We start from the raw sequence: 355,714 nt of genomic DNA, 5'->3' as shown, positions 1-355,714 counted from the left end.
TTCATGAGCACCATTTCCTCTAATATTCTCTCTTTTTGGGCTTCATGAACCTTTCATGAGCACCATTTCCTCTAATATTCTCTCTTTTTGGGCTTCATGAACCTTTCATGAGGACCATTTCCTCTAATATTCTCTCTTTTTGGGCTTCATGAACCTTTCATGAGGACCATTTCCTCTAATATTCTCTCTTTTTGGGCTTCATGAACCTTCATGGGCACCATTTTCTCTTATCCTCATTCTCTTTGGGCTTCATGAAATCCTAAAAAAAGTCTGACTCCGAAATCAGCCAGACTTTTTCTTTTACTCTGTTTTAAAGCTGATCAGCTTAAGTTCAGTCATTTCTTCTACTGCATATTTGATTCCTTCCCTGCCCATTCCGCTCATTTTCACTCCGCCATATGGCATTTGGTCAACGCGGAAGGTCGGGATCTCGTTAATCATAACACCGCCAACATGTAGCTTTTTGGCTGCTTTGAGTGCTTTATGGATATCATTCGTAAAGATTCCTGCCTGCAAACCATATTTAGAATCGTTGACAAAATGGATGGCATCATCAAAATTTTGGAAGCTGTTAATATGCACGACGGGTGCAAATACCTCTTCACAACTAACCTTTTCGCTAGAAGGGACATTTACTAAAACGGTTGGCTGGAAAATCCCTTCTTCAGAGTTTCCGCCAGCCTTTAATTCTGCACCACTGGCAATCGCTTCATCTACCCAATTCTTCGTTCGCTGAACGTCACCACGTGTAATCATTGCTGAAATATCAATATCTTCCTCAAGGGGATTACCTGCTCTTAATTTTTTGGTTTCACTAACAAATTTCTCCACGAAAGCTTCAAAAACCTTTTCATGAACATAAATTCTTTGTATAGAAATACAAACCTGCCCCTGATAAGCAAAGGCACCATTTACAATTCGCGGGATAACCTTCTCTAGTTGAATACCATCATCGACAATTAATGCTGAATTTGAGCCTAATTCCAAGGTAATCTTCTTTAGTCCAGAGTTCTCTCTAATATAGCGGCCAACCTCTGGACTGCCTGTAAAAGTAATCATTTTGATCCGGTCGTCTTTCATTAGTATATCCCCGATTTTACTGCCGCTGCCGGTGATGACATTCAGCGCACCAGCTGGTAAGCCTGCAGAGTGAAAATATTCAGCCAGCTTAAAAGCCGATAATGGAGTTTGACTCGCTGGTTTCAGAACAACACTATTCCCTGCCGCAATGGCTGGGCCTACCTTATGTGCAACCAGGTTCATAGGGAAATTGAATGGGGTAATCGCCGCAATGACACCTAATGGTTCTCGAATCGTAAAGGCAAGCCTGCCCTCTCCTCCAGGAGCTGCGTCCATGGGAACTGTTTCTCCATGTATTCTCCTCGCTTCTTGAGCTGAAAAAGTATAAGTCATAATTGTCCGGTCCACTTCTGTTCTTGCTGCCTTTAGTGGCTTTGCAGCTTCGCTCGCTATTAATCTCGCACATTCCTCGCGGTCATCCTTTAAATATTGTGCAACTTTTTCAAGGATTTCCGCCCGTTCAAATGCAGGCATTTCTGCCATTATTTGTGCAGCTTCTTGTGCGGCCTGAATGGCTGACAGCACATCCTCCTGATGTGCTATTCCAATTTGGGCAATAATTTCTAAATTAAATGGATTCTTTAACTCCATATAAGAAGATGTACTTCGATATTCCCCGCCGATCCACAAATCCTTTTTCATTACAATCCCTCCCATGCCAAAAATTACTTAATCCTATTGTAGCAAACTTTGCTAATTCTAACTTAGGAGGGAATCTAATCACTGACTTCACACCACTTTAATAGTGTAAGAGCAATAATCTTACTTGCGGCAAACAGGTCTTCTAACAGGATATGTTCATTGGCATCATGTGCCGTAGCTGTTATTCCCGGCCCGAATACAACCACAGGTATATCTCCTACGTTTGATAGTATTCCGCCATCAGTCCCCCATGGACTTGCTTCAATAACTGGTTGTTCTCCCTTAATTTCTACAAAACTCTCAGTGATTGTTTTCATTAAGGGATGTTCGACTTCAAGGTTACCTGGAAGCCATCTGCCCCCAAACCATTCAATTTCAAGAGGATTCTCTTGAAACCACTCATCGTGTTCATTGAGTTCATTCAACACCGAAGCCATTTCTCCTTGTGCCGCTGTTATCGTTTCTTCAGGAGATACACCCATTCTTCCTTCAATAACCGCTAAATCAGGAACAGAGGATGGCCATTCACCGCTCGTTATTTTTCCAATATTTATTGGAATGGGGATTGGAATTTTGTTAAAAAGCGGATCGGTGATTTTTACATTTCGATTTTTTTCTAATTGTTGGAGCTTCTGGATGACCAATACTGCTTTTTCGATAGCACTTACTCCTTCATATCTTGTGCCGCCATGTGCCGCCCTGCCCTTAACTGTTACTCTAAACCACATGGAACCCTGCTGCTTCGGAAAAATCTTCATCCCTGTTGGTTCGGGTATAATCGCGCCGTCTGCACGGTACCCCCTCAGAACGGCAGCCAGTGTACCAGCACCGCCGCTTTCTTCCTCTATTACACTTTGAAAAATAACGTCTCCTTTCAGTTTAATTCCGGTAGAAATGATGGCCTCAATCGCCATGATTAAAGCTGCCGTACCGCCTTTCATATCCGTACTTCCGCGTCCATAAAGCTTTCCGCATTCAATATGGCCGCTAAACGGGTCATGTTCCCAGTTCTTTTCATCCCCAACCGGAACCACATCAATATGTCCATTTAGAATAATAGATTTTCCGCCGCCGGTCCCTTTTAACACACCAACTACATTTGGATTTCCTTCAAAGCTTTGCCGATCACAGCAGAAAGCCTCGTGCTGCAATAGTTCATTTCTGTCAATTTCCCAGATATCCAGATTCAATCCTAACTGCCGGCACTTTTCAATAATGACAGCCTGAGCACTGCTTTCGTTTCCTCTTGTACTATTTTCTTGGACAAGTATTTGTAAGAACCTCGTTCCTCTAGCACGATTGTCCTTCAGCCATTGTTTGATAGATTCTTCATGAGTGGTCAACACTTTCACTCCTTCTTTTTAGGGATGGGTGAGACTAGTAGGATATCTTTCTGACCATATCACTAATGGTAAATTCACACTCTGTCTTATTGCTGACATCTTTTAAGTCATAGGGCGGAAACAATTCAGTCAGCAGCAACCCATTGGCAGTCACCCTAAATACAGCTAACTCTGTGATAATCAAATCAACGCAGGCTTTAGAGGTGAGTGGCAATGTACATGATGTAACAATCTTCGGATTTCCTGCTTTATCACAATGATTCATTAATACAATCACTTTTCTTGCCTTTTGTGCTAATTCCATTGCGCCGCCCATGCCTGGAACTTTTTTCCCTGGAACTATCCAGTTGGCCAAATCTCCCTTTTTGCTGACTTGAAGGGAACCCAAAATTGTGATATCCACCCGTCCTCTGCGGATCATTCCAAAAGCTGTCGCACTATCACAGTAAGAACCACCTTGGTTCAAAGTTACCGGAAAACCACCGGCATTACATAAATTTTCATCTTCCATTCCTTTTTCTGGGCTTGGCCCCATCCCCGTAATTCCATTTTCGGCATGGAACATCACCAGCATATCTTCTGGCAGGTGGTTAGGAACCAAGGATGGGATGCCGATTCCCAGGTTAACCACCATTCCATTTTGGATTTCTTCTGCTGCTCTTCTCGCAATTGTATTGCGAAAGTCTATTCCCAGGCCCATTTCCAGTTCACTCCCTTCGAAGGGATAATGTGGTCGACAAACACACCCGGAGTAATGATTTCATCCGGCTGGAGGCTTCCTAGCGGAACAATCTCTTCCACCTCAGCAATGGTGATATCACCGGCCATTGCAACAAGCGGATTGGTATTTCGGGCGCTTTTGTCATAAATTAGATTTCCATAGGGGTCTGCTTTTTTGGCATAAACAATGGATATTTCTGCTGTTAAAGCTGTTTCAATTAAGTAGTCCTTTCCATTTAGGAGAAAATGAGGTTTGTTCTTGGATACGAGTTCATTATCCATTCCAATATCACTTAGAATCGCCGGAAGTCCAACTCCTCCCGCACGAATCCTTTCCGCTAGAATTCCCTGCGGTGAAAACTCCACTTCAAGCTTTCCTTCATGCATGAGTTTGCCAGCAATTGGATTTGAACCAATATGGGAGGCAATTACCTTTATTACCCTTTCCTGACTAACTAATTTTCCAATACCAATGTGAGGAAATCCTGTATCATTTCCAATTAACGTTAGCTTGGAAATTCCCTTTTCAAGAATTCCATCGATGAGAGCCGGCGGAGATCCGACACCGCCAAAACCGCCGAACATAACTGTCATCCCGTTAAAAAAGAGCTTCATGACCTCCTCTAAGGTTGTAATTTTGCCAAATGGATTTTCCATTTAAACACCACCCGATTTCAAATGCTGAGCAAAAGCCTCAATGGCTGCCTCTAAGAGTGAAACTAATTCTTCTATTTCTCTTTTGGTAATAGTTAATGGAGGCGAGATGATGATGGCATCCCCATTAACACCATCAATACCCGAACCTGCCGGATACACAAGCAGCCCTTTTTCCTTTGCAAAGGATATTATCTTTTGTGTTACAAGAATCTCCCGAGGAAACGGTGCTTTGGTGTCAGCATCCTGTACAAATTCAATTCCGAGCAATAAGCCTTTCCCGCGAATGTCACCAATAAAAGAATACTGATTTTTTAATTTTAAGAGTATGGCTTTTAAATAATCTCCCTTTGACTCTACTTCACTAACAATCTTGTTCTTTTCCAGATACTCTAATACAGCTAGAGATACGGCACAGGATTGCGGATTGGCACTTAAGGTATGGCCGCTCATCACCACTTTTGTCCCCGCTAAAATGGGCTCAATTACCTTTTCACTTGCCACAGCAGCTGCAATCGGAGCGTAGCCTGCTCCCATTCCTTTTCCAAAAGCCACAATATCAGGAATAACCCCATATTGTTCCATGGCAAGCATCGAACCTGTTCGCCCAAAGCCAGTCATTACCTCATCAGCAATAAATAGGATGTCATGTTCATCGCATATTTTTTTGATTGTCTTAAAATAATCCTTTGGCGGGGCAATCGCTCCGCCAGCAGCACCAATAACAGGTTCCGCGATAAAGGCCGCAATCTGATTAGCACCAATTCGTTTAATCGCGAGTTCTAATTCATGAGCACAAAGATATCCGCACTGAGGGGCTTCAAGGTTGTAGGGACAACGATAACAATAAGGAGGATTTATGACTGGAAAATCTTCGAGCAGCGGCACAAACCGTGCTCTTCTGCCTGTGTGGCCGGATAATGAAAGTGCCCCCATCGTGATTCCATGGTAACTCACCCATCTTGACAGCACCTTCGTTTTCGTTTGTATTCCTTTCTCCTGCCAATATTGGATTGCCATTTTCATTGCAGTTTCTACCGCTTCAGAACCACTATTAACAAAGAAGCACCAATTTAAGTCACCAGGTGTTAATGCTGCGATTTTCTCAGCAAGGTTCTCAGCACTTTCACTTGTAAATTGCGAGCGATACACAAATGAAACCTTTTTCGCCTGTTCCTTCATGGCTTCCATAATTTCAGTGACCCCATGTCCAATGTTGGCTGTTACTGCACCAGATGCACCATCAAGATATTTTTTTCCTTCCTTATCATACAAATAGATTCCTTTGCCATAATCAATCATTGGCAAGGATTCATCGAGTAATGGTTTAATTAGATACGTACGTTCCACCACACCACTTCCCCTTTTAGTTCATTGTATGAGTAAGGTTTTTAATACTTTCTTCTAATATGAATATAAAGAAAAAAACAGACACATATTGCGTATCTGTTTTAGTTCGTTTGTAGTATTGATTTTTCTAAATGGTGCTTTGTCACGAGAAGCTCTTTCCTGATCTCAGTGTCGTATGGATGGTATTCCATTCCTTTTTCTAGGACATCCTTAGCCCCTAAATGTCTGCCTTGTGCATTGAGCAGACAGCCTAACCGGAAATGGACGTTAGGTTCAAACGGATTTTCCTCGATAATGCTAATTAGCATTTCTTCAGCTATACGTACTTCTCCGATTTCACCATGACACAAGGCAGCTAAATAGCGAAGATGATAATCGTCGGGATCACTGTTTAATTGTCTTTCAAACAATGGCAGTGCTGCTTGGTATGCCTCCATATCCAAATAATTCATTCCTAACTGATAGGCAAGTCTGTCATCCCATTGTTTCTTAAGGGCCTTTTGTAAAATTTTTACCGCTTCATCACCTAATTCAAATTCTTCATAAAATCTAGCGAAATGACTTACAGCCGCCAGATTATTTTTATCTAATTTCATCGCCATCTCATATAGCTCGATGATTGTACCAAAGAGGTTAATTTGTTTCGTACGATTTTTTAGTTTCGCAACAAAACGTCCAAATGCATTCCCCTCTTTTTTCCCACTCCAATTCATTTCTGCAATAAACTGTTTCCCCGCTTCAGCAGCTAATAAAAACCTTCTACTTTTTCCCTCCACATTCCCCTCTAGTTTTGTAAGGATATTAGGGAGTCGTGACCACTTATTCGCAGCAGCACTATAAATAATGAGTGTTCGATATACCTCCACATTATCTGGGTTCTTATTTAGCAGCAATGTAAGGAGGGTACGCGCGTCCTTCCACTTTTTAGCTTTAATAAAGATCTTGGCCTGGTGATTCAGCAGTTCTGAAAACTCTGGATTCATTTGAAGAGCCGCACTGACCTTCTCTTGTTCAAGCTGGATTTCACCTAGTGCGCCAAATACATAGCCCTCGGCATCAAGTCTCCATATTTCATTAAACCCTTTAGGTAATGACTGAAGAAAAGCAAGTAGTTGCTGCTTTCTATCTTCATCTAATATCGATACTAAATATTCAATATTTACACTTAATGGCTCAATATCCAGTACTCTCAAAAGAAATTCCGCTTCTTCCTCATGATTTTCATTGAATGCGGCGATTTCAGCCAGACGCAGCAGGGCAGACTCATTGGCAGGGTCAATATTTATGCACGTTTTGTATGCATTTGCTGCAAGCTCATACATCCTTAGTTTAAAATAAACTTCCCCTATACGATAATATGGAAAAGCATCTTCTCTAACCTGTAAGGCAGTGTTATAACATTTCAAAGCAGAGGAGTATTGCTGTTTTTCTTCGTATAGCGTTCCCTCATAGCATTTAAACTCAATTACACTTGAATGATTTGTGAACTTTTGCTGTAGAAAATCGATTGCACTGTTTATGAAAGGTGTATCTCCAGCTATTTTTACATAGATCTCTAAAGCTTCATTGTAGTTAGAGTGAATATGATTAATTCCACTTTCTATTAGCGCTAAGGATTCTTCTGCCAGCTGAAGGTTATCTTCTTCCAAAGCCCATTCAGCCATCATACTTCCGCTATTAATCAAATATTCACTATCCTTTTTAAATCTGGCTGCTTGTTTTTTAAGAAATGCCACTGCCATTTCCTTATTTTCTTTATGGGCTATAATTTCTGCCAAACCAATATAGGCAAAGCCTTCATCCGGAAATAACTCAATACACTGTTGAAAACAGTCCATACACTTATCACTTTCTTCATGTTCACGATAAAAATCTCCAAGACGTATTAAAAGCTGGGCTGAAACAGAAGTATGAATAGCGGATAGCAAAATTTCTTCTGCCTTTTCAGGCTCCTCGAGCTCATAATCGTATAAGTCAGCAGCCGCAAGTACAGCAAAAGGAACATGGTTTTCCAATTTTATACTCATTAAAAACCCGCGCAGCGCCTTTCTGATGTTCCCTAGCTTCTGATCAAGACGTGCACGTTCATACCATGCATGACCATCCCTCGGTAATTCTCTAATCAATTTATTATAAATTTCACGTGCTCGAGCGTACTCCTGCTTTTCAATTAACACAGCTGCATGATTGATTCGGACAAATCTTTCCTTCGGTGCAAGCTCCATACTAATGGCAGAGAAATATTCTGCCTTCTTTACATTCTTTGAATATAAATAGGACAGTGCGAGATAGCTCCAGGTATAGTACTGATCTGGGTCAAGCTGCAGTGAGGTTCGAAAATAACCAACAGCCTCTCTCGTTTCATCAAAGTAAAGAGCGATTCTCCCATTTAGGAAATGATAGAGTGGAGAAAAAGTTTTCCGTTGTGTAAGTTTGAGCTGCTCTCTTGCCTCCTCCATCCTATGGAGACGCATATAGGCTTGGGATACATGGAGATTCATAAAGTCATTATTTGGGTAAGTCAAAAGCAGCCTTTTGGCACACTGAAGAATGAAATCATCATATTCCTCAAAGGAAAAATGCTTGACCACATAAATGGGTGAGTAAGGGACATCAATTGTATTCTTTAAGAATTCTAAAAAAGCCTCTTTATACTTTTCTTCATCTTCTTCCAGCTTTTCACCTAAATCCTGCAATTGCCGGAAATAATCATCCTCTTCTTTTGACAAAAAGGATAGTTCGCGGGCTCGGTCCTTTGGAACACACACAATCGACATATAACTCGTTGATACATTCGCATTTTCCAGATCGTTTGCAGAAACATACATTGTTTCCAGCAGGTTCGGTTCTTGGATATGATAAAAATCAAATACACCATCATAGCCTGTCATCACTTGAACATGAGACGAATGTTCAAAATCAACACTTAACAAAATTGGAATTTGCTTCCTCAATAATTCCTGATAAAGTTCTTTCCTGCCTACAAAATATCGACATTCGTATCCATTGGTTTCTAGATAGTCAACCGTCGTGGACAGCTTCGAACCAGTAAAATCAAAAATATGATTGGCAATCTCATCCTGGGTAATCTCTTCTCCAAAAAAGGTGAGAATCATTTCTAAGCTGGCTGGGACACAATAATTGCTTTTTTGAATAATGGGCTTAATTGTAAGTTTAATACATTCACCCTGCTCATTTTTAACTGTAAAAAGGGATTTCTCTCCTTTCACTTCTTCCTTTAACCGCTGATAGTCCCCTAATTGGTAATAGGCGGTTTTGGTTAAATGGTGAAAATACTTCCGATAGGCATGGTCTGTTATTCTTTCGTTTAATTCCTCTATCAATGCAAGCATTTCAGCCATTTTGCCGAGATCACGGTATCGTCTTATTTTTTCTAAGATGAAGGAAGGTGTTTCAGGATACAGCGATTCGCCTTTTTCAATAAGCGCAAGAGCCTCTTCGATTTGTCCATTTGATGCTTTTAAATCAGCAAGCAGCAAATAACAAATCTGTCCTTTTTCAGCATCCTTTAGACCTTGTTGAAAATATTTCTCCGCACTCTCTCTATCCCCCGTATGCATATAGACAAACCCAATCTTGTCATAGTGAGGTCGTGGAGACTCCTTCAGCTTTTCTAGAAGTTCTTCTGCCTCCTTAAATAGCTTCATTTCTAACAAACAACGAATCTTGCAAAAATAAAGCCGTTCGCATTCTTCACCATCCTGAATGTTATCCTGGATTTCGGCGATGGCGGAGGAGATCAGCTCATCTGCTTCTAGCAGCTTCCCATTATCAAGAAGCTCCTCACAATACCACGAAAGCGTTAAGAAACAAGGAAATCGCCGGTAAGCGTAACGAGCTAAAAATGAACTATATTGATACATCAAAAAATGATCTGTCAGCCTAATCAATACTTGAAAGTCCTCGGCAGAATTAATTTTCGTAACCTCGTGTTTAAATTCGGAGTAGCGCAGTGATTTAAATACCTGTATTTCTTGATTTATTATTTCTAACGCTTGATCGTATTGTTTCTGGTCATATAAGGATTTCAGTTTTGTGATCATATCCATAGTCCCCCAGACATCCTAATCCTAATAACTCTAGCATATATAAAAATGTCAGAAAATTCTAGAGGAAAACTATCTTTTACTTTTAAGGGCGGTTAATATAGAATAACATTTAGATTTACATAAGGATGGATGAAATGAACAAATCGAATAAACCATTATCGAAAAGAAGAGAATTATCAGCCATACAATTAATTGTTATTTTTTATTTATCTGCCTTAATCATTTCAACATTACTTTTGTTAATACCACTGGCACATCGTGAAAATGTTTCTCTTAGTCTAATTGATGCCTTGTTTACTTCTGCCAGCGCTGTCAGCGTAACAGGTCTAAGTGTCATTTCGATAAAAGATGTCTTTAATAACTTTGGAATATTTCTTTTATGCATCATCCTCCAAATAGGCGGATTAGGTGTAATGTCTCTAAGTACCTTTCTATGGATTATGATTGGAAAAAAAGTAGGCCTAAAGGAACGCCAATTAATTATGGTAGACCAAAATCAATCTAACTTATCAGGGTTGGTGCAGCTGGCAAAACGGATTTTTATTACCATCATTTCATTTGAAATTATCGGCGGGATTATCCTAGGACTTCGTTTCTTGAAATACTTTGACAGCCCCTTATCGGCTTTTAAGCATGGATTCTTCGGCTCCATTAGTGCTACGACAAATGCAGGTTTTGATATTACCGGCGGGTCATTAATCCCTTTTAGTAATGACTACTTTGTTCAAAGTGTAATCATTATATTGATGATTATCGGTGCCATTGGGTTCCCGGTTATTGTGGAGGTTTATGAATATCTTCTTAGCTTAAAAAGCAAGAAACGATACCATTTTACTCTCTTTACCAAATTAACGACCGCAACCTTCGTCTTTCTCACGATTGCAGGCGCCATAATGATTTATCTTCTCGATAGTTATCATTATTTTGCTGAGAAATCTTGGCATGAAACGTTCTTCTATTCCTTGTTTAACTCGGTTACCACCAAAAGTGCAGGGTTAGCAACGATGGATTTGAATGAATTCACACCAAGTAATCAGCTCTTTATGTCGGTATTAATGTTTATCGGCGGTTCGCCTAGCAGTGCCAGCGGCGGGATCCGGACAACGACGTTTGCAATTGTTTTGCTAGCGATTTTCTTTTATGCACGAGGAAAAGGTTCCATTAAAGTTTTTAGAAGAGAGCTTCATACTGAGGATGTGATTAAATCCTTTATTGTGATTTCCACAGCTGCCATCCTTTGCTTAGTCTCGATATTAATCCTATCCATTACGGAGAAGGGAACCTTGATCCAAGTAGTCTTTGAAGTAACATCTGCATTTGGAACGAATGGATTGTCGATGGGCCTGACACCTATCTTAACGACATTTGGGAAAATACTGATTATCCTTTTAATGTTTATCGGACGATTGGGGATTGTAACCTTTTTACTGATATTAAGAGGGAAAGATACGAGCCAGGAGAAAATTCATTATCCGAAAGAAAAAGTTACGATTGGTTAACAGCGGGGGACTCCGAGTTTGGAGTCCCTCTTTTGTTTTGCATCATTTATGTAGAACCTGTACGGTTTTGTGTAGAACCTGTATGCTTTTCCGTAGAACCTGTACGGTTTTTTGTAGAACCTGTATACTTTTCCGTAGAACCTGTACGGTTTTGTGTAGAAACTGTATACTTTTCCGTAGAACCTGTACGGGTTTTATGTAGAAACTGTATACTTTTCCGTAGAACCAGTACGGTTTTGTGTAGAAACTGTATGCTTTTGCGTAGAACCTGTACGGTTTTATGTAGAAACTGTATACTTTTCCGTAGAACCTATACGGTTCGCAATTCCACATATAGACTTTAACAAATAAAAAACAAACCCGCTAATTCAGCGGGTTTAGTTTAGGCCATGACTACTTCTTTTTTACGTTCAGTTGATGCTTTTTTGATGATATCTCTTGCAATCCAGACGCCGCAAGCACTTGCTTGGGCAAGACCGCGGGTAATACCAGCGCCATCGCCGCCTACATACAAACCACTGATCTCTGATTCAAAACGGTCATTGAGCTTTGGCCGTGCAGAATAGAATTTCGCTTCGACTCCATAGAACAATGTGTGTTCTGATGCTAGTCCTGGTGTAACTTGGTTTAATGCTTCGGTCATCTCAATCAAACTCTTAAGGGTATTATAAGGAAGAACTAAGCCAAGGTCTCCAGGAACAGCCTCTTTGAGGGTCGGCTCAATGAATCCCTCTTTAATTCTTTTTTCTGTTGAACGTCGTCCCTTTAGAATATCGCCATACTTTTGTACAATTAAACCGCCATTGGATAGTGCGTTCGCAAGACGTGATACTTCATGCGCGTATTCAGTCGGCTTATCAAAAGGCTCAGAGAATGTATGAGATACAAGCAATGCAAAGTTGGTATTTGGACTTCCAAGCTTCGGATCTTTATAAGCATGACCATTTGCAAGCATGATACCGGAGTGATTTTCAACAACCACATGGCCGGAAGGATTGCTGCAAAACGTCCGGACCCTTGTTCCAACGGATGTATTGAAAACAAACTTTCCTTCATACAAATGCTCATTAATTTCTTGCATAACGATGTCAGATGTCTCAACTCGTACACCGATATCTACTTGGTTACTAGACATTTTTAGCCGGCGTGCCTTCAATACTTCTGTCAGCCATTTTGAACCATCGCGCCCAGGCGTAATGACAACTTTGTCTGCATAAACATCCTTATTGCCTTTCAGTTTGATCCCCTTCACGACGTGCCCGTCAGGTGATTTTTCCGTAATCAAATCTTCAACTTCTGTTTTAAAGGACATTTCAACTTTATCATTTAAGTATTCAAAGATGCTTTTCATAATTTCTAAGTTTTGCTCTGTTCCAAGGTGACGAACTTGAGCACGTAATAGTTTTAAACCAGCTGCAAATCCACGACGCTCGATATCCTTCACTTGATCAGTAAGTGGATCGGTTATACTGTCTGTTGCACCGTGCTTTAAATTAATTTCATCCACGTATTTTATTAGATCGACTACTTGAGAGTCTGGAAGATAATCCGTCATCCATCCGCCGAATTCACTGGTGATATTAAACTTTCCATCAGAGTATGCACCAGCCCCGCCGAAACCGCTTGTAATCGAACATGCTGGCAAACATCCTGCAAACTCTTTTTTCCCCGCTGCTGGAGGACACTTCTCAATTTTATTTTGTAAAATTGGACAATTTCTACGGTAAATATCATGCCCCTTATCCACTAACAGCACCTTTGCGTTCGGCATTTTTAGTGTAAGTTCATAACAGGTAAATATCCCCGCTGGGCCTGCCCCTACTACTATAACATCATATTTATTTTCCATTGTCCAAAACCTCCAAGACGTATTTACTTAACCCTTGGTAAATATATCAGAGATTTCCCTACCCGTCAACAGTAAAAACGAACTATCAATAAAAATAAATTACCATTGTTCGTGTTTGGACTTTTTTTAGAAAATAACAAAAAAGACTCAGGCTTTTCACCTGAGTCTTTTTAGGTTCAGCAGTAGCTAGCGCCGATGATGATTAATAGTATGAACAACACTACAATTAATACGAAAGTGCCATAACCCCATCCGCACCCTCCTGCTACTGGTGCTGCATAACCAAATCCACAGCAATCTTGACCAAATCCATGTCCGTACATACCTATCCACTCCTTGATTTTTTGTCTGTTTACACTCTTACTTTATGTGGTAGGTACTTGACCTGTCTGTGCATTCGCCTATATTATGAGAATCAATGAAGAAAATGTAGGTGATGAATGTGAAAACTCTTTTAAAGAGCTTTGTTAACGGTATTTTAACGATTGTTCCCATTATTCTTGTAATCTTTGTTATTTACAAAACGTTTTTGTTCCTTGATGGACTGCTTGGAAACACCTTAAGGCCTTATCTAAAGGAAGATTACATTCCTGGTATTGGCTTATTGACAACCATTGTATTAATCACACTGTTAGGCTGGTTATCTACAAAATTTATCACCGGCAGTATTATTAGATTGATTGATAAATGGCTGGAAAGAATTCCTGTTGTCAAAACAATCTACTCTGTGATAAAAGATACGGTTCAATCCTTTTTAGGAGAAAAGAAGTCTTTTTCAAAGGTCGCACTGGTTGTCATACCTGGTACAGAAATGAGAAGTATGGGGTTTATTACCTCCGAACAGCTGGAGGACTTTTACAGTCCGCTTAGGGACCATGTAGCTGTTTATGTCCCGCAAACCTTTCAAGTCGCTGGATTTACTTTCTTAATTCCGAAGGAGCAAGTCGAAATTATTGATGTTAAGCCAGAAGATGCAATGAAATTCATACTATCTGGTGGAATGACTTCTACCTCTGCCTCAAAAGCAAATGGAAAATAATAAAAGCCGCGAATTCGCGGCTTTTTAATTTTCGTCAAATAGCTTTTTATACGCTCCGTAGCCTCGTTCGGCCAATTCCTCTTTCGGAATAAAACGTAAGGCTGCAGAATTAATACAATAGCGCAAACCATTTGGTCCTGGTCCGTCATCAAAGACGTGACCCAAATGGGAATCTGCGGATTTACTTCTTACCTCTGTCCGGACCATAAAATGACTATAGTCTTCTTTTTCAATAACTTCTTCCTCAACAATCGGCTTAGTGAAACTCGGCCAGCCGCAGCCTGCGTCGTATTTATCAAGAGAGCTGAATAATGGTTTGCCGGAGATGATATCTACATAAATGCCGTCACTCGTTTCATTCCAATATTCATTTCGGAAAGGAGGCTCTGTTCCGTTATTTTGTGTAACTTCATATTGCATCGGTGTTAATTCTTTCTTTAGTTCTTCTTTATTCTTCATTTTTTCTTCCCCCAATGTGCTTGGATAAATCCTGCTCTCCCTGAACCAACATGGTATTGTTCATAATGCGCTTTATTTTTCTTATAGTAAGCTTGGTGATATTCTTCAGCTGGATAGAAGGTTTTAGCTGGTAAAATTGGCGTTACGACCGGTTTTGTGAAGCGTCCGCTATCCTGTAAGTTTTGCTTTGATTGTTCTGCAAGCTCTCTTTGTTTTTCATTATGATAAAAAATCGCGGTTTGATAAGACTGTCCCCGGTCATGGAATTGACCGCCAGGGTCTGTCGGGTCGATTTGCTGCCAGTAAAGTTCAAGCAGTTTTTCATATGGAAAAATTTCTGGATCAAAGGTAATTTGTACAGCTTCATAATGGCCGGTTGATTCTGAACAAACCTGTTCATATGTAGGGTTCTCGACATGGCCGCCTGTATATCCAGAGATCACACTAATAATCCCCGGCTGCTCATCAAACGGCTTCACCATACACCAAAAACACCCTCCAGCAAATGTAGCCAGTTGTTTACTATTTTCCATGATTTCCACCCCTTTAGATTTATGTGCTTTGATATTGAGTATACCGAAACTCATCATAGAAATACAATTTCCTGATTAAAGCAAAAAAACATAACAACACATACAAAAGCCGAACCCGTCTTTAGGTTCGGCTATAACTGTTTATTTAATTTTCTTCTTCTGACGGGTTTGCTTCGTGATATTCTTCCACTTTTTCTGTTCTTCTGTCTGCGCGCGTTTGTCTGCTTTTCTTTCGATATAAGCGAGTTCTTTTTGGAGCTTGTTGTAGCTTCTTAAACGTCCTGAATCCAAAGAACCTTCTTCAATACCCTTCAATACCGCACAACCCGGCTCATCTCTATGCTTACAGTCCCGGAACCGGCACATCTCCGCTAATTCGTCGATATCGGAGAAGGTTTCGGTTAATCCATCTGCACTTTCCCAAAGCTGTATTTCCCGCATTCCTGGTGTGTCAATTAAGACACTGCCATTTGGCAATAATATCATTTCGCGGTGTGTAGTGGTGTGACGTCCCTTGTCATCGCCTTCTCGAATTTCCTTAACTGCCTGCTTTTTAACACCCAATAACAAATTCGTAAGCGTCGACTTCCCTACCCCAGAGGAACCTAATAAAGCGATCGTTTTTCCAGGCTGCAGGTAAGGCTCGAGCTGTTCAATTCCACTGTTCATTTCCGCACTTATCGCGATAACGGGTACCCCGCCAAAAGCGATAGCTTCTACTTCTCTTATCTTCGCTTCGATATTTTCACAAAGATCGGCCTTACTTAAGACAATCACTGGATTGGCACCACTTTCCCATGTGAGCAGCAGATAGCGTTCTATTCTTCTTAAATTTAGATCATCATTTAATGAGTTTACGAGAAAAACCGTATCCACGTTTGCAGCAACAATTTGCTCCTCCGTCACTCTTCCCGCAGATTTACGGGAAAACTTACTGAACCTGGGCATCACTGAATAAATCGTACCTTTTCCTTCGTCCACCCGGGATTTTAGCATCACCCAATCCCCGACAGCAGGATAATCCTCACGAGATATCGCTTCAAAGTTAAATTTCCCAGAAACTTCGCATAGTAACTCTCCATGCTCTGTCCACACACGGTACATATGCTTATGTTCCAAAGCCACCCGGCCAATAATCATCTCTTCAGTTTGTCTTTGTGTTAAAAAATCGTGATTGATTTTATCTGTTAATCCAATATTAGTTAAATTCATCCATATTCCTCCAAAAATTCGCATAATAAAAAACCATAGGCAGCACAGCCCATGGTTTTATTCACAAAAGGAATAATGGGTATAGATTCCCCTAAGTGGTGAATCTGCGGGCTGTGCAAACGATATTGAAATAAACGGCAATTAACGTATTTTCATTTAACATTACACTTCACCCGCCTTCCGACTTATTTGTAATAAGTATATGTCACTTTTATCCATTTGTAAACAAAAAATCCAATAATAGACACCCACCTAAACATGCTTGAATAAATTAACTTGTAAAGAACGTAAGAAAGGAGAGAAGGGTATGTCTGGAAATAGAAATCATTCTGATTACCTGCAACGTGCTGCGATGTATGATTTGCTGGCTCACAATTATAAATACGCTAATCCAAACCTGCACATGCATTACTATATGAAGCACCTCAAATATATGAATAAAGCGATAATAGAACGTAATATCCAGCAATCCCAAACCGAAGGCAGGGTCCGGTTCCTTCACACTTCACCTGATGCCAATGAAGTAGATATATATATCAATGGTCAAATGAAAGTGAAACGTCTTCCTTTTAGAGTGGCTAGCAATTATCTTGCCTTGAAGCCTGGAAAGTATCATATTGATATATACCCAACCGGTAATTCGACCGATAGTATCCTCAATAAAAGAATCACCGTTGAACCTGATAAATCCTATACACTAGCCATTATCGACTCAGTAAAAAAAATGCGCCTGCTGCCGTACCTTAACCAGCACCAAGTTCCCATGAATGAATCGAAAATACGTTTTCTTCACTTATCACCGGATACTGGAGCTTTAGATATGGCTGTTAAAGATCGAGATGTTGTGTTTCCTAGCATCTCCTATAAACAAACAAGTGACTACCTAGGAATTATGCCGATGACCGTGGATCTAGAACTTAGAGAGGCTGGAACAAAAAAGATCGTTCTATCGATGCCAAAAGCACAGTTTCGTCCAAATGAATCCTATACGATTGTATTAATTGGTCTTTCGAAGGATGATCCTGGTTTGCAAGCGATGATATTGAAGGATTAGAAGCAAAAAAAAAGGTGGCTCACGTTTTGTGAGGCACCTTATTCAACGGGTACGACAATCGTAAATGCAATATCATCCTTTTGCAGATCAAACTTGTTTACCTTTATTTTCACATCACTCTTTAACTTTAATTGCTGCATGTTGACATAAATTATTTTATTATTTGGCTGTATGTCGACACCTTTAGGGAGTTTATAATTATCATTGATAAATTTAAGTACATAAGATACAGGCAGAGGCAGACTGCCAACCGAAATCGACTTCTGCTTTAGGACTAAATCGCCATTATCTAATGCCTCGGGAACAAAGGTTAGTTTTAGATCTACTTCTTGACTAAAGAATTGCAATGTCCCGTATAATTCCACTTCATCACGGAGCTGAACACTGTAATCGATCGGTGAATCTGCCGCTTCCTTTTGAATATACTGATTAATTAATACATTCAAGTCAGCCTTATTCGACTTGACTTGGAAAGATACACTCTTTTCGTCCGGAGTCTTTTGAATAGTTCCTTTTTCATCAGCAGGAACGAAGATTAGCGATAAAAGAATGATAACAATCAAAAGATTTAATCCTGCTATCAGAAAGAATCCCGTTTTCCATTTGTTTTCCATAGAAAGCTAGTTCTCCTCTTTACTGACCATATACGCCTTCTTAACGAGATCAGGTAATGTCTGTTCTTCTAAGGTTTGATTTAGCCTTTGGGCAATCAATTCATACCCTTTATTATTCGGATGAAAGTTATCACTATGCAATAGACTTTCTGTTGGATTTTTAAATAAATCTTCAATTCCTACAAAATACGCATTTTGATAATTAGAAACAACACTTTGGCTGGCAACATTCCAATCTGAAACAATCTGGTCCAGCTCTTTAATATTAGAAAACCATTGAGAAAACGGATTATATACTCCTACCAAAACAATATAGGCATCGGGATTAGTTCGAACAATTGTATTAATGATTTGGTATAAATTATTTATATATACTTCTTTTTCCTTTTTAAAGATGGACAGCTGCAAATTAGAAATATTATCTTTTACTACCTTCATAATATCATTGCCGCCGATGGTTAATATAACTAAATCTGCAGCAGAAACTTTGTCTTTCATCTCATCGGTTTGCAGTCTTTTTAATAATTGCGGTGTCCGATTACCTTTTACACCGAAGTTATAGAAATCTACTTCCTTAATCCCCTTTTCTTCCTCGAGCAAAGTTCTTAAGTAAGGCAGGTATCCTCCATTGTTCGTGGTATCGCCAACACCCTCTGTTAAGGAATCACCAGCGGAAAGAATGCTAATTTCCTTTGGGACAAAATCGACAGGAACCTCTTCATAAACAACAGCAGAAACACTCCGTTCTTTATGCAGAGCCCAGTTATCGGATGGACTGCAGGAACTTAAGAAAAGTGTCGAAAGAATGAGAAGGGCAGAAACCTTTATCATTTTCTTCACCACCTTCTTACTAATGATATTATAACATGACGTAAATAATTCAAAACAGGCTGGTACTATATCCTATTCTTTTCCAAAAAAATAGACCTTATGAAAAGGTCTATTGCAACGCTTTTATATCTTTGATCATTTCATCATATGGCACTTCCTGATACCCATCATAGATTTTCTTAACCTTTTCATCCGGCCCCACTAAGAAAAAGTATGTTTGGTGAATAACCTGGTCGCCTTCTTGTGGTTTCTTCACTAGTGTTTTAAAAGTTTCCTTCGCATAGGTTTCAATAAATTCTTGCGAATAGCCCGTTAAAAAAGTCCAATTATCATCCTTCAGTCCGAAGTTCTTGGTATACTCTGTTAGTTTTTCGGGTGTATCAACGGTTGGGTCGACACTAAATGATACGAACTCAACATTTTGCAGTTCTTCCTCTTCAACCATTTTTTGCAGTTTGGTCATGTTTGCCGTCATTGGCGGACAAACATCTGCACAATTGGTGAAAATAAAATCTGCCACCCAAATCTTACCGTCCAAATTTTTCTTTTCAAATGGTTTATTCTCTTGTGTCACCGCGTTAAAATCATTGACCGGATAATCCAGTGGGTTCTCAATCCCCTCTTGTCCACACGCAGACAGCAGGAATACAACTAGAATTAGCAGTAACGATAAAACCTTCTTCATATCTATATCCCCCATAATCTTATTCTCTTGTGATAAGTGTAACAAAGATTATGGAAAGAGAAAAGAAAAGCATTCTATTAATCAATTACGCCCGTTTTAACAACCGTATTATCCACATGTACCTCAAACGTTGCATCCTTATAGAGCTCTCTCCATTCTTGTTTGGATAGCGGCTGTTTACGAATATGGGCCATATATTCATTCCCAAACCCTGCTGGATCGACTTGTTTCTTTTGAAAATATTGCAGCAAATCCATAATTTGTTTTTCCATTTCTCGATTAATTTCTTTTTCTATAAATTTAATATTCCCGGTAGTGGATAGGTCTAATGGTTCTGTTGCTTCAAGTAATCTTGAATCTAATTTCACATCGATTCTAAAATGGGGCGTTTTCTTGTCCATTAATTTAATTGTTGATTTACTTCGAATATTATCAATACTAATAAATAATTTATTATAGACCTTCTTATTTTTACCTTCATCTTTTTCCTTAATGATTTTTTCAAATCGAGATCGAGTAAAACCAAGCTCTTGTGTACCGGATTTATATTTATCTGACAGCACCTTTGCATAAAAGAGCTGCTCATTCTTTAATTCCCCAACTATTCGATCATCCTTAAAAAGAGCAATTCCCTTAATTACTACCCCGCCGCCTTTAATTTTTAGGATAGGCAGGACCGGATCCCTGCCATGGTCCTGAAAATTATGATTAAATTCATGCAAGGTTGGTGATGTTAGCTGTTCACTCTCTACATTTTGTTTGATTAAATTATATAAATAGGTACCCAGGTTAACCTTAAGCTTCTTTTGATTAAAATTCATGATGGAATAGGCATCCTCTTCAGCTATCGTTAGATATACCATATTTCCAACAGTAGGATCCCGATTTAGAGCATCTACGAGTTGTGATATTCCCTTCTCGGCTAGCTCCTTACTATAAATCACACAGCGAAGCTGCCCTAAAACAAGCTTTTGGTCAATCTCAAGATTTTGCTTTTGTCGTAGCGCCTTGCTTGTATTCGCATCGACTGTGATGATTTTGGTTAGATTTTTTGCTACAGGATCAAATTTATGGACAACAACGGTACCTTTAAGTTTATTTTCCTTTTCTAAATCATATCCCTGCGCGGTGATCAGCCCCAGCTTTTCCAGCTGCTTTGTTTCGACACAGCTGCTCAAGAACATTACACAGACAATATTCACCATGATCCATTTCCATTTATGACGTCTCTGCATGGCTATTTCTCCTTTTTACCCACCATTTTTTCATAAAGACAATAAATGAAAGAACCACTGGATAGCAGATTGCGGCAAAAAAACCTGTTTTTGCGACCAAATCTGTTACTGTATTCATCTGATATCTTGCCTGGAAGAAAAAGGTTGCTACAAAAGCAAGGATTGCAAAAATCCATATTCCAGTTTTTTGTTTCAGTCCCACTATCCTTGAAACCCCTTTTGAAGCGGCCCACAAATAAAGGCACATATTAGGGAGTATAATTAACATCCAAAATGATACGGCGATGAATTCAAATCGTTCTAAGTTTGGTAGACGAACTATTTTAAACATGGACAATACCGGCCAAATTGCCGCTTTAAGACTATCTCCAGCAAAAAACACAATTGAGATAATTGTTACCATCGTAAAGAGAAGTGTTGTATACACATTTGCAATTTGAGCATACTTCATGCTTTTTTTCTTCTCCTTTATATAGGGATAAAAAAACATGATCAATTCAAATCCCATCATAGAGAGTGTTGTACTATGAGCTCCTTTTAGAATCGTACCAACACTCACATTCATAATAGGGAACAAATGATTGAAGTCTCCATAACGAAGCGGAACAAATGCGATGAATAGAATCCAAATCGTGCCTAATACAGATAAGAAGGCCACACCGACAATGATTCTTACCCCGCCATAGACGGCATAAATAGCAAGGAAAATCAGAACAAAAGCAAGCTGCCACGTTGGTAAATTTGGAAAAATCCAAACTTGAACAATTTCGATATAATTCATAAAAATAACAAAAAAGCTGCTGAGCAAGTAAATCATGTAAATGAAGCTCAGTGAATTTCCCACCCATTTGCCAAATACATCAAGATGGATTCCATACAGATCAGCACTATCATATTGCTTGAGCATGGTTATCATAAACCATAGAACCACAGAGGTAATGAATCCAGCTGCCATTACAGAAATCCATGCGTCATGCTGTGCTTTTAAAAATACGACACGTGGAAGTCCTACAAGTCCTACGCCCGTTTGAGCACCATGGATGACAAATAGCAGGAGATACGCACTAAATAGTAATCCTTCCTTGGGATGTAAATTCACATTCATGTATGTCCGCTCCTATTCATCTACATCCTTTTTCTGCTTTGCCTTTTTCGCTGGATAGCGATTTTTGTCTTCAGGCTGGTTCGTTACGGGGCGATAAGATAAGTATTGTAAAGGAAACCGAAATAAGCTATACCCTAAATCCCTAAAATTTAATGGATAAACTGGTGACAAATAGGGTCTGCCTAATGTGTCTAGTTTTAATAGGTGAATAATAAAGAAACAAAAGGAGACCATGATTCCGATTCCCCCCCAAAAACCTGCCATAATAATAATCGGGAAGCGGATAATCCTAATCGCTGTACCCATTAAATAACTAGGTGTTGTAAAGGATCCCAGAGCGCTGAGTGCAATAATAATAATCAAAATATTACTCGTAAAACCTGCATCAACGGCCGCTTGTCCTATAACGATACCGCCTACAATACCCATCGTCTGACCAACCTTCGTTGGCAGCCTTGCTCCCGCCTCACGTAATAACTCAATGACAAATTCAAGTAAAAGCGCTTCGAACACAGGCGGAAAGGGAACATTTGACCTGGATTGCCCCAATGAAACAAGCAGGGGCGAGGGAATAACTTCATAATGATAAGTTAATACAGCCACATAAGCCGGCGTCAGCAGGACGGATAAAAATGTCGCCATTAAGCGGAGTATCCTTAAGAAGAAACCCATATTCCAGCGCATATAAATATCTTCGGTAGATTCAAAAAAGGTAAATAATGGCGTGGGTCCGTAAATTGCATCTGGGCTTCGATCCATTAAGACAGCCACTCTCCCTGTCATTAAGGCCAGGGTAATTCGGTCAGGAAGCTCCGTTGACATCAATTGCGGGAATACAGACCAGCTATTTCCTTCTATTAATTGACCTAGGACCGTACTGCCTTGAACATGATCAATTTCAAGCTCACTAATTCTTTGTCTGAACGAATTAATATTTTCCTCTTCTGCTACACCTCTAATATAGACGAGTTTTGCCTGCGTTTTTGATCTTGTCCCGATTGTTAAATCTTCCATACACAAATTATGATCTTTAATATTGTTTCTTAAGATATTGATATTTCCTTGGAGTGATTCGGTAAAGGCAATTTTGGGACCAAATACAAGCGATTCCGTTTCTGCCTGTGCAAGACCCCGTTCAACAGGCTTACTAATATTAGCAAGGAGCCCAAAGGGTTCCCCCTCTACATATAGATAGCTTTTACCTTCAATTAAGGCAGAAACAATTTCCTTTATTTTATTTGCCCCTGATAAATCGGCAATGGGAAGAATTTGGACGAGCTCCTCCACCGTCCAACTTGTTTTAGGATTTTCTTGAATAGGCTTGAGGAGAAAATCATCCAGCCCTGCACTATCAACCAAACTGCTGACAAAACATATCACCAGTTTTTTATCGTTCTTTTTTAACGTCCGAAACATTAAGTCTGAACAGGCAACCAGCTCTTTCTGAAGCTGTTCCTTTAGTTCATCAATGACTAGACTATGAGCCTTTTCAGCCTCTGGCGTTTTTTTGCCAGATATCCATTTAAACATTGGCAGCACCTTTAACAAATCAATTTTTTATAGCTTTACCAAATATTCTATTTTTACCCAAATTCAACTCAGCAAAGATGAGGCAATAGCCTTAATGAAATAAGGTTTATTATCAATTGAAGTTATGGTATTATGAATGAGTATTCATTCATAAGGCAGAAAATTAAGATAAATAGTATTAGAAAAATTGAGGTGTGTGGTATGAGACGAATAGGTCCTATCATGATTATTGAAGGAGCAAATAATAGTAAGGTTCCTTTTTCAAGAAGCTTGTATATTAATAGTAAAGATAAGGTACTAATTGATACCGGTGCAGACCCAGCGGAGCTCAGAGCATTAGATGATGAATATGGAGTGGATTTGGTGGTGAACACTCATTACCATCCGGACCATACTCTGCATAACCATTTGTTTCGAAATACAGAGAAATGGATCAATCCATTGGAGTTTGAGACCATTCAATCGATTGAAGGAATTGCAAGAGGAAACGGAGTTTACCAAGAGTGGGGTCCTCGAGGTGTGGAAGCTTTGCGAAAACAGATGCCAAAGGAATGGGTTCAAAATCTTGGTGAAATTTCCGGGACATATCAATACGATGTAGAATACAACTTTAGTGGTGTGAAGGTACATTTTCTACATACACCCGGCCATACAAAAGGTTACACGTCTCCCTATTTTCCTGAGCTAGGCGTCGTCTATACAGGTGATTTCGATATGACTTCGTTTGGACCGTGGTACTTTGGGACCGATGGGGATATTAACGAGTTTATTGAGTCTAGTAAAGTATTGTTAGAGCTGGATGCAGAAACCTATATTACAGGTCATCAGAAAGGTGTTTTCACAAGACAGGAATTTATCGAAGCAATGAGCAAGTACATTGCGATGATCGACCAACGTGACGAAATCATTGAAAAGTCTGTGCGTCAAGGGATGAATTTTGAGGAGCTATCCAACATTGGTATCTTTTATCCGAAAAAAATGCTAGAGGTGCTGATTCTGAAGACGTGGGAGCGAAGCGGAATTCGTAAGCATTTGCAGCGGCTTGGGTATAGTGTGCAGGGTTCTGAAATAGAGCTGGTCAATAAATAAGGATGGTGCGGTGTGCACCATCCTGCTTTATTCAAAGTAATACATTAAGGCAATTGCGCCTGGTCCTGTATGGGTACTAATCGTTGGACCTGTATAATCAACTGAAATATCCTGATATCCTGTTAAAGCAATGCATGCATCCTTAACTTTGGAAGCTAATTCATGGGCCTCTGCATGAACAATGCCTGCACCTTTAATACTTTTTCCTTTGACATCCTCGGCAAATTGTTTTGCCAGCCATTTAACGACTTGTGAATGACTGCGGACCTTTGCCACTGGATTGTATTCGGCACCTTCTAAGGAAGCAATCGGCTTGATATTGAGTAAGGACCCAATGAATGCCTTCCCTTTCCCAATCCGGCCGCCTTTCACCATATTCTCCAATGTATCAATCATAATATACAGCCTTGAATTTTGGCGGACTGAATCGAGGCGTTTAAGGATTTCTTCTGTACTTTTCCCCTGCTTGGCCATTTCCGCCGCTTCCCGCACCTGGAACTGGAGGGCGATTGAAATAAACTCAGAGTCCACCACTGTGACCTTGGTATTGGACATTTGCGCAGCACTTTCAGCAGAACGAACGGTACCGCTCATTTTACCTGTCATATGTATAGAAATTACTTCATAGCCTTCTTCACCAAGACGGTCATATACTTCAAGGAAGGTTCCAGCGGAAGGCTGCGAACTTTTCGGTAAATCCTTTAAATCCTTCATCGTTTCCATAAATTCAGCAGGTTGAATTTCTACACGGTCTAGATAGGTTTCTCCATTTATCGTTACGGATAGCGGCACAACCACAACACCTAATTGGTCAGCCTGTTCTTTCGTCATATCCATCGTTGAATCGGTGACAATCTTAATCTTGCTCATTCACTCACATCCTAAGGAATTCTCCATTGTATTATACATGTTCCCTCATCTTAATGATATGATTTCCCTATTTTCATGAAATAAATGTGAACAAAAAGCAGAGGCACTTCGTTCTTCGGCTGCAGCTGGATTGTGAAAATAAAAGAACACCGTTTGGATAACGGTGTTCCGAAAAGTATTATGCGTTATTCTTTAATTCTTCTACTTTAAACAGTGCTTCATAATCAGGCCATTTCATTACCTTTTTCAAATACTCTTTAAATGAATAGCATTTTTTCGGTTTCTTTTCCTGATAGATCGCATTAATAAATTTTTGTAAACGGACTTGGATCATAAATTTATAAGTGCTACCTTCCTCCAATACAGGAATTTCCACGACTTTAACCTTCTGTCCAACAACATTTTTGAACTCTAGGCTTTTGAATAACAAAATATCAATCCTCTTTTTCACCCGTTTGTATATATTATACACCTATGTGGGCTCGAAATGTGTCTAAATGTGTTTAGATTGGAAAATTATTTATGAAGGTATTGGGAGTCTTTATTCTGGGAACATAACACAGTTCATCAATTGTGCATAAAAAAACTAATACTAAAATATGTAGAAATAATTGAGAAAGAATACTTTAAATGGAGAATAATAATTAGGCCATATCTTCCACCTAAGGTTAATCACTGAATATGTAAAAGACCTTGGAATATTTAAATCAAGGTCTTATCATACATCAACTTTTTTTCTTCGAATTAAATAAAATATTGATCCCAGTACAATTAACAGAAGTCCAATAAATACTAAATTAAATGAATTTGTTGCAGTATTTGGTAGATTATTGTTACCTATATTTACAGATGTATCTCCTTCTGCAATAAAATCAAATTTCACTTTGGTTGAAAGACCTTGATACTCATTCCCCGATTGGATTGGAAGTTTAACAGAAAATATTAATGGTTCTTGGGTTTTCTTTTTTAGTATTCTACTTTCAATCACATTAAAGTCATTAAACGGTCCATTGAAAATTTCATTATCTCCCTCTCTAATTGAAAAAATCAGATTATTAAATAGTTGTATAGATCCAGATTCATGTCCTGCTTTAATGTGATACTTAAAATCAAAATCCCCTTTGTTTAATATTGTAAAAGTAGAGTTTTCTTCATCACCCGGTTTCATATTTTTTATGTCAAAAATCATACTTGGATTAGTAGAGATATCAATTTTCCCCTCATTTTTAGATGCTTCTGTAACCATTGAAGGAACTTGGAATAACAGTACTGTTATTAAAAAAATTAGATATATAGTTACACCTGTTTTGAATTGGATCATTGTTAATCCCCCAATTTCTGTCATTATAATTACTGGGATTTAACATCTAATGGAGAGGGGGATCTCCCCCACTCCTCAACATGTTCTAATAAATTACACTAACCTGCCCATTTATTACTACAGATTCACCAGTAGTATAACCAGCAGCACTTCCAGAAATAATGTTGAGTTCAAAAGTATCTCCAGCTTGACCATTATCAATAACCCTTACCTTGGCAAGTGCTTTTCCGATGACAACAGGAAAGGATAGTTTAGTAACATTAACTGGTACCGTAAATTCCATTCCAGTATTGTTTGCAATAAAATTCATATCAGAAATTGGACCATTACCAGAAATCATATAATAACCTTTTCTGCTGGCATCTACAAAGTTTAACTTGGCCATCCATTCTTCTGAAGTCGCTTTATTTACTGTAAGACCAAACTGTCTTGTTTGACCTGCCTCACTTTGTAAATATCCTTCACCAAATATTTCATTTGGATTATCCGAGAAGCTTCCTGCTTTAATAAAAACGTTTGAGTCGTAGGAACTATCCCCCACATCAGCTATTGCTAATTTAATATGATTTACTTGGTTTTTATTAACTGTTGCTTCTATAGGTAGAACAGTGGTCAATCCATCCATTTCTGAATTTACATGGCCATCCATATTGTTGATGAAATATTCCGAATATGAGTAGTGATTTACATTATTAATTGATACTGGTGTTTGAGTTCCAGGGATAACCGCTACATTTTTACCATTTACAAAAAATCCAAAAACATCATTATAGGCTGTCCCGGCATATTCAGTATATTCATCGGAAGAGAAAACATATTGAAATTTGATTGTATCTGTTCTAGGAATAAAATCAAATTCCAAATAAGTAGCGTCCTGAGTTCCAGTTATTAATGTATTTAAATCAATGTCCCCACCTAAACCATTTTGTTCTGTAATAGAATTAGATGAATTTGGCCCAACTGCAAAACCTACATTTCCGGAACTCAATACAATTCCATCATTGAATCCTAGGATCCCATCTCCACCTGTAAAGATACCAGATGAATGGGAAACACCGCTTAATCTTATATTGCTAATTTGAACATTATTACCTACTATCTTTCTCACTAAATCTTCAGGCGTTAATGAACTCATGTTAGTTACTTGGAGTCCAGTTGATGATATACCCATTTTAGCTTTAGGAAACACTTTTGTTTCTCCAACCCTGTCTGGAGTTGATTCTGCTGCAAAAGACTGTGTTGGGATTACCAGTCCAAGAGTAAGTGCACATGCTGCTATTTTCCCTATAGTTCTCTTTTTCATAAATTAGCCTCCCTCTTTTCTTTATTCCTGTACAAATTCAGAAGAGAATGAAAATTTGACCTCTTTACCTTGTAATGGATTATTTAAGCTAGGATCTAAGTTTAAGAACTTAACAGTGTAGGCAAAATACATATCTTCTCCAGGTGTAACTGTGAATCCAAGATTCTGTACATTAACACCACTATTAACTACATCTTCCAGACTCTTTTCTGTGATTACATCTGCAACTCTTCCTTGGATTTGTTTTTCATTTCCTAAGATATCAGTGACTGTAGTGGTAAATACTTCTCCTAACATGTCTGTGGCAACATTTTGTGCTACTTTAATTGCTAAATCAAGTGATCCAAATAAATCAAGATTTCCTTCTTTTGCTGCTTCAATTCCCCAATAAAGATCCCACTTTTCATTGTATAAATCATTAACTTGTTTTAACATTTCAGCATAAGTAGTACTGTCAAATGTACCCTCACCTGATACAGGTTCAAGTACACTAATTGTAACAACCGATTGTTTAGCAAATTCCATTGCATCTGCATATGCTTGTGAGTTTGCTGCCGCTTCAGGCTTTGCTGAAATGTTCTTTAAGACTCCATTTAATGTTCCGCTATTTTCCATGAATAATCCTCTAGTATGAGCGTCTCCTGGTTTCCACAAACCAGTTCCTAATAGCCCATCTGCTGTAGTATTGGTATAGAACATTGGTCCTACAGTTGGAAGGTCATTTCGTAAGCTAGTTATATCAAGTGTTCCAGCAGAGTAGTTGTTATTATTTGATGATTCTACATCGTTAAAATAAGCAAACGTACCTCCTATAATCCCTGCAGTTAAAACTACTGAACCTAATGTAAGTGCTAAAAATTTCTTTTTCATTCAATTCTCTCCTTTATTGAAGGTAGACCGTCCACTACCTGTTATATTTACTAATTATCAATATATAAAAATACTATTTATCCCAATCTTCTTGAAGTGCTTCAAAAGAAAGATTTACGGATACGCCATCACCTTGATATTCGTTTTGAGTGGCATTTGTTTCGTTGTGGAAATGACCGGCAATTTCCAGTACACCGCTAGCGGTTACATTTAAACCAGCTAATTGGATTGTCTGTCCTGTTAGGTCAGCTAGCGTTACTTTTCCGTCTCCATCCTTGTCGGCAACTGTAACGTTTGCACCTTTAAATTTTAATGAATCAATTACAAGTTGAGTGGCAAGGTCAGCATTATTTCCTACCGTACCATCACGGTCATAATCTTTCTGATCTTTTGTTTCACCATCCGTAGTTGTATAAGAACCTGTTAACTTTATTTCACCGATATCTAATGTTCCTCCGTTTGAAAGTGTATAAGAACCGGAGAACGATTGACCAGGGCGTTGGTTCGTTATTGAAAATAAAGCTGCCCCATCAATTTCAGGTTTTAAATCAATTGTACCCGTAGCAAAAGTGTTGCCACTTGAAGTTTCAACATCATTGAAGTAAGCAAAGGTTCCTCCTCCAATTAATGCTGCGCCAACTGCCATAGTCGCAAAACCCATGCCCATTTTCTTTTTAATACTCATTAATTCTTCCTCCTCTTATCACCCTTTTGGGTATGTATTCTTTATATTGAACCCTCATAAATGGAAGGTAACAATCATTTAGTTCCCTACTACTTTGTTATTCTTCTCTTTCTCATAATCAGCCAATGCCTTCCACATAGTAATTAATGAATATAGAAGAATGGCAACACCAGGAAGGATAAGCAACAAAACATTCCCTAGTTTAGAAGTAGCAAACTGCATTAGAAATCCAATGTAAGGAATTGTAAATCCATGGTACTCACCAACAATATTTTGAGGTATAACAGGATCTGAATCAGGCACCTCATTGTTGTCTCCTTTAGTAATGTAAACAGGATTTGTTTTATCACCAATCACCTCATGAATTCTATGAGTTATTAATTTGGAGTGATCGTCTTTAGAAATAAAAGTAACAACATTCCCCTCAGCAAAATCCATTTTATTTTTTACAGGTTTAATAGCAATAACTGATCCTGTTTTTATATCTGGTTCCATGGATCCAGATAATACAGTTTTTAATTGATAGCCGAATACCTGGGGTTCTTTTCCAATAAGTTTTGAGGAAATTACTGAATATAGCATTATGATTAAACTCACAAACAATAAACACGAAACAATACGACTAAGCCATTTTCTAAACTTTATTAAATTCATAATTCACCTGCCGAAAATAAATATTATGAGACTTTAAATCTTGAATTTTATTAGTAATTAGCTAATACCTACACCTATTGAGTTTCAGATACAGCAGCATTATCCTGCTCCATCTCTGCTGATATTTCGGGCTCCTCTACTGGTTCTTCTATTACGGTTTTTGCCTCTGTGTTAACTGTTGACTCTGAAGTATTTGTTGTATTATTGTCTTGGATGGGTTCAATAGTGTTAATTGGATAGGTTTCTGTTTCGGGAGTTTGAGGGTTATCTTCATTATTTTTATTTTCTGCCGATTTCTGATCTGTTTGTTCCTTACATTGGTTTATATGGTTATTAGAATAGCTAGGATCGCTACAAAAATCTTCTATCGTTGAATATGAGTTTGAGATCTTATGGGTATCTACGTAATATGAATAGGTTTGACTTGTTAAAGGCATCATTGAGATTACTAATAAATAAAACAGCCAAATATTGATTATTAATATTAATCTCTCTCTCTTTGATGGAAATTTACTCTTTCGAGATCTATTGGTACGATTTTGATTAAAATTCAACTTTATAATCCCCCCTTTACTACACATTACATAGAAGCTCGTTAGAAAAATTCTTTTTTATGTACAAACCGTTCTTTAAAAAGAACCAACAAGTAAAGTATATGCCAATATAAAGAAATTACAAAATATGAAAATACAGCAAATTTTCTTTATATAGAACGGTTTAATTGTATTTTCTCTAATTTTCTCCATTTTCCTAACTAATTCAATTTTTTCATTAAAAATCAGGCTCCTGTAACTCCATTGATTTCCAAGCACCATTTTCATCTAACCACTCAATAACAACTTTTCCCCGGTTGTTGGTAGGCGTGGTAAAAAAAGAGCTTTTACTACTCCCGAGATTGCTACCGCCCTCAGCATACACAGTTTCATTTACACCACTTTCACCAAAACCAACTTGTCTCCATCTATAAACAACGTCAAACTTATTTCTATTAGTGACTGTCCATATTAGTTTTCCGTTAAGTAATTTGTATGAAACTTCTAATTTCTGGTCATCGACCTTAATAGGTAATAAATCATCATCAATAAATTCAATGACTCTCTCAAAGTTCTCAATAGCACTCTTCTCTATAGCGAATTTAGTTGTGTTATAACCTGCTTTAGCTTTTGTTTCAAATATTCCAAGACTAGTATTTATTGTAAATAACAATATACCTAAAATAGTAAATACTAAAAAAACTGTAATCATACTCTCCTTTACTGAGTTCAGCTTTTTCATACTAATTTACTCCTTTTAATAGCATAAAAAATGTAGACCAAATATATTAAAAAAGGGCGACCCGAAACAAACCTAGATTAAATTAAATTTTGAAAATCACTCTTTTTCTTATCTACCTAGGATAGTACGTTTGCGAGAAGATAATTTGAAGGAAGGGGAAAATACTCAAATTGTTCGTTTTATTCACTTACTTACCGAAGTAGAATACTAACAATGCCAAATTTTTAAAAAATTCGGAAAAGGCAGAGGAAAATTCCTCTGCCTCTCCATTTTTACCAACCACCTAATTGATCAACATCTTGCCATACACCGTTTTCATCTAAGTATTCAATTTTTAGGACAGCTGATCCAACTGCAGGAACTTTTGCATTTTTAAATGTCATTGTAGTAACACCTGGCTTTGCACTACTTTCTGCAGAAAGTGTTTCTCTTACCCCATCTTCATCCCATTTGTCTACAAAGACTCCCTCAAAAGTATATTTAAATACAACATCAAATGCATTTTCATTTGTTACTGTGAATGTGATATTTCCATCAAACATTTCTTTTAAGCCATCCCAACCATCTAGGTTAACATCCCATGCTAATTTTTGCTCGTCAACTTCAATCGGTGTATTAGTTTGGGTTAAAGCAATAACATTTTCAAAGTTAGCAATTGCACTATCTTCAACAGCTTGACCAGCAGTAGCTATAGCTTCTCCAGCGGCTTCTTCAAGGTCAGCAATTAATCCAGCTAAGAGGCTATTGAAGTCATCAACTTCATCTTGTAAATGTTCATCAACTGCATCTTGAGCATCTCCTTGTAGGCGATTAATCTCAGCCTGTAAATCAGACTTCACTTGATTAATTTTTTGAATTAATTTAGAAGTAGCTTCACCTTTAACTAACAATGATTCTTCAGTTACTTCTTTTACATTACGATCTTTTGCAGCTTTAAGTACTGTTTCAATATTAGAAGATAATCTAGTATAAAGTGCTTTGAAATCATCTGTTGTATCACCATTTTCATCTGATACTAAATCAGTAAAATCTTCGCCAACCGAGATCATGTAAGCTTGGAATTCTGATTCCAAAGAATCAATATGCTCTTTTAATTTATCGTTAATTGCAGTAGCTGTTGTTTTACTTTCTTCATCACCAACTCCATTAATTCTACCTTCAGCAGTATCACGATCTGCATTTGCATCCCTTTCTTCATCTGCAAGAGCGGTAGCACGTGAGGCATCAATAGAACCTGAAACAGTATTTAAAGCTGTTTGAATTTGTTTATCTGCCCAAGCTTTGAATTGCTCTCCTGCATTTGTGTTAGCAAATGCAAACGTTGATGAACCGATTACTGTTGCTGCGATTACTCCTGTTGCGATTTTTGCTTTTGTTGATTTGAATTTCTTCATGTTTCTCTCTCCCTTAATTATATTTTTTTATTTATATGTACCTGTTCTTAATTAAGAACAGAACTATATACGAAGTCATAAATTACTTTTCCAGGATGGTTAATAATTCTGTTAGAAAATCAATCTTCTTTTCAATAAAGTCTTTAACGATTGGATTTTCTTCTGAATTTGCAGTTTCTTTTAGTTCTTCAATTGTTTCTTTAGTTAATTCAATTTCCAGAGTGTACTTATTTCCTGCTTCTTTTTGTTGCATGATTACATCACTTTGTTTATCAACTATTTCTTGATCAATACCTTGAAGGATATTATCATGATAGTCTGTTTCAACAAATTTTAATAAGTCTGAGGTTTGATCATTGATTCGATTTACCATACCAGTATGTTGTTCTTTACTCTGTTCTTCAATTGCAGAGACTGTTCTATTAAGCTCATCTATATGTTCATTAAGTTTGCTTTGAATTGAGGTAATTACTTGATCTTTTTCGTTTGCAGCTTGTGTTGATAATTGTTTAGAATAATTTTCAATATTATTTTCCTCATTTATAGTATTAATTTGCTCTGTAACTAAGGTTAAGAGGGTTTCTTTAATATTATTTTTTGCCTGATTAACTGAATTTTCAACAACTATTCTCAATTGGTGTTCCGGACTTGTTTGAGCATAAGCAATTCCGGAAGTAAATAAGGCTATAATTAAAATGATTAGAAGATATTTTTTTCGCATTTTACCCATCCCTCGGTTCCTATTTTTTAGTCAAGGCTGATAGGTTTTGGTATCGATTGGAAAGGCTTTAACGAAAATACGACATAGCCTTCAAGGTTATCCATATGAATGGGACCTACACTAGAATCTCGGCTATCAATACTCTCACCCGCTGTTCTGTTATCTCCTACTACAAAAATATGTTCATCGGGTATAGTAACTGCTACCATATCAACGGATACACCTTCAGTTGTGATTTCAGGTATAGGAGTTTGGTTCACATAAATGACTCCTTCCTTAATTTCAACTGTATCTCCAGGCAATCCCATAACTCTTTTAATAATCTTATATCCATGCTGTGGTTCATTAATCGTTACAACATCACCAATATTTGGTTCATTAAAATATTTACTAACCTTTTCTTCAAGAACCCAATTACCATCTTGAAGCGTTGGCAACATAGAAAAACCACTCACATTTGTTAAACCGATACATCTTGGAATAACAATTACTAAAAATAGTAGAAACAGACCAAATCTGACCCATTCCATTAAAGAACTTTTCTTCTCCTTCATCAGTTGTTCCTTGACTTCATTTTTATTTAAACTACTTTTTATACTATTCTCCAACTTATTCATCCCCATTTGTAAATTAAGGCTTCTTTATTTCTTCTTGCCCTGTTTTGATTTCGGTAGTATTTATGTTTTGATTTGTAGTTTCATCTTTTACATGCTGGTCTTTTTTTTCAGGACCTGTTTCGATATTTTTACTTTCTTGGTTCGTAGCTTTATTTTCGGCTTGTTGGTCTAATAATTTCTTACTTTGATTTAGATCAACCTGATTTTCATCTTCGATAACCTTTGAAGCTTCCCCCATTTTTTCTTTAACTTTTTTATTTATCTCCATTTCCTGTTTTGTAGCATATTCTTGTAATTCCTTTATTGAATTTTCAGTTTGCTCTCTAACATTTTTTAAGAGCTGTGCTTTTTGATTCTCTGTTTCGGTTAATACTGAATTTGTTAAATTTTCTTCAACCGATACTAATTTTTCTAGATACCACTTTTGAAGATATTGTGAAAGACCAGTATCAGCAAATGCAATTGTACTTGATGTGAATACCGCAACTGTCAAACCTGATACAATGAGTGTTCGCTTTAATATATATGTCGGTACAATTTGTCCTTTCTGGAAATAGAAGAAATATCTCTCTTTCTTTCTTTTTTTGTATTTTTCAACTCTAGATAAAGGCATTTTCATCACCTTCCTTATCAAAGGCCTTTCTACACTCCTGTTCTTTATCAAGAACTTATGAATTGAGTATAAAACAAAAGTAACAGGTTGAAAAACCTTAAAATAGGCCATTTTACCTTAATAAAGAACGTTTTTGTTCTGTTTTCTCGTTTTACCTCCTATTTTCTTACTTTTTTGTATTTTATAAAGAATACTTTGTTCTATATAATGTATACCGTAATGTAAATCCTTTTTTCAATTTTGGGGGATGAAGGTGATATGATCGGGAAGAAGATTAAACGTTTACGGCAGCAAAAAGGTTATTCCATTACAGAATTAGGAAGGTTGGCTGCAGTTTCTAAATCATACTTAAGCCAGCTAGAGCGAGGTTTACAGACAAATCCTTCCCTTCAATTTCTAGTTAAAGTGTCTGGTCCATTAGATACAAGTATCGATTATCTATTGCAAGATTCTAATGGACAAATACACGAGGATAACGAACTAGATGAGGAATGGAAAGTATTAATTCGACAAGCAATTGAGGATGGATTGAAGAAGGAAGATTTTCGTGAGTACCGTAATTACATGAAATTTCAGGAATGGATGAGAGAACAGAAAAAATCATAAAAAATAGCCTCATTCGTATAGGAATGAGGGCATTTTTTTATCTAGTATATTCCAATCTCATTATTTTTACTGAAAGATAAATGGACGAAATCTCCTCCTTGCACCATTCCTCTAACAGTGGCTTTTACGGCTGTAATTAACTCTCTTATGCTCCTTCTATCCATAAGTACAATTCTTGTAGCACTTCCTTTATTCGAGCGGAAATAAGCAGTAAATCAATTTCCGATGTAAAACAATATTTTTTGTTGAATACCTTGTAAATTTGTTAATTAACACAAAAAAGCCTTCAGAGAAATGAATCTCTAAAGACCTATTGTATAAATCATTATGCTTCTGCAAATTCTTCTTCTTGTTCCTGAAGCTTTTTCATTCGTTTCTTGTATACGACCTTCGATAAATTGATTGAGATTTCGTACAAAAGTAACAATGGTAGTGTTACAACAAAATCCGACATAAAATCTGGAGGTGTAATGACAATTGCGATTAAGATTAAAACGAAATATGCATATTTACGAATTTTAGCCAGTACGAACGGATTAATAATTCCAAGTGAAGTTAAGAACATAACAACCGCTGGCAGCTCAAACAACACCCCAAATGGAATCGTCATATTCATAATAAACCGGAAATACCGATCAGCTGTGAAATTGGTTACAAACATATCCGCTCCCATTTTGACCAAGAACTCCAGCACCATTGGGAAAATGATAAAGTAACCAAACGCAATTCCAACAATAAATAAAATAAACAATGCCGGAATATAAGATAAGGTAATTTTTCTTTCAATCGGTTTTAGTGCAGGCTTCACAAACAGCCATATCTGGGCAGCCAGTACTGGTATTGTACCCGCAATTGCAATAACCGTCGCAATCATGAAATAAACCCAGATAATATCACTTGGCCCGAGTACAATCAATTTGACCTCGAGGTCTCGAACAATCCAATCGTAGATATCGGTCACATAAATGAATCCAACAATGAAAAAAACAACAAATGCAAAAGCAGTAATAATGATTCGTTTACGTAATTCATCTAAATGATCAACTAATTGTAATTCTTTATCTTCCATGTAATTCCCCTGCCAATTTCAAAGGTTGAAAAAGTAATCCTTCTTAAAACTAGATTAACACCGTTTTTATAGTTTAAAAGGGTATTGAAGAAAAAAAGGTGCAAGAAAGATTCTTACACCTTATTTAGTCAATTTTTGTTTTTCCTCATCGATATCTTTCATTACATCGTCTGTTAATTCACGTGTGGACTTTTTGAATTCCTTCAACGTTTGTCCAAAGGCACGGCCAATCTCAGGTAATTTCTTAGGTCCAAAGATGATGAGGGCTAGAGTTAAGATAAGAATTAATCCTGGTATTCCAATATTTGAGAACATGCATTTACATCCCCTTTAGTTAATGATCTTTCTACTACGATTATAGTATTGATATACGATTTTGAGTTAAATATACGTAATAATTCATATTAATTTCACATTATTTATGAAAAATTACCTAGATGTGATATTTAGCATTTATATATGAACACTTTCCTCTTAACAATTTACCAAGAAGTACACTTGAAGTCAATGTAAAATGGTATACTGAATTGTATAAATATTTTGACAATTAGGTGTTTATTCGTTTATAATTTCATCAAAAGGAACATATACTATTGGAAACTTAAAAGAATGGATGTGATGAAGATGGAATTTTCACTCAGTAGTTTTGATGGAGCTCTTCCAGTAGAAGTCACCATCGATGAAGAGAACGGAAGGTACATGATTCGCAAAAGCGACCGGAGCGGGGAATACTTCAATAGCCCTAATGAATTAATTCAATGGGTGAAAGCTCATTTCCATGAGGAAGACTTCTGCCATCCAGATGAATTCAGAGGAATGCTTGATAAACTAACTGATTATGAATTAAATGGCGTATATTTCTAACATGAAAAGAAGCATCGATGACGATGCTTCTTTCTTCTCGTTTAATGGCTGCCCTTTTTAACACGATCATAAATCCTAAATTCATATTTGTAAGGATTTTTCTCGTCTTTTATTCCCTTTTCAGAAGAGATTAGGTTCCACTCACGTTCGTTAAACTCTGGGAAATAAGTATCTCCCTCAAACTCTTCTGCAATATGTGTGATATAAAGACGGTCGGCAAATTCAAATGTTTCTTTGAATATTTCTGCCCCGCCAATCACAAAAATTTCACCCTGTTGATTTTTGCAATAATCAACAAATTCTTCGATAGAATAGAAAATGGTAACATCATTTCCTTTATAATCCAACTGACGGGTGATCACGATGTTTTCCCTTCCTGGCAGAACACGTCCAATGGATTCATGCGTTTTCCTGCCCATTGCAATAGGGTGCCCCATTGTCGTCTTTTTGAAGAACTTTAAATCCTCCGGCAGGTGCCACGGCAATTGATTGTCTTTGCCAATCACTCTCTTTTCATCCATAGCTACGATAAAAGAAATCATACAGAGACTGCTCCTTTAATATGTGGATGTGGGTCATATCCTTCTAAAGTGAAATCTTCAAAATCAAAAGAAAAAATATCTTTTACATTTGGATTAATCTTCATTTTTGGTAATGAGCGGGTATCGCGCTCCATTTGCATTTTCACCTGTTCAATATGATTTTGATAGATATGTACATCACCAAATGTGTGGATAAATTCACCCGGTTCTAGGTCACAAACCTGGGCAATCATCATTGTTAATAATGCATATGAAGCAATATTAAAAGGAACTCCTAGAAACACATCCGCCGATCGTTGATACAACTGGCAGGATAATTTTCCATCTGAAACGTAGAATTGAAACAAGCAATGACATGGTGCTAATGCCATTTTATCAATCTCAGCTACATTCCAAGCATTCACAATGAGTCTGCGAGAATTAGGATTATTCTTAATCTGATGAATTAACTCACTAATTTGGTCCACTGTAGTTCCATCAGCACCGGTCCATGAACGCCATTGATGACCATAAACAGGACCCAGCTCCCCGTTTTCATCCGCCCATTCGTTCCAGATTCGCACACCATTTTCCTGTAGATAACGAACATTGGTATCACCGTTTAAAAACCAAAGCAATTCATAAATGATTGATTTTAAATGCAGCTTTTTGGTAGTTAATAACGGAAAGCCTTCCGCTAAATCAAATCTCATTTGATAACCAAAAGTACTAATCGTCCCTGTACCTGTACGATCTCCCTTTTCCTGGCCATTTTTCAACACATGCTCACAAAGCTCTAAATATTGCTTCAAAACCTACACTCCCCTTGTAAAACATTCATGTTTTCCATTTTACCATAAAGAGATGTCTAGTGTAGGCTTTGAAAGAAGTCATACGTCTGAGGAGCAAGTTTTTTTAGTTGTTTTTTTGTATTTTTATCTAAATGGTACATCGCAAATGTTTCAGCAAAGTATTCCTCGACATGAAGGATGAAATAAGAGTTTCCAGGAAACAATATTCCTCTCTCCTCTTCCCAAATCAGTTGAAATTCTTTATTTTTACTAACATTCTCGAAAACTAGCTTATCCACTGAATGAGCCATTTCGTGTAATTCTAAGTTAACCGACCCATGCCCTTTACCTTTTTCACTGTGTCCTATTTTGACTAGAACCACCTGTGAACCGCCAATTCCCGGCACTGAGTCCCACGTTGTTTGGGAATGATAGCCCCTTGGTATCTGCCCTGCTAAATAGCGGGCAGTTTGGTTGTCTGTTAACTTACCGGTAAAAAGCTTAAGAGTAATATCGTTTTGATTAATTTTTTCAAGCAAAGTTTCTGGTAAATTCGCCATTCTATCTATAATTCCAGCTGCTGCTTTTTCATCAAAAAGACTGTTGGGTAATAGTATTATTTTGTTTAATTGTTTAAGGGAGGAATCGTTATTAATATATTGGTAGAGTTCAGAGTTTCTTGGATATTCCCCAAGTGAAATACTGTCAAATGAGGCCTTTGAGGTGGTAATCATCGACATAAATAACCCGGCAATGACGGAGGAGACTACCCATTTACGCATATTATCATCCTCCTAGTAGTTTGATCACATACTAGAATTATAACATGGCAGATAGGCAGGCAGATTTGGTAATTTTTTTACTCTTCAATGGTTTTTTACAAACGAAAAAGCTGCCCAAGCAGGCAGCTTTTTTTTTGGAACTTCTATACTTCAAGGCCGTAATTACGGCAAAGTGCTGCTAATCCGCCGGAAAATCCACTACCGATGGCATTGAATTTCCATTCGCCGTTGTGACGATACAACTCACAAATTACGACGGCAGTTTCTACGGAAAAGTCCTCACCTAAGTCAAAACGAAGGATTTCCCGATTGGTTTCTTCGTCAAATAATCGGGCAAAGGCATTAGAAACCTGCCCAAAGTTTTGGTTCCGAGCGTCAGCATCATGAATCGTTACTGAAATGGCAATCCGATGTACATGCGAAGGAACCTTGCTAAAATCAATTCGAATTTGTTCGTCATCCCCGTCACCTTCACCGGTCCGATTATCGCCCGTATGCTCAACTCCACCAGAAGTATGAACTAAATTATTATAGAAAATAAAATCTAAGTCCTGTGTTACACGGCCATTGGCGTCGGTTAGAAATGCTGATGCGTCAAGGTCAAAGTCATGTCCGCCGCTATAGCGGTTTGTATCCCAGCCAAGACCAATAACGGCCTTAGTTAATCCAGGATTTGTTTTCGTTAAATCAATTCTTTGTCCTTTAGATAAATTGATGCCACCCAACTAGATCACCTCTTTAGAACGAAATATTTGAAGAAACAAGCAGGGCTTGTTCCTTAATGATTAACTGTAAGAACGAACTACTTCACTTAGGCTTGCTGCAGTGGTACCACTGCCTACTGCCGCAAATTTCCATTCAGTGTTGTGACGATAAATTTCGCCAACCACTAGTGAAGTTTGACCGCTGTAATCATCTGATAAGTTATAACGGATTAATTCGTTATTATTTGATGGGTTTACCACGCGGATAAACGCATTGCGGATCATGCCGAAGTGTTGCTTTCTTTTTACACAGTCGTAGATATTAACGACAAATACAAGCTTTTGTATGCTTTGTGGAACGCGGCTTAAGTCTACCATTACTTGCTCGTCGTCACCGTCTCCATCACCAGTTAAGTTGTCGCCAGAGTGCTGCACGCTGCCGTCTTTGCTCTTTAGGTTACCGAAGTAAATCACGTCATTGTTATTTTGGATTCGATCGTTGGCACCGAGCATGATCACGGATGCATCACAGTCTATATTGGCACCGCCGCCAGCGCCGCCTCCGCCAAATAATCCGCCAAAGAGACCGCCGCCTCCGCTTTTACCGCTTTGAACTGGGTCCCAGCCTAAACCTACCATGATTTTAGATAATCCTGGATTTCCTTTTGTTAAATCTACTCTTTGACCTTTTTGCAAACTAATAGCCATAACATTCACCTCATCATAAAATTTGTTTTATCAGCTGTGTTCAACTAGTCTGTTTATTGTAACGAAGGGCACTTCGCTTTCCGCGGGCGGTCCGGGGAGCCTCCTCGGCGCATTCGCGCCTGTGGGGTCTCCCCAGCCCCGTCCTCCCGCAGGACATTGAATTGAATTTCATCTTCGATTCTGCCCACGCACGAAGAAAATGTGTCAGCATTTTCGAGGAGTCTTCGTGCCCTCCGTTCCAAACAACAAATTAGCTTTAACATAGCACTTATTTAACAATTAGTATTGTTGTTTCAATTTTTTAAAGTTATCTTGGAGCTGTTCTAAGCGCTTTGTTCCTTCAACACGTAATCGCTTGTTTTCTTCTTCGATGGCTCTGGTTTCCTGCATTCCTTTGATGATAATGTTCCAGGATTCCTCGATTGTCTCGATTTTGATGCTTGGACCGCCGGCGAGTCTTGCAATATCTGTGCTTTGCTTTGAAATGTTTGAAGCATTTTTCAAGAGCATTTCGTTCGTGCGGCGGTCAAGCTCACTCATCGAATCAGCGACAAGCTTCTGCCTTTTTGCAGCAACCGCTTGAATGAGACCATTTTTAAATATTGGAATCGTGGTGACGAAGGCGGAATTTATTTTTCCAATCAGCTTCGTATTTCCTCGCTGCAAGAGGCGAATTTGCGGAGCTGTCTGCAGAGCCACCATCTTTGCCATCTCAAGGTCGTAAACTCGCTGTTCGAGCGCTTCAATCGAATTTTTTAGTGTATCTAATTGCATTGATGCAATCTGGTCACCAGAAGCAACACGTGCTTCCAGCTGTGGCAATTGATTATTTTTTAGTTCTTCTACCTTCATTTCGCCGGCAACCACATATTTTTCAAGGGTCATATAGTATTGATAGTTTTGCTCATACATTTGCTCGAGCATTTTTGTGGAATCCACCATTTCATTCTGGTATTTAGAAATTTCCACATACACCTTATCAATTTCAGAGCCCATGGTCTGGTATTTGCCGAAGACCTTTTCAATCATTTTTTCGCCTTTTTTGAAGAGCTTCCCGAAAAATCCGGTTGAGGTCTTTTGAAAGTCCTTTGGATCGAACTTATCCATAATTTTAGTCAGCTGTTTCAAAAGCTCACCAGAATCTTCAACCTTCGTGGTGCGCATATTTCCTAAAATTTGATCTGAAAAACGAGATATCTGAACAGCAGGTTCTTTACCAAATTCTAAAATCTTAATTTGGTCTCTTTCATCAATTGACCTTGCCAGATTCTGAACCTCTGTTTCCTTCCGAAGGGCAAGCTTAATGTCTGAAATCTTCGCTTCACTCAGTGTATCATCTGTAGTTGCCGTCATTAAGTCAGCAGATTGCTTTTGTAGATTCATTCTTAATCTCCCCTAAAATTTTTTAAGATTCCTTGAAAGAATTTTTTCTTCAACTTAAAAGGTTCTTTATATTCTAGATCGAAAACAACATCCTCAAGCCAGTGAGTATCAAATAGACTTTCCTGAAGGAAATTTTCAATGTCGTTATGGCCTGGTGGATTATATACAATAATATCAAGTCCAAATTGATTTAAGAGTAGAATAAGCGCTGCGTCAGACCGTGAGAGTATACCGCGGCACTCATTGTTATAAATAATCAGCTTGGGTACGTGCTGAGAATAATCAAATTTCTCCATTAACTGGATAATCTCTTTGGGTGTAAACATTGCCTGACTAAATAAATAGATGCTTACCTCTTCCATGCTTTCCCCTGGTAACGACTTTAAACCCGGTTTTTCACAAATTCGCCGTATCGCATTGGCAATCCCTTTTTGTAAACCCGTTGGCAAAAAGGAATATGGCCAATAGTGAGCCTGCATCATAATATCCGGATTCAACAATCCATCCCTGCCAAGTGCATTCCGGTAATGAAAGCGAAAATCATTAGAGCTTGACCATGTGAACGGCAGCTGTCGAATCAACAAGCTATGTTCGAATTCTGTAAGGTTTTGAATTCGATCCCAATACTCTTTACGATTCCTACTCACACCCTGTATTTTCGCAAACAGGGAAGGAATCTTCACCTGTCCAGCCTCCACCTCAAAACCAGGACGAACCATGGCCATTTCTCTTCCAAGAATAAACAATTCGTCATAAGTAGTTTTTAAGGTAATAGAAGAAGGAGTGTAATCGCGTAACTGCCAGGGTTTATAAAGCCCAGAGCCCTCTTGATTAAGTATTGTCTCAATTTCCCTTGAAGCCCGGTAAGCAACCGTAGTTTGGCGGTTTCTTCTCTCTTTCGGAAAAGGTTCAGCCTGCTTTTTATTAGGAAAATGGTGTGTAAAGATTTCCTCATCAAGATATCCAGCTAACACATCACTGCCTTCAGGATGAAAAATAACCACATCACAGCCGAGCTTTATTAAATAATAGATAAAATAAGGCTGGCTTCTTTTCATATCGCCATACCAAAGGAATTTTGGCATTCCTTTTTGTAAATCGATATTCTCTAATAAGGGATTTACATGGTTCATCGACCACTTAATCACGTCGACTAGAACTCTTCTAAGTTCCTGATTTTTTAATCCGTCCTTTTCACGATAGGTAAAAAGTTCGAGTGTACTAATCATTGCTTCCCTTACTTTTCGATGGAGTGCTGGATTTTTCGACTTATAGAGCAGCTGCTCACCATCGAGAAAAGCGGTGAACCGATTAATCGAAAGCTTTTGATCTTGAGCGATATTGAACACCTTTTGAATCGATTGGAAATGTTGATTGTCTATACTTTTATTTAGTGACTCTTCACTTAATAAGTGTAAGTTAAAGTCAGGGGTTGAAACATATTCAAATAGCTGATTGTAATACTCATCATGGTCAATCGGTATCCCAAGGAATTTCCCCAAGACTTGCCCAATCTGAATACTTCCCTTATCTATCGAAAATTCCGGCCGTTCTGACAGGGGCGTTTTCAGCATATCAAGCCAGTTTTCATAAGAAAGGGATACAGGTCTGACATTCATTTGGTTGTATGGTAAATTCATTCATAATCCCTTCCCTCAAACAAGCGAAAGATTTTTAATTCATTACAGTAAAATTATGTAAGGGTATTCTTTACCATCATATCACAGTTAAATAATTGGTTCATTGTTTATACGAAACTAATCGTAAAATGTTTCATAAGTAAGAAAAAAAATAGTTCTTTTTGTCCTAGAGAAAAAGATATACACTTTTTCCTAGAGAAAAAGGAGTTCACTCTTTCCTAGAGAAAAAGGAGTTCACTCTTTCCTGGAGAAAAAGGAGTTCGCTTTTTCCTAGGGAAAAAGGAATTCGCTTTTTCCTGGGTATTTTCCTCATTTTTCACCTTTTTCCCTGTCCTTACATATTATTGGAGTACCACATATAAGTAGGTGACTTCATGAGGTTCATATATAAGCGGCCAAGAATGGAAGATGTCAGCGAGGAATTAAGTATCATTATGGAATTAATGGTCTCAAAAACCTTTGTTATGATTGATTTGTTCTGGTTATGCTTACTTTTCACTCTGTTACTTTCTCCCGTTCTTGCCAGTGTTAGTATGTCAATTTTATTTTTTTGCGGCTCATTTGCTTTGTTCAATTTTATCTATTTTTATTTCTTTTATCCTTATATAAAGAAAAGTTAGCTTTTGCGTGATAATGTCTGAAGGAAACCACTAAGTATCTCTTCACCTGCAGCAACGCCGAGCTGGTTTGTCAGCGTAAGATCCGCTGGTCCCATGACTTTAAGCAATTCTCCATGGCTTGGGACGAATCGATAGGTGCAGTTCTTTAGAAATTCCCAATCTAGAACAGAATCACCAGCACCCGCTACGAGATCCATTCCTTCTCGGTTACAAATATATTCAAGTGCCTTCCCCTTGCTTATAGGAGTTGGAATGAAATAGAGTTTTCTTCCTTGAATGCTCGTTTTCCAGCCATTTTGGGATGCAAGCTCACGGATTTCTTTAAGTTCAGATGAGTTCGGAAGGCAATTTAATATGTAATAAAAAAATAGATTTTCCGCCTGCTTTTTAACCCCATCAAATATAATTCCAGTCTTTTTCAAGGCAAAAAGTAACTCACTTTCAGGTATACATCCATTCTGCAATTGAAGTGTTAATTCTTCAGACCAATCCTTCAAAGGTTCCCCTTTAAATAATATTTGAGCTCCATTTGTTGTAATTGCATATTTCAATGGTATCTCTTTCTCAAAGATTACAATTCTCTTAAATTGCTCCGTTGTTCGAGTTGTAACTGGAATAAATAAGCTATTCCTGCTGACTTCTTTCAGCAAGGTTAACGCGTTATCTGTCATATAGCCAGTCCAGGTTCCATTATGGAATTCAATTGGCTTTAATACTATATTCTCTGGAATACCGAATTCATCGAGTGCCCGATTGGAATAGATCAGTGTTCGATCAAGATCTGATGCGGTAATCATCTACTCGTCCCCTTAACTGATTTAATTAAGCCCATGCATAAATAGTTCATTTGGTGATAAGGAACGACCTCAACATTTTTTTCTTTAGCGAGCATTAGAATGTGTTTCACGTAAGGGCTGGAAGGGTCGCGCATTAAGATTTTCCAAGGAACTCTTCGGAGAAGAACACGTGTAGTCTCGCCGACTCCCGGCTTTATATAGTTCGTATTTGTGATATCAAATTCAGCCTGTATGGATTTCACATCCTGCATACCCAAAAATTCAGTTTTAATCTCAACATATGCTCTTTTAAGTGCGGTTTCCTCAGCCTCCGCCATAATGGCTGGAAATTCAGAGGCAATTATTTCGATATATTCATTGGAGACATCACTTGATAGAAACTCCCGGTAAAATTTCGCACCGTGAAAATCCTTTTCACCAATATATTGAGTATTTAATACTGTCCGGCTGACAAGACCTGAGACGGTCGAATTTAAACAAGCACTTGGTATCAAAAAGTCCTCTCGTGTGCCATAAAGCGTGGTACAATGGCCAGGATCGGCTATCACAGCAAGTGTATCATCCAGTCTAATCTGATACTTCTCTTCAAACTCCCGGCATGCTTTGGTAAGTTCAAGCGAAATCGCTCCCTTTCCTGTCCAGCCATCCACAAATTGAATATTTCCTCTAGGATGGGCTGAAAGGATATAGTGAAGCGCATTTTCATCTATGCCTCTGTCACGGATAATCGAAATACTATAATGTGGTAATGAAACGCCGTAGCGTAAAAAAATATATCTTTTAATCAAAACTCCTACAGGTGTTCCTGCCCTCGCCAGGGAAACCAAAATGGCTTGTTTCCCCTTTTGACGATAGATTTGCTCTGCTGCTATCCCCACACATAAAGCTACCTTTGTTTTGTAATCGCTGATCGTACTCCAAAACAAATCTACATATTCTTTAGGCGGCTGGTATTCAATCGGCAGCGATTCGCTGTAATGCTGACCGGATTGAACCCTCAATTCCCGGTTAAAGGTAGAATCCTCAAGTTCAATATCACTTAAATCCTTTAATAGAAAAAGAACATCTTCTCGAGAATAGCTTCCTATTTTCGCAGGCTGATTAGTTATGTTCGACATTCTTTTCACTCCTTTTAATGCGAGAAAAAGACAATTTTCACCGACTTTATCTGTAATTTCGCTAATTGTTTTAATAACGGCTGAATGTTCTCAGCAGGTACCTCTCTTTCAAAAAAAACAAAGAGTTCATCATATTCCAAAGGAGGTATATTGTAAACAAAATGTGCAACATCTAAGTCCTCTGGATTAGGAAAACCAATTCCATGCTTTGCCCCATAGCCTTCGATATTTTGAATGAAAATTGGGCTCCTAGTCGTTGACTGATAGTATACGTTACTGCCCATCTCTGCCGATAATTTCATTGGGATATACATGAATTCTCCAGTTCCTAAACAAAGAGTTTTCCTTCCCGTCCTATGTTCTCTTAATATATTTGCTGCAGCACTTATTTTACTATGAAGCACCTTATTATCATGACTATCTGTACCAAAGCGGCCCGTTTCTGTAATAAGAGGAGTTGTATTATTGATGGAAGAGCATGCCTCATCAAAGAAAGCTGATAATGAGATTTCTTCAATTGAAGGTTCAATTCCAGCGTATGAATTTAATAGCACTTGTTCTGGAAGTTCCCCAATCTCTTCTACTTTAACCTTGCCACTCAATAAACTTACGATGTTAATCTTAATCCCAAGTGTAGATTCTAGTTGTGCAAACTGTTGTTTATTTTCATCTGACCGCCAATCCAAAATTGATACAACACTGTATTCCTTCCTTGGAAACTGAGCATGGATGGATTGGATAATATTTATGGCTGTTTTTCCGGTAGTCATTTCATCATCTACTAAGATGATTTCACGATCATTATTAATCATCTCAAGCGGTATATAGCAGCGATGCGAGGTAGCGTGAGAATGCTCTTCTTCAAAGGTAATACTAGGTGTTAAACTGCCAATTTCTTCTCTTGTCGTATGGAAAAACTCTGCGTCTATAAAGCAATCAAAAAAAGCATGCCCAAGTGCCGTCGCAGTTTCAGCAAATCCGATAATAACTGGTTTAGCAGAATTAGGGATAAAAGCCGTACTTTGAAACTGCGGTTTATTCTGAACAAAAGCATTAATTAATTCATTTGTAACCTGAGTATCAAGCCCTTTTAATGTTTCAGCATATCTTGCTGCAAGTAATGCGGCTGTTAACAGACCTTTTTGTGGATGAATGGGCAAATGCTTCCCAAGAACTTTACTGACAAATAAAAATGAGCGTTTTTTATTAATTCTTGCTGCCATTGTAAACAGTTCCTCAAGAGGTAACTGATACGGGTTAGCAATAATTTCAATGTCTACGTTGATCGCGTCAAGAATGGTATGAGTATACGTCTTTTTTGATAAGGTCGATATTAGTGTATCCTTCATGCAGCACCCCGAAAAGCTGAGATTTTAATAGAATTTTTTTAGCCCAATACAAATGGGGCTTAATTTCATTCATTTTATTGGAAAAATGACTCTTTTTCACACCAAGTTCACCATTTGCTGATTCCACAATCGAACATGCATCGATGTATTCTTCATACGTTACAACATTGAGGGCCTGGACAGCTTTAATATGAGTAGGATGGATAATCGTTTTACCCGTTATCCCATTGGCAATATCCATTAATACCTCTCTGATAAGGCCATCCATGTTTTGGTCAATTAGTTCTGCCCGCCATTTCAAGCCTTCGTCACCATATCGTTCGCGGAAAGGAGTTTGCCTTAGCTGCGGTTTTAACATTCTTGGTTTTGAGGAGAAATACTCCCAAACTGGTCCTGAAATTACGTAGGGACTATCTGAGCGTTGAAACACATTAATAATATCGGCAATGCAATCTCGTAAAACAGCAATCTCGTAAACCGTAGTATCTACACTTCTCCGGATTCCATATAACCCTGAGAAATCCGTCGCCCCAATCCGAACATTCAATATATTATTTTTATAGCGATCGAGGAGCTGTTTAATTGCCATGAGTTCTGTCATTCTAGTCTCTTTTTGTATTATTTTATCACTTTCAAGTATTGGCATGGCATAAAAAGGCTTGTATTCTGTATGTATGTTCACAACCTCTGTTAATATAGCGTCACCAGTATCACCATTAAATTTCGGTAAAACCACACCCGTCAAAAGTTCAATGGCACTCCCTAATCTCTGCTTGATTCTCTTTAACTGCTCTAAATTTCGAATCCGGATAAACAGAAGCGGCAGATCGTCAATTGTGATATAGCTTTTTTTGAATTCACCATATAACTTAAGCAATTCCTCTGTTAGCAGTACTTCCGCTCTCTCAACTTCAATATCTCCAACAGCATCCTCTAGATCCATAACCAGCGAAGTTAATCCTTCATGCTTTTTTGAGAGGAGGTCTTGATGAATGTTTGGACGAGTTGCCGGCATATATAATGTTGCACCTAGACCATAGGATAAAAGTTCCCGATCACTGTACTTGTTAAAGTCCTTAGGCGTTTGAAAAAACAACGCCTTTAACTCATTTTCATAAAAATAAGTAAAATACCTCATTCACCATAACTCCTTTAATAAAAAAGAATGGGGACTGACTTTTCGTCTGTTCCCCATTTTATGTCGTACACTGCTAATTATGATTCTTTGCCGACTTCTTTCTTTTTGTTCATATAATGAATAACGAAAGTAGCTCCGAATGTAACTAATATAATAATAAAGAATACCGAATGCGGCAGGTGAATACCGAAAACAGCGATAAGCATTTTTGCTGCAATTAATAATATTAATACATAAGCAGATGTTTCAAGCTCAGGCACCCGGTCAATTAATTTCAAGAAAACACCGGCAATACCACGCATCATTAATACTCCCAGCATACCGCCGACTAATAATACCCAAATTTCTTCGCTGACACCAAAGGCTGCAAGCACACTATCAACAGAGAAAGCAATGTCCATTAATTCAACTGCCACAACTGTTCCCCAGAAGGTTCCAAATAGTCGGATTAAAAGACCGGTTTGGTTCATACCATGAGCTTCTTCCTCTTCATTTTGTGCTGCTTTACGTTTATCCATGAAATACTTAATAGATAACCATGCCAGATACCCTGCACCAAGAATCTTAACCCACCAGAGTTTAATTAAGAATACCCCGACCCCAATGGCGATAAAACGGAAAACATATGCCCCTAATAATCCATAAAAAAGTGCTTTCTTTCGTTTGTCAGGTGGTAAGTGTTTTACCATTACCGCTAACACAAGTGCGTTATCCGCGGAAAGTAATCCTTCTAGAATAACTAGTGTACCAATTAACCCCCAAGCAACAGGGTCTGTTAAAACTTGCCCCCACATTTCCCAGTTAAAAAATTGTGCATAAGTATCAATAATTCCCTGCCAAACAGACATAAAAAAAATTCCTCCCGGATTTATATGATTTTTGTTAAAGACCCAGCAACAGCTGGGTCTTTATTCTAGTTGTTATCCTACTTGTAAACCAAAGTCTGTAGCAAGAGCTGCTAGGCCGCCTTGATAGCCGCTGCCAATTGCGCTAAACTTCCATTCGCCATTATGACGATATAATTCACCAACAACAACAGCAGTTTCGATAGAGAAATCTTCTCCTAAATCATAGCGGATTAATTCCTCACCATTTGCTTCATTGAAAATACGAGCATATGCATTGGATACTTGACCAAAGTTTTGGTTTCTAGCAGCTGCGTCATGAATAGTAATCGTAAATGTAACACGCTGGATGTTCGCAGGAATTGCTGATAGGTTGATATTAACTTGCTCATCATCACCGTCACCTGCTCCAGTACGGTTATCACCAGTATGTACAACTGCACCATTTGCACCTTGTGGATTATTGTAGAACACAAAATCTGTTTCGTTTGTAACCTTACCATTTTCGCCTAATAAGAAAACGGATGAATCTAAGTCGAAATCATTACCGCCATCATACTTATTTGTATCCCAGCCTAAACCTACTACTACATTTGTTAACCCGGGATTGGTTTTTGTTAAGTCTACTTTTTGTCCTTTTGATAAACTAATTGCCATTTTTACATTCCTCCATTTTAGGTAATAGTCTATATACGAGATTTTCTAGAAAAGGTTTCAAAATTATAATAAAACTTTTTCCTTCTTTTACGCAAATCTTTAACTCATCCATTTAGGCGGTGTATTTTTAGCCCAATAGATGGCTCCCAGCTCATGATGACTTTGAAAGTCGTCATGATAGGTATGATAATGAAAGTTAAACCAGTAGCCTGCTTGCGGCGGGTTATCTCTTCTTACATGGAAACGCAGAATATCATTTTTGGTATCACTGTTTTTGATATTAAAGATTTTTTCTGATTGACCTTTGCCCGGAGACTCCGTTATGGATAAGTTTACTAAGTCCTCAGTTGGGAACTGTGCCGCTGTTTCCTGTAGTGCTTTTTCTATATTAGGCAGGATAATTTCCCTAAATTCATTTTCTATGACCGGCTTAATTCGCGTCCCAAATTTCTGATAAGACTGCTGCTCAGCTTGTTTAAGTAACTCCCTTACAATCCCTTCTCTATCTACACGCGATTCTTCTAAATAGCTGGCTTCTCTAGTTGATATCGATTCAAATATATCTCTCTCATTAGGTTTCTCAGCATTAACGCCATTTATTAATTGAGTCGGTGTAATAAGACCAAATGTTAAAAGTGAAACTAGTACGACAACTGATTTACGAATCCACTTATTCATCTATTTTCCCCTTTTGTACCTGGAAGAATTCAATTAATTTTTCCGATTTTTAACGCTTACTAATGATTATACTTCTTTTGCAGGCAAAATGGAAAAATCATTACCTATAAATTAATAGAAAATTCTCATTTCTCTAGGATGCCAAAGTGAAATTTTGCTGTTTTTCTTCGAAAAACGTTAAATCCATACTTTTCAAACCTTTTACTTTTATAGTGGTCCTTTAAAAGAACTCTATATTTAGTAACTCTATACGCTTCGTCTATCATTTCTTTGTTTAAGTCTTCATGCATAGCTATATATCCTAATGCCTTAATTCCATCTGATTCAAGAATTGATTCATCAAACATCGGATCAAAATAAACACAATCATAGGATTCATCAGGCAGAGATTTTAAGTATTCAAGTGCTTGGCTGTGAATCACTTGAATACTTGCCATTGCCTTATTCATTTCTGGAACTTCCGTTTTCCACGTCCTGAGTCCTTCTTGAACGATGAAAGCCAAATATTTCTGACCCTCGGTGCCTGTCACCCGACCCTCATCACCAACTAAATAGCTTGCGACAATCGAATCAGAAGCGAGTCCGAGGGTGCAGTCTAGAAAAGTCATACCATTGTTTAGTTGTGCGGCATCAGCAAATGGGTCATGTTCACCGTTTTTTAAGCGCTTGATCCGAAACATAGCAGAATTTGGATGAAAGAAGAAGGGGTGCTGTGCTTCCTTGTGAAATAACTCAAGTCTTTCCTTTCCCACTACTATACATTCACTGTTTGTTTCTTTTTGGAGGAGAAGGATGGATTTCTTTTTTCTAGCTATGTAGGGAATGTTTAATACTTCTGCTGTCTCCATTGCTTTTTCAATCATTTGCTGATTGGTTCTTCCTGCTGTCGTAACAAACATGATCTTACATTACCTCCAAAAAAAAGGACGTCGAAATGACATCCTTTTAACAATTGGCTTCAAATGCAGCCTTTAAATTATCCATAATAGATTCCATCGGCATGCCTTCAATATCATGTCGCGGGATAAAATGAACCACTTTATTTCCTTTTAATAATGCCATTGATGGAGAAGAAGGTTCAATTCCTTCGAAATACTCACGCATTTTTGCTGTTGCTTCTTTATCCTGTCCAGCAAAGACGGTAACTAGATGTTCTGGTTTTTTATCACTAGTTAAGACGCTCTGAGTTGCTGCTGGTCTTGCTAGTCCAGCTGCACATCCACAAACCGAATTTACAACAACAAGTGTAGTACCTGTTGCATTTTCCATATAGTTTTCTACTTCTTCCGCTGTTGTAAGTTCTTTAAATCCTGTTCTTGTTAGTTCCTCACGCATTGGCAGTACCATTTGTCTCATGTATTCCTCATATGCCATTGACATTATAAAAACCTCACTTTCTATATTTGCAGTTTACTATATCTCATTTGTTATGTGCAATTTAGTTGTCTGTTTTACGCGCCTCCGTCATTTGTTTCCAGACCGAACCTTTTGCTGCCTCGCCGCCTTGTATTCTTTCAATTGCCATTTTTATTTGCATGCTGACCTCAAACTCAGGATCATCTTCGGCTGCCTTTAAAGCTGGCAATGAACTTTCATCGCCTACTTCATACAAAAACATCGCAGCTCGCCAGCGGACTAATTTGCTTGCGTCCTGCAGTGCTTTTGACATTTCTTCACTTGCCTCAGGGAAACCAAGGTCTGATAAGCAGTCACCGGCAGTCCTTCTTACCGTAACGGTCTTATCTTTTAATGCTTTATATAAATACGGCAGGACACTTTGGTCTTTAATCATCCCTAAATAAACAGTCGCAAGTCTGCGGATGGATGGCTTTTCATCTGCTAAGGCTTTTTCTAATATAGGCAGGTCGGAAATATCGGGATCATCCATTTGTTCTAGAAGCTGATAGCGAACCTGCCAATCGGGATTGTCTAACGATTCAAGAGTTACCTTTTTACGTTGTCGTAATGGCCTTGAAATTGCAGCAGCATCAGTGGATTGGGCTTTCGCTACAAGGTCCTCGAGCCTTTCAGCTGGATAAGCCGCTATTAATTCTTCCACTACCTCTTGGCCAATACTATCAAATTCTCCATATCTGACACCCTGATTGTCCCATCTGCGGAGCAGGATGTAATTTTCATCCGGAAGCTGCGCACGTTCTCTTGCTTTTAGAAAGTTTTCCGGCATTCCGAATCTTTTCTCTGTATTCCCATCTGTCAGTTTTACCTGAAGAGGAATGTCTTTAAACATTTGGACTTCCACCTTGATTTCACCAAAGTGTTCATTTGGGTTGTTCTCGGCCTCAGCTCTATGTTCCTTTGTTTCTCCAAACGCATGGCGGACTTGCGGCAATAAATCCTTCCAGTCAAACTTCGCATTTCTTTCAACTGCCAAAAAATCTGCTACATGATATACACCCTTGATTCCCTCAATTTGAAGGATATTTTGGATAATAACAGGTGCATTGACTGCTGTATCGTTTTTATAATTATGGCTTTTTCCCATTGGCAGTTCTTGATCTAAGATAATTTTCATTGTATTTGGGCTTGGAGTTGGTTCGATTGCCTTAATTTTCATGTACTTCACCTAATTCTTTAGTTTCTCTTATACAAGTTTAACATAATGATTATATTTCATTCTAGGAATTGGTCTTAGGTGTTTCAATGGTGGCGGCTTTAACTTTTTCGATAAAAAAAAGTACGTCAATGACGCACTTTTCTACTCGCTTTCAGCTAATTCAGCCAGATATTCCCATCTTCCGATCAAATACTCTAGCTTTTCGTTTAGTTCTGTTTCTAATTTCATTAATTCCTGTGCTTTTGTGAAGTCACTGCCGGTGTTTCCCATTTCTTCGGCAACTTCCTCTAAGCGGGCTTCTGTTTTTTCGATCAAATCGTCAATTTCTTCCCACTCTTTTTTCTCTTTAAAGGTCATCCTTTTCTTTTTTTCCTTTTCAGGAGCTTTGGTCTGTACAGGTGTACTAGCAGCACTCTTTTTCGCTTCTTCCGCAGATTCTTTTTCTAGGTATTCGCTGTAATTTCCATAGAAAGAATCAATCCTGCCTTCTCCACGCAAAACAAGAAGCTGGTCAACCACTTTATCAAGGAAATATCGATCATGAGACACAGTAATCACAACGCCAGGGAATTCTTCAAGATAATCCTCTAGAACCGTCAATGTTTGTGTATCTAGATCATTTGTCGGCTCGTCGAGCAGAAGAACATTGGGTGCCGTCATTAACAGCTTCAATAAATATAAACGGCGCTTTTCTCCGCCCGATAATTTGCGGATTGGTGTTCCATGGGAGAATGGCGGGAATAAAAAACGTTCAAGCATCAGTGCCGCAGACAGTGTTTTCCCATCTGATGTCTCCACCACTTCAGCTGTCTCCTTAATGTATTCAATCATCCGCTTATTCTCATCCATATCCTCGTTTTCTTGTGTATAATAAGCTATTTTCACCGTCTGCCCCATAATGAATTCACCTTCATCAAGCGGCAGCTTTTTAGCAAGAACATTTAATAACGTTGACTTTCCCGTTCCATTTCGGCCGATAATCCCCAGGCGGTCGCCGGGCTTCACTAGTAAATCAAAGTGATTCAGGATTGTCTTCGCCCCGTATCGCTTTGATGCGTCCTTGAGTTCAAATACCTGTTTCCCAAGTCTGCTACCATTTAGTGAAATATCAACTCGTTCACCTGTCGGCTTCCCGCCTGCAAGCTTATCTTCCAGCTCATCAAAACGCTGAATCCGTGCTTTTTGCTTAGTCGTCCTTGCTTTGGCGCCGCGTCTCATCCACTCAAGTTCTCGTCTAAAAAGATTCTGCCTTTTTTCAAAGGTTGCAGCCTCATTTTCTTCACGGATGGCTTTTGCTTCTAAAAATGCGGCATAATTTCCTTTATAGCTATAAAGATTGCCGCCATCTAATTCGAACATTCTATTTGCAACGCGATCTAAAAAGTATCGGTCATGTGTGACAAGCAGAATCGACCCACTGTATCTGCTCAAATAATCCTCCAGCCACTTAACAGAGTCAAAGTCAAGGTGGTTCGTAGGCTCATCAAGAATCAATAAATCAGGCTCAGCAATCAGAACTTGCGCTAACGCGACACGTTTCTTTTGTCCGCCCGAAAGCTCCCCTATCTTTTTCGTGAAATCCTCGATTCCAAGCTTCATTAAAATCGACTTGGCGTTTGTACTTGCATCCCAAGCATTTAAAGCATCCATTTGCTTTTGCATTTGGAATAAATCTTCTTGAATGTTTGTATCATTAGGAGCTGTATTTAATAACAAAAGCGTTTTTTCGTATTCACGCATTAGTCTAAGAATAGGTGCATCACCATGAAATACTTGTTCAAGAACTGTTTTTTCTGCATCTAAATCTGGCTGTTGGTCCAAAAACGCTATACTGTAGTCCTTGCCTGTAATAATTTTTCCGTCATCCGGCTGATCCAAGCCAGCAATAACTTTTAGTAGTGAGGATTTTCCCGTTCCATTTATTCCGATTAAGCCGACTCGCTCTTTTTCACCAATTGTAATGGAAATATGATTAAAAAGCCGCTTTTCTCCATACGTTTTCGTAACATTCTCTACTGTGAGCATCTTCATCGGTCTTGACCATCCCATTCTAGGTAAAATTGTTCTAAGTATTGCTCCATCATTTGATGCCGCTTTTCTGCCATGTTCTTCGCTGTATCTGTATTCAGTAAATCTTTTAATTTTAATAATTTCTCATAGAAATGATGAATGCTGGTTGATTTACCTTTTCGGTATTCTTCGAGACTCATTTCTTCTCGAACATTAATAGCTGGATCATAGATGGGCTGTCCTTTTTTACCGCCATAAGCAAAAGCCCTGGCAATTCCTATCGCTCCAATTGCGTCTAATCGGTCTGCATCCTGTACGATTTTTGCCTCAATCGACTTTAGCTCCGTTTTCCTTCCGCCTTTATATGAAATACTCTCTATAATTTGAACAATAGCGTTCTGTGCTTCATCCGGTAGTTCAATACTTTGAAAAAATAAATCCAGCTTTTTCTTCCCTGCTTCTGCGCTGTCATTTAGCTTTTCGTCCGGAATATCGTGTAATAAAGCTGCCATTTCAATAATAAATGGGTCACCTGCTTGCTCTTCGCTGCATATATGTAAAGCTGCCCGTCTCACACGGTCAACATGATACCAATCATGTCCTGTTGCGTCTTCGCCTAATTCATTACGGACATAAACTGCCGCTTTTTCAATCATTTGTTTAGTCATATAGAAACACCTTCCTTCACCCCTGATATTTTACCATGAAAAACAAACAAAAAATAACCCCGAAACAATTCGGAGTTATTTTTTGTTTGCTTGACGGCCGCTTTTTTTCTGGCTTTGCGATTTTGTGTTACCTATTGTAAACTCGCTGCCTATTTCGATATCATTTTTTTGGTCTTGTTTTTCAATTTGCTCACGCGTCATATTCGAATTTTGTCTTCCCTGCTTACTAATGATGATTACCCCCTTAACTAAAATGAACTGCCATTTTAGTATGCTCATTAGGGAATAAAGTTATTTCAGTCCATTATGCCAGCTGATGCCAAGTGTATTTTCGCCCGCATGAACACCAATAACAGCACCAAGCGGACAGCAAATCACCTTTAACTCAGGATATAATTTCTCTATTTCCTCCATCCATTCATTTGCAGGCTCAGGGTGGAGACCATAAAGTATATAAACTTCCTTGAACCGATGTTTTTCATAAGAAGATTTTAGGTAATCAAGGATTTTTTCCTTTGCCTTCTTATCACTTCTCACTTTTTCCTTTGTATTGAGAGCACCGTCTTCAATTGAAATAATCGGCTTTACATTCAGCATACTTCCTAAAAAGAACTGTAATCCAGACATCCTTCCACTCCGATGAAGCTGCTCCAAACTGCCTATTAAAACATACGTCTCATTTGTAGTCTTTAACGTTTCTAATTGATCAATTACCGATTCAATACTATTCCCTGCTTCAACCAGTTCCATCCCCTTTTTTAATAATGCGGTCATTGGCGCAGTAAGAATATTGGAATCAAAGGTTGTAACAGGTAACTCAACTAGCTTAGCTGCCTGTTCACTGGAGGAAACTGTACCACTTAACTTCCCTGATATTAGGACGGCTACAATTTGGTCATAATCCCTGGAAAGCTCCTCGTATAATTGCTGGAAAACTCCGACTGCAGGCTGTGAAGTTTTGGGCGGGGACTTTAACTCCTTTAATCTCGCATAAAGCTGCGCCGCACTCAAATCAATGCCATCAGCAAACTCCTCGCCATCAAGTAAAATCGTTAATGGAATTGTATACAAATCAGGATGATTCTTTAAATCATCATCTAAATAAGCAGTACTGTCAGTAACCCATGCCGTTTTAACCAATGTAATCTCCCCTTTAAATTGGTATGAGGTCTTAATATCTAGTCAAAATAATCGTACCTTGAAATCTAAATATTGTAAATAATTTATACAATAAAAAAACCGGCTAAAAAATTTTTTAGCCGGCCTTTAAAGTGATTATTTACTGATTTCAAGCAGGTAGGATTCCAATTGCTGAATTGTTGTGATCATAAAATCAATCAATTCAACGAAGTCGTCCATCAGATCTTCACCAATCAGTCTGTCAAATTCAATCGATATACAATTACTTATGAGTGCTTTTGAAGGAGTAATTGTAACAGATTGACAAATTTCTCTTGTTTCTCCCCAAATTTCTGTGAGAATCCAGCTAATTTCCTTTAATTGTTGTTCATCGGAAATATCTTTATGAAAAAATTGAAGTCTTAATTTGCATCCTGCTTGTGTCGAAGAAAGCGCATCAGATAATAGCTCCGCTGCCAGGTTAATCATATCGGAGTTAATTTCCATTTTGGCAGTAACTTGATTTCCTTTAGCATCAGGTAATTGAAAATGGACATCAAAATTTCGCGACATTTTTGCCATGTTTATCTGATCGTTGCGATCAATGATAACGATTTTTCCTGCTAGGTCTAAATCGTAAAGCGCGCCCTCTATGACTACCTTCATATTATCAAAAGCAGTTGGATCAAACATTGACTCACCTCATTTATTAAAACAAACCTAATGCCTTGCCTTTCTCATCTACATCCATATTTAAGGCTGCTGGTTTCTTTGGCAACCCAGGCATGGTCATAACTTCTCCCGTTAGAGCCACAATGAAACCAGCCCCAATCGATGGTTTAAACTCCCTGACATTCACCGTAAAATCTGTTGGTCTTCCTAGTTTCGTTGGATCATCAGATAAGGAATATTGTGATTTAGCCATACAGATAGCTAAATTAGACCAGCCGAATCTTTCATAATCCTCCAGTTGTTTCTTTGCTTTTGAAGAGAATTCTACATCCTTGCCGCCATATACCTTTTGGACAATTGTTCTTACTTTTGATTCGAGTGAATCAGATAAATCGTATAAAGGCTGAAATTTATTTTCTTCCTTTTCAATCACGGATAGAAGTGTTTCTGCTAATTCAACTCCACCGGCACCGCCATTTTCCCAGACCTCAGTTAATGCAGCGGGAACGTCCTCCCGTTTACACCATTCAAGCAGGGTTTGAACTTCTAATTCGGTATCGGTAATAAATTTATTAATCGCTACGACCACTGGTAAACCAAAGCTTTTAATCGTCTCGATATGTTTTTGCAGGTTAGCGAATCCCAACGTAAGTGATGCGATGTTTTCCTTCGCCAAATCAGATTTTGCCACCCCTCCATGCATTTTTAATGCTCGGATGGTTGCAACAATTACCACGGCTTCAGGTTTAATACCCGCACTTCTTGCTTTAATATGTAAAAACTTTTCTGCTCCTAAATCTGCGCCAAAACCGCCCTCTGTAATGACATAATCTCCTAGCTTTGAAGCGGCACGAGTAGCAATTACACTATTACAGCCGTGCGCAATATTGGCAAAAGGGCCGCCATGAACGAGTGCAGGTGTATGTTCAATGGTTTGAACTAGATTCGGTTTCACCGCATCCTTTAACAACAATGTCAGTGCGCCTTCCACGCCAAGGTCCCCAACCGTTACAGGTTCCTTTTTATCATTATAGGCCACAACCATACGTGCTAATCGTAATTTTAAATCTTTCAAATCTGTTGCCAAACATAGAACGGCCATAATCTCTGAGGCAACGGTAATATCGAAGCCATCCTCACGAGGAACACCTTGAAGCGGTCCTCCAAGCCCGATAACAACCTTTCTTAACGCACGATCATTTAAATCAACTGCACGTTTCCAGACGATGCGGCGCTGATCAATGTTGAGTTCATTTCCTTGTTGAATATGATTATCCAATAGAGCTGCTAGAGCATTATTAGCCGTTGTAATCGCATGCAAATCACCAGTAAAATGCAGATTGATATCTTCCATCGGTAAAACCTGTGAATAACCGCCGCCGGTAGCGCCGCCTTTAATTCCCATCGTCGGACCCAAGGAAGGCTCTCTAATGGCAATAATCGCTTTCTTGCCAATCTTTTTAAAAGCGTCACCAAGACCTACTGTTACGGTAGATTTCCCTTCACCCGCAGGCGTAGGATTGATGGAAGTAACAAGTATGATTTTCCCGCTTTTATTTGATTCAATGTTTGATAGTGCCTCATAAGAAATTTTCGCTTTATATTTTCCAAAAAGTTCGAGGTCATCTTCCGTTAAACCAATACTTTCCGCAATCTCAACTATTGGCTTCATGGTTGATTCTTGTGCAATTTCAATGTCGGACTTAACTGATGTTTTCATTTGCAAAAATGATCCCCCGCATTCACATAGAATAGTAAACCTCTTATATTGTATCAAATCCCTGATTTATTTCGTGTATTATTTTTCACAACAAATTATTCTTTTCTGAATTTAGTATAATGTTTATAATGTTAATGACCGAATTTTAAAAATATACTATATACTAAATGTAACGTAATAAAGGGGGAGTGCACCTTGCCTATTAACATTCCAAAGCTGCTGCCAGCTAGAGAAATTCTTGAACATGAAAATATCTTTGTCATGGACGACGAACGGGCAATTCGTCAGGATATTCGGCCATTAAAACTACTTATCTTAAATTTGATGCCCGAAAAAGAAAAGGCAGAGACCCAGCTCTTAAGGCTATTGGGAAACAGCCCGCTGCAAGTAAATGTTAAATTCTTAAAAACCAATTCGTATGAATCCACACACACGAGTAAACAGCATCTGGAACAATTTTATACTACTTTTTCAGAGGTCAAAAATCAAAAGTATGACGGTATGATTATTACTGGTGCCCCGGTTGAACTTATGGAGTTTGAACAGGTAAAGTACTGGCAGGAACTCACTGAGATCATGGACTGGACCAAAACCCACGTCACTTCTACCCTGCATATATGCTGGGGTGCACAGGCTGCCCTATTTTATCATTATGGAATTGATAAATTTGAGCTTTCTCGTAAATGTTCAGGTATTTATGAGCATCGGATTTTCGAGCAAAATGATTTACTCCTGCGTGGTTTTGATGATCATTTTTATGCTCCCCATTCTCGATATACAGATGTATCGGTTGGTGAAATTCATGAAAACCCCGAGCTGACGCTGTTAGCAGCTTCAGAGGAAGCAGGCGCTCTGCTGATTGCATCCCGTGACCGAAAACATGTGATGATTACCGGACATTTGGAATACGAGTCTGATTCCTTGGCTCAGGAATATAATCGAGATATTGCACGAGGACTGGAAATCCATATTCCGGAAAATTACTTCCCGAATAATGATCCAACACAGCCGCCAATTAATCGCTGGCGTTCACATGGGCATTTGTTTTTCTCAAATTGGCTCAACTATTATGTTTATCAGGAAACACCTTTTAATTGGGATTAAGAAAAGAAGCATCGGGAGAATCCGGTGCTTCTTTTCTATTTATTTTTCAAAGTCATCGTTTAATTTTTGTTCTATATAGAAAGAATATCGAGCAAAGGGGGGAAACGTTGTGGAAACAGTCGTAGCACTGCATCGTAATCATTTTGGAGAAATTATCAGCTTTGTCACATCTGGGGGACGGATTATTTCTTATCAAAAGGCAGTAATGGAAGCGGCAAACGGCGCCATCAAAGGCGTCCAAACTATTGAAGACTCTTATGGAAACCTACTTCTAAGCCCCGAGGCTGAACAATCCTTTGACCAATATCCTGATTTGTTCTAATATTGGATGAAATAAATTTACATGAAGCCATTCTTAGTCAATTCTTCCATGAAATAGGTCTCATGATGCGGTTATGGAGCCCTTTTTAGCTAGGTTTTCTTTGAAAAGGGCCTCATGATGGGCTCATGAAACCCTTTTTAGGAAGATTCTCATCGAAATAGGCCTCATGAATGACTCATAAAGCCCTTTTTAGGAAGATTCTCATCGAAATAAGCCTCATGAATGACTCATGAAGCCCTTTTTAGTTAGGTGCTCATCAAAAGGGGCCTCATATGGTAGGGGTCATAACAAAAAAAGCACTTGGCTGCCGCCAAGTGCTTAGTCAATTATTCCGTTTCATTTTGTCTTTGTATTTCTTTTAATGCCTCTATCCTCGATTCATCTTCTTGAAAAAATTGAACGAGGTCAACGATTCTTTCAATCGAATCCCAGCTTAAGTGGTGCTCAATTCCCTCTACATCATTATAAATATTTTCATCTTTTACACCGATTATTTTTAGAAATTGTTCAAGCAAATCATGTCTAAATACAAGGCGTTTTCCAATCTTATTCCCTTTCGTGGTTAAGCTGAAGCCTCTATATTTTTCATATACTAAATATTCATCCTTGTCGAGCTTTTGAACCATTTTTGTGACTGAGGAGGGATGAACAGATAGTGCTTCTGCAATATCTGAAACACGGGCATACCCTTTTTCTTCAATTAACATATATATTTGTTCAATATAATCTTCCATACTAGGTGTTGGCATCCCGGACCTCCAAAAAAAATACTCTCTTAAAAGTTTACTATAGAAAAAAAATAGTGACAAGTTGTATTATCACTTTGTCACACTTTTAGCATTTTGTTCATCAAATAGAAACTTGATCCTTTTCTCCTGTTCATCTAGAAAAAGCCGGGCACTGAACGTTTTATCCTTATTGGTAAAACCTTCTATTACCTCTGTTTTCCCTTCAGCTAAGAGAAGTTTTATATTCTTTTGAGTAATGTTTTTTCCAAGGATTTTCTTAGATATAGTGAAATTACATTGATTTTTTTGATAGTTCGAACAGCCGTAAAAGCTTCCCTTATCAACGATAGAGCCATCACATTTTCCGCATTTTCCCAGCTTCGTACTGCCTTTTCCTTTTGTCATCTTTTTACTTGGAGTAAAATTTTCGCGCACATCCTCTGAAAATGCCCATGAAGCAGAATGCCCGACTCCTGAAGTAATCAAATGGGAAACCATTTTATTGGTTTGTTCCATGAAATTCTTTGGAGAAGCAGAACCCTCAGATATTTCTTTTAATTTCTGCTCCCATTTTGCAGTCATTTCCGGGGATGCAAGAATTTCCTCACCTATCGCGTCAATCAATATTCTTGCCTTAGCTGTTGCATATACTAAGTTCTTTGTGACATCAATATATTTTCGGTCCTTCAGCATAGTAATAATACCTGCCCTTGTCGCCTCCGTACCAAGACCCTCTGTTTTAGACAATATTTTTTCCATTTCCTTGTCTTCAATATGCTTGCCGGCGGTCTTCATTAACGTGATTAACTGACCTTCAGTATAGCGCTTTGGCGGCTGTGTCTGACTCTCTTTTACATCAACCTTTGTCGTATGGCCCTGTTCCCCTTCTGTTAATAGAGGAAGTGCCGGTTCATCCTCTTTTTCCTTTTGCTTGATTACCTTCCGCCAGCCTTCGTCGATTTGGACCTTTCCCTTCGATTGGAAAACTGCCCGTCCATCTACTAAAGTAGTAACTGTTGTATATTCTGCAATCGCTTTTGGATAATGCGCGGCAATTAAACTTGCTACAATGAGATCATATAGTTTCTTTTCGTCTGGGTCCAATCTTTCGACATTCGGAATTTGTTCGGTAGGAATAATCGCATAGTGATCTGTGACTTTTTTTTCGTTTACATAACGCTTGTTATCGCCAATTGATTCGATTGGCAGCGGGAAAAACTTATCATAACCATTGATTTGGCTTAATTTAGTAAGTATTTCTGGAAATGTATTTGCTTCTTCTTTCGTTACATACCGTGAGTCCGAACGTGGATAGGATACATTTCCCTTTTGATAAAGTTTTTGCAGTACATCCAGTGTTTTCTTCGGTGAAAATTTATATCGTTTATTCGCCTCAGCCTGCAGAGCTGAGAGATTATAAAGTAACGGTGGTAAAAATTCTTTTCTTTCCGAAATCACCTCTCTGACTTCCGCTGGCTTTTCTCGGCAAAACGCAGCAACCTTCTCAGCCATTTCCTTTGTCTTTACCCGAGTTTCTCCATCATTCTGCCACTTTCCAATATATTTCTTGCCCTCAATATTAAATTGTGCAATTACTTCCCAAAAAGGTTCAGATTTGAAGTTCTCAATTTCCAATTCTCTTTTTACAATAAGAGCTAATGTCGGTGTCTGTACCCGTCCTACTGAAAACACATCTGAAAAGCCTTGTTTTTGCAGCAGCAAGCTATAAAGGCGTGAAGCATTCATGCCAACAACCCAATCTGCGCAAGCCCGGGTGTAGGCCTCAAAATATAAATTTCTTGTATAATCTTCATCTAATAATTTATTAAACCCTTCGCGAATGGAGTTAGCTGTTAAAGATGAAATCCAAAGTCGTTTCATCGGCTTCTTACAGCCTGTCATCCGCAGTATATTACGGATAATCAGTTCACCTTCACGCCCGGCATCGCCAGCATGGATAATTTCGGTTACCGCTGGGTTGTTTACCAGCTTTTGGATTACAGAAAATTGTTTTATTTTATCCTTTGTTACTTCATATTGGAATTGACTTGGGATCATCGGCAGATTATCCAGCGACCATTTTTTCCATCCAGGCTCGTAAGCTTCAGGGTTAACCAACTGGCATAAATGCCCAATTGCCCAGGTGATATAGGCACCATTTGGAAAAGTCTCATTTGGAAAAACTTCAATAAAACCATTTTGTTTTTTATTTTTAAAAATAGAAGCCAGTGTTGAACCTTGGTCTGGCTTTTCAGCAATAATTAATTTCATTACGATTGCTCCTTTTGATAAAGCATCCAGCATTCATTTTCCCACTTCATTTGTCTTTTTGTAAAGGATAAAAATATATCCATTAGTAGACCATTGATAAATATAGAAGGGAATTTAAACGGTAATTTGAGGAAATTGAGAATATAAAACTATTAATTTCAGGAAGGTTTTAGAGCGGATTGATCTTAAGGTGAAGTTAGAACAGAGGTAATGATCGTAAACATATCAACTCCTTTATATAGAGGATTCACTACCATTTTCCCACTTTTATCGTTATTCGTAAATGCAAAAAGATTAAAAGTATAAAAGGCGAAAACCACAGCAAAGTGCTGTGGTTTTTTGTACAAACATATTAATTTTCATGACAAACTTGGTAAAACCTTCTTGCTTTCTCTCTTAATTCAGTAAAGTCCTCTTCCTTATAGCCTTTTTTCCCTTTTACAATCGAGCTTCCCACGCCTAGTGCTGTGGCTCCTGCAGAAAGGAATTCCGATGCGTTGGTAATATCAATCCCTCCAGTTGGTACTGTAGGTATTTGCGGAAGCGGGCCTTTGAGATCTTTTATATAATTTACTCCCATAGTGCCAGCCGGGAAAATTTTCACTAGATCTGCTCCATTTTCATACGCAGTGAGAATTTCAGTTGGTGTGAGTGCACCTGCTATACAGAAGACTCCTGCTCTTTTGACAGTGTGTATGGTTTCTACATTAACAGTAGGTGTAAGAACAAACTTTGCACCTGCCTCAATCGCTTGATCTGCCATTTCTGGGGTTAGAACGGTCCCTGCTCCAACAAACATGCGCCCTTCAAACTTCCTGCTCATCTCATTGATCATTGTCAATGCACTTTCCGTGTTGAGTGTGACCTCAATCAGCCTGATTCCCTCTTCGTATAACGTTTGAAAGATTTGTTCTGCATCCTCTAATGCAATCCCCCGAACAATCGAAATAATCTTATGTTCTTTAAAGTGTTCTATTTTCATAGATTGTGCTCCTTTATTACCTTTCAACATCATCAGACGTTGAATTCATAAATTGAATTAATTGTACACGTTCTGGCAATCCTTCAATATCTCCTTTTACCTGCGTTGCAAGTGCACCAAATGCATTCGCCCTATGAACAGCTTCAGATAGTGATAACTTATCCAGCAGGCCAGTTAAAAAACCTGCTGCAAATGCATCTCCAGCACCAATTGGGTCCACCACCCTTTTAACGTCATAGCCTGGAATAAACTCTGCACCCTCATTGGTTACTGCACATGCTCCTCTTTCTCCGAGTTTAACTATCACTACTTTGGCTCCCAATTCTAAAAGCTTTTCACCTATTTCTTTTGCATCATTCGTTCCAAACAAGAATTCTCCTTCACCGATACCCGGAAGAACAATATCTGCTTGTTTTGCAATTTCAAGTAAGGTTTGGCGGGCAATACCTTCATCCCACAACGTCTTTCGCAGATTTGGATCAAATACAACCTGGACCCCATTTTCTTTCGCTATCTCTATCGCAGCCATTACTGCTAATTGACAAGACCTACTCAATGCAGGGGTGATACCCGATACAAATAGATATTTTGCTTGACTAATATATGACCTGTCGATGTCCTCGGGAGATAGACGACTGGCGGCCGAATTACTTCTATAATAGAAAACCCTTGTTTGATTTTCTCGTAAATATTCTTTAAACATTAAACCTGTTGGGGAGTCTTGATCTTCTTTCACAAAGGTTAAATCAATATTCTCTCCCCTTAAAAACATCAATAATCCCTTTCCAAACTCGTCTTGCCCTACCCTGCTAATCCAGCCTGCTTTATACCCCATACGAGATACGCCAATTGCCACATTTGTTTCGGATCCTGCAAATGATTGAGAGAACTGATTCGCATATCGCAGGTAGCCTTGCTTGTTTGGAGTAAACAGACCCATGGTTTCCCCTATTGTAACCACATCAAGCTTTTGTGAATTCATAGTTTTCTCACCACTCTGCAACCGTTCCGTCTTCATTACGCCAAACTGGGTTTTTCCAAGTATGACCAATCTTTGCCGCTTCTCGAACTTTCTCTTCATTCACCTCAACACCTAGACCAGGACCTTTTGGCAGGGATACAAATCCATCCTGATATTCAAATGTCTGAGGGTTCAAGATATAGTCTAATATGTCATTTCCTTTGTTATAGTGAATCCCTAAACTTTGTTCTTGGATAAAAGCATTTGGTGAACACGCGTCCACTTGCAGACAAGAAGCAAGTGCAATCGGACCTAATGGGCAATGTGGTGCCAATGCTACATCATAAGCTTCAGCCATCGCAGCAATTTTTCTTGTTTCTAGTATGCCGCCGGCATGTGAGACGTCTGGTTGAATAATGTCTACAATCCCTTGTTGTAAAAGATCCTTAAATCCCCAGCGAGTATACATTCTTTCACCTGTAGCAATCGGTGCAGACGTATAACGCGCAATTTCTTTTAATGCTTCATTATTTTCAGGAAGTACCGGTTCCTCAATGAACATTGGACGATACGGGTCAAGTTCTTTCGCAAGAATTTTTGCCATCGATTTATGAACGCGTCCGTGAAAATCGATGCCAATTCCAAAGTCACTGCCGCCAACTTCACGGACAGTCGCAATTCGTTCAATAACCTTTTCAACCTTAGAAAAGGAATCAATATAATGTAATTCTTCAGATGCATTCATTTTTACTGCAGTAAAGCCTGCAGCGATTTGCTGAAGTGCCGCTTCCCTGACATCGCTGGGACGATCTCCGCCAATCCAATTATAGACTCGGATTTTGTCTCGGCTTGCCCCGCCTAGTAAATCGTAGACAGGCGCGTTATAAAATTTCCCTTTAATATCCCATAATGCCTGCTCGATCCCTGAAATGGCACTAGTTAGAATTGGACCGCCTCTGTAGAAACCGGCACGGTACATTACTTGCCATAAGTCTTCAATTCTCATTGGATCTTGTCCAATGATATAGCTGCTTAACTCTTCAACCGCTGTTTTTACCGTATCAGCACGCCCTTCAACTACAGGTTCCCCCCAGCCAACAAGTCCATCGTCGGTCATCACTTTAAGAAATAACCAGCGTGGCGGTACCTTAAATAATTCTATACTTTTAATTTTCATCATGATCACCCTTTACCTTCATTATCAATTTGTTTAATATTTGAGTTGCGATTGGATGTTTTCCATATTGATTGATTAACTTCCAAGTAACGATAAGAACCGAACCTAATCCGTCTCGATGGTGGACAATTGAACCTCCATTTTGTCCTAGCCACCCTTGGAAATACCCCGCTAAAACAGTAGATTCCTCTGCAAGTCTAGGACTGCCAAACATGTTTATCGTTCGCTTCGTCCCCTCTTTTTTGTAATCAGCAAACGGGATTACATACTCCGGGAACAACTCAGAACCTTCCCAGCCAACTTCAGGATGAAGGGGTACACCATTAAACCACTCAGTGTTTATATAGTTCATAGATGATGCTCGCGGCCAGCTTTCACCTGGAGGCAGCTGACGGAAAGGATAATGACCATTTTCCACTAAATGATCTCCTGCCTCTGCTAAGAAAATTGCATGACCACCTTTATGAATATGTGTAAGAATTTTTTCATCCAGGTAATCTGTAACAACGATTCCATCTTTATTAAGCTCATTCGTTACACTTATGCCGTTTTTCACCAATTGCTTTGAGAATTCCTGCGGCAAATGATGAACATAAACGCTTGAGTCAGGCCTTTGTATAGCATTTTTATTGGTAAATGTGAATTCCTCCACATTTGAAGCAATAACTTCTCCATTGGACACTAGCATTAGGTTTAGTTTTGCGAACTCTGAGCGCTCGACCTCAGGAACCGTAATCGTAATTGCACCTTCAGTTTTCCAATATGTTTTTAAGTCCATATTAAAATGAATTTCGCCAGTTAAATTCTCATAGGGTTCTTGATGTTCATTAAAAAATTCCCATTTAATACTGATGTCATTTAAATGTGCTAAGTCATCAACCACTACGATCTCAAATTTTGCAGATTCCCCTGACCAAAGATTCTTATCTGAACTGTCAGCTAAAATACAAGTAGGACCGTTAAAATCTACCAATCTAGTAAATTCTTCTTTAGGCTCTCTCATAAAATCCAGCCAGCCATTTGTTTCCCATTCGATATCCGTGAACTCTGTGACAACATACCCAGCAATTTCTGGGCGCTTTCTCATTTCTTCAATTAATGATTTAACACCTCTAAACATCCTTTTCTGCGAGATTACAGATAAGCTGTCTAAATCACCCAATGCCTCTTGAATTCCAAATTTTGAATGGTTAGACAATGCTGTTGTTGGCTTTTTATAATCATCTTGATGGGTGCCATCTCCTTGATTCACAAACCACCATGGCTCTTTCCCTTTATAATAATCCCGTAGTTTCTCTATACTTGGTAATCCCCACATTCCGAATTCTGATACAAGAAGCGGCTCTCCATTGGACTTAAATCCAGTAACAAAATTCCGTTCACGCTGACCAATCACATATTCATCAAGATCATTTTCCCATTCTTTGATTTGTTCAGGTAAAGCAAAATAGCGATGGTGATCATTGATATCTGTTTTAACATGAGTCCAGCCGCTATTGTCACAATACAATCTTGTGTAATCCCAACTTTTTACTTCATCAAATAGTTTGGCAACATGCTCTTGTTTTTCTTTATCAAACTCAAGGTCCCACTCTAATCCCCATTCTTCATTGTAGATGGACCAAATAATAATAGAAGGATGATTGTAATCTCTTACCATCATTTCATTTAGTAGTTTCACAAAACGCTTTTGTGCTGTTGCCGTCCATTTCACATAATTTGGCGGCTCTGCCCAGATTAACATTCCAAGCCTGTCTGCCCAGTATAAATAAAGCGGCAGCTCTGCTTTAATATGTTTACGGAGCAGATTAAATCCCATATCCTTCGCTGCTTTTAATTCTTTTTGAATGTACTCAACAGACGGTACCGCATAAATCGTATCCGGATAAAACGCCTGATCTAATGCCCCTCTTATGTACATCGGCTCATTATTCAGATAGATCCGGCCATTCTTTTGCTCAACTTTTCGGTACCCAAATGTAGTTTGATACGAATCTACTATTCCCTCTGAAACTAACGTAACTTCTATTTCGTAAAGATAAGGTGTTGCTGGTGACCATTTTTTCATATCTGGTACATTTATTTTCGTTTTAAAATGAGTCAAGTTTGCTGCTTCTTGAAAAATTGGAAGAGTTGCATCCACCAATTCTAGAGTTCCTGAATAACTCTCATCTTCTCCCCATTGGTCTTCACGAAGAGAATGGCCATTAATAACAAAGTTCATAACGGTATGTTCAGTGATCTCACCAGCAACAAATGAACTGATTTCTAGACTACCCTGATCAATATCCGGTGTTACCAATACGTTCGAGATAAATGTCCTTGCACGCTCCTCTATTGTTACAGATTGCCAAATCCCGCTGACACGCGTATACCAGCTGCCCTGTTTGCCAATTGGAATTTCTGCATTTGCTTCATAATCATATACCCGAATAGCCAAGTGATTGTCTTCTTGGATAAGGGATGAATCTATAAAAAATTCAAATGGTGTAAATCCACCCTCATGTTCTCCTATATATTGACCATTCCACCACACTCGGCATGAATAATCGACGGCACCAAAACACAAATAATAATCACGGTGTTCATTTGAATTTATTTTCACTTGTCTGTCATACCAAGCCGCACCGTTATATGAAACAAGTTGACCACCTTCACGCTGCCAAATATGTGGAACTTCAACACTTCGAGCATTTGGAATATTGCCTGTATACCAAGACTCCAGTTCACCTATATTTTTTGGATCAATACTAAAATTCCAACTTCCATCTAAAGAATAAGTTTTCCGCATGCTGTTCCACCCTTTTATAGATTTACTTACTTTATTCCAGTCATCGTAATTCCTTTAATAATATGCTTTTGGAAGAATATGAACACGATAATAGCCGGTAAGCTCGCTAGAACATTCGCTGCCATCGGTATCATTAATTCTGCTGTGTAAGCACTTTGAAAGGTAGGGATACCAACCGGCAGAGTCATCATTTTCTCTTCATTTACTGCCAGGAATGGCCATAAGAAATTATTCCAGGAAGTAATAAAGGTAAAGATTCCTAGTGCAGCCATTGATGAACGTGACAACGGTAAGAAGATGCTCCAAAAGATTCTTAACGTACCAGCTCCATCTATTTTTGCTGCTTCTACCAGCTCGTTTGGTATTCCATCATAGAATTGCTTCATGATAAAAACACCTAGCGGGGCTGCTAATCCTGGTAAAATAAGGGCACTATAGCTGTTAATCAAACCAAAGTCCATCATAATTTGAAATAAAGGGATAATCTTCGCTTCAACCGGAACCATTAAACCACCAATAATCAGCCAAAAGATAAAGTTCTTCCCAATAAATTTTAAACGTGATAAAGCAAAAGCTGCGAGTGATGTTAATACAATGGTTACTACCGTTGTTACGATTGCTACATATAAACTATTCCATGTCCATCTCCATATAGATGCATTATTTAGCACATAACTATAATTATCTAAGGTAAATGGCGCTTTTATTAACTCACTAATGACGGTAACGGCGGTTCCTCCTGGTTTTAATGCTGTCATAAACATCCATAACACAGGAATTAACCATATGAATACAAATAGATAGCCGAAGAGATGCAATAACTTTCTACTCGTAGTTGTCTTCTTTTTGACAGATGCCACAGTTTTCCTCTCCTTCCCAAGTACAAATATCAGTCTTTATTTTGAAAGAATTTAAATTGAATGAATGCAAAAACGATGGTTATTGCGAAAAGAACATAAGACATTGAGGATGCTACCCCCATTTGTTGTTCAATAAAGCCTTTTTCATAAATATATTGAACTAATGCTCTTGTTTCTGTACCAGGTCCACCATTTGTCATCAAATAGGGCTGACCAAATAATTTAAATGAATTGATAGTTTGTAATACCACTGTTAATAGCATTACACCCTTTAATGAAGGCAGAGTAATTGAAATGAATTGTTTCCAAGAATTAGCTCCATCCATTTTTGCTGCCTCATAATATTCATCCGGGATTTCCTGTAGACCTGCAAGAAATAAGACCATGTTAAACCCAACTGTCCACCAAATTGTTGCTAATAAGATAGATACCCAAGCAAGATTTTCATCCCCAAGCCAAAAGATTTCTTCAACGACTCCCATCTTATGGAGAAAAGTATTTAATAAACCTGTATAAGGCTGTAATATAAATACCCAGATGCTAGCGATTACCGAAATTGATAGAACATAGGGAAGGAAAAAGACAGAGCGAAGAAAGGTAGTTCCTTTTAACCCTGCATTAACCAGCAACGCGATTCCCAAACCAACGAAAATGAGTGCAGGCGTTGAAATTAAAACAAAAAGGATAGTATTTCCTAGAGCTTCCCAAAAGTAATTGTCCTTGAACATCGTAAGGTAATTTTTGAATCCTACAAAGGTTGAATCCATCCCTAATGTCCAATCATGCAAGCTTATAATGAAACCTTTAACGATCGGATAAAGCATAAATAAACTATAAACGATTAAAAAAGGGGCTAAGAATAAATAGGCTTTCAAATTATCGCCCCTAAAGAATTGAAACTTCACGGGTGTTACCTCCCTTTATTTAATAGAGGTTCTCGACTTTTTATTAAATCGAGAACCTCTATTATTTTTTTATTTACTTAATAAAGCGTTCACTTCTTTTTCTGCATTCTCAAGTGTGTCACTAGCCTTGGATTGGCCATTCATAAATAGGTTCAAATGCTTTTTAAGGACATCATTAATTGCTGATAGTTTTGGAGAGTTAGGCATATAAGAAACGTAGTCACCAATTTCAGCATAGTCACTTCTATATTCTAATTCTTTAAACTCAGGAGATTCTAAGATTGCCGGTTTACTAGGAACATGACCTGCTTTTGCCCAAGAAGCTGAATGTTCAGTAATCCAATTTGCAAATGTTAAGCTGGCAGTCTTTTTCTCATCACTTTGTTTTTCTTGTTTTGGAATAACAAATAAATGTGAGTCTCCCCATGTAGCTGCTTGATCAAATAATTGTGGAATTGGCAAAGCTACAAACTCAAGATCTTTATTTTGTTCTAATGCACCTGTCATCCAAACACCATTCATGTGAATCGCCGCTTTTTGGGCAGTAAACAATTCTCCGCCGTTTTTAATATTTTTTGGCCATAATTCGCCTTCAATCATTTCATTTAATAGATTTAATGCTTCTAATGATTTCTCATTATTAAAAGCAGCTTTTGTGCCATCTTTATTTAACATCTCTCCTCCCAGCTGGCTGTAGAATGTCCACCACATACGCAGTGGTGAATCACCATTCGATGTTGCAGATAATGGGAACGTACCAGCTGGTGAATTTTTCTTTACTTGTTTTAAGAATTCTACAAATCCTTCTGCACCTTGTTCAATTGATGGCTTGCCATCTGCATCTAGTAACCCAGCTTCATCAAGGATTTTTTTATTGGCAAACATAATCAATGCATGAGTATCTAACGGTACAGCATAATGTTCATCATCAATAATTGTTGCGTTGACAATATTTTCACTAAAAGTGTTCCAATCGATCTTAGCATCCGCTGAAGGCTTCTCAATGCTTTCTATTAAATTAGCAGACTGCAGTTCAGCTAGTTTAGATGCATGAGCTAAAGCTACATCGGGTGCCTGCTGTGATGTGACAGATGTTCTAATTTTTGTATAGTATTCTTCTGCTTTTAAGTTTAAAAGTTCCACTTTCACATCTTTGTTTTCTTCGTTGAATTTATTTACTAACTCTTTCATAAAATCCCCGTCTCCACCGCTTAATGGAGCCCAAAAAGTCAGTTTCGTTACACCACTTTCCTCACTTGAAGAAGTTTCCTCTTTCCCTCCACCAGAGCACGCGATAAGTCCAAACGCTAAAACAAGTATTAACATGAATACGCTTACCTTTTTCATCAAAACAGCCTCCTCTTATAACCTATAATTACAAGAGTTATTATTACATGTTTATATGTTATATAGCAAGTATTAATAAAATAAAAAGTTTTTTATTTAAACTTTATTTTTTTCTAACTTAATCAATTTCTATTTTCATCCTATCACCCCCCCTATAACATCAGCATTCCGCTATAAATTACCAAGTACTTGTATATTATTTACAAACGTATTATTATTAAATTAATTGTTACAATAAAACATATAACAAAACAAAAGTCGATACTTTTTATCACAAAGTTACTTGTAACAAAGGGAGATTATTATATGAGAACACTGCACGTAACCTTAGAGGAAGCCATTGAAATTTGTAAGACCCTGGCCCATGAGCACCGAATGAAAATTCTTCGAATATTAAGCGAAGGACCCATGAACGTTAATGACTTATCAGAAAAAATCGGGATTCCCTTTTCAACGGCTGCTGTAAATGTAAAAAAACTAGAGGATGCGGAACTAATTACGACGGAAATTGTTCCAGGACGCGGCACTCAAAAGGTAAATTCAAAAAGATACGACCGTATCATTATTAATTTGACAGAAGATGAAACGGAAGAAGAGAACATTATTTCTATTAAAATGCCGATCGGTGAGTTTGTAAGCGTTGACATTGAGCCAACATGCGGTTTATTAAGTGATACAGGCATCATTCATCCCCAGGATGATGTCCGTTCATTCTATGAACCTGAGAGAAAACTTGCCCAGCTTCTATATTTTAAATCAGGTTTTGTTGAATATCATTTTCCAAATCGAATCCCATACGGTTCTAAAGTGGAAGAATTGAACTTTTCTATGGAAATTTGCTCTGAGGCACCTTATCACAAACTGGATTGGCCATCTGATATTACCTGCTGGGTCAATGGGGTAGAGATAGGAATGTGGACAAGTCCTGGAGATTTCGGAGGCGAGAGAGGATATTTAACACCTTCGTGGTGGGGAACAAAAAATACCCAATTTGGGCTTTTAAAAAATTGGACCATTACGAGAACTGCTAGTTTTATTGACGATGTAAAAATATCGGATATAGGGATCGATCAACTAAAATTACTGGAAAAACCTTTTATTTCTTTAAAATTAGGCGTAAAAAAAGACGCAAACAATAAAGGTGGAATGAACTTATTTGGGTCAAAATTCGGAAATTATGAACAAGATATTGTCATGACCATTAAGCATTTTAAAAGAGACCATGAATAAATGAATCCCAAAAAGAGCGGCCGCATCATTGATTTAAGATGATGCGGCTGCTTATTTAGAAATAAAAAAAAGCGGTAACTATGACCGCCATCTAGCTGTATTATTGAATTAGTTTTAAGGTTGAATCCTGCATATACCAATTTTCTTCAGGAATGATATTCGATACAGTCAAAATAAATGATGGGATCCTTTCAACATCAAAAACAATGGCACCAATTTTCTTCGTGAACATGAGAAAGGCATCACCATGTGAATAAGAGGATAAATCATTTCCGATTTGAAGCAATGACATCAAAACAACTTGTTTTTCTTCAGCTTCAATGAAGAGTTGCGGTGAGAATCTTAAAATCCATTCATCTCCCTCAATCGAAAATCGGTACATTCCTCATCACCCTTTATCAACCATTTTTATAAGAATATGAGGCTGATAAAAATTTATGTTCAGATAGATTTATTAATTTTTAATGTTTGCATGAAAATACGATTTACTGGGTAAAAAAGCGCTTACTTACCTTGACTGCCCAAAAATATTCATGTATATTTAAAGCGTCATGTATCATTAATTGAATAGTAATAATATTATCTTTATGTACATGATAATATTTATCTTTGGCACTAAGAAAGTGTCTCGAAAGGCTTAGGAGGAAATAGTAAATGCAAAACGGTAAAGTAAAATGGTTCAACAATGAAAAAGGTTTTGGTTTTATCGAAGTTGAAGGCGGAGACGATGTATTCGTACATTTCAGCGCTATTACTGGCGAAGGCTTCAAGTCTTTAGAAGAAGGCCAAGAAGTTTCTTTCGAAATCGTTGAAGGAAACCGCGGACCACAAGCTGCTAACGTAGTAAAACTTTAATCTAACGACAAACCAAAGGCTGGCGAATACCGTCAGCCTTTTTTCGTGTTCACTTTGTGCCTTTTTGAAAATAGACTTATTAGTACTAAACGAACCATTATGTCAGCTTTTTTCCATATTCCTGAAGTTTTTCCCCTACGGTGCATTGTGAAATACAAAACCGATGTGCAAACCTCCTGCCACCCTCTCGTTTAAACTGTTGATGGACAAAACAGCCATTACAATATTGTCCCAGCAGGGATTCAACATGATAAAACAATTCTTTTCTGCTTGTATTTTTCACGAGTCTTTAGGCACCCCCGTTTCTTAAATTATTTGCGTCTTAGCAAAGATCTCCTTCCCCTCCAACGCCTGAGTAGCCAATTTATCTGCTTCTTTATTATCATTTCTTGGAATCGGTGTGAACTTTGGTGTTAGCGATAGCGCCTTTATTTTTTCCTCTATCCTGTCCAGCCACGCATTCAGTACATCCTCATAGCATGGCCATTCCCCTTCAAGCTGCTTTAAGACCACCTGTGAGTCCCCTTTAAATTCACAAGGCAGATGATGAACGCCTAATTCCTCTAAAAGCGTTAATGAATAATAAAAAGCTGCATATTCCGCTTCATTGTTTGTTTCCAATTCATCGAACACTTCATTCGCTCTAATTCGATATTTCTTTTTCCCTTGTTTAAAAAAGATAACCACACCAAGACCCGCTGTGTTTGTTTCCTTTTGAAATCCGCCATCAAAATAGACAGTGATTTCATGAGGATCATCCTCAATCTCAGTAACCAGCTTTTTCAGTTCCTTTAAGATCCAAGATGTACCTGCTTCATCATAAAAGTAGATGTCACTTGCCTTCCCTAGTTTTTCAAGCTCTTCACCAGCTTGTATAGCCAATTCCGTAGAAATCCAATCAGAGGTAAATTGTATTTTTTCACTTTTTCCTGTTTTATAGTTCCATTCCAGTTTGTATTTCATGATTTTCAACCTTTCTTTAAAAAAATTCTGAGTTGAAAAGAAAGAATTTATGTTTGGCACTTTCTTACAATATGACTAAACATCTAGTCTTAGCATACCCACTTCCACAAAGTAGAAATAGGAAAAATATATTTCCTGCGTTTTGTGTTAGATTATGATAAACTTTCAATTATTATGAAACAGGAGGGTGTACTTTGATTGAAGTTTACATTGACGGAGCCAGTGCTGGTAACCCAGGACCAAGCGGTGCCGGAATTTTTATAAAAGGGAATGGAACTGCCGAAAAATTTTCAATCCCGCTCGGAATGATGTCTAATCACGAGGCAGAGTATTACGCCTTTATTAAAGCACTCGAAATTTGCTTAGAGAAAGGGTATGCCCATAGTGTGGTATCCTTTCGAACTGATTCTGAACTAGTCAATAAAGCCGTGGAGAAAGAATTTGTAAAAAATAAAATTTATGCTCCCCTTTTGGAAAAAGCATTAGAGTTAACAGCACAATTTGATTTATTTTTTATGAAGTGGATTCCTAGTATTGAAAACAAAGCGGCAGACGAATTAGCTCGTTTGGCTATCCGAAAGAATAGATTGGAGGAAGAGTAATCTTCATGAAAAAGCCGATTTTTGCTGATATTAGTTTACTTTTTGTTACATTTATCTGGGGAACAACATTTGTACTTGTTCAAAATGCGATTGGCTTGCTCGAACCGTTTTCCTTTAACGGAATTCGTTTTCTAGCGGCCGCAGTTTTGCTCATATTATGGCTCGTAATCTTTGAACGCAAACAGCTTGCATATCTAAACCTAAGAATGGCTGCCTCAGGTGTTTTTATAGGTTTTTGGCTATTTCTTGGGTATGCAACCCAAACCATTGGACTATTATACACAACCACTTCTAAAGCAGGCTTCATAACGGGGTTGAGTGTTGTTTTTGTTCCACTCTTTTCGATGTTTTTGTTAAGACAATTTCCTTCGAGGAATGCAGTTGCCGGTGTTTTGGTCGCAACAATTGGTTTATTTCTGCTTACTATGACAGACGTTTCTTCCTTAAATATTGGTGACGGCCTCGTATTTATCTGTGCCATCAGCTTCGCCTTGCATATTATTTTCACAGGAAAATTCTCTAGTCAATATCCAACCCTGCTATTAACAGTGATTCAGATTTCCACTGTCGCAATTTTATCTATTCTTTCCGCTTTTTTCTTTGAAGATTGGCGGTTATCTTTTAATGCAGATATCCTGCTATCTGAAGATGTCATTATTGCCTTGGTTATTACAAGCGTGTTTGCGACAGCCTTGGCCTTTTTGATTCAAACAAACTTTCAAAAATATACAACTGCAACCAGGGTGGCATTGATCTTTGCCATGGAACCCGTTTTTGCAGCTATTGCAGGCTATTACTGGGCTTTTGAACGTTTATCTTATAGTGCTTTATTCGGCTGTATCTTAATCTTTGCTGGGATGATTTTTGCAGAGCTTCCCGCAAATAAAATACCATTATTCAGAAAAAACAAGAGCTTTCAAGGTTAAACAAAAATCCTCCCGTTCTGGGAGGATTTTTGTTTAAATGGCCACTAGTTCTCTTTCTTTAACGAACTTCAAGGCAGCATTTCTTGTTTGTATCTTGCTCGAAACAAGGGTTTCTAATAATGACACATAAAAGCTTCCATCAAAAGTTTTCTGGGCTTTTAGTGTGATCTCTATCGCAGAATTAATCAATTCATCGGAAGCACTTGTATAGTGTTTCCCGAAATAAATAAACCCAATTGCATCCTCTTGAAATTGAAATCCTTTTCCTTCTAGGTAGTGCAAGTACTCATCAACTGTTCGCACTGGCTTCTCCATCCCTCTCCAAGCAATCTAAAACCATCTACTATCAGATTTTAACTTAAATTTCGACAATTTTCTACTATTTTTTGTACATAAATGCCCAATTACTCCGACTAATGCCCCAAGAACGGCACCGCCTATTACTTCTTCAGGCTGATGTCCTAACATTTCCTTTAACTTTTTTGGAGATTCTTGTTCAAATTCTACACTTTCTTCTTTATCTACTTTTTCCATTAAATCATGCATGGAGTTAACTTTTAAAGTTAATTCACCAGTCTGCCGGCGGATTCCTTGTGCGTCATACATGACAATTAACCCATAAACAAGCGATAAAGCAAAATCGAAAGTAGGCAGCCCTCGCTGCAGGGCAATATATGTGGTTAAGGTTGAAACTCCCGCTGAGTGGGAGCTTGGCATCCCGCCTGTTTGGAAGAAGAGGTCCGGGCGCCATTCTTTCTTTTTATAATAATGAATGGGAATCTTTAAGCCCTGTGCTAAAGCAATACTGGAAAGAGCTAAATAAACACCTTTGTTCATTTTTATCACCTCTTATCTTTATTGTTTAGAAAGTTGAGTTTTATTATTCCGTGTGGAAATACTAAAAAATATGGGAGGTGAGAAGGATGAGCAAAAATGGTCATGCTAATCGCGGTGTAAAAGCTCCTGGTGTTAATCCACAAGGATATGGTCAAGATGCTGAGTTTGCTGAGGAACCAAAAAGCAAATTAGAAAATGCACAAAAGAAAAAAAATACAAAATAATTCCATTGAAAGAGGCTGCCCTATTTTTTAGGACAGCCTCGCATATTAAGAGATAAAAGAAGCTTCAAGCGGAAGCAGACGGTGCAAGCCGCGAAGTTCTAATTCATTTAATTTGTCTAATGCTTTGTTCTTTTCAATTTTAAGTCCAGCCTGCATGAGGTCACAGTTAACTGGAACATCACATTTAATTTCCGCAAGCTTGCGTGACAAATGGAGCATTTCTAAATCCTGTTCAATTTTCGTTTTATGAGACTTAGAAAGACGATCAAGATTCGAAATAATCCCCTCGACATGTTCAAATTCCTTTAGAAGCTTTAGAGCGGTCTTCTCTCCGATTCCCTTAACTCCAGGGTAATTATCACTAGGATCCCCCATTAATGCTTTTAGATCGATCATTTGACGAGGTTTAATGCCTTTTTCTTCAAAGAAAGTATCTGGTGTATGCACAAGATAGTTTCCATAGCCTTTTTTCAAAAGTATCACTGAAATGCTTTCATCAAGAAGCTGAAGAATATCTTGGTCACCTGTCAGGATCGAAACATGCGCCTGTTCTCTAGCCTGATAAGCAATCGTACCAATACAGTCATCTGCTTCATAGCCCGCTAAACCAATGTTAGGAATGTCAAAAGCCGCCACTACCTCTTTTACTAAATCAAATTGAGGAATTAATTCGATTGGTGCTTCACCGCGATTCCCTTTATATGCATCAAATAACTCAGAACGGAATGTTTTACTTCCCATATCCCAGCAAACTGCCACATGTGATGGTTTAAAAGAAGAAACTGCAGTAAATAAATGTTTAATGAATCCGTGAATTCCATTCGTCGGAATTCCTTTTGAATTTATCATAAACTGGCCTGAAACAGCCGTAGCATAAAAAGCACGAAATAATAAAGCCATACCATCAACTAGCATTAGTGAAGGTTTTTGAGTCATTTATATGGACCCTCCTATCGAGTTAAAAATAACACGATTTCTATTATAACATAAAAACTTACTCTATCTTGTTTTCAGGATAGGAAATCCAATCGCTAAAACTTCCCAAGTAAAGTTTTACCTTTTTATAACCTGCTGCCTTTAATGCTAGAAAATTGGGTGCAGCTGTAACACCTGAACCACAATAAACAATAATATTGTTTTCAGGATTAATGTCTCTGAAACGCTGCTTCTGAACTTCAACTGGCAGATAATACCCTGCATTTAACCCTTCAAACCATGGTTTATTCATTGCCCCAGGAATTCTGCCGGCCTTTTTATCTATTGGCTCTTCTAATCCTAAATACCTTTTTTCCTCCCTGGAATCGATTAGGATTGTAGAGGGAACTTGTCCATTCACGATAGTCCTTACTTCCTCCATACTAGCGATCAGACCATGATTCATTATCGGCTGAAAGACAGCTTTATTAAAGGTCTGCACTTCGGATGTAACTGGGTAATTTCCTTCCTCCCAGCCTCTATAGCCTCCATCCAATACAAACACCTTTTCATGTCCAAGATACTGCAGCAGCCACCAGAATCTTGCTGCACACGCACCTTCTCCCTGATCATATGCAATGACTGTTGAATTTTCACTAATACCAGCTTGTTCCAGTTTATGAACAAACTCTTCGAGGTCTGGCAGCGGATGTCTTCCGCCATGATCACCAATTTCACCCGACAAATCTTTCTCAAGATCAAAATAGATGGCACCAGGAATATGCTTTTGGTCATATTCCTGTCTGCCTTTCTTTGGGTCTGCTAATGAAAATGAACAATCCACAACACGAACTTGTGGATTATTTAAATTTTTTAGCAGCCATTCCTTTTCAATAATATTATTCATAGAAATCCTCCGATGAACTACTATTTGGACTCTTCAAGTTTTTGATAAACATCTTGTAATATCTCGATGGATACTCCCCCATCTAAAGCGGTAAGAAGACTCAAATAAAAATCGTCTGCCTGTTCCTCCATTTGGGATAGTAAGTTTTCAAATTGACCTGTCAAAATACGGGTGTAAAATTGATTTAACTTTTCACCTTCAGATTTTAGATACTCATCAGCCGGATCATTTAATACATGATAAAGCTCATCACTCATAAGCTTTTTTTCATTTTTCTCGAAAAAGGACTTAGGATTTTTAAAATATGAAAGTGCTTTTGCAAACAGCTGCTTATTTAGCTCAATGAATGCTAAAGGAAACTCAATCTTCTCTTCATGCTTCATCTCAAAAGGGGCAAATGATAGATCCTTATTGATTTCCTTCATATTGCGAGTTAAGGCTGTATGATAGTCGTTTAATACTTTACCGGCAAAAGAGTCCAGTCTGACAGTAGTTGCACGTAATTCCTGTGCAAAATCGAAGCCCAGGCTTTCTAACATTTCATCCAATGCTGAATGTAACGCTTTCTTTAAATTTCTTCCGTCATCCCTTAGCGTGGCAGGATTAAATGCCTCTTTAAAAAAGTCGCCAAAACGGAGGAAGACTCTTTGTTTAATATAGTAAAGGAGTTCTTCACCTTCTAGGGTCATACGTTTTTGCAGTGCCTCAGGTGTTTGTTTTTCAAGCAGCTCTTTTATCAGGGCTTTTTGCTTTTGGATTTCAGTACGTTTTTTGTCTTTAACAGATTGGTCTTCTTTAGAATTTCGAATTAAGTTGCCTACCAATTCCTGGACACGATTTAACTCATTACCAGCTGATGTAATCGCCATTTCCGTTAAATCATTAGAAATAAAATGGTAGAAATCTCCTTCAAAATTCCCCATTCCTGAGTGTTCATCACTGTTTGGTTCTACTTTTTCCTTTAGAGCTAACAAACTAGATAATGGATAGAGATGTGGCTTCCGAATTCCATATTTTATTAATTGTTCTGTTAGGTATTCGGCAACACTTTCCTTCTCTTCATCATTCTCAGCTAAGTCAATGGCATTAATAATAAAGAACATTTTATCTAACTGGAAGGAGTCTTTCACGCGGCCAAGCTGGATTAAGAATTCCCTGTCCGCTTTTGAAAATGCATGATTATAATACGTTACAAAAAGAATTGCATCTGAATTTTTAATATAATCAAATGCCACTCCAGTATGACGGGCATTAATTGAATCGGCCCCTGGCGTATCTACGAGTGTAATTCCTTTACGAGTCAGTTCACAATCATAGTAAAGCTCAATCCATTCCACGAAGCACGACTTTTCCTCCAATGCAACAAAATCAGCAAATTCGTTTAAGTCTGTTACTAGGACACTTCCAAGCTGCTCACCGTGTAAGTGGAAGCCCTTTTTGAATGCTTGTAAAAAAGCATAGTGTGTCTTTTCCGCTACACCTTCCTTCCCCTTTTCAAGCATCACCTTATCGATTTCGCTTGAAGCCGCTTCTAAAGCAGGACTTTGGCGTTCAAATAATTTTAAAGACCGGTTAACATCCTCGAGCATCGCGTTTGCTTCTTTAAATTTTACAAGCACGGTTCCGTGTGGATAAGTCTCACTTACAGGCTTGATTTTATTAATCGCTGCCGTTGTTGGATTAGGTGATACTGGCAGCACCTTTTCTCCCATCAGTGCATTAGCAAAGGAAGATTTACCTGCACTAAAGGCACCAAATAATGCTACTGTAAAACCCTTGTTTGCTAAACGGGCTCCTTTGTCTTCTAATTCCTTTGCCAGCTTTTGAAATCCAGGCAGGTTATCGATTAGCTTGGCAGACTGATTCAAACGGGAAACCATATTCTGTAAATGGCTTCTTGCTGTTTCTGTTTCAGTTTGCTTCGTAACATTTGATACTACCGTTGGTACCGGTGCTTTCTTTTGAATTGTTTCTTTCACTGGCTTGGATTGACCATAAATTACTTCGGCTTCTTCCTCTTCCTGCTGGAATAACATATGATTATCGGTATTGACTTCCGCTCCTTCACTCAGCAGAGATTCAACCTTTGCAGCTTTTGCAGCTGTTTCTTTTACAAAGTTCTCTTTTTCAGATAGTGCACTGACATACTGTTCCATATTTCTGAACTCTTCTTGGTACATTTCAGTTAACTTCGTTGTCTTTGCCTCTAGTTCGGGCATGAGTGCCTGTTTAAACTCTAAAACACCTTCTCTTGCTATCTTTTTGATTCCATTCGCTAAATCCTCTGTGTAATGAAGGACATACTCACCAGAAAGGCGGGCTCCTGGCTTAACGCTTTGCACAATTAATTCAATCGGTACAGTAATTGAAAAAGACTGCGCTTTGTTTTGAAGATGCTGGTCATCAAGACTGTAGTTCTTCAAGATAGAAATCAAATACTCACGCAAATGCCATTCAAGCTGTGACTTTGTTTTCTCTAACAGGTCCTCGTAAAGTCGATTAAGGCGTGCATTCTTTTCCTCTAACGTCTTTTGTTTTGAAAAAAGAAATCCTACCTTAAACTCCGGCTGTACTGCTTCAAGATATGCCTCCGCTAATTCCCTTGTTTGAAAGGGCATCAAATAGGCGTTATTCAAAATGGTAACAATCTCTTTATCCATTTCCTTTTCGGTTTCCTCTACCCCTTTTTCAAGGGTCTCGAGATTTGCACTGATGGATTGATAGCTTTGTGTTAGTTCCTGTTTCTCTTCTTCAGGAAGTTCATTCAACATATCAAAAACTGGCTGAAGCTCTTCTTCCCGTCTATTGCGGTCCTGATCTAGATGGTCAAGTGCAATTTTTTTCAGAGAATGGAAAATGGATTGCTGCAAAAGCTGATCCTTATTCTGCAATTTATCGGCAATAAATTTCTTCAGATCATTAAATTCATTCAATTTATGGTCTTGGAACTTTAATGAGGTATAAAAGATTCGAGCCGGCTTAACACCCCACGCAGCAAAAGATTCCTTGACACTATTTTGAAATTGGCGGAATGATAATTCTTCTTCTCTGTGCTTATCCACTTGGTTAATAACGAGATAAACTTCTTTTCCAGCTTCCGTTAATTCTTTCGTAAATAAAAAATTCAGCTCTGCTTGGACATGATTGTAATCCATCACGTATAAAACTAGGTCCGCTAGGTGGATAGCTGATTCCGTTGCAACCCTGTGAGCATCATCTGCTGAATCTATTCCTGGAGTATCCATAATAACGGTGTTTTCAGGTAACTGAGAGTCGGCATGGCTGATTTCGATTTCCTCAATTTGGTCGCCATCCTTACAATAATTCTTTACTAATTCGTAATCATATGGTGCTAAATACACCCGCGGCTTTTCATTTTTGAAAAAAACCTTAGCATATTCCTCGCCTGATTTTACCTTGACGAGGTTCGCGCTGGTGGGAATCGGGCTCGATGGAAGCAGATTCTCACCGACCACTTTGTTGATCATCGTTGACTTCCCAGCCGAAAAGTGACCGCAAAAAGCAATCATAAACTCCCGATTTTGAAGCTTTTTTGCCAATTGCTTAGTCTTCTCAGCATTTTCTGTATCGCCAGTTTTGATTAGGTATTCATATAAAGCAAGGATCTTATTTTTAAGCGATGGTATTGTTTCTGTTTTATTAGCCGTATGCACCATAATTTCTTCCCCTTGTTCACAACTTTGTAATATTTTATATTTTATACGATAATTCAAACTTTTCCTATCGTGAAAACGTAATTTGTTAACATAATATTCACGCATTATTTTTTCCGCTCAGGTACTATTAGATTATTAGATGATAAGGATGTGGAATATGGCCTATAAAGAACGTATCGAGTCAGAGGAATTAAAGCTGTTTAGATCTTTGAACAATCGTATGGTTTTACCCAGTAAAGAGAAAAAAATCTACTTGTACCTTGAAAAAGGTTATCAGGGGGAGGTTATGTTTGATCAATTAACTGAAAGTCTGGATGCACGGAAGTTTTTAGTATTAAATGATTTGCGGCTAGAGATAAATTCGACAAATTTCCAAATAGACACCTTTCTCATTGGCCAAGGTACCCATTTTCCATGTGAAGTGAAAAATTATGAGGGGGATTATTATTATAAATCTGATCAATTTTATGTAATAAATGATACTGTGATACAGAATCCACTTGATCAATTAAAAAGAAGTGACACCTTACTTCAGCAAGTTTTCCAAAAAATAAATTACTCTATCTCCATAAAATCAAATGTATTCTTTGTTAATCCAGCATTTACCCTCTACCAGGCACCATTGGACAAACCCATTATATATCCCACTCAACTCGCTAAATATTTTGAAGAATTAAATGCGAAACCCTCTATACTAAACGAAGATCACTTTAAACTAGCAGACTATTTAATAAAGGAACATAAACCAGCATCTCCCTACACCCGACTGCCCCCTTATAGCTATGAGCAATTAAATAAAGGAAAAACTTGCATTTCATGCCATTCCTTTTCGGTTAAGGCAGGAGAGACTAAGATAGTGTGCAGCGTATGTGCCAGTGTGGAACATGTCGAAAAAGGGATACTTCGATCTGTTAGGGAGTTACAGCTTCTCTTTCCAAATATTAAAATAACCACCAATCTGGTTTATGAGTGGTGTAAAGTGATTGAATCTAAGAAACAGATTAGGAGGATTCTGCAAAAACATTATAAGGTTTATTGCAGAGGAAAGTATACTTATTACAAGTAATTTAGATTCCTACATGTAGGTCATGTGGAGGTTCTTTAGTGACCTTTTTTCTGGCGTTATAAGCAATCTATAGGTACCTTATTTATTTTTCCAGTTTGCTTCGGTCATTATGGATCCTCTATAGGTTCCCTACTTAATTTTTCAGCAATGCTTCGGTCACTATGGACCCTCTATAAGTTCCCTACTTAATTTTCCAGCATTGCTTCGGTCACTATGGACCCTCTTTAGCTACCCTTCTCACTTTTACAGCATTGCTTCGGTCACTATGGACCCGAATAGCTATCCTATTCATTTTCCCAGCATTTGCTTCGGTCACTATGGACCCTCTATACCTACCCTATTCATTTTTCCAGCATTGCTTCGGCCACTATGGACCCCAATAGCTACCCTATTCATTTTCCCAGCATTTGCTTCGGTCACTATGGACCCTCTATACCTACCCTTCTCATGTTTCCAGCATTGCTTCGGTCACTATGGACCCTCTATAGCTACCCTTCTCAATTTCCCAACTTTGCTTCGGTCACTATGAACGCTCTATAGCTACCTATTCATTTTCCCAGCAATGCTTCGGTCACTATGGACCCTCTATAATTACCCTACTCAATTTCCCAGCAATGCTTCGGTCACTAAGATACCATTTTCATTCTCGAACAAAAGAAAAAAGCCAAGGATTTCTCCCTAGCTCAAGTTTGTAGCGCTCTTACCGTGTTACGTTTCTTAAGACGTGCTTCATGACAAATGCGTATATAATTACCGTTCCACCTACAAATGCAAAAGCCATAAGATACACCTTCCTATCCGCTCATATAAAGTGAGAATGATTTTCATTCTTTGTTAAAAATAGAATATCATAGTTGATAATCATTTTCAACATAAACAAGTTAATTGTCATATTTATTTAACAATTTCGGCAAAAAGCGATTACAGCTTTCAAAGCTTCCTTCGTATTCAGTCAACTCCTTCAATGCTTCTTCCTCGGCTGGTATGCGGATTGACAGCATTAATATGTTTAATAACGTAAACAAGCTGGCCGTTATGTATGCACCAAACATCAAGGGCACAACCAGGAGCTCAATTGAAACTACTAAATAATTGGGATGTTTTATGAATTTATATGGGCCTTTTCTAACGACATCGACCTTTGGCAGCACAATAATTTTAGTGTTCCAGTAATGGCCAAGCGATGATATTGCCCACACTCTTATCAGCTGTGCACATACAAATACTGCTGCGAACATGGGCCAAACAGATGATAACTCACGAGAAAAGGTAACCTTTTCAAAAAAGAAAACAACAAAGAACAAAGAATGCATCAGCACGATAAAGTGGTAATGCTTCTTACCAAATTCTTTCGCACCTCGTTCTTTCATCCACTTCTCATTTCTTCTGGCGATACCTAACTCCAGTAACCGCTGGATTACTAATACTGAAAAAAATATGAAAAAAGTAATCATCCCTTACCTCCATCTCAGCAACAGCAATTCTGAACTAAATCCTGGTCCCAGCGCCGTGCAAAGTCCATATGTGCCTTCTTCCCCGCCTAATTCCATAAACCTTCTAAGAACATATAGAATTGTTGCAGACGACATATTTCCATATTGCTTAAGCACTTCAAGTGAAATATCTGTCATAAAAGCAGGTATACCTAAGGATTTGATATATGCATCAATAACTTTTTTTCCTCCAGGATGTGCAATAAACTGGGCGATCTCAGAAAGCTCCAACCTATTTACCGTTAAGAACTTACTTACATTTGGTTTTAGCCACTCCTCTATAATACTGGGAATATCTCTCGAGAAAACCACGAACAGTCCTTGATCTTTTATATCCCAGCCCATCACATCTAGAGAATCAGGCATTAACGTAGATTGAGTATCAACAATTGCTGGTGCAGTCCTTTTAGCGTTTAATTCAGCAATGTTTACTTTATCACCACAAATCAATGCACAGGCAACCCCATCTGCAAATAATGATGTGCCAATCAGGTTGCTTTTTGAATAGTCATTTCGTTGAAAAGTTAAACTGCACAGTTCAACTGAAAGCACCACAACCTTTTTTTCCGGAAATGCAGTGCAATATTCAAACGCCCTCGATAAACCAGCTGCTCCACCGGCACACCCAAGACCCCAAATCGGTATTCTTTTCGTATGTTCACAGAATGGTAATAGGTTCATAATTCTTGCTTCGATGCTCGGGGTTGCCATTCCGGTTGTTGAGATATAGAAAATCGCGTCAATTTCTTCGCAGTCAATCTTTCTGGTCAGAAATGTCTCATTTTCAAGGCAGTTCACTATCGCCTGCATTCCCAAGGTAACAGCAGCTTCAATATAGGCATTGTTTTTTTCAGCAAAAGACCTGTCTTCTTTATACCAATCAATCTCTTTGACGATGTGACGTTTTTCAATCTGTCCATTTTGAAAAGCCTTTAGCAGCCTTTCGATATCCTTAAAACGATCTGAAAAAAGTTCTCTGGCAAACTCCACCGCTCGCTCTTGCTTTATTTCAAATTCAGGAACTGCTTCTGCTACTGAAAGAATCGTTGGCATCGTTTATTCTCCTTCAATGTAGGTAATGGTATTTTTACCAAAAAAAGGAGTTATATGTACAAAAAAAAGCTCCCCTCAAAGAGGGAAGCCAACGTTTTGAAGGTTGTTGTTGTTGTGCTCTTTGATTATAACCGAGATGGTACTTCTAATCATTACGCAAACTTTTCCAATTTTAAATTAAGAGAGCACCATGTCTTGGCGTTTTATTTTCTTTTATTGTTTTTCTGATTGGGCTTGCACTTCAATTTTTATCTTCTTGTCGGCTAAGGACCCACAGACTTTACAATATTCGATTTTGTCAAAGAGGAGACGGCATGGTTCACAATAATATTTTTCCATACAATAACACGCTCGCTTTTGGAAAATTCTGTTGCATCTATTCCATTCTATTAAAAAGTTTCAAGATTGTGACAATCATTGATAACACAAGCTTTTTTCTTTATGGCAGTTATAATCAATTACTTTTATCACAGGTATAAAGTGATAGTTCACATTTTAGTCACAACTTCCCCGCAACTATTGTGATATAAATCACTGTTATATCAATTTATTACTATTAACATAGTACTTACCTAAGGAATGAACATTTTGTGAACTGTCAGATTTGTTATTTTTTCTTCACAATTGTTTTGTATTATGAAAGAGAACTTATTATTTAATTTTATTTTACGGAAGGGAGTCTTGGAGGATGGCGAAAGCAGAACTGAAAACAAACAAAAAAACAGAAATTGAAGACAGCTCTTCTCTTAAAGGGACATTTGCGTCCGTTATCTTTTTGGGAATCTTTTTAGTTGTCACTTGGGTAAGTGTCTATTTCTTGTTCTTAGACCGTTTTTAAAGAGAGAAAGGGGAAAAAACCATGCATATGCATAAGTTTGAAAAAATTTGGCTTATCTTCGGAATCGGCGCTCTTGTTGTTTTCTTATCAGTAGTGGGTGTAAGCGCTTTTTACTTAGGCAACAAGCCGCCAAGCTGTTTAACTACGATTGATCCAGAAAAGGTTGATTCTACAGCACCATTTAATAAACCTGGATTAAATAAAGTTGAGGGAAAAGAATGGGACTATGAATTAGTGTATGTTGCGTCTGCTTTCTTCTACAACCCTACTGAAGTGGAAGTTCCACTTGGTGCGAAAGTAAAAGTAATGGCAACCACAAAGGATGTCATTCATGGTTTCCAGGTTGCCGGAACAAATATCAATATGATGCTTGAACCAGGCTACATAAATGAAATTGTCACAACGTTTGATAAAGAAGGCGAATTTTTAGTGGTTTGTAACGAGTACTGCGGTACTGGACACCACTTAATGAGTTCTAAGATAAAGGTGGTTAAATAATGAGCAGCCAAACAACCAAATTAAAAGTAGATCCACGTGATGGAAAGCTAGCGATGGCACACTTTTATGTTGCCTTTATTGCTCTTACACTAGGCGGTTTGATGGGATTGCTGCAAACCCTCGTCCGTTCTGGTAAATTTGAACTTCCTTGGGGAATTGATTATTATCAAATTCTGACTGTTCATGGTGTATTAATGGGGCTTGTTTTAACAACATTCTTTATCATGGGATTCCAATATGCGGCAGTCAGCCGTACAGCAGGGACTCATTCCAAAGCAGCACGCCGGATCGGCTGGATTGGCTTCTGGGTGATGACAGTAGGAACCATTATGGCTGCAACCATGGTATTACTGAAAGAAGCTTCTGTTCTTTATACCTTCTATGCACCATTAAAAGCGCATTGGATATTTTACTTAGGTATGACATTTGTGGTAGTGGGCAGCTGGCTTGACGGAGCGGCTCAAATCATGACATATGCTAGATGGCGAAGAGAAAACCCTGGTAAACCAAGCCCGTTATTAAGCTTTATGGCTGTTATTAATACAGTGCTTTGGATTGTTGCTACACTGGGTGTTGCTGCTACGGTATTATTCCAGCTGCTTCCTTGGTCATTAGGCATAGTAGATACTGTTGATGTTTTAGTAAGCCGTACATTGTTCTGGTATTTTGGACACCCGCTCGTATATTTCTGGTTACTTCCAGCCTATATGTGCTGGTATGCAATTGTTCCAAAAATTATTGGCGGGAAAATTTTCTCTGATTCACTGGCACGTTTATCTTTTATTCTATTTTTACTATTCTCCATCCCGGTTGGATTCCACCACCAATTAACGGAGCCAGGAATTGACCCAGCGTGGAAATTTTTACAGGTAGTTTTAACCTTTATGGTAATTATTCCATCTTTAATGACGGCATTTTCATTGTTTGCAACGTTTGAGCGATTTGGCCGCTCTAAAGGGGCAACTGGCCTTTTTGGCTGGTTCAAGGTCCTTCCTTGGAAAGATGCACGTTTTACCGTTCCATTCATTGGGATGGCAAGCTTTATCCCTGCTGGAGCAGGCGGTATCATCAACGCTTCAAATCAGATGAACCAAGTGGTCCACAATACAATTTGGGTAACAGGTCACTTTCATTTAACCGCTGCAACTTCTGTTGTTTTGACGTTCTTTGGAATTACCTTTTGGCTTGTTCCTCATTTAACAGGACGTAAGTTAACGAAAGCAATGAACAAGTTAGGTATTATTCAAGGCTGGGTTTGGTTTATTGGGATGGCCTTTATGTCAGGTGCTATGCACTTCCAAGGACTTCTTGGCGGTCCGAGACGCTCTGCCTACTCAACTTATGGCGATTCAGCCCAGGCAATGGAATGGATTCCATACCAAATTGCACAGGCGGTTGGCGGATCCATTTTATTCCTTGGAATTATCTTAATGATTATCATCTTTGTAAATCTTGCATTCTTTGCTCCTAAAGGAGAAGAAGAATTCCCTGTTGGTGAAGCTGAAAATCTTGATGAAAAAGCACCAATGATTTTTGAAAACTGGAAATTATGGCTTGGTATCACAGCAGCCCTAATTCTATTCGCCTACACCATACCGTTTATCGACATGATTCAAAATGCGCCTCCAGGCTCACCAGGCTTCAAAACGTGGGGTTCATGGTAACAAAAATACTAAAAAGGCTTCACTAAAACTGAAGCCTTTTTTTGTTGTTCATTTTAAAGAAAGTTTTCGGCATATTTATGAGTATAACTGACAGTAGAATCATGGCTGTTCCGATAAATTGGAGGAGTCCAAAGTCTTCCTTGTATAAGAAAACACTTAGCAACGTTGCCGCAACCGGCTCGACCGTCGCTATAATAGAGGCCTTGCTGCCTTCCATCTTCTCAAGTCCCTTTGTATAAAATAAATACGCCAAAACGGTTGGAAATAAGCCTAATCCGATACCGTATAGAATGACTTCTCCCCTTATTAGCATACTTCCTTTTTCGAATAGATCGGTAAAGAGAAGTAAACCAATGGACGCAACGAGGAACGTGTAAAAAGTAACAGTGTATGGACGATACTTTACTAATGCAAACTTGCCAAATATAGTATATAAGGCATAACCGAATCCTGCTCCTAAGCCTGTTAATATCCCTATTAGATTCATAGACGGTGTTTCCTTTAAATTAATTCCCGCAATTAAAATACAGCCCATCAAAGTCCCAATAACTGAAATAATTTTCATAAAATCCATACTTTCTTTTAAGAACAAATAAGAAAGTACAACGACAAAGGCGGGTGCTGTGTAAAGTAAGATAACCGCAAATGATAGACTAAGTTGATTTATGGAAGTAAAGTAGCACCAATTAAACAAAACAATGCTAAAAATCCCTGTTCCAATAAAGTATTTACTATCTCGAAATTGGATCTTCATTTGTTCTGGATATTTTAGGATACCGATGATCCCAAGCAAGAAAGCAGCAGTTACGACTCTAATTGTAACTATTTCCATCGGAGTAAAACCTGCGCTTGCCAGTTTCCTAACAAATATAGCGATAATCCCCCACATAAATGCACTGATTGCAATTAGAAAAATTGGACCTAATTTCCCCATCATTCACACACCTTATAAAATTAAGAAGAAGGGCATTATTTCCACCCTTCCCCTGTTATCATTAATTCAACTGGTACACCTTACCATATTTTTCATACAAATAGTCTATTAAATATTGAGCATTCAAGCCTTCCCCGGTTACATCATGAAGGATTTCTAAAGGTTTCTTCAGTTTCCCGTATTGGTGAATATTTTTCGTCAGCCATTCTTTGATTGGCAGCAAATCCCCTTCTTCTAACAATTGATCAAAGTTCGGCAGACTATCAAGCATTTTATGCTTAAATTGAGCAGCGTACATATATCCCAGTGCATAAGATGGAAAGTATCCGAAGCTCCCCCCTGCCCAGTGAACATCCTGCAATACACCTTTTGCGTCATTCTCTGGTGTAATCCCTAGATATTCTTGATATAGGGAATTCCAAACCTGCGGAAGGTCACCAACCTCTATCTCCCCATTAAAAAGACCCTTTTCAATTTCATAACGGATAATAATGTGGAGTGGATACGTTAACTCGTCTGCTTCGATTCTAATAAGTGAAGGCTTAGACTCATTTATTCCCCTATAGAATTCTTCGATTGAAACCTGGTCAAATTGACCCGTTGCATATTTTTTTAACAGCTCATAATTATTTTTCCAAAAAGGAAAACTTCGACCAACTATATTTTCATAGAAAAGAGATTGGGATTCGTGTATCCCCATGGAGGTTCCTGTACATAAAGGAGTTCCAACCAATTCTTTAGAAAGATTTTGTTCGTATAATGCATGACCGCCTTCGTGAATGGTCCCGAAAACCGCCGTACGGAAGTCTTGTTCATCATAATTGGTTGTTACTCTGACATCACCTGGATTTAATCCAGTAGCGAAGGGATGCACTGTTTCATCAAGTCTGCCTGCATTAAAGTTATAACCCATTTTCCCAAGTATCTCTAAGCTTAATGCACGCTGGTTTTCCTTATTAAACTGTTTAAAAAGAAACTCAGTCCTCGGCTTATTTGGTGAGGCAGCAATCAGTTTAACTAATGGGACAATTTTCTTCCTTAGGTCACCAAACACCTGATCAAGGACTTCCACTGTCATGCCAGGTTCGTATAAATCTAATAAAACATCGTAAGGGTTTCCTTTATATCCCCAATAATGGATAAACCTTTTCGTTGTTTCTACCAATTTTTCGAGGTATGGTCTGAACATATTAAAATCCGACTTTTCTTTTGCTTCCTCCCAGACTGATTCTGCTTTAGATTGGAGTATGACATAATCCTTATATTCGTCTGCAGGAATTTTTTTGTTTCTTTCGTATTCCTTTTTACATTCTTCAAGTATTTTACGTGTGGTTTCAGATAGATCATTTTTAGAAAGAGTTGCTATGTATGCTGCCATATCTTCCGATGTGGACATTTTAAAAACCTCTGATGAAAGCATGCCAATTACTTCAGACCTTTGATTGACTCCCTCTTTCGGAGCTCCAGTCCGTAGGTCCCAATAGATTAATCCGAGCGCTTCATTATATGCATTTATTTTCTTTACATATTCTAGAAACTTCTTTTCAAGTTGCTCTGGTGTCAGGCTCATCCTAAATCCCCCTTTTTACTAACCATATGTATTTTATCATATTTTTCTGAAAATCTAAGGATAAAAAAAACAACAGAAAATAAATTCTGTTGTAAAATGAAATTTAGGGAAAGAAGATGTTTCCTCAAAAAAATAAAAAAGTTAAGTAAAATGTTGAAGAGAGGTAAATCAGTTCAATCAATTATAAGAGCTGTCCGATTACTTCTTACCGATTGTTACTTTCCAGACTTCCGGACCTTGCTCGTCGTATTCCCAAGTAAATTGTTCAGGTCTTTCCATCATAAACTGATACTGAAGGGGTCTAGGGTCATGGTCGTTCACAATTTGCATGAATTCTCCAGATTTTAATTCGTCAAAGCCTTTAAATATCGTTGAATGTTTTTCACGCGGCGGATAATCTGGTACATGAATAATCGTTGCATATGTTTGCATTCATTTTCACTCCTTTTATTTGCTGACTTCTTTTTTAGTATAAGAAATTTGTATTCTCTCCATAGTGCTAACCATCACACCTATAGGATGATTTTGCTAATAGTTACAGAAAGGAGATCGATAGAATGAAAGAGCTGGTAGGCTATTGTACGGCTTGCTCAAAAGAAATTTTTTGTTTAGACGGTTTTTTTAACGGTGTTCAATCTGATGATCGAAAAATGTATTGCTTCGATTGTTACGACAAACCCGCCCCTGACGAAGATCCGCAAGATTAAAACTTGCGGATCTTTTTTTTATTGAGAATTATTTTCACGAGAAATTTGCTATCTATGATGGAGGTCACATAATTGTTATTCAATCACTGCTAAAATGAAGGTAATTAAGAATTACTAATACGAAGGTGATGTTAATGAAACATGAGGACATAAAAAAAAGATTATCAGATGTCCCTCTATTCAAAGAATTATCGGATGAAGAGCTTGCGCCATTCATAAATATTGCATTGACTCGCTTTTATAAACCGAAGATGTATGTCTTTATGCAGGAAGATCCACTTGACCGGGTATTCTTTATCCATTCTGGAAAAATCAAAATCTATAAGACCGATTTCTCTGGGAAGGAACAAATTGTTTCAGTACTCGAACCTGGTGAGATGTTTCCACATGCTGGGTTCTTTCGAGATGGAAACTTTCCAGCACATGCAGAGGTTTTAGAAGAAGCAAATCTAATAGTCATTCCGATTGACAAATTTGAGGAGACGCTTATTTCCTACCCGGAGCTCTGTATAAAGCTTTTTAAGGTATTAGGAGAGAAAATCGTCGACCTTCAAGGCAGATTAGAAGCACAGGTCCTCCATAACACATTTGAGCAAATCGTATTACTTCTTATTAGACTTTGTCAGTCAAATGGGGAACAAATTGGCAGCACCAGGTATCAGTTGACAACACAATTCACAAATCGTGAGCTTGCTAATATGATTGGCACCTCAAGAGAAACCGTCAGCAGAACGATTAACCATTTAAAAAAGAAAAATTACATTAACCAGCGAGAAGATGGACTCTACTTAATCGACCGGAAGGCGCTGGAGCAGGAATTATTCTATTAAAAACATATAAGGAGCTGTTTAGAATGGAACAAAAGATTATTGAGCTGGATGTCAGGGAAGATTTAAAAAATAAAATTGAACCTTTCCAAAAAATTATGGAAGCAATTAAAGAAGTGAACGAGAATGATATATTTATTCTCCATGCCCCTTTCAAGCCTGTACCTTTGTTTGCAGTGTTAAAAGCAAAAGGTTTTACTCATGAGGCAGAGGAAATCGAAACAAAGCATTGGAAAGTTACCTTCACTAAGAATGCCTAATTAAAAAAAGAAAGGTGATCGACTATGATACTTGATAATCGAGGTTTAGAACCGCCGCAGCCGATGATAAGAACTCTTAGTGCCTTAGAAAAATTAGAACAAGGTGAGGTATTAACGATTATTAATGATAGAAGACCCATGTTCCTTTATGAGCAGCTGGAGGAACTTGGGTACAAACAGCGTACAGAACCACAAAACGACGGAAGTTTTAAAATTGAAATCTTCCGCTAAGAAGGTGAAAAAGAATGCTACCTCAATCTATGGGCAATGAAACCAATATTAAACTTCCAATTTCATTCATCATTTTCAGTTTAATTGCCCTTGTCGCATCACAAATATTGGTGTTAGTAAATGGACAAATGCTTGTAAATGGCAGTTTCCGAATCCCTGCTATCTGGTCTAGTGCCCATTTACTCATCCTGGGCTGGGCACTTATGGTTGCGATGGGAGCCATGTATCAGCTAGTTCCAGTAGCTTTTTTAACAAAGATTTGGAATGAAAAATTTGGGTTCATCCAATTTATTGTTACTGCACTTGGAATTACATCGTTCTCCTGGATGCTGTATGTCTCGCCACAAGATGCTTTCATTCCTGGCATTCTAATGCTTCTTGGGATTCTAATGTTTTTATTTCAGATGGTTATGACATTAAGAAAACAGGCAAAGCCAAATATCCTGACAGCTTTTGTCGGCAGTGCACTGGTTTGTTTATTCTTGACGATATTCTTAGGAATCACATTAATTTATTCTCTTCAAACTGGTTTTGGTGCTGGATACTATCAGGCTATCTTTAAAAGCCATTTATTAATGGGGGTTACAGGATGGTTTACCCTATTGATTTTCGGTTTTTCTTATAAAATGGTTCCGATGTTTTCTTTATCACACGGATTTCCAATGGTTCAAGCACGATATGTATATGGAATATACATTTCTGGTTTGGTGATTACGCTGCTTTCATTTTTTAGTAATAATGACATTTTGCTAAAAGCTGGATTTTTCTTACTTCTTGCTGGATTCTCAATCTTTAGCTGGCATATCTCCATTATCATTAAAAAGAGGTTAAAGAAAAAGCTTGATAAGCCATTTTCATTTTCAATTATTGCTATCGTTCTCGGAAACATTATTCACTTGGCTGCCTTCATCGCTTTATGGAGTAAGCAATTTTCAACTCTTATCGGACCGTTGATATATCTATACTTAATGCTCTGGATTGTTCTTAGCATTACGGGATACTTATACAAAATTGTTCCCTTCTTATGGTGGACGTTTAAGTACAGCAAGGAAATTGGGAGGAAATCCGTACCTTCTTTAAAAGATATGATGAATGAAAAGATTGTTGTTCCCCTTTTTACCTTATTTATAGTATCCGTGGTACTTGTATTTGTTTCTATCATTTTTAAATCCATTTTACTCTTTAATCTAGGACAAAGTATTCTATCGATTGTATTTATCATCATTGCGTTAAGTATTCTGAGCGTTTTAAAAAAATAGCGAGGTGTTTAGGATGAGCTTAAAAGCTAAAGTAATAGAAGTGCTAAAGAGTGTATATGATCCAGAATTAAATATAAATGTTGTTGACCTAGGGTTAATTTATAATGTCGAAGTTTCAGAGGAATGCGATGTAGATGTTACGATGACGTTAACAACACCTGGATGTCCTCTTCATGATAGTATTACATCAGGCGTTCGCTACGCTGTTCAAGGTATAGAAGAAACTAGAAACGTTGATGTTCAACTTGTCTGGGAACCTGCATGGTCTCCTGAGAAGATGACTCCGGAAGGACTTCGATTACTAGGAAGATAAGAAAAAGGTCAGCAAATGTGCTGACCTTTTTTACTATACTTCAACTGCTTCTGTAGGGAGAACATCTTTTATTTTCTGCAATAATAGTGAATCAATGTCTTCATCCAGCATGATATGAACACTGCCTTGATCATTTTCACTTCTAATCAACCGGCCAATGCCTTGTCGCAGCCGAAGCAGCATATAAGGTAAATCAACCTCTTCAAAGGGGTTAGCCACACCATTCCTCTTTGCCGTAAACACTGGATCATTTGGAGGAAATGGCAGGGAAAAAATCAATACATTTTCTAATGATCTTCCTGGAATATCTAATCCTTCCCACAAATGAATCGTGCAAAGAATTGCATGTTCTTCGTTTTGAAACTTTGAAACGAGAGTGCTGATTTCTTCATCACCCTCAAAATACACTGGGTAAGGAACACTTCCCGAAAGCCTTTGTTTAAGACTCATTAATTCATTTTGATTATTGAGCAGAATAAGTGCTCTGCCCTCGGATTGAACAATCTTGTTTATACAATAGTCAATTTTAGCCTCTAACCTGTTATGATTAAATTTCGGCATAAAAACGGCCATTTTTTCCTGGTAATCAAAAGGTGATTCCACAGAGAAGGATAAGAACTCTTTAATGCCAAGGCTATTGGCAATATAGTCAAAATTCTTTTGATTCGATAATGTCGCAGATGAAAAGATAAACGGTTTCTTCTGTACGAACACTTCGTCCCTCATGACTTCTTCCACCATTTTAGGCATGATAACAAGTGTCCGTTCATATCCCTTTTCCTCATACCACGTAATCCCATTTGTTTCCTTAAGGAACAGCGATAACGAGTAAGTGATTTGCTCCAAATATTCCTCAACGATTTTCAGATCATATTCATTTATTACATACAATTCACTCTCAAAGACAAGCTCTTCTTCAATAGCTTGGAGCCTATTTAGCAGCCTGGTACCGTATTGGATTAAAGACGGATTCATGGTGATCATTTGTTTTTCCGATCCTTCTGATGGAGCCGAATACTTAGAGATTGCACTAAAGAATTTATCATTGTCCAGGAGTGCTTCTTCAATGGTATACAGGGTTTTTTCACGCACTTCATTTTCCATCAGTCTTGTTAGTAAGGTCTCTAATGTAGAATCAGTGAAACGATAGCTAAGTGCTTTTTGAGCCGCATATTCGAGTAAATGCCCCTCATCGAAGACTACAGAAGAATGCTCAGGCAATAACGGCAGCTGCCCCTCCCTCTTTCGAGACTCCTTTGTCCAGATGTGCTCCATATAAAAGTCATGAGAGCAAATGATTAAGTCGTGTGCATGTCTGTAAAAATCACGATTTAAGGTCAGGCCGCACCGGTGTCTTTTTTCGCATGAGAAGCAATCCTGAACCATATCCCAGTTAATTTTCCCCCAAGATTCATCTGACAAGGAAGGATAATCCCTGCGGTCACCGTATCTTTCAAACTTTTGCATGGAGCCATCACTATGGACAAAATCAGGTAAGTCTTCGTAGATTCCCGCTATATCATCGTTAAAGTCTTCATGACGAACATAATCGAGCTTTTTTAAACAAAGGTATTGGTCCCTCGATTTTGCTAATCGAACATCAATATTTAGTCCTAGCACTTTTTCAAGCTTAGCTATGTCACCTTCTTTTTTAACGAGCTGTTCAATTAATGTTTCATCGGCACACGCAATGATTGCCGGTCTATTTGTATATCGAGCGTACATAATGGCATACAGCAGGTAAACAATTGTTTTTCCTGTCCCAACACCTGCTTCAGCAAACATTATTTTTTTATCTTTAAATGCTTTCTCCAGTTGAAAGGCCATAAAGATTTGTTCATCACGTAATTCAAACCCTGCTTCGGGTAAAACATCATAAAATAAGTCACCAATCCATTCACTTAGCTTGTCATAAAAGGATTCTGTTTTAGAAACGACAAATGGAATCCGCTCTTGCATATACTACCCCTCCTTAAAACGAATGAAATGGAGCCTTATTTGGCAGGCTCCAATTGTTGTATCTCATATTATTCACTTGAACGGGGCGGTCTTTTTCCCCAATATTGATAAAGATCCGTGCGGATAAAACCGTTAAACAGCTTACGCTTTTTCGTAGCCGGCTTCCCATAAAATTGCTCAAATTCTTCATTAGAAGTCATGATATAAATGGACCAGGTGTCAAGTTTACTAAAGGCCTGTCCCATTTCCTTGTACATTTGCTCAACAGCTTTTTTCTCACCGAGTCTTTCTCCATATGGGGGATTTCCAACAATCACGCCATACTCTTTGGCGGTGGTAATATCTCTTACTTGCATTTGTTTATATTGAATCAGGTCACCAAGACCTGCTTCAAAGGAATTTTCCTGAGCGATTTTGATCATTCGATGGTCAATATCTGTCCCCATAATATCCAATGGCTGGTCATAATTTGCTAAGTCCTCCGCTTCAGTTCGTACCTGATCCCATACATTCCCAGGAATCCAATTCCATTTTTCTGAAACAAATTCACGGTTAAAGCCTGGTGCAATATTTTGACCAATCATCGCCGCTTCAATGGGTATAGTACCAGAGCCGCAGAAAGGATCGATAAATGGTTTATCGGGCTTCCAATTAGTCAGCTGAACCAGTGCTGCAGCAAGGGTTTCCTTTAACGGAGCTTCCCCTTGGTCAACACGGTATCCTCGTTTATGTAATCCTTGGCCGCTTGTATCTATGGTGATCGTGGCAACATCCTTTAACAACGCCACTTCAATCCGGAAATAAGCTCCTGTCTCCTCAAACCATGAAGTCCGCTTGTAATAGCTTTTCATTCGGTCTACAACCGCTTTTTTTACGATAGCTTGACAATCTGAGACACTAAATAGCTTTGATTTCACTGACTTTCCGGTTACAGGAAACTCAGCATCTTCAGGAAGATACTTTTCCCAAGGCAGGCTTTTAGTTTTCTCAAATAACTCATCAAAGGTATATGCTTTAAATTCACCGACTTTTATTTTCACTCTGTCAGCAGTCCGAAGCCACATATTACTGCGGGCAATTGCGCTTTCATCACCACTGTAAGTTACCTTGCCATTTTCCACCTCACACTCATAACCAAGAGCGCGCACTTCTTTTGCTACTAATGCTTCCAGACCCATTGCGGCTGTTGCAATTAATTGATATTTTCCCATGCTTCGTCCACCTTTTAACTTTTCCCTTATTATGTATGTTTAAATGCTTGTCTATCATACCATTATAGACCAAAATCAGTAAGCCCATGCAAAAGCCTTTAGTTTGGAGCTCTCATCAACATGATTTCGTTATGAATCCTAAAAGTAAAAAGACCCTCCTCATAGGAGAGTCGCATACCATTAACTTTAACTACATTAATAACGTTCTGTAAGCCATGTTCTGTACCAGAGTACTACAAACGGCGTAAACGCCTCGTACTTAGGTGGTAATCATCTATCTACAGATTACTAGGAATCTGTCCTTCTCCTTGTTCAATTCCTCAGAGAAAGTGCCCCTACCATTATTTGGGTTTCTCGCTCGTGGGGTTTACCGCGTTCCACCCTTTTCATTTCTGAAAAGGCTCCGTCACTGTGGCACTTTTATAGGTATTCATACCATATCCCGAAGGACTTAGGTATTTTCCCGGCCGTCAGCCTTATTCAGGCTGCCCTAGCTTATGAATTCACTAGGCACGAACACTACGAGCATCTCAGCTCGTGCGAGCATGGACTTTCCTCTACAAGAATGCATAAGCTTCTTGCAGCGATTACCCGAACGTAATTAATGAATACCTTATTATTATATGCATTTGTTAATTAATAAGCAATGGTACTAATTTGGAAATCAGGGTACAATCTGTTAATCGTAAAGCTTATTACCAAATACATGCTTTTCAAGATTTGATAAACGTTTTAAGATATCAAAGTTCGTTGTTCCTGCAGGCTGTGTTACGGGCTGCCTTCTAGAGGCTTCTTCAAGCTGCTTTCGTAATCGGAGATTTTCCTGCTGCAGGTCTTCTATTTCCTGTTGAAATGTTTCATAATCCTTGATGATTAAATCCAAATATTTATCAACATCTTCTTGCTTATAGCCTCTTACACCGGTCTTGAATTCTTTTTCTAAAATATCCTTAGCGGTTAGTTTCACTTTATCGGTCACCATACTATTTCACCTCAAGTCATTCGCCAATCATTACCTATTATTTTTTCAAAAATAAGCGATTTTGTCAATTTTTCTTTCTTATAATATATAAGGCAGCAGGGTTAATCATTACTTTTAAAAATCTGAACGCTGCAGTTCTTGTTCTTCTTCGACGATTACTTGCAGGTCGTAGAATGTAATCAGGTGGATAGGGTACGGATGTTTATTTTGATATTGCACTGCCATTTCGTATATGTATTTTGGGCTTCCTTCTTTTTCATGATCATAAAAAAGGAGGAGGGCGTCACTCTTTTCAATAAAAAATTGATTTTTCAACCGAAACTGCCACGGTTTTTCATACTTTTTCTTAGTGACAGAATCTATGAAATCCGCTTGTGCCAAGATTGATTTATACCATTCTTTGTTGTTATCACTCCAAGCAGCCTCTTGCTCCAAAAATGGGGTAATTACCGCAAGCTTTATATCTGGAAAATCCGATTTAAGCTCAAAGATTACTTCTGCAGCCCATAGCTCCATACCCAGCTGCCCGCTGATTATAACCCATTCTAAACCGTCTTCAAGCATTGGAAATAATGCTTTCTTGATGGCTTCCTTTATATAATGAACAGAAGGATGGTCATTTTTAAATATTCCTAATTCAAATGGTTTGTAACCTGATACGGCTAATACTTTACTCAAGGTTTGTCTCCTTATTGGCAGATGAATACTGTCTTTTTTATTAACATATCAAAAAAAATAAAAAAAACAAGGACAAAGGTGTCCTTGTTAAAAGGTATTATCCAAAAAACCGGCGAGGTCGTGGGAATTGGCCTGGTGCCATTCCTGGCGCCATACCTGGTCCCATTCCTGGAGCCATACCCGGTCCCATTCCTGGAGCCATGCCTGGTCCCATTCCTGGAGCCATGCCTGGTCCCATTCCTGGAGCCATGCCTGGTCCCATTCCTGGTCCCATCATGCCTGGTCCCATGTTAGGCGGCATGTTATTTCCAGCAGGTAATACATTACTCTGTGCTCCAGCAACAGCTGTTGGTGCAGGTGCCGGCATACCACCTTTACAGCAGTTAATGTGTTGGTGACAACAATCTTGTGCACAAGAAGCTGTTTGAGGACAATAGTGTTTATGCTGGAACATATGATGATTAATCGTTGTTGTATGTGTTGGATGAATATGCGGAACCACGGTTGTTGAGAAAGTGTGGTTTACTATTTGTTTAGTCGGATGAATGACTGGCGGCGCAAAATTAGTTCCAAGATACAATATAAGCTCTCCCTTCAAATGATTATATTCTGTTTACATTAACAGCCTATGTCAGGAGAGTATTTCTTGTACTAATGAAAATACCTATTTTTCATATTTCTAATTAAGATTAACTTCACTTAGACAACTGTCTAGCTGATACAATCGTGATAAGTGCCTGTATTTCGCAGTGCACTTTCCCTTTTTATAGCATTGAATATAAGTTATCTTTTAAACTTGAAAAAAGTACTGCAGTCAAACAAACGACAACAAAAAATAAATACAAAATTGCTTTATACATCGTATCTACCTCATTTATTGTTTTATAGTCGTTTTTTACTCACAGTTTAATATTTTACAACTTTCAACTATAAGAAACAATAAGAGATTACGATTATTTTGGTGTTTAAATATGAATTTTTTGTTACAAATAATCGAGGTTTAACGAACAATGGCTTCACCTGGAAAATTTAGCGATTTTCCCCTCCAAACGGTTCCGCCTAATCTCAAGCTGCACTAGAATTTTTTGGATTGATGCCTTTGTATTTCCTAATAATTCTTCAGCCAGAAGGCAATAATCTAAGGCAAGCTTGTAATCTTTTAATTTATGCTCATATATTTTTGAAGCTTCTACACATGCATCAAAACTAAACTGAGCATTTCCTGCTTCAGCTGCTTCAATAAATAATGGTAAACTGCTCTCCCAGTCCTGCTCTTTTTTAAACTGATAGGCTAATGTAAGCTTTGCCTGTAATGATGTAAGATCACTGCCTTCCACAAGCTTCGTTAATACCTTTTTAGCTTCATTCTTTTCCCCAAGTGAAGCATACCACCTGCCCACTTCAAAAGACTCTTTACGTGTTCGGCTGGTGTCCCTCCCGCAAAGTTGAAAAGTAAGATGGGTATATAACGTAACTAGTGACAAAATATCAATTTCATTGTGTTTCATGATTCCAAGCATCCCGTCCGGTTGTTTACTTTCAATGAAATCAAAATAAATCATCGGTGCCAAATAACCTGGAATATCATCTTGCCGTTCTACGCCTAAGACTTCTTTTTCGACTACCGAAAGTTTAAGCCGGTCCAATTTATGCTTCCAAAGTCTTCTTGCTGCATGGAATAAATCAAAATGTCCAAAGGAGGGAAGCCTTGGAACATGATCCCTTACAAGGGTATGCCTGGTTTTTACCTGCGGCCAATCAAAGGATTTTCCATTATAGGTAACTAACGTTTTATAATTTACCTTTTCCAGAAAGCTTTTGTATAAAGGAACTTCAGCACCTGGATGCGGAAGAATATGCTGCCTTAAAACAAGATTTTCACCGATTACACTTGCGTATCCGAGTAAAAAGATGGTATTCCCCGCTCCGCCGCCGAGTCCTGTCGTTTCCGTGTCAAAAAAGAATAATTCATGTGCATGATGCCCTTCGGCTGATAAAGGATGGCTGATGGGCCGCCTATTCCAGATATCAACAGCGGTAAGAAAATCTTGAAAATGGTAATGACCATGTTTTTGGGTTAACGGATATGTTACTTCCCGTATTAGACAGTAATCTTGGTCCAACAAATATGGGGTTACATTTTCATTTTCCCATTTTGAGAGGAAAGGTATCTCAATGTTTGCAGACTCTTTAGCAGGAGTGTGATTGGTTGCTGGTCCTCCTCCTGATAAATGAGGTTTTAAACGATTTAATTTATTTTTCAATGACATTTCAGCACTTCCTTGTTTTAATTGGAAGGATTTATAAAAGCTTCAATTATTTTTAATGTATCACTTTTTGCTGTCTCACCCACAGTATCCGTTCCTATACATGATGGGCAGCCAGATTGGCACTTACAATTTTCAATCATCTTTTTCGTTTCCGAAAAGACCTCTGACATTCCAGAATGAATTTTCTCACTTAATCCAATGCCGCCGGGATAACGATCATAAAAGAAGATTGTTGGTTTCTCATTATGGTCTGCTTTTACCTGTGGAATCACATGAATATCCTGTGGATCTGCCATGACAAATAATGGTGCAATATGATTTAATGCATGAGCTGTTCCAACAAGTCCCTGCTCTAATCGCTCCTGTCCCATTTCTCGGAACGATTTATTTAATGAAATCCAAGCCGCACTCGTATGGAGCTCCTCTTCAGGGAGGTGTATCGGGCCGGAACCGATATTTTCATGAGTCTCGAATTTGATTTTCTTAAAAATGGTTGCCATTGCCCGGACACTCACATCCCCATATCCAACTTCTGCATATTCCATGGATTTAAGTTTGTCTTCTTCTAAGACCTTTAATTGAACAGCTAGATTTGCATCTGTAAAATAATCAACATCCACTTCCCGGACAAATGCCTTTTTTTCATCCCAATCAAGCTTTTCCACCTGAAATTGAGTTCCTTGATGAAGATAAATGGCTTCATCATGGAGCAGGGTCATTGCTGAAAAACGATCCATTTCACCGATTACTTTCACATTTGCAACATCTGATTGGTCCACAATGATGACATTTTCCTGGGAAGCAGAACGCAAACTAATATTATGAGCTGGGAAAGAATCGTTCATCCAATACCATTTATCACCGTTCTGGTACAGCAGACGTTCCTCAGTTAGATATTCAAGCAGTTCCTCCGTTCCTACATCCCCAAACTGCTCACCCGCTTTAAAAGGGAGCTCGAATGCCGCACATTTCATATGGTCAATTAAAATAATTAAATTATCCGGATTAATCCTTGCCGTCTCTGGGCTTTTATTAAAAAAATATTCAGGATTCTGAATGATATATTGATCCAGCGGACTAGAACTCGCAACCATAATAACCAGCGCTTCCCCATGTCTTCTTCCAGCTCTCCCTGCCTGCTGCCATGCACTAGAGATTGTTCCAGGATACCCTGTCATGATACAAACCTGCAGTTGTCCAATATCAACTCCTAATTCAAGTGCATTGGTACTGACAACTCCATATATTTCCCCAGATCGAAGGCCCTTTTCAATTTTTCTTCGCTCTGTAGGCAGATAGCCACCGCGATATCCCATAATAGATTTGGGTCCTAATTGATTTTTTACTAATTCCTGCAGATAGGTTAAGATAATTTCAACTCGAACCCTGCTTCTAGCAAAGACAATAGTTTGGATCTTATTTTTCAATAATTCCCCTGCAATTTTCCGAACTTCGAGTGTTGCACTGCGCCTAATATTTAACGGCTTGTTTACAATCGGCGGGTTATAGAATAGAAAATGTTTGGTGCCGCTGGGTGCTCCATTATTATCAATTAGGACCATTTTTTCTTCTGTTAACTTTTCAGCCAGTTCTAGCGGATTGGCAATTGTTGCGGATGTGCAAATAAAAACTGGATTACTGCCATAGTAACGGCAAATTCGTTTTAGCCTGCGAATCACATTGGCAACATGGCTGCCAAATACACCACGATACGTATGAAGCTCATCAATCACAACAAATTTGAGATTTTCAAAGAGTGAAACCCATTTGGTATGATGTGGAAGAATGGCAGAGTGGAGCATATCTGGATTGGTTATAACAACATGACCTGCCTTACGGACTTTTTGACGGATATTCGCCGGGGTATCACCGTCATAGGTATAACTATTAACATCTATGCCGCCTGCCTGAATAATTTCATTAATCTCGCTCTTTTGATCCTGTGCAAGAGCCTTTGTAGGAAACATATAAAGTGCCCTTGCATTAGGGTTTGATAAAATACTTTGTAAAACTGGAAGATTATAACATAGAGTTTTTCCAGAAGCTGTTGGTGTAACAGCGACAATACTTTTTCCGGCCATGATATTCTCATAAGCACTTTTTTGATGTGTATAAAGGTTATCTATTCCCTTACTCTTCAATGAATCTTCTAATGCTTTATGAAGGTGCTCTGGAAGCGAAACCGTTTTTGCATCCTTTGATTCGAGAGTCTTCCATGTAACTATATTTTCTTTAAAATGATCATTTATTTTTAAATCAACAAGAATTTCCTGCAGATCTTTTCTTAATCTCATTTGGATCACCTCATTACTTCTCATTATAGCGAATGAACGTTCGTAAAAAAAGAATATTAATTATTATTTGTTTGTCTGTTACAATAGTATAAGGTATTTTACTAAGTCTGTGGAGGTAGGGCATGAGAATCGAAGATATTAAGAAGGTGCTTTCTGAGTTCATGCTTTTTAAGGAATTAGATGACTATGAATTAACAAAGATTGCCAATATATCCATTGCTAGAGAATGGAAGAAGCAAAGTCATGTTTTTCTTCAAGGCGATCCTTTAGAAAATGTTTACTTTATTTATGATGGAAAAATCAAAGTATATAAAAGTGATATTCATGGAAAAGAACAAATTGTTGCCATTATGAAAAAAGGGGAAATGTTCCCTCATGTAGGTTTCTTTAGAAAAGGGAGTTATCCTGCTTACGCTGAAGTCCTTGAGGCATCAACGTTAATTGCAGTACCCATTTCAAAATTTGAAGGTGTGCTTATTGAGTATCCAGAACTTAGTATTAAAGTATTTAAAGTACTCGGTGAAAAGATTGTTGATTTACAAAACCGCTTAGAAGAACAAATTCTTAATAATACATATGAACAAATAATCAAGCTCCTTATTCGCCTTGGTCAAAAGCATGGGAAGGAACTTGAGGACGGGACAATTCTGCTCAAATCAGAATTTACTAACCGGGATCTAGCCAGTATGATCGGAACAACTCGTGAAACAATCAGCAGAACACTTACAAAAATGAAAAAGGACGAGTTAATTGAAGTGGATGACCGTGGCAATATGGTCATCGATATCGATGTCCTGCTTTCCGAAATTAATTTGATTTAAATGCTGTGTTAAGCTAAATCTTGATTTCCCTGTGTTTAGAAAATAAGCGGAATATTTCCGTTTATTTTGGAAAATACCCATATTTTCTTTACAATAAACGGAGTTTTTCCGCTTATTGTTCCCAAATCCTTGGATTTTGTCATATTTTTAGCAGTTAACCGGAATTTCTCCGCTTATATTTGCTTTAAAAGCTTTATCTAGATAAATAGCCGGAAACTCTCCGCCTATTAATACTCAACCCACACGAAAATCAACAGAGCCAATATTAAAACCGCAGCTTTTAAATGGCTGCGGTTTTAATATTGATTAAGCTTTGGATAACTGAAGCATCTCCGCCATGTCTTCTTGTGCTGTACCAATTAATTTTAAATTAAATGTGTCTTTTAAAACCTCCAGTACACCTTCCGAAATGAACTCAGGAGGTTTTGGTCCAATACGAATATCTTGGATTCCAAGGCTGAATAATCCTAAAAGAATAGCAACTGCCTTTTGCTCAAACCATGAAAGGACAATGCTTACCGGAAGCTCATTGATTTCACAGCCAAATGCATCTGCAAGGGCCATTGCGATCTTAACCGTTGACCCAGAATTATTACATTGTCCAAGGTCAATATAACGCGGGATGTTTGTTCCAGGAACGACTCCGTAATCCACATCGTTAAAGCGGAATTTGCCACAAGAGGTTGTCAAAATAACCGTTTCAGGCGGCAATGAGACAGCCAGTTCACGGTAGTACTCCCCGCCTTGTCCAGGTGCATCACATCCTGCTATGACAAAGAATCGCTTAATCTTCCCTGCCTTTACAGCCTCAATCACTTCAGGTGCTAAGCCAAGAACAGTTTCATGATGGAAACCTGTGAGCAGGGTTTCGTCTGAATGAATATCTGCTTCTGGAAGCTCAAGCGCTCTCTCTATTAAAGGTGAAAAATCATCATTAATAATCTTTTGAACATTTTCTAAGCCCGTAATTTCATAGCTGAACATTCTATCACTATATGTACCTTTAATTGGCATGACACAATTTGTTGTTGCCAGTATCGCTCCAGGGAATTTTTCAAATAAACGGCGCTGGTCATACCAAGCTCTTCCAATATTTCCTTTAAGATGTGCATATTTTTTTAATGCTGGATAGCCATGGGCTGGCAGCATCTCGGAATGGGTATAAATGTTGATCCCCTTTCCTTCTGTCTGCTTTAATAATTCTTCGAGTGCAAACAGGTTATGACCGGATACTACAATAGACTTTCCTTCAATTTTATTCTGACTTACACGAATGGGCTCGGGAATGCCGAGTCGCTTTGTATGGGCCTCATCGAGCATTTCCATTACTCGAACAGCAGCCTTTCCTACCTTCATCGCCATTTCAATATGCTCTTCTACATTGAAGTTAGAGTTTGTTAATGTCATATAAAGTGCTTCGTGTGTGGTTGAATCTACAAATGGATCAGTATATCCCAGCTGATTGGCATGTGTCCGGTAAGCAGCAATTCCTTTTAATCCATAAATAATGGTATCCTGCAAACTTGAAATCGTTTCATCTTTTCCACAAACACCTATTATTGTACAACCTCCGGCAGGAGTTTGTTCACATTGATTACAGAACATGTTTGTCCCTCGCTTTCTCTTAATTTACTAACTCAGAATACAAATGCTAGAAAAATTTTCATGTGATAAATATCACCATAAAAAGAGTTGTAATAAAAGGTTCATAAATTTATCTCGAAATTATGTCAGGGCACATTCATTAGCCTAACGCATATGATATGGTGAGAAAATTTGGAAAGAGAGGGAAAGTATGATGTCATCCATGCCTCCTAGTGACCAAAATAATAATAAAAAAATTAAGCCCGAGCAGTTTCGAGACTTTTTTAGAACGATGAATGACTTAGTTCACGAAAAACCGGTAAAGGGATTTCTGCAATCCATTGATGAATTTTTCAGCAGTCCGTTTCCTGGTGGTGCTTTTCCTATTCAGGTACGGGAAACAGAGGATAAGTATATTGTTACAGCCGAGCTGCCAGGGGTTAAGAAAGAACAAATTCGATTAAACATTTTACCCAATCAATTAACAATCTCGATTGAAAATAATGAAAGTGAAACAAAAGAAGATCTTAACAATCATATTTTCCAAAAAAGGGTTTCACACGGAAGGCTATCCCGAACCATTTCATTACCGGTAGTTGTTAATGAAAAAATGGTTAAAGCTTCCTATCGTGATGGATTACTGACAGTTACCATTCCATTGGTTAGAGGAAAAACGATTGATATTGAAGATTAGTAATACGGGGAAACGAAAAAACTCAAATATTTTTCGACAAAACTTCAAAAAAAAGACGGCTTTCTGAGCCGTCTTTTTGCTTTTTATGCCTTGAATATGCCTCCAAGACCTTTTACTAGTGATGAAACTTGTGTTACGGCATTAACCATTTGTCCGGCGGTATTCACCATTTTATTGACGTCAACCGTTCCATCTTGGGATTTAAAAGAATTCATGAGTGATTGAATCCCCCCTGGCTGTTTAAGCATTCCATTTGGTTTTGGATAAGGGTTCATTACTGGATAACCATTCATTTGCTGAGAATATTGATTTGGCCACATTTCCTCTTTAGGCTGCAGTGGATTCTGAAAAAGAAATTGAGCGTCTTTAGGAGGGTATTGTCCTGATGTATTGTGCGTTTGTTGAGGCATTCCAGCAGGTTGGAAAGGTACATCATAGGGTGAGTAAGATTGAGAGTAGGATTGTTGATAAGCGCCTTGATAGTATGGATTGGGCTGTTGATATGGGTACCATTCCATGCTGTGTCCTTGTTGATTTTGATATGGCTGATTACGGTGTCCGCCCTGAAAATAGGCAGGATGGATGGATCTCCCGTAATTCATTTGCCCCGAGTATCCATGGTTTATATTATAATTTGATCTATTTTTACCAAACATGGGCAAACATCTCCTCCGCGTTTTCATTACTACAAACTATGTTCAATGGATAGGATGGGTGCATATTTACGAATAGTTTTCAATGTCAAAATGAGGGGAATTTTGTCTAAAGTTTAAATATTTTAAAAACTAGGAATCCTTTTTTTTCATGTTACTATTAAAAAAATGATGAAGGAGGAATTACATATGGACATTCGCTCACTTAAAAGCAAATTTAATCAAAGTCGGGATTACAACACTGATGATGTAAATGCATTAATGGATTTTGCTAAGAAAGCTTATATTCACAACGAGATTAACATTAAAGAATACCGTCTTCTCGTACGTGAGCTCGAATCGCAGGGTGCAGTAATTCCAGACGATTATAAAGAAGACTCCCTCATCGAAAACTCATAAATTAATAATAAATTACAGCTAGACAAGCTATAAAGAGATGCAATGACTGCATCTCTTTATTTTTCTAGTTCCTTTACGACTTCCAGCAGAAAAAATTCTACTGTTCGATGTGCATTTAAAAATCTTGCTCGACTTGTTTTCGGGAAAAAGGCCTGAATGGATAATTGTTCCAAATGTTCAAAAGTGGTATTAATTTGTTTTAGATGCAGGTGCTTTTGCGGGTTATTGGTTAACCAGCTCTTCATTAGAGTACACCATTCACTTGCAGCAATCTTAACTTCATTGGCAAACGGCTTGATTACCTCATGAAAATCAGGAGTGGTCCCTTTCTCCCTAGCTTCCTCAAAGTATCTTATAAATAATGTGTTATAGTGTAACAGCTTTTTGGTTAATTGGAGAACTTCTTCAGACATTGCCAATATTTCCTCTCTTTTGCAAAATAAAAAGCAGCTTTTTAAAAAGCTACTTAAGTGTAATCTATTCCTATTCTATCGGTTATTAAAAGCCCATTTCAAGTTTTAGTGCTCTGGTTATTGGACTGTTTTGGCCTGCAGCAGATCCGTGGGATGGCGGATGTATCTTATCTAATTCCATTTCAAGCATTGAGAGTCTATGAACCGGTTCTAATAATTTTTTTTGCTCTTCATGGTTCATCTGCCTGCGATGGTCAGAGAAAGATGCTTCTAGAACAATCTCCAATTCTTCCAATTGATCATATATCTCTGTCAGCATAGAAAGCAGCTTTTCCTTTTCTGGCAATGACGAATTCATCAAATTAAGAACCTCCTCGCGTTTATATACTGTACTATTCTCTTTCTTTTTATCGCTTCCTTCCAGCCTGACAAAACTAGTAGCGTTTCGTCAAAGAAAGTGCCTATTTGGCATATATTACCTATCCTTTCGACACTGTCTCATTTCCGCATGAAAAATGGAAAATCGAACAAGCTAAAATTGGAGGTGTTGATAATGTCAAAAAAGAAACAAAACAAAAAATCCGGCGCATCACAAGTAGAAAATAAAGTTGGCTATGGCGATAAAAAGCTGGAAGGACCTAATCGTCCTGCTGAATAGAGAAAAGCGGAAGCGCCTCGTTCAGGGAAAAATGCAGTTCAATTTTTCCTTGGGGCGACAGGCATAAGACGATCTGGCATGAAGGTTGCTTTTTAACCTTCTTGACAGATTGGCTTATGACCCCGAGCCCCTAGGCGCTGCAGCTAGACAATTCTCATAGAACCTGTAAATCAGAGCAAGGCTTCCGCCTTGCTTTTTATATTTTTTTCATATGCGATTGTCTATGTAACGCCAGCATTAGATCGAGCTGATTTGATTTTTCAAAATACCAGTCTGTCAAATGAATAGGATGACGATGTCTTGCTTTAAAATGGAGCCAGGCTGGGGAAATCATCCGATTCTTGCTCCAATCCTCATATTCATAATGTTTATGTTCAATAATGGGAAAGGTTGCTCTTAATATCGGTGTATTTCGATTCGTTTTTGTCTTAAAATATTGTTCATAATCATCTCTAGACCCCGTATGTGGAGTTTTATCAGCAAACTCGAAAAACAAGGGGAAAAGCCGAGGATGCGTCAGAATTCTTGCTAACCTTTTTCCGAGATTAATCCTTTTTGATAGGGATTTAAAACCATTTACACTGGCACCATATAGTTCTCCTCCACATGTAGGAAAAAGCACGCAGCTAAAATGCAGCCAATCCTGAATATTAAAAATCCACGATTGAAAAACGCGCTCTTTATATACTGGATGCTGAATAACAGGTGTATGAATAACATTCTGTTCATTTATTATTAATGAAATAGTGAGGCGTTCCCGATTACCTTCCTTCCAGTACAGCTCCCACTCCCTGCGAATAAATTCAGAACATTCGAAGTATGGCAGAAGATGAAACATTGGGCGCTTGATTTTCGTCGAATATTGATAGACCAGTAATTGAGGGTAAACATCGTGGAAAATTAACCAATTGGCTCGTTCAAATGTCAGAAATAGTTCTTTCCGTGTTTTAGGCTCTAGTATTTCTTGAAAGACATGCCCTCCTAAATCACACATATTCCACCCGCCATTCCTTGATACCATGCTGGCTAGGAATGACCAAATAATATCGGGGTTCTTTTTAAAATAAGAAAAATAAGCATCCGTTCTTGAAATATTATCAAGATTCTTTTTGTCGGTTTCAGCTTTCATTTGACTGATGGTCTCTATCTCATGTATTGTAAGATGATTCATATTCACCAACAACTTTCAATATAGGTAGTTTTTGAGATTTAAATTTTTATGTAAAAAGAATCATGCTTTTTATATAGAGTCAAGGTACATTATTTTTATTAGCGTGCGTTTACCTGATAATTTTATACACCCTATACTGATGAGATTTGATATGATAAGTAATAGCTTGAGAGGTGCTTATCATGAATGTAAATTATCCAAACGGAAAAAGGTATGTCCCAAAAGAATATGAAACAGCAGCAAAAGTAAAGAAGCCAAGTAATCACTCATTTAGTAATAGAGGAATGACCCTCGAGGATGATTTGAACGATACAAATGAATATTACCGTTCAAGAAAAATTGCTGTCATTCACAAAAAACCAACACCCGTTCAAATTGTGCAGGTGGATTACCCCAAAAGAAGTGCAGCCGTTATCAAAGAGGCCTATTTTAAACAAGCTTCGACTACTGACTATAACGGGGTATATAAAGGTAAATATATTGATTTTGAGGCAAAGGAAACAGCTAATACAACCTCGTTTCCACTTAAGAATTTTCATCAGCATCAAATTGATCATATGCAGGAAGTGGTTTCACAAGGGGGAATTTGTTTTGTTATCCTCAGGTTTTCCACGTTTGAACAAGTTTATTTACTAGAAGCTAAACACTTATTATCTTTTTGGGAAAGAATGAAAAATGGGGGAAGAAAATCAATTACAAAGGAAGAAATCGAGCAAAAAGGAGTTTTTATTCCGCTTGGATTTCAACCCAGAATTGACTATATTAAAATAATCGATACTCTTTTTCATTTCTAAATAAAAGAAAATGTTTGAAGTATGAAAGGAAGGAATTTTATCATGGCAGAATCGAGAGAGGAGCGCCGAAAAAAACTCCAACAGTCTAAAGGTAAACAAAAAGCGAAGAAAAAACCAAGCAGCATTTTTAAAAAAGTTTTTCTAATTCTCGTTGCCCTTGGCATTGTTGGTATTTTGGCTGGCGTTGGAACTTTTGCTTATTTAGTAAAGGATACTCCTAAACTTGATCCGAAATTATTAAAAGACCCCATCTCCTCTAAAGTTTTAGATAAAGATGGCGAACTGATTGCTGAAGTTGGTTCAGTAAACCGTGAATATGTAAATTACAAGGATATACCAAAACTTCTTGAAGATGCTGTTTTAGCCGTGGAAGATGTCAGGTTCTATAAACACCATGGACTGGACCCAATACGCTTGGCTGGAGCAGTTGTGGCCAATTTCAGAGAGGGATTCGGCTCTGAAGGAGCAAGTACGATTACACAGCAGGTTATCAAGAATTCATTCTTAACTCCTGAAAAAACCTTGAAGCGAAAGGTTCAGGAAGCATGGATGGCCTACCAGTTAGAACAAAAATATACGAAGCATCAAATTTTTGAAATGTATGTAAATAAAGTTTTTGTATCAGAAAATAGTCATGGACTCGCGACAGCTGCAAAAATATATTATGGCAAGGAATTAAAGGATCTTACCCTTCCAGAAGCTGCACAGCTGGCTGGGATGCCGCAAAGTCCTAATAATTATAACCCATTTAACCACCCTGACTTAGCCGAAAAGAGACGTAATATTGTATTAATGTTGATGGAACAGCATGGATATATCACGAAAGAACAAATGGAAGAAGCAAAAAGTGTTCCCGTAACAGCCTCTTTGGTTAAAGACGAGGAAAGAGTTAGAGATGAAAAGCCTTTTGATTCATTTGTTGACGCTGTTATAGATGAAGTGGAAGACCAAGGAGATTTTGATATTTTCTCCGATGGGTTAACAATTCATACTACCGTTGATAAGAACGCACAATTGTATGTGAATACTATTCTTAATACGGATGAAGTGATTAACTATCCGGATGCAGAGTTTCAAGCAGGGATAGCCCTGATAGATACCAAAACAGGTGAAATCCGTGCCATTGGCGGCGGAAGAAACCAAGAAGTTAAACGCGGTTTTAACTATGCAATTGACACCCAGCGCCAGCCTGGGTCGACCATTAAACCTGTGCTTGATTATGCACCAGCCATTGAATATCTCAACTGGGGCACGTATCAAACAATTGATGATAAACCAATAAAGTATTCTACAGGTCAAGAGTTTGGCAACTGGGATGACAAATACATGGGTCCAATTTCAATGCGTACAGCCTTACAGTTATCAAGAAATACACCTGCAGTTCAGGCGCTTCAGCAGGTTGGTTTAGAAGAAGCAAAAGAATTTGCAGTTAATCTAGGTATACCGCTGAAAGAAATATTTGAATCGTATGCAATTGGCGGTTTTGGAGGAAAAACAGTTGGAGTTTCGCCTCTGGAAATGGCCGGAGCCTACAGTGCATTTGGAAATAACGGAATGTATACAAAGCCTTATGCCGTGAAAAAAATTGAGCTTAGAGATGGGACAGTCCTTGACACTGCACCAGAATCAAAGCTGGTTATGAAGGATTCTACTGCTTTCATGATTACCGATATGTTAAAAAGCGTTATGGTTTCACCTGGTACTGGGACAACAGCTAGAGTTCCCGGACTTCCAATAGCAGGGAAAACTGGTACGACAAACTATACTCAGGATGAAATGACAAAGTGGAATATTACAAGCAGCCGGGTAGTACCTGATGCCTGGTTTGCGGGTTATACAACAAACTATACTGCGTCTGTTTGGACTGGTTATTCGAGTCGTAAAACACCTATACAATCAGGTGCGGATCAAAAGATCGCCCAGTTAATCTTTAAGAATCTAATGGCATATGTTTCGAAGGATATTGAGACACCTGACTTCCCTGTTCCAGATAGCGTGCAGAAGGTTAGAGTGGAAAAAGGTTCTAAACCGCCTGCATTGGCAAGCGAATTTACACCTGATAGTCAGGTTATTGTGGAGTATGCTGTAAAAGGTCATGCACCTAAAAAGGTTTCAGAGAAATATAACAAAATCAGCGCCCCTAGTAACCCGAAAGCGATCTATAATGCAGAAAAGAATGAAGTCACACTAACATGGGATTACAATAATCCAGGGAATGCGGGGGTTGAATTTGAAATTACGATTTCTGATGGTGTAACACCAAATACTTCGAAAGTGACAGAAAAAGTAGTGACACTTCAAAATCCGATACCTGGCACGAAGTATAGTATTAGTATCGTTGCTATTATTGATGGCAAGAGAAGTGACCCAGCCTCAACTACAGTTGATATCCCTTTACCGCAGCAAAACGAAGGCAATGAAGGTAATGGTAACGGAAATGGTGATGGTGAAGGCGATGGGGATCCAGAAGGTGAAGGTGATGGGAATGAGCCCGGAACCACAAGTCCAGGAGACGGAAATGATAATGGAAATGGAAACGGAAATGGCAATAACTCAGGCAGAGGAAGAGGAAATTAAAAACACACAAAAAAGCGTCTAGCCCTTTAGGTCTAGACGCTTTTTTACAATATTTTTCTTTGCCAATATTTTTTCTTGCTCTGTCATCAACTCGGATAGCTGACGGTAGGAATGAAATAGGTTAGGCCGCCTAACGACAAAGCCTAATCTTTCATCAAGATTGACTGGTTTCAAATCCAGGCTGTCCAATGGCTTAAGTGCATTACTCTTAATTTGAATATCATTGGACCAATATAAGAAATGGATAAACAAACCAATCCCTTTTTTCATCCCCTCTTTTGTTGTTTTCTGATCTCGATTACGATATAGAGTCTCAAGTTCTTCCTTTAGCAGCTTCCATTGTGTAAGAAGGAATGAAGTGACTTCATTTTCAGTTTCATACGGAACCACTAAGTCTAGTTCTTCTAGTAAAGAGATTAATGGTTGATTATCCATTCACGGCTTCCCTGCCCTTCATTCTCTTCTTCCCTTCCCTGCACAGGTCTAATAATGGACAGGTTGGGCATTGTGGGTTTTGTGCTTTACAATGGTAGCGGCCAAAGAAAATTAATCGGTGATGGGTATCAGACCACTCATCTTTCGGTACCTTTTTCATTAATGTTTTTTCTACTTCGAGCACAGAATCCTTCCAGCGGCAAATCCCCAGCCGCTTACTTACTCTTTCAACATGAGTATCTACCGCAATAGCAGGAATATTAAAAGCCACGGAGACCACAACATTTGCCGTTTTTCTCCCAACACCGGGAAGTTTCGTTAATTCATCACGATCCCTTGGCACCTCGCCGTCATATTCCTCCAACAGCATACGTGCCAGACTCTGGATATTCTTTGCTTTATTTCTATAAAGTCCAATCGAGCGAATATCATTTTGCAATTCCTCTAGAGTTACCGCTAAATAATCCTCTGGTGTTTTGTATTTCTTAAATAATTCCTTTGTAACCTTATTTACAAGGACATCCGTACATTGCGCGGACAATGCAACCGCAATAACCAGTTCAAAAGGATTTGAATGGACTAGTTCGCAATGAGCATCCGGATACATTTCACCCATTTGATCTAAACAGTAACGAATTTGCGTATTGTTTAACAAAGTAATTTCACCTGCCAGTTAGTTTTAGAAATGGAAACAAACGAGAGAACATCCTCTCTCGTTTAGTAGTTTTATTGTTCGAGCCAATTGTAAAAGGGAACGGAATTGGAGTTAGAGGCTTGGGAATCTTGAGCGGGTCTACTTGGCGTTTGTTTTTGACGAAACTTCCGTCCATGGTTCTTCGCCTGTTCAATCGTCTTTATACCATTCTTTTTCCATTCAAAAAGAATCCTGTCAATATAGCGGAAATTTAGCTTTCCCGACATGACTGATTCTCGTAATGCCGCCTTAATAATAATAGGATCGTGATGGTCATCATCCATCCACATGGCTAATGATTCACACTCAAACGGTGATAACGGTCTTCCAAATTCCTTTTCAAAGCATGTATAAAGATCACTTTCATCCGCCTTCTTAGTGACCTCTTCTGTTTGTTTTGTTTTAAGTATAAATTGTTCTACCAGTTTTTCCCATAAAGATTCTAGAGAATATTTCTCAAACCTGATTCCTTCTTGAGAGTATTCATCTATTATGTGTAGAAAGCCTTTTTGGATTAATCTTCGCAGCATTTCGTTACATTCTGAAACGGTAATTGTCATCCGAGATGAGAGCTCTTCTGGCGTGGGAAAGTCATTTCCCTTTTCTATAAAAGTAATAATATTTAATAATAGAACAAGTTCATATTCATTTAGATTCATATTACGGTACTCTGAAAATAATAAAGCAGGAACCGTTATATTACCTTCCTTGAGCCATGATAATATATTTGTTTTCATTTTTCGCGACACCTCCTGCTTAGTATAACATGAACAGCATCTTACAGTAAGAGGCTTGAAATATCCAGATATTATAAGAAAAGCAAAAAGCCTGCAATTGCAGACTTTTTATTGAAAAGCCAATATTTTAGCCTTGACGCTTTGTTTCAACAAATTCCTTCATTCTAGCAACTGCTTCTTCTAATAAGTCGAGAGAGGTTGCGTAGGAAAGACGGATATTGTCCGGTGTACCAAAACCTGAGCCAGGGATTACGGCAACCTTTGCTTCTACCAGAAGGGCTTCAACGAATGCATCTACATCCTGATATCCTGTTAATTCTGCTGCTGCTTTCACATTTGGATATAGATAGAATGCACCTTGAGGCTTCACACAGGTGAATCCTGGAATTGCAGTTAGTCTATTATATATAACTTCTAAGCGGTGTTCAAAGGCCTGGCGCATCTCTTCAACAGGCTCTTGCGGACCGTTATAGGCTGCAATAGAGGCGTACTGAGCCGTTGTTGTCGGATTGGATGTACTATGACTAGCCAGGTTTGTCATCGCCTCAATAACCTCTTTATTCCCCGCAGCATAACCAATACGCCAGCCAGTCATCGAGTGTGATTTCGAAACACCATTAATGACAATTGTCTGCTCCTTTAAGCTTGAGGACAATTGTGCTATGGATACATGTTTATGTTGACCATAAATGAGCTTTTCATAAATTTCATCCGAAACAATTAATATATTTCTTTCAAGACACAATTTCCCTAATTCCTCCAGCTCTTCAGCGGAATAAATTACACCCGTCGGATTACTAGGGGAATTAATAATGATGGCTCTTGTTCTCTCCGTAATCACCGATTCTAATTGCTGAGGAGTTATCTTAAATTGCTGTGACTCATATCCCTCCACATACACCGGTACACCGCCGGCTAATTTAACTTGTTCAGGATAACTGACCCAATAAGGAGTTGGGATAATAACTTCGTCACCTTCATTTAAAAGAACTTGAAAAAGCGTATATAAAACATGTTTGGCCCCGTTCCCTACGATAATTTCATTTGGTTTATAGGTTAGCCCTTGGTCTCTTTCTAACTTTTTAATGATTGCACTTTTTAAAGCTGGCAAGCCTGCAGAAGGCGTATATTTTGTATGTCCTTCATTCATAGATTGTACGGCTGCATCCAGAATATGCTGCGGAGTATTATAATCAGGTTCACCTGCACCTAACCCAATTACGTCTACACCTTGTTCTTTTAATTCTTTCGCTTTTGCTGTGATCGCTAATGTTGTTGATGGTGTCAGCGCCAAAACTCTGTTTGCTAATTTCACTGCCATTTCTACTCCTCCTGCTCCCATATCGCTATAAATTTTCGATTTTTTTTAACCATTCACCTGTTTTAAAATGTACATAATAATAATTTATTAAATTATTTTCAGAACGGTAATAAATTTCCCATAATGGTATATTATTTTCCATCCCTAATCTAACTGAAATAATTTTTTGGGGATTTTTTTCTTCCAACAGCCGTTGTACGGCATCTTCTTTTGAAATACCGTTTTTACGTTTATCCCACATCACTTTTTTACTTTTCTCGGGGATCCAAACGATAATATTTTCACCTTTTTTATTTTTCCCCTCTAAAACATGGACAGTCTCTGTTCCATGATAAATATGAAAATCCTCCACACTGTTCAGCTCAACCTTTTCCTTTGCTAAGGTAACAGCTTTTTCTTCTGCCGTTTTTAAAGGTTCTTGGGCACCTGCATATACTTTAATAAAAACACCAACACAAATGACAATAAATATTACTATAGATAAGATAATTTTTTTCATTGTACTCCACTTCTTTCGAGCTGCGGCTCGGCTTTACATCTTTTATGTACGATATATGGTAAATACCGCTTTCTCTTGATCTTCTTGATCAAGTGCTAATCCAAACATTAAGTCCTTTTGTTTTAATGTTCGATTTAGGGCGTCAACAATTTTGTAAAGTTCAGGACTATGCTGAAGTTTAACAGTTGAGAGGATCTCTATTTTTGATTCCATTGTATTCCTCCTTTATCTCTTTAAAGCAATAATATCAGCTATAGTCTTCCTTTTCTACTGGAAAGGTGAATACTTCATAGTTATTTTCAGTAAATTTTATCGTTATGGTACCATGCTTTTTTGTAAAGAAGACTTCAGACCATGTATCTTGAAGGTCATAGATGATATCAGGGTCAGGCTGATATTGTTCTGACTCAAATAGAATTGAAATCTGTGGATTAACATGTTGAATTAACCTTTCCGATAACGAATCTTCCTTGGCCCAGTTTGGCACTTTAAATATAGTAACATCATCTAGATTTTTATTTAGTAACTTCTCTTCTACCTGCTGACTTGACGAAGTCATTAGAAATAGACGATGCTTAAAAAATTGCAGCGTAAAATCAATTCCTTCATTTGTTTCTTTCCCTGCATATAAAACCTCTGCAGATAGGTCTGGGAATAAAACTTGATTAGTACCCTCTACCCACGGGATTACTTTAACATCCTTAAAAGAATTCGTTATTTCCCTTGTTATTTCTGTCGTTGCAATCAATTGCTTTACCTTATATTTTGAAACGATTTGTGTTAATTGGTCAAGAAAAAAATTCTGAGTGTTTGTAATGATTAGTGTAGAAATTTCTTTAACCCCGTAAGTTTTAAGAACTTCCCGTAATTCATCAATGGTTTCTTCCCCACCCGTATTAACCAATATATTTTCACCATTGGATCCTTGAATAAGGGTTGCTTCTCCGTCACCAAGGCCCAAGTAAGTGACAGCCATTTCATGGTCCTTCAAATTCATATCAATACTTTCAACATTACCATATTCATAAGAAGAGGCACTGCCAATTGAAGTTAGCTGGAAAAAGATTGCTGCCGTAAGTAATAATTTTCTCATACACATACCTCCCATACTATTAGGATGTGTAATTTTTCCCAATTTCATTATAGCCATTTATAAATAATTTCGACTAATTCGTCAATATTTCCCCTTTTCATCGGTACAGGCGGTATTGACTTCAAGAAATCCTTACCATATTTTGCAGTAATAATCCTTTTATCAAAAACCATCATAATTCCCCTGTCTTTATCACTGCGGATTAACCGCCCAAAGCCCTGTTTAAATCTGAGAATCGCTTCAGGTAATGAATACTCCATAAAAGCATTTCCACCCTGCTGCTTTATTATTTGGCACTTTGCTTCCGTCAGCGGCTCATCTGGGGGGCTAAATGGCAATCTAACTATCACTAAACAGGATAGGTCTTCACCAGGGATATCGACTCCCTCCCAGAAGCTGCTTGTCCCTAGTAAAATGGCTTTCTCATACCGTTTGAAATTTCTTGTTAATCTAGAGCGGCTGCCGCTTGTAATCCCCTGTGCAATCATTGCAAAGTCACTAAGGAATCCACTTTCTTTAATAAGCTCATATGTTTTCTTTAACATGTCATGAGCCGTAAAGAGAATCAACATTCTCCCCTTTGTTGCCTCAGCGACCGTGATGATATGCTCTGTAATCGCAATGACGTAATCCTCCAGACCAGTTGCATTCACTTCTGGTAAATCTTCAGGAATTAACAGTTTCACCTGATTTTTATAATCAAAGGGAGAAGGAATCATCATTGTCTCTGCACTCTCTTTGGCGAGCCCAAATTCATTCATCATGTAATCAAACGAATTGTTAATTGTAAGGGTAGCAGATGTTAAAACAACCCCTTTTTTAACACTGAAAAACTTTTCCTTTAGTGATGCCGCAACGAATGCCGGCTGGGCATAAAAAGTGGTTACATTCTGTTGTGAGCGAAAATCAATCTCAATCCATTTCACATCATTAGATTCTCTAATAAAGCAATCCTGAACACTGTTTCTTAGTTCTTCTAGATCGTTACAAAAGGAGATAATTTCTTCCATTTTTCCTTTTTGCTTACTAGTTAGATTTTCTTTATAATTCTTAACGATGTCTAATCGTTCACTTATTGCACGCTGTAAATCTTTAATAAGAAAGGCAAACCTCTCTGCACTATGGATTAGTGCTGTTTTTTCTTTGCCACCTTTATCACGTGAAAACCGTACTTTTGCCCGATTTAATCCTCTTCTCTCAGGAGAACTTGATTTTGCATAAAGAGCCGTAAGCTTAAAGAATTCGTCCATTTCATAGGACATGTCTGCTGTTAACTGGTTCATTTTTATGGCAGACGTTAATGCTTCCTTGTTCACTTTGAGAGAATCCAGAATCAATTCTAATTCATGGAATAACAGCCGCTGGTCATCCTGGCCAAATTGACTTAGCAGCAACCGTGTCGTCAGGTAATCTAAGGTACGGCCAAAGTATTGGCTTGCAACCTTATCAAAATGATGTGCTTCATCGATGACAACATAGTCAAAGTTTGGGAAAAAGTTTTTTTCTGCAGAAAGATTACTCAATAAGAGAGAATGATTAGTAATGATAATATCGGCAGTCTCTGCCTCGTTCTTTGCACGTAAATAAAAATCCTTCTCCTGCCAAAGTTTACTCATCGCAAACATGGTTTGTTCATTTTTAATTTTATTCCAAAAAATAGTTCCGCCGCTGGAGAGGTTCAGTTCATCACGATCTCCTGTATTTGTTTCCGTCAGCCATACAAGGATTTGCATTTTTGTTAATGTCGTATCGTAATTATCATTTTCCTCCAATAAGGACAATGCAAATTTCTCTAAACTTATATAATGGTTTCTTCCTTTTAACAGAACAGCCTTTACCTCAAAAGGAAGAATTTTGGTTAATAAAGGAATCTCATTTTGGATAATTTGCTCTTGAAGCTGAATGGTGTGGGTACTTACCACGACAGGCTGCCTGTTTTCTTTTGCAAAATACGCAATAGGAAGCAGATATCCCAGCGATTTCCCTACACCCGTACCCGCCTCAATGAGTGTATGCCTTTTAGAATGGAATGCCTGGTGTACTCCATCCATCATTTGAAATTGTCCGATTCTCTTTTCATAAGCTGTAAAAGCCTTTTTAACCATCTTTGTTTTTTCTTCTTCACTTAGTGGAAATTGAAAATCACCTTTATATTCCCTGCTGGCAGATGATGAATGATTTTGAGTTTTTTTCAGGGCAAGTGAATTACATATTTCAAGGCGTTCATTCCATTTTTGACTGCTTGGATCTATGTTTAAAATGATTTCATCGATTAATTGCTGTAAATCGCTTTTAAGCCCTCCCGAGAGCTGAGAAAGCTGATTGAGAGTCACTAATGGTAATTGAGATAGCCGATTTACAAGAATAAGAAAAAGTTCCGCCGTAACCTGTGCATCACTATCCGCCTGATGCGGACGGTCATGCTGCAAGTCCTCTCTAACCGCTAAGTCTGAAAGCTTATAGCCGTCTGCTGTAGGAAAGATAATTCTTGCCATTTCTACAGTATCAAGGACTGAGCCATAGAACCCTTCAAAGCCTGCTTGAATTAATTCTTCCTGTAAGAATGACAAATCAAATAAAACATTATGAGCAACGAAATAAGCACCTTCTAACAATGAGTTAACCTTATGCGCTATTTCTGCAAATAATGGTGAGCCCTTTACCATCTCATCGTCAATGTGCGTTAACTCTTCAATAAAAGCAGGGATTGACCTATCGGGATTAATTAGTGATGAGAAACTATCAGTGATTTTCCCATCTTCTATAACCACAGCAGCAAATTGAATTATTTTATCCCCTTTTTTGGGATTATTTCCTGTAGTTTCCAAATCCACCACAACAAATTTATTTACCATTCTATCTAACACCTCATACCTTCATTCAAACGGTATCACAAAATAGCCTAAAAGAAAAAGAAAACCATACGTACAGTATATAAAATTATCATAAAAAAAGAAAAAATCCCCGGGTAGAGGGGATTCGTTACATAATGGTTAATGCAGGTTCAGCATTAATCATTTCTTTGATTTTGTTATTTTCATCCATAATAGCCACTTTTGGCTGGTGATATTGAACCTTATCTTCAGGAACTAAGCAATAAGAAATAATAATAACAATATCACCTTTTTGAACCAGCCGAGCAGCAGCACCATTTAAACAAACAACACCGCTGCCTCTTTCTCCAGGAATGATATAGGTTTCAAGTCTGGCCCCATTATTATTATTAACAATTTGCACCTTTTCATTTGCAATCATGCCCACAGCATCAAGTAAATCCTCATCTATAGTAATACTGCCTACGTAGTTAAGATTCGCCTCCGTTACCGTAGCACGGTGGATTTTCCCATTCATCATGTTCCGAAACATTATTTTTCTCCTCCAACTTTCTGACTAACATGTAAGATGATATTATCGATTAATCGAACCTTTGAAAATTTAACAGCAAGCGCAATGATACATGTGCCTTCTAAATTCTCAATTTCTTTTAATTGAGGATATGAGTAGATTTCTATATAATCAATTTGTCCTTGGGTCTCTGAACGAATCATGTTAGAAATTAGTTCCTTAATGGTAACAGGATTCCTTTCTCCTCCCTCTATGGCCTCTTTTGCGGCAGTCAGGCTTTTATAAAGTACGACAGCCTGTGTCCTCTCCTCAGGCAGTAGATTTACATTACGAGAGCTTTTTGCAAGTCCATCTTCCTCACGGACAATGTCTACAGGAATGATCTCAATTGGGAAATTAAAATCAGAAATTAATCCCTCCACTACTGCGACTTGCTGGGCATCCTTAATTCCAAAATAAGCTCTTGTTGGCAATACAATATTAAATAGCTTTGTTAGGACAGTAGCCACACCATCAAAATGACCTGGCCTGGATTTCCCGCACAAAACATCCGTACGTTCTTGTACGATTACACTAACGGATGTAGATTTGTGATACATTTCTTCCACGGATGGATAAAAAATGATGTCTACCCCTTCACATTCAGCCAATGATTGATCTCTGGCAAAATCTCTTGGATAGGATGCAAAATCTTCCGTTGGTCCAAATTGCAGTGGATTCACAAAGATACTTAAAACTACCAAATCATTTTCTAATCTAGCTTTATTTAATAGTGTTAAATGACCTTCATGTAAAAATCCCATGGTTGGCACAAACCCGATTGATTTTGAAGAAGATTTCTGTTTTAATATTTCTGCCTGCATTTCCTTTATTGTGGTAATGACTCTCATTTAATACCTCCGTAAAGTCCGCTTAACTCTCGTTCTTTCATGGTAAATGAGTGTTTATCTTCGGGAAATTGCTGTGCTTTTACTTCCTGTACATATGCTTGTATGGATTCAATAATGAATGGATTAAGATTGTAATATTGCTTTACAAACTTCGGTACTCTTTCCACACCATAACCTAAAATATCATGATAGACGAGTACTTGACCATCTACATCAGCTCCTGCTCCAATTCCAATAATAGGAATTGAAACATGTTTTGATACTTCCTCAGCCAGCTGCTTTGGTACACATTCAAGCACAATCGCGAAAGCCCCTGCTTCCTCACATTTTTTTGCGTCTTCCAGCAGTTTCATTGCCGCTTTTGCATCTTTTCCTTGGACTTTATAACCGCCTAATACGCCGACGGATTGAGGGGTTAACCCTAGATGGCTGCAAACGGGTATACCTGCCTTAGTAAGAGCTGAAATCTTTTCTATTACTTCATCTGCTCCTTCTAGCTTTACAGCATGTGCACCCGTTTCCTGAATCAATCTGCCTGCATTTAGCATTGTATCCTTAATAGATAAATGATAGGTTAAGAATGGCATATCTACGACAATAAAAGTGTCTTTTGCTCCACGCTTTACTGCTTTTGTGTGATGAATCATATCTTCCATCGTCACAGGTACTGTAGAATCATACCCAAGCACAACCATCCCAAGAGAGTCCCCAACTAAGATTAAATCGACTCCTGCTTGTTCTGCCTGCTTTGCAGATGGAAAATCGTATGCGGTTAGCATGACAATTTTTTCGTTATTTTCTTTCATTTTCAAGAAATCTGTACTTTGCTTCATCAACATTCCCTCCTTTTTAGTAGGAAGAGGGGATTAAAAAAGAGCAAATAAAAAGATCCTTCTGAAGGCAGAGGATCTTGGTACTCTTTTACATGTTCTATCCCTCTGTCCCGGTCCGTACTACGGATCTAGGCAGAAACCTTTTAAATTATGAAAAATAGTTTCAGGTGCAGCTCTTGAAGGATACCGCCCATAATTTGAATTATAAGAAAAAACTAGAGAAACCGCAAGTGAATTTTTACGTGACGTAATTAACTCTTTATATTTCTATATCAGCGGAGTATACTTGGTGTATTTTTCCATTATCGTCTTCGATGATTAAGACGCCGTCTTCTGTGATGCCTTGGGCTTTTCCTACGATTGAATGGGTAAGGGTACGTGCGGTAATTTTCCGGCCAATACTAATCGCATAACTTTCCCATAAAAGCTTAATAGGAAGGAATCCCTCTTCTAGATATAGTAAATACAATTTTTCCAGATTCATAAAAATGCCCTTAATTACATCAGCACGTGATACTTTTTCACCTTTTTCAATGAAGAGTGAGGTTGCAATGTTTTCTAGATCAGGTGGAAAGTCTTCTATTGTTTGATTGACATTCATTCCGATACCAATAATTATTGAATTAATACGATCGGCTTCTGCTTCAAGTTCAGTTAGAATTCCCGTTACTTTTTTTCCATTGATTAAGATGTCATTGGGCCATTTTATTTCTGGAAGCACCCCGGTAATATCCTCGATCGCCTGAACAATTGCCACCGCTGCTAATAGTGTTAATTGAGGAGCTTTTGGAAGTGGAATATTTGGTCTAAGAATGATACTCATCCATATGCCGGTATACTTAGGGGAATGCCATTTACGATTCATTCTTCCGCGTCCGGACAGCTGTTCTTCTGCAATAACCACTGTCCCTTCAGGTGCATCTTCATACGTCAGGCGGTGTGCAATCTTTTGTGTAGATTCTACACTTTCCTCATAGTGGATGTTTTTACCAATAAAATTTGTTTTTAATCCTAGTCTCAATTCATCTGCCGTTATCGTTTCCGGTGTCTTTACAATCCGATAGCCTTTCCGGCGCACTGCTTCCAATTCAAAGCCTTCTTTTCGGAGCTCTTCAATATGCTTCCACACAGCTGTCCTTGTGCAGCCGAGTAACTCTGCTATATGCTGGCCGGATAAGTAAGAATCTCCAGCATTGGTAAAGGCGTCGAGTAATTCTTTTCTTAGTTGTGATTGCACCCCATCAGCCACTCCTTAATATTTTTTTTGTTATTATGCACTTTTCCATATACTACCGCTTGCTCAGCTTTAAACAACAGTTCCTTCACCCATGGTCCACCACTTTTATTGTACCATTCAAGTAAATCTCTTCCTGTTAAGTCCATCTCCGAGCGTTCTTTTATTGGCAGCCCATCATACAGCCGAATTAGATGCTGAATGTTATCCTCACTTCTTATACCGCTTATAACAAGATATAGTTTTTCAGACGATATAAAAATATCCTTCGTTGCTGAATACAAATCATATGTAGACCAGTTGGTTTCAAATCTCTTAATTAGGTAATATAAAATAAGCTGAATATCCCTAATTTCCTTTAATGGGATTCGCCAGCCTCTAAGAAAAGCCTCTATTTCCTTTTTTTCTACTTTTAGGCAGAATAAGAGCAATACCCACATCTCACGTGTGTTCAACCTTTCAAGCTCATACTGTAACAATTCTTCAATACCTTCCTCTTGATTGGATAAGCCAGGGAGGTGAGCGTAGATTTTGGTTTCCAGTATTAATTTCAAAGCTTGTTTACGATTCATACCACTAAGCAGCTTATCGAATTCAGTTTGTTTCCGTTCGACAGCAATGTGGTCAAGCAAGTGTACCATTTTTCTTAGAGCACTTAGCGTTTCTTCTTCAATTTTGAATGCAAGTTGACTAACAAAACGAACACCACGCATCATTCTAAGTGCATCCTCTTGAAATCGATCTTCTGCTTTTCCTACAGTTTGAATGACTCGATTTTCAATTGCCCATTTACCTTGAAATGGGTCGATAAGGGTACCAGCCTTATCCATCGCAATGGCATTCATAGTAAAATCTCTCCGCTGCAAATCTTCTGTAAGGCTTCTAATAAATGCAACCTCTTTAGGTCTGCGAAAATCCTCGTAATCGGCTTCACTTCGAAACGTAGTGATTTCATAGGCTTGGTTCTGATGTAATACCAGAACTGTACCGTGCTCGATTCCAATATCAACAGTTTTCGAAAAAATCTGTTTTATTTCTTCGGGGGTTGCCGAGGTGGCAATATCAACATCGTTAATTTCCTTATTTAAAAGGAAGTCTCTGACAGATCCCCCTACAAAATATGCTTCAAAACCAGCAGCCTCTATCCTTTCTAAAATTGGTATAGCTGCTAAAAAAGGCTCCTTCATCCTAATCACCCTTAGTTTAAGAGCTTATAATATAATTGCTCATATTTTCCTACAATTTGTTGTGCTCTAAATTTTGTTTTCACAACAGATAATCCATTATTAGAAAATTCTTCATGAATCTGCTGATTACTTAAAAGGCTGATGGCTTTCTCAGAAATATCGTCTATATCCCCTATTTCACAAATGTATCCAGTCTTTTCATGCTCAATTACTTCGGGCAAACCGCCGACGTTTGTTCCGATACAAGGTACACCGCAGGCCATAGCCTCAAGAGCCACCAGTCCAAAGCTTTCTTTTTCAGATAATAAAAGCTTTAAATCACTAATAGAGTATAATTCAGCAAGATTTTCCTGTTTACCCAGCAGGTGAACTTTATCTTTTAATCCTAATTTTTTGACAAGCCTGCAAACAGGTGTCATTTCAGGCCCATCGCCTACAAGCAAAAGTTTTGCAGGCATACGGGCGGAAATCTTCGCAAACGTTTTGACGACATCCAGAACCCGTTTCACGGCTCGAAAATTAGAAACATGGATGACCACTTTTTCACTTTCTTTGATGCCAAATTCTTTCTTTAAATGATTGGCGTCTCTCTTCTGATAAATTCTTTCATCAATAAAGTTGTAGACCGTTTCTATTTGTTTGTCTGGCTGAATGAGCTCTTCGGTTTGCTCAATTAAGGATTTTGAAACTGCTGTTACAACATCAGATTTTTCAATTCCAAATTTAATAGCTTCCGTCAGAGATGGATCGTACCCAAGAACGGTTATATCTGTACCATGCAGAGTGGTAACAATTTTCACATCCACCTTAGACATCTGCTTTGCCAAGATTGCACACACCGCATGCGGAATCGCATAATGGACATGAAGAATGTCTAGGTTTTCTCTATTAGCGACCTCAGCCATTTTACTTGCTAAAGCAATATCATAGGGTGGATATTGAAAAACGGAGTATTGATTCACTTCAACCTGATGATAAAAAATATTATGATACATCCTATTAAGTCTAAACGGCATGCTCGATGAGATAAAATGGATTTCATGTCCCTTCTCAGCTAACATTTTCCCTAATTCTGTCGCCACGACTCCGGAGCCGCCAACAGTAGGATAACAGGTAATCCCAATTTTAAGTTTCCTCATTTTCAATCTCCCATCAAGTCACGATCTAAGAGGATAGGCACCTTTGATTTAAATCCTTCAGCATATTGAACTCCAACTTGTTGTCCAAATAGTCTCTCCCTCGCCTCAACGGTTTCAATGTATCCATTTACCAGGGGTGTTTTAACACTATTTTCTGTTTGCTCAAATTGGCTTTTATAGGCCCTTAAGGCTGATATTTTATATTCCATAGTATTTGATATATCAATAGTGAAATCTGGTTTATGGAAGCCATTTATCATATAAAAATACACTTTTGAAACCTTATGGGGTGTTTGGCTGCTCTCGGTATGGTATTTTCTGATACCTGCCGAAAAGACACTCTCTTCCACAAGGCGGGCGCAGTTTCCATGATCAGGATGGCGGTCTTCAAAATAAGGAGCAAAAACAATTTGAGGTTGATATTTTCTAATGACAGAAGCAATTCTTCTAATGAATTCTTCCTGCAGAAAAAGGCCTCTATCTGGCAATGCAAGTGACAATCGCTCTGTTACTCCTAATATTTTAGCTGCTTTTTTAGCTTCCTCTTTCCTTAACTCTATCGTCCCGTTTGAAGAAAGCTGCGCCTCGGTTAAATCACAAATACCTATTCTATATCCTCTGGATGTTAATTTTGCAATACTTCCACCCATGCCAATTTCTACGTCATCGGCATGGGCACCAAATGCTAATATATGTAAGGGTCTATCGCTCATCACTTTCACCGTTCTTATGAACAATATTTCTCCATTCTAAAAAGCCTTCGTCTAAGCCTCTAATCAGCAGTTCAGCAGTTCCCATATTCGTTGCTAAAGGAATTGAGTATACGTCACAAAGGCGAACGAGTGCTGTTACATCTGGTTCATGCGGCTGTGCTGTAAGTGGATCTCTGAAAAAGAAGATCGCGTCCATTTTATTTTGTGCAATCATTGCTCCAATTTCCTGGTCTCCGCCTAATGGGCCAGATTGAAATCTAGTAATCGGTAATCCTGTTGCTTCTTGTATTCTAAGACCAGTAGTACCTGTTGCAAAGAGGGTGTGCTCTTTAAAGATCGTTTGGTAAGCTGTTGCAAATTGTACAAGGTCATTCTTTTTATTATCATGTGCGATTAAGGCAATATTCATGGCAGTACTCCTATTCTAGAATATTTTCAAGTCCATACACAAAATCATTCTGCTTCATTACCGTCTCTACTGCTATTTTTACACCAGACATAAACGAGGTGCGATTATAGGAATCATGGCGAATGGATAATGTCTGACCATCAGAACCAAATAAAACCTGTTGATGTGCTACTAGGCCAGGCAGTCTCACTGAGTGAATGTGCATTCCATTAAATTCTGCTCCTCTGGCACCTTGAATCGTTTCTTTCTCATCCGGATGCCCCTGTTGTTTATCGTCTCTTACAGCTGCCATCATTTCTGCTGTTTTTACTGCTGTCCCAGATGGAGCGTCAAGTTTTTGATCGTGGTGAAGTTCAATAATTTCAATATCGGCAAAATACTTGGCAGCCATTTGTGAAAACTTCATCATTAACACAGCACCAAGTGCGAAATTCGGTGCTATGATGCATCCTAGTTCCTTTTCCTTACAAATACGCTCCAGTTCTTCTAGGTCAGCTTTAGTAAAACCAGTTGTCCCCACTACAGGTCTTACGTTATATTGAAGTGCGGTTCTAGCATGATGCATGCCCACTTCAGGTGTAGTAAGGTCAATTAATACATCACACTCAGTATTTTCAAGGCACTTCTCAATTGTTGAATACATAGGAACATTTTTTATTGAATGAAAACCATCTAAGTCACTTAACATGTGTTCATCGTATTTATGGTCAACTACTGCCATTAACTCAAAGTGATCCGTATTGTTTACCATTTTGACGGCTTCGCTTCCCATCCGTCCTCTAGGTCCCGCAATTATAATTTTCACACTATCCATACCGTTTTCACTCCTCATCCTTCTTTTCTATCCTCGTCCAGCGGTCTTTGTCCCTGGTATTAAATTTGTTCATGACATAATCGTGTGCTTCTTGTAAGTCAATGTTTAATGAGTTAGCTAAGCAAATAATGACAAAAAGAAGATCACCCAGCTCCTCCTCAATTGCTTTCTCCGTTTCACTAGATTTCTTAGGCTTCTCACCATATTGATGATTAACTTCTCTTGCCAGCTCACCCAGCTCTTCTGTTAACCGGGCTACCATCGCAAGCGGACTAAAATAACCTTCTTTAAATTGACTTATGTATATATCTACTTCCTTCTGCAGGTCTTTGATAGATTTGCCATTGACCACACACACTCACCTCTTTTAATAATGCAAAACAACTATACTAAATACATTAGCTAAAATATGTTAGTTTTACAAATTTTTTTTATTACTTATCCCTATCCTGCTCAAAATTGCTCTTCTATTATTAATTCGCTATAATAAAAGCCGCTGGCAGAGGGAAATCATAGTAAAGGAGGTAAATTATGATATTTGGTCTGAAAATGAAAAACGTTTTATTTATTTTAATTGGAACAGCAATTATGGCTTTTGGACTTGTCAATTTTAATATGCAGAATAAACTTGCCGAAGGCGGCTTTACGGGAATTACCCTACTTTTATATTTCATGTTCAAATGGGATCCATCCTATACAAACTTAATTTTAAATATCCCTCTCTTTTTTATTGGCTGGAAGCTACTTGGGAGAAATGCTTTTGTTTACACGATACTTGGGACAGTAGGCCTCTCTGTTTTTTTATGGATTTTCCAACGTTTTCCCATTGATATGCCGCTAAAGGACGACTTGCTGCTCGCTGCACTATTTGCAGGTGTTTTTCTTGGAATTGGATTGGGCATTATCTTTCGCTATGGCGGGACGACAGGCGGTGTCGATATCATAGCACGACTTGTCCAAAAATATGCAGGATGGAGCATGGGGAGAACCATGTTTATCTTTGACATTGCTGTAATCGGGGCATCTGTATTGACTTATCTCAATTATAAAGAGGCAATGTATACACTAGTAGCTGTATTTATTGGAGCCAGAGTTATTGATTTTATACAAGAAGGTGCCTATACGGCAAGAGGTGCGATGATTGTTTCTGATAGAAATGATGATATTGCGAAAAAAATTATGGAAGAAATGGATAGAGGCGTGACAGTTCTTAAGGGGTATGGTTCATTTACCAAAATAGAAAGAGAAGTTTTATACTGTGTGGTGGCTAAAAACGAAATCGTTCGCTTAAAAAATTTAATCACCTCCGTTGACCCTCATGCGTTTGTTTCTGTCACGGTTGTCCATGATGTTCATGGAGAAGGATTTACATTGGACGAAAACAAAAAGCCTATTGAGATATAGAATACCTCAAGCTCTTAGGAGGCTTAAGCTAAACAGCGAGAAAAGCAATGTCCGGGCTGGACATTGCTTTTATTCATCCTTATTAACGCTGGAGCGGTTCTTTCTCATGTTTTTTTCACCCTGGTATTTTCTAAAGCCTACATACGATAAAGTTAAGATAATGATACTGCCAGTAGAAATGATTACCCACCATAATGATGGATCAGCCTCATCTTCATCCATATTATCAAAAAGGTTTTTTAAATCCATTTCAAGACCTTCTAATTCTTCCTGGCTCTTTACATTACTAACAACCTCTGAACGATATTCATCAATGAAATTTATACGAGCATCAATTTTTTGAATATTCTCTGCTGAGACATCAATTTTCATACTTGGATAAATAACATTGTATAAGGACATAAAAGTATTAAAATTAGAGTGAAAATGTTCAGAATCACCCGTACTAGCCGCTGCCCTGGCTTCCTGGAAAGCAGTCATAATCTGGTTTTTCATCTCTGTCCAAAGTGGCTGGTGACTAGTAGCAATGGCATCCACTGCCAGACGAAACTTCGTTAGCTTTTGGACTCTTTCTTCATGATCCATATTTGTGCTGGAAGCTGCCTCCATTGCCTCATCATGAGATACCGTAATAATTCTTAGTTCATCCATCGTAAAAGGATATTCTTTGTTCATATCAGTGAATTGCTCTGAGAAATAACTCAATAGCTTTTTGCCATCATCATATCTCTGAAATTTAATCATTTGCAGTGCTTCGTCCGAGATATTATCTAACTTCTCTATCGGTGTGTGCTGATGAGCACTTACCGTCATGGGAGTGAGCATAATGACAATAACAAATATTAGCAACCATTTATACTTCAAACCTTGTCCCCCCTATCATTACTAATAAAATGTATGAAAGGGTGGACAAGGTTAGACCATCTTTTATCCTATCAATAACTATTTTAATTCTAGTTTAAACGCATTAGGGCGTAATACAAAATAATAGCCAATACCTACTGATACAACCGACAGCCAAAATGTAAAATAACCAATTTCAGGTGTAACTTCATTTAACATGTGGTATCGAGGAAGCATAAAAAATACATAGTCAATTACGTCATTATGCAGAGTCCAGATTGCTGTTACGATTAAATGCCACCATTTAAAGCGATAGAAGGGTGAATACAATATTGCTTGAATGGCCATGGCTAAGTGAGAAAAGATTAACATAACGCCAATCCAATCAAGCTCTCCTTGGACAAAAAAGACTAAGAGATTCATGACAACCGCCCAAATCCCATACTTAAATAAGGTAACTATCGCAAGTGCTTCTACCAAGGGCCAGTTCCTTTTTAACAAAAACGCTGCTAAAACAAAGCAAAAAAATAAGCTTGCTGTGGGGCTGTCAGGAACAAAAATAAGGAAAATAGCTGGAGTTTCTTTTAATTGCCAGCCATACCAAACATATCCGTATATCGTTCCAGCAATATTGATGAGCAACAAAAGCAGTAAAAATGATCTATTTGCTAAGAGGGGATAAATCCACTTCACATCTCTTCCTCTTTTCATCGTTTATATTAATAATAAAAGCTGACGAGAGTCCGTCAGCTTTTACAAATTTTATTCTTTGCCTAAGTTTGCGATGTATTCAGAAAGTTTCTTAAGCTGTTCATCGTCACCTTTGAAGATTCCAGCCGGCATAGCTCCTTTACCTTCTTTTGCAATTTTTGCAATTTCCTCAGCAGATAAGCCAATGTCAACTAAAGTTGGTGCAGCTGCTCCACCCTGGAAGGCATCACCGTGACATGATAAACAAGTATTTTCTGAAGCAATTTTGTATTCTTCAGTTGTCTTGTCAATGTCAGCGGTAGCTACGATTTTACCGTATTCTTTTGCAGCTTCCCAGTCATGTGTAACAACAGACTGCCAAGTTAAAAATGTAATCGCAGCTAAAGCTAAGAGCATAAAGCCTGTAGCTAATGGACGCTTACTTGGACGGCGTTCTGGTCCACGATCGAGGAATGGTGCTAATAATAGTGCTCCAAAAGCTAATCCAGGAATAACCATTGCTCCTACTACTGTATAAGGTCCAGCCGCAAATTCATACTTCAGTAATTGATACAAGAACAAGAAGTACCAGTCTGGCATCGGAGTGTATCCTGTATCTGATGGGTCTGCAATCCTTTCAAGTGGACTTGGATGTGCAACTGTTAAACATAAGATCCCAACAAGAAATACTGCACCTACCAACCATTCTTTTAAAAGGAAGTTAGGCCAAAATGCCTCTGTTTTACCAGGGTATTCTGAGTAATCTTTTGGAATATTCTTCTTCGTACGGGCCTCAGGTGCCAATACACGAGAGTCACCAACGAACTTCATTCCTTTACCGCGATGCATCGAACAATCCCCCTCCTTTATTCGTAAATTAAGATTATTAATAGATCAGAATCAATTTAAGAGTATTATAGTGGTCCAGAAATACCCTGTTTACGAATCATCATGAAATGAGCTGCCAATAAGCCAAATAAAGCAGCAGGTAAGAAGAACACGTGAATCGCAAAGAAACGAGTTAAGGTTTGAGCACCAACAATGGTCTCATGACCCGACAGTAACGTTTTCAAATGAACACCAATAAACGGTGTAGCTTCAATAATTTGAAGTGTAACTTTTGTAGCGAACAACGCTTTCATATCCCAAGGTAATAAATAACCTGTTAATCCTAAAGCCAGCATGATGAAGAAAATTAGAACTCCAACAATCCAGTTTAGTTCACGAGGTTTCTTGTATGCGCCTTGGAAGAAAACGCGTAATGTATGTAAGAACATCATTACAATAACTAAACTAGCACCCCAGTGGTGCATACCGCGTACAATTTGTCCAAAAGCTACCTGGTTTTGAAGGTAGAATACAGACTCCCACGCGTTTTTAATGTCTGGTACATAGTACATTGTTAAAAACATACCAGATAAAATTTGAATCACAGTAACAAAGAATGTCATACCGCCAAAGCAGTATACAAACGCAGAAAAGTGATGCGCTGGATTGACATGCTCAGGTACCTCATGATCTGCGATATCGCGCCACAAAGGCGTAATATCTAAACGTTCATCTACCCAATCGTAAATTTTGTTTAACAATGATTACGCCTCCTTCGTACGTGGTTCAGCTTTTCCTAAATAAAGCAAACCATCTTTTTCTTGAATAGGATATACATCCAGTGGTGCGATTGGCGGTGTACCCTTTACATTCATTCCATCCTTTGTATAACGGCCAAAGTGGCATGGACAGAAGAATTGGTCAGGATGTCCTTCGTCTGACGCCCAGCCTACAGTACAACCTAAGTGTTTACAGACAGGAGAAAGGGCTACAATATTATCTTGTTCATCCTTATAAACCCATGCAGTATTGGTAACGTCTGAAGTGTACCATGCATCTACCTGCTCAAACGTGAAATCAACTCGTTGTGGTTCAGTAGTAATGTCAGCAATTTTCATTGGAGTTGCAATAAAGTCTCCACCTGCTTTTGCTGATAATACTGGGTCAATTGCAAAACGAACCATTGGCATTAACATTCCTGCCGCCATAAATCCCCCAACACCTGTCAAAGTGTAGCTTAAAAACTGTCTTCTTGATACGCGATGCTTACTCATGCTTATCCCCCCTCTATTCACAAGTTAAGTCCATCGGACATAAATTAAACACATATAAAACTAGGACATAACAATGATATATCAAACTTTTTCCTAGGTCAATATCATACTATTTTAAAAACATGTTATTCCGAAAAAGATTTATTCTTTTTCATACCACTTTTGAGTAAATAGACTTAACAGCTGTTTCACTTGGCTCTCAATCATAGAAATCTTTTGTTGATCATTCAAGTGCTCAAGCGGTAAGGAAGGAATCCAAATTAATGAACCAGAAAGGTCCTTTTCATATAATTTCCAATCGCTCTCAGAAGTTATGTAAAAAATATGCTTAAATTCGTTTTTTACGATATTTTCTTCCCATTTCTTTACCTCGAGAAAGGTTTCTTCCGGCCGTTCATTCTTTAAATATGTAAAGGGTGGAAGTAACAATAATCTTCCTGTAAATTGTCTCTCTAAGTAACTAGTAAGTAACGTAATGAATTCAGCACTAGAGGCTGATTGCTTCATATCATTTCCGAATGATACACAGTATAGGGGAACGACTGCTGTATCCACGTATTCTTTTGCAGTTAAATATGTTTCTATATCCTTTGAAACCCACTTCATTATGACACCAGCCCTTTTCTGTTCATTGACTCTATCATATCACTTTTTCGAAAGAAACATAAAATGAATTGGGCAAAATTTCTTTTGATTAATAAAAATGGAAGCCTGCTTATCGCAGGCTTCCATTTTGCTCTGTTTCTTTAAGTTGATTCAGCTTTTCAGTTAATGCACGAAAAGCTGTTTTATCCTGCTTATCAAGTGCTTCATCAATTAACTGAAGCAGCTTCTCTCGCTGAAACCGCTCAATGCTGTTTTGTAAAAATTGTTCTGCTACAATACCGTCTTTTTCATTTACTTGGAGGTGCTTTGGTACAAATGGGTTTTCTTCTAATACGGCCGCATATTGATGCGCTTGATTAGAAGCATGGAAGTTTAATTGAATAAAAATATCTTCGTCACGATTTAACCGAATATCATGAAAGGATTTTTCAGCATCAGTAGTCATTACATTCTCTTTATAAAAGCGAAATGGTACTTTATCTACGCAGTGTGTTGACATAATTAAACCGCGTGGACAATACTGTGCTTGCTCTACAAAATGAACCTTCTCCATCAATTGGTCGTGACTCATTAAATAATTAAGAATCCAAACACACTCTCTTCTTTTTAATTGATAATGATTTAAAAACCAACGAATAAAGTCCTTTTTCTCGTTGACAGAAACAGGGGTTGCCATATATAGTTTCCCTCCTCTGTATATTCAGCTTTTTTATTATTTCTCTCTACTTAAAAGACGGTCAAGCAAATCAGCATATTCTCCATTTGTAGGATCACCTTTTTGTAACTGTTTAAAAATTTCGGCAGCAAGGTCGGTTTTTCCTTCCTCAATTAGAAAATAACCGTAATCGTTCAAAAAAGCTTCATTATTCTTAAAAAAATTATATGCACTTTCATATTTGTCTAATGCATAGGAATATTCCTCTAACTTTTCATAGGCAATGGCAGAGTCCCAAAGGAGCTGGGGTTCCTCGTCCTCTGCAAAATCGAGCTGTGATATTAAATCAATTACCGCTTCATACCTTTCCTGCTGAAAGAAGAGCTTATTTAGTGTAAGGGCAGCTTCTGTGAAGCCTGGATCTAATGCAAGTGCCTCGCGGAAATACTGTTCCGCCAACTCTTGATTTGCAAGCTTAATGGAAATTTTACCGCCAAAGAAATACAAATCCTTATTATATTCATCCTGCTTAATGCCTTCTTGAATCGTCGAAAGACTATTTTCAAGTTCTTCTTCCCGTTCGTATGCCTTTGCTAGATGTAAGTAAAGGGAATGGTATTCCGGGTCAAGCCCTTTTAATTCCTCGAATTTTTCTATTGAAGTCCGATTGTATCCTGCTTGCAGTGCTGTAAAGGCATAACCAAATAGTGTATTGATTTCTAATTTCTCATCAATTGCTTTGTCATAATGTGCTAAGGCTTCTTCAAATTCCCCTGATGCACTAAGAAGCTCTGCCATTCTTTGAAAAATGGAAACACCTGCAATTTCGGAATACTCCTTTAAAACTGCCTCATATGATAATAATGCTTTTGTTACTTCTCCTTGTTCACTATAGAGCTCACCTAAAGCGAAATCAATGATAACCTCATCAGGCAGGATTTCTTTTGCTTTCAGCAATTTCCTTTCACATACCTCATATAATCCTTGAACTTGGTATAAATCAGCTAAAAGCAAGAGAGATTGTCCAAAGCTGGGGTCGTGTTCGGAGATTTTTTCTAATTCAAGTATGGCTTGTTCATCGTCCCCTGACTCCACTAAAATCTCACCTAACAAGACGAGAAGTTCTCCCTCCTCTGGATAGATGGTCAATAGATTTTCGACTAGCGCCTTTGATTCATCTAAGAAGCCGAATTGGAACATTTCTTCTGCAAGTAGGAATTTTTCATCGGGCTGACCTTTGGTTAATACAACATTATATTCATTTATGGCTTCAATATGTTGACCGCTTTCCAACATTGAGATAATTTTATTTATTCTGTCCATGATCTCTATCCTCTCGGTTCCCTTGATTGACTATAAAGCAAAATATGATGGGGTACGCACCCTAACATGTTCTCCATATCCAGGTTTAAATAAAACCTCTTCTCCTGCTCGTATTACTTTTCCCTTGTTTACTGTCACTACAAGTCTATTACTATGATAAAGAAATAAAGCCTCTTCATCAACATTCATGATTTCACGTGCTTTTAGATATAAATTATAACTTACTTCTGATCCATGCAGTAAGCTTGACTTTTGTGGATATAAACCTATCTTGTTTAACACATGAAGTGACAACGGCTTCTTCTCTATTAGTTCCTCATATATGGCTGGGATTTTTTCTTTTTTCATTATTCCCTTCCATTTCGACACAGCACCCTTTGCTTCCTTCTTCAATTCGGCAGAAATTATTGGAACAAGAGGACAATTATAAGGGAAAAGAGCTTCCCTAATCCACCCCCATGGAATATTATTCAATTCATTAAGCTGATTAACTTCTATAAAAATGGCTGGTACTCTTTCTCGCTTACACTTCCTTATAAAAGAAGGAGTTAAAAGGCGAAGAGGAATTCTAACACTTATAAGGAAGTCGATTGGACTGCTAATAAGCGCCGTTTTTGTTTCATTAATTTTTTTTGATAATTCACTTTCGTAAGAAATCGAAATATAGGTAAGTAAGGTGGTACACCCTTTTTTTAGGAAATGATTTATCAAATACTTCCGAAATTCCTGATAGGAAGCATTTAGAGGAATGGTTGAATCTAATAGTACGTAAGATGGGGTCATAATAAAAGATTCTGCACTCATTTTCATTCTTTTTTTATGATGATTCTGAGTATACTTTGCGGCTATATGAGTTCCTTTAATCAAAAGCGATGATGTAGTTAGTTCACTTTCCCTTAGAATATTGGCATTTTCAATTATATACTCCATCCTGCCACCCCTTCCTTAAGCTAAAGGTTCTTAAGACAAGCTATGTGCTAATCTTAAAAACTATGACAGGAAAAATTAGACAGAAAAAAGCCGCACAAAAGGCAGCTTTACATTTTTAGATTATTTAAATGACTGAAGAAGTTTGGATAAGAAACCGAAATGGCTTCCGGGTCACAAAGCTTGACTGGGTCCTTTGAGATTAGTGACGCTATGGCAAGCATCATTCCAATTCTATGGTCGCCATGACTGGATACGGTTCCTCCAGTAAGAATGGTTCCACCGTGAATAATCATTCCATCCTCTGTCGCTTCGATGGAGGCGCCCAACTTGGTTAATTCCTGCACCACTGTATCAATCCTATTCGTTTCTTTGACTTTAAGTTCAGCAGCGTCCTTAATAACCGTTGTTCCCTCCGCCTGTGTAGCTAATAAAGCGATGATTGGAATTTCATCAATTAGTCTTGGGATTACCTCACCACAAACCACTGTTCCTTTAAGGCTGGATGTTTTAATTGTTATATTCCCAGCTGGTTCAAAGGCATCTTCATTTTGGTTATTAATCTCTAGATTGGCCCCCATTTGATTCATGATCTCAATGATACCCGTTCTAGTTGGATTTAAGCCAACATTTTTTAATACAATTTCACTTTCAGGAACTATTGCTCCTGCGACTAGGAAAAAGGCAGCGGAAGAAATATCACCCGGTACATGGATATCAGAAGCAATAAGCTCTTGACCACCTTTAACGGTTATCGTAAGGTTATCCTTTTCTATCTCACCACCGAATTTCTGGATCATTCTTTCCGTATGATCACGTGATTCAGCCTTTTCGATTATGGTGGATTCTCCCTCCGCCTGCAGTCCGGCGAGAATCAGCGCAGACTTCACCTGGGCACTTGCCACTGGCATCTTATAATGTATCGGATTTAAATGGCCCCCACGAATACTGAGCGGCGTAAATTCACCATTTTTACGGCCGTCAATACCTGCACCCATTGTCTTTAAGGGTTCAGTCACCCTTGTCATGGGTCTTTTTCCAATGGATTGGTCACCGATTAGCGATGAAAAGAATGGTCTTCCTGCAAGAATTCCTAATAATAAACGGATCGTTGTTCCTGAATTTCCGACATCTAGAATATCATTGGGCTCCTTTAAACCATCAAATCCGTTTCCATAAATGATTATTTCATTTTCAGTTTCTTCAATAGTGACTCCTAATTTTCTAAAACACGAGATTGTACTTAAACAATCGTCTCCGGGCAGAAAATTCGTCACCCTCGTAACACCTTGCGCGATTGAACCAAACATGACGGAGCGATGGGAGATTGATTTATCTCCGGGTATTTCAATCGTACCCCTTAACCCATTCAAAGTTGGCTGCAATTCAATTGATTCCATTTCATCACCTATATTCCAAATCAAATTATGTTCCAATTGAGGTAGCGTAGCTTGAACAGGCATGAATACACCTTTTTGCCCGCTCTCGGTCCTCTTCAGTTTGAAAACTAATGACTAACACTCCATAGATTTCATCTTCTCGAGTTTCTAATATCCGAATATTTGTTATACTAATATTTTCTTTTGCCAAGTATCCGGTTACCTCAGAAACTACCCCGGGATAATCCGGAACATCCACAAATAAATCGTAAAATGAAGGAATTGCCCCTTTTTCTTTGACCGGCAGACCATCACGATATTGTTTAGCCTGTTTAAAATAGTGAAGAATCTCTTCACTATTCTCCTGCTCAAGGATAACCTTCACCCAATCCATTTCCTCTTTCCACTGTTCAATCAATCCAATCAGTACCTCACGGTTATGCATCAGAATATCTTTCCACATTTCCGGACTGCTAGAAGCAATCCTAGTAATATCTCTAAAACCTCCCGCCGCTAAACGCGGAATAAGACTCTCTTCACCAGCCAGTCTCTCCGTTTGACGAACAATAGAGGCAGCTATAATGTGAGGGAAATGACTGACGATTCCTGTCAGATAATCATGGATATCAGGTGTGACACTTAAGAATTTTGCATTTGTGCCTATGAGCCAGCCTTTTAAAGTTTCCACCTTCGTTTGATCGATATGATCCTCCGGAGTTAACAGGTAAAAGGCATTTTCAAAAAGGTGTTCTTTTGCCGCCGATACACCGCTTTTATGAGAACCAGCCATCGGATGACCTCCGATAAAGGTGTATCCACTTTGCTTTAAGCTTTGTGCATTGGCAACGATTTTACTCTTGGTACTTCCAGTATCCGTAATAATGACCTCAGGCTTTAAGGATTGCTCTGACAAAAGGTGGATAATTGCTTCCGTTTCTACTACAGGAGCGGAAATAATAATTAGATCTGCAGTCTTTGCACCTTCAGCTATATCTTCAGCTGCTTCATCAATCACACCTAACATTTTAGCAAGCCTGACTTGTTCTTGATGAATGTCATAGCCAATAATGACAGCGTCTTTATGTTCTTTCTTAATACATAAAGCTAAAGAACCGCCAATTAGTCCAAGCCCAATAACTAACACTCGGCCTTTCATTGGTAGTCCCCCTAATTTTCGAGCTTCGCTTTATTTTGTTCTAATAAAAACTCTCCTAATGCTTTTAACACACCTTCATTTTGTTCAAAAGAACCAACTGTAATTCTCAATGAAGTAGGAAATCCTAATGCTTTCCCAGACCTGACGATATATCCTTTTTCTAATAAATATTGAAAACCTTGATTTGCATCAGCATTAATATTAATTAATATAAAATTAGTTTGAGAAGGATAATACTCTAGTTCATGCTGTTTACAAAAGTCATAGAATTGATTTAATCCTTGTTTATTCTTCTCCTTGCAGTCTTGGACAAATTCCTGGTCATTAATCGCAGCTTGTGCCGCAATCTGTCCGAATGAATTTACATTGAAAGGTTCTCTCGCAGGTTCAAGTGCCTGAATAATAGAACTGTTTCCTACCCCATAACCTACTCGGAGTGATGCAAGGCCATATATTTTAGAGAAAGTTCGCAGCACAATTAAATTTGGATACTTACCTATAAGTTCAATTGCATTATAGTAATCATCTGCAAACACGTATTCATAATACGCTTCATCCAAAACTACTAATACGTGAGAAGGGACTTTATCCAAAAAGGCAATCAATTCATTTTCTGCTACATATGTACCTGTAGGGTTATTAGGACTGCAAACCCACACAACATTGGTTTGGTCATCAATGGCAGCATACATTTTATCTAAATCATGTTGACCATTAAGCAATGGAATTTCCCTAATTTCTGCCCCTTCAATCACTGCATTATGCTTGTATTGGGAAAATGAAGGAGTTGCCATAACAGTATTTGCTCCTGGATGTAACAATGACCTTGAAATTATTTGAATAATATTATCTGAACCATTCCCGAAAATAATCTCATCCTGACTTACCGTTAAAAAAGAAGCTACAGACTCCCTAAGACTGGTCATGTATCCATCAGGGTATATAGCAAAGCCTGGCTGATGATTTTCGAGTGCAGAAAGTACTTTACTAGAACAGCCAAAGGGATTCTCATTTGAGGCCAGCTTAACAATTCTATCTAAATTATATTGTTTCTTAACTGACTCAATTGATTTACCTGGCTGATAGGGGGTCAGTGTTAATAATTGCTTTTTCCATCTCATTTATCTCCACTCCATCCTTAAAGATCTAAATAATCCTGCCACTGTCTACTTAGCCAAGGTATTCCCTAAATCCGGTCTTAATACCTTTGCTCCGCCTAAATAAACATGAACAATTTCTTCCTGTGTCAAAGCTGTATTTACATGCATCATGACTCTAACGCACATTTCCAGAGAATTCGGCACTGGCAGTTCCCTCATGCACATAACAGGAACGTACGTCCAACCTTCAAAATTACGCAATGCTCTAGCAGGAAAAACTGCATTTAAGTCCTCTGTTGTTGAAATAAAAACAGAAGCTACCTGTTCAGGCAGTATATTATTTCCCTCTATCATTTGTTTCACAAGTTTTTCTGTTGCAGAAACGATTGCTTCCTCGGTATTACAATCGACGGTGATTGCTCCCCTCATCCCTCTAATCATTTGAAAAGCACCCCTTGTTTTTTAAAAATTCTTGAGCTGATCTAATAGAAATTCATCCGAAAGCTCTTGAAGTATTGGTTTCCCTATTTGCTCTAACACTACAAACTTCACTGAACCACCCGCAGATTTTTTATCCTGCTTCATTTTTGAAAGTAATGAATCCGCTGATAAATGCGCTGGTATTTCCGTTTGGTACCCAAGACCTTGAACCCAGGCTTTAAACTCATCTGTATCAAAAGATAGCCCTTTAACCTCTTTACTGATCTTTAGCGCAAAGATCATACCAATCATTACAGCCTCTCCATGTGTAAAATTACCATAGCCCATTTCTGATTCAATTGCATGTCCCAATGTATGTCCAAAATTTAAATATGCACGAATTCCTGTCTCTTTCTCATCCTTTGAAACAAATTCGTTTTTAATTTGAATTCCTTTTGTAAGAAATCTAAATAACTGTTCAGCACTTAGTGAATCCAGCTGCTTGATATCTGATTTCAACCATTGATAAAAGTCTATATCATAAATAAGTGCATGCTTAATAACCTCTGCAAAACCAGAACGAATTTCTTGCTCAGGCAATGAATCGAGTAATTCTAAATCGTAAAAAACAGCCTCAGGCTGATGAAAAGCACCAATCATATTTTTGCCGAGAGGGTGATTAATTGCTACTTTTCCCCCAACAGCACTATCATGAGCGAGGATGGTAGTAGGTACTTGGATAAAGGGTATTCCTCTCATAAACGATGCTGCAACAAATCCTGATAAGTCACCTACTGCACCTCCGCCAAAAGCAAGGATTGCAGATTTCCGATCAAGATGATTTTCTAATGCCATTGATAAAGCATCATAGAAAACTTCAAACGTTTTTGCTTTTTCCCCGCTCGGAGCAGTAAAAACAACTGGATTCCATTCGGTTAAAAACGGTAATACCTTATTAAGATGAATACTGCCAACTGTTTCATCTGTAATAATTAATATTCTAGTCAGATTTGTAAAATGATTGGTTAAAAAAGTCTTAATTTCACTTCTTACACCTTGGCCCACAAACACCCTATAGCTTTTGGAACTCGTTTGGATTTCAATGGTATCCATCAAAATTCCCTCGCATATTCACGCTGACGGTTAATTTCAGCTGCAAACGTTTCGAAACGGTCACTGTAAAATTGTTCTACCAGGGAATTAGCAAGCTCCCATGCCACCACATTTTCTGCCACTACGGCTGCTGCAGGAACAGCACAGCTGTCAGAACGCTCTACACTTGCAGAAAAAGGTTCCTTGCTATCGATGTCAACACTCATTAACGGCTTATATAAAGTTGGAATAGGCTTCATTACTCCGCGGACAACAATTGGCATACCGGTTGTCATTCCGCCTTCAAAACCACCTAGACGATTACTCTTACGCGTATAACCTGTTTCATCATTCCACACAATCTCATCATGTACTTCACTTCCGGGCTTTCTTGCAGCTTCAAAGCCGATTCCAAACTCTACTCCTTTAAATGCATTTATGCTTATAATCGCTGCTGCCAGCTTTGCATCTAATTTTCTATCATATTGCACATAGCTGCCTAATCCTGCAGGCATTCCTGAAGCAATGACTTCAACGACTCCCCCAATTGAGTCACCATTCTTCTTAGCATTGTCAATTGCATTCATCATTTCCTGCTCCACGAGAGGGTCAGCACAGCGTACAGGTGAAAGCTCTGTTCTTTCCTTTATTTCTTCCATTGATAACTCTGGATTTGGATTGGCCTTAATTCCGCCAATTTCAACAACATGAGAAACTAATGATACACCGACTAGTGATAATAGTTTCTTTGCAACTGCTCCGGCGGCTACTCTAACAGTAGTTTCACGTGCAGAAGAACGCTCAAGAACATTCCTCATATCTCGGTGCCCGTATTTTATTGCCCCATTTAAATCTGCATGTCCAGGTCTTGGTCTAGTGATCTTTCGTTTAACCTCATCCTCTTGTCCCTCTAGTAATGGGTCAGCTCCCATAATCTTCGTCCAATGCTTCCAGTCATTATTCTTTACTACTAAAGCAACAGGTGATCCAAGTGTTTCACCATGTCGGACTCCAGAGGTAATTTCAACGGTATCCTTTTCAATTTGCATCCGTCTTCCGCGGCCGTATCCCTGTTGCCGCCTCCCGAGCTCTGTATTAATATCCTCAGCCAATAATGGCATTCCTGCTGGCAGTCCTTCTAATATGGTCGTTAATTGTGGACCGTGTGATTCCCCAGCTGTTAAGTATCTCATTCCCATTTCACTTTCCCCCTTCAACTCATTAAAGGATTTTTATCAATATACCATAATTAGACTAATAAACCTAGTGTAATTATCTGAAAATAGCATAAATTGATTGATGATTATTTATTTAATGATAATAACAGTTAACCTATTTGTACACTATTGTTTCTGAAATATTTTAATCATTTTTATGTATGCGCATACAAAAAGGCACCTGTATATGTAATACAAGTGCCTTTTATCTAAATTAGTAAATCCATTCGTTAACTAGTTTTGAGTACTCTACAACTCCGCCATCTTTGAAAAATAAACCAATTTCCCGTTCTGCACTTGCAGGTGAATCAGAACCGTGAATAACATTCTTTCCAACTGTTAAGCCAAAATCGCCGCGGATTGTGCCTGGTGCAGCATCTTTAGGATTTGTAGATCCCATCATTTGACGTGCAGTTGCAATAACATTTTCACCTTGCCAAACCATTGCAAATACAGGTCCAGATGTAATGAAGTCTACTAGTTCACCAAAGAATGGACGTTCTTTGTGCTCTCCATAGTGCTCCTCAGCAAGTTCAGCAGGGATACTCATTAATTTAGCTCCAACTAATTGAAAGCCCTTTTTTTCAAAACGAGCAACGATTTCTCCAATTAAATTACGTTGTACACCATCAGGCTTCACCATTAAAAATGTTTTTTCCATGAATTCCACTCCTAGTTATGTATGTATATGGATGTTGATTAGAACAACCCACCGAAAATATTAACATTGTTTTGAATATTTCGCAAGCCGGTAAAAGAAATTCACCTTTACGTTATAAGAGGGGGACATCCACAAAAAAAGAGAGTTAATCATTGATTAACTCCCAATTTGTTAATACTTCCTGCGGCCAATGAATTTGGCGATATCACGAAGTGTCTTTTTGGCGCGATTAGCTGGCAGCTGTTCTAATACTGCTAACGCTTTATCTAAATATAGATCGCTTAATGCAATTGACTTTTCAATAGCACCGGATTCTTTAATTAAAGTGATAACTTTTTGAATTTGAATAGGATCCATGTCCTCATGAACCTTTTCTATCTCTCTGTGAATACTCTCATTCTCCATGGCATAGAGAGCGGGGGCTGTAATGTTCCCTTGCAGCAGGTCACTGCCTGCAGGCTTTCCAAGGTCCTCTTCTGAGGAAGTAAAATCCAAGATATCATCTGTAATTTGGAAAGCCATTCCAACATAATATCCAAATAAGTACAGCTTTTTATGTGTAGCCTCATCAACATCTGCAGCAATAGCACCGAGCTGACAGCTGGCAGAAATGAGAAGCGCAGTCTTTCTCTTGATTCGACGTAAATAATCTCTGAGATTCTGATCAAATCGGTACTTATCCTTTATTTGTTGAATTTCACCAACAGTTACTTCAACAATCGTATTCGCTAATATTTTATGGGCTAAGGGCTTGTTTATTTCACTCATTAATTCAAGTGAAAGCGCAAAGATAAAATCACCAGTATACATGGCAGTTTTATTATCCCATTTTGCTTTAACCGTTGGCTGACCCCTTCGCAGGTCTGCGTCATCAATGACATCATCATGCACGAGTGACGCCATGTGAATAAGTTCAAGAGCAACAGCCACGTTTTTCATTATATTTATATCATATTGACCAAATTTTCCAGCCAATAAAACAAAAACAGGCCGAATTCTTTTACCTCCTGCCTGAAGGGTATGCAAAGAAGCCCGTTTTAATAAAAGAGAATCCGCTTGAATAGTCTCTTCTAATCTTCTCTCGATTGTATTTATATCTGAATTCAAAAATGAATACATCATCTTTAATTTCATTTGTATTCACCAGCTTTTCGTCCTGTTTGCATGTCTATTAAAGAATTTACTTTTTATATCCGATATGAACAGCTGCAGCTCCGCCGCTATAAGGCTTATAATACACATCTTTAAAGCCTGCTGTTTCAAACATTCTCGCTAGTTCTTTCATACCAGGAAAATTTCTTGCAGATTCTTGGAGCCAAGAATACTCCTCATAACTCTTTGCAAATAACTTGCCAAATAAAGGCATGATAAATTTAAAATAAAAATAATATAACTGTTTATACCCAATCAAGGTAGGCTGTGAGGTTTCAAGGCAAACCCCTATGCCTCCAGGTTTTAAGACCCGATTCATTTCCTTCAAGACTTGAAGGTAATCTGGAACATTTCGTAATCCAAATCCAATCGTTACATAATCAAAGCTATTATCAGGAAAAGGCAGTTCCATTGCATTACCATGAATCAAGTTAACCTGATTTAGACCCAGGTTCTTAACTTTTTCAATTCCCACATTTAACATATTTTGACTAAAATCCAATCCAGTCACTTCACCTGAAGGACCAACAGCTTCAGCTAAAGCAATCGTCCAGTCCCCTGTTCCGCAGCATACATCCAGCGCTTTAGAACCCCGTTTGACATTCATTCTACGCATGGTATCTTTACGCCATTTGATGTGCTGCTGAAAACTAATAACCGAGTTCATCTTGTCATAGTTATCGGATATTTTCTCAAAGACTTTATGGACTCGTTGTTCCTTAGACTGCTGCATTTGCTTACCCTTCTTCCACTAAAGTTTTCGCAATTGGTTGATGTTCATTAATGATCGAAGTAATTCTAGCTTCAAGCATATCATTTAAGTATGGCAGCTGACTGATTCCTTTTAGAATGTATTGTTTTGAAGAATCAAGATACCGATCACAAATCACTAATAAATCTCTTTTTTGTTTATCTGATAATTGTTTTAATGTTAAATGTTTATTAGGAAGAGTAATATCCTTTATATATTCAAACACATGGCTGTTTCCAGCTTCCATAAAGAGTTTCTTCTCAGAAAGCAAGCGCTTGAAAAAAAATAAATTGACTATAAACTCATTCCATAATTCTACTTTAAAACATTCAGAGAATTTAACAAGCAAAGAGCTTTCAATATTCTTTATACTTGTCATTAGGTTGTCAATTCCAACAAGTTCCTTTTGATAGAAGGAAACTTTATGTTCATTAACCTCTTTTACCCCTTTGGAGAGTTCCTTTATCATCAAGATATTTTCTGACTCTGCCAATAGTTTATAATATAAACCGCTATAATAATCCCCAGCCAGGACCGTTAATTGTCTATTTTTTTCATCCACATTTGCATTAGATATATGTTCATGGGTATCAAGGGCAATCTGGATTAACATAGTTGTCATCGAATAATTTTTTAACTCATTGTAAGACATTTCGAGTCGATCCATAATGGACACAAGAATAAGCAGTCTATCTTCATCAATTACAGGCTTCTCAATATATTTTAGCAAGTAAGGATGAAATACTTTTTGCTCAACTTGCTCCTTAATGTCTGTAAACTTTTGTCGAATGTCTGGCAAATTCATCACCCTTGCTTCCCCGAATTAATAATATTTATTACGACCCTCGTGTATAAACAAGGCAGTGACAATTATATCATAAAAGCTTATGTATGGGCAGAAATTCACAAAATAAATACATTTCCACGGTATTGAAATAGAATGAAAATCCAGCCAGTGCTTATTTTTTCGTTTCGCTTTCAATTTCGCCAAATTGCGTCATTATTTTTGCGTTACCCCTAATCTTTATCGCTGAAGTATGTTCAGTGAATTGAGCAATAAGCACTTCACCTTTATCAAGCTTTTCCGAATGATGAAATTTTGTGTCACTGCCCCGCGTCAATCCAATTACATTTACGCCATCGTCAACAGCTTTGATCACAACAAAATCACTGCTTTGTGATAATCTTTTTTCCATAGTATCACCCCGCTAACTCCTAATTAATGATAATATTTCAGAACGGGCAATGGTATCATTTGCAAGATTGCCCCGTACTGCAGTTGTTACTGTTTTTGACCCAGGTTTTTTTACCCCGCGCATTGTCATACACATATGTTCTGCCTCGACAACAACCATTACTCCATGTGGAGCTAATTTTTCCATCAAACTATTAGCAATCGTGGACGTTATTCTTTCTTGTAGCTGGGGTCTTTTAGCGACGGCTTCAACCGCTCGCGCTAACTTGCTTAACCCAGTCACACGACCATCCTTTGGTATATAAGCTACATGTGCTTTACCAAAAAAAGGTACAAGATGGTGTTCACACATAGAATAGAATGGGATATCTTTTACTAAAACTAATTCCTCATGGTCTTCACTGAAAACAGTCTCGAAATGTTTTGCCGGGTCTTCATAAAGACCGCTAAAAACCTCTGCGTACATTTTGGCTACTCGTTTCGGAGTATCAAGCAAGCCTTCTCTTTTCGGATCTTCACCAATCGCTGTTAATATTAAACGTACTGCCTCTTCAATTTGGGTACGATTCACTTCAGACATGCATATTCCCCCTACTATATATCAACCAAGTATATATGACAAATACATATTAGCACAACAAAAGTGATGTTCATAGTTAGAACACCAAAGAAAAAAGGCCATGGTAATTACCATGACCTTTTTGCCGAGGCAATAAATTTATGTAATTATTTTACTGCATCTTTAAGTGCTTTACCTGGTTTGAAAGCAGGAACTTTACTTGCACCAATTTCGATTTCCTCACCAGTTTGAGGATTACGTCCTTTACGTGCTGCACGTTCACGTACTTCAAAGTTACCAAAACCGATTAGTTGGACTTTATCACCATTTTTCAAAGCATCTAGAATTGAATCAAAAACAGCATCAACTGCTTTTGTAGCGTCTTTTTTAGAAAGCTCGCTAGCTTCTGCAACTGCGTTAATTAGTTCTGTCTTGTTCATGCTATTCACCTCCTCCCAATAATTATAAGTTAAGAATCGTAAATAAGATTACCTATCTACATTTCTAAACAATTTTTCTAATTTCTATACGTCATAGCGCGGTTTTATTGGCAAAGTAATCAAAAATTGTAATTTTTGATATTTAAACTACTTTTTTAATAAAAACCCTATTATATAAAGGTTTTCAGCACCAAACGTAAGTCTGATAAAAGATTATCACAATCATTTACGCTTATCAAGAATAATTCATGAAATAATGGTAATCTTTTCTTCATTTCTACAAATTTCTACTAAATTTCGAAATTTTGGCTGTTGATTTTTGTAAAAATAAGAAAAAAGACTCCAATTGGAGTCTTCAAGATTAAAGGATTATTGCAATTAACCCGCCTGATCCTTCGTTAATGATTCTTTCTAAGGTTTCTTTTAGTTTATACCTTGCATTCTCTGGCATCAAAGACAGTTTGGCTTGAATACCTTCCCTGACAATAGAGCTTAATGAACGTCCAAAGATATCTGAGTTCCAGATGGATAATGGATCATCCTCGAAGTCCTGCATTAGGTAGCGGACCAACTCTTCACTTTGTTTTTCTGTCCCAATAATTGGAGCAAACTCTGATTCAACATCAACCTTGATCATATGAATGGATGGGGCAACCGCTCGCAGCCTGACTCCAAACCTTGCACCCTGGCGAATAATTTCAGGTTCTTCAAGGCTCATATCTGATAGTGATGGCGACGCAATACCGTAGCCAGTTTGTTTAACCATTCTTAATGCATCAGATATATGATCATATTCTGCTTTTGCATGTGCAAAATCCTGCATAAGCTCTAGCAGATGATCTTTACCCCTGATTTCCACACCAACGATTTCTTTTAATATATCATCATAAAGCTCATCTGGAGCAAATAGATCAATTTCTGCAACACCTTGACCCATTTCAATTCCCGCTAAACCAGCTCTTTCAATATAGTCAAAGTCGCTGAATTGCTGCACAACCCGATCCACATCTCTTAATCTCTTGATATCCTTAACGGTTTCTCTAACAGCTTCTTGGTAGCTTTCTCGAAGCCAGTGGTTTTCTCTCAATACCATTACCCAGCTAGGCAGATTAACATTAACCTCAAGGACCGGAAACTCATATAGAGCCTCTCTGAGTACGTTGAGAACATCGCTGTCACGCATGCTTTCAACACTCATCGCCAGAACAGGAATGTCATACTTTTCTGCTAAGCTGGACCTGAGTGTTTCTGTACTAGGGTGATAAGGCTGAGCGCTATTAACAACCATAATAAACGGTTTGCCAACTTCCTTCAGCTCATTAATTACGCGTTCCTCGGCTTCAATGTAATTACTTCTTGGAATTTCGCCAATAGTTCCATCAGTGGTAACTACTACGCCAATTGTGGAGTGCTCTTGTATTACTTTTCGCGTACCAATTTCGGCCGCTTCATGGAACGGGATTGGTTCCTCGTACCAAGGGGTAGTAATCATTCTTGGACCATTTTCATCCTCATACCCTTTTGCACCTGGAACAGTGTATCCAACACAATCAACGAGTCTAATATTTACATTAAGACCTTCATCAACATGAACAGAAGCTGCTTGATTTGGAACGAATTTTGGCTCTGTTGTCATGATTGTCTTCCCTGCTGCACTCTGAGGAAGTTCATCAACTGTTCTTGATCTTTCAGCCTCATTGTCTATATTCGGTAAAACCACAAGCTCCATAAATTTCTTTATAAATGTGGATTTGCCTGTTCGAACCGCACCTACTACTCCTAAATAAATATCACCGCCAGTTCTTTCGGCAATATCTTTGAAAATATCAACCTTTTCCAAGTGATCCCCTCCCGATCATAGAGTAAAGTGGGATAATATTATCCATCAAGATATTTTTGGACAATATATATTTATGACGTTGTCCTATATTGTTATGACACTTTTTTATAATTTTTTTACCCCCTTCAATAAATAATCCATGAATATCCAGTTATCTATTGTGTCTTAACAGTTGATTGAATGAGGGTTTCTCGAGGTAAATACAACAATCATTTTTTGACCAAAAAAAAACCCTACTCCTACAATATATTTCTGAGGCGAAGGGTTATGACTATTTGATATTCTTATTGCTTTAAAAAAACTGGTTCATTTTTCTCATCAATTGTATATGGTAAGGAATAGGCAGGAACAAACATGGAATCTTCTACAAGAAGATTACGAATATCCTCACCTGGTTTTACCGTTTTTTCCGCTTTTTTTAACTGGTGGTATAAATCTTGCCGGTAGTCTACATAGACTTCTGCATCTGTTGTAACCACAAAAGGCAGATTTTGATTAGAAAATGGGCTGACAGCGTACGGCTCCTGTTTATAGCCTAGTTTATTAAAATCTAACGTATACACACCCTCACTAAGCTGATTTTTATATGGCGGATATCCATTAGATTTGATCCTTAGTTTGATATCTCGAATGGTATCAACCATCCTAAGGTCTAATAGTTTTACAGTTGGATTTGTTTCTACATCCACAAGAACATATTGGAAGATCCCGCCGCTTTCAAAAGCATTGCCTGGCGGCTCTGCAAGATACTTAGGAGAAATTTTTTTAAAGTCTATCGGATATTTTTGATAGATTGGAGTCACTGCATCTCTTGTTTTTATTGGCAGAATTCCCCCGTTGTCCTCCTTAAAGGAGTTCACAGCCTGTTGAACCGCCTGGAGTTGGTCTGTATATGGGATTTGATTCTCCGCTAACTTCTCAGAGGGATACATGCATCCAGATAGTATCAATGTTGTAAAGATTAGTACTGTGCAAATGACTTTCCAATTCATACAATCACCTGTTTTTCAGAATTATGTAAAAAGGACAACAACTAACGTAATACCTGAAATAAATAAAAAAATGTAAGCCAGGACCGCAGTTAACACCTTTAAAATACCTTTTAACTTATAACGGCTTAGATATATTGTAATAATCGCCAGGAACATCAGACCCATTCCTGCAATTGATATCCACATTTTCAGCATACCTGGTGACATTAGGACACCCCCCTTATTCCGAAAGCTATTATACCATAACAAAGATACTTTCATGAAAAGTTTTGGTTTTTCCAAAATAAAAAACTGAAGTAAAGAGGGGCGAATTCCTTACTTCAGTCTTAGTGACTAAACAACCCATTGATTCGGTTCATACTACACGTGTGCTTCGCTTGCATTGTATGCAGCGATGCAGGAAAACGCACTCAATGAATGCCTATTTTTCAGAGAAAATGCACAATTTTTAATCTTCAAGGTTTCTTTCCTCGAGAATATTCACTAAATCTTCCATTTCATGGGTTTTCCCACGAGCCATTAATACATCCACAGCATCTTTTGCATTTTTACCATTAAACAACACATCGTAAAGGGCACATGTAATCGGCATACTGACGTTATATTTTTGCGCCAGCTGATAGGCTGCTTTGGTGGTTCTCACACCCTCTACAACCATTCCCATGTTTTCGAGAACCTCCTCAAGGTTCTTCCCCTTCCCAAGCAGATTTCCTGCTCTCCAGTTCCGAGAGTGGACACTTGTACAAGTCACAATTAAATCACCTATACCCGTTAATCCAGAAAACGTTAATGGGTTTGCTCCCATTTTGGTTCCTAAACGAGCTATTTCTGCTAATCCTCTGGTTATTAAGGCCGCTTTTGCATTATCACCATAACCAAGCCCGTCCGTTATTCCAGCAGCCAAGGCGATGATATTCTTTAAGGCACCGCCAATTTCTACTCCAATCACATCCGGATTGGTATAGACTCGAAAATTATGATTAATAAACAAGTCTTGTATCTCTTCTGCGGCATTCATATCCTCAGACGAAACCGTTACTGTTGTAGGGTGTCTCCTGCTGACTTCCTCTGCATGGCTTGGACCAGATAAAACGACAACAGCTTTTAGCAGCTCACTCGGCATCTCTTCTTTAATTAATTCAGATATTCGGAGCAGGGAATCCGGTTCAATCCCCTTACTAACATGGGCAATCGTTAAAGGTTTTTCTTGAACAGGACGTACTTTTCCGAGCACTTCACGAATTGCTTTCGTAGGTACTGCTAAAATAACTGTTTTTATTCCTGCCAATGCATCACTTAATGATGCATAGCCGACAATTAATTCTGGCAGCTGTATATCTGGCAGGTATTTTTTATTCGTATGGTATTGATTGATTTCTGAAACTTGGGTTTCATTATGGCTCCACAGCCGGACTTTATGTCCATTATCTGCAAGGACCATCGCAAGAGCAGTTCCCCAGCTTCCAGCACCAACAACAGCAATGACTTCTTTATTTTCCTGCATTTAAATCACTCCACCGTAAAATTATTTTCTTTCTCTTGCGTAAATTTTTATCGGGGTTCCCTCGAATCCAAAAGCTTCACGAATTCGATTTTCTAAGAAGCGCTCATAAGAAAAATGCAGTAATTCTGGTTCATTAACAAAAACGACAAAGGTTGGCGGTTTCACAGCTACTTGCGTAGTATAATAAATCTTTAATCGTCGTCCTTTATCTGTAGGTGTTGGATTCATAGCTACTGCATCCATAATTATATCATTTAAAACGCTCGTTTCGACACGCATTGAATGATTTTCACTAGCAGTATTGATCATTGGCAGAAGAGTATGAATACGTTTCTTCGTCTTAGCAGATAAAAAAACAATCGGTGCATAACTTAAGAAAAGGAAATGTTCTCTAATTTTTTGTTCAAGTTCCTTCATGGTTTTTTCATCTTTTTCTACTGCATCCCATTTGTTAACAACAATAACAACTGCTCTGCCAGCTTCATGTGCATAACCAGCAATTTTCTTATCCTGTTCAATAATTCCTTCTTCTGCATTAATCACGACTAAGACTACATCAGACCGCTCTATTGCCCTTAAAGCACGCAGTACACTATACTTTTCGGTACTCTCATAGACTTTTCCTTTTTTACGCATTCCAGCAGTATCGATAATGACATACTTATCCCCATTGTATGTATAAGGTGAATCCACAGCATCTCTAGTAGTTCCTGCAATATCACTTACAATAACACGGTCTTCTCCAAGTATGGCATTCACTAATGATGACTTTCCAACATTCGGACGGCCGATTAATGAAAATTTAATGACATCTGCATCATAATCCTGCGCCTTATTCTTTGGAAAATGTTTGGCTGCTTCATCTAGAAGGTCACCCAAGCCAAGACCATGAGATCCAGATACCGGAATTGGTTCACCAAATCCTAAAGAATAAAAATCATAGATTTGTTCACGCATTTCGGGATTATCAATTTTATTAACACCTAATACAATTGGCTTTTTAGATTTATATAAAATCTTTGCTACCTCTTCGTCTGCAGCAGTAACTCCTTCTCTGCCATTAGTTAAAAAAATGATAACATCCGCCTCGTCGATAGCTACTTCGGCTTGTTGACGAATTTGCTCAAGAAATGGTTCATCCCCAATATCAATACCACCAGTATCTATTACATTAAAATCATGAGTCAGCCATTCTCCTGAGCTATAAATACGATCACGCGTTACCCCAGGGATATCTTCAACGATGGAAATCCTTTCTCCAACAATTCTGTTGAAAATAGTCGATTTCCCGACATTCGGTCGCCCTACAATGGCTATAACAGGTTTTACCATTATAATCGCCATCCTTTCTATCCATATATTTATCAATATTTTGTTATTTTATCGTTAAGCAGAGAAACTCAATTCAAATAATTAAGCAATTGCGTACTAATGATAAAGAAACCCTTCTATCCAAGAGAAGGGTCTAACCATATTATTTTAGCAATGTGAATCCTTTCCTGCAACTTTGAAAAGTGGAGGGCACCTGCAGCTAGATAATTATTAAGATGACTTTTGCTTCCCCTTCTCCATAAAGTGAAAATGGGTTTGAAAGAATGTACCTGCATTTTCTAGGGCACACCAGCATACTATTAGCAAAATTACCAAAGCAGAGACATCCAGATAGGGTATTGCCCCTATTGGGTAGGAAAAATCAAATTTACTTAAGTAAAAAGCATAGAGTATCTCTCCTTGCATGGTGCCGCTAACAATAATCAACAATCTGTCTTTTAATGACTTTTGCAAAATAATTGCCAAGCAGCTTAAGCAAAATCCCATCATCCATTCCTTTTGAAAGATTACCCATACTGGGTCAAAAATGACAAATAAATTAAAGGTAACGTATGAAATGGTTACAATAAATGAACATATATAGGTATATAACAACGAAGCCAGCTTTTTCTTACTTAAAATAATATAAGATAATAACAGCAAAAGTAATCCACTAGCAAAAATCTGAAAACTCCCAACCTTAAAATGAACAGTTGATAGAATAATGACAGCTAAAATACAAGGTGCAAATTTTGCACGATACGGATTTTGCTTATTCATAAAAAAAGTTATAACAACCCAAAAAAACCAAAGGATCCAAAAAAACAATGAACCTTCCACTATCACACACCTCCTACTATTTCCATTATCGGTATTCTTTATGTAGTTTCATACTTCACTGAATAATCTTTAGGCAAGAAAATCATGTTAATAGTAGGAGGTGTGGAGGAATGGGTAAGGATCGACAAGAAAAAAAGTTAAAAGCAAGTGGAAGAGTTGAATCAGATCGCGACCAGGCGTTACATTATCCTGGGGCAACAAAACTGCAAAGCCCTGAAGAAGCAAGAGGATTAAACGATAATAAGTATAGTTAAAAAATAAGCTCCCGTTTCTCGGGAGCTTATTTTATCGTTCGCTGACTGTATATCTTGGTGTCGATTCCCCTCTCTGTTAACCAATGGTGGGTGTAACCAGACACAATTAGTTGAGCACTTTGTAATTCTAAAATAGATTGGGCTCCCAACGCAGTCATGATCATTTTTAATCCATGATGCAGGGAAATTATTTCTTCTTTTAAGGATTCCATCCCCTCTTCAACAAGAATTTTCAAGAAATAACCCGCAAAGCCAACGGCGCTTGCACCTAATGCGATTCCTTTTGCCATATCAATGCTAGAGGTAAACCCGCCAGAACCTATGATTGTCATCGGTACAGGCGCACGTGAGGCTTCTGCAATTGAAATTGCGGTAGGAATTCCCCATAGATTAAAAACCTCTTTAGAATTAACACTGCGCTTGTTTTCAATTTCGGCAAAGTTGGTTCCTCCAAAGCCGCCTACATCTACAATAGAAACTCCAACAGAAGCAAGAGACTCAACTGTTTCCTTTCCCATACCGAAACCAACTTCTTTAATAATAACGGGAACGTTTACCTCTTTCACAATGCTTTCTATTCTCCTTAGAGCACCAGAAAATTCACGGTCTCCTTCAGGCATTGCTAACTCCTGAATGACGTTTAAATGAATCTGTAAAGCATTTGCCTCAATCATTTCAATCGCTGCTTTTGCTAGATCAGGAGTTGCCTCACTTCCTAAGTTAGCAATAAGAACTCCATCAGGGTACTCTTTTCGAACAACCTCATATGTATATCTCTCAGATTTATCTTTCAATGCTGACATTTGTGACCCCACTGCAATTGCAAGACCCGTCTCTTTAGCAACCATTGCAAGCTGTTTGTTTAGAGAGTACGTTTTCTCGCCTCCGCCGCCTGTCATAGCATTGATAAAAATTGGCGAACTTAAAGAAAGTCCGCCAATTTTTTGGTGAATAGAAATATCTGAAACATTAATGTTTGGTAAACTTTGATGAATAAAATGAATATCATCAAATGCTGTTAATCGTTTTTGCCCTGTTTCTAGGGCATAGCGAATATGGTCCCATTTCCGTTCAGATCTAGACACTGTTTATCACCATTATTTTCCTAGATTCTTTAATTTATCGCCAATCATTTCCCCAAGCTGGAAACCTTTAGATTCTTCAGGAAGTTCATAATCAAAGTTCTCTTCGGCATCCTTTTCGAGAAGATCCTTAATGCTTAGAGACAGTCTCTGCTCTTGCTCATTCGCATCGAGCACTTTTACTTGTACTTCTTGTCCTTCCTTTAATACCTCATGCGGTGTACCAATATGCTTATGTGCAATTTGTGAGATATGAACAAGTCCTTCAACACCAGGGAAAACTTCAACAAAGGCACCATATGATACTAAGCGTTTAACGGTTCCAGTTAATGTGCTGCCCTTAGGTGCTTTTTCTGCTACGTCCGACCATGGTCCCGGCTGTGTTTCTTTAATAGATAAAGAAATTCTTTCATTATCACGGTCAACATTCAGAACCTTAACCTTTACTTTTTCACCCTCCTGAACTACATCCGATGGTTTATTAATATGTTGATATGACAATTGGGAAATATGAACAAGTCCATCAATACCGCCAATATCAACAAAAGCACCAAAATCAGTGATTCTTTGTACTGTTCCATCTAAAACTTGCCCAGGTGTAATACTATTTAAAATGTTTTTCTTATGCTTTCCTTTCTCTTCTTCTACAACTGCGCGGTGAGAAAGAATTAAACGATTTTTTTCCTTATCAAGTTCAACAATCTTAAAAGTAAGATTCTTACCTTTATAGTCAGTAAAATCTTCAACAAAATGTGCTTCTACTAAAGATGCAGGAACAAATCCGCGCACGCCAAGATCAACGACCAGACCACCTTTTACTACATCTTTCACTTCCGTTTCAATTACTTCGCCGCTATTAAAAAGTTCCTCAAGATGAACCCAAGCTTTCTCGGCATCAATTTTTCTTTTTGATAAGATGATAGCATCCTCTTCTACTTTTAGAACTTCCAAATCCAATTCATCACCTTCAGAAACTACATCAGAGGCTTTTTCAACATGAAGGCTGGAGAGCTCACTTATTGGAATAATACCGTCATGTTTACTGTCCTGAATATTTACAATCACCTGTTTTTCTTCTACCTTGGTGACCTGCCCAGTGACTTTATCTCCAATTGTGTAATTTTTGACTTCAACTTGATTCATATCTTCCGACATATGTATTCCTCCTTAATCCATTTATTGCTGGTAAAATATATTTTTAATTACATGATAAACGAGTGAATTTTCTAATAAAATCTCTTTTTATTAACTTCTTACAAATAGCGGTTTTTGTCAAGCAGAACCTATCGATACTCCATAATAAGTTTATGGATTTCTGACATAATTAATTCAGTTACTTCATCTGCAGAGGCCTTACGATTTCTTATATCTTCCATAGATATCGGCTTGCCATAAACCACTTTTAACTTACCAAAACTCTTGTACGGTCCAATAATCGCACAGGGAAGAACATTGGCTTCTGTTCTTAGCGCAAAAAAGCCCGCACCAGATAAACCTTTTCCAATTTCACCAGTTTTACTCCTAGTCCCTTCCGGAAAAAGCCCGAAAACATTTCCTTCTTTTAATACTTTTAAACCTGCTCTTAATGCTTCACGGTCCCCCATACCCCGCTTTACCGGAAAAGCATTACACTTTCTAACGATATTGCCTAGTACAGGGACTTTGAATATTTCTTCCTTGGCCATAAAATGGACAGGTCTAGGGGCCGTTGTACCAACGACTAACGGATCAAAATTATGAATATGGTTGGTACAAAGCAGCACTCCCCCTTCTTTAGGGAAATGCTCTAACCCAATCACTTCAATTCGGTACAGTGGTTTCAATACACCCGCCACAACCGATCTTGCAAATGAATAAAACGTCACACTTATCCAACCCTTTCATACACGAGATCCATTATTTTTTCAACTACTTCAGGTATAGACAAAGATGTGGTGTCAATTTCAATTGCATCATCCGCTTTTTTTAATGGAGCAAATTCTCTTTCAGAGTCAATTTTATCACGGCGGGCAATTTCTTCCTTTAATTGTTCTAAATCAGAAGGATACCCTTTTTGAAGATTTTCTGTATGCCGTCTAACAGCTCTTTCCTCCACACTTGCAAGCAAGAAAACCTTTACCTCTGCATTTGGCAATACATGGGTTCCGATATCCCTGCCATCCATTACAACTCCTCCATTTACAGCAAAGGATTGTTGCATTCTAACCATTTCTTCCCGTACCTTTTGGTGCACAGCTACCATCGAAACAGAATTTGTTACCTCAGAAGATCGAATGGCATCCGTCACTTCTTGGCCATCCAGAAACACCAATTGTCCATTTGGAGATGGATAAAGATCTAATTTTGTGCTAAGTAAAGTGTCTAACAAACTATTTTCATCTTCAAGATCAATGTTGTTAGCTAATGCTTTGTAAGTTAAGGCGCGGTACATCGCACCAGTATCGATATATATGTAGGATAACTTTTCTGCGACAACTTTAGCTACTGTACTCTTGCCGGCTGCAGCTGGGCCATCTATGGCAATTGATATTTTATTTTCCATAAATCCTCCTAAGTCATTCATGATTGTCTAGAACATCATAGTTTTATTTTACCATAAGAATGGTACAAGCCTCTTTTTTTTAACATTTTTAAATTTAAATTTCTTATTACTTTTCCCTTTTTAGAATAAAAAAAAAGCAGGAATTCTGCTTTTTAATCACCATTAAAGGTTTGTAATATTTCAGTGAATGTATTTTCATTGACTCCCTCGTATTTAGTTAATTGTTCTAATTGCGGGAAAACATCCAACTGATGTAAGAATAGCTGCGCTAAAAAAAGAAAGATAAATTGAATCAAAACAATCTTTATCAATATTCTTTCTACTACTTTCATACCATCACTCCAATAACCAATTACTACTATTATTGGAGTGATGGTAAAGTTTTATTCTGCATTCTTAGATTACTTCATCGTATACTTCTTCAGCGTTCTTTAACTTTTCTACCTCTTCTTCGGTCCCATCTTTGGCATTAATAAAGATTCGATAGGTATCATCATCTATCGTTCCTAAAAACTCATAACACAGTACTTCCTTATTTAAATCATTCACGATAATCGCTTGTCTTTCTTCCATGATTTTAAAGTTAGGATTTACTTTTGCCCGAGCTTGCTCACTCGTCAGGACTGGTTTTTCTACTTCCCTTGTTTGGAAGGATTTTAGATATTCTTCTGCAGTGAAACCAATAATATTCCCATTATCAAGTGCCACCTCTACCTTTATGGCCTCGGGATAAATCCTAATTTTGTTCTCACTAGTGACAAAATTAAAGACCCCTGTGTTATCATATTGCATACTTTCAAACAACTCTAGATTTTCATATCCATTTTCCTTTAGAAAAGCCGCAGCCTTAAGATTTGCATCATTTAAACTAATCTTCTGCTTGTCAACTTCCCTATGGTTAATAAACCATATTGGATATCCTGCTTTTTTTGTGATATCCATACTGCCCTCTTGGCCTGTTTTCTTATTTTTTATAGAAATACTATAAAAACCATAATCTGACCCTTTACCACTCTCTGTGACTTTTACTTCTGCATTCCCATCAAATTTCATATATTTTTTTGCAATGCTGATGGCTTCTTTTTCAGAAATTGTTTTTCCTTTGATTTTCTTAAAATTTTCATCTTTCTGCTGCATGTTTGTAAAACTAGGTCCGAAGTCACTTTCATCATAGCCTGAAACCGTTTTTTCGACTGTTTTAAAACCATCAATAATTGTATTATCGGTTTTTTCTTTCCCTGAGGCTAATGCAAGTTCGACATCCATCCATCTTAGATTGTTTTCCAGCACCATATGCTGAACTTTTCGAAGCTCATTCTGGATTTCACCAGATTGCTTATATAAAACTTTTAGTGTTTCATATTCCTCTTCTGAAAGTGGTTCTTTGTCTAGATCTCTTACTGCCGTTTGATAACTAAACTTTCCAATTTGAGCCAAAAATTCCTCGGTTTTATTGAACGGCAGCAATGTTAACGGAAGTTGACCGACATCATTGTGTGCTTCCGAAGTTAATCGCCAAACCTCTACTAATGAAGGAGACAAGGAATGTCTAGAATTCATAGCAAGAGTCGTTCCAATCTTGTCGTGAAGTAAATCCATCTCATAAGTTAGATCGTGAAAGGCTCGTTGATAATTATTTTCAGCATTGATTAATATGGCATTTTTTTCTCGATGTTCTTGGTAGCCCCAATAAGCAGTACCTGCAACACCCACTGCAAGAACACCGATGATAATTCCTCTTATCATCCTTTTCACCCTCTATTCGCAAAAAATATGTTTCCCGATTCGTTTAATTTGTGGTCTTGACCAAATCCACTTGCTTGTTGCTGTGGCTGGATTAAAATAATATAGTGCTTCTCCAGTCGGATCAATACCATTTATAGCATCGAGTACAGCTTTCTTAGCTTGTTCGTTCGGAGTAAGCCAAATTTGTCCATCTGCCACCGCCGTAAATGCACCCGGTTCAAAAATTACTCCGGATACAGTATTTGGAAAGGATACACTATTAACACGATTAAGAATGACGGCAGCTACTGCGACCTGCCCTGTATAGGGTTCACCTCTTGCTTCTCCATAAACAGCATTCGCCATTAATTGGATATCGTTACTTGAGAAGCCGCCAGGCGTGTTCGCAGCTGTTGGTTTTTTTGGCGGAGCTTTTGGAGCTGCCGGCTTTGGTGCAGCCTGTTTAGGATTCGCCGTATTAGCCGGTGGTTTTGGCTGAGCATTAGGTTGTGCTTTTGGTTGTGCATTAGGTTGCGCTTTCGGCTGGGCTTTTGGCTGTGCATTAGGTTGCGCTTTCGGCTGGGCTTTTGGATTCGGTGCACTTTGTTTTTTTGGATCTACTCCGCCGTAATGGGTAAATTTATTACCCTTATTGATTTGTTCCTTTACAAATTGCTTATTATATTTGCTGGCTTTCGCTAATTTTGCCTTGGTCTCTGCGCCTGCAAGACCATCGATAGGTAATCCAAACTCATATTGAAAATTCCTTAATGCCCAATAGGTGCTCCACCCGAACACACCATCAATTTTCCTATTGTAAAAGCCCAAATACTGAAGTCTGGATTGAAGTTCTATGACATCATCCCCAACTGCTCCCTGTTGAATGACCTGGTTAGAGAATGCATATGTCCTGTTGTCCTCCAGAAAGGTAAATGGCACCATACAAAGGGAGATTAAGAGTGGAAAAATAAATTTATACATTTTCTTCTTCATGGTAAAGTAACCCCCAGTTGTAAATCTTTTAAGATGTAAGCCTATTTTTTGTTTTAATGGCAAATTTATTCAAAAAAAAATCCCCTTCACGTAAATGAGGGGAAATTCTCATTATGAATGAAAGGAATTTTGAGAAGAATATTGTTTTTTCTTATGGTTGGTTGTAAGAATCCTAGCCATTTTAACCTTTCTTAATCCAAACCACCAAAGAAAGATCATAAAGGGTAAAATGATATATATCCAGTTCTCTTGTGAAATTAATATATAATCATACGATCCATGGAGAATGAACGGTAAAAGCAGGGATATAAATACCCATTTTGTTTTTTTACCTTCTGTAAATTTTGCCTTCCCGATGTAAAATCCCATTATAACTCCGAACAACGCATGACTTGAAACAGGGAGCAGCGCCCTTGCCATTGCATGTTCAATACCATTGGCCAGTAAATAAAATATATTTTCAACAGTGGCAAACCCCAGGGAAACAGCCACGCCGTAAACAATTCCATCAAAAGGCTCATCTAACTCTACATGCTGGTAAATCGCATAGAAAAGGATAAACCATTTAAAGAACTCTTCGAGCAGACTCGATGATAGAAATGCATCAATAAAACCAGATTTAATGATATTTTCCGTATGAAGTACATGCTGAATAAACATGATAGGAAACACCAATAGAGCACCGTACATGAAGGTCCTAAATACCACGGAAATTGGCTCTGACTCATATTCATCTTTTAAATAAAAATAACTCAGCAAGGCCAAACCTGGGGCGATGCCGGCTGATAAAATTCCCAGCATGGATAATCCTCATTTCAAATAATTCATATACTTAATCCTAACATGATATTGTCATTATTTAAATCAAAGAATATATCCATTTTTTAATAGCTTTTAAAAATTTATTTTCTCTAACCCGCTTGCTAGTGCCACTGCTAATTTAATTCTTGCTTTTTTGGAATCATTATCACTTCCAAGAATTACACCCTTATTGTATAGATCATAGGCACTGCCTTTATAATCATAAGTGGTATAGACTGAACCTTCTTCAGCACTCGTTGTGATCACCAAGACAATTCCTTCTGAAAGTGATTTTTCTATTTCCTCCATCATTTGAGGAGCTACTTGACCGCGTCCAACTCCTTCAAGGATAATCCCTTTGACTCCAGATTCTCTGGCAGCCTTAATAAATTTCCCATCCGCTCCAATATAGCATTTTACAATTTCAACTTGGGGAATAGGTGACTGAACATCAAAATATTCACGCCTTATTGGCTTTTGGAAAATATGAACTACATCATTGTCAATAATCCCAAGGTATCCGAATCCAAAAACGTTAAATCCTTGTATATTGGAGGCATGCTCTTTTTTTACATATCGAGCAGCAAATATCCGTTCATTGAACACAACTACGGCACCAGCATTACGTAAATCCTCTGAACAGGCCGAATAGATAGCATGTCTTAGATTTATATAAACATCACTTCCTAAATCCTCAGGAGAGCGCTGTGAGCCTGTAATGACCACTGGACGCGGGTCCAATATGGTTAAATCTAGGAAATAAGCTGTTTCTTCAAGCGTGTCTGTTCCATGTGTAACGACTATTCCTGAAACCTGATCGTCTTCAAAATACTTTTTGATTTTATTTTTTAAGAATACTAGATCATCGAATGTAATATGTATACTCGCTTTTTGAAATACAGATTCGACAACAACTTCAATATCATTTGGCAGATTACACATCGCAGCCAGTTCTTCACCTGTTAGTTCCCCTGAAGCTAATTTACCTGATTCTTTATTGGGTTTACTGGCGATTGTTCCGCCAGTTGTTAATAAGACAACCTTTTTCATCTAATCATTTTCACCCTTTATTCAATTTTTTAAATTTTTTTCCTTAATTGATTGGGCAATAAGTCCCCCGTGAAACCTGCCATTTTCAATAAATATTTCATTTGCATTGTTACCTGCAGCAATTACTCCTGCGATATAAATGCCCTCAATATTAGTTTCCATTGTATCAGGATTAAAAAGCGGCCTTCCCGTTTCTTCATCAATGGTTATCCCCATATTTTTCAGGAATTGATGATCTGGACGGTAACCTGTCATTGCAAAAACGAAATCATTTTTTATCGTTTTTTCTTCTTTACCCTCTTTTTTATAGCGTACCTGGTCATTGGTAATCTCAATAATTTCAGAATTAAATTCCATCGTAATCGTACCGTTTCGAACCAACGCCTCAAATTCCGGGAGTATCCACGGCTTTATGCTCTGGGAATATTCTTTGCCACGGTATAAAACAGTTACACTGGCACCTGCCTTTACTAATTCAATTGCTGCATCTACGCTGGAGTTCTTACCGCCAATTACACACACATCTTTATCAAAGTAGGGGTGTGCTTCTTTAAAGTAATGAGATACTTTTGGCAATGCTTCTCCAGGTACATTCATATAGTTTGGGTGGTCATAATATCCTGTTGCGATCACAACAAATGGCGTTTGATAGGTCTGTCTATTTGTAACTACTTGATAACCGTCTGCGCTTTTTGAAACCTTCGACACAATTTCAAAAGAATTCACACGCAATTGTTTCCGCTTAACAACTTCTCGATAATAGACGAGTGCTTGATTGCGTTTTGGTTTATAGTTTTCTGTTACAAATGGAACATCTCCTATTTCCAGCTTTTCACTTGTACTAAAAAAAGTTTGATGTGTCGGATAATGGTAGATGGCATTAACCACATTCCCTTTTTCAATAATTAGCGGGTTAAGCCCAATTTCTTTTAAGGAAATAGCTGCTGCTAAACCACATGGTCCCCCTCCGACAATAATTATATCCTCTATGTTCAAATTGATCACCTCAATTTATTATTCCACAAAAAAACTCCTACCGTCATATGATAGGAGTTTTTTTAAGATGTTTCAATAATAAAGTTTTTAAATCCAGCCTCTAAATCGGCTTGCTTCTGCCATTTTTCTTACACCGACCATATAGGCTGACAGGCGCATGTCGACACGGCGGGTTTGCGCTGTATCATAAATATTGTTAAAGGATTTCACCATAACTTTTTCAAGTTTTTCTTCTACTTCTTCTTCAGACCAGTAATACCCTTGATTGTTTTGTACCCATTCAAAGTAGGAAACAGTTACTCCACCTGCAGATGCAAGTACATCCGGTACTAGCAATATACCGCGCTCTGTCAATATTTCAGTTGCTTCAAGTGTAGTAGGTCCGTTCGCAGCCTCTACCACAATGCTTGCTCGGATATTATGAGCATTTTCAGCTGTAATCTGATTTTCTATTGCAGCTGGAACAAGAATATCACAATCAAGTTCTAGTAATTCCTTGTTTGAAATCGTGTTATTAAATAATTTCGTAACGGTTCCAAAACTATCACGACGATCTAAGAGATAATCAATATCAAGTCCATTTGGATCATACAGTGCACCATATGCATCAGAAATACCTACTACCTTAGCTCCTGCATCATGCATGAATTTAGATAAATAGCTGCCTGCATTACCAAAGCCTTGTACAACTACCCTGGCACCCTCTATTTGAATACCTTTCTTCTTTGCAGCTTCACGAATACAAATGGTTACACCCTTAGCAGTCGCAGATTCACGACCATGTGATCCCCCTAGAACAAGAGGTTTACCTGTAATAAATCCAGGAGAGTTAAATTCATCAATACGGCTATATTCATCCATCATCCATGCCATAATTTGTGAATTTGTAAAAACATCCGGTGCCGGAATATCCTTTGTTGGTCCAACAATTTGGCTGATAGCACGTACATAACCACGACTTAATCTTTCTAATTCTCTAAATGACATATCACGCGGGTCACAAATGATTCCACCTTTACCGCCGCCATATGGAAGGTCAACAATTCCACATTTTAAGCTCATCCAAATGGACAGTGCCTTAACCTCTGTTTCAGATACATTGGGATGAAACCTAATTCCACCCTTTGTAGGGCCGACTGCGTCGTTATGCTGTGCACGATAGCCCGTAAATATTTTTATTGATCCATCATCCATTCTTACTGGAATTTTTACCGTCATCATACGTAGCGGCTCTTTTAAGAGCTCATATACTTCTTCAGGATAACCTAACTTTTCAAGAGCTTTATGTATAACTGTCTGCGTTGATGTTAACACATTATTCTCTTCCTCTTGATTAGTTTTTTCATTACTTTTTTCGGCTGACATCCTGTAAACCTCCTAGAAAATCACTTTAACTAATGTTGTCGCTTTCAGAGACAAGTATACACGACTAATGGATTTATGCAAGATGAAAAATGCACTTTTCCCTGCTTTTGGCGTAATTTTTGTAAACGCTGCCATTACGGATGAAAGATATTATTTTTTTGCACAAACAAAGAAAAGGAGCGGCGGACTCCTTACAATGTCTAGAGGTCATATTAAAAGCTATTTGAAATACTTCAGGATTGTTTCCACCGCATTGTCCTTTATTATTTGATTGCCATATTCGGACAGAATATGTGTACTTAGAATTGAAGGATTTCCGTACTCTGACAAATAGGCTGCAATTTTTTCTACTAGTGAAGCATCTAAATTATTCATAAGTAAGTAATATCGATTATTATAGAAATATAAACTGCCGCCGCTGACTTGGAGTGGTGACAAAGTATGAGATAAATCGATAACATCTTCTATACTATCGAATCGAAATAACAGGTTTTCACAGCCTTCAACTCTAACCTGCATCTCCACATAGCCATCAAATAATACTTCTTCTTCTTCAATATTTTCATCAACTGTTATAATCATAATCATTCCTTGAGCTTGTAAGGAGAAAATTTCAACTGCTACAGAGCCTTGAATCTCAACATCAAATTCCTCACTTGCCTCTTCCAGCATGTCATGGAAGAGTTGATGCCATTTAATTGAATCTTTCCAAATGTCATCTTTGGAAAGTCCCCTTTCCATTAAATCATCAGAGGTTAAAAAAATTTTAATCTTATTGACCGTTAGTCGTTCTAAGCGCATGCTCTTTTGCCCCCTGCCGTGACATAACTCTTATCCCTAGTGTATGTCAATGGCGTTGGATGGTGCTTTGTCTAAAATATCATCCGTTCCGTTAACCACATTTCCCAATCATTTACAGTTCGTCCAAGAATGAAGGGTGAAAACTGCTCCATCACAAAAGGGTCCATCTTTGTAATTGCTTCACCACAGATACCAATAGAAAAGTCCTGATGGTGCTTAGATAGCAATTCAACAAATGAAAGTGCACTTTCTAGATCATTTATTTCTTCGCATGAGAGTATCAATAAATCAGGATGAATCAAATTTAGCGTTGCCTTTAAATCCTCTTCGGAATGAAAAGAACCTATATTGATGACTTCAATTCCGCGTTTTCTTAGATAAAAGGTCAACATAAGCTTTTCAAGAGAGTTATTATCTCCTCCTTTGGGAAATGTTAGACAAACAGCTTTGTTATGATGGTGATGGGTTGGAAAGCTAAGAATAATGGAAGTAATTCTAGCCTCTAAGAATAACGTTGAATAATTCCTTTGAGCTTTCGTTATTTTTCCAGTTGAAAAAGATTCTTCAATTTTCATATAAATTTGACCAAATACATCAATAACTACTTTTTCCATTGAAAAGATACTAAACAATGAATTGATTACTTCGTTTATTTTCTCTTGTTCAAAGTGAATTAATGCTTCATACAAAGCATCACTTAAACTGATTAATGGATTTCCAAGTTTTAAATTTATTTCCTCTGAATCCATTACAGTCTGATTTTGACCCATTAAAGAGATTGCTTGACTAATGGTAAATCCCTGATTCACCTTTTTTATTAACCATTTCAGTATCTTTATGTGTTCCTCTGTATATAAACGATGTCCTGCTTCATTTCTTACTGGTGCTATCATTTGATAACGCCTTTCCCATGCTCTTAACGTTCCGGGCTGAATCCCCAGCATTAATGCAGCAGCCTTAATATTATACTTACCATCTTGTTCCGCCATGCTAATTCCCCCGTTACCGCCAAACCCATCCATTATTGTTCATTTTTAATCGTAACTAAATGGCATTGTGCTGGTGCCCCTAATCTTAGCGGCACCCCTGTGGTACCATAACCATTACTAATTAACAGCGTAGTATTTTCTAATTTTTCTACTTCGCCTTTTTTATATGGACTGTAACCTAATATATGTATTTGTCCCCCATGCGTGTGACCGCTTAACACGAGGCTGATTTTATGTTCTGGCATTATCTTGTCTGTGATTTCAGGATAATGACTTGCCAATATTTTAAAGCTATCATCCTCTGCATCTAATAATGCCAAGTCAAGTCTGTCTCTTTCTTGATGTAAGGAATCTACACCCAGTAAAGATAATTTATCACCATTTGCCGATTCAAAAATCGCTGCCGTATTATCTAGAACTTTTACTCCATAATCTAAAAGAATCGCATCTAATTTACGAAAGTCACCCTCATAATCATTATTTCCCCAAACAAAATACACGGGACCTAATTGTTTTAATTTATCAAGGTTTTTTCTTACTTTTTCAAAGGGGACCTTTTTCTCCATTAAATCTCCGCCAATAACTACAATATCTGTTTTCCCGAGCACTGCTGTGATGATATCATCGGAAATGAGACGCTTATGAATATCTGAGATAAAGAATATCGATACTGACCCAAATGACTTTGGAAAATCTTTAAACGTCAGCTCCTGATGCACTACATGATTTAGAAACGCTTGTTTCACCATATACAATATTAGACCTGCTCCCATTACCAGAAGCAAAACGATAATGTAACCCATATCTTCCCCTTTTCCATTGCTAGTGTTCTTCATAAATCATACCATATAGGTAATGAAAACCAAACAGACTAACGCTTTCCTCTTTTTTGTTTTATTCTCTTAAAAGTAAGCTGGTGAAACACCCGAAAAAGTTGCAGACTGATGAACAACACACAGAAAAGTGCAATTGAAGAAGCAAAAAATTCCAATGGATAAATAATCGGTCCAACTAAAATATCAGCAAATTGGAATGGATAAGTAATTGGGAACCATTCAAAGAATAAATACCCGCATAAAAGAATAATTAATAGCCGCCATATGATTCTAAACAAAAAAATCCCTCCCATAACATTGTATGAGAGAGATTTCATTTCTTTCCGAAGGAGATTAATTAGTCTTCCTGAATACTTAAAATACGGAAACCTTGCTCCTCAAGCTTCTTTGTAAACCGATCTATATTGTCTTTCTTTTCAACCTTCATTACAATTCGTCGAACTAATTTATCTGTCTCATCGAATGTTACGAGTGAAATAATATGTTCATGGAAGTGATGGGCAATCTCAGAAAGCCTTGCAATACGCCCCTCCGTTTCTACAGAGGTAAAAGCAATTCTAACCCCAGGGCGATTTACTCCGAAGGCGCTTTGAAAGGTGGATAGGACATCGGATCGTGTAACGACCCCGAGAAATTTACGATTTGAGTCAACCACAGCTAACAGCGGGAAGTCTTTTAAGTCAAGAAGTGTTTTTTCGAAAACTTCTTCACCCAATAAGTACTTATCTTGATGTGTAGCAATCTCGTTAACTTTAATGTTGCTTAAATAATCATCCTTCTGTTTTCCGGACAAAAAGTAACTCTCATAAATTTGATAACGAGTTACAACCCCTAGATAATTTTCCCCATGTAAAACTGGCACTCCATCAATTTCGTGGCTTTCCAATTTTTCTAGCGCTTCCGCCAATGATGTGTTTTCCTGCACGGTCACACAAGCATGATTTGGAATCATCATATTTTTTACAAACACTTCCATCACCTCTGCTGAAATTTCCTACTTCCCTATTATACTTCAACAAAACATGGAATTATCCTTTTTTTTCAAGAATCCTGTCATGAACCTTTGAAATTTTCATATTTATTAATGATGTTAATTAAGGGAGGGCTACTATGTTTACTCTATATAAAACTTGGCACCCAATCGCTAGTCCATTTGACCCCTGTAAGCCAATTCTAGAAAAAACTTACTCCACTCCCCCAAATATATATATGGGATTTCAACCACCTAATCTTCCACAATTCACACCACAAGAAGCGCTGAGAGCAGGCACTCTTTGGAAACCATTTTACGATCCCTATTTCAACCCGTTTGAAAAGGCAAAGGGGGGATTACCGAGATGAAACAAATCCCGCCTGAATATTATCAAATCATGGAACAGCTCCAGGCTGTTGACTTTGTCTTAGTAGAATTAACGTTGTATTTAGACACACACCCGGATGACCTTGAAGCAATTAAGCAATTCAATCATTATGCAAAAGAAAGAAAAACGATAAAGAAGGCATTTGAAAGTCAATTTGGTCCTCTTCAGCAGTTTGGCAACAGCTATTCTGGACATCCATGGAACTGGAATGAGCCGCCATGGCCTTGGCAAGTTTAATAGCGAAAATCACTATAGAATCTCAAGGAGGATTTTAACCAAATAATATACTGGGAGGGAGTAATCTACATGTGGATTTACGAAAAGAAGCTTCAATATCCAGTCCGTGTAAGTACTTGTAATCCTACTTTAGCTCGATATTTGGTGGAGCAATATGGCGGTGCAGATGGCGAACTTTCAGCTGCTTTACGATATTTAAACCAAAGATATTCCATACCTGATAAAGTCATTGGATTACTAACAGATATTGGTACGGAGGAATTTGCCCATTTAGAAATGATTGCCACTATGATTTATAAACTCACAAAGGATGCCACACCTGAAATGATGAAAGCAGCTGGATTAGGTGACCACTATGCGATTCATGATAATGCTCTATATTACGAAAATTCATCTGGGGTGCCTTGGACTGCTTCCTATATTCAAGCTAAAGGTGACCCAATAGCCGATCTTTATGAAGATATCGCAGCAGAAGAAAAAGCCAGGGCTACTTATCAATGGATTATTAATCTAAGCGACGACCCAGATTTAAATGATGGTTTAAGGTTCCTTCGAGAGAGAGAAATTGTACATTCCCAGCGCTTCCGTGAAGCTGTAGAGATATTGAAGGAAGAGCAGGGAAAGAAAAAGTTTTTTTAATGAGTAAAAGAAGCAGACTCAAGCTGCTTCTTATTTTTTTTCATGATACAGATTAATATCATAGGTTTTCTTCATTACTTCAAAATCAACATGGCGTTGTTTCCAATGTTCTTCCTTTTTCCATAAATCCTTACTGCGATTAACAATTTCACACCTTAATTCCTGGTATTCCTTCTCCTTTTTATCCTTTTGCTGCCTTAATACATTCATCGCCCCATATAATATGGCAGTAACAGCTAACAAACTAACATTAATAGCGTCACTAACAGATGCAGAAAACATGGCAAAGAATGAATACGAATACTGTTTAGCAATCATAAAATAGAAATAAGTAAAAAAGAGAAAAGCAAACAACAGCATAGAATAAATCGATAAATAAAGCCATCTTTTAGCGGTATCAAACTTATCCTTTCTTTTTCGGACGTTTTCTAGCATTTGTTTCGTTGCTTCATCCGTATGTTCAAGTGAACGAATTGGTTTATCCATACTATCAACACCTCATTACCATAAATATGAACTCGTCCGATCAAATATGAAAAATTCATATAAAAAAACCGATCAAAATATTGATCGGCTACTTTTTAACTGGAATTTTCAGGACCTGCCCAACTAAGATTTCATTTCCTTTTAAATTATTTGCTTTTCGGATGATTTCCTCTCCAGCCTTAGAATGATAATACTTTAATGAAATACGATAAAGATTTTCTCCGGTTTTGACCTTATGGTAAATTGTCGTTTCTTCATTAGTGCTGCTAGTCTTATCTGTATTTGGTATATTATTATTAGTTTGTTCTGAACTAGAGTCCTCAACCGGAGTTTCTGGGTCTACAGGCTGTTGAACTTCTAACACAGCTTCTTCTTCTGCAGTCGAATTTTCTTCTTTTTCATCAGCATCTTTGGTAACACTGTTACTTTCTGTTTCAGGTTTTTCAAAATTAATAACCTCATAACCAGAAGAATCACCATTGACTTTTTCTGACTTATTGCTTTTACCTTCTTCAAGATAGGAGTATGCACTAAAAATTACAATTGGAAGGAGAATAAAAAATAATACCAACATCCGTATAATCGGATACCTTACTTTCAATTTCGTTTTCTTTCTCTTTTCCCTATGAATCTGTTCTCTAGGGGGTAATTTGTCACGGCCTTCCGTTGTTTCTTCGTTAATTTTTTCAATACGCTGTTTCAGCCTCTCCGCCTGGGATCTGAAAGGTTCTTCTTTATTCATGAAACAGTCCCTCCTGTCCATCTATCTCTTTGGAGTGTTTATATCTAATATAAAGACCTAATAAAAAATCAATGATAAAATGCATAACGATTGTAAGAACTAAATTGTTACTCCATTCATACATGTAACCTATGAAGAAACTCAGAGTAACGATATTAGTAAATAAAAACCAATTAAAAAGATATCGATAATGGATGATAGCAAAAATAATACTTGCTAGAATGAGTCCGACTTTTGTTTGGATTACTCCTCGAAAAAGCAATTCTTCACTAACTGCAACTAGGGCAGCAATACATGCTATGTGAAGGACACTTTTATTCTTAAAAATTCTTTCATTTAAACCACCGTCATCATAATATGATGACGGAAGCCATTTCATTAACAGAACATCTAATACGACTACCGCAACGCCTGCCGGTACCCCAATTAACAGAATCCTCCTGTCCGAAATATCAATAGCCTTCATAAATGAAAATTGATCAAAAAATAGAAAACCTAAAACAATTGTTAGAATAAGAAGTATGATTTGGGTCATGTATAAATGAAAGAGAATCTCTCTATCAGATAAGCCTTTTATTATTTCGTTATATTTATTTTTCATTTACTCAACTCACTATTTAGTAGAATATTGGCCAGATAATCTTTCCATATTCCTTCATTCACATAGTTAGGCTCTTCTCTTTCGCCAGCTTGATAGGAATCAAGATCTATTCCACAAATATCACAGCAATTCATTAAACTTTCCTTTCGCCCAACTTCTTCAAAATAATCAATAATTAAATCTCTTCTACATGATTTAGATTTAATCCATTTTTTCAGAAATTTAATACCCTCTATCTTTACCTTTAATCTTTCATTTACAAATTCCTTAATCCTATTGCTTACCTGTTCAAGATTATGGGAACCCTGAGAGTTTTTGATGAAGTCATGAATAATACGCCATTGTACCTCAGTAAAGCCCCCTTGCTCCCTTAAATACTGGTTCTCATCTAAGAAAGTGTCATTCTGTATTCCACTGTGTACCAAATGTGAGAACAGCCAGTCAATTTGAAGTTCAGTGGGCAATTCACTTTCTGCAAGCTGGATAGGGAGCTGTTCATCCCCCGGTGAAAATAATAATATAGCAATACTAGCTTCCCCATCACGGCCGGCCCTGCCAATTTCCTGCAGATAGGATTCAATTTGCATTGGCATATGGTAATGAATGATAAATCTAATATCTTCCTTATTAACGCCCATTCCGAAGGCACTTGTTGCGCAAATCACATCGAGTTGTCCGTGAATGAATTGCTGCTGTATTAATATTCTTTGCTCCTGATCTAAACCTCCATGATAAGCCATTGCTCTCTTAATCCCCTTCTCTACTAATAGAGAAGCCATTTGTTCGGCAATCTTTTTACTCGAAAAATAAATAACTCCCGGCTTTTGTATCTGAAGTACCAATTCAATTAAACGGGATTGCTTATCATGATAATTAGGTACTTCCTCAACACAAAAAGATATATTTGGCCGGTCAATCGTTGATTCAATTTTGGTATATTTCTCTAGAGAAAGAGATTGTATAATATCCTCTCTAACCTTTTTGGTTGCAGTTGCTGTCAGGGCAAGAGTTAGTGGATTTCCAAGTTTCTTTCGATAGTCTCCCAGCTTTCCATAATCTGGTCGAAAATCGTAACCCCACTGCGAAATGCAATGTGCCTCATCAACGACAAATAAAGAGATGGTAATGGCCTGCAGCCTTTTCAAAATAATAGGCAGGCTTAACATTTCTGGCGACACAAAAATATATTTAAATTTTGCTAAATTCTTTAATACATAGCTTCGCCTATCAGGTGCAAGAAAAGAATTTAAAGCAATTACCCTTTTTTCTCCAAACTTCATTAATTGCTCGACTTGGTCCTGCATGAGTGATAACAGGGGAGAAATTATTAATATCTGTCCATCTAGACAATACCCTGGAAGTTGGTAACATAAGGATTTACCAGTACCTGTTGGGAGCATCGCAATCGTATGATTCCCTTCAAGCAAGGACGAAATCACTTCTTTTTGTCCTGTTTTAAATGTTTGATAACCAAAGTGTTTATATAAAAGTTCTTCTAATTCCATTGTCTATCACCATACTTTGCGAGAACGAGTCTTATTTGAAAGTAGGAAGCATCTTTTAGAATATTCCTAATTACTTTAAGCTGCTTGGTTGCTTCTTGTCGTGAGATTTCTAAAATTTTCTGCTGGGTTCCTTCTTCAACATAGGGATTAATAGAAAAATCCTTTATACTTAAAGCAAATTCTACAAGATGGTCTTCAATTGTACTCATTTTTAATTGACGAACTCCTGCTATCTCCTCGAGTGATAAACCCTGATTTAAAAGGACCCAGGTTTTCCTTGAAGAAAGCGTTAAGGAATCTTTATGTTCAAAATTCGCCAGAAGTGAAGAAAACATCAGATACCGGGCAGGATTTTTTTCAATGCAGTGGATTAAGTAATGAATACTATTGGTAAATTCAACATGATATTCAAGTGGACCCATATTCAACATTTTTGCTGTCTGCGTAGATGTCAATCCAATTTGTTGATATCCCGTTAACCTATAAACCAATACAGAAGGATTAATGTCCTTGGCTTGTTCATAAACATCCACTAATTCAGTATAGAGAGTCTCCCCCAGCTTCCGTTTAGGTATCGGGGTAGATCTTAAATAGTCCTTTAACCAGCTATGAACATCCGTACTTTTTTGAATAGGAATGTATTTCGTTTCTTGGTATGTTATATTTGAAGCTACTTGAACGAGAAGAGACAGTCTTTCCCATACTAACCATGTATTAGGTTGATACTCCCATCCGTTAATATAGGTTGGCTGTGGATGCTGTGACAAGTATGCATGTCCTTTGGAGGTAAGTATAAATCTTTGATCCCCAGAGGTTTTCACCATTTTTCTTTCAAGTAAGTTGTTGAAAATTCCATCAAACTCTTCACGAGTTAATGGTTCGAGAATACGAAAGTATCTTTTAAGTGAAAATAAATGTGCATCCTGAAGTGTTTGTGATGATTTTTTTCCATTTAATAGGTGAAAAATGGAATAGATGGTTCTTTCACCGTTCAGTTGTTTCAAACAATATAATAAAATGTTGTCTATTTCACACATTCCATTCCACCACTTTTGATTAAAATCGACAAAATCGCCTATTTTTCTATCCTTATTCTATCATGAAAGTGATGGATATGTTGCTAAAAAATGTGGAAGATTAGGGAATCAAAATCCTATAGAGTATTTTTCTATTGAAAAGTTACTCATACAGTTTTACAATAGGAATGAGTAATGCGTTTCCATCTTATATGGAATAAGTAAGTTATTTTATTGGGAGGTTTTTTTTTCATGGCAAAGTACACGATTGTTGACAAGGAAACTTGCATTGCATGCGGAGCATGTGGAGCAGCAGCACCAGACATTTACGATTATGATGATGAGGGTATTGCATTCGTAACTCTTGATGATAACGAGGGTATTGTTGAAATCCCTGATGTTTTAGTTGATGACATGATGGATGCTTTCGAAGGCTGTCCAACTGACTCAATTAAAGTTGCTGACGAACCATTTGACGGCAATCCAACTAAATTCGAATAATATTTTGTCATTAAAATATTGTTAAGCTGCTACCCCCGCCAAAAGCGGGGGTTTCTTCATTTTCACACAAAAAATAAAGAAACCAGGCTGTACCTAGTTTCTTATACTCCATTATTATGCACTTTTTACAATGATTAATTTATTAATCCATGACTGCATCCTGATGAATAGCAGCATAAATATAGAAGACATGATTATGCCTTTAATAATATTAAATGGTAAAATCGCTGGAACCACTAAATTACGCATGTCAGGGAACTTCAACAGCGAGGTATAGGCTGGTAAAATAAATAAGTAATTTAAGATGCTCATCATTACCGCCATAATTAGTGTTCCTGCAACCAACGCAATGGTCATTCCTTTTCGAGTTCTCATTTTGTTGTATACGTAGTAGACAGGCAGTACAAAAAGAATACCTGCAAGGAAATTAGCAATATGACCAACTGGAATTCCCGTTGCACTTCCAGTCGCAATATAATTAAGTGCATTCTTGAAAAACTCAACTAATATTCCTGCAACAGGTCCAAAAATTAAAGCTGCGATTAATGCTGGAATATCGCTAAAATCAATAAATAAGAAATTTGGAAATGGCGGAAGCGGGAAGTTAATCAGCATTAAAAGATATGCGATACTGCTCAGCATTCCAATTGAAACAATTGCTTTGACACTCATTTTTTTCTTCATTTTCTTTTCCTCTCTCCTTTTTGATCCATCAAGTTAGGAAGAGAGGTTCACAAGCGATAAGGTGTCCTATTAAAAATAAAAAACCTCAAGAAATTCTCTTGAGGGAGTTTTACAAAGGCACGCTTAATAAACGTTCACTATACCAGCATTTTTTGAACGTCGCAAGAACCTCCATCTTCTCCCATCCAGACTATACTGTCGGCTTTGGAATCACACCAAATCCTGCCATAAAGGCTCGCGGGCTCAAGAGATAACTCTAATACCGCCGATCGGGAATTTCACCCTGCCCCGAAGATAGATCGATATTTAATTACTTCTTTATTATACTAGTAAGTATTTATTTTGAAAAGAAAAAAACACTAACCGATTGTGACGGTTAGTGCAACCATATTTATTTTTGAATGACTAAAACTTGTTCAGGCATGATTAGATCTGACTTTAGCTGATTAACTTCTTTAAGTTGAGCAACGGATAAATTACTTTTTAGTGCAATCGAGGTTAATGTATCTCCTGCTTGTACAATATAATGGGCCTTTTCTCCTTTTACATATGTACTTGCTGTTAGACTACTCTGATTGCTTGCCCGTCCGCCTTTTACTGCCACGCCAACCTCAGTATGTCCAAGCAGCGTTTCTGGGTCTATGGCATTTTTCTTATCAAATGTCCACTCAACCTGATGACTTTCAAAATGAAGATGAACACCTGTAGATTCACCAGTTCTTCCCATCATCCCAATTCTATCTCCCTGTTTAATCTTTTGCCCCGTACTTACAAGCCGCTTATTTAAATGGGCATATACGGTGACATAATTATTTGGGTGCTTAATAAATATGACATTTCCATATGTCTTTGAATAATAGGATTTGCCTACAACTCCATCCTCTACAGCGATAACAGGAGTATTCAAACTCCCTGCAATATCAATTCCCTTATGTGTCCCACGCCTTGTTCCATATGTATCAGATATGACACCGTCTGCGGGCCATATCCATCCAGCTTGTATCTCTTTTGAATCTTGCATACTCGCTTCCGTCTGCTTTCCTCCTAAAAATAATAAGCTGACACAAAGCGCCATAATTGCGGCAATTAAAAGCCGCCTTATGTAGTCTCGCATTTGACTGTTTTCCTCCTTACTCTTGTCCTCTCCTCCACACACCATATGTCTGCCTATTGCCAATTAGAACATATAGTTGGAGCAGAGGTGTTAAGCATACTTGTTATAATTTGGAGAGAAATGTTATTTTATTCATAAAAGTTAAGAAAAGTGTAAGACACTAAGCTAATCAAAAAAAAGATTAACCTTATAACGGTCAATCTTTTTCGTTATTTATTATTCGATTGGGCGGTTATTAGGCGCCAACGGAACCTTGATTTCCTTGGATAAATCAAATGGTCCTATGTGCTCAAAAGGAGCGTTTACTACCATAATTGTCTCAATCCCAAATTCTTTAGCCGTTAATAAAATGGCTTCAAAGGAATATAGCACTGCAGGGGTATTCTCTATCTGCGTGTTCTCATCCATAGTAATAATTAATTTGCTATCTTGAATAGAGAATTCTTTCATCTGAAAGGATGGGCCTATGGAAGCTTCTAAACCACCTTGTGGTTGATTCGTCTTCATCGCTTCGAAAGCTGAATTTAAATCCTGAAACGTATCCTTAGAAGGGACGAGGTAGGTGGTTTCCATACCATCAGGAGTATAGAGGAAATATCCGTGCTCACGTTCTGAAATGACATCCAATTCATCCATAACACCATAATTACCAAATTCTATTCCAGGCTGGCCATTTGTCTGAAGTTTAATCGAATTCACTTGACTATTCGAAGCGATTGTCTTCTGTAATATATCTAGAAAAATCATTTCACCTGTAGAACCTTGCCCATATTTATGGTCGGCGGGCACATTGACAATGACGGTATTAGTGGATTGATCCAATTCAAACGTCGCATTTAGAGGATAATAATCCGCTAATCCCCATTCCTCTTCTTTTAATAACCCCATTGATTCAGTAAGCATAGTCAGCCAATCCTTATTATCATCTGAAGGAACAACAATTGAAACAGGGATTAGAATTTGTGCCTGTGAATCAGGGATCCAATAAGTGAGTACCATTCCGTTTCCTATTTCATCCTCGTATAAAGCACTTTTGCTCATTTTGGTCATCAACATGTTAGATTTTGCACCTGAGGTGCCGTCTTCTTCTTTATTCAGAGTGGATGATCGATCGTCCGAAAGGCTAATCTTTTCTTCACTTTGAGATTTTTCCTGTTTTGCGCTATCAAAAGTCTGTGTTCCTTCAAAGAACCTAGGTACTAATATGAAAAAAAGGAGTAAAGCTGCTGCAGCTGCAAAACCGGGAATAAGCCACGCAGGTCTTCTTCTCTTTTTAATAGAAAGATTTTGGTATATGTCACGAGGATTGCGATGGTCTTCTATTTTGGGCATTTGCCTAAGTAATTCTTCGAGCTGCTTATCGCTCCACTCTGACTTCTTCACTCTCTAATCCCTCCTTATCATGAAATTTTTCCATATGCTTTTTCAATACCTTCAAAGCACGATGTTGTGTCGTTTTCACTTTACTTTCCGTCCAATCCAAGGCATGTGCCGTTTCTGTAATAGATAAATCATTTAAATAACGCAATATGATAACAGAACGTTGATCAACAGTGCAATAATCTAAGCATTGATAGATCCATTTTATTTCTTCTTTTTGGATCGTAATTTCTTCTGGAATCGGATATTCATCCTTTATCTGACTGGAGGACCAATCAAATTTTTCAAGCAGTCTGCCTTTCCATCCCTTTTGCTTACGAAAAGAATCAATAGCAACATTTCGTGCGATAGAGAATAGCCATGTTTTTTCACTGCTTTTTCCTTCAAAACGATGATAGGATTTAAAAACCCGTATATATACTTCTTGGACTAAATCCTCTGCCTGTTCTTTGTTCCTTACCATATAAAATAAAAATTGAAAAACGTCATGATGATATTTTTGATATAGCTCTTCGAAAACGGAGTCCATCCATTCCCCTCCCCGTTCATATAATTAGTCGATATTTATGTACAAAAAGTTTCACATTTTAAATATAGACTTTTTATCCTTAAAAGTGAAGGTAAAACAAAAAACTCACCATTGTTGATGAGTTTATCATTATAGAAGTATTTCATTTTGTACAAAAAGTATCAGCTCTTAAATGTTTCCCGTGAATCAAGAGAAATCGCCAATTTATTCTCATTTTCGTGGAAGTGAGAAGGCAAATGTCGTTCCTTGTCCTATTTTACTTTGTACGGAGATATGACCGTGATGTGCGTCAATTATATTCTTTGCGATTGCGAGTCCTAATCCGGTGCCAGCTCTGCCTCTAGTCCTCGCTTTATCCGCCTTATAGAATCGTTCAAATACAAATGGCAGATCTTCTTCTGGAATACCAGATCCTGAATCAGAGACTTCTACTTTAATACCGAAATCATCATTCCTTACACTTAACCTAACTGATCCGCCTTCTCGGGTATGTCTAATTGCATTGTCAATTAGGTTTGTTAATACTTGTTCAATCCGATCGGGATCAAATAAGATGTTCGGAATATCATTCTCCAAATCAGCACTTAAATGTATCTCATTATCTCTGGCCAGCCCTTGAAACTTATGAACAATTCTATTCATAAATGCAGACAGATTCACCTCATCGAGTGTTAATTGAATATGCCCGGCTTCCATTCTCGCAAGATCTAAGAGCTCATTAACAAGTCTTCCCATCCTCAATGATTCATCATAGATTACTTTTGCCATCTCTTTCTTCTCTTCCTGAGATTCAGCTATGTCATCTACAATCGCTTCACTGTAGCCTTGTAACATAGAAATAGGAGTACGCAGCTCATGAGAAACGTTTGCAATAAAATCTTTTCTCATCTTTTCTAATACCCGTTCTTCAGTCATATCTCTTAGTACCGCAACAGCTCCCCGAATAAATCGGTTACTGTATAAAGGACTAACTAGAATGACCCAGTGACGGCCTTGAAGTGAAATTTCCCCCACTTGCTCTGTCTCTGTATCAACAGACTGTTGAAAAAGCTCCATCACTTGGGTGGGTATTTCTTCAGAAGGAGAAGCTGCTCCCCCTTTTTCATAGTACCAATACTGTAAAAAACGGTCAGCTGGCGGATTAGATATCAGGATTGTTCCATCCCGATTAAATGTTATTACTCCATCAGCCATACTGCTTAAGATGCTCGCCAGCTGTTCTTTTTCCTGACTCAAAGCATTCATATTAAACTTTAACTGCCTGCCCATCTGGTTAAAAGCTGTGGCAAGTTCCCCAATTTCATCATGGGTCAAAATCGGTACTTTCGTATCAAATTTTCCTCTTGCCACTTCGAAAGCAGCTTCCCTCATTTTTATTAAAGGTGCTGTAATTCTGCTGGATAAAAAGAAGGCAAAAATAGTTGTCAGAATAATTGCTACACCAGCAACAAGTAAAATAAAATTAGTTGTTGAGTGAGTAGTTTCTTGAATGACTTCCAAGGATTGATAGATAAATACCGCGCCATTTTGCTGTTGATCCATGTGCAGCGGTACACCAATTATTGAATATTTTGCAGTATCTTTCCCTGAATCAAGAGAGGAAAGCTTTGCTACTTTTTCAACTGTTATGTCCTCATCAAAGACCTTTGACATCTCGGCATCATTGCGTATATCTTCTAAAGATAATTTCACTGACTCTTCAGAGTTTGGAGAGAAATAGACCTCATGGCTATTTTTAATGATTACTACCTTTGTAAATTCATCAATAATTTCCCATGAGATTTCTAAACCTAATGGAAATTGCTCATCCGGATGACCTTCCAATACTTTGGCAATTTTCTCTGCCTGATGAGTCAACTCACTCTTGGTTTCCGTAATATTGTTGTTCTCAAAAAACTCCAGGAGCATTACAGTTAAGATGAAAAGAATAAAGGCAACCAAAAATATGATGGTTAACCAAAGCTTTCCAACTACACTACGAAGGAAGGTCATTCATTAACAACCTCAAATTTGTACCCAACTCCCCAAACTGTTACAATCATTCTTGCAGCCTGTTCAGAGACTTTATTAAGCTTTTCACGTAGCCGCTTGACATGGGTGTCAACTGTGCGTAAGTCTCCAAAAAACTCATAATGCCATACTTCTTTCAGTAATTGTTCACGGTCAAATACCTTGTCAGGTGATTTTGCAAGGAAATATAGTAATTCATATTCTTTTGGAGTTAAACTAACCTCTTTACCATCAGCCAAAACTCTATGTGCATCATTGTCGATTGTTAAATGCGGGAACACAATAACATCCTTGGTAGTTGTATCTGTCTGAAGATAGCTGGTTTGAGATGACCTTCTTAATAGAGCCTTTACCCGTAATACAACTTCTCTCGGACTAAATGGTTTTACGATATAATCATCAGTTCCCACTTCAAATCCTTGTACACGGTTTACCTCTTCACCTTTAGCTGTTAACATAATCACCGGAGTAGCCTTCTTTTCTCTTAATTCGCGGCAAACCTCTAACCCGTCTTTACCAGGCATCATTAAGTCTAAAAGAATCACATCATAATCATTTGCAATTGCCTTCGTTAACGCTTCATTACCATCCTCTGCTTCATCAATTGTATATTCCTCACGCTCTAAGTACATCTTTAATAAACGGCGAATTCTTTCCTCATCATCTACCACTAAAATCCTTACGTCTTTTTCCATTAATAATCCCCCCATGCTGTTATTTTACAAAATGTGATAATGATAATCTATAATTTAAAGTAATTGTCTTTACAAAAAGTGTCAAATTTTTGACAAACAGGGTTTTTTCTATATAAATATTAGCAAAATAGCCTTTACTTGGAAAAAGTAAAGACTATAGGTATAAAAAATATTATCCAGCGTAGGAATGAAGACCTGCAATAACCAGATTTACAGCAACCAAATTAAACATAATTATGACAAACCCAATAACTGCGAGCCAGGCTGATTTCTCACCATGCCATCCTTTTGATAGACGAAGGTGTAAGAAGGCCGCATAAAATAACCACGTTATTAACGCCCAAACTTCTTTTGGATCCCAGCCCCAGAATCTTGTCCAGGCAATTTGTGCCCAAATCATCGCAAAAATCAAAGCACCTAAGGTAAAAACAGGGAATCCAATTAATACAGACCTATAGCTTATTTCGTCTACAAAATCTAGATTGATATTTTTAACTAAAGGCTGCAATGCAGCGGAAATACGTTTTCTCAGTATTAATCTTATTAAACCATAAAGGATTAAACCGCCAATAAACGACCAAATAACTGAGTTCATTTTCTTAGCATTTATCAGCGCCGGCATTTCGACAAGCGGTTCAAATTTCCCGCTGGTTAAAAGCTCTCCTTCATGAGGACCCGTAATCGCCGGCATCGTATATTCAATTTTTGCCTCAAGGTCATTCTTATCAATCCAATTAAATTCTGCTTTATAATCCATTGCAGAGAATATACTAGAAACAAGGACAAATCCTAATGTAGTTACTAACCCAAACATTACAGTCTCCAGCCAAAAAGTTCTCTTTGTCGCTTTAGATTGATCGATTACCTTTACAAGATAAATTAATCCAGCAGCAAAGCTTATGGCTAAAATAGCTTCACCTAAAGCGGCAGTCGTAACATGAATATGCAGCCAATCACTTTGCAAAGCAGGTATTAAGGGCGAGATATCTCTCGGGAACATGCTTGCATAGGCAATAACAAGAATGGCAACAGGCATGGTAAACAACCCGAGCAGCGGTGTTCGATAAATAAAATAAATAACGATGAATGCACCTACAAGACACATTCCAAAAAAGGTTGTAAATTCAAATAAATTACTAACAGGAGCATGTCCTGCTGCAATCCATCTGGTAATAAAATATCCCACCTGAGAGACAAAACCTACAATGGTTAAAAAGACGGCAATTTTCCCCCACCGATTTGTACTTTTCTTTTCCTCTGTTCCTTTCTTAGCCTTAATGGCTCCGCCAAAGAAGAGGGTCGCTATTAAATAAAGAATAAATGCAATATATAATAAATTACTACTTAATGATACCAACTAAACACCCTCCTTATCATTTGTTTCCCTTTGAACTTGATCAATAGGAATAGTTAATTTCGTTTCCAAAAGAGTCGTTTCAATTTCTTTCTTTAATCCGTACCAATTTTTATTGGTATGTGCAGCAATCCAAATCTCGCCATTTTTGTTTTGCACCCAAATTCTGCGGTGATTCCAGTAAGCACCTTGGATTACACCAATCATAAACAGAATACCGCCCAGAACAATAATCCAAATCGTTAAATCTTTACGAACCGTTAAGGCAGTAACATTTTTCGTTTCAATTCCTTTGAAGGCCATTTTATATTGGTTATCCCCTAACGGCTCAATCGTTTGCTGTATCGCAACAAAGCTCGTTTCTCCCTTTGGAACTTCAGGTGATATCATTTTGAATACAAAAGCAGGATTATTTGGAATCCTTGACTTTGTTGTCGGCTCACCGCTTTCAGAAAACTCAAAGTCCGGGAAAAAACTTAAAACTTCAACAGCATATCCATTACCAAGGTCATATCTTGGCTTAGGGTCATAAAGATTTACTTTTATGTCTCCGAATGTCTTGGCAGTTTCTTTGTCAGTTAAAGAGAAGGACATTGTATTTAATTCATCAAGCTTGTAATCTACTTGATATAAAGCAAACCTTTCAAATTTTAAAGGCTGATTCACGCGAATTTTGTGTTCTTTCACTTTTTCTAATTCAGGTTGTTCCCCTGCTATTGCCGGCCCGACTCGTTTATAAAGGACTGCATTTGTTTGATAATTCTTAACAACCATTCCGGCACGATCAATTGCTGCTTCAAAGGTTTTTTCTTTTTCCTTATCATAATTTTCGAGAATAAACTTCTCGTTTTTAACGTAATATTGTCCATCGGTTTCAGGGACAACCTTTGTTTCTCCTTCACGCAGCCATAAGACGCTATCGATATACATCCCGGGAACAAACCGCAGCATGCCTCCGATTAAGAAGATAATTAAGCCCACATGGTTTACATACGGACCCCAGCGAGAAAAACGATTTTTTTCAGCGAGTATATCACCATTTTCTTCCCGAACATGATAGCGTTTAGCCTTTAATCGCTCTCTAACGATTGTTAAATCATCTTGGTCTCCGTTCACACTTATACCAAACAGGCGCTGGCGTTTCAGAAACCCTTCATGTCTAGTAACTCTTTGAGCCTTCAACGCTTTGTATAGCGGGACAACCCTATCAAGGCTGCAAATAACCAGGGAAATTCCTATCATCGCAATTAATATTAAATACCACCATGAACTATACAAATTGTTTAAGTCTAGTTCATAATATAATTTTCCAAACCAGCCATATTGGTCCTCGTAATATTCTTCTGCTGGCATGGTAGGAGGTATGTACATTTCCTGTGGAAGAATCGTCCCAGCTGCAGAAGCAACCAGTGTGATGACGATAAGCCATACACCTACTTTGACGGATGAAAAGAAGTTCCATATTTTATCAACTATGGTTTTATTATATGTTTGTGAGCGGCGGGCACTGCCTTCATAGCGCATATCCAGCAGTGGTTGATTTTTTGATTGTTCATCCAGAACTTTCCCGCATGCTTCACACAATACGGTACCATGTGGATTTACATGTCCGCATTCACATTTAACATCTTTCATTGCAAAAAACTCCCTACAACCCCTTAAGGTTTTATTTTCTCCATATACTCCCTGACAGTGCTTTCTAACAACTGTCCCGTGTGATATTTTACTACTTTTCCGTTCTTGTCAATTAAAAAAGTTGCTGGAAGAGTTCCAATATTATAGGCTGTCTGAACCTGCCCATCTTTATCAATGACGATTGGGAAATCAAGCTTATGGCGGTCTGCAAATTGATTGACAGCCAAATCTGACTCACTTATATTTACCGCAAGAACCTGAACCCCTTGTTCTTTATAATGATTGTATTGATTATTAATATAAGGAAATTCCCTTTCACACGGCTTACACCATGTTCCCCAAAAATTCAAGAATACTCCCTGCCCTTTATAATCTGACAGTTGATGTTTTTTACCATCCATATCAACTAGTACAAAATCAGGGGCCTCTTCGCCAACAGCTACTTTTTGTATATCATCTTTTGTTAAATTGGCATAAAGCGTGTAAACAACGGCTGCACCAAGAACAAGCAAAATTAAGGTCCTCATCAGCAATCGCCGTTTTTTCATATTTCTCCCTCCCTGAGCGTCACAAAATTCGAGACACAGTGTCTAGATTATATCATTTTCCACTATGTCTATAGTAAATTCTTCCCGCAACATTTGTGACATCTTTATGAATTTTTTTTTGTAGACTCCAAAGATAATCCTCTTAACAACTTCACTTCATGATGTGTCAATTCTCTAGCATCCCCTGCAGACAACCCATGCAGTGTTAAAAATCCATAGCGTTCCCGTTTTAATTTTAAAACTTCATGTCCGATTGCCTCAAACATTCTGCGAACCTGGCGATTTCGGCCTTCGTGAATAATGATTTCTATGATAGAAGATTGTTTTTGTTTATCCATTGAAAGTATTTTGACTTTTGCCGGTGCCGTTTTTCCATCTTCAAGGTGAATTCCTCTTTCTAACTTTCTAAGATTCTCTTTTGATGGAATACCCTTTGTTTTAACTACATATGCTTTTTCAATCTCATTACGCGGGTGCATAAGTAAATTTGCAAACTCTCCGTCATTTGTTAGCAGCAATAATCCTGAAGTATCATAATCGAGACGTCCGACTGGAAATATTCTTTCTTGTTGATATGGAAAGAAATCTGTTACCACCTTACGGCCTTTATCATCACTGACACTAGATATTACACCGCGTGGTTTATATAAGAGAAAATAAACAGGTGCCTCCTTCTCAATCTGAACTCCATTGACTTCAACTCTGTCAGATTGTGTAACCTTCACACCCAACTCTGTCACTACTTTCCCATTTACCTTTACTTTTCCTTCTTTTATTAATTCTTCAGATTTTCTTCTTGAAGCTATACCTGCTCGTGCAATTACCTTTTGTAATCTTTCCAATATGATCCACCTCAGCTGTTTACCTTTATTTTGATACTGCGTGCTTTGCACAACAGTGTATTAGGAAACAAATTTGTTATTCTTCCCTAATGAATTATGACACAAAATTGCCCTTTTTCAAAGTAACGGCTTTTATCACGGAGGAAATACAAAAAAGCAGGTTCCTACTAAAGCTTTACACTCTAAGGAACCTGCTTATATTTTATATCCCTCTTGCCAGCTATCAAATTAATTTGCACCGAAAACCAATACCACTACAACTATAGCAGCGATAATACCCACTACATCTGCCAATAGCCCTACTTTAAGAGCATCACCCATTTTTTTGATTCCAACCGCTCCAAAATAAACGGTCAACACATAAAATGTCGTATCTGTACTACCCTGCAGAACAGAAGCAAGTCTTCCAATAAAAGAATCCGGACCATAAACAGCAATAAGATCACTTGTCATACCAAGTGCAGCCGTTCCCGATATTGGCCTGATTAAGATGAGTGGAACTATTTCTGCGGGGACCCCGATTGCTTCCATTGCTGGTCTAATCCAATTCATCAATGCTTCCAGCGCACCTGAGGCACGAAAAACAGTAATCGCTACAAGCATTCCTACAAGGAATGGAATAATAGAAACTGCTATCTTGATTCCTTCTTTCCCTCCTTCAACAAAGCTTTCATAGGTAGGAACTTGTTTTATGGTTCCATAAAGGAGGATAAAGCCTATTAAGGCAGGGATAAAACCTAGTGAAATAATAGAAAGAAATTCCATGCGGCATTCATCCTTTGCGACTTCGTCGATTATAAAAATAGCGATCGATCATAACTGCTCCGAGCATTGAGATAATGGTGGCAATTAAAGTTGGTACTACAATTTCAGTTGGGGAGGCAGAATTGTAGTTCATTCTGATTGCAATAACGGTTGTTGGAATGATCGTAATGCTTGCAGTATTAATTGCTAAGAACGTGACCATGGACCTGCTGGCTGAATTCTTGCCGCCATTTAAACGTTTTAATTCCTCCATGGCTTTGATTCCGAGCGGTGTAGCAGCATTCCCTAAACCAAACATATTCGCAATCATATTAGACAATATATATCCCATTGCAGGATGATTAGATGGCACATCAGGAAATACTCTTTTAACGAATGGGCGAAATAATTTAGATAATAAATCTAGTAATCCTGATTCTTGTGCAATCCGCATCATCCCTAACCAAAATACAAGAATGCTGATTAACCCAATACATAATGTCACAGCTTCTTTTGCCCCATCAAATATCGCCTTATTTACTTCTTCCATTGTTCCATTTATCATGGCAAACACGAAACCCACAATTGTCATAAATACCCAAATATAGTTAACCATTAATTCTCACGCCAATTACTGATAGAAATATATCTTTCAAGGAATCAAATAAACTCTTTTTCTTTTCAGAACCACCTTTATAATAAATAGGTGTTTCTCGTACCATTTTACCATCAAGGAAAACCTGTGCCTTTCCGACAGCTTCCCCGTTATGATCCAATTCCTCCCAATCTTCACCCGGCTTATTTAATTTATATTTAATTGAGAACATGTCCATTTCCTCATCTTTCACTGGGTAAACAATAGACTTGTTGACATAAAGGTGGTTATGATAGTACTTATTTGATTTAATATCTATTTTTCCCTTTGATAAAACTTCTACCATATCGTAGGTTTTAAAACTAGTTTCATACATTGCTATATGATCATTCCAATCATCTGAAGCGTTTAAGGTAACAGCTATTAAACTCATATCCCCTTTAGTTGCCGTTGTGACCAATGTTCTTTTCGCACGCTTTGTATATCCCGTTTTACCGCCAGTCGTATATTTGTACTTTGTTAGTAAGCGGTTTTTATTCTTCCACTGACGATCCCAATCTTCTGTAGGATTGGGTGCTTTATAATTCTTTGTCCCAGCTATTTTTTGATAGGTTTTGTTTTGCATTGCATAGCGAGTCAATAGTGCCATATCATATGCAGTGGAATAGTGATCTTCATGGTCATCCAGGCCATGCGGGTTCGAGAAGTGAGTATTCAACATACCTATTTCTCCAGCTTTTTGGTTCATCAAATACACAAATCCCTCTAAACTTCCGCCGACATGTTCAGCAATTGCAACCGCCGTGTCATTTCCAGACCTAAGCATTAGACCATATACTAGATGCTCAAGCTTAATCTTTTCTCCTGGCTTTAAGTACACGGACGACCCCTCTGCCCGGGTAGCTTGTTCACTTACTTTCACTATTTCATTCATTTTTCCCGATTCGATTGCAAGAATCGCTGTCATAATTTTCGTAATACTAGCGATTCTCCTTTTTGTGTGGGCATCTTTCTCAAATAGGACACGCCCTGATTCTTGTTCCATTAAAACTGCACCTCGTGCACTTACGGAAACGGAAGCATCCACCTTTTGAGGAATGTTTGCAATGAATAGTGAGACCATGAGGGCAAAAATGACTAGCTTCCAAATCATTCTCATCAGTTTACCTCGTCCCCTTCTTTAACATATCTAGCTTCAGGCTGCCCTGAATAAGGGCGCATCAGCTTTCTTAAAACTAACTTTCTAAAATTTTATGCGGGACAAGGCTTGTTATGACTATTTGTCTTAAAAATAGAAAATGGCAATCGACTATTTGCCGATTGCCTTAAAGATTTAGAATGCTGGCCACTTAATCTCAGAGGCTTTATCAAACCTCATTTCAACGTCATTCCAATTCACTATGTTCCACCAATTGTCAACATAACCCGCACGGTTATTCTTGTATTGCAGATAATAAGCATGTTCCCAAACATCAAGAACTAGCAGGGGAATCGTATCCCATTGTGTTAGCAGCATATGTCTTTCTGACTGAAGGATCTCGAGATGTCTTGCCCGTGGTGACCATACAAGAATGGCCCACCCTACACCTTCAACCTGTTTAGCAGCTTCAGAGAATTGTTTTTTAAATTTATCGAAACTGCCAAAATAATTTTCAATTTCTCCTTTAAGCAGTCCTTGTGGGCTTCCCCCGCCTTTTGGTATCATGTTCTTCCAGAATATCGTGTGGAGATAATGTCCTGAGCCATGAAATGCTAATTCTCTTGACCAATGTTTGATTAAGGAAAAATCATTGTTACCTCTAGCTTTCTTTAAATTCAGTTCAGCTTTGTTTAAACCGTCTACATAAGATCGATGATGCTTATCATGGTGCAGCCTCATAATTTCTTCAGATATATAGGGTTCGAGGGCATTGTAGGCATAGGGGAGATCTGGCAGTTTATGACCTCCCGCCGGTACAGCCTTTTTCTCTACCCAGATACTCCCTGTTCCTTGTTTACGAGAAAAATAACTTTCCAATTGTTCATGAATTTCTTCTGCTTTTGCCTGCAGACTAAGCATTTCATTATCAGATAATGATTGCCCTGTGTTTTCAATTAATTCGGTGAAATGTTCAAGCTGCTCCCATAACTCTAAATGATCATTCACCTCTTCTTTTTCTAGGAATCGTTTCATTTCTTCATTCCATTCAAATAGTTCATGAACATACTGACTAAATCGATTCATTTTATCCCACCCTTTTATTTCGAATCTACCTAAAAGGTATGAAAATTATCTGGGAATATGAACATTAATGTAATTGATAAGAACCGTAAGTATAGAAAAAACTGCCCATTAATGGACAGTTAAAGGATCATCAATTATTTAGATTGAATCATTTTTGTACGGTAATCTGTTTCATAGTATTCAAGCTCTTCTCGAACTCTTTGAAATTCTCCCTCAAGTCCTTTCACTAATTCTTGTACACTTTCAGGAACGTTCTTATAAAATTTTATTGAGTTTCTTCCTGTGTAAGCAGAGCGGCTATCCTCAAACCAAGCATCATTTTTAGGAGAGAAAAACTCCTCAATACACTGATGAAAAATCCGATAAAGAGTTTTTTCTGCAGTAGGTTTTTGGAACGGCTCACTTAGCAAAATAACTGAGCAAGCATCCAAGCCTTCTTCACAGTAAACAAGCAATTTCCTCAAATTTGAAAGAACTAATTTATAATAATCACAATCACCGGGCAATTGCTGATTCATCTGCGAAATGGTTGTTTCATTTAAATAACCTTCTAAAGTACTAATTGTAGAAGTTAAAAAACCTCCTACATCTTTAAGCTGCGATTTAACTAATGAATTTCCCATTCAAACACCCCTTTGAATTGTTTATTAACCAACTATCGCGGCTGCTTAATGTAATCGAGAGGAGAACGCAGCTCAAACCTTTTTGTTTGCTTTACAGCAAGTACTATTTCAGGCAATTTCTCAAAGTCAATATCCTGAAAATATGAAGCAAATTCCTGTTTAGAATTAATGTATAAGCGTTTACGTTTTTTCAATCCCGGATTTTTGATTAAACACACTAAGGCAACAATGTCTTTAAAAGTTACTTCGATGTTATCTTTTGTGAAAATTGGGTTTTGTTGATAAGGAGTGAATTCTGGAAAGAATTCCTCAAAGTATCTAACATACAATACATGGAGGGTCTTTTCCTCCGAGTCATCCATAAATGTAACCTCACTCCTATTAAAGAAGTCTTCTGAAGTATTGGATTTTTCCTTTTCCAATTCGTATCCGATGCATTCTTTAATTAACAATTAAATCCATCCCCTTTGGTCATTAACAATAAGTTGATCTACGGAAGTTCTTTGAAATCGTATCTCCATTTTATCACATCTAAAATAAATTGTTTTACTTTTAAGAATTAATGCTCTCTTGAAACTTTTCAAAGAACAGGTCTGCTTCCTCTTGAACAAATTCTTCTTCGACTCGTTCGGGGAGCTTGGGTAATTCCTCAATGTTTTTTAATCCGAAATAATCAAGAAATTCTTTGGTGGTTCCATATAAGTAAGCTCTTCCTGTTCCCTCCGCTCTTCCAACTTCCTTGATGAGTGCTTTTGTCATTAGGGTATGCAGCGGCCTTTCTGTTTTTACTCCGCGTATTTCTTCAATTTCAGCACGAGTAATTGGCTGTTTATAAGCAACTATTGCCAATGTCTCTAAAGCAGCTTGCGAAAGGGCAGCTGTATTAGGTGAGTCAACGAGCCTTTTTAAATACGTTGCATTTTCCTTTTTTGTCGCGAGCTGATACGTACCCGCAAGCTGAACAATCATAATTCCGCGGCTTGGATCTTTTTCGTATACCTGTTTTAACTCTTCTACTAATTCAAAAGCCTTTAGTTCCTCTACATCCAGAACCTCAGCTACATGCTTTAATGTTAGTCCCTCATCACCTGCAGCAAATAAAAGACTTTCTAAAATACTATGCCAATTAATGATCTCCAAGCCCTTTACGCTCCTTCCTGTATTGCATGAACAAAGATATCACCAAAGTTTTCATTTTGTTCTACGTCAATTTCTTTTCTTTTGATTAACTCTAACACCGCCAAAAACGTCACAACAATATGTTCCTTTGCAGGAAAGGGAAATAAATCATTGAAGTTTGTCCGGCCTTTTAAATGTTTTAACTCACTCATAATTTCTGTCATTCTCGTTTCGATGGATATTTCTTGTCTCGCGATTTTCGTGGCCATTGGGCGCTGCAGTTTTTTCCTTCTCAACAGCTTCTGAAAAGCAGCCAGCATGTCATATAGGGTTATATTCATTTCTACTTTTTCTGGCTGCTTTTCCTTTGCAAGCTCCGAAAGGTCGCTTGGAGGTTTTGTATACATAAGTCCTCGTTCCTCCTCCAATGACTTTAAATCAAGCGCAGCTTCTTTGTATTTACGATATTCAATTAACCTCTCAACAAGCTCATCTCTTGGGTCTTCTTCATAAGCGATACTAGAGTCGAAATCATCCAATGTCTCTTCATGCTTTGGTAAAAGCAACTTGCTTTTAATTGCTAAAAGGGTAGCTGCCATCACTAAGAACTCACTGGCAATATCTAGTTTTAGTTCGGTCATCGTTTTTATATAGATTAAGTATTGCTCGGTTATTTGGGCAACAGGAATGTCGTATATATCAATTTCTAATCGGTTAATTAGATGCAGGAGTAAATCCAGTGGACCTTCAAATGCATCAATTTTTACATTATAGTGTATCATCTTTCACCAAAATCCTTGAAGTAATTATCATCATATCTCATGACTCTTATTAGTATAGAGGATTCAAATAGGTTATCCAATAGAAAATTCATTACCATTGTAAATTGAAATTGGGATACTGCCCTATAACACTGGACAAACACCCTACATATGATGAGAATGAAAAGACTAACAAAACATTATAGGAGGTATTTGAAAATGGCTGATGGTTACGGTTTTGGAGGCGGCTTCGCTTTAATCGTGGTTCTATTCATTTTATTAATTATTGTTGGTGCTTCCTGGTTTTAATTAGAAACGAAACGCCAAAGAAAGCCCGCCTTTTGGGGCGGGCTTTTTCTTTTGCCATTTATCTGAAGAAATGCTCAATATATGCTACACTGTACATAAATTAACTTTTTAGGGGTGATTCTTTGTACCCGAAGGAATATATTCAATTTTTAGTTCATTTCAATGGTACTCGCGATTACTTTGAATGTCACGAAATACTAGAAGAGTATTGGAAGGAATCGAATGATTATCAAAAGGATTCCATTTGGGTAGGCCTCATCCTATTATCAGTGTCTAGGTACCATCATCGCAGAGAAAACTTTAGTGGTGCACAAAGAACGTTGAAAAAAGCAATTAACATCTTATCTATGCATGCAAATAGGATAACTGCACTCGGTTTAGATGTTCAGGTCTTAATCCCATCACTCTCACACCTTCTAAAGAATGTCGAAAATATGGAAGGCTATCAAAGCATCAATCTTCCTGTAATCGAGCCTATTCTGTTACAAGCATGTATGGAAAGATGTGAAAGTTTAGGTTGTACATGGGGAAAGGGAAGTAACTTAGAGGACAAATCAATTGTACATAGGCATAAATTACGTGATAGGACCGTGGTTATTGAGGAACGTATGAAAGCACTAAGGAATAGAAAAGGCAACGAATGATTAGTTTCGTTGCCTTTCAATGCTTTGGTCAGCAAACATCACATTTCTCCACAAATGGTGCTGTGTTGTTGTTTGCAGTTATTTGCTTCTCAGGATACATATCCTTGAGTGCTTTAACCATTCTTTTTCCAACCCCTTGATGACGATGAGAGGGATTAACAGAAATATGTTGAATCATTAACTCTAAATTATCGTTCATTTGAACCCCAATAAGACCGATAATATCTTCTTCCTTCCAAAGAAAGAGCTGCAGTTTCTCTTCCGTTTCATACTCCTTAATGGTCAATTGGAGTTTCTTTAAGTCCTTTTCAGTGGGCATAAAGGACAACAAGCCCATGGCTATCTTTTCAAATGTTTTCTTATAACGAATTAACATAATAGCTCCCTCATTATATTAAATAACCCAGTGGGATAATATATTTTTTCCTACAAATTCATAAATAAACAGTTTTCTCTATAATATGTAGTCAAATTTGTAAAGTGTTTCATTATTGTCAATCATACATAATTAATGTTTATCTATCAATCATATTATCATTATTTTGGTACAATAAAAACCCAATAGATAATTCCCCAGGCAAGTGCTAGTCCGATAAGGATACCAAACACAGTCCAATTACTTTTTTTCATAAAAAATCCTCCAAATACAATTTGAAGATAGCGTACATGTTGTCATTCTACACTATATACAAAAAATAATCCATTTAATCATTACAAGCAGAAGGTCCCTTGCGAAAGAGACGAAGCTCCGATTTGAAAAATAAATAAACTGCCGCTTTCTTAGCGGCAGTCTATTTATTTTAGCGGCAAATCTAACCGAAGAAGATCTTCGTACGTTTCTCTTTTAACCACAAGTGTTGCCTTCCCATTTTCAACAAATACCACTGCTGGACGTGGAATTCGATTGTAATTATTTGCCATTGAGTATCCGTAAGCACCTGTACAAAAAACTGCAAGAAGGTCATCTTCTTCCGTTTCCGGAAGTGGCAGATCCCAAATCAGCATATCACCCGATTCACAGCATTTACCAGCAATAGAAACCTTGTTTGTGTTTTCCGCTAACGGCCTATTCGCAAGTACCGCTTCGTACTTTGCCTGATAAAGAGCAGGCCTAATATTGTCACTCATCCCGCCGTCTACAGCTAAATATTTTCTCACTCCAGGTACTTCTTTAGATGACCCAATTCGATATAGTGTTGTCCCTGCATCACCAACTAGTGACCTTCCAGGTTCTATCCAAATTTCCGGCATGGTCATTGAGTTTTCCTGAATTAGTCTATTGACTTCTTTAATAATTTCACTAACATATTGTGAAGGCTGCAGCGGTTCATCTTCACTTGTATAGCGAATACCAAAGCCTCCGCCTAGGTTAAGTACTTTTGCCTCAAAGTTAAGCGTATTTCTCCATTGATTCATTTTACTAACAATTTTTTCAGCAGCGAGCAAGAACCCGGTTGTCTCAAAAATTTGTGATCCAATATGACAATGTAAACCCAACACATCAAAATGCTTACAACGAAGTGCGGAAACTAAAGCTTGCTCCGCTTGTCCATTTTGCAGATCAAAACCAAATTTCGAGTCTTCCTGACCTGTTAAAATATAATCATGTGTATGGGCTTCGATGCCTGGAGTTACTCGCAATAGGATACATATTATTTCATCTTTCTCCTGGCAGATTGTTTTTAAAAGATCTAACTCATAGAAATTATCAACCACAATACAGCCAATTTTGTTATCTAGCGCCATTTCGAGTTCTTCTCTGCTTTTATTATTACCATGAAAATGAATTCTTTCAGCTGGAAAACCAGCAGCAATAGCAGTATATAATTCTCCTCCTGAAACCACATCAAGAGATAATCCTTCTTCCTCTGCAAGCTGGAGCATGGCAATAGTTGAAAAGGCCTTACTGGCATATGCAACCTGTGCTTTTATGTTTTGTTCTTCAAAGGTCTTCTTAAATCCTCTTGCTCTTTCCCTCATTAATGATACGTCGTAAACATAGAGAGGCGTTCCAAATTGCTCGGTCAACTCTACTGCATCTACTCCGCCTATTTCCAAATTCCCCTTGCCATTTACGCCCGTTGTCCCGTAAAAATACATTTCCTTCCCTCTCTCCGTAAAGACTCTTTATTAGTATATGGTACGTGCTTAAAAAAGTAATAAATAATAGACAGAATCCCAAAAGGATACTGCCTATTTTTTAGCTTTTTATCCTTTTATATAATTAAAAATACTTTAGCACAACAAAGTCTTTTCCGCAATATTTTATTCGCCATCTGGCGGCTGACGGTAACGATTCCTTGGATGTACTATACTTGGGCGAAGGATTGACCCAGGTATTGCACGGCGGAAAATAATTTGCAGAAATCCCTTTGGTTCAAAGGGAAGGAATGGCCAAAAATACGGTGTATTTAATGTGCGAGTTGTAACTAAATGAATAAACAGAAGCGTTGCACCAATTACGAAGCCTGGTGTATGGAAAATGGCTACAAGTATGATTAGGATCATTCTGCCTATTTTGTTTGCGACGCTTAACTCATAACTTGGAGTCGTGAACGTACCAATACCTGCAACCGCAACGTATAGGATAACCTCTGGAACAAATAAACCAACCTCAATGGCAATCTGCCCAATCAATACGGCTGCAATTAATCCCATAGCTGTCGATAATGGGGTTGGTGTATGTATAGCTGCTATCTTTAAAAATTCGAGCCCAAAATCAGCTAATAATATCTGCACTACGATTGGAATATTCGTTTGTTCATTTGGACCAATAAACGACAGCCTGTCAGGAAGCAAGGACGGTTCTAACACGAACAATAGCCATAAAGGAAGTAATAATATTGAAGTTAGAACCCCTAAAAATCTTGACCAGCGGACAAAGGTGCCCATAACCGGTGCTTCTCGAAACTCCTCAGCATGCTGTACATGATGAAAATAAGTAGTTGGTGCAATGATTACACTTGGAGAGGTATCCACATAAATAATTACATGTCCTTCTAATAGATGTGCCGCAGCAACATCGGCACGCTCTGTATATCTTACTAATGGATACGGATTAAAACCTTGCTTAAGAATAAACTCTTCTATCGTTTTATCGGCCATTGGAATACCATCAATTTTGATTGACTTAAGTTCTTTGCGGAGAATATTAACTAAGTCAGGATCAGCGATATCATTAATGTACCCAATTGCTATATCAGTCTTTGAACGTTCGCCAACCTTCATAATCTCAAATCGGAGCCGCTCATCACGTATTCTTCTTCTTGTAAGGGCAGTATTAATAACAATATTTTCAACAAATCCATCACGCGAACCTCTAACTACTTTCTCAGTATCTGGCTCCATCGGTGAACGGCCGGGGTAGCTCCTGACATCCACTGCAAAAGCAGTATCTGCTCCCTCAACAACGACAACAATTAATCCAGATAGTACCTGTGTAACCATTTCATCAAGTGTTTTTACCGGACTAACAGATTGATTGACGAGGCGATTTTCAACAACCTTAAATAAATCTGCTGATGGTTTTTCATGATCATTAATACGAACTAGTTCTTCAACTGTTTCAATAATAAATTGAGTATCGCATAAACCAGTTATCCAGTAAAAATGAACATCCTTTTTCAATATTTTCAACTTACGGACACCAAAGTCAAAACTTACTCCTAGACCAACTCTCTGTTTCATGTAATGTTCTATTTCTTGAAGTGATTCAGGAATCGGCCAGTTTAGTTCGTTCTCTCTCGTCACGATATCCACTCCTTTCGAGTATTAGCTCTACCGCTTTTTTCGTTATCGGGGCACCGCGTTCATAGTGATCACGCCTTGCCATTTTCCCTACGTCTCCAATTCCAACAATAATTGGAACATCTAATTCATCGAGGCAGTATACGGTATCTCCATTTAATCTTCCAATCTCAAGCTCCGGTATACCGTGTTTGTCTACACCATATGGAGTTAGTTCACCATCCCGATCGATGCTTACATCGATTCTAGTCCACTCTGCCTGATGGGTTTTAGCAGCAACTGCAATAATTCCTAAGACCTCTATATCCTTATGGGTAGCAACATATTTCAACGCTCTTTCTCCTGCGCCTTCACCAACAAGTCCACTATCATCAAACATAACGAATACTGGGTCATTGGCAGCCTTTTTTATTAATTCAACAAGTTCTGGTCCTGTATGCCGGGAGGGATTCCCATAAGACATAGAAATACAACGCCCGCCTACTTCTTTGGCGACACACTCAACTGCTCTCTTTGCATACTCATCACCATCAGTAATTAATATAACCCGCCTCGGAATACTCATTCTAGGATGTCCTTTCATTACTTACTTTAATGATGAACAAAATAGACCCACTGAAAAATTGACCCCGCGATCTTCCCTAAAACAATTGCCATAATTAAGATGATAATCTTCCCATCAATCCCCAGTCTTTTAGCCAGCACTGGAAATACATTTAATACTTCCGTAAGTCCTGCCGCCAGCATTCCGACAAAGACTCCTCCAGCAAATCCTAGGGGCAGCATAAAATAGGGGGACAGCCCCAATATTGGATCTCTTAAGCTTCCTGCACATCCTGATAATGCCCCTATTACAACGGCCCATTCATAGTGCCGGATCATTTTCATTGTCTTTGACAGCTGTGTCAGCCTTGGGATAATTCCAAGTACTGTTAGAAAAGCGACGAACCCTGAACCAACTGCTAAACCACCTGCAAGTCCAATAAACATAACCGTAATGACTTTAATCGTCATTGGCACGTTTCATACTTTCCTTATTTTCGTGAATGATGACATAGTTATCTAAATCTAGTTGATAGTTAAACATCTCTACTTCTAGGGGACTTGGTTCTTCGTTGATTCTTTTTTGAAATACATGGTTAAAGAATAAAATCATCCCAAGACCTAAACCAATGGAATATGGGATTTGAAAAATCCATGGTTTGGAATCTTCTACACCTGTTATTAATTTGTATAACTTTTCTTGAACACTCCGCATACTGACATCGTCATGAAAATTCATGATGGCCATTGCTGAACCGAAAAATAGTAAAAACCATATCAAGAGAAAAATAGGGGTCGACATTTGTTTTTTCTTGAACATTACTTCTACAATTGTTTGTGCTGGTCCAATCGTTTGTACCTCGACATCCTCAATCAAATTTGAGATCATACGAATAACTTTCATGACATCAATGATGATAATATTTTTATCCCTTATAGATACTTGGTGAATCATCATATTTTTCAATTCTGCGATTACAGTTTCTGGTGCAATAACCTGTGCAATATCCATTAAATACACTTTATCATCCGGATTTACCAGAACACGATTCCGCATGCGGATGTAGACTGTTTTTTCCAAAACATTCACTCCCCACACATTGATTTCCTTGTATACCTAGTATGAGCAAAATTTAAATCTTTAGTAAAAAAAGACCGAATGGATCTTTAGAGATCCATTCGGTCTTTCATTTGCTGCAATATCTTTTTTTCAAGCCTTGAAACTTGCACCTGAGAAATTCCCAATCTCACTGCTACTTCTGATTGCGTTTGATCCTTGTAATAACGCAAATAAACAATGAGCCGCTCACGTTCATCCAATTCTCTTATTGCTTCTTTTAAGGCTATCTTGTCAAACCATTTACCCTCATTTCCATCGTCAATCTGATCTAATAAGGTAATAGGATCTCCATCATTTTCATAAACTGTTTCATGAATAGAAGATGGCGTCCGACTTGCCTCCTGAGCGAGAATCACGTCTTCTGGTGATAACTGAAGATGCTCTGAAATCTCGTTCACCGTGGGAATTCTTCCATAAATCTTAGATAATTCATCTTTCGCTTTTCTAATTCGGTTACCCATTTCTTTTAATGAACGGCTTACCTTAACCGTTCCATCATCACGAATAAACCTTTGGATTTCACCAATAATCATTGGAACTGCATAGGTAGAAAATTTCACATCATAAGAAAGATCAAATTTATCTACAGATTTAAGCAATCCAATGCATCCAATTTGAAAAAGATCATCTGGGTCATATCCCCTATTCAGAAACCGCTGGACAACAGACCAAACAAGACGCATATTTTTTTCAGCAATAAGGTCTCTTGCTGCTTGGTCGCCGTCTTGGCTTTTCTTGATCAGTTCCTTCACTTCATGGTCTTTTAAATACGTTTGCGCTTTATCTTTTTTGACCTCCACATCCATTGGCAAGTCTCCTTAATTGCATAGCATTTTGCTTGTGTGTAAATGCTTTTTTAGTCTTACTTCGGTTCCTTTACCTGGCTGTGTGAGAACCTCAACCTCATCCATGAAATTTTCCATGATAGTGAATCCCATACCAGATCTTTCTAAATCTGGTTTAGTTGTAAATAATGGCTGTCGAGCTTCCTCCACATCTACAATACCTAGTCCGACATCTTTAATTGAAATATCTACTAAGTTATCTTCAATGGTCACCTGAATATAAACAACTCCATTAGGATCATTTTCATATCCATGAATAATTGAGTTGGTTACTGCTTCAGAAACAACCGTTTTGATTTCAGTCAGTTCATCCATGGTAGGGTCAAGCTGTGCAATAAAAGCAGCAACCGTGACACGGGCAAATGATTCATTTTGACTTAAAGCACTGAATTGAAGGTTCATTGAATTCTTCACTCAGGCCACCCCCAATCTTTGCAATGCAAACTCTTCAGTCGGCTCAAGCTTAATAATCTTAAACATCCCCGACATATCGAATAAACGTTGTATTGCAGGGGAAATCGCACAAACTACCATTTCACCATGCACCTGCTTAATTTGCTTATACCGCCCTAAAATGACACCTAACCCTGAGCTATCCATAAAAGAAAGCTGTTCTAGATTCAACACTATATGACGAATATTATTTTTTTCAATTGCATTAGCAGCCTGTTCTCTTAATTCGTCCGCTGTATGATGATCGAGTTCACCGCTTAATCTCAAGCATAAAACATCATGTTTTATTTCCATTTCAATGTTAAGACTCACTATCCCTAGCCTCCTTCATCTGGTATAGTGAGTCAATTCGTTGCCGTTAGAGCAATCTCCTTCTACTAAGACAAAACTAGTTGAAATTTGCTAAAAAAAGTTGGTATTCGACAAAAGAAAAGCGGAAGCGCCGGGAGCTGGACATTCATCTACTTCCCAGCTTTTGTGAACATACCAAATGAGCGCTTATAAAGTGTCCACCAGGTTGCTTCTTTCACATTGTTCTTTGCAACTAAATCACTTTTAAGAACTACCTTTCCATCTTTCACAAATTGAATACTTCCAACCTTATCCCCTTTTTTAATTGGAGCATTAAGGTTTTTTTGAAGGGTAACTTTTTGTTTAACATCCTCCGTTTTTTCACCTTTTTTGGTGAGTAAAGAAAGAGGTTCGCTAGTAACTGCTTCTACTCTCTTCTCTTTCCCTTTGTTTACATGGGCATTACCAATTACCTCATTTCGCTTAAACATTGGGTGAGTTTGATACTGAGCGAACGCATAGTTAAGCATCTTAGTCACTTGGGCATTTCTTTCTTTAGAAGTCGGTGCTCCAAAAACTACAGCAATGACACGCATGCCATCCTTTTGTGCGGTTGCGGTTAAACAATATTTTGCTTCAGCGGTAAATCCTGTCTTAAGTCCGTCTACTCCAGGATAAAAGCGAACTAATTTATTGGTATTTACAAGCCAGAATTTTTTATCGGTGTTTTCACGCAAATACGCTTCATATGTTCCAGTGAACTTTGTTATGTCTTCATATTTTAATAGTTCCTTGGCCATAATCGCCATATCATGCGCAGAACTATAATGACCGCTTCCAGGAAGACCTGTAGTATTCTTAAAGGTCGTATTTTTCAAGCCAAGTTCTTTTACTTTGTTATTCATCATGTCAACAAAAGCCTCTTCAGATCCTGCAATTTTCTCGGCCATCGCTACGGATGCATCATTCCCAGAACCAATTGCAATCCCTTGGAGCATTTGCTTAACTGTCATTTCTTCTCCAGGTTCAAGGAAGATTTGCGAACCGCCCATAGAGGCAGCATACTCACTAGTACGGACACTTTCATCCCATTTCAGTTTCCCTTGATCAATGGCCTCCATAATAAGAAGCATGGTCATAATTTTTGTCATGCTTGCAGGCGGGAGCTCTTCATTACTATTTTTCTCATAAAGAATTTGACCAGTATCACGCTCAATTAAAACCGCGGATCTTACATTATCTGTTATATCAGAAGTTGTTTTTTCTTCTGCAGATACTGACGGAATCCATAAACTTGTTAGTAACAAGGCTATTACTAGTAAAGAAATATATCGTTTCATTGCATAACCCTCCATTCTTTATATAGATTCCATTTTTTCCAAATCCAACAACTTTATACAATATTTTCCTAAAGACAGCATAAAAAAGTCCAGGAGTTTTTCCTGGACTTTAAATTACTAGTGTCTATTCAGTTATTTCTTCATGAATTAGAATTGGTGCCTCTACTTTTTCAGAAGAAACAATGATGTTTTCATAAAGCATTTCTTTTACTTCACTTACATCCTCAAAATTACTGTATATCGTTACTAACGATTCACCTTTTTTCACCTGATCACCGATTTTCTTCCTTAAAACAAGTCCTACCGCTAAATCAATGACAGACTCTTTTGTCGCTCTTCCTGCACCTAATTTCATTGCTGCGGTCCCTACTTCATCTGCAACAATCTCAGAAACATAACCATCTTCTTTTGCTTCTAGCTCAAAAGTATATTGTGCTTGCGGCATTTTAGAAGGATCATCAACAATGGATGCATCTCCACCTTGTGAGCTCAAGAAGACCTTAAACTTTTCAAGCGCAGATCCATCTTTAATAACCTTCTCAAGCATTGTGCGTGCTTCAGCTAACGAACTAGCCTTTTCAGCTAAGTAAACCATGTGACTTCCAAGCGTTAAACAAAGCTCTGTTAAGTCCTCGGGACCTTCACCCTTTAAGGTATCAATTGCTTCCTTAACTTCCAATGCATTTCCGATTGCAAACCCAAGCGGCTGACTCATGTCAGAAATAACAGCCATTGTTCGTCTTCCCACATTGTTTCCGATGCCTACCATTGCTTTAGCCAGTTCTCTCGAGTCATCAATCGTCTTCATGAAGGCTCCTGCACCCGTTTTTACATCTAGAACAATCGCATCAGCACCAGCAGCGATTTTTTTACTCATGATTGAGCCAGCAATCAGTGGAATACTGTTAACCGTGGCTGTTACATCTCTTAATGCATATAACTTTTTATCTGCAGGTGTTAAGTTGCCGCTTTGTCCAATAACCGCAATTTTATTTTTATTAACTAAATCAATAAACTCCTCGTTCTCGATTTCAACGTGGAAGCCTTTTACTGCTTCTAATTTATCAATCGTACCGCCGGTATGACCTAACCCGCGCCCAGACATTTTTGCAACTGGAACTCCTAGTGCAGCAACAAGAGGTCCAAGAACTAGTGTTGTTGTATCGCCTACTCCTCCAGTTGAATGCTTATCCACTTTAATTCCTTCAATTTGTGATAAATCAATTTGATCGCCGGATTCAACCATTGCCATCGTTAAATCCGCTCTTTCTTTTTCAGTCATCCCTTGAAAAAAGATTGCCATGGTTAGGGCACTAACCTGGTAGTCTGGTATCGATCCATCTGTATAGCCATTAATAATATATTTTATTTCTTCAGTAGTCAGTTCATGACCATCTCTTTTTTTCTCAATTAAATCAACCATTCTCATACAAATCACCACTTTTATAGGATAATTACAATTTATTTTGCTATACTTCTAACAATTTCTTTTATATATAATAGAAAGTTTGCTTTTACTCTTTCCGTTGTTTCAATTACTTCATCATGTGTTAAAGGCTGGTCAAGAATACCTGCAGCCATATTAGAAATACAGGAAATGCCCAGTACCTTCATTCCGCTGTGACGAGCAACAATCACTTCAGGAACTGTAGACATCCCAACAGCGTCCCCGCCAAGCGTCCGGACCATTCTGACCTCTGCAGGTGTCTCATACACTGGACCAGGATTTCCAAAATAAACGCCTTCCTTAACATTTAGGTTAATTTGTGCAGCAATATCTTTCGCAATTGCCCTTAACTCTTTTGAGTAAGCTTCTGACATATCAGGGAAACGAGCACCTAGCTTTGAATCATTCGGACCGATTAGTGGATTAGTACCCATAAAATTAATATGATCGGTAATAATCATTAAATCTCCCGCCTCAAAGCTTTCGTTTACTCCGCCGGCAGCATTTGTCACAATCAGCATATCTACACCCAGTTCTTTCATAACGCGAACTGGGAAGGTTACTTTATCCATCCCATACCCTTCATAGAAATGGAACCTGCCTTGCATCGCAACCACTTCTACACCATTTAATAGTCCAAATACGAGTTGTCCTGCATGTCCTTCTACCGTTGAAATAGGAAAATCAGGGATTTCGTTATATGGTATTTTAACTGGATTCTCAATTTCATCTGCTAAAACTCCAAGACCAGAGCCTAAGATTAGTCCAACCTGTGGTGTGTTTGAATATTTTCCTTTCAAAAATCCTGCAGCGTTTTGAATCTTTTCTATATTCATCTTCATACCCCTTTAATTCAGTTCTTGTAAAAAGCTTTTTCCGAAATTAGGCATTTTCACTTTAAAGTTATCTGCAACTGTTGCTCCGATATCAGCAAATGTTTCACGGATAGGAAGTTCTTTACCTCCTGCCATTTTCTTGGAATAAACAATTAATGGTACATATTCACGTGTGTGATCCGTCCCAGGTGCCACTGGATCATTTCCGTGGTCCGCTGTTATAATTAACAAATCATCCTCTTTCAGCTTAGAAAACACTTCTGGTAAGCGGGCGTCATAATCTTCCAGCGCTTTTCCATAGCCTTCTGGATCACGGCGATGTCCATATAGTGCATCAAAATCCACTAAATTTAAGAAACTCATCCCCGTAAAATCCATATCTAGTGTTTGTACTAACTTATCCATGCCATCCATATTGGAAATCGTCCTCAGAGACTGAGTAACACCCTCACCGTCATAAATATCTGAGATTTTGCCTATCGCAATGACATCCAAACCTGCATCTTTCATCTCATTCATAACCGTTCTATCAAATGGTTTTAATGCATAGTCATGGCGATTAGCTGTTCTCTTAAAGCTGCCTGGTTCACCTATGAATGGACGAGCAATTACACGGCCAACCATATATTTTTCATCAAGAGTTAATTCACGAGCAAACTTACATATTTTGTATTGTTCTTCAATTGGAATAATATCTTCATGGGCAGCAATTTGCAGCACAGAATCCGCAGAAGTATAAACAATTAAAGCTCCCGTTTTCATATGTTCTTCCCCAAGTTCATCGAGAATTTCCGTTCCACTAGCGGGTTTATTGCCAATAATCTTTCTGCCAGTCTTTTCCTCTAATTGTGAAAGAAGCTCATCTGGAAATCCGTCAGGAAAAACACGGAAAGGTGTTTGTATATTCAAACCCATAATTTCCCAATGTCCTGTCATCGTGTCCTTTCCGTTTGATGCTTCCATCATTTTAGTATAGTACGCTAAGGGATTTACAGCTTTTTCAATTCCCTTTATTTCGCGAATATTGCTTAATCCCAATTTTCCCATATTAGGCATATTTAGACCGTTCATTTTTTCAGCGATATGGCCAAGCGTATCTGCACCTTTATCACCAAACTTTCCTGCATCCGGTGATTCCCCTATCCCAACAGAATCCATCACAATCAAAAATATACGTTTATATGTATTAAATGTCATTCTAGTCTTCCTCCTTTTTCTATAATAGAAATAAAGCTGAAATTAATAAAAATAGATTGCCCTTAATAAAATAGTATTATTTACGCTTTTATAAATCTAACGTCAGAAGTCTGACCTCTATATTTTACTAAACTCTAGTAAAAATACAATAAAAAGCTGACCATAAATTTGGCAGCTTTTCGACATTTTATAAAATTGTTAGTAAACTAGTATCCTATTAAGCTCGAGGGTGGAATTTACTATAGACATCCTTTATCCTTGTCTTGGATAACTGCGTGTATATTTGTGTAGAAGAAATATCAGCATGTCCCAGCATTTCTTGGACTGCTTTTAAATCAGCTCCATTTTGTAAAAGATGTGCTGCAAATGAATGGCGTAGTGTGTGAGGTGTTAATTCATTGACAATTCCCGCTTCATTAGCCAATTTTTTTAGAATCTTCCAAAATCCCTGACGTGACAGCCGCTTTCCATGGTGATTTAAGAACAAAGCACCCACTGCATTATTCTTCATCAGTAAATTTGGTCTTCCATTGTCTAAATATCGTTTTAATGCTTCTGCCGCTGGTCCGCCAACTGGAATAATACGTTCTTTATTGCTATTTCCAATAATTGTAACGAATCCCATTGTTAAATTCACATGTTCTACATCCATTTGAATAAGCTCACTGACACGAATTCCAGTAGCATAAAGAATTTCAAGCATTGCCTTGTCCCTCAATGCAAAATGCCCTTGTCCATTCGATATTTCTAAAAGCTTTTCTACCTCCTCTAAACTTAAAACTTTTGGTATAGACCTTTGTGACTTAGGAATCTCGATGAGGACAGATGGGTCCTCACTGACTGTATGATTACGCAATAAAAATTGATGGTAAGCCCTTATTGATGCCACATGCCTAGCCACAGTTTTTGGAGATTTCCCCTGCTCCTTTAAAAAGTTTAGAAAGTGGACGATATGAACTCTCTGAACATGATTTAAAGTTTCAACTGCTTCAACGTTTTTTAAATAGTGAAGATAGTTATTCAAATCTCGTTCATATGATAGCAGCGTATTCTTCGCCATCCTTTTTTCTACCAGTAGAAACTGCATAAAATTTTTTAAATCCTCATTCATTGTACTACTCCCCATTTAAGTAAAACAAAATCAGCCGATCCAGCCAGACAGGATTTTCATCATTGTTTAGTGTGGAAACCTTTAAGGCAGAGCCTTCTGGTGAGTCATAGCGATGGTAATTTTGATACTCTTCATTTACCCACATAATACCATAATAAAAGAGTATCGTGCATCCGGTGAATATGATGAAAACCTTTAAGGTTTGCAGTACTACTTTAATAAAAGAGAACATTTATCTCTCCCCCAAACATTAAGCCTAGTAAAAGATATGCCAATTTGTCCACCTTTTATACCTAGAGGCACTATTTTAACAAATATATTTATTAGAATCGGTAAACGCAATAAAAAAAGCCCCTTTTAATAAAAAGGACTTTGTCTATTATTCAGCGTTTTCTTCCACTTTTCCTTTATCCAGGCAGCGATAGCAAATACCGTGAAAGGTAAGACGATGATCTTTTATTTTAAAGTTCCATCTTCGTTCCACCACGGCCTCCACATCTTCAAGAAGGTCTTCTTGAATCTCATCAACTGCACCGCATTCAATACAAACAAGATGATGATGAAAATGGGCTGCCCCTTCTTGACGAAGGTCATAACGGGAAACTCCATCGCCGAAGTTAATTTTATCAACAATTTTCAATTCAGTTAATAGCTCGAGTGTACGATATACAGTTGCCAGCCCAATTTCAGGCGACTTTTCCTTAACGAGGAGGTATACATCTTCTGCACTTAAATGATCCTCTTCGTGCTCTAACAATACCCGAACGGTTGCTTCACGTTGAGGTGTTAGCTTATAACTTGACGAATGCAAATGCTTTTTTATTCTCTCAATTCTAGTTTCCATCCCGAAGTCCCTCCCTCGCCGCTGCTATTCTCATTATAACAGATGAGAAAGAGGTGTCAAAATAAAATTATTATAAACTACAGTTTATAATAAATATCAACTAATAAATACTATAAATTAAGTGATCCCATCATTGTTTTCATCAGCCATGGTGATACGTACGCCTCAACTCCTGAGGCAGCAGAAATAAGAACTACAGCCACTATGATAGTGAGAATATAGTTTTTAAAAAACGGTAAAATAGGCTGTCCATATGTCTTAAAGAATTGTTTCTTAATCATTCTCAATGAGAATATTACCGCTAGAGCTGCCATTAAGATGAAAACGGGAATGATAATCAAATTTTGTGGGAGAATGGATACAAATGCAAGTAGAAATCCTTTTAAGCCCAACTGACTGACAAGGAAACCAACTGTAAAACCTACTACCAATCCTTTAATAAATAAGAGGATCAGGATAACTGGCAGTCCAATTATTGAGATTCCTAGAATCCAAATCAGCCCAATGAACTTGCTGTTATGAAGAAAACTTTGAGCAAATAACTCATTATTTTCTGCAACTTTTCCATTTAGAATTTGACCAAAGAACTGTGATAAATAATAAAATAAATCTTCCTTCTGGGTAATGCTCATGCTATTTACCACTATTGCTCCAAAAATGACACCCATTAAAAATAAAATGACAATAAATAAAAAAATTGAGGAATGCTCACGGAAATAACTAGCGGCATCGTTCTGGTACAATCGTTTCTTCATCTGCAGTCCCTCCTACTTCTCCTAATCAGTTATTACATTTTATGCCTTTCTAGTATTTCTATGACGATAAATTAATAGATTTTCATTTTCTTGAGTTTTAGGGGTATATTCATTCTCCGTTAGCATACAAAAAACTGGCAGATTTGGTGCTCTGCCAGATTTGTGATTGAATATATTATTTTAGTCTGCAATTTTTCCGTATTTTCCGCCGCCGCCGGCTGCCAAATTCACCTTACCTTCTCTTGCTTTCATAATTAATTCAGCAATTTTAGCAGGAACCACTTCTTTCAATGCCTGAGAGGGAACTTCATGCAATATGGCCATTTCAGAACCAAAATGATTGACGAGTTTTTCGAGAATTTTCGGTCCCAGTCCTGGTATAAAATCTAACGGGACCTGATGAATATAAGGCGGACGTCCTTCTGGACTCCCTTGTGCCGACCTCAACTCACGTATTCTGTCGGCTACCCCTTTTACAATTTGATTTTTTCCACACTGTGTACATATTTGGTCTTCCTTACCTGCTGGATGCAGGCATTTTGCACAGACAGTTTTGTGGTACTTGCCTAGGAGCGGGTCTAAACCATAATTTGCAACAATTTTTCTTCCCTGTTCTGTTTTCAACGCCATTCCCAATTCTTTAAATGATGGTTCTTTCATTACCATTACTTGATACTCGCGAGCAATTTTTGCCAAAGAGTGGGCATCGGAATTAGTCACAAAGGTATAGTTATGTAACTCCTTTATCTGGTCGGCCATCTCTGTATTTGAACTTAACCCCAGTTCAATTCCATCGATTAAGTCAGGATTGAATACTTCTGTTAAAGATCTATGAACCCCCTTGCCATAAAGGCTCTTAAAAGGTGTAAACACATGCGCAGGAATAAATAATCCGCCTAGTTCTTTTACTTTTTTTTGTAACTCGAGACCCGATGCATAAATTCGCTGCGAACTTAATTGGACATTTTTCAAGTGATGAGACAGCCAGTTCGAAAACTCTCTCATAATCGCGATAGTCGGAAAATAGCATAGTACATGTATGGGACCATTGCATTGGTCATCATAGATTTCTAATTCTGAACCAGGAATAACGGTTAAATCTCCGTAAGCCAAACCGCCATCATGATGTTCAATAATGTCTCCACTTGCTGCCAGGCTTTCCATTTCAAGGATTACTTCTGGTGAATGGCTATCAATAATACCAATCATATTCAGACCTTTTTCATGTCTGGCATGCTCGATGATATTTGAAAACGTTAATGATTTTGCACCTGTTATTTTAACAGGCTTACCCGTCCAGGTTCTTCCGATATGAATATGTAAATCTACATAATAGAAATTCATTTTTTTCCTAATGCCTCTTGCAGCTGTAAGTATTGAACGGCATAGGCCGTTTTAGCATCATAAATTTTTTGTTCTTTTATATATTGAATGGCTTCATCAAGAGTTAATTCCTCAATGTTCACAAATTCATCCTCATCAAGTGCGGCCGCATTTTCTTTCTTTGTTAATCCCTTAGCAACATATAAATGAACAATCTCATCTGCAAATCCAGGAGATGTATAGAATGAGATGAGCAGGTCCAAACTTTCACATTCGTACCCTGTTTCTTCTTCTAATTCCCGACGGGCACAAAGAGCAGGTTCTTCGCCTTTTTCTAACTTCCCTGCTGGTATTTCTACAATCGTAGTTTCAAGTGCTTTACGAAATTGCTCGACCATAACAATTTTTTTATCATCTGTGATGGCCAAAATTGCGACTGCACCTGGATGCTTAATAATCTCTCTTTTTGAGTGCTTTCCATTTGGAAGCTCAACATCCTGAAGTTGAAGGCTAATGACTTTGCCTGAGAAAATTTCTTCGCTATGTATGGTTTTTTCAAAAAGATTACCCACTATGTCAACTCCTGTTCTATTTCTGATTATTTTGCTCATACATTTTACCATACATTGTTTTTGGGGGTATGGAATGAAGGTATATGTGCATGAGAAGGGAATTATTCTCGTTGGGAAGGGCTGGGAAATCGTCCAAAAGCTAAAGGAATACAATAAAGAGTATTCTACCGTTGCCGAATGGCTGGAAAAAGTCGCTCCTAAATAGCCTTTTACATTTGTAGTCTTCCCCGTACTTTCGTAAAATTATAGAAAAGAACGGGGTGAATGATATGAAAAAGAGAAAACTGGGAAATTCAGAATTATGGGTTACGGAGTTAGGCTTAGGGTGCATGTCAATTGGTACAGAAGAAAAAGCTGCTAGAGCTATTATAGAGGCTGCATTGGAAGAGGGCATTAATTATTTTGATACAGCAGATTTATATGATTTCGGTGAAAATGAAAAAATCGTCGGGGATGCTTTAAAGGGTGTTCGTGAAAAAGTAATTCTTGCGACAAAGGTTGGGAACCGCTGGAAATCTGATAAATCAGGCTGGTCATGGGACCCATCCAAATCGTACATAAAAGAAGCAGTCAAACAAAGTTTAAAACGGCTGGGTACAGACTACATTGACCTCTATCAGCTGCATGGCGGCACCATTGAAGATCGGATTGATGAAACGATAGATGCATTTGAAGAATTAAAGTCAGAGGGATTTATCCGGTATTATGGAATTTCATCGATTCGGCCAAACGTCATTCGTGAGTATGTTCAAAAGTCCAATCTTATTTCTGTCATGATGCAGTATAGCATTTTAGACAGACGTCCTGAAGAAGAGTCATTACCTTTCTTGCATGAGCATGGAATTAGCGTTGTGACCAGAGGTCCACTCGCAAAGGGGTTACTTAGTGATAAAATGCTAGAAAAGGTTTCCGAAAAAGGATATCAAGACTATAGTGAACAAGAGCTGCTTGATGTCCTGCCTCCACTAAAGGACAGGCTGGCATCAGATCGTTCTTTTAGCGAAATAGCACTTCAATATAATTTGGCACATCCTGCTGTCGCTTCTGTAATTGCTGGGGCCAGCAGTCCCGAACAAGTAAGAATTAATGCAAGCTCAGTCAGAAGCCAGCCCTTAACTGAACAAGAAGTTACCATTATCAAGGGGTTATCAAAGGCTGGAATTTATAAAGAACATCGATAAAAATAGGAGACCTTTTCGGTCTCCTATTTAAATTCCTTCCAGTTCATGCCGCTTTCGTTGAGCAAGTCCTCGAAGGATTTATTTTTTTCTTTTAAGCGGCGTTCTTCTCGTTTCCGCTGCTCTTCTGCTTCTTTCTTACGCTCTTCTTCTGCCTTCAACTGGTCCTGCTGTTCTTTTAATTGCTTAATTAAATCCGGATTAATCATATCTTTAAGCGTTACCGCTGTTTCTACATTTTTTGGTTTAGATTGATTTTTTTGTTTCGATTTCTTTTTCATCCTAAACTCCCCCATAATCATTATGTCATATGTATTATAGCATTTTTAATAGAAAAAGCAGGCTGTTATGATGGGCAGCCTGCTGAATTTTCTTAATATGCTTCGAGAACCACGTTTTCGTCTACTGTCAAGGAAGCTTCTGTTGAATTCACAACATCCTCGACTGTATACCCTGAGGCAACTTCAACCAGCCTTAACCCTGAATCCGTTACATCCATTACTGCGCGTTCGGTGATGATACGATGAACAACACCTTTTCCAGTTAACGGCAGCGTGCATTCCTTTAGTATTTTTGATTCACCGCGCTTGTTTACATGCTCCATGATGACAATAATTTTCTGAGCTCCATGGACGAGGTCCATCGCTCCGCCCATTCCTTTGATCATTTTACCCGGTATCATCCAGTTCGCGAGATCCCCCGTTTCAGATACCTCCATTCCCCCAAGGATAGCGATGTTAATATGTCCGCCGCGAATCATTGCAAATGATTCAGCACTATCAAAATACGATGCCCCGCCAATGGCAGTAACGGTTTCTTTCCCAGCGTTAATTAAGTCAGGGTCTACCTCTTCCTCTGTTGGATAAGGACCAATTCCAAGCAATCCATTCTCCGATTGCAGAACAACCTGCTTATTTTCGGATATAAAATTAGCTACCAGTGTTGGCATCCCAATTCCTAAGTTCACATAAAAACCGTCTTCGATTTCTTTCTCTGCCCTTATAGCAATTCTCTCTCTAACTGAGACCATTGGTACTTTCTCCTTTCTGCAATCTATTTTTTTACTGTCATTCTCTCAATTCTTTTTTCCTGCTTCCCTTCGATTATCATCTGAACGTAGACGCTAGGCGTGTGAATAAAGTTAGGGTCAAGTTCTCCGATTTCACAGAGTGTTTCCACTTCAGCAATGGTTACCTTTCCGGCTGCAGCAATCATCGGATTGAAGTTTCTGGCTGTTTTGTGATAGACGAGATTTCCCATCTTGTCGCCTTTCCATGCTCTAACAAGGCTAAAATCAGCAGTCAATGCTTCCTCTAGCAGATATTCTCTTCCATTAAATATCTTTGTTTCCTTGCCTTCGGCAATCGGAGTTCCTACCCCTGCAGGAGTATAAAACGCTGGAATGCCCGCTCCGCCCGCTCTAATTTTTTCCGCTAACGTCCCCTGTGGTGTCAGTTCTACTTCAAGTTCACCTGCTAACACCTGTCTCTCGAACTCTTTATTTTCTCCAACATAAGATCCTATCATTTTCTTAATCTGTTTATTTTTCAAAAGCGGTCCAAGACCCCAGTCATCGACTCCACAGTTATTGGAAATAACCGTTAGATCCTTTACCCCTTTTTCTACCAACGCTAAAATTAGATTTTCAGGAATGCCGCACAAACCGAAACCGCCGACCATCAATGTGGCTCCATCCTGTATATCTGCGACCGCTTCCTGGAAGGATGTACTAATTTTCTTCATCGTGCCTGTTCTCCCTTCAATTTTGTCTTTACGCTAACTCAACAACCGTTGCTACCCCTTGACCGCCGCCAATACATAATGTTGCCAAACCCTTCTTTGCACTTCTTCTTTTCATTTCATGAATCAAAGTGACAAGAATTCTGGCACCGCTCGCTCCGATTGGATGACCAAGTGCAATCGCACCGCCATTAACATTTAAGATATCTTTATTAAAATGAAGTTCACGATCAACTGCCAAAGATTGAGCAGCAAATGCTTCATTCGCTTCAATTAACTCAATTTCTTCCATAGAGATAGACGTTTTTTCAAGAACCTTTTTTACTGCTGGGACTGGGCCGATTCCCATTATACTTGGATCTACACCAGCACTGGCATTCCCTTTTATCACAACTAATGGCTTTATTCCTAGTTCGTCAGCTTTTTTCCTGCTCATTACTACCAAAGCGGCTGCTCCATCATTGATTCCCGATGCATTTCCCGCTGTAACTGTGCCATCTTTTTTGAAAGCTGGACGTAATCCTGCCAGTTTTTCGGCGCTAGTCCCTTTTTTCGGATACTCATCTGTATCAAAAACAATTGGCTCCCCTTTTCGCTGTGGAATAACGACAGGAACAATTTCTTCTTTAAATTTACCCGCTTCAATCGCTTTAACAGCTTTCTCCTGGCTTAGTGCAGCAAATTGGTCCTGCTCTTCCCTCGTAATTGAATATTTATCTGCTAAGTTTTCTGCTGTAACACCCATATGATATTGGTTAAAAACACATGTCAGTCCATCACTAGTCAAAGTATCAACTAATTTTTGATCCCCCATTTTAAAACCTTCACGGGCATTTTTTATTAGATAAGGAGCTTGGCTCATATTTTCCATTCCACCAGCGATAACAACCTCAGCATCTCCGGCAAGAATGGCCTGTGTTGCAAGGTGCACAGCTTTTAAACCCGAGCCGCAGACTTTATTAATTGTCATCGAGGAAACACTTTCAGGGATTCCCGCACCAATTGCAGCCTGTCTGGCAGGATTTTGGCCAAGACCTGCTTGCAATACGTTTCCTAAAATAACTTCGTCAACTTGCTCCGGCTTCAGGCCAGCTTGTTCGAGTGCTCCTTTAATAACGGTTGCACCTAATTGTTGTGCTGCTACATTTTTTAAGCTTCCATTAAAATTACCTAGAGCTGTACGAACAGCACTAACAATTACTACTTCTGTTTGATTCATATTTTCCCTCTCCTTTTAAGCACTTTTACCTTATACTACTTCGAGTGCGAACTCCGAAAATCCTCTTATTTTGTCAAAATTTAATGTATTCGTTATTTTTAAAAAGTAATACCTCTTATTAATGCAAGCGTTTGTCTTCATTTAATTACGATGAATAATCAAGCTTCTATATAAGCACCTTATTTAATGAAACCACATTGAAGGGAGTCTGCGATAATGAGCCAAAAGCGGGACAAAGGTTACAGCCAAAAAGGTAAAGATTATGCCGAAACTGCAGGTACAGGAAAACGAATGATTTCTGCCGAGGAAATAGAAAAAGCAATTCACCCTGCCAAAAGACAAAATGCTGAACAATAGGGAAAAGCGGAAGCGCCTTGAACAGGGAAAAATGCAGTTCAATTTTTCCCTTGCGCTATATGCTTGATATAATTTTTTTCATTAAGCCGCTAATTGGAGTTAGCGGCTTTTCCTATGATAAAATAAAAGCCAGCGTTACCAAATAATTACTTTTTAAAACCTTTTGGAGGTGTACCTGTGAGAAAGGCGTTGCGAGTTCTTTTACTTTCATTCTTATTTACATTTTCTTTAGGTTTTTATTTTACAAATCGACTTATATATATGAAGAAGAAGGATGAACAATTCATAGTTCAACGTGAAAAGGAAGCGGGAAGGTTTATCCCAGAGCAGTTCGAATCTCTTCCAAAGCGGGAGGTTACGATTGATTCTCCTTTCGGCTATCCCATTAAAGCTCTATTGGTTGAGCCCCACGAGTCTAATCGCTATGTCATTATTTCTCATGGTGTGACAGAAACAAAAATTAATTCAATAAAATATATGAATCTTTTCATTGATCGTGGATTTAATGCGGTTATTTATGACCATCGGCGTCATGGGGAATCAGGGGGGAAAACAACCAGTTTTGGTCATTATGAAAAGTTTGATTTAAAAGCAGTTATTAATTGGTTAAAAACAGAAAAGGGTCCAACACTTACGCTTGGTATTCATGGTGAATCAATGGGAGCGGCTACGATACTGTTGTACGCTGGAATGCTTGAGGATGGTGCAGACTTTTATATTGCCGACTGTCCATTCTCAGACTTAAAGGAGCAGCTTTCTTATCAGCTCAAAAAAGAGTACAAAATGGTACCGGCACTGCTAATACCGATTGCTGATTTTATCTTGCGCCTTCGTGAAAAATATTCAATACGGCACGTTTCACCTGTATCTGTTATTGAACATATAAAAAATCCCATTCTATTCATCCACAGTGAAAACGATGATTTTATCCTACCAACCATGACAAAGGAATTATATGAAAAAAAACAAGGACCAAAAATGCTTTACCTTGCCGCAAATGGCCGCCATGCTCAGTCCTTTAACGAAAATCCTGAAGATTATCGCCGAGTCATCGATGAATTTTTATCAAAATATGTAAAGAACGCATAAACACATACTTGCATTCCTCTCTATATTACAAAAAACAGACTGGCCACTTGGGTAGTCTGTTTTTTGTCAGACAAAACTTGTATTTATTGAACTTTATCTAAATGACGAATAAGTTGCCCGTAATGACCAGTTACATGCTTTACGATAAGGTGGTCGACTAAAAACGATAATGGTTTTCCATCAAAGTTTGGATTGTAACTTGGAGCTGTTTTTACTAAATCCTCTTCTTTTACTTTTAAAAGTGCTTTCTCTACTTTCGAAACTAAGTTTTGTAGTGCACTTATTACATCCTCTTTCTTAATTCGAGATACAACCTTTTCATCTACTGCAGCTAAACGACGCACATGTTCATGATTACGGCCCCATTTTGCACCTGGGACTACTAGTAATGCTTCTAAATCATCAATCCAAAAATTTACAGCCTCTAATATATGAGAAACAATTTGCATTCCGGACCATTCTTCTTCAGAAGGCTTTACATAAAGTACATACTCTTCCGTTTTTTTCAATACCTCTGCAATATCATCTATACTCTTTTTAAATACTTCTAATTTTTCATTCAGTAAGGCTGTTGCCATTGTATATATCCCCTTTTAAATTAGCAATTCACACGTTCAAAATTTTTTTTGAAATAACCATATAGGAAATCAACTACATGATAATCTGTAGGTTTGTGTTGATCAAAAATAAAGTTACGAAGTGCAAGTGCTGTTGGATCTTCGGCATGAATAATTTCTCCCCATCTGCGTGCTGATCCTTGAACCATTGCAGAGCGCGGGATTCGAATTTCCTGGTATGCTTTAAATGCTTCCTCGTAGGAATTATGTTTTTTTAATTTCTCACCTAATACAAACGCATCCTCTAAGGCTTGAACACCGCCTTGTGCTAAATATTGAAGCATGGCATGACCTGAATCGCCTAATAGTGTAATATTGCCATCTGTCCAATTGTCAATTGGTTCACGATCATACATTTGCCAACGGAATTGGCGGTTAATGTAGTTTAAAGCGTTCTCAACTTTTGGATGACAATTTTCAAAACGACGTGCCATTTCTTCTGGAGTTCCCCAATCTTCTACAGTCGCATCATATGATTTAAATACGACTACTTGGTTGTAAAGCTCTCCACGACGAACAGGATATTGTACCATGTGCAGGTTTGGACCGATCCACATGATAACATCATCTAAATCTAAATTTGCGTTATTTGAAACTTCTTCGATTGGAATCGTTCCTCGGTACGCTACATACGCAGAATTTACCGGACTATCCTCAACCAGCAGCTTACGCATGTTGGATTTTACCCCATCTGCGCCAATAACGGCTTCGGCACTATACTTTTCACCATTTTGATTAACAATTGTGACAGTATCACCATTTTGTTCTGCACTTTGAATGCATTGGCTGGTAAAAAATTTTATATTACTGCTTTTTTCACATGCTTCATAAAGAACTCTGTGCAGGTCAGAACGATGTAATACAATGTATGGCTGACCGAATTCTTTCTCGAAGCCTTCCCCTAAATCAAGAGTTGCTAATTCTCTTGCAGTATAAACATCTTTTAGTACAAGACGCTTAGGTAACACCGCATATTTTAAAATTTCTTCCTTTACACCTAAACGATCTAAAACTTCTAATGCATTCGGTGCTAACTGAATCCCTGCACCCACTTCTCCAAATTCAGGTGCCTGCTCAAAAACCGCTACAGATTTACCTGTTTCTTGAATTGATAGTGCAGCTGCTAAACCACCGATTCCCCCGCCTACTATAATGATGTCGCTTACATTAGTCATTTGATAATTTCCCTCCAACCAATTATTTTATTCCATAAATAGAGAACATTGTTACCTGATAAGAAAACTTTAAATCATTTTTCGTCGCTTCGTCAACAAAAACTTTTAAAATTTAGAAATTTCTATTAATAACTTTTACTACTATCCTACTTATTGGGTAAAATTCTGAAAACAAATAATATTGACAATCATTTTGAAATATTTTAATATTTTTATAAATAGTGAACTAGTTTCACGATTAGTGAAATCAAGGAGGAAAACCATGAAACTTATTAATTATACTGCCGCTGGACATACACGTGCAGGGACAATCGTTGATAACAAAGTAATCGACTTAAACTATGCATACCAAGCACAGTTAAAAGCAGAAGGAAAATACCGATACGAGGCAATTGCAAAAGCATATGTACCGGATAATACAGATGAGTTATACCAGGGCGGTAAAGAATCGCTGCAGCTTGCACAAAATGCAATCGATTTCATTTTGGCTAATCCTGAAAGCTTTGATAAAAAAGTGATTTATACAATTGAGGAAGTGAAGGTAGAAGCACCTGTTCAAAAGCCTGGGAAAATTATTTGTGTTGGCCATAACTACCGTGAACACATTTTAGAAATGGGTCGTGAAATCCCATCGAACCCAGTTATTTTCGCAAAATTTGCTAATACCATCTTAGGACCAGAGGACGATATTCCACACTATCCAATTTCTGATCAGCTTGACTATGAAGCAGAGTTCACTTTTGTTGTTGGCAAACAAGCACGTAATGTACGAGAAGAAGATGCACTAGACTATGTAGCGGGCTACACGATTACAAATGATGTTACTTATCGTGATATCCAACGACGCACTCTTCAATGGTTACAAGGGAAAACGGTGGATGGCAGTGCCCCTATGGGACCATATTTAGTAACTTCAGATGAATTACAAAATCCATCAGGCTTAGATGTTGTACTAAAAGTAAATGGCGAAGTTCGTCAGAAAACGAATACTGCTAATCTAGTATTCTCAGTTCAAAAATTAGTATCTTTCTTATCAAACCTAATGACATTAGAGCCAGGAGATGTTGTATTAACAGGAACTCCTGGGGGAGTTGGAGTTGCTATGAATCCTCCGCAATTCTTAAAAGATGGAGACGTAGTTCGAATTGAGATTGACCAAATCGGTGCACTTGAAAATAAAGTGAAGACAGCTGAAATGGCAGTTACTGTTTAATTAGGCATTGTAAGGGGTCAAGCAGTTATACACTGCTCCCCCTTTTCTCTATAAATTTGATTAGTAAAGGGGAATGTGAAATGGCTGAAGTAAATCCAGAAGTTCAAGAGTTTATGAAAAGCTCACTTGTAACCGATTACACCAGAGATATTCAACAATACAACTTAGGACCTCTTTGGGAGGCAATTCCTGCTATTATGCATAAAACACCAAAGCCTCAAGCCCAAGCTTATCTTTGGAGCGATGAATTAATCAAAAAGAAAATGGCCGAAGCCGCTCAAATCTTCACACCAGAACGCGGCGGAGAACGCCGTGCCATTTATTTTCAAAATCCTGGTTTAACATATCGTGAACCTTGGGGATGGGGATCTACTACTCAAACGATTTATGCAGCAGTTCAAATGCTATTACCTGGTGAAAGGGCGCCATCTCATCGTCACTCACAAAGTGCTTTACGCTTTATTTCTGAAGGTTCAGGTGCCTATACAATTGTTCAGGGTGAGCGTATTTTCATGGAAGAAGGCGACTTTTTAATTACTCCAAAGGGATTATGGCATGGGCATGCACATCTGGGTACAGAGCCTATGTATTGGATGGATGCCTTAGATATTCCTACTATTTATGCAATCGGAGGTACCTTCTTTGAACCATTTGAAGATGGTTTACAAGAACCAGATATTCCAGATAACTTTACAGAGAGACGTTACCGCGGCGGTATGGTTCGCCCTGTTGGTGATGATAAATACACTGTTGCTCCACTTGCAAATTATAAATGGGATCGCACAGTAGAAGGAATTAAAGGCTTAATGGAATTCGATCCTGATCCACACCATGGATATGCAGTAGAGTACATTAACCCAACTACTGGTAAATCGGCTAACCCAACGCTTGGCACTAGAATGCAGCATTTACCGCATGGTTTTAAAACAAAGGCATTACGCCATACACATTCTACTGTTTACCAGGTACACAAAGGTTCCGGTCACACCATCATTAATGGAGTTCGCTTCGATTGGAAAAAAGGTGATTACTTCGTCGTTCCAAACTGGGCTTGGTATGAACACTCTGCATCAGAAGACTCTTACCTATTCTCAGTAAACGATTTACCAATTATGAATCGATTTGACTTAGAACAAGAGCAATTGTTTGAAGAGAATAACGGCCGCCAAAAAATTACTGGTGAATTTAAAGCGGACTTCCGTTAAAAAACACAAGATAGACGTATGAATTGTGGCATACGTCTTTTTCTTTGTTTATTGGTTGAGGGATCAGCTTAGATTAAGCTTCTGGGCTGATAAATAGGCGGAGAATTTCCACTTATTTAGTAAATTCCATCGAAATTAGTTTAATTAAACGGAGAGATTCCGCCTATTGCCTCAAAAAACGTGAAAAAGATCAATTTTGCATTGAATAACCGGAAATCCTCCGCTTATGCATCCCGAAACGATCCTCATTTTGCATTTAACCGGAAATCCTCCGTTTATTTTTTGCCTCATTACAATCAGGACAAAATTTTCATATTTACACTTCGGTAATCCTAATATCTGCTATGGCTGCTATTGGAATGCGGTGTACTTCTTCAAAGTTATCGACAATATGAAGCCTCCCTGTCATTTCATCCCAATAATGGATTTTTCCTATGACCAGTTCATAATTACGATTTCGAAAATGAGTAATCGTCACAAATTGGTCGAATTCGATTGCTTCAGATAAGGTGGCATTCATGATTTCGAGCTGCTGCTCATCTAATTCTTTCTGCTCTTCATATTGATCTTCCTGTACCCAATCCCTGAGCAATTTAATATGCTCGGGAAGCATCATTGAAACCCATTTGATTCTTCCACGGTCGCGAATCATTTGACTCCTCCTCTCTCTTCGTTTCTTATGCCTGTCGCCTCTGACCAGGCGCCTCCGCTTTTCTATCTGTCCAGCTCCAGCGCCTAGGGGCTCGGGTCTTAAGTCAATCCGTCAAGAAGGTTAAAAAGCAACCTTCTCGCCGGCTCGCCTTATTCCTGTCGCCCCTAACCCGGCGCCTCCGCTTTTCTATCTGTCCAGCTCCGGCGCCTAGAGGCTCGGGTCATAAGGCAATCCGTCAAGAAGGTTAAAGTGCAACCTTCTCGCCGGCTCGCCTTATGCCTGTCGCCCCTGACCAAGGCGCCTCCGCTTTTCTTATTACCTCTTATGTCCTCCGACTAGTGTCGCCCGGTGCTTTGCGGTTCCTGCAGCTGTATAGGAAACAGCGCGCAGGAGGGAACCTGAGCCAAAGCGTCTGCGGACCGAATCAACCACATAGCCAAGCTCCCGCCGCTTATACGCGCCCATGTCAAAAAGATCGAGCTGAAACTCGTGGTCATCGACGATATTTCCGATACTAATGGCAATTTGCCTTACTGTTTTTCCAGTGTAATGTTCGTGGAATAGTTCGAGACAGACACGGTAAATATCCATGGTTACATTTGTCGGCTGTTTGATTGTTCTTGAACGATGGAAGCCGCCGCCAAGTTCGTCTTGGCTATAGCCAACACTCAGGCTGACGGTCCTCCCGGCTTTGCGGCGAGATCTCGCTCTTCGGGCTACTTCTTCACACATTTCTAAAATCACATGCTTTATTTCTTCTTCCTCTTTATAATCTCTTAATAGAATTTGGCTTTTTCCAAAGCTGATTTGCCCCTCAACCAGGGGGGCTCCCAAGTCTGAAAGGTCTACTCCCCAGGCATGATGATAAAGCTGATTGCCCATAATTCCGAATTTCTTTTCCAGCGCTTCTAAATCATATCGAGCCAGCTGGCCCACTGTGAAAATCCCCATTCCATTTAATGTTTTTTCAACACGCCTGCCGATTCCCCACATTTCTCTGAGCGGTGAAACATTCCAAAGCTTCGTCTGGACGTCCTCATACTTCCACTCGGCGATTCCATGCTTCTTTGCTTCCAGATCGAGGCAAAGCTTTGACAGTAACATATTAGGACCAATGCCAACGGCGCAGGGAAGTTGAAATTCACGTTCAATATCATCCTTTATTTTGGCTGCAACCGTAAAGGCGTCCCCCCACAAATGCAGTACACCATCCACTTTGATAAAACTTTCATCAACGCTATACGTATGGATGGCCTCCTTTGGTACATAACGATTAAATAAACGGGTAATTTCAGTAGAAATACGCAAATAAGTTGCCATTTTGGGCTCGACTATTTGTATCCTTGGATCATCGGGAATTTCAAATAACCTTGAACCCGTTTTTATTCCAAACTCTTTCTTCAAACGAGGGGAAGCCGCAAGCACAACACTTCCATTCCGCTCTTTGTTACCGGCCACAGCTAAATAGCAAGTCAAGGGATTAAGGCCAAGCATGACAGCGGAACAGCTTGCATAAAAGCTCTTCATGTCTACACATAAAATTTGATTGTGCGGTAATGTGCTGTAATCAACCATGACTTTCCTCCAATCCGAAATGCGCAGGACGCCTGCCCATTGGCTTATGCCTCGAGCCGTTGCGCTCGGAGCTAAATACGGTTAAATATCGAACATTCGTTCTTTATATTATATACACATCTTAAACGAATATACGTTCGTATTCAATGGAAATTTTTTGATAGGTTTCTTAAGTTTCGATTATTTTTCTAAAGGGAAAAACGATATAATGGTGAGTGAGGTGCACATTATTGGAGAAAAAGTTGATAATCAAAATGATAAAAAATTGCTTTAAACAATATTATTCAGAAGTGGATTTACTGCCAATGAACAGTGAAGATTTAGAGGAACTTGCAGATAGAATTATTCAAATAAAAGCCGAACAGCCTGCAGTCGATTTATACGAGGCTGTGAATGATACAGTGTACGAATTTTTAACAGGATGATAAGATTTACGCCAAACAAAAACAGGATGATAAGATTTACGCCAAACAAAAAAACCGCAAATGCGGTTTATTTTTTGTTGAACATTTTTTTCCCAAGTTTTTCAAAGAGCCCCGGAAAAAGTACATAAACGACGCTGCCCAAGTTCATCCAGCGCGGCAGGTTAATTTCCCTTGTTTTCGTTAACATGCTGTCCACGACTTTTTGGGCAACGTATTCTGGCTGCAGCATAAACTTTTGAACATTTTTAACATATGTACCTTTTTCATCAGCAATATTAAAAAAGTTTGTTGCAATCGGACCTGGATTCACAGATGTTACCATAACATTATAATCACTGACTTCCATTCTAAGAGCATTAGTGTAGCCTAGGACCGCATGCTTGGTAGCAGAATAAACACTTGATTTTGGGGTAGCGATTTTCCCAGCCTGGGAGGCAATATTAATAATATGGCCGAAACGACGCTCACGCATTTTCGGAAGCACCATGCTTGTACACGCCATTAGACCGACGACATTGACATCGAACATCCCTTTAATTTCATCCATTGTAGCAGCATGAGCTTCGCGGAATACACCGAAGCCTGCATTATTCACAAGAATATCAATAGGGTTAATTTTCGCTGTTATTTCACTAAAAACTTCCCTAACTTTCTTCGTATCAGAGACGTCTAGTTGATAAACATCCACTTTAATTTCGTGCTTTTGCTGTAATTGGGTTTGCAGCTGCTTCAGCTTTTCTAAGCTTCTTGCAATTAGGATAAGGTTAGCACCGCTTGCAGCACAAAGCTTGGCAATCTCAGCCCCTATTCCCCCTGATGCACCAGTAATGATAATATTTTTACCCTTAAGTTGTTCCCTAGCCATACACACACCTCATCTTGCATGATAAAGGACAGGTTGATGGTCCTTACTACTAATCTCGCCGATGGAGGACAAATAGTCAAGCTGTCCAACGGTTTCCGATAATGTCAACACCAATTCGCGCTTGTAAGCTGCAGGGAAAAGCCGCTTGCAAAGTTCAAATACGGTTTGCTGCCCTTCTTTAAGCCAGTTATTAACCTTCATCGCCCGTTCATGTTGATGAAGAAGTCTTTTTTCAATTAGTTCTCTTAGTTGGAAGACTTCCTCCCCATGTCCTGTGTAGACAAACTGAATTGGATAAGACAGAAGCTTTTTCATTGAATCATTATGCTGCAGCTGCGGTCTTGGCCTTTCTTTTTCGCCCAGTGCCGGCATCTCTAAAAATGGATTGGGAGAAATATGAGCAAGAATTAAATCTCCTCCGATAAGAATCCCATCTTTCTCTCGAAATAGAGCGATTTGACTCTGCGCATGACCTGGTGTCTCAATGACCTGCCATTCACGTAACCCCGGAGGGATCATCCCTTCAGCCAGTTCTCCTGTCAAGGAAGTGTTACAGGAGTATTTGAATGACTGTCTTAACGTTGAAATAGATGGAAGATATTCTTCTGTTAAACCAAAGTCAAGAAATTGTTCCCGAAAAAAGTTCTCTTGTTCTTGAAAAAAGGCCTCCGTAGGTTTAATATAACGTTCATTTAAGGGATGACCATACACCTCAATCTTATCTGATAAAAAATCCAGCATCCCGACATGGTCAGCATGATGATGGGTAATAATCACTTGTTCAATATCATTTGTACTCAGACGAAGATCAGCCAGCTGCGCTTTGAATGAATTCCAGGATGCCTTCGTCTTTATACCGGCATCAACCAGCGTCAGACGATCCCCTTTTATTAAATAAGCATTAACATCTCCGACCTTAAAAGGAGTCGGCATGGTTAATTTCGCAATTCCATCTTTCCATTCTGCCATAAAAAAACTCCTATCGTTATTTTCAAATAGAATATGAACCGTTTTTGATAAATATATATAATGTAAAGTGTAGCGATTTTCCTTGTAAATGTCATTATTTTTGCATATTAAATTTAAAATAAATAAAAAATTCAGAAACCTTTTTCTTGACAGACAGGCTGTAATCTTGGATAATCACTAGTAAAATTTGATTAAAGAACCTGCGACGATTAAGACTAGTAAATGAAAAATGGCAAAAGAGAGTGAAGTTCACAGGCTGAAAAACTTCACAGCCCTCTTTATCATTGAACCTGCCTTATGAGCACTTAGGAAAACCTAACGTAAATCCGACGTTACCCGGAGTTAAAAGTGAACCCTTAGAGCAGTTTTTATCAGGGTAAATGAAGGTGGTACCGCGGAAGCTAGACCTTTCGTCCTTTTAGGATGAAGGGTCTTTTTGTTTTTAACAATACATTTTTAGGAGGCAATATTAATGAAAAAGTTAGCAATTATTGGTGCGGGGTCGATGGCTGAGGCATTTATTTCAGGTATTCTAGAAAATAGTTTAATTGATAGAAAGAATGTCTGGGTTACGAACAATTCGAATCAAGAGAGGCTGAAGAAGCTGGGTGAAACATACGGAATCTGTACAACCTATGATTTAAACGAATTGTTTTCAGGAGCTGATATCGTGATATTATCGATGAAGCCTAAGGATGCTGCAACCGCCATTCAATCCATTCGTGAATATCTGAATGAACAAATGCTCGTGGTCTCAGTTTTAGCGGGCGTCTCCACGAGTACAATTGAAACTCTTGCGCGATTACCGATTGCCATAGTTAGAGCAATGCCAAATACATCTGCAGCCGTGGGAAAATCAGCTACTGCTGTTGCTGTTAATGAACGCGTTACTCCACAGCAAATTCAATTAATGAAAAATCTTTTTGGAACGGTCGGCTTAACAACCTTTGTGGAAGAAGAGCAGTTAGACGCTGTGACAGGACTTTCAGGCAGCGGACCTGCTTATATTTACTACCTGATTGAGGCGATGGAAAAAAGTGCCGTAGAAGTTGGACTCGATAAGGAGATGGCGAGTGAATTAATCGTACAAACATTAATTGGGGCAGCGGAAATGGTGAAAAACTCTTCCAAATCATCTGAACAGTTACGCAGGGATGTAACCAGTCCTGGCGGAACTACAGAAGCCGGTGTAAAAGTGCTCGAAGAACACCATGTTCAACAAGCGTTCATTTCATGCATTAAGGCAGCAACGGAGCAATCAAAAAAAATGGGTGCTGCATTACGTGAACAGCTGGAAGTTACCGAACCAACTTCCTAATTGGTCTATACTGTTTTAAACTAGGATAAAAAAGGCTGGGAAGTGTTACAAGATGCTAACGGTATTATTTACAATGGGTATCCTGGTCTGGACTGTTTTTCTCATTGACGGATTCATAGGGTTACGAAAAATAGAGGCTTTAGAGGCAGAAAAAAGCTTGGAGGATGGACCGTTATTGTCGGTGATTGTGGCTGCCCGCAATGAAGCCGGTCAAATAGAGGCAAGTATCCTCAGTCAATTAAAGCAAACATACAAAAACGTGGAGTGGATACTCGTTAATGATCGGTCTACGGATTCCACAGGGCTTATCATGAATGAAATGCAACAAGAGGATCACCGTATTAAAGTTATTCATATAGCCCAATTGCCAGAGGGCTGGCTTGGAAAAAATCACGCGTTATACAAAGGATTCCTTGAAGCTTCGGGAAAATGGCTATTGTTTACGGATGCTGACGTGAAATTTGAAAGAGAGGCATTTGCGAAAGCTTTGCATTATTTCAATCGGCATGAGTTAGATCATTTAACGGCTGCACCGAACTTAAGTGCAAAGAAGTTTTGGCTAAAGTCATTTGTCGCATTTTTCCTATTTGGATTTTCTTATTTTAAACGGCCATGGGCTGCCAATAACCCTAAGTCTAAAATCGGAACTGGAATTGGTGCCTTCAACCTCGTTTCAAAAGAGGCATATGAGGCATTTGGAACACATGAAAAAGTAAAAATGAGACCGGATGATGACCTGCAGCTTGGAATGAGAATGAAGCAAGCCGGCTATTCTCAAAGAATTGTTACCGCGCTTAAACTGATTGAAGTAGAATGGTACCGAAGTTTAAGTGAAGCGTTTATTGGGCTTGAAAAGAATACATTTGCCGGATTACATTACCGGGTAAGTATGGTACTATTTGCGATATTAGGTGTCTTTATTACGAATGTCCTCCCTTTTATTACGATATTTTCTTCTAATAAAACTGTAGCCTTATTAAGTTTAGGAAATATTGTATTAAGCGGTATTCATTATGTACTGGTTATTAAAAAAATGACGATATTCTCACCTGCAATGTTTCTGGTTTTGCCCGTAACAGGCATGCTCTTTATCTATTCGATTATTCGAGCAAGCATCTTAACCTTTAAACGAGGCGGAATCATGTGGCGGGGCACTATATATAAATTAAGCGAGTTAAGAGAGAAAGAGTAATACTCAAATTGAAATAGGAGGCTCATAATGTCAGCTAAATTATTCTCCCCTTTTACGATTAAGGATGTTACATTAAAAAACCGAATCGTTATGGCGCCAATGTGTATGTATTCGAGTCATAATGAAGATGGGCATATTCAGAACTGGCACAACACGCATTATACTAGCCGCGCCGTTGGTCAAGTTGGATTAATAATCGTGGAAGCCACAGCGGTCACCCCACAGGGCAGAATTTCACCTAGAGACCTGGGGATTTGGAGTGATGACCATATTGAAGGCTTCACAGAACTCGTCAGCATGATGAAGGAGCATGGTGCTAAAACGGGTATCCAGCTTGCTCATGCGGGTAGAAAGGCAAACCTAGAAGGTGAAATCCTCGCTCCCTCGGCACTGGCATTTAATGAAAAAATGAAAACACCTAAAGAAATGACCAAAGAAGATATCGCCACAACTGTCGAGGCATTTAAAAAAGGCGCAGAGCGTGCAGCGAAAGCAGGGTTTGATGTCATTGAAATACATGGGGCCCACGGCTATTTAATTAATGAATTCCTCTCTCCGCTATCAAACAAAAGAACCGATGAATACGGCGGCTCTCTTCTCAATCGGTATCGCTTCCTTCGTGAGATTATTGAAGCAGTCAAGAGCGTCTGGGATGGTGTACTGTTTGTGCGTGTTTCTGCTCATGACTACCATGAAGAAGGATTAACACCGCTCGATTACGTATTTTTCAGCCAATGGATGAAGGAACAAGGCGTGGATTTAATTGATGTCTCTTCAGGAGGAGTTATACCTTCGCCACCTGCTAATATCTATCCTGGCTATCAAGTCCCTTACTCCGAAACCATTCGAGCGGGAGCCGATATTTCTACAGGAACAGTGGGCTTAATTACAACTGCTATTCAAGCAGAGGAAATCCTTCAGAATGAGCGCGCTGATTTAGTATTTTTGGCTCGGGAATTATTACGTGACCCTTACTGGCCAAGAACAGCGGCTAAAGATCTTGATGTAACGCTTGAAGGACCTGAACAATATGTACGTGGATGGCAGTAAGTAAAAAGACGGCCTTTGCCGTCTTTTTTTGCTGAAAAAAATTGGTCGTTACCCAGAGAAATGTTATTTACTAGGTATATGTATCTCTTTAAAGTCTTCAGCAATATCTGTATTTGCAAAAACCTCTTGAGCCTCCGCAGTTAATTCACGCCAAGCCTGCCGATCGTAACGTGAGCTGATATGAGTCAAACACAGTTTTTTACTTCCAGAAAGTTTTGCTGTTTCTGCAGCCTGATGGGTAGTTGAATGAAAATAATCAAAAGCAAGCTTTTCTTCCCCTTTGGAGAAGGTAGCCTCATGGATTAATAAATCACTATCCCGTGCTAAGGAAATTGCGTTATCACAGTATCTTGTATCTCCGAGTATCGTAATAATCCGTCCCTTCTGATCTGGACCTAGAAAATCTTCTGGTATGATGACAGTTCCATCTTCAAGTGTCACACTTTCCCCTTCTTTTATTTTCCGAAAAATTGGTCCTGGCTTTACTCCCGCCTTTATCAGCTTATCCGCCAGAAGTGTCCCTGGCCTGTCCTTCTCCATAATCCGATACCCATATGAAGGAATTCCATGATCTAAAAGCTGTGCTTCCACAACAAATTGTTCGTCTTCAAAAATAACCCCTTCTTCAATTTCAACGATATTTAATGGATATTTTAAGTAAGTTTGGCTGACTGAAAGACTAATTGTAATGTACTCCTTCAGCCCTTTTGGACCATAAACCGTTACTAATGATTCTCCGCCTTGAAAAGACCGGCTCGCTAACAATCCAGGGAGACCATAGATGTGATCGCCATGAAGGTGAGTAATAAAGACTTTTTCAATTCTGCGTGGTCTTATTGATGTATGTAAGATTTGATGCTGTGTCGCTTCACCCGCATCGAACAGCCAAATGGATCCTCGTTCTTCGAGTAATTTTAAGGCAATGGAAGTAACATTTCGAAGCTTGGCCGGTATACCGGCACCTGTTCCTAAAAAAAATATGTCCAAAATTACCCCTCCAGTTGATAAAGTTTATAAATACTATAGCATATCACTTGCACAAATGCCCTCTCTCCGTGGTATTCTCTTTAAAGGGATTTAGAATTAATACATGCTTTGGATGATTTTTGCTAAATCTAAGTTGAATACATATAAGGAGAGGTAACGACAGTGGAACAATCTAGAAATATGACTTCATTAATCATGATATTTGGTGCAACAGGAGATTTAGCTATTCGGAAGCTCTTCCCTTCCCTATACCGCTTGTTTCAAAAAGGAAAGCTAGATAAATTTGCGGTCATAGGCGTGGCTAGAAGACCATTATCTACTGAAGATTTTCAAAATTCTGTTAAGGACTCTGTTTTAACCGCTCTAGGGAAAAAGGATAATATTGATGAGTTTGTGTCTCATTTTTACTATCAGTCGCATGATGTCTCAGATTCAAGCTCCTATTTAGCCCTAAAAAGTTTAGCAGAACAAATAGATGAAAAGTATGAGCTAGAAGGAAATCGGATTTTTTATCTTGCAATGGCACCTGAATTTTTTGGTCCAATCGCTTTACATTTAAAATCAGATGGATTGACGGATGTAAAGGGCTACAAAAGACTTGTCATTGAAAAACCATTTGGTCATGATTTAGAATCTGCAAAATTGTTAAACAAACAAATTCGCAAGGCTTTTTCAGAAAGTGAAGTATATCGAATTGATCACTATTTAGGAAAAGAAATGGTTAGAAATATTGAAGTTATTCGTTTTGCCAATGCGATTTTTGAACCTCTATGGAACAACCGATATATCTCTAATATCCAAATCACCTCGAGTGAAGTGCTTGGAGTGGAGGAACGCGGCCGTTATTATGAAACTAGCGGTGCTCTCCGGGATATGGTGCAAAACCATATGATGCAAATGGTGGCACTTCTTGCAATGGAACCTCCGATTAAGTTAACAACAGATGAGGTCCGTTCTGAGAAGGTTAGGGTGTTCCGTTCATTAAGAATGATTAAAGGCGAAAAAATAAATAAATATTTTGTTCGAGGACAATATGGCTCTGGAGTGGTTGAGGATGAGCAGGTCCCAGAATATCGCGCCGAGCCAATGGTGGATAAGGAGTCAAACACTGAAACCTTCGTGGCTGGGAAGATCATGATTGATAACTTCCGCTGGGCAGGTGTTCCGTTTTACATCCGGACGGGAAAAAGAATGACGACCAAATCAACCAAAATTGTTGTTCAATTTAAAGACATTCCGATGAACCTCTATTATCAGCCTGAGAAACTGTTGAATCCGAATCTGCTTGTCATTCATATTCAGCCTGAGGAAGGAATTACCCTTCATCTTAACGCTAAAAAAGCTGGCGGACATCTCGATGCTCAAGAGGTCAAACTAAGTTTTGCTAATACAGGAATTCATGCAATGAACACACCTGAGGGGTATGAAAAGCTCCTTTATGATTGCATGCGCGGAGATGCGACAAACTTTACACACTGGGATGAAGTTGCCTATTCATGGGCCTTCGTGGATAATATATCTGAAGTATGGGAAAAAACAAAAGCCGAAGACTATCCAAATTATGCATCTGGTTCAATGGGGCCAAGAGCTGCTGACGAACTGTTAGAGAAAGATGGATTCTTCTGGTGGCCGGTAACAGATTTAGATGTAGATATTTGTAAATAATACAAAAAGCTCCGCCTTGTTTATCATACAATGGCGGAGCTTTTAATCTTCTTCCTTCTTTTTTTGCGGGAAAGAACGAAGAAAATCTTTATTAAAACTAGTTCCCGTTCCCACGTTATGAGCATTATTGATTTTACGTGAACCAGCATTTTCAATAATAGCTTTCCCATATTTATCACGTAACGTGGAAAGCGTTTTTAGTAAAGGCTCTTTTTTGGCATCCTTTTCAAATGAAAATAAGTCCAGCTGTTTGAAGGCAGAGTCTTGTTCGACTAAATCATAGCCTGTTATCCCTAGTAGCCGAACAGCGTCTCCATTCCAATGCTTCAGGAAAAGCTGTTTTGCAAATGAAGCAACCTCTTCTTTTTTATGAATGGGATTGGGAAGTTTTTTACTGCGGGTAATCGTCTTTCGATCCTTGAATCGAATGGTAATACCGATTGTCGCTGCAAATACATTCTTCCGCTTTAGCCTGACAGAAACAGTCTCAGCCAACGATTCCAAAACTCGAAATAACTCTTGTTGGTTGCTTGTATCTTTAGGCAATGTTGTTGAATTCCCAATACTTTTAAAGTCTGAAACCGATTCAGGATCTACTGCTCTACTATCAATTCCATTTGCCCTTTCTTTTATCCGGATTCCATTAATGCCTAAGAGTGACTTCAGCTGAATCTCATTGCCAGCCGCTAATTCTCCAATGGTATGAATGCCAATGGTTGTTAACTTTTCGGCAGTCTTTTTTCCGACACCATGCATTTCACTTGTATTTAACGGCCACAAAACAGAAGGAATATCACGCTTTCTGAGAATCGTTATCCCCATCGGTTTTTTCATATCAGAAGCAGTCTTTGCCAAAAATTTATTGGGCGCAATCCCGATACTGCAAGGCAAATCCAGCTGTTCGAGTACCCTCTTTTGAATACTTTTGGCAATTTCAATGGGGCTGCCAAGTTCAAAGGAATCTGTAATATCCATATATCCTTCATCTATCGATACAGGTTCCACCAGCTCAGTATAATTCCTGAGAATCTCAAACATGGCGATTGATGCTGTCCGATATCGTTCGAAATTTGGCTTTCTTATGATGAGCTCGGGACAAAGTTTCTTTGCTTCCCAAAGCGGCATCGTCGTCTTAACACCAAATTTTCTTGCTTCATAGCTGCAGGTGATAATGATTCCCCTTCGTTCCTCAACATTTCCTGCAATCGCAACCGGCTTTCCTTTAAGTTCAGGATCATAAGCCATCTCCACCGAGGCATAAAAGCTGTTCATATCCACATGTAGTATGACTCTTCCCTTTTTCGGATACATTTCTTTACCCATGACACTTCTCCTAAAAAAATTGTACTTATAGTATAACAAAAGGAGAACCCGTTGGCTCTCCTCTTCAACTTCACTTATTGATTTGAAACTTCTTCAATGATTGCAATCGTCATTTCCGCAAGTTTGTTAAGTTCTTCAATCGGCATACGTTCGTTTGTAGTATGAATATCTTCATAACCAACTGCCAGGTTAACAGTTGGAATATTAAAGCCGGCAATAACATTGGCATCACTTCCGCCGCCGCTATGCTGTAATTCACAGCTGCGGCCAATTTTCGCTGCCGCTTTACGGGCGATTTCAACTACTTGGTCACCTTCGCCAAATTTAAAGCCTGGATACATAACCTGAACATCCACTTCTGCTCTGCCGCCCATTTCTCTAGCTACAGTTTCAAAAGCGTCTTTCATTTTAGCTGCTTGTGCTTCCATTTTTTCAGTAATGAGCGAACGAGCTTCTGCTAAAATATCTACACGGTCGCAAACGATATTCGTTTGCGTACCGCCTTCGAAACGGCCGATATTTGCTGTGGTTTCGGAGTCAATTCTGCCTAATGGCATTCTTGCAATTGATTTTGCAGCAATTGTAATGGCCGAAACTCCTTTTTCTGGTGCAACCCCTGCATGAGCCGTTTTCCCATAAATAACTGCTTTAATTTTAGCTTGAGTAGGAGCCGCCACCACGATATTTCCTACTAACCCATCACTGTCTAATGCATAGCCATATTTCGCCTTCAATAAGGAGGGATCAAGCGCTTTTGCACCAACAAGTCCAGATTCTTCACCAACAGTAATGACAAATTGAATTTGTCCATGTGGAATATTTTGCTCCTTTAACACACGTATCGTTTCTAGCATGACAGATAATCCAGTTTTATCATCCGCACCTAAAATTGTTGTTCCATCCGTAACTACGCAGCCGTCTTTGATAGATGGCTTAACACCCCGTGCTGGAACTACTGTATCCATATGAGAAGTGAAATAAATAGGATCTACGCCGTCTTTAGTGGCAGCAAGGGTACAGATTAAGTTTCCTGCTCCATGACCCGTTACAGCCGTTGTATCGTCTTCAAACACATCAAGACCTAAATCTGTAAACTTTTGTTTTAGGACTTTCGCAATTTCAGTTTCGTATTTTGTTTCTGAATCAATTTGGACAAGCTCTAAAAATTCATTTAAAAGACGTTCGTGATTAATCATCTGATAAACCTCCGTTTTATGTACTCACTAATAGAGTATACTCTTTCAGAAACCTGTCATCAAATGATAGCTTTACAGCGGAATATTGCCGTGTTTCTTGAACGGTCTTGATTCTTTTTTGTTTCGCAGCATTTCTAATGCCTGGATAATTTTAATTCTCGTTTCCCGTGGATCAATGACATCATCAACCATCCCTCTGCTTGCTGCCACATAGGGATTGGCAAACTTTTCACGATATTCTTCAATTTTTTGCTGTCTAACTTGTTCAGGATTATCACTATTTTGGATTTCCTTCGCAAAGATAATATTAGCGGCGCCCTGCGGACCCATTACAGCAATCTCTGCATTTGGCCAGGCATAGACTAAATCAGCACCAATTGACTTACTATTAAGTGCTACATATGCACCGCCATAAGCCTTTCTTAATATAACAGTCAGCTTCGGAACAGTAGCTTCTGAATAAGCAAATAATATTTTCGCACCGTGGCGAATAATTCCCCCATGCTCCTGTTTAACCCCCGGAAAGAAACCTGTTACATCCTCAAATGTAATAATCGGGATATTAAAAGAATCACAGGTACGAATAAATCTTGCCGCTTTATCGGATGAATTAATATCAAGGCCGCCCGCCATCACTTTTGGCTGATTGCAAACAAGCCCTACTGTCTCCCCTTTCACTCTCGCGAAACCTACGACGATATTTTTCGCGAAGTTTTTCTGAATTTCCATAAAGGAGTCTGCATCACAAACTTGTTCAATAACCTTTCGTACATCATATGGACGAACAGCGTCAAATGGAATAACGTCTGTTAAGTCTGGGCGATAATCATTTTCCTCTTCAACTTCCAATCTAGGAGGTTTTTCTTCATTATTTTGCGGAAGATAGCTTAAAAGTTTACGAACCTCTTCTAAAACTTCTTGCTCAGAAGGAGATTCAAAATGAGCATTTCCGCTGATGCTATTATGAACATGTGCACCGCCAAGGTCCTCTGCAGAAATTTTCTCACCCGTTACGGTTTCAATTACTTTTGGACCTGTAATAAACATTTGACTGGTTTTTTCCACCATAAAGACAAAATCAGTAATAGCAGGTGAATAGACCGCTCCACCGGCACATGGCCCCATTATGACCGAAATTTGCGGAATCACCCCTGAATAAATCGCATTTCGATAAAAAATATGTCCGTAGCCATCCAGAGAGACAACACCTTCTTGAATTCTAGCACCACCCGAGTCATTTAAGCCGACAAACGGTGTACCATTTTTAGCAGCTAAATCCATAACATTTGCTATTTTCTTGGCATGCATTTCCCCAAGTGCACCGCCAAATACGGTAAAATCTTGTGAGAATAAGTAAATTGGCCGTCCATTTACTTTTCCATAACCGGTAACAACACCGTCCCCAGGTCCCTTTTGTTCATCCAGCCCAAAATCATTGGTTCTGTGCTCAATAAATGGACTTAGTTCTACGAACGACCCTTTATCTACTAAAAGTTCAATTCGTTCTCTAGCGGTTAATTTTCCCTTTTCATGCTGTTTTTCAATTCTGTCGTCACCGCCGCCAAGCTCTACTTCTCTTCGCTTGTCATACAATTCATTTATTTTTTCATAGATGTCTATCATTTTCTCTCATCCCTTCTTTTCGCATAGCTCGACTAAAACACCTGATGTTGACTTTGGATGCATGAAAGCGATATGTGCTCCTCCTGCGCCAATTCTTGGCTCTTTATCAATCATTACAATTCCTTTTTCATGCATTTCCTTTATTCTTTCTTCAATTGAATGAACACCAAGTGCGACATGGTGTATTCCCTCACCGCGTTTTTCAATAAATTTAGCGATGGTGCTTTCTTCTGAAGTTGGCTCAAGAAGCTCGAGTTTGGTTTCTCCCGCTTTAAGAAACGCGACCCTAACCTTTTGGCTCTCTACTACCTCAATACCTAGTAATGGCAGATTAAGCACTTCCGTGTAAAAAGGAAGTGAATCATCAAGTGTTCGAACAGCAATTCCGATGTGGTCTACTTTATTAATCATTTATACCCCTCTATTTTTCAAAATTATAATAGTTTCGACAATTACTTTATTCGATAAAAAATTCATAATTCCTTCCCAAATTGAGATGTTGTTCCATTGTTCAAATGGGCTTTTCCCTGTAAAATATAAAATAATGCTATTTAATATAAAGGGGGAACCCACTTTGTCAAAGAAAACAAGAAAAGTAGTTGTCTATTTAATGTTAATCGCTATGTTAGCGTCAACTCTCTTAATCGGGATTGCTCAATTTATTTAATCTTTAAAACAAAACATAGACAAGGGACTGTACTTAAGGAACAGTCCCTTTTACTATTTATTTATGGCTCCATTTTCAACCGCAAGCTGCTCAAATGTCTTATTTGTTGATGTGACTAGGATTTTCGTACCTAATGGAATTAATGGATACAGCGAGGTAATGACTTCATTTTGTGTACGGATGCAGCCTTGTGAAACATACCTGCCAATGGATGCCGGCTGATTGGTCCCGTGAATTCCGTAAATACGTCCATCACTTTCCTCGGCATCAAAGCCAATCCACCGGGACCCGAGAGGATTGGCAGGGTCTCCACCTGGGATATCCTTCCTGCGATAATATGGGTCTTCGGCTTTTATGGTTATCGTAAATAGTCCTTCTGGTGTTAAATCTTTTGTTTTTCCAGTTCCTACACTCACAACAGTTTGTACCCTATTATCATCTATAAAAGCTAATTCATTTGTTGTTTTATTGACAATAACAAATGGGTCACCAGGGAGTGGATTGGGACCAAGCGGCCAAATGGGGGAAATAAAAAAAGCAAACAGGATTGGCGACAGCATCTTTATCAAATAATCCACCTGCCATTTTTTCCTTAGTTTGCTTCAGTTTTACTAGGTTTATTCCATTTTGAAGTTTTTAAGGCACTCTTAATGATTAAGTACTCATTCATTTCTTTCACTAATTGAAGCAGTGCAGCACGTACTTCAAATTCTTCTCTTGTTTTCGGGAGCTCCATTTCTTCAAATTCCTTTTTCATATCCCTTAATTTTCCTAGATAAATATGAGCTGTATTTCCCGGTTTGATATTGTTAGACACCTCTTCCAGAAAATCAGCAATCATTTTTCCTTGGGGCAGGGTCACAGTCAAAGATGTAACAAGCGGTAAAACTCGTTCTAGAATTTCGAATTGCTTTTCTCTCATTTTAAAATAATGCAAATAATCATCCTCATCCCTTAAAAAGCGGTTTTCCACATCTCTAAAGGCGTAAGATTTTGCCTCCTCTAGTAATTTTGCTGTTTCTGTAATTTCTTGTCCGGGCCAATCACTTTCACCTGTTCTTAGGAATTTGACCATCTCACAAAAAATTACTTTTAAATTCTCTTCTAATTGCGTTTGATATTGTTGTAAACGAATATCTGCACTTGGCATGTAAAGATTTATAATCAGTGCCACACCAATGCCGATAATGATTACACCCAGCTCGTTAAGAAAAAGATCAATGGATAGCTTGTTCGCCATATAAATATGTAAAATGATAACACTGCTTGTTACAATTCCATCGTTTGCTCTAAACACAACTACTGTTGGAATAAAGAATAATAGCATGATTCCAATCACGATTGGATGGTACCCGATAAATTCAAAAAAGATACTGGAAAATACCATTGCTAGGACGCATGCGAGAAATCGGTCCCATGAGGCCCGTAACGATTTTCTTTTGGTAACTTTGATGCATAAAATGGTTAAAATACCTGCCGAGGCAAAGTTATCTAAACCTAACTGCTGAGCAAGTAAGATGGAGATGGCAGTACCAAGAGAGGTCTTAATCGTTCGATATCCAATACGATACTTCATAGCATTTCTCCTCAAAATAAAAAAGATGATCATATAGACCATCTTTAGCTTATCCTTATTAGAGCATTTTTTGCAAGAAATCTTGTGCGCGCTTGCTCTTTGGGTTTGTAAAGAATTCCTGGGGTTTTGCATCTTCGACTAGAACTCCCCCATCTAGGAATAGTACCCGGTCTGCTACTTCACGGGCAAATCCCATTTCGTGGGTCACAATAGCCATCGTCATCCCAGTGTGTGCAAGTGATTTCATGACTTCAAGTACTTCTTTTACCATTTCTGGGTCAAGCGCTGAGGTTGGTTCATCAAAAAGCATAACCTCCGGCTCCATCGCCAGTGCTCTTGCAATTGCAACACGCTGCTTTTGCCCCCCGGATAATTTTGTCGGATATTCGTTTGCCTTTTCCCTTAAACCTACTCTGTCTAACAAATCAAAGGCAATTTTTTCCGCATCAGCCTTTGTTAACCCTTTTACCTTAATAGGAGCATAGGTAAGATTCTGTAATACGGTTTTATGCGGGAATAAATGAAAATGTTGAAAAACCATACCAACATTTTGCCGCACCTTCATGATGTTGGTCTTCTTATCCGTAACATCCTGCCCGCTGACAATTATTCTTCCGCTTGTTGGAATTTCAAGAAGGTTCATACAGCGAAGAAAGGTTGATTTTCCTGAACCAGATGGTCCAATAATGGCAACCACTTCTCCTTTTTCAATTGTAGTTGTGATGCCCTTTAATACTTCGAGCTTTCCATAATTTTTATGCAAATCACTAACCTTAATCACTGCGTCTCATTCTCCTTTCAACCGCTTTACCAAGGAATGTTAAGGTCACAACCATTAAGTAATAGATAAGTCCCGCTATTAATAGTGGTTCGAAAAATGAATAATTTTCTGCCCCAACTTGATAAGAACGTCGCATAATATCCATAACACCAATGGTTGTGACAATCGCAGATTCCTTTGTTAATGTAATAAATTCGTTCATTAATGCAGGCAGGATATTTTTTAGAGCCTGCGGCAAAATGATATCCCACATCATTTTGGAATACGGAACACCCAGAGCCATTGCCGCTTCCTGCTGTCCTTTATCAATGGCCAGAATACCTGCTCTAATGATCTCAGATATGTAAGCCCCAGAATTAAGAGCAAAGGAAAGAATCGCAGCAGTATATGGTTCAATTTGATACCCAATTAATTGCGGGGAACCATAATAAATCAACATCAGCTGTAATACTAGCGGAGTACCTCGGAAAATAGAGGTATAAGCATCAGCAAACCAGCCAAGAAATTTATATTTGCTAATTTTAAATAATGAAAGGATAATCCCTAAAATAAAGCCTAATATCCCTGCCAGAATGACGATTTTAAGGGTAACAAATATACCCTCTAAAATATATGGCATTGAAGGAATAAATTGTCCGAAATCTAAGTTCATTCATCTGCCGTCCTCTCTTTGTAATAAAATTAGTAAGACGCTCAGAAGACTTTCTGAACGTCTTGGTTGTAATTTAGTTTTCCCCACCAAACCACTTAACAATCAATTCTTGCAGTTCGCCATTGTCTTTCATTTTTTGAAGCTCTTGGTTAAACTTCTCTGTTAATTCACTATCCTTTGGAAAAGCAATTGCACTTCCTGCTTCTTCTGGGTCATCGCTGATAGTGAAGCTAGTTAAATCCGCTTCTTTTTCAAGGTATCCTTTAGCCACTGTGTCTTCAATAATGATCGCCTCAAAGCGGCCTGCTTTCAATTCTTGAATAAGCTCTGGGATACGGTTACGATTTTCAACTGTAATCGCTACAGTTTCATTAATTTCATCTGCTTTACCCTCTTGAATAGAACCTAACTGAACACCAACTGTTTTACCTTCTAAATCTTCTACCGCTGCAATTCCACTTTCTTTTTTAGAGATAACCATGTGCTGTGCTGTATAGTAGATATCACTGAAATCTACGTTTTTCTTTCTTTTATCTGTTGGAGTCATACCTGCTAGTACAAAATCAGCTTGTCCAGATTTAAGTGACTGAATTAAACCGCCAAAATCCATGTCTTTCACTTCAACTTCATAGCCAAGTTTGCCAGCGATAGCGATCGCTAAATCAACATCAAAACCAATAATTTCATCACTTTTATCTGATTCAATATATTCAAATGGTGCATAATCAGCTGAAGTTGCCATCGTAAGAGTCTTTTTATTACCCTCGTTAGCATCCTTTTCTTCACCACAGCCTGCTAGTACACCAACAGCTAAAATCATTATTAAGAATAAACTAATTACCTTTTTCATTTGTTTTCCTCCTATAGTTTTCAGAAAATTAAATTTAAATATGAATAGCAAATCTACTAACTTAACAGAGTTAAAGTTTAATATTTATGCAACGTAATGAATTTTAACACGACTTTAAATAATTATGCAAGTATATTTATAAAAATTTAAATTAACTTTTTTAAAATAAAAAAAAGAGCTAAATCCCGTTTAGAGATTAGCCCTTTTGACTATATTTTTAAATTTCTTCACAGTTTTCTTCGAATTCTTTTTGAAGTCTTGCTACTACTGTTGCTGGGTCGTAGCCTTCAATTTGGTGTCTTTCAACCATAGTAACAATTTTCCCATCTTTTAACAAAGCAAATGATGGCGAGGATGGCGGATAACCTGTAAAATAACTGCGTGCTTTCTCTGTTGCTTCTTTATCTTGTCCTGCAAAAACGGTAACGAGGTGATCTGGCCGTTTATCATAATGAAGGGCATGAGCCGCTGCTGGACGTGCAATGCCGCCTGCACAACCACATACAGAATTAATCATTACTAAGGTTGTACCTTTTTGCTCAAGCGCTTCTTCAACCTCTTCTGGTGTTCTTAGTTCTTTATAGCCAGCTGCTGCGATTTCTTGACGTGCTTGAGTCACAACATCATTCATGAAAAAATTGAAATCCATGCTCATACTTTTCACTCCTAATTTGTCGATATAACTATATGATAACAGTATAAATGTGTTTTTTCCAAATGAAAAAGACTATTTTTCTAAAAAGACAACTGTTAACTATCAACAGCTCTTCCTATTTTGATAAAAAAGCATCAAATAGAATTTCCACAGCAGACGCAGCCGTTTTTTCTCCTGCCATTACTTCATTTTCTAATTGTGGAAGCTTTTGCTTTACTTCAGGATGATGGAAAAAGCTGTAGTGAAGCTGGTCGCTTATCAAGGAATAAATCCAGTCTCGCTGCTGTCTTTTGCGCCTCTCTGCAAATACTCCGGATTTATTACCTTTTTCCTCAAATTCCCTAATAACTCCCCAAATCTCTTTAATGCCTTCACCCGTTAAAGAGGAGCAGGTATAAGCTTTGGACGCCCATCCCTTCGTAGCCGGCTGAAGAAAGTGCAGGATACGGCTATATTCTTTTCTTGTCTGCTCAGCTATGACCTTATTAGCTCCGTCTGCTTTATGAACAAGCACAGCATCTGCTAATTCCATTATCCCTTTCTTCATCCCTTGCAATTCATCACCAGCACCTGTTAACACTAGGAGCATGAAAAAATCAACCATGTCGCGAATGATCACTTCGCTTTGCCCCACTCCTACGGTTTCAATTAAAATAACATCAAAACCTGCAGCCTCACAGATTACAATCGCTTCTCTTGTTTTTCGATGTACTCCACCCAGTTTCCCAGCGGTTGGTGAAGGCCGGATAAAAGCTCTTGGGTTCCGGGATAGGTTTTCCATCCTCGTTTTATCACCAAGTATACTTCCGCCGGAAAGACTAGAGCTAGGATCAATTGCTAGAACAGCGACCTTTAACCCAAGGTCACAAAGGTAAGTGCCAAATGTCTCAATAAAAGTACTCTTTCCTGCACCCGGTACACCCGTTATACCGATTCGAATTGATTTTCCACTGTGAGTGAGGAGCTTTTGCAACAGCTCCTGAGCTTTATGGAAATGCTGCTCAGCATTGCTTTCAACCAAAGTGATGGCACGGGCAAGCTTCCCTCTATTCCCTGCCAGTACACCATCAACCAACTCTTCCACAGAAGGTTCCTTTGTCAGACGTTTACGATAGACTAGGTTTTTCTCAATGATAGTAGACTGCCCCTCTGCCTCTTGACCCTTTTTAATGATGGTTGAGAATTTTTCTGGTTCTTTCGGGTCGCTCCATTCGGGTTTCATTTCCTCAGACATTTATTGTGACACTTCCTCATAACCAAGCTGTTTATAAATCTCCTTGATCACCTTTTGGGCTGCAACCGGGATGATAGTCCCTGGTCCGAAAATAGCACAGGCACCATTGTCGTATAAGAATTGATAATCTTGAGCAGGTATTACCCCGCCAATCACAATAAGAATATCTTCTCGGCCCAGCTTTCTTAACTCCTCCGCAAGTTGTGGCAATAATGTTTTGTGACCAGCAGCCAGTGAGCTCATACCAATGACATGAACATCATTTTCAACCGCCTGAATAGCAGTCTCTTCAGGAGTTTGAAATAGCGGACCGATATCAACATCAAATCCTAAGTCACTAAAGGCAGTTGCGATGATTTTTGCACCGCGGTCATGACCGTCCTGTCCCATTTTTGCAATGAGAATCCTCGGTCTTCTGCCTTCATTCTCAAGGAAGTCATCCGTCATTCGTTTTACTTCTGTAATTTCCTCTTCGTTTGAATATGCCTTGCTATATACTCCACTGATCGACCGAATGACCGCTTTATGTCTCTTTGCAACCTTCTCGATTGCGTCAGAAATTTCCCCTAAAGTAGCCCTCTCTCTTGCTGCTTGAACAGCAAGCTCCAACAGGTTGCTTTCTCCTGTTTCGGCCCCTTTAGTTAATGAGGCTAAAGCTTCTTTTACTCTTCTTTCATCACGGACTGACTTTAAGTGTGTTAATTTCTCAATTTGCTTTAATCGAACAGCCGTATTATCGATATCCAATATATCAATGGCCTCTTCTTTTTCTAGTCGGAAGCGATTGACTCCGATAATAGTTTCTTTTCCTGAATCTATTTGTGCCTGCCTTCTCGCTGACGCTTCTTCGATTCTCATTTTTGGCAGACCTGTCTCGATGGCCTTAGCCATCCCGCCAAGCTTTTCAATTTCCTCAATATGTGTCCAAGCTCTGTTAACCAATTCTTCGGTAAGCCTTTCAACATAATAAGAACCTGCCCAAGGGTCGATAACTTTGGTGATACTTGTTTCTTCTTGTAAAAATAATTGCGTATTTCGGGCAATTCGAGCTGAGAAATCAGTTGGCAGAGCAATTGCTTCATCTAAAGCATTGGTATGGAGTGATTGGGTATGACCCATAGCCGCCGCATGTGCTTCGAGCAAGGTCCTCATGACATTATTAAAAGGATCTTGTTCTGTCAAACTCCAGCCGGAAGTTTGGGAATGTGTTCTTAAGGCCATGGATTTCTCGTTCTTCGGTTCGAAAGATTTCATCATTTTTGCCCAGATTAAACGAGCTGCACGCATTTTAGCAACTTCCATAAAATAATTCATGCCTACCGCCCAAAAAAAGGACAGCCTCGGTGCAAACTTATCAATGTCAATTCCAGTCTTTAGTCCTGTACGTACATACTCTAATCCATCTGCCAGGGTATAAGCTAATTCCAAGTCAGCAGGAGCACCAGCCTCCTGCATATGATAGCCAGAAATACTAATACTATTAAACTTAGGCATATATTTGGAAGTATACTCAAAGATATCTGCGATAATTTTCATCGACATTTCTGGCGGATAGATATACGTGTTCCGAACCATATACTCTTTTAATATATCATTTTGAATCGTACCGGACAGCTTGTCCTGTGTAACCCCCTGCTCCTCTGCTGTAACGATGAAAAAGGCAAGGATTGGCAAAACAGCTCCGTTCATTGTCATGGATACAGACATCTGATCCAGCGGAATTCCCTCAAAAAGAGTCTTCATATCTAATATAGAATCAATTGCAACTCCTGCTTTTCCGACATCACCAACGACACGGGGATGGTCAGAATCATAGCCGCGGTGTGTGGCTAAATCAAAAGCAACCGATAACCCTTTTTGACCCATCGCTAGATTTCGGCGGTAAAAGGCATTACTTTCCTCAGCAGTTGAAAAACCAGCATATTGTCTTACTGTCCATGGACGATTCACATACATTGTCGGGTATGGGCCGCGCGTATACGGAGGCAGACCAGGCAAATCATTTAAATGCTGCAAGCCTTCTGTGTCCTCGGATGTATAAAGCGGCTTTAGCTTAATTTGTTCATTGGTTTCAAAAAGCAAATCATCAATGGAAGAATTAATTTCTTGTTCAACTTGGTTCTGCCATTGTTCTTTTGTAATGAAGTCTTGTTCATCAAAAAGAGTTATGTTTTGGAAATCAGGCTTTTGTGACTTCATCCACTGTCACCTCCATTGCTGATAAAATTGAAGCAAGAGTTTCATAGCAGTTACTATTCAGATGGATAAACTGCTCGACACCCTCGTCTATCCATTGCTTTTGTACATCTTTTTCAGGTAATCCTGCTAAGTAAAATAGTGTATCAGGAAATTCTTTTTTCAAGGCTGAGAGAATGTTATGCCCTTCGGACTCGTATTGGTCATTGCTAGAGCAAATGCAAAAATACTTTGTATTTTGACTAAGAATAAATTGTTTTGCCTGTTCAAAGGATTGTTCTGGTGTACTCTCAACTGCTTGCAAACCTCCGGCAGCGAGAAATCCTTTCATAAAATCCAATCTAGGCTTGTACTGTTTCAACTCTCCTAAACAAATCATGCCAACCTTTGGTTTGTGCCCTGATTTCCCTTCAAGCTTCTCACTAATCTTACGCAGTTTTTCAAAAGGCTCTGATAATCTTGTTTTTGAAATCGCTTTTATTTCCCTATATGAAGGGTCCTGAACTAAATATCCAGAAGGGCTATGTTCATTAGAGAGAGGAGCAGACTCATCAAGACTAGCATATACATTCGTCCCGACAATGCTTTGTTTTCTAATATATACATCATGCTTCCGTTTTTCATTTACAGCTGATATTTCATCTTGTAACCATCCAGTTGTCAATACTTCCAGCATACCGCCTTTTGCCTCAATCTCCTGAAAAAACTTCCACGCTTTTTCTGCAAGCTCATTAGTCAAAGCTTCTACGTACCAGGAGCCGCCGGCAGGATCCACTACTTTCTGAAGATATGCTTCTTCCTTCAGAATGTTTTGCGTGTTTCTAGCAATTCGTTCTGATAGTGGAGTACTGACTGTTAGACTATCAAATGGAGTTATATGAAGATACTGGACTCCTCCAATTACTGCTGCAAATCCCTCATTTCCAGCGCGTAGAAGGTTAACATGACGGTCATACACTGTTTTAGTGTACAATGAAGTTTCTGCTGTAATATGCATGCCTCTGTCCTTATCGTCAGCTCCGTAAACTTTTGTGATCTTCCCCCAGAGAATGCGCGCTGCTCGAATCTTCGCTAACTCCATAAAGAAATTACCGCCAATCGAAAATTGAAAAATCATTTTGGAAAGAATTTCATCAAGCTTCATTCCGCCTTCAAGCAGCTTCTGAAGATAGAAAGTACCTGTTGCTGCTGCAATTCCCAGTTCTTGAACAGCATTAGCACCGCCTTGATGGTACGTTGAGGTATCTACTAATACAGTCCGTAATTTTGGCAGTTTTAGATTCGCCATCTTAGTTTCATCGATCCAACCCTTGAAAAAGTCCCCTGCTATAAATCCACTCTCAGCAAATAAAGCTAATGGGTCGCTCGCAATATATCCACTAACTTGATCAGCGCGTCCCTCATCCTCGCTAAAGTATCCTAGCAATGCTGGCCTGTGGCCTTTTCCATTCAATGCAAACGGAAATCTAGAAGGTAACTCACCAAGTACTTCATTTAAAGTATCTTTCGTTTCAATAAGAGCCTCTGAAATTTCAAATGAAATAGCAGTTTGTCCTTTGCTAGCGGCGTCATGGAGCTTTTCCTTTAATTCATCTAAAGTGCGATAAGAAATTCGCTGAGCTGCCTTCCACTCATTAGTTACATATCCTAACGGGTTAATGCCTCTGCGAAAATCTGCCCCTCCAGGAAAATCCGGTGTTTCCTGAACATCTTGCTCTGAATAGAGCGGTTTCAAAACGATATTTTCATAGGTAATACTTTTTAATGTATCAATGCTTCTCCCCTTCAAAGATTCTTCTGCTTTTGCTTTCCAATCCTCTTTCGTCTTTAACGGAAAAGATTGATTTCGAAACTGATCCAAATGTTGCCTCCCCCTTCCTTGAGTTCAGAAATTAAACTAATATTCAATAAATTCAACTTAGTCTTATTGTATGATAGATGGCCATATCAAGCAATAAAAATTACCGCCGCCATAACGGCGGCGGCAATTTTCTAATATATTGATGTTGTTGATTTTGAGGTATTTTCAAGTATTTCTTTTACACGTTGTAAGAATCGACCGCAAACCAATCCGTCTAATACCCTGTGGTCAAGTGACATGCATAGATTTACCATATCGCGGACAGCAATCATGCCGTTGTTCATAACAACTGGGCGCTTGACAATTGATTCTACTTGAAGAATCGCTGCCTGCGGATAATTGATAATTCCCGCTGATTGAACAGAGCCAAATGATCCTGTGTTGTTGACAGTAAAGGTACCGCCCTGCATATCTTCTGAGCGAAGTTTGTTGGTTCTCACTTTTACCGCTAGTTCAGAAATCTCACGGGCAATCCCTTTAATAGTTTTTTCGTCTGCCTGCTTTATAACAGGAACATATAAGGCATCATCGGTTGCAACGGCAATGGATATATTGATGTCTTTTTTCTGGATAATTTTATCACCAGCCCACATGGAGTTAATCTGTGGGAATTCCTTTAAAGCTTGTGCAACTGCTTTTACAAAAAAGGCAAAGAAAGTTAAATTAAAACCTTCTTTTTTCTTGAATTCATCCTTTAAAGAATTGCGATACTCGACAAGATTTGTTGCATCAACTTCAATCATTGTCCAAGCATGTGGCGCTTCATGCTTACTTCTAAGCATATTGGCAGCGATCGCTTTACGGATTCCTGTTACCGGTATTTCAATATCGCCTGCTGCAACAGGGATACTAGGAGCAGAAACAGATTGTTTTGGTGCCGCTTGAACACTTTCTTCGACTGATACTAGCTTTACTTCAGGTTGTTTCTCCGCTTCAACCTTGGAACCTGAAGCAGGGATATTCCCTGCTTCAATCAATTTTAACAGGTCTTTCCGTGTAATCCGGCCGCCTGCACCGGTGCCTGTCACCTGTGTTAAATCAATGCCATGTTCTTGAGAAATTTTTAATACAGCTGGTGAATAACGGGCTTTGTTTCCTTGTTCAGGCTCCTCTGAAACGTTAGCGGTCTCAGAAACTTCTGATTGTGCACTAACCTTTTCTTCCTCACCATTGCTGCCTTCTATTTCAATGGTACAAATGACTTCTCCAACTGAAAGTGTGTCGCCATCTTCTGCTACTAGTTCTTTAATTGTACCTGTAAAGGAAGAAGGAACCTCCGCATTTACCTTATCTGTCATGACTTCAGCTAATGGATCATATTTATTTACTTTGTCTCCGACAGAAACAAGCCACTTAGAGATTGTTCCTTCGGTTACGCTTTCCCCTAACTGAGGCATTTTAATTTGTTCAATAACCAAAATTCTACCTCCTATTGTCTAGCTGCGGCGACTAGCCCCTCGAGTCATAAGCCAATCCGTCATGAAGGTAAAAACCAACCTTCCTGCCGGCTCGGACTTATGCTTGTCGGGGCTGCCCAAGTCGCCTTCGCTTTTCTTATTGTCTAGCTGCGGCGACTAGCCCCTCGAGATCATAAGCCAATCCGTCATGAAGGTAAAAACCAACCTTCCTGCCGGCTCGGACTTATGCTTGTCGGGGCTGCCCAAGCCGCCTCCGCTTTTCTTAGTATTCCGCCAATTCGCGCATTGCTTTTTCGACTTTATCTGGATTGACCATAAAGAATTTCTCCATTGTTGGTGCATATGGCATCGCTGGGACATCAGGTCCTGCTAGACGCATAATTGGAGCATCTAAATCAAATAAACAATTTTCTGCAATGATAGCCGATACTTCACTAATAATGCTGCCTTCTTTATTATCTTCTGTTACGAGCAATACCTTACCCGTTTTAGAAGCAGCTTCGATAATGGCTTCTTTATCTAACGGGTAAACCGTTCTTAAATCCAAAATATGTGCAGAAATTCCATCCTTGGCTAGTTTTTCAGCAGCCTGCAGGGCAAAATGAACACAAAGACCGTAGGTTATTACCGTAATGTCATCACCTTCACGCTTTACATCAGCCTTACCAATTGGCAATGTGTAGTCATCAGTCGGTACTTCCCCTTTGATTAGACGGTATGCGCGCTTATGTTCAAAGAATAAAACTGGATCATTATCACGGATTGCTGCTTTTAAAAGGCCCTTTACATCATAGGGAGTCGAAGGCATAACAATTTTCAAACCAGGTGTATTTGCAAACACAGCCTCAACAGATTGGGAATGATAAAGTGCCCCGTGAACTCCGCCTCCATATGGTGCACGAATGACCATTGGGCAGCTCCAGTCGTTATTTGAGCGATAACGAATTTTTGCTGCTTCTGAAATAATTTGATTGACTGCAGGCATAATAAAATCAGCGAATTGCATTTCAGCAATCGGTCTCATCCCGTACATCGCTGCACCAATTCCTACACCGGCAATCGCAGATTCTGCAAGTGGTGTATCTATCACACGCTCTTCTCCAAATTGTTCATATAAACCTTGTGTGGCTTTAAAAACCCCGCCCTTTACACCAACATCTTCACCAAGGACAAAAACCTTCGGATCTCTTTCCATTTCTTCTCGAATGGCCATTGTGACCGCATCTATATAAGAAATTACTGCCATGTTACATCCCCCTTACTTATCCGCATAAACGTATTTCAGCGCGTGTTCAGGTGCTGCATACGGTGCATTTTCAGCATAATCAGTGGCTTCATTCACTTGTTTCATCACACGATCATTGATTTCTTTTTCAAGATCATCATTCATTACACCTGTTTCTTTTAAATAGGCGCCAAAAGTAATAATTGGATCTTTCGTTTTTGCCTTTGCCACTTCATCAGGAGCACGGTATGAGCGGTCATCATCATCTGAAGAGTGCGGAGTCAGCCGGTATGAAACAGTTTCAATTAAGGAAGGACCTTCACCACGGCGCCCGCGTTCTGCTGCTTCCTTCACCACTTTATACACCTCTAATGGGTCATTTCCATCAACCGTAAATCCAGGCATACCGTAACCGATTGCACGATCAGATACTTTTTCACAGCCTAATTGTTTCTCAATTGGAACTGAGATAGCATATTTATTGTTTTCACACATGAAAATAACTGGCAATTTATGAACACCCGCAAAGTTAGCACCTTCGTGGAAATCACCCTGGTTCGATGACCCTTCACCAAAGGTTACAAAGGTTACGAGATCCTTCCTTTCCATCTTCCCCGCAAGCGCAACGCCGACTGCATGTGGAACTTGCGTTGTAACAGGTGATGACCCGGTAACAATACGATTTCTCTTTTGACCAAAGTGGCCAGGCATTTGCCGGCCGCCTGAGTTTGGATCCTCTGCTTTGGCAAAACCAGATAACATTAATTCTTTTGGTGTCATACCAAAAGTTAAGACTACACCCATATCGCGATAATATGGCAGCACATAATCTTTTTCTTTATCAAGTGCGAAGGCCGCACCTACCTGCGCTGCTTCTTGTCCTTGACAAGAAATAACAAATGGTATTTTACCAGCACGATTCAATAGCCACATCCGTTCATCGATTCGGCGGGCCAGAAGCATAGTTTCATACATTTCCAAAACCTTCTCATCACTTAATCCTAATGCATGGTGACGATTTTCAGCCATTTATTTATACCTCCCAATTGTTCGTATGTTCCCAACTAAGAATGGATAGCTCTGCCGTCCACCGCAAGTGCAGCTTCACCTATTGCTTCTGATAGAGTTGGGTGTGGATGAATGGTATGAGCTATCTCCCATGGTGTCGCATCCAATACCATTGCCAAGCCTGCCTCTGTAATCATATCCGTCACATGCGGACCAATCATATGCACCCCAAGAATATCATTGGTCTCTTCATCAGCGACAATCTTGACAAAACCATCGGATTCTCCAAATACAAGAGCCTTCCCGATTGCGCGGAACGAGAATTTCCCCACTTTTACCTTATGACCTTTTTCTTTTGCCTGCTCCTCGGTAATCCCAACACTAGATACTTCAGGATTGCTATAGATACATCGAGAAACTAGATTGTAATTAAGCTCGGAAGGATCTTTACCTGCAATATGTTCTACTGCAATAATCCCTTCATGTGAGGCAACATGTGCAAGCTGCAGGCCGCCAATTACATCTCCAATGGCGTAAATATGAGATTCTTTAGTTTGGTAGAATTCGTTTGTTACAATAAAACCTTTTTCTACCTGGATTTCTGTATTTTCTAATCCGATACCTTCAATATTTGCTTGTCTTCCTACCGATACAAGGAGTTTATCGGCCTTAAATTCTTTCATACCAGCTTTTACTTCTGCAGAAATGGTAACACCATCACCTTTTACCAGGGTTTCAGGAAGAACCTTAGCTCCTGTTACAAGCTTAATACCCTTTTTCTTCATCAATCTCTGCATTTCTTTAGAAATCTCTTTATCCTCTGTCGGAATAATACGGTCCGCATACTCAATAACGGTAACATCGACACCAAAATCAGAGAGCATAGATGCCCACTCTATTCCAATTACCCCGCCGCCTACTATAATGATCGAAGCAGGCAGATTCTCCTGTTCTAATGCTTCATCTGAGGTAATGACAAATTCACCGTCAATTTCTAGTGCTGGAAGAGTTCTTGGTCTAGAACCGGTTGCAACCACAACGTTTTTCGGAATGAGCATTTCATTCTCATCGCCATTATTCATTTCAACTGAAATCGTTCCAGGCATTGGCGAGAAAATCGAAGGTCCCAAAATCCTGCCCAGTCCCTCATAAACATCAATTTTCCCTTGCTTCATGAGATGTTGTACGCCTTTGTGGAGTTGGTCAATTATTTTACTTTTTCTTTCCTGGACTTTTCCAAAGTTATAAGATACTTCACTTGTTATAACACCAAAATCTTCGCTGTGCTTAGCTGTCGCATAAACCTCCGCGCTTCTGAGAAGTGCCTTACTAGGAATGCAGCCTTTATGCAGACATGTTCCACCGAGTTTTCCTTTTTCAACTATTGCTGTTTTTAAGCCAAGCTGAGAGGCACGTATGGCAGCTACATAACCGCCGGTACCACCGCCAAGAATGACTAAATCGTATTCTTGTGACACTGTATAACACCCCAAATCTAGATTTTTGCTGTTTTAAATGTACCTGGATAATCTTTTACGTTTTCTTCGCCACGCAGAACTCTTAATGCACCTTCAGCTAATGCTTGAAGTTCATTCTCACCTGGATGGACTATCGTATCTGCAATCCAATTGATCCGATCGGTAATGGATTTCACAAATCCTTTTCCATATGCAAGACCGCCAGTTAACACAATGGCATCCACTTTTCCTCGTAATACAGCACTTGCCGCCCCTATTTCCTTTGCTACTTGATAGGCCATAGCTTCGTAAACGAGAGAGGCCTGTATATCACCCGCACTAATTCTCTTTTCAACTTCAACCGCATCATTTGTTCCAAGATAACCGACAAGGCCGCCCTGACCCACAAGTTTTTTCATTATTTCATCCCGATAATACTGCCCCGAATAGCATAGAGCTACTAAATCCCCTGCAGGCACAGTTCCTGCACGTTCAGGGCTAAAGGGACCATCCCCATGGAGGCCATTGTTTACATCAATGACTTTTCCTTTTTTATGTACTCCAACGGTAATTCCCCCGCCCATGTGTGTAACAATCAAGTTTAAATCTGTATAATTCTTCCCCAGCTCTTTTGCAACTCTCCGGGCAACCGCTTTTTGATTAAGCGCATGAAAGATACTTACTCTTTCAATTAAGGAGAAACCAGATATTCTTGCAATCGGCTCAAGTTCATCGACAACAACAGGATCAACAATATAGGAAGGAATATTTAACCCAGAAGCAATTTCATAAGCAATAATACCGCCAAGATTGGAAGCATGCTGGCCAGCAAAACCAGTTCGTAAATCTTCAAGCATGATATCATTTACACTATAGGTTCCACCTTCAATCGGCCGAAGCAGCCCTCCGCGCCCGCAAACAGCACTCAGTTTGGAAATATTAATTCCTGCAGTATCCAGTGTTTCCAAAATGGTATTTTTTCTAAATTCATATTGATCAATAATATTGGCAAATGAATTAATCATTTTCGAATCATGACGGATCGTTTTTTCTAAAATGGAAATTTCATTATCGAAGACACCAATCTTAGTTGAAGTGGAACCTGGGTTGATGACGAGCATTCGATATTTCTTATCAGGCAAAGTTTTAACCTCCATTTTCCTTCACATTTCTTACCTATTAAAGGGAAAAGACGCTGAATTTCTCATTCAGCGCTTTTACCTCACTATTTTTTAATCTAACGTCGACTTAAAATATGGTGACCATTTTGAAGAAATTGACTGCGTGAGTTACGCATTCTTTCAATTCTCTCCTCAGCCATGCGATCTGCAGCTAAATAAGTTGGAATACCATCACGCTTTGAAATTTCGATAACCTTTTCAATATTTGAATAGATTGTCTCTACCTTTTTCATTGCCCGATCACGGTTATATCCATAAAGTTCATCTGCTACATTGATAACTCCGCCAGCATTTATTACATAGTCAGGAGCATAAACAATTCCCATTTCATGGATTAAGTCGCCATGACGAGTATCCTTTAACTGATTATTCGCTGCCCCTGCAATTACTTTTGCTTTTAGCTGTGGAATTGTATCATCATTAATCGTTGCACCAAGCGCACATGGAGCATAGATATCACAATCAACTCCATAAATTTCATTTGGATCTACTGCACGAGCACCAAATTCCTCCACTGCGCGCTGTACAGCTTCTTTATTAATATCCGTCACAATCAGCTGTGCACCTTCTTCGTGAAGATGGCGGCAAAGATTATAAGCTACGTTCCCAACACCTTGCACGGCAATCACTTTGCCTTCTAAAGAATCAGAACCAAAAGCTGCCTTCGCTGCTGCTTTCATCCCGCGGTAAACACCATAAGCGGTAACAGGTGAAGGATTACCGGAAGAGCCGAATGCCGGTGAAATACCAGTAACATAGTCTGTTTCTTCGTGAATTAAATCCATATCCGCAACCGTTGTTCCTACATCTTCTGCCGTGATGTATCTTCCATTCAAACCTTGAATATAACGTCCAAACGCACGGAATAACTCTTCATTCTTATCTTTACGAGGATCTCCAATAATAACTGTTTTTCCTCCGCCAAGGTTTAACCCTGCAGCTGCATTTTTGTAGGTCATCCCTTTTGCTAATCTTAACGCATCTTCAATCGCTGCTTCTTCAGATTCATAAGTCCACATACGAGTTCCTCCTAATGCAGGGCCTAATGTGGTATCGTGTATCGCAATTATTGCTTTTAAACCTGATTGTTTATCCTGGCAAAATACAACTTGCTCGTAATCATATTGTTCTAAGTACTTGAAAATTTCCATGTTAACATCCTCCTCTAATTTGAAAGCTATATACCATTCTATTTGGTTACAGAGCAGATGGCGAGTGCAAGTGAATATAGCTTACTTTCCGCCGAATCAGCTCTAGAAGTTAGTACGATTGGAGCCTTTGCACCTGCAATAACAGCTCCTACTTTTGCTTTTGCAAAATATATTAATGACTTATATAAGACGTTTCCAACCTCAATCGTGGGAACTAAGAGAATATCAGCTCTTCCAGCTACTTCACTTTGGATCCCTTTATGTTCAGAAGCTATTGCAGAAACAGCATTATCTAATGCTAACGGGCCATCTACAATACATCCAGAGATTTGTCCTCGTTTATTCATCATACTTAACGCAGCAGCGTCAATAGTCGCCTGCATCGCCGGATTCACTACTTCAACAGCCGCTATAGGAGCAACCTTAGGGCATTCAATCCCAATTGCGCAAGCCAAAGCTGCAGCATTTTTTATCATTTGAGCTTTCTGCTCTAAATCTGGGGCAATATTCATGCCTGCATCCGTAACAATGGTAAATCGTTCGAAATCAGGAACCTCAAAAACAGCCACGTGTGATAGAACATTACCCGTTCTAAGACCGTACTCTTTATTTAAAACTGCCTTTAATAGAGAACTGGTAGGGATATTTCCTTTCATTAACACGGTTGCTTCCTTCGTTGATACAGCCTTAACCGCCAGCTCTGCAGCCAACTCTTTTGAGTCTGCATGAACAATTGTCAGCTTCTTGTTACTTTTTTGCTGGTCTTTGTTCTTAACTTTTAGAATCATATTAATTTTTTCTCTATCACCAAATAATATAAAATTGGCAAGATTCAGGTTTAACGCTTCGATAACTGCTTCAATGACTTCTTCATCTTCTGCCGCTGCAACAGCTACCGTGTTATCATCCAGCCGGGTTGCTTTGTCTATCAGTGAATCAAGCAACAAGTTGTCATCAACCCTTTCTCTTCAACTGCAACTCCATTATTGTAATATGCAAAATCCGTGCCAAGTTGAAATTAATGAAAACGCTTTAATACAAAGAATAATCCCTGCATTTTTTTGCACACTATGAAATTTATTGCATGCTGTTATTTTCAAGTTTATATTTTTCAAGCTTATAATAAAGATTCCTCACTGATAACCCTAATGCCTTAGCTGCTGCCGTCTTATTCCCATTAAAACGGTGAAGAGTCTGCTGGATTATCTCTGCTTCATAATCTTCTATCATTGCATTTAACGTACGGTCCTGTTGAATAAGTTCATTTGGATTTGTTACTAGCTGTTCATTCCCTGTTATTTTGGGCTTAAGTTCTGGGAGGTGATGGACATTAATGTATGTTTCATAATAATTCATAAAAATGATTGCCCTGCCCAGAATATTTTCAAGTTCCCTTACATTTCCCGGCCAATCATAGTTCACTAATTTCAGAAGAGCGGCTTGAGTAATTCCCTCAACGTTTCTGCCGTAATCCAGATTAATTTTTTCTATAAGTCTTTCACACAGTACAGGAATTTCTTCCTTGCGATTTCTTAGTGGCGGTATATGTATTGGCATGCGATTTAAACGATAGTATAAGTCTTCCCTAAATGAACCTTTTGCAATTCCTTTTTCAAGATTCACATGGGTTGCCGCAATAATTCTAACATTGATCGGCACTGGCTTTGTACCGCCTACACGCGTGATTTCATTTTCTTGTAAAACTCTGAGTAATTTTGCCTGAGTATTCGCGGACAACTCGCCAATTTCATCGAGAAAAATACTTCCGTTATTAGCCTCTTCAAAATATCCTCTTTTTCCACCTCTTTTTGCCCCTGAAAATGCACCTTCTTCATAACCAAATAATTCACTTTCTAGGAGGGACTCAGAAATGGCAGCACAATTAACCCGAATAAATTTGTTGTATTTTCGATCACTTGCATTATGTATAGCATGGGCAAATAATTCTTTTCCTGTACCAGATTCACCTCGTAACAAAACAGTCGCAGGTGTTTTTGCCCCTAGTTTCGCCTGTTCAATTGCCAGAGTCATTTCCTCAGAACTTCCGATGATATCCTCAAAAGTGTACTTTGCTTCTAGTGTACGGATGATTTGACGTGCACGGTTCAATTCCCGGTTGAGCGTTTTTATTTCTGACATATCGTGAATGACCCCGACACTGCCTTTGAGTTTTCCTTTAACAATAATTGGGGCTACATTTACAATTACTTCCCGTTTATTAGCACCCACACGCATTGGAACCCCGCGGACCGCTCTTCTTGTCTGGAGCACCTTCATATGCATACTTTCACCTTCAGAAATATCAGCCGTTGCAGGATGTCCAATCACCTGTTCTTGTGTTAGACCGGTCAAACGTGTATATGCCGGATTAATAAGCAGTCCCCTGCCATTTTCGTCAACTACTGATATAGCATCATCACTAGAATGGATAATTGCCTGAAGCATCGTTTGAATTTCTTTTAAATCGGTAATTTCTTCTGCAAGATTCACTACCTCTGTAATATCCTTAAAAACAGCGAAAGCCCCCATTAAGGTCCCGTTCTCCTCGATGATGGGGATACGAGTTGTGATGATTTTTCTGCCATTTCCCAAAATCATTTCTTGATTTGTTTCGGTTCTTCTAGTTTCAAGGATAAGAGGCAGTCTGCTTTCGGGTATTACTTCAATCACATATTTCCCAATGGCTTGGTTACGTTTTACACCCGTCATTTCTTCGGCACGGCGATTAAATAAAATCACAAACCCCTTCGCATCAATCACCAGCATTCCATCATTTGTTGCATTAAAAATTAGTTCTTGCTGATAAGAGGCATTTTGATGTTTCACGATTAATTCTTCTTTTTCTTCAAGAAGCCGTGCGAGTAGAAATGCAACACTGCCAGGTATTAAAACAGTTTTCTTATCCTTCTTGCTCCTTAATTCCTGAAAGACTCGTTCATTTCCTGTTACTTCAATAATAATATCGATATTTTCACCTAGAAACGGCTTCCAATCAATCCCTGTACTTATACCCAGACTCTCTGCTAAAAGAATACCCGGTGCATCTAAATTTCTGTCAATAACAGCCTTAACCTGAAGGACTTCTGTTTCATTGAGCAGTTTTAGGACCGCTGTACCACCCTTCCCAGCGCCAACAATTATAACTTTTTGCATATTTCTGCCCCTTTTTTATAAAAGAAGATTTTTTCATACAAACTTATCGAAAACATGCAATATTTTTCACTATCTATTCTATATTTTTTTGGTTATCTTGACAAATTTTATCTTTGTACTAATATTTCCTTGAGGGTATATTTCTAATGACTAATCAAACAATTGGAAGGATTTAATTATGAAGCGGATTATTGCTTTACTCATATTAGTAATTCCAGGCTTTTTAGCGGGCTTTGGGATTAAATTAATGCGCGATATGACATTTGGGATTCTCCACAGCCCAATCCCCTATTTGTGGCTGCAATTTCTTTCAGGTCTCATTCTATTCATTGGCGGTTTAGCATTTGTCGCTGGATTCATTTTTCACCGCGATAGAAAAAGAAATAAAGTACAGGATCGATTCAAAAAATAAAAAGAGGCCATTATGGTCTCTTTTCATATTGTTTCCTAATTTTTAGGGCTTTTACTGGATCATCTGTAATAATAGATGTACAGTTAAGCTTACAAAGCCTATGCATATCATAATCTTTATTAACTGTATACGGTCTGACTGCAATTCCATTTTTAATGGCACCTTGGATGATTTCATCTGTTATTGACGCTAACTTCGGATGAATCCCCTTTGCACGAATAGATTGGGCATAGACCCACGGCATATAAATACGTTCATTAAAAAGAGGAGCTGTTTCGATTTCGGGTGCAGATCGATAACTTAAGACAATACTGTAATGATTAAAAGACGAGATGATAATCCGATGACTCAAATTATATCTTCGAACCAGTTGAATTACCTTTTCTTCCATTCCTTCATACGGAAAAAGGTTATTTTTTAACTCAATGTTACAAACGAGTTGGTTGGACTGCATCCATTCAAGGACTTCATTTAAAGAGGGAATTGGCTCTTTATTAACACCTTTTTTATCGGCATTAAATTTTCTAATTTCTTTATAGGTCAAGTCTTTTACAAACCCTTTACCAGTCGTTGTCCGATCAACTTTTTCATCATGTATGACAACGACTTCACCGTCCTTCGTTAATTGGACATCCAGCTCTAAGCCGTCTGCTCCTGCCTTTTCAGCAGCTATAAATGCACTCATCGTATTTTCAGCAAAAGCCAAAGAGTAACCTCGATGCGCGAAAATCTGTGTCACTTTTTCACTTCCTAACTAATTTGAAATGGAGGATTACAATGAGACCTTTACAATTATCACCTGAAACTGCCATTAAGCTTGCGGAAAAATTAAATGTTCCGATAGAACAGCTTATGCATATGCCTCAGCATATACTTATTCAAAAATTAATGGAACTAGAAAAAGAAAATAAAAGAGATTAGAACAAAAAAAGCCTTCATTACCAAAAATGAAGGCTTTTCCATTATATTATTGATCTTTTCAAGAAGCCTTATGCTCCAAACGAAGCTTATCAGCAACCATAGCGATAAACTCTGAGTTTGTAGGTTTAGCCTTAGACATGCTGACTGTATAACCGAATAAAGATGAAATGGAGTCGATATTTCCACGGCTCCAAGCCACTTCAATCGCGTGTCGAATTGCACGTTCTACCCGGCTTGCAGTTGTGTTATATTTTTTTGCAATATCAGGGTATAACACTTTTGTAATCGATCCAAGTAATTCAATATCGTTATAAACCATAGAAATAGCCTCGCGCAAGTACAGGTATCCTTTGATGTGTGCTGGAACCCCAATTTCATGAATTATACTTGTAATGCTGGCATCTAAATTTCTTGGTTTATTTTCAGTATGTGTACGATAATTTCCTGCAGCCGGAGCCTTTCTGCTTACCTGACTGCTTTTACCGCTTACCTGGCGAATATGGTTTCCTAAATTCTCCATATCAAAAGGTTTTAATATAAAATATGAGGCACCAAGTTCCACTGCCTTCTTTGTAACATCTTCTTGTCCAAATGCTGTTAACATAATAACATTTGGAATGGCACCCTTTTTAAGCTCTCTTAGGCGCTCGAGAACAGCTAAACCATCCAGGTGGGGCATAATAATATCTAAAACGAGTACATCCGTATCCGTTGATTCAAGAAGATCCAAACAATCCTGACCATTATGAGCAATTCCCGCAATTTCCATATCATCTTGGGAAGAAATATAATCCTCTAATAATCCAACTAACTCCCTATTATCATCCACGACACAAACTTTAATCTTTTTCACCTTTATATCCTCCTCAAGTCCAAATGGTCATATCTCTATTTAACATTAGCTTTTTATTCTCTTAATTCTATTCTAAATTAGAAATTCGACAATGCAACTAAAATTCCTCTAGTTTTTTTAATATTTCTTAAAATAGTGAGAAAATCTCATCTTTTCTTTGTTTTACTTTAATTTTCGACTAAATTTGCATATATGCTTATTTTTTCCAATGTTTTGTCGAAAAATCTTTATGGTATGCAAAAAAAACAAAATAGGCTATTTCGCCTATTTTGTTTTTAGAAAACTTTAGTTTTAACTAGCCTTTTCTTTTGGCTTTTCATATATGTTAATTCCTGCTTCATTTAACATCCATTCAATGTGTACTCCGTAACCGGAGGTTGGGTCATTGACAAAGACATGGGTAACTGCACCTATCAGCTTTCCATCTTGGATAATTGGACTTCCGCTCATTCCCTGAACGATTCCTCCCGTTTTCTCCAAAAGCCTTGGATCGGTTACTTTTAAAACCATGCCTTTTGTTGCTGGAAATTTCTGCGGGATCGTGCTGACAATTTCAATTTCAAATTCTTCTACCCTGTCGTCATTTACCACTGTTAAAATTTTTGCCGGTCCTTCCTTTACTTGGTGAGATAAGGCAATAGGAAGCGGCTTATCCAAAATTCCGTTCTTTAATTCTTTATTTAACACTCCGAATATCCCAAAGGGACTGTTTTTTGTGATGTTTCCGACTATTTCACGATCTGAAGAGAATCGCGCAAGCTTTTCTCCTGGGTCGCCGTTACTTCCTTTTTCAATCGATGTAACCGTAGAACGAACAATTTGACCATCTTCTACTACTATTGGTTTTTTTGTATCCATATCGGATATAACATGCCCGAGCGCACCATATTTTTTTGATTCTGGATGAACAAATGTCATGGTTCCAATTCCTGCTGCTGAATCACGAATATACAATCCCAGCTTATAGGAGTTCTCTCCCTTATCCTTAAGGGGAGTTAGTTTTGTTGTGAACTTGCCGCTTTCTCTGCTGATAACCATATCTAATGCTTTTCCGCTTTGCCCTGCATTTTGTACAAAGGGAGCCACATCTGTCATTTTTTCAATTTTGTTTCCATTGATTTCAGTAATAATGTCACCAATTTTTATTCCTGCTATTTCGCCGGGTGATTTTTTTCCATCTTCCGTATTAACTAAATGGTGGCCTACGACCAATACGCCAACCGTATTTAGTTTAACACCAATGGATTGTCCTCCTGGGGTGACTTTGAAATCCTTTAAAACATGTACATCGACCTTTTTAACAGGAATACCTGCAAACTCTAGAAGCATTTCTTCTTTGCCCGTATCATTTGCTTTTAAGGTTACATTTTTTTGATCTTGTTCAAGTGAGATATTTGAATTGAGAGATACTAAAGAGGCTGATACCGGTACAGCCTTTTGAAAAGTATAATCTTGTCCTTCAAAGACTGTTATGGCCTTTGGTATATCAAGGTAACGCTGAAATGGCTGAAAATAAAGAACGCTGATTAATGAAACAAGGAGAATTCCACCAATGATCTTTCTAATTATTTCTAACTTCAAAATCTTCACTCTCCTCGCTTCTGTTTCACTCTACATCGAAATGGCTACATCTTTAATTTTGCCTGCATGAGCGCCATTTATAACCTGAGACTACATAAAAAAGCTCCCCTAATTGGGAAGCTTTTCAATTTTTTTGTTTTCAGATGCTAAAAATAACAATTCTTCAGCATGTTTTTTCGTTAAATCAGTAATTTCTACACCGGAAATCATTCGACCAATTTCCTTTATCTTTTCATCTATGCTGAGTGGACTGACCGAAGTTTTGGTTCGTCCGCCTTCTGTTACCTTCGAAATAAACAAATGTGTGTCTGCCATCGCAGCTACCTGCGGCAAATGCGAAATACATAAAACCTGTGAATCAACAGCTACTTTATAAATTTTCTCAGCTATTGATTGGGCAACTCTGCCGCTGACACCAGTATCTACCTCATCAAAAATAATGGAGGTAACACCTTGGTGCTTCGAAAAAATACTCTTTAGCGCCAGCATGATTCTTGACAACTCACCGCCAGAGGCAATTTTTGATAATGGCTTTAAAGGTTCTCCTGGATTCGTTGAAATATAAAACTCGACATGATCCACACCAGTTTTCGTAAAGTGCGGCAAAATGGATTCAAAACGGATTTCAAAAACTGTTTTTGCCATATAGAGTTCTTTCAACTCATTATGAATTAGTTTTGTCAGCTTGCCAGCCCAGTGCTTTCTGTGCTCCGTCAGCTGTTTTGCTTCAAGGCTTAAATCCTTTTTAATGGAAGCTAATTGTTTTTCTAATTGTCCTATATGTGTTTCTTTATTTTGCAGAGTTTCTATTTCTTCTTCAATTTTTGCAGCGTATTCTAAAATTTCTTCGATTGTTTTTCCGTATTTCCGCTTTAACTGGTTAATTTCATTTAATCTTTCTTCAATCTCATTTAATCGCTCGGGATCATATTCTAATCCATCTAATTCATTTCTGAGCGTTCGTGAAGCATCCTCTAATTGATAAAAGCTATTCATGACAGACTCATACACGTCTTTATAAGCGGAATCCAAACTTTGAGCATCTTCGAGATTCCCCATTACCATACCAATCCAATCCAGCCCCTTTTGTTCACCAGTAAGGGCATTGTAACTAGATTGAACGGCATCGAAAACCCGTTCAAAATTAACAAGCTTTCTTTTTTCTTCAAAAAGCTGCTCATCTTCATTAAGCTTTAAATTGGCCTTTTGAATTTCATCAAATTGAAATTGAATTAAATCTAGTCGATGTGCGGTTTTCTGCTCATTCTCACTTAAAGACTTAAGCTTATGAGAGGTTTGCTCATAGCGATGAAACACTTCTTGATATTCTGTTTGCGAATGTGATATTTCCTCATACCCAAATTGGTCAAGCAAGAGCAGATGTCTGCTTTCATCCATTAAATCTTGATGTTCATGCTGGCCATGTATATCAACCAAGGCAGAACCCACTTCCCTTAATGTGGAGATGGTCACCAGCTTCCCATTTATTCTGCAGACACTTTTACCGGTCCGGGAAATATCCCTTCGTAAAACGACCATACCTTCTTCAATTTCTATTCCAAACTCAAATGCCTTTAAATTAACTGGATGGTTCTCATCAACTTGAAATAGACCTTCTATTTCTGCTTTCTCTTCCCCATGTCTAACAAACTCGTGAGAGCCTCTGCCTCCTACCAGCAGATGAATAGCATCAATAATGATGGATTTTCCTGCACCAGTTTCTCCAGTTAAAACCGTCAACCCTTTATCAAACGAAATGGAGAGGGCCTCGATAATAGCAAAATTCTTAATCGATAATTCTGATAACATGGTCCTTCCCCCTATTACAGCATGTCCAGGAACCGATTGGTGATCGTCTCTGTATCTTCTGGTGTACGGCAGATAATCAAAATCGTATCGTCCCCGCAGATGGTTCCTAATACTTCTTCCCAGTCAAGGTTATCAAGTAAAGCACCGATTGCCATAGCATTTCCAGGCAGACATTTCATTACCAGTAAATGTCCAGCAGAATCAATTCGAACAAATGCATCCATTAATGATCTTTTTAGTTTCTGTAATGGATTAAACCGCTGGTCCGCAGGAAGGCTATATTTGTATCGTCCATCTAACAAAGGAACTTTGACTAAGTGCAGTTCTTTAATATCCCTCGAAACCGTTGCTTGCGTTACATTAAAGCCTGCACTTTTTAATTCATCCACAAGTTCATCCTGTGTTTCAATATCATTATTGGTGATAATTTCTCTTATTTTGATATGACGTTGACCTTTATTCAAACCATTCACCCCGTAATCATTAGAACATTTAAGTATTTTGTACAAAAATGTCGCTTATATCAATATGTTAGCCCATTTTGCCTAGGATGTACAATGATTATTCAGGAGAAAAAACTTGTTAAATCAAAAAGAAGGATAAGCATCTGCTCATCCTTCAACATCTTGTTTTGATTTAAATTCTAGATGGGAGGCTTTCACGATTTGTGAAGGCTCAGTAGGTAATTGATTTTGTCCTTTTTCCTGTTCCCCCATCCATCTGAGGTGAAGAAGAAATTCAATATTTCCGTCCCCTCCTGTGATTGGAGAAAAGGATAAATTAACCGCATTAAATCCTTGTTCAAGAGCAAAATCGACAATTTTATTAACTACTTGTAAATGTACCTTTTCGTCACGAACAATGCCCTTTTTACCAACCTGTTCACGACCCGCTTCAAATTGCGGTTTTACGAGTGCAACAATATCACTTTCAGGAACAAGAAGTGTCTTTAAAACCGGTAAGATTAACTTTAAGGAGATAAAAGACACATCGATCGTTGCAAAATTGGGCATTTCACCTGCCAAGTCCTGGGGTGTTACATAGCGGAAGTTGGTTCTTTCCATTACCACTACACGTTCATCCTGTCGCAGCTTCCACGCAAGTTGATTATAACCTACATCTAAAGCATAGGACATTTTTGCACCATTTTGCAGAGCACAATCCGTAAATCCGCCCGTAGAAGCACCAATATCAAGCATGATTTTATCCTCGACTGTGACATCAAAGACCTTTAACGCCTTCTCAAGCTTCAGACCTCCACGGCTGACATATGGGAGAACGTTTCCTTTTATCGTAAGTGGAATATCTACTTTTACTTTCTCACCAGGTTTATCTAAGCGCTCCTCGTTTGTATAAACCAGCCCCGCCATAATGGACCGCTTTGCCTTTTCCCTTGTTTCAGCTAACCCTCTTTCAACTAATAAAACATCTAAACGTTCTTTGTTCTTCATTACTTATGCCCTTTTTTGTTTTTTACGTGCAAGTATCGTCATTCTTTTAACAACCTCAGAAGTAGTCATCCCTATTTCCTCAAGCAGTGAATCAACATCACCATGCTCAATAAATTGGTCTGGGATCCCCATTCTGTCGATTGCTTGTTGGTAGAAGCCTTGCTCGTGTGCGTATTCTAATACAGAACTTCCAAATCCGCCCTGAAGAACTGCTTCTTCAATGGTTAGTATAGGGATATTCTTTCTAAATAACTCGCTAAGCATTTTTTCATCTAATGGTTTAATGAAACGGGCGTTCACTATTTTCACAGAAATCCCTTGTTTTTCTAATGCTTCTGCTGCCTTCATTGCCATTGGGATGGTGGTACCAAAGGTTAAGATTGCACCATCTTCACCTTCCTTTAGAACCTCCCAAGTTCCAAGTGGAATACTCTTTAATTTTTCATCCATTGGCACACCCAAACCATTTCCTCGAGGGAATCTCATCGCAATTGGTCCATCATCATAATTCAGTGCCGTATAAACCATATGCTGCCCTTCATTTTCATCTTTAGGCATCATTAGTACGATATTAGGTACATGTCTTAAGAAGGCAATATCAAATACTCCCTGATGCGTTTCACCGTCAGCTCCGACTAACCCAGCTCGGTCAATTCCAATGAAAACATTTAGGTTCTGACGGCAAATGTCATGAACTACTTGATCATAGGCACGTTGCAAAAATGTCGAATAGATTGCCAAAAATGGCTTCATATTTTGAGTTGCTAATCCAGCAGCTACAGTAGCAGCATGCTGCTCAGCTATACCAACATCGTACATTCTCTCTGGGAATTCGCTGGCAAACCCCTCTAGTTTAGAACCAACAGGCATAGCTGGTGTAATTGCAACAATCCGCTCATCATTACGAGCAAGCTTGCGAACAGTTTCACTTACTAAGCTGCTCCAAGCTGGTGGTGCTTTATCAGACTTAACAAAGGCTCCCGTATCCATTTTATATGGACCAGTACCATGCCATGTTCCTTTTTTATCGCTCTCAGCAGGATGGAACCCTTTTCCTTTTTTTGTGATGACATGAAGAAGGACTGGACCTTCTGTTTTTTTCGCATAACGGAAATTTTCAAATAAAGCCTCATAATCATGCCCATCAACTGGTCCTAAATAGGTGAAGCCCATTTCCTCAAAGAACATGCCAGAAACAAATAAATATTTAAGACTGTCCTTTACTCGTTCTGCAGTTGCTGCGAGTTTCCCGCCAACCGCAGGAACCTTTTTCAATAACAATTCTAATTCATCTTTAACCCACTGATACTTGCCAGCTGTTCGTAATTGGCCAAGAATATTATGAAGAGCACCAACATTAGGCGCAATTGACATTTCGTTATCGTTTAGGATGACAATCATATTTTTCTTTTCATGACCAATATGGTTCAATGCTTCTAACGCCATTCCTCCAGTTAGGGCACCATCCCCAATGATAGGAACAATATAGGAGTTTTCTTTTTTCAAGTCCCTGGCAATAACCATTCCCATAGCGGCAGAAAGAGAAGTTGAGCTATGTCCGGTTTCCCATACATCATGTTCACTTTCAATCCTTTTAGGAAAGCCGCATAGTCCTTTATATTGGCGCAGCGTATCGAATTCACAAGCTCTGCCTGTAAGTATTTTATGAACATAGGACTGATGTCCTACATCCCAAATGAATTTATCATTGGGGCTGTCAAAACATTTATGTAATGCAATTGTTAATTCGACAACACCTAGATTCGGTCCAATATGGCCTCCAGTTACAGACAGCTTTTCAATCAAGAATCGGCGTATCTCTTGACTTAGAACCTCCAATTCTTGATTTGACATCCCTTTTAAAAAGGAAGGGTCTTTTATTGATAACAGATCCATGTTTGGACCACTCGCTTTCATACTTTTTCTATCAGTTCACCTAGTAAAAATAGCCGCTAACACTTTTAGTGGTAACGGCATTGACAACGATTTCTACATTGACAACAATTATAACACATTTGCGTTGTTGTTCAAATACCAGTTATTTAGTGGTCTCTTGATGCTACAAGTTCTGCAATTTCGTTGAGCAGGTGTATATTTAGTCCTGTATCTTCTAAGTATTGCTTTGAAAGCACCAATTGCTTTTGTAACGCTTCTTTTGCACCCTCCATAGACAATAACTGCGGATAGGTGCTTTTCTGATTAGTGGTATCACTGCCAACAGGCTTACCTAGCAGCTCTGTGTTTCCCTCTAAGTCGAGAATGTCATCCTGGATTTGGAAAGCAAGACCAAGATGATGGGCAAATGCTTTAAGGTTTTCAAGTTGATCATGATTTGCCCCGCCTAACAAAGCACCAGCAATAACGCTGTATTTTAAGAGCTTACCTGTCTTATGAATATGAATATATTCCAGCTCTTCAATGGTTAAGGATTTCCCTTCTCCCTCAATATCGGCTACCTGGCCGCCTACCATTCCTTCACTTCCCGCAGCTTTCGCCATTTCGATGACCAATTGAAGTTTCGTTTCACTTGAAGCTATTTCGTTTGGTATTTTTCCGATTACTTCGAAACTGTAGGTTAAGAGAGCATCACCAGCAAGAATTGCGAGAGCCTCTCCAAACACTTTATGGTTCGTCGGCTTGCCTCTTCTAAGGTCATCGTTATCCATACTTGGCAAGTCATCATGTATTAACGAATAAGTGTGGATCATTTCTATAGCTGAAGCTGCTAACAGCCCCATTTTGGGATCTTTTCCAAAAGCCGCAAGTGTAGCAAAGACTAACAGCGGACGAATTCTCTTGCCCCCAGCCCGAAGGGAATAATGCATGGCTTCTTTAATATTAGGAGGTGCGTTTAGCTTTTCCACCAAGGTTCGAAGCTCTGATTCAAGCAGTTGTTTATATTCTTGTGTAAAAGCATCTAGAACTTTAGTATCCAAAGCCTACTCCTCCTCTTCAATCGTAAAGTTTTGTTTACGTCCGTCCTCCGTAATAATCTGAGTTAATTGTTCCTCAACACTTTTTAACTTATCATGACAAAGCTTAGACAGTTCCATTCCTTCTTTATAAAAGACAATCGCCTCTTCTAAAGGGACATCTCCTTCTTCAAGCTTATCCACAATTTGCTCAAGCTTATTCATCGCTTCCTCAAAGGAAATCTTTTGTTCATTACTCACGGTTCTCGCTCTCCTTTATATTCTGTACATTACAGAGAAGGCTGCCATCTGTTAATTGAATTTGAAGTGGTTCGTTCTCTTTGACTTGTTTAATGCTTTTTATCAATTCATTTTCATTAGAGTAAACGAGGCTGTATCCACGTTCCATTATTTTTAACGGACTTAAAGCTTGCAGCGTTGAAATGACCTTATCGAATTCAGTTTGTTTTTTTAATAGGATTTTCTCCATAGCTCGTTTCAAATCTTTTTGTGACCGGTCAAACCTTCCCTCTGCATCTAAGAAAGCTACCTTTGGATGGTTTCGTATCAGACGATTGTGTACAGTTTGATGCTGTGACCTTTTGACGTCTGACAATCTGGAGGCACCCCTGACAAGCAGTTCTGTTAATTTATCAACCTGCTCGAGCTTCTGTTCGTAAAGACGCTGCGGGTACCGAAAAGCATAGGATTTTTGTGCTCTGACTAATCTTTGCTTCTCATATCGGAAAAGGCTGTTCATAGATTGGAGCATACGGGTTTTTCGCTGCAGCAGTCTTTCCATTAAATCATCGATCTGCGGTACAGCTAACTCAGCTGCAGCAGTAGGCGTTGGTGCTCTCATATCTGCAACAAAATCCGCAATTGTAAAATCTGTTTCGTGTCCTACGGCTGAAATAATTGGGATATTCGATTGAAAGATAGCTCTAGCAACTATTTCCTCATTAAAAGCCCATAATTCTTCGATTGAGCCGCCGCCCCGCCCTACTATAAGCACATCCAGCTCATCTAGCTTATTTGCTTTCTCAATCGCTGAAGCAATAGAAGGAGCGGCATTTCCACCTTGTACGAGGGCTGGTAAAACTAGAATATTGGCTATCGGATAACGTCTTTTAATGGTTGTGATAATGTCTCTTATTGCAGCTCCTGTGGGTGAAGTAATCACACCTACCGTCTTCGGATAACTCGGTATAGATTTTTTCCGTTCTATCGAAAATAAACCTTCTGCTTCGAGTCTTTTTTTCAATTGTTCATAGGCTAAAAATAACTCGCCAATTCCATCCGGCTGCATTTCTTTAATATATATTTGGTATTGACCGCTCGGTTCATAAACAGATATATCCCCTTTTACAACTACCTTCATACCGTTTTCAGGAGAAAACTTCATTGTCCGTGTTTCCCTTGCGAACATGACAGCCAGTATGCGTGCTTTCTCATCCTTTAAGGTAAAATACATATGACCGCTCGAATGCTGTTTAAAGTTTGAGATTTCACCTCTCACATGGACATCCTGCAAATGGGGATCAGCATCAAATTTTCTTTTTATGTATTTTGTTAAAGCCAGTACTGACAAATACTTTTTTTCCTGCATTACGAACTCCTTTTAGGACCGCAGCGTATTTTTTGCTGATTTAAGCGTGTTATACATGAGCATCGTAATGGTCATAGGTCCTACTCCTTTTGGAACGGGGGTAATAAACCCTGCTTTTTCTACGACTTCATTGAAATCCACATCTCCGCAGAGCTTCCCAGCTTCATTTCGGTTTATCCCTACATCAATAACTACAGCACCATCTTTTACATGATCTGCTTTTATGAAATTAGCAATGCCAACAGCAGCCACGAGTATATCAGCTTGCGTTGTATGTGCCTTGAGGTCCTTTGTCCTTGAATGACAGTACGTTACAGTTGCATGCTGGTTAAGAAATAGCTGGCCAACCGGCTTTCCAACAATATTACTTCTTCCGACAACAACGACATGTTTGCCGGCAATATCGATACCTGTTTCTTCTAGGAGCACCATGATTCCATATGGGGTACAAGGTAAAAATGCATCCTGGCCAGTCATCATTCTTCCGATATTTATCGGGTGAAAGCCGTCAACATCTTTTAAAGGTGAGATTGCTTCAATTACTTTAATTTCGTCAATATGCTTTGGAAGCGGCAGCTGTACGAGTATCCCATGGATCGCTGGGTCTTCATTCAATTCTTCGATTTTTAACAGAAGTTCATTCTGTGAAGTCTCTTCTGGCAGCTCAATTAATACGGAGTACATCCCCAGTTCTCTACAAGTCTTTTCTTTGTTTGTTACATATGTTCTGGAAGCATGATTGTTCCCCACAAGAATAACAGCAAGTCCTGGTGTAACCCCTTTATCTCTTAGTTTTATTACTTCTTCAGCAATTTCTACTTTTTTCTTTGCGGCTATTTCCTTACCATCTATAATTGTTGCAGTCATTATGTTCCCCTCCAGTAGTATGTAATCTATTTATTCGCTGATTAGCTGCTGTTTCACTTTTGATAGTACACCATTAATAAATCGGCTGGATTGTTCATCACCGTAAATTTTGGCAATTTCAATCGCTTCATCTAAAATTACATTTTCAGGTGTTTCAGTTCGGAAGTATTTTAATTCATAAACAGCTAACCTCAATAAGTTCCTGTCTACCGTTGCTAAACGGTCAATTGTCCATTTTTCAAGGTGTTCTATGATTAATGGATCAATTTCATTTTTATGTTCAACCACTCCTTGTACAAGCTTGGTTAGATAGTCATCTCCTGACTCTCCCTCCAAAACATGTTCAATTGCAGAAGATGGCTCTGTATTACTTACATCGATTTGAAAAAGAGCTTGTAACGCCTTTTCCCTAGCAGTTCTTCTTTTCATTATACCGTTAACTCCTTTAGAGAAATAATTAATTTTTGTCTAATTTCATACAACCATTGCTTGTTTTTGTTTTGCACATAAAAAGATAATAGCATAACTAAAATTGATTCGCACTGTAAGAACTTATTTTTACCTAGAAGCAGTATACTAATAACCGTAAAAAAAGAAAAAACCAAAGGAATTCTCCTTTGGTCAAACATTTAAATCTCTTCTTCTACTTCTGGTTCTGGTTTTTGGGTTTCGAAAGAGATTCCAACTACGTGGATGTTTACTGCTTCAGCCTCGAGAGCTGTCATGTTTAGTAATGCTTGTCGAATGTTATCTTGTATTTTTCCTGCTACAGTTGGAATAGATACTCCAAATTTCATTAAGCAGTATACGTCAACGGTAATTCCCTCTTCCGATAGTTCTACCTTAACACCTTTACCGTGGTTTTTCTTTCCAAGTCGTTCAACTACACCTGTTGCAAAATTCCCGCGCATTTGTGCAACTCCCTCGACCTCGGAAGCAGCAATACCTGCAATGACTTCAATGACTTCTGGTGCAATTTCAACTTTACCGTGGCCGTTGTTGCCTTGATTCATTTCCAGTACATTATACTCGCTCATAAAGTACACCTCCAGATTAGTTAGATTTCATCACATCATATAATTCAAGAAACTTGGTATTGAACTGTCCCTCTACGAATTTTTCATGATCAAGCAATTTTAAATGGAACGGTATGGTAGTATGAATACCCTCTATTACAAATTCACTTAACGCACGTTTCATTCGTGAGATTGCTTCTTCCCTGCTATTACCATATGTGATGACCTTCGCAATCATAGAATCATAATAAGGCGGAATCGTATAACCTGGGTAAGCAGCTGAATCAATCCGAACACCATAACCGCCAGGAGGCAGGTACATATGAATTTTTCCTGCTGAAGGCATGAAGTTCTTCTCCGGGTTTTCCGCATTGATTCGACATTCAATTGCCCACCCTGTAAAGGTAACATCCTGCTGATTAACCGTTAATTTTTCTCCAGAAGCAACTTTAATTTGCTCCTTTATTAGATCAATACCTGTAACCATTTCAGTAACTGGGTGCTCCACCTGGATCCTTGTATTCATTTCCATAAAGTAAAATTTACGATTGCGGTAGTCATATATAAATTCTACCGTTCCTGCACCTGAATAATCAACTGCTTTTGCCGCTTTTACTGCAGCATTTCCCATTTCGGCACGAATTTCTCCATCTAAAGCTGGAGATGGGGTCTCTTCGAGAAGTTTTTGCAGTCTCCTTTGAATGGAACAGTCCCTTTCTCCTAAATGAACTGTATTTCCATAGGAGTCTGCCAGTACTTGTATTTCAACATGACGGAAATCCTCAATATACTTTTCTATGTATACTCCTGGATTACCAAAAGCAGTTAAAGCCTCTTGCTGTGTAATATTAATACCCTTAATTAATTCCTGTTCATTTTTTGCAACACGGATCCCTTTACCGCCTCCGCCAGCTGTTGCTTTAATGATTACCGGGTATTCAATTCTTTCTACAAGTTCAAGTGCTTCTTCAATATCATTTATAATTCCCGTTGACCCTGGTACAATCGGAACCCCTGCTTCACGCATTGTTTCCCTTGCAATATCTTTTGTTCCCATTTTGGTAATTGCCTCGGGACTAGGTCCCACGAAGGTAATATTACATTCACGGCATAGCTCAGCAAAATCTGCATTTTCGGCTAGGAAACCATATCCAGGGTGGATGGCATCACAGGCAGTTAATTTCGCTACACTAATTAAATTTGTCACATTAAGATAACTATCTTTTGATAATGTCGGTCCAATGCAATAGGCTTCATCTGCAAGCTGTACATGCAGAGCTTCACGGTCGGCCTCGGAGTATACGGCAACAGATTCAATGCCCATTTCCCTGCAAGCACGAATGATTCTGACAGCAATTTCTCCTCTATTTGCAATTAACAGTTTCTTTATCATCCTGTTACCCGCTCCTATTCTGGCTTTACTAAAAATAATGGCTGCCCATATTCTACTAATTGACCATTCTTCGCTAGTACTTCAACTATTTCGCCATTAACTTCAGCTTCAATTTCATTAAATAATTTCATTGCTTCGACAATACAGACAATAGAATCCTTTGTAACAGCTGAACCTGCTTTTACATAGGCATCAGCATCTGGTGTTGGTGAGGCATAAAATGTCCCTACCATAGGGGAAGTGATTTTGTGTAATGACGAAGTATCAGTCTCTGTTGAGGCATTTTGAACTGCCGCATCCGGCTTTATTTCTTGGACTGGCGCTGCACTAGCTAATGCTGCTGGTGCTATTGGCTGGATAACAGGTGCTGCTTGAACTGCCGCTTGTGGTGCAGGCACAGTTGTCACTGTTGTAGTTCCAGTATTCTTTTTCATTTTTATTTTAGAACCTTCATTTTCATAAACGAATTCATCAATACTGGACTGGTCAACTAATTTTATCAATTCACGAATTTCTTGTACTTTTAACAATCTGAACACTCCTTGTCCTACATAAATTAAGACTAACTACTAATACTATACGCTAATACCTTAGCAAAGTTCAATATTCTTCTTATCACAATACACAAAAAAGGGAAAGCCGCGCTTGGCTTTCCCTTTTTTTATTTATTTTGTCGGCTGAAATTCTACAGCAACAAAATTAGTTTCACCAATCTCCTTTTTAACCATTTTAATAATTGCGTTAGCTTCTGATTTTGTAGACTCTTTACTTGACTTTACAATTATCTTAACTGTTGACCCATCTGCTCTAACTAGAGCATCTTCATAGTCCATAGCTTTAATTAAGGTTTCTAGCATTTCTTCCTTTTGTGCTATTTCACTTAATTTCTTCATTTGGTCAACCGCTTCACTTCTCTGGTCAGCAGGCAGATCAGTTGTCGCTACAACAGCATTTAGTTGTTCTTTTAATTCACTGCGCTCATCCTGCAGCTTCAAACGAAGTGCTTCAAATTCCTCGTCACCTGCAACTTGAGAAATCACGGTGTCTCCGTCTTTAACTTCCGTTTCTGTATCTGTTTTCGTTTCTTTTTGCTCAGCTTTCTCTTCTTGTTTCACTGCTGCAAGTTCATTACTTTTTTGTTCAGGAGAGGTAATGTAATAAACAGATAGTACAACCACCAAACTTAACATCGTTAATAACCAAACAGTTTGTTTTTTCAATAGCATTCGTAAATCCCCCTTTTATTTTTTAGGCATAACGGCAACACGGTGGCTAGGTACGTCAAGCGCTCGTGTCACTGCCTCTATAATCCATTTTTTCACTTGAATATTATCTGCACCTTTAGCTACTACCAGCACTCCTCGAATATCTGGTTTTTGGTATTCAACCACAATAGGTACCTCTTTTTCACCTTCACGTATAATAACTAATTGTTCATCAGTGGAAGTATCCTGAACTTTCCGTTCTCCACCCTCGTTGTCTTTTTCCTCTGTTGTCTGAGATTTCGTTACTGTATTTTTCTCCAGAACCTTTTTATCTGTAGAATCAATATTCACCACTACTGTTACATCGTCAACACCCAGCATTTCCTCCAGTGCCTTCTTAAGCTGTTTCTCATATTCCTCTTCGTAACCAGCAATGGTTTTATTATTTGAATCTTTCTTTAAACTAAAGGCTTCAACCTCAGACGTTTCTGCCTGACTTGTGGATACTGCCTTACTGTCAAGTGGAGCGGTTTTATCCGAGAATAAAACATTACCAACAATCATGAATGCGGCACCGATGCATAGTACCAGAATCATATATTGATATTTGCCAGATTTTTTATCAGAGCTTTCACCCTTTGAGACTAGGTTTTTCAGCCATGAAAATGGTCCCTTATTATTTTCCATTCTGCTATTTCATCCCCCCTTCAACCGAGACTTCAATCACTTTTTCGGTTACATTCCAATGCTGCGAAAGAAATGCGGCGACTTTTTCTGATTCTTCTGTTTGATCCTTAGATGGAAGAGGTGTTCCTGTGTCAATGCTTACGGGTTGTACAGCTTCAACTGTCATATCTTTTGTTTCTGGCTGCTTTAGGCGAACTGTAACCATTTCAAGGTTCTCAGGGAATGATTCTTGACTTTCATCCTTGGTTATTAGTTCTATTTTTGCAATTTCCAAACCAAATTGTTCCATCAACTCCTCTTCTACTCCCTTTTCAAGCTGGACAGCCATTGTTTCTAAAATATATGCATGATTGGAGGCTTGTATTTCTTTTTTCTGCAATTCTATTAAATTTTCCATATTTTTTTCTTCCGGCCCCTGAAAAGAAGGGATCTGTGCCATCGCTGTTTCAAAATCTTTAGAGATTAACTTAAAAATTGGTGTTAAAATAATAGCTATTAGCAGCAGACCCGTAACCATTTTGGTATATTTTTGCATACTTGTATTGGGAAGCAGCATGTCAATAACAGTTGCCAAGAGGATAAAAAGAATGATATTCGTTACCCACTCTATTAAAAATTCCATAACATTCTCCCCTATCTCATCATCATCGTTAGATTCCCTGCTGCGACAATTACTGTAATACTTAAAAAGAACATGAGAGAGACGATGCCGAGTGCAGCAAAAACATAAATGACGCTTTTGCTAATAATATCTAAGCATTTAATTACCGGTCCCCCGCCTAAGGGCTGCAAAATAGCTGCGGCGAATTTATAAATGAACGCGACCATTAAAATCTTCAGTGCTGGAAAGGCAACAATGATGAGCAGAATACCTACACCAGCTATTCCAACAGAATTTTTTAACAATCCAGAGGCACTGACTACAGTATCCGCAGCGTCAGTAAAGATACGGCCAATAACAGGGATGAAGTTCCCAGTTACAAATTTCGCGGTACGGATGGCTACTCCATCTGTTATCGCGGTGGAAGCACCCTGCACGGAAATCACTCCAAGAAAGACGGTCAAGAATAGACCCATTAAACCAATACTCCAGTTTCTAAGCAGCTGTGCTAACTGAGTCACTTTATACTGATCAGACATCGTACTAACAATACTCAATAGAGTAGCTAAAAAAAGCAATGGAAGGATAACATACTGCATGAACATCCCGCTGATATTCATTAAAAACAAAATAACTGGATGAAAAAATGCTGCAGAGATGATTCCTCCAGATGAAGCAATCAAGGCTAATAAAAGCGGGATTAATGCAAGTACGAAGGAAATCATGCTCCCAATTGCCTCATTTGTATACTCTATGACGATATGAAAACTATTAAGCGCAATTATGACTAGCACCATATAAACGATTGAATAGGCAACTTTACTAATCGTGCTGCTTTCAAACGCATTTTGCATCGATTGAAGAAACATGCTGAAAATGGTAAGGAGAATTAAAGAACCAAGTAACTTTCCATTTACCACAAATTCATGAAATAAGAATTTCAGAACTCCTTGTGTCCAATCCTTCAAAGAGAACTTCTTATCTCCTTTTACGAAATCATACAAACTTCCTTTCTGGCTCTCTGGCAGGAAACCGCCGTATTCACTTTGAATATCCACCCAATATTGTTTAAGCTCTGTTAAATCCATATTTTTAAGCTGTGCGTCTACTAATTCCTGCGGAGAAAGAGGTGTGGAGGCATCACTCACATCTTCGTTAGCTTGTACACTTGTTGACGAAAAAAACAGAAATAATAGAATAATAATAGGAATAATCTGCAGCCTTTGCTTCATCATTTTTCACCTCTTGTTTTCAAAAGAAAATGACTCTTTTAGCTTGGAATCAGCTTGATTATCGTTTCAATCATAACGGTAAGAATTGGGATTGCCATCGCAAGAATTAACACCTTTCCAGCAAGTTCGATTTTTGAAGCTACTGCACCCTGGCCAGCATCCTTGGTAATTTGTGATGCAAACTCCGCTATATAGGCAATTCCAATAATCTTAAGTATGGTCTCTACGTATACTAAGTTCACATTTGCATTCACAGCCAGCTTTTCAAGCATATGAATGATTTCATAGATTTTATCGACTAAAAACAGAAATATACTGCAGCCTACAAATACAATTAACAGAAAGGCGAAATTAGGTTTTTGCTCTTTTATTATTAAGGCCAGGAAGGTTGCGACAAGAGCCACTCCAACTATTTTAATAATCTCAATGGCAAAGCCCTCCTTTCTATTGAAACAAGAAGACAGATTTTATTTTCTGGAAAAGATCATCAACAATTGAAGCTACTTGAAACAAGATGTAAATAAAGCCGAATAAAGTAACCCACTGGGCATATTCCTTTTTCCCAACCTGGTCAAGAACTGTATGCAAAAATGCAACGACTATTCCCACTCCGGCTATCTTAAAAATAATATCCACTTCTAAGCCCATTGCTTTTCCCCCTAAATTAATAAAATAATCAGTAATAATCCTGAAAAGAACCCTAAACTCTTCACCATCTTTTCGTAAGTTGCTTGTCTTTCAACTGCATCTCTCTCTTCTCTTTCAAGATGGGAAAGAGTTAGCATAATATGTTTCTGCTGGGAAAAGCGATCATGCCGACCTAGGGTTTCCCCAAATTGTTTCATAATCTCATATTCACCTTGTTTAAAAGCAGTCTGCTTCCAAACCTCCTTCAAGCTTTCTTCCCAGGCATCCTTTACGGTTGTTTCCGTATCTGTGAGTTTCCTTGCAAAACCTTCAAAGAAAGATGATAACGGCTTTGACAATTGTGCTGCCAATCTCCTCGCGGCTTCATGCAAAGGTGTATGACCATACATGATTTCAGCTTCAAGTGATTGAAGAGCAGACCTAAGTTGCCTGAGCTGTCTCGGTCGTTCACTTAAATGTTTCGCGGCTTCAAAACCTGTCCAAGTAGTAGCAAGAATAATAAAAATGGCACCAATTAATTTAACCATTTACGTCACTCTCACTTTTTGACTTAAGTTTTTCCCATTACCATCCAAAATTTGAGTAATCGTTCCTGGGCCGTGAGCCCTGCTAAGGACAATAAATCGCTGAAAAATATTTTGGTCGATAATAGATTTAAGTGAAGGTCTATTTCTGATTTCATCTAAGCTTGTGCCATGCGTAGTCATAATTAGCTTGATACCAGCGTGAACTGCTTCTGAAATCGCTTCTGCATCCTCTTTTCGTCCAATCTCATCCACCACTAATACATCGGGACTCATGGAACGAATCATCATCATCATCCCCTCTGCTTTTGGGCATGCATCTAGGACATCAAGACGGTGGCCGAACGACATTTGAGGAATCCCATTTACACAACCAGCAATTTCAGACCGTTCATCAACAATACCTACTTTAGAAGCCTGGATTCTTTTTTCATGAATTCCAGATGAAATAATTCTAGCGATATCCCGTAACAATGTTGTTTTTCCGGTTTGCGGGGGCCCTATAATCATCGTATGCGTCCATGAATTATTGAAAATAAAGGGGATAATATTTTCAGCAATACCTATCTTCTCTTTGGCAATCCGAATGTTAAATGAAGCAATATCCCTTATCGCTTTTACCTTTCCTTCTTCAAGGATGACCTTCCCTGCAAGTCCAATTCTATGACCGCCTGAAACCGTTATATACCCTCGTTTTAACTCTTCCTCAAGTGTATAAATCGAGAATTGGCTGATTTTATTTAACAAGTGAAAAGCATCTTCCTGCCGCACGATATACGATAGAAACCTTGGAGCTCCTTTCATCGTAATTTCTATTGGGCGGTCGATACGAATTCTGATTTCTTCCAATTCTTCACTTTGACTAGGAGGGATTTTACTGATTTGATCTGCAATGTTTTTTGGTAAGAATTTAAGGATCGTTTCCACATTTCTTCCTCCTTGCTGCTTGTCTCATTATTTAAAATGTATGCCTTTTAATGCGCAATATGACTAGATTGCTAGGAATACTTAACAAAGTAAAACGTAATTTATGTAGTAGAGAATATAATTGAGGGGGAAAATTCATGTACATTCAGAATCCTTTAGACCGAAACACACAATTTCTAAGGACCAATATGTTAAAAGTTACGGGTGAAGGAGAAATTAACGTACAGCCAGATACAGCCTCCGTAAATTTAGGTGTAGTAACTGAAAGCAAGGAACTCATTAGTGCTCAAGCGCAAAATTCAATTGTTGGAAACAAGCTGATTGATTCTCTTATTGCTTTAGGCATTGATAGAAATCAAATACAGACGTTTGATTATCGAATTGAACCCAACTATGACTATGATCAAGGAAAACAAATATTTCGAGGATATAAAGTAACACATATCTTGGAGGTAAAAATCGATGATTTATCTATAATAGGAAAAGTAGTAGATACCGCGGTTCAGAATGGAGCAAACTATGTTGCTAACATTCAGTTTACAACGAGATTTAAGGATTCTTATTACCAACAGGCACTTGTCCTGGCTTTAAACAATGCAAGCAGCAAAGCAAAAACAATAGCCAATACCATAAGAGTTTCACTCAACCCCACGCCGATTCTTGTGACAGAGGGCACAGAGCAAATCCAGCCCTTTGAGCTTCAACAAGTTGCATCTGCAAAAGGATTCTCTTCAACACAGATTCTGCCGGGACAGCTTTTAATAAAAGCAAGTGTCGCAGCAGAATATAAATATCAGCCAATTGGGTAATAAAAAAAGGATTGAATCACTATTGCAGTGATTCAATCCTTTTCTATTTATTCGTACTTTTTTACCATTGAGTATAGTTGTGCTGATGTAACAGGACCATTGTAATGTTCTCTTATTATTCCCTGTCTATCGATAACAAATGTTTCGGGCTGTCCTGTTACATTATATTTTTTAGCAATTTTAGAATTGTAATCAAATACATACACAGCAGGTGTGTTATATTTCTCAAGGAACTTTTTAACTCTGTCCATTGTTTCGCCTTTATTAATCATAATTAAACGGTATTTATCGCCGTAATCCTTTGCAAATGCTTCAAGTTCTGGTGCTTCATCCACACAGGGTTTACACCACGATGCAAAATAATTTAAGATGATTATTTCGCCTTTGTAATCAGAGAGCTTCGTATTCGTTCCGTCTAAATTTGGAAGTTCGAAATTGTAGGCTTTGTCACCAACATCGGTATTGTCACCTTTACTAGCCAAACTATATCCAAAAAAGCCAAACATTCCAATTAATAGAAACAATACGAGTAAGTTTATAACTCTTCTGCTCATCCTGCCTCCTCCTAACAACCCCTATTTATCTAGTTGTTTTAAAAACTCAATATCTTTTTTTAGGCTGCTATGACGTTTTCCAATAAGAAGCATATAACCAAAAATAACTAACCAAACAACTGAATAAGCCCCATACATGAATTCCATAATATATTCCTCCTAGTTTTCTAATCTTTCACGTAATTTTTCTTTGTAGCGGTCTACTTTAATTCTCATTTTTTCAAAGGATACACCCTTATGGAGAAGATAGGCATAAAGGAAAGTAAAGGCAGCAATCGTAACCAATAAAGCTACGAGCATACTTGGTGCTATTCCGCCGCCTTGCTGGGATGGTCCATCTCCAAATACGATTGGATGGAATTTAGATTGCCACCAGCGAATCGCAAAGAATACGATTGGAACATCTGCAAAACCAATAATTCCAAATACTGCAGCAAGTCTAGCCTTTTTATCCCATACACCATCCATCTGACGAACCATCAGGTAGGCAACAAAAAGGAAGAAAAGGATCAATGTGGTAGTTAGACGCGGCTCCCAAGCCCACCAAGTGTTCCATGATGACTTTGCCCAAATTGGTCCTGTTGTTAATACAATAATTGTAAATACAACACCAATTTCAGCAGATACATATGCATACGTATCAAAGATTCGTTTGCGTTTTATTAGAAATAAGATACTAAAGACAAATGTCACAAAGAAAGCTAGAAATGCTACCCATGCTGATGGAACATGCATATAAAATATCTTTTGTACAGCTCCCATTGTCTTTTCAATTTCTGCATAAAGGAAAATAAAATAGAATGCCGCCAACATAGAAACAACCATGCCGCCATATAAAATTTTGGTAAGAAGCGGGCTTTTAACCGGTGCCAAATCTGTTATCTCAAGGGGCGCCTGTTCTCTTTCAAGATTCATACTCATTTTTTAAACCTCCAGAACGTACTCAATTAGTAAAAAGCTTAGTACAAAGAAAATTACATCATAGGCAGTGACCAACTGCAGCCAGGCAATAGCACTTGGCAATTTGTCCATATTCGTAAGAATAATTTTTGTTGCCTGCGTAACACCTATTAATATCGGGCTTGTCATCGGAAAGAGCAAAAGCGGTAACAACATTTCACTGCTTTTAGAATTGGAAGCTAATGCGGCCAAAAAAGTTCCAATGGCAACGAACCCGAAACTCCCGACAAACAACACTAAGATAAAATATAAAATACTGCCATTCACTTTAAAATCGAATAGTAGAAATAAGAAAGGAACAGCTACAATTTCAACAATTAAGATCATCGAGAAGTTTGCCATGAATTTCCCTAAATAAATACTTGAGGCTTCCATTGGGGCCACCAATAAACCATGCATCGTATCATTTCGCTGCTCAGATACTAACGAGCGATTAAGGCCAAGGATTCCCGAAAAAACAATGATAATCCAGACAGCACCTGGTATTACTGCTTTTGTTGTATTGTTTGCCGGATCAAATGCAAAACTTAGAACTAGGATGACTAACCCGGCAAAGATAATCATCGTACCCAAAACTTGTTTTGTTCTAAGTTCAGAATAGATATCTTTTTTAGCAATGGTAAGGGCTGCTCTAAACATCACGATACCCCCTCCACTAAAACCTGATATTTTTCTGAAACAAAACCTAATGATTTATTATGGATGTTGAAATCATCTGCAATCTTTCCATTCTTCACAATGATGATTCGGTCACAGATTTCAGCAGCTTGCTTGAAATCGTGTGTAACCATTAGTGTTGTACATCCCTTTTCTTTCATGGAAAGAACAACATTATTTAAGATCGAAATCGCACCTTGATCTAAACCTGTATGTGGTTCATCTAGAAGCATGATTTTGGGTTCATGGATAATCGCCCTTGCAATGGCAATCCTCTGAATCATCCCACGTGAGAAATTCTTTACTGGTTCATTAATAAAGAATGACAACCCCACCTCTTGAATCAATTGTCTTGCTTTATTTTCAACGTCCTTGACGCCATACAACTCACCAAAAAAGACCAAATTCTCAAGTGGTGTGTAATGATCATAAAGCAAGCTGGAATGCGGTAAATAGCCAAACAGTTTCTTAACTTCTATATGATCTTTTTTTAGGTCCAATCCGTTAATTTTTACAAGTCCTGATGTAGGTTTAATTAAGGTTGCCAGTACTTTTAATAAAGTACTTTTCCCAGCCCCATTTGGACCAAGAATCGCAACAGTTTCCCCTTGTTTGATTGTTAGGTCAACACCTCGAAGAATTAACTTATTGTCGGCTTGCTTTGTAAGCTTCTTTATTTCAATCATCAAATATCCCTCGCATTCCGACGTTACTCTACAAATTGGCGCAAATTCATCTTAACTTGTACTAAATGCTGTTTATATGCAGACAGTTTAGCCTGATAATCCTCTTCTGACATATTTCCCTCATCGAAATTCTCTTCTAATTCAAGAATTCTATCCATAATGGCTTTTTGCTTAGCCATTAAGCTCTTAAATACATTTTCTTCCTTGTCTGCACTTAATCTCTTTTCTTCCGCTATGGCCTTCATTCGAAAGTAAGTAAAATAGGACAACGCTGCGATAATTATTGCAGCCATTACAATTAAGAAAACATGTGGATCCCAACTGCGCAGCGGGGATTGCGCCCACATACGCAGATGACCGGGATTATGGAAGGCTGGTGCTGTTTTCGTTACATTGCCACTCGTTTCACTTACACCTTGTTCACTTGAACCTTGAGTTTTTAGAGCTGGCTGTTTATCTTTGTCATAAATCATTGTAAAGGCTTGTTTTGCTTGAATTCCTTCCACACTGTATCCTTGATAATTTTGATCATCCATCTTGAAAAGCCCTTGATTGGTGGCAGTAACATTCTCAAATTCGATGCTTCCCATTCCCTCAGGCACAAGGATTTGCATCATTTGTACTGGATAGTCAAAGCTCAGGTTAATTTCCTTACCCTTAGCAATTCTGTAGCTGTAAGGCAATACAACGGTCTGGTTAGCAGGGATTGGATCTGTAGTGATGAAACCTGTTTCAACCTGTTTTTGAGCAATTTTGTTATCTAAAAAGGTAAATCCTGTTGCTCCTGTTGGAATAGTGACATTTAGTACTGCTTCACCCTCACCAGCACCATTAAATACCTCAATAGATGTATTGGTGAAGTTCACCATATTCATCATATTCGTTGAACCATCTTCTGCTGGGCTGACTACAAGGTAATGCATATCAACTGATATCACAGATTCCGCTGCTGCCATACCATTCAATGGCATGAACAGCAGCAGTCCGAGGAGGAAGAGTGTGACTTTCTTGATCACTTTCCTCCCCCCTTAGTATTCTGGTAACTTCTCATTGTCGCTTCAATTTCACTTTCAATTTCAGCCATTAAATCTTTGTTAATAGCTTGTGATGTTATTTGCTCTTCCTCTTCCTTCATAATACTGACTACTTGTGATTCATATTGTTTTTTTAAATTTTTGTAATCTGCATGTGAAATTTTATCCATTTTGTATTCAAACTCTAGTTCATTCAGTGTGGATAAAAGTACTTCCTTATTAGAAGGAGAATCTTGACCCTTGTTGGCAAAACTTAAATATGAATTCCAAGAAAAGAAGGGTGCAAGGACAAGAAATAAACAAATGAGCACAAGGCCAGCGGTAAATATCATTGAAATGATCGAAATTTCTTGCATTATGTTCACATCCTAAAGATACTTTTTGCGTTCTTCTTCAATCATAGATGAGAGGATCTCTTCTTCCACTCCATCCTTTACGATTTCGTTGTCAAGGGATAGCTCATTACTTCCTTTTTTCTTCACCCATTTACGAATGATGAAGAATATCGCTGCTCCTGCAATACCTAAGGCTGCAAAAGGCAGTACCCAAGCAACCAAACTGAACCCGCTTTTTTCTGGAGCTGTTAAAATTTCTTCACCGTAAATATTGACGTAGTATTCACGGATTTTATCTTTATCCCAGCCCTTATTCATCATTTCAACGATGTCTTCCTTAAAGCCAATTGTGAGGTTACAAGTCTTAGGATCGCATTCAAAGTGATCCTGCCCACAACCGCAGGTGCACATAAATTGAGACGCAGCTGCTTCGAATTCCTTAGATTTGTAGTCGAACTCTTTTGCTTCTACTTGAAAAATGGAAGCCTGAAAAATAAAGGCAATTAGAAGGAGTCCCATATAAATTTTACTTTTCACATTAAGACACCTCTTTACGTACTCCTGTGTATCTTGGAGTAATATTTTGATATTTTCCATTCCACACGGCAAACAGTGAGCCGATCACAATCATAAAGGACCCAATCCATAACCAGGCTATCATTGGATTTACTTTTACAATAAAGGTTGCTTTTCCATCGTTTTCCCAGTCACTTAATACAACGTATAGGTCCTCTTTCAATGAAGTTATGAGTCCAACTTCTGACGATGGCTGATCCCAGTTGCCATAGAATACTTTTTCAGGCTGAATATTACCAATTCGTTTACCGTTTTTGAAAACAGTCATTTCCGCATAAACGATATCATTAATACCCTCCCTTTTTTGATCAAGCCTCTCGTAATTGATGCGGTAATCCTTCACTTCAATGGAATCCCCTAAGTTTACTGTTTTCATAGTTTGTACATCATAGTTTTGCGACCCGATAATACCCATTGCGATAAACGCTATACCAATGTGGACAATATAACCGCCATAGCGACGGCGGTTTTTCGTCATCAAACGGTAAAGTGAAAGATATATTTTTTCACTTGTCATCTTCCTTCTTGCTTTCACTCCACGGTAAAACTCAAGGAAGTGTGTAATTAAGAGAAGTACAATCACTCCGAAGCCAATAACCGCCCAGGCTTTCTGTATTCCTAGTACAACCATTAATACCATAGCTGCAACTGCAAGGATTGCCGGAATCAAAAAGTTCTTTTTTAAGTTCTTTAATGTCGACCTTTGCCATGCAAGCAATGGACATACTGCCATTAAGAACATCATAGATAATAGAATTGGAGCTTGAACGGTATTAAAGAAAGGCATTCCTACTGTAACTTTTGTACCGCGGACAGCCTCTGATACTAATGGGAATACAGTTCCCCAGAATACACCGAACGCCGCGCCGACCAATAATAGATTATTAATTAAGAAGCTGCTTTCTTTTGAAATATAAGAGTTGAATTCGCCTGCACTTCGTTTAAGCAGATTGTATCGGCTCATTAACACATATAACGCACCTATTACCATTACAGCCATAAAGATTAGAAAATATAATCCTAAATTAGAATTAGCAAATGCGTGAACCGACGTAAGAACACCGCTTCTAACAAGGAAAGTTCCAAACAATGTTAATGCATAGGAAGTAATGATTAAGCTGATGTTCCAAACCTTTAACATGTTTTTCCGTTCCTGAATCATGACAGAGTGTAAGAACGCTGTAGCCGTTAACCATGGCATAAAGGATGCATTCTCAACTGGATCCCATGCCCAGTAACCTCCCCATCCCAGCTCAACATACGCCCACTGGCCGCCAAATATATTACCTAGACTTAAAAACAACCATGCAATTATCGTCCAGCGCCTTGTCATTTTAATCCAGAAGTCATCCACGTTTTTCAATAAAAGTGCTGCCATTGCAAAGGCAAAAGGAATGGCAAGTCCTACATAACCAAGGTAAAGTGTAACAGGATGGATGATCATCCCTGGATTCTGAAGCATTGGATTAAGTCCATGACCTTCAATTGGCACTTGGTCTAGAAGAATAAATGGTTTAGCAACAAATCCAAGGATTAAAAAGAAGAAAACGATATTTCCTAATAGAATAGCGGAAATATACGGAACCATAGGATTACCTCTCATTTTCCGTGAGAAGATAATCATCACCGTGTAAAGAACAAGGAAGAAAGTCCATAATAATAACGATCCAGAATTCCCCGCCCATAGCGCTGTAAGTTTATAAATTATCGGCAGTTCACTGCTGGTGTAATCACTAACATATTCATATTGAAATTGGGATGTTGCCAGCAAATAGAATAAAGAAAGCATAGCCATAGAAGCACAAACCAGGATTCCTATAATTCCACCTTTACCACTATTAATTAATTTTTGATTCTTAGTGCTTATCCCCAGAGTGATGATGAGGAGTGAATAGATTGCAAGAGCTAAGCCTACATAAATGGTTGCATTAGCAAATAAGTACATATCGTCACCTTCTTATTATTTTGCAGTTTCTGGTTCTGTTGGTGGCTGATCTAATAGTTTTTTATGCGCCTCAGGATCATAGTTTTCAACATCTTCACCCTCGTACTTAGAAGGACATCTTGTTTTTACTGTTTCTGCTTCAAACGTATCTTTCTTCGTAGGTGCACCTTGGAGAATGACAATAACTCCCTCTGAAAAGTTATCAGGTCTTGTGCCATTATGGATTACATGCATTATGTTTCCATCGTTATCTTTTAAATCAAACTTCAACTGTATTTTATCTGGATTCCATTTGATAGATTCTTCGATTAATAGTCCTTCTACGGTTACAAAATCATCTTTATGTTTTTCTTGGTTTGCTAATAGATCTTTCATTGTTAATTCAATACCGCTGGATCCTGGTGTGGCTGCCATAAGTAAGAAAACGATTGCCCCTGCAATAATAAATCCACCAAGCATTACGATTGTGTTCTTTTTCACATTCATTCACCCCATTAAATTAATTTTTTCATTTCTTCATCGTAAGTCTCTTGATCAATTTTTCCAGTTAAAAGTTTTTTACGTAATTCTTTTTTATCGTCAACACTAATAGATTTCGATTCTTTCTTGCCTTGCTGTTTTTTTGGGTGTTGGTTTTTCACTTTTGAATTTGGTGTTTTAGGTGCAGTATATGATTTTCCTTTTAAGCCTAAGTAAACAAACACACCTGCTATGATGATGGCGATTCCAATAACGACAGCACCACCAATACCAATTAGCGGGCGATCTCCGCCTGAATCATTTGAACCATTTGATCCGCCGGATATTTGATCTGTTGCGGTACCAGTAACACCAGCATGGTTTTCATCATTAGGCGGTTGTTTCTCGTTAATTGCTTCGAGCGTTGATTTGAAGTCATCTTTTTTGTACGAAAATAAGTATTTATAGCTTTCTCCCACTTTTACATCTTTGTACTGATAGTAGAATAGCTCTTCACCATATTCACTTTTTGTATTGTTGGGTGCCTTCGGCTCTAGTTTGATCTCTTTTGCCTCCATTGGAGCATAAAAGATGACATCTAATGTTCCAATCTCTGTTGGGTTACTGTATTCGTATGTAAAGCTTCTTTTGTCCTTTACATCTACTGCGCTCGTATAGTACTCGACAACGAATCTATAAGATTCATTATTCTTAATTGCCTTTGAAGGTTTCCAGGAAAGAGTACCCTTTTCTTTATCGACGTCAAATGGCCGTTGGACTTCAGGCTTATTGTCTTCTGGAAATTCAGCAACTAAGTATGCTTGGAAGCCTTTTTCCCCAGCTGGAACAGCTATTTCAACTTTCCCATCAAAATCCTGTCCACTTTTGTTTGTAAAGGTTCCGTATTGTCCCACTAGTAATGACGGAGTGTCTTTTTCCCAGCCTTCAGGGTAATCAAACTCTGGCATTACTTGAATTTGCATTTCCGAATAAGGGAACTTTTCTGGCTGAAAGAGTGTTTCGGCCTTAGCGTTTGAAATGATAAAACTTGAAAAAAATGAGGTGATTACAAATAAAGCCAACAACTTATTTTTAAGCATGTTAATCCTCCTTGAGCTCCTATAAAAAGCTATTTTTCACTATAGCCCTCTTTGAAATAAATATAATATTATTCATCTATGTATAGTTGATTCACTTATGAACATTTTGTAAAAGGGGTATAAACGTTACGTTTTTGTCAAAAAACGCCCACAGAATGTTCACATTTGTCTATCTTTCCTACCTATCCCCCTATTTTTTTCTATTTCCCACCTAGTACTATAAACCCTAACCAATATCCCTTTTCGGCTTGAAAATGAACGTTTTGTTAAATTAATTACATACAAAAAACCCCTGGATCCAAAGACCCAGGGGTTTCGCTATTTTCCTTCTAACGAACGGATATACGAGACAATATCTGTAATTTCTTCTTCCTCAAGCTGCCTTACCCCATTCAGGCCCGTTAATGATGCAGCCATTCTCGTATCATCTCGGCCATATGCTGTACTAATCCAAATCTGCTTATCGGTAGTATATTTTAAAAATTGTGGATTAGAAAGAGCGGTTCCCATCTTTAATTTACCGCTGCCCGCTTCACCATGACAGTTGATGCAATATAAATTATATAATTTTTCACCATTAATAACATTTCCTGCAATCGTCTTAGGAACTTCAAAATCTATTTCCGTTGACTGCCAATTCCTAATATATGCAACAACATTATTCAATTCCTCTTCTGAAAGTCTTGGTCCATAGCTTGGCATTCCAGTACCTTCTCTTCCAAATTTAACACTATTAAAAATGTCTTTATCACTGACAGTATTCAAATACTGCTGATTATTAATAGCGGTACCAGCATTTTTACCTTCACCCTTGCCGTTCTCACCATGACAAATCAGGCACTGCTTATTATAAATCTTTTCACCTGCAGCAATTGCTTCCGCATTTTCACTGCTGAATATACCACTATTAACAATACAAATTATAATCCCTATAAAGATAATAATGTAGGTGCCATATAGTATTTTTTTCATTAGTTATCCCTTACTTTGGTTCTGGCGTCGGAGTTGGCTCCCCAAAATCTTGATACTTAGTAGTGATTAAGTCATATATTTTCTTAGGACTTTTACCGTCTAAATGCATTTCTACCGCCTCCCGGGCGATATCTATACAGACGTCTCAGGATATACTCATTGAATCCCAGCCGGTAACGGCATTGTCTTCTCCAAATGAATCAATATAGCAATCCAGATTACTTTCATGTCCATCTTGTGCATAACAGCCGCAATAACAAGGAACACCTGCTACTACTTCTGGGTAGTTCGAAACCATTGCATACGTTTCCTGAATTAATTCAGAAGAGTTTAATACATAATCTGGTAATGGTAAATGTTTTTTATCTAATGTCACATTCGTCTCTTTGGAGTTACCGCAGGCTGCAATTAGCAGGCCAATCGCAGTACAGAGAAACAAGAGAGAGAGAATTTTTTTCATTGCTGTGTCACCCCTTTTGTTTGTATGTTTGTAATTCAACTTAATTCTAGCAAAAACTAGTCAATAGGATAGGAACTAATTATTACTATTTAGTGAAGTTTTCACAATAGGGAAAGTGATAAACTTTCTAGATAAACAAAAAGCTAAGGCCTGAAATTTCGGCCTTAGCTTCTTAGAAAACTTTTTATTATGCACGAGATACATAAGATGCTTCTGTTGTGTTAATAATCAATTTATCACCTTGGTTAACAAAGAAAGGAACTTGAACGTTAAGACCTGTTTCAAGAGTTGCTGACTTGGTTCCACCTGAAGATGTATCACCTTTAATACCAGGCTCAGTTTCAGTGACTTCTAGAACAACTGTATTAGGCAGTTCCACACCAAGTGTTTCATGACCGAACATCATGATGTGAACTTCCATGTTTTCTTTTAAAAACTTTAATTCATACTCTATATTGTTTGCAGGAAGCTCTACCTGTTCATAAGATTCCATATCCATGAACACATGCTGATCGCCGCTGGCATATAGATATTGCATTTTGCGATTATCAATTTGAGCCTTTTCTACCTTTTCACCTGCACGGAAGGTTTTTTCTTGGATTGCTCCATTACGAAGATTACGAAGCTTAGAACGAACAAACGCGGCACCTTTTCCTGGTTTAACATGTTGGAAATCAAGTACGCGCCATAGCCCGCCATCCACTTCAATTGTCAATCCTGTTTTAAAATCGTTAACAGAAATCATTTTTTTGTCCTCCTATGTCCATTACAAAATAATAAGTTCTTTTGTAGAATGAGTAAAAGCTTCGTTATGGTCTTTCGTAATGAGTGTATCATCCTCGATTCGTACCCCGCCAAGCCCTGGTATGTAGATACCTGGTTCAACGGTTACAATCATGCCAGGTTCTAGAACAATGTCTGAACGCATAGAAAGCGTTGGGCCTTCATGGACTTCGAGACCAATACCGTGACCTGTTGAGTGCCCAAAATAATCGCCATAACCTTTTTCCGTTATGTAATCCCTTGTAAGAGCATCTGCCTCTTTACCAGTAATTCCAGGCTTTATTCCAGCCATTCCCCTCAGTTGTGCTTCTAAGACGATATCGTAAATTTCCACAAGCTTTGCCTCAGGTTTACCTGCTGCTACTGTTCTAGTGATATCTGATACATATCCTTCATAATAAGCACCAAAGTCCAAGGTCACAAAATCACCTTTTTCAATTACCTTGTCACTGGCAACTCCATGCGGAAGTGCAGAACGATACCCAGAAGCAACAATAATATCAAAGGAAGAAGAAGATGCCCCCGCTTTTCTCATAAAGAACTCTAATTCATTGGATACTTCAAGCTCTGTTTTTCCTGGTTGAATAAAATCCAATATATGCTTAAATGCTGCATCGGCAATATCTGCGGCTACCTTTAATATCTTAATCTCTGCTTCAGTCTTAATCAAGCGTAACTTTTCAATAATACCTGAAACAGGAACAAGTTCTGATTCGACTTCTTTTTCATAAGCTTTATAGGCGGCAAATGTTAAATGTTCCTCTTCAAACCCGAGTTTCTTAATCCCTAGTTTCTTTGCTTGTTTACTAACCTCATCAACAAAACTTCCGGTCATTTTAACAATTTCATAGCCTTCACACTGGCTGGCAGCCTGTTCAACATAACGGAAGTCCGTAATAAATTGTGCTTTATCAGCACTAATGAGAACGACCCCAGCCGAACCAGTAAAGTTTGTCATGTAACGACGGTTAAATTGGCTAGTAATTAAAAAACCATCAATTCCATGTGCAGCAAAGCTCGACCTTAATTTATCTATTTTTCCCATTTTCTCTCACTCTCCCCTTATGTAATCCAACACCAATAGTACACTGTTCCATAATAACAAAAATATTTTAACATATATCAGGCTATAAAGACTAATATAGCGTTAAGAGGCGGTCTCATTTTCTTCCATATGATTAATTTCATATTCATAGTTAATGGAATAACCAATAAATAAGCCATACACCAAATATAAACAAATCGAGGTAATGACAGTATCACGACTTAATTCTAAAAATGGCTTCATTTCTGAAAAGATGGGATTCAACACCAAATACACAATTAGAAATAACACAAGTCCATATCCTAATCCCAGCCAAATCCCGTTAAATTTCTTCAGTGCAATAGAATAAACAAACGCTGCTACAACCGATAATATCCCAAGTAAAATAATTGATATCACAGTGCCAAGCCATTCATTTTTCCAATCCCCTAATGCCCATGGACCTAGAATGATATTAGGACGAATTTCCGTGAAATTGAAGTAATAGGCAAAAAAACCAATAGTCCCCCAAAATAGACCACCAAATAAACCCGTCCAAAAAACGACCGTAACAAATGACATTGGTTTTGGATATTTAGACTTTTCAGGACTTTTAGCCATAATTAGTACCTCCCATTAAATTAATGCCTTCCCGAATAGTAATCAACCTTATTATGTCCTTCCCTTGTCAATCACTTGCATAGAATAAATTTTTTAATTGGAAATATTATGTCATCCTAGAGGTATTTTCATATATGAAGTAGAATTAAATTAAGTACATACAATTTTTAATTACTTTTTCGTATGTATTACAAAAGAACTAGATGAAGAGTGTTTATATTACAGCATTAAGCTGAATAAAATATTAAAAACATTATTATTTTTGAGTTTAAAAAATTAAGAAAATGATTATGATGCTGTTAGGGAGGTGGCTTTCTTGAAAAATCGGATTTCCGTTCCTTTGGTTGGTAGTGTTATTGTTTTAGGAATAATTGGCATTATTGCAGCATTCACAAGTGACCCTATTGGTTTTCTTAAGAATATTGTAGTGTTAGCATTGGTTGGTTTAGCCATTTATTTTGTCTTCAGACTTATTCGGGGATCAAATCCAAGGAATAAGGAGCAGCAGGCTTTTATCAAAGCAGCAAAGAAGTCAAAAAAACGCTTACAGTCAAAAGGCAGCGAACAGTCGACAAAAAGTACATCTTTTGGTTCACTAACTTCTTTAAAGAGAAGCAAATTAACTAAAAAGAAATCCCCTGTTCACTTAACAGTTATCGATGGTAAAAAAGGGAAAAAGAAAAATCGAGCGTCCTTATAAGCGCTCGATTTTTTCTATTCATGAATAGTATTTTTTTAATAACACCAAGACTTAAAAAACTTTTCTGCTGAATTTCTCCCTAACCGGAAAAGCTCCTGTTTCTTTTCTTCTGTCAAATGGAATTCAACCGTAAGTGCACCATCAGTTGGAATAAATATAATGTTCTTTTCGTGTTTTCTAGAAATATACCGGGAATCATGTGCATCTTTCATGGTTTCGAATAAAGCACCAAACAACTGAATAGCATTCTTAATTTGGTGTTTTTCATGCTCATATTCATTTGCGCTTAACTTAATCCCAATTACCGGTCTTACTTTTTGAAGATTATCACGATCGAAAAGCCACATTGGAAAATTACTCAATACCCCTCCATCTACAATTACATTCACACCATCCATTGATTTCAATTTCACTGGTTCAAAAAAATATGGGATACTGCAGCTCATTCTTACAGCCTTTGCAATGGAGAAGGATCCTGGGGCAATACCATATTTAACCAAGTCATCTGGCAGAACCATTAGTCTGCCGTTTGAAAGATCTGACGCAATAATTCTCAAGTTTTGAGGAGGCAGGTCAGAAAAGGTTCTTATCCCCTTTGCTGCTAATTTTTCTTCAATCCATTTTTCTAATTCGTTCCCTTTATATAACCCTAACTTCCAATAGACAAACAACCATTTAGCAAGTGGAAAAGGTATAATCATTTTACGAGCATCCAGAAACTTTGTTAGATCCAACTCATCAAGGAGCTGCTCCATCTCACTGCTTCTATAACCAGCAGCAAGAAATGCAGCGACAATTGAACCAGCACTAGTCCCTGCAACCCTTTCGAATTGAAACCCTCTTTTTTCAATTTCTTGAATGGCCCCAATAAGGGCAAATCCTTTTATTCCTCCTCCAGAAAAAACACCGTCTATTTTCATGGCAGCCACTCCTAAAGGTAACGCATTGTTACATCTTTAAGCAGAAAGTTCATGAAATAGTACGGTGTACAAGTAAAAAAATTATTTTTTTTTAAGTAAAATATTCAATAACAGCATTAGGAAAATATTCATTAATATATTGACGAATAGTAGTTTCTAATTCATTTGCTTCTTCTGTCGGATAGACATACTTTCCAATTCCATAGCGGCCCCATTTATATTTTCGCTTTTCCTCGTCCATTTCCAATTTGGTTTTCGGGTATCTTTTGGCAATCACATTTTTTGCCGGTTTTGTAAAACGGTGTTGGATGAGTTCAAACGTTAAATCAGGGATTTCTAATCCTGCCAGTTCACCACTTAATCGTTCGAATAGTTCACGATAGCCTTCTTTCCAATCCTCATGCAAATAAATAGGAGCGACTATAAAACCTAATGGATACTTTGCTTTAGCGACCTTTCTAGCTGCTGATAATCGATCTTCAAAGGAAGACGTTCCTGGTTCAAAGTTTTTGATTACATATCGTGAATTTACACTAAACCGGAACCTTGTTTTCCCATTGTGATTGGCATTTAGGAGATGATCCACATGATGGAATTTCGTCACAAATCGGAGTCTTCCAAATTCAGACTGGCCAATGAATTCGATTGTCTTCTTCAATGAGTGTGTTAAATGATCCAAACCAACAATGTCCGAGGTACAAGCAGCTTCAAATCTTGTTATTTCCGGCTTACGCTCATCCATGTACTTTAGTGCCTGATCAAAAATATCATCTAAGTTTACGTAGGTGCGTATGTATGGTTTGCTGCCAAGTGTCGTTTGTAAGTAACAATAATGGCAGTGACCCATACAGCCTGTAGCCAAAGGAATGGCATATTCTGCTGAGGGCTTGGATGTATCAAATTTGAGTGTTTTTCTAATTCCTACTACGAGCGTTGATTTTGCATTACGATATTTCTGATTTTCATTATCTCCTGGTAAATCTCGAATTTGGTTATGGGAGGTAGTCTCTCTAATTTCAAGATTCAACTTTTCAAATTTCTCTTTCAGTTCTCTGCCAAGCGGGTATTCTAAAGCTCTTGGTTCAAAATATACTAATTGCGGCATAAAAGGTTCCAATTTTTTTCCTCATTTCAATTGTTTTTTTATAGTATGGACACTTTATTATTTTTATTATGGTTCAAAATTTGGTTATATTTTGTCTACAATTTGTTCACTTTCCTCCTCTATATCTTCATATCATCAACATAAAAATTCTCTATACTTTACCTATTATTAGCAGGCTTTATTACGAGTAAAGGCAGGGAACTTTATGAGCATAATTAGGGAAAGTATAAAGGTATATGAAATGACCTGTACCTCCTGTGAAAAACGGGTTGAAAGAACGGTTAAAAAATTAGAGGGAGTGATCGATGTAAGCGCCAGTTTTAGCGGCCAGTTTGCGGAAATTGAATATGATTCTAATCTCTGCGACTTAAAAAAAATAAAAGCTGCTATCGAAAGCGTGGGTTATAGTACCGCAAATCCTAAAGACTTTAAATTCATTGGCATTTTCATTGCGGCAGCGGCTATTGTACTGCTTGGGATTAACTCAGGAAACTACGATATGGAAGCCAATCTAAATAATGCCTCTTATGCTGTATTATTTGTAATTGGGGTTATTACCTCTATCCATTGTGTAGGAATGTGCGGCGGTATTATGTTATCGCAAAGTCTGGGAAAAGAGAGTAAAAATAAATTTGAAGCGATAAAACCGGCTCTCTTATATAACGCCGGCAGGGTAAGTGCTTATACAATTCTTGGGGGGCTTATTGGCGCAATCGGCTCAGTTTTCGCACTATCTCTTACACTAAAGGCCGGTCTGCAGCTATTTGCAGGTATTTTCATGATTATGATGGGCTTTAATATGGCTGGTTTTAAAGCCTTTAGAAAATTTCAAATAAAATTACCTCAGGCAGCATGCAGAGCCATGGGGAATGCTAAAGCACCTTTTTTTGTCGGGCTATTAAACGGATTAATGCCCTGTGGTCCCCTGCAAACCATGCAAATATTTGCGCTTGGGACAGCCAGTGCAGCAGCAGGTGCGTTATCGATGTTTATGTTCTCAATTGGAACTGTCCCGCTTATGCTGACATTTGGAGCATTGTCTGGATTATTAAGTAAAGACTATACAAAGAAAATCCTTAAAATTAGCGGCGTGTTAATCATCATGCTTGGTCTTATTATGAGTAATAGAGGTCTTGCCCTAGCAGGCATGAATCTAAGCCCGATGGCCATTATGTCTAATGCAGGTGCTTTCGGCGAGACGGGCTCACAAACAGATTCTGATGCAATTAAAGCAACCATTCAAGATGGTGTTCAGGTATTGAATATGACTGCTAATGTTTATGGCTACACGCCCAAAACTCTTTATGTCCAAAAAGGATTGCCGTTAAAATGGGTTGTTGAAGGCGAAGAGATTACTGGCTGTAATAATACCATTGTAGTGCCGGATATGAATATTCAACAGAAGCTGCAAAGCGGAAATAATCTAATTGAATTCACACCCGGGGATGAAGATCTTAATTTTAGCTGCTGGATGGGAATGAAACGCGGAGTAATTAAGGTTGTAGATGACCTAGAAGCTATCAGTGCTCCAGACAGTGACGGAGAAGGCATTGATACTGCTGCAAGTGCACCTCCTGCGGAACCTGAAAAGCATAGTATCTACGGGAATGATTTAAGTAAGGTATTAACAGAACAATTGGTTAAAAAAGCTGAAGTTGCAGTTAACGAGCAGACACTTACAATAAAGGGAATTGGATATGAGCTAGAGCCTCTTATTATGGTAGTTAATAAAGGTGTTAAAACAAAAATGGCATTAGATTTATCAGCCTTTGATAATGCAGAAGGGTACTTTATGATTCTCAATTCACAAACCATGCAAATTGTTACCGATTTTACTGGGACAAAAGGGGTCAATAATATTGAATTTACTATTACGAGCAGCGGTTCCTATGGAATCTATCTTAATGAACAAGAATTACTAGGAATTATTGAAGTGGTTGATGATATCAATACAGCTGACCTTGAGGAAGTTAGAGCAAGATATATACAATAGGAAACTTATATTCAGGTCATATATTTGGCGGAATTAGATTGTCGAGAAAGGTTTTTTCTCGGCAATTTTTTTATTTTGTCTAAACATTTAATGCCAATTATCATATTCATAAGCGTCGCCCAAATGAGTGCCGTTTTCAGCAATTTTGGTACGTCCATGGTCTCTCATCCCTCCTATGAGAGCCTTCGCCAGCACTTTTGGTACGTCCATGGTCTCTCATCGCTTCTATGAGAGCCTTCGCCTGCACTTTTGGAACGTCTATGGTCACTCATCCCTCCTATGAGAGCCTTCGCCTGCACTTTTAGAAGGTCCATGGTCACTCATCTCTCCTATGAAAGCCGTCCCCGGCACTTTTAAAAGGCCCATGGTCTCTCATCCCTCCTGTGAGATCCTTCTCCAGCACCTTGCTAATGAACTATTAATCCAGAAATAATAAAATGGCAGTGAATCAAGTTCACTGCCATCATAAATTAATTATTTAGCTGGTTTAAAGCCTTTTAGTCTTAAGGCATTTAATAATACTGAAACGGAGCTTAAACTCATGGCCGCCGCTGCGATGATTGGGTTTAACAGCGGTCCTCCGAATAAGTAAAGTACTCCCATCGCGATTGGTATACCTAGAGTGTTGTATCCAAATGCCCAAAATAGGTTTTGTTTGATGTTTGAGATTGTTTTTTTACTTAATTGAATAGCGGTTGGCACATCCATGAGATCACTTCTCATAAGAACAATATCTGCAGACTCCAATGCAACATCTGTACCAGATCCGATTGCAATTCCGATATCTGCCTGTGCTAAGGCAGGAGCATCGTTTATTCCATCCCCCACCATTGCTGTTTTTCTGCCTTCTGCTTGAATCTTTTTAACCTCGGCCGCTTTGTCTTCAGGCAGGACTTCTGCTAACACTCTGTCAATCCCGACTTGTTTTGCAATCGCTTCTGCCGTCCTTTTGTTATCACCAGTAATCATGGCAACTTCTATACCCATTTTATGAAGCTGCTCAATTGCTTTTTTACTATTTTCTTTAACGGTATCTGCTACTGCGATAATTCCTGCCAACTGACCGTCAATAGCCACATACATTGGCGTTTTTCCCTCGCCGGCGAGCCTGTCAGATGAAACCTCAAAGTCTTTCAGCGAAATCCCGCTGTCAACCATAAGCTTTCGATTTCCTAGTAATATGTTCTTGCCATCCATTTCAACCTCAATTCCATGGCCAGGAATTGCTTTGAAGAAGTCTAAATTTTTTAACTCTATCCCTTTTTCCTCTGCATCTTTCACAATTGCTTCACCTAATGGATGCTCAGATCCTTTTTCAGCAGAAGCGGCCAATTGAAGCAGGTATTCCGCAGAAATTACACCCGTCACAACAACATCTGTAACCTTTGGTTTTCCCTCGGTTATTGTCCCAGTCTTATCAAAGACAATGGTTTTGATTTTATGAGCAGTCTCTAAAGCAACACCGCTTTTAATTAGGACCCCATATTCAGCACCTTTTCCTGTGCCTACCATAATAGCTGTTGGGGTTGCCAAACCTAAAGCACAAGGGCAAGCGATAACAAGAACTGAGATGAAAATGGTTAAAGAAAATACTCCTGTTTCGCCCGCAAAGAAATACCAAGCTAACGCCGCAGCAATTCCGATACCAATTACCACAGGAACAAAATAACCAGAAATAATATCTGCCATCTTTGCAATCGGAGCCTTTGAACCTTGTGCATCTTCTACTAGTTTAATAATCTGCGCCAAAGCAGTATCTTTACCAACTCTAGTAGCCTTATATTTTATCATTCCATTTTTATTGATACTTGCACCGATAATAGCATCGCCTATATTTTTCTCTACCGGCATACTTTCACCAGTCAGCATGGATTCGTCAACAGAAGTCATTCCTTCGATTACTTCACCGTCTACAGGCATTTTTTCTCCTGGTTTAACGACAAGGATATCGCCGACTTCTACTTCTTCGATTGCCATTTCTACTTCTTTACCGTTACGAATAATGATTGCCGTTTTGGGGGCTAGGCCCATTAGTTTCTTTATTGCTTCAGAGGTCTTTCCTTTTGTAACAGCTTCTAAATATTTACCCAGCAGAATTAAGGTAATAATAACTCCGGCTGCTTCGAAATATAAATCATAGGCGTAATCGATGTTCCCGCCATATATCTGAAAAATAGCGAAGATCCCGTAAAGGAATGCTGCAGAAGTACCAATTGCTATTAAAGAGTCCATATTGGGGCTTCTACTGATCAGAGAGCTAAAGCCGACCGTAAAAAATTTATTGCCAGCTAATAACACTGGAAGTACCAATAATAATTGAATTAAGCCAAAGTATAATGGGTTAACCATTGGATCAATTATTGCTGGAAGTTTAAAACCAATCGGTTCAAAAAACATATGGCCCATTGTGATTACAAGCAGTGGCAGCGTAAAGACAGCAGAGATCACAAACTTCTTCCATAACAGCTTGATTTCTTTTTCTTTTCTCTCTTTATCAGTGTCAACAGTACCTTCCTCATCTATTGCTTTATAACCTGCCTTTTCAATGGCTAGTTTGATATCTGAAACTCTTACTTTAGAAGGCTCAAAGCTTATTGATAATTTTTCTGTTGCATAATTAACATTTGATTCCAGCACACCATGAAGTTTACTAGTTACCTTTTCAATTCGTTTCGCACATGCTGCACAGGTCATTCCTTCTATTTGCAGTACCCTCTTAGCACACTCAATAATTGCTTCATATCCTGCCTTCTCAATCACAGCACGAATAGCCGGGAGTGTTACGATTGTTTCATCATACTGAATGCTTAGTTTTTCGGTTGTATAATTTACACTGGATTCCTCGACACCTTCAAGCTTTTTCGTCACTTTTTCAATTCGTTTTGCACAAGCAGCACAAGTCATTCCGCCTATTTTAAGACTCTGTTCCAATTCTCGCACCCCATTTTTTTATCATCATGTATGATAACCACCCCCATTAATAGGGGTGGCTTATAGATTATTTCTTAATATCATAGATTTTAATGATTTGATCAGGGTTTGCTCCCATTTCAGAATCATCCTTGCCAGCTTCTTTAAAGACCCAGCCGCTATCCGCAAGTTTTTTAACATCCAACCCTGCGTCCACAAGAGGCTCTGCCTTTAATGCGAAGATTAAGTCAGCGTCATTTGTACCTAGCTTTTCTGTCCACTGGACTTGGTTGCCGCTTCCAAGGCTAAGACTGAAGTGCTTATCGTCTTTACGATAGCTGACATTTTCTGTATCAGCTTTTAAAAGTCTTCTCATTGAATCCTCAGAACCATTTGAGGCTTGTTTTTTATCTGATACGTTGTATGGTTTTATTAGCCGATTCGGAAGAGAGTTTCCTTTATCGTCCTTACCTTCAGGCTCAAAGAGCCATTCGTTTTCATCAAGCTTCTTAATATCAAGTCCAGCTTCAACAAGCGGGTCTGCCAGCATAACCATGGCAAAATCAGCCTTATTTGCCGACATATCTTTGCTCCATTCGAACTTTTCACCAGTCGGCAATTCAAACCCCCAGTGTTTAAGCTCTTCATGAAACCCTTTTTTATCGGGATATGTCTTCACAATTTTGTTAAAGGCAACAAGAGCATCATCTGCCTCTTTGTCCCCGGTTACTGGTCTGCTGCAGCCAGAAAAGGCTGCAACGATAGCGCTAGTAATAAGTATCATAACTATTTTTTTCTTCATACCTACAACTCCTAATGTATAGTACTTTCAACATTAGAATAGTAATTTGTTATGAAGACAGTATGAAGAAAACAAGAGTGTCAAATAATAGTCACAGATTTACGTTAAACTCGTGAAGCAAAATATATCTTAACCGTCGTTCCTATCCCTTCCTTACTATCCACCTTGATCATCGCATTGTGAAGCTCTAAAATATTCTTTACAATCGTTAAACCGATCCCATTTCCTTCTATTTGATTCCTGCTTTTATCACCTCTATACAGCCTTTCAAATATAAAGGGTAAATCCTCCTGCCTAATTCCCATGCCATTATCGATTATTTCTAAGATGATATTTTTATTTTCTTTATATAGTTTAATAAGTACTTTACCGTTCTTCTCAGTAAATTTAATAGCGTTTGATAATAAATTGATGATTACTTGTTTTATCTTATCTTTGTCTCCAATTATTTGATAGGTTTCATCTGCTTGAATATCATATTCGATAGAAATATGATTACAATCAGTCCCTATATAAAAATCTTTACTCATCTCAGTAATTAAATCATCCAGTTGAATGGTTTCATAATTCAGCTTAATACTTTCTGATTCAAACTCTTTTAAGAGGTTTAAGTCATTTACTAATTTTCCAAACCGAATGACTTCCTCATTTAAATAATTTAATCCCTCTTTGGTTACTGGAACTACACCGTCAATCATGGCCTCAAGATTATTTTGGAGCACATTTAAGGGTGTTCTAATCTCATGCGTAATATCCGAAACTAACCTCTTTCTAAGCGTGTCCTGAGACTTTAATTTCGCTGCAAGGATATTCACACTTTTTCTTAAATCCTCTAATTCTTCTATATTACTTTTAATATTTGATACGGTATCAAAGTTACCATGAGATAAGCTTACAGACATTTTTGCTACTTCCCGAATCGGTGTTGAAAATTGCTTTGAAAAATAAAGACTCAGGCTCCCAATAATGATGAGGGTGAGAGCACCACTGACAACGATGCTTTTGTTTATAGAAGATTTAAAGGTTAAATCTTCTTCTGATAAAAGGACAGATGAATATTGTCCAATATCAACGTACCCAACTATGATACCATCGATTTTAATGTCAAAGGTTTTGGTGGTATAAACGCCGCCATCATGTCCTGACATCTCCCCAATATGAATTTGGTTCTTTAAGTCATCAGGGTCCATTCCCCAAACTGCCTGTTTACTGCTGTCTAAAAGTGTTAAACAATAATTACCCATCGAAGCCTCATGCATTAATTCTACACCTGTATCTGAGGACCATTTACCCTCTCGTTTGTAAGCTTCTTCAAAATAAGAAACAATTCTTTCATACCTCTTGTTTTGTGTTTCAATCATGTACTCGTTAAATTTATTTGAAACTGTGATATTAACAAAAATAGTAACCAAGAGGATGGCAGCAACCGCTGATAGTACCAATAAAACACTTAACCTTCTGCTTATAGATTGCACTTACTTCTCACCGCCAAACTTATAACCTGCTTTCATAACCGTTAGGACATACTTGGGAATCTTCGTATCGATCTCAATCTTTTTCCGAATGTTTTTTATATGCACATCAATAGTTCGATCATAGCCGCTAAAATCTACTCCAAAAATTTTATCAATTAACTGTTCTCTTGATAACACATTTCCCTTCGCAGAAACCAGGGCACAGAGAATATCAAATTCATTAGGAGTAAATGAAATCTCCTGCTCTAAAACTCGAATTGACCTTTTGTCACAATCTATCATTAAATAGCCATCGTCAAAAATAACCTTAGATGATGGAAATTTAGAGCTTAATCTCCTGAATAAGGCATTTACTCTAGCAGTTAATTCTCTTGGACTGAATGGCTTTACTAGGTACTCATCTGCCCCAATATTCAATCCTTCTATTTTGTCATTTAATGAACCTTTTGCTGTCAGCATAAATATATGGACATCAGATGATTGACGAATGATTTTACAAACTTCTTCTCCACTAATATCAGGCAGCATTAAATCAAGAATAATTAATTTAAACTCAAATCTATTTAGAAGGTCCAACCCTTTTAGCCCGGCAGGTGCACAATGAACCGAATAACCTTCTTTTTCTAAATAGCCTTTTATGACTGTTGCCACACTTTCCTCATCTTCAATTAGTAAAATATGATTCATATGATATCACCTGGCTCATTAAATTTGATTCCTTTAAAATTAGTATAATAGTTAAAGATAGTGAAAAATGTGAAAAAGGCTGACAATTATGTGTCAGCCTTTTTGTAGTACCACTATAGTTTTACTTTTTGTAATCGTAACGCATTGAGGACAACGGAGACAGAACTGAATGCCATCGCTGCTCCTGCAAGCCAAGGAGCTAAGAAACCAAGTGCTGCAAAAGGTATTCCCAGTGTATTATAGGCGAGTGCCCAGAAAAGATTTTGCCTGATGTTTGTAATGGTCTTCTTACTCATGAAAATTGCGTCTGCAATACTATTTAAATCTCCTCTAATAAGGGTGATGTCAGCTGCTTCCATCGCCACATCTGTTCCGGTTCCAATCGCCATTCCAATATCCGCAACAGCTAATGCCGGAGCATCGTTAATGCCATCTCCAACCATGGCTACTTTTTTGCCTTGTGCTTGTAATTGTTTAATTTCAGCTGCTTTTCCCTCTGGAAGAACTTCTGCAATCACGTTTTCAATTCCAGCTTGTTTCGCAATAGCTAAGGCGGTCTCTTGATTGTCACCCGTTATCATAACGACCTCAAGTCCCATTTCCTTCAGCCGGTTGATTGCACTTTTTGATGTTTCTTTAATCGTATCAGCAACAGCTACAGTCCCTGCATATTGTCCGTTTATCGCGGCAAGCATCGCCGTCTTGCCTGCCTTCTCTAGTTCATTCATTTTTTCAAAAGCAGAAGCTGCGTCTACGTTGTACTTTTTCATTAGTTTTCTAGTACCAATTAATAATTCTTTCCCATCAACTATAGCTTTGATTCCGTAACCAGGGATAGCTTCAAATTCACTAACATCTTTAAAGTGAATACCTTTTTCTTTTATCCCCTGAACGATCGCTTGCGCTAATGGGTGCTCCGATTGCTTTTCAGCAGAGCCAATGAAGGATAGTAATTCTTCCTCTACTAGCATTTCGGTTGTGATTACGTCCGTTAAAATAGGTTTACCATTCGTTACTGTCCCGGTTTTATCCAATACAACTGTGTTAATACGATGGGTCATTTCTAGATGTTCTCCACCTTTAAACAGTATTCCATATTCTGCAGACCGGCCTGAACCAGCCATAATGGATGTTGGAGTGGCCAATCCTAGAGCACACGGACAGGCAATTACAAGGACGGCTATCATTTTTTCTAAGCTTTCCGCAAAGTCTCCGGGAGCTGCCCAAACAAACCAAATTATAAATGTAAGTAAAGCAATCCCAACGACAATAGGTACAAATACCCCAGATATTTTATCTGCAAGCCGCTGAATCGGCGCCTTCGAACCTTGTGCTTCTTCTACCACTTTAATAATTTGCGCTAAGGCAGTATCTTTTCCGACCTTTTTCGCTTCCACTTTCAAAAAGCCGTTTTTATTTATCGTAGCACCAATGACTTCATCACCAATTGACTTATCAACTGGAACACTTTCACCTGTAAGCATAGATTCATCAATAGCTGAATTTCCTTCAATGATTATTCCGTCAACAGGAATTTTTTCTCCTGGCTTTATGAGTAAAAGATCCCCTGCTGCCACCTCTTCAAGAGGGATTACATGCTCTTGGCCATCTCTTTCAACAGTCGCCGTTTTAGCTTGTAGTCCCATTAATTTCTTAATCGCCTCTGAGGAGCGTCCTTTAGCTTTTGCCTCAAAAAGCTTACCTAAAATAATTAAAGTAATTAATATTGAACTTGTTTCATAATAAAGCTCAACTCCATGTGCTTCTTCCATAAGAGACATAATCGATAAATACAGACTGTAAAAATAAGCTGCAGAAGTCCCGAGGGCAACCAGTACATCCATATTAGCGCTTTTGTTTTTGAGTGCTTTATAGGCTCCAATGTAGAACTGGGAACCAATTATAAACTGAACAGGTGTTGCCAAGGCTAGTTGAACCCATGGGTTCATAAAAGCTTCAGGAACCCAAATAAAAGACGTAAATGAGAAATGTCCAACCATTGCCCATAATAACGGCAGGGAAAGAATAGCTGAAAAAATAAACTTGCCGTTTTGCTTTTTTATTTCCTTTTGACGGTGGTCACTTGTTTCTTTATCAGCTGCCTTAACTCGAGCCCCGTAACCAAGCTTTTCAACCTTTTTTATGATGTCACCTGGTGTTAAAACAGACCCATTATATTCCACACTTGCTTTTTCAAGTGCTAAATTTACATTTGCTTTACTAACACCTTCTAGTTTATTTAAGCCTTTTTCTATTCGGGTTGAGCAAGCAGCACAAGTCATTCCGGTAATATCAAACTCGACTTTTTCAGTAACCACGTCATAACCTAGGTCTCTAATCTTCTTTTCAATATCTTCGACCTTTAGTTTTTCTGGATCGTATTTAACAGCTGATTTTTCTAACGCTAGATTTACGGTTGCTGTTTCTACACCTTCTAATTTATTTAAGCCCTTTTCTATCCTTAAGGCACAAGCAGCACAGGTCATTCCGGAAATTTGCAAATTGGTTTCTTTTAAAACTTGAGACATAAAAGTCACCCCTTTATACCCCGTGTGGGTATATTTTATTTTAAAAAGAACGTGCTATTCACTAGCACGTATCTTTTCATATTTTACTCTACGTCATATCCTTGATCATCAATTGTCTCTTTGATTTTATCTAATGATACTTCTTGGTTATTATATTCCACATCAACTGTATTAGCTTTTAAGTTAACTTTTACAGAGCTTACTCCGTTTAGTTCACCAACACTGCCTTCAACTGCTTTTACACAATGGTCGCAAGACATTCCTTGTACGTTTAACGTAACTTTTTCCATTATTTATACACCCTTTCGTAATTTACACTTATTTAACCTTGTTAAGGAGGTTATTCCATATTTATATTTAACCATACCCCCCTACCCTATGTAAAGTGTTTTTTAATCATTTCTCTTATTATTTTCCAACTTTCACATTTTGTTCGTATGACTATATTTTTATCCAAAATTTACAGTGACCAATAGGTAAAGGAGTCAAATATACCTAACAAGATCATCAATATTCCTGATATTCTTTGTATGGAAGTACCAACCTTTCGTCCCTTTCTCATCAATACTCCGCCCCCGCCTAAGTACCATATAATCAGAATAAAAAGGATTAGCGGCAATGCAGTGCCTAGGGCAAATATAGAAGGAAGAATAAACCCATATGTGCTGGACAATACAATCGGCATTAAGGTAACAAAGAATAGAATAAACATGGTTGGACAAAACGCCAGTGAAAAACTGAACCCTAACATAAAGGAACCGAATGGTGTTTCACTTTTGTACACTTTAGACCCTTTAAAAAAATTGATTGTCCCTGTTAGTTTTATTAATCCAAGCATATATATCCCAACAATGATTAATAATGGTCCCATAATTTTGCGAATCCATGGAAAATACGATATTAGAGTATCTTGAATTTCTCTTCCTAAAATCCATACAAGACACCCTAATAAAGAGAAAGCAGCTACTTTACCTAGAGTGAAAAAGATAACATCCTTCCACACAATTTTTTGTTGGAAGGACCTGTTGCCGTAAAGTGTTAATGCGCTGATATTACCAGTCAATTGACAGGGTGCAAGAGCCCCCACTACCCCCAAGAGTAAAGCAAATACAATTGGCCAAGATTCTAAGCTATTGGCTATAATAAAGAACGGTTTACTGACAAATGAACTAAATTGACTCATGAGATTGTACATGGAATCACCTTTTTTAAAAGGAATGTTTACTAAGTTAATACTATAATAATAGTACCCACATAAAATGAAGAACGGATGAAGAGTTTTCGACAATTATGGGACAGTTCAAATAGGCAAAACGCATCGGAAATTTTATTACCGATGCGTTTTGCTTTGATTATTTAATTTCTACAACGTACGGATATACAAATACTTCACCGTTAAACTTAAACTCTGCCCATATCTTGTAAATCCCTGGTTCTGAGAATTTTGTAGCAAACACAGGCTCATTCCCGGCTAGAGGATGTACATGAATGTAATTTTTCCCTTTTTGATCAAGTATTACGACGTGTCCTAATGCTCCTAGATAAGGTTCTGGAGTATTTCCAGTCAGGTCAAATGTCAGTTGGATTTCCTCATTTACTTTTAATGAACTAGGAATCAGTTTAACTGTATGACCGCCTGCTTCCTTTGTTAATTCACTATCTACGATTAAAGAGTTTTCATTATGAACTTCACCTGTCATGAAAGGAATAGGTGCTGTCTCATATTCCTTGCCTATTGGTTTAATATCAACAAATGCTTTATACTCTCCTACTGGTAATGAATGGGAAATTTTGAAGACTCCCGGCTCAACCATTTGAGGGTGTAAATGCTTATATCCTTTTAGATCTGTACTGACAACAATTAAATGCATCAGCTTTTCGTGATTTACTTCTAAATCTGATACAGGGTTTCCATCTAAATCATTCAAAGTAATAATCAATTCCCCATTATGAACTTTTAGACTCGGAATCACCTCACTATCACCGTTATGGTTTACATTGTTTTCTTCATGCCCCTGTTCATGGGACTTTGCCCCATTATCGTTTACTGGCATGTTCTCATCATGAGATTCTGTTCCGTAACTTGAGGCATAAACATAATATCCTCCTACAATAATAAGAAGATAAACTAGTGCTGAGACTGCCCATTTTTTCATACCAAATCACTCCTCTATACCTATATAGGGTATATATTTTGGAAAAATATAGCGTGCTAATTTATAGCACGTTTGTCGACAAACCATAATTTTTGTTTAGGCAAACTAATATGGAAATGTTGTTAATATTATCTGTTGAAAAGATTATATTATACCCCGGTATAGTATGTAAAGAGGGGGATTTACATTTTTTTAACATTTTAAAGCAGTGTTTTTTGATGATTATTTCGATACATACAGATAAACTTATCTGTATATACCAGTAACTACAAAGGGGGATTTATGAAACAAAGCAAACTGTCTGTTTTATTTGAAATCTTAATGGTTTCAGCAAAACTTGGATTCACTTCATTTGGCGGTCCTATAGCACATTTAGGATATTTTCATGATGAGTATGTTCGCAGAAGGAAATGGCTGGATGAACAAGCATACGCCAATCTTGTAGCACTATGTCAGTTTCTGCCCGGTCCTGCCAGCAGTCAAGTTGGAATTGGAATAGGTGTAATGAGAGGCGGTTTGTTAGGAGGTATTTTAGCATTTGTTGGTTTTACTATACCTTCAGTGGTTATGTTGATTGTATTTGCCCTCATTCTTAACGGGTTGGATTTTGGAGAAGCAGGCTGGATTCACGGGTTAAAAATTGTAGCAGTAGCTGTTGTTGCTCATGCCATATGGGGAATGGGACAAAAATTAACTCCTGACACCACTCGAAAAACAGTTGCATTGCTAGCTTTGGTTTGTACTCTTATATGGCAAACAGCCTATTCACAGGTACTCGTAATCCTTACTGCAGCAATTGCAGGGTTTATTATCTATAAAGAACAGAAGGAAGACTCTTCCTCTAATATTGAGTTTCCAATCTCTCGAATACTTGCATTTGTTTGTTTAGGAATATTTTTCGGATTATTGATTTTTCTGCCTATCTTAAGGGATTTGACTGCATCTAGCTGGGTGGCTATGTTTGATAGCTTTTACCGATCTGGTTCGCTGGTCTTTGGTGGCGGGCATGTGGTTTTACCTTTATTGGAACGCGAATTTGTTCCGAGTGGCTGGCTCAGCGAGGAAGAGTTCCTAGCAGGATATGGTGCAGCCCAAGCGGTACCTGGACCGTTGTTCACCTTTGCCGCCTATATAGGTGCGGTGGTGAATGGATGGGCTGGAGGAATGCTGGCAACCTTTGCGATCTTTCTCCCAGCGTTTTTATTGGTATTAGGTTCTTTGCCTTTTTGGGTAAGTTTAAGCCGTAATCCAAAGATAAAAGGTGCATTGTTGGGTGTAAATGCAGCAGTAGTAGGTATTTTAATTTCAGCCTTTTATACGCCAATTTGGACTAGTTCCATTCTCAGTCCAATGGATTTTGCTTTTGCGGCACTATTGTTTAGCCTGCTTGCCTTTTGGAAGCTTCCGCCTTGGGTGATAGTTGTTACAGGGATTATTGGAGGTATTTTTCTTTAATTAGTATGACAAAACGAGGACACCCATAAGGGGTATCCTCGTTTTATTTTTTATAAACCACACTTAAGCTGTGTTCCGCAGTTTGAACATGTATTACAGCCGCCAATTTCTTTTACTTTACCTTTACGGCAGACTGGACATGTATTGCCTACTTCCGAACCAATCGTTACATCTGTTGAACGTAGGTCACTTATGGTATCAACAAGAACTACATGTTGTTTCACTTTTTCTTTGAATGTTGGAACTTCGTTCTCTTCTGCCTTTAGTGTAAGAACCTGTGAGTCACGTGAACCATCCACATAAACAGTTCCACCCTTGGCTCCGCCCTTGTATAGACGTTCGTACACTTTTTCAACTTGTTCAACACTGTAACCTTGCGGGGCATTTACAGTTTTACTAATAGAGCTGTCAATCCAGCGCTGAATGACGCATTGAACATCAGCATGTGCTTCAGGTGCAAGTTCCATCGCTGAAACAAACCAATTTGGAAGATTTTCCGCATCCGCTTTTGGGTGCTTATCTAGGTATTCTTGAACAATATCAGCTTTCACTTCGATAAACTTCCCTAAACGGCCGCTTCGGAAATAAGAGAATGAGAAATAAGGTTCTAGGCCTGTGGAAACCCCGACCATGGTCCCTGTGGATCCCGTCGGAGCAACAGTTAACAAATGTGAGTTTCTTATCCCATTTTCTAATATAGACTGGCGAACATTTTCAGGCATCTTTTTCATATATCCTGTATCGATAAATGCTTGTCGCAAACGGTTTGTTTCTTCGCGTGTTTCACCATTCAAGAATGGAAAACTTCCCTTTTCTTTCGCTAATTCTACTGATGTTTCATAAGCAGTAGTTGCTATTACTTCAAATACTTGATCAACAAGTTTATTACCTTCTTCTGAGCCGTACACAGTTTCACAATAGATAAGCATATCATGAAGCCCCATTACTCCAAGGCCAACACGACGCTCTCCTAGCGCTTGCTTCTTATTTTCCTCAAGGAAATATGGTGTAGCATTGATAACGTTGTCCTGCATTCTAACACCGACTGCTACGGTTTTCTTTAACTTCTCAAAATCTACTGTTTTAGTTTCCTTGTCTGCCATTTCTGCAAGGTTTACAGCTGCAAGGTTACATACTGAAAATGGTGCGAGAGGCTGCTCCAATTCTCGCTCTCTTATTTCTAAGAGGATTGGACTATCGCTTACAGTATCGAAATACTGGCTCAACCGCTTTAGTCTCTCACGGTCCCTATTGGGTTCCGCCCTGTTGCCTTCACCATTACGTGGTCAGGTTCCAAGTCAATTAGGTCGAGTTTTTAACGTGAGGCAAGCACTTTACCACACGGATTTGTTGCAACAACTTGCTGACCATATGCTTTTGCATTTGTCATGTCGTTAGCATTATCGATGAAAAATATTCCTGGCTCCGCAGAGTAGGTTGCGCAAATGTTAATGAGATTCCAAAGTTCTTTAGCCTTGATCTTCTTATAAACCCGCACTTTGTGACCGAGTCTCTCCCATTCGCGTACGTCTCCAACATTATGCCATTCTTCATTGTAAATCTTCATTTCCTCTTTACTATAGTGTTCAACATATGGGAAACGTAGCTCGTAATCACTATCATTCTCAACAGCTTCCATGAATTCTTTCGTCAAACAAATAGAGATATTCGCACCCGTTAAGAATTCTGAATTATGAACGGTATAGTTCCCGCCAGTTTGCAGCTTCTCTTCAGCCTCAGCAATGACATCCTCACCGAAACCACCTAGCCCTGGAATGTGTTTGTAATTGACGATTCCCTGGTACATTGCCTTCTCTTGGACAGTTAATGGTGTAAATTTAAGTTTATCCTTTGCATGTTTCTTGATCGTTTCATCGTTTGTATTTTCTATTAAGAAGCGTAAAATTCTTGGATTTTGCATTTTTGAAATAATAAATTCAATAACGTCAGGATGCCACGTATAATACCGTCCTTTTCAGGATATTACTCTGCCAAAATTCAGGCAGACGGACTAGACTATATCATCACCCTCAGCTAAAACTGTTAGGGGCCGGGCGCTTATGAGAGTTTATTGTTGGGACTCACTCTCTAGTCGTTGAACCTTCGCCATAACCTTTGCCCTATGACGCTTGGCTGCAGATTGTCCAATACTTGCAATTTTTAAAGCATTCACGCTCACCATTTCCAGTCACGTTGTAGCTTGCAAGTCTCTAAGGATTTTCCTGCAATTCACCCGATTTTCTAGTCATTCATTTTCTGAATGACGCGGACTAGTGCACCTTCAATTAATCCGCCAACATAATCATTTGTGCTCCACGCTTTTTTGTTACACTCAAATTGCTTGAGTGGCTAGGTCATTTCTGCCTAGCTCTCATGCTTTCACATGAGATCAGAACTATATCATCAAGGAAAATACCCTTGTCTCGCGCCCCGAACATCCGTCTCCGGAAACCCGGTTTACTCTTTCCATAGTTAACCCTTAGGAAATTTCAATAGTCGTTGAACGTTCATCTTCGTTTCCAAAGACGCTTCGCTGCTGATTGCCCAATCCTTATCATTTTCAGACCTTCACGCTCACCGTTGCCAGTCACGTTGTGGTTGATATGGCTCTAAGGGTGTTCCAGCAATTCACGAGATTTTAATCCCGCCGTTGGAGTTAGTTAACGGGATCCACCTTGTTCTACGAGATGTGTCAATTTCGCAATATCATCTAACCACGATACCGAACCAGATGATTTACCATTTACGCCTCTTGCCAAGGTGTTTCTAGGGCGTAATGTTGATCCATTCGTTCCAACACCGCCGCCTCGGCTCATGATTTCCATTACCTGTTTACGGTGATCTGAGATCCCTTCACGAGAATCCGGAACAAACGGCATTACATAGCAGTTAAAAAATGTTACGTCTGTTTCTGCTCCTGCTCCATAAAGAACCCGGCCTGCTGGAATGAAATTCATCGAAACAAGCTCATTGTAAAACTTCTCAAACCACTCAATTCGCTTCTCTTCCGTTTCCTCAACAGATGCAAGCCCAGTTGCATTTCGCTTAGCAATTTGTTCATAAAACAGTTCCAATGGCTTTTCAATTACATCTAAAGATCGCCAAATCGCTCCTGTTTCACTTTCTACTGGGTCATCTAGAACACCTCTAAATTCCTCTTCCACTAGTACCTTTGCTTTTTTACTCTCCCAATCAATCTCCATGATGTATCCAAGACCGCGTGCTGGGAATTTTGGATCTTCTTTTATCGTGAGAACAACAAAGTCGCCATTCGTTAGGGTGATTTTTGCAGTGTCTTTGAAGGTGTACCGGTCCAACATGACCAATCGTGAAACACCCTTATGAGTTATTTTCATATCTGGGGTAACCGGGTGCACTTGGGGGAATAAGTGGATATCCTCATTCAACCTTTCAAAATCAATATTCATTTCTTGTCTAAAAACTACAGACATGAGAACAACTCCTTCAAAAATTCTATATCTTGTATGTGATTCTAGTAAGTTATGCTATATCTAGCTGACTTGATATAAATAAGTTACCATAGGTAGATACAACAAATCAATATATAGTACCGAAAATATTTTCGACACCACTACATATTGTGTTGGAGGCAAAAAATATAAACTTTGTCAAACTCAAAATCAACTATAAACAAGAGAATTGACTAGATATCTTTTAATTTTCGGCATAAAACAGGAAAATTTAACAAATTTCGCAGGTTGCGATTTCTATATGCAGAAAAATTCCTGTTAATAAAGGAGAAAGTACGATTATCAAGAATATTAAAAAAGGTATACTTAATAAATATGACATGAAAAGGAGGAAAAATAGATGATAGCACATATTGAGAAAGTTGAAAACCGCTATACTGCCACATATGAACGCCATCTTAAACATCCTGTTGAGGAGGTATGGTCTTATTTAACCGATAATGAGAAACTGCCTCAATGGTTTTCTGAGCTTCGAGTAGACGAGCTTCGTAAAGGCGGGGTAATAAAGTTTGACATGGGGGATGGTACCTTTGATGAGCTTACTATCCTAGATTTAAACTTAAATGCTGTTTTGGAATTCTCCTGGTGGAAAGATACAGTCAGGTTCGAATTGTCAGAGGAATCTGGGGGCTGTTTACTAAAGTTAATTGAAAAAATACATACAATAACAGACCATACTCCAAGAGACCTTGCAGGCTGGCATGTCTGCATAGATGTCATTGAAGCCTTACTAGATGGTGGGACTATCGAACGCAAAGAGGAATGGAAAATCTGGTATGAAAAGTATGTGAAGGAAATAGAAAAAGTTACAAAACAATAATACAAATTCAGGCGAACCCAATAACTGAGTTCGCCTGGTTGTTTTATCTTTTGAAATTCCACTCATCATTTTCATATCGTTCTTTAGCAATTTTATGCACATAAGCAAGTTCTTCTTCTGTTAATTGATAGGATTCAAGTTCGATATTGAGCCCTTCTCCAAATCCTTTATAAAAGGCTTCTTTCGCTTCCTCCAATGAAATTCTTCTAGAACTGATTTCATTTATAGCAACTGCTTTGTTTTTGAAAGCAGATTTCATGCGTTCCTTTACCCGCTCATTTGGATATTTAAATAAACTGAACAGCTTATCCTCATCTAAATCTAATAGTATCGAACCATGTTGGAGGATGACTCCCTTTTGCCGTGTCTGTGCACTTCCTGCGACCTTACGCCCTTCAACCACAAGTTCATACCAGCTTGGTGCATCAAAACATACTGCTGAGCGCGGATCCCTCAAAGCACTCCGCTCTTCGTCTGTTTTTGGAACAGCAAAATATGCTTCTAATCCAAGTTTGTGGAATCCTTTTAAAATACCTTCAGATATAACTCGATAAGCCTCTGTTACCGTTTTGGGCATTTCTGGATGATCCTCTGAAACAATGACACTGTATGTAAGCTCATGCTCATGCAGAACCCCGCGGCCGCCTGTTGGCCTTCTTACAAAACCTAACCCATGGGTTTTTACTGCCTCTAAGTCAATCTCCTTTTCAACCTTTTGAAAATATCCGATCGATAGAGTTGCAGGCTCCCAGCCATAGAACCTAATAACAGGCGGAATCTTCCCCTCACTATGCCAATCAAGTAAGGCCTCATCCAAGGCCATGTTAAATGATGGTGAACAATTCCCGGAATCAATAAAACGCCATACCTCTTTATCCATATAAAAACCTCATCTTTATGTAGTTTACTCATGGTTTAGTCTACCAAAATCTGAAATGAATTCAAAACGAGATGTTTTGGTATAATGAAGTAGAAAAATTTTGTCGTTTATTCTTTATCTTTGGACGTTTGACTTATATAATAAAACATAGTGTACCAAAGCTTGAAAGGAGCAAAAAGAAATTGAATTCACTCATACCTCTATTGGTCATCATTGTAGCTGTTATAGCTTATTCCGTTTTCACCTATTTTTATCAAAAAAGGATTGTTAAAACGGTAACGGAAGAGGAATTTCGTGCCGGATATAGAAAGGCACAGTTAATCGATGTTCGTGAACCAAACGAGTTCGAAGGCGGTCATATTTTAGGAGCTCGAAATATTCCAATGTCGCAAATCAGAACGCGTTTGAAGGAACTTCGTCCAGATCTGCCTGTATACTTGTATGACCAAAATGGTCTGCGCAGTGCACGAGCAGCACAATTTTTATACCGTAAAGGGTACAAAGATCTTACCCAGCTTCAAGGCGGATTTAAAAAGTGGTCCGGTAAAGTAAAAACAAAAAAATAAGCCAATGAAGACTTCCTTTATACGGAAGTCTTCTTTTTTTTAATACTAAAAAACAACCTAATGATTGTTACCTTTCTTTATACTTGTCTCAGAATTAGGGAACAATCATTCCAGAATTGTTCCCATATTTCCTTTCTCCACTATTTTCGGGCACAATCACATGAAAACGTAGAAAGGGTCGGATTCAGCTGTATCTGAATCCGACCCTTATTCTAAAATTAAGCCTTTTGGTATTTTAAAATTGGTTTACGAGCGGCTGTTGCTTCGTCCATTCGTCCAACCACAGTAGTATGCGGTGCTTCTTGGACGATTTCTGGATTTTCTTCTGCCTCTTTTGCAATTTGAATCATGATATCGACGAAAGAATCTAGTGTTTCTTTGGATTCTGTTTCAGTTGGCTCAATCATAATACATTCCTCAACATTTAATGGGAAGTAGATGGTTGGCGGATGGTAGCCAAAATCAAGCAGTCGTTTTGCAATATCCAAAGTCCGAACACCTAATTTTTTCTGGCGTCTTCCACTTAATACAAATTCATGTTTGCAATGCTTTTCAAATGGAAGATCATAATATTCAGCAAGTCTTCTCATCATGTAGTTCGCATTTAATACGGCATATTCTGTTACCGCCTTTAATCCGTCAGGCCCCATAGAACGAATATAGGTATAAGCACGAACATTGATTCCAAAGTTTCCGTAGAAAGGCTTTACACGACCAATAGATTGCGGACGGTCATAATCAAACACATATTCGTCACCGCGTTTTGCAATGACAGGCTTTGGTAAAAACGGAATAAGCTCTGCTTTCACACCTACAGGACCGGAACCAGGACCCCCGCCGCCATGTGGACCAGTAAATGTTTTATGAAGATTCAAGTGAACAACATCAAATCCCATATCCCCTGGTCTCGCTTTTGATAGTACCGCATTTAAGTTAGCGCCGTCATAATAAAGTTTACCGCCGGCAGCGTGAACAATCTCAGCCATTTCTACAATATTTTCCTCAAATAGTCCAAGGGTATTCGGATTGGTTAACATTAAGGCAGCTGTATCTTCTCCAACCACTCTTCTTAAGTCATCAAGGTCAACTAGACCCTTTTCATTTGATTTAACTGTGATTGTCTCAAGACCCGCAACTGTAGCTGACGCTGGGTTTGTTCCATGTGCAGAATCGGGAACGATTACCTTTGTTCGCTTCAGATCTCCGTTTGCTTCATGGAAAGCACGAATCATCATTAATCCAGTCCATTCACCATGTGCACCTGCCGCTGGCTGTAAAGTCACTTCGTCCATTCCTGTAATTTCAATTAAATGCTGCTGCAGGTCATATAATAGCTCAAGAGCACCTTGGACTGAGCTCTCATCCTGAAGAGGATGAACATGTGCAAATCCATTGAAACGAGCAACATTTTCATTAATTTTCGGGTTATATTTCATAGTACAGGAGCCTAAAGGATAAAAACCAGAATCAACACCATGATTTCTCCGTGAAAGAGCAGTGTAATGACGCATAATATCAAGCTCAGAAACCTCAGGCAGCTCTGGCTCTTCTTCACGCAAATACCCTTCTGGGAGAAGGCTGCTTAGGTCTAGTTCAGGAATGTCCATTTCCGGGAGGCTGTATCCAATTCTGCCTGGTGTACTAAGTTCAAAAATGAGTGCCTGGTCTTGGTTATGCATGTAAATCCCCCACTTCTTTCACAAAAGTATCAATTTCTTCCTTCGTTCTTTGTTCGGTAACAGCAACAAGCATATGATTTGCGAGCTCCGGATAATCACGGCCTAAATCATATCCGCCAATTATTCCTTTTTGCAGAAGCTCTTGATTAATTTGTTTTACCGGTTTGTTTAATTTCACAACAAATTCGTTAAACGAGTAACCATCATGAATGACATCAAAACCAGCTTCTTTAAAAGCAGTTTTTGCATAGTGAGCCTTTTGCAGGTTACTAGCGGCAATTTCACGAACACCCTTTTTACCTAGTGCTGTCATCGCTACTGAGGCTGCGAGGGCATTTAATGCTTGGTTCGAACAAATATTAGATGTCGCTTTATCACGACGAATATGCTGTTCACGTGCTTGAAGAGTCAGTACAAAACCGCGGCGGCCTTGATCATCTGTTGTCTGGCCGACTAGACGGCCTGGAACTTTACGCATTAATTTAGTGGTTACAGCAAAGTATCCGCAGTGTGGTCCGCCAAAAGCTGCAGGGATACCAAACGGCTGTGCATCACCAATAACAATATCTGCTCCAAACTTCCCTGGAGGTGTTAATACGCCAAGTGACAGAGGGTTACTTGAAACAACAAACAATGATTTGTGAGCATGAATGATTTCTTCCAATTCCTTTAATGGTTCAATTCGGCCGAAGAAGTTTGGAAACTGAACGATTACAGCAGCAATCTCATCATTCGCCAATTCTTTCAGGGCTTTGACATCGGTAACACCGTTATCTACAGGAACCTCAATCACTTCCAGATACTGGCCTTTTGCATACGTTTTTAGAACTTCCTTTGATTCAGGATGAACTGCACCTGAAACTAGGATTTTTTTGCGTTTTGTATGTCCTGCACTTAGCATAGCTGCTTCAGCTAGGGCCGTTCCGCCATCATACATAGAGGAGTTCGCAACATCCATGCCTGTTAATTCACAAATCATCGTTTGGAATTCAAATATAGCTTGGAGCTCTCCTTGAGAGATTTCTGGCTGATATGGTGTATAAGCTGTATAAAATTCTGAACGTGAAATTACATGGTCAACAATAACTGGCATGTAATGGTCATAAACACCAGCTCCTAAAAAGGAAACATTTCTTTTTAAATCGGCATTACGAGAAGCCATATTAAATAGCTCTTTCATCAATGCAGTTTCTGACTTTGCTGCCTTAATGTTATATTCACCTTTAAATCTTACTTTTTCTGGGATATCGCTGAATAATTCATCAACGGAATTAACGCCAATTGTTTCAAGCATTGCCTTTTTATCTGCTTCAGTCATAGGTAAATAACGATGTTTCATAAACCTAATCTCCCCTCGTGTTTACTTTTGTCGTTTATAAAAAGGTGTCGGTACCACTTTCGCCTTTAGGCGTTTTCCGCGAATTTCCACGTCAATTTCAGAATCTAGTTCTGCATGTTCACTTTTAATAAGAGCAAGACCAATATTCTTCTTCAAGGATGGTGATTGAGTTCCAGTTGTAACCTCACCAATTAGTTCTTCACCTTTATATACTGGGTACCCATGACGCGGGATACCACGATCAATCATTTCAATACCTGCTAATTTTCTAGCTGCCCCTTTTTCTTTTTGCTGCTTAAGTACTTCTTTTCCAATAAAATCTCCTTCTTTGTTTAACTTAACAGCAAAGCCAATTCCAGCTTCTAACGGTGATATTTCAGGAGACAATTCCTGGCCATAAAGAGCTAACGTTGCTTCGAAGCGAAGTGTATCCCTAGAACCCAGTCCGCATGGAACGACGCCCTCCTCTTCTCCAGCAGTTAAAATCGTCTTCCAAAGCTCTACAGCATCTGAGGCGTCGCAATAAATTTCAAAGCCGTCTTCACCGGTATAACCAGTTCGTGAAACCAGTGTATTTTTCCCATTGATTTTTACTTCTTGCTGGAATTTAAAGAAGCCAATTTCACTTAAATTGCTGCCTGTGGCAAGCTTCTGAAGTACTTTTTCTGCAAGCGGACCTTGAAGTGCCAATTGAGCCATTTTTTCAGAAAGATTATCAAGCGAAACATCGCCTTCTAAATGATCTTCAAGCCATTTGAAGTCCTTCTCTATGTTTGATGCATTTACAACAAGTAAATAATGATTGTCTTCTATTTTATAAACAAGGAGGTCATCTACAGTGCCGCCATTTTCATAGCACATTGCATTGTATTGTGCTCCGCCATTTTTAACTTTTGAAATATCGTTTGTTAACATCTTCTGCAAATAGGTTAAGCTGTCGGTTCCTTTGACGATAATTTCCCCCATATGTGAAACATCAAATAAACCAGCCTTTGTGCGGACTGCTTCATGTTCTTCCTTAATACTTGAGAATTGAACAGGAAGCTCCCAGCCTCCAAAATCAATCGTTTTCCCGCCATATTCCTTGTAGACTTCGAATAATGGTGTGCGTTTTAATTTAGTCATCAATAATCCCCCTTTAATCAAAGATGTTTTTCATAAGTTGATACCTTTGTTAATTTCCATAAGTGCATATACATCAAAAAAGGACAGAAACCTCCCTTTTTCGAAAAAGAAGGTCTCTGTCCTTGCACCTGAAAGTTTACCTAAACGTGGCTTTCCCCTTTGGTGGCTGCCCTAAAAGTCAGCACTCTCCAGAGCTGCGTCCAACAAGAGTTCTTTTGCCTGAGAGATTCACACATTGTGCTTGCTCCTTCGGCGCTACATTAGTAGTCTCTCCCCTTGCCATCATCCGCATTATAATAATCTCATATTAGGGTCATACTAAAATATACATCTGAAAAAAATTATTTTATTACAATATTTTAAACTTTCAAAGCTATTTCCATCCTACCATTAAAGCATAATATTGAGCAATAAATTTTTCTGCAAAAGGGAGCTGAAACACATGACAGTTCAAATTGAATTTGATTCCTCTTGGCAGGATGAATTTTTACATAGGATAGAAAATGATGGTCCTTGGGGAAATTGGGAGCTTTTCAAACTGGCTGTTGGAGTTGAAAAACATCTGATTATTCCAGATTTTGAAGGCTTACAGGCACCAAGCCATCTGCCTAATTTAACCCCTCTGCCGCATCAGCTCGAAACCGCAAAGCAGGTAATTGAAAACATGAATGGAAAAGCTATTCTTGCCGATGAAGTGGGGCTTGGAAAAACAATAGAAGCCGGTCTTATTTTAAAAGAATACATGATTCGCGGACTCGTTAAGAAAGTGTTAATACTCGTCCCCGCTTCGCTCGTAACTCAATGGGCCTATGAATTAAATAGCAAGTTTTTTATTCCTGCCGTTTCACAAAAGAAAAGCTATGTATGGGAGCAATGCGATGTAGTAGTCTCCTCCATTGATACAGCTAAGCGTGACCCGCATCGTGATATCATTTATAAACAAGACTATGATTTAATCATTATTGATGAGGCACACAAACTAAAGAACAACAAGACTAAAAACTATGAGTTTGTTCAAAATCTTAAAAAGAAGTTTTGTCTGCTTCTTACTGCAACACCGATCCAAAATCGTATTGAGGAAATTTTCAATCTAGTTTCCTTATTAAAACCCGGACATTTAGGCAGTGAAACAAAGTTTTATGAAAAATACAAACGAGATACCCGCTCCTTAAATGACAATGAGCATTTAAAGGAACTGGTAAATAAGGTAATGATACGGAACCGCCGTGCCGATACAGGTATTGAGTGGACCAAAAGACATGTGGAAACGATACCGATTGAATTTACACCGGAAGAGAAAGAATTGTATGAAGCCATTACTGATTTAAAAAGTGAAGGTGATTGGGTTCAAACGAGCGCTTTCTCAGTGATGACCTTACAACGGGAAGCATGCAGCAGCAGAGAGTCCGTATTTTATACACTCAAAAATATGCTGCAAAAAAAGGAAAATCCAACAAAGGATTTTGAGGAACAAATTCAGTACCTCATTTCAAAAGTTGAGTCCGTTCAAACCAATTCCAAAGCAGAAAAGGCATTGGAGTTAATTAAAAAAATTGATGATAAGGTGATTATTTTCACCGAATACAGAGCAACCCAAATGTACCTGCAATGGTATTTAAAACAAAATGGGATCTCTTCGGTTCCTTTCCGAGGCGGTTTTAAGCGCGGCAAAAAAGACTGGATGCGAGAGCTATTTCAAAAGCATGCCCAAGTACTGATAGCGACTGAAGCTGGTGGTGAGGGAATTAACCTTCAATTCTGTAATCATATTATTAATTTCGATTTACCTTGGAATCCAATGAGACTTGAGCAAAGAATCGGAAGGATTCATCGTCTGGGCCAGGAAAAGGACGTTATGATTTATAATTTTGCCATCCAGAACACAGTGGAAGAACATATATTAAAGCTTTTATATGAAAAGATAGAGCTTTTTGAAAAAGTTATAGGTGATTTAGACGATATCTTAACCAAGTTAGACTTCGGAAGTATTGAAGATCACTTAATTGATATATTTGGACAATCCTGTTCGGAAGGTGAAATGCGGATTAAGATGGAAAACCTTACATCTATGATTGATTTAGCTAAAGATATGCAGAAGGAGGATTCACATGCAGCAGCTGGAAATTCATAACTTTCTCTTACGCTATTTTCAGGCGAATGAATGTGAGATAACCGAAAATGGTCCTGGCTACTTAACTGTTCAGTTAACTATTGAACTCGATAAAGAATTAATGAACAGACCCTTTTATTGGCACTATTTAGAAAAAACAGGCGGAATTGCTAATCCAATGAAGCTTACACTTATTACAAATCCACAAATCGCGCCAGAAAATATTAAAGGAGAAAGTATTCATTTTGGGTCACCAAGACTGCATCAAATATTTCAATCAACGAAAAAGCTTTCGAGCTACATCAGGCTTTATGAGAATCACCAAAATAACAGTCAGCAAACCCCTTTAATGCCTTGGTTGTGTATGAATGTTAAAATATCGTATCAATGCGACCGAAAACGGGATCTATTTAAATCGATTGGTTTGCAGCTCATCAACGGACAAATGGTTGAGGATTTCCATGACCGCCTGCAGCATGTTCAGCTGACACCGAAAATACCCGATTATTCCTTTACGCTTTCACCACTCGTAAAACCGAAAAGCGGTATGTCAAGGATTGAAAACTACCTAAGAGCAGTTATCGAACAGGAGGATCATACTTGGGCAGAGGATGCCAGACAGCGGTGGGATAAGGATTTACAACTGCTGCACCATTTTTATGAAGATGCAGAAGAGGAAAGTGAAAATTACGAAACGGAGAAAAAAGCTTTACAAGAACAGTATGAACCAAAAATAAACATATCGTTTATTAATGGCGGATTGTTTTATTTAACCGATAAGGCTGTTTAATCCGAAAAGCAAAAGCGCCTGGTCAAGGCGCTTTCGCTAGACAGAAAAATAAAGAAGCAGACTTCGCTCTGCTTCTTTACCTTTTTCTCCTATTTTTTACTTCGATATAAAATATATAGGGAAGGATCCCAAACCAACGGTACCAAAATGATGCCTTGGCTTGCTTTCTCTCTTCCCTTAGCCGTTTTCGTTCATCCTTCGGCTGGTCTGCATATTTAACTAGAGTTTGAGTCATATATTTTACATAATCATTTGTTTTCATGGACACACCCGCCTTTATTTCTTCCCTAAAAGTATGTCCATATTTTAATATTTCAAACAATTATCATCCCTAATAAATTTCATTCCACTTAATCATTTTTTTAGCAGCAAGATCAAAATAGCTCCGTCCTGTCACTGTTTCACCACTATTCAATTTGAGAGTAAAGCTGACTTTTTGTACAGATCCAATTGGATTATCTGCTTGATACGCCATGTTCCCTTTTTGAAAGGAGAATGAGCCCTTAACTGGTATCACACCACCTGTTTGTATAATCTTTTCAATTTTTTTAAACGAAGAATGGAAATAATATTCTTCCTGCAGGATGACAGTTGTTTCATAAAACATTTTCCTTTCTGAAAGCAATTGTTCTACCCGAAAGGAAAAGATTGATAGAAATAGAATGAGCACGACTAAAGTCAATGGGTATGTAAATCCTCGTTCACTCTTTCTCATAGTATTGGAAACCACTCAATATAGGAATGCACTACAACACTGTATTCTTTGTCCCAACTATCTTTTACATAAATTTTCACGATATTATTATTTCTTGTAAAAGTGACCATTGATACATTTTGCAGAAATGTTTCATGTCCAGTAGAATTCACTCGCCTTCTTATATTACTGCCATACTTTTCATATAATACGGTTTCATTATTTAGAGTTAATACTAATCTCCCAGAAATGACCTCCGCTTTAGTACTAGCACGGATTTCCTTTTTTACTTGGCTGCAAAACACATCCCATTCCATGTTTTGCAGCCTTCCATTTGAGTCTTTATCGTCTAATATAATTTGAAATACTGGAAACATGAAAAAGACGATCATGGAAAAAATGGAGAATGCAAAAAGTACCTCAAGAAGAGTAAAAGCTTTTTCATTCGGGCTCGGCACAGATTTCAAGACTCGGAAGAAGTGTATTTTCAACAACTTTTACACACACCTCCTTTTTTCCATTAACTGGGGTCTGACGCCAGTATATAGCATATTCTGTTCCATTAAGAGTATCGGTGTAATGGGTATTTGTCCGGTCCTGTATTAAGTTTGCTTGAAGCTCCTCAAATAAAAACTGTTTTGCTCTTTTTTCTCTCACAAGCTGCTGAGATTGAGTACCTAGATCTATCAGCAGGGGCATAAAAAACAGCCCCAACATTAATAGTGCAGATAATGATAATAGAAGTTCAAGCAAAAAGAACCCATCATTCTTCCACAACATAAAACCTTCCCTTTCCAATCAAAAGAGTCAATCGGTAATCCCCTAGCGGTGTCCGAATAAATAGTGATCCAAATCTATCAACATTCCCATTTGGATTAAACTTAAAATATAATGGGATAGTGCCCTGACCTACTGTAATCTTCTCTGAATGGTTTCTTTCTACAATGCGTTTTGCTCCCGATGAGATGATATACGTATGCTCATTCTCAATAAATAAAACTTTTACTTCCGTCTGATTAGCAATGGCATATGCTTGACCATAATATAAATCTGCTTTTAATTGGGAAATAAAGGACTTGTTAGTGGTGGATTGGTATTGTGGCTTTATGCTAAAGACAGTAATTGAAGAGATGATTAAAAAGATGGAGAGAACGATCAAAGATTCAATCAATGTAAATCCGTTTTGGGTGTTTTGCATTAAGAGGTTGCTCTGACTGCAGCCGTTACTTTGCCTTCAGAATCGATGAATACACTCTTCGTTCCATTTGGACAACCTTTATCTTCTTTAAGGTATTCTTCTGAAATAAGATCTGCCATTGTCGGTACCTTATTCTTGTCGATGATATAAGACTGGACTTGCGCCTGAACCATTTTTACATATGCCTCACAGCCTTTATTATTAATATTTGTATTATGCCTAGCCACATTTGGAATGGTTACAATTAATAATACCGAAATAACCAGCATAACAATCATCATTTCAACGAGTGTAAATCCTTTTTCATTTTTCATTATTATTTCCTCCAATTTAATAAAAGTAATTATCCTATATACCTTCTAATAGCTGGAACATTGGTAATAATATTGCTAAGTACATTGATACAACAAGAAATCCTATAAAGAGATAGAGAATTGGCTGAATCGTTTTCAAGCTTTTTTCAATCACATCCTCCATATTCATCACGCAGTGCTGGCTAAAGAAAAGTAATTCCTGCTCCAGCTTCCCATTTTCTTGGCCATGTTTAATAATCATCGGAAATTCTTTCTCAAAGAAAGGGAAGGCTGCCAAGATAGACTCCAGTTTGTCACCAGTTAACAGCTTTTGTTTGATTTCCATGCATAATTGGCTATAAAATGGCTGTTTGTCATTTTTTTCGAATAACAAAAGGGCTTCAAAAACAGAAATTCCCCCTGACAACAGAAAGCTTAGCTGGACAGAAAAATAGTGAGTAAATAATAGTTTGAGGATTCTTCCTGCAAAAGGAATTCGTACGAGTAAAGACCGCTGCACAAGGAGTGAGGTTTTCCGAAATACCAGAAAATAATAAGCTGAACTTAAAGCCAATATAAGCAGGAAGATTGCTATTCCCATTGGAAGATATGTGTCAAAAGAATAGAGTACCTTCATGAAAAAATTAGCTTCGAGATTCATTGATTCAAAGAGACTTGTAAATTTCGGCAGCAATGAATTCTGTACAAATACTAATAAAAAACCAGTGATAAAGATAAGTAAGGCTGGATACTGTATTAGTTTTACTAGTTTTTTTCTATCATTCTCCTTTACTAATGCTAGAGAGCTTCCTTCTAAGAGTGCCTCTGCAAAGCTGCCGTGCTGTTCAGCAAAATAAACGTACCCAATTAAATCCTTGTGAAAGCCCAGTTTATTTAAAACCTCATGGAATGAAACCCCATTTTTTAAAAGCGATAAACAATCAACCAGCTCCTTCTTTCGATTCTTTGGTAAATGTAATATTAAGGATTCAATTGCTTCGGCAATTGGGTATCCGCGTGCCAATAATTCTCCTATTCGTTTTAAGAAATTAGCCTGCTCATGAACGGACCAATTATAGCGCCTCATGATTATATACCAAGCGGTCATATTCAGATTCCTTAATATAACCCAATGCAATCCCTTTTTTTATTACTTCCCTGACTGTCTTATATTGAGATATAATATTTTCCCCTTTTGCTGCTTTCATTGCTGCATTTAGGTTTCTTCCAGATAGGAGCTCAAAAACACTCGCCCTTTTCCATCTCCCATAAGAGTAGCAGTAAGGTGAACACTCACCTTGGCAATATGGACAAGTCAGCTCTACCAGGCGTTGGGCGGTTACAGCAATTAAGGTTTGTTCTACTTCTAACCAATTCACACCAAATTCATGGAGACGATAAACCGCTCCCTTTGCATCCCTCGTATGCATCGTCGAAAGAACTAAATGTCCCGTTAACGCAGCCCTTACGGCAATCCTAGCAGTTTCACCGTCACGAATTTCTCCGACCATGATAATGTCGGGATCGTGGCGAAGAATCGCTTTTAAGCCAGCTGCGTATGTTACACCAGCTTTTTCATTAACTTGTATTTGTAAAACAGAATCGTAGTTTTTTTCGATGGGGTCTTCAAGTGTAATGACATTTCGATGGAAAAGATGTGCGGTTTCATTTAAAAGGGAATATAAAGTGGTCGTCTTACCTGATCCGGTCGGACCTGTAAAGATAATTAATCCATGTGCATGTTTTAGGAGAGCCAGCAATTTCCTGGTCATACCTGGAAAAAGTGAAAGTTGATGAAAGGGAATCTGTTCTTGTTGAGGCAAAAGTCTAATGACTAGACTTTCTCGATTATTAGATGGCAGGGTTGATAATCTAAGACCCATTATTTTTCCATCTACTTCGCAGAAAATAGCACCGCTTTGAGGGCGTCTTCGTTCTCCGATATCCATATTTGCAGTAAATTTAAAGTGTGATATTAATCTGTCACATTCTTCTTTTGGAAGGGATAACCGGGGAATAAGTTTGTTCGTTAAGCGGATTTGAACGAGAGTGTCTTTTTTTCTGGGTACAATGTGAATATCTGTAGCTTGGTTTCTTGCTGCATCTGTAATAATTCTATTTGCTAGTATTTCGATTGCACTTACAATGAGTAACACCACCTTTTATTTTGTCTTTGTAGTTATTCGACAACTTTCTAGGTTATCCTTCAAGATTCTTTTCTTTTTTTTAAATATTTTTTTGCCTTTCAATCCATAATCCTTTAAAAAATAACTATTGACAGGCATTATGTATATCTTTTGTATAACGGTTGTATAAGGTATCCCTGGTGTACAGTCTACAAATGTGAACAATTTCTAAACATATAGTGTTAACATTGTTAACCTCATTCCCATGTTTAAATAGCTGTATTATAATTGGATTAAATTATGGGGGTTCGAGGTGAATAGAGATGGAACAAACATTAAAGATAACAAATGTTTTATCAGATCCAACGAGGTATTACATCTATCAATACATTACGAAACGCCACCAAGAAGTAACTGTACAAGAGGTGGCTGAGAACTTTAATATTCATCCCAATGTTGCCAGGTTACATTTATCTAAGCTTGAAGATGTGAACATGTTAGCATCTGAAACTAAAAAGACAGGCAAAGGCGGAAGACCAAGTCGTTTATACCGTTTATCGGATGATGTTATTCAATTGCATTTCCCGTTCAGGGATTATATGCTTTTATCCAAAGTTGCGATTTCCACAATGCTTACATTAGGAGAAGCTGGTAAACAGGCTCTTTATTTAACAGGGAAACGTTTTGGGACTGAAGTGATTGAGCAGGAGATGGCAAGAAGATCCTTTGGGGAAGAAATTGATTTTGATCAAAAGGTATCCATATTAAAAAGTGCTTCAACATTAGCTGGATTCTACCCGGAATTTGAAGTGAATGGCGATCACACAAAAATATACTTCCAAATTTACAACTGCCCGTTCAAAGAAGTCGCTGAGGAGCATGAAAGTGTTTGTGCAATGCATCATGAGTTCTTAAAAGGGATGTTTGAAGCATTATTTGACTCAGTAGAGCTTGTTGAAAAAGAAAATATTATATCAGGATGTGAAACTTGCTCTTACCAGGCGCTTGTTTCAAACTAATTTGAAACTTTATTTACTTTTGAACTCCTTTTCTTTATAATATTTCATGATGGTACCGTAGGGGAAAAGGAGGGATACATATGGATCGTATGTACAGAGTCTTGGGTTTCTGGACAGGTATTTTTACCGTAATGTTCTATCTAGGTGATATGGATAAAACTGCAATGCTTTTCTTGGCCCAAACTGGATTCTTTGTTTTGTTAAGCTATCTAAAACTTTCCGAACGTATGTATATGTATGTTTTCGGAGCATATTTAACCGTATTCTTCGCAGGCTTCACTTATTGGACAACATTTATGATGCCGCTAGGTGGAGGACATTGAGAAGATTTTAACACATAAAAAACACCGGACCTCTTCCGGTGTTTTTTATTGTTGAAATAGATTACCCTTAATCCCCTTTTGCTGAATAACGATATGAAAAAACGAACTAATACCAGATGGCATAATTAAACTCCGAATCGCACGATTTCGTTTGCTCACCTCAGAAAATGGATTTGGGTCATAGTGGTTTTCTAATTCCTTTAATATCCCTGCTTTCAGTAAAAATTCATCCTGTCTTAGTTTAGAATGGAATAATAATCCTTCTTGATTACCTTTTTGTATGAACCAATCAAAATGAATATGTGTCGTGATATCCATTTCTCCAGGATACTCTAAGACATCATGAATCATTTGATGCTGATAATAGCCCCTTAAGCTGCCCTTTAGCCTTGAAGGATGCTGCCAGTCCTCGTTCGTATAACCATAATCTGCTGTTATAACCAGTCCCCTCTTTAATACCCTGGAAATACTCTGGATCAACACTTCCATGGACAATGGTACTTCTATCCGCTGCTTCTCCTTTAGCACCAAGCCGCTTTCTTCCAAAAAAGTAAGGATAGATGGATTCGTTAACGGAACCTTCTCCTCATATAAGGTTTCATTTTTCATTCCCACCATGACCTCATACAAATGGTTGTTCTCTTTCTCAATTACATGAACAGGCATAGCATCAAATAATTCATTCGAAAAAACAACCCCTTCAAAAGGCTCTAATTGGTCAAGTGTGTCAATTTGGGTTATCGAAAAATGGGGTTTTATCAATTCATTTTGCAGACTCAAATGATAGGGACTGCTTTCTACAATTATGTATTGCAAAGGAGATTTGACAGACTCCTCCCATTCCTGTAAAAAAGCATGAGCAAATCGGCCATTTCCTGCACCAATCTCACAAAAAATAGGTTCCAGTTCATTCTCACTACAAACATTTGCGAACCATTTTGCCATCATGCGCCCATAAATATCAGAAATATTACTGGTGGTAATAAAATCTCCTTTGGTGCCAATTTTTTGTTTATGTCTCATATAGTATCCTAATTCAGGATGATAGAGGACTGCCTCCATGTACTCTGCATAGGTTATTAAACTTATTTCTGAGTTTGAAATTAACCTCTTTAAATAGGTAAGCATAATTTTCCTTCTTTCAGTTTACATCATTGACATAGTGTTAACTTTGTTATATTGTAATTTTAGTAGCTTAACTATATCCCTCCCATTATTTATAATAGGACATCCCCCAGAAAAAACCTTCTCCAATGAGAAGGTTTTTTCTATGGAACTAATCTTTAAAACCCATTAAGGTATGGATTACTATCCATCTCTTCTCCAATTGTAGTTATAGGTCCATGCCCTGATAATACAACCGTTTCCTCAGGTAAAAATAATAATTTTTCATGGATACTCTTCATTAATTGTTTATGGTTCCCACCCGGGAGGTCAGTTCGGCCAATACTGCTCTTAAACAATGCATCACCTGAAACAACAAATCCACTAGACTCAAAGTAATAGGATACACTTCCAGGTGAATGCCCCGGAGTCTCAAAGATAGAGAACGTAAAATCACCAAGTGTTATAGTTTCCTCCTGCTTTAAGATATAGTCTGCTTTTTTCATTTTCATTAACTCTTGCATTTGAAAAAACTTTGAACCATTTAAAGCAGGGTCAATCAGCCAATCTTCTTCCTCTTCATGAATATATACCGGAATATTAAAGTAGTCCCTTACCACATCAACAGCCCCGATATGGTCAAAATGTGCATGAGTTAAAAAAATGGCTATTGGCTTAAGCTCCCGTTTGGTTAACCACTTTATCAGCTTTTTCCCTTCACTTCCAGGATCAAATATTAAACAGGTTTTGTCAGGACCTTCAACGATGTAACAATTTGTTTGTAAAACTCCCAGGGGAATCTGAGACCATTTCATTGTTTAATTACCTCCAACTATTTTTACATTACTATTATTTTACACTATGGAAGCTGTATTGCTAACTTTTTTAGCCCTCGACAAATGATAAAAAAGAATATAAAATAAGAATCGAATGTATATAATATTCTTACATAACTATTTTAGAGAGTTGGGCTAAGTCCAAGTATTATCTAATAAAGGGGGCTTTATTAATGGGAGTAGTTATTATTTTTGCTTTAGTTGCCATACTTGCTGCTTATGGTGCGTTCACTGCCCTAAAAAATAAAAATTTCTTAGGGGCATTCTTTGCAGTAGCAACATTAGCTGTTTTTGGCTGGTTTGCAATCATGACTGTTATTGAAAGTGGTTTTCCTACTGGTACACACTAAATCAGGAAAAATTGAAAGACTGCCAAATGGCAGTCTTTTTATTTTGCTGCAAGCTCAGCTATTTCTTTTGTTTTTAAATGAATGATTTTATCATAGCTATTTCCATACAATAAAGCTTCCCCTGAAGGTGAAAGAAGAATAGGTTCATTCTCTAGACCCTGCAAAATAATCTTGCTGCTTCCCTTATTAATATCATAACTTACAAGATCAAAACCTTCTGTATAGGCATCAGCTTCTGTACTTTTAAGCGGCTTTAAGGTAATGAATGTTCCCGTTTTCTCATTATAGTCATGGTAAGGCACTAACCAGCCTGAGAACATGGTAAGATGAGGGATTGAAAATGAATACATTTCCTCATTTTCCTTATTAAAAAAACGATAAACTGCCTGTAATTGTTCCTCATCCTTTGTGGTGACCGTTAATAAAGTGTTAGGATAAGCTGAAAAATGAAGTACATCATTGGATAGGACCTTCTCCCCTTCAACTTCTAATTTCTTTGACATCAGGGGCGCAAATAGCGATGGACTTGTTTCATCCCAAGCTAAATAAGCAACTTCATCTTTCCCTAACCACTTAATAAACGGTTGAGGAATTGATAATTCCTTTGTATTACGTTGATCAATATTCAGCAGCAGCATTTGATAGGTCCAATCTTCTTTAAAAGACGAGACTAGTATCTCTGACTCGTTATATGGATTCCATTCAAAGGCTAATTCATATGAGGGAATTGATTTCTTCATTAATTCAGTCCCCTCTGAAGATAGTATGGTAACTTGTCCTTCATAGGTAGAAGGAGAGGTTTGTATTAATATATTCTTTTTTGACGGACTAACCTGTAAGGCAACAATTGGGAACTCACTCTTATATAATAATTCACTTTTTCCAGTTAATAGATTATAAAAATATACAGATGATGATTGCCCAAGGTTGGTAATATAGAGTAACTGATGGTCTGAAAACCAGCTCCCTACTTTATAGAATTCACCTTCAGGAACTTCAATCGGGAGTTTCCATTCTTCACTTGGCTGTGAGGGTTTTCTATCATGCCTGGCATTTTCATTAGAAGGGCTGGGGTTGGCATCTTGCTGTTGTGAACAAGCACTAAAAAAGGAGGCAAAAATGAGCAAAAACATGATCTGAAACATATATTTAAATTTACTTTTACTATGACTAAACCCCATTTTTCCCCTCCCTCCTATTTTCTCCTTAATAATTAGTACGTTTTTATTACAAAAATGTTTCAATAATCACAGAATCATTTAAAAAATAAGAAAAAAGTCGCATACGTACGACTTTTTCTCATTTACAAATAACCAGCACAATAGTTTATTTTAATGTCATTGATTTCAATTTACAAGTCGCTCAGGTACTATTTATAAATAAAGTGAGGCAAGGAAAATCCCTTCCACTTTTTTGAGAATATCATTAAATTGAGATAATGGTAATGGATTGATACCTCTGCCGAGTTCTATTGTAAAACCCGGCCGCTTAAACTCTTGAATATACCAATCCTTGAATCCAGCATGACTATCAACATTTTGTATCGCCTTGTATCCACTCACTCGTTCAAATTCCCTTGCAATGACCTCTGATTCAGGAGGTTCGAAGCCTTCATACCCCCAATAGAACTCTTCACCTTGGGTATGAAAGGCCAGGATTCGGTCGTAATGATTGTTTTTCATTAAATCCGCCATCGCAATTGCTTCAGGTTCGGATAATGAAGAGGTGCCTGGAAAATCTCTAGGTGCAGGAGCCTTAGGTTCCTTCCGCTCCTGCTCAATCTCCCAATTTGCCGGGAACTGGTTGTTTAAGTCTACTCCCCTTATATTCGCCTTCCAATGTACAAATTCATTGCTGCCTTCATTAATATTCATCACATCATTACGACAGCTTGTCGGCGGACCATTTAGGACTAGATCAACACCATCAGGATTTACCATTGGAACAATCGATAATTCTGTTTCATTATATAAATTGATTGTATTAATCCCTCTTATTGGTGTCCGGTTTGTTAATGATATTAGGTACTGATTTACCAGGGTCATTAACACCATTGTAGTAATCCATTCATTAGCGTGAAAAGAGGCATTTATATGAACCTTTTTCATCCCTTTTCCAATTCTAATTTCTTGTATTGGCTTCCCTAAAACACTAGTACCAATTGTGTCAACATTTATAAAGGGATAATACTTCTTAAGGGTTTTCATTTGCTTCATTAATATTTCTGAGCCAAATGGCAGTTTTGTACTAATATTTTGTTTTGAAATTCTTTCTGGCAGATAAAGGATTTCGCCTGGAATCAACCGATTAGGGTCTTTCAATTGATTAAGAAGCATCACACCGTCAATTGGTATGTTGTTTTCATTTCCGATTTTCCACAAAGTATCATCTTCTTTTATGGTGTACGGAACAGAAACGTAACCTGGAATGATTATTTTTGTACCAGCTTTTAAACTGGAAGTATTCACCTTCTCATTTGAATCAATAATGAGTTCTAGCGGGACCATAAATAACCTTCCATAATATGAAAATGAATCACCATCTCGGACTCGAACTTCCATATTTTCTCCCCCCTTCCATCATAAAAATCATATGTGGAAAGAACCGAGAAAATGAGCAAAACAAAAACCTGCAGGATATGCAGGTTTAAATTAGTGTTCCTTATAGATTTAGCTTATTCTTTATCAGCCAAGCCGCGCCAATAACACCTGCATCATTCCCAAGGGTTGCCAGCGCGAGGGTTGTAGATTCTTTAACAGCTGAGAAAGCAAAGTTAGAAAAGTTTGTATTAACTTTGTCTAATAGAATATCACCCGCTCGGGAGACTCCGCCACCGAGAACAATCATTTCCGGGTTTAATGTATTTGCTATATTCGCTAAAACAAATCCCAGGTGAAAGCCTACCTCTTGTATAATTTGTTGAGCAAACTCATCACCATTCCGAGCGCTATCAAAGACGTCCTTTGCAGTAACACTTCCATTTGCCGCAAATATTACAGCCAATTGACCCTGTGTCTCTGCTTTTAATAACTCATCCTTTGCCAAACGGACAATTCCCGTTGCTGAAGCAATTGTTTCCAGACAACCAGACTTTCCACAGTTACAAGGCGCTCCTCCAAAAGGGATTGAAGTGATATGACCTATCTCTCCAGCGGCACCGTTAATCCCCCTAACAATATCACCGTTAGCAATAACTCCGCCGCCTACACCGGTTCCAAGTGTCACACACACTATATCTCTGGCACCCTTTCCGGCACCATTCCACATTTCACCTAGCGCTGCACAATTAGCATCGTTTTCAATAACAACAGGTAAAGATGTTAGTGAATGCAAGCTGTCTTGTAACGGGAAGTTATCCTTCCACCCCAGGTTAACAACATTCAAAACAACACCAGTCTCGTAATCTATAGGTCCAGGAGCTCCCATCCCTATTCCAATTAATTTGGTCTTTTGTTCATTCAAGTCTGCTAATTTCTGATTGATAGCATTTGCAATATTTTTTGTTATATTTTGACCTTCATTTGAATTATCCGTTGGTATTTCCCACTTATGAAGGATCTCACCGTTCAAGTTAATGAAAGCTATTTTTGTAGTGGTCCCGCCTAGGTCAACACCAGCAATCCATTGTTCCGACACCATAATCACCTATCTTTTTCTTCTTTTTCTTTTAGAAATCTAATTTCATGTCTTAATAGCAACAGTGCAGTCGAGTATTCCTTCGGTTCAATTAATTGAGCTTGATACAAATCTTTTAATTCTGACTCCATTAATTCCAGGTCAGCGATCCGATCACCGATATAAATAATTGTTCCATATTGTTTTAAAAATTGTTGAATATCATAAATTGACTTCATCTATTTAGCCCTCTTACATAAAGAATGAGAAACATTACATGTAAAGTATACCTTAAGCCCCTTTTGCCCTCAAGATGTTCTTTCTAAGTAATGAAATAAGAATCAGGCATGTCCAGCCAATTGTTCCCATATAACATTATTAGGACTGATATTATTCTCTCATTAGCAGGCAGGAAGGATGGGATTCAATGAAAAAAATTGTTTTAGTACTGGGAGTATCCATCATTGTTATTCTTTTCTTTACGATACATCAGTATAAAAATCCAAAAGTACAGGAGAGTATTACCTATTTCCCGATTGATCCAAAGGTAAGCTTTAAAACAGCACATACTTCTATTACTGTAAATAAAAGTGCAAATACAATTTTATGGAAAGAACAGTCCACTCTAGATCGGAAAGCATACTTAAGGCAGGATGCTGCTTTATTATATGCCAACGGCCGTCTAATCGATGAACTATGGAACTGGAAGCAGAATACAGCAGTAATAGAGCAGGAAAAGAGAATTAGAATGGACAAAAATGTTCTACTAGAAGCCATTACCTTTCACCATGCAGAGCTCCATGAAAATGAAAATCAAATCTTCAGTTCTCAAGCCATGTCTTCGGATCAAACATTCTTCCTTTCTAATACTGATGATGACGAAAATGTGAAAAACCAGTTGAAACAGCAAATGGAAAGAATGCTGCAGCTCAGCTGGAACAAAGGATTACGTCATTTTTCTATAAATTTAAGCAACTACCAAGCATTTCCCCTTAGCGAATTTAATGTACTGGCCAAGGAATCCTTACCAGGTTTCACCAAAGAAGAAACCTCTGCAATTGTAGGAAACCTTTGGGAGGGCTTATATAAAAATTATATCCTTGGCATAAAAAAAGCAGAAGGCGCCCTTGAAAATCCCAAAGGCAGTACCCTTCCGCTTATATTAATTGCAACCGACAAAACGCATCTATTAGTATTAACAGAGACTGCTTTAGGTGAACCTATTCTCCTTCGTCAAATGATGGCAGCAGGCGATTAAGCTCCTGAACCAAGTCAGAATATTCCTTTTGGCTTGGTTTTAATTCCGCCGCCTTTTCAGCATTGCTTTTAGCCTCACTTAGGTCATTTGCCTCTAAATGGAGTAAAGCTAAATTAAAGTAGGCCTCAGGCAAATTCGGGTCTAATTCTATCACCTTAAGCAGATGAGATTTAGCATCTTCAAGTTTGTTCATCTTAATTTCTACAAAAGATAAGGCAAAGTAGATCTCTGGAGATGGTTTATGAGCATCCTCTGCGTATTTCGTTAGTACGTCATATGCTTGTTCATAGTTCTCTTGTTTAATATATTCTTGTGCTAACATCATAGTAGAGCTTTCATTTCCACTGGTCTTCGATTGTTGGAACCCATATACCAGGGAGCCATATATGATAATGACAGATAGGATTAAAAATAGTGTCTGTAAAAATGGCTTTTTCTTCTTAGGGAAATGAAGGATTCCTGCCGCTAGAAAACCACCAGCCAAACCTCCTAAATGGCCGGCATTATCTACAATGGATACGGTGAATCCAAATATTAAATTAAAGATTAGTACTGTAATTACACTAGGACCCATTGTCCGGAAAAAAAGCTTTGGATAAATGAGGGCAAAATATAGCAATGCACCAAAACATCCGAAGATTGCTCCACTTGCTCCGGCTGAAATATTTGGGCTAAAAATAAAACTGGCAATAACCCCCGAAATACCCGCAAAAAGATAAATAAATAAAAATCGGATATTCCCAAAGATTTTTTCCACAGCAGGGCCTAAAAAGTATAATGCCAAGGTATTCATTGCTAAATGTAAGAAACCGATATGAAGGAAAATAGGTGTAATGAATCTCCACCATTCTCCCTCATATATATAAGGATTAAATTTGGCACCAAATTTAATCAAAGTAGACGTATTCGTGCTTCCCCCTTGAAGCTCTAACAATAGGAAAACAGCAACTTGGATGATCATAAAAAGATATGTAAAAAGTGTTTTACCATTTGAAAATATTTCTTTTTCTTTTTTAGACATTTGAATTGCATAGTCTAATGCTGCTTTCTTTTGGGATATAACGTCTTGCTCTAAATATTCTTCCTGTATAGGGAAAGAGACCTCTCTTTCAAGCTTTTCTGATAATGCAATAAATCCTGATTCATATTGGCTGCCCGCTAGCAATATGGAACTTACACTGGTTTTATTTCCCTCTGGAAAAACAAATGGTCTATTTAAGCGAAATTCATAATCGTCCACAGGGGGAAATTGACTAACATAGATATTTACAACCGACAGCTCTCCACGGCCTAATTGTTTCCGTATCTGTTCGCCGTTTGCAGCAGTTAATTCTATATCTCTTTGCATCGAGCTGCTCCAGTCTAAATCAATTCGTACCACTCGCAGTATTGGCGCCTTTTTATTTTCAAGTTTTTCTAACCATAATTCTTTTTGGTTTTCAAATAATTGAATTACCCGGTAGCCTTGTTCCGAAATAAAGAAATGGGCCATTTTCCAAAAGACGTAATCCTCTCTAAAATTCAATACCCCCACTACTTTCTATTAAGACTTCATGTCATAATTATTTTTTAATCATCTTTCACTTGTTTCTTACATTATAAACGAAAAATGAGCCTTGGCATGACTAATAAGTGAGTATGATGGCCATTTTTTAAAATAGGCTGTGTTAATCGGACCTGTTGATTTACGCTCCAGGCACTTCGCTTTCCGCAGGCGTTGCGGGGAGCCTCCTCGGCGCTGAAGCGCCTGTGGGGTCTCCCCTGCTCCGTACTCCTGCAGGAGTCTTCGTGCCTTCCGCGCAAATCAACAGGGTGCAATATCATAAATTAGCTTTAACACAGCCAAAATAAAAAAGACCATCTGCGGTTTTCACCATTCAGATGGTCTTTCAGCTGGTCCTCCAAATACAGTCTGCATCATTTTATTTTTAATGCCTGGGAAGCTCATAAATGAGCCTACTGCTATTCGGCGCATCCAGCCTGATCTAAGCATGAGGTTGATAATGCGATACCTAAAGCGGAATACAAAATAGCCAATGGACCCAATCATAAATATGGATGTCAACATACGAGACAATTTTCATCCCTCCTACCAATATTATGTGAATAGGAATATGTTTTTATCCAATTTTCATATCAGTACTTACTTAAAACTGGATCCATTGTTTGTTTTAGTACGTTAACAGAGTTTGTGAATTTTTCTTTTTCTTTTTTATTCAGATCAAGTTCTACAACTTCTCTAATTCCACTCCGGTTGACTACTGCAGGTACACCAATATAGACGTCTTTATGCCCATATTCACCATCCAAATAAGCGGATACCGTTAAAACTGAGTTTTCATTTCGCAGAATTGCTTTTGTTAAACGGACGAGTCCCATTGCAATCCCATAATACGTGGCACCTTTTCGTTCAATGATATGGTAAGCCGCATCACGGACATTTATGAATATATTGTCAAGATCCTCTTGATTGGTTTCATGTTTACTTGTCCATTCGGAAATCTTCATACCCGCGATATCCGCATGGCTCCATACTGGAAGTTCCGTGTCACCATGCTCACCAATGATGTAGGCATGAACATTACGAGTATCAACATCATAATACTGCCCCAATAAAAAGCGGAACCGTGCTGTATCTAAAATTGTCCCCGAGCCGATTACACGTTCCTTCGGAAGACCGGAAAATTTCCAGACAGCATATGTTAATATATCAACAGGATTCGTCGCTACAAGAAAAATCCCGTCAAATCCGCTAGCCATGATTTCTTCCACAATACCTTTAAAGATTTTTGTGTTCTTTTCCACAAGGTCCAGACGTGTTTCACCTGGCTTTTGGTTAGCTCCGGCTGTGATGACTACTAAGTCAGCCTGATCACAATCAGCATAACTTCCATACCAAATTTTGGTGCGTGAAGGTGCAAATGGCAGACCATGATTTAGATCCATCGCATCTCCTTCAGCCTTTGCTTCATTTAAATCAACTAATACTAGTTCTTCTGTAATTCCTTGATTTAATAAAGCAAAGGCATAGCTTGATCCAACAAATCCAGTTCCAACCAGGACAACCCTATTCACTTTTACCATGATAATTCCTCCTCAGGCATAGTGTTTACATACTTATGGATTACACTTAAATTGTACAATATCTCACAAAATAATATCAGGACCTATCTTACAGTGTAAACGTTATCTTTATAGATATTTTGTTACAAATTAAATGACAATCATAGCTAGTATCGCTGCAATGAAGCCAGATAAAAAATTCACCATATCATTATCCACTAAATGGAACCCTTTTATTCTTTTAGCTGCCGTTTGGCAATGGACCTTTTTCTCTGTTTCAATTCCACATCTACGGCAAACATATACCTGTTGATAATAGGCACCTAATAGAGTGTCAATGGTATTTCCCAAGAAGCCGAAAAGGAAAATGATAATGAGGTGGAAGATTTCCAGATGAAATAGCCAAGTACCAAAAACGGCAATTAACATCGAGCCAAATATGGCTGCAGTAGTCCCCAGCAGACTAATAGCACCAGATGTTCCTTTTTCTATTGGTTTAAATGTACGTATGTATAAAGGTTTCTTTTTACTTAATGCACCAATTTCTGACGCCCATGTATCAGAATTTGCACTAGCCAGGCAAACAATAAACCCAATAAGCCAAACGATATCATGTTGAAAATAATAAATAATACTTATCAATGCACTAGAGCCGCCATTTGCCATCACCTGACGCCAATCTCTAGTAGCACCCTTTGCTAGTTTTTCTTCCATTTCCTTTTTGGCAGAGCTTTTATACTTTGACCATGTGCTGGAGGTTGCAAAGAAAATTCCCAATAAGAGGAGCCCTTTTAACCCAAACCCAAAATAGACAGCTGCACCTACAATTACTGCAGCTATAGCTCCATTACTACTTAATGAACGTTCTAAATATCCAGCAATTCCGCCTAAAAAAATAATTGTAAGAATGATGAGTGTTTGAATCATTTTGTAGTAATAACCTCATTATTTGTGATGATGGTTGATACAGCGATATCATGCTCTTCAATAGCAAATTCCGGTATAACTTGGAAATCAAAGGCGAGTGAGAGGGTTTTCCCGTAATAATGTGGTAAGTAGCGATCATAGTATCCACCGCCAAAACCTAGTCGAAATCCTTCTCTTGTATAAGCTAGCCCCGGCACGATTAAGAGATCAATATCCGCTGGCTTTACCTCTATCGTTTTCTCTATTATAGGTTCAAATAATCCATAAAAAACAGATTCTAGCTGGGAAAAATCATTTATTTTATGAAAGGTTAAGCTTTTAGTTTTCGGATGGCATTTCGGAGCGGCAACGTCTTTTCCTGATTCCCATGCTTTTCGAATAATTTGATAGGTATCAACTTCAGGTTGCTTCGAGATCGTTACACCAATCACTTTCGCTTGTATCCAGTCTTCATGTTGATATAGATTCTTTGCTACTTTATAGGAAAAGTCATCATAAGCGGGTTTTGAAAGTCCTGACAGTACTTCCTTCATTTCTTTACGAATTCTATTTTTTTCATTCATGTATGCAGTGTTCTCCTTATTTTTATACAACAAAAAAAGCAGCAGGAAGCCCTACTGCTTATTTTGTTTCACGATGTGCTGTTGTACGCTTTTCTCTTGGGCAATATTTCTTAAGCTCAAGACGATCAGGGTTGTTACGTTTATTTTTTGTTGAAATATAGTTACGATCTCCACACTCAGTGCAAGCTAACGTAATATTTACACGCATGTTAATTTCCCTCCAAACGATTAAGCTAGTTCGTTCATACGACTTTTCTATAATATCATTTTTCAAAAGGAAATGCTAGTGTGTTTTTAAAGAAAAGCAAAAGCGTCTAGTACAGGCGGTTTTGCTTAATATTAAATGTATATCAACTTAATCTTTCATTTGAAATTTGCGCGTGTATTTAATATCGTTTCCTCAATAACTTTAGCTGTTTGGGAGGCAACTCGTTTCCATCCATATAAACTCTTAACAATTTGCGCCCCTTTTCCACCAATTTCCTTCGCCTTATCGGGATTTTGTGTTAAGAAGTCAATATTGGAGAGGAGGCTTTCGGCATCACCAGGATTCATTAAGAGACCAGTTTGCTGATGTCTGATAATTCCTTTTAACCCTCCGGTGTCTGATACGATGGTTGGTTTGCTAAGAACCATTGCTTCAAGAGCAACGATTCCAAAAGGTTCGTATAAGCTTGGGAACACAGCAATTTCACTATTTACCAGTAATGTATTCCTTTCTCGGTCCGATATATAACCAATAAAAGCAACAAAATGATCCAAGTGTCTTTCCGAAACCATTTTGCGGTATCTCTCTAGCATTGGTCCTTTACCGGCAATAACAAAATATAGGTTCCTGCACCTTTCCTTTGCCAGTTGTGCTGCCTCAATGATTGTTTCGAATCCTTTTTCTTTTACCATTCTTCCAACAGAGAAAACATATTTTCTATCCTTAATAAATGGATAAATTTCTTTTGAGTTTACCTTAACAGCATTGGGTTCAATCCCGTTAGGAATAATTTCCATTTTCTTTTCAGAAAGTTGGAAGATTGCTGATAATTCATCTCTCATATACGTACTGCAGACAATTATTTGATCTGACTCCAGCATTAGTTTCTTTTCTTTATTATGGATAAACTGCTGCATATCTGTGTGAATTCCATTATTCCTGCCATGCTCTGTAGCGTGAATGGTCGTCAATAATGGAAGGGATAGTTCTTCTTTTAGTGTAAGCGCGGAAGTTCCCACGAGCCAATCATGTGCATGGACTATATCAAACTTTATATCTTCTGCTAGTTTTACACCTTTATAGCTCATTGCTAAATTCAGACCAGCAATCCAAGAGAGAAAATTGTTGTCGTGATGATTTATTGGTACGACACGATGAACATGAACTCCATCTACTTCCTCATAGGCTGACAGTCCGCCATTCCCAGCGGTAATCACATGAACCTCATGACCAAGCTGCGCTAAATGGATTGAAAGCCCATTAACATGCCTCGAGAGACCGCCAACAATATTAGGAGGATACTCCCAGCTTAAGATCAGAATTTTCAATTGTCTGTTGAAGGATTGTATATGGTTCCATTCGTTATTTCTATTATCAACCATTTTTCTGCTCCGTATTTTTGGATTCTTCATAGTAACTATAGGTACTTACATGATCAATCCATTTGGGTGAAAAATCATCAATCTGTAGGATGTTCAATAAGTTTGTATAAAGACCACTGCCATCTGAATTCCCCATTGCCGGAGTTTGAACGGAGTTAGAACGAAGAATTGGGAAAAACTCATTTTCATTTAATTTAACACCTAGTTCAGCAACATAACTGCGATTCGCTGTCAATCCTTTAATAAACCAATAGCCCTTGCTATAAGGAACAGCAATATCATAGTAATGATGAGCATTCTCTCCATTGAATAAAATATCCGTCACATCATAAATTCTAACAAGAGAAACAAGTTCCTCAAATGTTTTATCAAAAAATTCCGTAATGACCTTGACAGGAATGGCAGATGTCTCCCAATAAAGTATTACCTTTCTCGGGGTAACCAGTTTTACCTTTAGTTCTCCCTTGACAGGCGTAGTATCAATAGTTGGAATTTTACTTTCATTGACTTCTTTTAGTGTTGTTTCTTCAACAGTAACATCTTCTAGCTGATTTTCCTGAGTATTGATGTATTTATTCCAGCGATATTGGACTTTTCCAACTGTGGTATTTAAAGTCGAGGCGATTTTTCGGAATGATAAACCATCCTCTCTTAGCTTAATTATTTCTTCAATCATTGTTCTCCTCCATTTCCTCGAAACAATACTATATGCAAAAGTAATCGAAATATTCTCAAAGATACTATTAATGGTAACATCAGTAAACAAACTCTACAATAAACGCATTTTGTCGAAATTTAAAAAGATGAGACGGATTACGTCTCATCTTGGGGATGGATTACTGCTACTCATTTAAATCAAATACTTTTCCGGTTACTAGGTAAATGACATTTTCAGCAATATTCGTAGAATGGTCTGCAATTCTTTCGATAAATCTGCAAACAAAAGCCAGCTGAATGATTTGGTTCATAGCAGTAGGATTTTCTGGAACCATGCTGATTAATTCGTGAACCAGCTTTCCAAATAACCGATCTACCTCATCATCTTTTTCTGCACATTTCTGTGCCAGCATAACATCTTCTCCAATATAAGCTTTTACTGACATTGATACCATTTCAAGTGCATGATCCATCATTTTTGGAATATCTAAGATTTCTTTAAAGTGCTTTTCATTTCCGATATGCAATGCAGCTTTTGCGATATTCACTGCCATATCCGCCATTCTTTCTACTTCGGACGAAACCTTTAGAGCCACATTAAGAGTCCTTAGATCTTTAGCGACAGGTGATTCTCTCGCAATCAATAACAAAGCCATGTCGTGTATTTCGTGTTCCAGCTTATTAATAGCTTGATCATCCTTAATGACCTGATTTGCTTTTTCTATATCCTGATTCATTAGGGCACTGAGCGAGTTTCGAACGGCAGTTTCCGCTAATTTTTCCATTTCGATTAATTTTTCTTTTAATCTAATTAATTTACTATCAAACTTTGATCTTGTACTCATCTCTTCACCTCATTATCCAAATCTTCCTGTAATATAGTCCTCTGTTCTCTTATCTCTAGGTGTGGAAAAGATCTTGTTTGTTTCGGAAAACTCTATAACTTCTCCATTTAAGAAAAATGCTGTTTTCTTAGATATACGTGCAGCTTGCTGCATATTATGCGTAACAATGATAATACTAAAATCCCTTTTCAATTCCTGAACAAGCTCCTCAACTTTTAAAGTTGAAATCGGATCAAGTGCAGAGGTCGGTTCATCCATTAAAATAACATCTGGTTCAATAGCAAGACAGCGTGCAATACAAAGGCGCTGCTGCTGCCCGCCAGATAATCCATAGGCATTTTCATTAAGACGGTCCTTCACTTCATCCCAAATAGCCGCACCTCTTAAGCTCTTCTCAACAATTTGATCCAAGACCTTTTTATCTCGAATACCGTGAATTTTTGGTCCATACGCTACATTTTCATAGATTGATTTTGGAAAAGGATTCGGTTTTTGAAATACCATCCCTACCTTTGTTCTTAATTCTTCAACCTGATAGGATTTATCTAAAATATTTCTTTCCCGATAAAGTATTTCACCAGAAGTCTTTACTCCAGGAACTAATTCAATCATCCGATTTAATGTTTTAATGTAAGTGGATTTTCCACAGCCCGAAGGACCGATGATTGCTGTTACTTCATTTTCCATAATATCAAGATTAATATTTTTTAAGGCATGATTTTCGCCGTACCATAAATCCAGGTTACTCGTCTTATAGACAATCTGTTTAGATTGTTGTGGAGTAATTATTTTTGCTGCTAGAGATGTTGTCTCCATATCATTGTTTCCCCCTTAAAGAGTATACGTTAATATCTTCTTTGGAATTTATTTCGTATTAACACAGCGATAGAATTCATGAAAATTAACATAGCAAGCAAGACAATAATACCGGCAGCTGCTAATGCATGAAATTCTGCCTGAGGACGACCTGTCCAGTTATAAATCTGCATTGGTAAGACAGTGATCATATCTAACAAAGTGTTTGGTAAAAAGGCAAGGAATAATGGCAGTCCAATTACAACTAGCGGTGCGGTTTCTCCAATTGCACGGGAGAGTGCTAGTATTCCCCCTGTTAAAATACCAGGAATAGCAGCTGGTAAAACAACTGTGACAATCGTCTGCCATTTGGTTGCTCCCATCCCATATGATGCTTCGCGTAATTCTTTAGGAACTGCTCTGATTGCTTCCTGCGAGGCAACAATAATAACAGGTAATACTAGTAAGCTCATGGTAAGGCCAGCAGCTAATACACTTGTCCCTAATGCAAGTGCTCGAACAAAAACAGTTAAACCTAATAATCCAAAAACGATGGAAGGAACGCCTGCAAGATTGGATATATTGACTTTGATAAATGCATTTATTTTATTTGCTTTTGCATATTCTTCTAGATAGATTGCCGTACCTACTCCAAGTAATAAAGCAACAGGAGCTACAACAGCCATTAACCAAATGGTTCCGATTAAAGCAGCATAAACGCCTGCTTGTTCTGGCTTCCTTGACGGGAGACTTTGTAGAAATTGTAAATCTAAATAACCAAATCCTTGAGTGAATACCCGATATAATAAAACCCCTAATATTAATAAAGCAAACATTGTTGCACCCAAAAAAATTGATTTTGAAATAATATTTATTGTTAATCTGGATTTCATCCGTTTTACAACAGACTTATGGTCTATTAAGTGCATTAATATTCCTCCCTAAAGCGCCGAGTGATGTATTGAGCGAATAAATTCATCACTAGAGTGAATACAAATAGCGTCATACCCACAGCGTAAATACTATAGTAAATTGTTGTACCGTAACCAGCATCCCCTTGACTTACCTGAACGATATAGGCTGTCATGGTTTGGATGGAACTTGTCACATTCAATTCAAGGTTAGGAGTAGAACCGCCAGCAACAGCAACGATCATTGTTTCGCCAATTGCACGGGATACAGACAACACGATTGATGCAATAATTCCTGAAATTGCTGCAGGCAGTACGACTTTAATAGCTACTTCAAATTTAGTCGAACCCAGTGCAAGCGCACCCTCCCTCATTGAATTTGGAACGGCAGACATTGCATCCTCCGAAAGCGAGGCAATCATCGGGGTTATCATAATCCCAATCACAATACCTGGACTTAACGCATTAAAAATTTCAAGGGAAGGAATAATGTCACGTAATAACGGAGTAACAAATGTTAGGGCAAAAAATCCATAAACAATCGTTGGGATTCCAGCTAAAACTTCTAATATCGGTTTAATAATTCTGCGAGAAGTGTCTGATGCGTACTCACTCAAATAAATGGCTGAAGTAAGTCCAATAGGGACAGCGACCACTGTGGCAATTAAGGTTACCTTAAGCGTCCCGGCGATTAACGGAAGAATGCCGTAAGATCCTTGAGTTTCTGAAAAAGGATACCACTTTTTCGAAGTGAAAAATTCTTTAATTGAAACGGCATCGAAAAACATAAATGTCTCAAATATTAGAGTCAGTACAATTCCAATTGTGGTTAACACTGATACAGCAGCTGCAAGAAACAAGACATACGGCATAATCTTCTCAATGATTCCCGCTGCACTTTTCTTTTTTTTCTTTTCCTGAATCATTTTCTGAACAGAGAAAGAATTCGTCTTCTGCGTTTCCATAACGAAAACTCCTTTCAAACAATGACAATATGAGAAGCACTTTTTCGTGCTTCCCATATTAAAAATTTTTCTAAACCCTACTTAAGAGCTTCTAGTGTCTCTAGTGCCTTTTTGTACTCTTCTTCAGGTAATTTCACGTATCCCACATCTTCAGCTAATACTGCTGAATTTTCGATTACAAATTTTACAAAGTCATATACTTCTTCTTGGTCTTTTACAGCAGAGTTTTTAACATAAGTGAATAATGGACGTGAAAGTGGAGCATATTCACCAGACTCAATGGTTTCATTAGTAGGTTCAACAGGTCCATCTCCACCATCAATCGGAACAATTTTTAATGAATCCTTATTCTCTAAATAATAAGCGTAACCGAAGTAACCAATGGCATTCTTATCTCCTTGTACCCCTTGAACTAAAATGTTGTCATCTTCAGAAAGTGTTGCTTTTTCAACGATAGGTTCATCTTCTAAAATCACTTCGTTAAAGTAATCAAAAGTCCCTGAATCGGTCCCTGGAGAATAGAATTTAATTTCTTCATCTGGCCAATCTGAACGTATGTCTGACCATTTCTTCACAGAACCATCTTCAATCCACATTTTCTTTAGTTCATCAATTGTTAAGTGGTCAACAAAGTCGTTTTCTTTATTTACAATCACGGATAAACCGTCATACGCTAATTTTATTTCTGTAAAATCAATACCTTCTTCTTCGAGTGCCGCTTCTTCTTCATCCTTTATTGGACGTGAAGCGTTGCTAAGTTCTGTTTCTCCAGCGATGAATGCTTCAAAACCGCCGCCTGTTCCGGATACCCCTACGGATACTTTAACTTCCGGCTGACTCATACCATACTCTTCAACAACTGCTTCCATAATCGGGAATACTGTAGATGAACCATCTATTTTAATTTCACCTTGCAGCTGCTTTGTTTCTGCACCAGATTGATCATCGTTGCTCCCAGTACCTTGTGCTCCACAAGCTGCAGTAATAGCTAGCACGCCAGTCATCATTGCTGTTAATGCTAATTTCTTAAAGCTTTTCATTACTTAATTCCCCCTAAGAATTTTGGTTTGTCGAAATCTGTTCGTATTTCCTTACAAGATTAATAATACGTTCCTTCTGTAAAGCTTGTTTAAATGTGATGTAAAGGGTTTGTAAATGAATGTATATATTTTGTAAATTGCAAATATTTTTTAATTTTTCTCAATAAAAAAACACCTGCCTCCATTTTTGAGACAGGTGTTAGGGTTAGTTCTATTGATTTTGTTGTGTATCAGTACTTCCGTCTGTACCATCTGTATTTTGATTTTCTGTTCCAGCTTGTTTTTTCAGATTAAAATACGTATCCAATACTCTTTTGCCAATAACATTAGCTGTAGCTGGACCGCTGTTTCCCTGGTAGGCCCAAGGCACCATAACGGCCATAGCAACTTCTGGATTATCAAACGGTGCATAGCTTATAAGGCTGAGATTCATAACTTCAGGTGGTATTTTTCCAAATTTCTTTCGCTCCGGACCGTCATAAAACGCCTGAGCTGTTCCTGTTTTACCTGCAGGATTATATTCCACACCCTTAAAGGTACTAACACCGGTACCATCCCCAACTTGCATAACCATTCTAAAGCCTTCCTGTACCCGGTCAATCCATTCATCCTTACCATCAATACGATTTAAGATAGTGGGTTCAATTTCTTGAACGATCGGACCTAGTTGATTATTCTCAAGGACAGGCTCACGAATTTCCTTTACAATATGAGGCTGTACACGATACCCGCCATTAGCGATTGTTGAAACATATTGTGCTAATTGCATAACCGTATAAGTATCGTACTGGCCAATCGCTAAGTCGAGCAGTAAACCAGGCTGTTTTAATGGACCCACATAGCCGGTACTTTCATTCGGCAGGTCTATTCCCGTTTTGGTGCCAAGACCATACTGACTGAATGATTGACGCATTGTATCAAAGGCAGTTAAATCTAGTGGCAGCGGCTTATTTGGTGAATAAGTTCCTCCTCCCATCTCAATCACTGTTTTCCACATATAAACGTTTGAAGACACTTGCAAGGCTCTTAGGTCATTAATTGCCCCAAAGTTCTTCCAAGATGATTTAGGAGGTGTATTCTTTATCAATAATGGTGAATCATATTGAATAGAGCCTGGGCGAATTGCACCAGTATTATAGCCTGTTAATATCGTTGCTCCTTTGACAACCGACCCAACGGCATAAGAAGTGGTGATATTCCCTAAAGCAAAGTCATTCATTTCTTGTTTATTGGTCTCACTATTTTTGGCAATTTGCTTTCCAGCCATTGTTAAAATTTCACCAGTGTGTGGATTCATGAGAACAACAAAGGCACGATCTAAAAGGGCTGATTTAGAGTTTTGCTTTGCTTTCCAAAGTTCCTCTTCAATGATTTTTTCTATTTCTAATTGAAGATTCATATCAATTGTCAGAACAAGGTCTTTCCCGCGCTGCCCTTCAGAAACCACTTCTGTAGACAGGATTTTCCCGCTTTTATCTGTTACATTTTTCACTTTACCTTTTTGACCATGTAATACATCTTCATATTGGAGCTCAATATAGCTTTTTCCGACACGGTCATTACGACTATAATCCCGAGCAAGGTACTCGTCTAATTTATCCTTCGGTAACCCTTCATCAGAGGATGTTACGTTACCGAGTACCGTCTTTAATGTATTCCCAAATGCATAGTATCTTTCCCAATCTGTCGTAGTATCTACACCAGGAAGTTCCTCTAAGTTTTCACTGACAACCGCAAATTCTTCAGGCGTAACATTTTCGTTTTTAACAATTTGCTGAGTTAATGCATAACCACTGTTAAATTCCCTAAAAATGGCCAGCGTTTCTAAATCTTGCTGCGATAAACTTTTAAGGTCATTTTCGGTTATTCTCTTAAGCTGAAGATTATATAGTTCTTTATCATCTATTTCGTCTTGGTCGTATAAGTCCCATTCTTTGTCTGTGATTTTTTCCTTCGCCTTCTCAGGATTCTTTAATAACCAGAAATCCTTTTTATCACGATCACGAACTTTAGAAGTATCTTTATCAATCAGCTGTGCTAAATGTTCAGCAGTTTCAAGCATTTCCTCTTGGCTTGTATCTTGAAATTTTGTATAAGTAATCGCATTTAACGGAGTATTATCGACAATGATTTTTCCATTGCGATCAAACATTTTTCCCCGAGGCACTGGGTTATTCACGGTTATATCTTCTGTCCGTTCAATTTCACGTTTAAAATCCTCGCCATAAACGATTTGGACTAAACCCAAACGCAGAATTAAAACAGAAAAAAGCGTAAACACAACAAAGAAAAGCATGTTCAAGCGAAACGTAACATGCGGCTTCTTCTTCTTTTTAATATTCAAGTTCTCCACTTCCTTGTCATTTCGACATTATAAGCCTTATTTTAACGGATAATCACTTAGTTTACTACGAAAAACTCTTACCAATTGACAACTTCCAACAAACAACTACAAAACGGCTTATAAATAAAAAAAGCGATGAGTAATAAGAATTACTCATCGCATTACACTGTAGGTAATTGGACTTTTCTTACAAACAAATAGATTAATGAATGTCCTGCACCAATAAATAAAAGAAGGATTGGAATACTTTGTTCGGCATTAAACCAAGTTACTGCTGCTAGGAATGACAATATCGAAACGATTCTCCCCAAATTGATAAAAATCTCCCGAACCACAATATATTCTATTCTCATCTCTGCAGCCTTCCAAGCACTTCCAATAACATCATAAGTAGTTGACATATAAGGCACAAGCAAAACAGGATAGGCAATCGCAATCATTGCCGCATAAATTAATAATTTTACATAATTAAGATCCCAGACAATTAACAAAACAGCTAAATAAAGGATAATCCCGCCAATAAGAATAGCCTTTTTTCGCTTGTTTTTCTTAATTAACCGGGATGCAGCATAATAAGCTATAAAGGAAATCCCAGAATTAATAAGCCCAAAAGTTCCTAAAGCCAGCTCACTTCCTGTTGAAATATAGACGAATACGGAGATGATAAATAGAAACGTTCCTTCCCTCAGTCCTTGAAAAAAATTTGCGTTTGTAATAAGTCTCCAATTATCATTTTTCTTTCTCTCCTCCATAATTCGCATAAAACAATACTTACCATTGGCTGGCCTCGGCTTTAACGAGAAGCTCAAGAAAACAGCAAATGCGAAAAGGGCTAAAGATATTCCAAATACAATGGTATACCCTGTGAACTTTTCAAATCGTGTAATAATAAATCCTGCGGCAATCGGTCCAATCATTCCGCCTGTCGAGGATAAGATTCCTAAGAATCCATTAAAGAAATCCCTCGTATCAGGCTCGGTGATTTCAAAGGTTAGGACATTGTAGGCGAGCCAATAAAACCCATAGCCCACCCCAAGGAGACTGCCCAGCAGCAGCAGATACGTTGAAGCATTTTTTCCAGTTATTAAAACCATTAAGTAAAAAAGCGCTAGAAAACTAACTCCCACTCTTAACACTTTAACTCGATCAATTTTCTTTGCCCATCTGCCAGCTAAGATAAAGGTCAGCGGCTGTAAAATGACGATTGAAAGGTTATATAGTGCCAGGTCAGAATACTCTCCCGTTTGTTTCCATAAGTAAATATTCACAAAAGTATTGGATAGTGCAACACTTAAAGAATACGTGCCACCGATGATTAACAGTAAGGCTAAATCTTTCGTTAATTGTACGTCACCTAAAAGCTTAAATTTTTTCGCCATAAAAACTCCCCTTTGTGATAAGGGTTAGTCTTTAACAAGCATGAGTCCTTTATACAGAAAAAAGAAAAAGACAGCTGAAAACAGCTGTCTTCTTTAAACTCATTATTATTATTATTATTTAGCAGCGCTGTAACGCTTAGAAACTTCATCCCAGTTAACAACGTTCCAGAAAGATGAGATGTAATCAGGACGACGGTTTTGGTAGTTTAAGTAATAAGCATGCTCCCAAACATCTAGACCTAAGATTGGTGTCTTACCTTCCATTAATGGAGAATCTTGGTTAGGTGTGCTAGATACTTCTAGTTCACCATTGCTTACAGATAACCAAGCCCAGCCTGAACCAAAACGAGTTGTAGCTGCTTTCGCAAACTCTTCTTTAAAGCTATCGAAACTTCCAAATTTACTGCTGATTGCGTCAGCTAATTCACCAGTTGGTGCACCGCCGCCGTTTGGAGAAAGGATTTGCCAGAATAATGAGTGGTTAGCATGACCGCCGCCATTGTTACGTACAGCTGTACGAGCTGACTCAGGGACTGCATCTAGATTAGCAATTACCTCTTCAACAGATTTTGATAATAGTTCTTCATTGCCTTGTAAAGCATTATTTAAATTTGTCACATATGTGTTGTGATGTTTTGTGTGGTGAATATTCATCGTTTCTTTGTCAATGTGAGGCTCAAGCGCATCGTACGCGTAAGGTAATTGTGGTAATTCAAATGCCATTTTAATTTCCTCCTATGTATACAAAAATTTTATTAGGCTTTGAAATATGTCTAAAATCGAAACGCTTTTAGAATATTCCTAAAGCTTTGTAGCTTAAGATTAACAAAGAAAGTGTTTTCTTTCAAATAAAATGCTTTCAACCTAACAAATATACATTAGCCTTTCCGTAAGTATTTTATACATAATTAATTTCAATAAGTGAATGACAAAGTTTTCGATAAATTGTCATGTTTCAACTGGTGATAGATTGTAAATACATGATTAAATCAAATTGTAGGGATAAAAGGAGTGGGAAAGATGCTCAGAAGCAGTTTGTCTATATATAGTTTGCTAGACCAATTCTTTCGAAAAACAGAGCAAATACAAAAGGTAAAAGAGGAAACCGTTCTTTTTCAAGAGAAGGATGGTGTTGAATATATATACCTTTTGCTTAGTGGATCCGTTGCATTAGGGAGAGTTCATATGCGCGGTAAAGACTTTATATTAAAAATAGTAAACAGCAGAGAATTGATTGTTGAATATCAGATATTTAAAGAAAATCCCCATTACCAGTTTTATGCGAAGACCCTTTCTGATTGTGAAATTCTTGCCATTAAAAAAGATCAATTTGAAGACTTCATTATGAATGACCCAGATGCGATGAATGCTTTTGTTGCCTGGTTAAGTACAAGCTACATAAAAGCTCAAATGAAATGTCAGGACCTAATCATGAATGGAAAAAAAGGCGGTTTATATTCCATCCTTATCCGTCTTTGTAATACTTACGGGGTAAAGACAGAAGATGGAATTCTTATCGATACTCCATTAACGCATCAAGAGCTTGCCAATCTTACCTTTGGGACAAGAGAAGTGATTCAACGTGCGTTAAAGGAACTGCGTGAAAAAGATGTGATCGCCTATGATCAGCAAAAATTTACCATAAAAAATCTCAAATATTTACAAAAGGAAGTAGACTGTCAAAACTGTTCCTGTGAAATATGTGGTGTGAACTAAAATAAGCTCCTGCTCAATTATGAGCAGGAGCTTATTTTACAGTACGATTAAGAAGAAATACACAATCATTAGTATCTGGATGATTGTCTTCGTAATGACGCTGCTAATAAATCCTATAACCGATCCGAAGCCAATTTTTAAACTATCTTTAAAGCTCGTTTTATTTACTAAAAGTTCTGCTGCCACGGCACCAATAAAGGGACCAAGTAATATTCCTAAGAACGGGATGACAAAGGGGCCAACTATGAGACCTATTGTACTTCCCCAAATCCCAGCCTTCGAACCGCCATATTTTTGAATCCCAATCATATTGGCAATATAATCGGCAATAAACAAAAGAATAATCAAAAAACCTTGAATCAGCCAAAAAAACCAGCCAAAAGGTTCAAATGAGAAAAAGACACCATAAAGCAGATATCCTGCCAATAAAAATAACACACTAGGGATGATAGGATAAATAAGCCCCACAAACCCAATGATAAATAGAATGACGATAATTGACCAATAGACGATCTCCATTCATGTTCATTCCTTTAGAAAATTTATTTTTAAACATATACGGATTCATTCCCTAAATGGTTTCATAATTCATCATTCTTGTTAATATTAGCTCCAAAAGCTACAATAGAATGGTGAATCTTTATTAGGGTGGTAAATTATGAATATCTTCAAACAATTTTATAAAAGTACTCATTCACCAAAGGATATTGCCTCTTTTCGCACTCAGGGAATTGGAAAAACGATTCTTTATGTATTTCTTCTGACATTAATATCGACCTTGCCGACCATTTATCATTTAAGTACAATGCTTACTGCTGGAATTGAAGGTACCAAATCTGTTATGAATGATGAACTCCCCTCTTTTACGATAGATAATGGAAGTTTATCAGCTGATACAGAAGTACCTATAACCATTGAAAAAGGAGATTTCTCCATTATTTTCGATCCAACTGGTGTGATTACCACAGGTGATGTGGAGGACGAAGATGCTGCTTTCGCATTACTTAGGAATGAAATTGCCGTATCGGCAGGAGGAAGAATCGATACCTATTCCTACTCCATGCTTGAGGGCATAACACTGACGAAAGAAGATTTTATAGACTTAGTTGATACAGTAGATGGAATGAAAGGGATTATAATACCCGTCATGTCTACATTTATCTTCCTCTTTTCAAGTGCTGTAAATTTCATTGAAGTCTCCATACTGGCATTATTCGGCTTAGCATTAAAAAACCTTGCACAAAGAAATATCAGCTACCGCCACCTGTGGAGAATGGCCGCTTACAGTGTAACACTGCCAACTGTATTCTTTACCATTATGACCGCTATAAATACGCCTGTACCAAATAGCTTCATGATCAATTGGTTTGTTGAAATAATCATATTATTCTTAGCAATTAAGGAAATACCAAAAGAAAAAGAAACAATTGACAACTAACGCATCCTTTGGGTGCGTTTTTTCGTTCTATATCATTTTGGACAAGCATAGGAATGTACAAACATTCCATTTTGGAGGCATGTCTTATGAAAAGAATTTTCCTTTTTTTCTTTGGTCTTCTAACCATTTATGTTATATATATTGATTTGACAGCCGGTACTTTACCTAAGAATGAATCACAGACACCTGAACAAACAGTAGCGACAATGGCAGAACCTGAAAATACGATTGCTGCTTTTGAGGCAGAAGTTGAACCTGGCGAAACACTCATTTCCATCGTCGAAGGTCATATCAAAAAGCCGTTACCTGTCTCCATTGATGATTTAATTAAGGATTTCAAAAGTCTAAATCCCGGTGAAACTCCAGAGAAAATTCAAATTGGAGTCTCTTATCAATTTCCTGATTACTCAAAATAGGGAAACAAAAGCGTCTGTCTTGTCAAGATGAGTAAAGGACTGATAAAATAATATGTGCATGTTAAAACTAAACTATTATTCGAATCCAATTTGAAGGAGCGAATTTCCTTGAGTGAAATTATTCATCGTACAAAAACCCGTCCCATTAAAGTTGGCAATTTAACGATTGGCGGGAGTAACGAATTATTTATACAAAGCATGACAACTACTAAAACACATGATGTTGAAGCAACTGTTGCTGAAATAAAACGCCTTGAAGAAGCAGGCTGTCAAATTGTCCGTGTAGCATGCCCAGACGAACGAGCAGCTAATGCCATTCCTGAAATTAAAAAAAGAATTAATATCCCCTTAGTGGTAGATATCCACTTTGATTATAAATTGGCACTTAAAGCGATTGAAGGCGGCGCTGATAAAATCCGTATTAATCCCGGAAATATTGGTAAGCGTGAAAAAGTGGAGGCTGTTGTTAAGGCGGCTAAGGAACGCGGAATACCGATTCGAATTGGTGTAAATGCTGGATCACTTGAAAAAAGAATACTCGAGAAGTATGGGTATCCAACTGCTGATGGGATGGTAGAAAGTGCCCTCCATCATATCAAAATCCTTGAAGATTTAGATTTCCATGATATCATCGTTTCCATGAAAGCATCAGATGTAAATCTTGCAATTGAAGCATACGAAAAGGCTTCAAAGGCTTTTGATTATCCATTACACTTAGGTATTACGGAATCAGGAACTCTTTTTGCAGGTACAGTTAAAAGTGCAGCGGGACTAGGAGCCATTATCAGCAAAGGGATTGGTAATACACTCCGCATTTCTTTAAGCGCTGATCCAGTAGAAGAAGTTAAAGTAGCAAGGGAACTTCTAAAAGTATTTGGACTTTCTTCCAATGCTGCCACGTTAATCTCTTGTCCTACCTGCGGCCGAATCGAAATTGATCTAATCAGTATTGCAAATGAAGTTGAAGAGTATATCTCGACTATAAAAGCCCCTATTAAGGTAGCTGTTTTAGGATGTGCTGTAAACGGTCCTGGCGAGGCAAGAGAAGCCGACATCGGAATTGCCGGTGCACGTGGGGAAGGCTTACTCTTCCGTAAAGGCGAAATTGTCCGTAAGGTACCAGAAGATCAATTGGTTGATGAATTGAAAAAAGAAATTGATCAAATTGCAGAAGAATATTTCCAGAAAAAAGCTGCAGAAGAAGCTGAATTAACAACTAAATAAACTACATGAAGAAACCCGGCAGATGCTGCCGGGTTTCTTGTTTTGCCCCTATATTACAGGTTACCGTTAAAAGAACGGGAGTATAAAGATACCAACAATAATGGAGATGGCACCTATCCCGATTGCCCACGCTCCCAGACTCTCTGCTCCTCGACGTCTGGCAACGAAGCCTAACACAATACCTGCTGCACCAAAAAGAATCGGCATGACAAACAGTGATAGTATCGATAGAGCTAAAGCAGCCCATCCCATGCCTGTTCCAGCTTTTGCCCCTGTTCCTTCACCTGACTTTGATCTTTCTTGGAATGCAGGGCGAGCTATTGGAACAGGAGCTGCAATTTCAGCTGCTGTTTCCTCTCTGTAATCAGAAGGGTAATCTGGACTATCTACATCAGTGTTTGGACTTGGGAGATATCCACGTATTTTCGTGTCTTTATGATCTTCCATCCGAATCCCTCACTTTCTAGTCAATAGGAGCATTAATTATTGTTTGTAACTTTCATCATTTTAGTATGGTAAAATAAAGATAAATACTTGGCAAATGTAGGTGACAACATATGAGGAAGAGATTTGGAATTGATATTGATGGGACCGTTACTTGTCCGTCAGCACTTGTTCCTTTTATTAATAAAGGATTTGGGCTTAACCTGACACTCGAGGATGTTAAGGAATATGATTTAGATAAAGTGGTAAATGTTTCAAGGGATAAATTTTCAGCGTGGTTTAGAGAAAACGAACCCATGATATACGAAGAATCTCCACTTGCAGAGGGTGCAGATACGATACTGAATACTTGGAAAAAGGAATATGAATTATTTTTCATAAGTGCACGGGGTTCACACCTTTTAGAAAATACAAAAAACTGGTTTAACAAAAAAGGGTTGTACTATAACCATATAGAACTAATAGGGTCACATGATAAGGTTGCAACAGCTAAACTACATCAAGTTGATTTGTTCCTTGAGGATAAGCACGACAATGCTGTTATGATTCATGAAGAGTGTAACATTCCGGTTCTATTATTTAATACCCCTTATAATCAAGACCCGATTCCTAAGGGAGTTATCCGGGTTAATAATTGGTATGAGGCCAATACTTGGGTAAAGCATTGGTTAAATAGTTAAAACAGCATGGAACATTTCCATGCTGTTTTTCTTTCCTGCCTAGAGCGCCTATAGGCTTCTCTTTTTCATTTTCTAATGACATTCTGGGCAGCGTCCATAAATTTCGAACTTATGTCCTGAGATATCGTACCCTTTTAAATCTTCACTTAAACTGTTCATTGGACACGTTTCAATCTCTTTCGTCTTTCCGCAATCCATACAGATGAAATGATGGTGATGAGTATGGCGTGAACAGGAAAAGCGAAAATGCTTTTCACCAGAGAGTTCCGTCATTTCCAGAATTCCCATTTTAACGAAAAGAGAAAGATTTCGATAGATGGTATCAAAGCTTAAACCTGGATAATCTTCCTTCAACTCATCTAAGACATCCTTTGCAGTTAAGTATT

General features: G+C 38.3%; 380 protein-coding genes, 1 other RNA gene, 3 pseudogenes and 3 riboswitches (1 of these 387 only partly in view). Of the genes and pseudogenes, 67 read left to right on the top strand and 317 right to left on the bottom strand.

All coding sequences use genetic code 11. The features are described 5' to 3' along the window. Positions 1-300: 300 nt before the first annotated feature. From SFC47_RS12285 to SFC47_RS12260, 6 genes are all read right to left on the bottom strand, one after another. Complete coding sequence (locus tag SFC47_RS12285; RefSeq protein WP_411254550.1) at positions 301-1,722, bottom strand: aldehyde dehydrogenase family protein; 1,422 nt, start codon at positions 1,720-1,722, stop codon at positions 301-303. A gap of 74 nt (positions 1,723-1,796) precedes the next feature. Continuing rightward, a complete protein-coding gene (locus tag SFC47_RS12280; protein ID WP_411254549.1) occupies positions 1,797-3,065 on the bottom strand; it encodes a peptidase in 1,269 nt (422 codons plus the stop codon). Between the two features lie 34 nt (positions 3,066-3,099). Continuing rightward, a complete protein-coding gene (locus SFC47_RS12275) occupies positions 3,100-3,765 on the bottom strand; it encodes a 3-oxoacid CoA-transferase subunit B (protein ID WP_411254548.1) in 666 nt (221 codons plus the stop codon). Then, positions 3,750-4,442, bottom strand: coding sequence for a CoA transferase subunit A (locus SFC47_RS12270; protein WP_411254547.1), 693 nt, complete (start codon positions 4,440-4,442; stop codon positions 3,750-3,752). The genes SFC47_RS12275 and SFC47_RS12270 overlap by 16 nt, the downstream gene beginning before the upstream one ends. Next, on the bottom strand, positions 4,443-5,789 hold the full coding sequence (locus tag SFC47_RS12265; protein WP_411254583.1) for an aspartate aminotransferase family protein: 1,347 nt from the start codon (positions 5,787-5,789) through the stop codon (positions 4,443-4,445). A gap of 101 nt (positions 5,790-5,890) precedes the next feature. Then, the gene (locus tag SFC47_RS12260) at positions 5,891-9,853 is read right to left on the bottom strand and encodes a tetratricopeptide repeat protein (RefSeq protein WP_411254546.1); all 3,963 of its coding nucleotides are present in this window, start codon (positions 9,851-9,853) and stop codon (positions 5,891-5,893) included. A 140-nt stretch (positions 9,854-9,993) separates the two neighbouring features. Between SFC47_RS12260 and SFC47_RS12255 the strand changes: the two genes are divergently transcribed. Continuing rightward, positions 9,994-11,358: a TrkH family potassium uptake protein gene (locus SFC47_RS12255; protein WP_411254545.1), complete on the top strand. Its 1,365-nt coding sequence runs from the start codon at positions 9,994-9,996 to the stop codon at positions 11,356-11,358. A 382-nt stretch (positions 11,359-11,740) separates the two neighbouring features. On the opposite strand, the gene SFC47_RS12250 is transcribed toward SFC47_RS12255, so the two are convergent. Both SFC47_RS12250 and SFC47_RS12245 read right to left on the bottom strand, forming a co-directional pair. Continuing rightward, positions 11,741-13,207 carry an NAD(P)/FAD-dependent oxidoreductase gene (locus SFC47_RS12250; protein ID WP_411254544.1) on the bottom strand — a complete coding sequence of 489 codons (1,467 nt, stop codon included), beginning with the start codon at positions 13,205-13,207 and terminating at the stop codon, positions 11,741-11,743. A 176-nt stretch (positions 13,208-13,383) separates the two neighbouring features. Next, positions 13,384-13,530: a YjcZ family sporulation protein gene (locus tag SFC47_RS12245; protein ID WP_411254543.1), complete on the bottom strand. Its 147-nt coding sequence runs from the start codon at positions 13,528-13,530 to the stop codon at positions 13,384-13,386. A gap of 119 nt (positions 13,531-13,649) precedes the next feature. Here SFC47_RS12245 and SFC47_RS12240 point away from each other — a divergent pair, with 119 nt between their 5' ends. Beyond that, positions 13,650-14,246, top strand: coding sequence for a DUF502 domain-containing protein (locus SFC47_RS12240; protein WP_411254582.1), 597 nt, complete (start codon positions 13,650-13,652; stop codon positions 14,244-14,246). Positions 14,247-14,270: 24 nt separating this feature from the next. Here the strand turns inward: SFC47_RS12240 and msrB are convergent, their stop codons facing one another. From msrB to rsgA, 3 genes are all read right to left on the bottom strand, one after another. Beyond that, entirely contained in the window at positions 14,271-14,705 is a 435-nt protein-coding gene (msrB, locus tag SFC47_RS12235) for a peptide-methionine (R)-S-oxide reductase MsrB (RefSeq protein WP_411254542.1), read from the bottom strand. After that, positions 14,702-15,238: a peptide-methionine (S)-S-oxide reductase MsrA gene (msrA, locus tag SFC47_RS12230; RefSeq protein WP_411254541.1), complete on the bottom strand. Its 537-nt coding sequence runs from the start codon at positions 15,236-15,238 to the stop codon at positions 14,702-14,704. Before msrA ends, msrB begins: the two co-directional genes overlap by 4 nt. Positions 15,239-15,379: 141 nt before the next feature. Further along, a complete protein-coding gene (gene rsgA, locus SFC47_RS12225) occupies positions 15,380-16,450 on the bottom strand; it encodes a ribosome small subunit-dependent GTPase A (protein WP_411254540.1) in 1,071 nt (356 codons plus the stop codon). 307 nt (positions 16,451-16,757) lie between these two features. Between rsgA and SFC47_RS12220 the strand changes: the two genes are divergently transcribed. Then, positions 16,758-17,504: a DUF4397 domain-containing protein gene (locus SFC47_RS12220; RefSeq protein ID WP_411254539.1), complete on the top strand. Its 747-nt coding sequence runs from the start codon at positions 16,758-16,760 to the stop codon at positions 17,502-17,504. Positions 17,505-17,542: 38 nt separating this feature from the next. Here the strand turns inward: SFC47_RS12220 and SFC47_RS12215 are convergent, their stop codons facing one another. The 6 genes from SFC47_RS12215 to SFC47_RS12190 all read right to left on the bottom strand — a co-directional run bounded on the left by SFC47_RS12215 (position 17,543) and on the right by SFC47_RS12190 (position 23,504). Beyond that, the gene (locus SFC47_RS12215; protein WP_411254538.1) at positions 17,543-18,118 is read right to left on the bottom strand and encodes a YpmS family protein; all 576 of its coding nucleotides are present in this window, start codon (positions 18,116-18,118) and stop codon (positions 17,543-17,545) included. Positions 18,119-18,124: 6 nt separating this feature from the next. Beyond that, on the bottom strand, positions 18,125-18,949 hold the full coding sequence (locus SFC47_RS12210) for an SGNH/GDSL hydrolase family protein (protein WP_411254537.1): 825 nt from the start codon (positions 18,947-18,949) through the stop codon (positions 18,125-18,127). A 109-nt stretch (positions 18,950-19,058) separates the two neighbouring features. Beyond that, a complete protein-coding gene (locus tag SFC47_RS12205; RefSeq protein ID WP_411254536.1) occupies positions 19,059-19,634 on the bottom strand; it encodes an SCO family protein in 576 nt (191 codons plus the stop codon). A 77-nt stretch (positions 19,635-19,711) separates the two neighbouring features. Then, positions 19,712-20,869 carry a Ger(x)C family spore germination protein gene (locus SFC47_RS12200; protein WP_411254535.1) on the bottom strand — a complete coding sequence of 386 codons (1,158 nt, stop codon included), beginning with the start codon at positions 20,867-20,869 and terminating at the stop codon, positions 19,712-19,714. Further along, complete coding sequence (locus SFC47_RS12195; RefSeq protein ID WP_411254534.1) at positions 20,853-21,974, bottom strand: GerAB/ArcD/ProY family transporter; 1,122 nt, start codon at positions 21,972-21,974, stop codon at positions 20,853-20,855. Before SFC47_RS12195 ends, SFC47_RS12200 begins: the two co-directional genes overlap by 17 nt. 12 nt (positions 21,975-21,986) lie before the next feature. Continuing rightward, a complete protein-coding gene (locus SFC47_RS12190; RefSeq protein ID WP_411254533.1) occupies positions 21,987-23,504 on the bottom strand; it encodes a spore germination protein in 1,518 nt (505 codons plus the stop codon). Positions 23,505-23,705: 201 nt separating this feature from the next. Between SFC47_RS12190 and SFC47_RS12185 the strand changes: the two genes are divergently transcribed. Beyond that, positions 23,706-24,593: an MBL fold metallo-hydrolase gene (locus tag SFC47_RS12185; RefSeq protein ID WP_411254532.1), complete on the top strand. Its 888-nt coding sequence runs from the start codon at positions 23,706-23,708 to the stop codon at positions 24,591-24,593. Positions 24,594-24,620: 27 nt separating this feature from the next. Here the strand turns inward: SFC47_RS12185 and SFC47_RS12180 are convergent, their stop codons facing one another. The 13 genes from SFC47_RS12180 to SFC47_RS12120 form a co-directional block, all read right to left on the bottom strand. Further along, entirely contained in the window at positions 24,621-25,463 is an 843-nt protein-coding gene (locus tag SFC47_RS12180) for a DegV family protein (RefSeq protein WP_411254531.1), read from the bottom strand. A gap of 178 nt (positions 25,464-25,641) precedes the next feature. Beyond that, positions 25,642-25,893: a DUF2535 family protein gene (locus SFC47_RS12175; RefSeq protein ID WP_411254530.1), complete on the bottom strand. Its 252-nt coding sequence runs from the start codon at positions 25,891-25,893 to the stop codon at positions 25,642-25,644. A 288-nt stretch (positions 25,894-26,181) separates the two neighbouring features. Next, a complete protein-coding gene (locus SFC47_RS12170; protein ID WP_411254529.1) occupies positions 26,182-26,784 on the bottom strand; it encodes a TasA family protein in 603 nt (200 codons plus the stop codon). Between the two features lie 85 nt (positions 26,785-26,869). Continuing rightward, a complete protein-coding gene (locus SFC47_RS12165; RefSeq protein WP_411254528.1) occupies positions 26,870-28,087 on the bottom strand; it encodes a choice-of-anchor L domain-containing protein in 1,218 nt (405 codons plus the stop codon). 21 nt (positions 28,088-28,108) lie between these two features. Beyond that, on the bottom strand, positions 28,109-28,957 hold the full coding sequence (locus SFC47_RS12160) for a TasA family protein (protein ID WP_411254527.1): 849 nt from the start codon (positions 28,955-28,957) through the stop codon (positions 28,109-28,111). Positions 28,958-29,030: 73 nt separating this feature from the next. Beyond that, on the bottom strand, positions 29,031-29,642 hold the full coding sequence (locus SFC47_RS12155; RefSeq protein WP_411254526.1) for a TasA family protein: 612 nt from the start codon (positions 29,640-29,642) through the stop codon (positions 29,031-29,033). Between the two features lie 78 nt (positions 29,643-29,720). Next, positions 29,721-30,296, bottom strand: a complete 576-nt coding sequence (gene sipW, locus SFC47_RS12150; RefSeq protein ID WP_411254525.1) for a signal peptidase I SipW — start codon at positions 30,294-30,296, stop codon at positions 29,721-29,723. A gap of 74 nt (positions 30,297-30,370) precedes the next feature. Continuing rightward, complete coding sequence (locus SFC47_RS12145; RefSeq protein WP_411254524.1) at positions 30,371-30,850, bottom strand: hypothetical protein; 480 nt, start codon at positions 30,848-30,850, stop codon at positions 30,371-30,373. A 217-nt stretch (positions 30,851-31,067) separates the two neighbouring features. Then, the gene (locus tag SFC47_RS12140; protein ID WP_411254523.1) at positions 31,068-31,571 is read right to left on the bottom strand and encodes a hypothetical protein; all 504 of its coding nucleotides are present in this window, start codon (positions 31,569-31,571) and stop codon (positions 31,068-31,070) included. Between the two features lie 272 nt (positions 31,572-31,843). Further along, the gene (locus tag SFC47_RS12135) at positions 31,844-32,965 is read right to left on the bottom strand and encodes a hypothetical protein (RefSeq protein WP_411254522.1); all 1,122 of its coding nucleotides are present in this window, start codon (positions 32,963-32,965) and stop codon (positions 31,844-31,846) included. Positions 32,966-33,047: 82 nt separating this feature from the next. Continuing rightward, positions 33,048-33,686: a hypothetical protein gene (locus SFC47_RS12130; RefSeq protein WP_411254521.1), complete on the bottom strand. Its 639-nt coding sequence runs from the start codon at positions 33,684-33,686 to the stop codon at positions 33,048-33,050. Between the two features lie 26 nt (positions 33,687-33,712). Then, positions 33,713-34,303 carry a signal peptidase I gene (gene lepB, locus SFC47_RS12125; RefSeq protein WP_411254520.1) on the bottom strand — a complete coding sequence of 197 codons (591 nt, stop codon included), beginning with the start codon at positions 34,301-34,303 and terminating at the stop codon, positions 33,713-33,715. Positions 34,304-34,316: 13 nt separating this feature from the next. Then, on the bottom strand, positions 34,317-34,922 hold the full coding sequence (locus SFC47_RS12120; RefSeq protein ID WP_411254519.1) for a hypothetical protein: 606 nt from the start codon (positions 34,920-34,922) through the stop codon (positions 34,317-34,319). A gap of 252 nt (positions 34,923-35,174) precedes the next feature. Between SFC47_RS12120 and SFC47_RS12115 the strand changes: the two genes are divergently transcribed. Then, a complete protein-coding gene (locus SFC47_RS12115) occupies positions 35,175-35,522 on the top strand; it encodes a helix-turn-helix domain-containing protein (RefSeq protein ID WP_411254518.1) in 348 nt (115 codons plus the stop codon). A gap of 325 nt (positions 35,523-35,847) precedes the next feature. Here the strand turns inward: SFC47_RS12115 and tatC are convergent, their stop codons facing one another. Continuing rightward, positions 35,848-36,591, bottom strand: a complete 744-nt coding sequence (tatC, locus tag SFC47_RS12110) for a twin-arginine translocase subunit TatC (RefSeq protein WP_411254517.1) — start codon at positions 36,589-36,591, stop codon at positions 35,848-35,850. Positions 36,592-36,711: 120 nt separating this feature from the next. Beyond that, complete coding sequence (locus SFC47_RS12105; RefSeq protein WP_045524138.1) at positions 36,712-36,906, bottom strand: twin-arginine translocase TatA/TatE family subunit; 195 nt, start codon at positions 36,904-36,906, stop codon at positions 36,712-36,714. A 294-nt stretch (positions 36,907-37,200) separates the two neighbouring features. On the opposite strand from SFC47_RS12105, the gene SFC47_RS12100 reads away from it, so the two are divergent. Beyond that, a complete protein-coding gene (locus tag SFC47_RS12100) occupies positions 37,201-37,455 on the top strand; it encodes a hypothetical protein (RefSeq protein ID WP_411254516.1) in 255 nt (84 codons plus the stop codon). Between the two features lie 41 nt (positions 37,456-37,496). Here SFC47_RS12100 and SFC47_RS12095 read toward each other — a convergent pair whose 3' ends face one another. The 23 genes from SFC47_RS12095 to SFC47_RS11985 form a co-directional block, all read right to left on the bottom strand. Then, positions 37,497-37,997, bottom strand: coding sequence for a dihydrofolate reductase (locus SFC47_RS12095; RefSeq protein WP_411254515.1), 501 nt, complete (start codon positions 37,995-37,997; stop codon positions 37,497-37,499). Beyond that, positions 37,994-38,788, bottom strand: coding sequence for a thymidylate synthase (locus SFC47_RS12090; protein ID WP_411254514.1), 795 nt, complete (start codon positions 38,786-38,788; stop codon positions 37,994-37,996). Before SFC47_RS12090 ends, SFC47_RS12095 begins: the two co-directional genes overlap by 4 nt. Before the next feature lie 56 nt (positions 38,789-38,844). After that, on the bottom strand, positions 38,845-39,549 hold the full coding sequence (locus SFC47_RS12085; RefSeq protein WP_411254513.1) for an anthrax toxin lethal factor-related metalloendopeptidase: 705 nt from the start codon (positions 39,547-39,549) through the stop codon (positions 38,845-38,847). A 143-nt stretch (positions 39,550-39,692) separates the two neighbouring features. Further along, positions 39,693-40,265 (bottom strand): TerD family protein, encoded by a 573-nt coding sequence (locus SFC47_RS12080; RefSeq protein ID WP_411254581.1) that lies wholly within the window; start codon positions 40,263-40,265, stop codon positions 39,693-39,695. A gap of 69 nt (positions 40,266-40,334) precedes the next feature. After that, the gene (locus SFC47_RS12075; protein ID WP_411254512.1) at positions 40,335-40,961 is read right to left on the bottom strand and encodes a TerD family protein; all 627 of its coding nucleotides are present in this window, start codon (positions 40,959-40,961) and stop codon (positions 40,335-40,337) included. A gap of 279 nt (positions 40,962-41,240) precedes the next feature. Beyond that, positions 41,241-42,314, bottom strand: coding sequence for a toxic anion resistance protein (locus SFC47_RS12070; protein WP_411254580.1), 1,074 nt, complete (start codon positions 42,312-42,314; stop codon positions 41,241-41,243). A gap of 32 nt (positions 42,315-42,346) precedes the next feature. Beyond that, entirely contained in the window at positions 42,347-43,984 is a 1,638-nt protein-coding gene (locus tag SFC47_RS12065; protein WP_411254511.1) for a YceG family protein, read from the bottom strand. 616 nt (positions 43,985-44,600) lie between these two features. Further along, complete coding sequence (locus SFC47_RS12060) at positions 44,601-45,401, bottom strand: hypothetical protein (protein ID WP_411254510.1); 801 nt, start codon at positions 45,399-45,401, stop codon at positions 44,601-44,603. Then, on the bottom strand, positions 45,398-46,519 hold the full coding sequence (locus tag SFC47_RS12055) for a cysteine protease StiP family protein (RefSeq protein WP_411254509.1): 1,122 nt from the start codon (positions 46,517-46,519) through the stop codon (positions 45,398-45,400). Before SFC47_RS12055 ends, SFC47_RS12060 begins: the two co-directional genes overlap by 4 nt. 14 nt (positions 46,520-46,533) lie before the next feature. Beyond that, entirely contained in the window at positions 46,534-47,868 is a 1,335-nt protein-coding gene (locus tag SFC47_RS12050) for a phosphoribosyltransferase family protein (RefSeq protein WP_411254508.1), read from the bottom strand. Continuing rightward, positions 47,810-49,006 (bottom strand): HpcH/HpaI aldolase/citrate lyase family protein, encoded by a 1,197-nt coding sequence (locus SFC47_RS12045; RefSeq protein WP_411254507.1) that lies wholly within the window; start codon positions 49,004-49,006, stop codon positions 47,810-47,812. Before SFC47_RS12045 ends, SFC47_RS12050 begins: the two co-directional genes overlap by 59 nt. Before the next feature lie 77 nt (positions 49,007-49,083). Continuing rightward, positions 49,084-49,854 carry a TerC family protein gene (locus SFC47_RS12040; protein ID WP_411254506.1) on the bottom strand — a complete coding sequence of 257 codons (771 nt, stop codon included), beginning with the start codon at positions 49,852-49,854 and terminating at the stop codon, positions 49,084-49,086. 72 nt (positions 49,855-49,926) lie between these two features. Continuing rightward, positions 49,927-50,508, bottom strand: coding sequence for a TerD family protein (locus tag SFC47_RS12035; RefSeq protein WP_411254505.1), 582 nt, complete (start codon positions 50,506-50,508; stop codon positions 49,927-49,929). A 99-nt stretch (positions 50,509-50,607) separates the two neighbouring features. Further along, positions 50,608-51,186 carry a YpjP family protein gene (locus SFC47_RS12030; protein WP_411254504.1) on the bottom strand — a complete coding sequence of 193 codons (579 nt, stop codon included), beginning with the start codon at positions 51,184-51,186 and terminating at the stop codon, positions 50,608-50,610. 125 nt (positions 51,187-51,311) lie between these two features. Beyond that, positions 51,312-52,085: a class I SAM-dependent methyltransferase gene (locus SFC47_RS12025; protein WP_411254503.1), complete on the bottom strand. Its 774-nt coding sequence runs from the start codon at positions 52,083-52,085 to the stop codon at positions 51,312-51,314. 46 nt (positions 52,086-52,131) lie between these two features. Continuing rightward, entirely contained in the window at positions 52,132-52,566 is a 435-nt protein-coding gene (locus tag SFC47_RS12020; protein ID WP_411254502.1) for a BrxA/BrxB family bacilliredoxin, read from the bottom strand. A 58-nt stretch (positions 52,567-52,624) separates the two neighbouring features. Beyond that, complete coding sequence (locus SFC47_RS12015; protein WP_411254501.1) at positions 52,625-53,761, bottom strand: conserved virulence factor C family protein; 1,137 nt, start codon at positions 53,759-53,761, stop codon at positions 52,625-52,627. A 141-nt stretch (positions 53,762-53,902) separates the two neighbouring features. Continuing rightward, the gene (locus tag SFC47_RS12010) at positions 53,903-55,792 is read right to left on the bottom strand and encodes an ABC-F family ATP-binding cassette domain-containing protein (protein ID WP_411254579.1); all 1,890 of its coding nucleotides are present in this window, start codon (positions 55,790-55,792) and stop codon (positions 53,903-53,905) included. Further along, positions 55,789-56,439 (bottom strand): HD domain-containing protein, encoded by a 651-nt coding sequence (locus SFC47_RS12005; RefSeq protein ID WP_411254500.1) that lies wholly within the window; start codon positions 56,437-56,439, stop codon positions 55,789-55,791. Before SFC47_RS12005 ends, SFC47_RS12010 begins: the two co-directional genes overlap by 4 nt. Before the next feature lie 75 nt (positions 56,440-56,514). Continuing rightward, positions 56,515-56,718 (bottom strand): hypothetical protein, encoded by a 204-nt coding sequence (locus SFC47_RS12000; RefSeq protein WP_411254499.1) that lies wholly within the window; start codon positions 56,716-56,718, stop codon positions 56,515-56,517. Positions 56,719-56,730: 12 nt separating this feature from the next. Beyond that, a complete protein-coding gene (locus SFC47_RS11995) occupies positions 56,731-57,579 on the bottom strand; it encodes a DegV family protein (RefSeq protein ID WP_411254498.1) in 849 nt (282 codons plus the stop codon). Positions 57,580-57,714: 135 nt separating this feature from the next. After that, positions 57,715-58,251, bottom strand: coding sequence for a hypothetical protein (locus SFC47_RS11990; RefSeq protein WP_411254497.1), 537 nt, complete (start codon positions 58,249-58,251; stop codon positions 57,715-57,717). Between the two features lie 16 nt (positions 58,252-58,267). Further along, positions 58,268-59,950: a formate--tetrahydrofolate ligase gene (locus tag SFC47_RS11985; protein WP_411254496.1), complete on the bottom strand. Its 1,683-nt coding sequence runs from the start codon at positions 59,948-59,950 to the stop codon at positions 58,268-58,270. A 195-nt stretch (positions 59,951-60,145) separates the two neighbouring features. Between SFC47_RS11985 and metA the strand changes: the two genes are divergently transcribed. Both metA and SFC47_RS11975 read left to right on the top strand, forming a co-directional pair. Continuing rightward, the gene (gene metA / locus SFC47_RS11980; protein WP_411254495.1) at positions 60,146-61,054 is read left to right on the top strand and encodes a homoserine O-acetyltransferase MetA; all 909 of its coding nucleotides are present in this window, start codon (positions 60,146-60,148) and stop codon (positions 61,052-61,054) included. Positions 61,055-61,163: 109 nt separating this feature from the next. After that, complete coding sequence (locus SFC47_RS11975; RefSeq protein ID WP_411254494.1) at positions 61,164-61,376, top strand: DUF3892 domain-containing protein; 213 nt, start codon at positions 61,164-61,166, stop codon at positions 61,374-61,376. 326 nt (positions 61,377-61,702) lie between these two features. Here the strand turns inward: SFC47_RS11975 and mntR are convergent, their stop codons facing one another. From mntR to SFC47_RS11925, 10 genes are all read right to left on the bottom strand, one after another. Further along, positions 61,703-62,125 (bottom strand): transcriptional regulator MntR, encoded by a 423-nt coding sequence (gene mntR, locus SFC47_RS11970; protein ID WP_411254493.1) that lies wholly within the window; start codon positions 62,123-62,125, stop codon positions 61,703-61,705. A 69-nt stretch (positions 62,126-62,194) separates the two neighbouring features. Beyond that, positions 62,195-64,375, bottom strand: a complete 2,181-nt coding sequence (locus SFC47_RS11965) for a DNA topoisomerase III (RefSeq protein ID WP_411254492.1) — start codon at positions 64,373-64,375, stop codon at positions 62,195-62,197. Between the two features lie 185 nt (positions 64,376-64,560). Then, on the bottom strand, positions 64,561-64,722 hold the full coding sequence (locus tag SFC47_RS11960; protein WP_411254491.1) for a hypothetical protein: 162 nt from the start codon (positions 64,720-64,722) through the stop codon (positions 64,561-64,563). Between the two features lie 5 nt (positions 64,723-64,727). Beyond that, positions 64,728-65,357, bottom strand: a complete 630-nt coding sequence (locus tag SFC47_RS11955) for a bifunctional 4-hydroxy-2-oxoglutarate aldolase/2-dehydro-3-deoxy-phosphogluconate aldolase (RefSeq protein WP_411254490.1) — start codon at positions 65,355-65,357, stop codon at positions 64,728-64,730. Between the two features lie 16 nt (positions 65,358-65,373). Then, on the bottom strand, positions 65,374-66,339 hold the full coding sequence (locus tag SFC47_RS11950; protein WP_411254489.1) for a sugar kinase: 966 nt from the start codon (positions 66,337-66,339) through the stop codon (positions 65,374-65,376). A gap of 7 nt (positions 66,340-66,346) precedes the next feature. After that, positions 66,347-67,495, bottom strand: a complete 1,149-nt coding sequence (gene dgoD, locus SFC47_RS11945; protein WP_411254578.1) for a galactonate dehydratase — start codon at positions 67,493-67,495, stop codon at positions 66,347-66,349. Beyond that, the gene (locus tag SFC47_RS11940) at positions 67,485-70,286 is read right to left on the bottom strand and encodes a glycoside hydrolase family 2 protein (RefSeq protein WP_411254488.1); all 2,802 of its coding nucleotides are present in this window, start codon (positions 70,284-70,286) and stop codon (positions 67,485-67,487) included. Before SFC47_RS11940 ends, dgoD begins: the two co-directional genes overlap by 11 nt. Before the next feature lie 26 nt (positions 70,287-70,312). Beyond that, entirely contained in the window at positions 70,313-71,146 is an 834-nt protein-coding gene (locus SFC47_RS11935; RefSeq protein ID WP_411254487.1) for a carbohydrate ABC transporter permease, read from the bottom strand. A gap of 29 nt (positions 71,147-71,175) precedes the next feature. Then, positions 71,176-72,051: a carbohydrate ABC transporter permease gene (locus tag SFC47_RS11930; RefSeq protein WP_411254486.1), complete on the bottom strand. Its 876-nt coding sequence runs from the start codon at positions 72,049-72,051 to the stop codon at positions 71,176-71,178. 69 nt (positions 72,052-72,120) lie between these two features. Further along, positions 72,121-73,398 carry an ABC transporter substrate-binding protein gene (locus tag SFC47_RS11925; RefSeq protein WP_411254485.1) on the bottom strand — a complete coding sequence of 426 codons (1,278 nt, stop codon included), beginning with the start codon at positions 73,396-73,398 and terminating at the stop codon, positions 72,121-72,123. Positions 73,399-73,704: 306 nt separating this feature from the next. Here SFC47_RS11925 and SFC47_RS11920 point away from each other — a divergent pair, with 306 nt between their 5' ends. Then, the gene (locus tag SFC47_RS11920) at positions 73,705-74,628 is read left to right on the top strand and encodes an ArsR/SmtB family transcription factor (protein WP_411254484.1); all 924 of its coding nucleotides are present in this window, start codon (positions 73,705-73,707) and stop codon (positions 74,626-74,628) included. Positions 74,629-74,728: 100 nt separating this feature from the next. On the opposite strand, the gene SFC47_RS11915 is transcribed toward SFC47_RS11920, so the two are convergent. Further along, entirely contained in the window at positions 74,729-75,010 is a 282-nt protein-coding gene (locus tag SFC47_RS11915; RefSeq protein ID WP_411254483.1) for a hypothetical protein, read from the bottom strand. A 272-nt stretch (positions 75,011-75,282) separates the two neighbouring features. Here SFC47_RS11915 and cspD point away from each other — a divergent pair, with 272 nt between their 5' ends. Further along, on the top strand, positions 75,283-75,483 hold the full coding sequence (gene cspD, locus SFC47_RS11910) for a cold-shock protein CspD (RefSeq protein ID WP_026563856.1): 201 nt from the start codon (positions 75,283-75,285) through the stop codon (positions 75,481-75,483). Positions 75,484-75,580: 97 nt separating this feature from the next. Here the strand turns inward: cspD and SFC47_RS11905 are convergent, their stop codons facing one another. Further along, the gene (locus SFC47_RS11905) at positions 75,581-75,766 is read right to left on the bottom strand and encodes a zinc-finger domain-containing protein (protein ID WP_411254482.1); all 186 of its coding nucleotides are present in this window, start codon (positions 75,764-75,766) and stop codon (positions 75,581-75,583) included. A gap of 23 nt (positions 75,767-75,789) precedes the next feature. After that, complete coding sequence (locus tag SFC47_RS11900; protein WP_411254481.1) at positions 75,790-76,446, bottom strand: ribonuclease H family protein; 657 nt, start codon at positions 76,444-76,446, stop codon at positions 75,790-75,792. A 194-nt stretch (positions 76,447-76,640) separates the two neighbouring features. Here SFC47_RS11900 and SFC47_RS11895 point away from each other — a divergent pair, with 194 nt between their 5' ends. Both SFC47_RS11895 and SFC47_RS11890 read left to right on the top strand, forming a co-directional pair. After that, positions 76,641-77,048 carry a reverse transcriptase-like protein gene (locus SFC47_RS11895; RefSeq protein ID WP_411254480.1) on the top strand — a complete coding sequence of 136 codons (408 nt, stop codon included), beginning with the start codon at positions 76,641-76,643 and terminating at the stop codon, positions 77,046-77,048. Between the two features lie 5 nt (positions 77,049-77,053). Next, complete coding sequence (locus SFC47_RS11890; protein WP_411254479.1) at positions 77,054-77,974, top strand: DMT family transporter; 921 nt, start codon at positions 77,054-77,056, stop codon at positions 77,972-77,974. 33 nt (positions 77,975-78,007) lie between these two features. Here SFC47_RS11890 and SFC47_RS11885 read toward each other — a convergent pair whose 3' ends face one another. After that, positions 78,008-78,289 (bottom strand): DUF6123 family protein, encoded by a 282-nt coding sequence (locus SFC47_RS11885; RefSeq protein WP_411254478.1) that lies wholly within the window; start codon positions 78,287-78,289, stop codon positions 78,008-78,010. Positions 78,290-78,304: 15 nt separating this feature from the next. Beyond that, positions 78,305-78,811 (bottom strand): divergent PAP2 family protein, encoded by a 507-nt coding sequence (locus SFC47_RS11880; RefSeq protein WP_411254477.1) that lies wholly within the window; start codon positions 78,809-78,811, stop codon positions 78,305-78,307. An 86-nt stretch (positions 78,812-78,897) separates the two neighbouring features. Here SFC47_RS11880 and sspL point away from each other — a divergent pair, with 86 nt between their 5' ends. Further along, on the top strand, positions 78,898-79,035 hold the full coding sequence (sspL, locus tag SFC47_RS11875; protein ID WP_179159265.1) for a small, acid-soluble spore protein L: 138 nt from the start codon (positions 78,898-78,900) through the stop codon (positions 79,033-79,035). A 45-nt stretch (positions 79,036-79,080) separates the two neighbouring features. Here the strand turns inward: sspL and SFC47_RS11870 are convergent, their stop codons facing one another. From SFC47_RS11870 to SFC47_RS11860, 3 genes are read right to left on the bottom strand one after another with little or no spacing between them, the layout of a single operon-like run. Next, a complete protein-coding gene (locus tag SFC47_RS11870; protein ID WP_411254476.1) occupies positions 79,081-79,971 on the bottom strand; it encodes a 5'-3' exonuclease in 891 nt (296 codons plus the stop codon). A gap of 58 nt (positions 79,972-80,029) precedes the next feature. Beyond that, the gene (locus tag SFC47_RS11865) at positions 80,030-80,857 is read right to left on the bottom strand and encodes a sulfurtransferase (protein WP_411254475.1); all 828 of its coding nucleotides are present in this window, start codon (positions 80,855-80,857) and stop codon (positions 80,030-80,032) included. 20 nt (positions 80,858-80,877) lie between these two features. Next, on the bottom strand, positions 80,878-84,534 hold the full coding sequence (locus SFC47_RS11860) for a dynamin family protein (RefSeq protein ID WP_411254474.1): 3,657 nt from the start codon (positions 84,532-84,534) through the stop codon (positions 80,878-80,880). Positions 84,535-84,673: 139 nt separating this feature from the next. Between SFC47_RS11860 and SFC47_RS11855 the strand changes: the two genes are divergently transcribed. Beyond that, positions 84,674-85,600: a nuclease-related domain-containing protein gene (locus tag SFC47_RS11855; protein WP_411254473.1), complete on the top strand. Its 927-nt coding sequence runs from the start codon at positions 84,674-84,676 to the stop codon at positions 85,598-85,600. Between the two features lie 881 nt (positions 85,601-86,481). Here SFC47_RS11855 and SFC47_RS11850 read toward each other — a convergent pair. Further along, positions 86,482-87,054, bottom strand: a complete 573-nt coding sequence (locus tag SFC47_RS11850) for an isoprenylcysteine carboxyl methyltransferase family protein (protein ID WP_411254472.1) — start codon at positions 87,052-87,054, stop codon at positions 86,482-86,484. A 3-nt stretch (positions 87,055-87,057) separates the two neighbouring features. Further along, a complete protein-coding gene (locus SFC47_RS11845; protein ID WP_411254471.1) occupies positions 87,058-88,146 on the bottom strand; it encodes a type III polyketide synthase in 1,089 nt (362 codons plus the stop codon). A 688-nt stretch (positions 88,147-88,834) separates the two neighbouring features. Here SFC47_RS11845 and SFC47_RS11840 point away from each other — a divergent pair. The 3 genes from SFC47_RS11840 to SFC47_RS11830 are packed head-to-tail and all read left to right on the top strand — an operon-like array spanning position 88,835 to position 91,146. After that, positions 88,835-88,984 (top strand): cytochrome c oxidase subunit 2A, encoded by a 150-nt coding sequence (locus tag SFC47_RS11840; protein ID WP_411254470.1) that lies wholly within the window; start codon positions 88,835-88,837, stop codon positions 88,982-88,984. A gap of 21 nt (positions 88,985-89,005) precedes the next feature. Continuing rightward, entirely contained in the window at positions 89,006-89,482 is a 477-nt protein-coding gene (locus SFC47_RS11835) for a cytochrome c oxidase subunit II (protein ID WP_411254469.1), read from the top strand. Then, positions 89,482-91,146 carry a b(o/a)3-type cytochrome-c oxidase subunit 1 gene (locus tag SFC47_RS11830; RefSeq protein WP_411254468.1) on the top strand — a complete coding sequence of 555 codons (1,665 nt, stop codon included), beginning with the start codon at positions 89,482-89,484 and terminating at the stop codon, positions 91,144-91,146. Before SFC47_RS11835 ends, SFC47_RS11830 begins: the two co-directional genes overlap by 1 nt. Positions 91,147-91,168: 22 nt before the next feature. Here the strand turns inward: SFC47_RS11830 and SFC47_RS11825 are convergent, their stop codons facing one another. The 3 genes from SFC47_RS11825 to SFC47_RS11815 form a co-directional block, all read right to left on the bottom strand. After that, a complete protein-coding gene (locus SFC47_RS11825; RefSeq protein ID WP_411254467.1) occupies positions 91,169-92,083 on the bottom strand; it encodes a DMT family transporter in 915 nt (304 codons plus the stop codon). Between the two features lie 58 nt (positions 92,084-92,141). Beyond that, positions 92,142-93,650 (bottom strand): carboxypeptidase M32, encoded by a 1,509-nt coding sequence (locus tag SFC47_RS11820; protein WP_411254466.1) that lies wholly within the window; start codon positions 93,648-93,650, stop codon positions 92,142-92,144. 198 nt (positions 93,651-93,848) lie between these two features. Continuing rightward, entirely contained in the window at positions 93,849-94,082 is a 234-nt protein-coding gene (locus SFC47_RS11815; RefSeq protein WP_411254465.1) for a DUF2249 domain-containing protein, read from the bottom strand. Between the two features lie 125 nt (positions 94,083-94,207). Here SFC47_RS11815 and SFC47_RS11810 point away from each other — a divergent pair, with 125 nt between their 5' ends. From SFC47_RS11810 to SFC47_RS11785, 6 genes are all read left to right on the top strand, one after another. Next, positions 94,208-94,357, top strand: a complete 150-nt coding sequence (locus tag SFC47_RS11810; protein WP_411254464.1) for a hypothetical protein — start codon at positions 94,208-94,210, stop codon at positions 94,355-94,357. Positions 94,358-94,491: 134 nt separating this feature from the next. Further along, positions 94,492-95,187 carry a Crp/Fnr family transcriptional regulator gene (locus SFC47_RS11805; RefSeq protein WP_411254463.1) on the top strand — a complete coding sequence of 232 codons (696 nt, stop codon included), beginning with the start codon at positions 94,492-94,494 and terminating at the stop codon, positions 95,185-95,187. Between the two features lie 23 nt (positions 95,188-95,210). After that, complete coding sequence (locus SFC47_RS11800; protein ID WP_411254462.1) at positions 95,211-95,444, top strand: DUF2249 domain-containing protein; 234 nt, start codon at positions 95,211-95,213, stop codon at positions 95,442-95,444. Between the two features lie 24 nt (positions 95,445-95,468). Further along, positions 95,469-95,675, top strand: coding sequence for a DUF2249 domain-containing protein (locus tag SFC47_RS11795; protein WP_411254461.1), 207 nt, complete (start codon positions 95,469-95,471; stop codon positions 95,673-95,675). Between the two features lie 14 nt (positions 95,676-95,689). Continuing rightward, positions 95,690-96,934 carry a hypothetical protein gene (locus tag SFC47_RS11790; protein ID WP_411254460.1) on the top strand — a complete coding sequence of 415 codons (1,245 nt, stop codon included), beginning with the start codon at positions 95,690-95,692 and terminating at the stop codon, positions 96,932-96,934. 13 nt (positions 96,935-96,947) lie between these two features. Then, positions 96,948-97,247, top strand: coding sequence for a metal-sulfur cluster assembly factor (locus SFC47_RS11785; protein WP_411254459.1), 300 nt, complete (start codon positions 96,948-96,950; stop codon positions 97,245-97,247). A gap of 33 nt (positions 97,248-97,280) precedes the next feature. Here the strand turns inward: SFC47_RS11785 and SFC47_RS11780 are convergent, their stop codons facing one another. The 8 genes from SFC47_RS11780 to SFC47_RS11745 all read right to left on the bottom strand — a co-directional run bounded on the left by SFC47_RS11780 (position 97,281) and on the right by SFC47_RS11745 (position 106,641). Then, a complete protein-coding gene (locus SFC47_RS11780) occupies positions 97,281-99,206 on the bottom strand; it encodes an ATP-dependent DNA helicase (protein WP_411254458.1) in 1,926 nt (641 codons plus the stop codon). Between the two features lie 68 nt (positions 99,207-99,274). Further along, complete coding sequence (locus tag SFC47_RS11775; RefSeq protein ID WP_411254457.1) at positions 99,275-100,417, bottom strand: THUMP domain-containing class I SAM-dependent RNA methyltransferase; 1,143 nt, start codon at positions 100,415-100,417, stop codon at positions 99,275-99,277. Positions 100,418-100,621: 204 nt separating this feature from the next. Continuing rightward, an RNA gene (gene rnpB / locus SFC47_RS11770) (RNase P RNA component class B) lies at positions 100,622-101,016 on the bottom strand. A gap of 80 nt (positions 101,017-101,096) precedes the next feature. Further along, complete coding sequence (gene gpsB / locus SFC47_RS11765) at positions 101,097-101,399, bottom strand: cell division regulator GpsB (protein WP_411254456.1); 303 nt, start codon at positions 101,397-101,399, stop codon at positions 101,097-101,099. Positions 101,400-101,513: 114 nt separating this feature from the next. Beyond that, positions 101,514-102,077 (bottom strand): SLOG family protein, encoded by a 564-nt coding sequence (locus SFC47_RS11760; RefSeq protein WP_411254455.1) that lies wholly within the window; start codon positions 102,075-102,077, stop codon positions 101,514-101,516. A 97-nt stretch (positions 102,078-102,174) separates the two neighbouring features. After that, positions 102,175-102,657 carry a CotD family spore coat protein gene (locus SFC47_RS11755; protein WP_411254454.1) on the bottom strand — a complete coding sequence of 161 codons (483 nt, stop codon included), beginning with the start codon at positions 102,655-102,657 and terminating at the stop codon, positions 102,175-102,177. A gap of 436 nt (positions 102,658-103,093) precedes the next feature. Then, positions 103,094-104,347, bottom strand: coding sequence for a ribonuclease H-like domain-containing protein (locus tag SFC47_RS11750; protein ID WP_411254453.1), 1,254 nt, complete (start codon positions 104,345-104,347; stop codon positions 103,094-103,096). Positions 104,348-104,364: 17 nt separating this feature from the next. Next, positions 104,365-106,641 carry a DEAD/DEAH box helicase gene (locus SFC47_RS11745; RefSeq protein ID WP_411254452.1) on the bottom strand — a complete coding sequence of 759 codons (2,277 nt, stop codon included), beginning with the start codon at positions 106,639-106,641 and terminating at the stop codon, positions 104,365-104,367. 122 nt (positions 106,642-106,763) lie between these two features. On the opposite strand from SFC47_RS11745, the gene SFC47_RS11740 reads away from it, so the two are divergent. Further along, positions 106,764-107,462 (top strand): Crp/Fnr family transcriptional regulator, encoded by a 699-nt coding sequence (locus SFC47_RS11740; RefSeq protein ID WP_411254451.1) that lies wholly within the window; start codon positions 106,764-106,766, stop codon positions 107,460-107,462. A gap of 306 nt (positions 107,463-107,768) precedes the next feature. Here the strand turns inward: SFC47_RS11740 and hcp are convergent, their stop codons facing one another. Continuing rightward, positions 107,769-109,067 carry a hydroxylamine reductase gene (hcp, locus tag SFC47_RS11735; protein WP_411254450.1) on the bottom strand — a complete coding sequence of 433 codons (1,299 nt, stop codon included), beginning with the start codon at positions 109,065-109,067 and terminating at the stop codon, positions 107,769-107,771. A 190-nt stretch (positions 109,068-109,257) separates the two neighbouring features. Between hcp and SFC47_RS11730 the strand changes: the two genes are divergently transcribed. Then, positions 109,258-109,740, top strand: coding sequence for an Hsp20/alpha crystallin family protein (locus SFC47_RS11730; RefSeq protein ID WP_411254449.1), 483 nt, complete (start codon positions 109,258-109,260; stop codon positions 109,738-109,740). Positions 109,741-109,823: 83 nt separating this feature from the next. On the opposite strand, the gene SFC47_RS11725 is transcribed toward SFC47_RS11730, so the two are convergent. Next, positions 109,824-110,396, bottom strand: coding sequence for a YppG family protein (locus SFC47_RS11725; RefSeq protein WP_411254448.1), 573 nt, complete (start codon positions 110,394-110,396; stop codon positions 109,824-109,826). 186 nt (positions 110,397-110,582) lie between these two features. Between SFC47_RS11725 and yppF the strand changes: the two genes are divergently transcribed. Further along, positions 110,583-110,792, top strand: a complete 210-nt coding sequence (gene yppF / locus SFC47_RS11720; protein ID WP_411254447.1) for a YppF family protein — start codon at positions 110,583-110,585, stop codon at positions 110,790-110,792. 56 nt (positions 110,793-110,848) lie between these two features. Here the strand turns inward: yppF and SFC47_RS11715 are convergent, their stop codons facing one another. From SFC47_RS11715 to SFC47_RS11705, 3 genes are all read right to left on the bottom strand, one after another. Beyond that, positions 110,849-111,205: a DUF1798 family protein gene (locus SFC47_RS11715; protein WP_411254446.1), complete on the bottom strand. Its 357-nt coding sequence runs from the start codon at positions 111,203-111,205 to the stop codon at positions 110,849-110,851. An 85-nt stretch (positions 111,206-111,290) separates the two neighbouring features. Further along, complete coding sequence (locus SFC47_RS11710) at positions 111,291-111,563, bottom strand: hypothetical protein (protein WP_411254577.1); 273 nt, start codon at positions 111,561-111,563, stop codon at positions 111,291-111,293. A 496-nt stretch (positions 111,564-112,059) separates the two neighbouring features. Further along, positions 112,060-113,034: a DUF2515 family protein gene (locus tag SFC47_RS11705; protein ID WP_411254445.1), complete on the bottom strand. Its 975-nt coding sequence runs from the start codon at positions 113,032-113,034 to the stop codon at positions 112,060-112,062. Between the two features lie 182 nt (positions 113,035-113,216). Between SFC47_RS11705 and recU the strand changes: the two genes are divergently transcribed. Together recU and SFC47_RS11695 are read left to right on the top strand one after the other, a co-directional pair. Next, positions 113,217-113,828, top strand: coding sequence for a Holliday junction resolvase RecU (gene recU, locus SFC47_RS11700; RefSeq protein WP_411254444.1), 612 nt, complete (start codon positions 113,217-113,219; stop codon positions 113,826-113,828). Between the two features lie 42 nt (positions 113,829-113,870). Next, entirely contained in the window at positions 113,871-116,405 is a 2,535-nt protein-coding gene (locus tag SFC47_RS11695) for a PBP1A family penicillin-binding protein (protein ID WP_411254443.1), read from the top strand. Positions 116,406-116,423: 18 nt separating this feature from the next. On the opposite strand, the gene SFC47_RS11690 is transcribed toward SFC47_RS11695, so the two are convergent. The 18 genes from SFC47_RS11690 to SFC47_RS11605 form a co-directional block, all read right to left on the bottom strand. Further along, the gene (locus SFC47_RS11690; protein ID WP_411254442.1) at positions 116,424-116,840 is read right to left on the bottom strand and encodes a YpoC family protein; all 417 of its coding nucleotides are present in this window, start codon (positions 116,838-116,840) and stop codon (positions 116,424-116,426) included. Next, entirely contained in the window at positions 116,833-117,495 is a 663-nt protein-coding gene (nth, locus tag SFC47_RS11685) for an endonuclease III (protein ID WP_411254441.1), read from the bottom strand. The genes SFC47_RS11690 and nth overlap by 8 nt, the downstream gene beginning before the upstream one ends. Positions 117,496-117,566: 71 nt before the next feature. Further along, entirely contained in the window at positions 117,567-118,271 is a 705-nt protein-coding gene (locus SFC47_RS11680) for a DnaD domain-containing protein (protein ID WP_411254440.1), read from the bottom strand. Between the two features lie 127 nt (positions 118,272-118,398). Beyond that, entirely contained in the window at positions 118,399-119,592 is a 1,194-nt protein-coding gene (locus SFC47_RS11675) for a pyridoxal phosphate-dependent aminotransferase (protein ID WP_411254439.1), read from the bottom strand. 25 nt (positions 119,593-119,617) lie between these two features. Beyond that, positions 119,618-120,091, bottom strand: a complete 474-nt coding sequence (locus tag SFC47_RS11670) for a cell wall elongation regulator TseB-like domain-containing protein (RefSeq protein ID WP_411254438.1) — start codon at positions 120,089-120,091, stop codon at positions 119,618-119,620. A 42-nt stretch (positions 120,092-120,133) separates the two neighbouring features. Then, positions 120,134-120,304 (bottom strand): YpmA family protein, encoded by a 171-nt coding sequence (locus SFC47_RS11665; protein ID WP_411254437.1) that lies wholly within the window; start codon positions 120,302-120,304, stop codon positions 120,134-120,136. Between the two features lie 34 nt (positions 120,305-120,338). Next, positions 120,339-121,184, bottom strand: a complete 846-nt coding sequence (locus tag SFC47_RS11660) for a ComEC/Rec2 family competence protein (RefSeq protein WP_411254436.1) — start codon at positions 121,182-121,184, stop codon at positions 120,339-120,341. Positions 121,185-121,231: 47 nt separating this feature from the next. Beyond that, complete coding sequence (gene dinG, locus SFC47_RS11655) at positions 121,232-124,039, bottom strand: ATP-dependent DNA helicase DinG (RefSeq protein ID WP_411254435.1); 2,808 nt, start codon at positions 124,037-124,039, stop codon at positions 121,232-121,234. 127 nt (positions 124,040-124,166) lie between these two features. Further along, positions 124,167-124,550 (bottom strand): aspartate 1-decarboxylase, encoded by a 384-nt coding sequence (gene panD, locus SFC47_RS11650; protein ID WP_411254434.1) that lies wholly within the window; start codon positions 124,548-124,550, stop codon positions 124,167-124,169. Beyond that, positions 124,550-125,419: a pantoate--beta-alanine ligase gene (gene panC / locus SFC47_RS11645; RefSeq protein ID WP_411254433.1), complete on the bottom strand. Its 870-nt coding sequence runs from the start codon at positions 125,417-125,419 to the stop codon at positions 124,550-124,552. Before panC ends, panD begins: the two co-directional genes overlap by 1 nt. Next, positions 125,416-126,252 carry a 3-methyl-2-oxobutanoate hydroxymethyltransferase gene (gene panB / locus SFC47_RS11640; protein ID WP_411254432.1) on the bottom strand — a complete coding sequence of 279 codons (837 nt, stop codon included), beginning with the start codon at positions 126,250-126,252 and terminating at the stop codon, positions 125,416-125,418. The genes panC and panB overlap by 4 nt, the downstream gene beginning before the upstream one ends. Before the next feature lie 259 nt (positions 126,253-126,511). Continuing rightward, complete coding sequence (locus SFC47_RS11635) at positions 126,512-127,489, bottom strand: biotin--[acetyl-CoA-carboxylase] ligase (protein WP_411254431.1); 978 nt, start codon at positions 127,487-127,489, stop codon at positions 126,512-126,514. After that, complete coding sequence (locus SFC47_RS11630) at positions 127,474-128,673, bottom strand: CCA tRNA nucleotidyltransferase (protein ID WP_411254430.1); 1,200 nt, start codon at positions 128,671-128,673, stop codon at positions 127,474-127,476. The genes SFC47_RS11635 and SFC47_RS11630 overlap by 16 nt, the downstream gene beginning before the upstream one ends. 11 nt (positions 128,674-128,684) lie before the next feature. After that, complete coding sequence (bshA, locus tag SFC47_RS11625; RefSeq protein ID WP_411254429.1) at positions 128,685-129,812, bottom strand: N-acetyl-alpha-D-glucosaminyl L-malate synthase BshA; 1,128 nt, start codon at positions 129,810-129,812, stop codon at positions 128,685-128,687. A gap of 2 nt (positions 129,813-129,814) precedes the next feature. Then, a complete protein-coding gene (bshB1, locus tag SFC47_RS11620) occupies positions 129,815-130,525 on the bottom strand; it encodes a bacillithiol biosynthesis deacetylase BshB1 (protein ID WP_411254575.1) in 711 nt (236 codons plus the stop codon). Further along, complete coding sequence (gene mgsA, locus SFC47_RS11615; RefSeq protein ID WP_411254428.1) at positions 130,515-130,934, bottom strand: methylglyoxal synthase; 420 nt, start codon at positions 130,932-130,934, stop codon at positions 130,515-130,517. The genes bshB1 and mgsA overlap by 11 nt, the downstream gene beginning before the upstream one ends. A 10-nt stretch (positions 130,935-130,944) precedes the next feature. Beyond that, entirely contained in the window at positions 130,945-131,748 is an 804-nt protein-coding gene (gene dapB / locus SFC47_RS11610; RefSeq protein WP_411254427.1) for a 4-hydroxy-tetrahydrodipicolinate reductase, read from the bottom strand. Positions 131,749-131,755: 7 nt separating this feature from the next. Continuing rightward, complete coding sequence (locus SFC47_RS11605; protein ID WP_411254426.1) at positions 131,756-132,100, bottom strand: nucleotide pyrophosphohydrolase; 345 nt, start codon at positions 132,098-132,100, stop codon at positions 131,756-131,758. Positions 132,101-132,279: 179 nt separating this feature from the next. Between SFC47_RS11605 and SFC47_RS11600 the strand changes: the two genes are divergently transcribed. Continuing rightward, positions 132,280-133,152 (top strand): YitT family protein, encoded by an 873-nt coding sequence (locus SFC47_RS11600; protein ID WP_411254425.1) that lies wholly within the window; start codon positions 132,280-132,282, stop codon positions 133,150-133,152. 69 nt (positions 133,153-133,221) lie between these two features. Here SFC47_RS11600 and ypjB read toward each other — a convergent pair whose 3' ends face one another. The 28 genes from ypjB to SFC47_RS11460 form a co-directional block, all read right to left on the bottom strand. Beyond that, on the bottom strand, positions 133,222-134,016 hold the full coding sequence (ypjB, locus tag SFC47_RS11595) for a sporulation protein YpjB (RefSeq protein ID WP_411254424.1): 795 nt from the start codon (positions 134,014-134,016) through the stop codon (positions 133,222-133,224). A 78-nt stretch (positions 134,017-134,094) separates the two neighbouring features. Beyond that, positions 134,095-134,688, bottom strand: coding sequence for a lipoprotein heptaprenylglyceryl N-acetyltransferase LhaT (lhaT, locus tag SFC47_RS11590; RefSeq protein ID WP_411254573.1), 594 nt, complete (start codon positions 134,686-134,688; stop codon positions 134,095-134,097). 69 nt (positions 134,689-134,757) lie between these two features. Beyond that, positions 134,758-135,534: a menaquinol-cytochrome c reductase cytochrome b/c subunit gene (locus tag SFC47_RS11585; RefSeq protein ID WP_411254423.1), complete on the bottom strand. Its 777-nt coding sequence runs from the start codon at positions 135,532-135,534 to the stop codon at positions 134,758-134,760. A gap of 65 nt (positions 135,535-135,599) precedes the next feature. After that, a complete protein-coding gene (qcrB, locus tag SFC47_RS11580; protein ID WP_411254422.1) occupies positions 135,600-136,274 on the bottom strand; it encodes a menaquinol-cytochrome c reductase cytochrome b subunit in 675 nt (224 codons plus the stop codon). Between the two features lie 3 nt (positions 136,275-136,277). Beyond that, positions 136,278-136,793, bottom strand: a complete 516-nt coding sequence (locus SFC47_RS11575) for a QcrA and Rieske domain-containing protein (RefSeq protein ID WP_411254571.1) — start codon at positions 136,791-136,793, stop codon at positions 136,278-136,280. A 135-nt stretch (positions 136,794-136,928) separates the two neighbouring features. Next, the gene (locus SFC47_RS11570) at positions 136,929-137,393 is read right to left on the bottom strand and encodes a YpiF family protein (RefSeq protein ID WP_411254421.1); all 465 of its coding nucleotides are present in this window, start codon (positions 137,391-137,393) and stop codon (positions 136,929-136,931) included. Between the two features lie 109 nt (positions 137,394-137,502). After that, positions 137,503-138,069 carry a ReoY family proteolytic degradation factor gene (locus SFC47_RS11565; protein WP_221822658.1) on the bottom strand — a complete coding sequence of 189 codons (567 nt, stop codon included), beginning with the start codon at positions 138,067-138,069 and terminating at the stop codon, positions 137,503-137,505. A 36-nt stretch (positions 138,070-138,105) separates the two neighbouring features. Continuing rightward, positions 138,106-139,371, bottom strand: coding sequence for a tetratricopeptide repeat protein (locus tag SFC47_RS11560; RefSeq protein ID WP_411254420.1), 1,266 nt, complete (start codon positions 139,369-139,371; stop codon positions 138,106-138,108). A 30-nt stretch (positions 139,372-139,401) separates the two neighbouring features. After that, positions 139,402-140,301, bottom strand: a complete 900-nt coding sequence (locus SFC47_RS11555) for a hypothetical protein (RefSeq protein WP_411254419.1) — start codon at positions 140,299-140,301, stop codon at positions 139,402-139,404. 107 nt (positions 140,302-140,408) lie between these two features. Further along, positions 140,409-141,698, bottom strand: a complete 1,290-nt coding sequence (gene aroA / locus SFC47_RS11550) for a 3-phosphoshikimate 1-carboxyvinyltransferase (protein WP_411254569.1) — start codon at positions 141,696-141,698, stop codon at positions 140,409-140,411. Positions 141,699-141,723: 25 nt separating this feature from the next. Next, positions 141,724-142,833 carry a prephenate dehydrogenase gene (locus SFC47_RS11545; RefSeq protein WP_411254418.1) on the bottom strand — a complete coding sequence of 370 codons (1,110 nt, stop codon included), beginning with the start codon at positions 142,831-142,833 and terminating at the stop codon, positions 141,724-141,726. Positions 142,834-142,844: 11 nt separating this feature from the next. Further along, positions 142,845-143,954, bottom strand: coding sequence for a histidinol-phosphate transaminase (gene hisC, locus SFC47_RS11540; protein ID WP_411254417.1), 1,110 nt, complete (start codon positions 143,952-143,954; stop codon positions 142,845-142,847). A gap of 45 nt (positions 143,955-143,999) precedes the next feature. Beyond that, positions 144,000-144,374: a chorismate mutase gene (gene aroH / locus SFC47_RS11535; protein ID WP_411254416.1), complete on the bottom strand. Its 375-nt coding sequence runs from the start codon at positions 144,372-144,374 to the stop codon at positions 144,000-144,002. 21 nt (positions 144,375-144,395) lie between these two features. Then, the gene (aroB, locus tag SFC47_RS11530) at positions 144,396-145,466 is read right to left on the bottom strand and encodes a 3-dehydroquinate synthase (protein WP_411254415.1); all 1,071 of its coding nucleotides are present in this window, start codon (positions 145,464-145,466) and stop codon (positions 144,396-144,398) included. Beyond that, positions 145,466-146,638, bottom strand: coding sequence for a chorismate synthase (aroC, locus tag SFC47_RS11525; protein WP_411254568.1), 1,173 nt, complete (start codon positions 146,636-146,638; stop codon positions 145,466-145,468). The genes aroB and aroC overlap by 1 nt, the downstream gene beginning before the upstream one ends. A gap of 238 nt (positions 146,639-146,876) precedes the next feature. Next, complete coding sequence (gene ndk / locus SFC47_RS11520; RefSeq protein ID WP_411254414.1) at positions 146,877-147,323, bottom strand: nucleoside-diphosphate kinase; 447 nt, start codon at positions 147,321-147,323, stop codon at positions 146,877-146,879. A gap of 171 nt (positions 147,324-147,494) precedes the next feature. Next, entirely contained in the window at positions 147,495-148,457 is a 963-nt protein-coding gene (gene hepT / locus SFC47_RS11515) for a heptaprenyl diphosphate synthase component II (protein WP_411254413.1), read from the bottom strand. A 46-nt stretch (positions 148,458-148,503) separates the two neighbouring features. Next, a complete protein-coding gene (locus SFC47_RS11510) occupies positions 148,504-149,208 on the bottom strand; it encodes a demethylmenaquinone methyltransferase (protein WP_411254412.1) in 705 nt (234 codons plus the stop codon). Positions 149,209-149,212: 4 nt separating this feature from the next. Next, complete coding sequence (locus tag SFC47_RS11505; RefSeq protein ID WP_411254411.1) at positions 149,213-150,031, bottom strand: heptaprenyl diphosphate synthase component 1; 819 nt, start codon at positions 150,029-150,031, stop codon at positions 149,213-149,215. 154 nt (positions 150,032-150,185) lie between these two features. Further along, positions 150,186-150,422: a trp RNA-binding attenuation protein MtrB gene (gene mtrB, locus SFC47_RS11500; RefSeq protein ID WP_411254410.1), complete on the bottom strand. Its 237-nt coding sequence runs from the start codon at positions 150,420-150,422 to the stop codon at positions 150,186-150,188. Between the two features lie 12 nt (positions 150,423-150,434). After that, positions 150,435-151,001, bottom strand: a complete 567-nt coding sequence (gene folE, locus SFC47_RS11495; protein WP_411254409.1) for a GTP cyclohydrolase I FolE — start codon at positions 150,999-151,001, stop codon at positions 150,435-150,437. A gap of 146 nt (positions 151,002-151,147) precedes the next feature. After that, entirely contained in the window at positions 151,148-151,420 is a 273-nt protein-coding gene (gene hbs / locus SFC47_RS11490) for a non-specific DNA-binding protein Hbs (protein ID WP_034676225.1), read from the bottom strand. Positions 151,421-151,781: 361 nt separating this feature from the next. Then, positions 151,782-153,260 carry a stage IV sporulation protein A gene (spoIVA, locus tag SFC47_RS11485; protein WP_411254408.1) on the bottom strand — a complete coding sequence of 493 codons (1,479 nt, stop codon included), beginning with the start codon at positions 153,258-153,260 and terminating at the stop codon, positions 151,782-151,784. A 284-nt stretch (positions 153,261-153,544) separates the two neighbouring features. After that, the gene (locus SFC47_RS11480; RefSeq protein ID WP_411254407.1) at positions 153,545-154,252 is read right to left on the bottom strand and encodes a hypothetical protein; all 708 of its coding nucleotides are present in this window, start codon (positions 154,250-154,252) and stop codon (positions 153,545-153,547) included. Positions 154,253-154,273: 21 nt separating this feature from the next. Further along, entirely contained in the window at positions 154,274-154,459 is a 186-nt protein-coding gene (locus tag SFC47_RS11475; RefSeq protein ID WP_411254406.1) for a DUF2768 domain-containing protein, read from the bottom strand. Between the two features lie 241 nt (positions 154,460-154,700). Continuing rightward, entirely contained in the window at positions 154,701-155,756 is a 1,056-nt protein-coding gene (locus tag SFC47_RS11470) for an NAD(P)H-dependent glycerol-3-phosphate dehydrogenase (protein WP_411254405.1), read from the bottom strand. Positions 155,757-155,777: 21 nt separating this feature from the next. Beyond that, positions 155,778-157,088 carry a ribosome biogenesis GTPase Der gene (gene der, locus SFC47_RS11465; RefSeq protein WP_411254404.1) on the bottom strand — a complete coding sequence of 437 codons (1,311 nt, stop codon included), beginning with the start codon at positions 157,086-157,088 and terminating at the stop codon, positions 155,778-155,780. A 210-nt stretch (positions 157,089-157,298) separates the two neighbouring features. Beyond that, positions 157,299-157,907, bottom strand: coding sequence for a YphA family membrane protein (locus SFC47_RS11460; protein ID WP_486348376.1), 609 nt, complete (start codon positions 157,905-157,907; stop codon positions 157,299-157,301). Between the two features lie 110 nt (positions 157,908-158,017). Between SFC47_RS11460 and SFC47_RS11455 the strand changes: the two genes are divergently transcribed. Further along, entirely contained in the window at positions 158,018-158,161 is a 144-nt protein-coding gene (locus SFC47_RS11455) for a YpzI family protein (protein ID WP_411254402.1), read from the top strand. A 26-nt stretch (positions 158,162-158,187) separates the two neighbouring features. Here SFC47_RS11455 and fni read toward each other — a convergent pair whose 3' ends face one another. The 16 genes from fni to SFC47_RS11375 form a co-directional block, all read right to left on the bottom strand. Next, positions 158,188-159,246, bottom strand: a complete 1,059-nt coding sequence (fni, locus tag SFC47_RS11450; protein ID WP_411254401.1) for a type 2 isopentenyl-diphosphate Delta-isomerase — start codon at positions 159,244-159,246, stop codon at positions 158,188-158,190. A 12-nt stretch (positions 159,247-159,258) separates the two neighbouring features. Beyond that, the gene (rpsA, locus tag SFC47_RS11445; protein ID WP_411254400.1) at positions 159,259-160,398 is read right to left on the bottom strand and encodes a 30S ribosomal protein S1; all 1,140 of its coding nucleotides are present in this window, start codon (positions 160,396-160,398) and stop codon (positions 159,259-159,261) included. 128 nt (positions 160,399-160,526) lie between these two features. Then, on the bottom strand, positions 160,527-161,108 hold the full coding sequence (locus tag SFC47_RS11440; RefSeq protein WP_411254399.1) for a lysophospholipid acyltransferase family protein: 582 nt from the start codon (positions 161,106-161,108) through the stop codon (positions 160,527-160,529). A 2-nt stretch (positions 161,109-161,110) separates the two neighbouring features. Continuing rightward, positions 161,111-161,785, bottom strand: a complete 675-nt coding sequence (cmk, locus tag SFC47_RS11435; protein WP_411254398.1) for a (d)CMP kinase — start codon at positions 161,783-161,785, stop codon at positions 161,111-161,113. A gap of 152 nt (positions 161,786-161,937) precedes the next feature. Next, positions 161,938-162,117, bottom strand: coding sequence for a YpfB family protein (locus tag SFC47_RS11430; protein ID WP_411254397.1), 180 nt, complete (start codon positions 162,115-162,117; stop codon positions 161,938-161,940). Positions 162,118-162,181: 64 nt separating this feature from the next. Then, positions 162,182-163,531 carry a germination protein YpeB gene (gene ypeB / locus SFC47_RS11425; protein ID WP_411254396.1) on the bottom strand — a complete coding sequence of 450 codons (1,350 nt, stop codon included), beginning with the start codon at positions 163,529-163,531 and terminating at the stop codon, positions 162,182-162,184. Between the two features lie 12 nt (positions 163,532-163,543). Beyond that, positions 163,544-164,503, bottom strand: a complete 960-nt coding sequence (gene sleB, locus SFC47_RS11420) for a spore cortex-lytic enzyme (RefSeq protein ID WP_411254395.1) — start codon at positions 164,501-164,503, stop codon at positions 163,544-163,546. Between the two features lie 111 nt (positions 164,504-164,614). Then, on the bottom strand, positions 164,615-165,304 hold the full coding sequence (gene prsW / locus SFC47_RS11415; protein WP_411254394.1) for a glutamic-type intramembrane protease PrsW: 690 nt from the start codon (positions 165,302-165,304) through the stop codon (positions 164,615-164,617). 93 nt (positions 165,305-165,397) lie between these two features. Further along, positions 165,398-166,354, bottom strand: a complete 957-nt coding sequence (locus tag SFC47_RS11410) for an asparaginase (RefSeq protein WP_411254393.1) — start codon at positions 166,352-166,354, stop codon at positions 165,398-165,400. Between the two features lie 21 nt (positions 166,355-166,375). Then, positions 166,376-167,350, bottom strand: coding sequence for a YpdA family putative bacillithiol disulfide reductase (locus SFC47_RS11405; protein ID WP_411254567.1), 975 nt, complete (start codon positions 167,348-167,350; stop codon positions 166,376-166,378). An 87-nt stretch (positions 167,351-167,437) separates the two neighbouring features. Further along, a complete protein-coding gene (locus SFC47_RS11400; RefSeq protein WP_411254392.1) occupies positions 167,438-168,715 on the bottom strand; it encodes a Glu/Leu/Phe/Val family dehydrogenase in 1,278 nt (425 codons plus the stop codon). 219 nt (positions 168,716-168,934) lie between these two features. Then, positions 168,935-169,516 (bottom strand): genetic competence negative regulator, encoded by a 582-nt coding sequence (locus SFC47_RS11395; protein WP_411254391.1) that lies wholly within the window; start codon positions 169,514-169,516, stop codon positions 168,935-168,937. A gap of 71 nt (positions 169,517-169,587) precedes the next feature. After that, on the bottom strand, positions 169,588-170,505 hold the full coding sequence (locus SFC47_RS11390; RefSeq protein WP_411254390.1) for a MerR family transcriptional regulator: 918 nt from the start codon (positions 170,503-170,505) through the stop codon (positions 169,588-169,590). A 32-nt stretch (positions 170,506-170,537) separates the two neighbouring features. After that, positions 170,538-171,308, bottom strand: coding sequence for a metallophosphoesterase (locus tag SFC47_RS11385; RefSeq protein WP_411254566.1), 771 nt, complete (start codon positions 171,306-171,308; stop codon positions 170,538-170,540). A gap of 68 nt (positions 171,309-171,376) precedes the next feature. Next, the gene (locus SFC47_RS11380) at positions 171,377-171,619 is read right to left on the bottom strand and encodes a hypothetical protein (RefSeq protein WP_411254389.1); all 243 of its coding nucleotides are present in this window, start codon (positions 171,617-171,619) and stop codon (positions 171,377-171,379) included. Positions 171,620-171,678: 59 nt separating this feature from the next. Next, entirely contained in the window at positions 171,679-172,311 is a 633-nt protein-coding gene (locus tag SFC47_RS11375) for a CBS domain-containing protein (protein ID WP_411254388.1), read from the bottom strand. 140 nt (positions 172,312-172,451) lie between these two features. Between SFC47_RS11375 and SFC47_RS11370 the strand changes: the two genes are divergently transcribed. The 3 genes from SFC47_RS11370 (at position 172,452) to SFC47_RS11360 (ending at position 173,578) form a co-directional block, all read left to right on the top strand. Further along, entirely contained in the window at positions 172,452-172,682 is a 231-nt protein-coding gene (locus SFC47_RS11370) for a spore coat associated protein CotJA (protein ID WP_411254387.1), read from the top strand. Beyond that, positions 172,679-172,939 (top strand): spore coat protein CotJB, encoded by a 261-nt coding sequence (locus tag SFC47_RS11365; protein WP_411254386.1) that lies wholly within the window; start codon positions 172,679-172,681, stop codon positions 172,937-172,939. Before SFC47_RS11370 ends, SFC47_RS11365 begins: the two co-directional genes overlap by 4 nt. 69 nt (positions 172,940-173,008) lie before the next feature. After that, complete coding sequence (locus SFC47_RS11360) at positions 173,009-173,578, top strand: manganese catalase family protein (protein ID WP_411254385.1); 570 nt, start codon at positions 173,009-173,011, stop codon at positions 173,576-173,578. A 30-nt stretch (positions 173,579-173,608) separates the two neighbouring features. Here the strand turns inward: SFC47_RS11360 and SFC47_RS11355 are convergent, their stop codons facing one another. The 5 genes from SFC47_RS11355 to SFC47_RS11335 all read right to left on the bottom strand — a co-directional run bounded on the left by SFC47_RS11355 (position 173,609) and on the right by SFC47_RS11335 (position 177,916). Then, positions 173,609-174,064: a DUF2663 family protein gene (locus SFC47_RS11355; protein ID WP_411254384.1), complete on the bottom strand. Its 456-nt coding sequence runs from the start codon at positions 174,062-174,064 to the stop codon at positions 173,609-173,611. Between the two features lie 88 nt (positions 174,065-174,152). Next, complete coding sequence (locus SFC47_RS11350) at positions 174,153-174,806, bottom strand: LysM peptidoglycan-binding domain-containing protein (RefSeq protein ID WP_411254383.1); 654 nt, start codon at positions 174,804-174,806, stop codon at positions 174,153-174,155. Beyond that, the gene (locus tag SFC47_RS11345; protein ID WP_411254382.1) at positions 174,799-175,407 is read right to left on the bottom strand and encodes a CPBP family intramembrane glutamic endopeptidase; all 609 of its coding nucleotides are present in this window, start codon (positions 175,405-175,407) and stop codon (positions 174,799-174,801) included. The genes SFC47_RS11350 and SFC47_RS11345 overlap by 8 nt, the downstream gene beginning before the upstream one ends. Then, positions 175,404-176,912 (bottom strand): RecQ family ATP-dependent DNA helicase, encoded by a 1,509-nt coding sequence (locus tag SFC47_RS11340; RefSeq protein WP_411254381.1) that lies wholly within the window; start codon positions 176,910-176,912, stop codon positions 175,404-175,406. The genes SFC47_RS11345 and SFC47_RS11340 overlap by 4 nt, the downstream gene beginning before the upstream one ends. Beyond that, on the bottom strand, positions 176,903-177,916 hold the full coding sequence (locus SFC47_RS11335) for a YpbB family protein (RefSeq protein WP_411254380.1): 1,014 nt from the start codon (positions 177,914-177,916) through the stop codon (positions 176,903-176,905). Before SFC47_RS11335 ends, SFC47_RS11340 begins: the two co-directional genes overlap by 10 nt. A gap of 264 nt (positions 177,917-178,180) precedes the next feature. Between SFC47_RS11335 and SFC47_RS11330 the strand changes: the two genes are divergently transcribed. Next, the gene (locus SFC47_RS11330; protein WP_223591608.1) at positions 178,181-178,429 is read left to right on the top strand and encodes a ferredoxin; all 249 of its coding nucleotides are present in this window, start codon (positions 178,181-178,183) and stop codon (positions 178,427-178,429) included. Between the two features lie 114 nt (positions 178,430-178,543). Here SFC47_RS11330 and SFC47_RS11325 read toward each other — a convergent pair whose 3' ends face one another. From SFC47_RS11325 to SFC47_RS11240, 18 genes are all read right to left on the bottom strand, one after another. Beyond that, the gene (locus SFC47_RS11325; protein WP_411254379.1) at positions 178,544-179,113 is read right to left on the bottom strand and encodes an ECF transporter S component; all 570 of its coding nucleotides are present in this window, start codon (positions 179,111-179,113) and stop codon (positions 178,544-178,546) included. 169 nt (positions 179,114-179,282) lie between these two features. Next, positions 179,283-179,413: riboswitch (FMN riboswitch) on the bottom strand. A gap of 91 nt (positions 179,414-179,504) precedes the next feature. Next, positions 179,505-180,227 (bottom strand): peptidoglycan DD-metalloendopeptidase family protein, encoded by a 723-nt coding sequence (locus tag SFC47_RS11320; RefSeq protein ID WP_411254378.1) that lies wholly within the window; start codon positions 180,225-180,227, stop codon positions 179,505-179,507. 216 nt (positions 180,228-180,443) lie between these two features. Next, positions 180,444-181,610 (bottom strand): hypothetical protein, encoded by a 1,167-nt coding sequence (locus tag SFC47_RS11315; RefSeq protein ID WP_411254377.1) that lies wholly within the window; start codon positions 181,608-181,610, stop codon positions 180,444-180,446. Then, entirely contained in the window at positions 181,585-182,136 is a 552-nt protein-coding gene (sigX, locus tag SFC47_RS11310; protein WP_411254376.1) for an RNA polymerase sigma factor SigX, read from the bottom strand. Before sigX ends, SFC47_RS11315 begins: the two co-directional genes overlap by 26 nt. A gap of 210 nt (positions 182,137-182,346) precedes the next feature. Beyond that, positions 182,347-184,128, bottom strand: a complete 1,782-nt coding sequence (locus SFC47_RS11305; protein WP_411254375.1) for an ATP-binding protein — start codon at positions 184,126-184,128, stop codon at positions 182,347-182,349. Further along, positions 184,125-184,841, bottom strand: coding sequence for a response regulator transcription factor (locus tag SFC47_RS11300; protein WP_411254374.1), 717 nt, complete (start codon positions 184,839-184,841; stop codon positions 184,125-184,127). Before SFC47_RS11300 ends, SFC47_RS11305 begins: the two co-directional genes overlap by 4 nt. 172 nt (positions 184,842-185,013) lie before the next feature. Further along, positions 185,014-186,198 (bottom strand): c-type cytochrome biogenesis protein CcsB, encoded by a 1,185-nt coding sequence (gene ccsB / locus SFC47_RS11295; protein WP_411254373.1) that lies wholly within the window; start codon positions 186,196-186,198, stop codon positions 185,014-185,016. Then, positions 186,199-187,830, bottom strand: coding sequence for a cytochrome c biogenesis protein ResB (gene resB / locus SFC47_RS11290; RefSeq protein ID WP_411254372.1), 1,632 nt, complete (start codon positions 187,828-187,830; stop codon positions 186,199-186,201). Between the two features lie 23 nt (positions 187,831-187,853). Then, positions 187,854-188,378 carry a thiol-disulfide oxidoreductase ResA gene (resA, locus tag SFC47_RS11285; RefSeq protein WP_411254371.1) on the bottom strand — a complete coding sequence of 175 codons (525 nt, stop codon included), beginning with the start codon at positions 188,376-188,378 and terminating at the stop codon, positions 187,854-187,856. A 104-nt stretch (positions 188,379-188,482) separates the two neighbouring features. Beyond that, a complete protein-coding gene (gene rluB / locus SFC47_RS11280) occupies positions 188,483-189,220 on the bottom strand; it encodes a 23S rRNA pseudouridine(2605) synthase RluB (RefSeq protein ID WP_411254370.1) in 738 nt (245 codons plus the stop codon). Between the two features lie 228 nt (positions 189,221-189,448). After that, a complete protein-coding gene (locus SFC47_RS11275) occupies positions 189,449-189,985 on the bottom strand; it encodes a spore maturation protein (protein ID WP_411254369.1) in 537 nt (178 codons plus the stop codon). A 7-nt stretch (positions 189,986-189,992) separates the two neighbouring features. Next, positions 189,993-190,580 (bottom strand): nucleoside recognition domain-containing protein, encoded by a 588-nt coding sequence (locus SFC47_RS11270; protein ID WP_411254368.1) that lies wholly within the window; start codon positions 190,578-190,580, stop codon positions 189,993-189,995. Next, a complete protein-coding gene (locus SFC47_RS11265) occupies positions 190,573-191,718 on the bottom strand; it encodes a D-alanyl-D-alanine carboxypeptidase family protein (protein WP_411254367.1) in 1,146 nt (381 codons plus the stop codon). The genes SFC47_RS11270 and SFC47_RS11265 overlap by 8 nt, the downstream gene beginning before the upstream one ends. 174 nt (positions 191,719-191,892) lie before the next feature. Continuing rightward, complete coding sequence (locus SFC47_RS11260; protein WP_411254366.1) at positions 191,893-192,783, bottom strand: superoxide dismutase; 891 nt, start codon at positions 192,781-192,783, stop codon at positions 191,893-191,895. A gap of 134 nt (positions 192,784-192,917) precedes the next feature. Then, positions 192,918-193,406, bottom strand: a complete 489-nt coding sequence (locus SFC47_RS11255) for a YpuI family protein (protein WP_411254365.1) — start codon at positions 193,404-193,406, stop codon at positions 192,918-192,920. Between the two features lie 32 nt (positions 193,407-193,438). Beyond that, the gene (locus SFC47_RS11250; RefSeq protein ID WP_411254364.1) at positions 193,439-193,858 is read right to left on the bottom strand and encodes a hypothetical protein; all 420 of its coding nucleotides are present in this window, start codon (positions 193,856-193,858) and stop codon (positions 193,439-193,441) included. A gap of 100 nt (positions 193,859-193,958) precedes the next feature. After that, complete coding sequence (gene scpB / locus SFC47_RS11245; protein ID WP_411254363.1) at positions 193,959-194,546, bottom strand: SMC-Scp complex subunit ScpB; 588 nt, start codon at positions 194,544-194,546, stop codon at positions 193,959-193,961. Between the two features lie 5 nt (positions 194,547-194,551). Further along, a complete protein-coding gene (locus SFC47_RS11240; protein ID WP_411254362.1) occupies positions 194,552-195,307 on the bottom strand; it encodes a segregation/condensation protein A in 756 nt (251 codons plus the stop codon). Between the two features lie 198 nt (positions 195,308-195,505). Between SFC47_RS11240 and SFC47_RS11235 the strand changes: the two genes are divergently transcribed. Continuing rightward, on the top strand, positions 195,506-195,595 hold the full coding sequence (locus SFC47_RS11235; protein WP_179596512.1) for a YjcZ family sporulation protein: 90 nt from the start codon (positions 195,506-195,508) through the stop codon (positions 195,593-195,595). A gap of 122 nt (positions 195,596-195,717) precedes the next feature. Beyond that, positions 195,718-196,239 (top strand): DUF309 domain-containing protein, encoded by a 522-nt coding sequence (locus tag SFC47_RS11230; protein WP_411254361.1) that lies wholly within the window; start codon positions 195,718-195,720, stop codon positions 196,237-196,239. 28 nt (positions 196,240-196,267) lie between these two features. Here SFC47_RS11230 and SFC47_RS11225 read toward each other — a convergent pair whose 3' ends face one another. The 19 genes from SFC47_RS11225 to SFC47_RS11135 form a co-directional block, all read right to left on the bottom strand. After that, a complete protein-coding gene (locus SFC47_RS11225) occupies positions 196,268-196,615 on the bottom strand; it encodes a GNAT family N-acetyltransferase (RefSeq protein WP_411254360.1) in 348 nt (115 codons plus the stop codon). 419 nt (positions 196,616-197,034) lie between these two features. After that, positions 197,035-198,339 carry a diaminopimelate decarboxylase gene (gene lysA, locus SFC47_RS11220; RefSeq protein ID WP_411254359.1) on the bottom strand — a complete coding sequence of 435 codons (1,305 nt, stop codon included), beginning with the start codon at positions 198,337-198,339 and terminating at the stop codon, positions 197,035-197,037. A gap of 165 nt (positions 198,340-198,504) precedes the next feature. Beyond that, the gene (locus SFC47_RS11215) at positions 198,505-199,989 is read right to left on the bottom strand and encodes a spore germination protein (protein ID WP_411254358.1); all 1,485 of its coding nucleotides are present in this window, start codon (positions 199,987-199,989) and stop codon (positions 198,505-198,507) included. Next, positions 199,952-200,551 carry a stage V sporulation protein SpoVABEA gene (gene spoVAEA / locus SFC47_RS11210; RefSeq protein WP_411254357.1) on the bottom strand — a complete coding sequence of 200 codons (600 nt, stop codon included), beginning with the start codon at positions 200,549-200,551 and terminating at the stop codon, positions 199,952-199,954. Before spoVAEA ends, SFC47_RS11215 begins: the two co-directional genes overlap by 38 nt. A 26-nt stretch (positions 200,552-200,577) precedes the next feature. After that, complete coding sequence (locus SFC47_RS11205) at positions 200,578-201,000, bottom strand: stage V sporulation protein AB (protein ID WP_411254356.1); 423 nt, start codon at positions 200,998-201,000, stop codon at positions 200,578-200,580. Further along, complete coding sequence (locus SFC47_RS11200) at positions 200,990-201,610, bottom strand: stage V sporulation protein AA (protein WP_411254355.1); 621 nt, start codon at positions 201,608-201,610, stop codon at positions 200,990-200,992. Before SFC47_RS11200 ends, SFC47_RS11205 begins: the two co-directional genes overlap by 11 nt. An 86-nt stretch (positions 201,611-201,696) precedes the next feature. Beyond that, a complete protein-coding gene (gene sigF / locus SFC47_RS11195) occupies positions 201,697-202,455 on the bottom strand; it encodes an RNA polymerase sporulation sigma factor SigF (protein ID WP_411254354.1) in 759 nt (252 codons plus the stop codon). Between the two features lie 12 nt (positions 202,456-202,467). Continuing rightward, on the bottom strand, positions 202,468-202,908 hold the full coding sequence (spoIIAB, locus tag SFC47_RS11190) for an anti-sigma F factor (protein WP_411254353.1): 441 nt from the start codon (positions 202,906-202,908) through the stop codon (positions 202,468-202,470). Then, positions 202,909-203,259, bottom strand: coding sequence for an anti-sigma F factor antagonist (gene spoIIAA, locus SFC47_RS11185; RefSeq protein WP_411254352.1), 351 nt, complete (start codon positions 203,257-203,259; stop codon positions 202,909-202,911). Between the two features lie 149 nt (positions 203,260-203,408). Then, complete coding sequence (locus SFC47_RS11180; protein WP_411254351.1) at positions 203,409-204,578, bottom strand: D-alanyl-D-alanine carboxypeptidase family protein; 1,170 nt, start codon at positions 204,576-204,578, stop codon at positions 203,409-203,411. Positions 204,579-204,702: 124 nt separating this feature from the next. Then, positions 204,703-206,007: a pyrimidine-nucleoside phosphorylase gene (locus SFC47_RS11175; protein WP_411254350.1), complete on the bottom strand. Its 1,305-nt coding sequence runs from the start codon at positions 206,005-206,007 to the stop codon at positions 204,703-204,705. A 32-nt stretch (positions 206,008-206,039) separates the two neighbouring features. Then, positions 206,040-206,861, bottom strand: a complete 822-nt coding sequence (locus SFC47_RS11170) for a purine-nucleoside phosphorylase (protein ID WP_411254349.1) — start codon at positions 206,859-206,861, stop codon at positions 206,040-206,042. 12 nt (positions 206,862-206,873) lie between these two features. After that, a complete protein-coding gene (gene deoB / locus SFC47_RS11165) occupies positions 206,874-208,058 on the bottom strand; it encodes a phosphopentomutase (RefSeq protein ID WP_411254348.1) in 1,185 nt (394 codons plus the stop codon). Positions 208,059-208,275: 217 nt separating this feature from the next. Further along, on the bottom strand, positions 208,276-209,169 hold the full coding sequence (gene xerD / locus SFC47_RS11160) for a site-specific tyrosine recombinase XerD (RefSeq protein WP_411254347.1): 894 nt from the start codon (positions 209,167-209,169) through the stop codon (positions 208,276-208,278). 4 nt (positions 209,170-209,173) lie between these two features. Beyond that, on the bottom strand, positions 209,174-209,401 hold the full coding sequence (locus SFC47_RS11155) for a YqzK family protein (RefSeq protein ID WP_411254346.1): 228 nt from the start codon (positions 209,399-209,401) through the stop codon (positions 209,174-209,176). Between the two features lie 147 nt (positions 209,402-209,548). Further along, positions 209,549-210,013: a ferric iron uptake transcriptional regulator gene (fur, locus tag SFC47_RS11150; protein WP_411254345.1), complete on the bottom strand. Its 465-nt coding sequence runs from the start codon at positions 210,011-210,013 to the stop codon at positions 209,549-209,551. A gap of 110 nt (positions 210,014-210,123) precedes the next feature. Further along, positions 210,124-210,768 carry a stage II sporulation protein M gene (spoIIM, locus tag SFC47_RS11145; protein ID WP_411254344.1) on the bottom strand — a complete coding sequence of 215 codons (645 nt, stop codon included), beginning with the start codon at positions 210,766-210,768 and terminating at the stop codon, positions 210,124-210,126. A gap of 180 nt (positions 210,769-210,948) precedes the next feature. Continuing rightward, on the bottom strand, positions 210,949-212,112 hold the full coding sequence (locus tag SFC47_RS11140; protein ID WP_411254343.1) for an endonuclease Q family protein: 1,164 nt from the start codon (positions 212,110-212,112) through the stop codon (positions 210,949-210,951). Next, positions 212,109-212,663, bottom strand: a complete 555-nt coding sequence (locus SFC47_RS11135) for an NUDIX hydrolase (RefSeq protein WP_411254342.1) — start codon at positions 212,661-212,663, stop codon at positions 212,109-212,111. Before SFC47_RS11135 ends, SFC47_RS11140 begins: the two co-directional genes overlap by 4 nt. Positions 212,664-212,736: 73 nt before the next feature. Here SFC47_RS11135 and mciZ point away from each other — a divergent pair, with 73 nt between their 5' ends. Beyond that, positions 212,737-212,868 (top strand): Z-ring formation inhibitor MciZ, encoded by a 132-nt coding sequence (mciZ, locus tag SFC47_RS11130; RefSeq protein ID WP_411254341.1) that lies wholly within the window; start codon positions 212,737-212,739, stop codon positions 212,866-212,868. A gap of 64 nt (positions 212,869-212,932) precedes the next feature. Continuing rightward, complete coding sequence (locus SFC47_RS11125) at positions 212,933-213,844, top strand: aldo/keto reductase (RefSeq protein WP_411254340.1); 912 nt, start codon at positions 212,933-212,935, stop codon at positions 213,842-213,844. Between the two features lie 23 nt (positions 213,845-213,867). Here SFC47_RS11125 and SFC47_RS11120 read toward each other — a convergent pair whose 3' ends face one another. From SFC47_RS11120 to SFC47_RS11105, 4 genes are all read right to left on the bottom strand, one after another. Further along, on the bottom strand, positions 213,868-214,122 hold the full coding sequence (locus SFC47_RS11120) for a YqkE family protein (RefSeq protein WP_411254339.1): 255 nt from the start codon (positions 214,120-214,122) through the stop codon (positions 213,868-213,870). Between the two features lie 92 nt (positions 214,123-214,214). Continuing rightward, complete coding sequence (locus SFC47_RS11115) at positions 214,215-214,871, bottom strand: CoA transferase subunit B (protein WP_411254338.1); 657 nt, start codon at positions 214,869-214,871, stop codon at positions 214,215-214,217. Positions 214,872-214,894: 23 nt separating this feature from the next. Next, the gene (locus tag SFC47_RS11110) at positions 214,895-215,584 is read right to left on the bottom strand and encodes a CoA transferase subunit A (RefSeq protein WP_411254337.1); all 690 of its coding nucleotides are present in this window, start codon (positions 215,582-215,584) and stop codon (positions 214,895-214,897) included. A 28-nt stretch (positions 215,585-215,612) separates the two neighbouring features. Then, the gene (locus tag SFC47_RS11105; protein WP_411254336.1) at positions 215,613-216,800 is read right to left on the bottom strand and encodes an acetyl-CoA C-acetyltransferase; all 1,188 of its coding nucleotides are present in this window, start codon (positions 216,798-216,800) and stop codon (positions 215,613-215,615) included. Positions 216,801-217,016: 216 nt separating this feature from the next. Between SFC47_RS11105 and SFC47_RS11100 the strand changes: the two genes are divergently transcribed. Together SFC47_RS11100 and SFC47_RS11095 are read left to right on the top strand one after the other, a co-directional pair. Next, entirely contained in the window at positions 217,017-217,157 is a 141-nt protein-coding gene (locus tag SFC47_RS11100; protein ID WP_411254335.1) for a hypothetical protein, read from the top strand. 177 nt (positions 217,158-217,334) lie between these two features. Beyond that, positions 217,335-218,246 (top strand): alpha/beta hydrolase, encoded by a 912-nt coding sequence (locus tag SFC47_RS11095; protein WP_411254334.1) that lies wholly within the window; start codon positions 217,335-217,337, stop codon positions 218,244-218,246. An 83-nt stretch (positions 218,247-218,329) separates the two neighbouring features. On the opposite strand, the gene SFC47_RS11090 is transcribed toward SFC47_RS11095, so the two are convergent. Next, positions 218,330-218,824, bottom strand: a complete 495-nt coding sequence (locus SFC47_RS11090) for a DinB family protein (RefSeq protein ID WP_411254333.1) — start codon at positions 218,822-218,824, stop codon at positions 218,330-218,332. 20 nt (positions 218,825-218,844) lie between these two features. Further along, the gene (locus SFC47_RS11085; protein WP_411254332.1) at positions 218,845-220,038 is read right to left on the bottom strand and encodes an FAD-dependent monooxygenase; all 1,194 of its coding nucleotides are present in this window, start codon (positions 220,036-220,038) and stop codon (positions 218,845-218,847) included. 262 nt (positions 220,039-220,300) lie between these two features. Here SFC47_RS11085 and SFC47_RS11080 point away from each other — a divergent pair, with 262 nt between their 5' ends. Further along, on the top strand, positions 220,301-221,251 hold the full coding sequence (locus tag SFC47_RS11080) for a fumarylacetoacetate hydrolase family protein (RefSeq protein WP_411254331.1): 951 nt from the start codon (positions 220,301-220,303) through the stop codon (positions 221,249-221,251). A gap of 80 nt (positions 221,252-221,331) precedes the next feature. Continuing rightward, positions 221,332-222,456 (top strand): cupin domain-containing protein, encoded by a 1,125-nt coding sequence (locus tag SFC47_RS11075; protein ID WP_411254330.1) that lies wholly within the window; start codon positions 221,332-221,334, stop codon positions 222,454-222,456. A gap of 316 nt (positions 222,457-222,772) precedes the next feature. Here the strand turns inward: SFC47_RS11075 and SFC47_RS11070 are convergent, their stop codons facing one another. Together SFC47_RS11070 and SFC47_RS11065 are read right to left on the bottom strand one after the other, a co-directional pair. After that, positions 222,773-223,108, bottom strand: a complete 336-nt coding sequence (locus tag SFC47_RS11070; RefSeq protein ID WP_411254329.1) for a YolD-like family protein — start codon at positions 223,106-223,108, stop codon at positions 222,773-222,775. Between the two features lie 315 nt (positions 223,109-223,423). Continuing rightward, positions 223,424-224,683: a Y-family DNA polymerase gene (locus SFC47_RS11065; RefSeq protein ID WP_411254328.1), complete on the bottom strand. Its 1,260-nt coding sequence runs from the start codon at positions 224,681-224,683 to the stop codon at positions 223,424-223,426. 215 nt (positions 224,684-224,898) lie between these two features. On the opposite strand from SFC47_RS11065, the gene SFC47_RS11060 reads away from it, so the two are divergent. Beyond that, a complete protein-coding gene (locus SFC47_RS11060) occupies positions 224,899-225,108 on the top strand; it encodes a YqzH family protein (RefSeq protein WP_411254327.1) in 210 nt (69 codons plus the stop codon). A 67-nt stretch (positions 225,109-225,175) separates the two neighbouring features. On the opposite strand, the gene SFC47_RS11055 is transcribed toward SFC47_RS11060, so the two are convergent. Both SFC47_RS11055 and SFC47_RS11050 read right to left on the bottom strand, forming a co-directional pair. Then, on the bottom strand, positions 225,176-225,973 hold the full coding sequence (locus SFC47_RS11055) for an SDR family NAD(P)-dependent oxidoreductase (protein ID WP_411254326.1): 798 nt from the start codon (positions 225,971-225,973) through the stop codon (positions 225,176-225,178). Positions 225,974-225,982: 9 nt separating this feature from the next. Further along, the gene (locus SFC47_RS11050; protein ID WP_411254325.1) at positions 225,983-226,942 is read right to left on the bottom strand and encodes an MBL fold metallo-hydrolase; all 960 of its coding nucleotides are present in this window, start codon (positions 226,940-226,942) and stop codon (positions 225,983-225,985) included. Between the two features lie 472 nt (positions 226,943-227,414). On the opposite strand from SFC47_RS11050, the gene proC reads away from it, so the two are divergent. The 3 genes from proC to namA are packed head-to-tail and all read left to right on the top strand — an operon-like array spanning position 227,415 to position 230,502. Next, on the top strand, positions 227,415-228,260 hold the full coding sequence (proC, locus tag SFC47_RS11045) for a pyrroline-5-carboxylate reductase (protein ID WP_411254324.1): 846 nt from the start codon (positions 227,415-227,417) through the stop codon (positions 228,258-228,260). Between the two features lie 52 nt (positions 228,261-228,312). After that, positions 228,313-229,452, top strand: coding sequence for a glycosyltransferase family 2 protein (locus tag SFC47_RS11040; RefSeq protein WP_411254323.1), 1,140 nt, complete (start codon positions 228,313-228,315; stop codon positions 229,450-229,452). 27 nt (positions 229,453-229,479) lie between these two features. Next, positions 229,480-230,502, top strand: coding sequence for an NADPH dehydrogenase NamA (namA, locus tag SFC47_RS11035; RefSeq protein ID WP_411254322.1), 1,023 nt, complete (start codon positions 229,480-229,482; stop codon positions 230,500-230,502). Between the two features lie 63 nt (positions 230,503-230,565). On the opposite strand, the gene rnz is transcribed toward namA, so the two are convergent. Continuing rightward, positions 230,566-231,489: a ribonuclease Z gene (rnz, locus tag SFC47_RS11030; RefSeq protein WP_411254320.1), complete on the bottom strand. Its 924-nt coding sequence runs from the start codon at positions 231,487-231,489 to the stop codon at positions 230,566-230,568. Positions 231,490-231,684: 195 nt separating this feature from the next. Between rnz and zwf the strand changes: the two genes are divergently transcribed. After that, positions 231,685-233,154 carry a glucose-6-phosphate dehydrogenase gene (gene zwf, locus SFC47_RS11025; RefSeq protein ID WP_411254565.1) on the top strand — a complete coding sequence of 490 codons (1,470 nt, stop codon included), beginning with the start codon at positions 231,685-231,687 and terminating at the stop codon, positions 233,152-233,154. A 42-nt stretch (positions 233,155-233,196) separates the two neighbouring features. Here zwf and SFC47_RS11020 read toward each other — a convergent pair whose 3' ends face one another. The 4 genes from SFC47_RS11020 to mce form a co-directional block, all read right to left on the bottom strand. Then, positions 233,197-234,477, bottom strand: coding sequence for a DNA polymerase IV (locus SFC47_RS11020; RefSeq protein ID WP_411254319.1), 1,281 nt, complete (start codon positions 234,475-234,477; stop codon positions 233,197-233,199). Positions 234,478-234,551: 74 nt separating this feature from the next. After that, positions 234,552-235,673, bottom strand: coding sequence for a tripeptidase T (locus tag SFC47_RS11015; protein ID WP_411254318.1), 1,122 nt, complete (start codon positions 235,671-235,673; stop codon positions 234,552-234,554). Between the two features lie 72 nt (positions 235,674-235,745). After that, the gene (locus SFC47_RS11010; protein ID WP_411254317.1) at positions 235,746-237,296 is read right to left on the bottom strand and encodes an acyl-CoA carboxylase subunit beta; all 1,551 of its coding nucleotides are present in this window, start codon (positions 237,294-237,296) and stop codon (positions 235,746-235,748) included. Between the two features lie 6 nt (positions 237,297-237,302). Then, on the bottom strand, positions 237,303-237,707 hold the full coding sequence (gene mce, locus SFC47_RS11005) for a methylmalonyl-CoA epimerase (protein WP_411254316.1): 405 nt from the start codon (positions 237,705-237,707) through the stop codon (positions 237,303-237,305). Between the two features lie 163 nt (positions 237,708-237,870). On the opposite strand from mce, the gene prli42 reads away from it, so the two are divergent. Further along, the gene (gene prli42, locus SFC47_RS11000; RefSeq protein WP_411254315.1) at positions 237,871-237,963 is read left to right on the top strand and encodes a stressosome-associated protein Prli42; all 93 of its coding nucleotides are present in this window, start codon (positions 237,871-237,873) and stop codon (positions 237,961-237,963) included. A 53-nt stretch (positions 237,964-238,016) separates the two neighbouring features. Here the strand turns inward: prli42 and SFC47_RS10995 are convergent, their stop codons facing one another. From SFC47_RS10995 to SFC47_RS10915, 17 genes are all read right to left on the bottom strand, one after another. Continuing rightward, positions 238,017-238,523 (bottom strand): L,D-transpeptidase, encoded by a 507-nt coding sequence (locus SFC47_RS10995; RefSeq protein WP_411254564.1) that lies wholly within the window; start codon positions 238,521-238,523, stop codon positions 238,017-238,019. A gap of 32 nt (positions 238,524-238,555) precedes the next feature. After that, on the bottom strand, positions 238,556-239,539 hold the full coding sequence (locus SFC47_RS10990) for an aromatic acid exporter family protein (protein WP_411254314.1): 984 nt from the start codon (positions 239,537-239,539) through the stop codon (positions 238,556-238,558). 58 nt (positions 239,540-239,597) lie between these two features. After that, a complete protein-coding gene (locus SFC47_RS10985; protein ID WP_411254313.1) occupies positions 239,598-240,320 on the bottom strand; it encodes an amino acid ABC transporter ATP-binding protein in 723 nt (240 codons plus the stop codon). Then, positions 240,313-240,972, bottom strand: a complete 660-nt coding sequence (locus tag SFC47_RS10980; RefSeq protein WP_411254312.1) for an amino acid ABC transporter permease — start codon at positions 240,970-240,972, stop codon at positions 240,313-240,315. The genes SFC47_RS10985 and SFC47_RS10980 overlap by 8 nt, the downstream gene beginning before the upstream one ends. Before the next feature lie 73 nt (positions 240,973-241,045). Beyond that, positions 241,046-241,822, bottom strand: a complete 777-nt coding sequence (locus tag SFC47_RS10975; protein ID WP_411254311.1) for a transporter substrate-binding domain-containing protein — start codon at positions 241,820-241,822, stop codon at positions 241,046-241,048. Positions 241,823-242,039: 217 nt separating this feature from the next. After that, complete coding sequence (locus tag SFC47_RS10970; protein ID WP_411254310.1) at positions 242,040-242,477, bottom strand: BrxA/BrxB family bacilliredoxin; 438 nt, start codon at positions 242,475-242,477, stop codon at positions 242,040-242,042. Between the two features lie 115 nt (positions 242,478-242,592). Further along, the gene (gene meaB, locus SFC47_RS10965) at positions 242,593-243,711 is read right to left on the bottom strand and encodes a methylmalonyl Co-A mutase-associated GTPase MeaB (protein WP_411254309.1); all 1,119 of its coding nucleotides are present in this window, start codon (positions 243,709-243,711) and stop codon (positions 242,593-242,595) included. Beyond that, on the bottom strand, positions 243,712-245,910 hold the full coding sequence (gene scpA, locus SFC47_RS10960; protein ID WP_411254308.1) for a methylmalonyl-CoA mutase: 2,199 nt from the start codon (positions 245,908-245,910) through the stop codon (positions 243,712-243,714). Next, positions 245,891-247,768, bottom strand: a complete 1,878-nt coding sequence (locus SFC47_RS10955) for a methylmalonyl-CoA mutase subunit beta (protein ID WP_411254307.1) — start codon at positions 247,766-247,768, stop codon at positions 245,891-245,893. The genes scpA and SFC47_RS10955 overlap by 20 nt, the downstream gene beginning before the upstream one ends. Before the next feature lie 131 nt (positions 247,769-247,899). Then, entirely contained in the window at positions 247,900-249,186 is a 1,287-nt protein-coding gene (locus SFC47_RS10950; RefSeq protein ID WP_411254306.1) for a dihydrolipoamide acetyltransferase family protein, read from the bottom strand. A 262-nt stretch (positions 249,187-249,448) separates the two neighbouring features. Then, complete coding sequence (locus SFC47_RS10945) at positions 249,449-250,432, bottom strand: alpha-ketoacid dehydrogenase subunit beta (protein WP_411254305.1); 984 nt, start codon at positions 250,430-250,432, stop codon at positions 249,449-249,451. Positions 250,433-250,444: 12 nt separating this feature from the next. Further along, positions 250,445-251,440, bottom strand: coding sequence for a thiamine pyrophosphate-dependent dehydrogenase E1 component subunit alpha (locus SFC47_RS10940; RefSeq protein ID WP_411254304.1), 996 nt, complete (start codon positions 251,438-251,440; stop codon positions 250,445-250,447). Positions 251,441-251,475: 35 nt separating this feature from the next. Beyond that, on the bottom strand, positions 251,476-252,897 hold the full coding sequence (gene lpdA, locus SFC47_RS10935) for a dihydrolipoyl dehydrogenase (RefSeq protein WP_411254303.1): 1,422 nt from the start codon (positions 252,895-252,897) through the stop codon (positions 251,476-251,478). 17 nt (positions 252,898-252,914) lie between these two features. After that, complete coding sequence (buk, locus tag SFC47_RS10930) at positions 252,915-254,018, bottom strand: butyrate kinase (RefSeq protein WP_411254302.1); 1,104 nt, start codon at positions 254,016-254,018, stop codon at positions 252,915-252,917. 95 nt (positions 254,019-254,113) lie between these two features. Next, positions 254,114-255,208, bottom strand: a complete 1,095-nt coding sequence (gene bcd, locus SFC47_RS10925; RefSeq protein WP_411254301.1) for a branched-chain amino acid dehydrogenase — start codon at positions 255,206-255,208, stop codon at positions 254,114-254,116. A gap of 38 nt (positions 255,209-255,246) precedes the next feature. Then, positions 255,247-256,155, bottom strand: coding sequence for a phosphate butyryltransferase (gene yqiS, locus SFC47_RS10920; protein ID WP_411254300.1), 909 nt, complete (start codon positions 256,153-256,155; stop codon positions 255,247-255,249). A gap of 130 nt (positions 256,156-256,285) precedes the next feature. Continuing rightward, positions 256,286-258,361: a sigma 54-interacting transcriptional regulator gene (locus SFC47_RS10915; RefSeq protein WP_411254299.1), complete on the bottom strand. Its 2,076-nt coding sequence runs from the start codon at positions 258,359-258,361 to the stop codon at positions 256,286-256,288. 178 nt (positions 258,362-258,539) lie between these two features. Between SFC47_RS10915 and SFC47_RS10910 the strand changes: the two genes are divergently transcribed. Continuing rightward, positions 258,540-258,773, top strand: coding sequence for a DUF2627 domain-containing protein (locus tag SFC47_RS10910; protein ID WP_411254298.1), 234 nt, complete (start codon positions 258,540-258,542; stop codon positions 258,771-258,773). A 10-nt stretch (positions 258,774-258,783) separates the two neighbouring features. Here the strand turns inward: SFC47_RS10910 and SFC47_RS10905 are convergent, their stop codons facing one another. After that, positions 258,784-259,512 carry a glycerophosphodiester phosphodiesterase gene (locus SFC47_RS10905; protein WP_411254297.1) on the bottom strand — a complete coding sequence of 243 codons (729 nt, stop codon included), beginning with the start codon at positions 259,510-259,512 and terminating at the stop codon, positions 258,784-258,786. Positions 259,513-259,550: 38 nt separating this feature from the next. Here SFC47_RS10905 and SFC47_RS10900 point away from each other — a divergent pair, with 38 nt between their 5' ends. Then, positions 259,551-259,694: a YycC family protein gene (locus SFC47_RS10900; RefSeq protein ID WP_411254296.1), complete on the top strand. Its 144-nt coding sequence runs from the start codon at positions 259,551-259,553 to the stop codon at positions 259,692-259,694. A 58-nt stretch (positions 259,695-259,752) separates the two neighbouring features. On the opposite strand, the gene spo0A is transcribed toward SFC47_RS10900, so the two are convergent. From spo0A to spoIIIAA, 22 genes are all read right to left on the bottom strand, one after another. Next, entirely contained in the window at positions 259,753-260,547 is a 795-nt protein-coding gene (spo0A, locus tag SFC47_RS10895) for a sporulation transcription factor Spo0A (RefSeq protein WP_411254295.1), read from the bottom strand. Positions 260,548-260,838: 291 nt separating this feature from the next. After that, positions 260,839-262,128, bottom strand: a complete 1,290-nt coding sequence (gene spoIVB / locus SFC47_RS10890) for a SpoIVB peptidase (protein ID WP_411254294.1) — start codon at positions 262,126-262,128, stop codon at positions 260,839-260,841. A gap of 108 nt (positions 262,129-262,236) precedes the next feature. Beyond that, positions 262,237-263,937: a DNA repair protein RecN gene (gene recN / locus SFC47_RS10885; RefSeq protein WP_411254293.1), complete on the bottom strand. Its 1,701-nt coding sequence runs from the start codon at positions 263,935-263,937 to the stop codon at positions 262,237-262,239. 14 nt (positions 263,938-263,951) lie between these two features. Beyond that, complete coding sequence (gene ahrC, locus SFC47_RS10880) at positions 263,952-264,401, bottom strand: transcriptional regulator AhrC/ArgR (RefSeq protein ID WP_045517526.1); 450 nt, start codon at positions 264,399-264,401, stop codon at positions 263,952-263,954. 147 nt (positions 264,402-264,548) lie between these two features. Further along, positions 264,549-265,388 (bottom strand): TlyA family RNA methyltransferase, encoded by an 840-nt coding sequence (locus tag SFC47_RS10875; protein WP_411254292.1) that lies wholly within the window; start codon positions 265,386-265,388, stop codon positions 264,549-264,551. 3 nt (positions 265,389-265,391) lie between these two features. Further along, a complete protein-coding gene (dxs, locus tag SFC47_RS10870) occupies positions 265,392-267,284 on the bottom strand; it encodes a 1-deoxy-D-xylulose-5-phosphate synthase (protein ID WP_411254291.1) in 1,893 nt (630 codons plus the stop codon). Between the two features lie 146 nt (positions 267,285-267,430). Next, positions 267,431-268,324 carry a polyprenyl synthetase family protein gene (locus SFC47_RS10865; RefSeq protein WP_411254290.1) on the bottom strand — a complete coding sequence of 298 codons (894 nt, stop codon included), beginning with the start codon at positions 268,322-268,324 and terminating at the stop codon, positions 267,431-267,433. Between the two features lie 3 nt (positions 268,325-268,327). Further along, positions 268,328-268,561 (bottom strand): exodeoxyribonuclease VII small subunit, encoded by a 234-nt coding sequence (locus SFC47_RS10860; RefSeq protein ID WP_335458177.1) that lies wholly within the window; start codon positions 268,559-268,561, stop codon positions 268,328-268,330. Continuing rightward, positions 268,554-269,909: an exodeoxyribonuclease VII large subunit gene (gene xseA / locus SFC47_RS10855; protein ID WP_411254289.1), complete on the bottom strand. Its 1,356-nt coding sequence runs from the start codon at positions 269,907-269,909 to the stop codon at positions 268,554-268,556. Before xseA ends, SFC47_RS10860 begins: the two co-directional genes overlap by 8 nt. Before the next feature lie 12 nt (positions 269,910-269,921). Then, positions 269,922-270,776, bottom strand: coding sequence for a bifunctional methylenetetrahydrofolate dehydrogenase/methenyltetrahydrofolate cyclohydrolase FolD (gene folD / locus SFC47_RS10850; protein WP_411254288.1), 855 nt, complete (start codon positions 270,774-270,776; stop codon positions 269,922-269,924). Between the two features lie 30 nt (positions 270,777-270,806). Next, positions 270,807-271,205, bottom strand: a complete 399-nt coding sequence (gene nusB, locus SFC47_RS10845) for a transcription antitermination factor NusB (protein WP_411254287.1) — start codon at positions 271,203-271,205, stop codon at positions 270,807-270,809. Positions 271,206-271,405: 200 nt separating this feature from the next. Next, on the bottom strand, positions 271,406-271,813 hold the full coding sequence (locus SFC47_RS10840; protein WP_307194522.1) for an Asp23/Gls24 family envelope stress response protein: 408 nt from the start codon (positions 271,811-271,813) through the stop codon (positions 271,406-271,408). Positions 271,814-271,829: 16 nt separating this feature from the next. Further along, positions 271,830-273,185 (bottom strand): acetyl-CoA carboxylase biotin carboxylase subunit, encoded by a 1,356-nt coding sequence (gene accC / locus SFC47_RS10835; protein ID WP_411254286.1) that lies wholly within the window; start codon positions 273,183-273,185, stop codon positions 271,830-271,832. 14 nt (positions 273,186-273,199) lie between these two features. Further along, a complete protein-coding gene (gene accB / locus SFC47_RS10830) occupies positions 273,200-273,715 on the bottom strand; it encodes an acetyl-CoA carboxylase biotin carboxyl carrier protein (RefSeq protein ID WP_411254285.1) in 516 nt (171 codons plus the stop codon). Between the two features lie 135 nt (positions 273,716-273,850). Continuing rightward, positions 273,851-274,411 (bottom strand): SpoIIIAH-like family protein, encoded by a 561-nt coding sequence (locus SFC47_RS10825; RefSeq protein ID WP_411254284.1) that lies wholly within the window; start codon positions 274,409-274,411, stop codon positions 273,851-273,853. Positions 274,412-274,426: 15 nt separating this feature from the next. Beyond that, on the bottom strand, positions 274,427-275,077 hold the full coding sequence (gene spoIIIAG / locus SFC47_RS10820) for a stage III sporulation protein AG (RefSeq protein ID WP_411254283.1): 651 nt from the start codon (positions 275,075-275,077) through the stop codon (positions 274,427-274,429). Between the two features lie 4 nt (positions 275,078-275,081). Further along, positions 275,082-275,699: a stage III sporulation protein AF gene (gene spoIIIAF, locus SFC47_RS10815; protein ID WP_411254282.1), complete on the bottom strand. Its 618-nt coding sequence runs from the start codon at positions 275,697-275,699 to the stop codon at positions 275,082-275,084. A gap of 11 nt (positions 275,700-275,710) precedes the next feature. Then, positions 275,711-276,910 carry a stage III sporulation protein AE gene (spoIIIAE, locus tag SFC47_RS10810; protein WP_411254563.1) on the bottom strand — a complete coding sequence of 400 codons (1,200 nt, stop codon included), beginning with the start codon at positions 276,908-276,910 and terminating at the stop codon, positions 275,711-275,713. A 38-nt stretch (positions 276,911-276,948) separates the two neighbouring features. Further along, positions 276,949-277,338, bottom strand: coding sequence for a stage III sporulation protein AD (gene spoIIIAD, locus SFC47_RS10805; protein WP_095247152.1), 390 nt, complete (start codon positions 277,336-277,338; stop codon positions 276,949-276,951). Between the two features lie 16 nt (positions 277,339-277,354). Next, on the bottom strand, positions 277,355-277,558 hold the full coding sequence (gene spoIIIAC / locus SFC47_RS10800) for a stage III sporulation protein AC (protein WP_007084610.1): 204 nt from the start codon (positions 277,556-277,558) through the stop codon (positions 277,355-277,357). A gap of 11 nt (positions 277,559-277,569) precedes the next feature. Then, positions 277,570-278,085 carry a stage III sporulation protein SpoIIIAB gene (gene spoIIIAB / locus SFC47_RS10795; RefSeq protein ID WP_411254281.1) on the bottom strand — a complete coding sequence of 172 codons (516 nt, stop codon included), beginning with the start codon at positions 278,083-278,085 and terminating at the stop codon, positions 277,570-277,572. Then, positions 278,086-279,009, bottom strand: a complete 924-nt coding sequence (gene spoIIIAA, locus SFC47_RS10790; protein ID WP_411254280.1) for a stage III sporulation protein AA — start codon at positions 279,007-279,009, stop codon at positions 278,086-278,088. A gap of 137 nt (positions 279,010-279,146) precedes the next feature. Between spoIIIAA and SFC47_RS10785 the strand changes: the two genes are divergently transcribed. After that, positions 279,147-279,818 (top strand): SIMPL domain-containing protein, encoded by a 672-nt coding sequence (locus tag SFC47_RS10785; protein WP_411254279.1) that lies wholly within the window; start codon positions 279,147-279,149, stop codon positions 279,816-279,818. 47 nt (positions 279,819-279,865) lie between these two features. On the opposite strand, the gene SFC47_RS10780 is transcribed toward SFC47_RS10785, so the two are convergent. From SFC47_RS10780 to SFC47_RS10705, 16 genes are all read right to left on the bottom strand, one after another. Continuing rightward, positions 279,866-280,372, bottom strand: a complete 507-nt coding sequence (locus SFC47_RS10780) for a TlpA family protein disulfide reductase (protein ID WP_411254278.1) — start codon at positions 280,370-280,372, stop codon at positions 279,866-279,868. A gap of 21 nt (positions 280,373-280,393) precedes the next feature. Beyond that, entirely contained in the window at positions 280,394-280,519 is a 126-nt protein-coding gene (locus SFC47_RS10775; protein WP_095247147.1) for a CcmD family protein, read from the bottom strand. Between the two features lie 12 nt (positions 280,520-280,531). Continuing rightward, positions 280,532-281,293: a cytochrome c biogenesis protein gene (locus tag SFC47_RS10770; protein WP_411254277.1), complete on the bottom strand. Its 762-nt coding sequence runs from the start codon at positions 281,291-281,293 to the stop codon at positions 280,532-280,534. A gap of 3 nt (positions 281,294-281,296) precedes the next feature. Continuing rightward, positions 281,297-281,971 (bottom strand): heme exporter protein CcmB, encoded by a 675-nt coding sequence (locus SFC47_RS10765; protein WP_411254276.1) that lies wholly within the window; start codon positions 281,969-281,971, stop codon positions 281,297-281,299. Beyond that, positions 281,971-282,675 (bottom strand): heme ABC exporter ATP-binding protein CcmA, encoded by a 705-nt coding sequence (gene ccmA, locus SFC47_RS10760; protein ID WP_411254275.1) that lies wholly within the window; start codon positions 282,673-282,675, stop codon positions 281,971-281,973. The genes SFC47_RS10765 and ccmA overlap by 1 nt, the downstream gene beginning before the upstream one ends. Before the next feature lie 23 nt (positions 282,676-282,698). After that, positions 282,699-283,691: a hypothetical protein gene (locus tag SFC47_RS10755; RefSeq protein WP_411254274.1), complete on the bottom strand. Its 993-nt coding sequence runs from the start codon at positions 283,689-283,691 to the stop codon at positions 282,699-282,701. Next, a complete protein-coding gene (locus tag SFC47_RS10750; RefSeq protein WP_411254273.1) occupies positions 283,688-284,065 on the bottom strand; it encodes a hypothetical protein in 378 nt (125 codons plus the stop codon). Before SFC47_RS10750 ends, SFC47_RS10755 begins: the two co-directional genes overlap by 4 nt. 12 nt (positions 284,066-284,077) lie before the next feature. Further along, on the bottom strand, positions 284,078-284,581 hold the full coding sequence (locus tag SFC47_RS10745) for a cytochrome c-type biogenesis protein CcmH (protein ID WP_411254272.1): 504 nt from the start codon (positions 284,579-284,581) through the stop codon (positions 284,078-284,080). A 1-nt stretch (position 284,582) separates the two neighbouring features. Further along, positions 284,583-286,565 (bottom strand): heme lyase CcmF/NrfE family subunit, encoded by a 1,983-nt coding sequence (locus SFC47_RS10740; RefSeq protein WP_411254271.1) that lies wholly within the window; start codon positions 286,563-286,565, stop codon positions 284,583-284,585. Between the two features lie 15 nt (positions 286,566-286,580). Then, positions 286,581-287,045 (bottom strand): cytochrome c maturation protein CcmE, encoded by a 465-nt coding sequence (locus SFC47_RS10735; protein ID WP_411254270.1) that lies wholly within the window; start codon positions 287,043-287,045, stop codon positions 286,581-286,583. A gap of 14 nt (positions 287,046-287,059) precedes the next feature. After that, the gene (locus SFC47_RS10730; protein WP_411254269.1) at positions 287,060-288,124 is read right to left on the bottom strand and encodes a hypothetical protein; all 1,065 of its coding nucleotides are present in this window, start codon (positions 288,122-288,124) and stop codon (positions 287,060-287,062) included. 318 nt (positions 288,125-288,442) lie between these two features. After that, positions 288,443-289,096, bottom strand: a complete 654-nt coding sequence (locus SFC47_RS10725; RefSeq protein WP_411254268.1) for a c-type cytochrome — start codon at positions 289,094-289,096, stop codon at positions 288,443-288,445. Positions 289,097-289,106: 10 nt separating this feature from the next. After that, positions 289,107-289,556 carry a PCYCGC motif-containing (lipo)protein gene (locus SFC47_RS10720; protein ID WP_411254267.1) on the bottom strand — a complete coding sequence of 150 codons (450 nt, stop codon included), beginning with the start codon at positions 289,554-289,556 and terminating at the stop codon, positions 289,107-289,109. A 187-nt stretch (positions 289,557-289,743) separates the two neighbouring features. Next, positions 289,744-290,301 carry an elongation factor P gene (gene efp, locus SFC47_RS10715; RefSeq protein WP_411254266.1) on the bottom strand — a complete coding sequence of 186 codons (558 nt, stop codon included), beginning with the start codon at positions 290,299-290,301 and terminating at the stop codon, positions 289,744-289,746. Positions 290,302-290,322: 21 nt separating this feature from the next. Then, positions 290,323-291,384, bottom strand: coding sequence for a M24 family metallopeptidase (locus SFC47_RS10710; protein ID WP_411254265.1), 1,062 nt, complete (start codon positions 291,382-291,384; stop codon positions 290,323-290,325). A 102-nt stretch (positions 291,385-291,486) separates the two neighbouring features. Further along, positions 291,487-291,984, bottom strand: a complete 498-nt coding sequence (locus SFC47_RS10705) for a YqhR family membrane protein (protein ID WP_411254264.1) — start codon at positions 291,982-291,984, stop codon at positions 291,487-291,489. 307 nt (positions 291,985-292,291) lie between these two features. Here SFC47_RS10705 and SFC47_RS10700 point away from each other — a divergent pair, with 307 nt between their 5' ends. Next, on the top strand, positions 292,292-292,684 hold the full coding sequence (locus tag SFC47_RS10700) for an SA1362 family protein (RefSeq protein ID WP_411254263.1): 393 nt from the start codon (positions 292,292-292,294) through the stop codon (positions 292,682-292,684). A gap of 35 nt (positions 292,685-292,719) precedes the next feature. On the opposite strand, the gene SFC47_RS10695 is transcribed toward SFC47_RS10700, so the two are convergent. Further along, the gene (locus SFC47_RS10695; protein ID WP_411254262.1) at positions 292,720-293,604 is read right to left on the bottom strand and encodes a patatin-like phospholipase family protein; all 885 of its coding nucleotides are present in this window, start codon (positions 293,602-293,604) and stop codon (positions 292,720-292,722) included. A 91-nt stretch (positions 293,605-293,695) separates the two neighbouring features. Further along, a complete protein-coding gene (splB, locus tag SFC47_RS10690; protein ID WP_411254261.1) occupies positions 293,696-294,721 on the bottom strand; it encodes a spore photoproduct lyase in 1,026 nt (341 codons plus the stop codon). A 193-nt stretch (positions 294,722-294,914) separates the two neighbouring features. Here splB and SFC47_RS10685 point away from each other — a divergent pair, with 193 nt between their 5' ends. Next, a complete protein-coding gene (locus SFC47_RS10685; RefSeq protein ID WP_411254260.1) occupies positions 294,915-296,702 on the top strand; it encodes an urease accessory protein UreH domain-containing protein in 1,788 nt (595 codons plus the stop codon). A 136-nt stretch (positions 296,703-296,838) separates the two neighbouring features. Here SFC47_RS10685 and SFC47_RS10680 read toward each other — a convergent pair whose 3' ends face one another. The 9 genes from SFC47_RS10680 to SFC47_RS10640 all read right to left on the bottom strand — a co-directional run bounded on the left by SFC47_RS10680 (position 296,839) and on the right by SFC47_RS10640 (position 307,260). Next, on the bottom strand, positions 296,839-296,970 hold the full coding sequence (locus tag SFC47_RS10680) for a hypothetical protein (protein ID WP_411254259.1): 132 nt from the start codon (positions 296,968-296,970) through the stop codon (positions 296,839-296,841). A gap of 206 nt (positions 296,971-297,176) precedes the next feature. Beyond that, positions 297,177-299,633 carry a heavy metal translocating P-type ATPase gene (locus SFC47_RS10675; protein WP_411254258.1) on the bottom strand — a complete coding sequence of 819 codons (2,457 nt, stop codon included), beginning with the start codon at positions 299,631-299,633 and terminating at the stop codon, positions 297,177-297,179. Positions 299,634-299,700: 67 nt separating this feature from the next. Continuing rightward, positions 299,701-300,414, bottom strand: a complete 714-nt coding sequence (locus SFC47_RS10670) for a hypothetical protein (RefSeq protein ID WP_411254257.1) — start codon at positions 300,412-300,414, stop codon at positions 299,701-299,703. 104 nt (positions 300,415-300,518) lie between these two features. Then, a complete protein-coding gene (locus tag SFC47_RS10665; RefSeq protein WP_411254256.1) occupies positions 300,519-301,889 on the bottom strand; it encodes a HAMP domain-containing sensor histidine kinase in 1,371 nt (456 codons plus the stop codon). Beyond that, positions 301,890-302,576, bottom strand: a complete 687-nt coding sequence (locus tag SFC47_RS10660; RefSeq protein ID WP_411254255.1) for a response regulator transcription factor — start codon at positions 302,574-302,576, stop codon at positions 301,890-301,892. Between the two features lie 113 nt (positions 302,577-302,689). Next, on the bottom strand, positions 302,690-305,104 hold the full coding sequence (locus tag SFC47_RS10655; protein ID WP_411254254.1) for a heavy metal translocating P-type ATPase: 2,415 nt from the start codon (positions 305,102-305,104) through the stop codon (positions 302,690-302,692). Between the two features lie 83 nt (positions 305,105-305,187). Beyond that, entirely contained in the window at positions 305,188-305,394 is a 207-nt protein-coding gene (gene copZ, locus SFC47_RS10650) for a copper chaperone CopZ (RefSeq protein ID WP_307194491.1), read from the bottom strand. A gap of 170 nt (positions 305,395-305,564) precedes the next feature. Then, positions 305,565-306,299, bottom strand: a complete 735-nt coding sequence (locus SFC47_RS10645) for an urease accessory protein UreH domain-containing protein (protein WP_411254253.1) — start codon at positions 306,297-306,299, stop codon at positions 305,565-305,567. Positions 306,300-306,456: 157 nt separating this feature from the next. Continuing rightward, the gene (locus SFC47_RS10640; protein WP_411254252.1) at positions 306,457-307,260 is read right to left on the bottom strand and encodes a hypothetical protein; all 804 of its coding nucleotides are present in this window, start codon (positions 307,258-307,260) and stop codon (positions 306,457-306,459) included. Positions 307,261-307,542: 282 nt separating this feature from the next. Here SFC47_RS10640 and SFC47_RS10635 point away from each other — a divergent pair, with 282 nt between their 5' ends. Next, complete coding sequence (locus SFC47_RS10635; protein WP_411254251.1) at positions 307,543-308,715, top strand: chromate transporter; 1,173 nt, start codon at positions 307,543-307,545, stop codon at positions 308,713-308,715. 50 nt (positions 308,716-308,765) lie between these two features. On the opposite strand, the pseudogene SFC47_RS10630 reads toward SFC47_RS10635, so the two are convergent. The 3 pseudogenes from SFC47_RS10630 to SFC47_RS10620 form a co-directional block, all read right to left on the bottom strand. Next, positions 308,766-309,875: pseudogene (locus SFC47_RS10630) on the bottom strand (vitamin B12-dependent ribonucleotide reductase); the annotation flags it as partial. A 176-nt stretch (positions 309,876-310,051) separates the two neighbouring features. Then, positions 310,052-310,672 (bottom strand): annotated as a pseudogene (locus SFC47_RS10625) (vitamin B12-dependent ribonucleotide reductase); the annotation flags it as partial. A 706-nt stretch (positions 310,673-311,378) separates the two neighbouring features. Then, positions 311,379-312,167 (bottom strand): annotated as a pseudogene (locus SFC47_RS10620) (ribonucleotide reductase N-terminal alpha domain-containing protein); the annotation flags it as partial. Between the two features lie 379 nt (positions 312,168-312,546). Between SFC47_RS10620 and SFC47_RS10615 the strand changes: the two are divergent. Next, positions 312,547-313,026, top strand: coding sequence for an SRPBCC family protein (locus SFC47_RS10615; RefSeq protein ID WP_411254250.1), 480 nt, complete (start codon positions 312,547-312,549; stop codon positions 313,024-313,026). Positions 313,027-313,069: 43 nt separating this feature from the next. Here SFC47_RS10615 and SFC47_RS10610 read toward each other — a convergent pair whose 3' ends face one another. Beyond that, positions 313,070-313,906 (bottom strand): lipoate--protein ligase family protein, encoded by an 837-nt coding sequence (locus SFC47_RS10610; protein ID WP_411254249.1) that lies wholly within the window; start codon positions 313,904-313,906, stop codon positions 313,070-313,072. Positions 313,907-314,088: 182 nt separating this feature from the next. On the opposite strand from SFC47_RS10610, the gene SFC47_RS10605 reads away from it, so the two are divergent. Then, positions 314,089-314,472, top strand: a complete 384-nt coding sequence (locus tag SFC47_RS10605) for a rhodanese-like domain-containing protein (RefSeq protein WP_411254248.1) — start codon at positions 314,089-314,091, stop codon at positions 314,470-314,472. A gap of 218 nt (positions 314,473-314,690) precedes the next feature. Here the strand turns inward: SFC47_RS10605 and gcvPB are convergent, their stop codons facing one another. The 3 genes from gcvPB to gcvT are packed head-to-tail and all read right to left on the bottom strand — an operon-like array spanning position 314,691 to position 318,615. After that, a complete protein-coding gene (gene gcvPB, locus SFC47_RS10600) occupies positions 314,691-316,151 on the bottom strand; it encodes an aminomethyl-transferring glycine dehydrogenase subunit GcvPB (RefSeq protein ID WP_411254247.1) in 1,461 nt (486 codons plus the stop codon). Beyond that, entirely contained in the window at positions 316,144-317,490 is a 1,347-nt protein-coding gene (gcvPA, locus tag SFC47_RS10595; protein ID WP_411254246.1) for an aminomethyl-transferring glycine dehydrogenase subunit GcvPA, read from the bottom strand. Before gcvPA ends, gcvPB begins: the two co-directional genes overlap by 8 nt. 21 nt (positions 317,491-317,511) lie before the next feature. Next, positions 317,512-318,615, bottom strand: coding sequence for a glycine cleavage system aminomethyltransferase GcvT (gcvT, locus tag SFC47_RS10590; protein ID WP_411254245.1), 1,104 nt, complete (start codon positions 318,613-318,615; stop codon positions 317,512-317,514). A gap of 114 nt (positions 318,616-318,729) precedes the next feature. Then, positions 318,730-318,809, bottom strand: a riboswitch (glycine riboswitch). Positions 318,810-318,812: 3 nt separating this feature from the next. After that, positions 318,813-318,901, bottom strand: a riboswitch (glycine riboswitch). 156 nt (positions 318,902-319,057) lie between these two features. On the opposite strand from gcvT, the gene SFC47_RS10585 reads away from it, so the two are divergent. Together SFC47_RS10585 and SFC47_RS10580 are read left to right on the top strand one after the other, a co-directional pair. Continuing rightward, positions 319,058-320,746 carry a DEAD/DEAH box helicase gene (locus tag SFC47_RS10585; protein WP_411254244.1) on the top strand — a complete coding sequence of 563 codons (1,689 nt, stop codon included), beginning with the start codon at positions 319,058-319,060 and terminating at the stop codon, positions 320,744-320,746. Then, the gene (locus tag SFC47_RS10580; protein WP_411254243.1) at positions 320,724-321,515 is read left to right on the top strand and encodes a YqhG family protein; all 792 of its coding nucleotides are present in this window, start codon (positions 320,724-320,726) and stop codon (positions 321,513-321,515) included. Before SFC47_RS10585 ends, SFC47_RS10580 begins: the two co-directional genes overlap by 23 nt. Before the next feature lie 76 nt (positions 321,516-321,591). Here SFC47_RS10580 and SFC47_RS10575 read toward each other — a convergent pair whose 3' ends face one another. The 8 genes from SFC47_RS10575 to comGA all read right to left on the bottom strand — a co-directional run bounded on the left by SFC47_RS10575 (position 321,592) and on the right by comGA (position 325,856). Then, complete coding sequence (locus SFC47_RS10575) at positions 321,592-321,777, bottom strand: YqzE family protein (RefSeq protein WP_179157113.1); 186 nt, start codon at positions 321,775-321,777, stop codon at positions 321,592-321,594. A gap of 69 nt (positions 321,778-321,846) precedes the next feature. Continuing rightward, complete coding sequence (gene comGG, locus SFC47_RS10570; RefSeq protein ID WP_411254242.1) at positions 321,847-322,230, bottom strand: competence type IV pilus minor pilin ComGG; 384 nt, start codon at positions 322,228-322,230, stop codon at positions 321,847-321,849. After that, positions 322,227-322,703, bottom strand: coding sequence for a competence type IV pilus minor pilin ComGF (comGF, locus tag SFC47_RS10565; protein WP_411254241.1), 477 nt, complete (start codon positions 322,701-322,703; stop codon positions 322,227-322,229). Before comGF ends, comGG begins: the two co-directional genes overlap by 4 nt. After that, a complete protein-coding gene (locus SFC47_RS10560; RefSeq protein ID WP_411254240.1) occupies positions 322,651-322,989 on the bottom strand; it encodes a hypothetical protein in 339 nt (112 codons plus the stop codon). Before SFC47_RS10560 ends, comGF begins: the two co-directional genes overlap by 53 nt. Further along, the gene (gene comGD / locus SFC47_RS10555; RefSeq protein WP_411254239.1) at positions 322,973-323,407 is read right to left on the bottom strand and encodes a competence type IV pilus minor pilin ComGD; all 435 of its coding nucleotides are present in this window, start codon (positions 323,405-323,407) and stop codon (positions 322,973-322,975) included. Before comGD ends, SFC47_RS10560 begins: the two co-directional genes overlap by 17 nt. Beyond that, positions 323,407-323,721, bottom strand: a complete 315-nt coding sequence (gene comGC, locus SFC47_RS10550; RefSeq protein WP_411254238.1) for a competence type IV pilus major pilin ComGC — start codon at positions 323,719-323,721, stop codon at positions 323,407-323,409. Before comGC ends, comGD begins: the two co-directional genes overlap by 1 nt. Before the next feature lie 34 nt (positions 323,722-323,755). After that, positions 323,756-324,808 (bottom strand): competence type IV pilus assembly protein ComGB, encoded by a 1,053-nt coding sequence (gene comGB, locus SFC47_RS10545; RefSeq protein WP_411254237.1) that lies wholly within the window; start codon positions 324,806-324,808, stop codon positions 323,756-323,758. Further along, entirely contained in the window at positions 324,774-325,856 is a 1,083-nt protein-coding gene (comGA, locus tag SFC47_RS10540; RefSeq protein ID WP_411254236.1) for a competence type IV pilus ATPase ComGA, read from the bottom strand. The genes comGB and comGA overlap by 35 nt, the downstream gene beginning before the upstream one ends. A gap of 293 nt (positions 325,857-326,149) precedes the next feature. On the opposite strand from comGA, the gene SFC47_RS10535 reads away from it, so the two are divergent. Beyond that, a complete protein-coding gene (locus SFC47_RS10535; protein ID WP_411254235.1) occupies positions 326,150-326,845 on the top strand; it encodes a helix-turn-helix transcriptional regulator in 696 nt (231 codons plus the stop codon). Positions 326,846-326,925: 80 nt separating this feature from the next. Further along, positions 326,926-327,168: a DUF2626 domain-containing protein gene (locus SFC47_RS10530; protein ID WP_411254234.1), complete on the top strand. Its 243-nt coding sequence runs from the start codon at positions 326,926-326,928 to the stop codon at positions 327,166-327,168. 45 nt (positions 327,169-327,213) lie between these two features. Here the strand turns inward: SFC47_RS10530 and SFC47_RS10525 are convergent, their stop codons facing one another. Beyond that, the gene (locus SFC47_RS10525; RefSeq protein WP_411254233.1) at positions 327,214-328,296 is read right to left on the bottom strand and encodes a class I SAM-dependent methyltransferase; all 1,083 of its coding nucleotides are present in this window, start codon (positions 328,294-328,296) and stop codon (positions 327,214-327,216) included. 155 nt (positions 328,297-328,451) lie between these two features. Continuing rightward, on the bottom strand, positions 328,452-329,087 hold the full coding sequence (locus SFC47_RS10520; protein WP_411254232.1) for an MBL fold metallo-hydrolase: 636 nt from the start codon (positions 329,085-329,087) through the stop codon (positions 328,452-328,454). Between the two features lie 194 nt (positions 329,088-329,281). Here SFC47_RS10520 and SFC47_RS10515 point away from each other — a divergent pair, with 194 nt between their 5' ends. Further along, positions 329,282-329,458 carry a DUF2759 domain-containing protein gene (locus tag SFC47_RS10515; RefSeq protein ID WP_411254231.1) on the top strand — a complete coding sequence of 59 codons (177 nt, stop codon included), beginning with the start codon at positions 329,282-329,284 and terminating at the stop codon, positions 329,456-329,458. 38 nt (positions 329,459-329,496) lie between these two features. On the opposite strand, the gene SFC47_RS10510 is transcribed toward SFC47_RS10515, so the two are convergent. The 4 genes from SFC47_RS10510 to SFC47_RS10495 all read right to left on the bottom strand — a co-directional run bounded on the left by SFC47_RS10510 (position 329,497) and on the right by SFC47_RS10495 (position 333,312). After that, positions 329,497-330,639 carry a YqgU-like beta propeller domain-containing protein gene (locus SFC47_RS10510; protein ID WP_411254230.1) on the bottom strand — a complete coding sequence of 381 codons (1,143 nt, stop codon included), beginning with the start codon at positions 330,637-330,639 and terminating at the stop codon, positions 329,497-329,499. Between the two features lie 192 nt (positions 330,640-330,831). Further along, positions 330,832-332,019, bottom strand: coding sequence for a M14 family metallopeptidase (locus SFC47_RS10505; RefSeq protein ID WP_411254229.1), 1,188 nt, complete (start codon positions 332,017-332,019; stop codon positions 330,832-330,834). A 100-nt stretch (positions 332,020-332,119) separates the two neighbouring features. Then, a complete protein-coding gene (locus tag SFC47_RS10500; protein WP_411254562.1) occupies positions 332,120-333,097 on the bottom strand; it encodes an ROK family glucokinase in 978 nt (325 codons plus the stop codon). Between the two features lie 2 nt (positions 333,098-333,099). Beyond that, positions 333,100-333,312, bottom strand: a complete 213-nt coding sequence (locus SFC47_RS10495; RefSeq protein WP_411254228.1) for a YqgQ family protein — start codon at positions 333,310-333,312, stop codon at positions 333,100-333,102. A gap of 188 nt (positions 333,313-333,500) precedes the next feature. Here SFC47_RS10495 and SFC47_RS10490 point away from each other — a divergent pair, with 188 nt between their 5' ends. Then, positions 333,501-334,331: a hypothetical protein gene (locus SFC47_RS10490; protein ID WP_411254227.1), complete on the top strand. Its 831-nt coding sequence runs from the start codon at positions 333,501-333,503 to the stop codon at positions 334,329-334,331. On the opposite strand, the gene SFC47_RS10485 is transcribed toward SFC47_RS10490, so the two are convergent. The 16 genes from SFC47_RS10485 to SFC47_RS10410 all read right to left on the bottom strand — a co-directional run bounded on the left by SFC47_RS10485 (position 334,294) and on the right by SFC47_RS10410 (position 350,133). Continuing rightward, positions 334,294-335,865 carry a rhomboid family intramembrane serine protease gene (locus SFC47_RS10485; protein ID WP_411254226.1) on the bottom strand — a complete coding sequence of 524 codons (1,572 nt, stop codon included), beginning with the start codon at positions 335,863-335,865 and terminating at the stop codon, positions 334,294-334,296. The two genes, SFC47_RS10490 and SFC47_RS10485, sit on opposite strands and share 38 nt — an antisense overlap. A gap of 336 nt (positions 335,866-336,201) precedes the next feature. Continuing rightward, positions 336,202-336,399 (bottom strand): hypothetical protein, encoded by a 198-nt coding sequence (locus tag SFC47_RS10480; RefSeq protein ID WP_411254561.1) that lies wholly within the window; start codon positions 336,397-336,399, stop codon positions 336,202-336,204. 68 nt (positions 336,400-336,467) lie between these two features. Then, positions 336,468-337,418 (bottom strand): L-lactate dehydrogenase, encoded by a 951-nt coding sequence (locus tag SFC47_RS10475; protein WP_411254560.1) that lies wholly within the window; start codon positions 337,416-337,418, stop codon positions 336,468-336,470. A gap of 126 nt (positions 337,419-337,544) precedes the next feature. Beyond that, entirely contained in the window at positions 337,545-338,321 is a 777-nt protein-coding gene (locus tag SFC47_RS10470; RefSeq protein WP_411254225.1) for a DUF92 domain-containing protein, read from the bottom strand. Next, positions 338,318-338,884 (bottom strand): 5-formyltetrahydrofolate cyclo-ligase, encoded by a 567-nt coding sequence (locus SFC47_RS10465; RefSeq protein WP_411254224.1) that lies wholly within the window; start codon positions 338,882-338,884, stop codon positions 338,318-338,320. The genes SFC47_RS10470 and SFC47_RS10465 overlap by 4 nt, the downstream gene beginning before the upstream one ends. 58 nt (positions 338,885-338,942) lie before the next feature. Then, entirely contained in the window at positions 338,943-339,092 is a 150-nt protein-coding gene (gene rpmG, locus SFC47_RS10460) for a 50S ribosomal protein L33 (protein ID WP_015594975.1), read from the bottom strand. 155 nt (positions 339,093-339,247) lie between these two features. Continuing rightward, the gene (locus SFC47_RS10455) at positions 339,248-340,474 is read right to left on the bottom strand and encodes a glycosyltransferase family 4 protein (protein WP_411254223.1); all 1,227 of its coding nucleotides are present in this window, start codon (positions 340,472-340,474) and stop codon (positions 339,248-339,250) included. Further along, positions 340,467-341,150: a DUF4912 domain-containing protein gene (locus SFC47_RS10450; RefSeq protein WP_411254222.1), complete on the bottom strand. Its 684-nt coding sequence runs from the start codon at positions 341,148-341,150 to the stop codon at positions 340,467-340,469. Before SFC47_RS10450 ends, SFC47_RS10455 begins: the two co-directional genes overlap by 8 nt. Positions 341,151-341,316: 166 nt before the next feature. Beyond that, positions 341,317-341,976: a phosphate signaling complex protein PhoU gene (phoU, locus tag SFC47_RS10445; protein ID WP_411254221.1), complete on the bottom strand. Its 660-nt coding sequence runs from the start codon at positions 341,974-341,976 to the stop codon at positions 341,317-341,319. A 12-nt stretch (positions 341,977-341,988) separates the two neighbouring features. Further along, positions 341,989-342,792 carry a phosphate ABC transporter ATP-binding protein PstB gene (gene pstB, locus SFC47_RS10440; protein WP_411254220.1) on the bottom strand — a complete coding sequence of 268 codons (804 nt, stop codon included), beginning with the start codon at positions 342,790-342,792 and terminating at the stop codon, positions 341,989-341,991. A 29-nt stretch (positions 342,793-342,821) separates the two neighbouring features. Continuing rightward, positions 342,822-343,700: a phosphate ABC transporter permease PstA gene (gene pstA, locus SFC47_RS10435; RefSeq protein WP_411254219.1), complete on the bottom strand. Its 879-nt coding sequence runs from the start codon at positions 343,698-343,700 to the stop codon at positions 342,822-342,824. Continuing rightward, positions 343,700-344,647, bottom strand: a complete 948-nt coding sequence (pstC, locus tag SFC47_RS10430; protein WP_411254218.1) for a phosphate ABC transporter permease subunit PstC — start codon at positions 344,645-344,647, stop codon at positions 343,700-343,702. Before pstC ends, pstA begins: the two co-directional genes overlap by 1 nt. 77 nt (positions 344,648-344,724) lie before the next feature. Continuing rightward, positions 344,725-345,687, bottom strand: a complete 963-nt coding sequence (locus SFC47_RS10425; protein ID WP_411254217.1) for a PstS family phosphate ABC transporter substrate-binding protein — start codon at positions 345,685-345,687, stop codon at positions 344,725-344,727. A 211-nt stretch (positions 345,688-345,898) separates the two neighbouring features. Next, the gene (locus tag SFC47_RS10420) at positions 345,899-347,983 is read right to left on the bottom strand and encodes a peptidoglycan D,D-transpeptidase FtsI family protein (protein ID WP_411254558.1); all 2,085 of its coding nucleotides are present in this window, start codon (positions 347,981-347,983) and stop codon (positions 345,899-345,901) included. A gap of 209 nt (positions 347,984-348,192) precedes the next feature. Continuing rightward, the gene (locus SFC47_RS10415; RefSeq protein ID WP_411254216.1) at positions 348,193-349,410 is read right to left on the bottom strand and encodes an MFS transporter; all 1,218 of its coding nucleotides are present in this window, start codon (positions 349,408-349,410) and stop codon (positions 348,193-348,195) included. A 114-nt stretch (positions 349,411-349,524) separates the two neighbouring features. Next, positions 349,525-350,133, bottom strand: a complete 609-nt coding sequence (locus SFC47_RS10410; RefSeq protein ID WP_411254215.1) for a superoxide dismutase — start codon at positions 350,131-350,133, stop codon at positions 349,525-349,527. Between the two features lie 297 nt (positions 350,134-350,430). Here SFC47_RS10410 and SFC47_RS10405 point away from each other — a divergent pair, with 297 nt between their 5' ends. Continuing rightward, positions 350,431-351,126, top strand: a complete 696-nt coding sequence (locus SFC47_RS10405) for a Crp/Fnr family transcriptional regulator (RefSeq protein ID WP_411254214.1) — start codon at positions 350,431-350,433, stop codon at positions 351,124-351,126. A 36-nt stretch (positions 351,127-351,162) separates the two neighbouring features. Here the strand turns inward: SFC47_RS10405 and SFC47_RS10400 are convergent, their stop codons facing one another. Next, positions 351,163-351,645 carry a DUF456 domain-containing protein gene (locus SFC47_RS10400; protein ID WP_411254213.1) on the bottom strand — a complete coding sequence of 161 codons (483 nt, stop codon included), beginning with the start codon at positions 351,643-351,645 and terminating at the stop codon, positions 351,163-351,165. A gap of 139 nt (positions 351,646-351,784) precedes the next feature. Here SFC47_RS10400 and SFC47_RS10395 point away from each other — a divergent pair, with 139 nt between their 5' ends. The 3 genes from SFC47_RS10395 to ispG all read left to right on the top strand — a co-directional run bounded on the left by SFC47_RS10395 (position 351,785) and on the right by ispG (position 354,204). Then, positions 351,785-352,564, top strand: coding sequence for a DUF1189 domain-containing protein (locus SFC47_RS10395; RefSeq protein ID WP_411254212.1), 780 nt, complete (start codon positions 351,785-351,787; stop codon positions 352,562-352,564). An 86-nt stretch (positions 352,565-352,650) separates the two neighbouring features. Continuing rightward, on the top strand, positions 352,651-352,980 hold the full coding sequence (locus SFC47_RS10390; protein ID WP_411254211.1) for a hypothetical protein: 330 nt from the start codon (positions 352,651-352,653) through the stop codon (positions 352,978-352,980). Between the two features lie 117 nt (positions 352,981-353,097). After that, complete coding sequence (gene ispG / locus SFC47_RS10385; protein WP_411254557.1) at positions 353,098-354,204, top strand: flavodoxin-dependent (E)-4-hydroxy-3-methylbut-2-enyl-diphosphate synthase; 1,107 nt, start codon at positions 353,098-353,100, stop codon at positions 354,202-354,204. Between the two features lie 66 nt (positions 354,205-354,270). Here the strand turns inward: ispG and SFC47_RS10380 are convergent, their stop codons facing one another. Further along, entirely contained in the window at positions 354,271-354,651 is a 381-nt protein-coding gene (locus tag SFC47_RS10380) for a hypothetical protein (RefSeq protein ID WP_411254210.1), read from the bottom strand. A 110-nt stretch (positions 354,652-354,761) separates the two neighbouring features. Here SFC47_RS10380 and SFC47_RS10375 point away from each other — a divergent pair, with 110 nt between their 5' ends. Continuing rightward, on the top strand, positions 354,762-355,328 hold the full coding sequence (locus SFC47_RS10375; RefSeq protein ID WP_411254209.1) for a 5' nucleotidase, NT5C type: 567 nt from the start codon (positions 354,762-354,764) through the stop codon (positions 355,326-355,328). 72 nt (positions 355,329-355,400) lie between these two features. Here SFC47_RS10375 and zur read toward each other — a convergent pair whose 3' ends face one another. Then, positions 355,401-355,714, bottom strand: partial view of a zinc uptake transcriptional repressor Zur gene (gene zur / locus SFC47_RS10370; RefSeq protein ID WP_411254208.1) — the 3' portion only. It continues 97 nt past the right edge of the window; the window shows 314 of its 411 coding nt (coding positions 98-411); its start codon lies beyond the right edge, outside the window; it ends in the stop codon at positions 355,401-355,403.

The sequence above is a fragment of the Neobacillus niacini genome (assembly GCF_046591715.1).
Classification (GTDB): domain Bacteria; phylum Bacillota; class Bacilli; order Bacillales; family Cytobacillaceae; genus Neobacillus; species Neobacillus niacini_L.
The sequence above is the reverse complement of the archived record's forward strand: the minus strand, read 5'-3'. Positions and strand labels throughout refer to the sequence as shown.

What these genes read in the sequence shown, in the direction of transcription:
- SFC47_RS12275 (WP_411254548.1), bottom strand. Translation starts at nt 3,765, where the DNA reads ATGGGCCTGGGAATAGACTTTCGCAATACAATTGCGAGAAGAGCAGCA.
- SFC47_RS11835 (WP_411254469.1), top strand. Translation starts at nt 89,006, where the DNA reads ATGCATATGCATAAGTTTGAAAAAATTTGGCTTATCTTCGGAATCGGC.
- SFC47_RS12115 (WP_411254518.1), top strand. Translation starts at nt 35,175, where the DNA reads ATGATCGGGAAGAAGATTAAACGTTTACGGCAGCAAAAAGGTTATTCC.
- SFC47_RS12070 (WP_411254580.1), bottom strand. Translation starts at nt 42,314, where the DNA reads ATGACGGCAACTACAGATGATACACTGAGTGAAGCGAAGATTTCAGAC.
- SFC47_RS10420 (WP_411254558.1), bottom strand. Translation starts at nt 347,983, where the DNA reads ATGCTTTTCTTTGTTGTGTTTACGCTTTTTTCTGTTTTAATTCTGCGT.
- mntR (WP_411254493.1), bottom strand. Translation starts at nt 62,125, where the DNA reads ATGCCAACACCTAGTATGGAAGATTATATTGAACAAATATATATGTTA.
- SFC47_RS12140 (WP_411254523.1), bottom strand. Translation starts at nt 31,571, where the DNA reads ATGAAAAAGCTGAACTCAGTAAAGGAGAGTATGATTACAGTTTTTTTA.
- xseA (WP_411254289.1), bottom strand. Translation starts at nt 269,909, where the DNA reads ATGCAGGAAAAAAAGTATTTGTCAGTACTGGCTTTAACAAAATACATA.
- SFC47_RS11120 (WP_411254339.1), bottom strand. Translation starts at nt 214,122, where the DNA reads ATGAAAAAGAAATCGAAACAAAAAAATCAATCTAAACCAAAAAATGTA.
- SFC47_RS11470 (WP_411254405.1), bottom strand. Translation starts at nt 155,756, where the DNA reads ATGCAGGAAAATAAAGAAGTCATTGCTGTTGTTGGTGCTGGAAGCTGG.
- SFC47_RS11955 (WP_411254490.1), bottom strand. Translation starts at nt 65,357, where the DNA reads ATGAAAATAGAACACTTTAAAGAACATAAGATTATTTCGATTGTTCGG.
- SFC47_RS10740 (WP_411254271.1), bottom strand. Translation starts at nt 286,565, where the DNA reads ATGTACTTATTTGCTAATGCAACCATTTATGTAGGCTTAGCTCTTGCA.
- SFC47_RS12020 (WP_411254502.1), bottom strand. Translation starts at nt 52,566, where the DNA reads ATGTCAATGGCATATGAGGAATACATGAGACAAATGGTACTGCCAATG.
- SFC47_RS11925 (WP_411254485.1), bottom strand. Translation starts at nt 73,398, where the DNA reads ATGAAAAAGGTAAGCGTATTCATGTTAATACTTGTTTTAGCGTTTGGA.
- rsgA (WP_411254540.1), bottom strand. Translation starts at nt 16,450, where the DNA reads ATGAATTTAACTAATATTGGATTAACAGATAAAATCAATCACGATTTT.
- SFC47_RS11510 (WP_411254412.1), bottom strand. Translation starts at nt 149,208, where the DNA reads ATGCAGCAGTCTAAGGAACAACGAGTCCATAAAGTCTTTGAGAAAATA.
- SFC47_RS12220 (WP_411254539.1), top strand. Translation starts at nt 16,758, where the DNA reads ATGTCTGGAAATAGAAATCATTCTGATTACCTGCAACGTGCTGCGATG.
- SFC47_RS11660 (WP_411254436.1), bottom strand. Translation starts at nt 121,184, where the DNA reads ATGAGAAAATTATTACTTACGGCAGCAATCTTTTTCCAGCTAACTTCA.
- SFC47_RS10910 (WP_411254298.1), top strand. Translation starts at nt 258,540, where the DNA reads ATGAAGCGGATTATTGCTTTACTCATATTAGTAATTCCAGGCTTTTTA.
- SFC47_RS10375 (WP_411254209.1), top strand. Translation starts at nt 354,762, where the DNA reads ATGAGGAAGAGATTTGGAATTGATATTGATGGGACCGTTACTTGTCCG.
- SFC47_RS11570 (WP_411254421.1), bottom strand. Translation starts at nt 137,393, where the DNA reads ATGAAGTGGGTTTCAAAGGATATAGAAACATATTTAACTGCAAAAGAA.
- SFC47_RS11100 (WP_411254335.1), top strand. Translation starts at nt 217,017, where the DNA reads ATGAGCCAAAAGCGGGACAAAGGTTACAGCCAAAAAGGTAAAGATTAT.
- aroB (WP_411254415.1), bottom strand. Translation starts at nt 145,466, where the DNA reads ATGGATACCATTGAAATCCAAACGAGTTCCAAAAGCTATAGGGTGTTT.
- resA (WP_411254371.1), bottom strand. Translation starts at nt 188,378, where the DNA reads ATGAAAAAACGGCGATTGCTGATGAGGACCTTAATTTTGCTTGTTCTT.
- SFC47_RS11825 (WP_411254467.1), bottom strand. Translation starts at nt 92,083, where the DNA reads ATGATGGGGAAATTAGGTCCAATTTTTCTAATTGCAATCAGTGCATTT.
- gcvPA (WP_411254246.1), bottom strand. Translation starts at nt 317,490, where the DNA reads ATGAAACATCGTTATTTACCTATGACTGAAGCAGATAAAAAGGCAATG.
- SFC47_RS11840 (WP_411254470.1), top strand. Translation starts at nt 88,835, where the DNA reads ATGGCGAAAGCAGAACTGAAAACAAACAAAAAAACAGAAATTGAAGAC.
- SFC47_RS11800 (WP_411254462.1), top strand. Translation starts at nt 95,211, where the DNA reads ATGGAACAAAAGATTATTGAGCTGGATGTCAGGGAAGATTTAAAAAAT.
- bcd (WP_411254301.1), bottom strand. Translation starts at nt 255,208, where the DNA reads ATGGAAATTTTCAAGTACTTAGAACAATATGATTACGAGCAAGTTGTA.
- SFC47_RS11430 (WP_411254397.1), bottom strand. Translation starts at nt 162,117, where the DNA reads ATGAAAGTAGTAGAAAGAATATTGATAAAGATTGTTTTGATTCAATTT.
- SFC47_RS12065 (WP_411254511.1), bottom strand. Translation starts at nt 43,984, where the DNA reads ATGAATTTACCATACAACCAAATGAATGTCAGACCTGTATCCCTTTCT.
- SFC47_RS11125 (WP_411254340.1), top strand. Translation starts at nt 212,933, where the DNA reads ATGAAAAAGAGAAAACTGGGAAATTCAGAATTATGGGTTACGGAGTTA.
- mciZ (WP_411254341.1), top strand. Translation starts at nt 212,737, where the DNA reads ATGAAGGTATATGTGCATGAGAAGGGAATTATTCTCGTTGGGAAGGGC.
- scpA (WP_411254308.1), bottom strand. Translation starts at nt 245,910, where the DNA reads ATGAAGTCACAAAAGCCTGATTTCCAAAACATAACTCTTTTTGATGAA.
- SFC47_RS11665 (WP_411254437.1), bottom strand. Translation starts at nt 120,304, where the DNA reads ATGGAATCAAAAATAGAGATCCTCTCAACTGTTAAACTTCAGCATAGT.
- yppF (WP_411254447.1), top strand. Translation starts at nt 110,583, where the DNA reads ATGGACATTCGCTCACTTAAAAGCAAATTTAATCAAAGTCGGGATTAC.
- SFC47_RS11050 (WP_411254325.1), bottom strand. Translation starts at nt 226,942, where the DNA reads ATGGCAGAATGGAAAGATGGAATTGCGAAATTAACCATGCCGACTCCT.
- SFC47_RS12060 (WP_411254510.1), bottom strand. Translation starts at nt 45,401, where the DNA reads ATGATTACCGCATCAGATCTTGATCGAACACTGATCTATTCCAATCGG.
- SFC47_RS11385 (WP_411254566.1), bottom strand. Translation starts at nt 171,308, where the DNA reads ATGGGTTACATTATCGTTTTGCTTCTGGTAATGGGAGCAGGTCTAATA.
- SFC47_RS11600 (WP_411254425.1), top strand. Translation starts at nt 132,280, where the DNA reads ATGATATTTGGTCTGAAAATGAAAAACGTTTTATTTATTTTAATTGGA.
- SFC47_RS11350 (WP_411254383.1), bottom strand. Translation starts at nt 174,806, where the DNA reads ATGAATAAAGAAGAACCTTTCAGATCCCAGGCGGAGAGGCTGAAACAG.
- gpsB (WP_411254456.1), bottom strand. Translation starts at nt 101,399, where the DNA reads ATGGTGACCGATAAAGTGAAACTAACCGCTAAGGATATTTTAGAAAAA.
- folE (WP_411254409.1), bottom strand. Translation starts at nt 151,001, where the DNA reads ATGTCTGAAGTGAATCGTACCCAAATTGAAGAGGCAGTACGTTTAATA.
- lysA (WP_411254359.1), bottom strand. Translation starts at nt 198,339, where the DNA reads ATGTATTTTTACGGGACAACGGGCGTAAATGGCAAGGGGAATTTGGAA.
- SFC47_RS12215 (WP_411254538.1), bottom strand. Translation starts at nt 18,118, where the DNA reads ATGGAAAACAAATGGAAAACGGGATTCTTTCTGATAGCAGGATTAAAT.
- SFC47_RS10505 (WP_411254229.1), bottom strand. Translation starts at nt 332,019, where the DNA reads ATGGAAGTTCGAGTCCGAGATGGTGATTCATTTTCATATTATGGAAGG.
- SFC47_RS11985 (WP_411254496.1), bottom strand. Translation starts at nt 59,950, where the DNA reads ATGAAAACATCAGTTAAGTCCGACATTGAAATTGCACAAGAATCAACC.
- SFC47_RS12170 (WP_411254529.1), bottom strand. Translation starts at nt 26,784, where the DNA reads ATGATCCAATTCAAAACAGGTGTAACTATATATCTAATTTTTTTAATA.
- SFC47_RS11695 (WP_411254443.1), top strand. Translation starts at nt 113,871, where the DNA reads ATGGCAGAATCGAGAGAGGAGCGCCGAAAAAAACTCCAACAGTCTAAA.
- SFC47_RS12165 (WP_411254528.1), bottom strand. Translation starts at nt 28,087, where the DNA reads ATGAAAAAGAGAACTATAGGGAAAATAGCAGCATGTGCACTTACTCTT.
- SFC47_RS12075 (WP_411254512.1), bottom strand. Translation starts at nt 40,961, where the DNA reads ATGGCTATTAGTTTGCAAAAAGGTCAAAGAGTAGATTTAACAAAAGGA.
- SFC47_RS11155 (WP_411254346.1), bottom strand. Translation starts at nt 209,401, where the DNA reads ATGTTCTCTTTTATTAAAGTAGTACTGCAAACCTTAAAGGTTTTCATC.
- hbs (WP_034676225.1), bottom strand. Translation starts at nt 151,420, where the DNA reads ATGAACAAGACAGAACTAATTAACGCAGTTGCAGAAGCTAGCGAGCTT.
- mtrB (WP_411254410.1), bottom strand. Translation starts at nt 150,422, where the DNA reads ATGGAAAAAAGATTATCACAAAGCAGTGATTTTGTTGTGATCAAAGCT.
- SFC47_RS11410 (WP_411254393.1), bottom strand. Translation starts at nt 166,354, where the DNA reads ATGAAAAAGGTTGTCTTATTAACAACTGGCGGAACAATCGCCAGTAAA.
- SFC47_RS11710 (WP_411254577.1), bottom strand. Translation starts at nt 111,563, where the DNA reads ATGAATTCGTCATTGCCAGAAAAGGAAAAGCTGCTTTCTATGCTGACA.
- SFC47_RS11730 (WP_411254449.1), top strand. Translation starts at nt 109,258, where the DNA reads ATGATGTCATCCATGCCTCCTAGTGACCAAAATAATAATAAAAAAATT.
- rpmG (WP_015594975.1), bottom strand. Translation starts at nt 339,092, where the DNA reads ATGCGTGTAAATATTACGTTAGCTTGCACTGAGTGTGGAGATCGTAAC.
- panB (WP_411254432.1), bottom strand. Translation starts at nt 126,252, where the DNA reads ATGAAGCAAAGTACAGATTTCTTGAAAATGAAAGAAAATAACGAAAAA.
- SFC47_RS12040 (WP_411254506.1), bottom strand. Translation starts at nt 49,854, where the DNA reads ATGTCTGTTTGGCAGGGAATTATTGATACTTATGCACAATTTTTTAAC.
- SFC47_RS12035 (WP_411254505.1), bottom strand. Translation starts at nt 50,508, where the DNA reads ATGGCAATTAGTTTATCAAAAGGACAAAAAGTAGACTTAACAAAAACC.
- SFC47_RS11805 (WP_411254463.1), top strand. Translation starts at nt 94,492, where the DNA reads ATGAAACATGAGGACATAAAAAAAAGATTATCAGATGTCCCTCTATTC.
- SFC47_RS10770 (WP_411254277.1), bottom strand. Translation starts at nt 281,293, where the DNA reads ATGAGTATGAATCTTGAAAGAGAACAGGCGCCCCTTGAGATAACAGAT.
- SFC47_RS11115 (WP_411254338.1), bottom strand. Translation starts at nt 214,871, where the DNA reads ATGGTCTCAGTTAGAGAGAGAATTGCTATAAGGGCAGAGAAAGAAATC.
- SFC47_RS11990 (WP_411254497.1), bottom strand. Translation starts at nt 58,251, where the DNA reads ATGTTTGATCCAACTGCTTTTGATAATATGAAGGTAGTCATAGAGGGC.
- SFC47_RS11255 (WP_411254365.1), bottom strand. Translation starts at nt 193,406, where the DNA reads ATGGGAAATTCATTAGTTAAATCGCAGCTTAAAGATGTAGGAGGTTTT.
- SFC47_RS10425 (WP_411254217.1), bottom strand. Translation starts at nt 345,687, where the DNA reads ATGAAAAGCTTTAAGAAATTAGCATTAACAGCAATGATGACTGGCGTG.
- SFC47_RS11270 (WP_411254368.1), bottom strand. Translation starts at nt 190,580, where the DNA reads ATGGTTAACTATATTTGGGTATTTATGACAATTGTGGGTTTCGTGTTT.
- SFC47_RS10465 (WP_411254224.1), bottom strand. Translation starts at nt 338,884, where the DNA reads ATGAATGAAAAAAATAGAATTCGTAAAGAAATGAAGGAAGTACTGTCA.
- SFC47_RS11265 (WP_411254367.1), bottom strand. Translation starts at nt 191,718, where the DNA reads ATGAGAATGATTTGGAAGCTAGTCATTTTTGCCCTCATGGTCTCACTA.
- SFC47_RS11395 (WP_411254391.1), bottom strand. Translation starts at nt 169,516, where the DNA reads ATGCGCTTAGAACGACTAACGGTCAATAAGATTAAAATTTTTTTAACC.
- SFC47_RS11330 (WP_223591608.1), top strand. Translation starts at nt 178,181, where the DNA reads ATGGCAAAGTACACGATTGTTGACAAGGAAACTTGCATTGCATGCGGA.
- SFC47_RS10525 (WP_411254233.1), bottom strand. Translation starts at nt 328,296, where the DNA reads ATGCTTACCTATTTAAAGAGGTTAATTTCAAACTCAGAAATAAGTTTA.
- SFC47_RS11725 (WP_411254448.1), bottom strand. Translation starts at nt 110,396, where the DNA reads ATGTTTGGTAAAAATAGATCAAATTATAATATAAACCATGGATACTCG.
- SFC47_RS11750 (WP_411254453.1), bottom strand. Translation starts at nt 104,347, where the DNA reads ATGTCATTGAAAAATAAATTAAATCGTTTAAAACCTCATTTATCAGGA.
- SFC47_RS11365 (WP_411254386.1), top strand. Translation starts at nt 172,679, where the DNA reads ATGAAACAAATCCCGCCTGAATATTATCAAATCATGGAACAGCTCCAG.
- SFC47_RS12130 (WP_411254521.1), bottom strand. Translation starts at nt 33,686, where the DNA reads ATGCGAAAAAAATATCTTCTAATCATTTTAATTATAGCCTTATTTACT.
- bshA (WP_411254429.1), bottom strand. Translation starts at nt 129,812, where the DNA reads ATGAGGAAACTTAAAATTGGGATTACCTGTTATCCTACTGTTGGCGGC.
- SFC47_RS11790 (WP_411254460.1), top strand. Translation starts at nt 95,690, where the DNA reads ATGCTACCTCAATCTATGGGCAATGAAACCAATATTAAACTTCCAATT.
- SFC47_RS12210 (WP_411254537.1), bottom strand. Translation starts at nt 18,949, where the DNA reads ATGATAAAGGTTTCTGCCCTTCTCATTCTTTCGACACTTTTCTTAAGT.
- SFC47_RS10455 (WP_411254223.1), bottom strand. Translation starts at nt 340,474, where the DNA reads ATGGTTGATAATAGAAATAACGAATGGAACCATATACAATCCTTCAAC.
- SFC47_RS11670 (WP_411254438.1), bottom strand. Translation starts at nt 120,091, where the DNA reads ATGAAAAAAATTATCTTATCTATAGTAATATTTATTGTCATTTGTGTT.
- SFC47_RS12135 (WP_411254522.1), bottom strand. Translation starts at nt 32,965, where the DNA reads ATGAAGAAATTCAAATCAACAAAAGCAAAAATCGCAACAGGAGTAATC.
- SFC47_RS11565 (WP_221822658.1), bottom strand. Translation starts at nt 138,069, where the DNA reads ATGGCAACCCCTGTTTCTGTCAACGAGAAAAAGGACTTTATTCGTTGG.
- SFC47_RS10580 (WP_411254243.1), top strand. Translation starts at nt 320,724, where the DNA reads ATGCAGCAGCTGGAAATTCATAACTTTCTCTTACGCTATTTTCAGGCG.
- SFC47_RS12085 (WP_411254513.1), bottom strand. Translation starts at nt 39,549, where the DNA reads ATGCGTAAATGGGTAGTCTCCTCCGTCATTGCCGGGTTATTTATGTCG.
- aroA (WP_411254569.1), bottom strand. Translation starts at nt 141,698, where the DNA reads ATGGAATCAATTGAATTGCAGCCAACTTTGAATGGGTTAAGGGGTACG.
- SFC47_RS11475 (WP_411254406.1), bottom strand. Translation starts at nt 154,459, where the DNA reads ATGTCACCAGGTATGCTGAAAATGTGGATATCAATTGCAGGAATGGGT.
- SFC47_RS12245 (WP_411254543.1), bottom strand. Translation starts at nt 13,530, where the DNA reads ATGTACGGACATGGATTTGGTCAAGATTGCTGTGGATTTGGTTATGCA.
- msrB (WP_411254542.1), bottom strand. Translation starts at nt 14,705, where the DNA reads ATGAAGAATAAAGAAGAACTAAAGAAAGAATTAACACCGATGCAATAT.
- accC (WP_411254286.1), bottom strand. Translation starts at nt 273,185, where the DNA reads ATGATAAAGAAACTGTTAATTGCAAATAGAGGAGAAATTGCTGTCAGA.
- SFC47_RS12160 (WP_411254527.1), bottom strand. Translation starts at nt 28,957, where the DNA reads ATGAAAAAGAAATTTTTAGCACTTACATTAGGTTCAGTAGTTTTAACT.
- dxs (WP_411254291.1), bottom strand. Translation starts at nt 267,284, where the DNA reads ATGGATCTGTTATCAATAAAAGACCCTTCCTTTTTAAAAGGGATGTCA.
- SFC47_RS11505 (WP_411254411.1), bottom strand. Translation starts at nt 150,031, where the DNA reads ATGAATTTGCCAGACATTCGACAAAAGTTTACAGACATTAAGGAGCAA.
- SFC47_RS10840 (WP_307194522.1), bottom strand. Translation starts at nt 271,813, where the DNA reads ATGAGCGAGTATAATGTACTGGAAATGAATCAAGGCAACAACGGCCAC.
- SFC47_RS10980 (WP_411254312.1), bottom strand. Translation starts at nt 240,972, where the DNA reads ATGAACTTAGATTTCGGACAATTTATTCCTTCAATGCCATATATTTTA.
- SFC47_RS12005 (WP_411254500.1), bottom strand. Translation starts at nt 56,439, where the DNA reads ATGACTAAACAAATGATTGAAAAAGCGGCAGTTTATGTCCGTAATGAA.
- tatC (WP_411254517.1), bottom strand. Translation starts at nt 36,591, where the DNA reads ATGGAAGATAAAGAATTACAATTAGTTGATCATTTAGATGAATTACGT.
- spoIIIAC (WP_007084610.1), bottom strand. Translation starts at nt 277,558, where the DNA reads ATGGGCTTAGAAGTGGATATTATTTTTAAGATAGCCGGAGTGGGAATA.
- SFC47_RS12270 (WP_411254547.1), bottom strand. Translation starts at nt 4,442, where the DNA reads ATGGAAAATCCATTTGGCAAAATTACAACCTTAGAGGAGGTCATGAAG.
- SFC47_RS10825 (WP_411254284.1), bottom strand. Translation starts at nt 274,411, where the DNA reads ATGCTATTGAAAAAACAAACTGTTTGGTTATTAACGATGTTAAGTTTG.
- der (WP_411254404.1), bottom strand. Translation starts at nt 157,088, where the DNA reads ATGGTAAAACCTGTTATAGCCATTGTAGGGCGACCGAATGTCGGGAAA.
- SFC47_RS12120 (WP_411254519.1), bottom strand. Translation starts at nt 34,922, where the DNA reads ATGAAAATGCCTTTATCTAGAGTTGAAAAATACAAAAAAAGAAAGAAA.
- SFC47_RS10725 (WP_411254268.1), bottom strand. Translation starts at nt 289,096, where the DNA reads ATGAAAAAAATACTATATGGCACCTACATTATTATCTTTATAGGGATT.
- xerD (WP_411254347.1), bottom strand. Translation starts at nt 209,169, where the DNA reads ATGAATGAGGATTTAAAAAATTTTATGCAGTTTCTACTGGTAGAAAAA.
- SFC47_RS11170 (WP_411254349.1), bottom strand. Translation starts at nt 206,861, where the DNA reads ATGAATATAGAAAAGATTCAAAACGCTGCAGGATTTTTGAAAGGAAAA.
- SFC47_RS12000 (WP_411254499.1), bottom strand. Translation starts at nt 56,718, where the DNA reads ATGAGCATACTAAAATGGCAGTTCATTTTAGTTAAGGGGGTAATCATC.
- efp (WP_411254266.1), bottom strand. Translation starts at nt 290,301, where the DNA reads ATGATTTCTGTTAACGATTTTAAAACAGGATTGACAATTGAAGTGGAT.
- mgsA (WP_411254428.1), bottom strand. Translation starts at nt 130,934, where the DNA reads ATGAATATTGCCTTAATCGCACATGATAATAAAAAGAATGACCTTGTA.
- msrA (WP_411254541.1), bottom strand. Translation starts at nt 15,238, where the DNA reads ATGGAAAATAGTAAACAACTGGCTACATTTGCTGGAGGGTGTTTTTGG.
- SFC47_RS11965 (WP_411254492.1), bottom strand. Translation starts at nt 64,375, where the DNA reads ATGAAATTAATTATTGCTGAAAAGCCAGACCAAGGTTCAACACTGGCT.
- panD (WP_411254434.1), bottom strand. Translation starts at nt 124,550, where the DNA reads ATGTTTCGGAACATGATGAATGGGAAAATCCACCGTGCTACGGTAACG.
- SFC47_RS10380 (WP_411254210.1), bottom strand. Translation starts at nt 354,651, where the DNA reads ATGGAAGATCATAAAGACACGAAAATACGTGGATATCTCCCAAGTCCA.
- SFC47_RS10670 (WP_411254257.1), bottom strand. Translation starts at nt 300,414, where the DNA reads ATGAAGAAAAAAATAGTTATGATACTTATTACTAGCGCTATCGTTGCA.
- SFC47_RS10900 (WP_411254296.1), top strand. Translation starts at nt 259,551, where the DNA reads ATGAGACCTTTACAATTATCACCTGAAACTGCCATTAAGCTTGCGGAA.
- hcp (WP_411254450.1), bottom strand. Translation starts at nt 109,067, where the DNA reads ATGTTCTGTAATCAATGTGAACAAACTCCTGCCGGAGGTTGTACAATA.
- SFC47_RS10520 (WP_411254232.1), bottom strand. Translation starts at nt 329,087, where the DNA reads ATGAAATGGTCTCAGATTCCCCTGGGAGTTTTACAAACAAATTGTTAC.
- SFC47_RS12155 (WP_411254526.1), bottom strand. Translation starts at nt 29,642, where the DNA reads ATGAGTATTAAAAAGAAAATGGGCATGGGTTTTGCGACTATGGCAGTT.
- SFC47_RS12285 (WP_411254550.1), bottom strand. Translation starts at nt 1,722, where the DNA reads ATGAAAAAGGATTTGTGGATCGGCGGGGAATATCGAAGTACATCTTCT.
- SFC47_RS11920 (WP_411254484.1), top strand. Translation starts at nt 73,705, where the DNA reads ATGAGAACACTGCACGTAACCTTAGAGGAAGCCATTGAAATTTGTAAG.
- SFC47_RS11015 (WP_411254318.1), bottom strand. Translation starts at nt 235,673, where the DNA reads ATGATTAATCACGAACGTCTTTTAAATGAATTTTTAGAGCTTGTCCAA.
- SFC47_RS10970 (WP_411254310.1), bottom strand. Translation starts at nt 242,477, where the DNA reads ATGAGCATGGATTTCAATTTTTTCATGAATGATGTTGTGACTCAAGCA.
- SFC47_RS11085 (WP_411254332.1), bottom strand. Translation starts at nt 220,038, where the DNA reads ATGACTAATGTAAGCGACATCATTATAGTAGGCGGGGGAATCGGTGGT.
- SFC47_RS11260 (WP_411254366.1), bottom strand. Translation starts at nt 192,783, where the DNA reads ATGAATCGATTTAGTCAGTATGTTCATGAACTATTTGAATGGAATGAA.
- cmk (WP_411254398.1), bottom strand. Translation starts at nt 161,785, where the DNA reads ATGGAAAATAAAATATCAATTGCCATAGATGGCCCAGCTGCAGCCGGC.
- SFC47_RS10495 (WP_411254228.1), bottom strand. Translation starts at nt 333,312, where the DNA reads ATGAAGTCAATTTATGATATTCAACAATTTTTAAAACAATATGGAACA.
- SFC47_RS11080 (WP_411254331.1), top strand. Translation starts at nt 220,301, where the DNA reads ATGAAACTTATTAATTATACTGCCGCTGGACATACACGTGCAGGGACA.
- SFC47_RS12185 (WP_411254532.1), top strand. Translation starts at nt 23,706, where the DNA reads ATGAGACGAATAGGTCCTATCATGATTATTGAAGGAGCAAATAATAGT.
- SFC47_RS11795 (WP_411254461.1), top strand. Translation starts at nt 95,469, where the DNA reads ATGATACTTGATAATCGAGGTTTAGAACCGCCGCAGCCGATGATAAGA.
- SFC47_RS11355 (WP_411254384.1), bottom strand. Translation starts at nt 174,064, where the DNA reads ATGGATAAACCAATTCGTTCACTTGAACATACGGATGAAGCAACGAAA.
- pstB (WP_411254220.1), bottom strand. Translation starts at nt 342,792, where the DNA reads ATGGAGACAACATCTCTAGCAGCAAAAATAATTACTCCACAACAATCT.
- SFC47_RS11070 (WP_411254329.1), bottom strand. Translation starts at nt 223,108, where the DNA reads ATGATTCGCGACCGTGGAAGAATCAAATGGGTTTCAATGATGCTTCCC.
- SFC47_RS11940 (WP_411254488.1), bottom strand. Translation starts at nt 70,286, where the DNA reads ATGCGGAAAACTTATTCTTTAGATGGAAGTTGGAATTTTAGTATTGAT.
- sigX (WP_411254376.1), bottom strand. Translation starts at nt 182,136, where the DNA reads ATGGACTCCGTTTTCGAAGAGCTATATCAAAAATATCATCATGACGTT.
- resB (WP_411254372.1), bottom strand. Translation starts at nt 187,830, where the DNA reads ATGAAAGATGTTAAATGTGAATGCGGACATGTAAATCCACATGGTACC.
- rpsA (WP_411254400.1), bottom strand. Translation starts at nt 160,398, where the DNA reads ATGTCGGAAGATATGAATCAAGTTGAAGTCAAAAATTACACAATTGGA.
- SFC47_RS11785 (WP_411254459.1), top strand. Translation starts at nt 96,948, where the DNA reads ATGAGCTTAAAAGCTAAAGTAATAGAAGTGCTAAAGAGTGTATATGAT.
- SFC47_RS10875 (WP_411254292.1), bottom strand. Translation starts at nt 265,388, where the DNA reads ATGAAGAACAAAGAACGTTTAGATGTTTTATTAGTTGAAAGAGGGTTA.
- fur (WP_411254345.1), bottom strand. Translation starts at nt 210,013, where the DNA reads ATGGAAACTAGAATTGAGAGAATAAAAAAGCATTTGCATTCGTCAAGT.
- SFC47_RS11560 (WP_411254420.1), bottom strand. Translation starts at nt 139,371, where the DNA reads ATGGACAGAATAAATAAAATTATCTCAATGTTGGAAAGCGGTCAACAT.
- SFC47_RS11020 (WP_411254319.1), bottom strand. Translation starts at nt 234,477, where the DNA reads ATGGGTAAAGAAATGTATCCGAAAAAGGGAAGAGTCATACTACATGTG.
- SFC47_RS10660 (WP_411254255.1), bottom strand. Translation starts at nt 302,576, where the DNA reads ATGAATCATATTTTACTAATTGAAGATGAGGAAAGTGTGGCAACAGTC.
- SFC47_RS11075 (WP_411254330.1), top strand. Translation starts at nt 221,332, where the DNA reads ATGGCTGAAGTAAATCCAGAAGTTCAAGAGTTTATGAAAAGCTCACTT.
- spoIIIAG (WP_411254283.1), bottom strand. Translation starts at nt 275,077, where the DNA reads ATGGAAAATAATAAGGGACCATTTTCATGGCTGAAAAACCTAGTCTCA.
- deoB (WP_411254348.1), bottom strand. Translation starts at nt 208,058, where the DNA reads ATGACATTTAATACATATAAACGTATATTTTTGATTGTGATGGATTCT.
- SFC47_RS11040 (WP_411254323.1), top strand. Translation starts at nt 228,313, where the DNA reads ATGCTAACGGTATTATTTACAATGGGTATCCTGGTCTGGACTGTTTTT.
- SFC47_RS11325 (WP_411254379.1), bottom strand. Translation starts at nt 179,113, where the DNA reads ATGAAGAAAAAAATGAGTGTCAAAGCAATTGTTTCAATTGGAATGCTG.
- SFC47_RS11205 (WP_411254356.1), bottom strand. Translation starts at nt 201,000, where the DNA reads ATGACGATTAAAGTCATTACGGTTATGTTTATTGGACTTGCAGGTGGT.
- recU (WP_411254444.1), top strand. Translation starts at nt 113,217, where the DNA reads ATGAATGTAAATTATCCAAACGGAAAAAGGTATGTCCCAAAAGAATAT.
- SFC47_RS10765 (WP_411254276.1), bottom strand. Translation starts at nt 281,971, where the DNA reads ATGTTTAGAGCAGCCCTTACCATTGCTAAAAAAGATATCTATTCTGAA.
- ndk (WP_411254414.1), bottom strand. Translation starts at nt 147,323, where the DNA reads ATGGAAAAAACATTTTTAATGGTGAAGCCTGATGGTGTACAACGTAAT.
- proC (WP_411254324.1), top strand. Translation starts at nt 227,415, where the DNA reads ATGAAAAAGTTAGCAATTATTGGTGCGGGGTCGATGGCTGAGGCATTT.
- SFC47_RS11880 (WP_411254477.1), bottom strand. Translation starts at nt 78,811, where the DNA reads ATGAACAAAGGTGTTTATTTAGCTCTTTCCAGTATTGCTTTAGCACAG.
- SFC47_RS11275 (WP_411254369.1), bottom strand. Translation starts at nt 189,985, where the DNA reads ATGGAATTTCTTTCTATTATTTCACTAGGTTTTATCCCTGCCTTAATA.
- SFC47_RS11890 (WP_411254479.1), top strand. Translation starts at nt 77,054, where the DNA reads ATGAAAAAGCCGATTTTTGCTGATATTAGTTTACTTTTTGTTACATTT.
- folD (WP_411254288.1), bottom strand. Translation starts at nt 270,776, where the DNA reads ATGACTGCAACAATTATAGATGGTAAGGAAATAGCCGCAAAGAAAAAA.
- SFC47_RS10640 (WP_411254252.1), bottom strand. Translation starts at nt 307,260, where the DNA reads ATGAAAAAATGGGCAGTCTCAGCACTAGTTTATCTTCTTATTATTGTA.
- nusB (WP_411254287.1), bottom strand. Translation starts at nt 271,205, where the DNA reads ATGAAAAGAAGAACTGCTAGGGAAAAGGCGTTACAAGCTCTTTTTCAA.
- SFC47_RS11680 (WP_411254440.1), bottom strand. Translation starts at nt 118,271, where the DNA reads ATGAAAACAAATATATTATCATGGCTCAAGGAAGGTAATATAACGGTT.
- comGB (WP_411254237.1), bottom strand. Translation starts at nt 324,808, where the DNA reads ATGACCGCTTGGTATATAATCATGAGGCGCTATAATTGGTCCGTTCAT.
- SFC47_RS10785 (WP_411254279.1), top strand. Translation starts at nt 279,147, where the DNA reads ATGTACATTCAGAATCCTTTAGACCGAAACACACAATTTCTAAGGACC.
- SFC47_RS10615 (WP_411254250.1), top strand. Translation starts at nt 312,547, where the DNA reads ATGATAGCACATATTGAGAAAGTTGAAAACCGCTATACTGCCACATAT.
- SFC47_RS11235 (WP_179596512.1), top strand. Translation starts at nt 195,506, where the DNA reads ATGGCTGATGGTTACGGTTTTGGAGGCGGCTTCGCTTTAATCGTGGTT.
- SFC47_RS10530 (WP_411254234.1), top strand. Translation starts at nt 326,926, where the DNA reads ATGGATCGTATGTACAGAGTCTTGGGTTTCTGGACAGGTATTTTTACC.
- SFC47_RS11865 (WP_411254475.1), bottom strand. Translation starts at nt 80,857, where the DNA reads ATGAATAATATTATTGAAAAGGAATGGCTGCTAAAAAATTTAAATAAT.
- SFC47_RS10610 (WP_411254249.1), bottom strand. Translation starts at nt 313,906, where the DNA reads ATGGATAAAGAGGTATGGCGTTTTATTGATTCCGGGAATTGTTCACCA.
- gcvT (WP_411254245.1), bottom strand. Translation starts at nt 318,615, where the DNA reads ATGACTAAATTAAAACGCACACCATTATTCGAAGTCTACAAGGAATAT.
- SFC47_RS11555 (WP_411254419.1), bottom strand. Translation starts at nt 140,301, where the DNA reads ATGGAGTATATAATTGAAAATGCCAATATTCTAAGGGAAAGTGAACTA.
- comGG (WP_411254242.1), bottom strand. Translation starts at nt 322,230, where the DNA reads ATGAGAAAGAGTGAACGAGGATTTACATACCCATTGACTTTAGTCGTG.
- SFC47_RS10415 (WP_411254216.1), bottom strand. Translation starts at nt 349,410, where the DNA reads ATGGCGAAAAAATTTAAGCTTTTAGGTGACGTACAATTAACGAAAGAT.
- bshB1 (WP_411254575.1), bottom strand. Translation starts at nt 130,525, where the DNA reads ATGAGCGATAGACCCTTACATATATTAGCATTTGGTGCCCATGCCGAT.
- ypeB (WP_411254396.1), bottom strand. Translation starts at nt 163,531, where the DNA reads ATGATAAGAGGAATTATCATCGGTGTTCTTGCAGTGGGTGTTGCAGGT.
- SFC47_RS12025 (WP_411254503.1), bottom strand. Translation starts at nt 52,085, where the DNA reads ATGTTTGTTACGACAGCAGGAAGAACCAATCAGCAAATGATTGAAAAA.
- SFC47_RS10400 (WP_411254213.1), bottom strand. Translation starts at nt 351,645, where the DNA reads ATGGAGATCGTCTATTGGTCAATTATCGTCATTCTATTTATCATTGGG.
- SFC47_RS11180 (WP_411254351.1), bottom strand. Translation starts at nt 204,578, where the DNA reads ATGAAACGATATATTTCTTTACTAGTAATAGCCTTGTTACTAACAAGT.
- SFC47_RS11345 (WP_411254382.1), bottom strand. Translation starts at nt 175,407, where the DNA reads ATGAAAAATAAATATAACGAAATAATAAAAGGCTTATCTGATAGAGAG.
- SFC47_RS11360 (WP_411254385.1), top strand. Translation starts at nt 173,009, where the DNA reads ATGTGGATTTACGAAAAGAAGCTTCAATATCCAGTCCGTGTAAGTACT.
- SFC47_RS10990 (WP_411254314.1), bottom strand. Translation starts at nt 239,539, where the DNA reads ATGAAGTATCGTATTGGATATCGAACGATTAAGACCTCTCTTGGTACT.
- SFC47_RS10685 (WP_411254260.1), top strand. Translation starts at nt 294,915, where the DNA reads ATGAGCATAATTAGGGAAAGTATAAAGGTATATGAAATGACCTGTACC.
- comGC (WP_411254238.1), bottom strand. Translation starts at nt 323,721, where the DNA reads ATGAAAAATGAAAAAGGATTTACACTCGTTGAAATGATGATTGTTATG.
- SFC47_RS11090 (WP_411254333.1), bottom strand. Translation starts at nt 218,824, where the DNA reads ATGGCAACAGCCTTACTGAATGAAAAATTAGAAGTATTTAAAAAGAGT.
- SFC47_RS10500 (WP_411254562.1), bottom strand. Translation starts at nt 333,097, where the DNA reads ATGGTGTCGGAACAATGGATTGCTGGTGTTGACCTAGGCGGGACCACT.
- SFC47_RS11845 (WP_411254471.1), bottom strand. Translation starts at nt 88,146, where the DNA reads ATGCCAACGATTCTTTCAGTAGCAGAAGCAGTTCCTGAATTTGAAATA.
- cspD (WP_026563856.1), top strand. Translation starts at nt 75,283, where the DNA reads ATGCAAAACGGTAAAGTAAAATGGTTCAACAATGAAAAAGGTTTTGGT.
- dinG (WP_411254435.1), bottom strand. Translation starts at nt 124,039, where the DNA reads ATGGTAAATAAATTTGTTGTGGTGGATTTGGAAACTACAGGAAATAAT.
- SFC47_RS10395 (WP_411254212.1), top strand. Translation starts at nt 351,785, where the DNA reads ATGAATATCTTCAAACAATTTTATAAAAGTACTCATTCACCAAAGGAT.
- SFC47_RS10775 (WP_095247147.1), bottom strand. Translation starts at nt 280,519, where the DNA reads ATGGAATTCATGTATGGGGCTTATTCAGTTGTTTGGTTAGTTATTTTT.
- SFC47_RS11480 (WP_411254407.1), bottom strand. Translation starts at nt 154,252, where the DNA reads ATGAATTGGAAAGTCATTTGCACAGTACTAATCTTTACAACATTGATA.
- aroC (WP_411254568.1), bottom strand. Translation starts at nt 146,638, where the DNA reads ATGAGATACTTAACAGCTGGGGAATCACACGGTCCACAATTAACGACC.
- SFC47_RS11855 (WP_411254473.1), top strand. Translation starts at nt 84,674, where the DNA reads ATGATAAGGATGTGGAATATGGCCTATAAAGAACGTATCGAGTCAGAG.
- SFC47_RS10995 (WP_411254564.1), bottom strand. Translation starts at nt 238,523, where the DNA reads ATGCTGTCGCCAATCCTGTTTGCTTTTTTTATTTCCCCCATTTGGCCG.
- SFC47_RS10780 (WP_411254278.1), bottom strand. Translation starts at nt 280,372, where the DNA reads ATGAGCAGAAGAGTTATAAACTTACTCGTATTGTTTCTATTAATTGGA.
- SFC47_RS10750 (WP_411254273.1), bottom strand. Translation starts at nt 284,065, where the DNA reads ATGCAAGAAATTTCGATCATTTCAATGATATTTACCGCTGGCCTTGTG.
- SFC47_RS12050 (WP_411254508.1), bottom strand. Translation starts at nt 47,868, where the DNA reads ATGAAGGATACACTAATATCGACCTTATCAAAAAAGACGTATACTCAT.
- SFC47_RS12205 (WP_411254536.1), bottom strand. Translation starts at nt 19,634, where the DNA reads ATGAAGAAGGTTTTATCGTTACTGCTAATTCTAGTTGTATTCCTGCTG.
- SFC47_RS11815 (WP_411254465.1), bottom strand. Translation starts at nt 94,082, where the DNA reads ATGCAAACATATGCAACGATTATTCATGTACCAGATTATCCGCCGCGT.
- SFC47_RS11340 (WP_411254381.1), bottom strand. Translation starts at nt 176,912, where the DNA reads ATGGAATTAGAAGAACTTTTATATAAACACTTTGGTTATCAAACATTT.
- SFC47_RS12195 (WP_411254534.1), bottom strand. Translation starts at nt 21,974, where the DNA reads ATGAATGTGAATTTACATCCCAAGGAAGGATTACTATTTAGTGCGTAT.
- SFC47_RS10560 (WP_411254240.1), bottom strand. Translation starts at nt 322,989, where the DNA reads ATGTTGTGGAAGAATGATGGGTTCTTTTTGCTTGAACTTCTATTATCA.
- SFC47_RS10710 (WP_411254265.1), bottom strand. Translation starts at nt 291,384, where the DNA reads ATGGGAAAAATAGATAAATTAAGGTCGAGCTTTGCTGCACATGGAATT.
- SFC47_RS11810 (WP_411254464.1), top strand. Translation starts at nt 94,208, where the DNA reads ATGAAAGAGCTGGTAGGCTATTGTACGGCTTGCTCAAAAGAAATTTTT.
- sspL (WP_179159265.1), top strand. Translation starts at nt 78,898, where the DNA reads ATGAGCAAAAATGGTCATGCTAATCGCGGTGTAAAAGCTCCTGGTGTT.
- SFC47_RS11830 (WP_411254468.1), top strand. Translation starts at nt 89,482, where the DNA reads ATGAGCAGCCAAACAACCAAATTAAAAGTAGATCCACGTGATGGAAAG.
- lepB (WP_411254520.1), bottom strand. Translation starts at nt 34,303, where the DNA reads ATGAATAAGTTGGAGAATAGTATAAAAAGTAGTTTAAATAAAAATGAA.
- SFC47_RS10635 (WP_411254251.1), top strand. Translation starts at nt 307,543, where the DNA reads ATGAAACAAAGCAAACTGTCTGTTTTATTTGAAATCTTAATGGTTTCA.
- SFC47_RS12095 (WP_411254515.1), bottom strand. Translation starts at nt 37,997, where the DNA reads ATGATTTCTTTTATCGTAGCTATGGATGAAAAGAGAGTGATTGGCAAA.
- SFC47_RS12255 (WP_411254545.1), top strand. Translation starts at nt 9,994, where the DNA reads ATGAACAAATCGAATAAACCATTATCGAAAAGAAGAGAATTATCAGCC.
- SFC47_RS11740 (WP_411254451.1), top strand. Translation starts at nt 106,764, where the DNA reads ATGAGAATCGAAGATATTAAGAAGGTGCTTTCTGAGTTCATGCTTTTT.
- SFC47_RS11870 (WP_411254476.1), bottom strand. Translation starts at nt 79,971, where the DNA reads ATGACTCAAAAACCTTCACTAATGCTAGTTGATGGTATGGCTTTATTA.
- SFC47_RS10510 (WP_411254230.1), bottom strand. Translation starts at nt 330,639, where the DNA reads ATGGGGTTTAGTCATAGTAAAAGTAAATTTAAATATATGTTTCAGATC.
- sleB (WP_411254395.1), bottom strand. Translation starts at nt 164,503, where the DNA reads ATGAAGAAGAAAATGTATAAATTTATTTTTCCACTCTTAATCTCCCTT.
- SFC47_RS10645 (WP_411254253.1), bottom strand. Translation starts at nt 306,299, where the DNA reads ATGTACAATCTCATGAGTCAATTTAGTTCATTTGTCAGTAAACCGTTC.
- SFC47_RS10705 (WP_411254264.1), bottom strand. Translation starts at nt 291,984, where the DNA reads ATGGCTAAAAGTCCTGAAAAGTCTAAATATCCAAAACCAATGTCATTT.
- sipW (WP_411254525.1), bottom strand. Translation starts at nt 30,296, where the DNA reads ATGAATTTAATAAAGTTTAGAAAATGGCTTAGTCGTATTGTTTCGTGT.
- recN (WP_411254293.1), bottom strand. Translation starts at nt 263,937, where the DNA reads ATGTTATCAGAATTATCGATTAAGAATTTTGCTATTATCGAGGCCCTC.
- SFC47_RS10470 (WP_411254225.1), bottom strand. Translation starts at nt 338,321, where the DNA reads ATGATTCAAACACTCATCATTCTTACAATTATTTTTTTAGGCGGAATT.
- SFC47_RS11300 (WP_411254374.1), bottom strand. Translation starts at nt 184,841, where the DNA reads ATGGAAAAAGACGTAAGGATTTTAGTGGTAGATGATGAGGAAAGAATT.
- SFC47_RS11240 (WP_411254362.1), bottom strand. Translation starts at nt 195,307, where the DNA reads ATGATACACTATAATGTAAAAATTGATGCATTTGAAGGTCCACTGGAT.
- hepT (WP_411254413.1), bottom strand. Translation starts at nt 148,457, where the DNA reads ATGAAATTAAAGATGATGTATTCATTTTTGAATTCAGATATAAATACA.
- SFC47_RS12260 (WP_411254546.1), bottom strand. Translation starts at nt 9,853, where the DNA reads ATGATCACAAAACTGAAATCCTTATATGACCAGAAACAATACGATCAA.
- SFC47_RS10410 (WP_411254215.1), bottom strand. Translation starts at nt 350,133, where the DNA reads ATGGCATTTGAATTACCACAATTACCTTACGCGTACGATGCGCTTGAG.
- SFC47_RS12015 (WP_411254501.1), bottom strand. Translation starts at nt 53,761, where the DNA reads ATGAAAATTAAGGCAATCGAACCAACTCCAAGCCCAAATACAATGAAA.
- SFC47_RS10945 (WP_411254305.1), bottom strand. Translation starts at nt 250,432, where the DNA reads ATGGCAGTAATTTCTTATATAGATGCGGTCACAATGGCCATTCGAGAA.
- SFC47_RS11055 (WP_411254326.1), bottom strand. Translation starts at nt 225,973, where the DNA reads ATGGCTAGGGAACAACTTAAGGGTAAAAATATTATCATTACTGGTGCA.
- SFC47_RS11390 (WP_411254390.1), bottom strand. Translation starts at nt 170,505, where the DNA reads ATGGCGGAACAAGATGGTAAGTATAATATTAAGGCTGCTGCATTAATG.
- SFC47_RS12030 (WP_411254504.1), bottom strand. Translation starts at nt 51,186, where the DNA reads ATGAATAAGTGGATTCGTAAATCAGTTGTCGTACTAGTTTCACTTTTA.
- phoU (WP_411254221.1), bottom strand. Translation starts at nt 341,976, where the DNA reads ATGAGTACAAGATCAAAGTTTGATAGTAAATTAATTAGATTAAAAGAA.
- SFC47_RS10655 (WP_411254254.1), bottom strand. Translation starts at nt 305,104, where the DNA reads ATGTCTCAAGTTTTAAAAGAAACCAATTTGCAAATTTCCGGAATGACC.
- spoIIIAE (WP_411254563.1), bottom strand. Translation starts at nt 276,910, where the DNA reads ATGAAGCAAAGGCTGCAGATTATTCCTATTATTATTCTATTATTTCTG.
- SFC47_RS12180 (WP_411254531.1), bottom strand. Translation starts at nt 25,463, where the DNA reads ATGAGCAAGATTAAGATTGTCACCGATTCAACGATGGATATGACGAAA.
- SFC47_RS11630 (WP_411254430.1), bottom strand. Translation starts at nt 128,673, where the DNA reads ATGAAGGAGCCTTTTTTAGCAGCTATACCAATTTTAGAAAGGATAGAG.
- SFC47_RS11545 (WP_411254418.1), bottom strand. Translation starts at nt 142,833, where the DNA reads ATGAAAGGCCGAGTGTTAGTTATTGGGCTTGGACTAATTGGCGGTTCT.
- SFC47_RS11105 (WP_411254336.1), bottom strand. Translation starts at nt 216,800, where the DNA reads ATGAATCAAACAGAAGTAGTAATTGTTAGTGCTGTTCGTACAGCTCTA.
- SFC47_RS11745 (WP_411254452.1), bottom strand. Translation starts at nt 106,641, where the DNA reads ATGAGATTAAGAAAAGATCTGCAGGAAATTCTTGTTGATTTAAAAATA.
- SFC47_RS10490 (WP_411254227.1), top strand. Translation starts at nt 333,501, where the DNA reads ATGAAAAAAATTGTTTTAGTACTGGGAGTATCCATCATTGTTATTCTT.
- gcvPB (WP_411254247.1), bottom strand. Translation starts at nt 316,151, where the DNA reads ATGCATAACCAAGACCAGGCACTCATTTTTGAACTTAGTACACCAGGC.
- SFC47_RS11225 (WP_411254360.1), bottom strand. Translation starts at nt 196,615, where the DNA reads ATGTTAATTCGTTATAAGAAAACATTTGAAAAGATAGCCATGGGCTTG.
- pstA (WP_411254219.1), bottom strand. Translation starts at nt 343,700, where the DNA reads ATGCACTTAATAGACCATAAGTCTGTTGTAAAACGGATGAAATCCAGA.
- SFC47_RS10535 (WP_411254235.1), top strand. Translation starts at nt 326,150, where the DNA reads ATGGAACAAACATTAAAGATAACAAATGTTTTATCAGATCCAACGAGG.
- SFC47_RS11065 (WP_411254328.1), bottom strand. Translation starts at nt 224,683, where the DNA reads ATGGTTGATTACAGCACATTACCGCACAATCAAATTTTATGTGTAGAC.
- SFC47_RS11915 (WP_411254483.1), bottom strand. Translation starts at nt 75,010, where the DNA reads ATGTACCGATTTTCGATTGAGGGAGATGAATGGATTTTAAGATTCTCA.
- SFC47_RS11010 (WP_411254317.1), bottom strand. Translation starts at nt 237,296, where the DNA reads ATGATAGACATCTATGAAAAAATAAATGAATTGTATGACAAGCGAAGA.
- spoIIIAB (WP_411254281.1), bottom strand. Translation starts at nt 278,085, where the DNA reads ATGGTTAAATTAATTGGTGCCATTTTTATTATTCTTGCTACTACTTGG.
- SFC47_RS10915 (WP_411254299.1), bottom strand. Translation starts at nt 258,361, where the DNA reads ATGCAAAAAGTTATAATTGTTGGCGCTGGGAAGGGTGGTACAGCGGTC.
- hisC (WP_411254417.1), bottom strand. Translation starts at nt 143,954, where the DNA reads ATGAGATGGAAAAAGCAATTATTAACACTGACCCCCTATCAGCCAGGT.
- SFC47_RS10730 (WP_411254269.1), bottom strand. Translation starts at nt 288,124, where the DNA reads ATGCTTAAAAATAAGTTGTTGGCTTTATTTGTAATCACCTCATTTTTT.
- SFC47_RS12055 (WP_411254509.1), bottom strand. Translation starts at nt 46,519, where the DNA reads ATGTCGAACATAACTAATCAGCCTGCGAAAATAGGAAGCTATTCTCGA.
- SFC47_RS11950 (WP_411254489.1), bottom strand. Translation starts at nt 66,339, where the DNA reads ATGAATTCACAAAAGCTTGATGTGGTTACAATAGGGGAAACCATGGGT.
- SFC47_RS11455 (WP_411254402.1), top strand. Translation starts at nt 158,018, where the DNA reads ATGGGTAAGGATCGACAAGAAAAAAAGTTAAAAGCAAGTGGAAGAGTT.
- namA (WP_411254322.1), top strand. Translation starts at nt 229,480, where the DNA reads ATGTCAGCTAAATTATTCTCCCCTTTTACGATTAAGGATGTTACATTA.
- spoVAEA (WP_411254357.1), bottom strand. Translation starts at nt 200,551, where the DNA reads ATGAGTATTCCGAGGCGGGTTATATTAATTACTGATGGTGATGAGTAT.
- SFC47_RS11110 (WP_411254337.1), bottom strand. Translation starts at nt 215,584, where the DNA reads ATGAAGAAAATTAGTACATCCTTCCAGGAAGCGGTCGCAGATATACAG.
- SFC47_RS11675 (WP_411254439.1), bottom strand. Translation starts at nt 119,592, where the DNA reads ATGGCAGTGAAATTAGCAAACAGAGTTTTGGCGCTGACACCATCAACA.
- SFC47_RS12200 (WP_411254535.1), bottom strand. Translation starts at nt 20,869, where the DNA reads ATGCAGAGACGTCATAAATGGAAATGGATCATGGTGAATATTGTCTGT.
- SFC47_RS11850 (WP_411254472.1), bottom strand. Translation starts at nt 87,054, where the DNA reads ATGATTACTTTTTTCATATTTTTTTCAGTATTAGTAATCCAGCGGTTA.
- meaB (WP_411254309.1), bottom strand. Translation starts at nt 243,711, where the DNA reads ATGTCTGAGGAAATGAAACCCGAATGGAGCGACCCGAAAGAACCAGAA.
- SFC47_RS10390 (WP_411254211.1), top strand. Translation starts at nt 352,651, where the DNA reads ATGAAAAGAATTTTCCTTTTTTTCTTTGGTCTTCTAACCATTTATGTT.
- aroH (WP_411254416.1), bottom strand. Translation starts at nt 144,374, where the DNA reads ATGATTAGAGGGATGAGGGGAGCAATCACCGTCGATTGTAATACCGAG.
- SFC47_RS12105 (WP_045524138.1), bottom strand. Translation starts at nt 36,906, where the DNA reads ATGTTCTCAAATATTGGAATACCAGGATTAATTCTTATCTTAACTCTA.
- prsW (WP_411254394.1), bottom strand. Translation starts at nt 165,304, where the DNA reads ATGCTGGGAATTTTATCAGCCGGCATCGCCCCAGGTTTGGCCTTGCTG.
- mce (WP_411254316.1), bottom strand. Translation starts at nt 237,707, where the DNA reads ATGATTAATAAAGTAGACCACATCGGAATTGCTGTTCGAACACTTGAT.
- SFC47_RS12100 (WP_411254516.1), top strand. Translation starts at nt 37,201, where the DNA reads ATGGATGTGATGAAGATGGAATTTTCACTCAGTAGTTTTGATGGAGCT.
- SFC47_RS11885 (WP_411254478.1), bottom strand. Translation starts at nt 78,289, where the DNA reads ATGGAGAAGCCAGTGCGAACAGTTGATGAGTACTTGCACTACCTAGAA.
- SFC47_RS11370 (WP_411254387.1), top strand. Translation starts at nt 172,452, where the DNA reads ATGTTTACTCTATATAAAACTTGGCACCCAATCGCTAGTCCATTTGAC.
- SFC47_RS11775 (WP_411254457.1), bottom strand. Translation starts at nt 100,417, where the DNA reads ATGGGAAAATATCAATTAATTGCAACAGCCGCAATGGGTCTGGAAGCA.
- pstC (WP_411254218.1), bottom strand. Translation starts at nt 344,647, where the DNA reads ATGGAAACGCAGAAGACGAATTCTTTCTCTGTTCAGAAAATGATTCAG.
- SFC47_RS10405 (WP_411254214.1), top strand. Translation starts at nt 350,431, where the DNA reads ATGCTCAGAAGCAGTTTGTCTATATATAGTTTGCTAGACCAATTCTTT.
- SFC47_RS10515 (WP_411254231.1), top strand. Translation starts at nt 329,282, where the DNA reads ATGGGAGTAGTTATTATTTTTGCTTTAGTTGCCATACTTGCTGCTTAT.
- SFC47_RS11175 (WP_411254350.1), bottom strand. Translation starts at nt 206,007, where the DNA reads ATGAGAATGGTTGATTTAATTGAGAAAAAAAGAGATGGTCATGAACTG.
- zwf (WP_411254565.1), top strand. Translation starts at nt 231,685, where the DNA reads ATGATATTTGGTGCAACAGGAGATTTAGCTATTCGGAAGCTCTTCCCT.
- comGD (WP_411254239.1), bottom strand. Translation starts at nt 323,407, where the DNA reads ATGCAAAACACCCAAAACGGATTTACATTGATTGAATCTTTGATCGTT.
- SFC47_RS10585 (WP_411254244.1), top strand. Translation starts at nt 319,058, where the DNA reads ATGACAGTTCAAATTGAATTTGATTCCTCTTGGCAGGATGAATTTTTA.
- SFC47_RS11305 (WP_411254375.1), bottom strand. Translation starts at nt 184,128, where the DNA reads ATGACCTTCCTTCGTAGTGTAGTTGGAAAGCTTTGGTTAACCATCATA.
- SFC47_RS11705 (WP_411254445.1), bottom strand. Translation starts at nt 113,034, where the DNA reads ATGAATCATCTTACAATACATGAGATAGAGACCATCAGTCAAATGAAA.
- SFC47_RS11715 (WP_411254446.1), bottom strand. Translation starts at nt 111,205, where the DNA reads ATGTCTGAAGAAGTTCTCCAATTAACCAAAAAGCTGTTACACTATAAC.
- SFC47_RS10975 (WP_411254311.1), bottom strand. Translation starts at nt 241,822, where the DNA reads ATGAAAAAGGTAATTAGTTTATTCTTAATAATGATTTTAGCTGTTGGT.
- SFC47_RS11140 (WP_411254343.1), bottom strand. Translation starts at nt 212,112, where the DNA reads ATGAATTTCTATTATGTAGATTTACATATTCATATCGGAAGAACCTGG.
- SFC47_RS10450 (WP_411254222.1), bottom strand. Translation starts at nt 341,150, where the DNA reads ATGATTGAAGAAATAATTAAGCTAAGAGAGGATGGTTTATCATTCCGA.
- SFC47_RS11690 (WP_411254442.1), bottom strand. Translation starts at nt 116,840, where the DNA reads ATGGATAATCAACCATTAATCTCTTTACTAGAAGAACTAGACTTAGTG.
- SFC47_RS10695 (WP_411254262.1), bottom strand. Translation starts at nt 293,604, where the DNA reads ATGAAAATAGACGGTGTTTTTTCTGGAGGAGGAATAAAAGGATTTGCC.
- SFC47_RS11585 (WP_411254423.1), bottom strand. Translation starts at nt 135,534, where the DNA reads ATGCATCGCGGTAAAGGAATGAAGTTCGTTGGTGACTCTCGTGTATTG.
- SFC47_RS12010 (WP_411254579.1), bottom strand. Translation starts at nt 55,792, where the DNA reads ATGAAGATGCTCACAGTAGAGAATGTTACGAAAACGTATGGAGAAAAG.
- SFC47_RS12250 (WP_411254544.1), bottom strand. Translation starts at nt 13,207, where the DNA reads ATGGAAAATAAATATGATGTTATAGTAGTAGGGGCAGGCCCAGCGGGG.
- SFC47_RS10480 (WP_411254561.1), bottom strand. Translation starts at nt 336,399, where the DNA reads ATGTTGACATCCATATTTATGATTGGGTCCATTGGCTATTTTGTATTC.
- SFC47_RS12190 (WP_411254533.1), bottom strand. Translation starts at nt 23,504, where the DNA reads ATGTTTAAATGGATATCTGGCAAAAAAACGCCAGAGGCTGAAAAGGCT.
- copZ (WP_307194491.1), bottom strand. Translation starts at nt 305,394, where the DNA reads ATGGAAAAAGTTACGTTAAACGTACAAGGAATGTCTTGCGACCATTGT.
- SFC47_RS11320 (WP_411254378.1), bottom strand. Translation starts at nt 180,227, where the DNA reads ATGCGAGACTACATAAGGCGGCTTTTAATTGCCGCAATTATGGCGCTT.
- SFC47_RS11900 (WP_411254481.1), bottom strand. Translation starts at nt 76,446, where the DNA reads ATGAAATACAAACTGGAATGGAACTATAAAACAGGAAAAAGTGAAAAA.
- sigF (WP_411254354.1), bottom strand. Translation starts at nt 202,455, where the DNA reads ATGGATGTGGAGGTCAAAAAAGATAAAGCGCAAACGTATTTAAAAGAC.
- dapB (WP_411254427.1), bottom strand. Translation starts at nt 131,748, where the DNA reads ATGGATAGTGTGAAAATTATAATTGCGGGACCTAGAGGACGGATGGGA.
- SFC47_RS11820 (WP_411254466.1), bottom strand. Translation starts at nt 93,650, where the DNA reads ATGAGCCTGACACCAGAGCAACTTGAAAAGAAGTTTCTAGAATATGTA.
- panC (WP_411254433.1), bottom strand. Translation starts at nt 125,419, where the DNA reads ATGAGAGTCATTACCACAATAAAGGAAATGCAGGCAGAAATATTAAAA.
- spoIIIAF (WP_411254282.1), bottom strand. Translation starts at nt 275,699, where the DNA reads ATGGAATTTTTAATAGAGTGGGTAACGAATATCATTCTTTTTATCCTC.
- SFC47_RS10940 (WP_411254304.1), bottom strand. Translation starts at nt 251,440, where the DNA reads ATGGCTGAAAATCGTCACCATGCATTAGGATTAAGTGATGAGAAGGTT.
- SFC47_RS12045 (WP_411254507.1), bottom strand. Translation starts at nt 49,006, where the DNA reads ATGAGGTATTTTACTTATTTTTATGAAAATGAGTTAAAGGCGTTGTTT.
- spoIIM (WP_411254344.1), bottom strand. Translation starts at nt 210,768, where the DNA reads ATGAAGAAACGATTGTACCAGAACGATGCCGCTAGTTATTTCCGTGAG.
- dgoD (WP_411254578.1), bottom strand. Translation starts at nt 67,495, where the DNA reads ATGAAAATTAAAAGTATAGAATTATTTAAGGTACCGCCACGCTGGTTA.
- SFC47_RS11780 (WP_411254458.1), bottom strand. Translation starts at nt 99,206, where the DNA reads ATGCAAGAGCGGATTCCATTTGTCGTTTCTAAAACAGAATCCTTTTAT.
- SFC47_RS10575 (WP_179157113.1), bottom strand. Translation starts at nt 321,777, where the DNA reads ATGAAAACAAATGATTATGTAAAATATATGACTCAAACTCTAGTTAAA.
- SFC47_RS11860 (WP_411254474.1), bottom strand. Translation starts at nt 84,534, where the DNA reads ATGGTGCATACGGCTAATAAAACAGAAACAATACCATCGCTTAAAAAT.
- SFC47_RS11400 (WP_411254392.1), bottom strand. Translation starts at nt 168,715, where the DNA reads ATGTCAGCCGAAAAAAGTAATGAAAAAACTAATCAAGAGGAAGAGAAT.
- ccmA (WP_411254275.1), bottom strand. Translation starts at nt 282,675, where the DNA reads ATGATTGAAATAAAGAAGCTTACAAAGCAAGCCGACAATAAGTTAATT.